This is a genomic window from Pseudotabrizicola algicola (assembly GCF_010915705.1).
In the GTDB taxonomy this organism is placed as follows: Bacteria; Pseudomonadota; Alphaproteobacteria; order Rhodobacterales; family Rhodobacteraceae; genus Pseudotabrizicola; species Pseudotabrizicola algicola.
Genome location: NZ_JAAIKE010000001.1, coordinates 952,755 through 1,340,204 on the forward strand (window position 1 = coordinate 952,755; position 387,450 = coordinate 1,340,204).

Consider the following 387,450-nt stretch of genomic DNA (forward strand, 5'->3'; position numbering starts at 1 on the left):
TCGGCCGACCAGGTGGCCTCGACCGGTTCATCCTCGTAATCGTCCATCCTGGCAACAACTGGGACATGCCCGCTCGGCACCAGAAGCTTCGCTGCGAGCAATGCGTCGGTCGCACCGCGCGAGACCTGATGCAGCGCCGATGCCTGGAGAGACGTGCTGCGGGCTTCCATGGCCCGCAGCAGGAGGTCGATCGCCCGCTTACTCAAGGATGTCGCCTTCGTCATTGTCGTCTTTCAGGATGCCCCAGAGGCGCAGATACTTCTCGCCGATCAGGCGCTCTTGCGCCGTCATGTCCTTCAGATTGCAGCCGTGCGGCATCGTGACGTTGAGGGCCAGCGACTTGCCACGACCGCCGGAGGGGCCCGGATGGAACTTGATGGTGAAGCGTGCGCGGGTAATCACCCATTCCGGCACGTCACCTGCGTGACCGAACACATGGGCACCGCCCCCGATGTCCAGTCCGATACGGTGTTCCGCCATCTGCCAGATCGTACGGTCGGCGCCCGACATGGATTCAAGCGTGATGCGCTCCTTTGCGTCGCCGAGATCCATCAGACGCAGTTCCTTGACTGTCACGCTGGCAATCCCGTCGGCAGGGTCGGTCGGGAAGTCGAACGGCCGCAGCAACATGCTGAGGTCGAATTCGCGCAGCGGCAGCGACTGGTCCTCACCAAGGGTGATCCCGAGCAGATCGCGCGCCATGAACCGGGTCAGATCGATCCGGTCCTCGCGGGTCTTAGCCACAACTTCGATCACGCCAGTCGCAGCTTCATAGGTCAGCGCAGCTTCGAAGACAGGTTTCACGATCCGGCGTGACAAGGTGCTGTTGGCATCGAAGCCCAGCATGTCCTCAGGACGCCCCTCCCGGTAGACCGCGACCTGAACAAGTTCGCATTCTTCACCATCGAGGATCACCCGGTGGCGGTCGAAGATGTCGACATGGACATTGGGCGTCTCAAACCGAGCCCGGATTGCCGCCGTAAACGCCGCGAGCGAGATCGGGTCCTTTTTCACCTCCAGATCGGCATCGACGCCAAACCCGCTCCAGGACCGCGTCCGGCGACGTTCGTCGTTGTAGCGCACCTCTTCCGCGAGACGGAAACGATCAGGCTCCTTCAAAAAAACCCACAGCGAGCGATTGTTGGCCCCCTCCAGCGCGTCGAACACAGCGCGGTTTTGCACGACGTTCTGCAAGGCGTTCTGCCCCGGTTCATCAGCGAGAGCCGCGACACGGCCGGCATCAAGGACGACGCGCTGCTTTTCGTCGTCGGACATGCCGTCCACGGCCTTGATCAGCGGCTCGACGACGTCCGGCTCGGGCTTGGTCCAATCGACAGGCGCGAGCGAGGTGAAAGCGCCGGCAGTGAAGTAGTCCTGCAAACGGGTAACGGGGGTCTTGCGGAGGAATGCAGCAATGGAGGTCATGCGGGGCCCTTTCTTGGCCGGGAGGAGGAGGGAATCAGCGCGGCGCGATACGCTGACGTTCGATATATACCGAACAAATCGCCGAGTCTACTTGCGCGGCACATTTTTGTTCGGCATATCGAACGCACGTCCTGAACCCAAGGAAACCAAGGATGAAACGATGACCACGTCCCTCGGCGCGAAGATCAAGCGCCACCGCCAGGAAAAGGGATACTCCCTCGACAAGCTCGCCGAGCTGACCGACTCGAGTAAGAGCTACATCTGGGAGTTGGAAAATCGCGATACCCGCAAGCCGTCAGGTGAAAAGCTGACACGTATCGCCCAAGCCCTCGAGGTCACGACCGATTACCTGCTCGACGAGAGCGAGGAGCCCAGTGATCAGGTGCTGAAGGAAGCATTCTTCCGAAAGTTCAGCAAGCTTGCCCCGGAGGACCAGCAGAAGATCAACCAGATGATCGACATGTGGGGGAAGAAGGATTGAGCCTGCCGACGACGCCGCAGAGCTGGGCTAACCGCCTGACGAAGATCCTGTCCTTGCATCAGGCTGCGCACGGGTTGCCGCGGTTCCCCATCGATGTGGCAGCGTTGGCGCAGGATTTCTCGCAGCAGGTCTTTCCGGAGGCGCCGATTACCATTGTGAAGGGGCTTCAGCTCTCAAAGGGCGTCGAAGGCATGCTGATGCCGCACCCCAGCGGCTCTGGCGAGTGGGGCATCGTCTATAATGAGAGCATCCGGTCTACAGGGCGGCGCAACTTCACACTGGCGCATGAACTGGGGCACTACCTTCTGCATCGGCAGACCAACCCGCGCGGCCTACAATGCACCAATCGCAACATGGCCGAATGGGATGAAGCCAGAAATAGGATTGAGGGCGAGGCCAACACCTTTGCCTCGTACCTGCTGATGCCGTTGGATGACTTCCGCGCCCAGATCAAGGGACGGGTAATCGACATCGACGTGATGACCGAGTTGTCGGACCGCTATGCCGTGTCCCTGACGGCGGCGATCCTGAAGTGGATGACCATCACCGACAAGCGCGCCATGATCGTGGTCGGCAAGGAAGGCTTCATCGATTGGGCTTGGTCCAGCGAGCCGTTATTGAGATCCGGTGTATTCTATCGCGCACGGCAGGAAGTGACCGAGTTGCCGCCAACGTCATTGGCAGCGCAGGAAGTGGACTCGGATACGGGGCGCCACGGCCATCACCACCCGGCAGGTGTCTGGCTTGGCTCCGAGCCGGTGCGTGAAATGACCGTGTTCTCGCCCGGCAAAGAGATGTCGATTTCGCTGCTGCTCTATCCCGACCGCGTGCCATCGCGGTGGGAGATGGCCGAGCTCGAGGAAGAGCCAACACTCGACACGTTCGACAAGTTCATGGGCGACAAAGCGCGCTGATTCGCGCCCGGAACAGTCTACGTCAGCCATGGAGGCGACGGAGCGCATGCGCAGATTTGCGCGGTGCTTCTCATAAGCCGAGACTGTCCACAAGATATTGAAAGACTTGTGCTTTCCGGATTTCGCGATACCTTTTGACCATCATCCCAATCGCGAAAAGTCGCCATGTCATCCACTCTCGAAGGCCCGGTTTCGGGGCCCAACCCCCTATGCCCTGAGCGCATGTCATCCGAGGCGCGCCTTGCCGAGATCGGCCGCATCCTAGCCGCTGGGGTAATGCGGCTGAACGCTGCACAGTCCAGCGGTTTATCTGTCGAGAACGGAGACAGTTTCGTGGACTTCTCGCCCCGAAAGAGCGGTGGTCGTCGTGCAAAACGTATCCGCATCGGAGGAATTCATGAAGCATCACAATAAGATAGTTTCCATCCAACCGGGCAATGACCCAAGCCTGGACCAGACGGTGCTGTCACGCCTGGCCGCTCTGAAGGAGATGTCGGTCAAGGAGCTGAAAGCCGAATGGGAAAAGCTCATCGGCACCTCGGCACCGAACAACAGCCGGGCGTTTCTTGAACTGCGGATCGCCTATCGGCTTCAGGAACTGACCTACGGCGGCCCCGACCGGGACACGCGGCGTATGCTGGACTTGCTGGCCGACGAGGTCGAAGGCCACGCCCGGCGCAAACATCAGATCGCCGATCCCCGCAATCCGGTGGCGGGCACGAAGCTGCTGCGCGAATGGGACGGCGTCGAGCACACCGTGACCGTGCTAAAGGACGGCTTCGACTGGCAGGGACGCAAGTTCAAATCGCTCTCCGCCGTCGCCCGCGAAATCACTGGCACCCGATGGAACGGGTACCGTTTCTTTGGCCTGCGCGAGCGCAAGCGGGAGGAGGCATGATGCAGCTGGACAGTCGCCCGAACCGCCGCCTGCGCTGCGCCATCTACACCCGCAAGTCGAGCGAGGAAGGGCTCGACATGGAATTCAACAGTCTCGACGCGCAGCGGGAGGCCTGCGAGGCCTATATCGTCAGCCAGCGCTCCGAGGGCTGGGTTGCCACGCGCGAGCGCTATGACGACGGTGGGTTTTCCGGTGGAAATCTTGACCGGCCCGGCCTGAAACAGCTTCTTGCCGATATCGATGATGGTCTGATCGACGTCGTGGTGGTCTACAAGATCGACCGCCTCAGTCGTTCGCTGATGGATTTCTCCAAGCTGGTCGAGGTGTTCGACCGCAACGGCGTGACCTTCGTCTCGGTGACGCAGTCATTCAACACGACCACCTCTATGGGACGGCTGACGCTAAACATTCTGCTGTCCTTCGCCCAGTTCGAACGCGAGGTCATCGGCGAACGCATCCGCGATAAGGTGGCGGCCTCGCGCAAGCGCGGGATCTGGATGGGGGGCTATGTGCCCCTCGGCTACGATGTGCAGGACCGAAAGCTGGTGGTGAACGAGGCGGAGGCCGCCTCGGTGCGCCGGATCTTCGAACGGTTCATTGAGCTTGGCTCCGCTACGGTACTGGCGCGGGAACTGCGCCGTGAGGGCTTCCGCAACAAGCAGGGCACGCTGATCGACAAGGGCTACCTCTATCGGTTGCTCAATAACCGGGTTTACCGGGGCGAAGCTCTGCACAAGGGCAAGTCCTATCCGGGCGAACATGCCGCCATCATCGAAGCCGACCTCTGGGACAGCGCCCATTCCATTTTGCAGGAAAGCCCGCGCAAGCGTGCCAACAACAGCCGCGCCCAGACACCAGCGCTGCTGAAGGGGTTAATTTTCAGCGAGAACGGCGCGGCCATGACGCCAACGAGCACCAAGAAGGGGGCCAAGCTCTACCGCTACTACGTCTCAATGGATGTGATCCGGAACCGCGAGACCGGCGAGGAGACCGCGCCGATGCGGCTCGCCGCCGGAATGGTCGAGGACGCGGTCGTGACCGAAGTGCGGCGCATCCTGCAAACGCCCGAAGTTGTCACGCAGGTGTTGGCCGCCCTGAAACGCGACGGCCTTGGGGCATACGAGGCGGATGCCATCGCTGCTCTGCACGAGTTCAAGGCTCTCTGGTCACAACTCTTCCCAGCCGAACAGGCCCGCATCATCCAGCTTCTGGTGCGGCGCGTCACGGTCACCGCCGCTGGGCTCGAGGTCGACATTCGCCGCGAGGGGATTGCGGGCGTCATCCGCGAGATGGTGGCTCCACGCCGGATGGAGGCTGCAGAATGATCAAACCGGACGACACGATCCGCGTGCTGATCCCGTTGAAGGTGCGCAAGAAGAACGGGCGGCCGAAGATCTTGCCGCCCGCCGACTATCGACCGAGCGAGGATCAGGCGCAGGATCCGCACATCCTGCGCGCAATCGGCCGCGCATGGGGGTGGCGGCGGCGCATGGATGCCGGTGAGTTCGCCACCATTCAGGAACTTGCCGAGGCCGTGGGACTGGCCGAACGCCATGTCAGCCGCCAGCTCAGGTTGGCATATCTGGCACCCGAGGTGCTGAAGCGGCTGACTTGCGGGCGAGAGGCGTCGGCAGTCAGCCTCTATGATCTGTGCTTTCTGGCGGGCGAAACCTGGGTGGAGCAAGTGGAGCACTCCGTCGGCAACGCATTGGCTAGAATGACGTGATCAGCCCAGAGCATTCGTTAGAGTAAGCATCAGCGGCGAGGGGTTACTTCTTAAATGCGGTCGATCAGAAGTGGGAAGGAATGGTTTAGCCGCTGTGGCCTGACTTTGTTCTAGCCTCACGCGGCTCAGGGCAGTGATCGTAGCGCGTAGGTCATGTAAGACTGCACTCTTACAGAAATGCAGCCCTAGTCGGCCAGAGCGTCCGGCAACTTCGGACGGAGACGCGGCTCAGTTCTGCCAAGCCATGGCGCCCCATATTGTGCCGGCACCGAAGGCTGACAGCAGGACCGGGCCGTTGTCCAGCAATCCACCCTCTGCATGGTGGCAGGACAGGGCGAGGGGGATCGTTGCAGCCGAGGAATTGCCGTGCAGTGACAAGGTACCAAGGCGCGGCGTGTTCCCCAGCCCCAGCCGCCCCGCAACTTGGTCGAGAATGCGACCATTGGCCTGGTGCGGCATCCAGAACCCAAGGTCGTATGGGTGTAAACCTGCACGTCGAAGCGCCTCCGCGCTGGAGGTCGCCATGCATTCCACCGCCCGGGCAAAGACGGCGCGACCGTTTCGCATCTGCATCCGGGCTTCGATCGGCGTGCCGGGAACATCTGGGGTGCGGCTGCCGCCTCTTTCGATCAGGATCTCATCGTATAGCCCTCCATCAGACCCGAGGACCACCGAAAGCGGGCCTCGGCCCGGATCAGCGCAGGGCGCCACCACGACCGCCCCCGCTGCATCAGCAAAAAGCGCCCGCGTGCTGGCATCCTTGGGGTCGATGCGGCGGGATAGAATGTTGGCTGCGATCACCAGAACCGGCTGTCCCGTCAGCCGGGCATGGCCTGCTGCGAGGGCGAGAGCATGAAGAAACCCCGAACAGGCCCCTGCGATATCGACGGCGCCGCAAGACAACCCTAGGCGATGCGCAACCAAAGGCGCCGTCGGCGGCAAGAGGTGATCTGGCGTCGACGTGGCCAGTAGCAAGAGGCCGATCTCCCTCACCTCCAAGCCCGCATTTTGCAGCGCCATGGCTCCGGCAGGCACCGCCAGATCGCTCAACGCCTGACCGGGGCTGGCATAATGCCTGGCAGAAATGCCGGTACGGGCCAGGATCCAGCCCGGTGCCAAGCCCAGATCTGCCTCGATCTCGGCATTGGTCACCACCCGCTCGGGCAGATAATGGCCGAAGCCCGCCCAGCACAGACCGTCAGCCGAAGGCATCGGCAGCCTCGGCGATTGCGTCATGGCAGGCGGCCAGTTCGTCGCCCGTGCTGCAATAAGGCGGCAAGAGATAGACGGTCTGACCGATCGGCCGGATCAGGAGGTTACGGGACTGGAAGAAGCCCATCAGTTCGGGCGTAATCTCGGCCATGTAACCCTCACGGGGGGGGCCGATCTCGGCAGCGAGGATGGTGCCAAGACTGCGCACGCCCGTCAGCCCCTTCACCCCCGCCAGTCTGCTCACGGCTTCGGCCTGAAGGGCCGAAACGGCGTCTATGCGAGACTGCACGGGTTCATCCTCCCAAATGCTGAGGTTGGCCGCAGCCGCCGCACAGGCGATCGGATTGGCGGTATAAGAGGAGGAATGAAAGAAGGTTCGGCGTCGGTCAGTGGACCAGTGGGACTGGAAGATTTCCTCGCGACACAAGGTGACTGCCAAAGGCAGATGACCGCCGGTTATGCCCTTGGACAGGCAAAGGATATCGGGCCGCACCTCGGCATGATCGCAGGCGAGAAAACGCCCAGTGCGGCCCCAGCCGGTCATAACCTCGTCGGCAATCAGAAGAACGCCATACCGGGCACAGATCGCTGCCATTTCAACCAGAACCTCGGGCCGGTAGCACCGCATCCCGGCCGCGCCCTGCACGAGGGGTTCGATCAGCAAGGCCGCAGTATCAGAGCGGCGCGCCAGTGCCTCCAGCGCGTCGATGGTCGCCTGCTCGTGGCCTTCGGAGGGAAAGGGCAGCCGATCGACGGCGAATAGCAAAGGCTCGTAGGGCTGGGTAAAGGCACCGGTTTCGCCCGTGGACATGGTGCCGACAGTGTCGCCATGATAGCCGTTTTGCAGCACAATCACCCGATGACGGGCCTCACCGCGGTGATGAAAATGACCAAGTGCCATCTTCAAGGCCACCTCGACCGAGGTCGACCCGGAATCGCTGAAAAAAACACGTGTCAAGGTGTCGGGCACCCGTGCCATCAAGCGGCGGGCAAAATCTTCGGCAGGCTCATGGCTGTAACCTGCGAAGATCACCTGATCCAGCCGCCCCGCCTGGTCGCGGATGGCCGCTACAATTGCAGGATGGCAATGGCCATGGGTCGTCACCCACCAGGATGAGATCGCATCGAAGACGGGCGTGCCGTCCGCATCCATCAGCCAGGCCCCCTTGGCCGAGGCGATCGGGCGCATTCGGGGAAAGAGGGCATGTTGCGTGAAGGGATGCCAGATTGGAGAATGAGTCATCTTGCCGCCTTAGAAATCAAAGGTGCCAGGTGGGAAGGCTGCATCGAACTGGTCTTGGAAACACGCGGGTTCCAAGACGGGCAACATCGGAAGGCACCCCAAACGACGGACCTTGCCCATGCGCTGGATCGTCTCCTCGACCTCTGGCTGCGGATCGCCGATGAAGGCCACGCCCAGCACGGTCAGCCCCCGGCTTTCCAGCGCCATTAGCGAAAGCAAGCTGTGGTTGATTGTGCCAAGCCGCGTGCGGGCGCACAGGATCACAGGACAATTCCAGCGCGCAAAGACATCGAGCATCGTCACGCTGGCGTTCAACGGCACCATGAGTCCACCTGCGCCCTCGATCACCAACGGCCGTGTTTCAGGAAGTTGCAAAAGCCGGTCATCGATCCGACGCCCCTCGGCTGCGGCGGCAAGGTGGGGCGAGGCCGGGAGCTGAAGGCGCAGCGTTTCTGGTAATGTTGGTCGGCCGCTCAGCCGGCGCACGACCTCGCTGTCGGTTTCACTCTCCAGCCCGGATTGTACCGGTTTCCAATAGGTCGCCCGCAGCTGGCCCGTGAGGCCTGCGGCAAAGACGGTCTTGCCGATATCGGTATCGGTGCCGGTCACGATCACGACACTCATCTCAGCGGTCCTCCTGCAAAAGGAACAAGGCACGGAACAGGGCGTCGAGGTCGGCGGGCGTAACGTTCAGCGTCAGCGACAGCCGCAGCCGTTCAGAGCCCTTGGGCACGGTGGGCGACCGGATCGGTCGCAGGTCAAAGCCCTGTGATTGCAGCCGGGCCGATGCCGCCAGACATTGCAAGTCGCCCGCGATCGGGATGGGTTGGATCTGGCTGTGCGACGGCGCAAGGCCGAGACAAGACGAGCGCAAGGCCAGATCATCCATCCGCGCAAGCAGGGTTTCACGCCGCGACGGATCGGTAGCGATGTGCTCCAGTATGCCGCACAGCACCTCGGCCAGCAGGGGCGAAGGGGCGGTAGAATAAATGAAACTGCGGGCACGGTTGACCAGAAGCTCAATCAATGGCCTGGCGGCACAGATCAGCGCGCCTTGCCCGCCAAGCGCCTTGCCGCAGGTATGCAGGCTGACCAGATAGGGCTCGGCCGCCCATTCCGCCGCCAGCCCGCGCCCGCCGGGACCGAAAATGCCCGTGGCATGGGCCTCGTCCACCACCAGCATGGCGCCTGTGTCCCGAGCCAGCGCGGCGAAATCGGCAAGGGGTGCCCTGTCGCCGTCCATCGAATACAGGCTCTCGACCGCCAACCAGACCTGCCCCTTTCCGCCCGCCAGCCGCCAGCCCAAAAGCGCATCGCGCGCCGCATCGGCGTCATTGTGGGGAAAGGACTGCGCCTCGGCAGCGCCCAATCGCAGACCGTCCCGCGTGCTGGCATGGATCAGCGCATCGTACAGAACCAGATCGCGTTGCTGTGGCAGGGCCGCGAAAAGCCCCAGATTTGCGGCATAGCCTGACCCGAAATAGAGTGCGGCGCCGGCACCGAAGTGCTGCGCGGCTAAAGCTTCCAGCCGTTCAAAGGCTGGATGGTTGCCGCGCAACAGCCGCGCCGCACCAGCGCCAAGCGGCACGCCGCGGGCCAGAGCCTCTTGCGCCAACCGCTGCACCATGGCTGACCCAGCCAGCCCCAGATAATCATTCGAAGCGAAATCCAGCCCTTCTGCGGTCCGAAGGTGACGCAGCCGGTGGCGGGTTGCCAGACTGTCGAGCAAGCGCCTGGGAGCCTCAAGCACGGACATCGGACGCCATGGGTTGCAGGCCAAGCCGGCCGAACAACGCAAGGTCGTCGTCGGTTTCCGGATTGTCGGCGGTCAGAAGCCTTTCGCCCATGAATATCGAATTTGCACCGGCAAAGAAGCACATCGCCTGCAACTCGTCGCTCATCCCCTTTCGTCCGGCCGACAAACGCAGAACCGAAGTGGGCATCAGAAGCCGCGCCAGAGCCACCATCCGGACAAAGCTGATCGCGTCGACAGGTTTCGCCTGCGCCAGCGGAGTACCCTCGATCGGTATCAGCATGTTGATGGGCACACTTTCAGGCGGTTCGGGCAGATTGGCCAAAGTGACCAGCATCGAAACCCGGTCCTCGACTGTCTCGCCCATACCGAGGATGCCGCCGGAACACACCTTGATCCCCGCTGCGCGCACCCGGGCAAGCGTATCGATCCGGTCGGCAAAGGTGCGGGTGCCGATCACCTGCGGATAATGGGCCTCGGAGGTGTCGATATTGTGGTTGTAGTAATCTAGCCCTGCGCGAGCCAGCCGTACCGCCTGATCTTCGCTGAGCATGCCCAACGTCATGCAGGTTTCCATCCCCAGATCGCGGACGCCGTGCACCATCGCCTCGATCATGTCCATGTCGCGGTCCTTCGGCTCGCGCCAGGCCGCGCCCATGCAATAGCGTGTTGCACCGCTGTCGCGGGCCTTCCGCGCCTCTGCAAGCACCTTCTCGACTTCCATCAGCTTGGTGGCCGACAGTTTCGCGCCATTGCGGACCGACTGGCTGCAATAGGCGCAATCCTCGGGGCAGCCGCCGGTCTTGATGGACAAGAGGCGGCTCAGTTGCACCCGGTTCGGATCGAAATGCGCCCGGTGCGTCAGATGCGCGCGATGAAGCAGGTCCATGAGCGGCCGATGATATACGGAAAGCGCAAACGGCAGATCGAATCTGGTCCCACCAGCAGATTTCATAGATAACAAGATATCCGACATCGAGCTTCCTTTCGAATCTCGCGCCGATTATCTATTATTTTGGAATCAGCGCAGGACGTTCTTGCCACGGAGCGGCAAAATCCACAATCCCGCGTGACGCCAAAGGAATATTATCTACTAAATCTTGCAGGCCCATGGGCCCGTCGCAAGTGCTTTGCCAGAACAAAGGCTGCCTGGTCCGCATCTCGGTTGCGCAGGGCAGTCAAAATCGCCTTGTGGTCGCGGTCGTCGCGCGGCTGGAACTCGACGCGAGCCGGATGCGCCTGCCGCGCGACCTGCAAAGCCTGCAATCGCAGCCTGTCAACCAGTTGGACAAGGCGCGGCAAGTGGCAATCCAGTATGAGGCCGTGGTGGAACTCGGCGTTGGCCGCCTCCCATTCTTCCGCCGTGCGGGCAAGGCTGCAGGCCCGGTCGGCCCCTTCCAGCCGCGCAAGCCAAGACGGGAAGTCCGCGCAGGCCGCCGCCGCGTGGCGCAACGCAAGGGGCTCCAGCACGGCCCGCATCTCGATGATTTCAAATTGCGCGGCGGCATCGAAGACGGCAACCCTTACGCCTCTTCTCGGTAGAGTCTTGATCAGCCCCTCGGCTTCCAAGCGCCCGAACGCCTCGCGCACGGGCACATGACTGGCTTGATAGTGCGCCGCGATCTCGGCCTGACCTAGCCGCGCCCCGGGCACGAGATCGCCCCCAGTGATCCGCCGACACAGATCCTGGAAGATGCGCTCTGATAGGGTGGTTTCGGGGGACAACGGCATTCGCCAATATCTAGGCAATTCGCGTGCCTTACGGAAGCAAGATTTGGCCGGAGTGCCAGACGGTTCCGCAGTTTGCGTCACTTGTGCTTTTTGACCGCTTTCGATCCCGTAGCACTGTCGCATGCGGCATGCCCAAAAGGCTGCTTTCCGCCTATTACGATATCGGGCTTCTTGACTAGCAGCTCGCTTAAAAGCGCACCACACCGCACAACTACGCCGCCTTCGGGTGTCTCTGTTCGCAGCGAAAGCAAACAAACCCGCTTCAACCGCGGCGTAGTTCAGTTCCGCCAACATTCTATAAGTACGTCATTTTTTGAATCCGTCTCGATTTAGATGAAGGGCGGATGGAAAGAGACGTGGGGCGTTCAGAGACTGATTTCGGCGGAAACGCCAGTCTCCGAAAGTCGGATGGCCTCGCTAAACCCCTTTGAAACAAAAAGAAAAAAGGCCCCGTCAGGGACCTCATCTCGGGTTTGCGATGTGCAAGTGGCGGACAGTGAGGGATTCGAACCCTCGAGACGGTTCCCCGCCTACACACTTTCCAGGCGTGCGCCTTCGACCACTCGGCCAACTGTCCGTGCGGGTGTCTTAATCGCGACTGGAGCAAAGATGCAAGAGGCGATTTCCGGAAACTGGCGGAGTATGTGCTTTGGCCAACATGGCGGCTGGAAGTGTCGGGGCGGCCTGCGCATCGACCACCTGGATATCGCGGCAGATACGGTCATGCCCGCGCCGCTCGACGCGGAAGGCCACCACATCTCCGACCTCGACGGCTACCATCGGGTTGCGCCACGCGGTCGGGCCACTGGCAATGCCAAGTTCCTTCGAATCCTCACACCAGATGATGGCGCGAAACTCTTGTCGCGAATACCAGATCACCACACCGTTCATTGTCATCGGGCCGTCTCCTTGTCTTGCGGCGCGCCCCCAGCGCGCAGCACCACAAAAGTAAGCAAGATGCCCCGTCGCAAACAGTCGGTGATCTGTATCAAGCCTGACGCGAACCAGCATCAGGCGGAGCCGGCCTTGACGCTGTTTGGCATCAGATGGTATTGCACACGCTTTCGAACCGGCGCAGGTGCTGCGCAACCGCGGATGCTGTGATGACAAGACGCCCCTCTCCCAACCCGGCCGATCTGCGGATGATTCTGGGAGATAACCTGCGGCAGCTGTGCCAGAACACCACATCCATCAGTGAATTGTGCCGCACCATCGGGGTCAACCGGACCCAGTTCAACCGGTATCTGTCCGGCACCGCCTTTCCACGCCCCGACATCCTGTTTCGCATTTGTCGGCATTTCGGCGTCGATGCGAATATCCTGCTGCAGCGGCTCGACCGGCTGCCGACTGCGCCCGTCGCCGAGGCCCAGCCCACAGGTCGCCTTGTCATCGACACCCAGCGGCCGTTTGACCATTACCTGCTGCCGGATGGAATCTACCGGTATTGGCGCAAATCCTTTCGCCAGCCGGAGAAAGCCTATTGCGGCCTTGCGCGCATCTATCGAAAGGGCAGCGAAAAGCTGTGGAAAGGGTATGATGTGCATGATGTCGCCATCCGCAGCGGCACCAAGCGCCATGCCCGCTCGACCTGCTATGAAGGCCAGTTGATCCAGCAGTTCGATGGCTTCGCGCTGATGTCACGCACGCCCTATAACGACCAGATGAATGTCACCTATTTCGAGTACGGGCTGGATGAAATGCCCGATTATTTCAGCGGCATCTCTTTTGTCACGCGGCGCAGGCTGGCGGCGGCCAGCCGCCTTACGGCGATTGTGATGCAGCGCCTTGGCGACAGCTGCCCGTTACGCCTTGCCGCCGCGCGCGGCTGCGGCACCCAGCCGATCGAGTCGCTGCCTCCCCATATCCGCGGCGCCCTCGACCGGGTGCCAGACCGGCTTTGACGCTTAGCTAGCCTGCCAGTGCCAGAATGACACGGCGGTTCTGTCGGCCCTTGTTTTCTATCTTGGTGATCTCAACCCGCCCGATTTCACCGGTGCGGGCCACATGGGTGCCGCCGCAGGGCTGCAAATCCACCTGATCCGCGCCCTCTCCGATCCGCACCAGCCGCACGCGCCCCTGCCCCGTCGGCGGCCTGACCGACATGGTCTTGACCAATCCCGGATTGGCCAGCAGTTCTTCATCGGTTATCCATGTCTCGCCGACCGGCAGGTCGCGGCCGATAAGGGCATTCAGAACACGGGTCAGTTGCGCCAGATCGGCGGGTGGTTCGGGCATGTCAAAATCGAGCCGGCCACGCTCGGCCCCGATCTGTCCGCCCGTCACCGGCAGCGGAATCACCACGGACAGAAGGTGCAGCGCCGTGTGCATCCGCATATGCCGGTGGCGCCGCGCCCAATCCAGCCGCTGCGTCAACTCGGCGCCGACAGGCGGCAGCGCCAGCGGTTCTGCCGGAACCAGCGCGATCTGCCCGCCTTCGACCTTGACGGCTGTTGCGATCGTCAGCCGCCCCCCCGGCCATTCCACCCAGCCATTGTCCCCCGGCTGCCCGCCGCCGGTCGGGTAAAACACCGAGCGGTCCACCAATATGCCGCCCTCGGGCGTATGCCCTGTCACCTGCGAGCGGATTTGCTGCACATAGGCATCGCCGCGAAACACCGCTTCCGTCATCGACTAGTCTCCAGATTTATCGGGCGCTGCCTCGGCGTCGCCCGAGGTCGGGTCGATCCCCTCGCCCGGAACAACATCTCTGGCCAGAGGCCCCGGCGGTCTTTGTTCGCGCATCGCGGGCGCAGAGGCTTCATCCGGCGCGGGCGCGGCAGGTCCAGTGGCGGCAAGTCCGGTCGCGGCAAGCCCCGCCGCGGCGGGCACCTGCCGCAGCAGATCGGCAATCTCTGCCGCGTTGCGCAATGTGACATCCGACTGCGCGAAGGGAATCTCGATCCCCTCTTCGGCGAACCGCTGCGCGATCATGTGGTTGATCTCGCTGCGCACCGACAGCGAAAAGTTCACGTCGCGCAAGATCAGGCGAATCTCGAAGGACAGCGAATCCGCGCCGAAGGCCATGAACACCACCATCGGCGGCGGGTTCAGAATGGCCAGGGGCTGTGCCTCGGCGATTTCCTGCAGAATGCGGGTGACTTTGCGCGTGTCAGACCCATAGGCTACCCCCACCGGCACGATCAACCGTCCCGTCAGGTTATAGCGCGTCCAGTTCGTGACCCGCCCTGCCACCAGATCGGTGTTCGGCACGATGACATCAGTCCGGTCAAAGGTCTGGATGCGGGTCGAGCGCACCGAGATGGACCGCACCGTGCCTTGCACGCCGCCCACTTCGATCCAGTCCCCCTCGCTCACCGGACGCTCGATCAGCAGGATGATGCCAGAGACGAAATTCGACACGATGTTCTGGAGGCCAAAGCCGATACCAACCGACAAGGCCCCGGCGACAATGGCAAGGCCCGACAGATCGATGCCCGCCGCATTGATGGCGATCAAGCCGGCAAAGAAGATGCCGACATATCCGACGCCCGACACGAGGGCGTTGCGCGCGCCTTGGTCCAGACTGGTCCTTGGCAGGATAGAGCCGCGCAAAGCCCCCTGAAACAGCCGCGTCACGGTGATGCCGACGCCGAACAGCACCGCAAAAAACAGGAAGCTGGTAGGCGAGATGCGGGTGTCACCCAAGGTGAAGCCTTCGCGCAAGCGCGTCCAGATCTCGGTCAGATCCGAAAGCCGTGCCCCCCAGATCAGAGCCAGCAGCGGCAAGGCCGCCAGCACCAGACCAAAGCCCACCAGAACCGGCACCAACGCATTGCGCGCGCCATCCTCGTTGCGGGTGATCACCGCATAGATGTCGGTCACCGCCCCTTGCAGAATGTAAAGCAGGCCCAGAAGGCCGAGCGATGTCGCTGCGGGAAACACCATCGCCTCGGCGGCGGGCACATAGCCGATGGCCGCCAGAACGGGGGCCAGAAAGCCGATAACGACAGCCCCTCGCCCCACAAGATAGATGATGCGGTTGCGAAAGCTGACCTCGTCATCCGCTTCGGCCTCGGCCACCAGCGTCAGCCGGATCGCCCGCCCGATCCGCACCAGAACCACCGCCGCCACAAGGATCGCGGGAAAAGCCACCACGGCGCGCGAAGCCTCGCTCAGCGCCTGATGGTCCATGACCGCCGCGCGCAGCGTGTTGAGCGCAAGAACAGCCCCGTAAAGCGCCGCCAGAAACCGCCCCTCGGCACGCGTTTCGGGGCTCAGACGCAGCGGCAGCGCATCGTGATGGCGCGGGAACACCTGCACACCCAGCCAAACCGCGCAGAACAGCAGCAGCCCCGCATAGGGCAACGCATCCAGAAGCCGCGTGCCGACAATGCCGAACATTCCCGTCAGGCCAAGCGCATGGGCCAGCGCCATGACCCCGAGCGTCGGCACCACGATTTGCCCCAAGGACAGCACCAGCGAGGCGACCAGCCCCCCGCGCGCCGACCAACGCTGGTTGATCCGCCCCACCAATCCTTCGATCAATGGCCGGCCGCGCCAGATCAGCACCACGCTGAACAAGAGCAGAAAGGCAATCAGCGGAAGGTTGTTCACCAGCGTTTCATGCGACGCCGCCGTGCTCCAGCGCCGCTGCGTCTCGGACAAAAGGCCAAGCGCCGCACTTGTTACCGCGCGCACCGCCTCGGGCCAGTTCGCCGGGTTCAGCGGCGAGGGATAGAGCTGCAACAGCGCATCCGCCTGCTGTTCGCGCAAGGTGCGGTCAATCTCGGCGATCAGCCCGTCGGCACGCCGATAGGCCTCTTCCGCCGCGATGCCGGGCGCTTGCAGACGCACCAGTTGGTCGGTCAGCGCCGCGCGGCGACCCGCGATTTCAGGTGCCTCGGTCTGGCCTTCCTCGGGCACTGGCCCCAAGGCCGCGATCTGCTGGCGCAGCGTGGTGATGCGAGAGGAATTGGTATTTTGCGCGACAAGAAGCGCAGAGCGCCAGTCCGCCAGTTGCGCGCGCAAGCCGTCGAGCACGGCGGCAGGGGTGTTGTTGTTCTCCAGCGCGGTTTCGGCCCGTTCGGCCACCGCTTCCCAAGCCGGATAGTCAAGCTCGGTGGCCGCCAGCGCCGCACCCGAGGCCGGCTCGGATGCAGGGGGCGCGGGCGACGGGCTTGGCTGCTCGACGGGTGGCGCGGCAGGCTGCTGAACCTCGCCCGCCGGCTCTGCCTGCTGCGCCTGCGCCAGCACGGGCAAGACCACGAAGAAAAGCGCGGCAACCGCCGCCTGCACAAACCCCAAACCGCGGCGCAGCGTCATGCGTCTTCAAACACGCTGGGCAAAGCCTTCGGGGCCGCGTCAAGCCAAGCCGGCACCGGCAACCCCTTTTCCTTCAGGAAAGCGGGGTTATAGAGCTTGGACTGGTACCGGTTGCCATAATCGCAAAGGATCGTGACGATGGTATGCCCCGGCCCCATGTCGCGCGCCATGCGGATCGCTCCGGCAATGTTGATGCCCGAAGACCCTCCAAGGCAGATGCCCTCGTCCTCCAGCATGTCAAAGACCAGGGGGAGCGCCTCGGCATCGGGGATGCGATAGCTGAAATCGGGAGTAAAGCCTTCGAGATTGGCCGTGATCCGCCCCTGCCCGATGCCTTCGGTGATAGAGGTGCCGGGGCTTTCAAGCTTGCCACTGGTGTAAAAGGCATGCAGCGCCGCGCCTTCGGGATCTGCCAGCCCGATCTTGACGCCCTTGGGCTGCAACGCCATGCCGACGCCCGCCAGAGTGCCGCCCGAGCCGACCGCGCAGATGAACCCGTCCACCTTGCCGCCGGTCTGTTCCCAGATTTCGGGACCGGTGGTTTCGATATGGGCAAGGCGGTTGGCCACATTGTCGAACTGGTTCGCCCAGATCGCGCCATTGGGTTCGGTCCGCGCCAGCGCTTCGGCCAGACGGCCCGAATAGCGCACATAGTTGTTGGGGTTCTTGTAGGGCGCGGCAGGAACCTGCACCAGCTCGGCACCCGCCAGCCGCAGCATGTCCTTCTTTTCCTGACTTTGCGTTTCGGGAATCACGATCACGGTCTTGAACCCCATCGAGGCACCCACCAGCGCAAGACCGATACCGGTGTTGCCCGCCGTGCCTTCAACGATGGTGCCCCCCGGTTTCAGCGCCCCCCGCGCCACCGCGTCGCGGATGATGTAGAGCGCGGCGCGATCCTTGACCGACTGGCCGGGATTGAGGAATTCGCATTTGCCCAAAATGGTGCAGCCCGTCATCTCGGACGCGCGCTTGAGTTTGAGCAAAGGCGTATTGCCGATGGTGTCGGCAAGATCGGAATGAATGCGCATGATCGGCCCTCTTGTCCTTTGCCCTATCTGTAGGCAAGTCGGCGGCCAACCTCAAGCGATGGCCGCATCTGTTGCAGCAAAAGCGCCGGCGCGCACGCCAGAGCGGGCGCGCGCCGGGCCGGAAAGGGATGCCTCCGGCGCAAGTACTCCGGAAAGGTGCAGGCCAAAGCTCTGCCCCCTTCCCGCGCCTGTCAGGCGGCGACCAGCAGACCATCCGCCTTGAGACCGGCGTAACATTCGTCAAGGCTGGTTCTGGCCCGTGCGATCAGAACGTCGATTTCCTCGGGTGTGATGACCAAAGGCGGCGCGATGATCATGCGGTCCCCCACATGGCGCATGATCAGATTGTTGGCAAAGCAGCGCTCGCGGCAGCGGAAGCCGACCGTTCCCTGCTCGCCGGCGAATTTCGCCCGTGTCGCCTTGTTCGGCGTCAGGGCAATGGACCCCATCAGCCCGACCAGCTTGGCCTCTCCGACCAGCGGATGGTCGGCCAGCGCGCTCCAGCGTTCCTGAAGATAGGGATGGGCGACGTCGCGCACATGCTCGATGATATGCTCCTCTTGCAGGATGCGCAGGTTCTCGAGCGCGACGGCCGCCGCAACCGGATGGCCGCTGTAGGTGTAGCCGTGGAAGAACTCGCCCCCCTCGGCGACGGTGCGGGCCACCTCGTCGCAGACGATGGAGCCGCCGATCGGCTGATAGCCCGAGGACAGACCCTTGGCGATCGTCATGATATGCGGGCGGATGCCAAAGGTTTGCGATCCGAACCAGTTGCCGGTGCGGCCAAAGCCGGTGATGACCTCGTCGGCGATGAGCAGGATGCCATACTCATCACAGATGCGCTGGATTTCCGGCCAGTAGGTGCGGGGCGGAATGATCACACCGCCCGCCCCCTGCACGGGCTCGCCGATGAAGGCCGCCACGTTGTCGGGACCGATCTGGAGGATTTTCTCCTCAAGCTGGCGCGCGCGGGCGAGGCCGAATTCATCCTCGGTCATGTCGCCGCCCTCGCCCCACCAATAGGGCTGGTCGATATGCTCGATCCCCTCGATCTTGCCGCCATGCGCATGGATCGGCTTCATCCCGCCAAGACTGCCGCCGCCCATCGTGGAGCCATGATAGCCGTTCCAGCGCGCGATCACTGTCTTGCGCCACGGCTTGCCCTTGATGTCCCAATAGCGGCGCACAAGGCGGATATTGGTGTCATTCGCCTCGGACCCCGATCCGGCAAAGAACACATGGTTCAGATCGCCCGGCGCGAGTTCTGCGATCTTGGCCGCCAGCGCGATGGCAGGCACATGGGTGGTCTGGAAAAAGGTGTTGTAATAGGCAAGCTCTTCCATCTGGCGCGCAGCAACCTCGGCAAGCGACTTGCGCCCGTAGCCGACGTTCACGCACCACAGCCCCGCCATCCCGTCGATGATCTGGTTGCCTTCGGAATCGGTCAGCCACACGCCCTTGCCCCGCGTGATGACGCGCGCGCCCTTGGCAGCCAGACCATTGGCATCGGTAAAGGGGTGCATGTGATGCGCCGCGTCCAAGGCCTGAAGCTCGGCGGTTGGCAGATGGTTTGTGATCATGTTCATGGCCATGCCCTTTCGGTTGAGGCAGGGCACCCAGCCCCGGCTTTGCCATAGGATATAAGCAAAGCAGGAGCCGTTCAAGGAATTTGATCAAATTAATCGGGTCACGCGGCCAAGGCGTCTCGGGCCCCTCCACCCGATCAGATACCACCCTTCGCAAGCGCGAGCTTGACCTGATCCACCCCTTGCGCGATGTCGCGCTCTATCGCATCGCGCAAGGCACCGGCATCGCCCGCGCGCATGGCGGCCAGCGCCTCGACATGGCGGTCCGGCAAGGCATCGCTGCCGAACCGCGCGCAGACAACGCGCAAGGATGGCCCGAAACGCAACCACATGGAACGGGCCATATCCACAAGAACGGGGGCGCCGGAGACTTCGTAAAGGCAGAAATGAAAGGCGTGGTTGGCTTCCAGATAGCCGGGAACATCCCCTGCCCTGATCGCCCGATCCACCGTATTGTCCAGAAGTTGTAACTGGTTGATTACCGCAGGTGTCAGATGCGCCGCCGCCATTTCGGCGAGGCGTGGCTCTATCGTGAGCCGGGCAAAGGCCACCTGCTCCAGCACCGCTTCCGTCATGCCCGGCACGGCCACCCGCCGGTTGCCTTTGGGCTCCAGCGCGCCCTCGGCGGTCAGACGCCGGATCGCCTCGCGCACCGGCGTCATGCCCGCTCCCAGATCGGCGATCAGACCTTGAATCGTGACCGCTGCCCCCGGCTCCAGATGGCCGAACAGGATCATGTCGCGCAGACGCGCATAGGTGATTTCATGGGTCGGAATCTTCCGGCTGTCCGCGTCCATCAGGCCTCCCCCCGCAGTCTGTTCCCTTATGACGGGTTCGGCGCAGCAATCAAGATGTGATCAAATCCGGTCGTCATATTCGAAGCGCAGCACATCGGCCTGCCATCCCTGTCCGGTCAGATCATGGGCAACGACCCCGACGAAAGCGCCGGTAAAGCTGGCATGTTCGCCCTTGCCGCCTTCATCCGAAATGATCGAGGCATCAAGCTCCGGGCCGATATCCTGACCGTTCAGCATGAAGCGCTGCGCCGCCCCCGCCACCCGCACGCCAAGCATGACCTCGCCTTCGGGGCAAGGGAAGCGCCCGTGAAAGCTCAGCCGCTCCGTCTGCCAATCGCCCAGACAGGACACGAGGCTGACAACCCGCGCCCCCGCCTCACGGGTGATCAGCGCGGCATGGAACTTGTGCCGGTTGTAATAGGTGGTCAAACCCGCGGCTTGTTGCCAGCTTGGCGGATCGGCGCGAAAGACAGCGCCCGCGGTGTAGCTGCTTTCCTCCTGACGCCGCGCGATAAGGCACTGCTCATACCAGGACCCAAGGCTTTCCCGTCCGGTCAGGCGCAGGCATTCGCCGGTCAGGGTGAACAGGCGCTCGGGTTGCGGGCTGCGCAGCCACTGGAAGTCAAGCGGAAGGGCATGGCCCTTGAAGTCATAGACCTGCGCCTCGCGGGGCTGCCGAGGCGCCTCCAGCGGCAGGTTGGTCGGCGCCACTTGCCCGCCCGCCTTGAGCCAGAGCCAGCCGTCCCGCCACTCCACCTCGGCCAACCCCGTCTCGCGCCCCGTGGCGCAGAAAGGCCCGTTCGGTCCCGGCATGGGGCGACCGCACAAAAAGCTGTGCCAGTGCCGCCCGTCGTGACCCTCGACATACTGGCCATGCCCCATCCGCTGCACGGGATGGTCGGGGGCGAAACGGGCGGTGATGACATGCTTTTCGGGATGGGTCTCGTATGGCCCCTCGATCACCCGCGACCGCGCCAGCGTCACCGCATGGTCATAGCCGGTGCCCCCCTCGGCGGTGGTCAGGTAATACCAGCCCTCGCGCCAGAACAGGTGCGGGGCCTCGGTCAGGCCAAGGTCGGTGCCGGGATAGATATCGTGCTTCGGCCCGAACAGGCCGCGGTCGGGGTGCCATTCCTGCAACTCGACCCCGTCGAAACGGTCGTTGGCCGGGTTCATCCCGCTCCCCTGCCAGCGGTGGTTCCAGCGCATGTTGACGAACCACTTGCGCCCGTCGCGGTCGTGAAAGAGCGAGGGGTCGAAGCCCGAGGAGTTCACATACCACGGGTCGGACCACACCCCGTCGATCGTCTCGCAGGTGGTGATGTAGTTGTGGGCGTCCTTGAAGTTGCCGTCGAGCCGCTTCACATCCGTATAGACCAGCCAGAACCGGCCGTCCGCCCAGGACAGGCAGGGCGCCCAGATGCCGCCGCTGTCGGGGTTGCCCCGCATGTCCAGCAGGGCCGCGCGGTTCAGCGGGCGGGCCACCAGCCGCCAGTTCACGAGGTCGCGGCTGTGGTGGATCTGCACCCCCGGATACCACTCGAAAGTGGAGGTGGCGATGTAGTAATCCTCGCCCACCCGGCAAAAGCTGGGGTCGGGGTTGAAGCCGCGCAGGATGGGGTTCTGGGCCATGTGTATCCCTGTGTTACAAAGTATAAACAGAATAATTCCAATGCCTTGACTTGCGATCTTAACGCTTTGTCAGCACTTTCCCATTTTCTGTCCCTAAATATCCCGCGGGGGGGGTCCGGGGGGCGCGAAGCCCCCCGGTGCCGACAGCAACGCCGCGCCGACATCAGACCAGCAGCGCGCGCGCCTCGGCGATGCCAAGCGCCTCGGGGCGCGTGCAGGTGGTCGTCAGGGTCACGAACGCGCCCGACGCCCCCGAGTCGAGGCAGGCCATCATCACCTCGACCCCGTGCAGCGTGCGGTCGAGCGAGCAGCGGGCGTCGCGGCCCGACATCAGGGCCTGCACCATGTCGGCAAGTCCGGCGGTGCGGTAATTGGCCAGCGCGCCGTGCTTGGGATGCTCCTGGTTGGCGATCCCGAAAGGATGGTCCCACGGGGTGACCGCTTCGAGACTGCCGTCCTTGTGGCCGATCTCGACCGTGCCGCCGAAGAAGTTCGGGTCTGGCACATAGAGGGTGCCTTCGGTGCCATAAAGCTCGAAATGGCCGCGCTTGTGGTGCCAGACGTCCCAACTGGTCGACAGGTTGATGGTGGCCCCGCTGTGGAATTCCAGCAAGGCGTGGATGTTGGTGGGCGTCTTGACCGGAACGGTCTCGCCATTGCGCGGCCCGTTCGAGATGGTGCGGAAGGCCTGCGCCGAACTGGTCAGCGCCCCCACCCGCCGCACGGGGCCGAGAAGGTTGATGAGATTGGCGATGTAATAGGGGCCAAGATCCAGCATCGGGCCAGCGCCGGGCAGGAAGAAGAAATCGGGGTTGGGGTGCCAGTGTTCCATCCCGTGGTTCAGGACCGCCGCGCAACCCGCCGTGATCTGGCCGATTTTCCCGTCATCGAGCAGCGCGCGCGCCTGTTGGTGCGCGCCGCCAAGGAAGGTATCGGGCGCGCAGCCCACCGCAAGCCCCTTGGACGAGGCCAGCGCCCGCAGGGTTTCCCCCTGTTCGAGCGACAGGACCAGCGGCTTTTCGGAATAGGCGTGTTTGCCCGCCTCCAAAATCCGCTTGGTGACCGCGTAATGCGCGTCGGGAATGGTCAGGTTGATGACCACATCCACCGCCAGATTGGCCAGAAGGTCATCGACCGTCTGGGCCTTCACGCCGAATTCGGCGGCGCGGGCCTGCGCCGCCTCCATGTTCACATCGGCCACGGCGCGCACTTCCAGCCCCTTGAACAGGGGCGCAAGCCGCAGGTAGCTTGTGGAGATATTGCCGCATCCGATGATGCCCAGTCCCAGATTTGCCATGTTTCAGAACCCCTTGGCAGATGCGATGGCGCGGGTTGCAAACCGCTTGTGATCGGATGGGTTGTCATGCTCCATCACGAAATGCTTGACGCCGATGGCGCGCAGGGCCGCCATGATCGCGGGCCAGTCCACCGTGCCGTGGCCGACATCGGCCCAGCCATCCTCGTCGGTGTTCTCGCCTTTCGGCGCGATGTCCTTGACATGGGCGGCGGTGATGCGGTCCTTGTAGCGCTCGATCCATGCGAGCGGGTCGGCCCCGCCCCGGATGACCCATGCCACATCCATTTCCCATTCCAGATGCGGGCCGCCGTTGAAGATTTCTTCCTGCGGGATGGCCCCGTCGGCGGTGGGCCGGAATTCGAAATCATGGTTGTGCCAGCCAAAGCCGTAGCCTTCGGCGCGGTAGACCTTTGCCGCCTTTTCCAGCCGCGCGCCGAAGTCGTGCCAGCCCTGTCCGGTGGTCGGGCGGTCATCGGGCATGACGAAGGGGCAGTAGAGTTTCTGCATCTTCAGCGCGCGGGCGATGGACAGCACCTTTGGCACCTCGTTTTCCAGCATTTGCAGGCTGAAATGGCCGGTGGGCATGGTCAGGCCGGTGGCGGCGAGCCCCGCCTTTGTCGCCTCGACCGCCGCATCGTCGGCATAGAGCGCGCCATAGCCTTCGACGGCGGTATAGCCCGCCTCGGCCAGCATCTCGAAGGTGGCGGACATGGGCGGGAAGTTGCGGGACGAGTAGAGTTGATAGGAAAACATCGGATCGGTCCTTTCAGGTGCCATAGGTGGCCGCGTGCAGGTGGCGCAGGGTGAACTGCGCCGCCCCTGCGGCGGAAGGGGTGAAGCGGATCACGCGCGGCGTGCCGGGGATCAGCGGGAAGGCGTTGTCGGAAAAGCGCCCCGGCACATCCGCCTCGAGCGCGACAAAGGGCGCGAGGGCCCCGGCGGTCAGCGTGATCCGGTAGCCGGAGTCGTCCTGCGCCACGCTTTGGCTGATCTGCGGATCGCGCAGGTCATAGGCTTTCCACGGGCGCGGGGCGAAATGGTCCGCCCCCGTGGCGCTGGCCCCGTCCGACCAGTGCCAGTGCAGGATCTCGTCGGGACCAAGGGCCGCGCGGTCGATCACGGTGCAGGGCGTGGCGCCTTTGGGGCAGAGCGTGGTTTCGGTTTCCACCAGCGGGCGCACCCGCCCTGCCATGTCGACCGCCTGCACATGCAGGCTGATGCGCAGGTCGGCCCCGGTGTCATTCACGCCCTTGAGCGCGATATGCTCGGACTCCAGCACGGCGATGACGGTGACCGGCGCGAAGAAGCGCCGCGCCATGTGGTGCAGCAGTTTCCAGTTGCCGCCGTGGTCGAGGCTGGACCACGAACACACCGGCCATGTGTCGTTGAGTTGCCAGTAGAGCGTGCCCATGCAATGCGGCTTCAGCGCCCGCCATGCGGTGACGGCGGTGTGGATGGCCAGCCCCTGCTGGATCTGGCTGAGGTAGACGAAATTCGGGAAATCCACCGGAAAGCGGAAGCTGCGGAACATGGTTTCCGCGATGCGGGCATTGCCGCCGGTGTTCTTCTGGTGGCTTTCCATCACCGGCGCGGCGATGTTCCAGTCCTGCGGGTCGGCAAACCTGGCGATGGCTGAAAGCGAGGGGTAGGACTGGAAGCCGAATTCGCTGCAAAAGCGGGGTTTGACGTCACGGTAATGGTCGAAATCGCGCCCTTCGTGCCAGACGGACCAGAAGTGCATGTCGCCCGAGGAATCGTCATGCCAGGCGTCGCCAAAGGCCATCGGGCCGGGGCTGGGGCTGGAGGGCCACCAGTTGGCGTCGGGCAGCGTGGCGCGAAGGGCGGTTTCGATGGTGCGGTTCAGCCGGTCGTAATTGACGAGATAGCGGTCGCGGTCGCGGCGGGATTCGTCGAACCATGTGAGCGCGCCGATCAGTTCATTGTCGCCGCACCAGAGCGCGATGCAGGCGTGATGGTTCAGCCGCGCGGTGACGTCGCGCACCTCGGTGTCGACTTCGGCAAGGAAATCGGGGGTCGAGGGGTAGAGGTGGCAGGCGAACATGAAATCCTGCCAGACCATGAGGCCGAGTTCGTCGCAGAGGTCATAGAACCAGTCCGGTTCATAGCGGCCCCCGCCCCAGACGCGGATCATGTTCATATTGGCGTCGACCGCCGATTGCAGGAGCTCGCGGGTGGCCTGCGGCGTGATGCGGCCATGCAGCGCGTCGGCGGGAATCCAGTTGGCCCCCTTGGCAAAGACGGGGCGGCCGTTGACGTGGAAGGCAAAGCTGCGGCCGGCGGCGTCGGGTTCGGAGGAGAGGGTCAGGTCGCGCAGGCCGATGCGGCGGGTGGCGGCGGCGGCGCCGGAGGTGACGGTGAGGGTGTGCAGCGTCTGCGCCCCCTGCCCTGCGGGCCACCACAGATCGGGCGCCTCGATGCGGAAGCCGAGCGTGGCGGTGCCGTTCACGCTGGGCGCGCTGGCGGTGAGGCCGCAGAGGGTGGCGCTGGCCACGGCTTCGGTCGTCTGGACCTGCACGGTCACGCGGGCCAGTCCCGGCTCGTGCTGCTGGGCGATCAGGATGTCGCCGATGCGCGGGCCCACCGGCTCCAGCGCGATGCGCCCCCAGAGGCCGAAGGTGGGCAGCGCGATGTTCCAGTCCCAGCCGAAATCGCATTGCGGCTTGCGCAGCATATTGCCGTGGGGGATCGGACAGTTGGGCTGGTGGTAGGGGATGGGGAAGGGCTGCGCCGCCGCCCGCGCCGCGCCCTCGGCCACCACCGAGCGGAAGGTGATGGCGATGTGGTTTGCGCCCGGCTGCAACAGGCCGGTCAGCGGCACCCGCCAGCGGCGGTGGGCGTTGGCGGCGCGCAAGACGCACATGCCGTTCAGCCGCACCTCGGCCACGGTGTCGAGACCGTCGAGCACCAGTTCCGCCTCGGCGCCGTCATGGTCGAAGCTGCGGCTTGCGGTCCAGTTGCGGTCGGCGATCCAGCGCAGGCCGTATTCGTTTTGCCCCCAATAGGGATCGGGGATCGCCCCTGCCGCGCAAAGCGCGCTGATCCCGTCGCCCGGCAGGGCAAAAGGCACATCATATTCCCCCGCCTCATCGCTGAGACGCCATGATCCGGCCAGATCCATCGCTTTTAGATCCTTGTTTCCGAGCCTGCGTCGAACAGGCTGGCCTTGGACATATCCACCTTGAGATGCACCTGCGTGCCGGGGGCCATGCGCCGCTCGACCGGGACGCGGACAGAGACCTGCGCGCCCGCCGCTTGCAGCCAGACCAAGGAATCTGCCCCCATCGGCTCGTCCAGTTCCACCACCGCCGGAAGCGTCACGCCCGGTTCGGCATGGTCCTGCACGACCAGATGTTCGGGGCGCAGGCCAAGGATCACCTTGTCACGCGTGCCGATGGTCCCGCCCTCATACCCTGCGAGCGAGAGCGAGAGATCGCCGCGGCGGAACACATGGCCGCCCTCGACGGTGGCGCCGGGCAGGAAGTTCATCGACGGGCTGCCGATGAAACCGGCCACGAACAGGTTGGCGGGGCGGTTGTAGATCTCTTGCGGGGCGGCAAGCTGCTGGATGATGCCGCCGCGCATGACGGCGATACGGTCGGCCAGCGTCAGCGCCTCGATCTGGTCATGCGTGACATAGACCATCGTGTTTTTCAGTTGCGCATGCAGGCGCTTGATTTCCACCCGAAGCTCGGAGCGCAGCTTGGCATCGAGGTTCGACAGCGGTTCGTCGAACAGGAACACATCGACATCGCGCACCAGAGCGCGGCCGATGGCGACCCGCTGGCGCTGGCCGCCCGACAGGGCGGCGGGCTTGCGATCGAGGAGCGGGCCGATCTGGAGGATTTCGGCGGCGCGGGCGACGCGCCGTTCGATCTCGTCGCGCGCCACCCCCGCATTCTTGAGCCCGAAGGACAGGTTGCCGCGCACCGTCATCTGCGGATAGAGCGCGTAAGACTGGAACACCATGCCGATGCCGCGCTCGGACGGCTCTGCCCATGTCACGTTCTTGCCCTTGATGAAAATCTGCCCGTCGGTGATTTCCAGAAGGCCCGCGAGGCAGTTGAGCAGCGTGGACTTGCCGCAGCCCGACGGGCCGAGCAGCACCACGAATTCGCCTTCCGCGACGTTCAGGTTCATGTTCTTCAGAACCGAAACAGAACCGAAATTCAGCGTCAGGTCTTTGACTTCAATCGAGTTGGTCATTCAGGGTCAGCCTTTCACAGCACCGGCGGCGATGCCGCGAACGAAGAGTTTGCCGGAGACGAAGTAGATGAACAGCGGGACAAGGCCGGTCAGCAGCGTGGCCGCCATGTTGACATTGTATTCCTTGACCCCCTGCACCGAGTTGACGATGTTGTTGAGCTGCACCGTCATCGGGTAGAGGTCGGGCTTGGTGTAGACCACGCCGAACAGGAAATCGTTCCAGATGCCTGTCACCTGCAGGATGATTGCCACCACGAAGATCGGCAGGCTCATCGGCATGAGGATTTTCGCATAGATCGCCCAGAAGCCTGCGCCATCGACGCGGGCGGCCTTGAACAGTTCCTCGGGGATGGTGGAAAAGTAGTTGCGGAACAGGAGCGTCAGGATCGGCATGCCGAAGACCGTATGCACCAGCACCAGACCCCAGAGCGAGCCGTAGAGCCCCATTTCGCGGAGCAGGATCACGATGGGATAGAGCATCACCTGATAGGGGATGAAGGCCCCGAAGATCAGGATGGTGAAGAAGACATCGGAGCCCTTGAACTTCCAGAAGGTCAGCGCGTAGCCGTTCACGCTTGCCACCACGATCGACAGGATGACCGAGGGGATCAGGATGGTGACAGAGTTCCAGAAGCCGCGCGACAGGCCATCGCAATTCAGGCCGGTGCAGGCCTGTGACCATGCCTTGACCCAGGGTTCGAAGGTGATCTCGACCGGCGGGGCAAAGATGTTACCCATGCGGATTTCGGGCATGCCCTTGAGGCTGGTCATCACCATGACCCACAGGGGCAAGAGGTAATAGAGGCTGAACACCAGCAGCGTGCCATAGATCATGATGTTGCGGCCCGACAGCGCGCGCTTGGGCTTGGTGCCGCGCGGGACCGCATCGCTGCGGGTATAGATGGCGGTTGCGTCAACCATGTTTCTTGCCTCCGAATTCAAGGTAAGCCCATGGGATCAGCACGATCAGCACCGTGAGCAGCATCATGGTCGAGGCGGCGAAGCCCTGACCGAGGTTCTGCGCCTGAAACATGTAGTCATAGACATACATGGCGGGCACTTGGCTTGCGGTGCCGGGACCGCCCGAGGTTTGCGCGACGACAAGATCGTAAAGCTTGATGATGCCGGCGGCGACGATGACGAGCGTGGTGATGAACACGGGGCGCATCATCGGCAGGATGATCTGCAGGTAGGTTTTCCATGTGGGGATGCCGTCGACGCGGGCGGCCTTCCAGATGTCTTCGTCGATGCCGCGAAGGCCCGCGAGCATGAGGCACATGACGAAGCCGGTGCCTTGCCAGAGCCCCGCGATCAGCAGGCCGTAGAGAACCAGTTTGGGGTCATTGAGCGGGTTGAAGGTGAAGCTTTCCCACCCGAGGCCCCGCACGATGGACTGGATGCCGAATTCGGGGTTGAGGATCCATTGCCAGACAAGGCCCGTCACGATGAAGGACAGGGCGAAGGGGTAAAGCATGATGGTGCGGAAGGTGTCCTCATAGCGGATCTTCTGGTCCATCGCGACGGCGAGCAGAAAGCCGATGGTGATGGTGAAGACCAAGGACAGCACCCCGTAGACCATCAGGTTTTCGATCGAGGTCAGCCAGCGCGAGTTGGACCACAGCCGTTCATACTGGTCAAAGCCGACCCAGCGTTCGCGGGGCAGCAGTTTGGAATCGGTAAAGGAATAGAGAACCGTCCAGGCGGTGCCGCCCACAAAAACAACCAGTGTTGTCAGAACCATCGGAATTGCCGCGATTTTCGCGTTCAGATTCCGCCACATGCGGTTTGTCCGCCGTGCCTCGGCCATCGGCCTGCCCTCCCCTTTTTTGGTGCCGTCAAGATGGCGAGAGCCGCCCGGCAAGGGGCGGCTCTGCCGTCAGATGCGGATCAGAGACCTGATTTCAGGTTCGCAACCCACTGCTGATGGGCCACTTCGGGGGCCATGTCGGTCTTCCAGAATTCGACCAGCAGGTCTTCGTTCTGCTTCTGCACGTCCGGCGACCAGGCCATGTCGCCCGATGGCACGAGGTTGCCCTGGGCCAGCAGTTCGAGGCCCTTCTTCATGCAGTCGTTGGCAGCGGCCAGATCGACGTCGCCGCGGATCGGCAGCGAGCCTTTCTTGAGGTTGAAGGCCACCTGCACTTCGGGGCTGACCAGCAGCGCGGCCAGACGCTTCTGCGCCTCTTCGACGTCGGCGCTCTTGTTCTTCGGGAAGTAGAAGGCGTCACCGCCGGTCGAGAGATAGGCGTTCAGGCCAAGGCCCGGAAGGCAGGTGTAATCGGTGCCTGCGACCTGGTTTGCGACCTGGAATTCGCCCTGCGCCCAGTCACCCATGATCTGCCCGCCCGCTTCGCCGGTGATCACGAGGTTGGTGGCCTGGTTCCAGTCCTGCACGGTGGATTTGGCGGCCAGCTTGCGCGCATCGGCCACGGCCTGGAACACGGCGGCATATTCGGGGCCGGCGGCCACGTCCATGTTCTTCTCGACGTTCACCTGCTTCCAGACATCAAGCCCGGCCACGGCGATCGAGATCGCGCCGAAGGCAAGGTTGGACTGCCAGGGCTGGTTGCCGAGTGCCAGCGGGATCTTGCCCGCAGCTTCCAGTTGCGGCGCGGTTTCGACGAATTCGTTCCAGTTCGTCGGCACCGGAATGCCCGCATCGGCATAGGCCTTGTTCGACAGCCACAGCCATTCGGGCGAGTGGATGTTCACTGGCGCACAGTAGATGCGGCCATCGACGGTGCAGGCATCCAGCAGCGACGGCGGGAAGACCACCTCTTTCCAGTTGTTGGCCTCGGCCACGTCGGTGAGGTCGAGCATCAGACCCGCCTCGACCAGTTCCAGCGCCTGCTGGCCGTGGTTGAACTGGGTGGCGCCCATCGGATCGCCGCCGGTGATGCGGGAGATCATGATCGGGCGCGCGGTGCCGCCGCCCCCGGCGATGGCGCCGTCGATCCACTTGTCGCCCGAGGCGTCAAAGGCCTTGGCCAGCTCGGCGACGGCAGCGGCCTCCCCGCCGCTGGTCCACCAGTGGGTGACTTCGAGATCGGTCGCAAAAGCGGCCGCAGGCAATGCCACCGACGCAACAAGCGCCGTGGCCAGTTTCAGGGTTTTCATGCAGTCCTCCCGGTTTCTAAATCGTTATAGTGATTTCTATAACGTTATAGTTTTCCCGATCAAGCATTCTTTTCGCTTGTGAACACCTTGGGGCATGTCATTGAATGGGGCGGATATCCGGCCTCGACCCGCCGCCCCGAACCCGATACGAGAGTGAAATGCCGCAGTGCCGCACCCTGCAAAATCGCCCGCCGTGCAAGGCCTTTGCGCCTTGCGCCCGACCGGCGCGTTGTGCAGGTGCAGCAGGACCGCGCAGAGCCGAATCGCCCCGACATTGCGCCTGCCCGATTCGCCTTAGCGGAGATTTGACATGACCTCTGGCGTCGATGCCCCCCTGCCCCTGACCTCTGGCGATTCGGATCACGAGCGCCCCACGCTCAAGACCATTGCCGCCGCAACGGGGTTGGCGGTGGCGACGGTCAGCCGCGCGCTGAAGGATGCGCCCGATATCGGCGAGGCGACGAAGCTGCGCGTGCGCGAGGCCGCAAGCCGGCTGGGCTATCGCCCGAACCGCGCCGGTGTGCGCCTGCGCACGGGAAAGACCAATGTGATCGCGCTGGTGCTGTCGACCGAATCCGATGTGATGAACCACACGTCACAGTTGATCTATTCCATCGCCAATGCGCTGCGCGGCACGGCCTATCACCTGATCGTCACGCCCTTTTTTCCCGATCAGGACCCGATGGACCCGATCCGCTATCTGGTGGAAACCGAAAGCGCCGATGCGGTGATCCTGAACCAAACCAAACCCGATGACCCGCGCGTGCGCTATATGGCCGAACGCCATTTCCCCTTTGCCACGCATGGCCGCACCGACATGGGGATCGAGCACAGCTATTACGATTTTGACAACGAGAGCTTTGCCACCGTCGCGGTCGAGGCGCTGGCCGCAGCAGGGCGCAAGCGGCTGCTGCTGGTCCCGCCGCCACGCAGCCACAGCTATGCCCGCCACATGATCACCGGCTTTGCACGGGCGGCGGGAGAAAACGGGCTGGCCTTCGAGGTGCTGACCACCGCCACATCGGATTCGGGCGGCACCGCGATCGAGGCGGCGGTGATCGCCCATCTGGAACAGAGCGCGGTGCGCCCTGACGGGCTTTTGTGCGGCTCGACCACGGCCGCGATGGCGGCGGTCAATGCGGCAGAGCATCTGGGCATGGTGCTGGGGCGCGACTTCGATCTGGTGGCGAAAGAGGCGATCCGCTTTCTGCACCGTTTCCGCCCCGGCATTATGGTGGTGAACGAAGATGTGCGGCAGGCGGGCGATTTTCTGGCGCGTGCCGTCGTCGCCGCCATCGAACGGCGGGACACCCCGGCGAAACAGGGATTGGAGCGCCCCGGCAAGGTGGAACGCGCCAGCGATGACAAGGGAGGGACAAGATGAAGGCGATCAAGGGACCGGCGCTGTTTCTGGCGCAATTCGCGGGGGATGCGGCCCCGTTCAACACATGGGACAGCATCACGAAATGGGCCGCCGATTGCGACTATGTCGGCGTGCAGATTCCAAGCTGGGACGGGCGGCTGTTCGATCTGGAGAAGGCGGCGGCCTCAAAGGGCTATTGCGACGAGATCGCGGGGGTGGCTGCGGCCAATGGCATCGCGATCACCGAACTTTCGACCCACTTGCAGGGGCAACTGGTGGCGGTGCATCCGGCCTATGACGCGGCCTTTGACGGTTTTGCCGCCGAGGCGGTGCGCGGCAACCCCACGGCGCGGGCCGAATGGGCGGTCGATCAGGTGAAGAAGGCGCTGAGCGCGTCGAAGAACCTCGGGCTGACGGCGCATGCGACCTTTTCGGGCGCGCTGGCCTGGCCCTATGTCTACCCCTGGCCGCAGCGCCCGGCGGGTCTGGTGGAGGAAGCCTTTGACGAACTGGCCCGCCGCTGGACGCCGATTCTGGACCATGCAGAGGAGTGCGGCGTCGATGTCTGTTATGAAATCCACCCCGGCGAGGACCTGCATGACGGGATCAGCTTCGAGATGTTCCTTGACCGCGTGAAGGGCCATGCGCGGGCCAACATGCTCTATGACCCCAGCCACTATGTGCTGCAGCATCTGGATTATCTGGAGCATATCGACATCTACCACGAGCGCATCCGCATGTTCCACGTCAAGGATGCCGAGCTGAACCCGACGGGGCGGCAAGGGGTCTATGGCGGCTTCCAGTCGTGGGTGAACCGCGCGGGGCGGTTCCGCAGCCTTGGTGACGGGCAGGTGGACTTCGGCGGCATCTTCTCGAAGCTGACGCAATACGGCTTTGGCGGCTGGGCGGTGGTGGAATGGGAATGCTGCCTGAAGCACCCCGAGGATGGCGCCCGCGAGGGAGCCGATTTCGTGAAGGCGCATATGATCCGCGTGACGGAAAAGGCGTTTGACGATTTCGCAGGGGCCGGCACCGACCGTGCCGCGAACCGGCGGATGCTGGGGCTGGACTGAAAGCAGGGACCGGGGCTCTGCCCCGGACCCCGGGATATTTGAGAACAGATGAAGTCAGGAGGGCATGACATGGCCATCACAGCGGCACATGTGGCGCGGGCACCGCGGATCAGGTTGGGCATGGTGGGCGGCGGGCGCGATGCATTCATCGGCGCGGTTCACAGGATTGCGGCACGGATTGACGATCAGTATGAGCTGGTTGCGGGCTGTTTTTCATCCGACGCCGAAAAGTCTCTGGCCTCGGCCGCCGATCTGGGGGTGCCGCGCGCCTATGCCAGTTTCGCCGAGATGGCGGCGAAGGAGGCGCGGCGCAAGGACGGGATCGAGGCGGTGGCGATCGTGACGCCGAACCACATGCATGCGCCGGTGGCGATGCAGTTCCTCAAGCGCGGCATCCATGTGATCTGCGACAAGCCGCTGACGCATACGCTGGCCGAGGCGAAGAAACTGGCCAAGGCGGCAGAGGCCTCGGGCGTGGTCTTTGCGCTGACGCATAATTACACCGGCTATCCGATGATCCGGCAGGCGGCGGCGATGGTGGCGGCGGGGGAGCTGGGCGAGATCCGGCTGGTGCAGGTGGAATATGCGCAGGACTGGCTGGCCGAACCGGTGGAGGAGACGGGGCAGAAGCAGGCGGGCTGGCGCACCGACCCTGCGCGTTCGGGCGCGGGGGGCAGCACGGGCGACATCGGCACGCATGCCTTCAACCTTGCCAACTTCGTGAGCGGGCTGACGGTCGAGGAACTGGCCGCCGACCTGCAGGCCTTTGTGCCGGGGCGGCGGGTGGATGACAACGGCCATGTGCTCTTGCGCTATCGGGGCGGCGCGCGGGGGATGCTGTGGTGCAGCCAGGTGGCGTCGGGGCAGGAGAACGGGCTGCGGCTGCGGATCTACGGCACCAAGGCGGGGATCGAATGGGAGCAGGAGAACCCGAATTACCTCTGGGTCGGCCCGCTGGGCCAGCCGAAATACCGGCTGACCCGCAACGGGGCGGGTGCGGGGCCGGAGGCGGGGCGCGTCAGCCGCATCCCGTCGGGCCATCCCGAAGGCTATCTGGAGGGGTTTGCCAATATCTATGCCGAGGCCGCCCGCGCCATCATCGCGCGGCGCGAGGGCACGGCGCTTGATCCGGCGGTCACCTTCCCTGGCCTCAAGGAAGGGCTGGAGGGCGTGGCCTTTGTCGATGCCTGCGTGCGCTCGTCCTCGCGCAATGCGGCCTGGGTCAAGCTGAACCTCTGACGGCAGATCGCCGCGAAGGGGGCGGCCGCCCGCCGCCCCCCCCCCCTGCCCCCTGCCCCCGCCTGCACGACCAGGCGACCTGCCGCCCCGGCTCTGCACCTTTCACAGATGCTCGCGCAGGAGGCATCCCCCTGCCGCCGCGCGAGGCGTGGCGGGGTCAGGACGGGGCGCGGAACCGCTCCCTTTCCCGTGCGAGCCACAGCAGGCTGAGCGCGAGGGGGGCGTTGGCGATCTCGCCGCTCTCCACAAGGGCGAGGGCCTGATCGAGGCTGACGATATGGGTGCGGATATCCTCGGCCTCGTCCGCGACGCCGAACACCCCGCCTGTCCCGTCGGGCAGATCGGCCTGCGCGACGTAGGAATACAGAAACTCGGTCTTGGCCCCCGGTGAAGGGTAGTATTCGGCCACGCGCCGCAAGGGGCCGAGGGTCAGGCCCGCCTCTTCCTCCGCCTCGCGGCGGGCGGTCTCTTCGGGAGTCTCGCCCGCGTCGATCCGTCCGGCGATGGCTTCGAGTTGCCACGGGTTGCCATCGCCGCGCGCGAAGGGGCCTGCTCGCCACTGTTCGACCAGCAGCACGCGGTCCCGCTGCGGATCATAGGGCAGCACGGTGACGGCATCGGTGGAGACAAAGGCGGCGCGGGTGACGACCGCACTCATGCTGCCGTCAAAGCGTCGGAAACTGAGGTCATATTCCTCGACCGCGAAGAAATGCGCATAGGGCTGGCGGCGGGCGACAACCTCGACCTCGGCGGGCGGGCGGCGCAGGCTATGGGGGGCGGATGCGGTGCGCGCCCGCAAGCGGCTGGCGGCACGCACCATGATGGAGCCAAGCCGTGCCTGCAGGCGCGCGGGCGCAAGCCTGCCATATTCCGCCATCACCTCGGCGGCGGTCTCGCGGGCAAGCTCGGCATGCCCCGCCAGCCAGAGCGCGGGCTGCCAAGGGTCGCGATCGTCGGGCGCGGGGCGCAAGGCATAGGCAAGGGCGGCGACGCTGCCCGCCGCGGTGCCGACCCGCAGACGCTGCGGCGCAAGGCCGAGGGCGCGAGCGTAAAAGGCGAGCCGCGCGTGGGCCTCGGCACTCGCGCCCTCGAGCACCGCGCCTTCGACCGCCTGTCCCCTGCGGCGGCGCAGGGCGAAGGCCCCCGGCGCATCCACAGCAACACCTTCGCGGTCTGCGGCCACCGCGGGCAGCAGGGCAGCACCGGAGCCAAGGATCACATCAAGCAGCGGGCGGTGGCACAGCGGGCCGCACAGGAAAAGCTGGGACATCCGATCCTCTATCCGGGTTCACCGGGGTTTAGCGCGCCGGCCCGTGGGGCATGACGGAGTTTCCGGCGCGGCGGCAGGGTGCCGGTTGCGCGGGCGCGCGTTATGGCCAGCGCCGCCCCGCCCAATGCGCCACCGCCCCCGAGAGCAGGCCGCCAAGCAGCATGACGCCGATGATATCGGGGCGGGCCAAGGGCGGGGCCAGCACCAGAGCCTGTTCGAACACGCCCAGAAGCGCGTCGAGCGGTGTCTTGTAGCGCCCTTTCAGCGCGCGGTCGAGCATGTCGGCGCAGGCGAAGATCAGCACCACGACCACCGCGATGGTGAGCGCGGTGCGCACGCCGCTGCCCATCGCATCGACCCGCCCCCGCGCCCGTTTCGCCGCCGGCCCCATGATGAGCCAGCCGCAGATGATGCCCACGGCGACGCTGACCAGATAGAGGGCCCCGACGGGGCGGCTTTCGGGCAGGGACAGCACATAGAAATGGGCGGTCACCGCAGAGACAAGCGCGAAGGCGATGGCGGCAAACAGTTTTGCGGCGGTTGGCATCCCTTGTCCCTTTCAGCGCCACCGCGGTCAGGCGGGGCGTGTCACGGTGATTTGCGTCACATCGCAGTTTCCGCCGCGGAAGGCTCCGGCGCAAGAGGTAAGGTAGAAGTTCCACATCCGGCGGAACCGCTCGTCAAAGCCCTGCCGCGCCACCTCGTCCCAGCGGGCGTTGAACACCTCGTGCCAGCGGCGCAGGGTCTGGCTGTAGCTTTCGCCGAATTCCATCGAGGTTTTCAGCAAGAGCCCCGCGCGTTCCACCTCTTCCTTGAGCCGGAAGGGTGCGGGCAGCATCCCGCCCGGAAAGATGTATTTCTGGATGAAATCGACGCCGCGCTTGTACACCGGCCAGCGGTGATCCGGCACCGTGATGATTTGCAGCGTGGCATGGCGCCCCGGTTTGAGCCGGTCGCGCAGGGTGTTGAAATAGGTCGGCCAATAGCGTTCGCCCACCGCCTCGAACATCTCGATGCTGGCGATGCCGTCGTAAAGCCCGCGCTCGTCGCGGTAGTCGAGCAGCTTGATTTCCACGCGGTCCGACAGGCCCGCCTTGGCCATGCGGTCCACCGCGAAATCATATTGCGCCTGCGAGATGGTGAGCGCGGTGACGCGCAGGCCGCGCTTGGCGGCGGCATATTCGGCAAAGCCGCCCCAGCCGCAGCCGATTTCCAGCACATGCTCGCCCGGTTGCGCGCCCATCTGGTCGACCATCGCGGCGTATTTCTGTTCCTGCGCCTTTTCGAGGCTCTCCTGTCCGGTGCGGAACAGGGCGCTCGAATAGGTCATGCTGTCATCGAGCCAGAGGCGGTAGAAGTCATTGCCCAGATCGTAATGGGCGTGGATGTTCTTCTTGGCCTGACGGCGCGAGTTCGAGTGCAGCCAGAAGCGGAACCGCTCCAGCGTGCGCAAGAGGCCCATGCCGGGGAAGCCGTCCTGCACCGGATTGTTGCTGGGCATCTGCACAAGGTCGAGAAAGGCCTGAAGGTCGGGGCTGGACCACCAGCCATCAAGATAGGCGTCGCAAAAGCCAAGATCGCCTTCGCGGATCATGCGGGCGAACAGGTCGGGATTGTGGATCTCGATTTCCGCCACGGGGCCGGGCTTGGCCCCTTCCAGCCGGAACCGGCGGCCATCGGGCAGGACGAAATCCAGCCGCCCCTCCCCCAGCCGGCTGGCGACGGCATAGGCGGCAGAGAAATAGCGCGGCAGGCCGGTCTGGCCCTTGGTCGTTGTCAGAAATTCCATCTTCCCTCCCCGGGGAATTGTCGTCTTTTGCTTACAGTTTCAGATACGTGGCGCGGGCTCAAGAGTTTCGGGCCGAATAGGCCGCAAGGGCGGTTTTTCGCCCCTCGGCCAGATCGACCAGAGGTTTCGGATAGGGCCGCGCCGGGTCCAGCGCCCAGGATTTCGGCACGGCATCGAAAAAGGACAGCGCATCGGGGCCGGGGTTGCGGCTGAGTTCCGCGATGAAGCGGTGGCGGTATTCGGCCTTGGGGTCGAATTTTTCCACCTGTGTGGCCGGATTGAAGATGCGGAAGAAGGGTGCGGAATCGGGGCCGGAGCCGGAGGCCCATTGCCAGCCCATCGCATTCGAGGCCGGGTCCCAGTCGACAAGGCATTCGGCGAACCAGTCGAGCCCCAGTTTCCAATGCGTCATCAGGTGCTTGGTGAGGTAGCTGGCCACGATCATGCGGGCGCGGTTGTGCATGCGGCCGGTCACATACATCTCGCGCATGCCGGCATCGACGAACGGCTCCCCCGTCATGCCGCGCCGCCAGTATTCGGCGGCCTTGCTGTCGCCCTGCCACGGGAAGGCGTCCCATTCGGGTTTCCAGTTGGCATGGGTGATGTGGGGGGTGTGGTGCATCAGGTGATAGGCAAACTCGCGCCAGACGAGTTCCTTGAGGAAGGTCTCGGCCCCTTTGGCCCCGCCGTGCAGCGCCCGCCAGCCTGCCGACCAGATCGTGCGCGGGCCGATCTCGCCATAGGTCAGGTTCTCGGACAGGCCCGAGGTGCCATCGACCGCCGGAAGATCGCGGGCGTCGGCATAGGCATCGACGCAGCGGTCGATGAAACGGTCGAGCCGGTCAAGCGCCTTGGCCTCGCCCACATGGATATGGCGGGCGACCACGGCGGCGCCGCGCTGCATCGCGGCCCCCATGTGCCATGCGTCAAGGCTGTCGCTGGCGGGCCATGTGGCGGGCGCGGTCAGACGTTTGGGCGCAGGCAGCGGCGCGGGCACGTGGCGGTCGCGCAGCGCCTTCCAGAAGGGGGTATAGACGCGGTAGAACCCGCCGCTGCCGGTTTCCACCTCCCAGGGTTCAAACAGCAGATGCCCTGCGAAACTGCGCGCGCCGATGCCCTGCGCCTTGAGCGCGGCCTTTACGCCCGTGTCGCGCGCCACCGCCGCCCGATCATAGAGCCGGTGCCACCAGACCGCATCGGCCCCTGTCTCTGCGATCAGGTCTTGCAGCACGTCAAGCGCCGTGCCGCGCCGCAGGATCAGCCGCGCGCCCAGCGCCTCCAGCGCCTCGGCAAAGGCCCCTATCCCGAGGCCAAGCCGCCATTTCGGGGCCGCGCCGAGGCCTTCGGTTTCGGGGTCGAGGATGAACAGCGGGATCAGCGGGCGGCCTGTGCGCGCCGCCTCGGTCAGCATCGGCGAATCCGTCAGGCGCAGGTCACGGCGCAGCCAGAGGATCAGAGAGGCATCGGTCATCAGGCGGGGGCGCTTTCTGCTTCTTTTGCATGGATACGGGCGAATGGGCCTTTCGGATCACCCGGCCACCCTGTGCCGGTCAACATTTAGCGAAGCCGTGCCATCCGGCAATGGGGAAAACGGCGAGGGCGCGGCGGGGGGGCGCGGCGGGGCGGGCGCTGCCGCACCCTGCCCCGACATGCCCCTGCCCTGTCTAGAGCGCGCGGTCGAGCGCGGCGATCAGACGCGCAACCTCTTCGGCGCTGGTGTAATGGGTCGCGCTCAGCCGCAGCACGCCCTGTTCGAGCGAAACGCCCATCGCGGTCAGCGGGCGCACGGCGTAAAAGTCGCCGCCCCCGCAGGCAATGCCATCACGGCCCAGCGCCTGCGCCACCGGCAGCGCCGCGCGGTCCAGCGCCACCGCCACCGTGGGCGCGCGCAAGGCCGCCGCACGCGGGCCGATCAGGCGCAGGTCGTTGCGGCCCGCCAGATAGTCGAGCAAGGGCGCGATCACCGCCACTTCGGCCGCACGCATCAGATCATGCACCGCGCGATTGCGGGTGGCGGCGTCGCCTTCGATGCCGTGCTGTTCCGCCAGCGCGTCGACGTAATCGGCCATCCCCGCGCAGGCAGCGATTTGCGCATGGTCGGGGCCTGCGGGCGTATGCCGCTTGTAGAGCACCGACTGGTTGAAGAAATGCGCCTGCCCCGGCAGTTCCATGCCGAAAGCCTCGCGCAGCACCATGATGCCCTGATGCGGGCCATAGGTCTTGTAGGCGGAAAAGAGGTAGGCATCGCAGCCGAGCGCCGCCACATCGGGAAAGCCATGCGGGGCGTAGCTGACGCCGTCCACCACCGTGCGCGCGCCTGCCGCGCGGGCCATTGCGCTGATCGCGGCCACATCGTTGATCTCGGCCACCACGTTCGAGCAATGCGGAAAGGCCACCAGCCGCACCCGCCCGTCGGCCAGCAGCCGCGCAAGGTCTTGCGGGTCAAGGCTGCCGGTCTGCGGGTCGATCTGCCACTCGCGCACCTCGACACCCTCGTCGGCAAGCCGCCGCCAGACGCCGGAATTCGCCTCGTGGTCCTGATTGGTGACCACGATCGCCGCATCTGCCCCGCGCAGCCAGCCGCGCACCGCCTGAGCCAGCACATAGGTATTGGCGCTGGTCGAGGGGCCGAAAGACAGCTCTCGGGTGGCGACATTCATCATCGCGGCAAGGCGCGTGCGCGCCTCGTCCATCTCGGCCCCCGCGAGTTCCGAGGACGGATAGGGCGCATAGGGCTGCACCTTGCGATGGGTGTAGAACCGCGTCAGCCGGTCCACGACCTGACGGCAGGGAAAGCTGCCGCCCGCGTTTTCGAAGAACGCATGCGTCGACAGCACCGGGCTGTCAAAGGCCGGAAACTGCGCGCGCACAAAGTTCAGATCAAGCACCATGATACCTCCGCCTCTGGTGCGGCCATGCTTGACGGGGCCTTGGTCCGAACGCAAGGGGGCGCGCGCGCGCGGCACAGCCCGAGGGCGCGCTCGTGGCGCTGGGGGGCCATCCTTCGCGCGACATCGGGGCAGGTCGCAAACAGATGCCGCAGGGTCGCCGCCGCTATGCGGCATGATCGGCCCGCGATTATCTTTGCCGGGCAAGGTGCCGCTGGCGACAGCGGAGAATTGGGAAGCCGGTGCAAGGCCGGCGCTGCCCCCGCAACGGTAAGGGATGCGTGGCGCGACGATCACCACTGAGGCAAGACCTTGGGAAGGTGTCGCGTCCGGGCCGCAAGGCCGGCACCCGAGCCCGGAAACCAGCCCTGCACGAACGGCCACCGTGGCGCGCGGTGGGGCAGCCTGCCCCTGTCGCGTTCCGCATACCACTATCACCGTTCCCGTGCGGGGAGGCATGGGACAAGCGAGGTCATGATGCTCAGCCAAGGCGACATCCACACAGAATTCCAGTCGCGCCGATCCGGCTATTCCCTCTCACGCGCGCTTTACGTCGATCCGGACGTCTATCAGGCCGATCTGGAGACGATCTGGTACAAGGAATGGCTTTTCGCGGTTCCGGCCTGCGAACTGGCCAAGCCGGGGGCCTATGCCACCATGCAGGTGGGGGCCTATCCGGTGGTGGTGATCCGCGGCAAGGACATGCGCATCCGCGCCTTCCACAACGTCTGCCGCCACCGCGGGCAGCGGCTGTGTTCCAAGGCGTCGGGCTCCACCACCAACCTTGTCTGCCCCTATCACCAGTGGACCTATGATCTCGAGGGCAAGCTGATCTTTGCCCGCGAAATGGGCGCGGATTTCAAGCCGCAAGACTTCGGGCTGAAGAAGGTGCATTGCGTCGATCTGGGCGGGGTCATCTACATCTGTCTTGCCGATGTGCCGCCCCCGATCGCCGATCTGGCGAAAACCGCGATGACCTATCTCGCACCCTCGGGCCTCGCCGATGCCAAGGTGGCCCATACCTCGACCATCACCGAGAAAGGCAATTGGAAGCTGGTGATCGAGAACAACCGCGAGTGCTACCATTGCGGCGGCTCGCACCCCTCGCTCTGCCGCACCTTTTCTGACAACCCGAAGATCGGCGCGATGGATGGCCCCCATTCGGCCAGCCCCGAGATTCTGGAGCATTGGGCGCGCTGCGAGGCGGCGGGCCTGCCCTCTCGCTTCGTGCATCATCCGGCGTTCCAGTGGCGGCTGGCGCGGATTCCGCTGCTGAACAATGCCGAAAGCTATACGATGAGCACCAAGGCGGCGGTGGCGCGGCGGATGGGGACGATGCCCTTCAACGATGCGGGCAGCCTGCTGATGTATCACTACCCCAATACGTGGAACCATTTCCTCGGCGATCACGCGATCACCTTCCGCGTGCTGCCGGTCAGCCCGACCGAGACGCAGGTGACGACGACATGGCTCGTGCACAAGGATGCGGTAGAGGGCGTGGATTACGACCTGAAGACCCTGACCGAGGTCTGGATCGCCACCAATGACGAGGACCGTCAGGTGGTCGAGGAAAACCAGAAGGGCATCCTGTCGCCCGCCTATGAACCCGGCCCCTATTCGCCGATCCAGGAAGAGGGCGTGCTGCAATTCGTCGACTGGTATTGCGATGTGATGGGCCAGCGTCTGGCCCCGCAGCCGGCACAGGCGGCAGAGTGATGGCGCAGAACATCAACTGGTCGGGCAAGCCGTGGCACGAGTCCGAGCCTCTGGAATGTGCCATGGTGGTGCCGGATGTCGCTGACACCGCCACCTTCACCTTCCGCGCGCCTTCGGGCGCGTGGTTCGACTATCAGCCGGGGCAGTTCATCACGCTGGACCTGCCGGTTGATCCGGCCAGGGGCGCGGCCGGCAATGTGCAGCGCACCTATACCATCTCCTCCTCGCCCTCGCGGCCGCTGTCGATCTCGATCACCGTCAAGGCGCAGCCGGGCAGCATCGGAACGCGCTGGATGCTCGACCATCTGCGACCGGGGATGCGGCTCAAGGCCTATGGCCCCGGCGGGCTGTTCAGCTTTCACCGCCATCCGGCGCAGAAATACCTGTTCATCTCGGCGGGGTCCGGCATCACGCCCATGATGTCGATGACGACATGGGCATGGGATTCGGGGCAGATGCCCGACATCACCTTTGTCCATGCCGCGCGCCGCCCGTCCGCGATCATCTTCCGCGAACGGCTGGAGCAATTCGCCAACCGCGTGCCGGGGCTGCGGCTGCGCTTCACGGTCAAGGAGCCCGATCCGTTCCGCGCCTGGGCGGGTTATCAGGGGCGGCTGAGCCAGATCATGCTGGGCCTGATGGCCCCCGACTATCTGGAACGCGAGGTGTTCTGCTGCGGGCCGGAGCCGTTCATGCAGAGCGTGCGCGAGATGCTTGTCTCGCTGGGCTATAACATGGACCGTTACCATCAGGAAAGTTTCGGCGCGCCCGCCCGCACGGTGGCAGAGATGCCGGTGCATGATGATGTGGTGCCCGATGCCGACAGCAGCGCCTCGATCCTGTTTGCGGCCTCGGGTGTCTCGGCCACCTGTTCGCAGACCGATACGGTGCTGGCGGTGGCGAAACAGTCGGGGCTGAACATCCCCTCGGGCTGCACGTTCGGGCTGTGCGGCACCTGCAAGGTGCGCAAGCTGTCGGGCGATGTGCATATGGTCCACAACGGCGGCATTTCCGAGGACGAGGTGGCCGAGGGCTATATCCTCGCCTGCTGTTCGGTACCGATCGGGCATGTGAGCGTCGAGGTCTGAAGGAAGCAGGCGGGCCTGCGGCCTTCGGGCCACGGGTCCGCCCGCCGTGATGCGGCGCGACAAGGCCTTGGATCACCAAGGGCGCGGGGCCGTCCCTGCGCTTGCGGCATTTCCCCTTGTCGCCCCTGATCGCGGCATCCGCGGGGCAAAAGGGCCAGCGCACCTCCGGCCCCTCGGGGTCAGCCCAAAGGTCCGGGCCGGCGCTCTTCGGTCAGCAGCACATTCGCCTCTACCGTGCCCACCCCCGGCAAGGTCATGATACGCCGCCGCAAGACCCGTTCGAAATCGGCGATGTCGCGCGCGACCACCCGCAGGCGATAGTCGAACAGGCCCAGCACATGCTGCACCACCTGCACCTCGGGGATCGCGGTCACCGCCCGCTCGAAATCCTCGAGGCTCACCCGCCCCCGCGTTGCCAGTTTCACCCCCAGAAACACCGTCACGCCAAAGCCGAGCGCGGCGCGGTCCACCTCCACCCGCCGCCCCGCCAGCACCCCCGCCTCTTCCAGCCGCCGCACCCGCCGCCATGCGGCGGGCTGGCTGAGGCCAAAGCGCCGCCCGAGTTCCCCCGCCGACACGCCCGCCTCTTGCGAGAGCGCACGCAGGAAGGCGCGGTCCAGATCATCGAGATCGGTCATATCGGCAGGCCTTCCTCGTCCTTGATGGTGGCAATCAGCATCAAGGCCTCCAGTTCCGCGATATGCGGCAGGGTCAGGATGCGGCGACGGTAAATCTCCTGATACTGGCCCATGTCGCGCGCGATCACCGTCAGGCGCACATCGACACGGCCCAGAAAGGTCTCGATCGTGACCACCTCGGGCACCTCGCGCGCAGCGGCGATGAACTCGTCAAAGGCGCGGGGGTTGGTCTTGTCGAGCGTGAAGCGCAAGGACACCTCCACCGTGTAACCCAAGGCGCGCCAGTCGATCACCGCCGCCTCGGCCTTTATCACCCCGCCCGCGCGCAGCCGCTCCAGCCGCCGCCACAGCGTCGCCGCCGTCACCCCCGCGCGCTCGGCCAGATCGGTGCGGTCCAGCCCCGGTTCGGCCAGATAATGCCGCAAGATCCGCCGGTCCGCCTCATCCAGTTGCATGAATTTTCCGACTTTTAGGAAAGTGACGAATGATTATTCGCAGAAATACTATCCAGCGTCAAATAATGCACGGGATCACGGCCGAAAACCCCTATTGTGCCAGCATCAACCAAAAGGAGACCGCCATGCGCGTGTATTATGACCGGGACTGCGACATCAACCTGATCAAGGACAAGAAAGTGGCCATCCTCGGCTATGGCAGCCAAGGCCACGCTCACGCCCTCAACCTGCGCGACTCGGGCGCGAAAAACCTTGTCGTCGCCCTGCGCGAAGGCTCGCCCTCGGCCAAGAAAGCCGAAGGCGAAGGGCTGAAGGTCATGGGCATCGCCGAAGCCGCCGCTTGGTGCGACGTCATCATGTTCACCATGCCCGACGAATTGCAGGCCGACACCTATAAGAAATACGTCCATGACAACCTGCGCGAAGGCTCTGCCATCGCCTTCGCCCACGGCCTGAACGTCCACTTCGGCCTGATCGAGCCGAAAAAGGGCGTCGATGTCATCATGATGGCCCCCAAGGGCCCCGGCCACACCGTGCGCGGCGAATACACCAAGGGCGGCGGCGTGCCCTGCCTCGTCGCCGTCCATCAGGACGCGACCGGCAAGGCGATGGAAATCGGCCTGTCGTACTGCTCCGCCATCGGTGGCGGCCGTTCGGGCATCATCGAGACCAACTTCCGCCAGGAATGCGAAACCGACCTCTTCGGCGAGCAGGCCGTGCTCTGCGGCGGTCTGGTCGAGCTGATCCGCATGGGCTTCGAAACGCTGGTGGAAGCCGGCTACGAGCCGGAAATGGCCTATTTCGAGTGCCTGCACGAAGTGAAGCTGATCGTGGACCTGATCTACGAAGGCGGCATCGCCAACATGAACTACTCGATCTCGAACACCGCGGAATACGGCGAATATGTCTCGGGCCCGCGCATCCTGCCTTACGAGGAAACCAAGAAGCGCATGAAGGAAGTCCTCACCGACATCCAGACCGGCAAGTTCGTGCGTGACTTCATGCAGGAAAACGCCGTGGGCCAGCCTTTCTTCAAGGCAACCCGCCGCATCAACGACGAGCACCAGATCGAGAAAGTCGGGGAAAAGCTGCGCGCCATGATGCCGTGGATCTCCAAGGGCAAGATGGTCGACAAGGCCCGCAACTGATCCGCCAACTGATCCGCCGTGTAGGGTGCGTGCTCGCACGCACCCTACGCGGGACCGCGGACCGATCACAAAAGGCCGGGGTGTTTCCCCGGCCTTTCCGTTTTCCGGCGGGAAGCCCCGCCGCGCGGGTCAGCGCAGGCTGCGAAACCGCGCGCGCTCGGCCAGCGGCAGCAGGAAGGCCACCCCGCCATATTTGCCATCGCGCGCCAGCGTCGATTTGGGCGCGTTCGGGTCATGGCGGCGCGCCTCGACGCGGGCCTTGCTCAGCAGGGCGAAAGTCGCCACCGCGAGGAGGGTGAGCAGGGACAGAAAGGGAACAATGGCTCCGGTCATGGGAATTCCTTTCGGCTGGGGCCGGGGCGGCGCTCTGGCGCGTCCTCCGGCAGATCACATTCGGGTCCGGCGCTGGCCTTCGCTGGGCCAGCCGCGCCGGTCTGGTTTGGTTCAGTCCGGGTCTGAAAGTCGGGTCTGGCGGGATAACGCGGGCGGGGGCCTGCCGGTTCCCGCCGCTGGCGCTGCGGATCACAGCGCCCAAGCGGGCCCGCGAAATGGCGCACCAGTGAAACAAGCTTTGAAACCATCCGCCCCGCCGCCGCGTTGACCCTGCGTCACCACCTCTGCCGCCCCGTCTGTTCCCCGTGTCCGCTCCCTGCGGCGACCTCGCCGGGAGCACAGGCTGAACGAAAGCCCCCGCGCGAAAATGCCCAAGGATGCTTGCAATTTGATCATATCTTTGGCATCCAGTCCCCTCCGCCGGGTGGGCGGCACGATGTCGCCACCCCAAATCGGCCCCATGAGCGGCCGGTCGCCGCGGCGTGCCCCCTTTGTGCCCTTCGGGGCGCGGGGGCTTGACCGCCCAAGGAAAGGACAGTCATGACCGTCTCGCAGGACGCGCCCCCGCGCGTCGACCTGATCCCGTCTGAACAGCCCGCATCAGCCGGCACCGATACCGACCCGCCCGAGGTCGAGGCGCTGCCCGCCCCCGAAGGGGAGACGGAACTGATCGTGACCGAGTATGAAATCGGCCAGCACAACGTGGCGCCGCGCTATGTGCTGGAATTCGACTTCCATCAGAAGGTGTTCACCATCTCTGCTCTGGGTGTGATCGGCTTCACCATCCTGACGCTGGCCTTCCAGAACACGGCAGAGCCGGTGTTTCTGGCCTTGCGCGACTGGCTGACCGGCAGCCTTGGCTGGTTCTTCCTGCTGGCGGGCAACATTTTTGTGCTCTTGTGCCTCGGACTGATCCTGTCGCCGCTCGGCCGCATCCGCCTTGGCGGGCCGGAGGCGACGCCCGATTACGGCTATCTGGGCTGGTTCGCGATGCTGTTTGCAGCCGGCATGGGCATCGGGCTGATGTTCTATGGCGTGTCAGAGCCCCTTTCGCATTACAATGCCGCTCTGGGGGGCGTCAGCCTTGATGACAGTGGCGCGCGGACCGACTGGGCGCCGCTGGGCGGTGCCGAGGGCGACCCCGAGGCCGCGCTGCGACTGGGCATGGCGGCGACCATCTTCCACTGGGGCCTGCACCCTTGGGCGATCTATGCCATCGTGGCGCTGTCGCTGGCGCTGTTTGCCTATAACAAGGGCCTGCCGCTCACGCTGCGCTCGGCATTTTACCCGATCTTCGGAGAGAAAATCTGGGGCTGGCGCGGCGATGTCGTGGATATCCTTGCGATTTTTGCCACCATCTTCGGCCTTGCCACCTCGCTGGGCATCGGCGCGCAACAGGCAGCGGCGGGGCTCGATTTCCTGTTCGGCTTCGGCCAGTCGCAATCGCGGCTGATCCTCCTGATCATCGTCATCACGGTGGTGGCCATCGTCTCGGTGATCCGCGGGCTGGAAGGGGGGGTGAAGCGCCTGTCGGAAGTGAACATGGCGCTTGCGGCGGCGCTGCTGATCTTTGTGATCGCGCTTGGCCCCACAGCCAATATCTTCACCGGATTTTTCGCCAATCTGGGGGCCTATGGCCAGCACCTGCCCGCGCTTGCCAATCCGTTCGGGCGCGAGGATGCCAATTTCACCGCAGGCTGGACCGCGTTCTACTGGGCGTGGTGGATCAGCTGGTCGCCCTTCGTGGGCATGTTCATCGCGCGTGTGTCGCGCGGGCGCACGGTGCGCGAGTTCCTGATTGCGGTGCTGATCGTCCCCAGCCTGTTGTCGGTGCTGTGGATGACCGCCCTTGGCGGCACCGCGATTGACCAGGCGGCAAACGGGGTGAGCGGGGTGCAGGAGGCGGCGCTGGAGCTGCAACTTTTCGAGATGCTGGGGCAGATGCCGATGGCGGCGCTCACCTCTCTGGTCGGTATCCTGCTGGTGGTGATCTTCTTCGTCACCTCGTCGGACTCCGGCTCTCTGGTGATTGATACCATCGCCGCCGGAGGCAAGACCAATGCGCCCGTGGTGCAGCGCGTGTTCTGGTGCAGCTTCGAAGGGCTGCTGGCAGTCGCGCTGTTGCTGGGCGGGGGTCTTGGCGCCTTGCAGGCGATGGCGGTGTCGACCGGACTGCCGTTCACCCTTGTGCTGCTGGCGGCCTGCTATGCCATCGTGCGCGGGCTGATGAACGAACCGCGCTAGACCAAAAGAGCGGCCCCGCGCCGGTGCGGGGCCGCCCCTGTTTCTGATGGGCAAGGGTCAGACCGCGGCTTCGACCGCGCCGACGATCTCATCGACGACTTCGGTCAGCATCGCCTCGTCCTCGCATTCCGCCATCACGCGGATCAGCGGCTCTGTCCCCGATTTGCGGATCAGGATGCGGCCCTTGCCTTCGATGCGCGCGGTATTGGCCGCGATCACCGATTGCACGGCAGGATGGTCCAGCGGGGCTTTACCTGCGGCAAAGCGCACATTCTTCAGAAGCTGCGGCACGGTTTCGAACTGCCGGACAAGCTTGCTGGCAGGCTGGCCGGTGCGCACCATCTCGGCAAGGAACTGCAAGCCCGCGATCAGCCCGTCGCCGGTCGTGGCGTAATCGGTCATCACGATATGGCCCGATTGCTCGCCCCCCAGATTGAAGCCGCCCGCGCGCATGCGTTCGACCACATAGCGGTCACCCACGGCGGTGCGTTCCAGCCGCAGGCCCTGCCCCGACAGGAACCGCTCCAACCCGAGGTTCGACATGACGGTGGCCACCAGCGCGCCGCCGCGCAGCTTGCCATCCATCGCCCAGCGGGCGGCCATCATCGCCATGATCTGGTCGCCATCGGCCACGCGGCCCGCTTCGTCCAGAATCATCACGCGGTCGGCATCGCCATCAAGGCAGATGCCCACATCTGCCCCATGTGCCACCACCGCCTCGGCGGCGGTCTGGGTATAGGTCGATCCGCAGCGGTCATTGATATTGGTGCCGTTGGGCGCCACGCCCACAGGCACCACGGTGGCCCCGAGTTCCCACAGCACCTCTGGCGCGGCCTTGTAGGCAGCCCCGTTGGCGCAGTCGATCACCACCTTCAGCCCGTCCAGACGCACACCGGCCGGAAAGGTGGTCTTGACGAATTCCTGATAGCGCCCGCGTCCGTCCTCGATCCGGCGCGCGCGCCCGATGTTGATGGCCTGTGCCAGCTGGATCTCTCCGGCGACGATGGATTCGATCTCGGCCTCGGCCTCGTCCGACAGCTTGAACCCGTCGGGGCCAAAGAACTTGATGCCATTGTCCTGATGCGGGTTGTGGCTGGCCGAGATCATCACCCCCACATCGGCCCGCATGCTGCGCGTCAGGAACCCCACCGCCGGCGTCGGCACCGGACCCAGCAGCAGCACGCTCATGCCCGTGCTGGTCAGCCCCGCCGTCAGCGCGTTCTCCAGCATGTAGCCCGAAAGCCGCGTGTCCTTGCCGATCACCACACGGTGCGCCGAGCCGCCGTCGCGGCGAAAGAAGCGGCCCGCCGCCGCCCCCAGTTTCAGCGCCATTTCGGCGGTCATCGGATAGGTGTTGGCCCGGCCCCGCACCCCGTCGGTGCCGAAAAGTTTGCGCGTCATGGGTTTGCCCCCTCTTTTGCGTCTGGTTTTGTCTGTTTTGCACCGGTCTGCGTCACCGCCTGCCACAGCGTCAGCGCGGCGCGCGTCTCGGCCACGTCATGCACGCGGATCATCTGCACCCCCTGCGCCGCGCCCGCCAAGGCCACGGCAAGGCTGCCCGGCATCCTGCGCGCGGCCTCTTCCTCGCCGGTCAGCGTGCCGATGAACCGCTTGCGGCTGGCCCCAAGCAGCACCGGCAACCCGAGGCTGTGGAACAGGCTCAGCCGCGCGAGCAGCGCAAGGTTATGGGCCAGCGTCTTGCCAAAGCCGATGCCGGGGTCCACCGCGATGCGGTCGCGCGGGATGCCCGCCGCCTCGGCCTCGGCCACGCGCGCGGCCAAGGCGTCGTAGACATCAAGCAGCACGTCGTCATAGTCCGGCGCGTCCTGCATGGTGGCGGGGGTGGCGATGGAATGCATCAGGATCACCGGCACACCCGCCGCGGCCACCACGCCTGCCATCGCGGCATCAAACTGCAAGGCGGTGACATCGTTCACGATCCCCGCCCCCGCTGCCAGCGCGGCGCGGGCCACTGCGGCCTTGCGCGTGTCGATCGACACCGCGCGGTCGATCCCTGCCGCGCGCATGGCCGCGATCACCGGCGCGGTGCGGGCGGTTTCCTCGTCCACCGCCACCTCGACCGCGCCGGGGCGGGTGCTTTCGCCGCCCACGTCCAGAATATCGGCCTGCGCCGCCATCGCGCGGGCTTGCATCATCGCGGCCTCAGGCTTCAGGAACAGCCCGCCATCGGAAAAGCTGTCGGGCGTCACGTTCAGAATGCCCATCAGGCGCGGGCGGTCCATCGACAGGCCCGCAAAATCCGGGCGCGGGGCCAGAAGCGGAGAAAGCAGGCTGGGCGGCGCTTCGGCGGCGGGCAGCACCACCGGCGCGCGGCCCCGCTCGAGCACTTCCACATGGGTGAAGCGGCACCAGCCCCCCGCCAGCACAAGGGCATCGGCAGGGCGGGCGGCATCGGTCAGCGGGATCGGGCGAAGGTATGTCATGGGCACGGATTAGGCCCCAAACCCGCGCTTTGGCAAGCGGCTCGCTCAGCCCTGCTCCACCGGAACGCGGCTTCCCGCCGGAAGTGCAACATTGCCGTGAACGATCAGCCCCCGCGCCGCCATTTCCTCGGCCAGCCACAGCGCCAGCGCCACCGGATCGGCTGTCTTTGGCCCGTCCACCGCATCGAGCACCATCTTCGACGGCGCCCAGACCACCGATTGCCCGCGCTTCATCGCCCAGTCGATCTCGGTGCGGGTCGCCACCACCACGCAGCGCGGATCGCGCGCGGCCAGCCGCCATGCGTTCTGCTCGATCGCCAGAAGGTCCACGCGGCGCTGCGTGGGCTTGTGCCCTGTCTGCGGGCGCGGGGTATCGGGCAGGCCCACCGTCAGGATCAACGGCGCGCCGCGCGCCACCAGCGCATCGAGCCGCGCCCCCAGCCCCGCATCGGCAATCGCGGCATTGTCCATATAGACCACCAGCGGGTGCACCGCCGCTTCCAGCCCGTCCTGCCCCACCACGCGCAGCGGCACCTCGGCGCGGCTGCGCACGATCTCCACCCCCAGTTTGTAGGGGCCGATGTCCAGCTTTTCGATCCGCACGAAGGCGCGCATGGCCTGCGGTTCGGCCAAGATACGCTCGGCCACCCGTTCGGCCAGCGTTTCCAGCAGGTTCAGCCGCTCTGCCGCCAGTTCATGCGCGATGGCCCATGTGATCCGGTCATAGGACAGGATGCGGTCCACATCATCATTCAGCGGCGCGGAAACGGGGGCGACTTCGACCACCACATTGAACATCACGCGCTGCTTGTGGCCGCGTTCCTGCTGGAAGGCGCCGATATCGACCTCGACCACATGGTCGCGCAGCGAGATGCGGTCGCGCGGGTCGGCGCTGGCCGAGGCTTGGCTGCGCTCTTCGGGATGCGCGAATGCGAGGCGGATGTCGCTGGTCATCTGGCCCCCCATCGGCCCAAAAGGGATCAGGGGCAGGTTAACCCCTGCCCCGGCCCCCGATTGCCCGAAGCCGACCACGGGTGCAAGCCCTGCGACATGCCCGCAGCTTCGCGCCCGGGGTTGGCGCTCAGGGCTGGCGGTAGAACAGATGCGCCCCGATCGCCGCCGTGCGCGGGAACTGGCGCGCCCAGTTCGGATTGACCGCGCGGGTGTGGAAATGCGTGGCCCCCGCCGTCAGCCCGCGCGGCGCCCCGTTCAGCATGATCCGCGCGATCCGGCCCGCCGTATCGGCGGCCGCACGGTCGCGCATCACATCGCTGTTGCCATCGCAGACATAGCTGAACTGGCAGCCGTTGCTGCCGCCCTGCCGCACCACGCCGCAGACCGAATTGGGGTAATCGCGGCTGTCGACGCGGTTCAGGATCACCTCGGCCACCGCGAATTGCCCGCGCAGGCTTTCGCCCCGCGCCTCGAAATACAGCGCCTGTTGCAGGCATTGCCACTGGCCATCCCCCTGCGGCGCGGGCTGCCTGGCCACGAAAGATTCTTCGTAGCGGATCAGCACCGGCACCGCCGGCTCTGCTTGTTGGGCGTCAGCGGTGGCGCTGGCCTTCTTGGCCGGCGCCTCTGGCGTGACCGGACCCTTGGCGAGTGCGGCCAGCCGCGCCTGCGGCACCGCCCCCACCGTTGCATGTTCCGCCCCCATGAGAGAGGCGATCTGTTCCGCCATCCCCATCTCGGGGCTGTTGGACTGGCTCACCGTCACATCGGCGAAGGCCGCTTCACCCGTGGCCAAGGCTGCCAGTGCAGCCGAAGCCAAGATTTGTCGCAAGCGCATTGAGTCGTGTTCCGTTCTGTTGCCTCACGTCACGCAGCCCCGTCTCGATCACGGGAATGTGTGACAGCCGCCGTGCATAAGGCAGGCAACGGGGGTGAGTCTACATGCGTGGCAAAAATAGCACGCTTTTTGAGCGCCGATCGGCGGAACTTTGCGCAAATGCTGACAAAATGGTTGAGGAAACGCGCGCAGCTACATGATATTGTGGCGATTTTCCGTCTATCCACAACGATCTTGCAAGGCCAGATGCGCCGCCGCGAGGCGCGCCAAGGGCACCCGATAGGGGGAACAGGACACATAATCGAATCCCGCCTTGCGGCAAAAGGCGATTGATTCGGGGTTGCCGCCATGCTCGCCGCAGATCGAAACCGTCAGATCGGGCCGCGTCTTGCGCCCCCGCTCGGCCCCGATCAGCAAGAGTTCCCCCACCCCGTCCACATCCAGAATGTGGAACGGATCTTCCGGAAACACGCCCTGCTGGACGTAAGTGTTCATGAACCGCCCCGCATCATCGCGCGACAGGCCATAGGTCATCTGTGTCAGGTCATTGGTGCCGAAGGACAGGAAGGCCGCGTGTTGCGCGATCTCTCCGGCGCGCAGGGCGGCGCGCGGGGTTTCCACCATCACCCCCAGTTTATAGGCAAAATCGCGCCCCGCCTTCACACGCACCGCTGCGGCCACGGCATCGACGCGGGTTTTCACCAGTTCCACCTCGCGCCGCGCGCTGACCAGCGGGATCATGATTTCCGGCACCACCGCCGCGCCGCGCCGCGCGACCTCGACCGTGGCCTCGAAGATCGCCTGCGCCTGCATGTCGTAGATCTCGGGCAGGACCACCCCAAGCCGCACGCCGCGCATACCCAGCATCGGGTTGAACTCGGCCAGCGCCTCGGCGCGGCGGGTGACCTCCGACAAAGGCTTGTCCAGCGCCTCGGCCAGTTCGCGCAGGCCCTCGCGGCTGTGCGGCAGGAACTCGTGCAAAGGCGGGTCGAACAGGCGGATGCAGACCGGAAGTCCGGCCATGATCTCGAATAGTTGCACGAAATCGGCCCGTTGCATCGGCAACAGCCGCGCCAGGGCCGCCGCCCTGTCTTGCGAGGTATCGGCAAAGATCATCTCGCGCATGGCGACAAGACGGTTCTCGTCAAAGAACATATGCTCGGTCCGGCACAGCCCGATGCCCTGCGCCGCGAACTGGCGCGCGGTGGCGGCATCGGCGGGCGTGTCGGCATTGGCGCGCACGCCGATGTCGCGGAACTCGTCCGCCCAGCCCAGCAGCGTCTGGAAATGGCTGTCGAGCGCGGGCGCCAGCATGTCGACCGCCCCCGCCAGCACCTGCCCCGTGGTGCCGTCGACGGTGATGACATCGCCCTCGGCAAAGCTGCGCCCCCCGGCATTGATACGTTTGTTGCGCGCGTCCAGCACCAGATCGGCCCCTACCACGCAAGGCAGGCCCAGACCGCGCGCGATCACCGCCGCATGGCTGGTGACGCCGCCGCGTTCGGTCAGCACCCCGGCCGAGGAATGCATGCCGCGGATATCCTCGGGCGCGGTTTCGCGCCGCACCAGAATGCAGGGCTCGCCGCGCGCGGCGCTGGCCTGCGCGGCAGGACTGGAAAACACGATGCGCCCCACGGCAGCACCGGGGCTGGCGGCGATGCCGCGCGCGATCAGGTCGCGCTTGCCGCGCGGGTCCACCTGCGGGTGCAAGAGTTCCGACAGCGCGCGCGGCTCCACCCGCAGCACCGCCTCTTCGCGCGGGATCACGCCATCGGTCGCCAGCGCCACCGCGACCCGCAGCGCGGCGCGGGCGGAGCGCGGCACCTTGACCGCGTCGATCACCGCCAAGCGCCCGTCTTCGATGGTGAATTCGATCTGCATCTCCTCGCGCAGGCGCGCGCGGCAGGCGGCGCCATGCCGGATCAGCTCGGCCACCAGATCGGGCGCGATGTCTTCCAGCGAGGGGCCGCGCGGATCGCGCATCAGGAACATCGCCTGCGGGGCCTTGAGCACATCGCGACCCTGCCCCTGCCCCAGATAGCGCCCCGTCACCTGCGGCTCTCCGGTGACGGGGTCGATGAACTGGACGACACCCGAGCCGGACAGCCCCTGCCCCAGCCCCTGCGCCATCGCCTGCACCACCAGCCCCAGAGGCGCATCCACCGGCGCGCCCTTGGCCTGACGCAGAAGACGCGCCGTCGTGCCCTCCCAGGCCCGCGCCATGCTGCGCAGCACCCCCGACAGTTGCTGCGCGGGGTCTTGCGGGAAATCTTCCTCCATCTCACTGGCATAGACCTGCAAGGCGGCGGCAAGCGCCTCGGGCGAGGGGTCTGTCACGGCAAACATGTCGGGATCGAGCCGCGCGACATGGGTGGCATAGGATTGCACGAAGCGCAGATAGATCGCATCCGCCGCCTGCTGGCCGTGGCGCTGCGCAAGTTCCCTGTGCCGCGCCGCGTTCAGCCCGATGTTGAGCACGGTCGCAGGCCCGCCCCAATCGGGGTTTTCCGGGCTGGGACGCACCGAGATCAGCGGGGCCGGCCCGAATTGCGCGAGGATCGCCGCGCAGTCGATCTGGGTGCCCGCCGCGATGGCCCGCACCGTCAGCGCGGGCAGCGCCACCGTCATCGGCACCGGCAGATCGAGCCGGACCAGCCGTTGCAGGCACTTCGCACGCCAGCCATGCGCCACGCGGTCGATGCGGGCGGTCGGGGTCACCTGCGTGAAACCGACCAGCGGGTCGGCATCGAAGGCGGCGGGGGAGGCGGCATCAAGTTTCTGCACTGCGGCAATCCTTCTTCTGCGCCGACACTACACCGATTCGGCAGGCAGGCAAGCGCCTGTGGCGGGCTGGCCTTGCGCCTCGGGCAGATGTGGCAAGGGGGGGCTCGCCCCCCCCTCGGCGCTGGCGCGCCTCACCCCCCGAGGATATTTTCGAACAGATGAAATCAGCCGTCGAGTTTGCTCAGATCGGCCACCGAAAGGCAGAGGCTGCGGATGCGGTGCAGAAGGTTGAGCCGGTTGCGCCGCACGATCTGGTTGTCGGTGTTGATCTGGGTGGCGGTGAAGAAGGCGTCGATGGGGCCGCGCAGGGTGGCCATCGCCTGCATGGCGGTGGCGAAATCCTCGGCAGCCATCGCGGGGGCAATGGCGGCCTCGGCCTGATCGAGCGCGGTGAAGAGGGCGCGTTCTTCGTCGCCTTCCGCGAACTTGGGGTCGGCGCCGAAAGAATATTCGACGCCATCCTTCTGCTCGGCCTGCGACAGGATGTTGCTGGCCCGCTTGTAGCCCGCGACGAGGTTGGCCCCGTCTTCGGTCTGCAGCGTCGCCTGCAGAGCGGTGGCGCGCTTGACCAGCAGGGTCAGGTCGTCATTGCCCGTCATGGCGAGGCAGGCGTCGATGACGTCATGGCGGATGCCTTGGTCTTTGAGGAAGACCTTGAGGCGGTCGTGGAAGAACGCGAGGAGGTCGGCAATTTTTGCGTCTAAATCTAGAGTTCCGCGCTGCGTGGCAAACAGTGTCATTGGAACTGCAAGAATGCCTTGGCGGCCCGCGAGGGCGGCCCGCACCCCATTCCCCAGCACCAACCGGATCACCCCCAGCGCGGCCCTACGCAGGGCAAACGGGTCTTTGCTTCCTGTCGGCTTCTCGTCAATCGCCCAGAAGCCGGTCAGCGTGTCGATCTTGTCGGCCAGCGCCACGGCGACCGGGACCGGCTCGGTGGGCACCGCGTCTGAGGGGCCGAGCGGCGCGTAGTGGTCGCGGGCGGCATTGGCGACGGCCTCGGGCTCGCCTGCCGCTTGCGCGTAATACATGCCCATCAGGCCCTGGAGTTCCGGGAATTCGCCGACCATCGCGGAGCGCAGGTCGAGTTTGGCCAGACGCGCCGCGCGTTCGGCCAGATCGGGATCGGCCCCGACCATCGGCGCGATCTCGCGCGCCAGCGCCGCGATGCGGGCGATGCGGTCGGACTGGCTGCCAAGCTTGTTGTGGAAGGTCACGGATTTCAAGCCCTCGGCCCAGTCGTCCATGCCGGCGCGTGCCACCCGCAAATCATTTTCCCAGAAGAACTTGGCATCCGACAGCCGCGCGGCCAGAACCTTCTGGTTGCCCTTCAGGATCGTCTCGCCCTGATCGGCCGTCAGCGTGTTGGCGACGGTCACGAAACCCTCGATCCGGCCCGTCTTCGGGTTGCGGACAGAGAAGAACTTCTGATGCTCTTTCATCGAGGTCTGCAGCACCTCGGGCGGCAGGCCGAGGAAATCCTCGGCGATGCGGCCCATCAGCGGCACCGGCCATTCGACAAGCCCCGCCACTTCGGTCAGCAGCGCGCGGTCCTCGACCAGTTCCATCCCGGCGGCAAAGGCGAGCGTCTGAGCCTCGGCAAGGATCGCCCCTTCGCGCTCGGCACTGTCGAGGATCACATGGGCGCGCTTGAGCTTTGCCGCGTAATCCTCGAAATTGTTTACGCAAAACGCATCCGGCGACAGGAAGCGGTGACCGCGCGTGCTGTTGCCTGCGGTGATGCCATCCACCGTCAGCGGAACCACATCGGTGCCCCCCTCATCGGAGAGGATGCACAGGATGGAATGCAAAGGGCGCACCCAGCGCAGGGAGCCCGCGCCCCAGCGCATCGACTTGGGCCAGGGGAAATTGCGGATGGTGCTGTCCAGCACCTCGGCGATGATCTCGGGCGCGCGGCGGCCCGGGCGTTCGATCACCGCGAAATAGACCTCGCCCTTCTTGTCGGCGCGCTTTTCAAGCTGCTCCAGTGTCAGCCCGGTCGAGCGCAGGAAGCCTTCGACCGCCTGCGCGGGGGCCGAAACGCTTGGCCCCTTGCGTTCCTCGCGCACCGCGCGGCTTTCCGTCGACAGCCCCTCGATGGCCAGCGTCAGGCGGCGCGGGGTGGAAAAGGCCGCCGCATGGGCATAGGTCAGACCAGCCTCGACCAGACCATCGGTCACCAGCTTTTGCAGGTCGGCGCGGGCGCGGGCCTGCATGCGGGCCGGAATCTCCTCGGAGAAAAGTTCGATCAGCAGATCGGGCATGTCACTTGTCCTTGGCGGCGGGGTTCAGCTGGTGCCAGGCAAAGGCCCGGCCATCGGGAAAGACCGCGACGACGCGGTCCACATCGGTATGCACCTCGGCTTGCGACAGAAAGGCCAGCGCCTCGCCGCGTTCGAGCGCGGTGCCGATTTCCACCGCGTCAAAGCAGTCGAACCAGCCGGGGGCCACCAATGGCTCGGCGCCCTGATAGCTGACATAGGTTTCCGACAGCATGGCTTGGGTCAACGGCGTGGTGAAGCAGGCGCGGAACCGCAGGGGGCTGCTGTCTGCGTCGATGCCGGTGATGTCTTCGGCCAGAATCGGCTCGGGCTGGCCGGATTCGATGGTGGTCAGGGTGATTTCCTGCCCCGGCGTGAAGGTGACGGGTTCGTAAAACGCATGGACCTGAAGATACCAGATCGCCACCCCTGCAACTGCTGCTGAAATCACGATGGCCCCCGCTGCGATCTTGCCGTTCATGTCGCCGCCCCGGCCTCTGCCGCGGCATCGGCCCCGGCCTCTGTCTGGCGGAAGGCATCGGCGCATTTCTTGGCCAGCGCGCGCACCCGCCCGATATAGGCCTGCCGCTCGGTGACCGAGATCACGCCCCGCGCGTCGAGCAGGTTGAACAGGTGGCTGGCCTTGATGCACTGGTCATAGGCCGGATGCGCCATGATGATGCGCTTGCCCGATTTCTCGTCCTGCGGATCGAAGCCCAGAAGGCGGTCACATTCCGCCTCGGCCTCGGCGAAGTTGCGCAACAGCTTGTCGGTATCGGCCCCGTCGAAGTTGTGGCGGCTGTATTCTTCCTCGGTCTGGCGGAAGATATCGCCATAGGTCAGCGCGATGGGCGCGTCGGGGTCGTTGAAGGGCATGGTCATCACATGGTCGATGCCCAGCACATACATGGCCAGCCGCTCCAGCCCATAGGTCAGCTCGCCCGAGACGGGGCGGCAGTCATGGCCGCCGACCTGCTGGAAATAGGTGAACTGGCTGACCTCCATCCCGTCACACCAGACCTCCCAGCCCAGACCCCATGCGCCGAGCGTGGGCGATTCCCAGTCATCCTCGACAAAGCGGATGTCATGCAGCGCCGGGTCCAGCCCGATGGCGCGCAGCGAGCCGAGATACAGCTCCTGCAGGTCCGGCGGCGAAGGTTTGATGATGACCTGATACTGGTAGTAATGCTGCAAGCGGTTGGGGTTCTCGCCATAGCGCCCGTCGGTCGGGCGGCGCGAGGGCTGCACATAGGCGGCGGCCCAGGGCTTGGTGCCAAGGCTGCGCAGGGTGGTCGCGGGGTGGAAGGTGCCCGCCCCCACTTCCATGTCATAGGGTTGCAAGATCGCGCAGCCCTTGGAGGCCCAATAGGCCTGCAAACGCAGGATGATTTCCTGAAAGGACCGTGGCGCGCTGATCGCCGCCGGTTCCGCGCGTGCCGGCTGACTGTCTGACATGGTGTTGCCCCCTTTTGCCACGCAAAACCCTTGAAATGCCCGGCTGTCATAGGCAAGAGGCACGGCAGGGTCAATGCGCCGCCGCGCGTGCGGCGGGGCGCGGCGGCTCTCGATGCTGTGAACGGCGGGGGGCGATCTGCTCTCGCCTTTGTCAAGGGTGCGCCACTAGGGTGGCGAAGGGTTGAAAGCGGAAGGAACGGAATGCGGCGCGCAGGCTTTGGGCTTTGGATGATGGCGGTGATGCTCTGGGCCGGACTGGCCGCCGCGCAAGAACAATCCTGGGTGCAGGTCGAAGCCCAGCCCACGCTGGCAGAGGCGCAGGAGCGCGCCCGCGCCTATGCGGCGGCCTTCCCCGATGTGGTGGGCTACCGGCTGGGGTCGCGCTGGTATGGCATCGCGCTTGGCCCCTATGCTGCGGCGCAGGCAGCCGAGCGGCTGGCAGAGCTGCGCCGCGAGAACCTGATCCCGCGCGACAGCTATGTGACAGACGGCACCAATTTCCGCGAACAGTTCTGGCCCGAGGATGCGCAAGAAAGCCCCGCGCCGGCAGAAACCGCAGCCGGAGCGCCTGCCGAGCCGGAAGCGGCCCCGCTGGCCCCCGATGCGCCGGTCGAGGTCACCACGCTGGCCCCCGTGGCAGAGGCGGAGACCGATCTTGGCACGGGGACCGCAGCAGAAGCGCCCGCCGCCATCATCCCCGATGAAACCCCCGCCGAGGCGCGCCGCAGCGAAGCCGCCCTCAGCCCCGAAGAGCGGGCGGACCTCCAGCGCGCGCTGCAATGGGAAGGGTTCTACAACGCGGCCATCGACGGCGCTTTCGGCCCCGGCACCCGCAGCGCGATGGCGGCCTATCAGACCGCTCTGGGGCGGGAGCCGACGGGCGTCCTGACGCAGCGCGAACGCGCGGTGCTGGTGGAAAACTGGCGCGCGGATGTGGCCGAATACGGGTTCGAAACCGTGACAGAGGCAGAGGCGGGCATCGAGATCACCCTGCCCCTTGGCCTTGTGCAGTTTGACCATTACGAGCCGCCCTTCGTGCATTTCGCGCCCAAAGAGGCGGGCGGGATGAAGGTGATCCTGATCTCGCAACCGGGCGACAAGGCGGCGCTCTACGGGCTCTATGACATCCTGCAAACGCTGACGATCATTCCCACCACGGGCGAACGCAGCCGCAGCGAGCGGTCATTCGAGATCAACGCGCAATCTTCCACGCTGCAAAGCCATGCCTTTGCCGAAACCCGCGCGGGGCTGGTCAAGGGCTATATCCTCGTCTGGTCGCCCGAACAGGCCGAGCGCGCGGGCCGTGTGCTGGGGCTGATGCAGTCCAGCTTCCGCCCCGTTGGCAACCGTGCGCTGGACCCCGGCATGGTGCCGATGACCGATGCCGCCCGCCGTGGCCTGCTCGCCGGGCTGGACGTGCGCCGCCCGCTCCTGTCACGCTCGGGCTTTTACGTCGATGCCAGCGGCCATGTGCTGACCACCGCCGAGGCGGTGGCAGGCTGCGGGCGCATCACGCTCGATCAGGTGACCGAGGCCAGCGTGGCCCATGTCGATGCCGAAACGGGAATTGCGCTGCTCGGCCCCAAGACCCCCCTCGCCCCGCCCGCCATTGCCGGATTCCAGACCGAAAGCGACCGGATCGGCACCGAAGTGGCGGTCGCGGGCTATGCCTATGAAGACGCCCTGCCCGCCCCCGTCATCACCTTCGGCCGGCTCGAGGATGTGCAGGGGCTAAACGGCGAGACGGGGATCAAGCGTCTGGCCATCGAGACGCTGCCCGGCGACGCGGGCGGCCCCGTGCTCGACGGCACCGGCGCGGTGCTCGGGATGCTGCTGCCCCGCGCGCCGGATGCGGCACGGTTGCTGCCGCAGGGGGTGGAGTTTGCCGCCTCGGGCACGGTGCTGCGCGAGGTGCTGGAAGGGCGCGGCATCACACCCGCCGCCCCCACCGCGGCAGGCGCGCTGGCCCCCGAGGACCTGAGCCGCAAGGCGCTGGGGATGACGGTGCTGGTGAGCTGCTGGGAGTAACGCCTGGGCGCATGCGGATGGCAGAGGGCGCAGGGCTGCGGAAGGCGCGCGGAATCAGTCCTGCCAGAAGCGCCGCATGAACAGCACATAGACCGACAGCAGTTCCAGCCGCCCCACCAGCATGCCCGCCATCATCAGCCATTTTGCGGAGTCGGGGAAGGCAACCACGGCGCCGGTGGCCCCCACCTCGCGCCCGAAGACCGGGCCGACATTGGCGATGCTGGTCCAGGCGGCGGTGACGCTGGTGCGGAACTCCAGCCCGGTGAGTGACAGCGCGACCGCCAGCAGGCCGAAAGTCAGGATGAACAGCGTGAAGAACACGATCACCGAGTCAAGAACGTCTTGCCCGACGCTGCGCCCGTCATAGCGCAGCGGGTTGACCGAGGACGGGTTGTGCAGCCGCTTGATCTGGGCCTTGATCGCCTCGAACAGGATGAGATAGCGGAACACCTTGACCGAGCAGCCGGTCGAGGAGGTGCAGCCCCCGATCAGCCCCACGATGATGAGGATGACAAAGGGAAACGGCCCCCATCCCGACAGATCGACCGACGAGAATCCGGTGCCGGAGAAGGTGGAGACGATGTTGAACGTCGTCTCGCGCAGCGCGACCGACACCGCCATGTCATGCCGGAGCACCTCGTAGAGCAGCACCAGCACGATCGCGTAAAGGTTCCAGCGCAGATAGGCGCGCACCTGCGGGTCGCGCCAGAGCGGCCCGAACACCCCCTGTGCCATCTGCACGAAACGGATGAAGGGCAGGCTGCCCAGCAGCATGAACACAACCGCCGCATATTCCAGCGGCCCCTGAAAGGTGCCGAAGGATGCGTCATAACTGCTCATCCCGCCGGTCGACACCGTGGTCAGCGCATGCATGACGGCGTCGAACCCGCCCATCCCGAGCGCGAAATAGGTAACCGCGCAGGCCACCGTCAGCCACAGGTAAATCTGGATCAGCGCCGAGGAAATGTCCAAGGCGCGCGGCAGCACCTTGCCCAGCGTGTCGAACCCCTCCGAGCGGAAGAACTGCATCCCGCCGACCTTCATCACCGGCAGGAACAACAGCGCCACGATGACGATGCCCAGACCGCCCAGCCATTGCAGGATGCCGCGCCACAGGTTCGCCCCCATCGGCAGCGCGTCGATGCCGACAATCACCGTGGTGCCGGTGGTGGTCATGCCCGAGACCGATTCGAACATCGCATCGGTCAGCGACAGCCCCGGCGCGCCCAGCATCAGCGGCAAGGCCCCGAAGGCGGGCATGGCCACCCAGACCCCCGTGGTCAGCAGGAAAATCTGTTGCAGGCTCATCGCGGCCCCCGCGCCATTGGCCGAAGCCAGCGCCGTGCCGCCCCCCGCCACCACGCACAGGATCGCCGCTTGCAGGAAAGCCTGCCAGTTCGGATCGCCCGCCGCGCGGTCAAGCGCCAGCGGGAACAGCATGAAGACCCCCATGGTTGCCACCAGAAGGCCGATCACATAGGTCACGGGGCGCAGGTCGATCATGCCCCCGAGCCTTGGCGAAGCCCTGCGCCCAAGTCAATCAGCCGCGGCGCATTAGGCCCGCCAGAAGGACGGCAAAGCCACAACCAGCACCGCCAGCAGCCCGAGCCGCCCCAGAAGCATCGCCAGCGTCATCAACCATTTGGCGGCATCGGGGAAATCGCGGAAGGTGCCTGTATCGCCCAGCATGGGGCCATAGCCATAGCCGATGTTGCCCAAAGCCATCCAGATGCCGAACAGCGCCGAGATCATGTCGACCCCCACCAGCGACATCGCCACCGTGAACACTCCGAGGATCAGGATATAGCCGGTGACATAGAGCATCAGGGCATTGATGACCTCGTCCTCCACCCGTCGCCCGGCATAGCGCACGGGCGCGATCCGCTCGGGAGAATGGATGCGCGCGATCTGCGCCTGAACCGCCGCCCAGGCCACCTGCACGCGGAACACCGACAGCGCCCCCGAGGATGACCCCGAACAGCCGCCGATCAGCCCCACAATCAGCGCGACCGCCATCGAATAACCGCCCCAGCCCGCGAAAGAGCCGGTAAAGAACCCGGTTCCGGTGATGATCGACACCAGATTGAACAGCGTCTCGCGAAACACCTGCTCCGTCCCCATGTCCGAGGTCAGCACGCGCCACAGCGTCACGCTGCCCACCGCATAGGCGGTCCAGCGCAAGAGCGCCCAGATCTGCGCATCCCACAGCACCGCGCCGCTCTGCCCCGCCGCCACCCGCGCGTAAAGGATGTAGGGAAAACTGCCGAGCAGCATGAACAGCGCCCCCGCATATTCCGCCGCCCCCGGATATTTGCCAAAAGACGCATCCGAAGGCGAAAATCCCCCCGTCGCAATCGTGGCCGCGCCATTCACCACCGCGTCCAGCCCGCTCATCCCGAGGCTCTGGTAGACCATGACGCACAACAGCGTCAGACCGACATAGACCGCCAGCAGCGCCCGCGCGATATCGGTCGCGCGGGGCAAGGCCTTGCCCAGCGTGTCAAAGCCTTCGGTGCGGAAAAACTGCATCCCCCCCACCCGCATCACCGGCAGAAAGATCATCGCGACAAATGCGATGCCCAGCCCGCCGATCCAGTTCAGCATCCCCCGCCACAGGTTCATGCCCGGCGGCAGATGATCGAGGCCGACAATCACCGTGGCCCCCGTGGTGGTCAGCCCCGAGGCCGCCTCGAAATAGGCATCGGTAAAGCCGAGCCCCGGCGCGCCCAGCGCAAAGGGCAGGCAGGCAAACAGCGGCAGGCCCGCCCAGACCATCACCGTCAGCAGATAGGCCTGACGGGTGTCCAGCCGCGAGAGGTCGGAATTGGCAGTGGCAACCCGCATGGCAAGACCGATGCCACCCGTTATCAGCGCCGATTCCAGAAAGTCGCGGGAATTGCTCAGGCCAGCGCGAAAATCGACCAGCGCCGGAGCCAGCATCATGCAGGCCAGAAAGATCAGCAGCGCGCCGATCACATGCGCAAGGGGCCGGATGTCGACCATGATGCGCGAAGACTTACGCCTGCCGCGACGAGTGGTCAATCCGGCGCGGCAGGTCCGAAATCAGGATCGGGAAGGCGGCTGCGAACCATGCCGGCCGCGATGCCGCTTCAGCCGATGTGGAACAGCGACTGGAACAGCCGCGGGTCAAGGCTGTCCTGCGCGAAGGTCGGGCCTTCGGTCAGCAGGCTGACCGCATCATGGCTGTGCAGGCTTTCCTGATGGCTGGCCAGCACGCGGAAATCGCCGATGCGCGGGTCGCGCTTCAAGACCGCGCAGAACAGACGCGCCGCATCTTCGACAAAGATCGGGTTGGCGGCGTTCAGCTCGGCAAAGGCCTGCTCGTCCTCGCGTTTCACCATCACCTGCGTCTCGGTGACCACGCCGGCCCGCGCGATCTCCACCAGATCCTCCACGGTCAGCGCATCGTCCAGCACCTCGACCGAGATCCGCGCGACCGAGCGCTGCGAATGGGGCGTCGCAAGCTGCCCGCGCGTGTTGCGCGCATGTTCCGACAGTTCCAGACTGCAGGGGCAGGTGCTGGAATAAACGTAATCGAGATGCACGATCTTCTTGCGCACCCCCGCCGTCTCGACCAGTTCGAAGGCCACCTCGTAATACTGCCAGCCCGCAAGGCCCGAGCGCAGCGACGGCACCTGCATCGGAAAGGAAAACCGCATCTGGATGCGCGCATCGAAGCTGCCCAGATCGGCCTTGTAATCATCCAGCGCCGCCTCGATCACGGCAAAGCCGAAGGTGCGTTCCGCATGGGCATAGAAAGACCGCATGATGCGGCTCATGTTGATGCCCTTCTTCTCCGCCTCGAGGCTGACGGTGCCGGTCACGCTGGTTTCCAGCATCAGGGGGGCCGCGTCGCGGGTCTGGTAGCGGATCGGCAGGCGGAAGTTGGAAATCCCCACATGCTGGATGCGCTGCCGCTCCCCGCGGATCAGGCTGGACGGGCCGTTCTGCAGATCGGGCAGACTGTCCTTGTAGGCGGCGGTCACCGCAAAGCCATGCGGATAGGCGCGGCTCAGCGCGGGGGCGAACTGGCCGGGCAGCAGATAGCCCACCCCCGGCTCCAGCGTCGCAATCTCGTCATCGGACGAGCTGCGCGCCCATTGCCGCAACAGCGCAAGGGCAGCTTCGGCTTCGTCGCGGCTGGGCTTGCGGTCAAGCTCGGGAGTGTGAATGTTCATGAGGTCTGTCCTTCCGGTTCAGGCCGGGCGCGCGCCCATGCCGTCAATGTCAACAGGTATACGCAAGGCATCCGCGATCGGATCAGTTGCAGGCGACGGGCAGGGCCGGAAATCCGTCCTGCCCGCGCCCTTTGCAGATGTAATCACCCGAAGGCTGTCCAACAAGCCTCAGGCCCGCCCCGGCGCAGCCATCAGGCCTGCGCAAGCGCAGCCGTCAGGCCTGCGCAAGCGCAGCCTGTAGATCAGCGATCAGGTCGTCCGCATCTTCCAGCCCCACCGACAGCCGGATCAGCCCCGGCGTGATGCCAAGAGCGTCCTTCTGGTCCTGCGGCAGGCGCTGGTGGGTGGTGGTGGCCGGATGGGTGGCAATCGTCTTGGCATCGCCCAGATTGTTGGAAATCTTGGCGATCTCCAAGGCGTTCATGAAGCGGAAGGCCGCCTCCTTGCCCGCCGCGATGTCAAAGGTCACCAAGGTGCCGCCCGACCCCATCTGCGCCATCGCCAGCCCGTGCTGCGGATGGCTTGCCAGCCCCGGATAGATCACCCGCGAAAGCTTGGGATGACCCTCGAGCGCGGATGCGATCTTCAGGGCGCTGTCGGCCATCGCGCGGCAGCGCAGGTCCAGCGTCGCCATGCCGTTCAGATGCATCCATGCGGTAAAGGGCGACATGCTGCCGCCGGTATGCTTCATGTAGGGCTCCAGCACCTTGCGGATGAACTGGCTGGTGCCGCAGACCACGCCGCCCAGCGCGCGCCCCTGCCCGTCGATGTGCTTGGTGGTGGAATAGACGATCACATCGGCGCGTTGCTCCACCGCGCGCGAAAAGATCGGGGTGGCAAAGACATTGTCCACCACCACAAGCGCGCCCACCGCATGGGCAATCTCGGCCACCGCCGCGATGTCCACCAGCTCCAGCGTCGGGTTCGACATCGATTCGAAGAACACCGCCTTGGTGCCGGGCGTCACCGCCGCGCGCCACTGGTCCAGATCGGCCCCGTCGACAAAGGTCACCTTCACGCCATAGCGCGTCAGCACCTCCTCGAGGATATAGAGGCACGACCCGAACAGCGCGCGGCTCGACACCACATGGTCGCCCGCCCGCAGCATCGCCGTCAGCGCGCCCGACACCGCCGCCATGCCGCTCGCGGTGGCAAAGGCATCCTCGGTGCCCTCCAGCGCCGCGATGCGCTCTTCGAACATGCGTGTGGTCGGGTTGCCATAGCGGGCATAGATGAATTCATCTGCCCCCGCCTGCACGAAACGCTGCTCCGCCGCCTCGGCGGTCGGATAGACAAAGCCCTGCGTCAGGAAGATCGCCTCGGCCATCTCGCCATACTGGCTGCGCCGCGTGCCCTCATGCACCAGTTTCGTGCGCGTGTTCCAAGTCTCAGACATGCCGTCACCTTTCGGCAAAAAGAAAACCCCGAAACCGGCAAAGGTTTCGGGGCCCATCCCCAAGACCTTTTAGCGGAATGTTTAACGTGGCCCGCAATCCGGTAACAAAGCACCACAAGGCGCCCCATACGCCTTTGCCCGCACGCGGTCAACGCCTTTGGCCGCAGGCGGTCAACACCACCCCGTGCCCGGTGCCCGCCCCTGCGCATTGCTGCTTTCCAAATACTCCCGCGCGGAGCGCTCCTGCCCTCGGCCCCGCGCGCGGCGGCGCAGACAAGCGCGCTACTCCCCCGTTTTGCCAGCATCCTCGGGATCGATCAGGAAGCGTTGCAGCGCAAAGATCTGCCACCACAGGAACAGCATCAGCGCAGCGGGCATCCCGAAGGTTTCCAGCTTGACCCAGGTATCGGTCGACATCGTGCGCCAGATGATCTCGTTGGCGATGGCAAGGCCGAGGAACATCGCGCAGAGGCGGCGGGTCAGGATCATCCAGCCCTCGCGCTGCATCGGCAGGACCTCGGCCATCACATATTCCAGCCAGCTCTGCCCGCGCAAAAGCCCGATCCCCAGAAGCGCGGCCAGACAGCCGTAGACGATGCTCGTCTTCATCTTGAAGAACCGCTCGTCGTTGAACCATGCGGTCAGCCCACCGAAGAAGATCACCATGAAGGCAGTGAAGACCTGCATCCGGCTGATCTTGCCGGTCAGCGCCCAGAGGATGCCCATCGCGAGCAGCAGGATCGGGATGAACACCAGCGCCGCGATGATGAAGCCCGAATATTCGGTGCCGCCAAGGGTGAATGTGTCATCCTTGATCCGCAGATAGATCAGGAAAAAGATGATCGTCGGCCCCAGTTCGAGAACCTGCTTCACCACACCGCTGATCTTGCGCTCTGCCATCCGTTCCTGTCCTTCTCCCGTTACCCAGCCTGCACCATGATCGCGCCCCCCGCGACACCCGCCATCAGCAGCGCGCGCCACAGGCCGACCTTCTCGCCCAGGACCGCCCAGCCGATCACGGCGGCAAAGACGGTCGAGGTCTCGCGCAGCGCCGCAACCTCGCCCACCTTGCCCAGCCGCGTGGCCAGCATGACCCCGCCAAAGCTGACAAAGGCCACCAGCGCCCCGATCATGCCGCGCATCATCAGCGGCCCCGCCGCAGGCAAGGGCGCGCCAATTCCGCGCCATTGGCGGTAAGCGACCAGAAGCGGAAAGTCGATGGCGGTGATGAGGAAAAACCATGCCAAGAACGTGAACGGGTCCGGCGTGAGGCGGATGCCCCAGGCGTCATAGGTGGTGTAGACCGCCACCAGCAGCCCGCCCGCAAAGGCCCAGGCCAGACCCGCCCGCAAGGCCGCCCGCGCGACCACCCCGCCGCGCAGGTTCAGCGCCGCCAGCGCGAGGATCGAGGCCGAGAGGATCGCCACCCCCAGCCATTGCAGCGCACCATATCCCTCGCCAAGGAAAATCGCGGCAAAGGCCAGCGTCGCCAGCGGCCCCGTGCCGCGCACGACAGGATAGACCACGGTGAACGCCGCCCGCTCATAGGCCAGCGCCATGGTGAGTTTATAGGCAAAATGGATGCCCAGCGCACCGAGCAGCACCAGCCATTCGAACCCCTGCGGCCAGGGCACCGCAAACAGCGCCACAGGGGCCGAGAAGATCACGATCCAGAGGTCGATCGAGCCGCGCGTGACCCAGGGATCATGCCGCCCCTTCTGCAGCGCGCCAAAGACGGCATGGGCAAAGGCAGAGGTGAGCGCAAGCATCAGCGCGAGGCGCAGCCCTTCGGGCGTGCCTTCGAGAGAGATCAGCCAATCGGTCATGAAAAACGTCGTCCTTGCTGGACCCCCGGGGGCTTTGCCCCCGGACCCCCAGGATATTTATGAACAGATGAATGGGGTCAGGCGTCCAGCCCCACCAGCGCGCGGGCGAAATCCTCGGGGTCGAAGGGGGCGAGGTCGTCGATCTGTTCGCCCACGCCGATGGCATGGATCGGCAGGCCGAACTTGTCGGCGAGGCTGACCAGCACGCCGCCCTTGGCGGTGCCGTCGAGCTTGGTCATCACGAGGCCCGAGACATCGGCGATCTTGCGGAAGATCTCGACCTGCGCGACGGCGTTCTGGCCGGTGGTGGCATCGAGCACCAGAAGCGTGTTGTGCGGCGCGGTCGGGTCGATCTTGCGCAGGGTGCGCACGATCTTGGCCAGTTCCTCCATCAGGTCGGCACGGTTCTGCAGGCGGCCTGCCGTGTCGATCATCAGAAGGTCCGCGCCCTCGGCCCGCGCGCGGGTGAAGGCATCGAAGGCGAGGCTGGCCGGGTCGGAGCCTTCGGGCGCGGTCAGCACCGGAACCCCGGCGCGGCTGCCCCAGACCTGCAACTGTTCGACCGCTGCCGCGCGGAAAGTGTCGCCCGCCGCGATGACCACCGATTTTCCGGCCGCCTTGAACTGGCTGGCCAGCTTGCCGATGGTCGTGGTCTTGCCCGAGCCGTTGACGCCCACCACCAGCACCACCTGCGGCTTGCTGGGATACAGCGGCAGGGGGCGGGCCACCGGCGTCATGATGCGCGTGACCTCCCCCGCAAGGGCGCGGCGCAACTCGGGCGCCGAGATCTTCTTGCCGAAGCGGCCCTCGGCGATATTGGCGCTGACCCGCAGCGCGGTATCGACGCCCATGTCGGCCTGGATCAGCACATCCTCGAGGCTTTCGAGCATGGCATCATCCATCTCGCGGCGCGGGGCATCGGCCTCGGTGCCGGCGAACAGGCGGCCGAGCAGCCCCGGTCTTGCGGCAGGCTCCGGCGCGGCACCGGCGGGCGGCACGGAGGCCGCAGGCTGCACCGCCTGCGGAGCGTCGGCCTGCGCTTCCGGCGCGGTCCCCTCGGCGACCAGCGCCTCCAGCCCTTCGCCGATCTTGTCCGACGAGCGGAACATCTTGTCGCGCAGCTTTTTGAAGAATGACATCGGAAGGCCCCGGTCCTGTGACGACGCTTTCCCCTCCCCTAAGCCCAAATGCCGCCTGAGGGAAGGCGCTGCGGCGCTTTTGCGGCGGGAAAGCCGCCTCGGGCGCGAAAAGCGGCCATCGGAGAGGCTGCGACGCGCGGCCCGCCTGCCCCTCTGGAAACGCCGCCAAAGGCTGCTAGACTTGGGCCATGAGCGCCCGTGCCCTTCCCATGCCAGTCTTTGCCCTTGCCGCGCTGATGCCGGCGGGGCTGATCGCCACGGGCGCGCTGGCGGGGGGCGGCTGGCTCTGGGCGGGGTTCCTGTCGATGGCCGTGCTGGTGGTGCTGCTCGACCAGATGGTGCCCTATGTTGCGGGCAATGCGCCCGAGGGGGCCGAGTTTCCCGCCGCCGATGCGGTTCTGGTCGCGGTGGGGCTGGCGGTGGTCGCGCTGATGCCGCTTGCCGTGCTGGGGCTGACCTCGGAGACGCTGGGGCGCGGCGAGAAGGTGCTGCTGTTTCTGGCGGCAGGGTCCTTTTTGGGGCAGGTCGGCCATCCGGCCGCGCACGAGCTGATCCACAGGGCGCAGCGCGGGCTCTACCGGCTCGGGGTGCTGGTCTATGCGATGATGCTGCTTGGCCACCATGCCTCGGCGCACCGGCTGGTACACCATGTGGCGGTGGCCACCCCCGGCGATCCGAATTCCGCGCGGGCGGGCGAGAGCTTCTGGCGCTTTGCCCCCCGCGCCTGGCTGGGCGGATTCAGGGCCGGCAAGGCGGCGGAAGATGCCTTGCGCGCGCGGCGCGGGGGGCGGTCGGGGCTGCACCCCTACCTGTGGTATCTGGGCATCGGCGCGCTCTGCCTTGCGGCAGCGGGCTGGATCGGCGGCGCGGCGGGCGTGCTGGTCTGGCTGGGACTGGCCGCCCATGCGCAGCTGCAGCAACTTCTTGGCGATTATGTGCAGCACTACGGACTGACCCGCGCGCGCCTGCCTGACGGGCGGTATGAGCCGGTGGGGCCGCGCCATTCGTGGAACACGCCGCACTGGGCCTCCTCGGCCCTGATGCTGAACGCGCCGCGCCATTCCGACCATCACGCCCACCCTTCACGCCCCTATCCCGCCCTGCGGCTGGGCGAGGATACGCCCGTGCTGCCCTGGCCGTTGCCTGTCGCCTGCGCGATGGCGATGGTGCCGCGCCTGTGGCACCGCCGCATGCGCCCTCATCTCAAGCGCTGGCAAAATGTGCAGCCCCCCGCGCCAGAGGTCCCGCACGGGCAAGAACCCGCGCATTAGCCGCACAGGTCACTGGCGCGGCAGCCTCTGCCATGCCACGCTCGGTATATCCGTGAACGGAGAGCCCGCGCATGCGCCACCTTGCCCTCTGCCTGATGCTGCTGCCCTTGCCGCTCGGCGCGGCCGAGCCGCCGGTCCCGATGACCGGTGCCGAGTTCGAGGCCTATACCACCGGCAAGACCCTGACCTTCAGCCAGCGCGGCGCGATCTACGGGGCCGAGCAATACCTGCCGGGGCGCAAGGTGCGCTGGGCCTTCAAGGGCGATATCTGCCGCGATGGAAGCTGGTATGAAGAGGCCGGCCTGATCTGCTTCACCTATACCTATGACCCGACGCCGCAATGCTGGTCCTTCTGGCGCGACGAGGGGCGGCTGACCGGCCTGTTCATCGGCGACGGCGCAGGATCGGAACTGTCGGAAGTCGCGCAATCGCCCGACCCGCTGGCTTGTGCCGGGCCGGATGTCGGCGTCTAGCACAGGCTTGATCCGCCAGACAGGCTGACAGGACAGGACGCCTCCGGCGGGAGTATTTTGCAAGCAGCAATCCGAGGCGAGCGCCTCTTCCGCATTGCTGCTTAAGAAATACTCCCCGCGGAGCGTCCGCGCGGAGTGACCCGGTGCTCGGGATGCAAAATCTGCGGCATTCCCCGCGCGAGGGAGGGAACGGCGCTGAAAGACCGGCCGGCTGTCAGAACAAGGACCCCTGTTCCGGCGGCTTGCTGCCGCCACCCTTTCGCCCACCGCTGCGGGCCGCAGGCGCGCCCAGCGTCAGGCGGCCATCGTGGAACTGCACCTCCAGTGCGCTGGCCTTTTCGGCCGCCGCGCGGGTCGTCACCACCTCGCCGTCGCCGCGCACCACCGCATAGCCGCGCCGCAGGGTCTGGTCATAGCCCAGCGTCTGCCGCGTGCGGTCCAGCGCCCCGAGCCGCCGCGCAAGTTCGGCCAGACGCTGGGCCGGAGCCGCGTCCAGCCGCGCGGAAAACCCTTGCAGCGCGCGGCGTTGCTCGGTGATCTTCATCCCCGCCTGCGCGATCAGCCGCGCGAGCGAGGGGGCCAGCCGCGAGGCCCATTTGTCATGGCGGCTGTGCCAGAGGTCGCGCCGCCGCGCCAGCCGCGCCTCCAGCGCCTCGGCGCGCCGCGCCAGCGCCTCGCGCCGCCGCACCACCAGCCCCGCCAGCGCCACCGGAGACAGCCGCCCCGCCTGACGTTCATAGCTTCCGCGCTTGCGGCTGACCGCCAGCGACAGCCCGCCCGACAGCCGCCCTGCCGCCGTGTCCAGCCGCTGCGCCGGACCGGCCAGCAGCGTGTCGGGACGCGGCAGCGCACGGGCCAGATCACGCAGCCGCTGGCCGCGCTGTGACACGCCTTGGGCCAAGGCCCGGCTCAGCCGCGCGCCCAGTGCGTCGACAGCCGCCACAAGGTCCAGCCGCACCGGCACCGCCATTTCCGCCGCCGCAGTGGGCGTGGGCGCGCGCCGGTCGGCGGCAAGGTCGATCAGCGTGGTGTCCGTCTCGTGCCCCACCGCCGAGATCAGCGGAATCCGCGACGCCGCCGCCGCCCGTACCACGATTTCCTCGTTGAAGCCCCAGAGGTCTTCGAGCGAGCCGCCGCCGCGCGCCACGATCAGCACATCGGGGCGCGGCACAGGGCCGCCGGGCGCAATCGCGTTGAAGCCGCGGATCGCCGCCGCCACCTGTGCCGCGCAGTCCTGCCCCTGCACCGCGACCGGCCAGATCAGCACATGGCGCGGAAAGCGGTCGCGCAGGCGGTGCAGGATGTCGCGGATCACCGCGCCCGACGGCGAGGTCACCACCCCGATCACCTGCGGAAGATAGGGCAGCGGCTGCTTGCGCGCGGCATCGAACAGCCCTTCCCCGGCCAGCGCGACCCGGCGCTTTTCCAGCATCGCCATCAGCGCGCCCGCACCCGCAGGCGCCACATCCTCGACGATCAGTTGGTATTTCGACTGGCCCGGAAAGGTGGTCATCCGCCCGGTGGCGATCACCTCCATCCCCTCCTCGGGGCGCACCTGCATCCGCGCCACCTGCCCTTTCCACGAAATGGCGGCGATCACCGAGCGGTCATCCTTGAGGTCGAAGTAGAGATGCCCCGAGGCCGGGCGTGACACCCGCCCCACCTCGCCCCGCACGCGCACAAGGCCGAACTCGCCCTCGATCACCCGTTTCACCGCGCCGGAAAGCTCCGATACGGTGTATTCGGGGCTGTTGCCCGCCGGGGCCGGGGTGTCTTCGAACAGGTCCATGGCGCTTGCCTCCCAATGCGGCTGACCTTATGACGCCTCCAACCGAAGGCCAAGGGGGCGCGCCCATGAACATCCTGATCCTCGGCTCCGGCGGGCGCGAACATGCGCTGGCCTGGGCGGTCAAGCAGAACCCGAAAACCGACCGGCTGATCGTCGCGCCGGGCAATGCGGGCATCGCCGCACTGGCCGACTGCGCCGATATCGACATTCTGGACGGGGCCGCCGTGGTGGCCTTCTGCGCCGAGAACGCGGTGGATTTCGTCATCATCGGCCCCGAAGCACCGCTCGCCGCCGGCGTGGCCGATGCGACCCGCGCCGCAGGGCTGCTGACCTTCGGCCCCAGCGCTGCCGCCGCACGGCTGGAGGCGTCCAAGGCCTTCACCAAGGAACTCTGCGACGCCTGCGGCGCCCCAACCGCAGCCTACGCCCGCTTCACCGATGCCGCCGCCGCCCGCGCCTATGTGCAGGCGCAGGGCGCGCCCATCGTGGTCAAGGCCGATGGCCTTGCCGCCGGCAAGGGCGTGATCGTGGCGATGACCGTCGAATCGGCGCTGGCCGCCATCGACGACATGTTCGGCGGCGAGTTTGGCGCCGCAGGGGCCGAGGTGGTGATCGAAGAGTTCATGACCGGCGAGGAAGCCAGCTTCTTCGTGCTCACCGACGGGGTGAACGCCCTGCCCGTCGGCACCGCGCAAGACCACAAACGCGTGGGCGCGGGCGACACCGGCCCCAACACCGGCGGCATGGGCGCCTATTCCCCCGCCCCGGTGCTGACCTGCTCGCTGCAACAGCAGGCGATGGAGCAGATCGTGCTGCCCTCGATCCGCGAGATGGCGCGCCGGGGCACCCCTTATCAGGGCGTGCTCTACGCCGGCCTGATGATCGAGAACGGCCAGTGCCGCCTTGTCGAATACAACGCCCGCTTCGGCGACCCCGAAACCCAGGTGCTGATGATGCGCCTTGGCGCGCAGGCGCTCGACCTCCTGCTCGCCTGCGCCGAAGGCCGCCTCGACACCGCCCGCGTCAACTGGGCCGACGACCATGCCATGACGGTGGTGATGGCGGCACAAGGCTACCCCGGCCCCTACGCCAAGGGCAGCGTCATCGGCGGTCTCGACGGCCTGCCGGAAACCTCGTCGCAAATGGTGTTCCACGCCGGCACCGCCGCACGCGATGGCCAGATCGTGGCCAATGGCGGCCGGGTGCTCAACGCCACCGCGCGCGGCGCCACCCTCGCCGAGGCGCAGGCCCGGGCCTATGCCCTGGTCGATGCCATCGACTGGCCGCAAGGTTTCTGCCGCCGCGACATCGGCTGGCGGGCGCTTTAACCTGCCAGCGCCGCGCATGGCCCCCATTCGGGAGCCTCCGGCGGGGATATTTAAGAACAGATGAAAAACAAGAGCGCGCGGCATTTTCATCTGTTTCCAAATATCCTCGGGGGGAGCGGGCCGCAGGCCCGCCGGGGGGCAGACAGCCCCCCGTGCAACTGCGGCCAGAGGGCGCGCAGTTTGCAGGAAAACTGCATCCGGCAGGGCTTGCGCAACCCCCCGCCCCCGCATATGACACGCCCGACTGTTTTGGGGGCCCGTGGGAGGACCGATCCATGCCGCTTCTGGTGATGAAATTTGGCGGGACCTCCGTCGCTGACCTCTCGCGCATCGAGAATGCCGCGAAGAAGGTGCAGGCCGAGGTGGCGCGCGGCTATGACGTGATCGTCATCGTCTCGGCAATGTCGGGCGAGACGAACCGTCTGGTCGGCTATGTCGAGGGCACGTCCAAGCTCTATGACGCGCGCGAATATGATGCGGTGGTCGCCAGCGGCGAGAATGTCACCGCCGGGCTGATGGCGCTGCGCCTGCAGGAAATGGGCATCCCCGCCCGGTCCTGGCAGGGCTGGCAGGTGCCGATCAACACCACCTCGGCGCATGGCTCGGCCCGTTTTGTCGACATTCCGCGCGCCAACATCGATGCGAAATTCGCCGAAGGCTTCAAGGTCGCCGTGGTCGCGGGCTTTCAGGGCCTCTCGGCCGAGGGCCGCATCACCACCCTTGGCCGGGGCGGATCGGACACCACCGCCGTGGCCTTCGCCGCCGCCTTCGGGGCCGAGCGCTGCGACATCTACACCGATGTCGACGGCGTCTACACCACCGATCCGCGCATCGCGTCAAAGGCCCGCAAGCTCGACAAGATCGCCTTCGAGGAAATGCTCGAACTCGCCTCGCTGGGGGCGAAGGTGCTGCAAACCCGCTCGGTCGAACTGGCCATGCGCTACAAGGTGCGGCTGCGTGTCCTGTCCTCCTTCGAGGATACGGATGAAAACTCTGGAACCCTGGTCTGCGACGAGGATGAAATCATGGAATCGAAAGTCGTCTCTGGCGTGGCCTATAGCCGCGATGAAGCGAAAATGACCCTCGTCACCGTCGAGGACCGTCCCGGCGTGGCGTCGGCCATCTTCGGCCCCCTCGCCGATGCCGGTGTGAACGTGGACATGATCGTCCAGAACATCAGCGAGAAGAACTACGGCAACCACACCGGTGCCGTGACCGACATGACCTTCTCGGTGCCGACCAACCAGGTCGCCCGCGCACAGAAGGCGATGGAAGAGGCCCGCGCCGCCGGCATCATCAAGTATGACGAGCTGATCGCCGATACCGATGTTGCCAAGGTCTCTGTCGTCGGCATCGGCATGCGCAGCCAGGTCGGCGTCGCCGCCAAAATGTTTGCAGCCCTCGCCGCCGAGAACATCAACATCAAGGTCATCGCCACCTCCGAGATCAAGATCTCTGTGCTGATCGACCGCAAATACATGGAACTGGCCGTGCAGGCGCTGCACGACTGCTTCGAACTCGACAAGGCTTGACCATCGGGCGTGACGGGCCGGACCGGCCCGCGCATGCCGGAGCGCGTGTCACCATCGCCACCGCAGATCGAACCTCCCCGCCGCCGGAAAGCCCCGCTTTCCGGCGTTTGGCTTTGGCGCAAGTGCCAGCTTTTCGGGCAGTCTGCCGCCTCTTGCGGCCGATGCCGCAACGCGGCGAGTTTCTCCCCTCCCCTTTCGCGAGGGCCTCGCCTATAGAGAGGGCAAGTCAAAGGATGCCCCGCAATGCCCGAACGGTCGGAAAGTGACAGCCGCAAACTCCTGCGCCGCCTGCGCGATGTGCTGGGCGCGCAGGCGCGCGGGCAGGAACGGCTCGACCAGATCACCCATCTGATCGCCGATTCGATGCGCACCGAGGTCTGCTCGATCTACCTCTTCCGCGATCCCGAAACGCTCGAACTCTGCGCCACCGAAGGGCTCAAGAAGGAATCGGTCCACCAGACGCGGATGAAACTCGGCGAAGGTCTGGTCGGGCGCGTCGCGCGCACCAATACCCCGGTCAACACAGCCGATGCCCCCGCCGAAAAGGGCTTCCGCTACATGCCCGAAACCGGCGAGGAGATCTACTCCAGCTTCCTCGGCGTGCCGATCCAGCGCGTGGGCGAGAAACTCGGCGTGCTGGTGGTGCAGTCGAAAACCGCGCGGCAGTTCTCGGATGACGAGATCTATGCGCTCGAAGTCGTGGCGATGGTGCTGGCCGAGATGACCGAACTCGGCGCCTTCACCAGCGACGAGGACGGCATGCGCGCGCTGCACCGCCAGCCGGTGATGCTGCGTGGCTCCACCGGACAGGAAGGCGCCGCCGAGGGCCATGTCTGGCTGCACGAGCCGCGCGTGGTGGTGACCAATCCGGTGGCGGATGATCCGGTCGCCGAGATCGAGCGCATCCGCGCGGCGGTCGGCCAGTTGCGCGTCTCGGTCGACGATCTGCTCTCGGCCGAAAGCCTCGACAAGGACCAGCGGCAGGTGCTCGAAGCCTACCGCATGTTTGCCCATTCGCGCGGCTGGCTGCGCCGGATGGAGGCAGACATCCAGAACGGCCTCTCCGCCGAGGCCGCGGTCGAAAAGGAACAATCCGCCGCCCGCGCAAGACTCGAACAGGTGCCGGACGCCTATCTGCGCGAAAGGCTGAACGATCTGGACGACCTGTCGAACCGCCTGCTGCGCATCCTCACCGGCCAGGGCGCGGATACCGGCGCGGAAATGCCGGAAAACCCGGTGCTGGTGGCGCGCAACATCGGCCCGGCGGAACTCTTGGAATACGGCCGCAAGCTGCGCGGCGTGGTGCTTGAGGAAGGCTCGGTCGGCAGCCATGCCGCCATTGTCGCCCGCGCGCTGGCCATCCCCCTCGTGATCCACGCCCGCCGCATCACCGCCGAAGCGCTGAACGGCGACCATATCCTTGTCGACGGCGATCAGGGCATCGCCCATCTGCGCCCAGAGGAAACCGTCGCCCGCGCCTTCCGCGACAAGATCGCCATGCAGACCGAGGCGCAGGCCCGTTACGCATCGCTGCGCGATCTGCCCGCGCTGACGAAATGCGGCACCACGATCTCGCTGCACATGAACGCGGGCCTGATGGCCGACCTGCCCAGCCTGTCGGGCTCGGGTGCCGACGGTGTGGGCCTCTTCCGCACCGAACTCCAGTTCCTCGTGCGCAACAAGATGCCGCGCCGCGCCGAACTCGCCGGCCTCTACGCCCGCGTGATGGATGCCGCCAAGGGCAAGCGGGTCGCCTTCCGCACGCTCGACATCGGCTCCGACAAGGTGCTGCCCTACATGAAACCGAATGACGAGCCGAACCCCGCGATGGGCTGGCGCGCCATCCGCGTCGGGCTCGACAAACCGGGGGTGCTGCGCATGCAGATCCAGGCCCTCCTGCGCGCCGCCAATGGCCGCCCGCTCACCCTGATGTTCCCCTTCATCACCGAGTTTTCCGAATTCCAGCAGGCCCGCTCCCATGTCCTGCGCGAGGTGCATCGCGAACGCTCGCTCGGCCATGTCATGCCCGCATCGCTCGAAATCGGTGCCATGCTGGAAACCCCCAGCCTCGCCTTCGCGCCGAAAGCCTTCTTCGAGCTTACCGATTTCGTCTCCATCGGCGGCAATGACCTCAAGCAGTTCTTCTTCGCCGCCGACCGCGAGAATGAACGCGTCCGCCGCCGCTATGACGTGCTCAACCTCTCCTTCCTCGACTTCATCGGACAGATCGTCGCCCGCTGCGCCGAAACCGGCACGCCGCTCTCCTTCTGCGGCGAAGACGCGGGCCGCCCTGTCGAGGCGCTGGCACTCGCCGCCCTCGGCCTGCGCAGCCTCTCGATGCGCCCCGCCTCCATCGGCCCGGTCAAGGCGCTCCTGCGCCGTGTCGATCTGGGGCAGGTGCGCGCCGTCATCGACGCCGCCCGCGCGCGCGGCGACGCCAGCCTGCGCCCCGCCCTGATGGACTGGCTCGCCACCCAGACTGACTGAGCCCTGCCGCCAAGAGGCGCCGCGCCTATTCTCCGTCCCGAATCATCCCCGCCGGAGGCAGGCCGCGGGCGGGTTGGCCGCAGGCCAGACGCCCGCTCGGAAACAGCGCGGCGCAGCCGCTCCTTCAGGTCCCCGCCCGCAGCCGCGGAGCCTCCACCGCCGTGCGGAACTCGGCCAGCACCTGCTCGGCCCCGTGGATCTGCGACAGCCGCAGCAGCGAAAAGCGCACCCGCGCCACCTCGGTGTAATAGGTCAGGAAGGCCGCATTCAGCGCCGCGCCGGTCACCGCGCCGATGACCGGAACCGCCTGCGCCGCCAGCTTTTGCCCCAGCGCGCCCGCCAGCTTGGGCGCCACGCTCGCAATCACCTTGTGAACCGCAGGCCCGGTCAGCGTCAGCCGCGCCGAAAAGAAACTGGTGTTGATCCCGTCATCCTCGTCCAGCGGACTGCCCGCGCCAAAAACGCGGATGCATTCGGCCCGGATCGCCGGATCGTCGGGGTCGAACCCCTCGGCCCGTGCCGCCTGCCGGATCGCATGCAGGATCACCGTCACCGTAACGGGCAGTTCCGCAAGCGCCGTCGGCACCCCGCCCGCGCCGCCCGCCGCCCCCGCCGCCATCGCCGCAAACAGCGGCCCGCGCGGCCCGCTGTCGGGCAGCCGTTCCGCCTGCCCCGCCACCGCCATCGCCGCCGACAGGGCCTGCGCCACCACGCGCTCGATCTGGGCGCGGTAAACCTCGGGCATCAGCGCAAGCTGCTTTTCCAGCCGCCCGCCCAGACGGTTGACAAGACTGATCACCGGCCCGTTCGCACGCCGGTGCCGCGCGGCCAGATCGCGGATTTCCGGCAAGGCATCGCCGGGGGGCACAACAAGCGGGTGATCGGGCGATATCGGGTCCATGTCCCATGATATGGGGGGCTTTTGCGGGGGCGCAATGGTCCTTCCTCTGCGCCCCGCACATCCGGCGCAAATGGGCCGGTCCGGGCGCAGGGCGGCGCGCGCGCGCCGGGCTCAGGTGGCCTTCGTCACCGCGCCCGTCACCTTGTCCCAGGCCCCCGCCTTCAGCGCCAGACCCAGCACACGGTCGGGGTTGGTGGGCGGCGGCATCACCACCCCTTCCAGTTTGCGAAAACCGAAGCGCCCGTAATAGGGCGCATCGCCCACCAGCAGCACCCGCTCCCAGCCCAGACGCCGCGCCTCGGCCAGACTTTCGTTGATAAGCAGCCCGCCAAGCCCCTCGCCCTGCCGCGTCGGATGCACCGCGACCGGCCCCAAGAGCAGCACATCCTGCCCGCCCACCAGCGCAGGCCAGTAGCGGATCACGGCGGCCAGCGCGCCGCTCTCGTCCCGCAGGGTCAGGCACAGCGCCGCCACCGTCGGCACCCCTTCGCGCAGGCGGTAGGAAGAAAGCGCCGTGCGGCCCGGCGCAAAGCACAGGTCATACAGCGCCTCGACCTCCCACCAGTCGTCCTCGGTCTCTTCCTCCAGCCTGTATACCACGACCGCCTCCTGCCCTCTTGCCGCGCACCTCACCCTCGCAGGCAGCGGCGATTCCGCGCACTTCCCTGTGGCATGCGCCCGTAACATGCGATTATGTCAGGTTCAAATCCCCATTCCCCTTCCTGACAGACAGAGCCGCCCCCATGTTCTACCGCCCCCGAGACGGCCACGGCCTGCCCCACAACCCCTTCAACGCCATCGTCACCCCGCGCCCGATCGGCTGGATTTCCACCACCGGACCCTTGGGCGACAATCTGGCCCCCTATTCCTTCTTCAACGCGGTGGCCTATGTGCCGCCGCAGGTGATGTTCGCCTCGACGGGGGCCAAGGACAGCCTTGCCAACCTGCAAGACACAGGGGTATTTGCCGTCAACATTGTCGCCGCCGCGCAGCTTGACCGGATGAGCCAGACCTCCGCCGCCCTGCCGCGCGGCACCGATGAATTCACCGCCGCCGGGGTCGGCAAAGCGCCCTGCCTCAGCATCGACTGCCCCCGCGTCGCCGATGCCCCCGCCACCCTCGAATGCAAGGTGACCCAGATCGTCACCCTCGAAGGCCGCGACAATTTCCTGATCCTTGGCGAGGTGACGGGCATCCACCTGCGCGACGACTGTCTGGTGAATGGCCGTTTCGATCCTGCCCGCTACCACCCCCTCGCCCGAATGGGCTATCGCGACTACGCCGTGGTGCGCGAGGTGTTCGAACACCTGCGCCCCGACGACCGGCCCTGACAGGGGGCGGGCCGACCCCGCCCTCTGGCTGCGCCTTGTGGTGTGGTGGGGCGCGGGGCCAGCGAGGCGCACCGCCCCGCGCTAGACCAGGGCAAGACCGGCCCCCGCCCGACCATGCCCCCTCGCGGGGCGGTGCGGGCGCGGCGCGCAAAGCCAGACAACGCGGGCGCGCGCAGGGGGCGACGGGCGCGGGGGCTGGCTGGGCGACGGGCCGGGCGACGGGCGGGGCCGCCCGCCTGCCTAAAACCTCGGGCCAATCCGGCAGGCCCTGCAGGGCCAAACCGCCTCCCCCGCGTGCCAGAGCCGCACCCTCTCCGCGCACAAAGATAAACAAACCGTTAATCACGCAGGTCTAAGCCATTGCTATGAAACAGATTTGCAATCTGTAACACGCTGGAACACGCCCTCTTCCCCCGCCCGCCCGACCGTCCTAAGATCGGCCCGACCCCAGGCACGAGGCCCCCAATGGACAGGATGATCGGCATTATCGGCGGCTCCGGCCTCTACCAGATCGACGGGCTGGAAGGCGCCTCCTGGGTCAAGGTCAAGACCCCCTGGGGCAAGCCCTCGGACGAGGTTCTGGTGGGCCGACTCGCCGGCGTCGCCATGGCCTTCCTGCCCCGCCACGGGCGCGGCCATGTCCATTCCCCCTCCAGCGTGAACCACCGCGCCAATATCGACGCCCTCAAGCGCCTCGGCTGCACCGATCTGGTGGCCCTCTCGGCGGTGGGGTCCCTGCGGGAAGACTACGAACCGGGCCACTTCGTGCTGGTCGAGCAGTATATCGACCGCACCTTCGCCCGCGAAACCTCCTTCTTCGGCACGGGCTGCGTGGCCCATGTCGGCTTTTCCCACCCCACCTGCGCGCCCCTGTCGGCGCAGGTCGCCGCCGCCGCCCGCGCCGCAGGGGCGCGGCTGCATGAAGGGGCGACCTATCTCGCGATGGAGGGGCCGCAATTCTCGACCCTCGCCGAAAGCAGGCTCTACCGGCAATGGGGGGCCGACCTGATCGGCATGACCGGCCTGCCCGAGGCCAAACTCGCTCGCGAGGCCGAGCTTTGCTACGCCAGCCTTGCCATGGTCACCGATTTCGACTGCTGGCACCCCTCGCACGGGGCGGTGGACGTGGCGCAGGTGGTGGCGACCATGGGGCGCAACGCGGGGCTGGCACGCGATATCGTGGCCCGCCTGCCCGCGCTGCTCGGCCCCACCAACCCCCCCTGCCCGCAAGGCTGCGACCGGGCGCTCGACCACGCCATCATGACCGCCCCCGCCCTGCGCGACCCCGACCTGTTGGCCAAGCTGGACGCGGTGGCAGGACGGGTTCTGTGACCCGTCACCGGTGGCTGGCGGCCTGCCTGAGCCTGATGGCCGCGCCGTCGCTGGCCTCGGACGGCGTGAAGGTTGACGGGCTGTTGCCGGATGCCGATTTCTTCCGCGCCGCCACCTGTGGCGCCGCCCCCGGCGAACCCTGCCGGCAAGAGCCGTTACTTTGGCCCAAGACCGCGCTGACCCTCGCCGTCCTCCCCTCTGACGTGGAAACCGGCCGCTTCATCCCGCTTCTGCTGTCGGTCAGCGTGGATTATGCCCTGCTCCAGATGAACCGCGCCGGATCGGGTCTGACGATCACGCGGGTCGACGGACCAGAGGCCGACATCCGCCTGCGCCTGACCGATGCCGCCGAAGGGAGCCTTATGCCCGACGTGCCGGGGTTCAGCGCTCCGGGGGAAATGGGGGTCGGATACGCCACGGTCTGGTCCACGCCCGACAACCGCATCACCGAGGCGTCGATCCTGATCTCGGCGCAGATTTCTCCCGCCGACATTGTCTCGGTGGTGCTGGAGGAAATCTACCAGTCGACCGGACCCCTGTTTGACATCGACAGCCCCGCCTATGAGGGCGTATCCATCTTGTCACAAAACGCCAATTCCACCGTGACCATCGCGGGACAAGACGCCGCCCTGCTGCGGCATCTCTATCCGCCTGAACCCTGAAAGCCCGCCGCATGAGCCCTGCCAAGACCGTCAAGGATTACATCCGCACCATCGTCGACTTCCCGCACGAGGGCATCCTGTTCCGCGATGTGACCACGCTGTTTGCCGATCCGCGCGGGTTCCGGATGTGCGTCGACCAGCTGCTCGCGCCCTATGTCGGGGTGCGGATCGACAAGGTGGTGGGGCTGGAGGCGCGCGGCTTCATCCTTGGCGGCGCGGTGGCGCACCAACTGTCCACCGGCTTTGTGCCGATCCGCAAGAAGGGCAAGCTCCCCGGCCAGACCATCAGCCAGGCCTATACGCTGGAATACGGCGAGGCGGTGGTCGAGGTGCATGAAGACTCGATGCAACCCGGAGAGACGGTGCTGCTGGTCGATGATCTTCTGGCCACCGGCGGCACCGCCGAAGCCGGGATCAAGCTGATCGAGCGGCTGGGCGCGCGGGTGGCGGGTTGCGCCTTTGTCGTCGATCTGCCCGATCTCGGCGGACGCAAACGGCTGGAGACGATGGGGATGGATGTTCATGCCCTCTGCGCGTTCGAGGGGCTTTAGGCGCAGTGGCCTGTGACATGGGCGTTAACCGCGTTTTAGCGAATCGCCCTTAGACAAAACCGGCGAGGTCACACACCGCGCTGTTGCTTGCACCGGGCGAATAGCCCCACTGGCGTGCTGCTTGCAATCACACGTCACACGACAACCGCCCCGCCGGGCCTTGAATCCGGCGGGGCTACTGTCTTGCGAATGTGATCCGGTGCGCCTAGCCTGCGGCCATGACAGTGACCCGCTCCGAGCTGACCCGCACCTTTGCCCGCATCGGGCTTTTGTCCTTTGGCGGGCCTGCGGCGCAGATTGCCCTGATGCACCGCATCCTGGTGACCGAACGCAAATGGCTGACCGAAAAGGATTATCTTTCAGCCCTGTCTTTCTGCATGCTGCTGCCCGGTCCGGAAGCGATGCAGCTTGCCACATGGGCGGGCTGGCGGCTGCACGGCACATGGGGCGGGCTGATCGCGGGGGGGCTGTTCGTGCTGCCGGGCGCGGTGGTGGTGCTGGCGCTGACAATGGCCTATGCGGCTTGGGGTGATCTGCCTGTCATGCAGGCGCTGTTTCTGGGCGTGCAGGCGGCGGTGATCGCCATTGTCATCGAGGCGCTGATGCGCGTGGCAAAGCGCGCCCTGCGGGGCGTATCGGCCTATGCGATTGCGACACTGGCTTTTCTTGGCCTGTTCTTCCTGAACCTGCCTTTTCCCGTCATCATTCTGGCGGCGGGGCTTTGGGGGCTGCTGACCGCGCGGGGCAATCCGGCGGCGCTGCCCGAGGTCACGGCACCGCGCACGCTGCCCACCCTTCTGCTATGGCTTGCGGTCTGGCTGGTCCCGCTGGGTCTTTTGTGGCTTTATGGCGGAATCCTGTTCGACATCGGCTGGTTCTTTTCCAAGCTGGCGGTGCTGACCTTCGGCGGGGCCTATGCGGTGCTTGCGTGGATGACCCAGGAGGTGGTGACCGTGCAGGGCTGGCTGACCACATCGCAGATGATGGCCGGCCTCGGGCTTGCAGAAACCACCCCCGGCCCGCTGATCCTTGTGAACGAATTCGTCGGCTTCATGGCCGGCTATGGCGCGTCCGGCTGGGCCTTGGGCATCGCGGGCGCGGTGGTGACACTATGGATGACCTTCGTTCCCTGCTTCTTGTGGATTTTCGTGGCTGCTCCTTACCTTTCGCGCATCACCGCCGATCCGCGCCTTGCCGGTGCGCTGAGCGCGATCATGGCGGCGGTGGTCGGCGTCATCGCGAATCTGTCGCTGTGGTTCGCGTTGCACCTGCTGTTCGGCACGATCACGCCGCTGCGTCTGGGGCCGCTGCATCTGATCCTGCCCGATCCGGCCAGCCTGAACCTTGCGGCCCTCGGCCTGTCGGCAGTTTCGGCCCTGATGCTGCTGTGGCTCCATCGCCCCTTGTGGCAGGTGCTGGCCGTCTCGGCAGCGCTTGCGGTCGCAATCAGTGCCGCCTGACCCCTTTTCATCGGGGGCAAATCCCCTATGCTGACCAGAAGAAGAACTGAGGATGTAGCATGGCGCGGTCTATCGATTACGGAAATCTGATGCATCGCGCGATGCGTAACCTGATCCAGTCGGTGCTTGAGGATGTAAGCCGGAACGGCCTGCCGGGGGCGCACCATTTTTTCATCACCTTTGACACCACCCATCCCGATGTGGAGATGGCAGAGTGGCTCAAGGCCCGGTATCCGGCGGAAATGACCATCGTCATCCAACATTGGTTTGAAAATCTGGTCGTCACCGATGACGGTTTCACCATCACGCTCAATTTCGGCAACCAGCCTGAGCCGATGGTGATTCCCTTTGACGCGGTGCGCACCTTCGTGGACCCGTCGGTGGAATTCGGCCTGCGGTTCGAAAGCCATGCCGAAGAAGAGGATGAGGACGAGGAGGATGAGGAGGACGACGACGATGATCCGCCGCCCCATCACGATGCGCAGGTCGTCAGCCTCGACAAGTTCCGCAAACAATAGGCTTGCCGCCGGAAGCACCCGTTTTTGCTGCGGTATGCGACGGTATGCCAATTGATTTTTGCTGCCCCGCACCGTAAGGACGGGGCAGCAAAATCAGGAGGCTTGCCGATGTCCGCCACCCGTACCGAAACCGACAGCTTTGGCCCGCTCGAGGTTCCCGCCGACAAATACTGGGGCGCGCAGACGCAGCGCTCGATCATCAACTTCCCGATTGGCTGGGAAAAGCAGCCCGTTGCGATCATCCGCGCGCTGGGGGTGATCAAGAAGGCCTGCGCCTTGGTGAACGTCGATCAGGGCGACATCAGCCCCGAACTGGGCAATGCGATTGCGGCGGCGGCAACCGAGGTGATCGAGGGCAAGTTCGACGACAACTTCCCGCTGGTGGTCTGGCAGACCGGCTCTGGCACCCAGTCGAACATGAACGCGAACGAGGTGATCTCGAACCGCGCGATCGAGATGCTGGGCGGGGTGATGGGCAGCAAGAAGCCTGTGCATCCGAATGACCATGTGAACATGGGCCAATCGTCAAATGACACCTTCCCCACCGCGATGCACGTCGCCACGGGGATGATGGCGCGCGATGTGCTGCTGCCGGGGCTGGAAAAGCTGCACGCGGCGCTGGTGGCGAAATCCGAAGAATTCAAGGATATCATCAAGATCGGCCGCACCCACACGCAGGATGCAACGCCGCTGACGCTAGGGCAGGAGTTTGGCGGCTATGCCAAGCAGGTCGAAAAGGGCATCGCCCGCGTCAAGATGTGCCTTCCCGACATTTTTGAACTGGCGCAGGGCGGCACCGCCGTCGGCACCGGCCTGAACACCCGTGTGGGCTGGGATACCCGCGTCGCCGCCCGCATCGCCGAGATCACCGGCCTGCCTTTCGTGACCGCACCCAACAAGTTCGAAGCCTTGGCGGCACATGATGCGATGGTGATGTTCTCGGGCGCGCTTAAAACCGTGGCGGCGGCTCTGTTCAAGATCGCCAATGACCTGCGGCTTCTGGGTTCCGGCCCTCGCTCGGGCTTGGGCGAGTTGATCTTGCCGGAAAATGAACCGGGCTCCTCGATCATGCCGGGCAAGGTGAACCCGACGCAGGCCGAGGCACTGACCATGGTCTGTGCCCATGTGATGGGCAATGACGCGGCCATCGGCTTTGCCGGATCGCAAGGGCATTTCGAGTTGAACGTCTATAACCCGATGATGTCGTATAACCTGCTGCAATCCATGCAGCTTCTGGGCGATGCGGCAGGGTCTTTCACCGACAACATGGTGGTGGGAACGCAGGCCAATGTGGCGCGCATCGACAAGCTGATGAAGGAATCGCTGATGCTTGTCACCGCTTTGGCCCCCACCATCGGCTATGACAACGCGACCAAAGTGGCCAAGACCGCCCACAAGAACGGCACCACCCTGAAGGAAGAGGCGATTGCCTTGGGCTTTGTCGATGCCGAAACCTTCGACCGCGTGGTGCGGCCCGAAGACATGATCGGCCCGAAAGGCTGATGGCCGAGATCGTCAACCTTCGCACCGTGAAAAAGCAGGCCGCCCGCAAGGCGGCCCGCGCGAAGGCTGATGAAAACGCCGCAAAGTTCGGACTGACCCGCGCAGAGCGGGACAGGCAGAAGGCCGAGGCCGAAAAGGCCGCCCGCGATCTGGCGGCCCACAAGCGCGAACCCTAGGGCGGGGTTTACCCCGCCCGCCGCCGCCAGTGGGCGGGTGACACCGCCCTGCCCTTGCGACAGCGGCGCCGGCCTGCTAGGGCAGACCGATGCTGTCATATCAACATCTCTATCATGCCGGAAATCTGGCCGATGTTCAGAAACACGCGCTTCTGGCGTGGACGCTGGACTATCTGACGCGCAAGGACAAGCCGCTCACCTATCTGGAAACCCATGCGGGGCGGGGTCTTTATGATCTGACCGCCGCCGAAGCGGTCAAGACCGGAGAGGCGGCAAAGGGCATTGCGCTGGCGCAAGACTGGTTTGGCACCGGCCATCCCTATGCACGCGCGCTTGCCGCCACCCGCGCCGAGCGCGGGCCGAATGCCTATCCGGGCAGTCCGCTGGTGGCGGGGCATCTCTTGCGCGAGAGCGACAGCATGCATCTGTGCGAACTGCACCCGCAGGAACATGCCGCGCTGGATTATGCCGTGGCCCCGTTCGGCGCGAAGGTCTACCGCGAGGATGGACTGGCCAAGGCGCTTTCGATCTGCCCGCCGACCCCGCGTCGCGGGATGGCGTTGATCGACCCGTCCTACGAGGTGAAAACGGATTACGAGACGATCCCGCGCGTTCTGGCGCAGTTGCACCGGAAATGGAACGTCGGGGTGCTCTATCTGTGGTATCCGGTCCTGCGCGACGGGCTGCACAAACCGATGCTGGCAGAGATCAGCGCGACAATTCCGGGGGCGATGATCCACGAGGTGCGCTTTGCCCCGGTGCGGGACGGGCATCGTATGGAAGGTTCGGGCATGGTGATGATCAACCCGCCCTTTGGCATCGAGGAAGAGACGCGGCGGCTGAGCCAACGGTTCAAGACGCTGCGCTGACATGGCTCAGGGCGATGCACTTGCGGTGCGCGCCGGATTTACCGCGAAAACTTGGCCTCGGGCCGGCGATCAGTCCGGCTCGCCCAGCATGCGGCCAGCCATTTCGCGCATATCGCGGCTCAAGCCCTCGGTTGCCAGTATCCGCTCCAGCACCGCGCGCACCATGCCCTGACGGTCGGCATCATAGCGCGGCCATGTCTCGAAGGCAGTCGACATGCGGGCCGCCGTTTGCGGGTTGAGCGGATCGAGACGCAGGAGCCAGTCGGCAACCAGCGCATAGCTTGCGCCTTCCCCGTGGTGAAAGCCGGCATGGTTCCCGGCCAGCGCCCCGATGACCGAGCGGAAGCGGTTGGGGTTCTTCCAGTCAAAATCGGGATGTGCGGTCAGGGCGCGGGTGACATCCGCGGCACGTTCGGGCGCGGCATAGGCGATCTGGAGTGCGAACCACTTGTCCATCACGTTGCGGTCGGCGCGCCAACGCGCCTCAAACCGCGCCAGTTCAGCCTGCCCTTCGCCGATGTCGAGCAGGCAAGACAGCGCGCCAACCTCTTCGGTCATGTTGTCCGCGCCGGCAAAGGCGGCACGGGCGGCCGCGCCGCCATCAACCCGCGAGAGCAGCGCCAGTGCCGCAAGGCGCAGCGCCCTGCGTCCCGCCGCGCGCGCATCGGGCGTGAAAGGGCCGGGTTCTGCCAGAGACGCGATCAGCCCCGGTAGCCCCGCCGCCAACCGCTGCGCCAAGGCCGCGCCCATGCGCCGCCGCGCGGCGTAAATGGCGGCCGGATCAGGCACATGACCCGAGGCATGCAGCGTTTGCGCCATGTCATCATCGGACGGAAGGCGCAGGCACAGCGCCCGGAAGGCCGGATCAAGGCTATCGTCCAGCGTCACCCGTTCCAGCGCATCCAGCCAATCGGGGCCGGGCTGCGCCCCCGTGACGACCATACGCGCCAGAAGGTCCTTGGCCAGCGCACGCCCTGCCTCCCATTTGTTGAACGGATCGGTGTCATGCGCGAGCAGAAAGGCGCGGTCTTCGGGGCGCAAGTCACGGATGAGCACGACCGGCGCGGAAAATCCGCGCAGGACAGAGGCCAAGGGCCGCGCCGGCAGCCCGTCAAAGCGGAAGGACTGGCGGGGTTCCGTCATTTCCAGAACGGTGGTCGGCACCACCTCGTCGCCATTGGGGCCAAGCAGGCCGACCGCAATCGGCAGCACCTTGGCACCCTTGACGGGCTGACCGGGCGTGGCGGGATTTTCCTGTTCAAAGTGAAGGGTATAACTGCCGTCCTTGAAGTCGTCTGTCATGCGCAGGCGGGGTGTGCCCGCTTCGGTATACCACCGTTTGAACTGGGCAAGATCGCGGCCCGTCGTTTCCTCGAACACCGCCAGCCAATCTTCGATGGTGGCGGCCTCTCCGTCATGGCGGTCAAAGTAAAGGTCAAGCGCACGGGCGTAGGCGTCATCGCCCACCAGTCGGCGCAGCATCCCGATCACCTCGGCGCCCTTTTCATAGATGGTCGCGGTATAGAAGTTGTTGATCTCGACATAGGATTCGGGCCGCACGGCATGGGCCAGCGGGCCCTGATCCTCGCGGAACTGGCGGGCGCGCAGCATCAGCACATCCTCGATCCGTTTGACCGCATGGCTGCGCATGTCGCCGGAAAACTGCTGGTCGCGGTAAACGGTCAGCCCTTCCTTGAGGCAGAGCTGGAACCAGTCGCGGCAGGTGATCCGGTTGCCGGTCCAGTTGTGGAAGTATTCATGCGCGATGATCGCCTCGATGCGGGCGAAATCGTCGTCGGTCGCGGTTTCGGGACTGGCCAGAACAAACTTGGAGTTGAAGATGTTCAGCCCCTTGTTCTCCATCGCGCCCATGTTGAAATCGTCCACGGCCACGATGTTGAACACATCTAGATCATATTCCCGTCCATAGACCTGCTCGTCCCAGAGCATCGAACGGATCAAACTGTCCATCGCATAGGCGCAGCGCCCTTCATCGCCCGGGCGCACCCAGATGTTGAGCGCGACATCGCGCCCCGATTTGGTGCGGAACGGCGCGGAATGGGCGCGCAGGTTGCCCGCGACGAGCGCGAACAGATAGGCGGGCTTGGGCCAGGGATCATCCCATTCGGCCCAGCCCGGCCCCTGCGCCACCGGGTTGCCGTTCGACAGCAGCACCGGCAAGTCTCCCTCGACCCGCACGCGGAAGCGCGCCATGACATCGGGACGGTCGGGATAGAAGGTGATCTTGCGAAAGCCTTCCGCCTCGCACTGGGTGCAATACATGCCGTTCGACATATACAGCCCCTCCAGCGCGGTGTTGCCTTCGGGCGCGATTTCCACCTCGGTTTCCAGAACGAACGGCCCATCGGGCAGGTCCGCGGCGGAAATGGTCAGGCCGGTGGCGTCGGAGCGAGCCGCCAAGGCGCGGCCGTCGACCGCAAGAGCCAGCAGACGAAGCCCCTCTCCATCCAGCCGGAGATCATGCCCGCCGCCCCCGCGCGCCGGATTGGGCCGCAGGTCGAGACGCGCCTTTACCCGTGTGGCGGTAGGCGCCAGACGGAAGGTCAGCGAAACCTGATCGACCAGATGCGTGTAGGGCTGATAATCGGCAAGGCGGATGGCAAGGGCTTCGGTCATGGGCAAATCTCCTGCCTGCCCAAGCTAGGCGCTTGCCCGCCACGCGCAAGCCCCAACGCATTGCAAGAGGCGGAAAATCCGCGCGTCAGGCCTTTACGAATCTGCGCCAGTCGCTATCTCTTTGTTCCATGAATGTTCTCGTCTGGTTCAAACGCGATCTTCGCATCAGCGACCATCCGGCACTTGGCCTTGCTGCGGGGCTTGGTCCGGTGTTGCCGCTTTACGTCGTCGAGCCGGAGTATTGGGCCTTGCCCGATACGTCGGCGCGGCAATGGGAGTTTACGGCAGAATGTCTGGCCGACCTGCGGCAGGCTTTGGCGGCCGTGGGCGCGCCCTTGGTGGTGCGCGTGGGCGATGCGGTGGCGGTGGTGGAGCGTTTGTGCCGCCAGCACAGGATCGGCCGCATCGTCAGCCATGAAGAGACCGGCAATCTGTGGACCTATGATCGTGACCGACGCATGGCGGCCTGGGCGCGGCAGGCTGGGATAGACTGGACGGAACTGCCGCAATCGGGCGTCGTGCGGCGGCTTGGCGGGCGCGATGGCTGGGCGCGGCGGCGTGACAGCTTTACCGCGCAGCCCGTCATCGACGCGCCTGCCGCACTGGCCCCGGTGCCAGGGGTAGAGCCGGGGGCAATTCCCGGCGCGCGCGCCTTGCGGATCGCGGAAGACGGCTGCGCCCATCGGCAGGCGGGCGGGCGGCAGCATGGTTTGCTGGCGCTGGAGAGTTTTCTGACCTCACGCGGGGAACCTTACCGCGCCGCCATGTCCTCGCCCATCGGGGGGGAGCGGGCCTGCTCGCGGCTTTCGCCCTATCTGGCGCTCGGTGCGCTGTCGGGGCGAGAGGTGGCGCAGGCGGCCAGCGCGCGGTTGGCAGAACGCCCAGGCGGACGCTGGCCGGGGGCGCTGAGCAGCTTTCAAAGCCGCCTGGCATGGCGGGATCACTTCATGCAGAAACTGGAGGACGAGCCGCAGATCGAGGCACGCTGCCTGCACAGCGCCGCCGAAACCCTGCGCCCGCGCGACCCCGATTCCACTCGGCTGGCGGCATGGCAGGCCGGAGAGACCGGACTGCCTTTTGTCGATGCCTGCATGCGGTATCTGGCGGCAACGGGCTGGCTGAACTTCCGGATGCGCGCGATGGTGACATCGGTGGCCTCTTATCATCTGTGGCTGGACTGGCGGGCAACCGGCCCCGTGCTGGCACGGCTTTTCACGGATTACGAGCCGGGCATCCACTGGCCGCAGGTGCAGATGCAGTCGGGGACCACAGGCATAAACACACCGCGCATCTACAACCCCGTCAAGCAAGGGGTGGACCAAGACCCGACCGGAGCTTTCACCCGCCGCTGGGTGCCGGAACTGGCCAGCGTGCCGGACGCATTACTGCAAACCCCTTGGCGGTGGGAAGGCGCGCGCGGTCTGCTGGGGCGGCGCTATCCCGAACCGGTGGTCGATGTGGCGGCGGCGCAGCGTGCGGCCCGCGATGCCATCTTCAGCCTGCGCAAGACCGCACCGCGCGCCGAGATTGTCGAGATCATCGAACGCCATGCCAGCCGTGCCGATGCGCGTTTCGTCAATGACCGCGCGCCGCGCCGCAGGCCATCCGTGCCATCGGCACAGTTAAGCCTCGGGCTGTAACCCTTGGCAAAGATGGTGAAAAAGGGCGATTTGCCCAGCAAGCCCTGCGCCCGGTGCGGCCGCCCTTTTGCGTGGCGAAAAAAGTGGGAAAAGGTCTGGCACGAAGTGCGCTTTTGTTCCGACCGCTGCCGGAGCGAGGCCAAGCGCAAGGCGCCCTAAAGCGCCTCGGCCGTTGCCGCCAGCTTGGCCAGGGTCTGGTGCCCGAGTTCCACCGCGCCAAAGCCCACCGCCATCGTCCGCGCCGCAGGGCTTGGAAAGGTCATCTCATAGCGGATGCGCGTCGCCGTGCCTTCGGCTGACAAGATCATCACCACACGGCTTGCGGCCTCATCTTCGGCCCCGGCATCGAGCAGGAATTCCAGCAAGGTCGGCGGCTCCATCCGCAGATAGCGGTGGCGATTGGGCCAGACCTTACCATCCGGCCCGGTCATGTCGAACAGCCATTGCCCCCCTTCGCGCAGGTCAATCTCGTGGGTATGGCACACATAGCCCTGCGGCCCGAACCAGCGCGGGAGCAGCGCAGGATCGGTCCAGCAGCGCCAGACCTTGGCCACAGGGGCGGCGATGAGCCGCGAGAGGGTAAGGCTGCGCCCGCTCACAATGCTGCTGCCACATCGTCAAGCTGCGCTGCCGCCGTGCCCCAGCCATCGTGAAAGCCCATATCCTCATGCGACTTGCGCTGGTCGGGGGTGCGGTGCATCGCGATGGCGCGGTAAAGCGTGCCGCTGCCTTCGGGTTCCAGCAGGATACAGGCGGTGAAACCAAAGGCATCGCCAACCGGGCGATAGCCGGGGCCGAGGAGATCGGTCCAGACCAGCCGCCGCTCCGGCACCACCTCGAGGATGCAGCCGTCACCGGTCTGGGTGCCCATTTCGGGAATATCCATCGTGGTCGAGAAAATGCCGCCGGGGCGCAGGTCGATCTTGGCATCGCGGGTCACAACGGGCTTTGGCGCAAACCATTGCTCCAGCAGCGCCGGTTCGGTCCAGCAGCGCCACACCTTGGAGGGCGCGGCCCTCAGATGGCGCACCAGTTCCAGATCAGTCTCGGGGTTCAGGATCATGCTCGTCCTCCAGCGTTTCAAGAAAGGCTTCCAAACGATCGGTCCGGGCTTCCCATTCCGACCGGACCGCCGCCAGCCAGTCTGCCGCCCCGTGCAGGGCGACAGGCACCGCACGGCACATCCGGCTGCGCCCGCGCTTTTCGGTGCGGATCAGCCCCGCCTGTTCCAGCACCTCCAGATGGCGCAGGACGGTCGGCAGCGCAAAACCCGTGGGGGCCGCCAGAACCGACACCGGCAAAGGCCCCTGCCCCAGCCGCATCAGAAGCGCCCGCCGGGTCGGATCCCCCAGCGCATGAAAGACGCGCGACAGATGTGAATCATGCTGAGCCATACGGCTAAGTATCATGCGCAGCGCCCGGACGCGAGCAAAAACTTAGCCAGACGACTAATTGTTCCACTCTCTGCCAAACGCGAAAGCTGTGATCGAAATTCTGGTAAAATAAAATGACCGCTTTTATTGCCTAGGCCCGGTTTTTTCAGTATTCATCCGTCACCGCATACCACGGTATTCCACCGGACACCGCCAGCAGAGACGAGGATACACATGACCAACCGCATCGCCATCACCGGACTGAAGGTTGACGCCCGGCTTGTGGATTTCGTCGAACATGAGGCCCTGCCCGGCACAGGCGTTGACTCGGGCAGCTTCTGGCAAGGTTTCGCCAGCGCTGTTGCGGACCTGATGCCGAAGAACCGTGCGCTTTTGGCCCGGCGGGAGGCGCTGCAGGCGCAGATCGACTCTTGGCACAAGGCCCACCGCGGCGAGGCGTTTGATGCCGCAAGCTATCACGCTTTCCTGACCGAGATCGGCTATCTGGTGCCGGAGGGTTCGGATTTCACGATCACCACGACCAACACCGACCCGGAAATCGCCCATGTCCCCGGCCCCCAGCTCGTGGTGCCGGTGATGAACGCCCGCTATGCGCTGAACGCGGCGAATGCACGTTGGGGCAGCCTCTATGACGCGCTTTACGGCACCGATGCCTTGGGTGATCTGCCTGCGGGCAAGGGATACGACCCCGCCCGCGGCGCGCGGGTGGTGGCGTGGGGACGCGCATTTCTGGATGATGCTGTCCCGCTGCAGAGCGGGTCATGGTCAGAGGCGCGCGGCTTTCGCATCGCCGATGGCGCGCTCTGGGTGACCGGTGCCGAAGATGCGGTCGGCCTTGCCGATGCCGCGCGCTTTGTCGGCTATCAGGGCGAGGCGACGGCACCCACCGCGATCATCCTCAAGAACAACGGCCTTCACATCATGGTCCAGATCGACCCCTCGACGCCGACCGGGCGCGATGATCTGGCGCATGTGTCAGACATCCGGCTGGAATCGGCGATGTCGGCGATCATGGATTGCGAAGACTCGGTCGCCGCCGTCGACGCAGCTGACAAGGTGCTGGCCTATGGCAACTGGCTGGGTCTGATGAAGGGCGATCTGGCCGAGGTGATCGTCAAGAATGGCAAGGAATCGGTGCGCCGCCTGCATGCCGACCTGACCGCCACCGCGCCCGACGGCTCTGCGCTCGCGCTCAAATCCCGCGCTCTGCTTCTGGTGCGCAATGTCGGGCATCTCATGACGAACCCCGCCATCCTGACCGAAGATGGCCGCGAGATCGGCGAAGGCATCATGGATGCTTTCCTGACAACCCTCTGCGCGATGCACGATCTGAAGAAATCCGCAGGCAACCGCAATTCCGTCATGGGCTCGGTCTATGTGGTGAAACCCAAGATGCACGGCCCCGAGGAAGTGGCTTTTGCCTGCGAGATCTTCGACCGTGTCGAAGAGGTGCTGGGCCTGCCGCGCCACACCGTCAAGCTGGGCATCATGGACGAGGAACGGCGCACCAGTGCGAACCTCAAGGAATGCATCCGCGCTGCCAAGGACCGCGTGGCCTTCATCAACACCGGCTTCCTCGACCGCACCGGCGACGAGATCCACACCAGCATGGAAGCCGGCCCGATGGTGCGCAAAGGGGACATGAAGGCTGCCGCATGGATCAAGTCCTACGAGGACCGCAATGTCGATATCGGTCTGGCCTGCGGTCTGCGCGGGCGCGCGCAGATCGGCAAGGGCATGTGGGCAGCGCCTGACCTGATGGGCGATATGCTGGCGCAGAAGATCGGCCATCCGATGGCGGGCGCGAATTGCGCATGGGTGCCGTCTCCGACCGCAGCCACGCTGCATGCCACCCATTATCACCGCGTCGACGTGCTGGCACGTCAGGCCGAAATCGCCGCTGGCGGCCCGCGCGGCACGCTCGAGGCGCTGCTGACCATTCCGCTGGCACATGGGGCCAACTGGTCGGAGGAAGACATCCGCCAGGAGGTCGAGAACAATGCGCAAGGCATTCTGGGCTATGTCGTGCGCTGGATCGATCAGGGCGTCGGCTGCTCCAAGGTGCCGGACATTCATGATGTCGGCCTGATGGAGGACCGCGCGACCTGCCGCATCTCGTCGCAGGCGCTGGCGAACTGGCTGCATCACGGGGTCATCGACGCCGATCAGGTGATGGCGGCCCTGCGCAAGATGGCAGCCGTGGTCGACCGGCAGAATGCGGGCGATCCGGCCTATCAACCGATGGCCCCGGGCTTTGACGGGGTGGCCTTCCGCGCCGCCTGTGATCTGGTTCTCAAAGGGCGCGAGCAGCCCTCGGGCTACACCGAACCTGTGCTGCACGCGCGCCGGTTGGAAAAGAAGGCAGAGGCCGCATGACCATCAGCATCGAAACCGCCCGCAAGATCATCGCCGCGGCCCTCGCCAAGGGCCGCGCGGCGGGGATGAAACCGCTCTCAGTCGTCGTGGTGGACGCAGGCGGCCACACGATTGCTTTCGAGCGCGAAGATGGCGCCTCGCCGGGCCGCTATGCGATTGCCCATGGCAAGGCGCATGGCTGCATCATGCTGGGCCTGCCCGGCAGTGCCATTCAGGCGCGCGCCGACAGCCAGGCCTATTTCGTGCAGGCGATGAACGGGCTGTTTGACGGCGATTTCGTTCCGGTCAAGGGCGGGGTGCTGGTGCGCGACGGTGCCGGCACCGTGATCGGCGCCGTCGGCATCACGGGCGACACGTCAGACAATGACGCGCTGGCAGCCTCGGCCGGGATCGAAGCGGCGGGATTGGTCGCCGAAAGCTGAGCGGCGCGGCCACTCAGCCAAGATCCAGCGCGATGGCATGAACGCGGGTGTTCAGATCGCCTAGCGCGGCATGCACCGCGCGGTGGCGCGCAACCCGGCTGAGCGGCGCGAGCCGGTCAGACCGGATCAGCACGCGAAAATGGCTCTCGCCCGATCCATCATCGCCCGAATGGCCTGCGTGCTTGTGGCTTTCGTTCACGATTTCAATCTGTTGCGGCGCGAATGCTGCAATAAGCCGAGCCTGCATCTCATCCTTCACGGTCATTTTTTCGCACTCCCCCTTCAATCTGCCGCCCAAACCCCTAAACTGTGTCGCCCGAGTCGGAAAGACGCGGGAGGCAGGAAAGGCAGACCATGGTCACGAAACCCCCTTTTGAATTCGACATTCGCGTCTCTGCGGACAAGAAGCGCAAGAAGACCACGAGGCGGGGGATGTCGGGGGCGTTCGAGACATCGAACAAGCCTTGCGATTATCCGGGGTGCAGCGAAAGCGGGGCCTACCGCGCCCCCAAAAGCCCCGATCTGCTGGACGAGTTCTTCTGGTTCTGCAAGGAACACATCCGCGAATACAATTTGAAATGGAATTTTTTCCAAGGCACGTCGGACGACGATTTCCAGAAGTTTCTCGACAAGGACAGGGTCTGGGAGCGGGAGACAAAGCCTTTCAGCCGCAAGGATGACGGACGGGCCTGGGCGCGTTTGGGCGTGGATGACCCGATGGCACTTCTGGGCGAGAAGGCCACGCAGAATCCGGGCCGCCCTGCCAGCACCGCAACGCGCAAGCTGCCGCCGACCGAACGCAAGGCCATCGAGATCCTCGATGCCCGCGACAGCTGGAGCAAGGCCGAGATCCGCAAGCAATACAAATCACTGGTCAAGGACCTGCACCCCGACATGAACGGCGGCGACAGATCGGACGAAGAGCGCCTGCAAGAGGTTGTCTGGGCTTGGGACCAGATCAAGGACAGCCGCTACTTCCGCGAGTCCTGAACGAAGCGGCCTTCCGGCGAAGGATCAGCGCAGCGGGCAATCGCCCGCTGTCCTTGTCTGTGGGCCAGTGCAGGCGGACCGGCACAGGCCTGCGGATTACGCCATGCGGAAGGTCAGCGCCGCCCCGTTCATGCAGTATCGCTTGCCCGTGGGCTGCGGCCCGTCGCCGAAAACATGGCCGAAATGCCCGCCGCAACGGCGGCAATGCACCTCGGTCCGGCTGCCGAACAGGCTCCGGTCTTCCTTGGTGCGGATGGCATCGGGCAACGGCTGCCAGAAGCTGGGCCAGCCCGTGCCGCTGTCATACTTGTGCTGCGAGGAAAACACCGGCAGATCGCAGCCCGCGCAATGATAGGTGCCTGCCCGCGTCTCCTTGTCCAGCGGACTGGTAAAGGCCCGCTCCGTCGCCTCTTCGCGCAGCACGCGGTAGGCCAGATCGCTCAACCTCGCGCGCCATTCGGCCTCGGTCAGCTGAAATTCAAAGGAGCCTTCGGCAGCCCAGGCCGACCGTCCCAGCACCGTCAGGGCGATGCCTCCCATCATGACCGCACGTCTGTTCATCACCGTCTCCCTTTGCACAAAGCCTATGCCGCTTTTACGCGAAGCGCGCGCAAAAGGTTTCAGCCTCACGCAAACGCGATCCGCTGCCACATTGGCACCGATTGCCGCCCTTCCCCTTGAACCCTGCCGTGTTATGTTCCACAACTTCACCGGAATGGGCCAAAGGGCCGGGACAGGACTGAGCAGGATGCTGGATCACGCGATGAAACCGACTGAAGAAATCTCTGTGCGTGAGGTGTTCGGCATCGACACCGACATGAAGGTGAAGGGCTTTGCCGAGCCGACGGACCGCGTCCCCGCGATCGACCCGACCTACAAGTTCGATCCCGACACCACATTGGCGATTCTGGCCGGCTTTGCCTATAACCGGCGCGTCATGATCCAGGGCTATCACGGCACCGGAAAATCGACGCATATCGAACAGGTGGCCGCCCGCCTGAACTGGCCCGCCGTGCGCGTCAACCTTGACAGCCACATCAGCCGGATCGACCTGATCGGCAAGGATGCGATCAAGCTGCGCGACGGCAAGCAGGTGACCGAATTCCACGAAGGCATCCTGCCTTGGGCGCTGCGCAACCCTGTGGCGATCGTGTTCGACGAATATGACGCAGGCCGCGCCGATGTGATGTTCGTGATCCAGCGCGTGCTGGAAACCGACGGCAAGCTGACGCTGCTGGACCAGAACGAGATCATCACGCCCCACCCGTCCTTCCGGTTGTTTGCCACCGCAAATACCGTGGGTCTGGGCGATACGACGGGCCTCTATCACGGCACCCAGCAGATCAACCAGGCGCAGATGGACCGCTGGAGCCTTGTCGCCACGCTGAACTACCTCAGCCATGATGCCGAAGCCGCAATCGTTCTGGCCAAGAGCCCGCATTACAACACCGAGGCGGGGCGCAAGAAGATCGGCCAGATGGTGACCGTGGCGGAACTGACGCGCACGGCCTTCATGAATGGCGATCTGTCCACCGTGATGAGCCCGCGCACCGTGCTCAACTGGGCGCAGAATGCCGAGATTTTCCGCAATGTCGGCTATGCCTTCCGGCTGACCTTCCTGAACAAGTGCGACGAACTGGAACGGCAGACGGTCGCCGAATTCTACCAGCGCTGTTTTGCCGAGGAATTGCCCGAAAGCGCCGCCTCTATGGCAATGAAGTAAGACCGTCGCAGGGGGGCGCTCGCGCCCCCCTCGGCGCTTTGCGCCTCGGCCCCGAGGATAGTGTGACCGGATAAGATACTGCGCGCGTTCGTATTTCATCTGTTCAAGAATGTTCCAAGGGGGGCGCTTACCGCAGGCAAGCGGAGAGGACAGATAGCCCCCTTTCGCAGGCAGGCCCACAGACCAGAGCCCTCGGTGATATGACAAAACCAAGCGACAACCCCGCCGATCCGTTCAAGAAGGCCCTTGCCGAGGCCACCAAGGTGCTTGCCGACGATCCGGAGATGACCGTCAGCTATTCGGTCGATCCGCCCGGCATGAACCGCGACGGGGTGCGCCTGCCGCAGGTCAGCCGCCGGATGACGCGGGACGAGGTCTTGCTGGCGCGCGGCACGGCAGATGCCTTTGCCTTGCGGCGCAAATATCACGACGAGGCGGTTTCCTCGCGCTATGCCCCCACAGGGCAGCTCGCCCGTGACATTTACGATGCAATGGAAACTGCGCGCTGCGAGGCGGTGGGGGCGCGGGCCATGCCCGGCACGGCGGGCAATATCGACGCCAAGATCGGGCATGAGGCCGACCGCAAGGGCTATGGCCAGATCACCAGCACGCAGGACGCGCCCTTGTCGGTTGCGGCGGGCTATCTGGTGCGGCATCTGGCAACAGGGCGGAGCCTGCCACCGGGGGCCGCCAATGTGATGAACCTGTGGCGCGGCTTCATTGAAGAGCAGGCCAGCGGCACCTTGGAGAACATCGACCATGTGCTGGCCGATCAGGCGGCCTTTGCCCGTCTGGCGCGCAAGGTGATTTCCGACCTCGGCTATGGCGACCAGCTTGGCGATGATCCGGACGCGCCCGACGACGATCAGGCCGACGACGAGGCCCAGCAGGATGAAGACAGCCCCGAAAGCGAAGGGGATGAACAATCCGAGCAGGACGAATCCGAAGCCAGCCCCGAGCGGTCGCAGGAAGAACAGCAGGACCAGTCGCAGGCGCAGGTGTCGATGGAAGACAGCGCCGATATGGAACAGGGCGACGAGACGGAACTGCCCGAGGGCGAGGCCCCGCTGGAGCCGCCGCCCCCTGCCCCGCATTCCTCGGCCGATCCGAATTACGTTGTCTACACCACGGATTTCGATGAGGAAATCCGCGCCGAAGACCTTGCCGAACCCGCCGAACTGGAACGGCTGCGCGCCTATCTGGACCAGCAGCTGGAGCCGCTCAAGGGCGCGGTCAGCCGGCTGGCCAACAAGCTGCAACGCCGTCTGCAGGCGCAGCAGAACCGCTCATGGGACTTCGATCTGGAAGAAGGCACGCTGGATGCGGGCCGTCTGGCGCGGGTGGTGGCAAACCCGACCACGCCGCTCAGCTTCAAGCAGGAGAAGGACACCGAGTTCCGCGACACCTGCGTGACGCTCTTGCTCGACAATTCCGGCTCCATGCGGGGACGCCCGATTTCGATTGCCGCGATCTGCGCCGATGTGCTGGCCCGCACGCTGGAGCGGTGCTCGGTCAAGGTGGAGATCCTTGGCTTCACCACCCGCGCGTGGAAAGGCGGGCAGAGCCGCGAGCGGTGGCTGGCCCAAGGGCGCGCACAGCAGCCCGGGCGGCTGAACGATCTGCGCCACATCATCTACAAGGGGGCAGATGCCCCGTGGCGGCGCGCGCGGCCCAATCTGGGCCTGATGATGAAAGAGGGCCTGCTCAAGGAAAACATCGACGGCGAGGCGCTGGAATGGGCGCACCGCCGCGCGGCGGCCCGCCCCGAGGCGCGCAAGATCCTGATGGTTATTTCCGACGGCGCGCCGGTGGATGACAGCACCCTGTCGGTCAATCCGGCGAATTTTCTGGAAAAGCACCTACGCGATGTCATTGCGATGGTCGAGCGCAAGCGGGCGGTGGAGCTGATCGCCATCGGCATCGGCCATGATGTGACGCGCTACTACCAGCGTGCGGTGACGATCACCGATGTCGAGCAACTGGCGGGCGCGATGACCGAGCAGCTTGCCGGATTGTTCGACACCGATCCGCGCAAGCGGGCGCGGGCCTTGGGAATGCGCAAGGTCGGCTGAGGGCGCACGGGGCAAGGCGCGGAAAGTTGGGGGCTCTGCCCCCCGGCTTCGGCTCCCCCGAAGTATTTCAGAAAGGTGCAATCCATGTTCCAGAGCTTTGACAGCCCCGCCACCCCGGAACAGGGTCCGCCCCGTCTGGCCGCTTTGCGTCAGGTGATGCAGCGGGCGGGTGTGGACGCCTTTATCGTGCCGCGCGCCGACGCCCATCAGGGGGAATATGTGGCCGCCCGCGACGAGCGGCTGCAATGGCTGACGGGCTTTACCGGATCGGCGGGATTTGCCGTGGTCTTGCCCGATGCTGCGGGGGTGTTCATCGACGGGCGCTACCGCGTGCAGGTCAAGGCGCAGGTGGACCTGTCGCACTTTTCCCCCGTGCCCTGGCCCGAGGTGAAGGCGGGGGCATGGATAGCGGAGCATCTGGCGGCAGGCGTCGTGGGTTTCGACCCCTGGCTGCACACGGCGGATGAGATCGCGGCCTTGCGCGCGGTGCTGGACCCTGCGGGCCTGACCTTGCGCGGGCTGGGAAATCTGGTGGATGCGATCTGGCCCGACCAGCCACCACCACCCTGTGGACGGGCCTTTGTGCATCCGGACCATCTGGCCGGAAAGAGCAGCGCGGACAAGCGCGCGCGGCTGGCAGAGGGGCTGCGCAAGGCAGGCCAGCGGGCGGCGGTGATCACGCTGCCCGACTCGATCTGCTGGCTTTTAAACATCCGGGGCGCGGATGTGCCCAAGAACCCCGTGCTGCAGGGCTTTGCCATCCTGCATGACGATGGACGGGTGGCGCTTTACACCGATCCGGCCAAGCTGCCCGCCGAGGTTCTGGCCCATCTGGGGCCAGATGTGGCCCCCTGCCCGCCCGAGGCTTTCGTGCCTGCCCTGCGCGGCCTTGCGGGGCCGGTGAGGGTTGACCGGGCCACGGCGCCCTTGGCCGTTTCCGAGGTGCTGGCCGAGGCCGGAGTGGCGCTGGTCTGGGGCGACGACCCCTGCCGTCTGCCAAAGGCCCGCAAGAATGCCGCCGAGATCGAGGGCATGCGCGAGGCGCATCTGCGCGACGGGGCGGCGGTGGTGACGTTCCTCGCGTGGCTGGACCGGCAGAAGCCCGGCAGCCTGACCGAGATCGACGTCGTCACCGCGCTGGAAGGATTCCGCCGCGCCACCAATGCCTTGCATGACATCAGCTTTGACACGATCTGCGGCGCGGGGCCGAACGGGGCCATCATGCATTACCGCGTCACGCGCGAGACGAACCGCGCGGTGCGTGACAATGAGCTGCTTCTCGTCGACTCGGGCGGGCAGTATCATGACGGCACCACCGACATCACCCGCACGATGGCCGTAGGCGATCCGGGTGACGAGCCGCGGATCTGCTACACACGCGTGCTGCAAGGCATGATCGCCATTTCCCGCGCGCGCTTTCCCAAAGGGCTCGCGGGCCGCGATCTCGACCCGCTGGCGCGGTTCGCGCTCTGGGTGGCGGGGCAGGATTTCGACCACGGCACCGGACATGGGGTCGGAGCCTTCCTCAGCGTTCACGAAGGCCCGCAGCGCATCAGCCGCCTGTCAGAGGTGCCGCTGGAGCCCGGCATGATCCTGTCGAACGAGCCGGGCTATTACCGCGAGGGGGCGTTCGGCATCCGGCTGGAGAACCTGATCGTGGTGCAGGAGGCCCCTGCCTTGGGCGACGGGCGCGCACAATACAGTTTCGAGACGCTGACCTTCGTGCCGCTGGACCGACGGCTTGTTGTCACATCCATGTTGTCGCCGGACGAGCGGGCATGGCTGGACAGCTATCACGCCGAGGTGTTGACCAAGATCGGCCCGCGCGTTGCGCCAGAGGTGCGCGACTGGCTGACAGCCTCCTGCGCGCCGCTGTAGCCCGCAGGGTCAGGCCGCGGCGGCGACCGCGCGAATGCGCTCGACCATCGCGCGCACCCCGTTGGAGCGCTGCGCCGACAGATGGTCGTTCAGCCCCAGCCGACCCAGTTCGGCGGGCGCGTCCACGGCGGCGACCTGATCGACCGGCACCCCGGAGTAAAGCGCGTGCAGAATGGCGATCAGCCCGCGCACGATCATGGCATCGCTGTCGCCCTGAAAGTCGAAACGGCCATCGGCAATCACCGGCCGCAGCCAGACCTGACTGGCGCAGCCGTCTACCTTGAGGGCGGGCACCTTGAACTCGTCGGCCAAGGGCGGCATCGCCTTGCCCAGTTCGATCACATGGCGATAGCGGTCTTCCCAATCATCGAGAAAGTCGAAGGTGTCTGCTATGTCTTCAAAAGCGGTGGTGGCCATGAACGGGGCTCCTTTGCTGCTGAGGTAATGCCCGGTCCAGCCAAGGTCCAGCCCCTTTGCCGCCATTTCAACAGCCGCCCTTTTCAAAAGCCGATCCATCGGCTACCCAAGGGCAAAGCCAAGATGGATGGACCGATGAAACGCCCCGTGACAGCCGCCCTCGTTGCCGTTCTGGTGCTGACCTCTTGCGGCGCTGCACGCGAGTCCCGGTTGAACCCGTTCAATTGGTTTTCCCGCTCGGAACCGGTGGAAACGCTGACCCCGCTGCGCGCCAAGGTCGATCCGCGGCTTCTGGTGTCCGACGTGACCTTGCTGAGCGTCGAACCCTACAGTGGCGGGGCCATCGTGCGGGCGACAGGGGTGATGGAAAGCCAGGGATGGTGGGACGCCGAACTGGTCGAAGTGCCGAATGACGACCCGTCGCATCTGGTGCTCGAATTCCGGATGCTGCCGCCGGTCACCGATACGGCCATCAGCACGCCGCGCAGCCGCGAGGTGACGGCGGCCACCACATTGACGCCGCGGCGGCTGGAAGATATCGCGCGGATCACCGTTCAGGGCGAGCGGTCGGCGCGCACCACGCGCCGCTGACGCTCAGAGACGGATAACCCGCACCTCGTTGCCCTTGGCCGAGAGCGCGATCTCGCCGCGGCAGAGCCGCAGGGCGTCATCGCCAAAGGCTTCCTTGCGCCAGCCGCCAAGCGCCTCCACCGCGCGCCCGCCCGCCGCAATCGCATCCAGATCGGCGGACGAGGCGATGAGCTTTGGCGCGACGCCAAGGCTTTCGGACTTTGCCTTGAGCAACACGCGCAAAAGATCGGCCAAGGCCGGATTCACCTGAATCTGCTCGCGTTCGTCTGCCACTTTCGGCATGTCCTCGGGGCGCATCGCCAGTCCCGCCTTGACCGCCGCCAGAATGCCATCGGCAATCTCGGGCTTGCGCCCTTCGCGCATCAGCAGGCGCGAGCGGCCCAGTTCTTCCACCGAAGTCGGGCGGGTCGAGGCCAGTTCCAGAAGCGCGTCATCCTTCATCACACGGCTGCGCGGCACGTTGTGCTTTTGCGCGTAATCCTCGCGAAAGCGCGCCAGTTCCTTGACCACGGCCAGAAACCGGCCCGAGGTGGTGCGCGTCTTGATCCGCAGCCACGCATCCTCTGGCGTCGTGGTATAGGTTTCGGGATTGGTCAGAACCGCCAGTTCCTCGCCCACCCAATGCGCGCGGCCATTCTTGGCAAGCTGCGCCGCCAGCCATTCATAGATCACCCGCAGATGGGTGACATCGGCCAGCGCATATTCCTTTTGCGCATCCGTCAGCGGGCGGCGTGACCAATCGGTAAAGCGGCTGGTCTTGTCCAGATTTTCCTTGGCGATCTTGCGCACCAAGGTTTCATAGCCCACCTGCTCGCCAAAACCGCAGACCATCGCCGCGATCTGCGTGTCGAACAGCGGCTCGGGAAAGACATTGCCCTCGACAAAGAAAATCTCGAGATCCTGCCGCGCGGCGTGAAAGACCTTTACCGTCGCCTTGTGGCGGAACAGGTCATAGAGCGGCTCCATGCTCATCCCCTCGCCCTCGATGGGATCGACCAGAACGGCATCGCCCGTCTTGCCGGGCAGCGCCATCTGGATCAGGCACAGCTTTGACCAATAGGTGCGCTCGCGCAGAAACTCGGTATCAATGGTGACATAGGGCTGAGCTTTGGCGGCTTCGCAAAAGGCGGCAAGCTCTTCGGTCGTGGTAATCGTGCGCATCGGTCGCGTCTTTCAAGGGGCCGCGGGGGCATCCCGCAACAGGTGTCTTTCCGCTATAGGCGGCAGATTTCCCCTTGAAAAGCCCCGGCAAGGGAAATCTGTGCCTTTGCACAAGACAGATCAGATAAATGATGGTAAACACACGGCTAAATCGAGCAAATAACGTGGCATAAATGCCCGCAGTTGAACTCTTCCTTCGCGGTGATCAGATCGCGACCTATGCTTCGCTTTCCTCGAGCGGGAATGGCGACAACATGACTGTGACCATGACAGGGGTCACGCCGCTTGGCGGGGCGCATGTGACCTACAGGGTTGTCGTGCGACAAGTCGGCAACGGACAAAGCGGCTTTCAGAATGGCCAATTCGTCGATATCTACGCCTGGCCGGATGATGACCCGCCAGACCCGCCGATCTTTCGCAGCCTGAACCCGCAGCATGACCAGTTTCAGGGCCGCGCCGCCTCTAACCGGCACCAGATTTTCACCAGCCCCGCCCGCGTGCTCTTCCAGCTCGACCCGATCCAGCCCGGCACGCTGCGCCTCGGCCCCGGTGCGCATCCGCCGCGCAACACCAGACTGCCGTTCTCCGGTTTCCCCTCTACGCCCCCTGCCATCCCCTGCTTTGTGCAAGGCACCCTGATCCGCACCAATCTCGGTGAAATCCCTGTCGAGCGCATCCGCCCCGGCGTGATGGTGCAGACGATGGACAACGGCTTCAAGCCTGTGATCTGGGCTGGACAGCGCAAGGTCTGTGGTCTGGGCAGTCTGGCCCCTGTCCGGTTCGAGGCAGGCACGGCCGGAAACCACCGCAGGCTGCTTGTCTCGCCCCAGCACCGCATGCTGATGTCGGGATGGCGCAGCGAATTGGCCACGGGCGAGCGCGAAACCTTTGCAGCGGCGGTGCATCTGGTGAATGGCGGACGTGTGCGCCGTGTCCGCCGGCCGATGGTGACCTATGTCCACCTGCTGTGCGAGGCGCATCAAGTTATCTTTGCCGATGGCGCGCCGACCGAAAGCCTGTTTCCGGGCGGCTCGGCCCTGTCAGCCTTCGACCGCCCGGCAAGAGATGAAATCCGGCGCCTGTTTCCGCAGCTTTGCCCGCGCGAGGGCGCGGGCGGCGGGCTCGCGCGTCCGGTGCTCAATCGGGTGGCCGCGCGCGTTGCCCTCGCCTAACCGGCCTGCGCCAGCATCAGCGGCGCGCGTTCTCCTGCCACGAAACGGCGCAGGACTTGCGGGTAAAGCCGGTGTTCCTGCACCAAGACCCGCGCCGCCAGCGTCTCGGCGGTATCGCCCGGCAGGACCGGCACCACCGCCTGCCCCAGCATCGGCCCCGCGTCCAGTTCCGCCGTCACCTCGTGCACGGTGCAGCCTGCCTGCGTATCGCCCGCATCGAGCGCCCGTTGGTGCGTGTGCAGCCCCGGATACTTGGGCAACAACGACGGGTGGATGTTCAGCATCCGGCCTTCAAAGCGGCGGACAAAGGCGGGGGTCAACACCCGCATGAAACCGGCAAGGCAAAGCACATCCGGCTCCGCCTCCAGAAGCGGGCGCAACAGTTGCTCTTCAAAACCGGCGCGGTCGCGTCCAAAGGCGCGGTGGTCCACCGCCGCTATCGGCACGCCCAAGGCGGCCGCCCGCGCAAGGCCCGCCGCCGCCGGATCGTTCGACCCTACCAGAACGGGCGTTGCAAAACCGCCGTCCTGCATCGCCTCGACCAGCCGCAGCATGTTGGAGCCACCCCCCGAAATCAGGATGGCAACGCGTTTCACAGCAGCGCACCCTTGTAGACAACGCCCTCACCCGCCACGACACGGCCCATGCGCACCACCGTCTCGCCCTCGGCCTGCAACAGCGCGGTCAGGGCCTCGGCCCGGTCCTCGGCCACCACCAGCATCATCCCGATGCCGCAGTTGAAGGTCTTGAGCAATTCGGGCTCGGACATCGCGGCCGTGCGTGCCAGCCAGTCGAACACGGGCGGCAGCGTCCATGCGTCCAGGTCGATCTCGCAAGCCAATCCCTCGGGGATCACGCGGGGCGGATTTTCGGTCAGCCCGCCGCCCGTGATATGCGCCAAGGCGTGCACCCCGCCCGCCCGCACCGCTGCAAGCGCCTGCTTGACGTAAAGCCGCGTCGGCGCCAGCAGCGCCGCGCCCAGACTGCCTTCGCCAAAAGGCGAGGCCGCATCCCAGCCGAGGCCCGACAGTTCCACCACCTTGCGCACAAAGCTGTAGCCGTTGGAATGAACCCCGTTGGATGCAAGGCCAAGCAGCACATCGCCCTCGACCACGCCCGCAGGCAGGTCCTGCCCCCGCTCCATTGCACCCACCGCAAAGCCGGCCAGATCGAAATCGCCGCCGTGATACATGCCCGGCATCTCCGCCGTCTCGCCCCCGATCAGCGCGCAGCCACTGGCCTCGCAGCCCGCCGCAATGCCGTTGATGATGCGGGTCGCCTGATCCAGTTCCAGCTTGCCGGTGGCGAAATAGTCAAGGAAGAACAGTGGCTCGGCCCCTTGGCACACCAGATCATTGACGCACATCGCCACCAGATCGACGCCGATCGTATCGACATTGCCGGTGTCGATCGCAATGCGCAGCTTGGTGCCCACGCCATCGGTCGCCGCCACAAGGATCGGGTCGGTATAGCCGGCGCCCTTGAGATCGAACAGCGCGCCAAACCCGCCCAGCCCGCCCATCGTGCCAGACCGCATGGTGCGCTTGGCCGCAGGTTTGATCCGCTCGATCAAGGCGTTGCCCGCGTCAATGTCGACGCCCGCATCGGCATAGGTAAGCCCGTTGTGGCCTTTGGTCATCGCCCGTCTCCGTTCAGGGAATCCGCTGTTGGGCTTCCCTTACGCTTTTCCCCTTTTGGGCGCAACAAACCAACGCCACTTGTCCCGCCCAACCTTGACCCCCGCGCATGATCTGCTAGGCAAGAAGGCGGTATGGGGCTGTAGCTCAATGGTTAGAGCCGGGCGCTCATAACGCCTTGGTTGGGGGTTCGAGTCCCTCCGGCCCTACCACCTTTCGCATATCCGCCGCCCTTCACGGTGCAGATCGGGCGCGGCGGGCGCCAATGGCAACCGTTCCGGCACGTGGGACGCAAGGACAAGGGGCGAGGACTGGCCTTGCAGACCCACGGCTTCCTCTCCCGCGCTCCCCGCAAGATCGCCAGAACGGCGTTTCATCTCGCGATCCTGGTTGCGGTGGCGGTGCTGACAGGGTCGGCGGTGGCCCTGTTCCTGTGGTCGCTCGACCGGGCAACACAGGCGCGCTTCGACCATCCCTGGCTGATCTGGCTGATGCCTGTGGCAGGCTTTGCGATGGTCTGGTGCTACCAGCGCTTCGGCGGCAGATCAGGTGGCGGCAACAATCTGATTGTCGAGGAAATCCACCAGCCGGCGGGCGGCGTGCCGCTGCGCATGGCCCCTTTCGTCCTGATCGCGACCGTGCTCACCCATCTGGTCGGTGGCTCGGCTGGGCGCGAGGGCACCGCCGTGCAAATCGGCGGGGCGCTCGCCGGAGGGCTTGGCAGGCGTGTGCAGCTCGATGCCGACTCGCAGCGCCTCCTGCTGATCTGCGGCATCGCCGCTGGCTTCGGCGCGGTCTTCGGCACACCGCTCGCCGGGGCCATCTTCGCGCTCGAGGTGTTGATGATCGGGCGCATCCAATACGGGGCGCTTTTGCCCGCGCTCCTGGCCGCGCTGGTCGGGCACTGGACCGTCACCGCATGGGGCGTCGGCCATGTGCATTACGAAATCAGCTTTTCCGGCCGTGACATCACGGGATGGTTCGGCATCGACGTCACCCTTTTCGCCAAGGTCGCCCTTGCCGGCGTGGTCTTTGGCCTCTGCGCCCGCGCCTTTGCCGAAGCCTTGCAGCAGATGGCCGCGCTCTGGGCGCGGTTTGTGCCCTATGCGCCCCTGCGTCCCGTCTTTGCCTCGGCCCTCATCATCGCTCTGGTCTACCTGCTGGACACACGCGCCTATCTGGGCCTCGGCGTGTGGAGCGCGATCCCCTCGGATCCGACGCTGACCGGTTTTCTCGAACCCGGGCAGAGCGATTACACAAGCTGGTTCTGGAAATTCGTCTTTACCGTCATTACCCTTTCCGCAGGGTTCAAGGGCGGCGAGGTCACACCGCTGTTCTTCATCGGCGCGGCGCTCGGCGTGGCGCTTGGCGGCCTTCTGGGGGTGCCAACCGATCTGCTGGCCGCCATCGGCTTTGTCGCGGTCTTTGCCGGAGCCACCAATACGCCGCTGGCCAGTCTTGTTATGGGGATTGAACTCTTCGGGGCCGCCCATGCCGTGCCATTGGCCATCGGCTGTTTCGTCGCCTTCGCCGCCTCGGGCCATAGCTCCATCTACAAGGCCCAGCGGATCGCACAGCCAAAATCCGGCGGCGGATGGCATCCCGGCCCCGCCCTGACGCTGGAGCAATGGCGCAAGGCCCGCGCTGCGGCACGGCGCGGCGACGGCGTATCCGGCGGCTGAGCGCGCCCCTCCGTCAGAGGGCCGAGACCGTCACATCCATCCGCGCCCCGCCCAAAGAGGCAAAGGCGCGCTGCCGGCAGGTCAGCACGATGATCTGCTGATCCAGAGCCACGCGGTGCAGCGCGGTGAACATGGCTTCGATCCGGTCATCGTCGCTGTGCACCAGTGCATCATCAAGGATCACCGGCACCGCCCGCCCCGCCCGCGCAAACAACCGCGCAAAGGCCAGCCGCGTCAGCACCGCGAGTTGCTCCCGTGTGCCGCCAGACAGGATGTCCAGCCCCTCTGCCTGCCCCTCGCGCAAGAGCGCCACGGGCAGCAGGCTGCTATCATCGATCTGCAACTGCGCCCCCGGATGCAGGATCGACAACAGCGGGTTCAACTCGCGCAGCACGGGGCCAAAATAGGTGTCACGCGCCGCGCGCCGCGCGGCCTCCAGCGCCTCGCGCAAGAGGGCCAGCGACTTTACTTCGCGTTCATAGCGCGCCGCGCGGGCCTTCGCTGCCGCCTCCCGGCCCCGCAACTCGTCCAGTGCTTCCTCGATGCCTTCATCGGCCCATGCACCGATCACGCCATTCACGCCCGCAAGGGTGGTTTCACAACTGGCGCGGTCCCTCTGCCGCCCCTCGCACACCGCGCGCAAACGCGCGACCGCCGCGCGCGCGGTGTCAAGGTCGGGGGCCTCGGCCCTCAGACGCTCCAGCAGAGCCGCAGCCGCCGCGCAGGCCTCGGCCTGCTGGCCCTGCGCCTCGGACAGGATTTGCAGCCGCGCGGCCAGATCGACCAGATCGCCCGCCTCTGCCGCGATCTCGCGCTGCGCGGTCTCGGCGGCCCGATGCGCCGCCAAGGCCCCGGCGCGGGCCTCGCGCAATTGCCCGTGCCGCGCCTCGGCCTCGCGCCGCACCGCAAGCGCGGCCTGCTCCTCGGCCCGTGCCTGCGCCAGCGCCGCCTCAAGTGCCGCCAGATCGCCCGCCGGCCCGTCCGCCGTATCGCCCGCCTCGGCGCGGGCGGCGGCAAGGCGGGCGCGCAGCGCGTCAAGCCCTCCCTCGGCCAGCTCGGCCAGCATAGCCCGTGTGGCCTCAATCGCCGCATCCAGCCGCTGCGCCTCTGACAAGGCGCGGCGCGCGGCGGCAAGATCGGGCGCCTCGCAAGCCCCGAGCGCCGCCTGTAGCGCATCGCCCGCACGCGCCCGTGTCTCGGCCAGCCCGTCCCCCGCCCCGAGACCGGGGTCAATCGTCATTCCGCCGATGCCGGGCAGATCAAGCCGGGTCACGCGCTGGACCCGCAGACTGCCCGCCTCCAGCGGTTGCCCGTCAAGCCTCACCCGCGCCTCTCCGGCATAGTCCAGCCGGATCGCCACATGCCGCGATTCTTCCTGCGCGGTCAGACGGTCAAACACCGCCTGCGCCTCTTCGGCCCGCGCGAGTGCGGCAGGGGTGATGCGGAAAACGGCCCGCGCCGCAACCTGTTCTTCCAGCAGATTGCGCTGCGCCTCGGCACGGGCAAGCTGGCTGGCAAGCCCGATCGCGCGCGCCTGCGCCGCCGTTGCCAGATGCGCCCGCCGCGCATGGTCAAGCGCCTGCTGGGCCGCGCTGCTTGCGCCTGCCGCCGCATCGTGCCGCGCTGCTGCCGCCCGTTCCTGCCCCGCAGCCTCGGCGGTCAAAGCATCCACCTTGTCAAGCTCTGCCGCCGTGCGCGCCTCGGCCTCGGCCGCCCGCCGCAGACGGGTGCGCAGGTCTTGCAAGGCGCGGATTTCGGCAGCGGACTGCTCGGCGGTCAGCTGGGCCAGCCGCAGATCGCTCGCGGCGCGGCGCATCTGCTCGGCGTGACGCTCTGCGGCCTGCAACGCCTCCTGCGCCGCCGAAAGGCCCGCCGCCTCTCGTGCCTGCGCCTCGGGATCGGACAGCGCCTGCAGGTTGCGCATCAGCCCCGCCCGCTGGGCCAGCGCCTCGGTCAGCCGCCGCGCCTTGTCTTCCAGCCCGACCCGCGCAGCCTCCAGACCGGCAGCCTCGTCCACCGCGCGCGCCCATTCGCCGCCCGCCCTGGGCTTGAGCGTGCCCGTCGCCAGCCGCGCCAGCGCCTCTGCCACACGGGTCAGCACCAGATCCATCCGGCGCCCGCCCGTCATTGCATCGATTTCCCCGGCGACCGAGGCCACCAGATCGCGCCGCGTGGAAAAAGCCCTTTCCCGCTCGGCCTTGTCGGCGGCGCTGCTGCCTTCGGGCTCCAGCCCGAACAGTCCCTGCCGCACCCACAACAGGCCCGAAGGTCCGGCAAGCCCCTGCCCCGTCAACCGCTCGATCCACGCCTCCGCCTCGTCCTCCTGGGCGATCACGCGGCCCGCATCATCCAGCACCCGCGCGCTCTGCCGCGACAGCCAGCGCTTTTCCAGCCGGAAGCGCCGACCCTCGATCTCCAGTTCGACCGCCGCCTCGGGCGCACCGCCCGCATGGGGTTGCAACGCGCGGGTCTGGGCGGTCTTGCTGCGGTGGTGCTGGAAGAACAGCGCGTGCAGACCGTCAAAAAACGTCGATTTGCCAAATTCGTTGGGCTGCGCCAGCACCGAAATCCCGTCACCGATGCCGTCGATGCGCGCCCGCTGACCGCCAAAGCGGCGCAGGTTGACCAATTCTATCGCGCGGATTTTCATGCTGGCACCTCTTGCACCAGCGCATAAAGCCGCGCCAGCGCCGCCTCGGCCAGCTCACGCTCGGCCCCCGGTCGTGCCGGATCGCGCGACTGCGCCAGCAGGCTTTCCGCCGCCTCCCGCAGGGCACCGCGGCGGTCGATCATATCCAGATCACCGTCCTGCACCTCGCTGGCAAGCCGCGACAGATCGGCCTCGAACCAGCCAAAATCGGGGGCGACAGCGGCAAGCGCCGCCTCCAGCGCCGCCCGCTCCGCCAAGGCAAGCCGGCCCGACACATCCAGCCGCATCAGCACATCGCGCCGCTCTGCCTCGGGCGGCAGGCACTGCGCCAGCCGCTCGGCCACCGCGTCCCCGGGCAGCACATCCAGCGCAGGCCGCAGCCACTGGAACTGGCCCGTTGGCCGCACCTCGGCCTTGGCAGGCGTGCCCGCCGCGCCAAGCGTCACCGCCAAAGCCCCTGCGGCCAGATCATGCTTGAACCCGTCGGCTTCGGGCGTTCCGCTGTACCATGTGGCCGGACCAACCTGCATCCGCCCGTGCCAATCGCCCAAAGCCAGATAATCCAGCCCCGAAAGCCGCGCCCGATCAGGCGGGATGATGCCAAGCCCGCCCTCCTCGCCGCTGAAATCCATGATCGCGCCATGCCCGAGCCCGATGCGCAGCGCCCCCGGCGGCGTCGGGGCCGACATCGCCTCCGACAGGTCACGACCGGGCCTGCGCTGCGTGCAGGGCGCGGGCAACAGCCAGACGGCGCTCTCCATCTCTATCGGCTCGGGTCGTGTCAGCACCACAAGGTTGGCGGGCGCGTCCTGCAAGAAGCGCCGCCAAAGCTCCGATGCGGCAAGGCTGTCATGATTGCCGGGCAAAACGAACCAGCGCAGATCGGAGGCGGCAGCCATCGCGCGCAGGGCGTGGCGCAGCGTTTCGGGCGACGGTGTCTCGGCATCGAACGTATCGCCCGCCAAGAGAACATCGCGCGCCCCCGCCTGCCGTGCGGCCGCGGCCAGCCGCTGCAACGCGCCATGCCGCGCCTCGCGCAGCCGCCCGCGGATCGTCTCGGGAAAGTTGCCAAAGGCCTTGCCCAGATGCAGGTCGGCACTGTGCAGAAAGCTATAGGCCATGCGTCACACGCTCCATGCTGCGACGCGCCCGCTGCGGATCACGCCCTCATGGTCCGAGCATTCCCGCAAATACCGCGCTGCGGCAAGCCCTTGCGGCGGCAGCGGCCCTGCCTAGACCGCCATCGCCTGCGCCGCGCGGCTTTGCACAAGGGGCAGATCGGCCACCATCTTCTCCAGCACGGCGCGCAGCTTGGCCGGATCGACAGGCTTTTGCACCATCGGCACCGACTGGAAATCGACAGGCAGATGTTCCGGCCCGTAGCCCGAGACAAAACAGAACGGAATCCCGCGCTTGGTCAGGATTTCCGCCACCCCGTCCACCTTTTCGCCGCCCAGATTTCCGTCCAGCAGCGCCAGATCGATGCTCTGGTTTTCTGCGGCAATCAGCGCATCCTTCAGCGTGCGCGCCACGGCCACCACCTCGGCCCCCACATCCTCGAGCTCGCAGCTCAGGTCCAGCGCGACCAGCGGCTCGTCCTCGATCAGCAGCACCCGCCGCCCGATCAGGGCATCCTCTGACACCGCCGCCACAGCCGCCGGCTTTTGCACCGGACCCGCCCCTTCGGCGGCAGTCACCCCGTGGGCAAGCCGGATGGTCCACGCAACGCCCCGCGGCTGCCAATCCACCTCCACGCTGCCCTCGTCGCCGCCCGCGCTGGCATCGATCAGCGTATGGCCAAAGCCCTTGCGCGTCGGCGGCGACACCGCAGGGCCGCCCCGTTCCTGCCAATGCAGCACAAGCCCCGCGCCCTCATGACGCCAGGACAGCAACACCTCACCCCCCGGCACCGAAAACGCGCCATATTTCTGCGCATTGGTGCCAAGCTCGTGCAACGTCAGCGCAAGGCGCAGCATGTTCTCGGGCGAGATCTGCACCTGCGGGCCGCTGCGGTGCAGACGGTCTCCCACCAGTGTGCCGGCCTGCACCTGATCGTCGATCAACCCGTCAAGCGGGGCGCTCGACCATGTGGCATCGGACAAGATCGAATGGGCGCGCGCAAGCGCCTGCAACCGGCCCGAGAAACTGCGGTCAAAATCCTCCAGCCCTGCCGACTGGCGCAGGGTCTGGCGCGCAATCGCCTGCACATTGGCCAAGGTATTCTTGATCCGGTGGTTCAACTCGCCGATCAGCAAGGACCGCATTTCCTCGGCCTGCCGCCGCTCGGTGATGTCCAGCACCTGCAAGGTCAGCGACATGTGCTGGCTGTCGGCCTCGCGCAGCGACGAGCCGTGGAATTCGCAGGCAATCTCGCGCCCGTCCGCACTGAAGGCGACCGCCTCCATCGTATAGCGCGGCGCGGCATCCGGCCCGCTGTCGGCAGCGATCCACGCGCGCAAGGCGTCAATCGTCTCGGCCCCGAGCCATCCGGTCTCGCCGACCGGCCTCCCCAGCATATCCCGCGCACGGTGGCCGAAGATACGCTCGGCCCCTTGCGACCATGCGCGCAGCACAAGTCCGCAATCCAGCTCGATCGTGGCCAGCGGCGAATTGTCCGCATGGGCCTTCAGCCGCGCCATCGCCTGATCGCGGTGCTGGGCAATCGCCCGCATCTCGTCGCGCTGGCGGGCCAGATCACGCGCCTGCTGGCCCAACTGGAAGAACACCTCGCATTTCGATTTCAGGATGACCGGATCGATCGGCTTGAAGATGAAGTCGACCGCACCGGCCTCATAGCCGCGAAACCGGCGGGTTTCGTCTATATCGGCAGCGGTCACGAAAATGATGGGCAAGCGCCGCGTCCGCTCGGCCCCGCGCATCAGCTCGGCCAGCTCATAGCCATCGGTGTCGGGCATATGCACGTCAAGCAAGGCCAGCGCGTAATCGTTCACCAACATCATCTCGAGCGCTTCCGCTGCCGAATGCGCCTTGTGAATCTCCAGACCGTCGCGGCGCAGCAACGCCTCCAGCGCCACCAGATTCTCCTGGATGTCATCGACAAGCAGGAAACGGATCGCTCTGTCAGGCATGATCTACCCCTTGAACTGCATTTCTGCGCCAAATGCGCTGTGACTCGTCAAAAGCGGAAAACAACGGCGCATGGGCCGAAAAGCGCAGGGTTTCATGGGAGCCAAGGCCAAGGAACCCGCCCCGCGCCAAAGAGCCCGCAAACAGGCCCAAGGCACGGTCTTGCAGCGCGTTGTCAAAGTAAATCAGAACATTGCGGCACGATACCAGATGCACTTCGGAAAACACCTGATCGGTCGCAAGATTGTGTTCGGTGAACACCGTCTTGCGGCGCAGGTTGCGGTCAAAGGCAGCGCGGCCATAGGCGGCGGTGTAGTAATCCGAAAGCGAGGCGCGCCCGCCCGCCTTCTGGTAGTTCTGCGAAAACTGCGCCATGCGGTCCATGTCGTAGATTCCGGCCTCGGCCTTGGCCAAGGCGCGCCGGTTGATCTCGGTCGCATAGAACAGGGTGCGGTCCAGCAGACCCTCCTCATGAAACAGGATCGCCAGCGAATAGAGTTCCTCGCCATCGGCGCAGCCCGCCACCCAGACCTTGAGCGAGGGAAAGGTGCTCAGATGCGGGATCACCTCGCGCCGGAGCGACAGATAGAACGACGGATCGCGGAACACCTCGCTCACCTGCACCGTCATGGCGTCGATCACCGTGGGCAGCACATCGGGTTCATGCAGCAGCCTGCGCTGCAAATCCGACAGCGTGGCGCATTCCAGCCGGCTGCGCGCCAGATCGGCGCGCCGTTGCAGCGACACACGGGAGTAGGACCGGAAGTCGTAATGATAGCGCCGATACAGCGCCTCGAGAAACAGGTCGAGTTCGACATCGGCCGGAGCGGGAATTGGGACTGGCGCAGAAATCATCGCGGCATCCACACACGGGTCAGCGAAAGCAGTTTGTCCACATCCAGCGGCTTGGACAGATAGTCATTGGCCCCCGCCGCAAGGCACTGGTTCTGGTCATCCGCCATCGCCTTTGCCGTCAGCATGATGATGGGCAGGTTCTTCCAGCGGTCAATCTTGCGGATTTCGCGCGTGGCCGTCAGCCCGTCCATCTCGGGCATCATCACATCCATCAGCACCAGATCGATCTTGGGCTGCGCCCCGTCGGCGATCCGGCCCAGAACCTCCAGCGCCTCGCGGCCATTGCGCGCGATCTGCACCGTCGCGCCATGCGGCTCGAAGATTCCGGTCAGCGCATAGACATTGCGGATGTCGTCCTCGACGACCAGAATTCGCCGCCCCTCCAGCATGGCATCGCGGTTGAGCGATGCCGCCAGCATCTCGCGCTGCTTTTCGGGCAGGTCCGACACCACCTGATGCAGGAACAGCGTCACCTCGTCGATCAGCCGCTCGGGAGACTTCGCCCCCTTGATGATGATGGATTTCGAATGACGCCGCAGCCGCTGTTCCTCGGCCTCGTCGAGCGCGCGCGCCGTATAGACGATCACCGGCGGGAAGCTGGGATCATCGCCGGAATCGAGCATCTCCAGCAGATCGAACCCCGTCGCATCCGGCAGCGTCATGTCCAGCACGATGCAATCCACCGGCTGGCTGCGGAAGGCGGCCAGCGCCTCGGCGGCGGTGGCGGCCCCGATCGCCTCCACCTCGTTATTGCCCAACAGTGCCTTGAGCCCCTCAAGCTGCGCAGGATCATCCTCGACGATCAGCACGCGCCGCACCTGATGCTCCAGCCGCTGCTCCAGCCGCTGGATCGCCTGCGACAGTTCCTCGCGGCGAACAGGCTTCATCATGTAGCTGATGGCCCCCTGCGACAGCGCCTCATGCGTGTAATCCTCGGCAGAGCACATGTGCACCGGAATGTGCCGCGTTGCCAGATCGCGTTTCAACTGGTCCAGCACCGCAAGGCCGGAATGGTCCGGCAGGCCCACATCCAGCACGATCGCATGGGGCACATAGAACCGCGCCGCCGCAATCGCCTCGTCCGCGCGGCCCACGCAGAGGCATTTGAAGCCGAGTTCCCTCGCCAGATCGCTCAGCACCTGCGCAAAGGCGACATCATCCTCGACCACCAGCATAAGCCGGTCACCCTGTTGCACCGTCTCGCGGTCATCGCTCACCCCCGTCAGCGGGGTCAGCACAGGCGGCCCCATCGCCGCGGCAGGTGCCGCCGTGCCTCGGGCAACGGGCCGCGCCGCCACCGCGCGCGGAGCCTCGGCCTGCGCGACCGCCGGACGCCGCGTCTCGGCGCTTTGCGGCAGGTCTCGCGGAATGGTCAGCGTAAAGGTGCTGCCCTTTCCCGGCTGGCTGGAAAGGCTGATGCTGCCGCCCAGCAGATCGGCCAACTCGCGCGAGATCGACAGCCCGAGCCCCGTGCCGCCATAGCGGCGTGAAATCGTGCCGTCTGCCTGACGGAAGGCATCGAACACCGCCTCATGTTCGCTTTCGGCAATGCCGATGCCTGTGTCTTGCACGGCAAAGGCAATGCCCTCGGGCGCAGAGGTGATCTGCAACGACACCCGCCCCTGATCGGTAAACTTGATCGCATTCGACAGGAAGTTGCGCAGAACCTGCTCCAGCCGGTTCCCGTCGGTGTGGATCACGCCCACCCCCGGCGCGACCTCTGCCGTCAGTTGCAACCCTTTCGAGCGTGCCTGCACCTCGAAGCCGCGCAGCAGCTTGCGGGCCACCGTCTGCGGGTCCACCTCGGTGCGCAGCAGGTCCAGCTTGCCCGCCTCGATCTTCGACAGGTCCAGAATGTCGTTGATGAGGGTCAGCAAATCCTGACCCGAGCTTTCGATGGTCTGCGCCCAGCGCACCTGCTCGGCGGTCAGGGTGCGGCCGCGATTTTCGGCGAGCAGGCGCGACATGATCAGCAGCGCGTTCAGCGGCGTGCGCAATTCATGCGACATGTTCGCCACGAATTCGGACTTGTAGCGGCTCTCGCGCTCCAACGCCTTGGCCTGTTCCTCGAGCGATTTGCGCGACTGCACCAGCGCATTGCGCTGCTCTTCCAGAAGCTGCGTCTGGTTCTCGAGCTGCGAATTCTGCTCCTCCAGCTCCGATTGCTGATGCTCCAGCAACTGCTGGCTTTCCTTCAGCGCGCGGGTCTGCTCTTCCAGCTCCTCGTTGGTGGCGGCCAGTTCCTCGCTATAGCTGCGCAATTCCTCGGCCTGCCGCCGGCTTTCCTCCAGCAGCTGCTGCAACTGGGTGCGGTATTGCGCCGAGCGGATCGCCACGCCCACCTTGTCGCCCACCCGCTCCAACAAGCGGCGCGCGGTCTCGGTCAGCGGGCGGTCCATCCCGATTTCGATGGCGCCGTTGCAGGCAATCCCGTCATGGGTGGGGACGATCACGCTGTAGGCCGCCTTGCCGCGCATCAGGCCCGACCCCCAGCCCAGCGCGAAATCAGGCTCTGCCTTTAGGCAAACGAGGCTGTTGCCCTGCACAGCCCGCGCCAGATGGCCGTTTCCATCGGAAATTGTCTGCGCCAGCGCGTCAGGATCGCCGCCCCACTGGCCAAAGCGTTCAAACCCGTGACCCTGCCGCACATAGATGACCCCGGCGCGGGCCTTCATCTTGTCGGCTAAGGTGTCCAGCACCTGCGCTCCCAGCTTCTCGAGCGCCAGATCACCCTGCACCGCCCGCGCCATCTGCACCTGCCCCTGCTGCACCCAGTCAGCCTCGGCCAGCGCATTGCGGCTGACGATCAGATACCGCCCCGCCGCCCCAAGCAGCAGCGCCAGAGAGGCCGCCATTACCCGGTTTGCCGCCGCGATCCGCGGATCAATCCCTTCCTGATCCACCATGAAACCCACCAGCAACAGCAGGGTGATGATGATCGCAACGCCCACCGGTATCAGCGGGCGACTGGACAGAAAGCTCAGGATCAGCGGCAGGAAATAACCAAGCCAGACCGCCGTGCCCAAGGGAAAGATCAGGTCAAGAACAAACACGGCCGCAAGCGCCATGGCCACCACGGACACAACGCCGAAATCTCGTCCAAAACTTACCAATCCTGCCCCCTTGAACGGCCCTTTGCTGTCTGCGGCCACAGATTTTGGCGCAGCGCAGATGCTTGGCAACGCAGAACCCGCCCCCGCGGTTCCAAGACATTCAAGGTATTTTTTGGCCCAGATCCCCCCTTTTTACAGGCTGGTCTCCGGCATTATGTCCCCCGCAGACGGCGGATCATGGCTGCACCGCCTGCGAGGCTCCGGCTCAGCCCCCGATCTCATCCGAGATGACCGCCACGCAGTCACCCGGCTTGACCAGACCCGGAAAGTGCCGCGCCGTGAACAGTCCGCCGCGGCTCGCGCGCAGCACCACCGGATCAACGCCGGTGCGCCCGACGGGATAGATCATCGCCACCACCTGTCCCTTGGCCACCCTGTCCCCCAGATCGGCGCAAAAGCGGATAAGCCCCGCATCCTCGGCAAAGGTGAAGCAACTGCCGTCCGGCATATCGAGCCATTGCGTCGCCCGTTCCTCGACCGCACCCTGCAAGATGCCAGCCGCCCGCAAAAGGTTGCGGCACCCGTCAAGCGCAATGCCGGCGGTTCGGGCGCTGGCGGTTCCGCCGCCGCCGAGTTCGGTGGTCACAAACACCTTGCCCATGTCTTCGGCGGCGGTGTCATACATGCCCACCGCGTCAATCTCCAGCATCTTGACCGAATAGGGCGCGCCAAAGGCCCGCACCAGCCGGAAGGCCTCGGCCTCCTGTGCCTTGTCGGGCAGGATATGGGCCGCGCAAAACGGCAGGAAATCCAGCGTCTTGCCCCCCGAATGGAAATCCAGCACCACATCGGCCATCGGCAACAGGACGCGCTGGAAGTAATCGGCGATCTTCTCGGTCACCGTGCCGTCGGGACGACCCGGAAAGCTGCGGTTCAGGTTGCCCCTGTCGATGGGCGAGGTGCGGGTGCCTGCCGCAAAGGCGGGCTGGTTCATCGCCGGAACGATGATGACCCGCCCCGCGACATCGGCAGCGGCCAGACTGCGCGCCAGTTCGAACAGCGCAATCGGTCCTTCGTATTCATCGCCGTGATTGGCGCCGGTCAGCAGGGCCGTCGGCCCGTCACCGTTCTTGACCACGGTAACGGGGATCATCACCGACCCCCATGCCGCATCATCGCGGCTGTAGGGCAGGCGCAGAAAGCCGTGCTGCACGCCCTCGGCCTCGAAATCCACCGTCACCGAAACGGGCGACGGGCGCAGATCGCTGCTCATCTTGTCAGTCCTTCACGAACAGCTTGCGCGGCACATTGGCCAGACATTCCACCCCGGTCTCGGTGATGAGGATGCTTTCGGTGATCTCCAGCCCCATGTCCTCCAGCCACAGCCCCGTCATGAAATGGAAGGTCATGCCCGGCTGCAACTCGGTCCTGTCGCCGGGGCGCAGGCTCATGGTGCGCTCGCCCCAGTCGGGCGGATAGCTCACGCCGATCGGATAGCCGGTGCGGTTGTCCTTGATGATGCCCGACTTGGCCAGCACGTCGAAGAAGCCGCGCGCGATGTCCTCGCAGGTGTTGCCCGGCTTGGCGGCGGCAAGCCCCGCCTCCATCCCTTCCAGCGTGGCCTTTTCCGCGTCAAGGAAAGCCTGCGTCGGCTTGCCCAGAAACACCGTGCGCGACAGCGGACAGTGATAGCGGTGATAGGTGCCCGCAATCTCGAAGAAGGTGCCCATCCCCGATTGCATCGGCTTGTCATCCCATGTCAGGTGCGGGGCCGATGCATCGCGCCCCGAGGGCAGCAGCGGAACGATGGCCGGATAGTCGCCGCCGAACTCGGCATCGCCGCGGATGCCCGCATCATAGATTTCAGCCACCAGATCGCATTTGCGCATCCCGACCTCGATCTTGTCGACGATCCGCTCGTGCATCTTTTCCACGATCCGTGCGGCCTTGCGCATGTAGTCGATTTCCTGCGGCGATTTCACCGCGCGCTGCCAGTTGACCAGTGCCGTCGTGTCGCAGAACCGCGCATTGGGCAGGTGCCGCGTCAGGCTGGCAAAAGCGGCGGCCGAGAAATAGTAATTGTCCATCTCGACGCCGATCCGCAGCCCGCCCCAGCCCCGGTCAGTCAGGATGCCCGACAGATAATCCATCGGATGCCGCTCGGTGCTTTGCACATAATGATCGGGATAGCCGATGATGTTCTCGTGGCGCAGGTACGCCGTCAGCTTGGCGCCATTGGCATCCTGCCCGCGCCCGAACCAGATCGGCTCGCCATGCGGGGGGATGATGACACATTGATGCACATAGAACGACCAGCCGTCATAGCCCGTCAGCCAGTTCATGTTGCTCGGGTCGGTGACGATCAACAGGTCAACGCCTTTCGCCTCCATCGCGCGGCGGGTCTTGTCCAGCCGCGCGGCAAACTCCGCGCGGGTGAACCGCAGGTGCACGTCCGTCATGGTAATGTCCTCCTTCGGGCGCTCTGGCCCCGTTTATACGGTAAAGCTCTGCCCCGCCCCCGCCGCGCGGGCGCGCGTCAGGGCAAGGGCGGCGATGGCGGTGTCCTGAATGCCGGTGCCGGTCAGGTCGGCAATCGTGATCGCGGCATCACCGGCGCGCCCCTTGGCGGTTCCGGCGATGATCTGGCCCAGTTCGGGGAAATCCTGCGCGGCGGGGATCACCCCCGCGGCAAGCGCGTGGTGGAGTTCGCCCAAAACCCGCGTCTGCGACAGACGGTCGGCCACATAGTGAACCTGTGCAAGCAGCGCCGGAGCGATCTCGTTCTTGTGCTCGGCATCCGATCCCATCGCGGTGATGTGCTGGCCGGCTTCGGCATGGTGCAAGATCGGCGCGGTGGCGGGTGTCGTCGTCACCACAATATCGGCCCCTGCCGTCGCCTCGGCCACACTGGCGCAGGCCCGCGCCGACAGCCCCCGCGCCGCCAGCCGCCCGCACAGCGCCTCGGCCTTGGCCATGTCGCGCGCCCAGATGCGAAAGGCGCTGACGGGCCGCACCAGAGCCAATGCTTCGGCCTGCAACTCCGCCTGCATCCCCGCCCCCAGAATGGCCGCGCTGGCAGAGCCTGCCCGCGACAGATGCCGCGCCGCGACCGCCCCTGCAGCAGCGGTGCGCACATCGGTCAGATACCCGTTATCAAGCAGCAGCGCCTGCACCAGCCCGGTTTTCGCCGACAGAACCACCATCATCCCGTTGGTCGAGGGCAGACCCAGCGCCGGATTCCCGAAAAAGCCGGGGCTGATCTTGATGGCAAAATGGTCAAGCCCGGGGATATAGGCGGTTTTCACATCGACCTCGCCCCGATGTTCCGGAATGTCCAGCCGCAGGATCGGCGGCATCGCAACGGGCGCCGTTGCCAGCGCACGGAAGGCATCCTCGACACAGGCAATCGCGGCGCTGTCCAGCGGCACCAGACGGCGCAATTCGGCTTCGGTCAGAATGGTGATCGGCTCTCTCATGCGGCACGTCCCTTCAGCGCCTGATCAAAGGTTTCGGGCGCAACATTGGCCCCCGTCAAAAGGCACAGGGTGGCCGCCCCGCAGGCGATCCGCCCCGAAAGCAGCGCCGCCACCCCCACCGCCGCCGCGCCCTCGACCCGATCCCCCGTCGCGAACAGGATGTGGCGCATCGCAGCGGCAATCTCGGCCTCGCCGACCAGCACCACATCGTCCAGCAGCGCGCGGCACATGGCAAAGGTCAGACGGTTGCCAAGGCCGATCCCGCCGCCCAGACTGTCGGCCAGCGTCGGCACCTCCTCCACCAGCACAGGCGCGCCCCGTGCCAGCGATGCCGCCATCGCCGCCCCGCGCTCCATCGACACGCCGACGATCCGCGTGGCGGGCGACAGCGCCCGCACCGCAGCCGCCACCCCCGCCGCCAGCCCTCCCCCCGACAGCGGGACCAGCACCGCATCGGGCGCCGGGCAATCGGCCAGCACCTCGAGCCCCAGCGTGCCCTGCCCTGCCACCACATCGGGGTGGTCAAAGGGCGGCACCTCGGTCAGCCCTTCCTCGGCCACGGCGCGGGCCACTTCCACCATCGCCTCATCCTGGCTTTGGCCGATGATCCGCACCTCTGCGCCCAGATCGCGCACCGCCTGCACCTTGTTGGCAGGCACCAGATGCGACAGGCATACCACCGCCCGCCCCCCCGCCGCCCGCGCGGCATGGGCAAGCGCGCGCCCGTGGTTTCCGGTCGAGGCGGTGACCACCCCACGCGCCAGTTGCGCAGAAGACAGCGCCAGCACGGCATTGGTGGCCCCGCGCAGCTTGAACGCCCCCGTGGTCTGGCGATACTCCTGTTTCAGAAGACAGCCCCGCAACAGCGGGTCGGCCAGCATCGGGGTGCGCTGCACATGCGGGCGTATCCGGCCCTCGGCGCGGCGAATGTCATCCAGACCGACAAAGCCCGTCATGGCAGCGCCGCCAGCGTCATCAGATGCCCCGCAGCCAGCGGCCCCGTCACCCCGCAAAGCCGCGCCACCTGCCACGCAGCAGCATAGTTCGACGACAGCGCAGGAAGGCCCGCCGCCGCCTCGATCCGGTCGATCACCCCCGCCGCGCGCACAGCGGTGCAAGACACAAACAGCGCGTCAGACCCCGCAAAGGCCGCGTCACTGGCCAGCGTCACCAGATCATCCGGCGCGATCCGCGCCATCTCGCGGTCATCTTCCATGTTCAGACAGGTAAAGCGGTCAATCGCAATCCCTTCGGCCTCGAACATCGCCGCCATCGGGCGCGAGGTTTCCACCGTATAGGGCGTCAGCACCGAAATCCGCCGCGCGCCCATCGCCCGCAACCCTGCCAGCGTGCCCGAAATCGGCGTCACCACGGGGCAACCCGGCTTGCCAAGGGCCACCTGCGCCCGCACCGCCGCATCGCCGATACAGACCGAGGCAGAGGTGCAGCCATAAATCACGGCGTCGAGGTCCTCCCCCGGCAGGATCAGCGCCGCGCCTTCCGCCAGATCGCCCTCCATCGCGCGCAGCGTCTCGGGCGTCACCGGATTGGCAAAGGGGATACGGTTGACATAAACCCCGATCCCCGCAGGGCAGAGCATACGGGCATAATCCACCTCGGATGTGTGGTCCGTCGACAGCGCCACCAACCCCACCCGATGCGCGACAGGGCGCGGATCAAGCCGTGGCTGACGTTCGGAAATCCGTATCTCGGTCATTTCGCAAGCCTCCCGAAACGATGCTCCAGCCAGCGCAATAGAACCACAGAGACCAGCGACATGGCGAGGAAGAACACCCCGACCAGCGTCATCGGCTCGATGTAGCGATAGCTGGAATTGGCCACCAGCTTGGCCTGGTTCATCATCTCCAGCACCGTGATCGCCGACAACAGCGGTGTCTCCTTGAACAGCGCAATCAGGTAATTGGCCAAGGCGGGGATCATCGGCGGCACCGCCTGCGGCAGAATGACATGCGCCCATGTCTGCCGCGTGGTCAGGTTCGTCGCCCGCGCCGCCTCCCACTGGCCGCGCGCCACATTCTCGATGCCCGCGCGGTAGACCTCGGCGGTATAGGTCGCATAATGCAGCCCCATGCCGATCACCCCCGCCACAAGCGGCGGCAACAGGATGCCCGCGCCGGGCAGCACATAGAAGATGAAGTAAAGCTGTACCAGCAGCGGCGTGCCTCGGATGAACTCCACAAGGAAGGTCACCGGCCGCGCCACCCACGGGCTTTGCGCCCGCCGCGCCACCGCAAAGACCAGCCCCAGCACCGCCGCCACGATCGCCGACAGCAGCGTGATCAGCAGCGTCAGCTTCAGCCCTTCCAGCAACACCGGCGTGATTTCCGCCGCGAAAGTCCAATCCCATTCCATCCTAGCGCACCCCGTCCAGACCGCGTGTCATCCGCCGCTCCAGCAGGCGCACGGCATAGGAAATCAGGCTCGCCATCGCGAAATACAGGATCAGGATCGCCAGAAACGGCACCAGCGTATTGCCGGTCTGCGCCCGCACCACCTGCGCCTGAAAGGTCATGTCCGACAGCGAGATCAAGGACACCACCGCCGTCGCCTTCAAAAGCTCGATCGCATTGTTGCCAAAGGTCGGCAGCATCAGCGGCACCGCCTGCGGCAGGATCACATGGCGCATCCTTTGCAGCCGCGTCAGGTTCAGCGCGATCGTCGCCTCATACTGGTCTTTCGGCACGGACAGGATCGCGCCGCGCACCACCTCGGCCCCGTAGGCGCCAACGTTCAACCCCAGCGCCAGGACCCCCGCCATCAGCGGAGACAGCGTGATACCGGCAAAGGGCAGCACGAAATACACCCAGAACAGCTGCACGAAAATCGAGGTGCCGCGAAAGAACTCGATGTAGACCGTCGCCAGCCAGCGCAGCGGCGCAAATGGCGCCAGCCGCCCCAGCCCCGCGACAAAGGCCGCCACCAGCGCCAGCGCGCATCCCATTACCGTAAGCTGCGCCGTCACCAGCGCGCCTTGCAGGATAAGGGTCAGATATCCGGACCAGTCGGTCATGACGGGGAAACCTTCGGGAAAGGGCGGATGGCGCGCAGCGGCGCGCCATCCGGTGCATCACAGGATCACTCGCCGCACAGCTCGGCACGGCTGGTCGACATCGCCGCCGCCGCCGAAAAGCCGTAAGGCTCCACAATCGCGGCAAACTCGCCCGACTCTTTCATCTTGGCCAGTTCCACATCAAAGGCATCGCGCAGCGCCGCATCTTCCTTGCGGAACGCCGCCCCGTCACAATACACCGGCGCGCCCACGACAGGGGCCAGCATCTCGAGGTTCGGATCATTCGCCTTGGCCAGCAGGTCCGAGATCGACAGCACCGGCAGCGAATAGACATCAAGCCGCCCGTCCTGCAGCATCTTCAGCCCCGACTGCCCGTCCGGCACCACGATCACCCGCTCGCGCGGCACGCCCGCTTCCAGCGCCAGCTTCTCCTCGGTGCCGCCGCCGGGCGCGCCGATTGTGGCGGTCGGGTCCGCCGCGATATCGGCGAAAGAGGTGAATCCCTTGGGGTTGCCCTTGGGCAGCAGGAAGGCCTCGGCATCGCACAGCACCGGCTCGGAATAGGCCACAGCCGCGCAGCGCTCGGGCTTCATGAACAGCCCCGCCGTGATCGCATCATGCCGCCGCGCCTGCAGGCCGGGGATCATCGCGCCGTATTCGCTGATCGAGGCGACCACTTCCGGCACCCCCAGCCGTTTGAACACCTCGCGCGCCACATCCGGCGCGGCCCCCGAAACCGAGCCATCGGCAGCCACGGCGGTAAAGGGCGGCTCGTTCGCAATCGCGATACGGGCAAAGCCCTGCGCCTTCAGATCATCCAGCTTGTCTGCCATCACGGCGGCGGGGGCCGCCATCAGGGCAAGGGTCAGAAACGTCGTTTTCATCGTTTATCCTCTTCTGTTGGGGTGGCTCAGACGCGGTGCCCTGCGGCGATGATCTTGCGCAGGAAGGTTTGGGTGCGTTCATGCGTCGGATGGGTGAAAATCTGTTCGGGCGGGCCTTGCTCGATGATCCGGCCCTTGTCGAAAAACAGCACACGGTCCGCGAATTCATGGGCAAAGCCCATTTCATGCGTGACCAGAAGCATCGTCATGTCGGTCTCGGCAGCGAGGCGCTTCATCACCAGCAGCACCTCTTCCACCAGTTCGGGGTCCAGCGCGCTCGTCACCTCGTCGAACAGCATGATGCGCGGCTTCAGCGCCAGCGCGCGCGCAATCGCCACCCGCTGCTTTTGCCCGCCCGAAAGCTGCGACGGCATGGCGCGCGCCTTCTCGGCAAGGCCCACCATATCCAGCAATTCCATCGCGTGGGCCTCGGCCTTGGCGCGCGGCTCGCCCTTGGTCAGCATCGGCGCAAGGGTGATGTTGTCCAGCACCGACTTGTGCGGAAACAGGTTGAAGTGCTGGAACACCATCCCGATGTGCCGCCGCATATGGTGCAGATGCGCCTCGTCGGCGGGAACCTCGCGCCCGCCGCGCTGCATGTGATACAGCGGCTCGCCGCAGACCTCGATGCGCCCGCCGGAAATCGTCTCCAGCGTCATCAGCATGCGCAGGATGGTGGTCTTGCCCGACCCCGAAGGCCCGATCAGCGCCAGCTTCTCTCCCGGCTGGACATCAAAGGACAGCCCGTCCAGCACCCGAAGCGGTCCGAACGATTTTTCAAGCTGCTGGATTCTGATGATCGGATCGCTCACGCCTGCCCCCTTGGTGGATGCAGGCACCATTCACACGATACAAAATCATGTCAATTTTTAAATAATATCATTACAATTTTAACTGCGAACCTTTTTTCGATCAGGTCAAATCGTGGGCAAAAGCGCCTCCGGAACGTCCCGCAACAGCCCCGCGATCACCGAAAGGCCGCGCTGCAGGTCTTCGGCACGGGTCGAGCCCAGCGAAATCCGAATCGCCTGATTGCGCCCCTTGTCCGAGGCGCGAAACGCCGCCCCCGCCGCAACCGCCACACCAAGCAGGCGCGCCTGCTCGACAAAGCGCTCCTCTGTCCACGCCTCCGGCAGTCGCATCCACAGATGCAGGCTGTTCGCATGACATTCGGGCATCAGGCTGCCCAATGCGGCGGCGGCCACGCGGTGCCGCTCCAGCATCGCCTCGGCCTGCCATGCCGCCAGCGCGGCCACGGTCCCGTCCTTGATCCATTGCGACAGCAGGTCAACCATCGGCGGCGTCGCCATCCAGTTGGCCACCAGATGCCGGTTCGCCACCGCCGTCGCATGGCGCGCCGGCGCATGCAGATAGGCCAGCCGCAACCCCGGCACGGTAATCTTGGTGAAACCGCAGATGTACAGCGTGCGTTCGGGGGCCAGCGCGGCAAAGGTCGCCACGCGGTCGGGGATCATCACGTTCAGAATGTCATTCTCGATGATCGCCAGATCATGCCGCCGTGCCACCGCCACCAGTTCTGCCCGTCGCGATTCCGGCATCATCACGGCCAGAGGATTGATAATATTCGGCTGAACATAGACCGCGCGGACCGCCCCCTTGCGCGCCAGATCGTCCAGCGCGGCAGGCAACATGCCTGCCCCGTCGATCGCCACCCCCTCCAGATGCAGGCCCAGATAGCTGCACAGGGGCTTCATCGTATGATGCGTCAGCGCCGCCGCCGCCAGCCCTGCCCCCGGCGGCACCACCGCCATCACGGCAGCGGTAATGGCGGGCGTGGCCCCGTTGGTCACCGCTATCCCGGCCTGATCGGCGGGCACGCCCTGCCGCATCAGCCAATCCGCTGCCACCGCACGGTGAAAGGGCATCACCATGTTGGGCCGGAACGACAAGGCCGACGGCGCGGCCATGTTCTCGGCAAGCCACGCGAAACCGCTGCGCAAACGGTTGAAATGGGTGGCATCGACCACAGGCTTCAGGATCGACAGGTCAATCACCTCGCCGGGGCGCTCGGGCAGATAGGGCTGGCGCGCGTCCTGCGTCTGGTCCAGCACGAAAGACCCGCGCCCCACCTCTCCGGCCACAAGGCCCCGGCGGATCAACTCGTCATAGGCGCGGCTGACCGTCTGCACCGACAGGCCAAGACTGTCTGCCAGCTTTCGGTGCGGCAAAAGCCGCGTCCCCGCCGGCAGCGCCCCGCCTTCGATCGCACGGGCAAATTGATCGGCCAGCGCCAGATAGGCGGGACGCGACAGGGTGGCGGGGTTGGGCATCCAGTTTGTCATGATTGCAAATCTGCACAAAACCATGACAATCTGCAATTGAAGAATTCTGCTTGGAACGCGCGTGCGAGGGCTTGGGATGAAACTGGACGCAATCGACCTGAAGATACTCGACGCGGTGCAAAAGGATGGCCGCATCACCAAGCTTCGCCTCGCCGAGGTGGCGGGCCTGTCGCCCACGCCCTGCTGGCTGCGTCTGCGCAAGCTGGAACAGGCCGGGCTGATCGCGGGCTATCACGCGCGCCTTGCCCCGCGCCGCCTCGCCCCCTTTGCCACCGTTCTGGTCGAGGTGACGCTCGCCAACCACCGCCAATCCGATTTCGACCGTTTCGAACGCGCCATCGCAGGCATAGAGGCGATCACCGATTGCTGGGCGGTGGGCGGCAGTCTGGATTACATCCTCAAGGTGATGGTGCGCGACATCGACACCTATCAACGCCTGATCGACAGGATGCTGGCCGAAGACATCGGCATCGACCGCTATTTCACCTATATCGTGACCAAGACCGTCAAGGATGCCGCCCCCCTGCCATTGGCGCTTTTCGCAGCCGACTAGAGAAAGTCTCTAGCCAAGGCGCCCGCCGCAGCCCGTCTGACCACAAAACCCCCGCTCTTTGGTCCCCTTCTCTGGGCTGCGGCGCGCATCATGGGCCAAACCACGACAGGAGAGCCCGGATGAACGCGCAGACCCCCACCCCCCCGCACCCTGCGCTCTCGCGCCTGTCCGACCGCGCCTTGCTGCGGACGCTTGGCCATATCGGCGGGCGCTGGACCGCCGCCGCGGACGCCGCAGATTTCGCCGTCACCGATCCGGCCAGCGGCGCGCTGGTCGCGCGCGTGGCGCGGCTTGGCACCGCTGCCACCGATGCCGCCATCACCGCCGCAACCGCCGCCTTTCCCGCTTGGGCTGCCCTGCTGCCCAAGGACCGCGCGCAGGTGCTGCGCCGCTGGGCCGTGCTGATGCGCGCCGCAACCGATGACCTTGCGCTCATCATGACGCTGGAACAGGGCAAACCCCTTGCGGAATCGCGCGGCGAAATCGCCTATGCCGCCGAGTTTCTCGACTGGTATGCCGACGAAGCCCCCCGCGTGAATGCCGAAGGCATCACCCCCCATCTCGGCGATGTCGAAATGATCGTCCGGCGTCAGGCGCTCGGGCCGGTGGGCGTGGTCACGCCGTGGAACTTCCCCAGCGCGATGATCACCCGCAAGGTGGCGGCGGCACTGGCGGCGGGCTGCACCGTGGTGGTGCATCCCTCGGCGGAAACCCCGCTTTCCGCGCTCGCCCTTGCCGAACTGGCCGAACGCGCGGGCCTGCCGGCGGGGGTGATGAACCTTGTGCCCGGCGATGCCGCCACCATCGTGGGGGCCATGTGCGCCGACACCCGCCTGCGTGCAATGTCCTTCACAGGATCGACCGAGGTGGGCCGTCTGATCGCCAGCCAATGCGCGCCGACCATGAAACGCATGGTGATGGAACTGGGCGGCCATGCCCCGCTGATCGTCTTTGCCGACGCCGACATCGACCGTGCGGTAGACATCACGATGGACGCGAAATTCGCGACCTCGGGCCAGGATTGCCTCGCCGCCAACCGCATCTATGTGGCGCGCGAGATCCTCGCGCCCTTTACCGAGAAACTGGCCGCCCGCATCGCGGCCTTGCGCAGCGGCCCCGGCCTCGACCCCGCGACCCAGATCGGCCCCCTGATGCATGCCCGCGCCCTTGCCAAGGTTGCGGCGCAGGTGACCGATGCCGTGGCGCGCGGCGGGCGCGTCGTGGTGGGCGGCGCGGCGCATCCCGAACTGCCGCTGGCCTACCTGCCCACGCTCATCACGGGTGCTCCCGACAGCGCGCTGATCCACCGCGAGGAAACCTTTGGCCCCGTCGCCTCGGTCCAGCCTTTCGACACCGAAGCCGAGGTGATCGCCCGCGCCAATGCCACCGAATACGGCCTTGTCGCCTATGTCGTCACCCGCGACGGCGCGCGCGCCTTGCGCCTGTCGCGCGCGCTCGACTTCGGCATGGTGGCGGTGAACCGCGTGAAGATCACCGGCGGCCCCGTCCCCTTTGGCGGCTGGAAACAATCCGGCATGGGCCGCGAAGGCTCGCGTCACGGGCTCGAAGCCTTCACCGAACTCAAATACATCTGCATCGACACTGCCGCCTGAGCGCGGGAAAGGACCACAGCATGCTTGACCGCGAAAATGATCTGAACGCCTGGGATCGCGACCACTTCTTCCACCCCTCCACCCATATGGGGATGCATGCGCGCGGCGACACGCCCCGCCGCGTCATCACCGGCGGCGAGGGGTGCCACATCACCGACGCCAGCGGCAAAACCAGCCTTGATGCCTTTGCCGGGCTCTACTGCGTGAACGTCGGCTATGGCCGCACGGAAATTGCCGAGGCCATCGCCGAACAGGCGCGCGAGCTGGCCTATTACCACGCCTATGTCGGCCACGGCACCGAGGCCAGCATCACATTGGCCCGCATGATCATCGAACGCGCCCCCGCGCATATGAGCCGCGTCTACTTCGGCCTGTCGGGGTCGGACGCCAATGAAACCAACATCAAATTGATCTGGTATTACAACAACATCCTTGGCCGGCCCGAGAAGAAGAAGATCATCAGCCGGTGGCGTGGCTATCACGGCTCGGGCGTGATGACGGGCAGTCTCACCGGCCTGTCGCTGTTTCACGCCAACTTCGACCTGCCGCGCGCGCCCATCCTGCACACCGAAGCACCCTACTACTTCCGCCGCGAGAACCGCGACCAGACCGAGGAACAGTTCAGCGCCCATTGCGCCGAAAAGCTCGAGGAAATGATCCTCGCCGAAGGCCCCGACACCGTGGCCGCTTTCATCGGCGAGCCGATCCTCGGCACCGGCGGCATCGTGCCGCCGCCGAAAGGCTACTGGGAGGCCATTCAGGCGGTCCTCAGGAAGTACGATATCCTGCTGGTCGCAGACGAGGTGGTGACAGGCTTTGGCCGCCTCGGCACCATGTTCGGCTCCGACCATTACGGGATGCAGCCCGATCTCATCACCATCGCCAAGGGCCTCACCTCGGCCTATGCGCCGCTGTCGGGCTCCATCGTGTCGGACCGCATGTGGCAGGTGCTGGTGCAAGGCTCCGATCAGCTTGGCCCGATCGGCCACGGCTGGACCTATTCGGCCCATCCGATCTGCGCGGCAGCGGGGGTGGCGAACCTCAAGCTGATCGACAGCCTGAACCTCGTGCAGAACGCGGGCGAGGTGGGCGCCTATTTCCGCGCGGGTCTGGCCGATGCACTCGGCGCCCATGCCCATGTCGGCGAGGTGCGGGGTGACGGATTGATGGCGGCGGTGGAATTCGTCGAAGACCGCGACGACCGCCGCTTCTTCGACCCTGCCCGCAAGATCGGCCCCGCCATCGCCGCCGCGCTGCTCGAAGAGGGAGTGATCGGCCGCGCCATGCCGCAGGGCGACATTCTGGGCTTTGCCCCGCCACTCTGCATGGGCAGACCAGAGGCCGATACCGTCATCGCCGCCGCCGCCAAGGCGGTCAAAAAGGTCCTCGGCTGAAGGCCCCGCCCCGGCTACTGGCCGGGGCCAAGCCTGCGATAGATCACATGGTGGTGCCGCCCGTCATAAAGCGGGCGCACCCGCTCCAGCGCCTGCATCGCCACCACGCGGCGCGGCGAGGCAAGGGCCTCATCGATCGCCTCACGGCTCGGATAGTCGATCTCCTGCACCAGAAACACATCGCCCAGCGCCGCCTCTGCCGCAACGGGCCGATACACCCGCACCGCCTGCGCATGCAGCATCTGCGACCATGCAGGCACCAGAAATTGCTCGACCGCCGCGTAGAACTCATCCTCCATGCCGGGCTTGATCCGGCCGCGGAAAATCGCGCTTCTGGTAAACATGGGGCTCCTTTCCGTGCCTGGGCCGCTCCTCCGTGAAGGCAGTGCCCGTGTTATCGTTATCATGGCCGCGCGCAAAGGAAAAGCGCCGCGACAGGCCGCGCGCCCTCGGGTGGATAATCGCAGAATTTGCACATTCGCAATTTGCTGCCAGAAGTTGCGATTATATATGCAAATTTTCCCGATTCTCCTTTGCGCCTGCAAAATCGCCTCTTATGGTGCCGCAAATCCGCAGGGGGAGTCGGTGCGATGAAAGACATTCTGGCACAGCTTGAAAGCCGCCGTGAAACCGCGCGTCAGGGGGGCGGCAAGCGCCGGACCGATGCGCAACATGCCAAGGGCAAGCTCACCGCTCGCGAACGCATCGACCTTCTGCTCGACGAAGGCAGCTTCGAAGAATTCGACATGTTCGTCACCCACCGCTGCACCGATTTCGGCATGGAGGCAGACCGCCCCGCAGGCGATGGCGTGGTCACGGGCTGGGGCACCGTCAACGGCCGCATGGTCTATGTGTTCTCGCAAGACTTCACCGTGATGGGCGGCTCGGTCTCCGAGACACATGCCGCAAAGATCTGCAAGATCATGGATATGGCAATCCAGAACGGTGCGCCCGTCATCGGCATCAACGATTCTGGCGGCGCGCGCATCCAGGAAGGCGTGGCCAGCCTTGCCGCCTATGGCGAGGTGTTCCAGCGCAACATCCTCGCCTCGGGCGTGGTGCCGCAAATCTCGCTCATCATGGGCCCCTGCGCGGGCGGCGCGGTCTACTCCCCCGCAATGACCGACTTCATCTTCATGGTGAAGGATTCCAGCTACATGTTCGTCACCGGCCCCGACGTGGTGAAAACCGTCACGAACGAGGTGGTGACCGCCGAAGAACTGGGCGGGGCCTCCACCCATACCCGCAAATCCTCGGTCGCCGATGCGGCATTCGAAAACGATGTCGAGGCGCTGGCCGAAACCCGCCGCCTGATCGACTTCCTGCCGCTCAACAACCGCGAAAAGGCCCCCGTCCGCCCGTTCTTCGATGATCCCGCACGGGTCGAGCCGAGCCTTGACACGCTGGTGCCGGAAAACCCGAACCAGCCCTATGACATGAAGGAACTCATCACCAAGCTGGCGGATGAGGGCGATTTCTTCGAAATCCAGCGCGATTTTGCCGCCAACATCATCACCGGCTTCATCCGGCTCGAAGGCCAGTCGGTCGGCGTGGTCGCCAACCAGCCCACCGTGCTGGCAGGCTGCCTCGACATCGACGCCAGCCGCAAGGCCGCGCGTTTCGTGCGCTTCTGCGACGCCTTCGAAATCCCGATCCTCACCCTTGTGGACGTCCCCGGCTTCCTGCCCGGCACCGGCCAGGAATATGGCGGCGTCATCAAGCACGGCGCGAAACTGCTGTTTGCCTATGGCGAGGCGACGGTGCCCAAGGTCACCGTCCTGACCCGCAAGACCTATGGCGGGGCCTATGTGGTGATGTCCTCCAAGCACCTGCGCGGTGACTTCAACTACGCCTGGCCCACTGCCGAGGTGGCCGTGATGGGCGCAAAGGGCGCGGTCGAGATCCTCTACCGCAGCGAGCTGGGCGACAAGGAAAAGATCGCCGCCCGCGTCAAGGATTACGAAGACCGCTTCGCCAATCCTTTCGTGGCTGCCGAAAAGGGCTTCATCGACGAAGTCATCATGCCCCATTCCACCCGCCGCCGCGTGTGCCGTGCCTTTGCGTCACTGCGCACGAAGAAGTTGGCGAACCCGTGGAAAAAGCACGATAACATCCCTCTCTGACACCACAGGGCAAAGGGGGATGCACAGATGGCACCATGCAGCAGGGCAGGCTTGCACCGGCAAGGGCGGCAGCGATCATGACCGATCCGAAGCCCGAGCAGCAGGAATCGCTCCAGCGCCTCGACGGGGACGAAACCCTGATCGCGGTGCCATCGGGTCAGCCGGTGGCCTTGCAGGACGTCATCTGGAATGTCCCCGGCCCCGAGGGGCTGGCAGTGCGTTTCCGCTTCGTCGCACCGCAGATCGCGCGCGAGGGGGGAACCATCCCCTACGAGGTCGCGGCCGAGGACATCTTGCACCTGTGCCAGACCTATGCGCTGCCCCGTCTGGCCGAGTTCGGACCGCAGCCGACGCAGATCATCATTTCGATGTCCGATCAGCCCGTCCCGTTCGGCGAATCTGCCCCGCAGGCGACGCAGTTTTTCGAGGCCTTCACGCCTCAGGACGATCTCTGCATATGGGAGATTTTCTGATGCGACCCCAAGATGTTGTTGTTTCCGCCCCCGCCCTGCGCGCTGCTGATGTAGCAGAGTCACAGGCGGCAAACTTGGCAAACAATCCATGTCAAAGGCGGCGGCAATCCGCTACTGTGACAAAAGGCCGAACCCAAGCGGCCTTTGCCTCAGATGAAGGGTGTGTTATCGGGCGATCCGAAACAACCTTCCAAGAATACAGGAGACGAGGATGTCGAAGAGCACGAAAATTATCCTGGCGCTTTCTATGGTCGCCTTTGTGGCTGCTTGCGCCAAGAAAGAAGCTGAAGTCGTTTACGTGGACGAACCGGTTTCGGTCGAACCCACCTACACCGGCAAGTACAAGTAAGACGGTCGGGCGGGCTGCCGGACCTGTTCCGGCATTGCCCGCCCACTTTTCCCGCCCGCGCTCTGGCGCGCGCACGGCGCTGTGCCATAAAGTCGCGCCATCCTTTTCAGCCCATCGCACAACTGCCCGCCGCTCATCGCCCCTTGGCCTTGCGCGCGCAGATGCCTATTGCTGCCCCCATCCATCCACAGGGGGCACCTCATGCTGAAACATCGCGGCTTTCCGGGCCGCCTTCCCGGCACCGATTTCCAGTTCACCATCCGCCGCGCCAACAAAAAGGACGGTCCGGCCAAGATCATCCGGCGCGAACGCTATCGCGACCGCAAGCACGCAGACCGCAAGGCCGATGAAGGCTTCATGGCCGCGCTCTGGCAATGCTTTGGCGAAGAACCCTTTGAACGCGGCAATCTCGACGCGGGCCGCCTCTCGTGGCTCTTTGGCCGCGAAGTGGTTCCCGCCGAAGACCCCTTCGATCCGCAAAGCTATGAAGCGCTGCTGCGCATCAATCTCAAGGTCGCCCAGGTGTCCTTCCCCGAGGTCTTTGCCGAAGATGCCGAAGACGTGATCTGGGATGAAGAAGACGACGGAGACGACGACTGATGCGCGCCCTTCCGCCTGTCCCCGTGCCCGACCGGCAGACCCCCGCGCATTGCGGACGGGGAAGCGGAATTTCGTTTGAATCCAAGGGCACTGCTGCCCATCCTTCACGGCATCCGGCGCGGGGTCCGCAGCCCCGTTCCGGGCTCCACATGACGACCCTATCCCTGACCTTGCGGTCCGGTCCCCTCGGGGCCGGACCGTCCTTTGCCACATGGCAAAGCCTTGCCGATGCCGACCGGCGCGGAAATTTCCCCTTTTCCGCCGCCAAGGATGCGGTAGAGTCAGTGTCAATAAAAACCCTGACACGAGGCAGTCACAAATGGTCACGAAACACGTTCTTCTCGCAACGGTCTTTGCCGTCACGCTCTCTGGCTGCGTCGGCGGGGGCGGTTATGGCAGCAATTCTGCACCGCTCAACAGCGCTGCCGTCCGCACCGTCGGCGGTGCCGCAGCGGGCGCGCTCATTGCCGAAGCCACCGGCGGCTCCAAGACCCGCGGCGCGCTCATCGGCGCCGTGGCTGGTGGCGGCTCCTGCATGCTGCCCGGCACCAACAACTGCTACTGATCCGGCTGCCGCCCGCGCGCGGCTCGGCCTGACATCAGATCATCCGAAAACAGGGTCTTTCAGCCATAACGGCTGGAGGGCCCTTTTCATTTGCGGCGCAGGCTCCGGCCCGAGCCTGCCCGAGGGGAGAGAGAGCCAATGTTCAAGAAAATCCTGATTGCCAACCGGGGCGAGATCGCCTGCCGCGTCATCAAATCCGCGCAGAAAATGGGGATCAAGACGGTCGCCGTCTATTCCGACGCCGACCGCAACGCGCTGCATGTGCGCATGGCGGACGAGGCGGTGCATATCGGCCCCTCTCCGGCCAACCAGTCCTATATCGTCATCGACAAGATCCTAGACGCGATCCGCCAGACGGGGGCCGAGGCGGTGCATCCCGGCTATGGCTTCCTGTCCGAGAACATGAACTTCGCCGCCGCGCTGGAACGCGAGGGCGTGGTGTTCATCGGCCCGCCCTCCCCCGCGATCGAGGCGATGGGCGACAAGATCACCTCCAAGAAACTGGCGATGGAGGCGGGCGTTTCCACCGTCCCCGGCTACATGGGCCTGATCGCCGATGGTGACGAGGCGATCCGCATTTCCGGCGAGATCGGCTATCCGGTGATGATCAAGGCATCGGCAGGCGGCGGCGGCAAAGGCATGCGCATCGCGTGGAGCGAGTCGGAAGTGCGCGAAGGCTTCCAGTCGTCCAAGAACGAGGCTGCAAACAGCTTCGGCGACGACCGCATCTTCATCGAGAAATTCGTGACCCAGCCGCGCCACATCGAAATTCAGGTGCTGGCCGACAAGCACGGCAATTGCGTCTATCTGCACGAACGCGAATGCTCGATCCAGCGCCGCAACCAGAAGGTCATCGAAGAGGCCCCCTCGCCGTTTCTGGACGAGGCGACCCGCAAGGCGATGGGCGAACAGGCCTGCGCCCTTGCGCGCGCCGTGGGCTATACCAGCGCGGGCACGGTGGAATTCATCGTGGATGGCAACCGCAACTTCTATTTCCTCGAAATGAACACGCGGCTTCAGGTCGAACACCCTGTCACCGAACTCATCACCGGCGTCGATCTGGTGGAACAGATGATCCGCGTCGCCGCGGGCGAGCCGCTGCCCTTCCAGCAATCCGATCTCAAGATCAACGGCTGGGCGATGGAAAGCCGCCTCTACGCCGAAGACCCCTACCGCAACTTCCTGCCCTCCATCGGGCGCCTCACCCGCTACCGCCCGCCGGTCGAAGGCCCGACCGCCACCGGCATCGTGCGCAATGACACCGGCGTGTTCGAAGGCGGCGAGATCAGCATGTTCTACGACCCGATGATCGCCAAGCTCTGCACATGGGGGCCGACCCGCGCCGATGCGATCGAGGAAATGCGCCTTGCCCTTGATACCTTCGAGGTCGAAGGCATCGGCCACAACCTGCCCTTCTGCTCGGCGGTGATGGACCACCCCCGCTTTACCAGCGGCAACATCACCACCGCCTTCATCGCCGAGGAATTCCCCGAAGGCTTCCACGGCGTGACGCTGGATGACACCGCCCTGCGCCGCGTCGCCGCCGCCGCTGCCGCGATGAACCGCGTCGCCGAAATCCGCCGCACCAAGATTTCCGGCACGATGGACAACCACCAGCGCCGCGTCGGCGATGTCTGGGTGGTCAGCCTGCAAGGCGCGCAGCACAAGGTCAGCATCAGCGCCGACAAGGCCGGCTCCACCGTCACCTTCGAGGACGGCACCGCCCTGCGGGTGGAATCCGACTGGACCCCGGGCGACAGCCTCGCCCGCCTGACGGTCGATGGCGCGCCCCTCGTGCTCAAGGTCGGCAAGGTGCCGATGGGCTTCCGCATCCGGTTGCGCGGCGCCGATCTCAAGGTGCTGGTGCAATCCCCGCGTCAGGCCGAACTCTCGGCCCTGATGCCGGAAAAACTGCCGCCCGACACCTCCAGATACCTCCTCTGCCCGATGCCCGGCCTTGTGGTCAGCATCAACGTGGCCGAAGGCGACGAGGTGCAGGAAGGTCAGGCGCTTGCCACGGTCGAGGCAATGAAGATGGAAAACATCCTCAAGGCCGAACGCAAGGGCGTGGTCAAGAAGATCGCCGCCAGCGCAGGCGCCAGCCTCAAGGTGGACGACATCATCATGGAGTTCGAATGATGAAGTCTCTGGCGCAACCCAAGCGCGGCCTAGCGCCCTGCCGGGTTGCGCTCCAGCATTTCCTGCCGCCGCAGCGGAAACTTGTCGATGGCCGCGACAATCTCCCGCACCTCCCACGGCAGCGGCTTGCGGATGACGGGGCGCAGATCCTTGTCCATCAGCACCAGCGAAAAGCCGCGCGGCCGCAGCCGCGTGCGCCATTCGCTGCGCGCCTCGGGGTCGGTGTCGGTGACAAGCACCACATCGCGCTGCTCCAGCGCGGCAAGGTCACGCCGCAAAAGCTCCATCTGGCGCAGAAAGTTCGGATCCTCCGGGCTGTCCCCGAACACCACCACGGGGCGGAATTCATACAGAAGATCGGCAAAGACCACATCCGCCGCGTCGCGCGGCCCGTAAACCTCGACCGCTTCTTCGGTCACGGCCCCGGCCGGAACTGACGGATCGATCGCCCCCGCTTCCTGAGCGGAGACCATAAACGGCAGCAATGCTGCAAGACCAAGAGTATAAAGCGGTTTCATGCGGCTCCCTTTGCCCAGAACATAGGGCGGCGCGGCGGGAAACCCAAGAGCAGATGCCACGCGCATATGACGGAGAAGACGATGACCGACGCTTTGAAAACATGGGCCGCCCTCGCCACCAAGGAGCTCAAGGGCAAGGACCCCGAAAGCCTGATCTGGCACACCCTCGAAGGCATCCCCGTCAAGCCGCTCTACACCGCCGCCGATACGGCCGACCTGCCGCATATGGGCGGGGTGCCGGGGGCAGCCCCCTTCACCCGCGGGGTCAAGGCCACGATGTATGCGGGCCGCCCCTGGACGATCCGGCAATATGCGGGGTTCTCCACCGCAGAGGAATCCAACGCCTTTTACCGCAAGGCGCTGGCCGCAGGGCAACAGGGCGTCTCGGTCGCCTTCGACCTTGCCACCCACCGCGGCTACGATTCCGACCATCCCCGCGTGGTGGGCGATGTGGGCAAGGCGGGCGTTGCCATCGACTCGGTCGAAGACATGAAAATCCTGTTCGACGGCATCCCGCTGGAAAAAGTCAGCGTTTCCATGACCATGAACGGCGCGGTCATCCCGATCCTCGCCAATTTCATCGTCACCGGCGAAGAACAGGGCGTCGACCGCAGCCTGCTGTCTGGCACCATTCAGAATGACATTCTGAAGGAATTCATGGTCCGCAACACCTATGTCTACCCGCCCGAACCGTCGATGCGGATCATTGCGGACATCATCGAATACACGTCCGAACATATGCCGAAGTTCAACTCGATCTCGATTTCCGGCTATCACATGCAGGAAGCCGGGGCCAATCTGGTGCAGGAACTGGCCTTCACCCTCGCCGACGGGCGCGAATATGTGCGCACCGCGATTGCGCGCGGCATGGATGTCGATGCCTTCGCGGGCCGCCTGTCGTTCTTCTTCGCCATCGGCATGAACTTCTTCATGGAGGCCGCCAAACTGCGCGCCGCGCGCCTCTTGTGGCACCGCATCATGTCGGAATTCGAGCCGAAGAAGGAAGGCTCGCTGATGCTGCGCACCCATTGCCAGACCTCGGGCGTGTCCTTGCAAGAGGCCGATCCCTACAACAATGTGATCCGCACCGCCTATGAGGCAATGTCTGCGGTGCTGGGTGGCACGCAAAGCCTGCACACCAACGCGCTGGACGAGGCCATCGCCCTGCCGACCGAGTTTTCCGCCCGCATCGCCCGCAACACCCAGTTGATCCTGCAGGAAGAAACCGGGATCACCCATGTCGTCGATCCGCTGGCGGGCAGCTATTACGTCGAGACCCTCACGCATCAGCTGGCCGAAGAGGCGTGGAAGCTGATCGAGGAAGTCGAGGCGATGGGCGGCATGACCAAGGCCGTCGCCAGCGGCATGCCCAAGCTGCGCATCGAGGAATCCGCCGCCCGCCGTCAGGCCGCGATTGACCGGGGCGAAGATGTGATCGTCGGGGTCAACAAATACCGCAAGGCCAAGGAAGACCCGATCGACATTCTCGATATCGACAACGTCGCCGTCCGCGACAGCCAGATCGCCCGCCTGCAGGCCACCCGCGCCAGCCGCGACGAGACCGCCTGCCTCGCCGCGCTTGCCGAACTGACCCGCCGCGCCGCCGAAGGAGGCAACCTGCTCGATGCCGCCGTGTCAGCCGCCCGCGCCCGTGCCACCGTAGGAGAGATTTCCGACGCCATGGAAAAAGTGTTTGGCCGCCACCGCGCCGAGGTGAAAACCCTCGCCGGAGTTTACGGTGCCGCCTATGAGGGCGACGCCGGATTTGCGGCCATTCAGGCCGATGTCGAGGCTTTTGCCGCCGAGGAAGGCCGCCGCCCGCGTATGCTGGTGGTCAAGATGGGGCAAGACGGGCATGACCGCGGCGCCAAGGTCATCGCCACCGCCTTCGCCGATATCGGCTTCGATGTGGATGTGGGCCCCCTGTTCCAGACACCGGAAGAGGCGGCGCAGGATGCCATCGACAATGACGTGCATGTCATCGGCATCTCGTCCCAAGCGGCAGGCCACAAGACGCTCGCCCCGAAACTGGTGCAGGCACTTCAGGCGGCTGGCGCGGGCGATATTCTGGTCATCTGTGGCGGCGTCATCCCGCAGCAGGATTACCAGTTCCTCTATGACAGCGGGGTAAAGGCCATCTTCGGCCCCGGCACCAATATCCCCGGCGCCGCCAAGGATATCCTGACGCTCATCCGTCAGGCGCGCGGCTGACGCCCTCGGATGCCCGCTCGGGCAATGCATCTCAACATGGGCGCGGGGCGTATCAGCCCCCGCCCGCCATCGCCATCAGGATCAGCAGCGGCGCAAGACCCATCAGGAACCCGCCGCCGCCCCCGCCGCCGTCTCCGTCCCCCTCATCGGCAGGGCTGTTGCTTTCGTCGGGCGTGTCCTCCTCGGGGATGGGTTCGGCGACCGGATCAAACAGATCACCCTCATCTTCGATCGCAGGATCGGGCGCTTCGGCAAAATCCTCGCCCGGCACCACGCCGCGGATCACCACCTGCATGATCTCGCCGGGGGAGAGATCGGCGGTCAGCACCCCGTCGCGGTAAACCGTATCGGTCTCCCGCGTCTCGACCTGCGCCCGCGAGGATGTGCTGCCCCTCGGCTGGCCATCGGCCACGCCCAGAACCGTGACCTCCATGCATTCAAAGCCGCTGATGACGCCCGAGATATCCACCTGCGTCGTGCTGGCCTGCTCGGCGGTCGAGACGATGTAGAACACCGCATCCCCCCCGCCCGAGAACATGTGGACATCCGCCGTGTCCGTCACAAGCTCGGTTTCCGGACCGCCCTGCGGCGTCAGATCGATCATCGATTTGCCGATCAGGTTCTTCGAGATCATCGAGAACATCTCGCCCGCAGGGGTCGGCTCGGAAAACACGGCCCCGCGTGACAGCGCATTGGCGCTGTTCTGGATCAGCGGCCAGACATGCGCCTGACTGACCCCCTGCGCCATGAATGTCTCGACCAGATCGAGCATCTCGCGCGCCTGGTTCAGGCCGAAGTCGATGTCCTTTTCCGGCCCCTTCGCCGCCTTGAGGTTCCATTCGGTCACATGCACCTCGAGATCGCGCATCCCTTCATGCGACATCCACACGCGCGAGATGGTGTTCAGATCATACTGGCGGCTGCTTTCGTTGCCGCGGCTGTAGACATGGGCAATCACCCCGTCTATCGCCTCGCGGCTTTCCTCGCTGTCAAACCCCATGATGACCAGTTCATTGTTCACCTCGGTCCAGTTGACATCCCCGTTGGCGCGGATGTTGCTCAGGGCGATCCGCGCATCGGGATAGCGCTCGTTCAGATCGGCGATCACATCGGGCGAACTCCAGCCCGCATACTGCGCGGAAAGGTTCGAGGTGCCATAGTTATGGCCCATCTGCACCAGCACCTTCATCGCATCGGTATCGACCGCATAATCCTCGGCAACCTGCTTGAGCTCGTCATCGATGATGACCGCCATCTCCGACGCCAGACGCCCGTATTCCACGGCATTCATCTCGCCCGAGCCCCAGTATTCGTTGCCGATTTCGAAGCCCGCGATCTTGGCATCGCCGTAAACGCCGGACGCCACATCATTGATGAAACCGCGCAGCGCCGTTTCATCCACGGCAGGCAGGCGGTTGCCATAGCGGTCGGTGGCATCGCCCAGCATGAACCGCGTCGGGATCACGATGGTCACCGGATGGCCATGCACCTCGGCAAAGGACATGAAATGCGAAATCGGAATGAACGGCACAACCTCGCCGGTCGCGGCATGCTGCGCCTCCGAGGCATCCGGGTTCTCGATGTCGAAGTAATCCTCTGTCAGCGTCCCGCCCGGATAGCGCAGACCCGTCACCCCCAGCGAGTTGATCGCCTGCGCATAAGACCCGTCTCCGGTCATCGGCCCGCGATTGGCCAGAACATTCCCGCCGAAAATCGCACTTGTCGCAAGATGGCCGAATGCCTCTGCATTGCTTGGTAAAACTGTCGGCACTGTATCAATCTCCCCACACCCAAGAGATCCGACCGTCCGACACCGCCCCCAAATCCGCCCTGCTCGACCAAAATCCGCCTGACGCGCGCCATAGCGCCGGAAGGCTCTTTTCGGTCTGTTCCGTGGCCTTCGCCTGTGAGTGCGCGGGGGCCAGCGGACGGGTCTGAAAACCGGATCGAACGTTCTGTTCTCGGGGAAATCGATGCAATCGCCGTGCCGATGGGCCGCGCGAAAGGGCACGCGGCGGCCTTACTGGCGTGAGGATGGGGCCAATCCCGACATTGGTCGGGTTGCTTGGCAAATGGTGGCAAGAACGCGGGCCAAATGGACCGTCACCCGCCGCACCTCGGGCGCGGCGGGGTCAAGTCAGGCAAGAACTGCTTGGAATGGCAGGCGCGCCGCAGCCCCTCGCCGCCACGGCAGCGGGGCGCATCGCCTTGTCCGGGGCCTCAGGCCCCGGTTTCAAACGCGGTGGTATCGCCCTTGGGCCGCTGATCTGCCGGCAAGGCTCCGGTGACCAGATAGATCACCTGCTCGGCAATGCCGGTGGCATGGTCGCCCACCCGCTCGATGTTCTTGGCGATGAAATGCAGATGCATGCAGCCGGTAATGGTGCGCGGGTCCTCCAGCATATGCGTCAGAATCTCGCGGAACAGCGCGCTGTAGATCTGGTCGATCTCGCTGTCGCGCGCGCGCACGCTGGCGGCCAGATCGGCATCGCGCTTGATATAGGCATCCAGCGCCGCATGCAGTTGCTGCTGCACCGCCCCCGCCATGCGCAACACCGACGCCGACAGCCCCCCGATCGGCGCGCTCTGGTTCAGCACCGTGGTGCGCTTGCCAAGGTTCTTGGCATAATCGCCGCAGCGCTCCAGATTGCTTGCCACCTTCATCACGCTCAGCACCGTGCGCAGGTCGCCCGCATTGGGCTGGCGCAGGGCAATCAGCCGCGCGCAGTCGGCGTTGATCTGTTCTTCCAGAGCGTCGATCGCCGCGTCCTCGCGCCGGACGCTGTTGGCCAAGGCGTCATCACGGCCATGCAGCGCCTGCGCCGCCTTTCCGATTGCCTCTTCAACCAGCGCCCCCATCCTGACGACCAGCGCCTGCACGCTGTGAAGGTCGCGGTCAAAGGCGCGAAGGATATGCGGATCAGTTTGCATCCCGCCGCCCCCCGTCAACCGATCCGGCCCGAAATATAGGATTCGGTCCGTGGATCGCTCGGATTGGTGAAGATGGTGCCGGTCTCGCCATATTCCACCAGATTGCCAAGGTGGAAGAACGCCGTGCGCTGCGAAACCCGCGCCGCCTGCTGCATCGAATGGGTCACGATCACCACCGAGAAGGACGCGCGCAACTCGTCGATCAACTCCTCGACCTGCGCCGTGGCAATCGGGTCCAGCGCCGAACAGGGCTCGTCCATCAGCAGAACCTCGGGCGCGGTGGCAATCGCACGCGCGATGCACAAACGCTGCTGTTGGCCGCCCGACAGGCCGGTGCCGGGGCTGTTCAGCCGGTCCTTGGCCTCGTTCCACAGCGCGGCCTTGCGCAGCGCCTTTTCCACGATCTCGTCCAACTCGGCCTTGTTGCGCGTCATGCCGTGGATTTTCGGGCCATAGGCCACATTGTCATAGATCGACTTGGGAAACGGATTGGGCTTCTGAAACACCATGCCGACCTTGGCGCGCAGCTGCACAGGATCCACCCGCTTGTCATAGATGTTCTCGCCGTCGATCAGGATCTCGCCCGACACGCGGGCCGAGGCCACGGTGTCATTCATCCGGTTCAGACAGCGCAAAAAGGTGGATTTGCCGCACCCCGAAGGCCCGATGAAGGCGGTCACGGTATTGGCAAGGATATCGACATTCACATCCTTCAGGGCATGGGTGGTGCCGTAATGCACCTGCACGCCGCGCGCCGTGATCTTGGCCTTCTGGGTGTTCACGTCTCTCTCCACAATTCGCATGTCGTTCATTTGGAAGGCACCTTTTATGTGCGTTCTGTCACCAGCGCCGTTCGAAGCGGCGGCGCAGGACGATGGCAAGGATGTTCATGACCAAGAGGAAGGCCAGAAGCACGATGATGGCCCCCGACGAGCGTTCGATGAAGGCCGGGTCCGAGCGCGAGGCCCAGGAATAGACCTGCACCGGCAAGGCCGTGGCGGGGTCGAAGAAACCGCCCTCCAGCGGGCTGGACGGATAGTTGGCGACAAAGGCCACCATCCCGATCAGCAGCAGCGGCGCGGTTTCGCCAAGGGCCGAGGCAAGGCCGAGGATGGTCCCCGTCATGATGCCGGGCGCGGCCAGCGGCAGCACATGGTGGAACACCGTCTGCATCTTCGACGCCCCCACCCCCAGCGCCGCATCGCGGATCGACGGCGGCACGGCCCGCAGCGACGCGCGGGTGGCAATGATGATCGTGGGCAACGTCATTAGCGTCAGCACCAGCGCGCCCACGATGGGGGCCGAGGCCGGCAGCTTGGCAAAGTTGATGAAGATCGCCAGACCGAGGATGCCATAGACGATGGACGGCACCGCGGCGAGGTTCGAGATGTTCACCTCGATGATGTCGGTCCATTTGTTCTTGGGCGCGAATTCCTCGAGATAGATCGACGCGGCCACCCCGATGGGCAGCACCATGATCGCCACCAGAAACATCATGTAGAGCGATCCGATGATCGCAATGCCCAGCCCCGCCGATTCCGGCCGCTGGTCCGACGCGTCCGGGTTGGTCAGGAACCGCCAGTTGAAGGCACTCTTCAGCACCCCCGCCTCGATCAGCCGGTCGGCAAGCTGCAACTGCTCGGGCGTGATGTTGCTGTCCAGCGCCGCCGAGGCCATCGTGACGCGGCCCTTCATGTAGCCGTCGATCCGGCCCGAGGCAAAGGCGCCAAAGCGGATTGTCTGCCCGATCAACTCGGGGTCGGCCAGCACCATGTTGCGCAGCCGCGCCGGCGCATCGCGCGAAATGAACTCGCCCACCTGCTTGGGGCTTACGCCCTCCACCGAGATGTTGCGCTCGGCCATATAGTCGTTCAGCGCGGCAGTCAGCAGGTTGCCATAGCCGATGGTGGTCACCTTGCTCAGCGATTCAAGGCTGCGGTCGCCCTGCGGGTCCAGACGTTCGGCATCCAGCGTCACAGTCAGTTCCAGACTCGCCTGCCGGAAGGCCGAAACCCCGTCCGAAAAGATCGTCCACAGCATGACGCACAGCGTGACAAGGCTCACCGAGATTGCCGCGATCCCGTAGAACTTGAACCGCGCCTCGGCAGCGTTGCGCCGCTTCATCAGCGCATCCTGCTGCAAAAGCGACGAGCTGCCCTGCGGCCGGGCGTCGGGCAGGCCAGAGGCGGTTGCGTCGGTCATTCGTATTGCTCCCGGTATTTGCGCACGATGATCAGCGCCACGATGTTCAGCCCCAGCGTGATCACGAAAAGGGTCATCCCGAGGGCAAAGGCCACAAGCGTCTCGGGCGAGTTGAATTCGGTATCCCCCGTCAACTGGCTCACGATCTTGACGGTGATCGTGGTCATCGCCTGAAACGGGTTCATGTCCAGCCGCGCGGCCGCCCCCGCCCCCATCACGACGATCATCGTCTCGCCGATGGCACGGCTTGCCGCCAGCAGGATCGCCCCCACCACACCCGGCAGGGCGGCAGGCAGCACCACCTGCCGGATGGTCTCCGATTTCGTCGCGCCAAGCCCATAGGACCCGTCACGCATCGACTGCGGCACCGCGTTGATGATGTCGTCAGCCAGCGACGAGATGAAGGGAATGTTCAAAATGCCGATCACGATGCCAGCCGTCATCACCGACGACCCCGAGGTGCCAAGCCCCAGCGGCTGGGCAAAGTAATCGCGCAGGAACGGCCCCACCGTCACCAGCGCGAACAGCCCGAACACCACCGTGGGAATGCCCGCGATGATCTCGATCATCGGCTTGACGACCGACCGAACGCGCGGCCCCGCATACTCGGCCAGATAGATCGCGGTAAACAGCCCGATCGGCACCGCCACCAGCATCGACACGAAGCTGATATACAGCGTGCCCCACAAAAGCGGCGCCAGACCAAGCTGGCTGTTGCCCTGGAACGACGGCGACCATGTCAGGCTCAGGAAGAAATCCTGCCAGGGATACATCGAGAAAAAGCGCAGGCTTTCCGTCAGCATCGACATCACGATGCCCACCGTGGTCAGGATGGCAATGGTCGAGGCCAGCATCAGCAAGGCCAGCATCACCTGCTCCACCCGGTTGCGGGCGCGGAAATCCTTGGTGGTGACCTTCAGCGCATAGGCAAGACCGGCAAAGGCCAGAACGAAGGTCAGGACGCTGCGCAACAGCGCCCCCGTTGCCGTCAACTCGCGGCTGCGCTGTGCGGCCTGCAACACCTCCGGCGTCACTTCTGCCCCCAGCGCCACGCCGACGGTCGCCAGAACCTCGCGGATCGAGGCGGTCTCAGTGCGCAGGTCAATCGCTTGCTGCAGGCTCAGCGCCCCGCGCGCCACCGCCACATCAAGGCCCATCGCCACGCGGCGCACATCGGCCATGATCAGCGTGCGCGCCGCGTCGCTTTCAACCCTGTCCGCCGGAAAAAAGCTCACAAGCTGGCGCTCCACCACCATCGGCTGCACCACGAGCCACAGCGCAAGAAACATCAGCGCGGGCACCGCCGCCATGATCGCCCCGTGCCAGCCGTAGTAGTTGGGCAGCGAATGCAGCACCCGGATGTTGCCTTGGGCCGAGGCGATGGCCCGCTGCCGGCCAAGGAAAAAGCCCGCAACGGCCAGAACGAGCAAAAGGGAAAGGGTCAGGGCGACGGTCATGATGATCCTGCACGCGAAAAAAAGGGGCGCCACCCGTGCGGCGCCCCTCCGAAGTCTTGGTTCAGTTCAGCGGACCCATCGGCGTGCGCGCAGCCACAGCCGCCTGGGTCGCAGCCAGTTCCGGATCGGACACAAGGCCATACTGGGCCAGAGGGCCATCCGGGCCAGCCATATCGTCGGACACGAAGAACTCGACATATTCCTTCAGGCCGGGGATCACGTCCAGATGCGCGGTCTTGACGTAGAAATACAGCGGGCGCGATACGGGATAATCGCCGGCAGCGATCGTCTCGGTCGAGGGCACCACGCCGTTCATCGTCGCCACGCGCAGCTTGTCGGTGTTGTTCTGGTAGAAGGACAGGCCGAAGACGCCGACGGCGTTCTTGTCATTGTCCAGACGCTGCAGCGTCTCGGTGTAGTCGCCGTCGATGTCCACGTTGCGGCCATCGGTGCGCAGCTTGGTGCATTCGCCGTTCGCCGCACGGTTCTTGGCCGAATCGTCGTCACCGGCAACCACGGCAAGGAACAGGGCATGCGCGCCGGTTTCCTTGCAGCCCGCGATGATCACGCGCTCGTCGAACACTTCACGGGTGCCGTGCTTGGTGCCGGGCGACAGAACCAGAATGTCCTGTGCGGGCAGCGCGGGGTTGAACTCGGCCCACTGGGCATGGGTGTTGGCGGTCAGGGCGCCATCTTTCACCACCTGCGAGGCCAGCGCGTTATAGATGTCAGCCGGGGTGAAGTTGAATTCCGGGCCGTTCACGTCCGAAGCAAAGACGATGCCGTCATAGCCGAAACGCACTTCCATGATCTCGGTCACGCCATTGGCGGCGCAAGTGTCGATGTCGCGCTGGGTGATGCGCGAGGACGAATTGGCGATATCAACGGTGTTCGGGCCCACGCCTTCGCACATCTTGGCCCGGCCAGCGCCCGAACCACCCCCTTCGACCACGGGGGTCGGGAAGTCGAAGTTCTCGCCAAAGGCTTCGGCCACGATGGTCGAATAGGGCAGCACGGTCGAGGAACCGGTCACCTGCACATTGTCACGGGCAGCGGCGGCGGTGGCAGACACGGCCGCGATGGCCAGTGCCGACACGGTGAATTTCATGAGGTTCATATCACTCTCCAGTGGATGTCACGGACCGCTTCTTGCTTGGCCCTGCGGCTCTGCTACTCGGCTGCGACAACAGATTTACAACAGCTTCATGACAGTTTTGCGAAGGTCCGCCTCGACCCCGCCGTCGCGCCCTCCGGCCCCCGGAAACGGGCGATGCGCCCCCGTTCCGGCAAGGGGCGCATCCTGTGACAGTCACACTGAACCGGACCCGTGCAAGGCAACGGCCCGCGCCGTGCCTTCCTTGCAAAAGCCTAGCGGTTGAACCCCGCGCCCGCATGGCAGGCAGGCACGACAAGCGATTGATCCGCCTCCAGATCTGCCAGAATCGGGCAATCGGGCCGGTCATCTCCCGCGCAGCCCTCTGCCAGATGTTCCAGCGTCGCCACCATGCTTTCCATCTCGGCGATCCTGCGCCGCAGCCCCTCAATCTGCGCCTGCGCCAGCTGCTTCACATCGGCGCTGTGGCGGCTGCGATCGCGCCACAGCGCCAGCAATTCGCCAATCGCCTCCACCTGAAAGCCCAGATCACGCGCACGGCGGATAAAGCGCAGCATCCGCACATCCGTCTCGGTATAGGTGCGATAGCCTGCCGCGCTTCTTCCTGCCGAGGGAATCAGCCCCGTCTGCTCGTAATAGCGGATCATCTTGGCCGACACGCCCGATCCCTTGGCCGCCTCTCCGATGTTCATGCCATGCCTCCTTCTGCCCCTGCGGGCGCGAAACGGCGCAGGCGCAGCGCATTGCCCAGCACAAAGACGCTGGACAGCGCCATCGCCCCCGCCGCGAAAACGGGTGACAACAGGATGCCGAAAGCCGGATACAGCACCCCCGCCGCCACCGGAATCAGGGCCGCGTTATAGACAAAGGCCCAGAACAGGTTCTGCCGGATGTTGCGCATCGTCGCGCGGCTCAGCCCGATGGCATCCGGCACCCCCGTCAGGCGGCCCGACATCAGCACCACATGCGCCGCCTCGATGGCAATGTCGGTGCCGGTGCCGATGGCCAGCCCCACCTCGGCCTCGGCCAAGGCGGGCGCATCGTTGATGCCGTCGCCCACGAAGGCCACCGCCCCATGCGCCGCCCGCAACTCCTGAATCGCCGCGACCTTGCCGCCGGGCAAGACCTCGGCCACCACCGCATCGATCCCGAGCTGGCCCGCAATCGCCTGCGCCGTGCGCGTATTGTCACCCGTGACCATCGCCACCCGCAACCCCAGCCCGTGCAAGGCGCGGATCGCCGCCGGTGTCGTCGGCTTGATCGGATCGGCCACCGCCAGCACCCCCGCCAGCCGCCCGCCGATGGCGACATAGAGCGGCGACTTGCTCTCGGCCCCCATCCGCTCGGCCGCCTGCGCATAGCGGCCCACGTCCACCCCCAGCCGCACCATATAGCGGTCGGCCCCGATCTGCACCGGCACCCCGCCCGCCTCGGCGCGCACGCCAAAGCCGGTTTCCGACGCAAACCCCGTCACGGCGGGCAGGTCCAACCCCTCGGCCCGCGCCGCCTCCACGATGGCGCGGGCGATGGGATGCTCCGACCGCGCCTCGACCGCCGCCACCGTGGCCAGCACCCCGGCCCGCGTGAACCCCTCCGCCGGGATCAGGTCAGTCAGCGCGGGCCTGCCCTCGGTCAGCGTGCCGGTCTTGTCCAGAGCCACCACCCGCACCGATTGCAGCGCCTGCAACGCCTCGCCCTTGCGGAACAGGACCCCAAGCTCGGCCCCCCGACCGGTCCCCACCATGATCGAGGTCGGCGTCGCCAGCCCCATCGCACAGGGGCAGGCGATGATAAGAACCGCCACCGCATTCACCAGCCCGAAGGTTAGCGCAGGCTCCGGCCCAAAAGCCAGCCAGACCGCAAAGGTCAGCGCCGCCACCGCCATCACCACCGGCACGAACCACAGCGTGATGCGGTCCACCAGCCCCTGGATCGGCAGCTTGCCCGCCTGCGCCGCCTCGACCATGCGGATGATCTGCGCCAGCATCGTCGCCTCGCCCACCGCCGTCGCGCGGCAGGTCAGCGCCCCGGTCTGGTTCACCGTCCCGCCCGTCACGCGCGCGCCCGCCGCCTTGGCCACCGGCGCAGGCTCACCGGTGATCATGCTCTCGTCCAGCCAGCTTTCCCCCTCGGTCACCACGCCGTCGACCGGCACCCGCGCGCCCGGCGCAAGGTCGAACAGATCGCCCGCCCGCACCTCGGCAATCGGCACCTCTACCACGCCTCCCCCGCGATGCACCCGCGCCATCCGCGGCTGGAGGCCCACCAGACGGCTGATCGCCTGCGAGGTGCGCCCCTTGGCCCGCGCCTCGAGGAACCGGCCCAAGAGGATCAGCGTCACGATCACCGCCGCCGCCTCGAAATAGACGTTCACCGTCCCCTGCGGCAACAGCCCCGGCGCAAAGGTCGCCACCACCGAATAGGCATAGGCCGCCGTCGTCCCCACCGCGACAAGGCTGTTCATGTCGGGCGCCAGCCGCCACAACGCCGGATAGCCCTTGCGATAGAACCGCAGCCCCGGCCCCAGCAACACAAGCGTCGTCAGCACGAATTGCAGCACCCAGCTGGCCTGCATCCCGATCGTGTCCATGATCAGGTGATGCACCGGCACGAACAGATGCGATCCCATCTCCAGCGCAAACACCGGCAGGGTCAGCGCCGCAGCAATCGTCAGGTCGCGGCGCAACAGCGCCTCCTCGGCCTCCTTGCGCGCCGCAGCCGCCGCATCGCCCCCCGCCCCTGCCTGCACGGGCCGCGCGTCATAGCCCAGCGCCTCGACCGCCTGTTGCAGCACCAGAGGCTCCGCCGTGCCCGTGACATGCGCCCGCTCGGTCGCCAGATTGACGCTCACCGACGCGACCCCCGGCACCGCCGCCAGCGCCCGCTCCACCCGCCCCACGCAAGAGGCACAGGTCATCCCCTCGATGGCCAGATCGACGGCCTGCGCCGGCACGTCATAGCCCAGCGCCTCCACCGCCGCGACCAGATCGGCCCGCGCAATCGGCCGCTCTGAAACCACCTCGGCCCGCTCGGTCGCCAGATTGACCGTCGCCGATGCCACCCCCGGCACGGCGGCCAGCGCGCGCTCCACCCGCAAGACGCAGGAGGCGCAGGTCATCCCCTCGACCGCAAGGCTCTGGGTCACGGCAGATGTCACGGGGGGCGCGGTCACTCGGGCGTTCATGGCGATTGTCCTGCAGGTGAAATGGGGCTGCCCTCGACAGATAGGGCTTCCCACCGTTGGAAGGTCAAGGGCCAAAGTTTCCGGAAAACTCCTCTTGACCTTCCAACGCTTGGAAGCCCCATCTTCAGCCCACCGACATGCAACGACAAGAGGGATGCGATGCAATTCCACATCGAAACAATGACCTGCGGCGGCTGCGCCCGCGGTGTGACCAAGGCCGTGCAAGGCGTCGACGCGCAGGCGACGGTGCAGGCCGATCCGGCCAGCCGCCGGGTTGACATCACCACGACCGCCCCGCGCGAACAGATCGTCGCTGCCCTTACCGAGGCCGGCTTTGCGCCTGCATGACTGACCAGAAGGAGAAAAGAATGAAAAAAACCGCACTTGCACTGACGGCCGCCGCCCTTGCCGTCGCGGGCGGCATCGCCTTTGCCCAGATGAAGGGCATGGATCATTCCGCAATGGGTCACGGAAACGGCGGTCACGGCGCGATGGACCACGGCACGATGGACCACGGCAGCATGGGCGACATGCCCATGATGAACCACGCCTCGCTCATCCCGCCGGAATTTGCCGACGATCCGGCCACCAAGGCCTATGCCGCCGCGATGGACAAGATGATGGCCGACATGATGGTGCCTTTCACCGGCGATCCCGATGTCGATTTCATGGTCGGCATGATCCCGCACCATGAGGCCGCCGTGGCGATGGCACAAATCGCGCTCCAATACGGCACCGACCCCGAGGTGCGCGCCTTGGCGCAAGAGGTGATCGCGGCGCAGGAACGCGAAATCGCCCAGATGAAGGCTTGGCTCGCCGCCCGTGGCCGCTAAGGCCGCGACCCGCCAGCGGCAGACCCGATCCGCCACGAAATCTGCCCGCCCCATGCGAAGGGCGGGCAGATCCTTGCCATCGGGTCAGTTGTCAGGCGGCAGGACAAAGGCGCTTGCGTCACCCCGCTCTGGCCCTTGCGGATGCGGCGCATGGCCCCGCCCGCAAAGGCCCGCAGGCTTGGCTCAAAGGTTATATTGCTCGCGCGCGTAATCGCCGAGGCCCACCGCATCCAGACGCGACAGCGGCGCAAGGAAGGTCACCTGGATCACCCCCGGCGCGCGCCCGATCTCGATGGCCCCGTTCACCGTGGCGCGATTGCGCACCTCGGCCACCGTCATGCCCAGCAGTTTTGCCGCCCGCGCCAGCCCGTTCTCGATGGCAAGGTTCAGGTTCGCCGCCGTGCCGATCACCGAAATCGGGGCCAGCGGTTCGATCTCGGCAACGCCCCATCGGGCTGCAAGCCGCTGCCCTTTCGCGGTCTCGGCGGCGGTGAAGGGCCGCGCCATCGGCGGCAGGTCCTCCTCCAGCGGGAACAGCACCGGACCATCCAGCGGGTAGTTCTTCACCACCTCGACCTGAAGCGTCACGCTGCCCGCCACATCCATCGTATGTCCGGCAATCTCGCCATCTCCTTGGCCTGCGTGCATGTCGCCCATGTAGACGCCCGCGCCCCGCACCTTGACAGGGCAGACAAGGATCGCCCCCGCGCGCACGGCGTCGATGTCCATATGCCCGTCGGTCTTGTGCTCGGCCAGTTGTTCGGCGGTGATCGCATAGTCATGCGGCGCGCCCACAAGGAAAGACCCGAAATCGCCGGCATTGTGGCTGTCGGGCATCGCCATCGACGGGCAGGTGCCAAGCTGCCCCATGAAGGGCCGCATCCGCACCAGCGTGCCGGGCATGTCCGAAGGCGCAAAGGTCAGGATGGAATGCTGGCGGCTCTGGTCGGGCAAGGCCGCGTAATGGTTGGCCTCGCGCGCAATCGTCTCGGCCGCCGCCTGCGGCAGCGTCAGCCCGACCGCGCGGCTTTCGTCAAAGGTGACCGTATAGCCGTGGACGATGGCAAAGGGCGTTACCGCATTGCCGCAACGGTCGCACTTCACCGCCTGCTGTCCGATCCCCTCGACATGGGTTTCGGGCCAGACCGTCTCGCAGACCGGGCAGCGCCCCGCGACATAGGGATCGCCCAGACAGAACCCCTCGGGCGAGGAATCATGGCCCGAGGCGGTCGCCAGCGATGTCACCGTGATGTCGCGGATGCGGATCGCCACCCCGTCGCCCACCTCGGCCCCTTCGATGTAGACAGGCCGCGTCACCTCGTGCCCGCCGCGCAGGGCGGGCGTGATCATCGGCCCCCAGCACCCCGGCGCGGTATTGGCGATGATGGTGCCGCCATTCTCCACCGGCCCCAGCATCGGCGCCTCGGGATCAAGCACACTGTTGGTAAAATCCGAAACCACGATGCTGCGGCGCGTCGGCGCCCGGCTTCCGTCTGCCATGTTCAACCCCCTGTTGTGATATCCCGGTCCTGCAAGACCTTGCCGGAAAACCTAGCGCCCGCCGCGCGCGCTGCAAGCCAGCGCGACAACGGCAAAGGCATGCGCAAATGCGCTTGCCGCCGCCGCCCGCCCCATCCGATACTGCCGCCAATGCCCGAGCACAGGAGCCCCCTTGCGCCCCCTCATCCCGCTTGCCACCGCCCTCGCCACCACCCTCGCCGCACCTGTCCGCGCCGACGAGGTGGTGGTCTTCGCCGCCGCCTCGCTGAAAACCGCGCTCGACAGTTTCGCCGCCGCCTTCGAGGCCGAAACCGGCCACCGCGTCACCATCAGCTACGGCGGCTCGGGCGCGCTGGCCCGCCAGATCATCGCCGGCGCCCCCGCCGACATCTTCCTCTCCGCCGCGACCGACTGGATGGATGCCGTCGCCACCGAAGGCCTGATCGCCAAGGACAGCCGCGCCGACCTCTGGGGCAACCGCCTCGTCCTGATCGCGCATGGCACAGATGCCCCGCCCCTCGATCTCGCCGCCAAAGACCAGCTCCCCGCCCGCCTCGGCACCGGCAAGCTCTCGATGGCGATGGTCGATGCCGTTCCCGCCGGCCAATACGGCAAGGCCGCGCTTGAAACCCTCGGCCTCTGGGCCAGCGTCGCCCCCTCCGTCGCGCAATCCGAAAACGTGCGCGCCGCCCTCACCCTCGTCGCCAGCGGCGAGGCCCCCCTCGGCATCGTCTACGCCACCGATGCCACCGCAGATGACAGCGTGACCGTCGTCGCCAGCTTCCCCGCCGACAGCCATCCGCCCATCACCTACCCCGCCGCCCTGCTGACAAACGCGGCCGATCCTGCCGATGCCGCCTTCCTTGAAGCATTGTCCTCGGACGCGGCGGATGCCACATTCGCGGCGCAAGGCTTTGTGATCCTGAACTGACAGGACCACCCGACAGGACAGAGGCGATGACAGATTGGCTCTCCCCCGATGAATGGCGCGCGGTGGCCCTGTCGCTGCGCGTCTCGTTCTGGGCCACGCTGGCCAGCCTGCCCCTCGGCCTGCTCGTTGCCTATGCCCTCGCCCGCTGGCAGTTTCGCGGCAAGCACCTGCTGAACGGGCTTGTCCACCTGCCGCTGATCCTGCCCCCCGTCGTCACCGGATACCTCCTGCTGATGACCTTCGGCAGGCGGGGCGGCATCGGGCAATACCTTGACCAGTGGTTCGGCATCGTCCTTGCCTTCCGCTGGACCGGCGCAGCCCTTGCCGCCGCCGTCATGGCCTTCCCGCTCATGGTGCGCGCCATGCGCCTCGCGATAGAGGCGGTAGACCCGAAGCTCGAACAGGCCGCCGCCACCTTGGGCGCATCGCGGCCTTGGGTCTTTGCCACCGTCACCCTGCCGCTGATCCTGCCCGGCGTCATCGCGGGGGCCATCCTCGCCTTTGCCAAGGCGATGGGGGAATTCGGGGCCACCATCACCTTTGTGTCGAACATCCCCGGCCAGACGCAGACCCTGCCTTCCGCCATCTACGCCTTCCTTCAGGTGCCGGGGGGCGAGGCGAATGCCGCCCGCCTGGTCTGGATCGCCATCGTCATCGCAATGGCCGCGCTCTTGCTGTCGGAATGGGTGGCACGGGCGGTCGCGCGCAGGATATCGGGGCAATGACACTCCAGATCAGCCTCCGCCACCGCTTTGCAGGCTTCGCGCTCGATGTGGCCTTTGACGCCCCGCCCGGTGTCACCGCGCTGTTCGGGCGCTCCGGCTCGGGCAAAAGCACCGTCATCAACGCCGTTGCGGGCCTCTTGCGCCCCGACGCAGGGACGATCACCGCCGCAGGCAGCACCCTGTTTGACAGCGCGCACGGCATCGACCTGCCGCCGCACCGCCGCCGCATCGGCTATGTGTTCCAGGATGCCCGCCTGTTCCCGCATCTGACCGTGCGGCAAAACCTGCTCTATGGCCGCTGGTTCGTGCCGGCGACGCCCGACGCCCCCGATTTTACCCGTATCGTCGACCTCTTGGGCATCGCACCCCTGCTCGAACGCCGCCCCGCCACCCTCTCGGGCGGCGAGAAAAGCCGCGTCGCCATCGGCCGCGCCATCCTGTCAAACCCGCGCCTTCTGGCACTGGACGAGCCGCTCGCCGCACTGGATGAGGCGCGCAAGGCCGAAATCCTGCCCTATCTGGAACGGCTGCGCGATGATCTGCACCTGCCCATCCTCTATGTCAGCCACGCGATGGCCGAGGTGGCACGGCTCGCCAATACCGTCGTGCTGATGGATGCAGGCCGCGTCACCGCCAGCGGCCCCACCGCCGCCCTGCTGTCAGATCCCGCCACCGCCCCCGGCCTTGGCCTGCGCGAGGCGGGCGCGCTGCTCACCGTCCGCGTCGCCGCGCAGGAAGACGATGGCCTGACCCGGCTCGACAGCGCCAGCGGCCCGCTCTGGCTGCCCCGCGTTGCCGCCCCCACGGGGGCAAGCCTGCGCATCCGCATTCTGGCGCAGGATGTGATGCTGGCCACCAGCCGCCCCGTCGGCATCTCTGCCCTGAACATCCTGCCCGCCACCGTGCGCGATATCCGTCAGGGCGACGGCCCCGGCGCATTGGTGCGCCTTGACGCCAAGGGAGAGGTTATTCTCGCCCGCATCACCCGCCGCTCGGCGCAAGCCTTGGCCCTCACCCCCGGCCTGCCGGTCTATGCCATCATCAAGGCCCTGTCGGTCGCGCAGGAAAACGTCGGCAGCGGCTAAGGCGCGCCTAGCCTTGCCGCAGCGTCACATCGGCAGGGCGCGACTGCGCCGCCACCAGCCGCGCATTGGGAATGTCATTGCCCAGCGCCCGCGCCTGCGCCACCTCGGGCGCATAGCCGTGGTGCAGCCAGCGCGCGATCAGCCGCCGTTCCAGTTCCGCCTCCGGCACCTCGACAAACACCGTCATGTCGAACATCGGCGCCAGATCGCGCCAAGGGGCCCGATCCAGCAACAGGTAATTGCCTTCGAGCAAGATCACCGGAACCTCCGGCCCGACCTCCCGCGCGCCCGCACGGGCAAGGTCCAGATCACGGTCGAACACTGGCAAGATCACGGGCCTGTCCCCCGCCCGCACCCGCGCCAGATCGCGCGCCAGCCCGTCCACGTCGAATGTGGGCGGCGATCCCTTGCGCGCGCGAAGGCCCCGCGCGTCGAGCAGCGCATTGTCAAGGTGGTAGCCATCCATCGGCATCACCGCCGCCACTCCGGCACGCAGGCCGTTCAACGTCTCGCACAGGGCTTCGGCCAAGGTCGACTTGCCCGACCCCGGCGCGCCCGCGATGGCCACCACCATCCGCCGATCTGCCAAGCGTCCCAGAATGGCCTCGGCCAATTCCCGCGTGTGTTGCGTCCCCGTGTCTGCCGCCGCACCCGCTGCTGGCGATGCCTGCGCTGCCTCTTGCCTGTCCATCACACTTACCTCCGCCTCCGGCACGCCGCCATTCTGGCGCACGCGCCTTCTCTTGGCCAGCACCCGCCGGGGCGCAAGCCAAAACCGCAGAATCCCGCAAACGACAGCCAAGCCAGAGCCACGCAGAAAACCGCGCCACAAATGCCTGACGCTTCCAAAGCCCCAAGGCCCCAAGGCCCCAAGGCCCCAAGGCCCCAAGGCGTTAATTTTCCATGAATCCCCACAGGTCAAGCCATTGAAAAATAACGGCTTATGATTTCGCCCACCGTGTTACATCACGCCCTAAACCGAAACCGTGGCGCGCAGCACGTCCTTGGAAAGGCTCGCCTTGTCCCCCTCCAGAGCCACCTCCCCCCGCCGCAGCACATAAAACCGGTCGGCCAATCCATAGGCAAACTCGAAGTACTGCTCGACCAGAATGATCGCCATGTCCCCCTTCCCCTTGAGGTACTCGATGACCCTCCCGATCTGCTGGATGATGTTGGGCTGGATGCCCTCGGTCGGCTCGTCCAGCAGCAAGACGCGGGGCTTCATGATCATCGCCCGCGCGATGGCCAGCTGCTGCTGCTGCCCCCCCGAAAGATCACCCCCCCTGCGGTGAAGGAACTCCTTGAGGATCGGGAACAGCTCGAAAATCTCGTCCGGAATGCGATGCTCCGCCCGCGGCAGCAGGGCATAGGCCGTCTCCATGTTCTCGCGGACCGTCAGCAGCGGAAAGATCATCCGGCCCTGCGGCACCACCGCCAGCCCCCGCCGCGCCATCCCCTGTGGCGGCACCACCGGCACCTCCTCGCCGCCCAGCCAGACCGACCCGCCCGAGCGCGGATGCGTCCCCGCCAGCGCCTTCAGGAGCGAGGTCTTGCCCACCCCGTTGGTCCCCATCACGCAGGTCACCTCCCCCGCGCGCGCCTCCATGCTGATGCCGTGCAAAATTTGGCTGCCCCCGTAGTGCAGCGTCAGGCCTTCGGTTCTGATCATCTCTCGGACCGCCCCAGATAAACGTCGATCACCTGCGGATTGCGGGTGACATGGTCCAGACTGCCCTCGGCCAGCACGGACCCTTCATGCAGCACCGTCACCTTGCAGTTCAGACGGCGCACGAATTCCATGTCATGTTCCACCACGACGACCGCGCGGGTTTTGGCGAGTTCCACCAGAAGCCGCGTGGTATGCTCCCGCTCGGCCAGCGTCATTCCCGCTGCCGGTTCATCGACCAGCAGAAGCTGCGGCTCCTGCGCCAAGAGCATGCCAATCTCCAGCCATTGCTTCTGCCCGTGCGAAAGCTCGCCCGACTTGCGGGCCAGTGCGTCGCCCAGACCGACCTCGGCGGCAAGTTCGGCGACGCGGGAATGGTCGGCGGGTTTGGGCGACCAGAACAGCACCGCCAAAGGCCCGCGCGCGGCCTTGAGTGCCATCATCAGATTGTCGGCGACCGTCTGATCCTCAAACACCGTAGGCCGCTGAAACTTCCGCCCCACCCCCGCCCGCGCGATCTGTGCCTCAGACATCGACAAGAGCGATTGCGACCGCTCTCCCCACAGCACCCGCCCCTCGTCGGGCCGCGTCTTGCCGGTGACGATGTCCATGAATGTCGTCTTGCCCGCCCCGTTCGGCCCGATGATCGCCCGCAATTCGGCCGGCCCGATCGAGAAGGAGAGGTTGTTGATCGCGCGGAACCCGTCGAAGGTGACGGAGACGCCCGAAACTTCCAGAAGCTGGCTCATTCCTTGGCCTCCTTCTCCAAGAGCGCCCCGTCATCGGGGCCAAGCGGCGCACCCTTGCGGTCCGGGCTGCGCAAGCCCTGCAAAAGGTCGAACAATCCGCCGATCCCCTTGGGCGCAAACAGGGTCACCGCGACGAAGGACAGGCCCAGCAGGATCAGCCACCAATCCACCCAGTTGATCGTGTAGAAGCCAAGGTTGATCGACGGCGCCCGCCCGCCCGTGAACCAGGATGACAGGAGCGACACCAGCGCCGCACCGATCACCGCCCCGTAAAGCCGCCCGCGCCCGCCGATCGCGACCCAGACCGCCAGATAGATGCTGGCGATGGGGGCGAGTTCGGCCGGGTTGATGATGCCCGCCTGCGGATAGTACAGCGCCCCCGCGATGGCGGCGATGATGGCGGTGAGGGTGAAGACAAACAGCTTGTAGCCCTCGACCGAGTAGCCGAGGAAACGCACCCGCGCCTCGTCATCCCGGATGGCGCGGATCACCGAGCCGAACTTGCCCGAAACCACCCAGGCGACCAGCAGATAGCCCATCCCGAGGGCAAAAGCCGATGCCCAGAGGAACCAGACAGAGATGCGGTCCTGCGAGACCCCGTCGAGGCCGGGAATGTTCTGCAAACCCGAGAGGCCGTTGTTGCCACGCAGGCCGGAGTCGTTCTGGAAGAGATAGAGCGCGAGCGCGAGGGTCATCGCCTGCGTCAGGATCGACAGGTAAACCCCCGTCACCCGGCTGCGGAAGGCGAGCCAGCCAAAGGCAAGCGCCAACAGCCCCGGCACCAGCACCACCAGCGCCAGTTGCAGCGGCAGCGAATGGGCGAAAAGCCAAACTCCGGGCAGTTCCGACGCCCCGACAACCCCGAAGATCTGCGCGGCGATGCCGTTCTGGATTTCCTGTGCGGTGGCGGGCAGTGCCTCGTTCGAGAGTGCCGTGATCACGATGCCTTCGGTGCGGGCATACATCAGCCACATCCCGATCATGTAGCCACCAAGCGCGAAGAACGCCATGTGGCCGAGGCTGAGGATGCCAGCATAACCCCAGATCAGGTCCATCGCGAGCGCGGCAAGGCAGAGGCAGAGCGTCTTGCCCAGCGTCTTGATGAAGGACGTGGACAGAAAGGCGATGCCATAAGCCTCGGACAGGACGGTGACGCCGAGGGTGAACAGCGACAGGATCAGCAGGAAGATCAGGACCGAGGGATTGCGGGCGAGAAATGTTCGGGTCATGCGCGGCCTCTGGCGTTGGCAGCGGGGGTTTCACACCCCCGCACCCCCGTGGGATATTTATGAACAGATGACAGGGGAAGCATGGGTCTCAGTCCCCCGCGGCGCGGCCCTTGAGGGCGATGATGCCCCTTGGCCGGAACTGGATGAACAGAATGATGAAGAGGATCATATAGGTCTGTGCGGCAAGGGTGTTGGAGGGGTTGAACCACTCGATCCCCTTTTGCAGAGTGCCGATCATCAGCGCGCCTGCCAGCGTGCCCCAGATATTGCCGACGCCCCCGACGACCACCGTCATGAAGCTTTGCACGATGTAGTCGTTGCCGAGTTCCGAGGTGACCTTGGCAAAGAGGCCGATGGCAATGCCGGCAATGCCCGCGATGCCGGAGCCGAGGCCGAAGGTGAGCATGTTGATCCGGTCGGGATTGATGCCCATCGAGGCGGCCATCGACGGGTTTTGCGTCACCGCCCGCACCTCGAGGCCGAGCCGCGTGCGCTTCATCAGCCAGAGGAAGAACATGAGGAACAAGAGCGCCAGCACGAAAATGGCCACGCGGATATAGCTGATCGACACGATGTCGTTGAAGGTGAGCGCCCCGTCGAGCCAGGCGGGCGAGGTCAGGGGGCGGGCCTGCGTTCCGAAGATATTCTTGGCCAGTTGTTGCAGGGCGATGGAAATGCCGAAGGTGGCCAGAAGCGTTTCCAGCGGACGCTTGTAAAGGTGGCGGATCACCAGACGCTCCATCGCGACACCGGCGGCGAAGGTCACGAGAAAGGCCAGCGGCAGCGCCACCACCAGCGAGAGGGTGTAGTTGGGGATGAAAAGCTGCACCACATAGCCGGTATAGGCCCCCATCATGATGAATTCCCCGTGGGCCATGTTGATCACCCGCATCACCCCGAAGGTGATGGCGAGTCCGATGGCCGCGAGGAAGTAGATGGAGGCGAGCGACAGGGCATCGAGCGTCAGATCGGCCATCTGCATGGTGCCGAGTTTGATCTCGATCCCCGACAGCACCGAACTCGCGGCGGCGGTCACGCTGGCATCGGCTTCGGCATAGGTCTCGAAGAAACGATGCGCCGCGACGCTTTGCGTGACTTCCTCGTCGGTGGCGGCAATCGGAACAAGGCCGGCCACCTCGAGCGCGGTATAGGCACGGTTGCGGGCGGCCTGGGTGTTCAACTCGGCCAGCGGGATGCCCGCAACGGCGCCATCCACGATGTTGGCGACAAGGGCCGCCTTGAGTTCGGCCGGGGTGAGGCGGGCCGGGGCGAGATTGGCGGCGACCAGCAGATCATAGGCCTCGGTCTCGGTCAGATCGCTGCCGGGATCAAGCTCGCGCGCGATGTTTCCCTCCAGTGCGGTGCCTTGCGGTGCCGCCCGTCTGGTGGTGGCGAGAAGCGGGTTGAGCGCAGCGCGCAGATCGAGCCCGAGATCGCCCGAAAAGCTGTCAATGGCGGCGATGCGGGCGGCCGGATCGGGATCGAAGCGCAGCGTCAACAGGCGGTTGAGCCGGTCTTTCTGGGCGCGCAAAGCCGGATCGGTCTCGGCCTCGAGCGAGGCGCGCAGCGGCTCGAGCAATTCAGGCGCGGGATCGCGCGCGATGGTGGTCAGGGCACTGGCGCGGCGGGCGCGGTCGGGATCAGTCAGCTGAAATTGCACAAGGGCATTGGCGATGACGCCGCGCACGCCGGAATTGGGCCGCAGTTCCGTGATGTCGGCGCGTGCGGCTGTGCCGGCATCGGTGCCGTCGAGCAGGCGCAGGGCATAGCCATCGGCTGTTTCGGTCATGAGCACGAAGGCCCCGTCGCTTTTGCGCAGGCCAAGGCCGCGGTTTGCCCAAGCGGTCAAGATGTCGACGGCCTGCGGATCACCGCTGGCGGCGAGGGCCGAGATCACCGGCCCGATGGTCTGGCGCGAGGGCTTTTCGATCTGGGCGCGGTTGTTCTCGACAATCTGCGCCGCAGAGACCTGAGGATCGCCTTGGGCGAGCGCGGCAAGCGGCAACAGGGAAACGAGCACGAGAACAAGGGCGGCAACGGCGGCGCGCATGGGTGGGCCTTGCATTTGGGGAAAAAGAGAAGGGCGGGAGGCGCAGCCGCCTCCCGCCTGATGCGATCAGTAGTTGGACTTGATCTGCACGCAGGTCTTGGTTTCGGTGTTGTACATGCCGCAGCCGAGTTCGGCCCAATCGGCTTCGAGCACCGCCGATTCCGGCAGGAAGTCGGTCCATGCGTCGCCCGGGACCGGCTCGGTCGAGGAGACGATGTCGAACTGGCCGTCGGCGCGGATTTCGCCGATGAGCACCGGTTTGGTCAGGTGGTGGTTCGGCAGCATCTTGGCGATGCCCCCGGTCAGGTTCGGGGTTTCGAGGCCATACATGGCACTGCGGACCGCATCGACATCGGTGGTGCCAGCCTTTTCAACTGCCTGAACCCAGAGGTTGAAGCCGATGACATGGGCTTCCATCGGGTCGTTGAACACACGGTTTTCGCCCGCGAAAGCTTTCCACTTGGCGATCCATTCGCTATTCAGATCAGACTCCGCGGACTGGAAGTAGTTCCATGCCGCCAGATGGCCGACGAGGTTGGAGGTATCCAGACCCGACAGTTCCTCTTCGCCGACCGAGAAGGCGACGACCGGAATATCATCGGCTGAAACGCCCGCTGCGGCCAGTTCCTTGTAGAAGCCGATGTTGGCATCGCCGTTGATGGTGGAAATCACGCCCACCTTTTTGCCATCGGCACCAAGGGCCACAACATCGGCGACGATCTTGGACCAGTCGGAATGGCCAAAGGGCGTGTAGTTCACAAAGATATCGCTTTCAGCGATGCCTTTGGACTTCAGATAGCTTTCCAGAATGTTATTCGTGGTGCGCGGATAAACATAGTCGGTCCCGAGCAGCGCGAATTTTTCGACGCCGAGTTCCTCGAGGAAGTAATCGGTGGCCGGAATGGCCTGCTGGTTCGGCGCGGCTCCGGTGTAGAACACGTTCTTCGAGGATTCTTCACCTTCGTATTGCACCGGATAGAACAGCAACCCGTTCAACTCTTCGATCACCGGCAGCACGGATTTGCGCGAAACAGAGGTCCAGCAGCCGAACATCACATCGACATTCGACACGGTCATCAGCTCGCGCGCCTTTTCCGCAAACAGCGGCCAGTCAGAGGCCGGGTCCACGACCACAGCTTCAAGCTTTTTGCCCAGAACACCGCCCTTGGCGTTTTGCTCTTCGATGAGCATCAGCATCACGTCCTTGAGCGTTGTCTCCGAAATTGCCATCGAACCCGACAGCGAATGCAGGACACCGACCTTGATGGTGTCTTCCTGTGCGATGACCTGTCCTGCCGTCATGGCAATGGCAGAAGCCAGCAGCGCTCCCTTGAAAATCGACATGGTTTACCCTCTTTGGGCCGCGCGGACAGACGGGCTTTCCTTGCGGTGAAGGAAAGACTATCTGTGTGCGGCAACTCTGTTGCACCCCGTGCGGTGGTGGCGGAGGTCCAATTCGCGGCCGCCACCGCACATCCTTTGTTCTTGCGCAGTCCGGAACCGGCTTGCCTTGTCACGAAAGCGTCATTGCCGCAGCGCGGCAAGGCGAGGGTGAGGCAGGCCCGCGCGTGCCGTGCGCCATCAGAAAATTTGCTACAAAAATGAGCGGGATAACGCAGCCACGCCCAAGAATTGCGCGGACTGCGGCAGGACCGGACGATTCGACCCAGGGAACTGATCGCAAATTGATCAAAACGCACAAACCCCGGACAGGCCGGGGTTTGTGGGGGCGAAGTGAAGAAAAAGGGTGCCGTTACGTCAACTTGCCGCCTGCTCGGGCCGCAAATCCAGCCCGCCTTCACGCTCCAGAAAGCGCACCACTTCGGCAACGCCCTGCCCCTCGCGCAGCCGTGCGAGGATATAGGGACGCTGTCCACGGGCCTTTGCGGTATCGGCGGCGAGCAAGACCGGATCGACCCCGACATAGGGCGCAAGATCGGTCTTGTTCACGATGAGCAGGTCTGACCGTGTCACCCCCGGCCCGCGCTTGCGCGGAATATCCTGTCCGGCAGCGGTGTCGATCACATAGATGGTGATGTCGGCCAGTTCGGGACTATAGGTCGCCGCCAGATTGTCACCGCCCGATTCAATCAGGATGAGATCCAGATCGGGGTGCAGCGCGCGCAATTCCGCAATGGCGGCAAGGTTGATGCTTGCATCCTCGCGGATGGCCGTGTGCGGGCAGCCGCCAGTCTCGACCCCGCGGATGCGGTCGGCAGGCAGCACCTGCGCGCGCATGAGGTATTCGGCGTCTTCGCGGGTGTAGATGTCATTGGTGATGACAGCCATCGAACAACGACCCGCAAGGGCGCGGGCCAACTGCTCGGTCAGGGTGGTCTTGCCTGCGCCCACCGGGCCGCCGATGCCGACGCGCAGAGGTCCGTTCACGCTCATGTTCTGAAAATCCTTACATCCATCGTTTCATGTGCGAGCGCCGAGAGGTCGGCCCCGAGGGCCGCGCTGCCCAGATCATCGAGGGTCAATGTCACCGCTTCCTGGGCCAAAGCCTCGATCTTGGGATGCAACGCGGCCAGAACGCCCTGCCCTTCGGCCTGCCCCAAGGGCATGAAGCGCATGGCGACAGAGGTCAGGTTCGCCGCAAAGGCGTGCAGGTAAAGCGCCACGATCTGCGGACGGGGCAAATCCAGCGGTGCCGCCGCCTCTCCGACCGCAACCGGCAGACAGCGGGCGGGCAGGTTCCGCTCGCTCAACCCCGAAACGGTGCGGGCAAAGGCGCTGCCTTGATCGAGAGTTTCCTGCAACCGTTCTGCCGAAGGCTGCAGCGCACGGGTCAGCGTATCGAGCGCATCGTGATCGGCTCCGTCCTGCAGGGCATGGACAAGCAAAATGGCATCCTGACGTCCGGCCCCGAAGTCGAGCACTTCGGAAAGCCAGAGGCAAAGGTATTTCGACCCGCGAACCTGTCCTGCGGAAATCGCGGCTTCCAGCCCGTGCGAATAGGCAAAGCCCCCCGTCGGAAAGGCAGGCGAGAGCCATTGCACAAGAGTCAGCAGATCACGGCTCATGGCTGCCGGTCACGCCTTGGCATGGTGATGATGGTCATGATCATGGTGATGATGGTCATGGTGGTGGGCGTGGCCATGCCCGTCTGCGTCTGCCGGTCCGTGGTCATGCCCCATCGGACGGCCCAGTCCATAGGCCCCGACCTCGGGCGTGAAGGCGGCCTTGTCCGCGCGCACCGTGGCCCCAAGCTGCCGCAGCATCGCCTCCAGCACATGATCGGCGCGGATCACGAGACGTGCGGGCTCGACCTGACAGGGGGTATGGCGGTTGCCGATGTGCCACGCATATCGGGCCAGATCGGGCCCGGTGATTTCAAGCACAGGCTCTTCGGCGGCAACCACGCCGATTGCGCGGCCATCCTCCAGCTCAAAGCCCCAGAAGGCGTCAAGGTTGGTCACCTCGGGCAGATCGACAAGAAAGCCCGCGCCAGCCGATGTGACCAGCCGTTTGCGGCGGATCAGGCGTTCGTCATAGCTGAGGACCACAACATCATGGCACTGGGCGGGGGCCGTCGTCAGAAGGCGGCGGGCGGGGGAAAGGTCGGTCATGACATATCCTTGCGGCTGTGGTCTGTCGGAGAAACTTCGAAAACATCAGGGATTCGTTAATCAATCAGGCGCAGGCTGCAAACACTTGGCCCTTGGCGGAGAAGATCATGCAAACATCTGATATCGAACATGAACTGGCCCTTGTGCGCGCGCAACTGATGCGACTGCGGCTGCGCGAACTCCACTTGCAAGAGGCGCTGAACACGGTCAAGGACACACCGCCCCCCTTGCGTCCCGGCTGGCCAATCCAGCGCATGGCGGCGCAGCCCGTGCACTGACCCTGCCTCAATAGAGGAAATAACGCTGCGCCAAAGGCAGATCCTCTGCCGGCTCGCAGGTCAAAAGCACACCGTCGGCCCGCACCTCGTATGTCTCGGGGTCAACCTCGATCTGGGGGGTGGCGGAATTGAGCTTCATGTCGGCTTTCTTGACCCCCCGGGTGCCTTTGACCGCCAGAGTGTCTTTTGCCAGCCCAAGGCGCGCGCCGATGCCATCTTCCTGCGCAGCCTGACTGACAAAGATCACCGCATTGCGCTCCACACTGCGGCCATAGGTGCCGAACATCCTGCGGCTGTGCACGGGCTGCGGCGTCGGGATACTGGCATTGGGATCGCCCATCTGCGCAACCACGATCACACCCCCCATCAGCACCATTTCGGGCTTCGCCCCGAAGAAAGCCGGGCTCCATAACACCAGATCGGCACGCTTTCCGACCTCGATACTGCCGATATGCTCGGACACCCCATGCACGATGGCCGGGTTGATCGTGTACTTCGCGATATAGCGGCGGACCCGCAGATTGTCATTCGCGCCCTGCTCGCCGTCCAGCCGCCCCCGTTGCAGCTTCATTTTATGCGCGGTCTGCCATGTGCGGGTAATGACCTCTCCCACCCGCCCCATCGCCTGACTGTCCGACGACAGCACCGAGAATGCGCCCAGATCATGCAGGATATCTTCGGCGGCAATCGTCTCGCGGCGTATCCGGCTTTCGGCAAAGGCCACGTCTTCGGGCACCTTGCGGTCAAGGTGGTGGCAGACCATCAGCATGTCGAGATGCTCTTCGATGGTGTTCACCGTGTAGGGCATCGTCGGGTTGGTTGACGAGGGCAGGATGTTCTGGCTGGCCACCACCTTGATGATATCGGGCGCATGGCCGCCACCGGCGCCTTCGGTGTGGAAAGCGTGGATGGTGCGGCCCGCGATGGCCTTGAGCGTGTTCTCGACAAAGCCGCTTTCGTTCAACGTATCTGTGTGGATCATCACCTGCACGTCCATCGCGTCAGCCACGGTCAGGCAACAATCGATCGCGGCGGGGGTCGTGCCCCAGTCTTCGTGCAGTTTCAGACAGGACGCGCCCGCCCGCACCTGCTCTTCCAGCGCGGCAGGCAAGGATGCATTGCCCTTGCCGGCAAACCCGAGGTTCATCGGCAGCGCATCCGCCGCCTGCATCATGCGGCCCAGATGCCACGGCCCCGGTGTGCAGGTGGTGGCCAAAGTGCCGTGCGCTGGCCCCGTGCCGCCGCCAAGCATGGTGGTCAGGCCCGAATGGAGCGCATCATCGATCTGTTGCGGGCAGATGAAATGGATATGGGCATCCATGCCGCCCGCTGTGAGAATACGCCCCTCGCCCGCGATAATCTCGGTGCCCGGCCCGATGATGACATTCACCTCCGGCTGAGTATCGGGATTGCCCGCCTTGCCGATGACCGCGATCTTGCCATCGCGCAGGCCGACATCTGCTTTGTAGATGCCGGTATAGTCCACAATCAGCGCATTGGTGATGACGGTATCCATCGCCCCTTGCGCCCGCGTGATCTGGCTTTGCCCCATGCCGTCGCGGATGACCTTGCCGCCGCCGAACTTCACCTCTTCGCCATAGCGGCTGGTGTTGGAACCGCTGCGCTCGGCGATCAGGTCACGCTCCACCTCGATAATCAGATCGGTGTCGCCGAGCCGCACCCTGTCTCCAACCGTCGGGCCATACATATCGGCATAGGCCGCACGGGAAAGCACGAAGGGCATGGGGGGAACCTTTCTGTCAGAACAGGGATTTCGGCCCGCTTCGCGTCAGGCGGCGGGCGTTGGCGGCAGTCGCGCGATGCACCGGGGCAAGCGCGGCCTCGGCGATCTGGGTGGCAGACCCGCCCGATAGGGCGGATTTCTGGGCAGCAGCCCCGGCCATGACCACCGCGCGCAGCTTTTCGCTGACCATGCGGCTGTTCTCGCTGGGCAGAACCGTCCAGACCCCCGCCATGCCCATCATGCGCATGGCAATCACACTTTGTGCCTGCACCAGCATGATCGAGGTGTTTATCGACAGGCGCATCAGATCGACGGGGGTGAAGGGCGTCATGGCTTGTGGCTCCTACAAGGCGCCCATCACTTGGGCGTTGAAGCCATAGACATGGCGTGCGCCCGCCAGCGGCACAAGGCGAACCTCTCGGGTTTGGCCGGGTTCGAAGCGCACGGCGGTGCCTGCGGGAATATCGAGCCGCTGTCCACGGGCGGCGGCGCGGTCAAAAGACAGGCCCGCATTGGTCTCGGCAAAGTGGTAATGGCTGCCAACCTGAATGGGGCGATCGCCGGTATTGGCCACCTGAAGCACGGTCACCTCGGCACCCGCATTCAGGGTGATGTCGCCATCGGCTGGAAAAATCTCTCCGGGTATCATCGGGTTATCCTTGCACAAAGGCCAAGGCGAGCCCCGCGACAGCAGTCCCGGCCCCCAGAGCGCGCACCGAAAGGCGGTTCAGGGCGACCCCCAGACCAACGCCGCCAAGGTGAAGCCCCATCGTCGCAAGACCAAAACCCGCGGCATAGGCCAGCACGCCGGATGTCGGTCCCTCGGTGCCATGTGCATGGCCGTGGAACAGGCCAAAACCCGCCACAATGGCCACACCAACCGCCAGTGGCGCACGCCACGCAAGCGCCGCGAGCACACCGAGCAGCACGCTAGAGGCAAGAATCATCGGCTCGACCCCCGGCAAACCGAGGCCAAGCGCCCCCAGCCCGCCGCCGACCAGCATCGCCGCGACAAAGCCGAGGGGCAGCGCCCAGAGCGCGCGTCCCCCGCTGACCGCAGCCCACAAACCCACCGCGACCATTGCCAGGACATGATCGGCCCCGCTGACGGGATGCAGGACCCCCGAGATGAAGTCCGATACGCCATGATCGCCCACATGCGCTGCCGCCGCCTGCGGCAACAAGACAGAGGTCCCGAGTGTCAGCATAAGTCTTTTCATCAAGGAGCCTTTCTCAACGGATCGGATGGTGAACGGTGACAAGTTTGGTGCCATCAGGAAATGTGGCTTCGACCTGCACGGAATGGATCATCTCTGGCACCCCGGGCATGCATTGATCGGCACGGATCACATTGGCCCCCGCTTCCATCAGGTCGGCAACACGACGACCGTCGCGCGCCCCTTCGACCACAAAGTCGGTGATCAAAGCGATGGCCTCGGGATGGTTCAGCTTGACACCGCGCGCCAGTCTGCCACGCGCCACCATTGCGGCGAGGCTGACCAGCAGCTTGTCTTTCTCACGGGGGGTCAGGTTCATGATATCTCCTTCATATCTGCCAGACGCGCGGCAGGGCCTGACCCCGGCGCAACACGGCAAGGCATCGGGCGATCTGTCGGCGCAGCGGCCATCCATCGCTCGCCAGCATCCGCAGCATCAGGCGTCCGTCGAGGGCCGAGGCGGCAGCGGTCACGCCCGGCTCGTCCAGAACGGCGCGGACCGGGTCCAACAGATCGGAAACCCCCTGCCCTATCATCGCGACCGAGGCAAAGGCACGCGCGCCCGCTAGCCCCGCCGCGCCTGTCACCAGCGCGCGGTCGGTCAGCGCCAGCGGCTCCACCATGACGGGGCGACCGCCCTGCCGGATCTCGCGCCAGTCGCGCAAGGCAAGGCGTCTTACCGTCTCTCCCATGGCCGCGCGGCCCAAGACCACGCTTTCCACCAACAGGCACCCCGCGCCGGGTCCAAGGGTAATGACGGTGCGCCGATCAAGGCGGCTGCCGTCAAACAGGATGGTTTCTTGCGGCAGCCAGTCGAGCCAGCCGCCCTCGCCCACATCCATCGTGACCCGCACCCGCGCCGCGCCTTCGGCAGAGCGATAGGCGCGCTCTGCGGTCTGGGTTGTGGCAACGGCGCGCGCCCTCGGGCCAAGCTGGACGGCATAAGACAGGGTATCACCGCCGGTAAGGCCCCCCGATGTGTTTAGAAACACAATCTCGGGCGCGCCGTCCCGACCGTTTGGCCCATGCGGCAGGATGCATTTGGCAGACCCCTGTTGGCGCAACCCCGTCAGGCGCAGCCCCGCCAGCCCACAGCACAGGGCCGCCGAGGCTTCGCCCCGGCTGCGCTGCATCGGCTCTGTGATCGGTGCTGCAAACATGTGTCCCCGCTTTGGCCCAAGCTGCGGCGGGTCGCAGAAAGGCTCAATGCGAGAGAGACGACGGGGCAAGGCAAGATACAAAAGCGGTCATTGATCGCCCAAACTTTACGCACTTCGCCCAAAAGTCAGCCAAAGCATAAAGGCGCGCTGCGAACTGCCCGTTCAATAAGCGCCCTTGGCCAAGGCAACCGCCCCCAAGGTGCGGAAGATCAGCACAAGATCGCCGCGCAAACTGGCGGTCTGCAGATATTGCACATCCATCTCGACCATTTCATCAAAGCCCACATTGGCCCGCCCCGACACCTGCCAAAGCCCTGTCAATCCGGGTAGACCCGCGAGGCGCTGCAAAGCCTGCGGCGGATACAGCGCCACCTCTTCGGGCAAGGCAGGGCGCGGCCCTACCAAAGACATCTCTCCGCGCAGCACGTTCCAGAGCTGCGGCAACTCATCCAGCGACGCACGGCGCAGCACGCGGCCCAGAGGTGTGATGCGCGGATCATCCTTTTGCTTGAAACACAGCCCCTGACGGTCAGACTGCGCCAAAAGCGCCGCGCGCGCCGCCTCGGCCCCGGTATACATGCTGCGAAACTTGACCATACGGAAACGCCGGCCATCGCGCCCGATCCTTGTCTGAAAAAACAGCGCCGGACCAGGCGAGGACAGCTTTACCGCGAGCGCAAGCACGACCAAAAGGGGCACCAGCACAGGCAGGGCCAACAAGATCAGACCAACATCCAACGCCCGTTTGTGACGGGTGGATGCGCCGCGGGTTCCGGCCTTTGAAGTTGGCAAAGCAAGCGCAGGCATGGGCGATTCCTCGGGTCAGGGACGCGCGGCCCCGCCGCTTGCCTTAAGCCCAAAACCTGCTGCGGCTCAGGGGGAATTTTATGCGCGCAAAGACCTTTGCGGGATCTGACGCAACGTCATTCGCCCCCTGATTGAACGCTTCGCGCCGCCTACACGCGCAAGAAGTTCTCCACCTCTGCGCGGCTTGGCATGGATGCAGCCGCGCCGTGCCGTGTGACCGAAAGGCCCGCGACCGCCGCCCCGAAACGGAGAGCCTGCTCCATGCTTGCGCCCTGCGACAGGGCGGTCGCGAGCCCCCCGTTGAACGCATCCCCCGCGCCCGTGGTATCGACCACAGGACCGGGCGCGCGGGCGGGCACATGCAGGCTTCGCCCCCCGCTGCGGTGAAGAACGCCCTTTTCGCCCAGCGTGACGATCGCCGCCCCCACCCCGCGCTCGATCAGGCGGTCGGCGGCGGCTTCGGCGTCGGCCAGCGTCTTGACGGTGACGCCTGTCAGCCCCTCTGCCTCGGACTCGTTGGGCGTGATGATGTCACACAGCGAAAGCATTTCGTCGGTCAGCGCAGCGGCGGGCGCAGGGTTCAGGATGGTGCGCACCCCGGCAGCACGGGCAATCCGGAGGCCATGCGTGGCAGAGTCCAACGGCTGTTCCAACTGTGTCATGAAAACGCCCGCGCCTTCGATCAGGCTGCGTCGCGCCTCGACATCTGCCACCGAAATGCGCGCCGCCGCGCCTGCCGCGACGATGATCGCGTTCTGTCCCGTCGCGGCCTCCAGAAAGATGAAGGCCGACCCCGTGTAGCTTTCCGGGTCTTCTGTCACCTGCGGTGTGATCCCGGCATCAGCCCACAGATCGCGCGCCATCTGGGCAAAGGCATCTTGCCCCAGACGGGTGATGAAATGCACATCGCCCCCCGCCCGCGCCGCAGCGACCGACTGGTTAGAGCCCTTGCCCCCCGGACCAAGCCGGAAATCATGCCCGAGAATTGTTTCACCCAGACGCGGCAGGCGGTCAGCGCGATAAGCGGCATCAGCGACAAAGATACCAAGAATAACAATGCGTTGTGACATCATCAGGCCTCCGGTCCAATCACGCCCTTGCGCAACATGAAACAGCCGTAGAAGCGGCGCTCTCCGGTCTGGATTACGGCATAGGCCCCGCGCGCCAGATCGTAAAAGGCAAAACGCTCCACCCCGGGGATCGGGCGGGGCGTGCCTTCGGCGCGGTCCACCTCGGCCTGCACTTCGGCCTGCACTTCGGGAACGGTCTGCGGCTCTCCCACCACTTCCATACGGCCCGCGAAATCGGGGACAAAGGTATCAAGCGGCAGCACAGACAGGATTGCCTGCACCGCCTGTGCCGATGTCAGGTTTTCCATCCGCAGGAGTCGCCCGACCGTGGTGGCCCGCGCAATGCTGTCAGCCGGAAAGTTCGTATCCACCACCACCAGATAGTCGCCATGCCCCATTGCGCGCAGCGCGCCCAGAACATCGGCGTTCAGCCTGTGATCAATTCCCTTGAGCATCCCGTTCCTCCCTCGACCGTACGTCCGGCCGCAGTCAGATTGCCCTGCGGCCGGATTGGCCGCAAGGGGGGCCGCCTAAAGGATCGGTCGCCGCGGTGACGGTTTGTCCTCGAGATTTGCCAGTTGCGCCAGAGCGTTGCGATCAGGAATGTGCAAAATGCCGCGCGACCAGTCCATCAGGCCGGCGGCGCGGAACCGCTGAAGGCGCTTGTTGGTATGCACCAGCGACAGGCCAAGCGCATCCGCGATATCCTGTTGGCGATAGGGCAAGGACATTTTTCCATCGACCACCAGACCAAGGCTTTCCCCGCGCCGGAAAATGCGCAGGAACGCCCAAGCCAGTGCGGCCGAGGCGTCGCGCTGCCCGATGGTCGCGACGGTTTCGCCCAGAAAATGCTCCTCGACAGCGGCAATCCATGTCAGATCATAGGCGCGCGACGGGTTGTGCTGGAACACCGACCAAAGCCCGCTGCGATCAAAGACACAGAGCACCATCGGCGTCACCGCTTCGACGGAATGGCCCATCTCGCCCATCAGTCCAGCTTGCAAACCTATGAAATCACCGGGGAAAATGAGGTTCAGCACCTGCCGCTGTCCGTTTTCCAATGTCTTGTGACGCAGACCCAGACCACTCAGAACCGTGTAGAGCTGGCCACTTGGCTCGCCCTCGGACAGTATTGTCGTGCCTCGGGCCACCGACAGTTCACCCTTCTTGAAGCGCTCCATGAACCGGATTTCGTCTTCGGTCATTGGCAGGAACGCATCGCATTGGCGCAAAGGGCAGGCGCGGCAGTTTGTCTTCAAGTTTTCCTCCACGACTATGTCATAGTTAAGTGCGCGAGGTCGATTTTGGTTCCATGACACATCTTTTGATTGTGAAAGTGGGTGACATGCCAAAGACGATCCTTGTTCAGGACCCCGATGTGCTGATCCGCCTGGACCTTGCACAAACCGTGATGGACGTCTGGCCTACCGCCAATGTCATCCTCTGCTGCGCCGCCCGAGAGGTCATTTCGCTGCTGAGCGGCGGGCAGAAGGCAGATGTGGTCATCCTGCGACAATCGCTGCGCAGCCTGCGCAAGACCGGTTTGGCAGGGGCGATCGGGCGTCCGGACATTCGCGTTTTGCTGACGGGGGCCGATGACGACGAAGCGCCGATGATCGCCGCGGCCGGGTGGCGGACCCTTGACATGCCGTTTACAGCGCCGCAAGTCCGGGCTGCCCTACGAGAGGCCTGTACTGATCAGGGCCTTCGCGCGGAAAGCCATTGCAATGCCATTGGCCTGGGATAACCTTCGCCTGACGCCGGGCGGGGACCGGACATAGGGTAGCGGACCGAATGGAACAATTGCGACTTTGGGCTGTCGCACAGCGTAGCCCGACCTATCAGATTTGTTTCGCCCTTCTGGCGATTGTGATTTCAATTGCCCTGCGACACTACCTTGATCCGGTCTTGCCGCCGGGCTTTCCCTATCTGACCTTTTTTCCGGCGGTCATCCTGACCGGCTATTTCGCCGGCACCCGCGCAGGGGTGATCGTAGCGGTGATCTGCGGCGTTGCCGCGTGGTACTGGTTCCTTGCGCCGCAGGGCAGCTTCGCGATGTCTTTCCAGAGCGCCGTCGCCCTGCTCTTCTACATCTTCATCGCGGCAACCGAGATCATCCTGATCCATGCCATGCGCTACGCCCTGACCACGCTGGAGATCGAGCGGGATCGCTCCGACACACTGGCGCAAGCCAACAAGACCATGTTCCACGAATTGCAGCACCGCGTGTCCAACAATTTGCAGGTCGTGGCGTCTTTGCTGAAAATGCAGCGTCGCAACGTCACGGACGAGGCTGCGCGCGCCGCGCTCGAGGTGGCGACGGCACGGTTGCAGGTGGTGGCCAGCATTCAGCGGCAACTGCACAATCCCAAGCGTCAAAGCACCGACATGGGTCAGTTGATGCGCGATGTGCTGCCCGAGGTCGTCAGCAACTCGGCCCTGTCAGACCGCATGGTGCTGGATTTCGACGTGGAGCCTTTGATTGTCACCGGAGATCAGGCCACCCCCCTTGCCCTTATCATCGTGGAACTTGTCTCGAATGCGGTTGAACACGCAGCCCATGCCCATTCGGATGCTGTCACGCATCTGCACCTGACAATGCGCAGCCGCGGGCCTCAGGCCGAGATCATCGTTCAAGATGACGGCAAGGGCCTGCCCGCCGATTTCACACCGGAAAAATCGCGCAGCCTCGGCCTTCGCGTCGCGCTGCAGTTTACCGAGCAACTGGGAGGCAAGCTGGTGTTTGAAAGGGTCAACGGCACAAGGGTCACGCTGACGATCCCGCTGCATCCCGCCGACGGAAAGTAACCTTCCGCTTCACACCAGCCAGACCACACCCGTTGCCGCGATGCCTGCGACCATCACGGCCACCAGCGCGATGGTCAGACGGCCCGTGAGCATCGTCAAGGCAAGGGCAGCAATCAGGCTTGCCACGATCGATGAAGAAAACGGGATCAATTCCAGCATCGGCATTCCGAGACCCAGAAGCAGGCACACTGCGGCAAGCGCAGGCGTCCACCACAAATCCTCGCCGCCGCCCGGCTTTGCCGGGGCGAGCCCGTCAAACCGGCGGGCAGGCTTGCGCAGCCAGACCAAGGCCTTGCGCAGCAGCGGGCCGGGCAAGGTGCGATTGCGGATAAACTCCGGCAGCCAGACCTTGTGACGACGCAATACGATCTGTCCCGCGATCAGCGCGATCACGACGCCCCCCACAATGGATGCACCCGGCACACCGCTCACCGGCGAGATCAACAGCAGCGCCGGAACCAGCAGCACCGCCGCCATGGACGATCGCCCCATAGCATCCACCAGATCGCCGAGGGCCACCCGCTCGGACCCGCGCGCCGCCTGATAAAGCTGGGCAATCACGCCGTTCAGATCGGCGGCCTCCTCCTGCGGGTCGCTTCCGGATCGGGCCGATTGTGAGGTCCCGATGCTCGGGTCAACGGCGGCCTGCTGATCCAATCCTGCGCCGTCCTGATTGGCTGACATCGTCGGCCCCTACCTTTCAACTCTGACCCAAGCACCCGTCCTGCGGGCGATTGCGTCCCATATGGGATAACGCCAACTGGCTTGCAGGGTTCCCCCCGCAAATTCTCTGGGGCCTTGCGCGGCGATAAGCAAATTTCCGCCATGTCGACGATGTGGGGGGAACCAACTGCCCCCATGATCGCGTTAGAAAGGGTGCTGCGCCGAGGGGCGCACCGTTCAAGGAGCGACACGATGACCGGACCGGACACCTCGCCGCAGATGCCCACCTCCCCGCCCCCATCATCGTCACACCCCAAATCCCCCAGTCTCAATTTGCCGTGGATGCAGGCACTTATCCGCGCCGGGGCGCAACTGACGCGGCCCGATGTGGCGATGGCAGAGGCAGCCGGATCGGCAAAGGATGCGGTGCATTATGTGCTCTGCGGTTCTGGTCCGGGCACGGTGGAAGCGGGGGCAGATTTCCTGACAGCCGTCGCCAAGGCGCGCCGACTGGTCGCGACCGGCGCACGGCGCGTGGTTTTCCTCACCTTTGGCGACACGAAGGATGGCCGCCTGCACCTGTCCCTCATCAGCTTTGCCCATCACGCCCGTCGGGCGCTTGTCACGAACCCGGCTGAGTTCGCCGTGGTGCCGATCCGTCGCCCCCGCGTGCTCGATGCGAGCACCGACCCGCAGGCCGAGGCGATGAGCGCATTGCGCAATCCTTGCCAGATTGCCAACGTCTGGGATAGCCGCCAGCAGGCCTGAGGTCCAGGATATACGCCGCTGCCCTGTGGCGGCGCAGTTTCCGATCTGCCCATAAAGAAAAGGCCGCCCGAAGGCGGCCTTTCCATCGGGTCACAGGCCGTGACCCTTCTGGCTGACTGGGGATCAGCCAAAGACAAGTCAAACGGGCGGCTTGCCACGCACGGCGCGCGCGATCATTGCCACGACAAACAAAACGATAAACACAAAGAACAGGATTTGCGCGATCGAAGCCGAAGCGCCCGCGATACCGCCAAAGCCAAGGGCCGCTGCAATCAATGCCACGACCAGAAACGTCAATGCCCATCCAAGCATGGTGATCTCCTTCGTTGATCTGGTTCAACTGGTTCAGTTTACCGCGCCGAAGCGCTCATGCAGGGTCAACGTGCGCTGCCCGCTCAGGTTCCCGCCGCCTCGCATTTACTTTCCGGCGATGCCTGAACCCTGCTTTCCGGCGTGGATCCTGCCCGCGCGGGGGCGCGAGGCCAGAAGTCCGCGCAACAGGCCGCGGATTTCGATTTTCCGGTGGAACCAGAGGGGCTTTGCCGCGTTGCCTCGTCACAAGATCGTGGCTGCGCGCCACGGCAGTCTGGCGAAGCCGCAAAGGATACTCGTGATGAACCAGCTCAGCATGTTTGAACTGTCCGGCTTTGGCGGGCTTCTCATTCTGGCCCTCGACTTGTGGGCCATCATCTCTGTCTTCGGATCGACCGTCAGCACCGGCAAGAAAGTGCTTTGGACGCTTCTGATCATCTTCTTGCCGATCATCGGCTTCATCGCGTGGTTCTTCCTTGGCCCGCGCGCCGCACAGCGCCGCGTCTGAACACCGGAAGGGGTGACAGATGTCGCGTTCGGGACTTGAAGGGTTGATCGTGCCGGTGATCGACTTGCTGATGCTGGTAAAGCGCACGGTGACGCTGCGCATTGCTTTGGCAAAGATCGAACTGCGCTCCCGCGTGGGGGCAATCATCACGGCAGCGGCCCTGTGCCTGATCGCATTGGTTCTGGTCGTCGTGCTGCTCGGGCTTCTGGTTCAGGCCGGTCTTTTGGGGCTGGCGCTTCTGGGGCTGGGTCCGATCGAGGCGCTCATTACTGCTTCGGCCATTTGTGCCCTTCTGGCCCTGATCCTTGTTCTAGTGGCGCGCCGGCTGGTGCGCCGCGCAACGCTTCCCCTTTCCTCTCTTTCCGGGCCGGGCGTGACACCGCCCGCCTCCCACCCGTGAATGCAATTTTCAGGAGTTTGTCATGGCTCGCACCCGTTCCTCTGACGCCCTTTTCACCGAAGCTCGCGCAACCGAAGAGGCGCTTCGCGACGCCCTCGCGCGCCTGTCCAGCCGGCTCACCGGAAGCCCTGGTGCGGCGGACGACCTGCTTGGCCTTGCGGCCGGTCCCTTGGGTCAAACTGTTCTGGCCACTGCCGCCACCCGCGCCCTGCGCAGCTATCCCCTTGCCACCGTTCTGGTGGGGGCAGGCCTTGCCTGGCTGACCTTCGGGCAGCGGGACAATCAAAGCGTGACAGAGCGCGTCTCGGACACCATCGAAGAATGGCAGGCCCGCGCCGATGAAGCCCGTGAGGCCGCACAAGAGCGTTTGTCAGAACTCTACGACACCATGGCAGAGCGCGGACATGACGCGGCGGCTTTCGCGCGGGAAAAAGCGGCTGTCACCGCAGACCTCGCCGCCGATCTGGCCTCTGCCTTTGCGCACGGCCTCTCGGATATGAGCGCGGACGCCGCTGACCGCATCATCGCCGCCCGTGAACGTGCTTATGCGGCCTTCGCCGCCGGCGCGGAAGCGGCAGAAGACAAGTTGGAAGAGCTTGCGGATGACGCCGACGATCGCAACATCCTGCGTCGCCATCCCGTTGCCTCGGCCGCTGTCGCGGTTGCATTGGGGGCGGCTCTTGCCACCGCTTTGCAGGCCAACCGCCGTGATGGCGGCTCTTTGTCGGGCTCGGCCGAACACCTGATGGCAAAGGCCCGCAAGACCTTCGACGCGGAACGCCATGCCGCCGGCCGCGCACTGGGCGAGGCGGCAAGCGCCCTGCGAGCCCGCGGGACCGAAGCCGCACTGGCGATGGTGTCGGACCTGACCGACATTCTGGAAAGCGCCCGCGACAAGGGTCGCAGCGCTCTGGATGCCGCGGAAGATGCCGCCGCCGATGTCGAAAAATCTGCGCGCAAATCCTCGCGCCGTGCTGCCGCCAAGGTCAACGGCGCCGCAAAACGCGTCAGTGCCCAGACGCGCGAACGGCGCAAGGCCACGCAGCGTCTTGCCGACAAGCTGACCGGCGGCCGCCCGAACTGATCACGCTTTCCCCCCGCCTCCTCAAGGCAACCCCACCTCCCCGTGGCCTCGGCCACGGGGCTTTTTCATACCAGTTCGGGCGGCAAGAACGGCACCGCTGTGCCGAACTTTTCCGCAGCGCGCAGATCGTAAGGCAGAATGAAGCCCTGACGCGCTTCGGGGGGGCGCGCGATGTTTGACAGCGCCAGACCCCGCCATGCAGCCACAGCCGTCTGGTCGGCGAAATACGCCGCGCCCGCATGATCCGGCAGCCAATGGGCCATGCACCGCTGACGCACCTGTGCGACAGCGTCGGGTTCTGTCAGCCGCACGCCCGCCTCGGTATCCCATCGCATCGAACGACCGTTCAGATTGGCCGAGCCTATGATGGCCACATGATCGAACACCGACACCTTGGCGTGGATATAGATCAGCGGCGCATCGGCCAGCACATCGCGCCCTGCCGTTTGCAGCGCCCTGCCCCGCTTTCTCTGCGCCGCGCTGCCGATGAACAGGCGCTTGCCGAAACTGCGCTGCAACCGGCGCAGGCATTGGGCTTGGTGCCATTCGCCCAACTGGGAGTCGAGCCCCTCGCGCCCGTCAAACGCCAGTTCCTCGGGCGCGCCGGGTAACATCAGGATCAGCCCCAGATCTGGCGATTTTCGGGCGGCCGCGCAAAGGGCGCGTGTCAGCCCGCCATCCCGAAAATACTGCGTTTCCAGATAGATCAGCCCCTTGGCACGGGAAATCGCGGCGCAATGCGCCTCATAAATGGTTTGCACGACCGGCTTTGGACCAAAGCGCACCAAGGGCCTGCGCCGCTGCTTTGACAGAGTCACAAGCAGCGCGCCCGTATCAATGGGGGGCACCAGACCGGCGGTGACAGCCTCAAACGTCTCCAGATGCCGCGCGGCGTCTGCCGCGACGGGCCCGTCGATCATCACCTGCACGTCGTGCCATGTCTGCGCTGCGGGACGGGCGTGGTCGTGATCGTCATAGCGCCGCTCGTTCAGATCAAGCCCGCCCACATAAAGCCGCTTGCGGTCAAAAACGGCAATCTTCTGGTGATGCGTGCCGGGGAACAGGCGCGGCACGGGCCAAAGCCTTGGTCGGACCTGCCCGTCGGCGCGCAGGACTGTCAGATCGACAGCCCCCGGCATGTCGCGCAAGGCATTCGCGCGAAACTCTGGCGACTGGCGGTTGAGCCAGCGGCACATGCGCCAGACCCGCGCCATGATGACAGGAGAGATCAGAAAGCGCGGGACCGATCCGGTTTCGGCCGGATGCCGTGCAACCGAGGCACGCAAAACCCCGCCCCCCGGCCCCGCCACCTCGGCGGCGGCCTGCAGCAGACGTATGCTGCGCCACGTGCTGCGGTGCAGGGCCGCCCGCGCCACAGGGTCGAAATCGGACAACGTGATCGTGATGTTCACCCCGCGCCGAAGGCAGGCGATGACAAGATCATACCAGCGCGGACCGATTGCCCTTGCCTCGGGCGAGCGCAGGCGGGTTTCGGGATCAAAGACCAGAAAGCTGGCGATGATCTCGGACCGAGCCTCCAGAAAGGCACGCTCCAGCGCCGGATAGGCTTCGGCGGCGGTGATGAACACTGCCGGGGAACTGGCGTCAGAAAGACCGTCGCTGCGCATGTCACTGCCTGTCACAAGAAAAGACCGTCGCCCGTCCGAAGTGCTGTCCTTGGGTCAGGACCCTTCTTCCAGTCTGCCCCCTGCGGTCGCATCGGCCGATTGCGGTGCCGCCCGCTCCTCCGCCTCGGTCAGAGGGCGCAGAGGGAAATCCATTTCCAGAATGTATTCATCGCCGCGGCGGCCCCGCGTGACCTTGCCGTTGAGCTGTTGCGAGAAAGCGGTCAGCAATTGTGATCCAAACCCGTCACTGCCTTGCATCGGCGGATCGTCTGCGGTGGCGGCGATTGGCATCAGACTGTTGCCGAGCGAAAATCGCGCCATCCCGCCCCCGATGCGGTGCAGGCTCAGCCCCACGCGGGAACTGGCCGCCCCACTGTTCCAAGAATGCTTGATGACATTCGCCATGCCTTCGGTCAGGAACAACGCCAGAGGCACCGCCTGATCAGGCGTCAGCCGGATATCATCCACCGATGCATCGAGGTCAAAGCGCCGCCCGGGGGCCGATCCAATGCGCAGCAGATCCCCCGCGACACGTGGAAGCAGCTCATCGGCACGAACATCGGTCAGACCGCTGGTCTGGTAAAGCTCGCGGTGCACGGTGGCGAGACTGATCACCCGGTCCTGCACCGTGCGCATCGCGTCCTTCGCTTCGCTGGTGCGCGCACTGCGAAGCTGCATATTCAGAATGGATGCAATAAGTTGCAGGTTGTTCTTCACGCGGTGATGCACTTCGCGCAGCAGCACTTCCTTCTGGTGGATCGTGTTCTCCAGATCGGCCTCGTTGCGCACGACGGCTTCGGTCATCCGCTCATAGGCGAGCCCCACCAGACGCAACTCCAGCGCCGCCCCCTTCATGTCGAGATCGGGCAACTGCCTTTCCCCCGCAGCAAAGGCCGTGATCCGGTCGCGCAGCAGGCGCACATGGCGCAGCACTTGGCTTTCCGATGCCAACCATGCCACCAGAAGACTGGCCGCCCACATCAGCATGGGAAACACAAAGGCCGGAAAGGCCCCTTCCAGAATGGTGTTGTCCAAGCGGTTGGCAGGCCAGGAGCCGACCAGATACAGCGTCCCCACCTGAAGCGGCACCACGGCAAAGGCCCGCCGCTCGCCGCTCGGGGTTTCCGCGACAAAACTCTTGCCGCCTGTTTTGAAATAGCTTGTCAGATCACGCCCGACCGGCAGGCTCTGCCCCGCATCATCCATCCCGATCGACGACGTCAGCAAAGACCCCTGCGCGTCAAAGGTCATCAGCGCCAGAGGTTGCGCATCCTCGCCCTTGGTTGCACGCGTCGCCTGATCGAGCGCGGTATGCGGCAAGGAGACGAAGGCAAAACCGCTGAGTGCGCCCGCAGCGCCCACGACCGGATGCGAGACGATCAGGACAGAGGTCTTTGACACCGGACCATAGGGATTGACCGCGATCTTAGGCCCCGGATCGGTCATCAACTGCGCCATCGCCTCGGTGCCAGACAGGTCGCGCGTCTCGTTTCGGGCACCGCAAAGCATCTGGCCGTCGGTGTTGACGTAACCGGCAAAGGTCACCAGCCCTATGTTGGCCTGCACAACGTTGTCCATCAGACGGCGGCAGGAGGCAATGCCCGCCTCATCCCCGTCTTCCAGAACCGTGGGAAGGACAGCCGCAAGCGTTGCGGATTTAGCCTGCGCTTTCACGATCTCGGCGATCAGGGGATTGGCCGCGATCAGGGTTTCGCCCTTGATCACGTTGGTCACCCGCGCTTCCGCCAGTTTCGCGGTCTGCAAACCCTGAACATAGCTGAGGATGGCGAGCGGCAAGAGCGCCACCCCCATCACAGCCATCAGTCTGAACCCAAGCCCTGCAAACCGCCGCGGCATTGCGGCCTCCTTCGTCATGCGGCTTGAATGCCCGACCGACCCATCACGGCAAGGGTGGCTCCGGATTGCTCCGCCAGAATGTCCTCACCCTCGGCAAGGCCCAGCATTTCGCACAACTTGGCCCGCGCGCGGTTGGCGCGGCTTTTTGCGGTTCCCACCGCCACGCCCATCATCTGCGCGGCCTCCTCATAGGAATAGCCATTCGCGCCCACCAGAATAAGCACTTCGCGATGCTCCGGAGAAAGCCTGTCGAACGCATTGCTGAAATCGGTGAAGGCAAGGCGACCGTCATGATGCGGCTTTTCGAACATCGACGCGGCATGCACCCCGTCGGTGTCCGACACCTCGCGGCGGGTCTTGCGCTTGGACGAAAAGAACGTGTTGCGCAAAATGGTGAACAGCCATGCGCGCATGTCCGTCCCCACAGTGAACTTGTCTATGTTGGACCAGGCTTTCAGGATGGTTTCCTGAACCAGATCGTCGGCTTCACTGACGTTGCGGGTCAGAGAGATCGCGAAGGCGCGCAAGGAGGGAATGTGGTTTGCCATCTCGTCGCGCGGGTCCATGTGGGCCACGGGCACGGATGTCATTTCCCGGACTCCTTCGCCTTGAGTTGCTCAAGCAGCAGCTTGAACCGATCCGGAACATCCTCCTTGAGGGCGTTTTCATAGACGCGTTTCAGGTTTTCATCGATGTCCTTTCGCAAACTGGACTTCTGGTTGTCACCCGACATATGTTCCATCATCATGATACTCTACTGGTCCCGCATTTATTCATGGAACCGAACGCGGCGCCAGTGCGTTTGGTTCCGTAGAAATTGAAACTGGGGAGAAAATAATGAGTGCCTCTGCGACCTTCGATCTGACGTCGGCAATTGCCGCCGACTTGCCCTTCCTGCGTCGCTATGCACGCGCCCTGACGGGAAGCCAGGATTCCGGTGACCGTTATGCCGCCGCGACGCTGGAAAGCATCCTGATCGAAGATACGCCCGTGCGCGAAGCCTCGACACCGCGCATCGGGCTGTTCCATTGCTTCCACCGCGTCTGGGCCAGCGCGGGCGCACCTCTGGAAACCGATGATGACATTCTTGCCAAGCGGGCGCAGGTGCATATGGCGGGCTTGACCCCCAATTCGCGCGAAGCGCTGCTTCTGCATGCCATCGAAGGGTTTGACCGCCCCGCGATCGCCGAAATCATGGATCATGACGAGGCCGAGGTGCAAAGCCTGCTGGATGCCGCGATCCGCGAGATGGAAGCCTCCGTCACCGGCAAGGTGATGGTGATCGAGGACGAGGCGATCATCGCGATGGATATCGTCGATATCGTTGGCCAGATCGGTCACAAGGTCACGGGCGTGGCCCGCACCCACCGCGAGGCCGTGGAACTGGCCGCGCGCGAGCGTCCCGATCTTATCCTGTCCGATATCCAGCTTGCCGATGACTCGTCCGGCATCGAGGCGGTGAATGATATTCTGGCCCAGTTCGAAGATATTCCGGTTATCTTCATCACCGCCTTCCCCGAGCGGCTGCTGACAGGCGACAAGCCCGAGCCCGCCTTCCTGATCACCAAGCCGTTTTCGGAAGAACAGGTGCGCTCGGCGGTCAGTCAGGCCATGTTCTTTGCCTCGACCGAAACCCTTCACGCCTAAGTTAAAAGTTCACACACAGACTTGCGCCTGCCCTCTGTGGCAGGCGTTTTTTATTGCGCCACATGCGCTGTTGGGAACCCGCCGGAAGAGGTCTGCGTTGTAAAGGCAAGCGAAGGCACCGCCTTGCGCATCCCACTTGTGAAAGGATCTTACCATGTTCCGCAACGTCCTTATGGCCACCACGGCCCTCTTCCTCGCCAATGCCGCATATGCGCAGGACACGACGGTGAGAGAAGTCGCAGTCACCGCTGACATCACCGCAATTTCGAATGCCGAAGCCGCAAGCTTCTGGTCCAACACCGCAAGCGATCTGCAAAATGCCATCGTCGCCCGTCTGGTGGACCGCACCGCCGAAGACGGGGTGCGCATCAGCGTCGATATTGACGAGCTGTCGCTGGCCAATTCGTTCCAGAACCAGCTTGGTCTTGAAGATGCCGTGATGGTCGGCATGGTGAACGTTTCGAGCGAAACAGACAACACCAAGTTCGACACCTATGAACTCACCGTCACCGCGCTGACCGCTCAGGCTTTTGCCGTCGACGGCACTGTGCTTGAAGGCGCTTTCACCGACACCCCGGAATACTATGCTGCCCTGATCGCCGCTTTTGCCGATGGCGTCGTGACCCGCTTGAAGTAAGTCGTTGACGATCCCAGACAAAAGCCCCGGAGCGATCCGGGGCTTTTTTCGTATTGTGGGTCGGGGCGATGCACGCCCCGACGCTGGGGTCACTTTGCCGTTGCGCGCAGCATCCACGCAGCCTTTTCGTGAAAGGCGCAGCGGGCGGTCAACAGATCGGCAGTCGCCACATCCTCGCCCTTTTCGGCGCGGGCGATCACGTCACGCATCCGGCGCACCACTTCTTCATGGGCCGCGGCAAGGTCTTCCACCATTTCTTGGGCCGAACCAAGCTTTGCCGGATCTTTCACGCAAGACAGCTTGCTGATCTCCGACAGTTGATACGGTGCGATCCGGCCCAAGGCGCGGATACGCTCTGCCAGATCATCGGCGGCCTGAAACAGATTGGTGTATTGCTCTTCCGTCAGCACATGGATCGAATGGAACAAGGGGCCTTCGACGTTCCAATGAACGGCATGGGTCTTGAACAGCAAACGATAGGTGTCGGACAGGGCTTCGCTAAGACCCTGCGCAATGGCGATAACGCCCGTGATACCGGTGTTGATCTTGTCTGCCGCCGGAACGGCCTTGAGTGCTTCAGACACTGGGATTCCTTTCCTTCACGCGCCGCCGGAAGTGGCCGCGCTCTGCCTTCAGAACGCCCGCGCAGCAGGCACAGTTCCTTGGCCAGAAGCCAGTTCATCTGAAAACGCCATCATCCGGCCGCGTCCGGCACGCTTGGCAGCGTAAAGCGCAAGGTCCGCATCTTGCAGCATCGCTTCTGCAGTCGGCGCGGCGTAGCGGGTGGAAATGGTCAGCCCCACACTGGCCCCGATCTGGCAAAGATGCCCTTCATAGGGAATGGGCCGCGAAAGCGCCGCGATGATCCGGCCGGCCACCGCGCCAAGGCGGGCAGCATCGGTCATCCCCGGCAGCAGGATCACGAATTCATCGCCGCCCACCCGCGCCACCAGATCACCCGTCCGCGTTTCCGCGGCCAAGACCTGCGCCACAACGCGCAGCACCTGATCCCCTGCCCCGTGACCCAAGGTGTCATTCACCGCCTTGAAGCGATCAAGGTCCAGATGCATCAGCGCAAAAGGAAGCGCATCCGCTATCGCCTGCGCCAGCCGCAGGTCAAGCGCGCGGCGGTTGCGCAGGCCGGTCAGCGTATCGGTCATGGCCTGCGCCTCTGCCTCGGACTTGGCCCCTTGCAGCCGCAGGTTCAGGCGCTGCAACTCTCCCAGAACGGCGCGCTTGACCTCGACCAGATACAGCAGTTCCACCGTCAGGTCGGTGGCCGCGAAGTCGGCATCGGTGAGTGCATGGGTGCGGACGGCATCCACAACGCCAATGCCGAATGACAGGTTCATGACCAGCCCGCCCGCGTCATCGCAAAGCGCCAGCCCCCGAAACTCTGCCCCGCCCCCCCTCAGCCCGAGATGCAACCGCTCTCCCTGACGGGCATGAAGGGCGGCTGCGGTTGTGACCCCCGACGGGCGGCAAACCTCGAACAGATCAAAAAAGTCCAGCCCGAGGATGGCCGCATCCTCCACCGCAGCCCTGCGGACAATTTTTGCCAAGGTCGGGCCAAGCGCGGTGATCTGGCCGCTGGCAGACAGGGCCAGATGCATCGGCATCAGCCGGTCCAGCGATCCTTTGGGCAGAACGAGCCGTGCCGCGCCCTGCCCCCGGCCTTGAGCGGCTTGCCTAGCCATCAGCGTCCCCTTGCATCATGGCGCCCCCACCGCCAGATCAAAACGGCGGCCCTGGGAATGGGCCTCGTCCAGCAGAAGAACCGAAATCACATCGCGCCCCTGCCGCGACGCCGCCATGTCGAGCAGCACCAGCGCGCCGTAATCATCGGCCATCGCCCGCAGCAGACCGATCAGGATAAACCCCGCCCCGGCAAACGGCGGCACCGCAAGAATGGCGAATTGACCGCCCCCCCTGTCCTCCAGATACAGGGCGGGCAAATGCAGATCCGGCAGGGCAAGGCGGGCGCGGTCCGGCAGTTCCTCGAGCGAGTGCAGGAAATCGCGAAAACTCACCCCGCCAAAACGCAGCAGGCGGCGCAAACCGTCCCGCTCCCGCTGCGAAACAAGGGCGGTGCCAAGATCCTCCAGTATCGATTCCCGCGCGCGCCCCAGTTCGGCACAGGCCGCGTTCAGCACTGCGTCGGTCAACCCCGGATCATAGCTCAGCAACGGCTCGAAACTGTCAAATGGCAGGCGCGCGCGCTGAACCACCCGCTGCCAAAGCGCCGCGCCGTGCCGCCGCTTCAGAAAATCTTCCAGCGCGCGATTGATCAGCCCCAGCACGGAAAGCCCCTGTTTCATCCCAATTCGGGCAAGACTAGGGGATGATCCTTAAGAAATCTTTGCCGACTGCCGGAGATTGCTACGGCGACGGCATGACCTTACGGGGCCAAGATCAGCCCGCCCCCTTCCGGCAGGTTGAGCTGGTTGAGCGACAGCGGCATCATCGGAGGCGGTGCAGCCTGCCATGCGCGGATCAGCGCCTCGCCCGCTTCATATTGCGGCAAGGCACCGTTTGCGGGCAGCACCTCGCGCAGGCTGGGTCCTCGCATCGGGTCATTGTAGAACCCGGTGAACTGCACATAGCCGCCGGTGTTGTAATCCAGCAGCATCGCCTCTTCTCCCGGCAGGCCGGGTTGCAGGTCGGCGACCACCATCACACATCCCGCGCCGCCACCGGGCATCTGGCGGGAACAGCTTTCGTGCAAGGCGTTCAGCCGATAGGCGTCAAGCGCCGCCAGATACATATCGCGCGTGGCACTTGCCCCTTCGGGCTGCAAAGGCATCACCGCGGCGACAGCGGCCAGCATCTCCTCGCGGCTGCTCGCCTCGTTCTGGCGGGCCGATTGCGCCAGCCGGCGGGCCAAGGCGTCTTGACCCGGCTCTGCCGCCTTCTCTTGCAGCGCGGCGCGGGCTTGCGCACCCGGCTTGCCCCAGCGGTCCAGCAAGGCCGGTTCGAACTCGGCCACCGGCAATCGGCCATCTTCCAGCCGCGTCATGACGCTACCGACCGAAAGCCGCTCGGCACTCAGGATCGGGGTCAGCGCCAGAGCCGCAACCGCCATCAGTGCCAGCGCCATCACCACATTGGCCTGCCGGACCCGCGCCATCCAGCCGGCACCACGCAGAACCGCAAGCGCATAAAGCACGCCGTATCCAAGCCCGAGCACCGCCACCTGCGCGGCAAAGACCCGCTCGGGCGTCCAGCCGTATTGCGCCACGCGCACCCAGACCGCCCAAGCGCCCAAACCCGCCAGCAGCGGCAGCATCAGCGCCGTTGCCTGCGCCGCCCGTGCCAGAAGCGGGCTGCTCGTCGCCTCGTCGTCGCTCTGGTCGACCACGACCGTCACCAGGGTGGCCACCGCGCCCGCCATGGTAAGCAAGGTCAGAGCAAAGGACCATGTTCCGAACAGACCGGAAACCCCGCGCACGGGCAAGGCCAGCAGAAAAACCGCTGACACGACAAAAACTACCGGCAGCAACAGCCGCAAAAGCCGCAAGATGAGATAGGGGCTGACATAATCGGAAAGCTCTTGCACAACGGCCAGCCCCAACCCCAGAACGCCGCCCGTGATGACCCAAGTCGTCGGCCCCAGATCGAGCATCCGGTCGATCAGGTCGATCCCCACCGCCTTGAGCAGCGCGTCAGACAGCAAGATCACCGCCCAGACCAATCCGACAAAGGCCCATGCCGCAACGGCCCGCACCACGATGGCCCATGCCTGGGCAAACAGGCTGGCATAATCGGTCCATCCCGCACCGTGGCGGGCGATCCAGAATGGCAGCGGCACCAGCGTCAGAATAGCAGCGCCAAGCACGGCATGCGGGCTGTCCAGAACCGCCTCGGGGCGCACAAAACCTGTGGCCGCCAGCGTCAGCAGCACCGCAACGCCGCCCGCAATCGCCCCCGCCCCCATCGCCGCGCGCCGCAGCGAGAGCGGCCCGGTCATCGCAAGAACGGCCGTGAAGAAGCAGGCCACAAACGTGGCCACGGCAAGCAGAGGCAAACCGCCCAGCACGCCGAGCTCCGCCAGTTCGGACAAAGCGTAAAGGCCGAGCCCCGCAGCAACACCTGTGGCCGTCAACACCGCCCGCGCGATCATCTGCTTGTTCATGCCCGGACCTTCTGGCTGTTGCATCGGGCGAGAGGCTACCCTCGGCGCGCCCAAAGAACCAGAGCCTGCACGCCGCATGCAACACCCGAAGATTGCGCACACCGTCATCTCCTTGTTACAAAATTGTCGCATCAAGGTCATGCCCCTGCGCTAAGGGTCGCAAAACCGCCGCAGCCTGTCCAAGCAGGGCATCGCATCCAAGGAAAGTTGCCGGGCCATGACCGCCAAGATTTCTCAGCACAGCAGCCCGCGGCAGAGCCGCCGTGTCGAGCCAAAGCGCGGGTTGCGGGCCATGCCCTTGCGGATCACTGCCGGAGCGCGCAGTTTTTTGCTATGAGAGATGACCTGCCCCCCGCCCCTTTTCACTGCGGCCAGATTGGCAAAGGACCAAAGATCATGATTTCCGAGCCACATATCAGCTCTGCCTTTGACCGCGAACTTGAAGGCGTGCAGGCGCTTGTCATGAAGATGGGCGGCATGGTGGAACATGCCCTGCTGCAAGCGGCGGCGGCGCTGGAGACGAGAGACGAGGCGCTCGCCGCGCAGGTGCGCGCCCAAGATCAGGCGATCGATGCGCTTGAGGATCAGATCCACACCGAATGCGCACGCATCATCGCGCTGCGCGCCCCCACCGCCACCGACTTGCGCACGGTCTTGACCGTCATGCGTATTGTCGGATCGCTGGAGCGGTCGGGCGATTACGCCAAGAACCTTGCCAAACGCGCGCAGGTGCTCAACCAGATGCGGCCGGTGAACGGCTCTGCCGGGTCCATCTCGCGCATGGCACGCTCGGTCGTGGGTTTGCTCAAGGACTCGCTCGATGCCTTTGTGACCCGAGACGCACGGCTTGCCGAAGACGTGCGCCGCCGCGACGCCGAGGTGGACCAGATGTATAACTCGGTGTTCCGCGAATTCCTCACCCATATGCTGGAAGACCCGCGCAACATCACTGCCTGCATGCATCTGCATTTCATCGCCAAGAACATCGAGCGGGTGGGCGACCATGCCACCGGCATTGCCGAGCAGGTGATCTATCTGGTCACAGGGGTGATACCGGATGACGAGCGGCCGAAGGTCGACGTCACCTCGCTGACCGATATTCCCACAACAACACTCTGAGGCCCCCGATGGCGCATACATCCCAGCCTGTTGTCCTGCTGGTCGAGGACGAGCCGGCGCAACGCGAAGTGCTGGCCTATAACCTTGAAGCCGAAGGATTTCGCGTCGTGCAGGCCGCCAATGGCGAAGATGCGCTGCTGTTCGTCGACGAGGACACGCCCGACATCATCATCCTCGACTGGATGATGCCCCAGCTGTCCGGCATCGAAGTCTGCCGCAGGCTCAAGATGCGCCCCGAAACCCGCGCCATCCCGATCATCATGCTATCGGCCCGCGCCGAAGAGGTGGACCGCATCCGCGGTCTTGAAACCGGGGCCGATGACTATGTGATCAAACCCTATTCTGTGCTGGAACTCATGGCGCGCGCGCGGGTGCAGTTGCGCCGGGTGCGGCCCTCTTCCATCGGCGTCGTCCTTGAATGGGATGACATCCGGCTCGACCCCGAAACCCACCGTGTCTACCGTGGCGACCATGTGCTCAAGCTCGGCCCGACAGAATTTCGCCTGCTGTCGACCTTCATGGAAAAACCGGGGCGCGTTTGGTCGCGTGAGCAGTTGCTCGATCGGGTCTGGGGCCGCGACATCTATGTCGACAGCCGCACGGTGGATGTGCACATCGGCCGCCTGCGCAAATCGCTGATGCAGAACGGCGGTGAAGATCCGCTTCGCACGGTGCGGGGTGCAGGCTACGCGCTAGGCTAGGCGAACGCGCCTCCTGCGCACCGGGTGTCCACGCACAGCCTGACGGTCAGCCGCCGCGCTGCCGCCACGCTTCCAGAAAGGCGCGCACGCATGTCACCACATGGGCAAACCTGTCACCCCCCAGATGTACCCCGCCATACCAGCGCGTGACCACCACCACACAGTCATGCAGCCCCTCGCGCTCCAGCATCTTCAGAATGACCGCGCCCGCCCCCGCCTCGCCGTCGTCATTCTTGATCGGGCCCCCGTCAGACAGGATCACGGCCCAGGTGTTGTGGGTGGCCTTCGCAAAGCGCTTTTCCCGCTTCAGATCGCGCAGAAACGTATCCACCTCCGCCCGTCCTGCAACCGCGCCGCCCGTCACCGCGTAGCGCGAGCCGCGGTCTGTCACCACCTTGTCCAGTCGGATCATGCGCCTCTCCCGATCACCGCCTTTCCCTGACGGTGACGGCGCAAAAGGTCAATGGCGCAGCGACAGCACTTCCAGCGCCGTCTTGTTCGGACAAAACACCGGCGGGCAGGACGTCCCTGTTGCGGTCGCCAGCCAAGCGGTGCAGGCGGTTTTCTGTGAACAGGCCTCGCAGCGCGAGACAAGCTGGCCCAGCTCCTTGCGCGTCAGCCAGCCATCGACCACCGCCGAGGGAAGATTGACGCCCAACACCCTTGCCATGCCGCGTGTCAGTCCCCAGGCAAGAGGGGCATCCGAAAATCCGATCATCACCGCACCCGTTGTCAAAGCGAGATGTCCAGACCAGGGTCAGGACAGCTCTGCCAGACTGCGGCGCGATTGGCGGGGCCGCCTTGATGCAGATCAAGTCAGCGCAAAGTGGCTACGACGCGCCGCACGACTTCCTTTCGCTGGGCGTTTGGCGGATGGGTGCCGAGGAACTGGTCGCCCGGATCGGGCAAACGGTCAAAAAAGGCGGTGCCGCGCAGGGGATCGAACCCCGCCCGGAAGGCAATCTCGGCCCCCAAAGCGTCGGCCTCCAGCTCGAAGTCACGCGCATAGGTGCGCGCGCCCATGTTCGCGCCCATCTGCTGCGCCGCGCGCACCGCATCTGGCGGCGCGCCCGAGGCCTGCGCGAGAACGCCAGCCAGAACCGCCCCGGTCACAGCAGTGCGCTGCACCTGCGGGATATGGCCCGCAATGTGGTGCGCAGCTTCATGGCCCACGACAAAGGCGATCTCGTCGGCGTTACGCGCATCGGCGATCAGGGAAAGCGTGAAGCCGACAATGGGCCGCCCGCTGCGATCCAGGGTCTGGAAGGCATTTGGCGGCTGGCCCGGACGGTCATCGACCACAATCTGGAAATCGCAATTGAGGCTCGGGTTTCGCGCGCGGCACATCGCTTCGGCCACAGGTTCCACGCGTTCGACCACCGCAACGAAATTGCGCGCCGCCTGCTCGGGGGTCAGCAGACCTTCGGTAAAGGGCGGGCTGGCCACAGGCAGCGGCGTCGGGGAAACCACAGGGCCCCCCGCCGGAAAGCCGGTTGGCTGGCACCCAGCCAGAACCAGCGCCACAAAAGCCGCCCACGCCGATCTTTGAACGCCCATACGCCGCCTCTTGTTATGGATTTTCGGGCGAAGATAGCAGGTGTCGGCGCAGACAAAAGGGCTGCCAAGCGGCCTCACGTCAAGTTGCACGGCGGGCGCAATTCCCATTGCGCTTGCGGCGTCGACATGGCTAGTCTTGGGGCATGTTTACCATCGAGCACGACTTTGACGCCACCGTGATCACCCTGATCGACGAAGGCGCGGACCCGCTGGAAGAGGATGTCACCATCCTTGCTTTCGAAGAATGTGTCGTCCTTGAACAGGAGGACCCGCTATCGGGTGATGTGGTGCGCATCAGCCTGTCCATGGGCCAGCTTGCCGATCTTGCCGCCGCGCTCGATCTGCCCGAGGGCAGTTACAGGCTGGAACGCCCTTCCAAAACCTGACCGTACACAGGACCGCCCGCCGGCCTCAAGGAGCACGTAGTGCCCGCCTTGGAGGGAACGTCGGCGCGTGTCTTCGCGCACCCTGCCCTGTTGCTTCTGTCTGTGCATTCCGGCAAAGCCACTGCGCAGCGCGGACAGGCCAGACCCTGTCAAACGGGCTGGCATTGGGATGCGCCAAAGCATAGCCTGCCCTGACCCTTGACCGGAGCAAACGATGCCTGATCCGAACCCCGCCGTGCTCGACTATCTGGCGAACCGCCGCTCGCCCGGAGCCAAGTTGTTCACCGCTCCCGTGCCAGACCGCGACCAACTGATGCAGATCCTGACCCTTGCCACGCGTGTGCCGGACCACGGCAAGCTGGAGCCGTGGCGGATGATTGTGCTCGACCGCGCGGCGATGACTCGGCTGGCCGATCTGGCCGAGGAAAGGGCAAGGGAACTGGGCGCGGATGCCGAGAAGATCGAGAAAGGCCGCGGCCAGTTTGATCGCGGCCATCTGGCGGTCGTGGTCATCTCGTCGCCCAAGGATGCCGAAAAGGTGCCGCTTGCCGAGCAGGTGCTCTCGGCCGGAGCGTTGTGCATGAACCTGGTGCATGCCGCCACCGCAGCGGGCTGGGGGGCATGCTGGCTGTCGGGCTGGCCGTCGCATGACGCGACCTTCCGCGCCCGGGCCTTCGGCTGCGCTCCCGAGGAGACGGTGGCGGGCATCATCCACATCGCGACACCCGGGCCGATGGCCCCGGACCGCCCGCGCCCGGACCTTGCGCGGCTTGTCAGCTGGTCCTGACATGATCCTCGGGGATTTCCTCAAGGCGGTGCGGCAACTGGGCGACCGGCGTTTCCGGCGGGTCATGGGAATTGGGGTCCTGCTGACGCTGGCGCTGCTGGTGGCGGTCTATGCGGCCTTTCTGGCGCTGATCCAGACCTTTACCCCCGAGAGCATCGACATCCCTTTCATCGGGCCGGTCGAAGGGCTGGATACGCTGCTGTCCTGGGGCTCGGCGCTGTTCATGATCGGGCTGTCGGTGTTTCTGATGATGCCGGTCGCCTCGGCCTTCACGGGGCTGTTTCTGGAGGATGTCGCGCAGGCGGTGGAGGACCGGCACTATCCGGCCCTGCCGCCGGTGCCGCGTGTGGGCTGGGGGGATGCGCTGGTGGATGCCGCGAATTTCTTCGCCCTGCTCATCGCGGTCAATGCGCTGGCGCTGGTCCTTTATGCCTTTGCGGGACCCTTCGTTCCGGTGGTGTTCTGGGCGGTGAACGGGTTCGTGCTGGGGCGGGAATACTTCACCCTGGTGGCCATGCGGCGGCTGGGGCGGGTCGGGGCCAAGGCGTTGGGAAAGCGGCATCGGGGCAAGATCTGGCTGGCCGGCACATTGATGGCCGCCCCCCTGTCGGTGCCGCTGGTCAACCTGCTGATCCCCGTACTGGGGGCGGCGACCTTTACCCACCTGTTCCACCGGTTGAACACCAAAGGGTGAGGGCGCCCCCTGTGTTACAGGAAGGGCTTTCCCGTGTTATCAATGGCTTGACCCTGCGGGATTAACGCTTTTTTAACTCATGCGGGGTGGCAGCGGAGCGGCTGCGCCGCGCTATCTTTATCTCGGCTCTGGCCTGCGGCCAACCGCCTCGGGCAGAGGGGCTTTGCCCCTCGCCGCCCGAAGGGGGCGGCTCACCCCAGAGTATTTGGGAAAGCAGCAAATCAAGGCACGGGATTGCTGCTTCTCAAAATACTCCCGCCGGAGGCATCCCACGGCTGTGCCCTGCGATCCCCCGTCAGGACCGCCGCCCACGCCAGACCAGCGGGTCTTGCGCGGACCGCCTGGCATTGCACCTTTTCAAATGCTCCCGAGCGGTGCCGACGGGCGGCGCAAGGTGGAGGGGGCGCGGCCGTAGAGTTTGAGGAAGGCCGCGTTGAAGCGGCGGATGCTGCCGAACCCGGCCTGCAGGGCCACCTCGGCCAAGGGGAGTGCCGTATCGGTGAGCAGCCGCTTGGCGCGGGCGATGCGCAGGGTCTGTGCCGTCTGCATCGGAGAGGCCCCGACATGACGGTCAAACAGCCGGGCCAGATGGCGGCTGCAGACCCCGAGGCGCGCGGCGAGGGCATCGACGCTGCCCCGGTCCAGCGCCCCGTCATGGATGAGGCGCAGCGCACGGTCCACCGTGGCCTTCGTGCCCTGCTAGGCCGGACAGAAGGGTGCGGTTTCCGGGCGGCAGCGCAGACAGGGGCGGTAGCCGGCCCGTTCTGCTGCCGCTGCGGTGGGATAAAAGCTGACATTGCGGGTCAGCGGCTGCCGGACCGGGCAGACCGGGCGGCAGTAGATCCCTGTCGTGCGCACCGCCGTGAAGAACAGCCCGTCGAAAGACGGATCGCGGCGGAGGCGGGCAGTGTTGCAGGTGTCGAAATCGAGCATGGGCCGAGTGTCGCCCTGCGCCGCGCGCCTGACAAGACCGGAGCGGGGAACGAGGTCCGGAAACGGCCAGACAGCGGCGGCGGGAGGCGATAGGCAGGACCCGGCGGAAAACGGGAGGAAGAGCACCGATGCGGATGAGCCTGCAGGATGTCGCGTTGCTTCTGATGCTGTCCTTCCTGTGGGGGGGCGCGTTTTTCCTTGCCGCCGTGGCCGTGACCGGGTTGCCGCCGCTGACCGTCGTTCTGGCCCGCTGCGCGCTTGCCGCAGGCGCGTTGGCGCTGGGCCTCCGTCTGGCCGGAATGCGCTGGCCCTTGCAGCGCGCGGCGCGCGGGCCGTTCCTGATCATGGGGTTTTTGAACAATCTGCTGCCCTTCAGCCTGTTGTTCTGGGCGCAGACCGTGATTCCCAGCGGGCTGGCCGCGATCCTGAATGCGACGACGCCGGTGTTTGCGGCGGTAGCGGCCCATGTCTTGCTGCCGGATGAGCCGATGGCGCGGCACCGGATGGCCGGGATGGCCTTCGGCTTTCTGGGGGTGGTGGTCTTGCTGGGCGGCGGCGGTGTTGCGGGGGGCGGATTGGCCGGACCGGGGATGCTGGCCTGTCTGGCGGCGGCGCTGTCTTACGGTTTGGCCGGCACCTATGGCCGGAGGTTCCGCGGCATGGGGCTGGCCCCGGCGCAAGTGGCGCTCGGGCAACTGGCGGCGACGACGCTGATGATGGCCCCGGTTGTCGCGGTGGTCGAGCGGCCCTGGACTTTGGCCGCACCGCCGCTTTCGGTGGGGCTGGCGGTTCTGGTGCTGGCCCTTGCCTCGACGGCGCTGGCCTATGTGATCTTCTTCCGGCTGCTGGCCTCGGCGGGCGCGGTCAACACGGCGCTGGTGACCCTGCTGATTCCGGCGAGCGCCATCCTGCTGGGCGCGCTGTTTCTGGGCGAGACGCTGGATGCACGGCATTATGCCGGGCTGGCGCTAATTTCAGCCGGGCTGGTGGCGATGGATGGGCGCGTGCTGGCATGGCGGCGGCGCTAGCCGCGTCCGAGCCTCGGCGGCGGGCGGAAGCGGCACGAAAACGGCGCGCCCCCCGGGGGGAGCGCACCCTGGCCAAGACGTCCGGGCGATCAGGCCGCCCAGTCCCACGGGTTGGTGAAGCCGCCGAGCACTTCGGTGACCTTGGCATCTTCGACCTCGCCCGATTTGGCGAGTTTGGCGACGAGGCCGCGTTTCTTGTCTTCGGCGACCATCGCGACGGTGGCGGGGATGCCGGCCTTGGCCAGCGCCTCGTTATAGACGCGGGTGATCGCCATACGGCGCAGATCGGGTTTGAACACCTTGCCCACGGCGGTTTTCGGCACTTCGGACAGGATCTCGATATGCTTGGGCAGGGCGGCGCGTTCGTGGATGTGCTTGCCTGCGTAATCCATCAGGTCGGCCACGGTGGCGGTGGCACCCTTGACCAGTTCGACATAGGCCGCGGGCAATTCGCCCGAATGGGCGTCGGGCTGGCCGATGGCCCCGACCACGGCCACCGCGTCATGGCCCATCAGCGCCTCTTCGATGATGGCGGGGTCGATGTTGTGGCCGCCCCGGATGATGAGGTCCTTGGCGCGGCCGGTGATGAAGAGATAGCCATCGGCGTCGATGCGCCCCAGATCACCGGTGCGCAGGAAACGGCCCTCGGCAAAGAGGTCCTTGTTCTTGTCGACCTCGGTATAGGTGGAGCCTTCGAAGACGCCGGGGTTGGCGACGCAGATCTCGCCCACCTCGTCGACAGCGCATTCGCGGAAGCCCTCGGCGGTCTTTTGCAGGATGCGCACATGGGTATAGGGGAAGGGCATGCCGACCGAGCCGATCTTCTTGACGCCTTCGGGCGGGTTGATCGAGACGAGGCAGGTGCATTCGGTCAGACCGTAGCCTTCGACGATCTCGATGCCGGTTTCCTTCTTGAAGCGGTTGTAAAGCTCGATCGGCAGCGGCGAGGAGCCGGAGAAGGCGCTGCGCAGGGAGGAGATGTCGGCATCGACCGGGCGCTGCATGAGGGCGGAGAGCGCGGTCGGCACCGTGATCATGTAGGTGGCCTTGTAGCGGGCGATCAGTTTCCAGAAATTGTCGAAGACGCCCTCGCCGCGATAGCCCGCGGGGGTGGGGAATACCACATGCGCGCCCGAGGCGATCATGCTCATCAGGATGGGATAGGCGGCGAAGACGTGGAACAGCGGCAGCGGGCACATCACCACATCGTCGGGCTTGAACAGCAGTTGCTGGCCGAGCCAGCCGTTGTAGACCATGCCCGAGACCTTGTGCTGCGCGACCTTCGGCATGCCGGTGGTGCCGCCGGTGTGGAAATAGGCGGCGACGCGGTCGGTCGGCTCGTCGGCGAAGGTCAGACGGTCGGCGGGCTGGCGCGCGAGTTCGGCCATGAAGTTCTTGACGGTAGCCGTGTGCTTGACCGGGTTCTTGGGGCGGATCAGCGGCACGATGAATTTCTTGGCACCCGAGAGGTAGCGCACGAGATCCACCTCGAGCACGGTCTTGACATTGGGCGCGTGGCGCACGGCCTCGGCCACCTTTTGCGGCACGTCGGTCTTGGGGAAGGCCTTGAGGGTGACGACGACCTTGGCCTTGGTCTCGCGCAGGATGGCGGAGATCTGCTCGGGTTCGAGCAGCGGGTTGATCGGGTTGACGATGCCCGCGACCGCGCCGCCGATCAGGGTGATCACCGTCTCGAGGCTGTTGGGCAGGACATAGGCCACCACATCGTTCTGCCCGACGCCGAGGCTGCGGAAGAGGTTGGCGGCCTGCGTGGTCTGGGCATGCAATTCGGCCCACGTCAGGGTGTCGCGCCGGGTATCCGCGCCGGACAGGAGCTGGTAGCTGACCGCCGGGCGCGCGCCATGCGCGGCCTTGGTGGCGGACATGAACTCATGCATGGTGCGCGCCACCGGGCGCTCGGCCCATGACATTTCCGCCTCTGTCGCGGCGATATCCTCGCGCGTCACGAATTTCCCCATAGCGTCCTCCCCTATGACCCCGTTGATGGGGGGTCTATTATCCCTGTGCGCTACAATGTGGGCAAAAGCGGCGTTTGCCAAGCCGAAGGGGCCGATCAAAACGCAACGTCATGGACGGGGCGGGGTGGCTGCGCCTGATCCTGCGGCGTTATTCCCTGCCCATGGCCGGATGCCTCCGGCGGGAGTATTTGGCAAGCAGCAATCCGGCGCGCGCGGCTTGGCTTTGCTGCTTTCCAAATACTCAGAAAGCCACGCTTGTGCCGCTATCTGGCGGAACCATCCGTGAATTGCAGGCGGGCGAGGCGGGCGTAGAGGCCGCCCTCGCGCACCAGTTCCTCGTGCTTGCCTTGCGCCACGATGCGGCCCTGATCGAAAACCACGATGCGGTCGGCGCGCTTGACGGTGGCGAGGCGGTGGGCGACCACCAGCGTGGTGCGGCCCTGCGCGAGGGTTTCCACCGCCGCCTGCACGAGGCGCTCGGATTCGGCGTCGAGTGCCGAGGTGGCCTCATCCAGCAGCAGCACCGGCGCGTCGCGCAGGATGGCGCGGGCGATGGCGATGCGCTGTTTCTGGCCGCCCGAGAGCATCACGCCGCGCTCGCCCAGCCATGTGTCATAGCCCTGCGGCAGCGCGCTGATGAAATCATGCGCGGCAGCGGCGCGGGCGGCGGATTCGACTTCGGCATCTGTGGCCTCGGGGCGGCCGAAGCGGATGTTCTCGCGCGCGGAGGCGGCGAAGATCACCGGGTCTTGCGGCACCAGAGAGAGCGCGCGGCGGAAGTCGCTGCGGGTCAGATCGCGCAGGTCGACGCCATCAAGCCGCACCGCGCCCTGTTGCGGATCATAGAAGCGCAGCAGGAGTTGCAGGATGGTGGTCTTGCCTGCCCCCGAGGGGCCGACCAGCGCCACCGTTTCACCCGGCTTCACATGCAGGCTGATGCCATCGAGCGCCGAAGTCTCGGGCCGTGCGGGATAGCGGAAGCTGACCGCGTCAAAACGGATGTCGCCGCGCACCGGCTGGGGCAGCGCCTTGGGCGCGGCGGGGTCCTTCACCGGATCGGTGGCGTGCAGCAGTTCGACGAGACGCTCGGTCGCGCCGGCGGCGCGTTGCAATTCGCCCCAGATTTCCGACAGCGCCCCCACCGATCCTGCAACCATGATGGCATAGATCACGAACTGGATCAGCTCGCCCGCCGTCATCACGCCGGCGCGCACGTCGCGCGCGCCCATCCACAGCACCCCGACGATGCCGGTGAACACCAGAAAGATGACAAAGATGGTCAGCACCGCGCGGGTGCGGATGCGGGTCTTGGCAGAGGAAAAGCTTTTCTCGGTCACTTCGGCAAAGGCCGCGCGGGTCTGCGCCTCGTGCGTGAAGGCCTGCACGGTTTGCACCGAGGTCAGCGCCTCGGAGGCGGAGCCGGAGGAATTGGCGATCCAATCTTGATTCTCGCGCCCCAAAGTGCGCAGGCGGCGGCCCAGAACGATGATCGGCACCACCACCACCGGCACGATCAGCAGCACCAGACCCGCGAGCTTGGCCGAGGTGAGCAGCATCAGCGCCAGACCGCCCAGCAGGATCAGGCTGTTGCGCAGGGCGATCGAGACCGACGAGCCGATCAGCGACAGGATCAGCGTGGTGTCGGTGGTGATGCGGCTGAGCACCTCGCCCGTCATGATCCGTTCGAAGAACGCGGGCGAGAGGCCCAGAACACGGTCAAACAGCGCGCGGCGGATGTCGGCCACCACCCTCTCGCCCAGACGGGTGACGAGGTAATAGCGCATGCCCGAGCCGAAGGCGAAAAGCCCCGCGATCACGATGGCCGCACCGAAATACTGGTCGAGAATGACGACATCGGCGTTGAAGTTGTCGACCACGCGGCGCACCGCGAGCGGCAGCACGAGGCTGACGGCGGCGGTCAGCACGAGCGCGAGCAGCGCCAGCACCAGAAGGCGGCGGTAGGGCGCGAGGAAGGGCATCAGCCCGGCAAGGGCGCTGACCCGTTTCGATGTCGCGCGGTCTTCTGTCACTGTTGGGGTGCGTGCCATATCGTCCTGCCTTGTCCTGCGCCGGGTTTAGGCAACCCGGGCCGGGGGGGCAAGCGCCGCAATTGCCGCGCCCCGCCTTTGCTGCGCGGCGGGCGGCGGTTTTGCGGGCGCGAAGGCCGCAGCATGCGGATCGGATATTGCGGGCGGGGGCGGCTTGGGCTTTACCTGCGGGGGGGGGCCGGTTTGCCCGGAGCGGTGCCGGGCGGCCAGTCTGTGCGCTGTTCCGGCGCCTGCCCTGCCTGCGGTGTCTGCCTGCCCTGCTCCGTTTGCCCTGTCTGCCTGTTCCGTCTTTGACTCGCCCCGTTCGCCTGCCCCGCCCCAGCCAAGGAGCCTTGCCCATGAGCCGTTTTTTCACCGCGCAGGACGGGACGCGTCTGGCCTATGACGATCAGGGCGCGGGGCTGCCGGTGCTGTGCCTGTCGGGGCTGACGCGGACGATGGGCGATTTTGACTATATGCTGCCGCATCTGCCGGCTGCCCGCGTGATCCGTATGGATTACCGCGGGCGCGGGCAAAGCGCATGGACGGGGGCGGCAACCTATACCGTGCCGATCGAGGCGCGCGATGCGCTGGACCTGCTGGACCATCTGGGGGTGGAGGCGGCGGCGGTGATCGGCACCTCGCGCGGGGGGCTGATCGGGATGATGCTGGCGGCGGTGGCGCGCGGGCGGCTGCGGGGGCTGTTGCTGAACGATGTGGGGCCCGAGATCCACCGCCCCGGGCTGGAGCGGATTTTCGATTATGTCGGGCGCAATCCGGCGGCAAGGACCCATGCGGCGCTGGCGGCGGCCCTGCCGGGGGTGATGCCGGGGTTTGCGGGGGTACCTGCCAGCCGCTGGCTGGAGGAGGCGCGGCTGCATTACCGCGAGACGCCGCAGGGCCTGCGCATCACCTATGACCCCGCGCTGCGCGAGGCATTTCTGGCGGCGTTCGAGGGGCCTGCGGTGGACCTGTGGCCGCTGTTCGATGCCTGTGCGGGGCTGCCTCTGGCCCTGCTGCGCGGGGCCAATTCCGACCTGTTGTCGAGCAAGACGGCCGCCGAGATGCGGCGGCGGCGGCCTGACATGATCTTTGCCGAAGTGGCGGACCGCGCGCATATTCCGTTTCTGGATGAGCCCGAGTCGGTCGCGGTGATCCGGACGTTTCTGGGGGCTTGCGCATGAATCTGGCGATGATCGAGGCGGCGGCGGCGCGGCTGGCGGGACATGCCCGCGTGACGCCCCTGCTGCATGCGCCGCTGCTGGACGCGCGTTTCGGCAAGCGGGTGCTGGTCAAGGCCGAGTGTCTGCAGGTGACCGGATCGTTCAAGTTCCGCGGGGCGTGGGCGGCGGTGTCGGCGCTGCCCGAAGGCACGCGCGGGGTGCTGGCCTATTCCTCGGGCAATCACGGGCAAGGCGTGGCCTTGGCGGCGGCGCGGCACGGGTTGCCTTCGGTGGTGGTGATGCCGGCGGATGCGCCGGAGGTGAAGATTGCCAACACCCGCGCCTACGGGGCCGAGGTGGTGCTGTATGACCGCGCCGCGCAAGACCGCGACGCCCTGGGCGCGGCGCTCTGTGCCGAGCGGGGGCTGGTGCTGGTCAAGCCCTTCGATGACCCCGAGGTGATTGCGGGACAAGGCACGGTGGGGCTGGAGATTGCCGAGCAGGCCCGCGCGGCGGGGGTCGAGGCGGGCGATGTGCTGGTGTGCTGCGGCGGAGGTGGCCTTTCGGCGGGCATCGCGCTGGCGCTGGAGGCGCGTGCGCCGGGGCTGCGGCTGCGCACGGTGGAGCCGGCGGGGTTCGACGACATGGCGCGGTCGCTTGCGGCGGGGGAGCGGCTGCGCAATGCGCGGGCCAGCGGCTCGGTCTGCGATGCGATCCTGACGCCTGCCCCGGGGGAGTTGACCTTTCCGGTGTTGCAGCGGCTGGCGGGAGCGGGGATTGCGGTGAGCGACGATCAGGCGCTGGAGGCGATGGCGCTGGCCTTCACCCATCTGCGCATCGTGCTGGAGCCGGGGGGCGCGGTGGCGCTGGCGGCGGCGCTGTTTACGCCGACGAGCGATCCGGTGATCTGCGTCGCCAGTGGCGGCAATGCCGACGCGGTGGTGTTCCGCGACGCCCTTGCGCGGTTCGGCTGACCGATGGCGCTGATCTATTTTCCCGACCTGCGGCTGAACGCCGAGCTTTCCGGACCGGACCGCGCGCCCCCCGTGGTGCTGCTGCATTCGCTGGGCACCAACCTGCGGCTGTGGGATGGTGTGGTGGCGCGGCTGCCGGGGCATCGCATCCTGCGGCTGGACATGCGCGGGCACGGCGCGTCGGATGCCCCGCCCGCCCCCTATGCGATGGGCGCGCTGATCCACGACGTGGAGCGGGTCATGGCGCAGGCGGGGATGCGCGAGGCGGTGGTGGTCGGCCTGTCGATCGGCGGGATGATCGCGCAGGGGCTGGCGGTCAAGCGGCTCGATCTGGTGCGCGGCATGGTGCTGTCGAACACCGCTGCCCGCATCGGGATCGCCTCGCAATGGCAGGCGCGGATCGAGGCCGTGCGGGCGGGCGGGCTGGAGGCGATTGCCGATGCCACGCTGGAGCGCTGGTTCGGTCGCGGCTGGCGGGACCTGCCCGAATTGCCGCAGATGCGCGCCATGCTGCTGGCCACCCCGCCCGAGGGCTGGATGGGGGCAGCGGCGGCGATTGCGGGCACCGATTTCTACACACCCACCGCCGGGCTGACCCTGCCCACGCTGGCCATTGCCGGAACGCGCGACGGCGCAACGCCGCCCGATCTGGTGAGAGAGACCGCGGGCCTGATCCTCGGCAGCCGTTTCCGGCTGATCCGCGGCGCGGGCCACCTGCCGATGGTCGAACAGCCCGACGCCTATACCGACGCCTTGCGCGACTTTCTGGAGAGCATCGGCCATGTCTGATTTCCTGCTGATCCACGGCTCCTGCCACGGGGCATGGTGCTGGCACCGGGTGATCCCGGCCCTCGAGGCGCTGGGCCACCGCGCCCGCGCCATCGACCTGCCCGGTCACGGGCGCGACCGCACTCCGGCGGATCAGGTGACTCTGGACAGCTATGCGCAGGCGATCTGCGCGGCGCTGGACGGCCCCACCCTCGTGGTCGGCCATTCGATGGCGGGCTATGCGATCACCGCCGCCGCCGAAGCCGACCCGACCCATATCGCGGCGCTGGTCTATCTCTGCGCCTATGCGCCCGTGGCGGGGCAGAGCCTTGGCGACATGCGCCGCGCCGGCCCGCGCCAGCCGCTGGCTCCGGCGATCCGGATCGACAAGGCCACCGGCACCTTCACCTTCGATCCTGCGCAGACAGGCGCGCTGTTCTATCACGATTGCGACCCGCAGGCGCAGACACTGGCCGCCCTGTGCCTTACGCCGCAACCCATCGCGCCGCAGGAAACCCCGCTGGCGCTGACGCCGCGCAGCCAGTCGCTGCCGCGCCATTACATCCGCTGCACGGATGACCGCGCGATCCCGCCCGAATATCAGGAGGTGATGGCGCAAGCCGTGCCGCCTGCCCATCGCAGCACCCTGCCCACCTCGCATTCGCCCTTCTTCGCCTGCCCCGAGGTGCTGGCCCGGCGGCTGGACGCCATCGCAAGGCAGCCAGAGGCCGCATCGTGACGCAAACGCCAAAGCTCGCCCTGACCTTCATCCTTGCCACCGTCACGCTCGACGCCATCGGCATCGGTCTGATCTTTCCGGTGATGCCCGACCTGATCCGCAGCGTGACGGGGCAGGATCTGGCCCATGCCGCGCTCTGGGGCGGGGTGCTGGCCACCTCTTACGCGGTGATGCAATTCCTGTTCGGACCCATTCTCGGCTCGCTCTCCGACCGCTTCGGCCGCCGTCCGGTGCTGCTCGTCTCGCTGCTGGTGATGGGGCTCGATTATCTGGTGATGGCGGTCGCGCCCACGATCTGGCTGCTGCTCATCGCGCGGCTGGTGGCGGGCATCACCGCCGCGACCTATGCCACCGCCACCGCCTATATCGCCGACATCACGCCGCCCGAACAGCGCGGCGCGCGCTTCGGCCTGATCGGCGCGGGCTTTGGCGTGGGCTTCGTGCTGGGGCCGCTGATCGGCGGGCTGCTCGCGGGGGTCGATACCCGCGCGCCCTTCTATGCCGCAGCCGCGCTGGCCTTTGCCAATCTGGCCTTCGGCTGGTGGGTGCTGCCCGAAACCGTCACCGAGGCGACGCGCCGCCCCTTCTCGCTGCGCCGCGCCAATCCGCTGGGGGCCTTGCGCGCGGTCAGCCGCCTGCCGGGGCTGCGGCTGACGCTGGCCTGTTTCCTGATCCTCGGCATCGCGATGAACGTCTATCCGTCGATCTGGGCCTATTACGGACAGGCGCGCTTCGGCTGGTCCAGCCAGATGGTGGGCCTGTCGCTGGCGATCTACGGCATCAGCTTTGCCTTGGGTCAGGCGCTGCTGGTCGGTCCGATGATCCGCCGCTTCGGCGAGCACAGGGCGGCCCATTACGGCATGTGGGTCGATGTGGTCACGCTCACCGCGCTGGGGCTTGTCACCTCGCCCGCGCTGGCGCTGATGATCACGCCGGTCACCGCGCTGGGCGGGGCGGTCACCCCTGCCCTGCAGGCCATCGCGAGCCGCGCGGCCCCCGCCGATGCCCAGGGCGAGGTGCAGGGCGTGCTGGCCAGCCTCAACGCCATCGCCATGATCACCTCGCCCCTCCTCATGACCGCCACTTTCAGCGCCTTCACCGCCCCCGGCGCCCCGGTCTTTGCTCCGGGCGCTCCCTTCCTCCTCGCCGCCGCGCTGATGCTGGCCTGCCTTGCGCTGCATGTCCTCGGCCCGCGCCTGCGCCGCACGGCCGCGGCCTGATCTTCCGTTTGCGGCATTTCATGTCGCAAACGCCTTTGCTCTCGCGCCCATCCCCGCCTAGGCTCATTTTCTGTCTGAAAATATCCCGCAGGGGGTCCGGGGGACGCGACGTCCCCCGGCGGTTGCCGCAAAAGGAACGCCGGACCATGAAGCTGAAAGACCTCGAAATCTTCGTCGTGGCCCCGCCCTTTCCCGGCTGGGGCGGGCGCTACTGGATCTTCCCCAAGCTGACCACCGCCTGCGGCATCGTGGGCTATGGCGAATGCTATGCCTCGACCGTCGGGCCAAAGGCGATGGTCGCGGTGATCGAGGATGTGTTTGCCCGCCATATGGAGGGGGAAAACCCCGAGAACATCGAGCTGATGTTCCGCCGCGCCTATTCGGCGGGCTTCACGCAGCGGCCCGACCCCACGGTGATGGGCGCGTTTTCGGGGCTGGAGATCGCCTGCTGGGACATTCTGGGCAAGGCCCGCAACCGGCCGGTCTGGGCGCTTCTGGGCGGCAGGATCAACCAGCGCATCCGCAGCTATACCTATCTCTACCCCGAACCGGGCAACGAGGACCCTGAGTTCTGGGTCGATCCTGACGCTGCCGCCGCGGCGGCGGTGCGCTTCATGGAGATGGGGTTCACCGCCGTCAAGTTCGACCCCGCCGGCCCCTATACCATTCGCGGCGGGCATCAGCCCGCGTTGTCCGACATCACCCGCTCCGTCGCCTTTTGCCGCGCGATCCGCGAGGCGGTGGGCGACCGCGTGGACCTTCTGTTTGGCACCCACGGCCAGTTCACCACGGCGGGCGCGGCGCGGCTGGGGCGGGAGCTCGAGCCCTATAATCCGCTGTGGTACGAAGAGCCGATCCCGCCGGACAATCTGGCGGAATTTGCCGAAGTGGCGCGACAGGTGCGGGTGCCGCTGGCGACGGGCGAGCGGCTGACGACCAAGGCCGAGTTCGGCGCGCTGTTGCGTCTGGGCGGGGTCAAGATCCTGCAACCGGCGCTGGGGCGCGTGGGCGGCATCTGGGAGGCCAAGAAGATCAGCGCGATGGCCGAGGTGTTCAACGCCGAGATGGCCCCGCATCTTTATGCGGGTCCGGTGGAATGGGCGGCCAATGTGCATCTGGCCGCCTCGATCCCGAACCTGCTGATCGCCGAGACGATCGAGACGGGCGGCGCGTTCCACCAGAAGCTGATCCGCAATTCCATCGCATGGGAGAACGGCTATATCCTGCCGCCCGACGCCCCCGGTCTGGGCATCGAGTTCGACGAGGATGTCGCCCGCGCCCATCCCTATACCGGCAGCGGGCTGCATCTGCAGATGCAGGAGGCGCCCTGCGATTACACCAATGGCAACAGGTTCGAGGGCGGCGCGCCGTCGACCCTGCCGCACAAGACCTGATTTGCACCTTCGGGCGGGCGGGGGTAGTCTTGAACAGAGTTCAAGAGCAGCAAACGGAGCCGGAATGGCCAAGCCCCCCAGCAAGACAGACCTGCGCCGCGAGGCGCTGCGCGACCGGCTGATCGACCATGCCGAGGCGCTGATCGCCAGCAAGGGCCTTGCCGCGCTCAAGGCGCGCGATCTGGCGGGGCTGGCGGGGTGTTCGGTGGGGGCGATCTATACCGTCTTTGCCGATCTGAACGAGTTGGTGATGGCGGTCAACGGGCGCACCTTCCGGCGGCTGGGGGCGGCGGTGTCGGCCTCGCTTGGCGCGCGCGAGATGTCGGCGCAAGACAGTCTGATCACCATGTCGCATGCCTATCTGCACTTTGCCGCCGCCAACACGAAGGCGTGGCGGGCGCTGTTCGATCTGGAGATGTCGCAGGATTCGGCGGTGCCCCAGTGGTATCTGGCGGAACTCGCGGCGCTGTTCGGGCTGATCTCGGCCCCGCTGCAGCGCATCTTTCCCGACTGGCCCGCGCCGCAGATCGACCTGATGACGCGGGCGCTGTTCTCGTCGGTGCATGGCATCGTGCTGCTCGGTCTGGAAAAGCGCATCTCGGGCGTGCCGGTGGACCGGATCGAGCAGATGATCGCGGTGGTGCTGGCGAATGTGACCCGCGCGCCCTGACGGGGGCAGGCTTGCGCCCGCCCCTGCCCTGCCCCCCGCTCAGCGACGGGCGCGCAGGCCGAGACGGATCTGCTTTTCGATCTCGACAATCGCGAAGAAGGCAACGCCCACCCCGACGATCAGCAGCCCGTCGGTGAAAGGCACCGCCTGCGTGCCGAGCACCCCTTGCAGGACCGGCACATAGGTGACGGCGCACTGCGCGGCGGTGACGGCGATCACCACCCCCCAGACCACCCGCGTGCCGCGCAGGGCCTGCCAGGTCAGCGAGGTGCCGTGCATGTTGCGCACGAAGAACAGGTTGAAGATTTCCAGCACCACCAGCGTGTTCATCGCCATGGTCTGCGCCAGCGCCAGCGGATAGCCGCGCGAGAGCGCGTAGCTGAACATCCCGAAGATCGCGACCACGAACAGAAAGCCCACGAACAGCACATACCAGACCAAGGCCCCCGACAGCACCGGCGCGTCGCGCCTGCGCGGGGGGCGGGTCATGGTGCCTGCCTCGGTCGGCTCGAAGGCCAGCGCGAGCCCCAGCGTGATGGCGGTGATGAGGTTGACCCAGAGGATCTGCACGGCGGTGACCGGCAGGGCCATGCCCGCCATCAGCGCGACCACGATCACCAGCGCCTCGCCCGCGTTGGTGGGCAGGGTCCAGCTGATGACCTTGCGGAGGTTGTCGTAAACGGTGCGCCCTTCGCGCACCGCCGCCGCGATGCTGGCGAAGTTGTCATCTGCCAGCACCAGATCGGCGGCTTCCTTGGCGGCCTCTGATCCCTTGAGCCCCATTGCGATGCCCGCATCGGCGCGTTTGAGGGCGGGGGCGTCATTCACCCCGTCGCCCGTCATCGCCACCGACAGGCCATTGGCCTGTAGCGCGGTGACAAGGCGCAGCTTGTCTTCGGGGCTGGTGCGGGCAAAGACATCGACATTGGCCACCTCGCGGGCAAGTTGCGCATCGTCGAGCTTGTCGAGATCGGCCCCTGTCAGCACGCGGTCCGGCCGTGCCAGCCCGATCTGCGCCGCGATGGCGGCGGCGGTGCCGGCGTGATCGCCGGTGATCATCTTTACCGCGATGCCTGCGGCGCGACATTCGGCCACCGCCGCAATCGCTTCGGGGCGCGGCGGGTCTATCAGGCCGACAAGGCCGAGGAAGGTCAGGCTGCCATCCAGTGTCCGGGCGTCGATCTGCGCGCCCGCCTCGGCCCGTTCGGCCAGCGCCAGCACGCGCAATCCGCGCCGCGCCATCCTATCGGCCCGCTGCTGCCAGTCTGTCTGGTCAAGACCCGCGCACATGCCCAAGACCCGTTCGGGCGCGCCTTTCACATGGGTGACGGGGCCACCCGCGCCTTGAGTCAGCGTCGCCATGAAGCGGTGGCGGCTGTCGAAGGGAATGGCATCGAGCCGGGGGGCGCCGAGATTCTGGCTGACCTTGCCGGCAAAGGCCAGCAGCGCGCCTTCCATCGGATCGCCTTCCACAGTCCAGCCGCCCGCCTTTTCCAGCAGCGCGGCATCGTTGCACAGGGCCGCTGCGGCGGCGATGCGCGTCAGATCGCCCGTCGGGGTGATGCTGCCCTGCGGGCTGTAGCCTTCGCCGGTGACGGAAAAGCTGCCGTGCGGGGTTTCCACCGCCGCGACCAGCATTTCGTTGCGGGTCAGGGTGCCGGTCTTGTCGGTGCAGATCACCGAGACGGAGCCGATCGCCTCGATCGCGGGCAGGCGGCGCACGATGGCATTGCGCCGCGCCATGGCCTGCACGCCGATGGCGAGCGTGATGGTCATCACGGCGGGCAGACCTTCGGGGATGGCGGCCACGGCGATGGCGACGACCGACATGAAGAGTTCGGCAAAGGGCTGGCCGCCCACCACAGAGCCCCAGAGCAGCAAGAGCCCTGCCGCCAGCACGATCAGGAGCGAGAGCCAGCGCGCGAAATGATCCATCTGCGCGACAAGCGGGGTCGTCAGTTGCTCCACCCCCGCCAGCAGGCCGCCGATGCGCCCGATTTCTGTATCGGGGCCGGTGGCGACCACCAGCCCGCGCGCGGTGCCTTGGGTGACCAGCGTGCCGGACCAGAGCATCGAGCGGCGGTCGCCGAGCGGGGCATCCTGCGCCACGGGCGTGCTGCCCTTTTCCACCGGCACGGATTCGCCGGTCAGGATCGCCTCTTGCGCGGCAAGCCCGCGCGCGTGGAGCACCCGCAGGTCGGCGGGCACCTTGTCACCCGCTTCCAGCAGGACGATATCGCCCGGCACCAGCGCCGCCCCTTCGACGGTTTTCCGCTGGCCGTCGCGCAGGACGGCCGCGCGCGGGGCAAGCATGGTGCGGATGGCGGCCATCGCCGCCTCGGCCTTGCCTTCCTGGATGAAGCCGATGATGGCATTGGCCAGCACCACGGCAAGGATCACCCCTGTATCGACCCAGTGTTGCAGGGCCGCCGTGACGGCGGTGGCGGCCAGGAGCACATAGATGAGCACATTGTGGAACTGCGCGGCAAAGCGCAGGAGCGGGCCGCGCGCCCGCGTCTGCGGAAGGCGGTTCGGGCCGTGGCGTTCCAGCCGTGCCGCCGCCTCGGCATCGGTCAGGCCGGTGTCATGGCTGTCCAGATCGGTCAGGCAGCTGTGGGCGGGGCGGGCATGCGCGTTGGTAATCTGCATCAGCGTGCCGTGTAGCCCCCGTCGATGACGATCTCGGCGCCGGTGACGAATTTTGACTCCTCCGATGCCAGCCAGACCACGGCCCAGGCGATGTCATCGGGTTCGCCCATATGGCCGACGGGGTGGACCGACCCTGCCGCCGCCTTTGCCGCCTCGAGATCGGGGGCCGTGGCGCGCAGGTGGTTTTCCACCATCGGCGTCCAGATATAGGCGGGGTGGATCGAATTCACGCGGATCTTATCGGGCGCATAGGTGATGGCATCGTTCTTCGACATCAGCCGCACCGCGCCCTTGGAGGCGTGATAGGCCGCCAGATTGCCGACGCCGATCAGCCCCGCGATGGACGACAGGTTGATGATGGAGCCGCCACCCGCCGCGCGCAGGTGCGGGATGGCGTGTTTGGTGCCGAAGAACACGCCCTTGACGTTGACGGCCTGCACCTTGTCCCAGTCGGCCTCGGTCACCTCATCCGTGGGCTTGGGGCTGCCCGAGATGCCTGCGTTGTTCACCACGACATGCAGGCCGCCAAAATGCGCGGCTGCGGCATCGGTCGCGGCCTTCACGGCGGCTTCGTCGGTGACATCGACCTGCCAGAAGGCGGCGGCGTGGCCCTGTCCGGTGAGTTCGGCGGCGAGGGCTGCGCCTTCGTCGGCGAGCATGTCGAAGATGGCGACCCTGGCGCCCTCTTGCGCCAGACGGATGGCGCAGGCGCGACCGATGCCGACGGCCCCGCCGGTGATGATGGCGGTCTTGTTTGCGGTGCGGTTCATGGAAAACTCCTTGCGTGAAATAGGGGATCAGCCGGCGATGCGGTCTTCGCCGGGGAGGTCGGGAATGTCGGTGCGGTCTTGCGCGATGGCACCGCAGAGCAGGTCCACCGCGCGGTCGGCGGCATCCTGGAACGGCTCGAGCACGGTATCGGCCCCGGCGTGGCGCAACTGGTCGGTCTCTGCCGCGCCATGCGAGGCGGCGGCGATGCGGCCAGCAAAGCCCGCGCCGCGCACCGATTGCAGGAGCGTCAGCCGCGCGTCTTCATGGCTGAGGCCCGTGGGGTGGATCGGCACGGTCGAGACGACCCAGCGCGCGGCGGCAAGCGGCAGTTCGGCCACGAATTCGGCGTCCGAGGCATCGCCGAATTCGGCCTCCAGCCCCAGCGCCCGCCAGCGCGCCACCGCCTGCGGGTTGAAATCGACCCCCAGCACCGAAAGGCCGCGCCTTTTCAGCCGCAGGCCGATGGCGGTGCCAAAGCGGCCGAGTCCGAAGATAATGACGGCGAAACCGTGCGCCTTGTGGCTTCCGGCCTCGGAGGGCTCGCGCGGGGTGCCCTTGCGCTCGAACACGCCAAGGAGCGGCTCGAACAGGGCATAAAGGTGGTGCGACCATGTGATCATGTAGGTCGACGCCGCGATGGTCACGAGGCCGACCATCGTGACCAGACCCAGCGCATCTTCGCCGACATGGCCAAGGCTGACGCCCATTGCGACGAAGATCAGGGAAAACTCGCTGATCTGCGCGACCGTCAGCCCTGCCAGAAATCCGGTGCGCTTGCGATAGCCCAAGGCCCCCATGATGACGAGCACGATCAGCGGATTGCCGACCAGCACGAAGAGCGAGAACACCGCCGCGCCAAAGGCATGGGTGCCCAGAAGCGACAGGTCGAGTGTTGCGCCCAGCGCGATGAAGAAGAACAGCAAGAGGAAATCGCGCAAGGGTGCGAGCCGCGCGGCGATGGTCTCGCGGTAGGGGGTGGAGGCGAGCGCGACCCCTGCCATGAGGCCGCCCACCTCTTTGCCAAGGCCCACCGCATCGCCCAGCGCCGCGAACATCGCCGCCAGAGCGAGCGCGAAGATCACCAGAAGTTCGGGCGCGCGGGCCAGACGCGTGGTGAGCGGGGTGGCGACGTAGCGCACGAAGAGCACCACGGCGGCCACCATGCCCACCCCTGCGGCCAGAACGCCCGTGACGGAGGCGCCGCCATGCCCCGCATCTGCCGCGCCAATGCCGATGGCGGAGAGCAGGATCATCGCCAGCACCACCACAAGGTCTTGCACGATCAGAAAGCCGAGCGCGATCTGGCCGTGCAGGCTGTCGATCTCGCGCTTGTCCGAGAGCAGTTTCACGATGATGATGGTCGAGGAAAACGTGAGCGCGACGGCGACATAGAGGCTGGTCAGTGCGCCAAGTCCCAGCGCCAGCCCGATCAGATAGCCAAAGGCGGCGGTGAAGGCGACCTGCCCCAGCCCCGTGAGCACCGAAACCGCGCCCAGCGTGCGGACAAGCTTCACATCAAGCTTGATGCCGACCAGAAACAGCAGCACCGCAATGCCGAGTTCCGACAGAAGGTCGATCTGTGCGTCGGAATGCACCAGATCGAGCGCCGAAGGCCCTGCAATCAGCCCTACCGCGATGAAGCTGACGATCAGCGGCTGGCGCAGGACCATGCCAAACAGGCCCACGCCCGCCGCCATCACAAGCAGCAGGGCGATTTCGGCAAAGGGGGTCAGGTGGGGCATGTCTGTCCTTTGTGCTGCGAACCCGCGCGTGCCGGGCTGGCTGATGGATGGGGCCGCATCCCCCGCACACAAGGCGGCGCTGCGGCATCGGCCGGGCGGCAAGGGCGGAGGCTGCGCCGCCCCTGCCCCGTTCTGCCCATGCGGACCGCCGCAGACAAAGCGCGGCTGGGCCCTGACTCGGCTGTCTGGGTTCAGGGTATGGGTTTTGCGGCGCGGCGGGGTTGACCTGTGTCAAACGCGCCGCAGAAAATGCGCACGGCCCCTGCGGGGGCGAGCCCCGCAGCGGGAGCGTGCCACTTCAGATCACGCCGATGCCGCGCAGGATCACCGATTTGACGGTTTCGGTCGCCTCGGCCCATTGGGCATCGCTGAGCGGCTGGCCGTTGTTGAGCGTTTCGATCTGGTGGCCGAAATCGGCGTAATGCTGGGTCATCGCCCAGAGCATGTAGAGCAGGTGGCGCGGATCGACGGGCGCCATCTTGCCTTCGTCGATCCAGCGCTGGATGAGCGCCATGCGCCCCGCCGTCCAGTCACGCAAGGTGGTTTCGAGATAATCCTGGATCACCGGCGCGCCGTGCATCACCTCTGACGCCCAGACCTTGGAGCCATAGGGATGGCGGCGGGAGATGGCCATCTTGGCCTCGATATAGGCGCCGATCCCTTCGACCGGGCCGGGGGCATCGTCGAAACTTTCGGCGGCCTGCAACCAGATCTCGAAGATGTTGCGCACGACCTGCCGGTAAAGCGCCTCTTTGGTGGGGAAATAATAGTGCAGGTTGGCCTTGGGCAGCCCCGCCATATCGGCGATGAGCTGCATGGTGGCCCCGCCATAGCCTGCCTCGGCAAAGACCCGTTCGGCGGCATCGAGGATCACACGTTCATTTTCGCGCCGGATTTCGGTGCGTTTGCCTTTGGGAATGCGCGAAACTTGGGCGATCTGGGTCATACGCGGGTTTTGGCCTTCGCCTGATTTATGTTGACCGGATGGTCAGGTTGTGGTGCGCTTCGTCTTGACCATACGGTCAGGAAATGAGTCGCCGCAAGGGGTGCAAAGACAGCCCGCGGACACAGGGAGAGCCAGCTGATGCCAGCACCCGGAGAGAACCTCCGCATCGATTCGACGCGGCTGTGGGACAGCCTTGACCAGATGGCGCAGATCGGTCCCGGCGTGGCGGGCGGCTGCAACCGCCAGACGCTGACCGATGCCGACAGCGAGGGGCGGCACCTGTTTGCAAGCTGGTGCAAGGCGGCAGGCATGACGATGGGCGTGGATACGATGGGCAACATGTTTGCCACCCGCGCAGGCACCGACCCCGAGGCGCTGCCCGTCTATATGGGCAGCCATCTGGACACGCAGCCGACGGGCGGGCGCTATGACGGGGTGCTGGGGGTCCTTGGCGCGCTGGAAGTGGTGCGCACGATGAACGATCTGGGGATCAGGACGCGTCGGCCCATCGTGGTGACCAACTGGACCAACGAGGAAGGCGCGCGCTTTGCCCCCGCCATGCTGGCATCGGGCGTGTTCGCGGGCATCCACAGCCAGGACTATGCCTATGACCGCCGCGATCCCGAGGGCAAGCGCTTTGGCGACGAGCTGGCGCGGATCGGCTGGGTCGGTGACGAGGTGGTGGGCGCGCGCAAGATGCATGCGATGCTGGAACTGCACATCGAGCAGGGGCCGATCCTTGAAGCCGAGGGGCGGCAGATCGGCGTGGTCACCCACGGGCAGGGCCTGTGGTGGCTGGAGATCACGCTGACCGGCAAGGATGCCCATACCGGCAGCACGCCGATGAACATGCGGGTGAACGCAGGGCTTGGCATGGCGCGGATCACCGAACGCGTCCACCAGATCGCGATGAGCCACCAGCCGAACGCCGTGGGTGCTGTGGGGCAGGTTTTCGTGCATCCGAACTCGCGCAACGTGATTCCGGGCAAGGTGGTGTTCACCGTGGACATCCGCAGCCCCGAACAGGCCAAGCTGGATGCGATGAAGGCCGAGGTGACGCGCGCGGCCCATGCGGTGGCGGCGGAACTGGGGCTTGGCTGCGCGATCGAGGATGTGGGGCATTTCGACCCCGTGACCTTTGACCCGGATCTGGTGAAGGTGGTGCGGGGGGCGGCGGAGCGGCTGGGCTATGCGCATATGGATATCGTGTCCGGCGCGGGGCATGACGCCTGCTGGATCAACCGCGTGGCCCCCACGGTGATGATCATGTGCCCCTGTGCGGGCGGGCTCAGCCACAACGAGGCCGAGGAGATTTCCCCCGAATGGGCGGCGGCGGGGACGGATGTGCTGCTGCATGCGGCGCTGGAAGTGGCAGAGGTGGTATCCTGAGGCCGGCGCCGGGGGCTTCGCGCCCCCGGACCCCCGCGGGATATTTGCGGACAGAAAATAAGGGAGTGGCGCGATGGCCTCGACGGTGATCAAGGGCGGGACGGTGGTGACGGCGGATCTGTCCTATGCGGCGGATGTGAAGATCGAAGACGGGGTGATCGTCGAGATCGGCAAGGGGCTGTCGGGCGATACCGTGCTGGATGCGGGCGGCTGCTATGTGATGCCGGGCGGGATCGATCCGCATACGCATCTGGAGATGCCCTTCATGGGCACCTATTCGGCGGATGATTTCGAGAGCGGCACGCGGGCGGCGCTGGCGGGCGGCACCACGATGGTGGTCGATTTCGTGCTGCCGGGGCAAGGTCAGGGGCTGATGGATGCCGCCCAGATGTGGCACAACAAATCGGGCCGCGCGCATTGCGACTATTCCTACCACATGGCGGTGACATGGTGGGGGGAGAAGGTCTGGCAGGGGATGGAAGAGAGCGTGAAGGCGGGGATCACCAGCTTCAAGCACTTCCTCGCCTACAAGGGCGCGCTGATGGTCAATGACGACGAGCTGTTTGCCAGCTTCCGCCGGGTGGGCGAGCTGGGCGGGCTGGCGATGGTGCATGCCGAGAATGGCGATGTGGTGGCCGAGCTGACCGCCAAGCTGATCGCCGAGGGCAACACCGGACCCGAGGGTCATGCCTATTCCCGCCCGCCGCAGGTGGAGGGCGAGGCGACCAACCGCGCCATCATGATCGCCGACATGACTGGGGTGCCGCTCTATGTGGTGCATGTGTCCTGCGAGGAGGCGCATGAGGCGATCCGCCGGGCGCGTCAGGCCGGCAAGCGGGTGTGGGGCGAGCCGCTGATCCAGCACCTGACGCTGGACGAGAGCGAGTATTTCAACCCCGATTGGGATCATGCGGCGCGGCGCGTGATGAGCCCGCCCTTCCGCAACAAGGCGCATCAGGACAGTCTGTGGGCGGGGCTGATGTCGGGCAGCCTGTCGGTGGTGGCGACCGACCATTGCGCCTTTACCACCGAGCAGAAGCGGTTCGGTCGCGGCGATTTCTCGAAGATCCCCAATGGCACCGGCGGGCTCGAGGACCGCTTGCCGATGCTGTGGACGCACGGGGTTGGCACCGGACGCCTGACGCCGAACGAATTCGTGGCGGTGACCAGCACCAACATCGCCAAGATCCTGAACTGCTATCCGAAGAAGGGCGCGGTTCTGGTGGGGGCCGATGCCGATCTGGTCGTCTGGGACCCTGAGCGCGAGAAGACCATTGCCGCAAGCACCCAGCAATCGGCCATCGATTACAACGTCTTCGAGGGCCAGAAGGTGAAGGGCCTGCCCCGTTTCACCCTGACGCGCGGCCACGTGGCCGTGACCGAGGACAAGGTGGAGGGCCGCGAGGGCCACGGGAAGTTCGTGCCGCGCGAGGCGCGGCCTGCGGTGAACCGTGCGCTGAGCCAGTGGAAGGACCTGACCGCCCCCCGCCCCGTGCAGCGCAGCGGCATTCCGGCGACGGGGGTGTGATGTCAGGCGGGAACCAGAGCCTCGAGATGCGGGAGCAGGACGACGCTTTCCTGCTCGTCGGGATCGGTGCGGGCGATCACGGCGCGTGCGGTGCCGGGACCGGGATTGAAGGGCAGATGCGGCATGTCGGCGGGGATGTAGAGCATCTCGCCCGCCGCGACCTCCATCCGGTGTTCAAGCGCCGCGCCCCAATACATGACCGTCACGCCCTCGAGCATGTAGATCGCGGTTTCATGGGTGGCGTGTTTGTGGGCGCGGGCGCGGCCCCCCGGCGGAATGGCAAGCATATGCATGCAGATACCGCTGCTGCCGACGCTTTGCGCGCTGATGCCTGCGGTGTAGGTGAAGCCTTGCTTGCCGTCATAGCTTTCGGCAGAGGCACCTTCGGGGTGCAGTTTATGGCAGATCGGCATGGGACCCTCGGTTGCCAGATGGAGCGGCACGGAGCCTATCATCGAAGGGCGGCGGCGCCAAAGGGTGTGATGCGATGAAAGATACCTTGACCCCGGCCGCGCCGGTGATTGTGGCGCGCGATCTGAACCTGACCTTCCAGACAGGTGACGGGCCGGTGCATGCGCTGAAGGATGTGAACCTGACGATCAACAAGGGGGATTTTGTCAGCTTCATCGGGCCTTCGGGTTGCGGCAAGACCACATTCCTGCGCTGCATCGCGGCGCTGGAGCATCCGACCGGGGGCGCGCTGAGCGTCAACGGCATGACCCCGGACGAGGCGCGCCGCCGCCGCGCCTATGGCTATGTGTTTCAGGCGGCGGGGCTTTACCCGTGGCGCACGATTGCCGGCAATATCAAGTTGCCGCTGGAGATCATGGGGTTTTCCAAGGCCGAGCAGCAAGAGCGGGTGGACCGCGTGCTGGAGCTGGTGGAGCTTGCCGGATTTGGCGGGAAGTATCCGTGGCAGCTTTCGGGCGGGATGCAGCAGCGCGCCAGCATCGCGCGGGCGCTGGCCTTTGACGCCGATATTCTCCTGATGGACGAGCCCTTTGGCGCGCTGGACGAGATCGTGCGCGACCGTTTGAACGAGGAAGTGCTCAAGCTCTGGGCGCGGACGGGCAAGACCATCGGCTTTGTCACCCATTCGATCCCCGAGGCGGTGTATCTTTCGACCAAGATCGTGGTGATGTCGCCCCGCCCCGGACGGATCACCGATGTGATCGACAGTCCGCTGCCGCGCGAGCGCCCGCTGGACATCCGTGACAGCCGCGAGTTCATCGAGATTGCGCACCGCGTGCGCGAAGGCCTGCGGGCGGGGCATCAGGATGACTGAGCGCGCGCCTCGGCTGCCTTCGGCCCTGCCGGTGCTGAGCGTTCTGGCGGCGATCGTCGTGCTTTGGTATGCCGCCTCGGTCTGGATGAATGCCACCTGGGTCTACGATCAGGCCGCGCGGGCGGGCAATACGGTGACGCTGGCCGAGGTGATTCCGCAGACGATGGCGCAGAGCCGCCCGTTGCTGCCGCCGCCGCATCAGGTTGCGGCGGAATTGTGGAAAGGCGTGACGGCGCAGGCCGTCACCTCGAAGCGGTCCTTGGTTTACCACGGTTATGTCACGCTGCGCGGCACGCTGATGGGCTTTGCGCTTGGCATCGTGCTGGGCGTGGGTCTGGCGATGGCCATCGTGCGGTTCCGCGTGATGGAGATGAGCGTGATGCCCTGGGCGATCATCAGCCAGACCATTCCCATCGTGGCGCTGGCACCGATGATCCTGACGGTGTCGAACCAGATCGGCATCGACAACCGCGAGGTGCCCAAGGCGATCATCGCGGCCTACCTGTCGTTCTTTCCGGTGCTGGTGAGCATGGTCAAGGGCTTGCGCAGCCCCGACCAGATGCAGCTTGACCTGTTGTCGACCTATGGCGCGTCAGAGACGGACACGTTCCTCAAGCTGCGCCTGCCGGCCTCGATGCCCTATTTCTTTGCCTCGCTGAAGGTTGCGATTGCGGCGGCGCTGGTGGGCACCATCATCGGCGAATTGCCGACGGGGGCCATCGAGGGGCTTGGCGCGCGGATGCTGATCGGATCGCAATTCGGCGAGCCGCTGATCATGTGGGCGGCGCTGTTTGCGGCGGCCATTCTGGCGGGAGGGCTGATCCTGATCGTGGGGTTGGTCGAGCGGTTGGCACGGGCGAGCATGGGGGTTCCGGCATGATCTGGCTGTGGGGGACGGTGCTGTTCTGGCTGGCGGCATGGGCGTTGAACGTGCGGCTGGCGGCCAGCCGCTTTGGCCGCACGCGTGCGGGGCGGCTGGTGGTGGCGAGCCTGTTCGGGATCACCCTTCTGGTGCTGTGGGAAGGGCTGGTGCGCGGCTTTGCGGTGCCGACGGTCATCCTGCCGGGGCCTTCGGTGATCGGGCCGAAGATCGCGTCCTCGCTGCCGATCCTCTGGGCCGATTTCGTGCAGACGGTGATCAAGGGCGCGCTGTCGGGCTTTGCCATCGGTGCCACGGCGGCCTTTGTGGCGGCGATTGCGATTGACCGGTCGCCCTTCCTGCAAAAGGGGCTGCTGCCGGTGGGCAATTTCGTATCTGCCCTGCCCATCGTGGGGCTGGCGCCGGTGCTGGTGATGTGGTTCGGCTTTGACTGGCAGTCGAAGGCGGCGGTGGTGGTGGTGATGGTGTTCTTCCCGCTGCTGATCAACATGGTTGCCGGATTGCAGGCCACCGACCGGCTGCACCGCGACCTGATGGCGACCTATTCGGCCACCTATGTGCAGCGCCTGATAAAGCTGCGCCTGCCCGCGGCGATGCCATTTTTCTTCAACGGGCTGAAGATCGCGGCCACTCTGGCGCTGATCGGGGCGATTGTTGCCGAATTTTTCGGCAGCCCGATTGTCGGCATGGGCTTTCGCATCTCGACCGAGGTGGGAAAACTGGCGCTCGACATGGTCTGGGCCACAATTGCAGTGGCGGCTTTGGCGGGTTCCGCGCTCTATGGTCTGATTGCGCTGATCGAATCCCGGGTGACCTTCTGGCACCCGAGCCAGCGAAAATAGGAAACAACAAAAACAAGAACCGCCAAGACAGGAATGGCGACACCATCAACGGCAACGCCCCCGCAAGAGGGGCACAACACGGAGGTCTGACGATGAAGAAGACGATGTTCGCGGCCAGCATGCTGGCGCTTTCGGCCGGGATGGCCAGCGCCGAGGATGTGACGCTGCAGCTCAAATGGGTGACGCAGGCGCAGTTTGCGGGCTACTATGTGGCCAAGGACAAGGGCTTTTACGAAGAGGAAGGTCTGAACGTCACCATCAAGCCGGGCGGCCCCGACATTGCGCCCGAGCAGGTGATCGCAGGGGGCGGCGCCGATGTCATCACCACATGGATGCCTGCGGCTCTTGCCGCACGCGAACGCGGCCTGCCGCTGGTGAACATCGCGCAACCCTTCAAGGAGGGCGGGCTGAAGTTCACCTGCCTGAAGGATTCGGGCGTCTCGACCACCGCCGATTTTCCGGGGCGCACGCTGGGCGTCTGGTTCTTCGGCAACGAATACCCGTTCTACGCCTGGATGGCCAAGCTGGGTCTGGCCACCGATGGGTCGGCTGGCGGCGTCACCGTGCTGAAACAGGCGTTCAACGTGGATGCGCTGCTGCAAAAGCAGGCCGATTGCATCTCGGTGATGTCCTACAACGAATACGGTCAGGTGATCGACGCCGGCATCAGCGAGGACCAGCTGGTGACCTTCTCTTACAAGGATGAAGGCGTGGCGGTGCTGGAAGACGGGCTCTACGTGCTCGAAGACCGTCTGGCCGATCCGGCCTTTGTCGAGACGATGGCGAAATTCGTGCGCGCCTCGATGAAGGGCTGGAAATACGCCGAGGCAAACCCCGACGAGGCTGCCGAGATCGTCGTCGAGAATGACGAATCCGGCGCGCAGCGGCTGGAGCACCAGAAGTACATGATGTCCGAGGTCGCCAAGCTGACCGCGGGCGGCGACGGCAAGCTGGACCCCGCCGATTACGAACAGACCGTTGCCACCCTGCTCGCCGCCGTCTCGCCCGACAACCCGGCGATCACCAAGGCACCCGAAGGCATGGCCTGGACGCATATGGTGACCGACAAGGCACTGGAGTAACGCCACGCAGGCGGCAGACCGGGCCACCGGCCTGCCGCTGCGTCATCCCTTGCCGCCGCCCCTGGCTTTCCCTCGGGCGGCGGTTTCACATTTCGGGGCCGGCCCGTGCCATCTGCCCACTGGAAACCGCGCTGCCTTTGCGGTAACCGAGGCGACATGACCCAGGAAATCACCCTTATCCGCCCCGATGACTGGCACCTGCACCTGCGCGATGGCGCGATGCTGCACGGCGTGCTGCCCGAAACAGCGCGCCATTTTGCCCGTGCCATCATCATGCCCAATCTGGTGCCGCCTGTCGTCACCGGAGCGCAAGCTGCCGCCTACCGCGACCGCATTCTGGCCGCCCTGCCCGAGGGCGCGACCTTCGAGCCCTTGATGACGCTCTATCTGACCGAAGACACCGATGCGGCGGATGTGGCCGCCGCCCATGCCTCGGGTCTGGTCAAGGCGGTGAAACTCTATCCGGCCGGGGCGACCACCAATTCGCATGGCGGCGTGCGCAACATCGAAGCGGTGCTGCCGGTGCTGGAGAAAATGGCCGAGATCGGCCTGCCGCTCTGCGTGCATGGCGAGGTGACCACCGCAGAGGTGGATATCTTCGACCGCGAGGCGGTGTTCATCGACACCGTGCTCGACCCGCTGCGCCGCCGCCTGCCGGGCCTGCGGGTGGTGATGGAACATATCACCACGCAGGAAGGGGTCGATTACGCCCGCGCGGGGGGCGAGACGCTGGGCGCGACGATCACCACGCATCACCTGATCATCAACCGCAACCACATTCTGGTGGGCGGGATCAAGCCGCATTACTACTGCCTGCCGGTGGCCAAGCGGGAAAAGCACCGCCTTGCCCTGCGCGCCGCCGCCACCTCGGGCGCGGGCCGCTTTTTCCTCGGCACCGATTCCGCGCCGCATGTCGATGCGCTCAAGGAACATGCCTGCGGCTGCGCGGGCTGTTTCACCGCGACCAACACGATGCCGCTTCTGGCCCATGTCTTCGAGGAAGAGGGCGCGCTGGACCGGCTGGAAGCCTTTGCCAGCCTGAACGGCCCCGCTTTCTACCGCCTTCCGGTCAACGCGGGCCGCATGCGGCTGGTCAAGCATGAAAAACCGCAGACCTGGCCCGAGAAGATCTTTACCGAAGCCGGCCCCGTCACTGTTTTCAACCCCGGCTATCCCGTCCACTGGGCCGTGGAAGCCTGATTTGCGCCCTTTTTCGAATACGCCGCCGGAGGCTCCCGCAGCCACCGTGGGAGCCTCCGGCGGGAGTATTTGGATAAGCAGCAAGCCCGACGCATCAAGAGGATGATCCGATGATCCCCACCAGTTTCCCCCCGCGCGAAGAAATCGCCCGCCTGACCGCCCGCGCGCTGCTGGAGATCAAGGCGGTGCATTTCAATGCCGAGACGCCGTTCACACTGGCCTCGGGCCTGCCCTCGCCCACCTATATCGACTGCCGCAAGCTGATCTCCTATCCGCGCATCCGCTCGATGCTGATGGATTTCATGGCCGTGACGGTGATGCGCGACGCAGGTTTCGAGGCCTTTGACAACATCGCGGGCGGCGAGACGGCGGGCATCCCCTTTGCCGCGCTGGTGGCCGAGCGGCTGGCGCTGCCGATGACCTATGTGCGCAAGAAGCCCAAGGGCTATGGCCGCAACGCCCGCATCGAGGGCGCGATGAGCGAGGGCCAGCGGGTGCTGCTGGTCGAGGATCTGACCACCGATGGCGGCAGCAAGCTGTCTTTCGTCGATGCGATCCGCGAGACCGGCGCAACCTGCGCCCATACGGCGGTGATCTTCTATTACGGCATCTTCGAAGGCACCACCGAACGTCTGGCCGAACACGGCGTCACGCTGCATCATCTGTGCACTTGGTGGGATGTGCTGGCCGAGGCGCGGGCGCAAAACGCCTTTGATGCCGCCACGCTGGCCGAAGTCGAAGCCTTCCTCGGCGCCCCGCGCGCCTGGCAAGAGGCACGCATGGGCTGACGCAACGTCAGCTGCGCAAGTCTTTGCCGATCGCCCGGCCTGCCTGTGGGCAGGCCTGTGCAAACTCTGTGGACAACCCGTCGCGAGAATCAGATCACCGTGCTAGGGTGATGCAAGTGGCGCAAGATATTGCGGGTTGCGCGGCGCAGACCGCGATGGCTTGCAGGCTGAGCCAGGGTTGCACAGGCTTATCCACAGCTTTGTGCATGGCTTGCCTCGGCACGCCGGCATGGGCTAAGCCGCAACTTCACCGCAGGAGTCAGGGGCAGCAGATGAACGAAGTCGCGAAAATCAGGCCCGATCTTCCCGCCGCCGCCGAGGCTGACAGCCTGCCCCACAATATCGAAGCCGAACAGCAGCTTCTGGGCGCGATCCTGACCAATAACGACGTCTATGACCGCATCGCCAGCACCGTGAAGGCGGAACATTTCTACGATCCGGTGCACCAGCGCATCTTCGAGAAATCCGCCGCGCGCATCCAGAAGAACGCGCTCGCCAGCCCGGTCACGCTCAAGCCTTTCTTCGAGGATGACGAGGGTCTGAAAGAACTGGGCGGTCCCGCCTATCTGGTCCGCCTCGCGGGGGCCGCGATCTCGGCCTATGCCGCGCGCGATTATGCGCAGATGATCTATGATCTCGCCGTGCGCCGCGAACTCATCGCCCTTGGCCGCGATATCAGCGCCAAGGCCGCCAAGGTGGACATGGCCTCGGAGCCGCGCGAGCAGATCGTCGAGGCCGAACAGCGCCTCTACAAGCTGGGCGAGCAGGGCGTGGCCGAGCGGGGCTTCCAGTCCTTCCTCAAGGCGGTCACCGATGCGGTCAACGTGGCGAACGCCGCCTATCAGCGTGGAGGCGGTCTGGCGGGCATCTCGACCGGCCTGACCGATCTCGACAAGAAGCTGGGCGGGCTGCACGAATCCGACCTGCTGATCCTCGCGGGACGCCCTTCGATGGGCAAGACCTCGCTGGCCACCAACATCGCCTTCAACGTGGCCAAGGCCTACAAGCGCGGGCGCAAGCCCGACGGGCATGAAGGCGCGGTCGAGGGCGGCGTGGTCGGCTTCTTCAGCCTCGAGATGAGCGCGGAACAACTCGCGGCCCGTATCCTCTCCGAAGCCTCCGAGGTGCCCTCCGAACAGATCCGCCGCGGCGACATGACCGAGGCGGAGTTCCGCCGCTTTGTCGAAGCCGCCAAACAGCTGGAATCCTGCCCGCTCTACATCGACGACACCCCTGCCCTGCCGATCAGCCAGGTCGCTGCCCGCGCCCGCCGCCTCAAGCGCACCCACGGGCTTGATGTGCTGATGATCGACTATCTGCAACTGCTCAAGGGCTCGTCCAAGGGTTCCGAAGCCAACCGCGTGCAGGAAGTCTCGGAAATCACCCAAGGCCTCAAGGCCATCGCCAAGGAGCTCAACATCCCCGTCATCGCCCTGTCGCAGCTCTCGCGTCAGGTGGAAAGCCGCGAGGACAAGCGCCCGCAACTGTCAGACCTGCGCGAATCCGGCTCCATCGAGCAGGACGCCGATGTGGTGATGTTCGTCTACCGCGACGAATACTACAAGGAACGCGAAAAGCCGGGCGATCACGAGCTGGAAAAGATGGCCGCCTGGCAGCAGGTGATGGAACAGGTGCATGGCAAGGCCGAAGTCATCATCGGCAAGCAGCGCCACGGCCCCATCGGCTCGGTGGAACTGAGCTTCGAGGGCCGCTTCACCCGCTTCGGCAACCTTGCCAGACCCTGGCAGGGCGACGGCTCCGACTACTGACCGCCCGTCGGCACGGGGGCGCCCTGCCCCTTGCAGCTTTCCCAAATACTCCCGCCGGAGGCATCCGCCAGCTGTCCCCGTCGCCGCGCCGGACGGCTGTCGCGCGGCAGCAGCGGGCGCGGGGGGCTCGATGCCCCCCAAGCCCGCCCCCCGGCCCGCCCCCTTTCTGCCAAAGCCCCGTTTTTCCCTTGACCCTCACCCCTGATCTGACAACAAACCCCCATGACAACAGCGACCCTCTCCATTGATCTTGATGCCATCGCCGCCAACTGGCGCGCCTTGGACCGTGCTTCAGCCTCCGGCGTGCAGACGGCGGCGGTGGTCAAGGCCGATGCCTATGGCCTTGGCATCACCCGCGTGGCGCGCGCGCTGGCGCAGGCGGGGGCGCGGCGGTTCTTCGTGGCCGTCGCCGAGGAAGGCGCGGCCTTGCGGCAGGCGCTGGGGCCGGGGCCGCAGATCTGCGTGATGTCGGGCCATATGGCGGGCGACACCGAGATGGTGCACGACCTTGACCTGACCCCGATGCTGGGCAGCATCGATCAGGTCACCCGCCACCTCGAATCCCTGCCCGGCCTGCCCTTCGGCATCCAGCTTGACACCGGGATGAACCGTCTTGGCATGGAAGAGGCGGAATGGGAGGCGGTGGCGCCCTTCGTGCTCGACGCCGGACCGGAACTGATCATGTCGCATCTGGCCTGCGCCGATGACCCAGATCACGCGCTCAATGATCTGCAACTTGCCACCTTTCACGCCATGACCGATGGCACCGGCGTGCCGCGCTCGCTGGCGGCGACGGGGGGCATCCTGCTGGGGCCGAAGTACCACTTCGACCTGACACGCCCCGGCATCGGCCTTTACGGCGGGCGTCCCTATGAAGGGGCGAGCCGCGTGGTCGGCCTGTCCTTGCCGGTGATCCAGACCCGCATCGTGCAGCCGGGCGAGGCTGTGGGCTATTCCTGCACCTGGACGGCAGAGGTGCCCAGCATGATTGCCACCGTCTCGGGCGGCTACGCCGACGGGCTGCTGCGCGGCCTGTCGAACACCGCCGTGCTCTGGGATGGGGACACCCCCTGCCCGCTGGTGGGCCGCGTGTCGATGGACCTCATCACCGTCGACATCAGCCATCTGACCTATGTGCCGCGCAGTCTGGACATTCTGGGCCCGCATCAGACGGTGGATGATCTGGCCGATGCTGCCGGCACCATCGGCTATGAAATCCTCACCTCGCTGGGCCATCGCTATACCCGCCGCTATCAGGAGGGGGCCGCGTGAGCGCTGCCGCCGGTCTGCGCGCGATTGGCCGTCCGGCGCTGGCGGCGCTGGCGGCCATCGGGCGCGTGGCGCTGTTTGCAGTTGCGACGCTGGGCCATCTTTTGCGCCCGCCCTTCTATTGGCGCGAGTTCGGGGCGCAGCTGATGCAGATCGGCTGGTTCAGCCTGCCGGTGGTGGGTCTGACCGCGCTTTTCACCGGCGGCGCGCTGGCGCTGCAGATCTATTCCGGCGGCGCGCGCTTCAATGCCGAGGCGGTGGTGCCGTCGATCGTCGCCATCGGCATGGTGCGCGAGCTTGGCCCGGTTCTGGGCGGATTGATGGTGGCGGCGCGTGTCGCCAGTTCCATCGCCGCCGAGCTTGGCACCATGAAAGTGACCGAGCAGATCGACGCGCTGACCACGCTGTCGACCAATCCGATGAAATACCTTGTGGTGCCGCGCGTGCTGGCCGCCACGCTCGCCGTGCCGGTGCTGGTGGGTGTCGGCGACGCCATCGGCATCATGGGCGGCTGGCTGGTGGGCGTCACGCGGCTGGAGTTCAACTCGGTCACCTACCTGAAGAACACCATCGACTTTCTGGAAGTCTGGGATGTGGGATCGGGGCTTGTGAAAGGGGCTGCTTTCGGCTTCATCGTGGCGCTCTTGGGCTGCTATCACGGCATGAATTCGGGGCGCGGGGCGCAAGGCGTGGGCCGCGCGACCAAGGCGGCGGTGGTGGGGGCAAGCGTGCTGATCCTCGCGGCCAATTACATGCTGACAGAGGTGTTCTTTACCTCATGATCAGTCTGAGCAAGGTCACCAAATTCTTTGGCGCCAATGCGGTGTTGCGCGGGGTGGATCTGACGATCCCGACCGGCAAGAGCATGGTCATCATCGGCGGGTCCGGCACCGGCAAATCGGTGCTGCTGAAATGTATCCTCGGTCTGGTCGAGCCCGATGGCGGCACGATCATGCTGGACGGGCAGGATGTGCGCCGCGCCGAGCGGGATGCCTTCCTTGCCCGTTTCGGCATGCTGTTTCAGGGCGGCGCGCTGTTCGATTCGCTGCGCGTCTGGGAGAATGTGGCCTTCCGGCTGATGCGCGGCGCCAACCGCCGCCCCAAGGACGAGGCGCGGGCGATCGCGCTGGAAAAGCTGCGCCGCGTGGGGCTTGGCCCGCAGGTGGCCGATCTTTATCCGGCAGAGCTTTCAGGCGGCATGCAGAAGCGCGTGGGCCTTGCCCGCGCCATTGCCGCCGAGCCCGAGATCATCTTTTTCGACGAACCCACCACCGGGCTTGACCCGATCATGTCGGGGGTCATCAATGACCTGATCCGCGAGATCGTGGTGGAAATGGGGGCGACGGCGATGACGATCACCCATGACATGAGTTCGGTGCGCGCGATTGCCGATGAGGTGGCCATGTTGCATCAGGGCATGATCCAGTGGACGGGTCCGGTGACCGATCTTGACGGCTGCGCAGACCCATATGTGCAGCAATTCATCCACGGCCGCGCGGCAGGCCCGATCAACCCGATCCGCTAGCCGCGATGGACCCGATGTTTCAGGTAGATCTGTCGTTTCTCTTCGAACAGCCCTCGATCTGGCGCACTCTGGTTCAGACCCTGATCATCCTTACCCCGCTGGCCATTGCGCTGTCGGCCTATGGCACATGGCGGATCGGCGACCGGCGCGGGCCGCTGCTGATGGCGGGGGTGGCGCTTTACCTGTTGTGGATGTTCTGGCCCGCCCCGCTTGCCGCCGAACTGGTGCTGCCCGGTCGGGCGGTGTCGGTGATCGGCTGGTTCTGGCTGGTCTCGGCATGGGGGCGGCAGGCGAAATGGCACGAGCCGCTGCTTTTGCTGTCCAACAGCATCGTGCTGGCAATCCTGATCGCGCTGATCCTGACAACGGGAGTGGCGGGGATACGCGACGCGATGGGCTGGGACGTGCCGCTGTAGCGCCCGCCTGCCCCTGCCCAACCCTGCCGCGCTGCGGGTGATGGACCGCGAGGCTTGAAGAGCGCACCGGTTCCGCGCTAGGCAAGCGGGATGAGCAAATCCCCTTCCGGTTTCACCTGCACCGCCTGCGGCGCGCGCCACAAGAAATGGCAAGGCCGCTGCGACAGTTGCGGCGCCTGGAACACCATCATCGAAGAAGCCCCGCTGTCGGCCGGACCAAAGGCGCTGGGGCACAAGGGCCGCACCATCGCGCTGACCGATCTTGCCACCGAAGAGGCACCGCCGCCGCGCGCCTCTTCGGGGATCGACGAGCTGGACAGGGTGCTGGGCGGTGGTCTCGTGCCGGCCTCGGCCATCCTTGTCGGCGGCGATCCCGGCATCGGCAAATCGACGCTGCTGTTGCAGGCTGCCGCCAGCTTCGCGCGGATGGGCCTGAAAATCCTCTATATCTCGGGCGAGGAAGCCTCGGCACAGGTGCGGATGCGCGCGCAGCGTCTGGGTTTGCAGGAAGCCCCCGTGCATCTGGGCGCCGAAACCAACCTGCGCGACATCCTGACCACGCTGGATGCCGAACGCCCCGCGCTTGCCATCATCGATTCGATCCAGACCATGTGGCTCGATACGGTAGAGGCCGCCCCCGGTTCGGTGTCTCAGGTGCGGGCGGCGGCGCATGAGCTGGTGACCTTTGCCAAGAAGCGCGGCGTGGCGGTGGTGCTGGTGGGCCATGTGACGAAAGAGGGCCAGATCGCAGGCCCGCGCGTGGTGGAGCATATGGTCGACACCGTGCTCTATTTCGAGGGCGAGCGCGGCCACCAGTTCCGCATCCTGCGCGCGGTGAAGAACCGCTTTGGCCCGGCGGACGAGATCGGCGTGTTCGAGATGACGGGGAACGGGCTGGCACAGGTGAGCAACCCCTCGGCGCTGTTCCTGTCAGACCGCGACCGCCCTGCCCCCGGATCGGCGGTCTTTGCCGGGATCGAAGGCACGCGCCCCGTGCTGACCGAGATTCAGGCCCTTGTCGCCCCCTCTCCGCTCGGCACGCCGCGGCGTACGGTGGTGGGGCTTGATTCGGGGCGGCTTTCGACGATTCTCGCCGTGCTTGAAGCGCGCTGCGGCATCCCCTTTACCGGACTGGATGTGTTTCTGAACGTGGCGGGCGGCTTGCGGGTGAATGAACCCGCCGCCGACCTTGCGGTCGCCGCCGCGCTGCTTTCCGCGCGCGAGGATGTGGCAATTCCGCCAGACATGGTTCTTTTCGGGGAAATCTCGCTCTCGGGTGCGCTGCGTCCGGTGGGTCAGACGGAAAACAGGTTGAAAGAAGCCTCGAAACTTGGTTTTCAACAGGCCACTTTGCCCACGGGGTCGAAAACCCCGGGCGGAACGGATATGCGTTTGCGCCAGATGCCCGACCTGACCGCCTTTGTCGGCGAGATGTTCGGCGCAGGCTGACGCGGCACAAAGGAGCGGATGATGGAAGGCTTTACTCTGGTGGATGGAATCGTGGCGGGCGTGATCGTCCTGTCGGCGATCCTTGCCTATTCGCGCGGCCTTGTGCGCGAGGCGATGGCCATCGCGGGCTGGATCGGGGCCGCGGTGCTCGCCTTCATCTTCGCCCCCGCCGCGCAACCGCTCATCAAGGAACTGCCGGTCGTCGGTGATTTTCTGGGCGACAGCTGCGAGCTGTCGATCATCGGGGCCTTCGCGCTGGTCTTTGCCATCGGGCTTGTCATCGCCGCACTGTTCACGCCGCTCTTTTCCTCCTTTGTCCAGCGCTCGGCCCTTGGCGGCATCGATCAGGCGCTGGGGTTTCTGTTCGGCGTGGCGCGCGGCGTGATCCTCGTCGCGGTGGCCTTCATCGTCTATGACCGCGCGGTCGCCGCCAACACCGTTCCGATGGTGGACAATTCGCGCTCGGCCAAGGTCTTCGCCACCTTTCAGGCCAATATCGACGAGAACATTCCCGCCGATGCACCGGGCTGGATCGTCTCGCGCTACAATGACCTGACCGCCGTCTGTGCCGCGCCTGCGACCACCCCCACCGCCCAGCCCGCCCCTGCCGGAAACTGACGCCACGGCCTGCCGGCCCCTACGCCCGCCGCATCGCAGCAAATTGACAGCGCCCTGCTGCTGCAATGGGCGTGACAGCGCCACCGCCTTGGCGTAAAGGGTGGCGCATCAGTCCTAGACGGAGCAGCCCGATGCGCCCCTTCCTGTCCCACCCCTTTGATGATGACAAATTGAAGGAGGAATGCGGGATCTTCGGCGTGATCGGGGTCTCGGACGCGGCGAACTTCACCGCGCTCGGCCTGCACGCCCTGCAGCATCGCGGGCAAGAGGCGGGCGGCATCGTCGCCTATCACCCCGACCACGGTTTCAACTCGGCACGCCGCTTCGGCTATGTGCGCGACAATTTCACCAAGGCCGATGTGATGGACACGCTGCCGGGGCAACTCGCCATCGGCCATGTGCGCTATTCCACCGCGGGGTCCAAGGGCGCGACGGCCATCCGCGACGTGCAGCCCTTCTTCGGCGAATTCTCGATGGGCGGTTGCGCGATCGCGCACAACGGCAACCTGACCAATGCCGCCGCCCTGCGCCGCGAACTGATCGAACGCGGCTCGATCTTCCAGTCCTCGTCGGATTCGGAATGCATCATCCATCTCATGGCGCGCTCGATCCAGAAATCGCTTGCCGAACGCATCAAGGACGCGCTGCGCGCCTGCGAAGGCGCGTTTTCGGTGGTCGCCATGACCCGCACCAAACTGATCGGCGTGCGCGACAGCCTTGGCGTGCGCCCGCTGGTCCTCGGCCGCATCGGCGATTCCGGCTGGGCGCTGTCGTCGGAAACCTGCGCGCTCGACATCATCGGCGCCGATTTCGTGCGTGAGATCGAACCGGGGGAAATGGTGGTCATCGAAGGCAACAAGGTGATCTCCACCCGCCCCTTCGCCCCCGCGCCCTCGCGCTTCTGCATCTTCGAGAAGGTCTATTTCTCGCGCCCCGACAGCATCATCGGCGGCCGCTCGGTCTATGAAACCCGCCGCCAGATCGGCGTGGAGCTTGCCATCGAATCCCCGGTCGAGGCCGATCTGGTCTGCCCGGTGCCCGACTCCGGCACCCCTGCCGCCATCGGCTATTCGCAGCAATCGGGCATTCCCTATGCGATGGGGATCATCCGCAACCAGTACATGGGGCGCACCTTCATCGAGCCCACCGAGTCCATCCGCAACATGGGCGTCCGGTTGAAACTCAACGTCAACCGTGCGCTCATCAAGGGCAAGCGGGTGATCCTCGTCGACGATTCGGTCGTGCGCGGCACTACCAGCCGCAAGATCAAGGACATGATCCTCGAGGCGGGGGCAGCCGAAGTGCACTTCCGCATCGCCTCGCCCCCCACCGCCTGGCCCTGCTTCTATGGCGTCGACACGCCGGAACGCGCGAAACTGCTCGCCGCCACCATGACCGAAGACGAAATGCGCGACTGGATCGGCGTCGACAGCCTCAAGTTCATCTCGCTCGACGGTCTCTACCGCGCCGCCGGCGAGGCCGCAGGCCGTGATCCTGCCGCCCCGAGGTTCTGCGATGCCTGCTTCTCCGGCGATTACCCCGTCGTCCCCTCCGACAAGATTGCCGAGGGCTTCGAGATGAAGGCCGCCGAATAGCCGGCCTGCGCCATTTTCCGTCTGCAAATATCCCACGGGGGTCCGGGGGTGTGAAACCCCCGGCTCCACCCTCAGCCACCGGAGCCGCCCATGTCCCAGAAAATCGCCCTCGTCACCGGGGCCTCCCGCGGTCTGGGGTCTGCCCTGGCCGAACAGCTGGCTTTGCGCGGCTGGCATGTGGTGGCGGTGGCCCGCACGGTGGGCGGGCTGGAAGATCTGGACGACCGCGTCAAATCCGCCGGCCTGCCCGGTGCGGGCAGCCTGACACTCGCGCCGATGGATGTGACGAACGAAGACGCGATGCGGCATCTGTGCCGCTCGGTGCATGACCGCTGGGGCGGGCTGGATTTCTGGGCGCATACGGCGGTGCGTGCCACGGCCCTCGCGCCCGCGCCTTCGGTGGATATGAAGGACCTCGACAAATCCATTGCCGCAAACCTGCGCGCCACGGCCTTCCTGATCACCATGGTCGAGCCGCTCTTGCGTGTCAAAGCCGGGACCGCGATGTTCTTTGACGATCCGGTGGCGGGGCAGAAATTTGGCGGAGCCTACGGGGCCACCAAGTCGGCGCAGATCGCCCTCGCGCGCAACTGGCAGGCGGAATCGCAGCGCGTCGGCCCCCGGGTGCTGATCGAAACCCCGCGGCCGATGCCCACGGCGGTGCGCGCGCGGTTCTATCCGGGCGAGGACCGCGAGGCCCTTTTCAGCCCCCGCGAGGAGGCCGCACGCCTCCTTGACCTGATCTGAGCGCGGAACGAGGAGCGCTGGCGCGCGCCCTTCGCGCGCGCCGAGCGACGAGGGGACCGGGTCAGCGCAGCGCTTCGGCCATTGCGCCCCACAGCGCCTCGACCGGCTCCACCCCGATCGACAGCCGGACAAAGCCCTCCGGCACCGCATCGCCCCAGCGCGCACGACGCTCGCCCGCCGAATGGGTGCCGCCAAAGCTGGTCGAGCGCACCAGATAGGGGCAACGCTCCAGAAACCGTTCGGCCACGGTGGCGTTTTCCAGCGTCATGCCGATCAGGAAGCCGAAACCCTGCATCTGCCGCCGTGACAGCGCATGGGCCGGGTCATCCGGCAGCCCAGGATAGCGCAGGGCGCGCACCGCCTCATGCTCCGCAAGCCGCACGGCGATCACCGCCGCGCTCGCGCACATCCGCTCCAGCCGCACCTCCAGCGTTTCCAGCCCCCGGTGCAGCAGCCACGCCTCCATGCTGCCCGGCACCGCGCCCGACAGCCGCCGCCAGTCGCGCACGCGCGCCATCTGCGCGCTGTTGCGCCCCGCGACATGGCCGAACAGCGCGTCCGAATGGCCCGCCGGGGCCTTTGTATCGGCGGCGACCACCAGATCGGCACCAAGGTCCAGCGGGCGCTGCATGAGCGGCGTCATCGTGGTGTTGTCCACGATCACGATCGCCCCCGCCGCATGGGCGCGCGCGCAGACATCGGCGATATCGACCACATCCAGCCCCGGATTGGACGGGGTTTCCATGTAGACGACCGCCGCGCCGGAAAAATCCGCCGTCGCATAATCCAGCGTCGGGATCTGGACCACATCCACCCCCAGCGGGGCAAGGAAGCCTTCGGACAGCACGCGCGTCACGTAATAGCCGTCCGACGGCAGCACCACCCGCTGACCGGCCTTCAACGTGGCAAAAAGCGCCGCCGAGATCGCGCCCATGCCCGAGGGGAAGCCCACCACCTCGGCGTCTTCCAGAAGTGCCAGTTGCGCCTCGACCGCCGCCCATGTGGGGGTGCCGTTGCGCGCATAGATATAGGGCGCGCCCTGCACATCGGGCAGGTGAAAGCTGGTCGACGTGGTCAGCGGCAGCGACACCGGATCGCCCTTTTCCAGCCCCGCGCTGCGGTGGTGAAGCACATCTGCCAGACGGCGCTGCATATCGGTATTCATCCGCTACCCTCTTGATTTCGCACGGCAGACATTCTGCCGAAGCCAAAGCCTTGGCAAGGGCCGGACCAAGACAAAGGGGGCCGCGTGGCCCCCTTTTTCCGCATCACTCGCTGACCGTGACCTTGACCATCTGGTCGGGGTCCGTCACCTCGCCATTGCCGCCGGTGCCTTTCTTGATGGCATCGACCACCTCCATGCCCGAGATCACCCGGCCCACGACGGTGTATTGACCGTCAAGGAAGGTGCCGGGGGCGAACATGATGAAGAACTGGCTGTTGGCGCTGTTCGGGTTCTGGCTGCGGGCCATGCCGACCACACCGCGGTCAAAGCTGATGTTGGAGAATTCGGCGGGCAGGTCGGGGCGGTTTGATCCGCCCATTCCGGCGCGGCGGGTGTCCCCGCCGGCCTTGCCGAATTCCACGTCACCGGTCTGCGCCATGAAACCGTCGATCACGCGGTGGAACACCACGCCATCATAGGCCCCTTCGCGGGCAAGCGCGGTGATCTGCTCGACATGCTTGGGGGCCACATCGGGCAGCATGTCGATCACGATCTGGCCCGAGGTGCTGCCTGCAACCTCGATCACGAGGTTCGGGCCGGGGCCGTCTTCGGCCTGCGCCATGACGGGGCTGGCGAACTGGCTGACCGCATAGCCGCCCACGACGGCCAGACCAAGGGCGAAGAGCCCGCCTGCAATGAACCGGTCACGCGACATCGGCAGCCACCCGCACGGTGATCATCCGGTCCGGGTTCGCCGGCGGCTCGCCCCGGGTGATCTTGTCGACATGTTCCATGCCGGAAATCACGCGGCCATAGACGGTGTATTGGCCGTTCAGGAAGTGGTTGTCGGCAAAGTTGATGAAGAACTGGCTGTTGGCCGAGTTCGGGTTCTGGCTGCGGGCCGCGCCAAGGGTGCCACGGTCATGCGGCAGTTTGGAAAACTCGGCCGGAAGGTCAGGCAGGTCGGACCCGCCCGTGCCTGCGCGGCGCAGGTTGAAGTTGTTTTCCATGTTGCCGTTCGCCACGTCGCCCGTCTGCGCCATGAAGCCGTTGATCACGCGGTGAAAGCACACGTTGTCATAGGCTTTCGCGCGGGCCAGTTCCTTCATCCGGGCCGAGTGCTTGGGGGCCACATCGGGCAGCAGCTCGATCACCACTTCGCCGTCCTTCAGCGTGAGGATGATGGTGTTTTCGGGGTCTTTGATCTCGGCCATCGGTCTTGGCTCCTTACTGTTGTCTGGCGCGGAACCTAAACACCCGAGGCCAGCAAGGAAAGGGGGCAGCGCGCAGATCGGTTGACCTGCGCGGCATTCCGGCGGAAACAGGGGGCAGCATTTCGACAGGAGGGTCCGTCATGGGCTGGAAAACACTCGACGACATCGGGCTTGCGGGCAAGACGGTGCTGGTCCGCGTTGACATCAACGTGCCGGTAGAGGCGGGCCGCGTGACCGACACCACGCGGATCGACAAGATCAAGCCGACGGTCGAGGACATCATCGCGCGCGGCGGGCGGGTGGTGCTGCTTGCGCATTTCGACCGGCCCAAGGGCAAGGTGGTGCCCGAGATGAGCCTTGGCCATATCGCGCCCGCGCTGGAAACCAGTCTGGGCCGCAAGGTGGTGTTCTGTTCCGAAAGCATCGGCGACGCTGCGGCGACGGCGATTGCCGGTGCGGCCCCGGGCGATGTGGTGCTGCTGGAGAACACCCGCTTTCATGCGGGCGAGGAAAAGAACGACCCTGCCCTTGCCGCCGAGATGGCAAAGCTGGGGGATGTGTTCGTGAACGATGCCTTTTCCGCCGCGCACCGCGCCCATGCCTCGACCGCAGGGCTGGCGCATCTGCTGCCCGCAGCCGCTGGCCGTCTGATGGAGGCGGAGTTGCAGGCGCTGGAGGCGGCGCTTGGCAGCCCGAAGCGCCCGGTGGTGGCGGTGGTCGGCGGGGCCAAGGTGTCGACCAAGCTGGACCTGCTGGGCAATCTGGTGACCAAGGTCGATCATCTGGTGATCGGCGGCGGCATGGCGAACACCTTTCTGGTGGCGCAGGGGATCGAGGTGGGCAAATCGCTCGCCGAGCGTGACATGGCCGAGACCGCGCGCGAGATTCTGGGCAAGGCCGAGGCTGCGGGCTGCACCATTCACCTGCCGGTGGATGTGGTGGTGGCGCGGGAGTTCAAGGCGAATGCCGAGCATGACGTCGTGGCGGCCAATGCCTGCCCTGCCGATGCGATGATCCTTGATGCGGGGCCGATGAGCGTGGCCGCCATCGTCAAGGTGTTCGAGGCGTCGGAAACCCTGATCTGGAATGGCCCGCTGGGCGCGTTTGAGCTGACCCCATTTGATACGGCCACCAATGCGGCGGCCAAATCGGCGGCGACGCTGACGCGGGAAGGCAAGCTGATTTCGGTCGCGGGGGGCGGTGATACCGTCTCGGCGCTCAATCAGGCGGGGGCGGCGGAGGATTTCACCTTCATCTCCACCGCGGGCGGTGCTTTCCTAGAATGGATGGAGGGCAAGGAATTGCCCGGTGTTGCGGCGCTGATGGCATGAGCGATACGTCACTCGCGCAAGACTTCCGCAAGGCAGACTGGGCGCTGGTGACGGGCGCAAGCGACGGAATCGGGCGCGCATTGGCCGTCGAGGCGGCCAAGGCGGGCTATAATGTCATTCTGACGGGGCGGCGGACGGAGCGGCTGGAGGCCCATGCCGACAGTCTGCGCCGCGCGCATTATGTGGCGACGGTCTGCATCACCGCCGACCTGTCAGACCCCGACGCGGCCGAGGCGCTCTGGACCGAGGCCGCGAAACAGGGGCGCATCGCGGTTCTGGTCAATGCCGCGGGTCTGGGGCGCAGCGGCCCCTTTCTGGACCCGGAGGGCTGGCTGCGGGAATCGGAATCGGTGCTGGTAAACGTGATCGCCGCCACCATCTTGATGAAGCGCGCACTGGCCCATATGGCGCAGAACGGCGGCGGGCATATCCTTAATGTCGCCTCGGCGGCGGGTTTTGTGCCGGGGCCGAACATGGCGGTTTATGCGGCGAGCAAAGCCTATCTGCTGTCCTTGTCCGAGGCGGTGGCGGAGGAGGCGGCAAAGGATGCGGTTTTTGTCACTGCCCTTTGCCCCGGAGCCACGACCACCGGCTTTTTCGCCGCCGACAATGCCGAAAGGGCGAGCATTTTGACCCGGCTGTTGCCGATGGCCGCACCCGAGGCGGTGGCGGCCAGTGGCTGGGCGGCGATGCAGAAGCGCCGCCGCGTGGTGGTGACGGGCGTGATGACCAAGGTCTTTGCCTTTTTGCCCCGTTTGATGCCGCGCCGCGTAACGGCCTGGCTGACCGGCCAAATCTTGCGCCGCCGTTGGTAAGTGCAGGAATTTCCACGCGCCGTTAGCGCCACCATGATTGCGAGGCCGATGGCATAGGGCTATCCAAAGGCAACCTCTGCGACGTTTTATAAGGATAGTCGGAATGGATTTCGCGCAAGCGGCCGAGCAGATCGGCAAAGGGAATGGCTTTATCGCGGCGCTGGACCAGTCGGGCGGATCGACGCCCAAGGCGCTGCGCCAATATGGCGTGGCCGAGGATGCCTATTCGGGCGAGACAGAGATGTTCGACCTGATCCACGCCATGCGGTCGCGGATCATCAAGTCGCCCGCCTTCACCGGCGACAAGGTGGTGGGGGCCATCCTGTTCGAACAGACGATGGACCGTGACATTGACGGGATTCCCACCGCGCAGTTCCTTTGGGAACAGCGCGGCGTGGTGCCCTTTCTCAAGATCGACAAGGGCTTGGAGGCCGAGGCCGATGGCGTGCAGCTGATGAAGCCGATGCCGGGCCTTGATGCGCTGCTGGCGCGGGCCAAGGGCCTTGGCATCTTCGGCACCAAGGAACGCTCGGTGGTCAGCGCCGCCAATGCCAAGGGGATTGCCGCCATCGTGGCCCAGCAATTTGCCGTGGGCGAACAGGTGGCAGCGGCGGGGCTGATGCCGATTCTGGAGCCCGAGGTGACCATCTCGATCGCCGACAAGGCAGAGGCCGAGGCGATGCTGATGGCGGAAATCCTGCGCCATCTGGACGCGCTGCCCGCCGACCGTCAGGTGATGCTGAAACTGTCGCTGCCGACGGTGGACAATTTCTATGCCCCGCTGGTCGATCATCCGCGCGTGCTCAAGGTGGTGGCCCTGTCGGGCGGGCATAGCCGCGAGGCGGCCAATGCCATTCTGGCGCGCAACCGCGGGATCATCGCCAGCTTCAGCCGCGCGCTGAGCGAGGGGCTCTCGGCCCAGCAGTCGGATGCCGAGTTTGATGCGACGCTGGCGCAGGCGATCGACAGCATCCACGCCGCCTCTGTCGCGGGCTGAGCACAGCCAAACGTGATCGGACTCCCCCGCAAGGGGGATTCCCTATCCGAATCAGATGTGCGATGATTCCCCAAAGGCCGGATCAACCGGCCATAAGGGGCAGAGCGATGACGGCACAAGGCAACCGCCTTCCGGTGGGCGGAATTCTCTATCTGATCCTTGCGTTCATGCTGGGCGCCTATTTCACTTTTGCCGCCGTGCAGGGCGATTATGGCGTGTTCCGGCAGGTGCAGATCCGCGCCGAGGCCGAGGCGCTGCGCATCGAGCGCGACCGGCTGTACGAGGATCTGGCCCGGATCAGCAACCTGACCGCGCGCCTGTCTGACCGTTATCTGGACATTGATCTGCTGGACGAGCGGGTGCGCGACGTTCTGGGTTATGTGCGCCCCGACGAGATCGTGATCCGCTAAACCTGCGCTTCTGCCTTGCCAGACCTGCCGTTTCTGCATGGGTGCCATGCAGGACGTTGCGGCACTTTTTGTTTTGCCCAATAAAACCCGATGCGCTATGGATAGTTTAATACTGAACTATTCATGCCACTGACGGGAGGATGCCGCATATGGCCGCCAAGAAACCAGCCGAGAGGCCCAATGCCTCGAAGGACGAGTTGCTGAAGTACTACCGCGAGATGCTTTTGATCCGCCGGTTCGAGGAAAAGGCGGGCCAGCTTTACGGCATGGGCCTGATCGGCGGGTTCTGCCACCTCTACATCGGGCAGGAAGCGGTGGTTGTGGGCCTCGAGGCGGCGGCCAAAGAGGGTGACAAGCGGGTAACAAGCTATCGTGACCATGGTCACATGCTGGCCTGCGGCATGGACCCCAAGGGCGTGATGGCGGAACTGACCGGACGCATCGGCGGCTATTCCAAGGGGAAAGGCGGCTCGATGCACATGTTCTCCAAGGAAAAGCACTTCTACGGCGGTCACGGCATCGTGGGCGCGCAGGTGCCGCTGGGAGCAGGACTTGCCTTTGCCGACAAGTATCTTGGCAATGACAACGTGACCTTCACCTATTTCGGCGATGGCGCGGCGAACCAGGGTCAGGTCTATGAGACCTACAACATGGCGCAGCTGTGGAACCTGCCCGTGATTTTCGTGATCGAAAACAACGGCTATGCGATGGGCACATCGGTGAAGCGCTCCACCAAGTCGCCTTCCCTCTGGGAACGCGGGGCTGCCTATGGCATCAAGGGCGAAGCGGTGGACGGCATGGACGTTCTGGCCGTGAAAGCTGCGGGTGAAAAGGCCGTTGCCGCCTGCCGCGCGGGCGAGGGCCCCTATATCCTTGAAATGATGACCTATCGCTATCGCGGCCACTCGATGTCGGACCCGGCGAAGTATCGCACCCGCGAGGAAGTGGAGAAGATGCGCAGCGAGAAGGACGCCATCGAGCATGTGCGCGATCTGCTGTTGCAAGGCGGCCTTGCCAGCGACGACGACCTGAAAGCCATCGACAAGGAAATCAAGGCACAGGTCAACGAATCGGCCGAGTTTTCCAAAGACAGCCCAGAGCCTCCGGTCGAGGAACTCTGGACCGATATCTACGCCTGAGGGGGGACCGAAGACATGGCAACCGAAGTATTGATGCCCGCACTGTCGCCCACGATGGAAGAGGGAACGCTGGCCAAGTGGCTGGTGAAGGAAGGCGATGCGGTGAAATCGGGTCAAATTTTGGCCGAGATCGAAACCGACAAGGCCACGATGGAATTCGAGGCGGTGGATGAGGGGATCATCGGCAAGCTGCTGATCGCCGAAGGCACGGCGGGCGTGAAGGTGAACACGCCGATTGCGGTGCTGGTCGAAGACGGCGAAAGCGTCAGCGACACACCCGCCCCCAAAGTGGCCGAGGCCGTGATGGCGGCGGCAGAGGCCCCGGCGTCGGTCTCCGCGCAGGCTGCGGCCCCCGCCCCTGCCCCCGTTGTCGCCGCAAAGGGCTGGCCCCATGCCGACCTGCCCGAAGGCCCGACCAAGACCATGACGGTGCGCGAGGCCCTGCGCGAAGCGATGGCCGAAGAGATGCGCCGCGATCCCAACGTCTTCCTGATGGGGGAAGAGGTGGGCGAGTATCAGGGGGCCTACAAGATCTCCCAAGGCTTGCTGGATGAATTCGGAGCCAAGCGCGTGGTCGACACGCCGATCACCGAACACGGCTTTGCGGGCATCGCGGTGGGGGCAAGCTGGGGCGGGCTGCGCCCGATTGTCGAGTTCATGACCTTCAACTTCGCCATGCAGGCGATCGACCACATCATCAACTCTGCAGCCAAGACCCTTTACATGTCGGGCGGCCAGATGGGCAGCCCGATGGTGTTCCGTGGCCCGAACGGCGCCGCCGCCCGCGTGGGCGCGCAGCACAGCCAGGACTATGCGGCATGGTATGCCGCCATTCCGGGGCTGAAGGTCTGCATGCCCTATTCGGCGGCGGATGCCAAAGGTCTGCTGAAAGCGGCGATCCGCGATCCGAATCCGGTGATCTTCCTTGAAAACGAAATCCTCTATGGCCGCAGCTTCGAAGTGCCGACCGATCCGGATTTCACCATTCCCTTCGGCAAGGCCTCGGTCATGCGCGAGGGCACGGATGTGACGCTGGTCAGCTTCGGCATCGGGGTGGCGCATGCGCTCGCCTCGGCAGAGGAACTGGCCAAGGACGGGATCAGCGCCGAAGTCATCAACCTGCGCACCCTGCGCCCGATCGATTACGATACAGTTCTGGCCTCGGTGCAGAAGACCAACCGCTGCGTCACCGTGGAGGAAGGCTTCCCCGTCGGGTCCATCGGTGACCATCTGGCCAGCACGATCATGCAGCGCGCCTTCGATTATCTGGATGCGCCCGTGATCACCTGCACCGGCAAGGACGTGCCGATGCCCTATGCCGCGAACCTTGAAAAGTTCGCGCTGATCACTCCGGCGGAAATCACCGCCGCGGTGAAATCCGTCTGCTACCGCTGAGGAGGGCGCATCATGGCAACCGAAATTCTGATGCCCGCGCTGTCGCCCACGATGGAAGAGGGCACCCTGGCCAAATGGCTGGTCAAAGAGGGCGACAAGGTGAAATCGGGCCAGATCCTGGCCGAGATCGAAACCGACAAGGCGACGATGGAGTTCGAGGCGGTGGATGAAGGCACCATCGGCAAGATCCTGATCGCCGAAGGCACCGCAGGGGTGAAGGTGAACACCGCCATCGCGGTGCTGCTGGAAGAGGGAGAGGATGCCTCTTCCGTCGCTGCCGCTCCCTCATCGGCGAAGACTGCCCCGGCAAAGGCCGCTGCGACACCGGCGAAAAGCGACGCGCCAGCGAGCGCCGAGCCGGCCAAGGCCGCTCCGGCTGCGGGGGCGCGTGTGTTTGCCTCGCCGCTTGCCCGGCGCATTGCCAAGGAAAAGGGACTGGACCTGAGCGCAGTCAAGGGCTCTGGCCCGCATGGCCGTATCGTGCGCGCCGATGTGGAAGGCGCGCGGGCGGCCCCCAAAGCGGCCGCACCCGCAGCCCCTGCCCCCGCTGCGGCCCCCGCACCTGCGGCGGCGCCTGCAAAGCCAGCGATGGCCAGCGGCCCTTCGGCAGAAACCGTGCTGAAGATGTATGCCGACCGCGACTTCACCGAGGTGCCGCTCGATGGCATGCGCCGCACCATTGCCGCCCGCCTGACCGAGGCCAAGCAGACCATTCCGCACTTCTACCTGCGGCGGGACGTCGAGCTTGATGCGCTGATGGCATTCCGCGAGACGCTTAACAAGTCGCTCGAAGGGCGCGGCGTGAAGCTGTCGGTAAACGACTTCATCATCAAGGCCTGCGCACAGGCGCTGCAAGCCGTTCCGGATTGCAATGCGGTCTGGGCCGGTGACCGGATCCTGAAGCTGAAGCCTTCGGATGTGGCGGTGGCCGTGGCGGTGGAAGGCGGGCTGTTCACGCCTGTTCTGCGCGATGCCGACAAGAAGTCGCTGTCGGCGCTGTCGGCCGAGATGAAGGATCTGGCCGGACGCGCCAAGACCAAGAAGCTGGCCCCGCACGAATATCAGGGCGGCAGCTTTGCCATCTCCAACCTCGGGATGATGGGGATCGAGAATTTCGACGCCGTCATCAACCCGCCGCACGGGTCCATTCTGGCGGTCGGCGCTGGCATCAAGAAGCCGGTTGTCAAAGCCGATGGCACCATCGGTGTTGCAACCGTGATGTCGATGACCCTGTCTGTCGATCACCGTGTGATTGATGGCGCGTTGGGTGCTGCCTTCCTCAAGGCGGTGATCGAGGCCTTGGAAAATCCGATGACCATGCTGGCCTGAGCACGGCGAAACCGATGGAAAAGCCCCCTGATCGACGGATCAGGGGGCTTTTTTCAATCCGGGCCCGTGGTTCAGGCGGGCGGTGACGGGCCGCGCCTTTGCGGCCCCGTCCGTTCAGTCACAATCCATGCAGCCTGACAGCTTGTGATCCATCGACACCGCGGGTTGCGAGCACCCAGCCTCGCCGACGATCTTGGCCGGCACACCGGCCACCGTCTTGTTGCAGGGAATATCCTGCAAAACGACAGAGCCTGCCGCGATCCGGCTGCAATGGCCGATGCGGATGTTGCCCAGAACCTTGGCCCCTGCACCGATCAGCACACCGTCGCCGATCTTCGGGTGACGGTCGCCATCTTCCTTGCCCGTGCCGCCCAGCGTGACCGAATGCAGCATCGACACATTGTCGCCGACCACTGCCGTCTCACCGATCACGATGGAATGGGCATGGTCTATCATGATGCCGCGGCCGATCTTCGCCGCAGGATGGATGTCGACGCCGAACACCTCGCTCACCCGCATTTGCACGAAATAGGCAAGGTCCTTGCGCCCGAGGTTCCAGAGCCAATGACCGATGCGATAGGCCTGCACCGCCTGATAGCCCTTGAAGAACAAGAGCGGCTGCAGATAGCGGTGGCAGGCCGGATCGCGGTCGAAGACCGCCATCAGATCGGCGCGCGCTGCCGCCCCGAGGTCGGGATCATCGCGATAGGCCTGATCGGCGATTTCGCGCAAGATCTGCTCACCCATCTCGGCAGAGGCGAGCTTGAAGGAAAAGCGGTAGGCCAAAGCCTGTTCCATCGTCGCATGGTGCAGCAGCGATGAATGGATCAGCCCGCCCAGCAGCGGGTCTTCCTTGATTGCCGCTTCGGCCTCGTCACAGACGCGGGTCCAGACCGGATCGAGGGGCGACAGTTTGAGTTTGCGCTCTGCCATTGGGGTGATCCTCTGTTGCTCTGAATGGCAAATGTAGCAGGTTGCGTCCGGCTTCAACAGCCATGTTGAAAAAAGGGGGCGGAGATGGCTTTACATTTCAAAGTATTTTTGTAAGGTATTATCACAGCCAGTCCGGACGGGCCAGCCAAGATGATCACCCCAGTCCGAAGGATGCCTCTGCCATGAAACCTTCCGCTCTTCGCACCGCGCCTGTTGCGGCGGATGTCTGCGAATTGCTGCGCCAATCCCTTGCCGGAATGCTGCCGAATGATCTGCTTGCCGCCATGCTGGACCGGATGGAGGGCCGCAAATGAACGCCCTGACCCCTGCGGCCCAATTGACCGAAGCCATTCCGCTGCACGATGCCACCGCGCTGACCGAAGGCGGGCGGGAGGCACGTATCTTGTTGAATGGCATGGTCTATTCCCTGCGCATCACCCGTCAGGGCAAGTTGATCCTGACCAAATGAAAAGGGGCCGCCAGGCCCCTCTTCGGCACGGCGCCGGCCCGGGATCAGAGGTTCAGGGCCTGCCGCAGCGCGGCGATATCCTCGCGCATCACCGCATGGCCCGCCCCCGGATAGACCTGCAACTGCACCGCTGCGCCCATCGCCCGCAGCACCGCCGCCGAGTCTTCCGCCCGCTTCAGCGGGATGTGCGGATCGCGCGCGTGAACCGAGATCCACGCCTGTCCTGTCAGTCTGGCGCTGTAAGTCAGGCGCTTGTCGGCATGGCCGTAAAGTGCAGCGTCGCTGCCGGGCAGGTCATCCGTGCCGACCAGCCCCCCCGACAGGGCGAAGACACCGGCCAGACCCTCGCCCTGCCGGGCAAAGGCCTCGAGCGCCAGACAGGCGCCCTGACTGAAACCGCAAAGCCAGATGGCGGCGCGGGGAATGCCCGCCTGTTCCAGCGCCGAAATCCCTTGCGCCACCTGCGCCAGCCCCTGCTGCACAAAGGGCTCCATCTGCGCGGCAGGGGCAAGGAAACTGCTGGGCCACCAGCTGCTTCCCGCCGCCTCGGGGGCGACAGCCGCCACCTGTGGCAAGCCGGCATGATCGAGCAAGGACAGAATGTCGGCAGCAGAGCCGCCCCGCCCGTGCAGCATGACCATACCTTTGGTCGCCCCCTTTGGCAGGCGCGCGATCATGCCCGAACCCGCAGCGGCGGCAGCACCCGCTCGATCCGCGCGCGCAGCGGTTCATAACGCGGCGGAAGCTTGAGCGACTGGCCAAGGCTTTGCACCGGTTCATCGACCGCGAACCCCGGCGGATCGGTGGCAATCTCGAACAGCACGCCCCCCGGCTCGCGGAAGTAGATCGCGTTGAAATACTGCCGATCCGTCACAGGCGTGGTGCGATGGCCTGCGCTCGCCAACCGCTCCATCCACTCGAGCTGCTCTGCGTCATCCTTGGTGCGAAAGGCGATGTGATGGATGGTGCCCGCCCCCTGCCGCCCCGGCTGCGCGCCCGCAACGCGGATCACATCAAGGATCCGCGCCCGCTCGGCCCCCGGCGCGATCAGGCGCTGACGCTCGGTCGCGCCGTCCTGCTCGGTCCCCGCATGTTCATAGCCGAAGACATCGGTCAGCAGGCGGATGGTCCGCTCCGGGTCACGCTCCCACAGCGTCACCGAATGAAAGCCATGCCCGTCACGGGCCTCGGCGCTTTCCACCAGCTCCACCGGCGCGCCATCGGGGTCACGCAAGGTGACGAACCGCTCGCCAAAGCGCTGCCCTGCCCCGGCGGTCGTCAGGCCGCGCACCGCAAGATCATCGGTGATACGGTCGAAATCAGCGGCCGGGATCGCATAGGCATAGGCCGAGGCCATGCCCGGCCCGGCCCGCCCCGGCCCCGCATCGGCAAAGGGAAAGAAGGTCAGGATCGTGCCCGGACTGCCCGCAGCATCCCCGTAATAGAGATGGTAGGTGCCGGGATCATCGAAGTTCACGGTCTTCTTCACCAGTTTCTGCCCCAGAACCCCGGTGACAAAATCGACATTGGGCTGCGGTGCGCCGGAAATGGCGGTCACATGGTGGATGCCGGAAATGCTGTTCATCTTGTCCTCCTCTGCCCCCGACCGGAGGCGTTTTAGCAAAGATAGGCCAAAACACCTTGCAGATAAGCCGCAGATGCAGAGGGGAGTTGTGCAGCTTTGCACAGGATTTCAGGCAACCTGCGCCGCAATCCAGTCCCGAAACGCGATCAGGGGCGGCCGAGGCGGCACATCGCGCGGCCAGACAAGGTAATAGCTGCCCAGACCGCGCCCGCGCGCCGGCCATGCCGCCACCAATGTGCCCTGCCGCAGCGGCTCTTCGATCAGGAACAGAGGCAACAGGGCAACCCCGAGCCCGTGAATGGCCGCCTGCGTCATGGTGGCGAACTGGTCAAACAGCATCCCGACCGGACGTTGCCCCGGCACCGATTGCTGCGCCAGATAGCGCCCCCACGCGCCGGGGCGGCTTTCAAGCTGCAACAGCGGCATCGCCAGCACCTCCTCGACCGCCCCCAGCGGCCTCGGCAGCAGGTCCGGCGCACACACCGGCAACACCTCTTCCTCCAGCAGCAACAGATGCTCTGCCCCGGGCCAGTCGGGCCTGCCGAAATGGATCGCCGCATCAAACCCCTCGGCAGCAAAGTCAAAGGGACGCAGCCGGGTCGACAGGTTCACCGTCACCCCCGGATGCGCCTGCGCAAAGGCAGGCAAGCGCGGTGCCAGCCACTGCACCCCGAAGGCCGGCAAGATCGCCAGCGACAGACCCCCGCCCCCCGGATTGGCCCGCAGCCGCAGCGAGGCCTGCGAAATCGCCGTCAGGCTGGCGCGCACCTGCCGCACATAATCCTGCGCCGCCGGGGTCAGGCGCAGCCGCTGCCGCTCGCGCACAAACAGCACCACACCGAGCTGCCCCTCCAGCCCCTTCAGCGCCCGGCTCACCGCACCTTGGGTCAGCGACATCTCGGCCGCCGCCGCCGAAACCGTCCCCAGCCTGTCCACCGCCTCCAGCGCCAGCAGGGCAGGCATCGATGGCAAGAGGCGCCGCGGGCCAATCATGCATTTTCCTCATGAACCGGTGATTTGCTTTCGATAGCATTGCGCGCCAATCTGCGCAATGAAGGGCGCGGCCCCCGGCCCGCTGTGTCTGCTTGCCATTGCTGCTTTCACAAATACTCCGGGGGTCCGGGGGCAGCGCCCCCCGGGAGCGTTGCAGCAGGCCGCGCCTTCCTGCAAGACTGTGCGATCATGTCTTGCAGGAATGATGGCCTCGTTCCAGCCGCCCGCGCAGACCAGAACCGGAGAATGACCATGAGCCTTGATGCACCCGCCCTGAAAGCCAAAGACGCCCCCGATCTGGGCCGCTTCGATTGGGAAGACCCGTTCCGGCTGAATGACCAGTTGACCGAGGAAGAGCGCATGTTGCGCGATGCCGCGCGCAGCTATGCGCAGGAAAAGCTGCAGCCGCGCGTGATCGCCGCCTATCGCGAGGAATCCACCGATCCGGCGATCTTCCGCGAAATGGGCGAGATGGGACTCTTGGGCGTCACCATCCCCGAGGCTTATGGCGGGCTTGGCGCCTCTTATGTCGCCTACGGTCTCGTCGCGCGGGAGGTGGAGCGGGTGGATTCGGGCTATCGCAGCATGATGAGCGTGCAATCCAGCCTCGTGATGTATCCGATCTATGCCTATGGCACAGAGGCGCAGCGCCAGAAGTATCTGCCCAGACTGGCCTCGGGCGAATGGATCGGCTGTTTCGGGCTGACCGAGCCCGATGCGGGCTCTGACCCCGCGGGCATGAAGACCGTGGCCCGAAAAACCGCTGGCGGCTATGTGCTCAACGGCGCGAAGATGTGGATTTCCAACGCGCCGATCGCCGATGTTTTCGTGGTCTGGGCCAAATCCGAAGCGCACGGTGGTAAGATCAAGGGTTTCGTCCTCGACAAGGGCACCAAGGGGCTGTCCGCTCCCAAGATCGGCGGCAAGCTTTCCCTGCGCGCCTCGATCACCGGAGAGATCGTGCTCAAGGATGTCGAGGTCGGGGAAGATGCGCTCCTGCCGAATGTCGAAGGGCTCAAAGGCCCCTTCGGTTGTCTGAACCGCGCCCGCTACGGCATTGCATGGGGGGTGATGGGCTCGGCCGAATTCTGCCTGCATGCGGCGCGGCAATACGGGCTTGACCGCAAGCAGTTTGGCAAGCCGCTGGCACAGACGCAGCTTTTCCAGCTCAAGCTTGCCAACATGATGACCGACATCAGCCTTGGCCTCCAAGGCGCCCTGCAGGTGGGTCGCCTGCTCGATCAGGCCAATGCCGCGCCCGAGATGATTTCCATCATCAAACGCAACAATTGCGGCAAGGCGCTCGAGGCCGCCCGCATGGCGCGGGACATGCATGGCGGTAACGGCATTCAGGAAGACTACCAGATCATGCGCCACATGGTGAACCTTGAAACGGTCAACACCTATGAAGGCACGCATGATGTGCATGCCTTGATCCTCGGCCGCGCCATCACTGGTCTGCAGGCGTTTTTCTAGGCCGATCAAGTGCCTGCGGGGCGGCCAGCTTGTGGGGGTGGGGGCAGGCCCTGCCCCCCTCCCCGCGGTGCGGGGCCCTCGCCTTGCCCCACATTCAGGTAAGGGTCCGGCCGCACCGGAAAATTGCTAGAAGTTTTGACATTAGGAGAAGTTTAGGAGCGCGTCGCGCATGCTGGCCCGAAGGATAGGGCGCGGTCTGTCAGGCCCCGCCTTCAGCGGGACGGAGCGTGACGATGAAACGAACAAGCCTTACCCTTCTCTTGCCAGCGGTTTTCGTGCTCTCGCTTCTGGTCTTGCTGGGCGGCTACGCCACCATCGTGCTGGGCAACATGCGCAGCGCCCTTATGGCGCAGGCGATAGAGGCGATGCAGGCCGCCACCGCACGTTCCGCGCACCGCGTCTCGACGTGGTTCGACAGCACGGAGACAACGCTGCGCTCTGCCGCCGGCACGAAACTCACAAGGGACAGCATCCAGCAGCTTTCGGTCATCCTGCGCGCCCAGGGCGCAGAGGCGACGGGCTTCCTCCAACGCACCTATGTCGACCCGAACCGCGAAATCGGCACCGCCCGCGACACGTTCGACTATTCGGCCGACCGCAGCGCCTACGGGCTGACCCATGCCAAAGTGCATGATTTCTTCCGGACCATGCGGCGCGAGCATGACTTCTACGACGTCTTCCTCTTCGATGCCGAGGGCACGCTTGTCTACACCGTCACGAAAGAGCCGGATCTGGGTCAGAATGCGGTGACCGGTGATCTGGCACAGACACCGCTGGGTGCCGCCTTTCGCCGCGCCATTGCAGCGGAACCGGCGGCGATGGTTTTTGAAGACTTCGCCCCCTACGTCTATTCCAAAGACAATCCGGCCAGCTTTCTGGCTTACGGCGTCGAGGATGCGACGGGTCGCAAGATAGGGGTTCTGGCCATCCAGATTCCGATTGATCTGCTGACCAGACTTGTCAGCGACGATGGCACGGGCAGCGAAACCTATGCCTTTACCTTGCTCGGCACCAACGGCTATTACTGGACACGTCAGGCAGACAGGGTTATCTCGGGGCGCGAGCCGATACAGACCGCGCAGGTGGTCGCTGCCCAGCGCGGCGAAACCGGAGCGCTGCGGGATGCCAGAAGCAGCAGCGGCCAGCCCATTCTTGCCGCTTTCCAGCCGGTGACAGAGCCAGACCTTGGCTGGGCCATCGTGACCGAACAGGATGAATCCCGTATCTCGGCCCCGGTCGACAAGGAAGTTCGGCGCACATTGCTGGCTTTGGCCGCACTGGGCCTTGCCGCGCTTGGCATCGGCTATGCGATGGGCCGATGGGTTGCCCGTCCGCTGGCCCAGCTGACGCGGGCAACGATCGCCATGCTCGCGCGCGAACCGGCCACCATCGGCTATACAGCGCGCCGCGATGAGGTGGGCGCCTTGGCCCGCGGACTGGAGGCGCTTCGCGACGAACAGGCCGATGCCGACGCCAACCGGGTCGAGATGCTGTTCAAGGGCAAGGCCTTTGCAACCACCAGCACGGCGATGATGATGTCGGACGCGGATGGCAAGCTGCTCTATGTCAACGCGGCCCTGATCGAACTGTTTCGCCGCAACCTGCCGGAAATGCGGGCCCGCTTTCCCGATCTGGACCCTGACCATCTGGTGGGGCGCAACATTTCGGTCTTTCATGTCGACCACCGCGCAAATACCGCGAAAATGACAAACCCCGCGAATGCCCAGATGGAATCCGACATCCAGATCGGAGATCAGGTGTTTGCCCTGTCGATCAGCGCCGTCGACGATGATGATGGCAGCCGCGCGGGCTATGTCGTCGTTTGGGAAAATGTCAGCGAAGAACGCCGCAACAACGCCATTCTTGCTGCCGTCAATGCAGCGCAGGTCGTGTTCGAAATCGGCCTCGACGGGCGCATAACGAAGCTGAACGCGATGGCCAAGGCCGTCTATCTCTATGATGAACCTGCGCTTTTGGGCCAGCACATCGGCATCTTGTTCAAGGCTGGCAAAGCGGAAGCAGATGCAACGCTGGCCCGCGCGCTTGCCGCCGGACATTTGAGCGAATTGCACCACCGCATCGCGCGCGACGGGAGCGACCGTTTCGTGATCTGCAACATGAATGTCATCCGCAATCGCCGGGGCGAGGCGCAGCATGTGGTCGCCATCTGCACCGACCAGACCGCGGAAACCACTTTCCGCAGCGCGACGGAACGCAGCCTGCAGGCACGGGCCGTCGAGCAGCAGCAGGTTGTCGATTCGCTGCGCGCCGCGCTTGACGCCTTGGCCGAGGGGGACCTGTCAGCGCAGATCGACACCCCCTTCCCCCCCGATTACGAGGCGCTGCGCATCAACTGCAATCAGGCCGCGCAAAGCCTGTCAGACACCTTGGCGCGCGTGGCGCAGGTCACCGCTTCTATCCTGGGCAGCGCAGACAGCATCGCTACTGCTGCCGCCGATCTGTCCCGCCGCACCGAAAGCCAGGCGGCCACGCTGGAGCAGACCGCGGCTGCGCTCGATACGCTCACGTCCAATGTGCGCTCAGCCACGGAAAGCACGCTCAAGGCCGGGGGCAAGGTCCGATCCGCCCATGACGAGGCGTGCAACAACGGCGGCGTCGTGCGGCAGGCCATCGAGGCAATGACCGCGATCGAGCAGTCGTCGCATCAGATATCGAAGATCATTTCGGTCATCGATGACATTGCATTTCAGACCAACCTGCTCGCCTTGAACGCCGGGGTGGAAGCCGCGCGCGCCGGGGATGCCGGACGGGGTTTTGCCGTGGTTGCCGCCGAGGTTCGGGCGCTTGCGCAGCGGTCTTCTGACGCCGCCAAGGAGATCAAGCAACTGATTTCCCACTCCGAGCTGGAGGTCAGCACAGGGGCAGAGCTTGTCGGCCAAAGCGGTCGTGCGGTCGAAGCGATCGTTTCGGACGTGGCCGCGATCAGTGGCATCATGCAAGAGATCGCACGGGCAGCCCAAGACCAATCAAGCTCTCTGGCCGAAATCAACGCAGGTGTTGCCGTGCTTGACAAGGTGACCCAGCAGAACGCGGTCATGGTGGAACAGTCCACCGCAGCAAGCACCCTTCTCAAGCAAGAGGCTGATAAGCTGTCCCATCTTTTGTCAGGCTTCACGTTCAACCAAGTCAATGTGAACCAGAGGCCCTCTTGTGCCGCCTGAAATGCCCTTTGCGCCGCCTTCCGCCCCCGTCAAGGACATGGCCGGCGGCCGCGTCATCGTGATTGGCGCGTCGACCGGCGGGGTCGAGGCGCTGCACATCCTGCTGGCCGCCTTCCCCCGCGATTGTCCGCCCACGATCATCGTGCAACACATGCGCCCCGCCTTCGTTGACAGCTTTGTCGACGGGCTGAACCGCAGCTGCCCGGCAGAGGTTGTTCTGGCCAAGGACCGTGACCTTGTAAGGCCGGGCCGCGTGCAGGTTGCCCCTGCGGGCGATCTGCACCTGATGCTGAGCCCGCATCCCCCGGTGACCCTTCGGCTCAAGGAGGGGCCGCTGATGCATGGGCATCGTCCGGCGGTTGACCCTTTGTTCCTTTCGGCCGCAGCATTGACACCCCCCCCGGTCGCCGCGCTTTTGACGGGGATGGGCCGCGACGGGGCCGAGGGGCTTTTGCGCATCCGGACCGCAGGAGGCTATACTATTGCACAGGATGAGGCCAGCGCCGTCGTCTACGGCATGCCGCGGGCGGCACGCGACCTCGGAGCGGCGGACCAGATCCTGCCCCTCGGCGCGATAGCCGCCGCTTTGCTCAAAGCTGCCGCACAACCACCTCAGAGACAACACAGGCAAGGCCCATGATAAAAAACACGGAGCGGCTGAGGATGGTCATTCAAGGTGAATATCAGGTTTCATCCGATCCCAATGACGTGCTGACGACGATTTTGGGCTCTTGCGTGGCGGCCTTCATGCGCGATCCGGTGGCAGGAGTTGGCGGGTTGAACCATTTTCTGTTGCCCGGAAATGACCCCAGCGACAGAAACGCCATGAAATACGGGCTGAATGTGATGGAACTGCTGATCAACACATTGATTCAGGCGGGCGCGCGGCGCGACAGGCTAGAAGCGAAGCTGTTTGGCGGCGGACGCATGGTGCCGGGCCTGACCGATATTGGCGCATCCAATGCCCGCTTTGCGGAAGATTTTTTGCGCCGGGAAGGTATTCGATACCTTGGCGGCAGCCTTGGGGGGGATCACGGCCGCAAGATCCGGGTATGGCCCGTCTCGGGACAAGTGCAGCAAATGAAACTGCCCGTGACCGAGGTCAGGGAGATCCCGCGAAAGCTGCCGCCGCCGCGCGGCGAGGTGGTGCTGTTCTGATCCGCTACGCGAGCCTCAGAACAGCACAATGGCAGGGGCAGCGTCCTGCGGCGCTGCCGCCCGCAGTACCCGCGACAGGCTTTCGAGCCGTGGCAAATCCAAAAGCGGCTCAAGCTCCGGATCGGGCTGGTCGGGCAGACGCTGTGCCACAGCCGCGAGGATTTCGGACAATCCCGTCAACTCCTGCATCATCAGGTCGAGCCCCTGAAGGCGCTGTCTCAACGACGGCTGGTCCGCCTTGCTTTCGTTCCCCTGCGCCTGATCCCGCGCGACGATTGCGCCTTCGATCTGCCGCAGGCCCTCGGCAATGTGCACCAGATGCTCTGCGCTGCGCAGCACCGTGCTGCGCGCGCTCAGCACGGAGCCATTGGCTGCGCCATGATGGTCAGCTGCCCCGCCGCTCCGCTGTGGCTCTTCCATCAGATCGGCCCGACAACCCGTTCGATACAATCGCGCATGCCTTCGCGGGTAAAGGGTTTGGTGATCATATTGTTCATTCCCAGCGCGCGGCCCCGGGCCACGATGGTCGCATCGGCCCGCCCCGTCACCAGAATGAAGCCCATCCGTTCGATCCCCCTGGTTCTGCGGATGCCTTCGAGCAAGCCGAGGCCGTCGAGTCCGGGCATGTGATAATCGGAAATCACCAGATGCACCGGCTTTTGAACCAAGGAGCGCAAGGCTTCTTCCCCGTCGGCGCAGGTGCGATAGCCTTCGACCTGCATCCAGTCGAGTGCTTGGGTGATCAGGCCGCGGCTGACGGCCGTGTCATCTACCACCATGATTTTCAGGTCTTCGCGCTTCATTTCAGCCCCCTCGTCTATGTTGGTTACGCCGCAGTTCAGCGGCGTCGGTAAGTCGTCATGCCATCCGTGGTGAACAGGCCGAGCGCCGGGCCGGTGACCCGTTCCGAATGGCCGATCATCAGGTACCCCCCGGGCGGCAGCAGAGCGGCAAAGCGCTGCCAAAGGCGTTCCTGTGTCTGCTTGTCGAAATAGATCACCACATTGCGGCAGAAGATCACATCAAACGGCCCTTTCATCGGCCAATTGTCCTGCAGGTTCAGCGCATTGCAGGTGACGAGCCGGGTGATCGCCTCCAGTATCTGCAACGCGCCGCCCGGCTTCAGGTCACCAAAGAGCCGGCGCGCGGCCTCCGGTGCGAGGCCAGCAGCAGCATCGGGTGCATAGACCGCACGGCGGGCCTTTTCGATCATCCCACGGTCGATATCCGTTGCAAGGATCCGGATGTCATGACGATGCGCATCCGGGCAGAGGGCAAGCAAGGTCGCGGCCATGCTATAGGGCTCTTCCCCGCTCGAGCAGCCTGCCGACCAAAGCCGCACCCGCGCCCCGCCCTGGGCCCTGGCGATCAGGGGGGGCAGCGCGCGCTTGCCGAGAAATTCGAAATGATGCTGTTCGCGGAAAAAGGAGGTCACATTGGTGGTGACCGCCGAAACGAGTTCCAGCCGCTCGGCTTCATTTCCCTGCGTCGCCAGCAAATCAACATAAGAGGCAAAATCGGGCAGGTTAAGCGCGCGCAGCCGTTTGATCAGCCGCGAATGCACCAGCGGGCGCTTTGCCTCGGCCAGAACGATCCCGGCCAGATTGTGAACCAGAGCGGCTATGCGCGAAAACTCGCGGTCATCCAATGGCACCTCCGGCTGATGCGCGGGAGCAGGCGCCGCCATGTCACGCCGCCGCCTCTGCATCCTGGGGCAAAAGCTGCGCCACATCGAGCAGCCGGATCAGCCGGCTGTCCTGCACGACCACACCGCGCAGCATGGTGCGGGTGGTTTCCGACGCCAGATCGGGGGTGGGTTGCACATCGGATGCGGGAACCGTCAGAATGTCGGTCACGGCCTCTACCAAAAGGCCGACGATGCGATTTTGGATCGCCGCGACGATGATAACATTGCGGTCGGTGTTTTCAATCGGTTCGAGGCCCAGGCGCCGCGCAAGATCGAGGATCGGCACCACCGCACCGCGCAGGTTGATCACACCCTGCACATAGGTGGGCGCGTGCGGCAGAAGGGCCGGACGGCTCCACCCCCGGATTTCCCGCACCGAAAGGATGTCTATGCAGAAATCCTGTCCCGCGGTGCGGAAAGCGACAAGTTCCCGGATATCAGGATCGGTGACAAAGCCAGAAGCGCGCATGACTTACTCCGCAGCGAGAGGGGGAACAGGACGGGAAGCGACGGGGCCGGTGACCGCAAGATCGGTGGGGTCGAGGATCAGCGCGATGGAGCCGTCCCCGAGAACGGTGGCGGCAGCAATACCGGCGATTTGGCCGTAATTCGCCTCGAGCCCCTTGATGACGACTTGTCGCTGATCTCGAATGCCGTCCACCATCAGGGCGATGGCGCCATCATCGCCGCGTTCGACCACCACCACAATCTCCCCTTCGCCGGGCTTGAGGCTACGGCGAAAGCCCAGTGCCATGCCGACATCCACCAAAGGCAGACACCGGCCGCGCACGTCGAGCACCGAATCTGTTTGGCCGAGGCTGTGACGCATTCCCGGATCCGGACGGAGGGTTTCGATGATGGTGGACACGGGCAGCACCAAGGTCTGGCCCGCCGCTTCGAACACCATCCCGTCCAGCACCGCCAGCGTCAGCGGCAGGCTGACGGTCAGGCTGGTGCCTTGACCCCGCACCGAAGCGATTCCCACCCGCCCGCCAAGGCCCGCAATCTCGGACCGGACCACATCCATGCCGACCCCGCGCCCCGACAGGGCCGAAATCTCCGACGCTGTCGAAAAACCGGGCAAAAACAGCAGCGCATCGATTTCCTGCGGGCTGAGGTCTGCGTTTGCGGCCACAAGACCCTTGTCGACCGCGATCTGGCGGACCTTTTCCCGGTCGATACCCGCACCGTCATCCTGCACCGTGATGACGATGCGGCCCGAGCGATGCGCCGCCGAGAGCTTGATCACCCCCTCGCTCGGCTTGCCGATTTCTTCGCGGCGCGCGGGCTTTTCCAAGCCATGATCCACCGCGTTGCGGATCATGTGGGTCAGCGGGTCAGCCAGACGTTCGATGATTGTCTTGTCGACCTCGGTGGCTTCACCTTCGGTCACCAGCCGAGCCGACTTGCCTGCGGCCATCGAGGCTTCGCGCACGATGCGGTGCATCCGGTCAAACAGCGGCTTCACCGGCTGGGCGCGAATGGCCATCACCGATTCCTGAATCTGGCGCGACAATTGCCGCAGTTGATCCAGACTGCGATCCACATCGACAGAGCCGAAGCCGGGCGATTGTTCGATGGCCTCTGTCAACATGGCCTGATGGATCACGAGTTCGCCCAGGATGTCGACCAGGCGATCAACGCGGTCGATATCGACACGGATGGTGGGACGCGGCCCCGCCCCCGAGGCCGGACTCGCAGCCGCGCCTGCGGGCGGGGACAGTTTTGCCACAGGGGTTGGCGATGGCGTCGCAAACGGAGCCGCAACCTGCGCAGCCGCGCGCGGGGGGGCGGCAGGCGGTGCCTCGGCGGGGGCCTGCCCTTCGGCCGTCAGGACAAGATCGCAACTGCCTTCGATAAACTCAAAGATGGCAAGCAGTTGCCGATCCGTTCGTTCGGTCTGCAGAACCACGGTCCAGCTCAGGTAAGATTGGCCGGGATCGAAACCTGACGGATCGGGCAAGGCGGACGGATCGAGGGTCACCTCGCAGGGCGCCGTGCCGCAGAGATCACGCATGAGCAGGGCCGGATCGTGGCCCGAGGCAAAGGCCCCCGCATGGGGCCGAAAAGTCAGGGTGACGCGGCGCAGGACCTGAGACGCAGGGATCGGCGCGAAATCCATCCCGAAGGGGCCATCGAGGGCGAGCGGTTCGAAAACGAAGGCCTCTTCCTCTTTCTGGCCGCCGCCGCCAGCGTGCGCCTCTAGCGCAGCGATCACCCGTTCATCCACCTCGGGGTCGGTCGCGCCACCCCGACGCGAGGCGGAGATCATATCGGCCAGATGATCGCTGGCATGCAAAAGCGCCCCGAGCAAGGCGGGTTCCGGTGACAACTGGCCTGCGCGCAGCGCATCGAGCACGGTTTCGAACCGATGCGCAAAGCCGACCAGCGCCTTGAGGTCAAAAGCGCCCGCTCCCCCCTTGATCGAATGAACCGCGCGGAAAACGGCGTTCACGGTATCAGCCTCTTGCGCGCCGGTCTGGATGGCGCGCAATCCTTCTTCCAGTGCCGAAAGCAGTTCGTCCGCCTCGACAAAGAAGATGTCCTTCAGATCAACCGGCCCTGCCATGTCACCCTCACACGGCTGCGACGCGGCGAATGGTGGAGACCAGAGACACCTCGTCGAAGGGTTTGGTGATCCAGCCGGTGGCCCCGGCCGCACGGGCGCGGTCTTTCAGCGTTGCGGCGCTTTCGGTGGTAAGAACAAGGATCGGGACGCGCGTGGCAAGATCGCCCTTGCGCACCGCATCAATCAGGCCGAACCCGTCCATGTTCGGCATGTTAAGATCGGTGAGGATCAGATCGGGGTCGGCATCGGGAAGCCGGTCGAGCGCGTCGACCCCGTCAATCGCAAGCACCACATCGAACCCGGCTTCGGTCAGCGTCTGGCGCAGCATTTCGCGCATGGTCAGGGAATCGTCGACGGCCAATATCCGCAAGGTCACGCCACACCCTCCCCGATCAGCGCGGTCGCCCCCATGACCCGCAAGCAGTCGACACAGTCAGGCGAGGGAGAGGCCAGAACCAGCGCGCCCCCGTCCCGTTGGGCGCGCCTTTGAGCCACCAGCAGAACCTGCACGGCGGCCGCGCTCAGATGCCGGACGGCAGAGGCATCGACGGTGATGGCAGGTTTTGACCCTGCCGTGTCAAATCGGCTTTCAAGCTCATACCACAGGGCCTGCGCCGAATCCGGCGTGACCCTGGCGACAAGTTCAATCGTGCGCATCGTTTCAAGACCCCTTGATCCGCCGGAGAAGAGCCGTTTTGCCCCCCGTCTGATCTATGGGTAGTGCCTAAAACCTAAAGGAAGTCTTTAGCCGCGCGGCTTATCGCAGGGCATTTTAGTCAACTGCATCACGGCGCGGGGGGCGCCTTGGCCTCGGCCTCTGCGACGGGCCGGGTGCGTGCGATGGCCCCCGCAAGGGCTTCAAGCGTGACTGGCTTTGTCACCACATCGGCAAAGCCCGCCGCGCGATAATCTTCCAGATGCTGCGCCATGGCATTGGCCGTAACCGCAAGCACCGGGGGCAGGCCCCCTGCTCCTGCCTTGACACGCAATTCGGCCAAGGCGGTCAGACCATCCTTGCGGGGCATGGAAATGTCGAGCAGCACCAGATCGAAGCGGCCCGGGGTCCAGATTTCAACCGCTTCATCCCCGTCGCAGACCAGCGTGACGCTGATCCCAAGCCGCGCCAGCATGGCGCGCATGATAAGGCGGTTGGTCGGGTTATCCTCGGCCAGAAGCGCCCGCAGGCCCGCAAATGCCGCACGCCCGAGGACAAGTGCAGGCCCCCCTTCGCTCTTGTCTTCCGGAACGGTTGCGGGCGGCATCGGCAAGGTCACGGTGACGGTGGTTCCGCGCCCATGGGTGCTGACGAGGCTGATCTCTCCGTCCATCAACGCCACCAGCCGCCGCACGATGGGAAGGCCGAGTCCGGTGCCGCCGAAACGCCGGGTGATGGATTCATCGCCTTGGGTGAATTCTTCGAAAACGCGCGCCGTCTGATCGTCCGTCATCCCGATTCCGGTGTCGGACACCTGAAGCACAATCCGCACCGGATTACGCGCATCCTGCGCAATCGACACCGCGACAGAGCCGGATTCGGTAAACTTCACCGCATTGCCGACAAGGTTATGCACGATTTGCAGCACACGCTTGGCATCGCCCAGCCGCGCGCGTTCCGCCCCCGCACCGAGCGTGATATGGAATTCCACCTCTTTGCGCCGCGCGGTAAGCCCGTGCATCGCCTCGATCCGCGCGGCCAGATCGCGCAAATTCAGCGGGGCAACATCCAGCACCAGCTTTCCGCTTTCGATCTTCGCCAGATCGAGCAGGTCATTCACCACCGACAGAAGATGCGCGCCCGACTCGCGGATCGCCCCCAGCATCCCGCGCTGCGACGGATCGAGAGGCGTTTCGTCAAGCAGCTCGGCCATGCCGAGCACCCCGTTCAGCGGCGTGCGCAACTCATGGCTCATATTCGCGAGAAATTGCGATTTGGCGCGGTTGGCCGCCTCTGCGCGCCCGATCGCTGTGCGCAGGTCGCGTTCGGCCTGCGCGGTGGCGGTGATATCGGTGATGGTGCACACAACGCGGGCAGTCATGCTCGGGTCGGCCAAGACCGCAGCATTCACCGACAAATCCTTCGTCCGCCCGTCCGGCAGATCCACCCGCATGCGCATGTCGCGCACCGCCTGGTCGGAATTGATCGCCAGCCGGCAGGGCAGACCGGAAAAGGAGAGCGGGTTGCCCTCGGCATCCGAAAGCCCCAGGGCCTCCGGATCACACACCTGATTCATCAGCCTGTCCGCGGGCTGTTCGAAAATGGTCTGCACTTCGCGGTTGAAGAACACGATGCGCGCGGCCTCGTCCACGGCAAGGATGCCCGAGCCAGAGGTTTCCGTCAGCTTGGCCAGAAAATCGCGTTCGGCTTTCAGATCGCCCTCGAGCCGTTTGCGCGCACTGATGTCGAGATGAACACCCGAGGTGGCAACCGGATTGCCCTGTGCATCCCATGCAACCGTCTGCCCGCGCGAGGCGACCCAGACCCAATGGCCTTCCTTGTGGCGCAGGCGCAATTCATCCTGAAACTGCCGGATGCCGGCCGCAAAACGCTCCTGCATGTTTCGGTTGAGCATGATCCAGTCATCGGGATGCAACAGACCCTGCCACACGGCATCGGTGACAGGGCCAAGCTCTTCGAGCGTATATCCCAGCATCCCGACCCAGAGTTCATTCACATGGCACAGGCCCGCCACCATGTCGTGATACCAGATGCCCGCCTCTGCCCCTTCGATGATCTCGGCGAGGCGCTGTTCGGCCTCTTTGAGGGCGGACACATCGACATGCACCCCCGACATGCGCAAGGGATGGCCCTCGGCGCTGCGCTTTGACACGATGCCACGCGATTGCACCCAAACCCAGTGGCCCGCGCGGTGGCGCAGACGAAAGACCATGTCAAACCGGTCGGCTTGCCCGCGCGCCACATGCACGACCTTGGCAACGGAGGATTCCACATCATCCGGGTGAAGCATGCTGCTCCACGTCGTCAGGGTGATCGGGGCAAGCTCTTGACATGTCCAGCCCAGCATCGAGGCCCAGCGTTCGTTGACCCGGTTTTCCCATGTCAGGAAGTCGATTTCCCAGGTTCCGGCCTGCGATCCCTCGATCACCTGTGTCAGGCGCTGTTCATTGTCACGCTCGGCGGTGATGTCGATGCGCAGACCCACACGGCCTCCGGTCGGGATCTGCCGGTCCACCACGCGCACAATCCGGCCGTCGGCCAGCAATACCTGCTGGTCCAGCGCCGGCTCTTTGCGGCGCTCCATGACAGCACGCAACAAGGCTTCTTCCTGACCCGCCTCGACAGGCCATTGCCCCAGAGCGATGCCCTCGCGCAGCACGTCCTCGTATTTTCGCCCGGGCACCAACAGGTCCGCAAGTAACGGGTAAATCTCGGAGATCTGGGAATTGATCAGAACCAGACGGTCCTCGGCATCATAAAGCATGAAACCATGCGGCAGCGCCTGCACTGCGGTGTGCAGTTCGGCGCGCGCGCAGAGCGCCTCGTCGCGCACGGCCTGCATTTCGGCCAGATGGGCGCGTATCTCGCTTACATCCTCGGCCAGCATCCACACAAGGCGCTGCCCGTCGCCGCCGGTGAGCAGCAGGCCGCGGACGATGGCCGGAAACTCGCTGCCATCGGGCCGCAAAAAGGGCTGGTCTATCGGGCCGAAACTGCCGCCCGCCTTCAACTCGGCCACCGCCCTGTCGACAACCTCTTCGTGCTTGGCGTTCAAGATCGAACGGATCGGAGTCCCGATCAGCGCCTCGCGCGACCAGTGGCCAAAACCCATAAAGGCCAGATTGGCCTCGAGGATATGGCCGGTTTCATAATCGATCAGCACCACCCCCACGGGCGACAGATCAAACAGACGCCGCAAAAGATCGTCACGGCGGGCAAGTCTGGAGGTGGCGCGTTCTGCCGTCTGCAGATCGGCCGACCGCCGCCGCGCGGCCCTGTCATGCGCGGTCACGGCGCGCAACAAACCCTGCACCCCCCGCATCACGCCGGCTGGGAGGGCCATCGTCACCCCTTCCAGCCGCGCGGGCCCTTGGGTGACAACGGCGGCCCCCGTCATCATGCCCTGCCCCGCCTCCCAGACCTCTGTCTCGATGACCAGCCGAAGCGCAGTGCCCAGTTCGGATGCCAGGCGGTCCAGCACCTTTTGCACGGCACCGTGCAAAGCCTGCGGCTGCGCCTCTTCGAGGATTGCTTCAGACAAATCTGCCGCGGCCTCGGCACACAGGAGCAGAAATGCCTCGGGATCGGTAACGGCTTGGCGTTGGGTATCTGATGCCTGCAGTGCGCTGTCCTCCACCACCCTTCAGCCTGTGATTGCAAGGATGATCGACCTGCGCGTGCAGTTCAAGGCCCTAGCGCCTGCCGTAATACAAACCCACCACATGCTCTGCCTCGGCGAAGAACAGCCAGCGCTGTGCAAAAGCCCCCAAGAGATAGAGAATGATGGCCAGCCCAAAGCCGCCCACCCCCGGCACGACCAGCAGAGCAAGAATGGGCAGGGCCACCCCCACCCCCAAGGCAATGACGCGCAACCGTTTCACATGGCGGCGGCCGACGACATATATCATCTCGCGCAAAAGGTAGCTTCCGGCGGTATGGGCCGGCTCGAAAATCTCCACTTGCCCCAGAGCGCCGAGGCCGGTGGCGCTGCCCAAACTGCTTCGGGCGCGCGCAAATGCGCCATCGCCCACCCGCCAATGCAGCAAAACAGCGCCCGCCACGCCGACCAGCGCCAGAATGGCGGGCATGCGAAAGCCCGCCAGCAGACAACCCCCCGCAAGCGCATAGGCCAGATACAGCAGCGGCACCGACCAATGGTGCCATCGCGGCACCGCACGGATCTGCGCATAGATCATGCCGGTGGCGATCACAGTGGCCATCGCGAGGACGGCCCCGACCCAGCCAAAGCCTCGGGGCAGGCCAAGCCCGAGCCAATCCGACAGGGCCAGCGGGGCAAAGGCAAGCAGCGTCAGCACCGCGCCCCAAGCCTCGCGGCTTAGCCAGCTGCTGCGCCACTGGGTAAAGGCGCGCCATGCCCGCTGCGGATTGCCAAGGTGAAAGGCAGAGGCCGCCAGCCCGATGGTGGCCAGTGCATAGGCAAAGGCCCAATGCCAGAAGGCAGCTGCACCCGTATAGTCATGCGCCGTCGCAAGGAGGGCCAGATAGCCCAGTCCCATGCCCGACAAGACTGTGAAGATAATGACGGAAGACGCTGGATTCATGGAAGTTTCCCCAGAACCCGATCCAGCCATCCGGCAAGGCCGGTTGCCTTGATATCCAGCAGCGGGGCCAGCAGGCTGGCCTGATCGGGGCGGTCTTTCTTGCGCGGCGGCAGGTATTTGTTGGTGGGCCGCGTGGCTTGTTCGGGCATCAGATCATAGCCGCCGCGCGCCGCGACAAGCTGGCTGACGGCGCTTGCAGGGTCCGCCAGATCGCCGAAATGCCGCGCGCCGGTCGGGCAGGTGCGCACGCAGGCGGGCTCACGGTCTTCTTCGGGCAGGTTCTCGTTGTAGATCCGGTCGACGCAGAGCGTGCACTTCTTCATCACCCCTGCCGCCGCATCCATCTCGCGCGCGCCATAGGGACAGGCCCAGGCGCACAGGCCGCAGCCGATGCAGGCGTCCTCGTTCACCAGCACAATGCCATCTTCCGCACGCTTGTAACTCGCCCCCGTAGGGCAAACGGTGACACAGGGCGCATCGGCGCAATGCAGGCAAGACCGCGGGAAGTTCACGATCATCGGTGCCGCCGCCTCTGGCATCACCTGATAGCTGTGAACACGGTTGAGGAAGGTGCCCGAAGGCTCTGATCCATAAGGATTCTGGTCGGACAGCGGCACGCCGTAGCCTTGGTCATTCCAGCCTTTGCAGGCCGTCACGCAGGCCTGACACCCCACGCAGGTGTCGAGATCGATCACCAGACCAAGCGCCTTGTCGGTCTTTTGTGGCAGGCAGGTCATCGCAGCCCCTCCATCGCCAGGGTTCCGAACGCCGGAAGGCTTTCGGCTTGGGCGGGCGGCTCTGCCCGCTCAAGCCGCACGCGCAGGTCAAACCACGCGGCCTGCCCCGTCACAGGGTCAGAGTTCGAATAGCGCATCCCGTCGCCCTTGGCAGGCAGCAGTTCAGAGATCAGGTGGTTCAGCAAGAAGCCGCGCGTGGATTCGGGCGCGTCTTGGGACAGCGCCCATGCGCCCTTGCGCTTGCCGATCGCATTCCACGTCCACACCGTGTGTTCGTTCAGCGCCGCCATATGCACCACCGGCACCGTGATCTGCCCGCTCGGCGATGTGACACGGGCCCAGTCGCCTTCGGAAAATCCGTGCTTCCGCCACAGTTTTGTCGGCACGAACAAGGGGTTATGCCCCCTGATCTGCCGAAGCCACGCATTCTGGCTGCCCCAGCTGTGATACATGTCCATAGGGCGCTGCGTCAGGGCGTGCACCTCGAACCCGAAGGGTTCTGCCGCGTCGCCGAAGGTCGGATACCAGATCGGCAGCGGGTCCATCGCCAGCTTCAGCCGCTCGCGCAGATGATCCGGTGGCTGCACCGCGCCGTGACCTTCCGCAGCAAGCTGAAAGCGGCGCATCGGTTCGGACCAGATGTTGAACAGATAGGGCTGCGGGCTGTCGAACAGACCCACCTTTACCGCCCAGTCCTGATAGGCCGCGTTCCACGGTTTGAAGAACAGCGCCTCCTCTGGCACATGCGCCTGAAAGAAGCCGCCATTCTCGATGTATCGCGCCATCTGGTCTGGGTTGGGCGCGCCGCGCCCCTCCCCGTCGCCATTGCCGCGAAAGCCCATCAGAGGCCCCACACCGGGACGGCGCTGGTGCGACACGATGTAATCGGCGTAATCCCTGAACTTCGGGCTGCCATCCTCGGCGACCATCCCCGGCAGGCCCAGCCGCGCGCCAAGGTCCAGCAGCACCGATTGAAACCCGCGCACATTGCGGTCAGGCTCCACCACCGGCCAGCGGATCGCGTCTCCGGCGGCATCCGGCTCGCTCACCGGACGATCCAGCATGCTGATGCAGTCATGCCGCTCCAGATACGTCGTATCGGGCAGGATCAGGTCGGCATAGGCCACCATCTCCGAAGCATAGGCATCGGAATAGATGATGCGCGGAATGGTATAGCTGCCGTCGGGTTCCTGCGCGGTCAGCATCTGCATGACCTGCGCAGTATTCATCGACGAATTCCATGCCATATTCGCCATGTAAAGAAACAGCGTGTCGATGCGGTAGGGATCGCCCGCCACCGCGTTCGGGATGACCATATGCATCAACCCATGCGCCGAGAACGGATTTTCCCATGAAAACGCCTTGTCGATCCGCGCAGGGCTGCCATCGGGCTTCAGGGCAAGCTGTTCGGGGCCGCGCACATAGCCCAAGTGCGGGCCGGTCAGCGGTTTGCCCGGCACGGCGATGAAATGCGGGGTGGGATGCGCCTCCATCGGCTTGGGATAAGGCGGCTTCATCCGCCAGCTGCCGGGCGTTTCGACAGCGCCCAGAAGGATTTGCAACAGGTGCAGGGCGCGGGCGGTCTGGAAGCCGTTGGAATGGGCCGAAATGCCGCGCATCGCGTGAAAGCTGACAGGCCGGCCGATCATGCTGGCGTGGGCATCGCCGCGGAAATCGACCCAAGGCTGCGCGATTTCAATGGCTTGGTTGAAGGCTACATCCGCCAGTTCCGCCGCAAGCTGGCGGATGCGCAAAGCCGGAACCCCGCAGCGCGCCGCCACTGCCTCGGGCGCATAGTCAGGGGCAAGATAGCGGGCCGCCATGTGCTGGAACACCGTGCGATGGCCCTGCCATTTCGCTCCGAGATCGGGCTGCACGCCTTTGGCCTCCCACGGGGCAGGCGCGCCAGTGCGGCGGTCGATCACAAAGGGTTGCGCCTCGGCATTGCGCACGAACAGGCCCTTGTCGGGGCCTTCCGTCTCGTTGATCAGATAGGCCGCGTTGGTATAGCGCGCGAGATAGTCCAGATCGACCTTTCCCGCCTCGAGCAGGCAATGGATCAGCGACAGAATGAACAGGCCATCGGTGCCGGGCGTGATGCCGATCCAGTCATCCGCCACGGCATTGTAACCCGTGCGGATCGGGTTCACCCCGATTACCCGCGCGCCGCGCGCCTTCATCTTGCCGATCCCGATCTTGATCGGGTTGCTGTCATGATCCTCGGCCACGCCAAACAGCACGAACAGCTTGCTGCGTTCCCAGTCGGGGGCGCCAAATTCCCAGAATGCGCCGCCAAGCGTGTAAATGCCTGCCGCCGCCATGTTGACCGAACAGAAACCGCCATGCGCCGCGTAATTCGGAGTGCCGAACGCCTGCGCCCACCAGCCGGTGAAGGATTGCGACTGATCGCGGCCCGTGAAAAAGGCCAGCTTTTCCGGCGCCTCGTCGCGCAAGGGGCGCAGCCAATCCACCGCCGTTTGCAGGGCGTCTTCCCATGAGATCGGCTCGAACGCGCCCGACCCGCGCGGGCCGACCCGGCGCAGCGGCGTGCGCAACCGGCTGGGCGCGGTCACCTGCATGATGCCGCTGGCACCCTTGGCGCACAAGACGCCCTTGTTGATCGGATGATCGCGGTTGCCCTCGATATAGCTGACGCGGCCCTCTTTCAGATGCACGTTGATCCCGCAGCGGCAGGCGCACATGTAGCAGGTGGTTTTACGAACCTCGTCAGAGACTTGCGGCGATGTGTTCACATATGGCTGGCTCACCTCTGCCCCTCCTCCTCTGTCTGGCACGCCGCGACTTCGATGGCGATCTGACGTTCCTCATCTGCCGGGACGATCCAGATTGCGACCTTTGACGTCGGCTTGTGCAGCGCCCGTTCTCCCCGCGCATTGGCCTCACCGTCAAGGACAGGCCCCAGAAAGGCAAGATGCTTGACGATCCCAGCCCGGATTATCGCATCATTCTCTCCGATCCCGCCGGTGAAGGTGATGGCATCCAGCCCGCCCATAGCCGCGCAAAGCGAGGCGCCGTGACGCGCGGCCCAATAACAGAAATGCGCGATGGCAAAGCCAGCCTCTTGCGTGCCCGCCGCATGCAGCGCCCGCATGTCATTGCTGCCCCCAAGCGCCACCAGACCCGAGGCGCGGTTGAGCATCTGACCCGTCGCCTCGGGCCCGTGGCAGGCCACAAGATAGAGCACGACAGCCGGGTCCAGCCCCCCCGGACGCGTGCCCATCGTCAGCCCGTCGAGCGGCGAAAACCCCATGCTGGAGGCAACAGAGCGTCCTTTTTCAATCGCACAGGCCGAGGCACCATTGCCCAAATGGAATGAAAGCATCCGCTCTGGCAGCCTAGAGCCAGTCATTTCTTGCACTTTTCGAACAATTGCGGCGTATGAAAGCCCGTGAAAGCCGTAGCGGCGCAGGCCCCTTTCGCGCTCGGCAAGCGGCAGGGCATATGTGGTGGCCACCTCGGGATTTCCGGCATGGAACGCGGTGTCAAAGGCTGCGAATTGCGGCAGGTCTGGCCAGAGGTCGGCCACCGCGTCAATCCCCGCCAAGGCCGGAGGATTGTGCAGAGGTGCAAGCCCTGCGCAGTCATGGATGGTCTGCCGCACCCGCGGTGTCAGGCGACAGGTCCGCGTCAGGCTGGCCCCGCCATGCACCACCCGGTGCGCCGCCCCCTTCACCGCGCCACCGGACAGGTTCAGTTGCGCCAACCCCTGCCGCAGCGCCTGTGCATGGTCGGGCGGGCCGCCGCTGCCGATCCGGTCGACATGCGCCTGGGCCTGAAGATCAAGCCCGGCGAACACTGCAAGCTTGAGCGAAGACGACCCGGAGTTGACGACCAGAAGCATCACATCACCGATTTGATGAGACCCGCCCCCGAAAGCAGGGCGAGCAGAAAGATGGCAAAGCGCCGGAAATCCTGCGGGCTTGACCGCGCAAAACGGCGACTGCCAAGGCCCAGTCCGACCAGCATGAACGGCAAACCCAGACCGGCGGCCCAGAAACTGTCACGCGTGATCTGTTCTGCCTGCCACAGCACCGGCAAAGACCACAGATCCAGCGCGGTGAAATAGGCGATGACGGTCGCGCGAAACACCGCAGGCGCCACGGCCTGAGCGGTAAAGAACACCGCGACCGGCAACCCGCCCACCGCCATCCCGTTGGCAAGACCCGATACAGCGCCCACGGCAACATGCGCGCCATCGCCCTGCCTTGCAAGCCGCCAGCCTCCCAGCAGCAGGCCGCACATCGCCAGCACGAAGACCGAAAGCACCGCGCGGCCAAGATCGGGCCCCGCCGAGGCGACCGCCGCCACCCCCAATGGCACCCCGACCAGACAGCCGGCAAACAGCGTTCCCACCCGCCGCCAGTCGATATGCGTCCAGATTCCGCGCACCTGCCCCGCGGTCATTATGATGTCGGCCAAAATGACCACCGGCACAAAGGGCAAGGGGTCTGTCACCAAGGCCACGGAAAGCATGACCAAAGCCGCAAAGCCAAAGCCGGAATAGCCCCGCACATAGCCCGCAAGCACCATGCCTGCCGCAACCAGCGCGGCCTCGCCCCCGCTCAGGCCAAAGGGGATCATACGACCTGCGGTCGCATGTCCGCCGCCGAAATCCCCGCAACCTCGACAGGTTTCTTCATCGCGTCGCGCCGGAAGGGCTCGCCAAGCTCCTGATTGATCATCGCCTCGATCAACGTGGTCTTGCCCGCCTTCTGGTCGGCAAGCGCCGTGGTCAGCGCGTCGCGCAATTCGTCCATCGTGCGGGCCTGCACCCCTTGCAAGCCGCAGGCCCGCGCGATTCCTGCATAGGAAACCCTCTCGTCCAGCTCGGTTCCGACGAAATTGTCATCATACCAGAGGGTCGAATTGCGCTTTTCCGCCCCCCACTGGTAGTTTCGGAACACCACCATCGTAATCGCGGGCCATTCGGGACGACCAATCGCGGTCAACTCTGTCACCGCGATGCCAAAGGCCCCGTCTCCGGCAAAGCCCACCACTGGCACGTCCGGACAGGCAATCTTGGCCCCGATGATCGAGGGCAGACCATAGCCGCAGGGGCCGAACAGGCCGGGTGCAAGATATTTCCGCCCCGACTCAAAGGTCGGATAGGCGTTGCCGATTGCACAATTGTTGCCGATGTCGCTGGAAATGATCGCCTCTCGCGGCAGCGCGGATTGAATCGCGCGCCACGCCATCCGCGGGCTCATCCAATCGGGCTTTGCGTCGCGGGCGCGCTGATTCCATGACGTGCCGGGATCGTCCTCTTCATGATCCATCGACGACAGCGCCTGCGCCCATGCCGACTTTACCTGAGCAATCTTGGCTTTGCGTTCATTGCGCGCATGGTCACCTGCGGTGTTGGCCAATCGCGCCAAAACCGCCTCGGCGACCTTTTTCGCGTCGCCGACAATACCGACTGTCACCTTTTTCGTCAGCCCGATCCGATCCGGGTTGATATCGACTTGGATGATCTTGGCCGTCTTCGGCCAGTAGTCCAGCGCGTATCCCGGAAGCGTTGAGAACGGGTTCAACCGGGTACCCAGACAGAATACCACATCTGCCCCCGAAATCAACTCCATCGCGGCCTTGCTGCCGTTATATCCCAAAGGTCCGGCAAAAAGCGGGTGTGAGCCGGGAAAGGCATCATTGTGCTGATAGCCGACACAAACAGGGGCATCCAGCCGCTCGGCCAAGGCCATGCTGGCTGGAATCGCCCCTGACAGCACCACACCTGCCCCGTTCAGGATCACCGGAAACTTCGCTTCGGACAGCAGGTCGGCTGCGGCCTGGATCGCAGCCTCACCGCCTGCGGGCCGCTCGAATTCCACCACCGCGGGCAGTTCGATATCAATCACCTGGGTCCAGAAATCACGCGGCATGTTGATCTGCGCCGGAGCCGACTGGCGTTTGGCCTGCAGGATGCAGCGGTTCAGCACCTCGGCCACACGCGACGGGTCGCGCACCTCTTCCTGATAGCAGACCATGTCCTTGAACAGCGCCATCTGTTCGACTTCCTGAAACCCGCCCATGCCGATGGTCTTGTTGGCGGCCTGCGGCGTGACCAGCAAAAGCGGCGTATGATTCCAGTAGGCGGTCTTCACGGCTGTCACGAAATTGGTGATCCCCGGACCGTTCTGCGCGATCATCATGCACATCTTGCCGCTCGCGCGGGTGTAGCCATCGGCCATCATCCCGCCCGACCCTTCATGCGCGCAATCCCAGAAGGTAATTCCCGCCCGCGGGAACAGATCCGAAATCGGCATGAAAGCCGATCCGATAATGCCGAAGGCATGTTCGATCCCATGCCGCTGCAGGGTCTTCACGAAGGCTTCTTCGGTGGTCATGCGCATCTGTCAGGCTCCGGCACAAGGATGGTCAGGTGCAGTCTAGCGAGGCCCCCTGTCCGGCCTTAGGGCCAGAGCATGCGTGCGATTAGGTCCAGAATTAACCTTGCCGCACCTGGCCGAGCGCATGGGCAATCCGCGCGATTCCTTCCGGAATGCGCGAGGGCGCGATCGAGGAATAGGCCAGCCGATAATGCTGCCGACTGACCCGCGCCGGATGAAAAAACGCCCGCCCCGCCTCGATCAGCACACCTTCGCCCCGCAGACGCGCCGCCAGCACCTCGGTATCCACCCCGTCGCCCGCCCGCATCCAGATGCTGGACCCGCCAAAGCCGCCTTGCCCCGCCATGCTCAGGCCCTGCTCTGCCAATGCCTCCTCCATCACCTGACGGCGGCGGCGAAACGCCACCCTCATCCGGTTGATCAGCGCATCATAATGCCCATCGGCCAGAAAATAGGCGACCGTGCGCTGGATGTGCCCCGGCGGATGCCGCAAGACCAGCGCGCGCAAGGCCCGCGCCTCGGCGATGAAACTGGGCGATCCCACCAGATAGCCCAGACGAAGCCCCGGAAAGATCGACTTGGAAAATGACCCCGCATAGATCACCCGCCCCTCACGGTCCAAGGACTTCAAGGCGGGCGAAACGGGTTTGAGGAAGGACATCTCGAATTCGTAATCATCCTCGACGATGACAAACCCCTGCCGCGCCGCCGCGTCCAGCAGCGCCACGCGCCGTGCCACCGGCATGGTGGCATTGGTCGGGCATTGGTGCGATGCGGTGGTGAACACCACATCCGCCCCCGCCGGAATCCGCTCCGGCGGCAGGCCGTTCGCATCGACATCCACCGCCACCACTTCGGTGCCGGACGGCTCCAGAATGGCGCGCAGGCCCGGATAGCCGGGATTCTCCACCACCGCCCGCCGCCCCGCCCCCAGCAAGACCTGCGCGGCGATCCAAAGCGCATTTTGCGCCCCCAGCGTCAGCAAGACCTCCTCCGCCCGGGCGGCAATACCCCGGCGCGGCAGGATGCTGCGCAAGACATGCTCGATCAGCATCGGATCGTCCCGCTCGTAGTAATCCGATGTCAGCGCGGCAAAATCGCGCCGCCCCAGCGCGCGCAAGGCACAGGCCCGCCAGTTCTGATGGTCGAACAGGGCGGCATCGGCCTGACCATAGATGAAGGGATAGGGATAACGCTCCCAATCCTCGGGCTTGGCCAGTCGCGCGAGGCCCGAAAACCGCGCCCCGGTCAGCGCGGTGAAATCCACCCCCTCGTCCCGCGCGGGCGAGGAGGGAAACTCCGGCGCACGGGGGGCCGTGTCCGATACGAAGTAGCCGGACCGCCCGCGCGCAGACAGGTAGTCGGACGACACCAGATCGGCATAGGCCAGGGTCACCGTGATCCGGCTCACGCCCAGATGTGCCGCAAGACCGCGGGACGAGGGCATCTTGTCGCCCGGCCGTAACCGCCCCGCCAGCACGCCCTGCACCACCATCGAGCGGATGCGGCTTTGCAGGGTTCCGGCAGTTCCGGGCGGCAGAAAGAACGCTTCGGCGGGAATGGGCATGATCTGGCCTTATGAGCTCTAAGACCAGAAACGCCACACCCGCCCCGAGGTCAAGCCTGACCTCGCTTGCACCTTCCCCGGATACTCCCGCGCAAAGCGCAGACCGGAGGAGGCGCGTCACGCGCCGACAACACAAAAAGCACATTCTCTGCCCCTCTCGGGGCAGAGAATTCCGCTTGCTTTACCCGCCTCAGCCGCAGACCCGCGTCAGGGCCTGATCGATCGCATCGGTGATCTGGTCGATATCATCGGGCGAGGCGATCAGCGCAGGAGACAGGCACAGCGTGTTGTTCAGCCCCGGCAAGGATCGGTTGGTCGCCCCGATGATCACACCCTGCGCCATGCAATCGGCGACCACTGCCTGCACCTTCTTCTCGTCCAGAGGCTCCTTGCTGGCACGGTCCGCCACCAGTTCCGCCCCGAGAAACAGGCCCTTGCCGCGCACATCGCCGATCACCCGATGCTTTTCCATCAGGGCGCGCAGATTGTTCAGGCACCGCTCGCCCATGGCGATGGTGTTGTTGAGCAGATCCTCGTCCTCGATGATCCGCATGTTCTCCAGCGCGGCCGCCGGCCCTGCCGTGCAACCGCCAAAGGTGGAGATGTCGCGGAAATAGCTCATGGTATCGGTCGGGTCATCCTTGAACAGGTTGAACACCGCTTCGGTGGTCACCGTGCAGGAAATCGCGGCGTAACCACTCGCCACCCCCTTGGCCATCGTCACGAAATCGGGGCGGATGCCGTAATGCTGATAGCCGAACCACGTGCCGGTGCGCCCGACGCCGCAGACGACCTCGTCGATGTGCAGCAAGATGTCATACTTGGCGCAAATCTGCTGCACCCGTTCCCAATAGCCTGCAGGCGGCACGATCACACCGCCCCCCGCCGTGATCGGCTCAAGCACCAGACAGCCCACCGTGTCGGGGCCTTCGCGCAGGATCACCTCCTCGATCGCATCGGCGGCGCGCTCGCCATAATGGGCGCCATCCCATTGCGCGCGATATTCCAGACAATGCGGCACCATCACAAAACCATCGGGATAGGGCCCGTATTGCGCCGCGCGCTGCGCCTGCCCCGAAGTGGCAAGCGTGCCGATCGTCGTGCCGTGGTAGTCGCGCTCGCGATAGAGGATCTTCCACTTCCTGCCGCCATGATGCTTGTGCGCAATCTGGCGCACCATCTTGTAGACCTTCTCGTTCGCCTCGGACCCCGAGTTCGAATAGTAGACCCGGCTCATCCCCGGCATCTTCTCGATCAGACGCTGAGCAAAGCGCGCGCCGGGCACCGATCCGGCGGCACCCGCGAAATAATTCATCTTTATCAACTGGTCGCGCACCGCATTGGCAATGCTCTCGCGGCCATAGCCGACGTTCACCGTCCACACGCCACCCGAGACCGCATCCAGATGCTCTTTACCGCGCGCATCCCACACCCGCATGCCCTTACCTTCGATGATGACCCGCGGATCAACCGTCTCATAGGGTTTGTGCTGGCTCAGATGATGCCAGACATGCGCGCGGTCGGCCTCGACCACTGCCGAAATATCATTGCTGCTGTAGCCGTCCATGACCGTGCCCCTGTTTGCCTTGCCTGTCAGGCCACGCGCCGGTTGGCTGGCCTTTGGCGCAGCATCCGCCTTTGCGGCGGGCAATCGTAGGGCCAGACGAAGTGCCGCGATAACGCCAGTTGCAAAATCATTTGGCGCAAGGGGAAAGCGTGGCAAAGATCAGGACATGTCGGCCTGACAGGTCTGGAACGCGCTGTTCCAATTTCCTGAAACCCTGTCGCGCCGCTGGACAGCACCGAACCTGCCCCGACCAATGAGGGCAAGGCCCAACATCAACCCAACAAGGAGAACCCAAGGATGACTATCCGCAAGACACTGACAAGTGCTGCCGCCACTGTGGCCCTGTTGGCAGGCACAACCAGCGCGATGGCGATGGACGAGGTGACGATCGCCTATTTCATGGAATGGCCGATGCCGTTCCAGTACGCCAAGGCCAACGGCACTTTCGATGAAGCGCTTGGAATGAAGGTGAACTGGGTTGCCTTCGACACCGGCACCGCGATGTCGGCGGCGATGGCGGCGGGCGATGTGCATATCGCGGTATCGCAGGGGGTGCCGCCCTTTGTCGTCGCGACCAGCGCCGGCCAGGATCTGCAGATCATCGACGTGGCTGTCAGCTATTCCGACAATGACAATTGCGTGGTGCGCAGCGATCTGGACATCACCAAGGACAACGCCGCCGATCTCGCGGGCAAGAAAGTTGCCGTTCCGCTTGGCACCGCCGCGCATTACGGCTTTCTCAAACAGATGGACCATTTCGGCGTCGATCTGGCCAGCCTCGAGATCATCGACATGGCCCCGCCCGAAGGGGCTGCGGCCATTGCCCAAGGCTCTGTCGACATGGCCTGCGGCTATGGCGGCGGTCTGAACCGCATGAAGGAACATGGGAACGTCCTGCTCACCGGCGCGGAAAAGGAAGAACTCGGCATCCTCGTGTTCGATGTCACCTCCTCGCCAGCCTCGTTTGTCGCTGAAAACCCCGATGTGGTTGCCAAGTTCCTCAAGGTGGTGGCCGACAGCAATGCCATGTGGAACGAAGGGTCCAAAAAGGCCGAAATGCTGCCCGTCATCGCGCAGGATGCCGGCATGGACGAAGCGACAGCCGAAAAGGACATGAGCACCTTCGTTTTCCCCTCGGTCGAAGACCAGCTTTCCGCCAAATGGCTCGGGGGCGGCGCGCAGGAGTTCATGAAGGGCGTCGCCGAGGTGTTTGTCAGCGCAGGGTCGATCCCCGCCGCTCTGCCCAGCTATGATACCACTGTCAACACCGGCCCGCTCGCGGCAGCAAACGGCATGTAAGCCCCAAGGGGCGGCCCACACCAGGGCCGCCCGTCACGTCACCGGAGGGCCTATGTCCGGACTGCTTATCGACAACATCTCGATGCGTTTTGACCTGCCGAACGGCAAGGCGGTGCAGGCGCTGCAAAACGTCTCTCTCGACCTCAAACAGGGTGAACTCCTCTCGGTGCTGGGGCCGTCGGGCTGCGGCAAGACCACGCTCCTCAACATCCTTGCAGGGTTTCTGGCACCCACCGAAGGGCAGATCGTGCTGGGCGGCACCCGCGTGACCGGGCCCGGCCCCGAACGCGGCATGGTGTTTCAGCAAGGCGCGCTGTTCGAGTGGATGAACGTGCGCCAGAACATCGACTTCGGCCCCCGCATGAAGGGAATGCCAAAGGCAGAGCGGGACCGGATCACCGACCATCTGCTGGAAACCGTGGGTCTGCACGACTTTGGCGAAAAGGCGGTCTATGAACTGTCAGGCGGTATGCAGCAGCGTGTGGCGCTTGCCCGCGGTCTTGCCAATGACCCCGATGTCATCCTGATGGACGAGCCGCTTGGCGCGCTTGACGCGCTGACGCGCGAAAAGATGCAAGGCCTCGTGCTGAAACTGTGGAAGGAAACCGGCAAGACCGTGATCCTCATCACCCATTCGGTCGAAGAGGCGCTACTGCTGGGCGAGCGTCTGCTTGTGATGGCCCCGCGCCCCGGCCGCATCTTCCGCGAATACGCCCTGCCCTTTGCCGAACGCGGCGTCACGATGGACCTGCGCGAAGTCAAGAAATCGGCGGGGTTCGCCGAAACGCGCGAGGAAATCCTGTCGATGATCTGGGGCATGGAAGAGGAAATCATGGGCCGCAAGGACGGTGCCGCATGATGGTTCTGGTCTTCTACATCGCGATCTTCGTCGCCTCCATGCTGGTCTGGGGCCAGATCAAGCGCCACCGGAACCGGCATGACTTCACCTCGCTCAAGACGGTGACCTTCGGCGATGAATCGGCGATCCAGCCCGACCGGGTGGCCAGCGTCATCTCGGTTCTGTCGGTCTTCCTGATCTGGGGGGCCTTTACCGGATCGAGCATCGTGCCGCTGCATGTGCCGGGCCCCTTCGTGGGAGAGGCAGGCTTTACCTATACCGCCCGCGCGCCCGACGGGTCCGAGGCCGATGCCGAGGTGCGCATCACCGTGCACGAGGCCGGCGTGGTTCCCGCCCTGCCTGCGGTGCCTGAGGGCGAGGGCATTGCCAAGGGTGATGCCGCCGTAGTGCAGGCCTGGCGGTCGGTCCTGCTGCGCGTCCTCGACAATGATGCCGACGGCGCGCAGGTGGTCGCGATCAACGGCCAGCCGATCAGCGCCGACGACCGCATGAACGTGACCGGCGGAACGGTCACCCTCACCGCGCGCGGCTCGCTCAACTTTCAGGCCGACAAGGGCATGCAGATGGAGCCGATCTGGCTGCCCGCGCCCGAGGCCGTGGTGGCGCGCTTCATCGAGATCGCGGGCAACGGCTACCAGAACACCTCGCTCTGGGGACACCTTGGCGCCTCGCTTGCGCGAGTGATGGCAGGCTTCGTGCTGGGGTCGCTGGTGGGCATCCCGCTGGGCTATGCGATGGGGCTCTCGAGCTGGTTCCGCGGCTGGTTCGATCCGATCGTGGAGTTCATGCGCCCCGTGCCGCCCTTGGCGCTGATCCCGCTGGTCATCATCTGGTTCGGCATCTGGGAGACGGGCAAGGTGGTGCTGCTCTTCCTCGCCGCGCTCTGGATCATGACCATCGCGGCCCGCTCGGGCGTGTCGGGGGTGAAGCTTTCGAAGATCCACGCGGCCTACTCCCTCGGGGCCAGCAAGGCGCAGATCCTGCGGCATGTGATCATCCCCAACAGCCTGCCCGATATCTTCACCGGGGCGCGGGTGGCGATGGGGGTCTGCTGGGGAACGGTCGTCGCGGCGGAACTGGTGGCGGCCCAGAAAGGCGCCGGCATGATGATCATCGCGGCCTCGAAATTCCAGCTCACCGACATCGTGGTGATGGGGATCATCCTGATCGGGATCATCGGCTACGGGATCGACATCCTCATGCGGATGGCCGAGAAAAAGCTGGTGCCGTGGAAGGGGCGCGGCTGAGGGACGCCGCTGTGTTACAGACGCGCCTTTCCTTTCACATCAAAGACTTGCCTCGCGGTCTTCAAGGTCTGTTAAGAAATGCCTTGCAAGGCGGCGGGCGCACGCTCCCCTGCCCCAGCCGCCGCCGCCCTGCCCTTGCCGCGGCAGCACAGGCGCACCGCCGCCCGCCCCGCGCAGGCCGCACTTAGGCTTGCTGCTTTGCGAAATACTCCGGGGGAGCCGAAGGCGGGGGCGGAGCCCCCTCGTCGGCAGGCGTCGGCGCGGCCCTCAGGTCTGGAGCGCGCCGAAGAGGAGCGACAGCGAGATCAGCCCGAGCCAGCCCGACGCGATGCGTTGCAGGCGGTGCATCCACTGCGCACCGGCGCTGGCGCGGCGCGTCAGCGCCCCCGCCGCGCCCCAGAGCAGCGCCACCCCTGCCACCAGCAGGCAAAACAGCCCGAGACGCGGCAGGAAGGCGGGGTCCTGCACCGCTGGCAGCAAGACCAGCGCGATGACAAGAGCCTTCGGGTTCAGGGCCGTGGTCACAAAGATGCGGCCCGCCGTCAGCGTCTGGCCCGCCGCTGCAGCCGAGGCGCTGCTGCGCCAGAGTTTCACCGCAAGGATCATCACCCAGAGCGCCGCGGCCAGCTTGAGCGCGACGGAAAGCGCCGGAAAGGCCGAAAGAACCTGCGCTCCCACAAGTGCGGCGGGCAGGATGGCCGCCAGATAGCCCGCCAGTTCCGCCGGAACCAGCCCGATCACGCGCGCCAGCCCGTGCCGCGCTCCGGCCAATCCGATCAGGGTATTGGTCGGCCCCGGCGCAAGCAGAAGGGCCAGAACGGCCAGACCATAGGCGAGGGTAGACATGGCACAGCATCCTTTGCAGTTTGCGCTGATCTAGCACGGCTTTTGCCCGCATATGTTGATCTGGATCATGCCTTTGCACGGCTTTCGCAAGGGGCGCTGCGGCGCACGCGGCGACGTGCCGCGCGCGGCCTTGCCGTCAAGGGCGCGGCACTGTTCCCACGCGCGGCGACCGCGGGTCCGGGCGGGCCGCGCTGCCTGCCTGACAATCGGGCTTGAAACACGGGTGCGGTTTGGGGCAGGGTTCAACCTATTGAGGTGGAAGCCGGGGGGCGGGCCACCACCCGTGTATCGTTTAGGTTGTCATTGGATGAGCCCAATCATCACACGGTTGCGCGGCGAGGGTCTTTTGGCCCGTGTCATGCGCAGTTCGGTCTGGACCGCCCTCGGCTATGGCGCGAGTCAGGCCCTGCGGCTGGTCTCCAACCTGATTCTCACGCGGCTGCTGTTTCCCGAAGCCTTCGGGCTCATGGCCCTTGTCTCGGTCTTTATCGTCGGGCTGACGATGTTTTCGGATGTCGGCACCCATCCGGCGATCATGCAGCACAAGCGGGGGGACGATCCGGCCTTTCTGGACACCGCCTATACGATACAGGTCGCGCGCGGGGTGATGCTCTGGCTGGCATCGGCGCTGATCGCATGGCCTGCCGCGCTGTTCTATGGCCAGCCGGAACTGGCGCTCTTGCTGCCGGTGGCGGGCCTCTCGCTGTTGTTGCACGGGCTGGAGCCGACGCGGGTGGATACGGCGGCGCGGCATCTACGGGTGGGTCGGCTGACCGCGCTCGACCTTGTCTCGCAACTGGTCGGGGTGGTGTCGATGGTGCTGCTGGCCTGGGCGACGCAGTCGGTCTGGGCGCTGGCCGCGGGCTGGATCGTTTCGTCGGGCACGCGGCTGTGCCTGATCCTGCTGGCGCTGCCCGGGGCCAAGAGCCGGCTTGGCTGGGAATGGGCGGCGGCGCGTGATCTGCTGCATTTCGGCTTCTGGCTTTTCCTGTCGACCGCCTTCGGGTTCATGGTGGCGCAGGGCGACAAGGCGATCCTGGGCAAATACCTGACGCTGGAGCAGCTTGGCCTGTATAACATCGGGTTTTTTCTGGCCAGTTTTCCGGTGCTTCTGGGCCAGACCATTGGCGGGCGGATCTTGATTCCGCTGTATCGGGAGCGCCCGCCGGGCGCATCGGCCGAGAATTTCGCCAAGCTGCGGCAGATGCGGTTCGCGATGAGCGGGGCGATCTTTGCGCTGCTGTCGGTGATGGCGCTCGGCGGCGAGTGGCTTGTCGATCTGCTCTATGACGAGCGCTATTCGATGGCCGGAGCCATTCTGGTGGTGACGGCGGTGGTGCAGATCCCGACGGTGATCGGGATGACCTATGACCAGTCGGCGCTGGCGGCGGGGGACAGCCGCCGGTATTTCATCCTGACGGCGGTGCGGGCGGTTTTTCTGGTGACGGGTCTGATCCTCGGGGCGGAAAGCCGCGGTCTGGTGGGGGCGCTGGCGGGGCAGGCTCTGGCGGCGATTGCGGTTTATCCGGTGCTGATCTGGCTGGCGCGGCGACACAAGGCGTGGGACCCGCTGCATGACGCGTGTTTCGCGGTTCTGGGGCTGGCGCTGGCGGTGGTGGCGATCGCGCTGGACAGCAGCGCGATCATGGCGCTGGACGCAACTTTCGGGGGGCAGCCATGACGCTGGATCTGCGCCTTACGGGACGGCAGGCGACGGGGCGCGCCGGAGCGGAGACGGCGGGCGGGGACGCCTCTGCGGCAGCGGGGCCGCGGGAATATGCGCTGACGCCGTTGCAGCTTGGCATGGTCTATGAAAGCGCGCTGGCGGGGCGGCCTTGGGTCAACCTCGAGCAGGTCGTGGTGCATCTGGACGACGAGGTGATCGAGCCGGAGGCGCTGCGCGAGGCCTGGGCAGAGGTCGCCGCGCGGCACGAGGCGCTGCGCCTGTCGATCCTGTGGCGCAAGCGCGTGACTCCGGTGCAGGTCCTGCGCGGCCAGATCGAGGTGGCGCTGACGGTCGAGGACTGGTCGGCGATTCCGGCGCGGCGGCGCGAGGGGATGCTGGCGGGCTATCTGGCGGCGGACCGCGAGCAGGGTGTCGATCTGGAAGGCGCGCCCGCGTGGCGGGTGCTGCTGGCGCATCTGGGGCCGCGCCAGTCGGTGATGGTCTGGACGGTGCATCACGCGCTGGTCGATGGCCGCAGCATGGTGATCGTGCTGGAAGAGGTGTTTGCCGCCTTGCAGGGGCGCGCCCTGCCCCCTGCCCCCGCGGTCGGGTTTCTGGACTATGTGCAGGCGGTGGCCAGCCGCGACACCGCCGCGGCCAAGGCGTTTTTCGGCGCCTATCTGGAAGGGTTCGACCAGCCCAACCCCTTGACCGATGCCGAAACCGGCGCGGCGATGACGCGCCGGCGCCATATCCAGCGGCGACTGGACGCCGCGCTGACCGAAGCCCTGGGCGAGCGTGCCGAAGCGGCGGGGGTCACGCTCGGCACCGTGGTGCAGGCGGCGTGGGGCATGGTGGTGGCGCGCTGGACAGGGCGGGCCACGGCGGTTTTCGGGTCCACCCGCGCCGGACGCTATATCGTGCCGGGCAGCCAGCGCACGGTGGGGTGCCTGATCAACACGCTGCCGATGAAGGTGCAGATCTCGCCGCCCCGCACGACCGATACCTTCCTGCAGGGCCTGCGCGAGGATGCCCTGGCGCTGCGCGCGCACGAGCATGCGGCGCTGACCGATATCAAGCACTGGTGCGGGCTGCCCGGCACGGTGTCGCTGTTCGATTCGATGGTGATGTTCGAGCGGGCCTCGCTGAACGAGACGCTGCGGGGCCTCGGGCCGCAATGGGCCAAGCGGCGGGTGGAGTTGCTGGAGGAAGGCGCGCTGCCGCTGACGCTGGCGGCCTATGGCGATGCGGAACTGCTGCTGTCGCTGGAGCATGACCCCGAGGCGGTGAACGATGCCAAGGCGGGGGCGATGCTGGGCCATCTGGCCGAGGTGCTGGCCTCGCTGGCCAAGGCGCGCAGCAGGACGGCACTGACCGATCTGACGATGCTGCCGCGCCCGGAGGAGGCGGCGGTGCTGGCCTTGGGGCGGCCCGACCAGCGCCTGCCCCGCGTGGACCCCTGCGTGAGCCTGCGCTTTGCCGACCGGGTGTGCGAGCAGCCCGAGTTGACCGCGCTCAAGATGGTGGGCAACCCCGAGGCGATCAATTACGCGATCCTCGATGCGCGGGTGGGCGCGCTGGCGGCGCGTCTGGTGGCGGCGGGGGCCGCCCCCGGCCAGATCGTCGCGATCTGCCTGCCGCGCGGGCCGCAGTTCATCGTGGCGATGCTGGCGATCCTGCGGGTTGGCGCGGCCTTTCTGCCGCTGGACCCGAGTTACCCCGAGGCGCTGCGCCACCATATGCTGAGCGACAGCGGCTGCGGGCTTTTGCTGGCGCCCGCCGGTCATGACGCCCCGGCTGGGGTGCGGCGGGTGACGCCCGACCCCGAGCCGGGTTCGGGCCAGTTGCCACATCCCGACCTTTTGCCGCCCGATCCGGACCGTCTGGCCTATGTGATCTATACCTCGGGCTCGACCGGCGTGCCCAAGGGGGTGCGGGTGCCGATGCGCGCCCTGTCGGCCCATGCCAGCGCCATCATTGCGGGCTTTGGTCTGGTCCCGACCGACAGGGTGCTGCAATTTGCCAGCCTGTCGTTCGATGTCTCGATAGAGGAAATCATCCCGACCCTGCTGGCGGGCGCGACGGTGATCTTGCGCGACGACGGCATGGCGGCATCCGTCGGCCTGTTTCTGGAGGAGGTGGCGCGGCAGGGCATCACGGTTCTGAACCTGCCGACGGCGTTCTGGCATGTGCTGGTCGACGAGATGGCGCGCGATTCGCTGGTGCTGCCGCCCGCCGTGCGGCTGGTGGTGGTGGGCGGCGAGCAGATCAGCCCGCGCGCACTGGCAACCTGGGCGCGGATCGCGCCGCGCCCGCGCTGGCTGAACGGCTATGGGCCGACCGAGACGACGATCACATGCACGCTGCATGAGCCAAAGCGCGCCGAGATGGCGCAAGAGGGGGGCGGCGAGGATATTCCGATCGGCCGCCCGACGGCCCATGCGCGGGCCTATGTGCTGGCGCCCGACGGATCGCTGGCCCCGACGGGGGCGGTGGGAGAACTGTGGATCGGCGGCGAGGCGGTGAGCGAGGGCTATATCGGCCATTCCGCGCAAATGGCCGAGGCCTTCCTGCCCGACCGTTTCCACGGCGAGGGCATGATGTATCGCACCGGCGATATGGTGCGCTGGCGGCCTGACGGGGTGCTGGCCTTTCTGGGCCGCCGCGACCGGCAGGTGAAGCTGCGCGGCTTCCGCATCGACTTGCGCCATGTGGAGCGGGTGCTGGAGCGCGAGGACAGCGTGGGCCGCGCCCTGGCGCAGGTCTTGAACGCGGGCAGCCCTGCGGCGCGGCTGGTGGCTTGGGTGGCGGGGGCCGATGGCCAGCCGCTGCCCGATGCGGGCGCGCTGCGTGCGGCGGTGGCCGAGCATCTGCCACCGCATATGGTGCCTGCGATCCTGCCGGTGGCGCGCTTTCCGCGCACGCCGGGGGGCAAGATCGATGTGGCCGCCCTGCCCGCCCCCGAACCTGCGGCGATGGCCGGAGCTTCGGCCAGCGATGATCCGGTGACGCAGAAGATTGCGGCGCTGATGGCCGTGACGCTGGGGCTGGAACAGGTGGGGCCGGAGGACGATTTCCACGATCTTGGTGGCCATTCGCTGCTGGCGGTGCAGCTGATCGGGCGGATCGAGGCCGAGCTCGGGCATCGGCTGGGGGTGGCCGACCTGCACCGCCGCCCGACGCCGCGGGGGCTGGCGCGGGCGCTGACAGCCGCGCAGGCGGGGCCGCGTTACATCATCCCGATCCAGCCGGGTGGCAGCCGCCCGCCCCTGTTCGGGGTGCATGTGCTGGGCCGCAACGAGGAGCATTTCCGCCCGCTGGCCGAGGCCCTGGGGCCGGACCAGCCGGTGTTCGGCCTGACGGTGGGCTTGCTGGCGCAGGACACGCCGATTGGCGTGCAGGAAACCGCGCGCGCCTATGCCGATGAGATCCAGCGCTATTTCCCGCAGGGGCCGGTCAGTCTGGGCGCGGTTTCACTGGCCAGCTATGTGGCCTATGAACTGGCGCAGCAACTGATCCGCGCGGGGCGCGAGGTGCGGGTGATCGCGATGTTCGACAGCGCGGGCCCGGGCGGGCGCTCGCGCCTGTCGGGGCGGGCGCGGGTGGGGGTGCATCTGCGCCAGCTGTACCGGCGCGGGCCGTCGCATCTGGCGGGGATCGTGGCGAACCGCTGGGCGGATGTGCTTTACCGCGTCAAGAAGTTGCGGCTGCGGCTGCAAAAGCGGCGCGGCGAGGCGGCGGCGATGACGGTGGACAGTTTCATGGTGGCGGCAGAGTTGGCGGTGCAAGCCTATGAGGTGCGCCCGATCCACCGGCCCTTGTCGATCTTCCGCGCCGAGGAAAACATCTTTGACAGCCCGCAGAGCGCGCAGAACGGGCTGGGCTGGGCGCCGGTGGCGGCCTCGGGGTTCGAGGTGATCGATGTGCCGGGGGATCATTTGTCGATCCTGCAGCCGCCCAATGTGACGGTGCTGGCACATCACCTGTCGCGGCTGATGGCGGATCTGCCAGAGGGCTGAGGCGGGAGCCTTGCGCTTTTGCCGCCTGCGCCGCATGGTGCGGCGGCAGGCGGAGGGGATGCGATGACGGTGCAAGAGATCGGCCAGATCGATGGCGAGGCGGTGCGGGCGGTGGTGCTGGGCGACGCGTCGGGACCGAGGGCGCGGGTGATCACCTATGGCGCGCGGCTGACCGAGCTGTGGGTGGCGGACCGTGCGGGTCGGCAGGCCGACATCGTGCTGGGCCATGCCGATCTGGCGGGCTATGTGGCGGGCAAGGCCTTTCTGGGCGCGACCTGCGGGCGCTTTTCCAACCGGATCGCGGGGGGGCGGTTCTGGCTGGATGGCCGCGAGGTTCAGGTGGACCGAAACGAGGGCGAAACCTCGCTGCACGGCGGGCGGGCGGGATTTGACCGCAAGATCTGGCAGATCGTGGAGGCAAGCCCGCGCGCGGTGACCTTGGCCGCAGTGTCGGAGGATGGCGACATGGGCTATCCGGGGCGGCTGGAGATGCAGGTGCGCTATGCGCTGGATGCGGCCGACCGGTTGTGGATCGAGATGACGGCCGAGACCGAGGCGCCGACGGTGGTGAACATGGTCAACCACAGCTATTTCAACATGGCGGGGCATGGCGCGGTGATGGGGCAGCGGCTGCGGCTGGGGGCCAGCCATTACACGCCGGTGGATGCGGCCCTGATCCCGACGGGCGAGGTTCTGGCGGTGGCGGGCGGGGCCTTCGATTTCATGCAGATGCGCGCGATCGGGGCGGCGCTGCCGGACGACGGGGGGTTTGACCACAACCTGTGCCTGACCGGCCCGCTGGAGCCGAAATGGGGCGAGGCATTGCGGTTCTGCGCCGAGGCGGTCGATCCGGCCTCGGGGCGGCGGATGGAGGTCTGGACCAGCGAGCCGGGGGTGCAGTTCTATACCGGGGCGCATCTGGCGGGCGGATTGCCCGGCAAGGATGGCGCGCCGATCGAGGCGTTTACCGGCTTCACGCTGGAGACGCAGCGCTTTCCCGACAGCCCGAACCAGCCGCAGTTCCCCTCTGCGCGGCTGGAGCCGGGGCAGAAGTACCGGCACCTGATGGCCTTTGACTTCACGCCCGCGCCGGAAGCGCAGACCGGCTGACGGGCGCGGCCCGGGCGGCCGGCAGGACCGGGGGTTTCACACCCCCGGACCCCCGTGGGATATTTGGGGGCAGAAAATGGGGCGGGGCCGGGGAACCGGGGCAGGCTTGCGGGCTAGGCCCTGGCGGCGAAATAGTGGAGGGCGGCGACAGCGCAGGAGGCGAGGCGGGCCACCGGGCTGTCGGCGCGGGAGTTGAGGATGACGGGCACCTTTGCCCCCAGAACCAGACCCGCGCCTTCGGCATGGCTGATATAGGCCAATTGCTTGGCCAGCATGTTGCCCGCGTCTATCCCAGGCACGACGAGGATATTTGCACGGCCCGCCACGCCGCCGGTGAGGCCCTTGGTGCGGGCGGCGGCCATATCCACCGCATTGTCCATCGCGAGCGGGCCTTCGACCTGACCGCCGCGGATCTGGCCGCGCTCGGCCATCTTGGACAGGAGCGCCGCGTCGATGGAGGACTGGATCGCGGGGTTCACCGTTTCGACCGCCGAGAGCACGCCCACGCGCGGGTCGATCCCGAGGGACAGCGCGAGGTCGATGGCGTTCTGGATGATGTCGCGCTTGGTCATCAGGTCGGGCGCGATGTTGATGGCGGCGTCGGTGACCATCACGGGTTCGGGCAGGCCCGGCACATCCATCAGGAACACATGGGTGAACTTGCGCCCCACCCGCAGGCCCCGGTCGCGGTCGACCATCGGGCGGAGGAGATCATCGGTGTGCAGATGGCCCTTCATCACCGCGAGCGCCCTGCCCTCATGCACAAGATGGCAGGCCATAGCGGCGGCGGCGACGTCATCGGCGGGGGTGTCGATGATCTCGAGGCCGGAGAGGTCTGCGCCAAGTTCGGCGGCGGCGGCGTGGATGGCCGCGGCATGGCCGACGAGGATGGGGGTGATGATGCTTTGCGCCGCGGCCAGCAGCGCGCCGCCGAGGGAATTGGCATCATCGGGGCAGACCACCGCCGTGGGCAGCGCGGGCAAGGGCCGCGCGCGGTCGAGCAGCGCCTCGAAATGGCGGTGGCGCTGCACGATGAGGCCAGGAATGTGCAGGTTGTCGCGGTCGAACCTGATGCGGGGGGCCTGCACGATGGCTTCGCCCGTCAGGATCAGGGCGGCATCCTCGGGGCGTGTCACATCGGTTTGCAGGCGCACCTCGCCCTGTGGCAGCTTGTCCAGCACGGTGACGCGGCAGAGCAGTTCGTCGCCCGCATGGGCGGTGGCGTGAAAGCGCAGGCTTTGCTGGCGCAGGAGTGTTCCGGGGCCGGGAAGATGGGTGCCGAGCACGGCAGACACCAGCGAGGCGATGAACATGCCCGCCGCCACCTGTTCGGGTTTGCCGTCGCCGTCGAGATCGCCGTTGGGCAGGTTCATCGGGTTGTGATTGCCCGAGGAGGCGGCAAAGACGTAAAGATCGTCCGGCGTGATCAGGCGCTTGAGTTCCGCGCTGTCGCCGGGTTGCAGGTCTTCATAGGTTCGGTTGACCAGACGCATGCGCTTTCCTTGCCGGTGGGAGCCCCCTCTTGGGTGCCATCCCCTGCGCCCTGCGGCAAGCGGTTTCCCCCACCCGCAGGACAGAGCCCGCGGGTGGGGAAGGGTCGGATCAGGCCAGATCGAAGCGGTCGGCGTTCATCACCTTGACCCAGGCGGCGATGAAATCGCGCACGAACTTCTCGGCGTTGTCGTCCTGCGCATAGACCTCGGCATAGGCGCGCAGCATGGAGTTCGAGCCGAACACCAGATCGACGCGGGTGGCGGTGAACTTCACCTCGCCGGTCTTGCGATCGGTGATGTGATAGAGGTTGTTGCCCGCCGGTTTCCACTTCCACGCCATGTCGGTCAGGTGGACGAAGAAATCATTGGTCAGCGCGCCGACACGGTCGGTGAAGACGCCATGCGCGGTGCCGCCGTGGTTGGTGCCGATCACCCGCATACCGCCCAGAAGGCAGGTCATTTCCGAGGCGGTCAGGCCTAGGAGCTGGGCGCGGTCGAGCAGCAGCTCTTCCGGGCTGACGATGTAGTCTTTCTTCTGCCAGTTGCGGAAGCCGTCGGCGACGGGTTCCAGCACGGCGAAGGCGGCGGCATCGGTCTGTTCGGCGGTGGCGTCGCCGCGCCCGGGGGTGAAGGGGACGGCCACATCAAAGCCGGCGGCCTTTGCGGCCTGTTCCACCCCGTAGGAGCCGGCCAGCACGATCACATCGGCAAGGCTGGCGCCGTGGCTGGCGGCGATGGGTTCGAGCACCGAGAGCACGCGGGCAAGGCGGGCGGGTTCGTTGCCTTCCCAGTCCTTCTGCGGGGCGAGGCGGATGCGCGCACCGTTCGCGCCGCCGCGCAGGTCCGAGCCGCGATAGGTGCGGGCGCTGTCCCATGCGGTGGTGACCATGTCGGAGATCGACAGGCCCGAGGCGGCGATGGCGGATTTGACCGCGTCCACATCATAGCCGGTGTTGCCTGCGGGGACCGGATCTTGCCAGATCAGGTCTTCCTGCGGCGCCTCGGGGCCGATGTAGCGGCTGCGCGGCCCCAGATCGCGGTGGGTCAGCTTGAACCACGCACGGGCGAAGGTTTCGGAGAAATAGGCGTGATCGGCGGCGAAGCGTTCGCAGATCGCGCGGTAGATCGGGTCCACCTTCATGGCCATGTCGGCATCGGTCATGATCGGCATGGTGCGGATGGTCGGGTCCTCGACATCGACCGGCATGTCTTCTTCGCGGATGTTGATCGGCATCCACTGGTTCGCACCGGCGGGGGATTTCTTCAGTTCCCACTCATAGCCGAACAGCAGGTCGAAATAGCCGTTGTCCCATTTGGTGGGATGGGTCGTCCATGCGCCCTCGATGCCGGAGGTGACGGTGTTGCGCCCGACGCCGCGGCTGGTGTTGTTCATCCAGCCGAGGCCGCCCTCGACGATGTCGGCGCCTTCGGGGGCGGCTTGCAGCGCGCCTGCGTCGCCGTTGCCGTGGGTCTTGCCGACGGTGTGGCCGCCTGCGGTGAGGGCCGCGGTTTCTTCGTCATCCATCGCCATGCGGGCGAAGGTTTCGCGCACATGGAGCGCGGTCAGCGCGGGGTCGGGCTGGCCGTTGACGCCTTCGGGGTTCACGTAGATCAGGCCCATCTGCACGGCGGCAAGCGGGTTTTCCATCGTGGCGGGGTTCTTTACATCGTCATAGCGGGTGTCGGACGGGGCCAGCCATTCCCGCTCGGACCCCCAGTAGATGTCTTTCTCGGGGTGCCAGACGTCTTCGCGGCCGAAGCTGAAGCCGTAGGTCTTGAGGCCCATCGATTCATAGGCGACGTTGCCCGCGAGGATGATGAGATCGGCCCAGGAGATGCGGTTGCCGTATTTCTTCTTGATCGGCCACAGGAGGCGGCGGGCCTTGTCGAGGTTGGCGTTGTCGGGCCAGGAGTTCAGGGGGGCGAAACGGATGGTGCCGGTCCCTGCCCCGCCGCGCCCGTCGGCAAGGCGGTAGGTGCCGGCGGAATGCCATGCGAGACGGATCATCAGGCCGCCGTAATGGCCCCAGTCTGCCGGCCACCAGTCCTGCGAATCCGTCATCAGCGCGACCAGATCGGCCTTGAGCGCCGGCACGTCGAGTTTCTTGACCTCTTCGCGGTAGTTGAAGCCCTTGAGCGGGTTATACTTGGTGTCGTGCTGGTGCAGGATGTCGAGGTTGAGCGACTTGGGCCACCAATCCATGACCGTGGCGGCCGTGGTGGTCAGAGACCCGTGCATGACGGGGCATTTGCCGCCGGATTTGATGTCATTTCCATCCATGTCGCTTCTCCGCTTTTGTGTCTGTTTTCAGGTGCAGCCGGTTCACCGGATCGGCGCGCACGAATCGCGGCACCGCAGAACCCTCGCTGCTTGGAATCGTTCTAACAGATTTGTTCCATAATAGAATTTGCATTTCCTAATGATGACGATATGTTTTTCTTATGAAAGCATTGTCGATGAAACACCTGCGCTATTTTGAGGCCCTGTCGCAGCACGGGCATTTCGGGCGGGCGGCCGAGGTTTGCGCGATCTCGCAGCCTGCGCTGTCGATCCAGATGAAGGAGCTGGAGGATATTCTGGGCGCGCCGCTGATCGAGCGGGGGGCGCGGCAGATCAGCCTGACCCCGCTGGGCGTGGCCTTTGCGCTGCGGGTGCGGGCGATCTTGCAGGGGGTGGATGAGCTTGGCGATCTGGTGCGCGCCTCCTTCGGGCCGCTGGCTGGGCGGCTGAGGCTGGGGGTGATCCCGACGGTGGCGCCCTATCTGCTGCCGCGCATCATGCAGGACCTGACGCTGCGCTTTCCCGATCTGGACCTGCGCCCGCGCGAGGCGATCACGCAGCGGCTGGTCGAGGATCTGACCGAGGGGCGGCTGGATGCGGCGGTGGTGGCACTGCCGGTGTCGGAGGCGGGGCTGACGGAATACCCGCTGTTTGACGAGGAGTTCATTCTGGTGCGTCCGAAGAAGGACGCGGACAAGCCGGTGCCGAACCCCGAGACCCTGCGCGAGATGCGGCTGTTGCTGCTGGAGGAAGGGCATTGCTTTCGCGATCAGGCGATTTCCTTCTGCAAGCTGGGGTCGGCACTGCCGCGTGACCTGATGGAGGGCAGTTCGCTGACCACATTGGTGCAGATGGTGGGGGCGGGCATCGGGGTGACGCTGATCCCGCAGATGGCGGTGGGGATCGAGACACGCTCGGCCGAGGTGTCGGTGGCCCGCCTGCCCGCGCCCCGCCCCAGCCGCAGCATCGGGCTTGTCTGGCGCAGGACGAACCCCTTGGCGAGCCAGTTGCAGCAGATGGCCGAGGTGATCCGGCTGAGCGCCCGCAGCGGGGGCTAGAAGGCGGGCGGCGGCGTGCTATCTGCGCGGGATGTTCATCATCACCCCCCGCACCGTTTCCAGCAAGGCCGCGATGGAGTTTCGCCAGATTCCGCGCCGGTTCATCGGGCGCAGCTTTGTCTGGCCGCGCGGCGGTGGCTGGCGGCTCAAGGCGCGGGTGATCTTCGAGGTGGAGCTTTTGCGCTATCTGGTGGCGCTGGCCCCTTTTGCGGCGTTGGCGCTGCTGTGGCGCGAGTCGGCCCTTGCCATCGCGCAGGCTCCGGCGCTGATGGTGCTGGTGATCTACGGGGTCGAGATGCGGTTCCTGCGGCTGAGGCCCGCCGCGCGCGCGGCCTTGCTGGACCCTGCCGAGCGCGATCGTCTGGCCGATCTGCTGGCAGCGCGCGGGCGCGAGATTCTGGCGCGGATCGGGGCAGAGCGCGGGCTGATGCAGGGCGCGCTGCATCTGGTGGTCGAGCAGTCGGATCTGGCGCGGGTGGCCCCCCTGACCTTTGTCACGGTGCAGAGCGAGGACGGGCCATCGGTGCTTGACCTGACCGCCAAGGAACGGGCGCTGATCCACGAGCGGCTGTTTGCCGCGCCCCTGACCGAAGACGCGATGCACCGGCTGACGCTGGCGCGCAACATGACGGTGAGTGTCATCAGCCTCGAGATGCGGGCGATTTCGGCCCATGCGCGGATGATGGCGCTGACGCGGACGGGTTAATCGGCAAGCTGCAAGCAGTGGCCGAAGGGCGGCGGCGGCGCGGCTGCTGTCAGCCCCCAGATCACCGGAAGCCCGCGCGGGGCGGGGCCGAAGGGGCCTTCGAGATCGGTCAGCACCACGGCCACAGAGGCATGGAGCGCCTGCGCGGCGGCAAGGGGCGGCGCAAAATCGGTGCCGCCGCCGCGCGGCCAGTCGAGGCCCGCGAGTTGTGACTGCCAGCGGGCGGGGTCAAGCCGCTGCTGCCAGCGCACCCCGTCATCGAAGGCGATCAGGTGGATTTCTGCCATGACGCGGCGGGCGATGCCGGATGTCTCGGAGAGGAAGCGGTGGAGGAGCGGCGCGTTGACCGAGCCGGAGGCGTCGATGGCAAGGGCGATGCGCGGCGCATCCACGGCCCGGCGGGTGCCGGGGCGAAAGCCGGGGGTGGGGGCGAGGGTGCTGCGGGCCAGCGCCTCGGACGCGATCCAGTCACGCGCGGGGCGGCGGTGGGTCTGTGTCCGCCCCGGCAGAAGGGCACGGGCCAGCAGGCGGCGCAGCACATGTTCCCAAGGGGTGCGCGGCGGGGCGAGGTCGGCAAGGCGGTGGCCGATGAGGCCCAGCCCGCGCCCCGCAAGGCGGCCTGCCTCCATCGCGCGGGTCACGTGCTGGCGCCATTGGGCGGCCTGATCGGCGCCCTCGGGGCTGTCGGCATCGGGGGTGGCGGGGGAGAGGTCGGGGGCAAAGCCCGCGCGCGCGGCCACGTCATGCGCGGCTTGCGCCGGAGTGGGGCTGTCGCCGCCCTGCCCTTTGCGGCCTTTGCCCTTGCGCTTGCCCGTCGCAGGGGCGGCGAGTTGCAGATAGAGCCGGTCGACATCCCATTCGGACAGCGCCCCGGGGCCTGCGGGCAGGCCGAGCGCCTGTTGCAGCAGGTCTTGCAGGGTCAGCGCGGGGCGCGGCAGGGCATACTGCGCGGCGAGCAGTGTTTCGTTGATGAGCGCATCGGCGGCGATGCCGTAAAGCGCGGCATCGAATCCCTGCCCCAGCCTTTGGGCCATCGCCCCCATGCGCGGGCCGTGGCGCAGGGCGACATGCAGGATGTGGTGCGCGGCAAGGCCCACCTGTTCATGCGGGGCAAGCAGGGCAAAGCCGGGGCCGTAATGGATGGTGGTGCCGTCGGTGCGGGCGGGCGGACCTTCGGCGGCGTCGCGGTGCGCGCACCACAGGGCGAGCGCGCCCAGCGCCGGGTCATCGGAGGCAAGGCGGGTGAGCGCGGGGCGCGCGCGGTCGGAATGGATGCCGGGGGCGGTCACAGGCCAGCCTCGGCCCGCGACTTGGCATAGGCGGCCCAGTCGGGCGAGGCGGCAAATTGCGCCTGCCAGCCCCGTGCCAACGCCTTTTGCAGCAAAAGCTCGAAGCCGTGGGTGCAGAGTTCGGCCAAGGGCAGCGCGCGCAAGGCGGGGTCGTCTCGGTGGCGGTGAAGCTGCCCGATGCCTGCCATCAGCGCGATGATGCGCGCGATGGTGCCCTCTTCTGCCGCGCCGATCAGCGCGTAGGTGAGCGCGGTCAGCCCGTGCAGCGATGTGGGGTAAAGCGCCCAGGCCTCAGCGGGGCGGGCGGCGATCATCTCTTCCACCCGCAGGCTGGCGGTGATGTCGGCCAGCACCAGCGCGAATTCGGCGGCGGGGGCCTCGCCCACGGTTCCGGCGATCATCACATCGCGCAGGCGGCGGTCCGGCACGGCGTGCAGGATGGCGCTGACCCGCGCCCATGAGCGCGGGGTGCAGGCGATGGTCTGCCCGCGTTGCAGCGTCTCGGCGGTGGTTTCCAGCAGGTCGGGGCGGCTGCGCAGGAAGGCGGGGATGGCGGGATGCAGGTTATGGGGCAGCGCGTAGTTCTCCACCCAGTCCTGCGCGGTGGCGCGCAAGGACAGGTGGATCAGCCGGTCTGACAGGGCGGTGCCCATGTCATAGGCGATGGCGCCATCCTCGGGGCCGTTGCCTGCGGCGACCACGAAGCAGGTGTCGGGCAGACGGTGCCGCCCGATGCGGCGTTCCTGCAAGAGGCCGTAGACGGTGGGTTGCAGGCTGGGCGGCGCTGCGGTGAGTTCATCGAGGAACAGCACGGCAGGCTGCGCCGGATCATCGGGCAGGTCCTCGGGGCGATACCAGATGGTGCGCTGCGTCGCGTGGTCGTAATAGGGCAGACCGCGCAGGTCCTGCGGCTCGATGGTGGTGAGGCGCAGATCGAACAGCATGGCCCCCGCGCGGGTGGCGAGGGTCTGCACGATCTCGGTCTTGCCGATGCCGGGGCGGCCGTGGAGCATCCAGCTTGCGGTGAGCCCGCCGGTGGCCTGCGCCTGCCAGCCCTGCCACAGGACAGCAAGCGCCTCGCCCGTGGTGACGGGCAGTGTGTTGACGGACATGGGGTTCCTCCTGCCCGACCAGATAGCGGCGGCGCGCGGTGTGGCAAGCGCGGGTTAGCGGGCGAAGGCGATGGGCAGGGTAAAGCTGTAGCTGGCGTCTGTAAGGCCCGAGGGGGCGGCGGGGAAGCTGCCCGCCGATTGCACGGCGCGCAGGGCGGCCTGATCGAGCGCGGGGTGGCCCGAGGATCGGGCGACGCTGACGCCTGCGAGCGCGCCCGCGCGGGTGACGGTGAGGCGCACGGTGACGGTGCCCGAGGCGCGGCCTGCGGTGGCGGGGTAGGATTTGCGCCGCTCCACCCGGCTGCGGATGGAGGCGCCCCAACTGGCCTTGAGATCATTGGCCTGCGCCTGTGACAGGGTGGCGGCGCGCGCGGTGCCTGCATCGCCCGCCTGCGCGCCGTTGCCCGCGCCTGCCGCGCGCTGCGCGGGTTGGGCGGCGGAGGTGCTGCGCTGCGGCGCGGGTTTGGCGGCGGGGGCAGGTTTGGGCTTGGCCAGATCGGCAGGTCTGCGCTCGGGGCGGAGTTTCGGCGGCTCAGGTCGGGGGTCCGGCTCTGGCTCCGGCTCTGGCTCGGGTTCCGGCGGGGGCTCTGGCGGGGGCGGCGGTGGCAGGGTGGTGTCGGCCTGCGGCGCGGCATCGGTGCCGGCAGGCAGGGCAAGCGGGTGCGGCGCGAGCGGCGGGGGCGGCGCCTCAGCGGCGAACGTCGGGGCCGTGTCAGGCGCGGTCGGCGGGGCCAGATCAGAGGGCGGGGCCAGATCGGGGGGCGGGGCCAGATCGGGCTGCGGCGGGCGGTCCCATTCGGCGATCAGGTTTGCAAGGCTGTCATCGGCGGCGTCGAGGGACACCAGATCACCGCCCCCTGCCCCGGCGGCGACCGCCCCCGCGGGATCAGGCTGCAAGGCAAAGGCCCCGACGTGCAGGCCCAAGGCCAGCGCGAGGGCAACGGCAGCCTGCAGACGCGCGCTCATGGCGCGGCCCCGCGTTGCGCGAGGAGATCCATCTGCGTGAAGCCGAGGGGGGCAAGCGTGGGCAGCACCTGTGCCAGACGCGCGGCGGGCAGGCTGGCATCGGCGCGCAGGGTGAGGCGCGGCGGGGTGGCGGCGCAATCGGCGCGCGCGCAGTGGTCGGCGCGGGCGGTGGCGAGGGCGGCAAGGGCGGCATCGCCCAGCGCGTCACGGTAACCGATCTGACCGTCGGCAGAGAGGTGGAGGGTGAACTCACCCTGCGCCTCGGCCTCGACCTGCGCTTGCGGCGGGGTGACGTCGAAAGGTTCGGGCGGCGTCATGCGGGCCGAGATCAGGAAGAAGATCAGCAGCAGAAACACCACGTTGATCATCGGCAGCAGGTTTTCCTGCGGGCGGCGGCGGGGCGGCGGCGAGAAATCCATCGCGCTACTCCACCAGCACCAGACGGGTGAAGCCTGCGGCGGTGAGCCTTTCCATCAGCGCGACGAGGGCTTGCAGGTCGGCCCCCTCGCCCGCGCGCAGGATGATGGCATCATCGGGGCCTTGGGTCAGCGGTTGCAGCGCGCGGGCGAGGTCTTCGGGCGCAACGGGGCTGCCGTTGAGGCGCAGGCCATCGGCCGCAAGGTCGACAAGGCGGGGCGGGCCGGAATAGCTGCCGCCGTTGCCCGCGACCGAGAGCGGCAGCGCCAGATCGGTGCCGAAGCGCGACACCAGCATGAAGAACACCAAGAGCAGGAAGACCACGTCGATCATCGGCGTCAGATTGGGCCGCCTGCGCGGGCGATCTTCGCCAAAGCGGATCATTCGGCGGCCTTTTCGAGCGCGGTCCTGACGGCGGGGCGCGCGCCGTGCAGGATGCGGGTGGCGGAGTCTTCCATATCGTGGCGCAGGCCATCGACCACGCTTTCGAACCATGTCAGCGCGATGGAGGCGGGGATCGCGACGGCCATGCCTGCGGCGGTGGTCAGAAGTGCCTCCCATATGCCACCCGCGAGTGCGGCGGGGTCGGCGCGTGATCCGGCCTCTTGCAGGGCCTGAAAGGCGGCGATCATGCCCGTCACGGTGCCAAGAAGGCCCAGCAGCGGGCCGATGGTGGCGGCAAGCTCAAGGCCGCGCAGGCCCGCACGGGCGCGGGCGAGCAGGCCACGCGCGACGCGGGCGGTTTCCGCCTCGGCCGCGGTCTGGTCAAGCGCGGGGTTCAGCGCGGCCTGCATGGCGGCAAGCGCAAGACGGGCGCGCAGGGATTGCCGACCCGCAAGGGCTGCGGTGGCCTGTTGCGTCTGCCCTGCGGCCCAGAGGTCGAGCGCGCGGGCGGTGTGACGCCCCCCCGACCAAGCGCCGAAGGACAGGAGCCGCATCAGCTTCCACAGGATCAGCGCGACCGTCAGCACCGAGAGTGCCGCGATGGCCCACATCGCCGCGCCGCCCATGCTGACGAAATCGAGAAGGCGCGTGACGGCCTCGGCCGGGGCGGCGGATGGGGTTTGCGGGTCCATGCGGCAACCTCTGATCTGGCCCGGACGCGGGCCGGGCGGGCGGGATTTGCTCCGCTGCCTTGATCTGCGATCGGGGCGCGCGATTCAACCGCGTATTGCGCCCGCGGCAGATCAGAAATCGGTGGGCGCGCCGCCCTCTTGCTTGCGGCGGGCGACAAAGCGGGCGAGGTCTTCGCGTGCGGTGTCGTCCATTGCGGGCGGCTCGAATTCGGCGAGGATCTGCTTGTAGATGCGGTGGGCGCGTTCGGGCGTTGCGACCGCGCCATCGGCCTGCCACGCCTCGTAATTGCGCCAATCGCTGGCGAAGGGGGCGTAGAAGGCGGTCTGGTAACGGTCCTGCGTGTGTTTGCAGCCGAAGTAATGCCCCCCTGCCCCCACTTCGCGGATGGCATCGAGCGCGAGGTCTTCGGCGCTGGTGGCGAAGGTGGCCTGTTCGAAGTAGCGCTGGATCATCTGCAGCACTTCGCAATCCATCACGAACTTTTCAGGGCTGGCGATCAGCCCGCCTTCGAGCCAGCCAGCGGCGTGATAGACGAGGTTGGTGCGCGATTGCACGGCGGCCCAGAGGCTGTTCGAGGTTTCCCACATCGCCTGACCGTCGGGGATGTTGGCAGCGCAGACGCCCGAAGAGCGCAGCGGCAGTTTGTAATGGCGCACCAGTTGGCCGGTCATTTGCGTGGCGCGCATGTATTCGGGGGTGCCGAAGGCGGGCGCGCCGGATTTCATGTCGACGTTGGAGGTGAAGGTGCCGATGGCGACGGGGCAGCCGGGGTTGATGTATTGCAGCAGGGCGATGGCGGCCAGCGCCTCGGCCAGTGACAGCGCCACCGCGCCCGCCATCGTGACCGGGGCCATCGCCCCCGCCAGCGTGAAGGGGGTGACCACCACGGGCTGGCCGCGCCGCGCGAGGCGCATGGCACCGTCGAGCATCGGAAAATCGTGTTTCAGCGGCGAGACGGAGTTGATGTTGGTGAACATGCGCGGGCTGGCGTCAAACTCGGACGGGGAGAGGCCGCCCGCAATGCGGACCATCTCCATCACATCCTCCACCCGTTCGGCCCCCAGCGAATAGGCATGCACCACCTTGTCGGTGAGGGTGAGCTGTTCGAAGAGGCAGTCAAGATGGCGGACCGAGGCATGCACATCGATGGGTTCCACCGGATAGCCGCCGTTGAAATGGATGCAGTTGAAATACTGCGTCAGCTTGGTGAACTCGCGGAAGGTCTCCAGATCACCGGACCGTTTGCCGCGCTCCATGTCCCATGCGTTGGGGGGGGAGCTGACATTGCCGAACAGCATATGCGCGCCGCCCATCACCACCTGCCGCGCCGGATTGCGCGGGGTGAGCGTGAAGGTTTCGGGCGCGTGGGAAAGCATTTCCATCACGAAGGCTTCGTCCATGCGGACATTGGTGCCGTTCACGATGCAGCCCGCGCTGCGCAGGATGCCCGCCGCTTCGGGGTTCAGGAATTCGATGCCGATGTCGGACAGGATGGTCATGGTGGCGCAGTGGATGCGCTGCACCGCCTCGGCGTCGAGCGGTTCGGTCGGGCGGTCGGGGTTGACCGGAATGCGCCATGGCATCTGGTCGATCACGGCAGAGCCTGCGCGTGCCTTGTTGCCCGCCCGCCCCCCTGCGCGCCGCTTGCGATCCTGCACATCCACCATCTGCCTGCCCTCCGTTTGGCCGAACTGGCCCATTGGGCACAAGATGGACGAAAGGCGCGGCGGGTGCGCGCTTCACCGGCGACGTGAAAGCGTCGTTTTCAGGCTGCGCGATCGGCAAGCCAGCCCGGAAGCGCGCCGATATCGGGCAAGACCACATCGGCATGGGGTTCCAGATCGGCCTCTGTGGCGATGCCTGTGAGCACGGCGATGCGCAGCATGCCCGCCGCATGGCCTGCGTGCAGGTCGTGCAGGCTGTCGCCCACCATCGCCACGCGGGCGGGATCGAGGCCGGTCGCGCGCGCGAAGGCAAGGCACATGCCGGGGCCGGGTTTGGCACCGTGGCCGGAATCGTAGCCGGCGATGAAGTCGAACAGGTCGGTCAGCCCATGCGCGGCCAGATGGGCGCGGGCGGGGGTTTCGGTGTCATTGGTGGCAAGGCCGATGCGCAGGCCCCGCGCGCGCAGGGCTTCGAGCAAGGGGCGCAGCGGCACGGCAGGCACCATCTCGGCCTCTGCCGCCGCCTCGTTGATCTGGCGCGCGACCTCGGCCACGCTTTGCCCCGGAAGATGCACGGCCAGCGCCGCGGCGATGTCTTGCGCGGTGGCGGCGATCACGGGGCTGTCGGGAGAAAAGACGCCGGTTTCCAGATCGAATCCGATGGCACGGGCCATCGTGGCGGCGTGGTCTGCGTCGCGCCCCATGCGGCGCAGCAGGGTCTGCGCCCAGCCGCCCCAGCTGCGGCGGAAGTCGAACAGGGTGCCATCTTTGTCGAAGATCACGCCGTCAATCATTCAATACCCCTTTTGGCATTCAATACCCCTTTTGGCATTCAAACCCCTTTGGCAAAATCGCTTCGGGCCGTGTTGTCAGGTCCAGTGCTGCGCCTCGCCGCCCGGAAGGGCAGCGCGGGCCAGCATCGGCGCGTCATAGCGCAGGCCCGCGGCATCGCAAAAGGCCATGATCCACGCGTCATCCATCAGAAGGAAATCGAGCACCGAGCCCAGAAACTCCGGCTCGGCGGCGCGGGCGGCCAGTTCCTCGGCCGACACACCGGTCGAGCCCATGAACACCGGCAGGAGATCATCATTGGCCGCAAGCCAAGACAGTGCCTGCAAAGCGAGCGTTTCGGCTGAATCTTGCCTAGACATGCCGTTCTCCCACCCCGTTTGGCCCTTTCCAGACAATTTGTCTCGAATGGGCCGAAAACGCTTATTGCTTCAGCAAGGATTCCTTAACCAAATGGTAGGATCAAGGGTAGGGCAAACTTCCTTCGGATCAGGGTTGGCATGGACGGCAGAATCCTCATTGTCGATGACGTTGCGACCAACCGGATCGTGTTCAAGGTCAAACTTGGGGCGGCGCGCTACCATCCGTTGATGGCTGCCAGCGGGATGGAAGGTCTGCGCATGGCGCGGACGGAACGGCCCGACCTGATCCTGCTTGACCTGATGTTGCCCGATCTGGGCGGCATCGATGTGCTGCGCAGCCTGCGGGATGATCCTGTCACGCGGGATATTCCGGTGATCGTGGTCTCTGGCTCGACCGCGTTGGAAGACCGGCTGCTGGCGCTGGAGGCGGGGGCGGATGATGTCTTTGTCAAACCCTATGACGATGACCTGCTGATGGCGCGGCTGCGCAACCTGTTGCGCTGCCGTCAGGCGCTGACCGATCTGACAGAGGGGCATGAGGCGGCGATGCTGGGCATGGCCGAACCCGCGGCGGCCTATCGCGGGCCGGGGCATCTGGCGCTGGTGACGGACCGGCCCGACATGGCACTGAAGCTGCGCCGCGATCTGGCCCCGCTGATGCGCGACACCATTTCGGTGCTGGGTCACAGCAATGCGCTGGCCGATTCCGACCCCGCTGGCGGCGGGCCGGATATCTATGTGATCGATGCCGAAACGGCGGGCCAGCCTGCCGCAGCCACCGATCGCGCCTTGCGGCTGTTGTCGGACCTGCGCAGCCGCAGCGCCACGCGCCATGCCGGCATCTGCCTGCTGACCGGCCCCGCCCCGCAGTCCGAGGTCAAGATGGGCTATGATCTGGGGGCCAATGCGATGCTGACCACCGATATGCCGGTGGCCGAAATCGTGATGCGCCTGCGGGCGGTGCTGCGGGCCAAGCGGCAGGCCGACCAGCGGCGCGGGCAGGTGCAGGACGGGTTGCGGCTGGCGATGATCGACCCGCTGACGGGGCTGTTCAACCGCCGCTATGCGAACGCACGGCTGGCCGAGATGGCGCAGAGCGCGGGGCAGAACGGGCGCACGCTGGCGGTGATGGTCGCCGATATCGACCGGTTCAAATCGGTGAATGACCGCTTTGGCCATTCGGCGGGCGATGATGTGCTGGTGGAAATCGGGCAGCGGCTGGGCAGCAACCTGCGCGAGCAAGACCTTTTGGCGCGGATCGGCGGAGAGGAGTTTCTGATCGCCCTGCCGCTGACCACGCTGGAGGAGGCGCAGGCGGTGGCGCGGCGTCTGTGCCGGCAGGTGGAGCAGCGCCCCGTCGTGCTGGCGGACGGTGAGGCGTTGCAAATCACCGTTTCCATCGGGCTGGCGCTGGCCGAGGCAGGGACGCGCGGGTGGGAGCCTGCGCTGGTGGAGCGGCTGATCGGGCTGGCCGATCAGGCGCTGCTGGCGTCCAAGCGCGCCGGACGCAATCAGGTGACACTCGCGGCCCGCAGCGCCGCCTAGCGCTTTCGCTGCGGCGGGTTTACTGGCCCGGGTCGTCGCCGGAGCGGCGGCGGCCGTCCTTGTCGCCCTGACGGGCCAGCGTGGTTTCCAGCCGCGCGACGAAGGCGGCACGCTCGGCATCCGACATTTGCAGCACCAGCGAGACGAGCGAATCGCGCCCTGCCTCGGCACGGGCGGCGATGCGGTTGCTTTGCCCTTCGACCGCGCTGCGGAATGCGGCGGGGTCGAAGGGGGTGGCGCGCAGGGCGGCCAGAACCGCATCGAAATCGCCGCGCATCTGGGCGCGCATCTCGCGCAGGCCCGGCCCGCGCTCGGCAAAGCCGCGCAACAGGGCGCGGCGCTGATCGCGGGTGAGCGCCTCGGTGAAGGGGCCGAAGTTCAGCTCGCGCACCGAAGCCGGACCGGGCCGCGCGCCATCGTGAAAGCGCAGCATGACCCCCGCCACCGTTCCCGCAACCGCAAGGTTGATGGCAAGCGAAACCGCCAGCAGAATCTTGAGCCCGCGGCCCATCGGGCGCGCTGGCGGGTTGGCGGGCGGGTTGGCGGGCGGCAGGTTGGTCATGGGGCCAGTTCCTCGGACAAAAGACCGTCAAAGCCGGACAGCAGGTCAAGGCTTTCGCCCAGCCCGAAGCCGATGGTGCCGGCAAAGCTCACCACCGATTCGGGCTGGACATAGCCGATCACCAGTCCGGCCATCGCCGCCGAACCGATGCCTGCCACCGCCAGCGCCCCGCCCAAGGCAGCGGCAAGGCGCGCCCAGACACCGGGCCGCGAGACAGCGCGCGACGGCGCGGGCGCGAGACGTGCGGGGGCAGCGGGTTGGCAGGCATAGGCATCGGCCAGCATCCGCGCCATGAAATCGCCATCGGGCTGCGGTGGCTGGCTGCGGGCCAGTGCAAACAGATCGTCCAGTGCCGGATCGGAGGACGCATCCTTCGAAAGGCCATCGCTGCGGGGGGTGTCACTGTTGTGCATCTTCATATCCCAGTTCCTCTCGGCGTCCGGCCAGAAGGGCGGCCAAGGCCCGTTTGCCCCGTGCGGTCAGGCTTTCCACCGCCTCGACCCCGATGTCCATGATCGCGGCAATCTGAGGGTTCGCAAGACCCTCGATATGGCGCAGCACCACCGCCTGACGCTGGCGGTCGGGCAATTGGTTCAGCGCCGCTTGCAAGGCGGCCATGCGGTCGGCCTCTATCATGGTCTGCACCACGGCGGGTTGGTCGCTGGCCGGTTCCGCTGCATCCTCGAGCGCATCGGCACGGCGGCGGATGCGCTGGCGCAGCCGGTCGGTCGCCAGATTGCCCACCACGCGGTAGACCCAGGTGGAGACCTGCGCCTCGCCCGGGCGCCAGTCGGGCGCCATGCGCCAGAGCCGCAGCAGCGCTTCCTGCGCCACATCCTCGGCCTCGGCCCGGTCGCCCAGCATGCGCAAGGCGTGGGCAAAGGCGCGCGGGGCCAGTCGCCCGGTCAGCAGGCGCGCAGCCTCGCGGTCGCCGGTCGCGTAAAGACCCAGCAGCGCCTCGTCCGAGAGCGGGGCAAGCGTGTCGCGTGGCATGTCCATCCTGTTGCTGGCTTATCGGCTTTCGCCCGCCGCCGGAAGGGCCGCCTCTGCCTGCGGCCCCCCGGACGGTTGCGGGATCAGTTGTTGCCGCGCGGGCCATGATCGCCGCGGTGCATGCCGCCCCGCCCTTCGCCGCGCGCGCCGCGACGTTCGGTCATGCGGTCCTTGGCGGCGGCGAGTTCGGCTTCGGAAATGGCGCCGTCCTTGTCGGTGTCGAGCCGTTCGAACATGCGCGTCGAGAGACCCGCTGTCATCGGGCGCAGGCCCATCGGGCTGGCGGCGAGTTCGGCGGCAGAGAGCTTGCCATCGCCATCGGTGTCGAGTTCGGCGATCATCCGGTCGGCGTGGGTCGCGGCGCGTTCGGTGGCCGTGCGGATGTGCATGGCGGCGATTTCCTCGGCCGAGATCAGCCCGTCACCGTCGGCATCGAGCGCGGCAGATTGCGCGGCCCGCCAAGCGGTGACTTCGGCCTGCGTGATCTTGCCGTCCTGATCGGCGTCAATCGCGGCGAAGTCGAGGGCGGGCCCCATCATGCCGCCCATGCGGTCTGCCCTGTCGGCAAGCGCCGCGCTTGCGGTCAGCGCGATGGCAAGCGCCACCAGGGAAGTGCCAACGAGTTTGTTCTTGTCGATCATCGCTTGGTTCCTTTTTTCACTGGCTTGCGGGCATGTGCCGGGCCTTGTGGGTGTGAAACGAAGCGCATCGCCGGTTCCGTCGCGAGGCGATGACGAAAGCTGGCATGGAACAACCGTTGCATGGTTGCGACAGATATTTTACAACTATTGAGGGACGTCTATCCAAGAAAACAGGCTTTACGGTAGTGCGTCCTGCGGACCCACGTCATCGGGTGTGATTCTCTTGCTGTGCGTGACCATGTTAGACAAAACGAATTATTTCGATCTTGACCCTGTTGATCCCTGTCTGGTCCGTCTGAGTGAAGATGACCGCCCCTTGCGCGCCGCCCTTTTGCGCGGCTGGCGCTTGCGTTGCCCCAATTGCGGCACGGGCCGGATGATGGAAGGCTTTCTGAAAGTGCGCGCGGCCTGCCCCTTGTGCCACGAGGCCTTTTACCACCACCGTGACGATGAGGGCCCGGCCCTTGTGACCATTCTGATGATCGGGCATCTGATGGCCCCGCTCTTTCTTTATGGCTTTCTGTCGCCCCGGCCCGATGCCTTCCTGCTGGCGATGGTGTTTTGCGCAGGCACGGCGGCGCTTTCGCTCTTTCTGCTGCCCCGCTGGAAAGGCATGATGGTGGCGCGACAATGGTCGCGGCGCATGCATGGCTTTGGCGGAAACAGCGATGACGACGGACAGCCCAGATAACCCGCCCATCCGTTCCGCCGCGACGGTGATCCTGTGGCGCGCCGATCCGCAGGGCGCGCGTGTGCTGATGGGGATGCGCGGGGCGACGGCGGCCTTCATGCCATCGAAGTATGTTTTTCCGGGCGGTGCCGTGGATGCGGGCGACGGTCTGGACGCCGTGCCGCTGGGCTTGCGCTGCGACGCCCGTCTGCGCGCGCATTGCGGGCCGGACGCCCCCTCGCCCGCCGCGCTTGCGGGGGCGGCCTTGCGCGAATTGCGCGAGGAAACGGGGCTGCGGCTTGCGCCTGCGGCCGAACCTGCCTTGCGCTTCGTGTTTCGCGCGATTACCCCGCCGGGGCGGACACGGCGCTTTGATGCGCGGTTCTTTCTGGTGGATGCCCGCCATCTGGCCAATGACGCCGATGATTTCAGTGCCGCCGAGGATGAGCTTTCGCATCTGCACTGGATCGGTCTGGACGCGGCACGGGCGCTGGACCTGCCCTTCATCACCGAGGTGGTGCTGGCCGAGGTCAGCGCCGCATTGCGCGGCGCGCCCGATCAGGGGGTGCCGTTCTTCGACAATTCGGGCATGAGCCCGGTGTTCCGCCGCATTCCATAGGGTTCGGCCATGCCATCGGCGCCGGGCATGAGAGGATGCGGCACCGGATCTTTGGCGCGCAGGAAGTGGCGGGCGAAGATCTGCGCGTAAGAGCGGTAGGCATAGCCTTCGTTGCGGCGCAGGTAATGGGCGCGGTTGGCGGCATAGAGCGCGGGCAGATCATACCACGGCACCTGCGGGTGCATGTGATGCACGACATGCAGGTTGTTGTTCAGGAACAAGAGCGCCAGCGGGCCGCGATCTTCCACAATGACGGTGCGGGCGCGGGCGGCCTCATGCGCGCGGTGTTCCAGAAAGGTGCGGATCTTCAGCAGCCCCGCCGCGATGTAGAAGGCGGCCAGATAGCCCGCCCAGCCCATCGGCGCGGGGACCAGCCACAGCGCCAGCAGCACCAGCCCGCCCAAGTGCAGCGCCCAGTCGCGCCGGACGCCGGCATCGTGGCGAAGGAGCTGCGCCTCGCCGCGCAGCCAGAGCAGGTTGCCGATCACCGGACCGAGCACGATGCGGCCGAGCAGGGTGTTGTTGGCCATCAGCAGCCCCTGCGCCCAACGCGGCAGCCGCGCCCAGACCTGAGGATCGAGATAATTCGATTCAGGGTCATCATAGGGGTCGGTCAGGCTCGGGTCATGGTGATGCGCGAGGTGGGTGGCGCGAAAGCGGCCATAGGGCACGGTGGGAAACAGGGCGGGAAACACCAGCGCCTCATTCAGGGCGGCATTGCGGAAAGGGTGGCCGTGCAACGCCTCGTGCTGGAGCGAGCAATACTGGGTGATGGCGAGCGCGGTCACGATCACCCCGAGGACGGCCGACGCGTCATAAAGAACCGTCGTGCCAAGCGCCCAGAGCAGGTAAGTGGCGGCCAGAAGCGCAAGAGTGGGCCATTCGACAGCGGGGCGGGTCTGGGTGGGGGGCGCCAATTTTCGGGTCCATCGTGATAACTGGCTTGTGAATATCACTTGCCAGATCGGCGCGGAACGCCAAGGATGCGCACCAAAGTGTCACCGATGTTTCATTTAATCACCATAGGCGGGAAATGATGGACAAGCGTTTGCGCGCCGCGCTGTTTCGCACCCGTTTGGCCGAGGCGATGGCCGAGCGCGGCACCTCGCAGGCGGCACTGGCACGGGCCTGCGGGGTGGACAGATCGACCATCAGCCAGCTTCTGGTGTCGGAAAAGCGCCTGCCCAATGCGCAACTGGCCGCCGATTGCGCGCAGGCGCTGGGGGTGTCGGCCGATTGGCTTCTGGGCCTATCGGGGCGGCCCGAGCCGGTGGCGGACCTGCTGGCGATGCAGTTGACCGAAACGCAGGCCCCGCGCGCGCTGATCGACGAGGCGATCTTTGGCTGGCATCAGGAGGCGGCGGGTTACAAGATCCGCCATGTGCCCGCCACGCTGCCCGACATGCTCAAGACGCGCGGGGTGGTCGACTGGGAGTATGCGCCGCAACTGGGGCGGTCTGCCGCGCAGGCGATCGGCGCCTTCGAGGACCGGCTGGCCTGGATGCGCGGCGCGCGGTCGGATTACGAAATCGCCCTGCCCCGGCATGAGCTTTTGGCCTTTGCGCAGGGAAGCGGCTATTACGCGGGCCTGTCCGTCGCGCTGCGGCTGGAGCAGATCGACCGTATGATCGAGTTGACCGAGGCGCTGTATCCGGCGCTGCGGGTCTATCTGTTTGACGCACGGCGGGTTTTTTCCGCGCCGATCACGGTGTTCGGCCCGCTGCTGGCGGTGCTCTATCTGGGGCGGCACTATCTGGCCTTCCGCGATACCGCGCGGGTGGAGAGTTTTACGCGGCATTTCGACTGGCTGGTGCGCGAGGCCGAGGTTTCGGCCCGCGACCTGCCTGCGCATCTGCGCGCGCTGCGGGCCGGAGTGGGTCAGTAGACCTGCAACAGGCGGGTGTCATAGCCGTTGAAATCGAAAATCTCGCGCGCGGCGGCCAGACGGTCTGCCGACAGTGCCCCGCCCCGGCTGAGGATGAAGCCGAAGGCGCCCGAGGGGGTGGCGATGGCAAGGGTGCGGTAATCAGTGTCCGCCCAGATGACCCACCACGCCTGCCCGTCCACCATGAAGCGCCCCGGCCCCGTCGCGGGCATCGGACCCGAGATCTGCACCTGCCGCCCCGCAAGGCAGAGCCGCGCGGCGATGGTCAGTGCGCCCGGACGCCCGCCGATCTCGGCCCCGCCGGGGGTGCAGCGGCTGCCTGCGGGGGCGAAGCTCGCGCTTTGCTGCCAGCGCCCGACGAGACGGGCCAGATCGAGCTGGGCATTGGACCAGATCGGCGCGCTGGCGGGGCGGAACGGTGCCGTTACGGGCGGGGCTTGCGGCGCGGCGCAGGCTGCCAAGGCCAGCAAGGCAAGACCGCAGAGCCGTCGGGTCAGTTGATGCATTGGGTCAGCATCCTTCCTTGTTCGTTCAGGATGTCATGACAGCCAAGCATCGGGGTCACCGGCGCGCAAGTGCCGGATTTCACGAGGCAATAGCCGGTGCAGTCGGTCGAGGCGCGGCAGGATTTTCCGGCGTCCTTCGTGGGCGTCTGGCAAAAGGCCGCCTTGCCGCCGCCCGCGACGCTCCAGCGTCCGCCGCGCCGCTCGCAGGCCAGATGCGCCGCCGTTTTCACGACGGGCGGGGCCACCGGCTCTGCCGCTTCGGGCGCGGCCTCGGCGGTGCTTTGCGCCGGTGCGGCGGCAGCGGCGGCAGGGGGTGCGGCGGGGGCTGGTGTGGCAGGCGCGGCTTGGGCAGAAGCTTGGGCGGCGGCGGGCGCTGCGCCAGCGGGCGGTGACGGCGCGTCAAGCGAGGTGACAGAGATATCGCCGCCGGTGAAGGCATTGGCCGGAGCGCTCTCTGCCCCCTGCCCCGCGCCGGACAAGGCCTGACATCCGGCAAGGACCGGAAGCAACAACAGGGGCAGGATCAGTCGCAGACGCATGGGCACACACCGGGGCAACGGGTTTGGGGCAAGGACACGGTTCCCGCAGAAGGCCCCATCGGCGCGCCAAGCGCAAGGGCGCGTCCGGTCAATAGGGCATCGGGTGCAGGCGATGGGCCACCGCAATATCGGCCAGCACATCCACGGACAGGCGCAGATCAGCCGCGCCAAGATTGACGCGCAACTGCTCTACCGAGGTGGCCCCCACGATCGGGATGCAGGGGAAGGGCCGCGTGAGGCAGAAGGCAATCGCCATCTGGCACGGGTCCAGCCCATGCGTGGCGGCAATGCCCAGATAGGCGGCCACGGCGGGAAACACCTGCGGCGTGATGCGCCCGCCGAGGTCGGGGGTAAAGCTGCGCCTTGTCCCCTCTGGCACCACATCGCCCGCATATTTGCCGCTGAGCAATCCCGCCGCCAGCGGCGAGAAGGCCAGAAGCGGCATATCCTCGGCCATGCTCAACTCGCACCAGTCGGTGTCGAACTGGCGGCACAAGAGCGAGTATTCGTTCTGCACGGACATCATGCGCGGCAGATCGTGCACCTTTGCCAGATGCAGCCACAGCGCCGTGCCCCATGTGCTTTCATTTGACAGGCCGATGGCGCGGATCTTGCCCTCGGCCATCAGATCGGCGGCGGTGCGCAGCACATCGAGCATATGCCCCTCGACCTCGGCGCGGTCGATGGCACGCGGGGCATAGCGCCATGCCTGCCGGAAATGGTAGCTGCCCCGGTTTGGCCAGTGCAGCTGGTAAAGGTCTATGTAATCGGTCTGCAGGCGCCGCAAGGAGCCTTCCACCGCCGCGCGAAACGAGGCCCCCGTGATCGGCGCGCCGTCGCGCACCGCCTTTTGGCCCGCGCCGGTGATCTTGGTCGCGATCTGCAAACGCGAGCGCCCGCCCCGCGCGGCCAGCCAGCGCCCGATGATCGCCTCTGTCTCGCCCACCGTTTCGGCCCGCACCGGATTGGTCGGATACATCTCGGCGGTGTCCCAGAAGGTGACACCGTGATCGCGCGCCAGATCGGCCTGCGCATGGGCCTCGCTCTCGCTGTTCTGGCTGCCCCATGTCATGCTGCCCAGACAGAGTTTCGACACCTCTATCCCGCTTTTGCCAAGCTGAACCCGTTCCATCGGTTGCCCTTTTCCTTCCATCGTCCCGGTCTCGCACCCTAGCCCTGCCTTCGGCCAAGGCAAGGGCAAGCGGCCCACGGGACGCGAATCTGCGCCGTTTCCGGCGACAAGGATGGCGGACAATCCCCCTTTACTCGGCGCGGCAAAGGGTCTTTTCTCGGCCCATGCGTTTGATGATCTCCTTTGCCGCCCTGTTCCTGTCGGTCGTGCTGTTGCAGCTGGGCTTGGGCGGGGTGGCCCCCTTGGATGCCATATCGGGCGTGGCGCTGGGGTTCACCACGGGGCAGATCGGCTTTCTGGGCTCGGCGCATTTCTTCGGCTTCTTCATCGGCTGCTGGTGGGCGCCGCGCCTGATGGGCAGCGTGGGCCATTCGCGCGCCTTCGCCGCCTTTACCGCCGCGGGCACGGTCGGCATCCTCGCGCATATGATGGTGGTCGACCCCTATGCCTGGGCGGTGATGCGACTGACCTCGGGTCTGGCGGTGGCGGGGTGCTATACCATCATCGAGGCATGGCTGCAGGCCAAGGTCACGAACGAGACGCGCGGGCGGGCGATGGGGCTTTACCGCGTGGTCGACATCGCGGGATCGCTCGGCGCGCAGCTCATCATCGGGGTGCTGGAGCCGGCAAGTTACCTTTCCTACAACACGCTGGCCCTTTTGTGCTGCCTTGCGATCTTCCCGCTGACGCTCAGCCGTGCCGAAGCGCCCGAAATGCCCGACGCCCCGCGCCTGCGCCCCGGCCTTGCGTGGCGGCTGTCGCCGCTGGCCTCGGCGGGGGTCGTCGTCTCGGGCATCACGGGGGCGGCCTTCCGCATGGTGGGGCCGCTTTACGGCACCGAGGTGGGGTTGCGCGCCGACCAGATCGCGCTGTTTCTGGCGGCTTACGTCCTTGGCGGGGCCTTTGCGCAATATCCCGTCGGCTGGCTGGCCGACCGATATGACCGCCGCACGGTGCTGATCCTGCTGTCGGTGGGCGGGGCTGTCTCTTGCGGCACCACCGTGCTTGCGGCGGGCAGCGGCACGCTGGGGGTGTTCCTTGCCGCCGGGGTGTTCGGCTTTTTCACCATGCCGGTCTATTCCGTCTCGACCGCCCATGCCCATGATCATGCCAGCCAGATGGAGCGGGTGGAGCTTTCGGCGGCGCTGATGTTCCTTTACGCCGTCGGCGCCATCGCCAGCCCGCTGATCGCCGCCCTACTGATTGATGGCTACGGCCCCTCGGCGATGTTCATGATGATTGCCCTGTCCCACATCGCGCTGATCCTGTTCGGCTTTGCACGCATGCGCAGCCGCCCTGCCCCCGATGCGCGCACCCCCTACACCTATGAGCCGCGCACCTCCTTCCTGATCGGCAAGCTGTTGCGCAGCCGCCGCGACCGCTGAGAGCGGCGCGCAAGGACGGGGACGCAACACCCGCATGGCCTGCGCCGTTTCCAAATGCTCAAAATGCGCCGCCTGCCCCCGGCGCATCCTCTGGCAAGCGGGCGCGCCATGCGTTAAACGGGCGCAACCATCAGACAAAGGCGCATCATGGCACGGATCCTCATCACCTCGGCCATTCCCTACATCAACGGGATCAAGCATCTGGGCAATCTGGTCGGCAGCCAGCTGCCCGCCGACCTGTTCGCCCGCTACATGCGCGCCCGCGGAAACGAGGTCATGTTCATCTGCGCCACCGACGAACACGGCACGCCCGCCGAACTGGCCGCCGCCAAGGCAGGCCAGCCGGTCGCGGAATATTGCGCCGAGATGCATCAGGTGCAGGCCGAGATCGCGCGCGGCTTCCGGCTGTCCTTCGACCATTTCGGGCGCTCGTCCAGCCCGCGCAACCATGCGCTGACGCAGCATTTCGCCGGACGTCTGGCCGATAACGGGCTGATCCGCGAAGTTTCGGAAAAGATGATCTATTCCGTCGATGACGGGCGTTTCCTGCCCGACCGCTATGTTGAGGGCACCTGCCCCAACTGCGGCTACGATTCGGCGCGCGGCGATCAGTGCGACAACTGCACCAAGCAGCTGGACCCCGCCGATCTGATCAACCCGCGCTCGACCATCTCGGGGTCCACCAATCTGGAACTGCGCGAGACAAAGCACCTGTATCTCATGCAGCGCAGTCTGCGCGACAAGCTGGAGGCGTGGATCGACAGCAAGCATGACTGGCCTGTGCTGACCACCTCGATTGCCAAGAAATGGCTCAACGATGGCGACGGCTTGCAGGATCGCGGCATCACCCGCGATCTGCACTGGGGCATTCCGGTGAAGCGCGGCGACCAGCCCTGGCCGGGGATGGAGGGCAAGGTGTTCTATGTCTGGTTCGATGCCCCCATCGAATACATCGCCGCCACCGCCGAATGGGCCGATGCCAACGGGCTGGACGATGCCGCATGGCAACGCTGGTGGCGCACCGACAAGGGGGCGGATGACGTCACCTATTACCAGTTCATGGGCAAGGACAACGTGCCGTTCCACACCCTTTCGTTCCCCGCCACCATCCTTGGCTCGGGCGAGCCGTGGAAGCTGGTCGATTACCTCAAGTCCTTCAACTACCTCAATTATGATGGCGGCCAGTTCAGCACCTCCCGCGGGCGCGGGGTGTTCATGGATCAGGCGCTGTCGATCCTGCCGAGCGATTACTGGCGCTGGTGGCTGCTGTCCCATGCGCCGGAATCCTCGGATGCCGAATTCACATGGGAGAACTTCCAAAGCTCGGTGAACAAGGATCTGGCCGATGTGCTGGGCAATCTGGTGTCGCGCGTGACCAAGTTCGCCACGTCGAAATTCGGCGCGACCGTTCCGGCGGGGGGGCAGTTCGGCGCGATGGAAACCGCGCTGATCGCCGATCTGGGCGCGCGCATCCGCGAGTATGAATCGCTGATGCAGGCGATGGAAGTGCGCAAGGCCGCCGCCGAATTGCGGGCAATCTGGGTGATCGGCAACGAATACCTGCAGGCGGCCGCACCGTGGACGGTGGTGAAGACCGACCCCGAGCAGGCGCAGGCGATGATCCGTCTCGCGCTGAACCTGATCCGCGTCTACGCGATCCTGTCGCAGCCCTTCATCCCCGATGCCAGCGCCGCGATGATGGCGGCGATGGGCTCGGATGACTGGACATGGCCCGACGATCTGCCCGCTGCGATGCGGGCGCTGGAGCCGGGAGCGGCCTTCAGCGTGCCGGAAAACCTGTTCCGCAAGATCACCGACGAGGAGCGCGCCGAATGGCAGGCGCGCTTTGCGGGGGTGCGCACGTGACAGAAGCGCCAGACAGCCCTGTCTGGCAGCTTGTGCTGGTGCTCTGGGGCACCAAATACCCGGTGGCCGAGGTCAATCACCTGATTGCCACCGTCTGCCGCCATGCCGCCCGCCCGCCCCGCGTGGTGCTGATCACCGACCGTCTGCGCGAGGGTATGGCGGCGGGGGTGGTGCAGCGGCTGATCCCCGATTTCTTCATGGCACCCGAGATGCGCGGCGCGGGCTGCCAGACAAAGCTGTGCATGTTCGAGGCGGGGGTGGTGCCGGATGATTTGCCCGCCATTTTCATCGACATCGACACGGTGGTGCTCGGCGATCTGACCCGCCTGCTGGCGCTGCAACGGGACCGCCGGACGGTGGCGATCCTGCAAAGCGCGGTGCTGCCCTTCGGGGCGCTGGCGCGGGCGCTGTTCCGGCTGACCAAGGGGCGCAAATACGCGCGCGGCAATTCGTCGATCGTGGTCTACCACCCTGCGGAAACCGCCCATATCGCGGCGCGTTACCGCGCATTGGTGGCGGAACACGGGTTTAACGGCATCCGCCCGATGATCGCGGATGAGCGGTTCATCAGCTGGGCCCACCAGCCGCATATGCGCGCGATCCCGCGCCATCTGGCGGTGAAGCTGCCGACCGAATTCATGCTGCCCTGGCGCTGGCTGATCCATCTGCGCGCGAGGATGCCGTGGGTGCGCAGGCGGTGGGCGGGGCTGGTCGCGCTGACCCTGCCGGGGGCGGAGGTCAAGGGCGAGGCGCTGCTGGCGCTGCCCGAGGGCGGCGAGGTGGTGGACCGCAAGGGGCGGCGGCTGATCTGGTCGGAGGCGGCGCTGGGGCCGGTCAAGGCACGGCTGACCGAACATTACAGGGCACTTGAAAACAGCGGGGGAACAGCGTGATTCTAGGTCATATCGGTGCGCGCAAAGGGTCGAAGGGCGTGCCGGGAAAGAACTTCCGCACCCTGTGCGGCAAGCCCCTGATCGATTGGTCGCTGGACCAGCTGTTTGCCAATCCGCGCGTGGGCGCGGTGGTGGTGTCGACCGATGATCCGGCGATCTACGCCCATGCGGTAGCGCGGGGCGCCCTTGATATCGGCCTGCGTCCGGCGGAGCTTGCCACCGACACCGCGCCGAAATGGGGGGTGTGGCAACATGCGCTGGCCGCGTCGGAACCGCTTTGCGGGCCGGTTTCGGCCTTCCTCGATCTGGATTGCACCTCGCCCCTGCGCATCCCCGAGGATATCGAAGGCGCGCTGGACCTGTTCGAGACCGACCGCCCCGATATGGTGATGAGCGTGTGCGAGGCGCGCAAGAACCCCTATTTCAACCTTGTGGAACCTGATGCGACGGGCGCGTTGCAGGTGTCGAAGCCGCTGCCGGGCGGGGTCTGGGCGCGGCAGGATGCGCCGGTGGTCTATGAACATGTGGGCGTGGTCTATGTGGTGGACCCAAGCTATCTGCGCCGCGCCAAGACCATCTATGAGGGGCGCGTGCTGCCTTTCGTGCTGCCGTCAGAGCGCTGCCATGACATCGACACGCCCTATGATTTCCGGCTGGTCGAGTTCCTGCTGACCGAGCAGCTTGCGGCGGGCGTCACGAAGGCCTGACAGCCGCCAGAAGCTGCGGGATCGCGGCCAGCGTCTTGGCGGTGGCGTCGGAATGGGCGGCGGTGAAGGCGGCGATGCGCGCGGGATCGGTGGCGGCATCGGCGATGAGGGCTGCGGCCAGCGCGGCGGCATCCGGCACCGAGCGCGCGACGCCTGCCGCCTCGGCCTCGGCAAAGGGGTATTCGATGGTGTGGGTGTGGGGGCCGGTGATGACCGGCTTGCCCAGCACCAGAGCCTCGGAAATGTTATGCGCGCCCTTGGGATTGAAGCCGCCCCCGACGATGACCTGATCGGCGATGGCGAGGTATCCATACATCTCGCCCAAGGTGTCGCCATAGAAGATGTCGGGCGTGGTGGCCGGGGCTGGCCCCCAGGCGGCGGGATCGAAGGCGGGCGCAAGGCCGGAGCGGCGCAGCAGGGAAAGCCCTTCGGCAGAGAGGGTTTGCGCGACCTCGTCAAACCGCTCGGGGCGGCGCGGAACATAGGCGAAGAGCGGCATGGGCAGGCCGCGCGCGGCGTGATCGGCGCGCAGGGCGTGGACGGCGTGAAGATAGGTGGCATCCTCGCCCTCGATGGCGCTGGCGATGGTGATGACGCGGGTCTGCGCAGCCCCGAGCCAGTGGCGGGCCGCCTGCCCCGCTGCGACCAAAGCGGGCGGCACCGGTTGATCGAAGCGCAATTCGCCGGTGACGGCTATGTTGCGCACGCCGACACCGGCAAACCGGCGCGCTTGCAGATCGGATTTCACCAGGGCCCCTGCAAAGCCCTGCATCACCCTTTGCCGGAGGCGCAGACCCTTGCTGTCGCGCGCCAGGGCACGGCTGGGATATTGCGCATTGCACATGAACAGCGGCACCTTGTGCGCACGGGCGGCGGCAACCATGCGCGGCCAGATCTCGATTTCCATCACCAGACCATAGGCGGGGCGGAAGGCGCGGAAGAAGCCGCGGTAGGCCCAGCCGGTCTCCAGCGGCACCCAGACCGCGCAGAGGCGGCCCGCCGCGATGTCGGCGGCAAAGACCCGCTGCGCCTCGGCCCGCCCTGCGGGGGTGAAATGGGTGGTGACGACATGCTCGCCGCGGTCGAGCAGAGCGCGGATGAGCGGGACGGCCGAACGCAACTCGCCCAAGGAGACGGCATGCACCCAGACAGGGCCATTGCGCATGGATTTTCTGCCAAAATCCGGCGGCACGGTGTAGCGGCCAAAACGCTCGGCCAGATGCGCGGTATAGGCCGGGTCCTTGCGGCCACGCTTCCACAGATAGGCAAGGACCAGCGGCAGGCCGAAGGTCCAGAGCGCCGACCATGCCAGCAGGAAAGCGCGCATCATGGTCGCACCAGCGCGAGCAGATCCCGCGCGAGCGGGTCCAGCCCATCGGCCGCGCGCTGCACCATCTGGCGCGCGCGCAGGGCGATCTGCGGCAGATCGGGGTGCTGCAGCGCCGCATCGAGCGCGCCGGGCGCGACGAGCAGGGCGGCGCTGGCCTGATGCAGGCTTTCGTAATCGGCCTTGAAATTGGAGGTGTCGGGGCCGTGCAGGATGGCGGCGCCGAAATGCGCGGCCTCCCACGGGTTATGGCCGCCGATGCTGTCGAAGCCGCCGCCGATCAGGGCGGCCTCGGCCAGCCGATACCAGAGGCCAAGCTCGCCATAGGTATCGGCCAGCCAGACCGCATCGCTGGCGGCGGGCACGCGCCCGAGACTGCGGCGGGCAAAGGGCAAACCGGCCTCGGTCAGGCGGGAGGCGACCGCGCCGGCCCGTCCCGCATCGCGCGGGGCGAGGATGAGGAGCCAGCGCGGATCGGCGCGCCAGAGCGAGGCCTGTGCGGCAAATACCTGCGCCTCGTCCCCCGGATGGGTGGAGGCGGCGACCCAGACGCGGCGGGTTTGCAGCGCCTCTGTCGCCTGCGCGAGGGCGGCAGGGTCGACCCCGAGCGGCGGGGCGGCGGATTTCAGCGATCCGGTCACGCTGACACGCTTGGCACCAAGTGCGCGAAGGTGCGCGGCGCTGCGCGGGTCTTGCGCGCAGATCGTGGAAAACCGCGCCAGAAGGTCGCCGTAAAGCCCGCGCGCGCGTGACCGACGGGCAAAGCCCGCATCGGTCATACGCGCGTTGACCAGCGCCAGCGGCACCTTGCGCGCATGGGCGGCCACCACCGCGCCGGGCCAGAGTTCCTGCTCGGCCCAGACCGACAGATCGGGCTGCCAATGGGCCAGAAAGCGCGCAAGGTATGACGGAGCATCCAGCGGCAGGAACTGGTGGACCGTGCGCGGCGGCAGGTTCGCGGCGATGACCTGCGCCGAGGAGCGGGCCGAGGAGGTGATGAGGAAGTTCAGCCCCGGATCTTGCCGGGCCATCGCGAGGATGAGCCCGCGCAGGGCCAGCACCTCGCCCAAGCCCACCGCATGGAGCCAGACCAGCCGCCCTTCGGGCCGGGGGGCCGTGGCATGGCCGCGCTTTTCCGCGACGCGGCCTGGGTCTTCCTTGCCGCGCGCGAGGCGGCGGCGCAGCACCGCCGGGCCTGCCAGAGCAATCAGGGGACTGGCGGCCAGATAGGCGCGCAAGGCAAGACCCGTGGGCGCGGCATCAGCCATTGTCTTGATCGCGGAAGGCCTTTTGCAGCCCTTGCGCCCAGAACTCCGGCCGGGCCAGCGTCTGGGCAAAGCGGTCGGCCGCCCTGCCCTCGCCAAAACCGCTGTCGCGGGGGTGACGCTTGCCCCAATGTTCGGTCAGAAAGCGGGCGACCGCAGCACCGTCGCCCGCATCGGCAAAGGCGACCGAGGCCGCCATGGCGCGATTCGTTTGCCTTGTGCCGACATCGAGCGAGGGCAGGCCCAGAAACGGCGCCTCGCGCACGCCTGCGCTGGAGTTGCCGACCATGCAGGCGGCGTGTTTCATCAGTTCCGAGAAATGCGCGAAACGCATAGACGGGATCAGGCGGAAGCGGTCTTTGGGCAGCCCGTTCAGCACGGCGAAGATCTGGTCCGACCCCGGATCATTGTTGGGCGCGATCACCACGAAATTGCGGCCCGAGGCTTCCAGGGCGCCAAAAAGGGCCTGCGCCTGCGCGCCCATGCTGGCCTGTTCGCTGGTGACGGGATGAAAGACCGCGATGCCATACTCGGCAAAGGGAATGTCATAGCGCGCCCGCACTTCGGCAAGGCTGACACCCGAAGGGCCGGCATGGAAATCAAGCTCGGGCGAGCCGATGACATGGATGGTTTCGGCAGGTTCGCCCAGTGTCATCACGCGGCGGGCCGCCGCCTCGGAGGAGACGAAGTGGTGGGTGGCGAGCTTGGTGTTGCAGTGGCGGAACACCTCGTCGATGGTGCCCGAGACTTCGCCGCCCTCGATATGGGCGGAGGGGATGTAATTGGTCGCGGCCACCAAGGCGCCCGCCAGCGCCTCGATCCTGTCGCCGTGCAGCACGATCAGGTCGGGTTTGTGTTCGGTGATGAAGTCCGAAAAGCCGACGACGGTTTTCGCCAGCACGATATCCTGCCCGTCGCCCGGGCGCTGGTTGAGGAATTCATGCACGCGCACGCCCGGCATGCGCTGCACCTCGAGCTTGGTGAGGCCGTAGCGGTCCATCATGTGCATGCCGGTGACGAAGAAGGTCACCGCATGCCCCGCATCCCGCGCGGCGGCGGCAAGAGGTTCAAGCTTGCCGAAATCGGCGCGGGTGCCGGTGAGGAAGAGGAGGTGGCGGGTCATATGCTGCCGCTCGCCGGCTGTTCGCTGCGGAAACCCGGGAATTGACGATGGACCAGCGCGGCCATCTCGACTCCGATCTCGGGGGGGGGCGGCGGCAGGTGGCCGTCACGGACTGCACGGAGATATTGCAGGCGCATTTCGGAAAAGATCTCTTCGCTGCTTTTCTTCATGAACATTGTCCCGAAGATTCGGTCATTGGCATAGCAGAATGAAGCATTGAACCGCTTGCGATTGACGCATTTCCGGATGTGTTCCAGAACCTCGGCGCGCCAGCCGGGGGCGGTGCGGGGCAAGGCGCGGAGTTTGTCCCCCTGACGGCGCAGGTCGTTGTCCCCATAGGCGGCGTATTTCAAGGTAAGCGCGATGAAGTCGTCGTCTTGCTGCACCACTTGGTCAAGGAAGATGCTCCGCTTGCTCAGCGCATCGATGCGCAGGCCAGCGGCAGCCATCGTCCTGGAAAAGCCCAGTTCACCGAACTTGATGGTGTGAGGCTTATAATCGGTCATCTTGTAGTCGCGCCAGAAAGTCTTGAAGGCCTCGGACTGCAGGGCGGTGCGGTTGAACAGGTAGAAGTAGGATTCGACGTGCAGCCGGTCACTCGGGGTGCCGCCACGGTTATCGTGGATCACCTTTTCGTCCTGCAAGAGGCCGACGAGGTCGGCATCTTCGCGCGCCTGCATGCGGGTCAGCACATCAGGAGCCATTGGCACCCAGACGCTGTCATTGAGGATGATCAGCTGCTCCGGGTCCACTTCGGCCTGATCGACAAGGCGCAAGGCGTCTCTGTAGCCGCCAAAATCATAGCCGAAATTGGGGCGTTGCATGACCCTTGCTGCATGATCCAGCAGCAGGGCGCGGTCGCTATCGGCGATGGGGCTGTTGGCGACGACGATGGGAGAAAATCCATGCGCGTGCAGCCAGTCGAGGGTGACGATGGTAGAAGGCGCAATGCCGTTCGGCTGATAGATCAGAAAGATCGCGGGCTTTTTTCCCAACGGGATCGCGCCGGTGAAGATTTTCACGATCCGGTCAAAGTCACGGTCATGCGCCTCGCGCAGGGCGGGTTCGCGGCGACGGGCGGGCCATGACGCGATGTGATGCGGCAGTCCCAGAAACTGGCTGTAGACGCGCACCAGTTCACGGCGGATTTTCCATGCGGGGATCATGCGTCCCCCTTAAAGATTTCAGAAGAATACACGTGGTTTACCTGTCAGATCGGGTGCAACCGGGGGCCGGCGGAGTTATGATGCGGCCTAGCAGCAGATGGCTTCCCTTCGCGATCAGGGCGCCAAGCCGGTTCTGATACACCCGTGGCCTGCGATACCAGGGGAACTTCTTCACCTCTGCAAAGCCGCTGCCGGTGATAGTGCTCTGGTTGCCATCATCGACATGGCTGGGAAAGGGCTGCAAGGCGAAATGGCGGAAATGGCGCAGGTCGATGCGGTCGAGGGCGTGATCGATGGGGCGGCGGATGGGCAGAAGGGCGGGCAGGAGGTCTTGCGCGCAGGCCCTTGTCACGAGATAGGCCCCCATGCCGGTGAAGCTGCCGACGAAGGCGTTCAGCCGGTAAGCGCCCAGCGCGCCCTGCCCCACCGGAAACTTGGCGCGGATCTTGTTCAGCTTCAGCATGTCCCAACGATCGGCATGGGCCAGCGCCAGATCGAGGGCGGGCAGGAAATCATCGTGGAACACCACATCATCCTCAAGCACAAGCGCGGCTTTGTGCGGTGAGGCGAGCAGCGCCTGCCAGACCCCCAGATGCGAATGGTAGCAACCGATTTCGCCCGGCAGCACCTCGCGCCCGACATTGGCGCGAAAGGCGGGCAGATCGACACTGGATTTTAGCCGCTCCCACTCGGCCCGCCCGTCCACCGCGTCAAACAGGGTGTAGTCCAGCCCGAGCGCCTGCAACTGCGCGACCATGCGCGCCCGGCGGTCGGCAGAGCGCGGCAGGTTGATGAGCCAGATGCCCAGATCGGCCCGGGTGAGCGCGGCAGGTGGGGTCATGACGGCACCGATTCCGCCAAGCCGCGCATGAGCATGGCCTGCGTGGCGGGATCTTCGATCATGGCGGCATAATCGTTGTGCATGCGTTCATACTTCCATGAATTCGAGATGTTTCGGCAATGGAGGAAGAAAAATTCTCTGCGGTTGACGAAGGGCATCCGCTTGAAATTCCTGACTCCATGCACCTTGAGCCCCTGCCGCGCCGCCAGCCCGCCCGGCCGCAGGCAATATTTCGGCGGACAGGAGGCATCGTTCGGCAGGGCCAGCGTATGGTCGATGTGGCGCACCTCCGTCGGGCCGGGCCGGGCATAGCGCCATTGCCCCGAGGCCATGACGATGCCATAGGGCGCCGTCTCGACCGCGTCAAAGATCGCATCTCCCCGTGCCGAGAAGATGAGTTCATCCACGTCGACATTGAGCATGGCGCGTGCATAGCGCAGGGACTGCATCCAGAACGCATTCAGGAAGGCGGTCTGCACGAATTCGCCATAGGTGGAATTTGTGGCGGTCGCCATGTCCGGCCCATAGCGGAAGGGCGCCTGCACAAGCTGCGCGGCCTTATAACCTGCAACCGCGCCGAGTGTCGCGCCAAGTGCGCCTGCGTCATAGGCCGTGCTCGCATTGTCGACGAACAGGACGGCATCTGCCTTGTGAAGCCGCTGATACCAAAGCAGCCAATCCCTGATCCAGGGCAGGTCATTGTTCTTCGACATGGTGTAGATCACGCGCCGCCCGGCAAACCGCGCCGGGTCGCAGGCGGTGACGGGCATCGCGGACTGCGTGCCATCGACGGTCATGGTCAACATGGCCCCGGTCGGAACACGATCAAAGACCAGCCGGTCAAACTTGTCCGCATGGCTGAGGCGCGGTGCGGACAGAGGCGCGCCATCGATGGAGAACTGCGCCCGCCGGACGAGAGGGGCAAAGTTGAGCAAGGGCGGGGCGAAGACATGCAACTGCCGCGTCGCCGCGTCATGGAGGGCGATGTAGAAGAGCGTGGTGGAGTCATATCTTTCCCAGAACGCGTCGGACAGGACCGTGGCGCGCGGCGGCGCTTCCCGGCGCAGCCCGAGGGCTGCGGGGATCGTCAGCCCGGAAACGGCGCTGACCCCGGTTTCAATCATGGCGCCGTCCGTGAGGCGCGACGATGCAGCCCCGACATCACGCCAGATCGCTCCATTTCAGTTGCGTGTTGCGCGTCACCGCGCGGGTGAGGCGTTTGCCGAGGACCTTGTCGAAATCATAGCCCGCGATCTCGCCCGAACCGGGGCGGCGGGCCCAGATGTCTTGCTCGCGGATCACATGGCCTTCGGGCAGGTCGGCATCGGCCACCACAGAGGCGCGGGCGAAACGGTAGACGTCTTCTTCCGGCGCCGAGCGCTGTTTGGGATTGTTCGCCGCGATCCAGATTTCGCGCGAGCGGTCGATCAGGTGGCGCAGTTCCGACGGGTCCATCGAGTTGATGATGTCGGGTCCCTTGCGATAGCGGGTGTCGGTGTAATGCCGCTCGAGGATGCAGGCGCCCAGTGCCACGCTGGCCAGCGCCATCTCCGGCCCGATGGAATGGTCGGAGAAGCCGACGACGGCCTTGGGAAAGGCCTTGCGCAGTTCGGTCACCCCGCGCAAGGAGACGATCTCGGGCGGCGAAGGGTAAAGGTTGGTGCATTCGAGCAGCGCATACTCCACGCCCGCCGCGTCCAGAATGGCGACGCTGGCGCGCAGGGTTTCGATCGTCTGCATGCCGGTCGACAAAATCACCGGCTTTCCCTTGCGCGCGATGTGGCGGATCAGCGGCAGGTTGTCGGCCTCGCCGCTGCCGATCTTGTAGGCGGGCACGTCGAGACTTTCGAGATAATCCGCCGCCGCACGCGAAAAGGGTGTCGAAATCCAGATCAGGCCGAGGGATTCGGTGTAGCGCTTGAGTTCGGCCTCCTCCTCGAGACTCAGCGCGCAGCGCTCCATCACATGCCAGATGGAAACGTCGGCATTGGGCGGGAAGATCGACTTCGCCTCGTCGGTCATCTCGTCTTCGAGGATATGGGTCTGATGCTTGATCATCTCGCACCCTGCCCCTGCGGCAAGACGCACCATCTCTTTGGCTACCCCGAGATCGCCGCCGTGGTTGATACCGATTTCGGCGATCACCAGCGGCGGGTGGTCGGGGCCAATCTCACGGGAGCCGATTTTCATGGGCGCAGTCCTTGCAAGGGGTTTGCCCTGATCTACCGCCCGCGCCCGCCCAAGGGAAGCCCTATGCCCGCAAGCGCCCCGCCAGATGGGCGATCCTTGGCCGCAACTCGGCGCGCAGGGGGCCTTCACGCGGCGGGTCGAGCAGCGTGGTGAGCAGATGCGGCGCGGGCGGGGGCCGCCCGCCGCCGCCCCATGACAGTGCGCCGAGCACCGCCTGTGCCTCCTCGGGCAGCCGGTCAGGGATCTCGTAACCGGCCAGCGCCGCCCAGAGGGCCGTCCAGCAGCGCCCCACGCTCCACGGATTATACCCGCCGCCGCCGAGCAGCAAAAAGCGCGGGGCAAGTGGCAAAAGCGCCAAAAGCACCTCGACATAGGCACGGTTGGACAGAGACAGCCGCGACAGCGGGTCTTCGTCCAGCGAATCCGCTCCGGCCTGAAGGATGATGACGTCAGGGCGATGCGCCTGCACATGGGGCAGGATCACCCCGTGCAGCACCGCGCGCATTTCGGTGTCGTTCAAACCGCGCGGCAGCGGCAGGTTCACACAGTTGCCGCCGCCGTCATCCTCCAGAGCACCGGTGAAGGGCCAGCGCCCCTCTTCATGGGTGGAGATCAGCAGGGTTTCGGCATCGCCCGCAAAGCCGTGCTGCACCCCGTCGCAGTGATGGGCGTCGATGTCGATGTAGACGATACGGGACAGTCCCGCGCGGCGCAGCGCAAGGATCGCCAGCACCGGATCGTTCAGATAGCAAAACCCGTTCGCGCGGTCGGGCAGGCCATGATGCGTGCCGCCGCCCGGCACATGCACCGCAGGCGTGCCGGAGGCGAGCAGTTCTGCCGCGAGCATGACGCCCCCTGCCCCCGTGGCAGGCCGCGAATAGACCTGCGGAAACACAGGATTGGACAAGGTGCCCAGATGGTGCAGCGCACGCACGCTGTCGGTCACGCTGCCCTCTGCCTCGGCGCGCTGCAGGGCGGCGACATAGGCGGGCGTGTGCCACAGGGTCAGCGCCGCAGGCTTGGCGCGCGGGCTGGTGCGGTATTGCGCGGCAGACAGCCAGCCCAGAGCGCGGCCAAGGTCGATCACGGTGGACACGCGCGGCACCCGCAGCGGATGCGCCGGACCATAGGACGAGCCCCGATAGATGCCGGACCCGATAAAGAGCGGAACGCTCACCGCAGCAGCGTCTCGATCTGGCGTGTGATCTGGGCCGATGTCGGCTTTACCGCAGACCCCCAGGTGCCGACCACCTCACCCGCGGGGCCGATCAGCACCTTGTTGAAGTTCCAGCCGGGGGTGAACCCCTGCTCGGCCGCAAGCCAGCGGTAGAACGGGTGCACATCGGGGCCGCGCACATGGGTGATGTCGGTCATTGCAAGCGTCAGGTCAAAGCGCAGCGCGCAATACTCCTTCACCGCCTGCGCATCGGCCAGTTCCTGGTTGAAATCATCCGATGGCACCGCCAGAACCAGCAGCCCGCGCGGGCCGTATCGCTCATGCAGCGCCTGAAGGTCGTCAAATTGCCCGGCAAATCCACAGAGCGAGGCTGTGTTGACCACCAGAACGGGCCGCCCCCGCCAGTCATCGAGCGAAATGAGGCCGCCGTCAATCGAGTCAAAGGCAAAGCTGGGGGCCGAAGCAAAGGCCGGAGCGCGCGCCGCAAGCAAAACGAGCGCACTGCCGATGCCCGCCAAAAACACTCTCCGCTGCATGTGCTAGCCTCCCGCCTCTCTTGCGCTCCATTTAGTCTTGCCCGTCAAAAGGTCAAAGCCCGTAACACCCGAAATGGCCAGATGCCGGACAATCGGGCAAAGACTGGCCCGCTCGGCCTCGGCAGGGGTGACAAACGGTGCCGGAACGCCAATATAGGGCAAAAGGAAAGCAGCGGCCGCCCGCCGCGCGATCCTGCGACACCACCGACTGCGGGCAGACAAAAAGAAAAAGACGATATGAAACCCTCGGCCCCCGATCAGTTCGACCTCGCCACGCGCAAGAAAAAGCCCGCCGAGCAATGTGCCGCACTGTGTTGGCGGATGCATCGCGGCCATGTGCAGGTGCTGCTGATCACCAGCCGCGACACGGGGCGCTGGATTGTGCCCAAGGGCTGGCCCATCTCGGGCAAAACCAGCGCCGAAACCGCCGCGATCGAGGCCTGGGAAGAGGCGGGCGTGCGCGGCGCGATGGACGCCGATCAGCCGCTTGGCATTTACGGCTATGACAAGATCCGCACGCCGCGAAAGGCAATCCCCTGCCGCGTCAGCGTGTTTGCCTTGCGCGTCGCGATGCTGGCGGAGAAGTTTCCCGAGCGCAAACAACGCCGCCGCAAATGGTTTGACGCGCGCAAGGCCGCCCGCAAGGTGGCCGAGCCCGAACTGCGCAGCCTGTTGTCCGAACTGTGCCTGACCGGCCAAACCCTTACCCGCGCTTCGGGCGACACGATCCCGACTTGAAATCGCGCACGCGGTTGTTAGCTGTGGCAAATGAACTGTCCTTCTTTCCGGCTTGCCCATGATCCGTTACAGCCTCAGATGCGCGCAAGCGCATGATTTCGAAAGCTGGTTCCAGTCCGCGCAAGCCTATGAAACCTTGCGCGGGGCAGGTCATGTCACCTGCGCGGTCTGCGGCTCTGCCGAGGTGGACAAGGTGCTGATGGCCCCTGCCGTGCGCCCCTCTCGCGCGGCGTCCGCCGCACCAGCCCCGACCCTGTCAACGCCGCAATCGGAAAAGGAACAAGCCCTCGCCGCATTGCGCGCACAGGTGGAAGCAAATTCGGAATATGTCGGCATGAATTTCGCAGCCGAGGCGCGTGCCATGCATGATGGTATCGCCCCCGAGCGCGCGATCTATGGCGAGGCGCGCCCCGAAGACGCCAGAAAGCTGATCGAAGACGGCGTGCCGGTCGCCCCCCTGCCCTTCCTGCCCCGACGCAAGGCGAACTGACAGGCGGGGCGCCTTGCGCGCCTGTCGGACGCCTCCGGCGGGAGTATTTGGGAAAGCAGCAAAGCTGGCACAGCATCCTGGATTGCTGCTTTCCAAATACTCATCTTATTTCCCGAACTTGCCCCGCAGGGCATCGGCAAAAGGATTGGCGCTGTTGCCTTGGGGGGCGGCGTGCATCGGCAGCGGCTTGCCGCGCGGGGCGGGTTTTTCAGACCGTTCGGCGGCGCGTTCGCGCGCCGTTTCGCGGGCGTCGCTGCTGTCCTTGCGCATGGTGAGGGCGATACGTTTGCGGGCAGCGTCCACCTCTACCACGCGCACCTGCACCACATCGCCTGCCTTGACCACCTCGTGCGGGTCTTTCACGAAACGGTCGGCAAGCTGGCTGACATGCACCAGCCCGTCCTGATGCACGCCGACGTCGACGAAGGCACCGAAGGCGGCCACATTGGTCACGGTGCCTTCCAGCATCATGCCCGGTTTCAGGTCGCGGATCTCGTTCACGCCTTCGGTAAAGGTGGCGGTGCGGAAGCTGGGGCGCGGGTCGCGGCCCGGCTTTTCCAGTTCCGACAGGATGTCCTTGACCGTGGGCAGGCCGAAGCGGTCGTCGATGAACTGGCGCGGGTCCAGCTTTTGCAGGGTGGCGGCATCGCCCATCAGGCTGCGGATGTCGCGCCCGCAGGCGGCGGTGATGCGGCGGGCGACATCATAGGCTTCGGGGTGGACCGAGGACGCGTCGAGCGGCTCCTTGCCCCCGGCGATCCGCAGAAACCCTGCCGCCTGTTCAAAGGCCTTTGGCCCCAGCCGGGCAACCTTGAGGAGTTCGCGCCTTGTGTTGAAGGGGCCATTGGCGTCGCGGTGGGCGACGATGGCTTCGGCCAGCCCCGGACCTACGCCGGAGACGCGGGCCAGCAAGGGGGCGGAGGCGGTGTTCAGATCGACGCCCACCGCGTTCACCGCGTCTTCGACCACCGCTTCCAGCTGGCGCGCGAGGCGGTGCTGGTCGACGTCATGCTGATACTGGCCGACACCGATGGATTTCGGTTCGATCTTCACCAGTTCGGCCAGCGGGTCTTGCAAACGGCGGGCGATGCTGACCGCGCCGCGCAAGCTGACGTCCAGATCGGGGAATTCCCTGGCCGCGAGTTCCGAGGCGGAATAGACCGAGGCCCCCGCTTCGGAGACGATGACCTTGACCGGCTTTTCCGTGCCGGGCAGGACCGCGAGCAGATCGGCAACCATCTTTTCCGTCTCGCGGCTGGCGGTGCCGTTGCCGATGGCGATCAGTTGCACCTTGTGCTTGGCGATGAGTTGCGCGAGCGCCACCTGTGCGCCGCGCAGGTCGTTCTTGGGCTGGAACGGATAGACCGTATCGGTGGCGAGCACCTTGCCCGTGGCGTCGATCACCGCGACCTTGACCCCGGTGCGGATGCCGGGGTCCAGCCCCATCGTCGCCTTGCCGCCTGCGGGGGCTGCAAGCAGCAGATCCTTGAGGTTGCGGGCAAAGACGTTGATCGCCTCGGCCTCGGCGCGGTCGCGCAATTCGCCCATCAGGTCCAGCGTCAGCGAGGTTTTCAGCTTGATGCGCCAGGCCCAGCTTGCCGCCTCGCGCAGCCAGACATCGCCCGAACCGCCCGAGCCTGCCGACAGTGCCGCGCCACAGGCCAGTTCCGCCGGACTTTGGCCGCGCGGGGCATCGGCATCGGTTTCCAGATCGAGGGTGAGGAAGCCCTCATTGCGCCCGCGCAGCATGGCCAGCACGCGGTGACTGGGCGCGGTGGCCCAAGGTTCTTCATGCGCGAAGTAATCGGAGAATTTCGCGCCCTCGGTTTCCTTGCCCGCGACAGCCTTGGCCGACAGGCGCGAGACCTTTTTCATGTGATCGCGCAGGCGCCCCAGGAGGGCTGCATTTTCCGACAGGCCTTCGGCGATGATGTCGCGCGCGCCTTCCAGCGCCGATTTGGCATCTGGCACCGCCTCGTTCACATAGGCGGCCGCAAGCTTTGCCGGATCGGCGGCGCGGTCGGCCAGAATCGCCTCGACCAGCGGTTGCAGACCGTTTTCGCGGGCGATCATGGCCTTGGTGCGGCGCTTGGGCTTGTAGGGAAGGTAGATGTCTTCCAGCTCGGCCTTGGTGCCAGCCTTGGCGATCGAGAGGGCCAGCGGGTCTGTCATCTTGCCCTGTTCGGTGATCGACGAGAAAATCGCCGCGCGCCGCGCCTCCATCTCGCGCAGGTAGACCAGCCGGTCCGCCAGAAGGCGCAGCTGCGAATCATCAAGACCGCCCGTCACCTCTTTGCGGTAGCGGGCGATGAAGGGCACGGTTGCGCCTTCATCCAGCAGCGCCACCGCCGCAGTCACCTGCGGGGTCTGGGCGTTGATTTCGCTGGCGATGGTTTGCGCGATGCGGCGGGTGGTATCTGGCGTCATGATGGCGTCCCTTTTCGTCGGACGAAGACCATAGCCAAGCCGCAGGAGGAGGGAAAGGGCATGCCCCGCCGCAGGGCGCGCGCGGCACTGGCGGCGGCGGCTTTGCGCGCGGCACAGTGGCGCGGAAAAAAGAAAAGGCCCCGAGGGGCCAATTTTAGACAAATCTTTTGGTTATATGGTACCGACTCCCCGGCTCGAACGGGGGACCCCCAGATCCACAATCTGGTGCTCTAACCAACTGAGCTAAGTCGGCACTTGGGGGCGATGTAACGCCCCTTTTGGCAGATTGCAAGCAGGGTTTGGCGCAAATCTTGTAGGCAGGCGGCGTGCGTTCCGCAGGGCGCGGGCGCTTGCGAAAGCAGGCAAAGGGCGCTAGGGCAAAGCCTGCATCAATTTGGGGGCCTTCATGGGCATCGACAAGGAAAGCGACATCGCCGCAAACCTTCAGATCGGGCCGACTTCGGCCGGAATGGTTCGCATCTATATCGAGGCCGATGGCGGCATCGAACTGCCCCTCGATTTCGAGCCGGAAGAGGCCGAGGAAATCGCGGAAGAATTGCGCGCCGCGGCAGAGGCGGTGCGCGCGATGGGAACGTCCAAGCCTAAGCCCAAGCGGAAATAGCACCCGCCGGATCGCGCAGGGCCTGCAGGCGCAAGGCGGCATGACGGGCAAAGCCCTGCACCACGGCCTTGCGGCGCGCCCCGGCCAAGGGGGTTTCCGGCCCCATGCGGACCACTTCGGCGCCATAGGCGTCGGCAAGGATCAGCCCCGAGTCGGGCGGCAGCAGTTCGGCTGGAAAATCGGCATCCACCGCCCAGAAGAAACGGTCACACCACGGCAGGTAGTTCTGCCACTTTCTGTCGGCCTGAAAATCGGCGCGGCAGGATTTGCATTCGATGACCCAGACCTGACCCTTGGGACCAAGCGCCATCAGGTCCACCCGCAATCCGGGCGCGGGCACGAGTTCTTCGACGGTGACAAAGCCCATGTCGCGCAGGGCGCGCGCGACCCCGCGCGCAAGGCGCTGGCCGGGCATGGCGGGCAGGATTTCGGTGTTCAAGTCCATGCCCGTAGTATGAATAAAACGTGAACATCTGGCAAGGGGAGGCGATGCCTGCCAGAGCGCATCGCGCGGCCAAGATGGTTGGCCCCCTTGCCGCGCCGGCCAAGCGCGCCTACATGTGAGGACGGCGGGTGCTGCTCTTCGCGTGCTGGGGCTTTTTTCCAGTGGCCGATAAGCAAACGAATGGATGCTGGCTCTGGCAAGATCCTGGTCTTGTTACCTGGCGCCCACCTGAGACCTCTGGCTCTCGGGAAACCATGCCACCCACGGTCGCTGCGGGCCCGCCACCTTTACCAGACGGCAGACACGAAAAAGGGGCGGATTACTCCGCCCCTTCTCGGCTGTGTGGGGTTTTCCGGCTCAGAAGCCGAACACCAGCGAGACGCCCAATTTGTTGTCCGTCTTGATCGCACGGCTGTCGTTATACTCGGTCAGATAGCTGACGCGGGTCGAGATCGTGTCGGTCATCTTCACGTTCAGACCCAGATCGTTGTTTGCACGCAGAGCCGAGTTGGATTTCAGAACGTCGGTATCATTCGTCACGAAGAAGTTGTCGTTGATGCGGTAGAAGAACCGCGACGCGGCCAGATAGCCGGTCTCCGTGGTCGAATCGCGCGCGCCATCCTGCAGATAGCTGACGCCGATACCCGCCTGCACCCGCCAGGTCATGTCGGGCGTGTTCACGACGCGGTAGCCCGGACCGAAGCCGAGGAAGCCATCGCGGCGCACGTCATCTGCGGTCGAGGCCAGACCATCTGTCTGCAAACGCGCAAGGGCGAAGGCATAGAAGTTCTGGTCGAAGTAGTAGTTCGCGTCATAGACGGCGAACACGTCTTCTTTCGTCGCGGTGTTGTTCGACTCGGAGAAGTCGAGCGCCGCGCCGAGGGTCTGGACAAATTGCCCTTGGGCAAAGCGCAACCGCACGCCTGCCGAAAAGTCTTGCGACTCGTTGTTGCCCGTCTTGCCGGAATAGCCCAGCGACGCGCTGCCGCTCAGACCGGGGCGGAATTCCGGATTGCCGAAGCGTGCGACATCTTCGGCACGAGCCAGATCATCCGCGACGTTCTCATTGATGTCGTCGATCCGGTCATTGACCGACTCGACGCCCGTGATGGCGACCTGTGCCACGGCGGCAGGCGCAAATGCGACTTGGGCGGCGGCAATGGCCAGCACGCCGGCACCAAGGGTGCGGAGTTTGACTGTCATCAGTATTTCCTTTTCACACACACCGGCCTCTCTCGTGCCGGTCGCGGAGGAAACGCATGAACAGGGTATATGTTCCCCCACCTCACCCTTCTGTTACCCCGCGTGAGGTGACCTTGGGTCAACCAACCCTTTGGCGGGATTAGAAAAGTGTCCCATGACACATCTCGGGCGGGGCGGGTGTGCCTCGCGGCGAAGGGTCAGCGGCGCGGGGCGGGCTTGCGGGCGGGCCGGGCGTGGACGCGCACCGGAACGGGTTCCAGACGCAGGCGCGGGCCACGCGGCGGGGTGTCGTCCGGTTCCGCCATGCGCATGATCGCAATCGCGAACTGCACGCCGGCAAAGACGACGCCGTTGAACATCACCAGCATCAGCGCAGCGACCCAGCCCATCGGCGCTTGCAGGATAAGGCGTTGCAAACCCCCAACATCAAGCCAGACGACACCTGCGACAAAAGCCGCCGCGATGGCAAATCCGATGGCGACATTCACAATATAGAGGCGGATGAGTTTCGGCATGATGCTCTCCTGATCGCGCTGCAAAGGTAACGCGTCCGTGGCAAAGGGAAAGGTCCAATTCGCCGCAGGTCCGTGCAGGCTGCTCAAGGAGAAACGCAGCGCGAGCCGATCAGTTCATCGGGCGCACGAATTCCATGCTGCCGCCCTTTTCGCCTGTCAGCAGAAGCGTGGTGGGGCCGGTCACTTCGGCGCGAGTCATTTCGGCAAGCGCAGCAAACAGCGCAGATTCGGCGGCAAGGTCAGGGCAGGCCATGCGGGTGGCACGAAGCGGACCGGCACGGAACTGCGGCAAGGGGCCCTCATAGCTGCCGGAAAAGCGGTTGCACGGCCCCTGCCCCGAAATTTGCCCTGCGGTGTTCAGGTCAATCGTGGCGCTTGCCGTAAAGGGCTGGCCGTTTATGGCCACAAGTTTCCATTCAATCGCGCGGTAGGCGCCGGGCACATCCTGTGCGAAGGCGGGCAGACAGGCGGCGAAGGTCGCGGCAAGCGCGGGAATGAGGCGGGGCATGGTCATCAGGCTCCTGTTCATGGCGGACACGTCCCGAGACCTATCACAACCCTTGGGGCTTTGCCTCATGCGCCATGTGATCGAGCACCGCGTTGACGAATTTGGATTCCTTGCCATCGGGGAAGAAGGCTTTGGCCACGTCGACGAATTCGGTGATGACCACCTTGGGCGGGGTGGCCATTTGCGTCATTTCGGCCCCTGCCGCGCGGAACAGGGCGCGCAGCACCGGATCGATCCGGTCGATCGGCCATTTGGCGACAAGCGCGCGGTCGGTCATCTGGTCGATCAGGGCCTGATAATTCACCGCGTGATCCACAAGCGCGCGGAAGTGATCGACATCACCTTCGGCAAACTCGCCCTCGTCATAGGTCGCGCCGAAACGATGCACCTCGAACTCGCGGCAGACCGCCTTGATGGTCTGGCCCGAGACTTCCATCTGGAACAGCGCCTGCACGGCGTAAAGCCGCGCGGCAGAGCGCATCTGCTTTTTCTCGGCGTTGCTCGGCTTGGAGGCCGATCTTGACTCTGTCATGCGCGGAATCCGATCCCTTTCGTCTGGCCCGCCCATTTGCGCGAAAGCGCGATCAGGTGCAAGGCCGCCGCAGCGGCACCGCCGCCTTTATTCTGGCCCGCCGGATCGGCCCGCACTTCGGCTTGTGCACGATTCTCGACCGTAAGGATGCCGTTGCCGATACAGGCCCCCTGAAGGCCCAGAAGGGTGATGGCGCGGCTGCTGTCGTTGCAGACGGTATCATAATGCGTCGTCTCGCCGCGGATCACGCAGCCAAGCGCGACATAACCGTCGTATTTTGCCTGCCGTTCGGCCATTGCGATGGCGGTCGGCACTTCCAGAGCGCCCGGCACTTCCACCAGATCAACCTCGGCGCCGCAGCTTGCGGCAATGGCGCGCGCGCCTGCGACCATGTTGTCGGTGATATCCTTGTAATAGGGGGCCACCACGACGAGCAGCTTCACCGGGCGGTCAAACGCGGGAAGAGGCAGGGTGTAATGCGATTCATGCGCGGCCATCTGTCACTCCGTGATGCGGCGGGTGCCGGTGATCGACAAACCGTAGGCATCAAGGCCCACGACTTTCGGTTGCGGCGAGTTGGTGAGAAGGGTCAGATCATGGATGCCGAGCGAGACAAGGATCTGCGCGCCGATCCCGTATTGGCGCAGCGTCTGTGGCGAGGCTTCGGCGTCTGACGTCAGCTTCATGTTGAGATCGCGCAGCAGCACCAGCACGCCGCGCCCTTCCTCGGCGATCATGCGCATGGCGGCGGCAAACTCGCTGGTGCGCCCTGCCCCGCCAAGGCCGACCACATCAAGCAGCGGATCGAGCGTGTGCATCCGCGTCAGCACCGGACCGGGGGCGGCGATATCGCCCTTGATCAGCACCACATGCTCGGCGCCTTCGGTCACATCGGTGTAGATGCGCAAGGCCCAGTCACCCCCGAATTCCGAGGTGACGCTGCGCTCTTCGCTGAGTTTCACCAGATTGTCGTTGCGGCGGCGATAGGCGATCAGGTCGGAAATCGTGCCGATCTTCAGGCCGTGCTTTTGCGCAAAGACCACCAGATCGGGCAGACGGGCCATCGTGCCATCGTCGTTCATCACCTCGCAGATGACGCCCGACGGGTTCAGCCCCGCAAGGCGCGCCACATCGACCGCCGCTTCGGTATGGCCCGCACGCACCAGAACCCCGCCGTCACGCGCGCGCAGCGGGAAGATATGTCCCGGCGTCGCGATGTCTTGCGGCCCCTTGGTCTGGTCGATCGCAACCGAAACGGTGCGCGCGCGGTCGGCAGCGGAAATACCGGTGGAAATGCCGTCGCGCGCTTCGATGGAAAGGGTGAAGGCCGATGCGTGGCGCGACTGGTTCTTCGGGCTCATCGGTTGCAGGCCGAGTTGGTCGACACGGTCCGCCGTCAGCGCAAGGCAGATCAGGCCACGGCCATAGGTTGCCATGAAGTTGATGGCCTGCGGCGTGCACATCTGCGCCGGGATCACCAGATCGCCCTCGTTCTCCCGATCCTCGTGGTCGACCAGAATGAACATGCGCCCGTTGCGCGCTTCATCGATGATCTCTTCGACAGGAGAGATGGCGGCGGAATATTGGGTCATGGCAAGGTTCCTGAACGCGTTTGAGAGGCTTTAGCGCGAGCGCAGGGCAAAAGCCAGAGCCGGGCGGCGCAGATGGCTTGTGCGCAAATGGCGCATTCGGCCTTCAGCGCGCGAAATAGCGTTCTGCCGGAAGGTATCCAGCCAGACGGCCCGCGACGCACCATTCCGCCTCCAGCCCGTGATCGCCGACCAGCAGCACGGCATCGGACGGGGTTTTGCCCAGCGCCGCGCGCAAGCGGCCCCGCGCCTCGGCAAAGCTGGCAAGGAGAGGCGGGGCGGCATGGCACTGCGCCAGCACAGGGGCCGCCTGCGCCAAGGCAGCGGGGGGCAGCGGCGGCACCGCCAACCCGATCATTCCCGCAGAGCCGAGGGCGGCGAGTTTGGCCGCGCGATCCGCTGGCAGGGACTGGCCCTCGCGCAGGACGCGCAAGGCATTTGAGGAAAACAGGAAGGCCACCAGATCATGTCCGGTGCTGGCGCGGATACCTGCATAGGTCTTGTAATCGAGACCGAGCTCTGCCGCCCGCCGGACCCGCAGGCGCACGACCTCGAGCGGAAGGGTCGGCAGGAGCCGCGACCGCGCTGCCCGCCAGCAATGGCTGCGCCATGCAAGCCCCGTCATTTCGGGGCCGCCGTTGTGGCCGATGCCTGCGGTCATTCCCATTCGCGCAGGCGGGCCACGTAGCGCGCCATCGTATCCACCTCGAGATTCACACGGTCCCCCACGGCGACATCGCCCCATGTCGTGGCCTTCTGGGTGTGCGGAATGAAGTTGATGCCAAAATCGGTGCCATCCACCTCGTTCACGGTGAGCGAGGTGCCGTTGAGCGCGACCGATCCCTTGGGCGCGATGAAGCGCGCCAGATCGCGGGGGGCGCGGAAGGTCACGCGCAGGCTGTCCCCCTCCGGCACCACCGCCACCACCTCGGCCACACCGTCGACATGGCCGGAAACGATATGCCCGCCCAACTCGTCGCCCACTTTCAGCGCGCGCTCCAGATTGACACGGGTGCCGGCACGCCAGCGCGACAGGTTGGTCTTGCTGACGGTTTCCGCCGAGATCTGCACGTCATACCAGTTGCGCGGCGCAGTGCCGGTGGCAATGACCGTGAGACAAACCCCGTCCGATGCGATGGAGGCACCGATGTCGATGCCCGCCACATCATAGCGCGTGCCGATGCGGGCCCGCAGGTCGCCCTGCTGTTCGACCTCCAGCACTTCTCCGATATCGCTGACGATCCCTGTAAACATGGCGGCTCTCCTTTGCCCCAATGCCTAGCCTGCACCAAAAGCCTGCGCAAGGTCGGACAGAAATTGCCTAAAAATCGCCGTGCTTTGACCGTTTGGCTTCGCTAAGGGTTAATCTCGCCGGTGGAATGCTTCCGGCAGCACAGACCGACGGATATGATGCGCACAACCGGAGAAGATCGCCGTTTCCTGTTTTTGCAAGGCCCGCACGGGCCCTTCTTTCACCGTCTGGGCAAGATGCTTCAGGCGGCGGGGGCGCAGGTCTGGCGGGTGGGCTTCAACCGGGGCGACTGTGCCTTCTGGCCCAGCAATGACAGCTTCATCGCCTTTCGGGAGCCTGCGGCGCTCTGGCCAGACCGCATCGCTGGCCTGCTGCAAGAGCTGCGGATCACCGATCTGGTGCTTTATGGCGATACGCGGCCCATTCACGCGCAGGCGGTGATGGCGGCCAGGGCGGCGGGGGTGATGGTGCATGTGTTTGAGGAAGGCTATCTGCGCCCGCATTGGGTGACCTATGAACGCGGCGGGGTGAACGGCCATTCGCGCCTCATGCAGATGAGCGTGGCCGAGATGCAGGCAGCGCTTGCCAAGGCCGAGATGGACCAGCCGGAGGCCCCGGCGCGCTGGGGCGACATGCGCCAGCACATCTTCTGGGGCGCGCTGTATCACTGGTTCGTGCTGACCGGGTTCTGGGATTTCCGCAACTTCCGCCCGCATCGCAAGCAAACCGTCTGGGAGGAGTTCCTGCTTTATTGCAGGCGGCTCGTGCTGCTGCCCTTTCACCGCTGGGAACGGATGATCGCGCAGTTCCGCATCAAGCACGGGGGGTTTCCCTATCATCTGGTGCTGTTGCAACTGGAGCATGACGCCAGTTTCCAGATGCACTCACCCTTCAAGACGATGGCCGAATTTCTGGCGGTGGTCGTCGAGGGGTTTGCCAAGGGCGCGGCGGCGCATCACCATCTGGTGTTCAAGGCCCACCCGCTGGAAGACGGGCGCGCGCCGCTGAAGGCGGAAATCCGGCGCCTGTCGCGCCTGCACGGGATAGAGGGGCGCGTGCATTTCGTGCGCGGCGGCAAACTGGCAGCGCTTCTCAATCACGCCCGCAGCGCGGTGACGGTCAATTCCACCGCCGGACAGCAGGTGCTGTGGCGGGGCATGCCGCTCAAGACCTTCGGGGCGGCGGTCTATGCCAAGCCGGAGTTTGTCTCGCACCAGCCCATCGCGCGGTTCTTCTCGCGCCCGCATCGCCCCGACGCCCGCGCCTATCGCGATTATCGCCACTATCTGCTTGAAACCAGCCAGATTACCGGCGGGTTCTACAGCGCCCGCGGGCGGCGGGAGGTGTTGCGGCAAGTGGTCGATATGATGCTTTCGCCCGAAGATCCGTATGACGCACTGGTTTCGGGAAGCGCGGCACCAAGGCAACAGTTGCGGCTGGTGAACTGACGCCGGAACGCGGTGCTGGCATTTTCTCAGTTCATTCTTTACACTTGCAGGCAAAACTTGAGGCAAATCCAGTCAAAGGAGCCCGAGCAGTGAAAGTGCTTGTAACCAAAGGGGCGAAAGCCCTTTGTCTTGTCGCGTTGATGGCGACCACGGCGGCTTGCGGCCTGCCGCGCTCTGGCCCGAACAAATCAGAAATTTTCAAAGGTTCGGTGATGAAGGAAGGCGACGCCTTCATCGTCACGGTGAACCAGCGGGTGACGCGGGCGACGGCGGTGATGCCCGCCTTCGGCTTCTCCTCCAGCTTCCTGAACGCGGGCGTGGTGGGGTCGGATACGATCAACCCCGGCGATACGCTGGCGCTGACGATTTTCGAAAACGTGCGCGACGATCCGCTTCTGGGCAATACGGGCCAGCGCGTGAGCGCCCTTGAAGAAGTGCAGGTCGACGGTCAGGGCTTCATCTTTGTGCCCTATGCGGGCCGCATCAAGGCCGCGGGCCAAACGCCCGAAGGGCTGCGCAGCGCCATCACCCGCAAGCTGGATACCCAGACACCCGACCCGCAGGTGACCGTGGCGCGCGTTGCCGGTGACGGCTCGACCGTTTCTGTGCAGGGCGCGGTGGGTGCGAATGGCGTCTATGCGATCGAGCGGCCCACCCGCAACCTGTCGGCAATGATTGCCCGCGCGGGCGGGGTGGCGATCGAGCCGGAGGTTGCGGTGATCCGCGTCACCCGTGGCCGGCATACCGGAAAGGTCTGGTTGCAGGATCTGTATTCAAATCCCTCGCTGGATATTGCCCTGCGTCCGGGCGACAAGATCGTGGTGGAGCGGGACACACGGGCCTTTGTGGCGCTTGGCGCGACAGGCACCCAGAACCGGGTGCCGTTCGAGACGCAGACCCTGTCGGCGATCGAGGCGATTGCGATCGTGGGCGGGCTGAACACCAACCTCGCCGACCCGACCGGGGTTTTCGTCTTCCGCAACGAGCCCGAAGCGATTGCCAATGCAGTGCTGGGGCGCAACGACCTGCGCGGCGACCAGCGCATGGTTTATGTGCTGGACCTTACGCAGCCGACCGGAATGTTCGAGGCGCGTGACTTCATCATACGGGATCAAGACACGGTCTATGTGACAGAAGCACCCTTTGTTCAGTGGCAAAAGACGCTGTCGGCGGTCACCGGCACGGCGGGCGCGGCCAGCTCGCTTACCGATGTGGGCTCTGGCGGCAGCTGAGGCAGGCTTGGCAGCGCAACCTGAAGTCGACCGCAAAGCCGCCGGGAAGAGTCCCCGGCGGCTTTATCATTACAACGCAGGCTTTTTGCGTGACCGGCGCCTGCGTCGCATTTTGGCGCTTTGCGGTCACGAGCTTGCGCTTGGGCTGCCCGGTCCGGAGGACGGGGTGGTGGTCTGGGGCCGCAGCCCCTATGCGCAGCGGGGGGAGGCTGTCGCCGCGCGGCGCGCCGTGCCCCTGATCCGGTTGGAGGATGCCTTCTTGCGCAGCATCCGCCCGGGCCGGCAAGGCGGGGGGCGTCTCGGGCTGATGATCGACCCGCTGGGAGTGCATTTCGATGCGTCGTCCCCGTCGCGGATCGAGCAGATTCTGGCTCAGGACCACTTGGACGATTCAAACATTCTGATGCGCGCCCGCGACGGGATAGGCCGATTGCGGACGTCAGAACTGTCAAAATACAACATTCACGATCCGGCGCTGCCTTTGCCAGCCCCCGGCTATGTGCTGGTGGTCGATCAGACGCGCGGCGATGCGTCGATCCGCCACTCGGGGGCCACGGCGCAAAGTTTCAAGCAGATGCTGGCCGCCGCGATGGACGCCCACCCTACCGCGCGTATCGTGATCAAGACCCATCCCGAAACCGTCCTCGGGCTGCGCGAAGGCCATTTCTCTGACGCCGATGTCTCGGATCGCGTGTCGCTCTTGACTGCGCCGGTATCGCCCTATCCGCTGCTGGAAGGGGCGATTGCCGTCTATACCGTATCGTCTCAACTGGGGTTCGAGGCCATACTGGCCGGTCATCGGCCGCACGTTTTCGGTCAACCCTTCTATGCGGGCTGGGGGCTCACACGGGATGCCGCCCCCCTGCCCCGGCGCGGGCGCAACCTGACTAAGGTGCAGCTTTTCGCAGCGGCCATGATCCTTGCCCCGGTCTGGTATGACCCGTGCCGCGACCGATTGTGCAGTTTCGAGGAAGCGCTGGACCAGCTTGAAGCCGAGGTGCGCGCCTTTCGGGAAGACCGTTTCGGGCATGTGGCGGTCGGCATGCGGCTGTGGAAACGCGGGCGCTTGCAGGCGGTGTTCGGGCAGGAAAAACCGCTGGTGTTCCGCGATACGGCCAATGCGCCAAATGGCAGGGGGGTTCTGGTCTGGGCGGGCAAGGAAGCCAGCGTGGAAGGCGTCGCAGAGGTGCCGGTGCGCCGCGTCGAGGATGGGTTCTTGCGCTCGCGCGGGCTCGGGGCCGATCTGGTGCCGCCGCTGTCGCTGGTGACGGATGATCTGGGCATCTATTACGACCCGACGCGCGAGAGCAGGCTCGAGCGGCTGATCCTGTCCCCGCCTCCGCCCGGCGGTTTGGCGCGCGCCGCGCGGCTGCGGGCGCGGTTGGTTGCCCTTGGCCTGACGAAATACAACCTGCAAGGCCAGACCCCGGACTTGCCCTCGGGCCACCGCATTCTGGTGCCGGGACAGGTCGAGGATGACGCCTCTGTCCTGAAGGGGGGCGGCGATGTGCGCAGCAATCTTGGACTGCTGCGGGCGGCACGGGCCGCACGGCCGGACGCCGTTCTGATCTACAAACCACACCCCGATGTCGAGGCAGGTCTGCGCCCCGGCGCGATCAGCCCGCAGGATTTGCAGGGTCTGGCCGATGTGGTCGCAAGCAAGGCAGAGCCGGTGGCGCTGATTGCGGCCTGCGACGAGGTGTGGACGCTGACCAGCCTGCTTGGGTTCGAGGCCCTGTTGCGCGGCAAGCCTGTCACCTGTCTGGGCGCGCCGTTTTACGCGGGCTGGGGCCTGACGCGCGATCTGGGGCCGGTGCCGACACGCAGGCTGCGCGGGCCGGATGGCAGCCTGCTGCCACGCCCGACGCTTGACCATCTGGTGCATGCGGCGTTGATCGCCTATCCGCGCTATTATGATCCGGTCAGCCGCCGCCCCTGCCCGCCCGAGGTGGCGATCGACCGTCTGGCGGCGGGCGATCTGCCGCATCCGGGCTGGGGCAACCGCCTTTTGGCCAAGTTGCAAGGGCGGCTCGCCACCCATGCGCGGCTTTGGCGACGTTAGTAGATGTAGCGGATCTGGTCGGTCCAGAACCGCTCCAGCCGTTTGAGGGAATGGTTCACGTCTTCCATTCCGGCGGCGTCGATCACCGCCTTGCGCAGCAGCACATCGGCATGGCGCGCGAAAAGATCGTTCAGCACCGCACGCACCCGCCGCCCCTTTTCCGTCAGCCGCACACGCACCGACCGCCGATCCAGCTCGGAGCGTTGATGGTGCATATAGCCGAGTTCGACGAGTTTCTTGAGATTGTAGCTGACATTGCTGCCCTGATAGTAGCCACGGCTTTTCAACTCGCCCGCCGTCACCTCATTTTCGCCCACGTTGAACAGCAGGAGCGCCTGCACCGAATTGATTTCCAGAATCCCCAGACGTTCAAATTCATCCTTGATCACATCCAGCAGCAGGCGGTGGAGCCGTTCGACCAGCGCAAGGCTTTCGAGATAGCCGACCGTCAAAAGCTTTTGCGAGCCATCCAGAACCGGGGTCTGTTGCGTCATCCGTGATCTCCGCCTTGTCAAAACAGGGGCAGAATCAGCACAAACCGCAAACATTCAGTAAACTCGCACAGGTTTTTGCTCAAACCTTACGCAATCTGTCCCGCGCAAAGGCCGTGATCTGTGCCAAGAGCGCAGCGATTTCCGGCTTTGGCTGGGCCTGATTGAACAGGCAGGCCATCAGGTCCTGATCGCTTTCGGCCAGAAGGAGTTCGTATGTCTCAAGCTCTGCCGCTGTCAGAGCGTCAAGGTGGGCATCTGCCCAAGGCCCCAGCACCAAATCCATCTCTTTCGTGCCACGGCGCCACGAGCGCATCTTCATGCGCTTCAGGCGGCTTTCCGGCGTTTCGGTCGTGATCATTCTGCCTCCACCTCTTGGCGCCGCATCAGATGATGCAGCCGCGTTTCCATCTGCCCCAAATCCTGTGCCAAGGCCAGCATCTGCGCGCGCATCCGTGCCAGATCGGACAGTGCCTCGAGCGTGGCCGCATCATGCGTGCCGGGTGCGGAGGGCGCATCCAGCCCGTCACCCAAGCCTGTGAGCAGCCAGCGGATCGACACGTTCAGCATGCCCGCCAACATCTGGAGGCGGTTCGCGCGGGGCTCGGATGCGTCATCCTCCCACGCCTGCACGGTTGTGAGCCGGACGCCGAGCCGGAGCGCCAGATCGGTCTGCGTCAGGCCCGCGGCTTCGCGCGCGCCTGCCAAACGATCGCCAAAGGTGGCAACTTCTGCCGAAAACCATGATGCTGCTGTGTCTTTTTCCGCCATCTTGCCTCTCCTGTCGGTGATATCGCTTGATCGGGTTCGAGGGCGACCATAAGAGCAATGGCCGGAAATGACAAACCAGGAGCCGATGATGCCCTTCCTGTCCGACACGCTTGCGCGTGTGAAACCCTCGCCCACCATCGCAGTCACCACCAAGGCGGCGCAGCTGAAGGCGGCGGGCAAGGATGTGATCGGGCTTGGCGCGGGCGAGCCGGATTTCGACACCCCGCAAAACATCAAGGACGCGGCCAAGCGCGCCATTGATGCGGGCCGTACGAAATACACGGCGGTGGATGGCATCCCCGAGCTGAAGGCCGCGATCTGCGCCAAGTTCCTGCGCGAAAACGGGCTGACCTATACGCCGGCGCAGGTAACGGTGGGCACGGGCGGCAAGCAGATTCTGTATAATGCGCTGATGGCCACCTGCAATCCGGGGGACGAGGTGATCATCCCCGCGCCCTATTGGGTCAGCTACCCCGATATGGTCCTGCTGGCGGGCGGAACGCCTGTGCCTGTCGTGGCGGGGATCGAGACGAATTTCAAACTGACGCCGGAACAGCTGGAAGCGGCGATCACGCCGAAAACCAAGTGGTTCATCTTCAACAGCCCGTCAAACCCGACCGGGGCCGGATATACGCGCGACGAGTTGAAGGCGCTGTGCGAGGTGCTGCTGCGGCATCCGCAGGTCTGGATCATGTCGGACGATATGTATGAACATCTGGTCTTTGGCGATTTCCAGTTCTGCACCCCTGCCGAGGTGGAGCCCGCGCTGTATGACCGCACGCTGACCTGCAATGGCGTGTCGAAGTCCTATGCGATGACCGGCTGGCGCATCGGCTATGCGGCAGGGCCGGTGGCGCTGATCAAGGCGATGGGAACCATCCAGTCGCAATCCACGTCGAACCCCTGTTCGGTCAGCCAATATGCCGCGCTGGAGGCGTTGACGGGACCGCAGGAGTTTCTGGCCGAGAATTGCAAGCTGTTCGAGCGTCGGCGCGATCTGGTGGTGTCGATGCTGAACGAGGCAAAGGGTGTGACCTGCCCCAACCCCGAAGGCGCGTTCTACGTCTATCCTGACATTTCGGGCTGTATCGGAAAGGCAACCGCGGGCGGCACCGTGATTACCAATGACGAGGTTTTCGCGACCGCCCTGCTGGAAGAGACAGGCGTGGCCGTGGTCTTTGGCGCGGCCTTCGGGCTTTCGCCAAACTTCCGCGTCAGCTACGCTACCGCAGACGAGACCCTGCGCGAGGCTTGCGCACGGATACAGGCCTTCTGTGCCGCATTGACCTGAGGAGCTTCGATGTCGGGCGATTTGCCGGAGTATTATTTCCGTATCCGTGAAAACGGGGCGGCCGTGTTCAGAGTTGATACCGAAAATCGCCAGCGCCGGATCGAGATGGAAGAAATCGCGGTCGCCAATGTGCGCAACGGCAACATAAAGCCGCATGGGGAGCGGAAGCTGACGCCAGAGGAAACCGCGCTGATCACCGACTGGATCGCGCGGCGCAGCGAGGTATTGGCGCAGCGCGACGTGGATGACATCCATCGCGCGGTGGACCATCTCAATCTGGTGACGCATTGGGCGCAGTCGCGGGCCAGCGAGGCGCAACTGGAAGAGGTCACCGACAGCCTGCTGCTGGCCATGCATGACCTGCGCACGGTTCTGGTGCGCAAAAAGGCCGAGCGCCTGATGAAAGAGCAACCCGAGGCCGAATAACCTCAGGTGCCGCAAAAGGTGACATAGTCGCCGAACCCGCTGGGGGCGGGCAAGGCATACGCCTCTCGCCCCGGGCGGTCGGTGAACGGGTCGGTCACCTCGGCGACAAGCGCCCTGAAGGGGGCCAGATCGCCCTGTTCTGCGGCCTGAAGCGCGGCCTCCACCATGTGATTGCGCGGGATGACAAGCGGGTTTGCCCGGCGCAGATGCGCGGGCGCGTCGCTGCGCAGACGTGCGCGCCAGAGCGGCAACCAGAGGTCGAGCCTCGCCGGATCGGCAAAGAGCGCGCGCAGAGGCGTGACATCACCCGCCGCCGCATCGGTCAAGCGGCGGAAGGCCAGCGTCCAGTCGGCCCCCTGCCCCTCCATCGCGGCGAGAAAGCCCTCGGCAAGATCGGTGTCGCCGCCGTCCTCCCCTTCAAGCGCCAGTTTGTTGCGCATCACCGCGAGCCATTCGGCGCGATAGCGCGCCTCCACCTGTGCCAGCCGTTCATTGAGCAAGATCACCGCCGCCTCGGCATTGCCCATCAAGGGCAGCAGACTTTCGGCGAGCTTGGCAAGGTTCCAGCCCAGAATCAGGGGCTGGTTCGCATAGGCATATCGTCCCTGATGGTCGATCGAGGAAAACACGGTGCCGGGGGCATAGGCCTCCATAAAGGCGCAGGGGCCATAATCGATCGTCTCTCCCGACAGGGCCACATTATCTGTGTTGAGCACACCATGCACAAAACCAAGGCCCATCCATGCCGCGACCAAGCGGGTTTGGCGGGTGGTGACGCGATCAAAAAACGCAAGCACGCGGTCATCCCGCCCCGTCAGGTCAGGATCATGCCGCGCGATGGCATAATCCACCACACGGGCCAGCGTCGCATGATCGCCCCGCGCGGCCCAGAACTGGAAGGTGCCCACCCGCAGGTGGCTGGCAGCGATACGGGCCACCACCGCACCGGGCAGGCGGCCCGCCTCGCGGCGCACGTCTTCACCCGTCAGCGCGACGGCAAGGCTGCGTGTGGTGGGCACCGAAAGGGCCGCCATCGCCTCTGAAATCACATACTCTCGCAGCATCGGCCCCAAGGCGGCCTTGCCATCGCCCCCGCGCGAAAACGGTGTGCGGCCAGACCCCTTCAGTTGCAGATCCCAGCGCCGCCCGTCGGGCGCGACATGCTCGCCGATCAGATGCGCCCGTCCGTCCCCGAGCTGCGGAGAAAAACCGCCGAACTGGTGTCCGGCATAGGCCAGCGCCACCGGAGCCGCCCCCTCGGGCAAGGCGCCGCCCGCAAACCACGCGGGATTTTGCGCCAGAACGGCGGCGTCGAGCCCCAACTCCGCCGCCAGAGCATCGTTGAGCACGATCAGCTTCGGGTCAGGTGCGGTGTCGGGCGCCTGCTCGACATAGGTTCCCGCCAAGTTGCGGTGCCATGTGTTGTCAAAGCGAAAGCCACCCGTGCGGGCCGCGGCGGAGGGTGAAAGGTCTGTCATGGTTCCTCGGCAATCTGCGCGACATGCTCGGCCCCGCCCCGCCAATATGGGGACTGCCCGCCCGAGGGCAAGCGCGCGGCGCAAGGGCTCAGGGCTCAGGGCAGAACCTCGATGGACGTCAACTGCCAGATCGAACGCGAATAGCTGACTTCGTTCTTGTAGGCGGGGTTGGTGTCATAGGGATAGATCATCCAGAGCGGACCCTTGTCGCGCGGAGACAGATCCTTGCCATCCATCCGGAAGGCCAGCAAAGGGCCGCCCGGCACAGCCTCGGACATTGGAAGTTCGACCGCATATTCGTTGAGGGCGACCAGACGCAGCACGGAGCCGCTGGCCCCCAGATGTTCCAGCAACGCCGCCAGTTCGACGCCCTCGAATGCGCTGGTGCCATCTGTCCAGATGGTGCTGGTATGGAGCGTGATCACCCCGAATGATTTCAGCAGCTCCCTATCCAAGGCTGCGCCCTGCGCACCGTTGGAATGTGCAATCTGTCCGTGCACGGTCAAAATGACATCACCGGCCGGGGCGGCAAGCGGCTCTGCCCGGGCCCCAGCGGTGGCTTGCAGGACTGCGACGACAGCCAAAGACAACGCCCAAGCCCGCCCAAGGCGCGCGCCGAGGTTCACAAGGTGCATGCGTGATCTCCTGTTTCCTGCGAAAGGGCATAGCCGATCAGAGGCCAGCAATCTTCTATCCAGACGCATAGGACGCGCTGGACCATATGTTTCATGACATAGTTATACGCCGCGCGACATCAGGTTTTTGTGACAAAGCGCGCAGGAGCCTTCCATGCCAAGTGAGGGGCGACGCCAGAATGACCGGGCAGCCCTTGTCCGGATCGCAGACCGCTTTCCCGTTTGGAATATGTCTGCTAACGAGATCAGAGAGGTAGCCCGTGATGAAATGCACAAGGCGCGGGGCAAGCTCTTGGCGATTGAGCCCAACTGTGTGGTGGTAAGTGGTATGAAAAGATTTCCGCCCGGCTGGTGGATCGTTCCCGCCTTCGTAGTCTGTGCCTTTGTCTGGGCAGCTTTGCTATGGTGGCTGCTTTAGGCAGCACATTGCAAAGCAGGACAAAGCCAAGATTCGTGGAAATGGTCGGGGCGGAGGGATTCGAACTCTCGACCTACGGTACCCAAAACCGTCGCGCTACCAGGCTGCGCTACGCCCCGACTGCGTGCGGTCTTAGCGAAAGCCGAACCGATTGGAAAGGGCTATTCCGCACAAGGCCATGCCGGATCGGTGATTGCAGGGTGCCGCAGTTCCGCGCCTTCGGGAATACCAAGGCGCGCCGCCAGCCCGCCGTTGATTTCCAACACGAATTTCACGCCCTCGCCCCCGTCGATCGTGGTCACGTCCTGCGGTTTGGCATTGGCATGCACCTTTGTCACCCGCCCTGCCGGGTCGGCAAAAATCATGTCAAGCGGGATAAGCGTGTTCTTCATCCAGAAGGTGGCACGGCGCGGAGAGTCGTAGACAAACAGCATCCCCGAGGACTGCGGCATGCTTTCGCGAAACATCAGCCCGCGGCTGCGTGTGGCCTCGGTATCGGCCACCTCGACAGAAAAGCGCGCCAGCCCGCCGGGCCAGCGCACCTCTACTTGATCGTCACGACAGGCGGCGGTCGCAGGCACGGCCCCCATAACAAAAATCAGACCGAGGGCCGCCAGAAGCCCATTCACCGTCCGCCGCGTGCTGCCGCTTCCCAAGATGCCACCTGTACCGCCATGCGCCCGCGCTTGCCTTCGATGATCCGCAGGCAAATCGCTTCTCCCGCTTGTAGATCGGCAAAGCCCGACATGCGCAACACTTCAACGTGAATGAACACGTCATCATTGTTGCCAAAGACATTCGCAAAACCGAACCCCTTTGACTTGTCGAACCACTTCACACGTGCCGGTTCCAGCGCAAGCGCTGCCACCTCTTCGGCGGTGATCAGATTGCCTTCGTCCGCCAGGGGCAAAATACCCCCTGCCGGAGCCTGCACCGACACCACTTCAACCGCTTGAACACCGCGCGGGCTTTGTTGCACGCGCACTGTTATCGTTGCACCATCGGCCACAGAATTCTGGCCGTAGTTCCTCAAAACATTGGCATGTAGCAAAATATCGCTCTCGGCCTCATCGGAAACGATGAAACCGAACCCTTTGGCCGGGTCAAACCATTTCACGTGGCCATGCACAATACGCATGGCCTTTTCTTCTTCAGTCATAATAGAGCCGTTCCCCAGATTGACCCCAAGCGCCGACATGACGCTATTCGGGGACGGGATTCAAGAGCATTTCCATCAGGATTGAATACACCCTTGCACCGCAAAGGGCAACAATCAGGGGTTGAGTCGCTGGATTCCCCACGAGTCCAGCGGTGTCTCACGCGTCCACCTGAAACGGTCATGAAGCCTGAAGGCCCCGTCCGCCCAAAACTCTATCTCAACCGGCCGGAGACGAAAACCTCCCCAAAAGGGTGGGCGGGGAGGGTGGGCCCCTTTGGTCACAGTGACCTTTGCAACTTCCGCCATGAGATACTCACGGCTTGACAAGGGTTCGGACTGCTTGCTCGCCCATGCCCCGAGCCGCGATTTCAGGCTGCGGCTGGCGTAATATTCATCCGCCTGCGGCCCTTCTTCCCGCTCGGTCATGCCGCGCACCCGGATCTGGCGGCGCAGCGACTTCCAGTGCAGCACAAAGGCCGCCTTGCCCGCACCCTCAATCTCCTGCGCCTTTTTGGATCCGTAATTTGTATAGAAAACAAAGGCATCTGCCTCGATTTCCTTGAGCAGCACCATACGCACATTCGGCAGACCCTGTGCGTCGACCGTGGCAAGCGCAATCGCGTTGGGATCATTGATCTCGCTCGCCTCGGCCTCGGCCATCCAGCTGCGCGCAATGGCAAACGGGTCATCGCCCGCAAATATTCCGCCTCGGTCCATGATCGCTGTCCTTTGTTCTGGGCGAACCACCCGTCAGCCTCTGGCTTGAACGGGAATTGCCTTTCGCCTACACGTCAATCTCAACGCGAGAAATGTGCGAGGGACAACAGATGTCAACAGGGCTTATGGCGGGCAAGCGCGGGCTGATCATGGGACTAGCCAATGACAAGTCCATTGCTTGGGGCATTGCCAAAACCCTTGCCGATCACGGGGCAGAACTTGCCTTTTCCTATCAGGGCGAGGCGCTGAAGAAGCGGGTCGAACCCTTGGCGGCCTCTTTGGGCGATGTGCGGCTCTTCGAATGCGATGTCGCAAGCGAAGAAAGCATGGATGCGCTGTTTTCCTGGCTGGAGTCGGAATGGGGCACCATCGACTTCGTGGTCCATGCCATCGGCTTTTCCGACAAGAACGAACTGCGCGGCCGCTATGTCGAAACATCGCGTGCCAATTTCCTGATGTCGATGGATATCTCCGTCTATTCCTTCACCGCGGTCTGCGCACGCGCGGCCAAACTCATGCCCAAGGGCGGCAGCCTGCTGACGCTGACCTATTACGGCGCCGAAAAGGTCATGCCGCATTACAACGTCATGGGCCTGTGCAAGGCCGCGCTCGAGGCATCGGTGAAATACATTGCCGAAGACCTCGGCAAGGACGGCATCCGCGTCAACGCCATCTCGGCGGGGCCGATCAAGACGCTTGCCGCCAGCGGCATCGGCGATTTCCGCTACATCATGAAGTGGAACGAGTTGAACTCGCCCCTGCGCCGCAACGTGACGCAGGAAGAAGTGGGCAAGGCCGCGCTCTACCTGCTCTCCGATCTCGGTTCTGGCACGACGGGCGAGAACCTGCACGTCGATGCAGGCTACCATGTGGTCGGCATGAAGGCGGTCGATGCGCCCGATATCGACGTGGTGACGGGGCGCAAAGAGTGACACTCGCAGCGCTCGCGACCGTCTGGTTCGTGCATCTGCTCGCAGCGGCCAGTCCGGGGCCTGCAATCCTGATGGCCGCACGCACCGGTGTCACCCAAGGCTTTGTCACTGGCATGTGGTTGTCGGTGGGCATCGGTCTGGGCGCGCTGTTCTGGGCGGTGGCGGCGCTCTTCGGGATGGCCACGCTGTTCCTGCTCGCCCCCTCGCTGCTCTGGGGGTTCAAGATTGCGGGCGGCCTGTTCCTGTGCTGGATCGCTTTCCAGATGTGGCGTCACGCGCCCGAGCCTCTCAGGATGACTGCTGACAACGAAGCCCCCCAAGGCCGGTTTTCGGCGCTGCGGCTCGGGCTGCTGACGCAATTGTCGAATCCCAAACCGGCGGTGTTTTTCGGCGCGGTCTTCGTCAACACCATCCCCGCCGGAACCAGCCTGCCCTGGATCGTTCTGATCCTCGGGCTGGTGTTTGTGAACGAGTTGGCCTGCACCATCGCGGTCGCACGCGCCTTCAGCCTCGAACACCCGCGCCGCTTCTACCAGCGGTTCAAAACCGTGATCGACCGCAGTTTTGGCGGTCTTCTTGCCCTGCTCGGCGCCAAGATCGCCGCAACCTGAAGGAGCCTGCCATGAACGACCGCCTGCCACATGAAAAAGGCTTTCACGTCAGCTGGGACCAGATCCACCGCGACGCCCGCGCCTTGGCATGGCGTCTCGATGGAAAGGGCCCCGACAACGGCGCGTGGCGCGCGGTCGTCGGCATCACCCGTGGCGGTTTGGTCCCCGCAATGATCGTCAGCCGCGAGCTTGACATCCGCGTGGTCGACACGATCAGCGTCAAATCCTACAGCCACCAGTCGCAAACCGAGGCGCGCGTCATCAAATCGCCGCAAGCCGAACTGATGGGCGATGGCACCGGCATCCTGATCGTCGACGATCTGGTCGACAGCGGCAAGACGCTGGAACTCGTGCGCAAGCTCTACCCCAACGCGCATTTCGCCACCGTCTATGCCAAACCCTCGGGCCGTCCGCAGGTGGATACCTATATCACCGAAGTCAGCCAGGACACCTGGATCTTCTTCCCGTGGGATATGGCCCTGCAATACGTCCAGCCCTATCGCGGCACCGACTGAGCCCCCATTTTCTGTCTTCAAATATCCCACGGGGGTCCGGGGGTGTGAACCCCCCGGTCCTGCCGCCAGCCAGAGGTGCGCCCGATGACACTCCCGCTCAACCCTGCGATGGCCGCCACCGACGCCCCCCCCGTGATGGAGGCCCGGCGCTGGCTTACGGGCGTGGCCTTTCCGCCAAACCGGCCGCTGATCAACGTCAGCCAGGCCGCTCCGGTGGAGCCGCCGCCGCTTGCGCTGCGACAGGCGATTGCCGATGCCGCGCTGAGCGATGATGCCGCCCATCTTTACGGCCCCGTGCTGGGTCTGCCTGCGCTGCGCACCGAGATTGCTGACCAATGGTCACGCGCCTATGGCGGCGAGATTGCGGCGGATCAGGTTGCGATCACCCAGGGCTGCAACCAGGCCTTCACGGCAGTGATGTCGACCCTTGCCGGCGCGGGGGATGAGGTGATCCTGCCCACACCTTGGTACTTCAATCACAAGATGTGGCTCGACATGCAGGCGGTGCGGACCGTTCCGCTGGATACCGGCGCGACCCTGATCCCGGATGCCGAGGCCGCGCGCGCGCTGATCACCCCGAGAACCCGCGCCATCATACTGGTTTCCCCCAACAATCCGGGCGGGGTGGAATACCCTGCCGAGACTCTGGCAGCCTTTCGGGACCTGTGCCGCAGCCACGGGCTTTCGCTGATCGTGGATGAAACTTACCGCGATTTCGACAGCCGCCATGACGGGCAGACGGGCGGTCGCCCGCATGATCTGTTCCGCGATCCGGATTGGGCAGAGACGCTTGTCCATCTTTACAGCTTCTCGAAGGCTTACCGTCTGACGGGCCACAGGGTCGGCGCGATCGTCGCCAGTTCTGCCCGTCTGGCGGAGGTCGAGAAATTCCTTGATACGGTCGCGATCTGCCCCGGCCAGCTGGGCCAGATCGCCGCCCTTTGGGGCATGCGCAACCTTGGTGACTGGGTGGCGGGCGAGCGCCGCGAAATCCTGTCGCGCCGGAAGGCCATGGTCGACGGGTTCGCCAAGCTCGACGGCTGGCAGCTTCTGGGCTGCGGAGCCTATTTTGCCTATGTCGAACACCCGTTCCCGCTTGCCTCGGATGCGCTTTGCAAACGGCTGGTGACCGAGGCATCACTTTTGATGTTGCCGGGCACCATGTTCCAGCCTGCGGGATCGGAGGCGGGCAAGCGCCAGATACGCATCGCCTTTGCCAATGTCGATGTGGCGGGGATTGATGCGCTGTTTGACCGGCTGAAGGCCTTTCGGCCCTGATGCGCCGCCCGCCTTGGTGTCGCGCGCCTCTTGTTCCCCCATGCCTTAGCGCATAGACAGTCGCAAAGCAGGTTCCAAAGGGTCGGATCATGGCAAAAGACAGCGAAGACACCCCGCGCAAAAAGGGCAAGGGCAACCAGATTGTGGTCTGGGTGCTGATGGCCATGCTTGTCGTGGGTCTGGGCGGTTTTGGCGTGACCAACTTTGGCGGCGGGCTGACCAGCATCGGCCGCGTAGGCGATCGCGAGATCGACACCAACACCTATGCACGCGCCCTGCAGCAAGAGCTTTCGGCGCTTTCCGCCCAGTTTGGCCGCAACATTCCTCTGTCGCAGGCGCAGAGCCTTGGCATCGACCGGCAGGTGCTGCAGACGCTTGTCGCACAGACCGCGCTGGACAATGAAGCCGCGCGCGTCCGGCTCTCGGTGGGCGATGCCGTGGTCGCGCAGACCATCACCAATTCGCCTGCGTTCCAGGGCACGGCAGGCCGGTTTGACCGCGACACCTACCGCTTTACGCTCAGCCGCAACAATCTGACGGAAAGCGCCTATGAAGCAACGCTGCGGGCCGATCTGGCGCGCCAGTTGCTGACAGGCGCAGTCGCAGGCGGCTTTGTCGCCCCCGCCCCTCTGACCGATACGCTGTATGACTGGGTGGGCGAGCGTCGCGGGTTTTCCTTGCTGCGCCTGACCGAAGAGGACCTTGCCGCCCCGCTGCCAGAGCCGGGCGAAGAGGCTCTGACCGCCTTTTACGAGGCCAATCTGGACCGGTTCACCGCGCCCGAGGCCAAGCGCATCCGTTACGCCGCGCTTTTGCCCGATGCGATTGCGGCGGATCAACCGGTGGATGAAGCCACCTTGCGCCGCATGTATGACGCCCGCATCGCCGATTTCGTGCAGCCGGAACGCCGTCTGGTCGAACGCTTGGTCTACCCTTCTGCCGAAGCTGCGGCCGAGGCGATGGCCCGCATCGAGGCAGGCGAGGCTTTCGAGACGCTGGTGGCCGAACGGGGTCTGGACCTTGAGGACATCGACCTTGGCGATGTCTCGCGCGAGGAACTGGGCGCCGCCGCAGACGCCGTCTTTGCCTTGGAAGAGCCCGGCGTTGTCGGTCCCTTCGACAGCACGCTCGGCCCTGCCCTGTTCCGGATGAACGCCATTCTGGCGGCGCAGGAGATCGACTTCGATGCAGCGCGTCCCGACCTCGCCATCGAGATTCAGGCCGATGCGGCCCGCCGCGTGATCGCGGGGCGGGTCGAGGCGATTGACGACATGCTTGCCGGTGGCTCGACTTTGGAGGAAGTGGCCGCCGAACAGGGCATGACGATCGACACCGTCGATTATGTCGCCGCGCAAAGCGCCCCCGAGGGGATCGCGGCCTATCCGGCCTTCCGCACCGCCGCCGATAACCTTGCCGAAGGGGATTTCCCGCAGGCCGTTTTGTTGGCGGATGGCGGTGTGGTGGCGATGGAATTCGTCGAGGTCGTGCCTGCCGCCCCCATCCCGTTTGAAACCGTGCGCGACGATGTTCTTGCCGCCTACACCGCCGATGCAACCGCAAAAGCCCTGGCCGAACGCGCCGTCGAGGTGAAGGCCGCTGTCGAGGCGGGGGCCTCGCTCGGGGCTTATGGCATTGTGCAGCGCACCGCCAATATCGCCCGCGAAGGCTTTGTCGAGGACGCCCCTCCCGCGCTGATGCAGGCGGTTTTTGCCATGTCCCCCGGTGATTTGCGGGTGATCGAGGGGCCGGAGTTCATCGGTGTGGTGCGGCTGGACGAGATTCGGCCCGCCGCGCAGGAAGGCGAGGACGTGGCGGCGATCAAGGCGTCGATTGCGGCGCAGGTCGAACAGGCGCTTGCACAGGATGCCTTGCAACTGTTCTCGAGCGCCCTGACCGAAGAGGCGGGCATCTATCTTGACCAATCCGCCATCAACGCAGTTCACGCCCAATTCAACTGACCCGTCCCCTGCCCTTTGCCACCCCAGACCGAAGGCCCTGACCGATGATCCTTTCCCCCGGCTTTGAAGAGTTCGAGCGTAACTGGAGCGCGGGAAAGAACCAGTTGGTCTGGGTTCGTCTGGCGGCCGATCTGGATACGCCTGTCAGCCTGATGCTCAAACTGGGCGAGGCGCGGCCCGATACCTTCATGCTGGAATCGGTCACCGGCGGCGAGGTGCGGGGGCGTTATTCCATCGTCGGGATGAAACCCGATCTGATCTGGCGCTGCCATGGCGCGGAGTCGCAGATCAACCGCGAGGCACGTTATGACGCGGGCGCCTTCCATCCGCTGGAGGGGCATCCGTTGGAAACGCTGCGCGCGCTGATTGCCGAATGTGCCATCGACATGCCCGAGGGGCTGCCTGCGGTGGCGGCGGGGCTATTCGGCTATCTGGGCTATGACATGATCCGGCTGGTCGAACACCTGCCCAACGTGAATCCCGACCCGCTGGGCCTGCCGGATGCGGTGCTGATGCGCCCCACCGTCATCGCGGTTCTTGACGGGGTCAAGGGAGAGGTGACGCTCGTCTCGCCCGCATGGGCCAGCAGCGGCCTGTCGGCCCGCGCCGCCTATGCACAGGCAGCCGAACGGGTGATGGACGCGTTGCGCGATCTGGACCGCGCGCCGCCCGCTCAGCGCGATCTGGGCGAGGCAGCACCTGTGGGCGAGGCCGTATCCAACTTCACGCACGAGGGCTACAAGCAGGCGGTCGAGAAGGCCAAGGATTACATCCGCGCGGGCGATATCTTTCAGGTCGTGCCGAGCCAGAGATGGGCGCAGCGGTTCGAACTGCCGCCTTTTGCCCTCTATCGGTCATTGCGGCGCACCAACCCGTCGCCCTTCCTGTTCTTTTTCAACTTCGGTGGCTTTCAGGTCGTCGGGGCCAGCCCCGAAATCCTCGTCCGGCTGCGCGATGGCGAGGTGACGATCCGTCCCATCGCAGGCACCCGCAAGCGCGGCGAAACACCGGAAGAAGACAAGGCGCTGGAGCTTGATCTGCTGGCGGACAAGAAGGAACTGGCCGAGCATCTGATGCTGCTGGATCTGGGCCGCAACGATGTGGGCCGCGTCGCGAAGGTCGGGACCGTGCATCCGACCGAGAAGTTCACGATCGAGCGCTACAGCCACGTCATGCACATCGTCAGCAACGTGGTCGGCCAGATCAAGGATGGGGAAGACGCGCTGTCGGCCCTGCTGGCCGGATTGCCCGCGGGGACCGTTTCGGGCGCACCCAAGGTTCGGGCGATGGAAATCATCGACGAGCTGGAGCCGGAAAAGCGCGGCGTCTATGGCGGCGGCGTCGGATACTTTGCGGCGAATGGCGAGATGGATTTCTGTATCGCCCTGCGCACGGCGGTGCTGAAGGACGAGACGCTCTATGTGCAGGCGGGCGGCGGCGTGGTCTTTGACAGCGACCCCGAGGCCGAGTTCCAGGAGACCGTGAACAAATCCCGTGCATTGCGCCGTGCCGCCGAGGATGCGGGTCTCTTTGCGCGGCAGGGCAATCGCTGAACGCGCAGCGCCGCAGGGAACACGGCTTTATCACAAGGCTTTGAGGGATCGTAACAGGGTTTGCATTGCGCTCGGCAACGCTTACCTGATGATATGCTACAGCTGCTGGCGACCCGGCGCGGATGTTCGCGCCACGGGCCTGCCGTCCAAACGAAGAGGAGTTCGGGAGTGCAGTCCAAAGCCACCACTTATTCTGCCCATCCGGGTTTTGGTGCGCGCAGTCGCGCCACACTGATGGCACTGGGTCTTGGCCTAGCTCTGGCCTTGGGTCAGGCGCAGGGGGCCTTTGCCCGCGCGCCAGACAGCTTTGCCGATCTGGCGCAACAGATCAGCCCGTCGGTGGTCAACATCACCACTTCGGCCGTGGTTTCAGGGCCGACATCCGGCGGCCCCATCGTGCCGGAAGGCAGCCCGTTCGAGGATTTCTTCCGCGATTTCATGGACCGCAACAACCGGGGTGGCGAAAGCGCGCCGCGCCGGTCCGAGGCGCTTGGCTCGGGCTTTGTGATCTCGGAGGACGGCTATATCGTCACCAACAACCACGTCATCGAAAATGCCGACGAGATCGAGATCGAGTTCTTTTCCGGCACCCGCCTGAAGGCCAAGCTGGTCGGCACCGACCCCAAGACCGACATCGCCCTGCTGAAGGTCGAAAGCGCGACTCCCCTGCCCTACGTCACCTTCGGCAATTCGGACCTGAGCCGTGTGGGCGATTGGGTGGTTGCCATGGGCAACCCGCTGGGTCAGGGCTTTTCCGTCAGCGCGGGCATCGTTTCGGCCCGCAACCGCGCGCTGTCGGGCACATATGATGACTACATCCAGACCGACGCAGCGATCAACCGCGGCAACTCTGGCGGGCCGCTGTTCAACATGGACGGTCAGGTGATCGGGGTGAACACCGCCATTCTGTCACCCAACGGCGGCTCGATCGGGATTGGTTTCTCGATGGCATCCAATGTGGTGACCAAAGTCGTCGACCAGTTGAAAGAGTTCGGGGAAACCCGTCGCGGCTGGCTGGGCGTGCGTATTCAGGACGTGACCCCCGATGTGGCTGAAGCGATGGGTCTGAGCGAGGCGGCGGGCGCGCTGGTGACGGATGTGCCGGACGGGCCTGCGAAGGATTCGGGCATTGTGGCGGGTGATGTCATCACCCAGTTCGCGGGACAGCCCGTGCGCGACACCCGTGATCTGACTCGCCGCGTCGCCGACAGCCCGGTGGGCGAAGCGGTTCCGGTGATCGTGCAGCGTGATGGCAAGACCGAAACGCTGCAGGTCACGCTTGGCCGCCGTGAAGAGGCCGAAGCCGCCGAAGTGCGCCCCGCTGCCGCCACCCCGGCAGAGCCGCAAGAGGCCGAAATCCTCGGGATGACCCTGTCACCCGTCACAGATGCGCTGAAACAGTCGCTCGGCCTGCCTGCCGATGCCGAAGGTCTGGTTGTCGGAACCGTAGACCCGACCTCGGAAGCCTTTGCCAAGGGCCTGCGCGAGGGGGATGTCATCACCGAGGCCGGGCAACAAAAGGTGGTGCGGATCAAGGACCTTGAAGATCGCATCACCGAGGCAACCGATGCAGGGCGCAAATCCATTCTGTTGCTGGTGCGCCGTGCCGGGGATCCGCGCTTTGTGGCGCTTGGCATCGAATGACGGTCTGACCGTTTCAATCAGAAACAGCAAATGCGCGGCAGCAGTGCCGCGCGTTTTTTTTCATGCCCGAACCTTCAGAAAAACGTCGCCGCGCCGCCGATCTCGCGCAAAAGACGCGAGCGAAAACTCGCCATCCATTCGGCGCGCTCTGCCGCCATCGCGCGGCCGGTCGGGGTTTGCATGGTCTGGGCGATGCGGAACAGCTTCACCTCCAGATGATCCAGGGCATAGGCCCTGTCGTCGAGCGGGCGGCCTTGCGCCAGCGGGTCCTCGGGGTGCCAAAGCGCGCCCCCCAGCGCCCCCGCCACGGCAAACATGCGGGCAAGACCGATCGCCCCGAGCGCCTCCAACCTGTCAGCATCTTGCAACACGCGGGCTTCTGCACTTTGCGGGGGAATGCCGGCAGAAAAACTGTGCGCGGCAATCGCATGCGTCACCAGCGCGATGCGCGTGGCAGGCCAGCCCTGCGCCCTGAGCCAATCGGCTGCGGCCTTGGCTGACAGCGCTGAGGCCTCGCTCCGGTTCGGCGCGTCCTTGGGCAGATTGACCGCGTCATGGAAGATCACCGCCATCTGCAACGCCTCGCGGTCAAGCTGCGGCTCATCCTGCATGATCTGCTGGCAGTTGGCCCAAACCCGGTCGATATGCCCCAGATCATGGGCGGCATCGGGGCAGCCTGCCCAAAGCCGGATCAGTTCGGCCCGTGCGGCCTGTGCAATATCCGTCATCTCTTCTTAAGGTCCACGGTGACAAGCCCGAGTTCGCGCGCCGCGGTCAGCGACAGGCGGTCGCTTTCAAGGCCGCGCTCGGCCTGAAAACGGCGCAGGGCAGAGCGGGTGGGAAAATCCATCTCTCCGGTCAAAGGCAGCACATAAAAGCCCCGCGCCTTCAGCGCACGTTGCAGGCTGGCGATGAAATCCACCGTCATCTCTTGCGGACAGGGGCTGCGGAACCAGATCTCCTCGCGCTCCTGCACGATCTTTTGCCGGATTTCCGAACGGAACACCGCCGGAGACAGGACGGTGCCATCGGGACCACGCCGGGCATCCGAAACCATGACTTGTTCGGTCACCGTCTCGATCACCATGGGCGTCACATCAGAGGCCCAACATTCCCCCTCCGCGCTCTTCGGAGGACCGGGAACCGTCAACCGGACCAGATCGGCAGACAGATCAGCGCGGCCCGGCGCTTCGGGCACGGCCGTGCTTTGGCAGGCGACAAGGAAAATCGCTGCCCCGAACAGGGTCAAAGACGCGCTGCGCATCATTCGAAGATCATATCCTGCCTGCGCCGGTTTGCCCGGCTTACGCAGGGCAAGCTAGCACAGCCGCGCCACCCGGCCTAGCGCCACGGCCCAGTTCGGCCGTTTGCGTTGCAAGGCGGCAACCAGCCCGACGCCGCTGGCCCCGATTGCGCCCGCGATCCTCTGGCAAAGGAGGCGAAACTGGCCTATGTCCAAGCAACGGCGGCAGCTTACGAAAAGGGATACAGACAGACGATGGCCAAGATCAAGTATGTGGAATTCGGCGGCAAAGAGCATATCGTGGACGTCGCCAATGGCCTGACCGTCATGGAAGGCGCACGTGACAACGGGATTCCGGGGATCGAGGCCGACTGCGGCGGCGCTTGCGCCTGCTCGACCTGCCATGTCTATGTGGCGCCGGAATGGGTCGGCAAACTGCCCAAGAAAGATAGCATGGAAGAAGATATGCTTGATTTCGCCTATCAGCCCGACCCTGCCCGCTCGCGCCTGACCTGCCAGATCAAGGTCACTGACGCGCTGGACGGGCTTGTGGTTCACATGCCGGAAAAGCAGATCTGACCCGGCCCTCGGGCGGGATGGCCGGGCGACGCTGCCCGGCCGACAGGCGTTCCCAAGGCACGGCTAAAACCCCACCCAGCGCACCAGCGCGACAAGTGTTGCCCCCACGGCAACAGAGACCAGCCCGATCAATCGTCGCGTCTCGACGGGCAGGCGTGCCATCATCGCAAGCACTTGCTCTACACGCGAAGGGGCCAGTGCAAGCACCAGCCCCTCGGCAATAGCGACCAGCCCGAAGGCCAGGATGACCCAGATCACGGTGCAGGCGTCGGAGACGCAGGCACGGCAGGCGCAGCGCCCGGACGGTCGGCCGGGGCGATATCGCTGCGCAGATAGGTGAAGAACTCGCTATCCGGCTGCATGACGATCGACGAGCTGCCCGATTGCAACGCACGCTCGTACGAGGTGAGCGAGCGGGTAAAGGCAAAGAACTCGGGGTCGCGGCCAAAGGCCTCGGCATAGATGCTGTTCCGCTCGGCGTCGGCCTCGCCTCGCGCAACCTCGGCCATACGGCGCGCTTCCGAGGTCAGTTCCACCACGGTCCGGTCTGCGGTTGCCCGCACCCGCTGCGCGGCTTCGCCACCACGGGCGATTTCATCGGCAGCCTCGCGTTCCCGCTCGGCCCGCATCCGCGCAAAGGTGGCGGCAAGGTTCTGCTCGGGCAGGTCGGTGCGCGTCAGGCGCACGTCAATCACCTCGATACCCAGCGCACCGGATTCGGCCCGCGCACGGTCGCGGATCTGGTTCATCAGGGCGGTCCGGTCTTCGGACAGGACACGGTTCGATGGCACGGAACCCAGCACCTCACGGATGGCGGCGTTCAGGATACGGTCGAGGCGGGTTTGCGCCGCATCGACACCGCCCACGCCCACCGCTTCGCGGAACTCCACCAGATTGGTGATCCGCCAGCGGGCAAAGGCATCGACCACAAGGCGGCGATCATCCAGCGGCGTGACTTCCAGCGGCTGCGTCGGCAGACCCAGGATGCGGCCGTCATATTTCACGACCTCCTGGATCAGCGGAATCTTGAAGCCCAGACCGGGGGATTCCTTGACCTGTTTGACCTGACCGAATTGCAGGACCAGCGCCTTTTCACGCTCGTCCACGATGAACAGCGATGAGAGGACAGCGGCGCCCAGCACCACGACAACGGGAAGAAGAAGTTGTGCTTTCATCAGTTGTTCCCCCCGGTGGACGCTGCCGCCGCAGGCGCGGCCGCAGTCGTTTGCCGACCCAGTTCATTCAGCGGCAGGAATGGCACAACACCCTGCCCACCGCCTTCGCCACCTTGCACGCCGTCAAGAATGACCTTGTTCATATTGCCAAGCACGCGTTCCATGGTTTCCAGATACATCCGGCGGCGCGTGACTTCCGGCGCTTTGACATATTCTTCGTAGACCGACAGGAAGCGGCTGGCTTCACCGGCCGCGTCATTGACGACCTGCGCGCGATAGGCTTCCGCCTCCTCGACGATCCGTGCCGCTTCACCGCGCGCGCCCGCCGTCACCCGGTTGGCATAGGCATCCGCCTCTTTCTCGAGCCGGTCGCGTTCCTGCTGGGCAGCCTGCACCGCGCGGAAGGCGTCAATCACCTCACGCGGGGGGTCTGCCTTTTCGAAGTTGACCCGGATCACGTTCAGTCCGGCGTTGTAGCTGTCCAGCGTGCCCTGCACCGCAGCACGCAGGTCTGCGGCAATCGCACCCCGGTCACGGTTGAGGATGGGTGCGAGTTCCGACCGCGCGATGATGTCGCGCATCGCGGACTCCGAAACCGCCCGGATCGTATCTGCCGGATCGGCGAGGTTGAAAAGATAGGCGGCGGGGTCATTGATGTTCCAGACCACCTGAAAGCCGATATCCACGATGTTCTGGTCGCGGGTCAGCATCAACCCGCCATCTTCCCCCGTGCGCCCCACGCCGATATCGGTGGTGCGTTCGTTGGTGACCTGGATGATCTCGGCCGTCACAAGAGGCCAAGGCGCAAAGTTCAGACCCGGATTGCCGATGGCCGAAAATTCACCGAGGAACAATTCGACCGACCGCTCTTCCGGTCGCACCGTGTAGAAAGACATCATCCCCCACAGCGCGACAGCCGCAAGCGCGCCCAAGGCAACGCCCTGCTTGGTGATGCGCGGTGAGGAAGGCCCGCGCCCGCCACCACCACCACCGCCGTTCAGACCGCCCTTGCCACGGCCTCCCATCAGCACGCGCAGTTGCTCTTGCCCTTTCTTGACGATTTCATCGATCTCGGGGATCTGGGGGCCGCCGTTTGCGGGCCGTTGGCCTGCTGGTCTGCGATCATCATCGCGCCCGTTGCCCCGATCATCTCCACCCGAGCCGCCACCGCCGCCCCAGGGACCTCCACTTGCCATCCGTTGAAACCCTTCTTTTTATGCTGTGTCTTTAACTGGTCATTCCGACGCGAAAATCAAGCGAATCCGGTCACGCCTTGCGCGTCGGTGTCCGCATCGTGACCAGTTCTTCGGCCATCGTCGGATGCACTGCCACCGTGCGGTCAAAATCCTCTTTCGTGGCCCCCATTTTGACGGCAATCGCCGCAAGCTGGATCATCTCTCCGGCTTCGGGTGCGACGATGTGACATCCCAGCACCCGCCGCGTGGCCTGACTGACGATCAGTTTCATCAGCACCCGTGCCTCGCTCCCGGCGAAGGCGGTGCGCATCGGCCGGAAACTGGTGCAATAGACCTCGATCGGCTCCTGCTCGCGCGCGGCTTCTTCGGTCAACCCAACTGTGCCAAGTTCCGGCTGGGTAAACACCGCGCTTGGAATGAGGTCATGGTCAACCTCTGTCGGCTCGCCGTCAAACACCGTGCGCACAAAGGCCATGCCTTCGCGGATCGCCACAGGCGTCAGGTTGACGCGGTTCGTCACATCGCCGATGGCATAGATCGACGGAACGGCGGTCTGGCTGTAGCTGTCTACGACGATCTCGCCGCGCCGCCCCAGCTTGACCCCCAGATCGTCAAGCCCGAGACCCTCGGTATTCGGACTGCGACCCGTGGCGAATAGCACCGAGTCAAAGGTGCATTCCATCCCGTTGGTCGCCTTGACCCAGACCGGGCATCCCCGATTGCCCGAATGGGGCAGCAGTTCGACCGCCGATTCCACACCCGCGCCCATGGTGGACCCGTCCTCCGCCATCGCCGCCGCTTCGGCCATTTCCACGATGTTGGTGCCAAGGTGAAGCTCGATCCCCTGCGCCTTCATCGCCTCGGCAATCAGGCCGCGCGCCTCGTCGTCAAAGCCGCGCAGGATTTGCGCACCGCGATAGAACTGCGTCACCTTGACGCCGAGCCCCGCAAGAATGCAGGCCATTTCACAAGCAATGAAGCCGCCGCCCACGATCAGGATGGACTTGGGCAGCGCCTGCAGGGTGAAGATGTCATCCGACACCAGCCCGAGCGCGGCATTTGGCACATCGGGCCGCTCGGGCCGCCCGCCTGTGGCCACCAGAATATGCCGTGCGCTCACGGTCTCCCCGCTGGACAGCGTCACCGTGTGGGCATCGCTCAGCCGCGCCCTTGCATCGTAAATCCGCACCCCGGACCCGTCGAGCAGCCGCCGATAGACGGCTTCCAGACGGTCAAGCTCGGCATGCAGCTTGGCGCGGAACGCGGGCCAGTCAAAACTGCCATCCGGAATGTCCCAGCCATAGGCGCGCGCCTCTGTTGGCATCTCGCGGAAGGCCGAGGCAAAGACCATCAGCTTCTTCGGCACGCAGCCACGGATGACACAGGTGCCGCCAAGACGGCTGTCTTCTGCGAGGGCCACCTTGGCCCCGGTCGCGGCCGCCATGCGCGCCGCCCGCACCCCGCCCGAGCCGCCCCCGATGACAAACAGGTCTACGTCAAACGCCATCAGTCCAGATCCGCAAAAATGTTGGAGGTCGGCACGAATTCCACCCGCTCGTCCTCGGTCTCGCCAGAGTTGATGTCGCGCACCGTCACCCGCCCGTCACCGTGGCCGATCACCACGATATCGCAGATGTCGATGAACAGCCCGTTTTCGACCACGCCCGGGATCTGGTTCAGCACCAGCGCGAGCTGGCGCGGATTGCCGATGCGCTTGAGGTGCAGATCGAGGATGTAATTCGACTCGTCCGTGACGAGGGGGGCCGCGCCGTTCATCCGCAGGGTCACGTCACGGTTGAGCACGTCAAGCGAGACAAGTGTTTCCTCGACCAGCGCCTTGGTGGTCTGCCAGCCAAAAGGGATCACCTCGATCGGCAGCGGAAAGGCCCCCAACTGCGATACATCCTTCGCGGCATCGGCAATCACGATCATCTGGTCGGATGCGGTCGCCACGATCTTTTCCTGCAGCAGCGCCGCCCCGCCGCCCTTGATCAGGTTGAGGTTGCCGTCAAACTCGTCAGCGCCGTCGATGGTCATGTCGAGCCATTTCGCCTCGTCCAGCGTCGTCAGCGGAATTCCGAGTTGCGCCGCCAGTTGCGCGGTCCGGCTCGAGGTTGGCACCCCGACCACCCGCAAGCCTTCTTCGCGGATCCGTTCGGCCAGACAACGCACCATCCATGCGGCTGTGGACCCGGTGCCAAGCCCCAATTTCATCCCGTTCTCGACAAAATCGGTTGCGCGCTTGGCCGCTAGAAACTTGGCCTTGTCGATGGGCGAAAGGTCGGCAGGCATGGATCGATTCCCCGGCAGTGAAAATGTGGCGTGCTCGGGTTATAGGCAAACCCGCCCCCGCGCGCGAGGGCGAATTGCCCCGGAGCGGCGGCGCACGGCCCTGTCCAAGCTCGCATCACGGGGCCGCGCGAGCGCGGACGATGCCGCAGAAACCCGCGCAATGTCGCTTTCGTGTGGCGCAGGCGATGCGATCCGGCGCACACTGCCCGCCAACAGCTACAGAGAGACCAACGCATGTTCCTGTCCGTGTTCGATATGTTCAAGGTGGGGATCGGCCCCTCGTCCAGCCACACGATGGGCCCGATGGTGGCCGCTGCCCGCTTTCTCGATCTGCTGCGCGGCTCGCCGTTTCAGGCGCATGGCCTGCGCGCCTCGCTGCATGGCAGCCTGGCCTTCACCGGGGTGGGTCACGCGACGGACCGCGCAACCATCCTTGGCCTCGCAGGCTTTGCGCCCGACACCTATGACGCTGCCCGCGCGGACGAGGCGCTGCACAGCATCCGCCAGACCTGCCGCATCACGCCGCCCGGCCTGCCCGAGCTTCACTTCGACCCCGAACGCGATCTGGTCTTCGACTACGGCCCCGCCCTGCCCGGCCATGCCAACGGAATGATCCTGCGCGCCACTGACGCGCAAGGCGACGTCATCGTGCAGGAAACATATTATTCTATCGGGGGGGGCTTTGTGCTGACCGCCGCCGAATTGGAAAACAGCGCCGCCGACAAGAAAAAGCCGCGCGCCGATGTGCCCTTCCCCTTCGAGACAGCCACCGAAATGCTGGCGATGGCCAAGCAAAGCGGGCTGTCGATCGCCGCGATGAAGCGGGCCAATGAACTGCGCTTTCGCACGCCCGCCGAACTGGATCAGGGGCTTGCGCGGCTGTGGGAGGTAATGTCCGCCTGCATAGATCGCGGCATGGCGGGCAGCGGCATATTGCCTGGCGGGCTCAAGGTGCGCCGCAGGGCGAAGGGCATTCATGAACAGTTGCAGGCCGAACGCGGGCTGAACATGCAGGCCCCGCACACCATCAACGACTGGATGAGCCTTTACGCAATGGCGGTGAACGAGGAAAACGCCGCCGGAGGGCAAGTGGTAACGGCGCCCACCAATGGCGCGGCAGGCGTTGTTCCCGCCGTCATCCGCTATTGGCTTGACCATGTGCCGGGCGCCGCCCCATCGCGGATCGGAGATTTTCTCCTGACCGCTGCAGCCATCGGCGGGCTGTGCAAGCACAACGCCAGCATCTCGGGCGCGGAGTGCGGCTGTCAGGCCGAGGTGGGCTCTGCTGCTGCAATGGCCGCTGCTGGCCTTTGCGCCGTTTTGGGCGGAACAGCCGAACAGGTTGAAAACGCCGCAGAAATTGCGCTGGAACACCACCTTGGCATGACCTGTGATCCGGTCAAGGGGCTGGTGCAGGTCCCTTGCATCGAGCGCAACGGTCTTGGCGCGATCAAGGCGGTTTCGGCGGCGTCCCTGTCGATGCGCGGCGACGGGCAGCACCTTGTCAGCCTCGACGCCTGCATCGAAACGATGCGCCAGACCGGACGCGACATGCACGAGAAATACAAGGAAACCTCGCTGGGCGGGCTGGCGGTGAACGTGCCGAACTGCTGACGCCGGCCGCGTATGAGGCGGTGGACGCCTCCGGCGGAAGTATTTCAGAAAGGGGCAGATATCATCGCGCCGCGCCGGATTGCACCTTTACCAAATGCTCAAACCTCCGCTTCCACCGGTGCCATCGGTGTGAAGATCATGCCATCCTTGTGCAGGCGGTCGTACAGCGCAAACTCTGCCTCATGCACCTTGTGCAGCCGGGCCAAGAGGGCATCGGGCAGGGTCAGGATGTCGGGGTCCGTCTTGGGAGAGACGTTGCGATGCGGCATGTCAAACCGCGCGCCCAGCCGATCTGACAGGAAATGCAACAGGCGGCCAAGGTCGGCGTAATCGAAGAGGTAGGTCACCGGCGGCCCATCATCGAGAAAGCCGAGAAAGCGATCCTGTCTGCCGATGCTGGCAAAGGGCGGCGGATCGTCTGACAGACGCGCCTCGACAAATTCGGCGAAGGTCAACCCGTAGGTCGAGTTTTCATGTCCGCGCAATGCGTCCCGCTGGCGATAGCGGAACCAGCTGCCCAGATGGTCCATCGGCGCGCGCATGACCGCAAAGGTCTCGGGGCGCTTGCCCAGCTTTCGCGTGATGCGCACCGCCCATTTACGCTCATAAATCCGGGCGTTTATGTGCTTGTCGCCGGTCTCTTTGGGCGTGGCGCGGGCATAGGGGGCAAGCATGGCGCGCAAGGATTGCGTGGCTGTCTTCGGATTGGCCAGATAGACCAGCCCCGCCTTCTTCAGAACCAGCATGCCGCCCCCCTGCCCTTGGCCGAATTTTTCCCGCAGCGTAATGGCCTTGGCCGAGGGTCGGCAAGGGTGCGGCGTGAAATCGGGGCGCAGCGTGTCGTTTTTGCGGTGGACGCGCCGAGACGCCCGCGCTAGCCCATGGACATGACCCGTCAGCCAGACCGCATCCTTCCCGGCGTTGTATTGATGCTTGCCTTTTGCGTCCTTGCGCCTTTGCTGGATGTATCGGCAAAGCTGGCGGCGGCCACGATCCCTGTTGCGCAGATCGTCACCGCGCGTTTTGTCGTGCAGGGCGCGTTGATGCTGCCGGTGATTCTGGCGATGGGTCTTTCGCTTCACATGACGGGGCGGGCCTTGGGGCTGATCTGTCTGCGCGCCGTGTTCCTGATACTGTCGACCTTCAGTTTCGTCGCAGCCATTTCGGTGATGCCGGTGGCCGATGCCCTTGCCATCGCCTTTGTCGAGCCATTCATTCTCCTGCTGCTCGGGCGTGTCCTCTTCGGTGACGAGGTTGGCCCCCGGCGTATCGCGGCCTCTTGCGTGGGGTTTCTCGGGGCGCTTCTGGTAATCCAGCCCTCGCTTGCGGCCTTTGGCTATGTGGCGCTTTGGCCCTTGGGAACAGCATTCTTCTTCGCCTTCTACATGCTGTCGACACGGCAGGTGTCGGGGTTCATGCATCCGGTCGCCATGCAGTTCCACACTTCTTGGACCGGGCTCTTGATGTGTCTGCCGGTCATGCTGCTGGCCGAAGGCACGGGCTGGCGCCATTTCGATCCGGTCCTGCCGCAAGGCGTCGAATGGCTCTGGCTCTTCGGGGTCGGCTTCTGGGCGGCGCTCAGCCACATGTGCATGACCTATGCGCTGAAGTTCGCACCTTCAGCCACGCTCGCCCCGCTGCATTATCTGGAAATTGTGGCGGCGGTTGCCCTCGGATACTGGATTTTCGGCGATTTCCCGAATGCGCTGACCTGGGCGGGGATCGCCGTGATCACCGCCTCGGGCCTTTACATCATCTACAGGGAGCGGCTTTCGGCGCGCGCCGCCGCCATCAGCGCGCTCAAGGCCTGATCCAGCCTTGCGCGCGGCAGGATGCACAGCATTCCCGGCCCCGAAAGCTCCAGCGTGACCCGGCCCGTGCTGACCCGGTTGGAGGTGCCGACACGCGTGTCGGGCGCGAGGTCTAGACCGTCGATGGGCCAGTCAAGCCCGGTGCTGCGACCACTGATCCTGGCAAGGGGATAGAGGCTGAAGCGGTCCTTCCGCCGCAGATCAAGTTGCAACCGTGGCGGAGCATGAAAGACCACGTCCTGCGGCCCGAGCAAGACGCAAGGACGTTGTTGCCGGACGAGCGTCGTGAGCACGGCGAGCCCGTGATCCACCCGCGCCCCGACAAAGCCGATTGCAATCACGAAGGGCGCATCGACCGAGCGCAGCGCCTTGTCGAAATCGGTCGTATCCTGTTCGGGAATATGGTGGAACCGCTCGGACGGAACCGCCGCCCTTGCCGCGGGCGAGATCGAATCCATATCGCCGATCACCGCCGCTGGCGCAATGCCTTGCGACAGGCAGCGGTTGGCCCCTCCGTCGGCCGCCACGATCACCGGTGCGCGTTGCTGCGCAATCCGAAACAATGCGGCCGAAACGGGGGCCCCTCCCACAAGCGTGATCCCGCCCGAGGATTGCACAATGGCCTGATTCATGCGGATACTGTCTTTCAATTGCGGCAAACTATCGGTGCGGCTGCCACAAACAATCCTTCAAATGACCCTGATCTGTCCACGGATTCGAACCTGTAACCAAGGACAAGGGTGTATCGAGTTTTGCAGAAAGCGAGCATCCGATGAACGGTGCGAGTAAGATCCTTACGGTTTCCTATGGAACCTTCTCATGCACTTTGGAAGGGTTTGACGATCCTTTCAATACGATGAAGGCGATTGCGGAATACTTCCGTGATCTGGCTGCCGAAGATCGTTATTTCGGGGCGGAACCGCCGCAACCCGACGCTGCCATGTTGCACCGTATTGCCGAACGCGAAATCCAGCGCCGGGTCGAGGCGAAGATTCAGGACAATGGCGTTATTCTGCGCGCCGGCGAGACCGATGCGATTGCCGCGCCGCGCCCGCTTGACCGCGCCGCGCCCGCGGCCTCGCAACCCGAAACCGCCCCGCAACCCGTTGTGGACATGCCCGCCCGCGCGCCTGCCACCCGTCCCGCGCCGGTTCTGGCACAGCCCGCAACTGCCGCGGTTGCCGAAGGCAGCACCGAATCGGTGGCTGAAAAACTGTCGCGTCTGCGCAAGGCCGCGGCGCAGCAGCAGGAAGCGCCGCAAACCGCCGCGGTTGTTTCGGTTGCAACACCAATCGCCGAGGAAGCGGCACCGGCTGAAAACATCGCCGAAGACACTGCAGGGCCGACCGCTCCGGCTCCGCTTGACCAGATCGCCGACAACCTGCCCGAGGATGAAGCCGAACCCACCCCCGAGGCTCTGCCGGAAGAGGACGCGCCTGCCGCCGAAGCCTTTGACGCGTTGCAGGATGACGCGGTCGATGCCGAGGAAGTTCTTGACCTTCTCGCGCTTGATGTGGGCTCGGACGCGGCCCCCCCCGTTGCCCCCGAAGCGCCCGCAACCGTAGAGGAGCCGGATCTTGATCTGGCTGCCGTGCTGGCGCAGACCGAAGCGGATGACGCGCCCGAAGCCCAAGCCGAAGCCGCCCTCGATGACGATGAAGGCGATGACGCCATGCTCGCCAGTCTGGTCGCAGAGGCCGCTGCCGAGGATGAAGCAGAAGAGGCCGCTCTCGTTGAAGAAGCGCCCGCCGATGCGGACGATGCTTTGCTCGTCTCATTGGCTGCGTTGGTCGACCCCGAGGAGGCTGAGGCCGAAGAGACTGCATCGGAAACGCAGGCTGCGGCGGCACCGGCCGATGTCGACACCGAAGAGACAGATTATGTCGACGCTCTGGAATCCTACGCCGAAGTTGACGCAGCCTCCGACGAGGAGACCGATGCAGCAGAGGTGCTGACGCCGGACACACCCGCTGCGGAATCTGAGACAGAGCAAGAACCGGAGCAAGATCAAGTCGCCGCAGTCGCCGCGCCGATACCCGCCGCAGAGGCAGATGCCACGGCACCCGTGCGCCCCGTGCGTCCTGTCCGGCCCGCGCGCCCGGCGCAGATCGAAAGGCCTTCGGTGCCCGCTGACCTTGTGGCCGAACTGGCTGCGGAGGCGATTGCGGAAACGGAATCGCGCACGCCGATCTCGGTCGAGAAATTGCAGCGGGCGCGGGCGCGGGTCATCAAGATCCGCCGCAGCGAAACATCGGGCAGCGCCGAACTCGCACCTGCCCCCGCTGCCCCCGCCCCCGCAGCCGCTTCCCCCGCCGTGCTTTCGGCCGAGGCCGAAGCCGCTCTTGCCGCCGAACTGGCCTCGCTCGAACAGGACAGCCCCGCAAAGGCAGCTCCGGCAGAGCCGACACCCGATCGCCGCGCCGCCCGTCCCGCCGAGGATGTTCCCGTCAACCGCCTGATGGCCGAAGCCAGCACGCAGATGGAAGTGCCGGATGCCAAGCGCCGTCAATCGGCGATCGCCCATCTCAAGGCCGCAGTTGCCGCGACGATCGCCGAGCGCCGCGCGACCGGCAGCACCCTTGCAGGAAATGGCAGCGAGAAGATGGGGGCCTATCGCAATGACCTTGCCAAGGTGATGCGCCCGGCCGAGCCGCCGGTCCCGCAGGAAGAGCGGCCATCGCCCTTGGTCCTTGTATCGGAACAAAGGGTTGACCGGCCTGCGCCGCCCGCCGCCCGACAAACGCCGGCGCCGGCTCCTGCCCCGGCAGCCGCTGCGCCCGTTCAACCCGTGCGCCCCCGTCGGCCCGTTGCCGGGCCTTCGGCCAATGGCTTTTCCCCGGATCTCTCGATCGCGGCCGAAGATGATGAAGACGATGAAAACATCTTTGATGTCGAAAGCGGGTTTCCCGAATTCGCCGAACGTCTCGGGGCCACGGAACTGCACGAGTTGCTGGAAGCCGCCGCAGCCTATATCGCCTGTGTCGAAGGGCGCGACAGTTTCACGCGCCCGCAACTGATGCGCCACATCAGCGCCGCCTCCGAAGGGCTCAGCCGCGAAGACGGCCTGCGCAGTTTTGGCACGCTGCTGCGCGACGGCGTGATCGAGCGCAGCCGCCGCGGCCAGTTTGCCATCAACCAGGGCTCGCCGCTTCTGGCAGAGGCTCGTAAATTCGCGGGCTGATCCGGCCCGTCACAAGACAGTGGGCCGAGGCTGCCATCAAGGCCCCATGAAACAGGCGGACTGCGCAGCGCAGTCCGCCTGTTTTCATTTCATCCGGTCCGCATCGGGTGGCGCGGCATCCGGGTCCGGTTGCCCGACACCCAGAAAAACCGAGCGGAGCGGCAAGATCCACAGCATCCCCAGCCCGACATAAATGCCGAGTTCCACCAGAATGGAGGGCCGGTCGATCCAGTTCACCAAGGTGACCGCCACCACCACATAGATGGGCAGGCCAACCAGCAGAACCAACAGCGACAAGCGTCGCCGCGCCTTGTAGCTCAGCGCCATGTCATACTCCTGTCAGGCGCGGCCCCTTTCACGGCACCGCGCCATTTGCCTCTCAATCCGCGAATGGGTCCGTCACCAGAATGGTGTCATCCCGCTCGGGCGAGGTAGAGAGTAGCGCGACCGGGCACTGGATCAATTCCTCGATGCGCCGCACATATTTGATCGCGGCCCCCGGCAGATCGGCCCAGGACCGTGCGCCGGCCGTCGATTCCGACCAGCCCTCCATCTCCTCGTAGATCGGCTTGCAACGCGCCTGCTGGTCCGCCGCCGTCGGCAGGTAATCCAGACGTGTGCCATCCAGATCGTAGCCCACACAGATCTTGAGCGTCTTGAACCCGTCGAGCACGTCCAACTTGGTCAGCGCAATCCCCGACACACCGCTGGTGGCGCAAGTCTGGCGCACCAGAACGGCATCGAACCAGCCACAGCGGCGCTTGCGCCCTGTCACGGTGCCAAACTCATGCCCCCGCTCGCCCAGACGCTCGCCATCGGCATCGAAAAGCTCCGCCGGAAATGGCCCCTCGCCCACACGAGTGGTGTAGGCCTTGACGATGCCCAGCACGAAATCGATCGCGGTCGGCCCGAGGCCGACGCCCGTCGCCGCCTGCCCCGCGATCACATTGGACGAGGTGACAAAGGGATAGGTGCCGAAATCGATGTCGAGCAGACTGCCCTGCGCGCCCTCGAACAGGATGCGCTTTCCGGCGCGGCGCGACTCGTTCATCAGCTTCCACACCGGCGCGGCATAGGGGAGCACCTGCGGCGCAATCTCGTGCAGCAGCGCCAGCAGCGCCGCGCGGTCCACAGGCTCCATACCAAGACCGCGGCGCAGCGCATCGTGATGCGCCAGCAGACGGTCCACCCGCAACTCCAGCGTGGCCGCATCCGCAAGGTCGGCCACACGGATGGCGCGCCGCCCCACCTTGTCCTCGTAGGCCGGACCGATGCCGCGCCCCGTGGTGCCGATCTTGGCCACCGTCAGGCTGCCCTCACGCGCACGGTCAAGCTCGCCGTGCAGCGGCAGGATCAGCGGCGCGTTCTCGGCGACCAGCAGGTTCTGCGGCGTGATGTCGACGCCCTGATCGCGCAGCTTGGCGATCTCGCCCACCAGATGCCACGGGTCCAGCACCACGCCGTTGCCGATCACACTCAGCTTTCCGCCGCGCACGATGCCGGACGGGAGCAGCGAAAGCTTGTAGACCTTGCCATCGATGACCAGCGTATGGCCGGCATTGTGTCCGCCCTGAAAGCGCGCGACGATATCTGCGCGTTCGGACAGCCAGTCCACAATCTTGCCTTTGCCTTCGTCGCCCCACTGGGCGCCCACGACAACCACGTTGGCCATGCTGTTCTCCTTGGCTCTGAAACCGCCTGTGCTATAGACGCAAGCCCCGCGCAGGGAAACAAGGAAATCACCATTCCCGGCCGCGCGCGCCGTTTCCCGCACCCTGCATTGCTGCTTTTCCAAATACTCCCGCCGGAGGCTCCCGCGCTTCACAGCAGCGCGCACGGTGCAAGGGGTTGCGCGCAGCCCCCCATCAGCCTAGATAGGCGCGTCAGCTTCGGGAACGCCCATGGAAAACGTCATCCTTGCCATCCACCTTATTCTCGCCCTCCTTCTGGTCGGCGTGGTCCTTCTCCAAAGGTCCGAAGGCGGCGGCCTTGGCATGGGTGGCGGCGGTGGTGGTGCCATGTCGGGGCGTGCGGCGGCAACGGCGCTTGGCAAGGTCACATGGATTCTTGCCATCCTGTTCATCTGCACCTCGATCACGCTGACCATTCTGGCCGCGCAGCAGGCAGGCTCCAGCTCGGTGATCGACCAGATCGGCGCGCCCACTCCGGCACCGGCCACTCCGGCCGCGCCCTCGGGCAGCGATCTGCTGCCGCCGGCACCCACCAACGCGCCGCTGACCCCACCACGGGCGGAAAACTGATTCCGCCCACCCTACCATCTGTTGTCGCGGCCCCACCTGACCAAACAGCATCTTGCGGTGCTGTTGCAAAGGGCTATTCCCTGGGATAAGGCTTTCATCCCGTGGTGCTGCGATTCCCACCCATCGAATCGCGACGAAAACACGGGGGCTTCACTTGGCACGCTACATTTTCATCACAGGCGGCGTTGTGTCCTCCCTTGGCAAGGGGCTTGCCTCTGCGGCGCTCGGGGCGCTGCTGCAGGCCCGCGGCTACACGGTGCGCCTGCGCAAGCTCGACCCCTACCTCAACGTAGACCCCGGCACGATGTCGCCCTTCGAACATGGCGAGGTGTTCGTGACCGATGACGGCGCGGAAACCGACCTCGACCTTGGCCATTACGAGCGCTTCACCGGGGTGCATGCGCGGGCGACCGACTCGATCTCGTCGGGCCGCATCTATTCCAACGTGCTGGAGAAAGAGCGGCGCGGCGATTATCTGGGAAAAACCATCCAGGTCATTCCCCACGTCACCAACGAGATCAAGGATTTCCTTCGCATCGGCGCGGATGAGGTCGATTTCATGCTGTGCGAGATCGGCGGCACGGTGGGCGATATCGAGGGCCTGCCTTTTTTCGAGGCGATCCGCCAGTTCATCCACGAGCGTCCGCGGGGCCAGTCGATCCTGATGCACCTGACGTTGCTGCCCTATCTTGCCGCGTCAGGAGAGTTGAAGACCAAGCCCACCCAGCACTCGGTCAAGGAGTTGCAGAGCATCGGGCTTGCGCCGGATGTGCTGGTCTGCCGGTCCGAGCATCCGATCCCCGACAAGGAACGCGAGAAGATTGCGCTGTTCTGCAACGTGCGCAAGGAGCATGTGATTCCGGCCTATGACCTGAGCACGATCTACGAGGCACCGCTGGCCTATCATCGCGCGGGGCTGGATCAGGCGGTGCTGGATGCGTTTGGCATCTCGCCTGCGCCCAAGCCGAACCTGACCCGCTGGGAAGACGTGATGGACCGTCTGACCGGGGCCGAGGGCATGGTGCGGGTCGCGATCGTGGGCAAGTATACCCAGCTCGAGGACGCCTACAAATCCATCGCCGAGGCGCTGACGCATGGGGGCATGGCCAATCGCACCCGTGTGAAGGCGGAATGGATCGACGCGGAAATCTTCGAGAACGAAGACCCCGCCCCCTATTTGCAGGCCTACCATGCCATTCTGGTGCCCGGCGGGTTTGGCGAGCGGGGGACGGAAGGGAAGATCAAGGCGGCGCAATTCGCACGGGAAAAGAAGATCCCCTATCTGGGGATTTGCCTTGGCATGCAGATGGCGGTCATCGAGAGCGCCCGTAATCTGGCGGGGCTGCCCAATGCAGGCTCGGAAGAGTTCGACCATGAGGCGGGCAAGAAGCGCTTTACCCCCGTGGTCTACCATCTGAAGGAATGGGTGCAGGGCAACCACACGGTCCGGCGCAAGGCGGATGATGCCAAGGGCGGCACCATGCGGCTGGGGGCTTACACGGCCAATCTGAAGACGGGGTCGCGGGTTTCGGAGGTTTATGGCTGCTCGGTCATCGAGGAGCGGCACCGGCACCGCTATGAGGTGGACATCCAGTATAGGGAGCAGCTGGAGGCCTGCGGTCTGGTGTTCTCGGGGATGTCGCCGGACGGGAAGCTGCCGGAGATTGTCGAGGTCAAGGACCATCCCTGGTTCATCGGGGTCCAGTTCCACCCCGAATTGAAATCGAAGCCCTTTGCCCCCCACCCCCTGTTCGCGGACTTCGTGCGGGCCGCGAAAGAGGTGGAGCGGCTGGTTTGAGGGGCGCGGGGCGCCAGCGCCCCCCGCTGTGTTACACGCGCCGAAAGCCTTTGGCATCAATGGCATAGGCCTGCGGTCTTAACCGCGCATTAACCTTTGCACCACATCAGAGGCAGGCTTTGCGGCCTGCCTTTGGTCTATGGCGGTGGTCTATGCGGGGCCTGTCCGGCGCGGGCCGCGCCCGTTGCCGGATGGCGGGGCGAAGGGACATGCGGGCACGACGGCAAGACGGCGCGGGGCCCGAGGCGCGGGGCCCTAGACGCTTTCGGCTCGGGGGGTTGGCAGGTCCGGCTCGATCCGCCTGACCAGGATGTCAAACACCCAAGTGAAGACGAAGGTGAAGACCAGAAAGAACACCAGCAGCGCCGCCTCCATCGCGAGGGCGGTGAGCAGCCCCACCCCATACCACCACATGAACAGCGGAATCAGCAGGAGGACGAGGCCGCCCTCGAACCCGAGGGTGTGCACGACACGCACCGCAAGGCTGCGGCCCGCGAAACCGCGCCGCCGTTCCCATGCCTCGAACCCCGTGTTGTAGAGGAAATTCCACACCACGGCGACGGTCGAGGCAGCGATGGCGACGGGCAGGTTGCCCTGCGCGCTGCTGCCGCTGAGCGCGGCGAGCAGGACCGCCGAAAGAACAATCGCCAGACCTTCGAACAGGGTGACGTAAAGCACGCGGCGGGGAAAAGGTCTGAGCGCGATCATGGGTCTGGTCCAACGGCTGTTTGCAATCCGGGGCTTCGGCGCGCGATGCTTGCCTTGCCCAGTCAGTTTAGATACGTTCGTATTTAAATAGGACAGGAGGCGCGCCTTGGCAAGACCACGCACGATAGATCGGGAAACCCTGCTGGATGCCGCCGAAAGGGTGGTGACGCGGCAAGGCGCGGCGGCGCTGTCCTTTGCCAGCGTCGCCACCGAGGCGGGGCTGAGCAAGGCCAGCGTGCAATCGGCCTTTGGCAGCCGCGATGCCTTGATCGATGCGCTGATCGGGCGCTGGATGGCGCATGAGGCGGCGCGCTTCCGTGCCATGCTGGCAGAGGAGACCACGCCAGAGGCGCGGCTGAACGCCCACCTGCGCTGCACCTATGAGGAATTGCACAATGGCAGCGGGCAGCGCGTGGCGAGTTTGCTGGCGATCCTTGCCAGCGCGGGGCTGGGCAGCGACAGCCTGCGCCAGTGGTATCAGGCGCGGATCGGCGATCTGACCGCGACGACCGAGGCCGAGCGGCAGCGGCGCACGGCCTATCTGGCGGCGGAAGGCGCGTATTTTCTGCGCTGTATCGTGGGGCTGGAGGCGGATGCGGCGGTCTGGTCCGACATCTTTGCCGATTTGCAGGCAGAGACCCCGCGCGACTAGCGCCGCACCGTTTCCGCACGCCCCCTGCCCCGGACATGCCCCGCCCGAAAAAAAGTTTGCGCAAACGTTTGCGCAAATCGCAAACTGGTGCTAGCTTTTGAGTCGCAGGCAGTCGGGAGGGGGCTTTGCATGGCCACGATCAAGGATATCGCGCGCGCTTTGGGGCTTTCCGCCTCGACCGTGTCGCGCGCCCTTGCAGGACATGACCGTATTCCCGAAGCGACACGCGCGCGGATTCAGGCGCTGGCGCAGGAAATGGGCTATGCGCCCAACCGCGCGGCGCAGAACCTTGTCGGCGGGCGCAATTCCGGCTTTGCCGGTCTGGTGCTGACGGACCCCGGCTATGGCCGCGAAGACAGCTATCTGGGCGAATACATCTCCGGCCTCGGGCACGGGCTGGCGGAAACCGGTATCGACCTGTTTCTGGCGGCGATTCCGGCGGGGCAGTCGGAATTGTCGGTGATCCGCAACATCGTGACGACGCGGCGGGCCGACGGGCTGATCCTTGGCCGGACATCGGAGGTTGACCCGCGGGTGGATTACCTGATTTCGGCGGGCTTTCCCTTTGTGACCCACGGGCGGGTGCTGGCCGATGGTCTGCCCTATTCCTGGGTGGATACCGATGGCACGGCGGCCTTTGCCGAAGCCTTTGACCTGCTTTACGCGCTGGGACACCGGCGCTTTGCGCTGCTGACCATCGAAGAGCCGATGACGTTCCGCCACCACCGCACCGAAGGGGTGTTGCAGGCGATGGAGCGGCGGGGCGACCCCGAGGTCAGCCTGACGATTGCCACCACTTCGCGCTATGACCGCGCGCAGCGGCAAGAGGCGGTGCACCGCATGCTGACCGCCGATCCGCGCCCGACCGCGATTTTGACCCTGTTTGACAGCCTTGCGATGAACGTCCTGCAGGTGGCCGAAAGCCTTTCGCTTTCGGTGCCGGAAGACATCAGCGTGATCGGCTATGACAACATCACCTCGGCGGCGATGGCGCGACCGGGGTTGACCACCTTTGACAGCGATACGTTTTCATCGGCGCGGGAAACCGGGCGGATGCTGGTGGAGCGTATCCAGACACCCGATGCGGAGCAGCAGTCTTTGCTGATCCGGCCAAAGCTGGTGCTGCGCGCCAGCCACGGGCCTGCACCATCCTGATGCTGGCCTGAACCAAGCGCCCAGAGCGCCATGAAAAAAGGGAGGACGACATGAAATCGCTGACAAAATGGCGGCTGACGGCGGCTGCCGTGAGCTTATCCATGGTGGCAGGCCCGGCTTTGGCCGAGCCGCTGTTCTGGTCCACGCAGGCCAAGCCGGTGGAAGAAAGCCAGAAGATGCGGGACGAGGTGATGGCCGGATTTCCGGGGGGCGTGGATTACCAGCCCTCGGACGAAGGGCCGTGGCTGACGCGGATGCAGGCGGAATTGCAGGCCGGATCGGGGCGGATCGCGGTGCTGGGGGGCTTGCATGGCGATCTGTCGTCGCTGGGGCCCGATCTGGTGGACCTGTCGGGCATCGATGCGGCGGCGGTGGGGCCTGCGATGATGGAGCTGGGGTCCTTGGGCACCGGCGAGCAGAAGTATATCCCGTGGATGCAGGCGACCTATCTGATGGTGGCCAACCGCAAGGCGCTGGAGTTCCTGCCCGAGGGGGCGGATATCAACGCGCTGACCTATGACCAGCTGATCGACTGGGCGCGGGCGACCGCCGAGGCGACCGGCGGGCCGAAGTTCGGCTTTCCGGCGGGGCCGCAGGGGCTCAAGCACCGGTTTTTCCAGGGGTTCCTGCTGCCCGCCTATACCAAGTCGACGGTGACGGAGTTCCGGTCGGATGCGGCGGTGACGGCGTGGGAGACATTCCGCGAGCTGTGGCAGTATACCAATCCGGCGGCGACCAATTACTCCTTCATGCAGGAACAGCTGGTGACCGAGGAGGTCTGGATCGCCTTTGACCATGTGGCGCGGATTGCCGATGCCTTCAACCAGCGGCCCGATGATTTCGTGGCCTTCCCGGCGCCAGCCGGCCCCGAGGGGCGGGCCTTCATGCCGGTGGTAGCGGGCATCGCGGTGCCGCGCACGGCGCCGGACATGGAGCAGTCGATGGCCCTGGTGCAGTATATGCTGCAGCCCGAGACGCAGATCGCGACGCTGCGGGCGACGAACTTCTTTCCGGTGATCGCGACCGACCTGCCGGATGACATGCCGGCGTCGGTGCAGGCGGCGGGTCCGGCGATTGCGGCGATGACGGGCGCGCCGGATGCGCTGCCGGCGCTCCTACCGATGGGGCTGGGTGACAAGGGGGGCCAGTTCAACCAGGTCTATACCGACACCTTCGAGCGGATCATTCTGGCGGGGCAGGACATCCGCACGGTGCTCGACTCCCAAGCCGAGGTGCTGCGCGCGCTGATGATCGAGGCGAATGCGCCGTGCTGGGCGCCGGATGCGGCGTCCGAAGGGCCCTGCCCGGTGAACTGATGCAACCGGGGGGCGCGGCTGCGGTTGCGCCCCTTCCCTGCCCGACTGATCTTCACCTGACCGAAAAGGGGCACGGCCATGCCGCGACTGCTTCCCTATCTCCTGCTGCTGCCGGCGACGGCCTTTCTGTGCCTGTTCTTCCTCTATCCCTTCGTGCAGGTCGCGCATGATTCCGTGATGCGCAACGGCGTGTATACGCTGGAGAACTTCAGCCGCATGGCAGGGCACTGGAAGTTCAGCACCGCGTTCTGGAACACGATGATCCTTGCGGCGGTGGTGGTGCCGATCCAGCTTGCGATGGCGCTGACGATGGCGAGCATCGTCACCAAGCTGCAGCGCGGGCGCTCGACGATCCTGTATATCTTTGCGATCCCGCTGGGGATTTCGGACCTTGCCGCCGGGCTGATCTGGCTGTCGGTGTTCGAGCAGTCGGGGTTCCTGAACAGCCTGCTGGTCGGGCTTGGCATCGTGGACCGGCCGATCCTGCTGCTGGGCTACCAGAACACATGGATCATCTTCATCGCGATCGTTCTGGCCGAGGTGTGGCGGGCCACCGCGATCATGATGGTGATCCTTGTCGCGGGCATGGGCCTCATTCCGAAGGAATATGGCGAGGCGGCGGATGTGTTCGGCGCGTCGCGCTGGCAGAAGTTCCGCCGCGTGACGCTGCCGATGCTGAAACCCAGCCTGCAGACCGCGCTGATCCTGCGCGTCATTCTGGCCTTCGAGGTCTTTGCGGTGGTGGTCGCGCTTGGCGGCACGCAACTGCCGGTGCTGATGAGTGAAACCTATCACTGGCAATTCGCCATGCAGGAACGCGGGGTCGCGGCGGCCTTTGCCATGGTGATCCTTGGCGTCTCGGTCGCCTTTACCATCCTGATCCTGCGTCTGCTGCATGTGCCGAAGGGGGCGAGAGTATGAGCGTGACATCTGTGCGCCGCGCGGGAAACCGTGTGTTCATTGCGGGCGTTGCCCTGCTGATCCTGTGGGTTCTGCTGCCGATCTGGCTGTTGTTCGTCAACGCCCTGTCGGCCCCCGCAGAGGTGACGGGGTTCCCCAAACGGTTCATCCCGTCTTTCGATCTGGCCTCGCTGTCGTTCTTTTTCGGCTTTTCCGGCGTGGTCGATGCGCTGTGGAATTCGGTGAAGGTGGCCGCGCTGACCATGATCCTGTCGATCGGGGTCGGCGCGCCTGCGGGCTATGCGCTGTCGCGCTTCGACTTTCCGGGCAAGGAGACGTTCCGCTTTCTGGTGGTGATGACGCGGGCCTTTCCGCTGCCGCTGCTGGCGCTGCCCCTGGCGGTGATGTTCATCCGCACCGGACTGGATGACACCATCACCGGTCTTGCGCTGGTGCATACGACGCTGGCCCTGCCCTTTGCGGTGCTGATTACATTCTCGCTGTTTTCCGGCATCCCGCTGGAACTGGAAGAGGCGGCGTGGACGCTGGGCTGCACGCGGCTGCAAGCCTTTACCAAGGTGATCTTGCCGCTGGCCGCCCCCGGCATTGCCGCCAGCGCCGTCTTTGCCTTTGTCATTAGCTGGAACGAGGTCTTTGCGGCGGCGGTCCTGACCATCGAGAACCGCACGCTGACCGCGTTCCTGCTGCAAAGCATCGATGTGTCACCCCTGCCGCTGAAATTCGCGGGCGGTGCGGCGCTGGTGCTGCCTGCTTTGTTCTTCATCTTTGCCGTTCGCAAATACCTGTTTGCGATGTGGGGCATCGCCAACCGTTAAGGGGGTCATCATGGCCGTTATCGAAATCAAACAGGTTGCAAAGACCTTTGGCAGCTTTACCGCGCTGCATTCGGTGGATCTGACGATTGCCGATCAGGAATTCATGGTGCTGCTGGGCGCGTCGGGCTGTGGCAAGACCACGCTGCTGCGCATCATCGCGGGGCTTGAGACGCCGACGACGGGCGAGGTCTGGATCGGCGGGCGGCGGGTGGACCATCTGCCCCCGCGCGAGCGCGGCATCGCGATGGTGTTCCAGAACTACGCGGTGTTTCCGCATCTGACGGTGTTCGAGAACATCGCCTTTGGCCTGCGCATGAAGAAGATGGATCAGGCCGAGGTGACGCGGCGGGTGAACCGCACCGCCGAGCTGATGCATATCGAGCAGCTTTTGAAGCGCTATTCCGGCGAATTGTCGGGCGGGCAGCGCCAGCGGGTCGCGGTGGCGCGCGCGCTGGCGATGGAGCCCGACGTGATCCTGATGGACGAGCCCTTGTCGAACCTCGATGCGCTGCTGCGGCTTGAGATGCGGGCCGAGTTGAAGGGTGTGCTGGCGGAATCGAAGACCACCACGATCTATGTGACCCACGATCAGGTCGAGGCGATGAGCCTTGCCGACCGGATTTCGGTGATGAACGGCGGGCGGATCGTGCAGGCGGCCAATCCGGTGGAAGTCTACCGCAACCCTGCCGCGCGCTTTGTGGGCAGTTTCATCGGCAACCCGCCGATGAACTTCCTGAAGGCCGAGCCTGCCGGTGCGGGCAAGTGGCAGGTGGCGGGACAGGTGTTTGACGGGCCAGCCGCTGCGGCGGCCGAATTCGCCATCCGCCCCGAGGATCTGCACCCTGCCGAAGCTGGGCTGCCCGCCGAGGTGCGGGTGGTGGAGCCGCTGGGGCCGCATACGCTGATCACCGCATCGGTGGCGGGCCAGCCCTTCCGCGCGGTGCTGGAGAGCAACCTGCTGCCCGCCCCCGGCGACATGCTTCGCCTTGCCCCCGTGCCGGACCGCATCCGCTGGTTCGACCCTGCCACCCAATCTGCCCTTTGAAAGATCGAGCCATGACCACGCTGACCGAAAACGCCATCGAAATCCTGCGAGAGAATGATCGCGGCCATTACACCGTGCCGACCAAGGGGCTGTATCCGTTCCAGTGGAACTGGGATTCGTGCCTGACCGCGCTTGGCCAGCGCCATTTTGACGAGGCCCGCGCCTGGACCGAGATCGAGACGCTGTTTGCCCATCAGTGGCCCTGCGGGATGGTGCCGCATATCGTCTTCCACAAGCATGATGACGGCTATTTCCCCGGCCCCGACGTCTGGGCGACGGGGCGGCCCACGCCGACTTCGGGGATCACCCAGCCTGCGGTGGCGGGATTCGCTTTGCGCCGCCTTTATGACCGGGCCAGCGACAAGGTGGCCGCGGAGGCGCGGGTGCAGGCGCTGCTGCCGAAGGTGGCGGCATGGCACCGCTGGTTCTACGCGACCCGCGATCCGGGGGGCGAGGGGCTGGTCGCGATCATCCACCCGTGGGAAGCGGGGCGCGACAATTCGATCGACTGGGACGCACCTTTCGAGCGGGTGCCGACCGATGGCATCACCCCCTATACCCGCCGCGACACCCAGCACGCGGACCCCGCGCATCGCCCGACGAAAGAGCAGTATGACCGTTACCTCTGGCTGGTGGAGCATTTCCGGGGGCTGGGCTGGGATACGGCGAAGCTGCACGACGCGTCGCCCTTTCAGGTGGTGGACCCCGGTTTCAACGCCATCCTGATCCGCGCCTGCGCCGATCTGGCCGATCTGGCCGAAGGGTTGGGGATGACGGACCTGGCCGCTGAGAACCGCAAGTTTGCCGCGCGCGGTCTGGCCGCGATGGAGCGGCTGTGGTCGGACGCGCATGGGCAGTATCTGTGCCTTGACCGGGTGCGGGGGGAACTGATTGACTCCGCCTCGGTGGGCGGTTTGCTGGCAGCGTTCTGCGCGGTGCCCCCTGCGCGGGCGGCGGCGATTGCGGCGACGATCGAAGCGCATGGCACGCGGTTCCGCGTGGCGAGCCATCCGCCCGCAGACCCGCGCTTTGATGCCAAGCGCTATTGGCGCGGGCCGGTCTGGCTGGTGGTGAACTACATGATCGCCGATGGTCTGGCACGCGCCGGACAGGAGGATGCGGCGGCGCGGATCACCGCCTCGAGCCTTGATCTGATCCGCGAAAGCGGCTTTGCTGAGTATTACGACCCGATCACCGGCGCGCCTCTGGGCGGCGGGCGGTTCACATGGACGGCGGCGATGGTGCTGGAGTTTCTGGCGATGGAGGGGTGAGCGGTGAAGGTTCTGGCCATCGGCGCGCATCCCGACGATCTGGAGATCTTCGCCTTTGGCAGCCTGAGCGCATGGGCGGCGATGGGGGCGGAACTGGTGCTGGCCATCGCGACCGACGGGGCGCGGGGCGGCACGCCGCCCGGCCCTGCGCTCAAGGCCCGGCGCGCCGCCGAAACCACGGCGGCGCTGGCGGCCTTGGGCGTGCCGCGATTTCTCGATTTTCCCGATGGCGGTTTGCGGGCCGATGCGGCGCTGGAAGGCGCGTTGCAAACTCTGCTGGACGAGGTGCAGCCTGACCTTTTGCTGACCCATGCGCCCAATGATTACCATGCCGACCACCGCGCCCTGTCGGCGGCGGCGACGCAGGCGGCGGGGTTCAAGGTGCCGGTCCTTTGGATGGACACACTGAACGGCACCGGATTTGTGCCGACGCATTGGGTGGATGTCAGTGCCCATTGGGCCGCGAAAGAGGCCGCCATCCGCGCCCATGCCAGCCAGGAGCCGGAGCGGTTCGTGCATATGGCCAACCGGCAGGCGGCGTTCCGCGCGGGGGAGTGCAATGGGCTGCCCGAGGCGCGGGCCGAGGCCTTCCGCTTCGAGCCGCGCTTTCCCTTTGCCGATATCCGGGCGCTGCTGCCCCCTGCCCCGCCCTTGCGGCCGATCGGGCGGCGCGATGTGCAGAGCTAGCGCCTGATGCTGGCGTAGGACGGGGGGCCAGCCCCCCGACCCCCGGGATATTTATGAACAGATGAGAACACCGCTGCGCACAAAGACCTTGGGAAAAGGACCGCCTGCCGGTGGCGGATGTGCGCGACGTCAGTCGTGGAGGGGCGCCTTGCCCGAGGGGGCGATGTAGGGGCGGGTCACGTCTTCGAGGCGCAGGGAGACGGCTTCGACATCCATCGCCACCGCGCCATCGCCTGCGAGTGTGAGGGTGAGCGTGCCGGTGCCCTCTGGCCCCGGGGCGAAGTCCATCGTGAGGAGAGAGAGGATGATCTCGGTCTGGCTGCGGTCGATGCCGGTGCTGCGCAGGCGCAGGATGTCCTCGATCACCAACAGGCTGCGCACGCGTTCATAGGGGCGCTTTGCAGCCTCGGCGGCGGTGCGGTCTTCCCAGCGGAAACGGTTGAGAAGCACGGCGAAGCGGCGGGCCTTGCCATCGAAGCGCATTTCGGTGATCGGAAACACTGCATCCTGCAACAGAGCCGCCATCACCGGCACGTCTTGCGGCTCTTGCGCGATCAGGCGCAGCGGGGCGTCATCGCCGTCTTCATAGCGTGCATCTGTCATGAGCGATCCTTCACGGGCGATCCTTTACGGGCGATCCTTGATGCGTTCGATTTTCGCACCGCAAGCCGAGAGCTTTTCTTCCACCCGTTCATAGCCGCGATCAAGGTGATAGACGCGGCTGACCACGGTTTCGCCCTCTGCCGCCAGACCCGCGAGGATGAGGCTGACCGAGGCGCGCAGGTCGGTCGCCATCACCGGCGCGCCCTTGAGCTTGCTGACCCCCGTCACCGTGGCGGTGCCGCCGTGCACGTCGATGCGCGCGCCCATGCGGATGAGTTCGGGTGCATGCATGAAGCGGTTCTCGAAGATCTTCTCTTCCAGCACGCTGACCCCGTCGGCGGTGCACAGAAGCGCCATCATCTGCGCCTGCAGATCGGTGGGAAAACCGGGGAAAGGTTCGGTGGTGACATTCACCGCCGACACACGGCCATTCTTGCGGCTGACCTTCAGGCCCCGTTCGGTCTGTGTCACCGACACCCCTGCCTCATCCAGTTTTTCCGCAAAGGCGCCGACGAGTTCCAGCGTGCCGCCCAGGCATTCCACCTCGCCGCCGCAGATGGCAGGGGCGAGCATGTAGGTGCCAAGCTCGATCCGGTCGGTCACCACCGGATGCGTGGCCCCGCCCAGACGGTCGACGCCCTGAATGGTGAGTGTACCAGTGCCCTCGCCTTCGATCTGCGCGCCCATCTTGCGCAGGCAGCGCGCCAGATCGACGATTTCCGGCTCGCGTGCGGCGTTCTTCAGCACCGTGGTGCCCTTGGCCAGCGTGGCGGCCATCAGCGCATTCTCGGTCGCCCCCACCGAGACGAAGGGGAATTCGAACGTGGCCCCGCGCAGCCGCCCGCCGGGGGCCTTGGCATGGACATAACCATCGCGCAGGTCGAGTTCGGCCCCCATCGCCTCGAGCGCCTTGAGATGCAGATCGACCGGCCGCGCGCCGATGGCGCAGCCGCCGGGCAGCGAGACGATGGCATGGCCATCGCGCGCCAGCATCGGCCCCAGAACGAGGATCGAGGCGCGCATCTTGCGCACGATGTCATAATCGGCGGTGTGGTTGTCGATCTTGTGGCTGGACATGGCCAGCACGAGGCCATCCTGCAGGCTGGCCACCTCGGCCCCCAGCGATTCCAGCAGTTGGGTCATGGTGCGGATGTCGGACAGGCGCGGCGCATTGGTGAGCGTCAGCGGCTCTTCGGACAGCAGCGTCGCGGGCATCAGCGTGAGGCAGGCGTTCTTCGCCCCTGCAATCGGGATCACCCCGTTGAGCGCCCCGTTGCCCTTGACCAGAATCGAATCCATGCCCTGCCTACTCTCTTTATGTCTGGGAAGCGGGGTCGGACCCGGTTCCGGAATCTGTTTGTGAAGAAATTTTTTCGCCCCCGCGCAGCTTTGCCTGTGCCTTGCGCCGGGCCATATTGGCCTTGAGCGCCGCCTTCAGACGCGCTTCACGCAAGGCTGCGGCGCGCAAAGGCGCTTTGCCGGCTTGGGTTTTCTCGGTTTTCTCCATCATCAGCGCCGCTATATCGCAGCGCGCAGAATTGGTCCAGAGAGGCCCGGAAAAGGGGCTTGCACCCCGCCGCGTTTGCGTCTAATCACCCGCCACGCACCGACGAAACATCGCCGGACCGCGCAGATGCTGTGGTAGCTCAGTGGTAGAGCACTCCCTTGGTAAGGGAGAGGTCGAGAGTTCAATCCTCTCTCACAGCACCATCCAACCCCCTTATTTTGTTGACCCAAACCACATTGAGCCCAGACTTTGCGGGCATGTCGGGGAGAGGTCTTTTGTTCATTTGAACAAAAATGGCCCAAATAGGTGCCCGGCCGAAGCCTTACGGGATCAGGGTCGCGCGAGACCCTGCCGCCCGTGCAGACTGTAGGGGCGGCACGGCGGCTTGCGGTTCGCTGGCTGAATGTGCAGCATGGCCCGGGTGGTAATTGGGGGCCGGCATGGACTATTTGATCGACAAAAAGTTTGAGTTCATCCGCGACACGCAGACGAGTTTGTATAGCTGGTGCATCAGGGAGCACGACGAAAACGGGGCGGTCGACCTTATACCCTACGGTTATTCGATCTTCTTCACAGCGACATCAATCCAGTGCAGCCGGTCATCCAGCATTGGTGAAGAAGATAAGCCAGATAGTCGCATCATCAGCGCAACGATGCGCACCGGATCTCCCTACACTGACCATCTGCGGAATGGCCGCCCATGGATCGGCGTGATCGGCTCTTCGAGGGTCGTGAAGGACGTCACCATCAAGCTTTGCAGGGCGAAAGATGGAGAGGATGAGAGCTGCGTTGTCTATGCCGGCATCAAGACCATCGACAAATACGAACGGCAGTATGATCAGGAAGACTTCATCGAGATTTATGTGACGATCTCTCAGGAAAGGTTCGATCACATGGAATCCCTTGCTCTCTCGAGCCGGCCGGTCCGTATGCTCTTCAGATTCAGTATTGCGGAGGGATTCTATGCTGAATGGTCGCCAGATCCTCACTTTGCATACATCAAGTTCCTGACAAGGGAGAAGCCGCACGCGCAGCCAGAAGTTCAGGGGGATCAAAGACCATTTCCAGTCGTCGGAAAGGTCGGAGAGTTTTCCGTTTCAATCCACGCTGATGTTCCTTGCATGGATAAGGAATGATAAAGGCCCGGCGTTTGCAGGGTTTGGTCATGCTGCCACGTCATATTCGGCCAGTGCGATCCGGAGTGCGTCGTGCCAGTTCTGATCAGTTGATGCTTTCCGCTCGAGAAACTGCAATTCCGCCGGCTTGTAGCCAGCCCACCGCCGCGCGGCCTGATCTGCCAGCCGCAGGCATATAACACCGTCAAGAGCCATTAACAGCACGGATACTTCGATACCCAGTATGCGCTCGATGATGTATTCGCCGGGCTCGGAAAGGCTGTCAGGAAGGGCTGTGTAATTGATCACGCCCGAATGATCAAACCGGCGCCACAGAGACTGAACCGCCCCGGTTTTGCCGGAGGGCAAAACTCTTTGAGAATTGCCCGTTATGGAACAGGCATCCAAGAAGGGAACCGCGAGGCCGTATTCACCCGGGTTCCGCGTGGCTGGCGGTGGAGCATCGCGACGCGTCTCAAAGCGAAGCTGCGGCGCTGATGGCGATTGCAGGCAAGGCTGGACGTCGCGAGAGCGGCGCTATGCTGCTTCTGTTTGCACAGAAAGTCGCCAGCCGTCATCTGCCGGGGGTGTTGTGCGATAGCGGCCCTTGCAGCCGATGCCGGACTGGCACAAAGTGCAGCCATTGATCATCAGACAAGCCGCTGCGCTGCCCGGTGTGGTGCCTTGGTGCGTCTGTGCCCTGCCCATTTTTATCTAGGCTCAATTCTTGATGAAAGTCGCTATTGTCCACTACTGGCTCGTTGGCATGCGAGGCGGAGAACGGGTTCTTGAGGAACTCTGCACGCTTTACCCGCAAGCCGTCATCATAACGCATGTGGTCGACCGCGCCGCGATTTCCGACAGGCTGCGGCGGCACGAGATTCGCGAAACGGCGATCGCACGGATGCCGGGTGCCCGGAAGCATTACCAAAAATACCTGCCCTTCATGCCGCGTGCGCTGGAAATGGTGGATATGTCGGAATTCGATCTGGTGATCTCGAGCGAATCCGGGCCGGCCAAGGGCATCATCTGCCGCCCCGATGCGGTTCATGTCTGCTATTGCCATTCGCCCATGCGCTATATCTGGGACCATTTTCACATCTACCGCGCCGGGGCCGGACGTCTGACCCGTGCGGCCATGCCGCTGATCGCCCACAAGCTGCGCATCTGGGATGTCACCACGGCCATGCGCGTCGACCATTTCGTCGCCAATTCGCGCTTCATCGCCCAGCGGATCCTGAGCTATTATCGCCGTGATGCCGAGGTCATCGCGCCACCGGTCGCGGTCGAGCAGTTTCACCTCGCCCCGCCCGAGGAGGTAGGATCGCATTACCTCATGGCGGGCGAGCTGGTGCATTACAAGCGCCCCGACCTGGCCATAGAGGCGTTCAACCGCAATGGTCTTCCCCTGCGCGTGATCGGGGGCGGGGAACGGCTGGAGGCTTTGCGCAAGATCGCGGGGCCGAACATCACTTTTCTGGGCAAGGTGCCGTTCGAGCAACTCAAGCGCGAATTCGCCCGCTGCAAGGCCCTGATTTTCCCCGGCGAGGAAGATTTCGGCATCGTTCCGGTCGAGGTGATGGCCGCTGGTCGTCCTGTCATCGCCTACGGGCGCGGGGGCGCTCTCGACAGCGTGCTGCCGGGGGTGACGGGTGAACTCTTTGCCGAGCAATCCGTCGACTCGCTCATTGCCGCCATCGCGCGATTTGAAGCCGGACTGGCGCAAGACATCGACCCGCCCGCCCTGCGCCGCCATGCCGAAGGCTTCAGCGCCGTCCTCTTTCGCGCCCGCATGCAGGCGGCCATCGACGGGGCGATCGCAGCCAAGCGGGAGTGCGGAAAAATCAGGCAAGTCGTCTAAAACCTGCCGATTTGCAAAACCTGCCTCGCGAGCGGCCCCATTCAGGGTCGAATCGGCGGGCAGCGGGTGTTACCCTGAACGGATATTACAAAGCGATTGGAGATTTTCATGGCCAATTTGGGCAGACTTCTTTTGGCAGGTGCGTCTTGCCTTACCCTTTCCGGCGGACTCGCTCCGCTACAGGCACAAGATTATGTGGCGCAACCCGGTGACAGCCTCGGGTCGATTGCTCGAAGCCAGCTGGGGGATGCGAACCGCTGGCGCGAGCTTTGCACGCTGAACGAGCTCGAGAATTGCGATCTGCTGCGCCCCGGCCAGACCATCCGCCTGCCGCAGACGGCAGCCGCTGCCGCCCCCGAGGCGCCGGTGGAGGCAGAACCGGAGACGGCGCCGCCCGCGCCAGAGACCGCAGAGGCAATCGCGCCTGCACCGGACCTGCCCGTGCCGGATGCGCCGGAGGCAGAACCGGCGGATGCCCTCCCCGCCGCCGAGGCCCCCGCAAGCGAAACTCCGGCCACCGCCAGCCCTGCCGCAGCGGCACGAGGCCCCAATCTGCTGCCGAATGCCGCATTGTCCGGGGCAGTTGCAGGGAAACTCGGTGAAAGCGGCGCGCTGCCGACGGGATGGCACCTCGCCAGCTCGCGCGACAGCGATCTGGAGGTGGAGGTGCTCGACAGCGCGCCCGGCAGCGTCACCCTGTCGCTGCGCCAGACGCGATCCGAAGGCTGGGGGCAGCTTGACCTGTCACCACGCGGCGACGACCGCCTGCCCGCGACCGCTGCGCAGGTCTTTGACGGGGCGATCAAGATCGAGCTTGTCTCCGGCACATTGGACGATGCGGCGCGGCTGCAACTGGGGCTGATGCATTACCAGCCCGACGGCGAGCGCATCCGCCCCGACCTTTACTTCGCCACCGCCCTCGCACCCGCCGAGGCCGCAGAGGGCTTTACCGGCAGCGTCAGCACGACCGAGGCCGAAACCACCAGCGTCGGCATGTTCCTGCGCATCCTCTTTGACGGCCCGCTCGATGTGGTGCTGAAGGTGTCGGAGGTTTCGCTGACATCTGACGCGACGAATTGATAAGTGAAGCCACACCTGTGTATGACCGATTAAATGAGGAATAAGGCGAAATGACACTCAGAAATCTGGTTGCATTCTCAGTTATTTCGCTTGGTCTCATTGGGCTGAACCTGCTTGGTTCAGTCCTCTCCTCCAGTTATCCCTCTTCGATCTGGGCTTATGTTGGATTCTTTTGCTTTGCCGGATTTTGCGCCGCGCTTGCAAAAATGCGACCTGCCTCCTTTATTCTGCTGTCACCCCTGCTGTTTCTGCGTTTGACAGAGATGTTTGCTGGCATTCCGATTGAGTCAGGAGCTTATATCCCGGAACTTGGAGTGCACGGTGAGCCAACCGGTGCATTTGTTCGCCTGAGCGCCCTGTATATCTTTATCTTTTGGATAACCTCGTCGGTCATCGAATCAAACTGGCGACGCGTCTCTGACGCCTACAGACAAGTTCCCGAGATCATAGGCCAGATCAAAGGTGTAAGAATATTCTACGTCGTCATTATCGCGATGCTGTCTTATGCTTTCTTGCTCGGCGTGCGCGAAGGATTCCCGATGTTCACCGGCAGTGATCGCTTTGCGTTTCGGCGCGTGCTTGATGATCGTATCTTCGTAACTTTCATCAACAACCGCCAAATTCTTGCATTCATTCTGGGCGTTTTGCTGCTGGATAGCGCACGGCGCAAATTCACATTCTATCTGATCTTGTCGCTCTACGTCATCTCGATCCTTTTTGCCGAGAAGTTCACGTCTCTCGCGATGATGACTCTTCTTATCCTTATTCCGACGGCGCTTCTGTATGTTGCACGGCACGGTGAGGTTTCTTTGAAGAAAACCTTCTTTGTTCTGGGATTCATAAGTGTCCTGACCATGCCTCTCGTATTGATTGTCTATGGTTTTCAAGAAAACTCCGCTATGGCCTTTGAAAGACTGTTTAGTCGCATGGCCGCGCAAGGAGAGTTCTGGTGGAGCGCAGATCTGCGTTATGGTGAGTTCTTTCACCTTGATACATCCCCGCTTATGGCCGACATGCGAACATGGCTAAACCCGAGCCTACAAAATCACCGCACGATTGGCGCAGAGTTTGGTCTCTATTATGTGATGCAGCATCATGCGGTAGCGGAGAACGTCTATTATGCAGAACACAGAGGAATCGGCTACGTATTCACGCTGTTCGCGTATATCATGATGACGACGGGCGGGCTTGGCCTCATTTTAATCACACCCCTTTTACATCTGATCTATGCCCTGGTTATGATTTGGGCAGTCAGGGCCATTATTGACTTGAGCATTCTTAGAATTGTTCTTTCTATGAAGCTTTTCGTTTTCATCCTGAGTGGTGGATTTGTTGTTGGTTACCTGTGGAATTTCTTCGGAATCAAGACGATTGCTCTCGCCCTTTCAATAATCGGCCTTAAAGTGTTGCATGATATGCGGCGCCGCTCGAAAGAGCGTCGACCAAGCGCAAACCGGTTGGTCATCAGTCGTGCGTTACCTGAAGGTAGCCACCTTAAAACGCCAAGCAACCAAGCCATATAGAAGAAGAGCGGCGCTGATCACACCAATCAGATTGACGGTTTCAGTCACACTTCGGAACGGCAGCAGCCCAACTCCGAGGGCGAACGCAAGCACCACGGCAAGCACGCTGCCACGGCTAAGCATCGACACGCCCACATTTTTACCGACGATCCGGGCAAAAATCACAAAGCTCGCGGTCTGGGCAAATGCCACGCTTATTGCGACACCCTGTAACCCGTTCAATTTGACGCCAATCAAGCCCGCGGGAATGAGGACAGCAAGCGTAATCAGGGGCGCAGCAACAAGAATGCGGGTTTTCTTGACGGCCTGCAATGCGACCGAAAGATGGAAGGTCATCAGACCGCGCATCACTGCCGCAACAGCAACCCATGGCAACAAAAGCGCCATGCTGTCCTCGAACGCAGCGCCGACGAACAGCCGGGCGAGACCATGCGACATGACCCCGAAGGTGACGGCGACCGGAAGAGATACCAAAAGCAAGGTCTCGAAGTTCTGCGCAAGTCTGCGTGCGCCTTCCTGATTGCCTTGCGATTCAAACGCCCGGACAATTTGCGGATAAGCTGTGATGTTGATGGCAAGCATCACAAAAATCACGGTCTTTTGCATGAGGTCCGATGCAACGGAATACTGACCGGTGGCTTCGATCCCCAGAGTTGCAGAAATAATGTAGCGATCACTTATTCCCGCAAGAAACACGAGGCCCGTGCTCAGAATCAGCGGAAGACCAAAATCGAGGATTTTGCGTGCTTCGCCATAAGTCGCGCGCCATGGCCTGATGCGTTTCCATGCGGCATCCGTCACCGCCGCGACAATCGAAATTGCGAACTGCGCAGCAATTGTTCCAACAGTCACACCAAGTGCGCCAAGATCAAACACCGCCACCAATCCGGCACCAAGCGCGAGAGAGACGGCGGCCCGCAGCGTCATCAGCCAAAAGAAACGCCAACTCAGCAGGCGCAGGCGCGCTGTGATGGAGCAAAGCGCGAACAGCATTTCCGACAGAACCCACAGCCAGATCAGCAGCCACCAATACGGTGCAAGTCCGAAAATCCGGAGCTGCGCGATCCACATTAAAAGCGCCACCAGACCAAGCACGGTTGCAAGCATGAGGCAAATTGCAGCCAGGGTGTTGCTTGTTTGAGGATCAAGTTCCAACGGATCGGCTGCGCTGAAGAGAAGGCGAGCCCCGGTTTGCCTGAGCCACTCAAAGACAAACGCGTTAACCAATAGAGACGTGGCAGACACAAGCGTATACACGCCAAAATCTACCGGGGTGAGAAGCCGTGTCCATAGCAATAGACCAATGAAATTCAAGGCGCTCGCAACCGCAATCGCAACGGCGGATATATGTCTTGTTGTGACCTTCATTTCGCAGTGGACCCGGGGCAGATAACGCGTGCGGGCACGCCGACTGCGGTGCAGCCCGCCGGCACAGACTGCAGAACCACCGCATTCGCCCCTACTTTAGCGTTTGTCCCCACCTCGATTCCGCCCAAGACAACGGAGCCGGTAAACAGGGTCGCGCCGGAGGATACGCGAGGGTAGTTGTCGTCATGCGCGCCTTTCCCGAGGGTCACATTCTGGTAAATCGTTGCATTATCCGCAATCACGACCCCATGTCCGACGGTGATACCCAAGGGGTGAGGGAGGTTTATCCAACCCTCGATGGTGGCCTGCGGAGAGATGTGGCACGCATACCTGAAGTGGATGTAATGGTGAATGACGCGCGCGATTTTCCGCGATAGCCCGCCCCGCCGGTAGAGGCGGTTCATCAATGTCCAAAGACCGACAAGACGCTTCCCTGCTTGAACTCTCGGCGTCATATCAGTGCCTCTGGTTTTTCATCCGCCAACGCGAAATGCGTCTCGAAGCTGTCAAAGACCGCGTCGGCCGTGAAGTGGGCCCCGAAGGCGCGGGCGGCGGTGCTCAGGGCGGTAAAGGTTTCATCCGGCATGTCGCGAAAGCGGTGCATCCGGGCGGCGAGCGCCCCGGGGTCTTGCGCGGGATAGAGAAAGCCGGTGCGCCCGTCCTGCACGACTTCCGGATTGCCGCCCACATCCGAGGCGATGACGGGGCGCGCGAAGCCATAGGCCTCATAGATCACACGCGGCAGGGGTTCGTGATAGACCGACGGGCAGATCACCACATCCACCTGCCGGTTGAAGACGGTCGGATCGCTCCAGCCCAGAAAGTGCACATTTGGCAGATCGCGCGCCTGCGCCTTGAGCGAGGCGACATAGGCATCGCCCCCCCCTCCGGCGATCCGCACCTCCCAGGGGCGGCCCGCGGCCGGCATCAGACGGGCGGCCTCGATGAGCTTTTCCAGCCCCTTCGTCGGCGCAAGCCGCCCGATGAAGCCGAACACGATCTTGTCGGGCGCGGGCAGGTGCGGCGCGCGTTCCATCGGCAGGTCGTTGATGTTCCATTGCACCGCACAGGGCTTGTCGGCGGCAAAGACGCCCTGCGCGCGATGCTGTTCGGCCACAAAGGCGCTGTTTGACAGGAAAAGATCGACGTGGCGGGTATGGGCGCGGTTGACATTGCGCACCAGTTTGCAGCTGCCGCACAGGGTTTCGCAGCTGTGTCCGTCGCGGAACATCCCGGAGCGGGCGCAGATCAGGTAATAGTCGCGCATCGTATGGATGAGCCGCGCGCCCGAGCGGCGGATTTCCCGCAGGATCGAGGGGGAAAAGCCGTCGATGACGCTGGTGTTGACGACATCGGGGCGCAGATCGGCCAGAAACCGGCGCAGATCGCGCGCGGCAAAAGGGTTGTGCAGATCAAGCGCATGCCAAAGCGTCTTGGCAAACTTCGAATGGCTGGAACTGTCATAGGGCCAGTAGACATTGCGGATCGGCAAGATGTGCAGGGTCGGCTTGCCCGGTCCGGTGACACCCGCGTTTTCGGCCAGCGCCTTCATTTCTTCCGTGCGGCCCTTGGCGGCAAGCCGCAGCACATGCACATCATGGCCGCGCTGTGCCAATCCCTCGGCCAGTGCCTGCGTGGAGCGCATGGCCCCGCCAATCCCGTCGGGGGGATAGGACCGGATGATGAACAGAACGCGTTTCGGGGTCATGGGGCGGGCCTTGGAAAAGTGGCGTTTGGCCGTGACGCACATTCGCGGACGATGGCATCATAATCGGCAATCATGCGAGCGGCCTTGTAGAGCGCAAGGCTCTCGGCTTGCGCGTCAAAGGCACGGGAAAGCGCATCGGGGCGCAGTGTCTGCTGCAGCCGTTTCAGGCAGTTCGACACCGCCTCGGCTGTCACCTCGGGCAGGGTCTCGCCGCAGCCCGTGGGGATCAGTTCTTTTGTGGCCCCGCGTGGGCCGGCAACCACATAGCAGCGGCGCGCCAGACCTTCGATGATGGTGCGGCCAAAGGGCTCGGCCCAGAGGGCGGGGACCATCAGGACATCGAGCCGGTCCAGAAAGGGCAGCGCCTCGACACGACCCAGATAGGTGACGCCGGGCGCCTCAAGCAGATCGGCGCGGGCAAACCCCTGCTGGATATCTCCCGCGATTTCAAGCCTATGGCCTTGCTCGCCCAGGGCGCTGCGGCCCCATCCCTCCAGCAGGTCAACAACTCCCTTGGACGGGTGGATGCGACCGATGTAGCCAAAGCGCATCCGGTCAGGATCGAGCCGGACCGCAGGGGGAGAGGCATGGAAGGTGTCGGGAACCGAATTATAGACCACCCGCGCCGTGCCGACCCCCGCCAGATCCCGTGCGACGCGTTGCATGTGCTGGCTGATCGCGACGGTGACCGGCGCGCGGCGCAAGAGCGCCCGCCGAGCCACCGAGAAGGACTTGCACCTGCCGCACAGCCCGTCGCAATTCCTGCCGCCCCGCATCATGATGCCAAAGGCGCAAACCCAGCCATAATCGCGCAGGATCGGCACATAGGGAATTTTCAGCCAGCGGGCGGCGAGCATGAAGGCAGAGCCATGCCCTGCGGGATTGTTCATCAGGATGACATCGGGACGCCGGACGCGCAGATAGGCCAATGCGCGCAGGAACAGCACCGCGTCGACCTCGCCGCGCAAAGACCAAAGCATGCGCGACAGAAAGGCGCGCTCGCCATGCAAAGGGCTTTTGCCGATCGGCAACCCCGCCACGATATCAATGGGTATCCCGTCGATTTCGGCCGGATAGGGCTTTGACCCATCCGACAGGACGAACCGCAGATCATGCCCGATCGCCCTGAGGCCGCCTGCCAGTTCCCGCGCGGAACGTTCGGAGCCCCCCAGATCGTTCGGGGCCAGATTGAAGCCCTGGATCAGGATCCTCATGGCAGAACCGCGCCCGCGCCGCGGCCTGTGGTGCGCCCGCGCGCGGTCATGGCACCGCCCCCAGGCATCCCGAAAAGCAATACCGCGCCATCCCCCTTACCGCCCGACGCCTTCATATGCTTTGAATCCTGCGGCGAGGGCTTCTGGTTTTGCGTAGATGTTTCTGAGGTCGGCGAGGCGCGGGGTTTTCATGGTTGCGGCGAGGCGATTGAGGTCGAGGGCGCGGAACTGGTTCCATTCGGTCAGGATCACGATGCACTCGGCCTCTGCGGCGGCGGTGTAGGCGTCTTCGTGCCATTCCACCCCCGGCAGCAGCGCCTCGCCTTCCTTGCG

Annotated in this window: 370 protein-coding genes, 5 tRNA genes and 2 riboswitches (1 of these 377 cut by a window edge); of the genes, 157 read left to right on the forward strand and 218 right to left on the reverse strand. The window is 65.3% G+C overall.

Annotation, left to right across the window (positions count from 1 at the left end; all coding sequences use genetic code 11):
* Together G3572_RS04680 and G3572_RS04685 are read right to left on the reverse strand one after the other, a co-directional pair.
* A protein-coding gene (locus G3572_RS04680; RefSeq protein WP_164609476.1) for a hypothetical protein crosses the window boundary here: on the reverse strand, positions 1–224 show its beginning. Its footprint begins 724 nt before the window's first position; 224 of the gene's 948 nt are visible here — the first part of the coding sequence; it begins with the start codon at positions 222–224; the stop codon falls past the left edge of the window.
* Positions 199–1,425, reverse strand: a complete 1,227-nt coding sequence (locus tag G3572_RS04685; protein ID WP_164609477.1) for a hypothetical protein — start codon at positions 1,423–1,425, stop codon at positions 199–201. Before G3572_RS04685 ends, G3572_RS04680 begins: the two co-directional genes overlap by 26 nt.
* A 160-nt stretch (positions 1,426–1,585) precedes the next feature.
* Between G3572_RS04685 and G3572_RS04690 the strand changes: the two genes are divergently transcribed.
* The 5 genes from G3572_RS04690 (at position 1,586) to G3572_RS04710 (ending at position 5,444) form a co-directional block, all read left to right on the forward strand.
* Complete coding sequence (locus G3572_RS04690) at positions 1,586–1,906, forward strand: helix-turn-helix domain-containing protein (RefSeq protein ID WP_101919837.1); 321 nt, start codon at positions 1,586–1,588, stop codon at positions 1,904–1,906.
* Complete coding sequence (locus G3572_RS04695; protein WP_164609478.1) at positions 1,903–2,820, forward strand: ImmA/IrrE family metallo-endopeptidase; 918 nt, start codon at positions 1,903–1,905, stop codon at positions 2,818–2,820. The genes G3572_RS04690 and G3572_RS04695 overlap by 4 nt, the downstream gene beginning before the upstream one ends.
* 397 nt (positions 2,821–3,217) lie before the next feature.
* A complete protein-coding gene (locus tag G3572_RS04700) occupies positions 3,218–3,718 on the forward strand; it encodes a DUF2924 domain-containing protein (protein ID WP_164609479.1) in 501 nt (166 codons plus the stop codon).
* Positions 3,715–5,043, forward strand: coding sequence for a recombinase family protein (locus G3572_RS04705; protein ID WP_435530951.1), 1,329 nt, complete (start codon positions 3,715–3,717; stop codon positions 5,041–5,043). The genes G3572_RS04700 and G3572_RS04705 overlap by 4 nt, the downstream gene beginning before the upstream one ends.
* Positions 5,040–5,444 (forward strand): hypothetical protein, encoded by a 405-nt coding sequence (locus G3572_RS04710; RefSeq protein WP_164609480.1) that lies wholly within the window; start codon positions 5,040–5,042, stop codon positions 5,442–5,444. Before G3572_RS04705 ends, G3572_RS04710 begins: the two co-directional genes overlap by 4 nt.
* A gap of 228 nt (positions 5,445–5,672) precedes the next feature.
* Here G3572_RS04710 and G3572_RS04715 read toward each other — a convergent pair whose 3' ends face one another.
* The 8 genes from G3572_RS04715 to G3572_RS04750 all read right to left on the reverse strand — a co-directional run bounded on the left by G3572_RS04715 (position 5,673) and on the right by G3572_RS04750 (position 12,280).
* A complete protein-coding gene (locus G3572_RS04715; RefSeq protein ID WP_240335396.1) occupies positions 5,673–6,680 on the reverse strand; it encodes a beta-ketoacyl-ACP synthase 3 in 1,008 nt (335 codons plus the stop codon).
* A complete protein-coding gene (locus tag G3572_RS04720; protein ID WP_164609481.1) occupies positions 6,643–7,899 on the reverse strand; it encodes an adenosylmethionine--8-amino-7-oxononanoate transaminase in 1,257 nt (418 codons plus the stop codon). Before G3572_RS04720 ends, G3572_RS04715 begins: the two co-directional genes overlap by 38 nt.
* Before the next feature lie 9 nt (positions 7,900–7,908).
* Positions 7,909–8,523 carry a dethiobiotin synthase gene (gene bioD, locus G3572_RS04725; RefSeq protein WP_164609482.1) on the reverse strand — a complete coding sequence of 205 codons (615 nt, stop codon included), beginning with the start codon at positions 8,521–8,523 and terminating at the stop codon, positions 7,909–7,911.
* Between the two features lies 1 nt (position 8,524).
* A complete protein-coding gene (locus tag G3572_RS04730) occupies positions 8,525–9,655 on the reverse strand; it encodes an 8-amino-7-oxononanoate synthase (protein WP_164609483.1) in 1,131 nt (376 codons plus the stop codon).
* On the reverse strand, positions 9,642–10,607 hold the full coding sequence (bioB, locus tag G3572_RS04735; RefSeq protein ID WP_205518619.1) for a biotin synthase BioB: 966 nt from the start codon (positions 10,605–10,607) through the stop codon (positions 9,642–9,644). The genes G3572_RS04730 and bioB overlap by 14 nt, the downstream gene beginning before the upstream one ends.
* A gap of 131 nt (positions 10,608–10,738) precedes the next feature.
* Positions 10,739–11,506, reverse strand: coding sequence for a GntR family transcriptional regulator (locus G3572_RS04740; RefSeq protein WP_164609485.1), 768 nt, complete (start codon positions 11,504–11,506; stop codon positions 10,739–10,741).
* Positions 11,507–11,870: 364 nt separating this feature from the next.
* A tRNA-Ser gene (locus G3572_RS04745) sits at positions 11,871–11,960 on the reverse strand.
* 11 nt (positions 11,961–11,971) lie between these two features.
* On the reverse strand, positions 11,972–12,280 hold the full coding sequence (locus tag G3572_RS04750; RefSeq protein ID WP_164609486.1) for a hypothetical protein: 309 nt from the start codon (positions 12,278–12,280) through the stop codon (positions 11,972–11,974).
* A gap of 206 nt (positions 12,281–12,486) precedes the next feature.
* On the opposite strand from G3572_RS04750, the gene G3572_RS04755 reads away from it, so the two are divergent.
* Positions 12,487–13,284: a helix-turn-helix domain-containing protein gene (locus G3572_RS04755; RefSeq protein WP_164609487.1), complete on the forward strand. Its 798-nt coding sequence runs from the start codon at positions 12,487–12,489 to the stop codon at positions 13,282–13,284.
* 7 nt (positions 13,285–13,291) lie between these two features.
* Here G3572_RS04755 and G3572_RS04760 read toward each other — a convergent pair whose 3' ends face one another.
* From G3572_RS04760 to G3572_RS04820, 13 genes are all read right to left on the reverse strand, one after another.
* On the reverse strand, positions 13,292–14,011 hold the full coding sequence (locus G3572_RS04760) for an alanyl-tRNA editing protein (protein ID WP_164609488.1): 720 nt from the start codon (positions 14,009–14,011) through the stop codon (positions 13,292–13,294).
* Positions 14,012–14,014: 3 nt separating this feature from the next.
* Positions 14,015–16,645, reverse strand: coding sequence for a DUF3772 domain-containing protein (locus tag G3572_RS04765; protein ID WP_164609489.1), 2,631 nt, complete (start codon positions 16,643–16,645; stop codon positions 14,015–14,017).
* Positions 16,642–17,676: a cysteine synthase A gene (locus tag G3572_RS04770; RefSeq protein WP_164609490.1), complete on the reverse strand. Its 1,035-nt coding sequence runs from the start codon at positions 17,674–17,676 to the stop codon at positions 16,642–16,644. Before G3572_RS04770 ends, G3572_RS04765 begins: the two co-directional genes overlap by 4 nt.
* Before the next feature lie 191 nt (positions 17,677–17,867).
* A complete protein-coding gene (locus G3572_RS04775; RefSeq protein WP_164609491.1) occupies positions 17,868–19,262 on the reverse strand; it encodes an aspartate aminotransferase family protein in 1,395 nt (464 codons plus the stop codon).
* A 137-nt stretch (positions 19,263–19,399) separates the two neighbouring features.
* A complete protein-coding gene (locus tag G3572_RS04780) occupies positions 19,400–20,059 on the reverse strand; it encodes a GntR family transcriptional regulator (protein WP_164609492.1) in 660 nt (219 codons plus the stop codon).
* Positions 20,060–20,119: 60 nt separating this feature from the next.
* Positions 20,120–21,691, reverse strand: a complete 1,572-nt coding sequence (locus tag G3572_RS04785) for a glycoside hydrolase family 43 protein (RefSeq protein ID WP_164609493.1) — start codon at positions 21,689–21,691, stop codon at positions 20,120–20,122.
* 163 nt (positions 21,692–21,854) lie between these two features.
* A complete protein-coding gene (locus G3572_RS04790) occupies positions 21,855–22,988 on the reverse strand; it encodes a Gfo/Idh/MocA family protein (RefSeq protein ID WP_164609494.1) in 1,134 nt (377 codons plus the stop codon).
* A gap of 3 nt (positions 22,989–22,991) precedes the next feature.
* Positions 22,992–23,741 (reverse strand): sugar phosphate isomerase/epimerase family protein, encoded by a 750-nt coding sequence (locus tag G3572_RS04795; protein WP_164609495.1) that lies wholly within the window; start codon positions 23,739–23,741, stop codon positions 22,992–22,994.
* A 13-nt stretch (positions 23,742–23,754) separates the two neighbouring features.
* Positions 23,755–26,127, reverse strand: a complete 2,373-nt coding sequence (locus G3572_RS04800) for a beta-mannosidase (RefSeq protein WP_164609496.1) — start codon at positions 26,125–26,127, stop codon at positions 23,755–23,757.
* A 5-nt stretch (positions 26,128–26,132) separates the two neighbouring features.
* Positions 26,133–27,212 carry an ABC transporter ATP-binding protein gene (locus G3572_RS04805; RefSeq protein WP_164609497.1) on the reverse strand — a complete coding sequence of 360 codons (1,080 nt, stop codon included), beginning with the start codon at positions 27,210–27,212 and terminating at the stop codon, positions 26,133–26,135.
* Positions 27,213–27,218: 6 nt separating this feature from the next.
* Positions 27,219–28,133, reverse strand: a complete 915-nt coding sequence (locus tag G3572_RS04810) for a carbohydrate ABC transporter permease (protein ID WP_164609498.1) — start codon at positions 28,131–28,133, stop codon at positions 27,219–27,221.
* A complete protein-coding gene (locus tag G3572_RS04815; RefSeq protein ID WP_240335398.1) occupies positions 28,126–28,992 on the reverse strand; it encodes a carbohydrate ABC transporter permease in 867 nt (288 codons plus the stop codon). The genes G3572_RS04810 and G3572_RS04815 overlap by 8 nt, the downstream gene beginning before the upstream one ends.
* A gap of 107 nt (positions 28,993–29,099) precedes the next feature.
* Positions 29,100–30,320, reverse strand: a complete 1,221-nt coding sequence (locus tag G3572_RS04820; protein ID WP_435530958.1) for an ABC transporter substrate-binding protein — start codon at positions 30,318–30,320, stop codon at positions 29,100–29,102.
* A 319-nt stretch (positions 30,321–30,639) separates the two neighbouring features.
* Between G3572_RS04820 and G3572_RS04825 the strand changes: the two genes are divergently transcribed.
* The 3 genes from G3572_RS04825 (at position 30,640) to G3572_RS04835 (ending at position 34,004) form a co-directional block, all read left to right on the forward strand.
* Complete coding sequence (locus G3572_RS04825; protein WP_164609501.1) at positions 30,640–31,713, forward strand: LacI family transcriptional regulator; 1,074 nt, start codon at positions 30,640–30,642, stop codon at positions 31,711–31,713.
* Positions 31,710–32,765 carry a sugar phosphate isomerase/epimerase family protein gene (locus tag G3572_RS04830; protein ID WP_164609502.1) on the forward strand — a complete coding sequence of 352 codons (1,056 nt, stop codon included), beginning with the start codon at positions 31,710–31,712 and terminating at the stop codon, positions 32,763–32,765. The genes G3572_RS04825 and G3572_RS04830 overlap by 4 nt, the downstream gene beginning before the upstream one ends.
* A gap of 69 nt (positions 32,766–32,834) precedes the next feature.
* A complete protein-coding gene (locus G3572_RS04835; protein ID WP_240335399.1) occupies positions 32,835–34,004 on the forward strand; it encodes a Gfo/Idh/MocA family protein in 1,170 nt (389 codons plus the stop codon).
* A gap of 157 nt (positions 34,005–34,161) precedes the next feature.
* Here G3572_RS04835 and G3572_RS04840 read toward each other — a convergent pair whose 3' ends face one another.
* From G3572_RS04840 to G3572_RS04860, 5 genes are all read right to left on the reverse strand, one after another.
* Complete coding sequence (locus G3572_RS04840) at positions 34,162–35,274, reverse strand: NUDIX domain-containing protein (protein WP_164609503.1); 1,113 nt, start codon at positions 35,272–35,274, stop codon at positions 34,162–34,164.
* Between the two features lie 100 nt (positions 35,275–35,374).
* Complete coding sequence (locus G3572_RS04845; RefSeq protein WP_164609504.1) at positions 35,375–35,821, reverse strand: TrgA family protein; 447 nt, start codon at positions 35,819–35,821, stop codon at positions 35,375–35,377.
* 27 nt (positions 35,822–35,848) lie between these two features.
* Entirely contained in the window at positions 35,849–37,063 is a 1,215-nt protein-coding gene (locus G3572_RS04850) for an SAM-dependent methyltransferase (RefSeq protein ID WP_164609505.1), read from the reverse strand.
* Positions 37,064–37,121: 58 nt separating this feature from the next.
* Entirely contained in the window at positions 37,122–38,534 is a 1,413-nt protein-coding gene (locus tag G3572_RS04855; protein ID WP_164609506.1) for a cryptochrome/photolyase family protein, read from the reverse strand.
* Positions 38,535–38,727: 193 nt separating this feature from the next.
* The gene (locus G3572_RS04860) at positions 38,728–39,954 is read right to left on the reverse strand and encodes an aminotransferase class V-fold PLP-dependent enzyme (RefSeq protein WP_164609507.1); all 1,227 of its coding nucleotides are present in this window, start codon (positions 39,952–39,954) and stop codon (positions 38,728–38,730) included.
* 186 nt (positions 39,955–40,140) lie between these two features.
* A riboswitch (cobalamin riboswitch) is annotated at positions 40,141–40,336 on the forward strand.
* Between the two features lie 92 nt (positions 40,337–40,428).
* Between G3572_RS04860 and G3572_RS04865 the strand changes: the two genes are divergently transcribed.
* Together G3572_RS04865 and G3572_RS04870 are read left to right on the forward strand one after the other, a co-directional pair.
* A complete protein-coding gene (locus G3572_RS04865) occupies positions 40,429–41,667 on the forward strand; it encodes an aromatic ring-hydroxylating oxygenase subunit alpha (protein ID WP_164609984.1) in 1,239 nt (412 codons plus the stop codon).
* Positions 41,667–42,755, forward strand: coding sequence for an FAD-binding oxidoreductase (locus G3572_RS04870; RefSeq protein ID WP_164609508.1), 1,089 nt, complete (start codon positions 41,667–41,669; stop codon positions 42,753–42,755). The genes G3572_RS04865 and G3572_RS04870 overlap by 1 nt, the downstream gene beginning before the upstream one ends.
* A gap of 179 nt (positions 42,756–42,934) precedes the next feature.
* Here the strand turns inward: G3572_RS04870 and G3572_RS04875 are convergent, their stop codons facing one another.
* Positions 42,935–43,393, reverse strand: a complete 459-nt coding sequence (locus tag G3572_RS04875; RefSeq protein WP_164609509.1) for an Lrp/AsnC family transcriptional regulator — start codon at positions 43,391–43,393, stop codon at positions 42,935–42,937.
* Positions 43,390–43,848 (reverse strand): Lrp/AsnC family transcriptional regulator, encoded by a 459-nt coding sequence (locus tag G3572_RS04880; RefSeq protein ID WP_164609510.1) that lies wholly within the window; start codon positions 43,846–43,848, stop codon positions 43,390–43,392. Before G3572_RS04880 ends, G3572_RS04875 begins: the two co-directional genes overlap by 4 nt.
* A 125-nt stretch (positions 43,849–43,973) precedes the next feature.
* On the opposite strand from G3572_RS04880, the gene ilvC reads away from it, so the two are divergent.
* A complete protein-coding gene (ilvC, locus tag G3572_RS04885; RefSeq protein WP_164609511.1) occupies positions 43,974–44,996 on the forward strand; it encodes a ketol-acid reductoisomerase in 1,023 nt (340 codons plus the stop codon).
* 129 nt (positions 44,997–45,125) lie between these two features.
* Here ilvC and G3572_RS04890 read toward each other — a convergent pair whose 3' ends face one another.
* Positions 45,126–45,329, reverse strand: a complete 204-nt coding sequence (locus G3572_RS04890) for a hypothetical protein (protein WP_164609512.1) — start codon at positions 45,327–45,329, stop codon at positions 45,126–45,128.
* A gap of 540 nt (positions 45,330–45,869) precedes the next feature.
* Here G3572_RS04890 and G3572_RS04895 point away from each other — a divergent pair.
* Positions 45,870–47,573 (forward strand): BCCT family transporter, encoded by a 1,704-nt coding sequence (locus G3572_RS04895; RefSeq protein ID WP_164609513.1) that lies wholly within the window; start codon positions 45,870–45,872, stop codon positions 47,571–47,573.
* Positions 47,574–47,630: 57 nt separating this feature from the next.
* Here the strand turns inward: G3572_RS04895 and glmM are convergent, their stop codons facing one another.
* The 8 genes from glmM to G3572_RS04935 all read right to left on the reverse strand — a co-directional run bounded on the left by glmM (position 47,631) and on the right by G3572_RS04935 (position 58,309).
* Complete coding sequence (gene glmM / locus G3572_RS04900) at positions 47,631–48,974, reverse strand: phosphoglucosamine mutase (protein WP_164609514.1); 1,344 nt, start codon at positions 48,972–48,974, stop codon at positions 47,631–47,633.
* Positions 48,971–50,017 carry a dihydropteroate synthase gene (gene folP, locus G3572_RS04905; protein WP_164609515.1) on the reverse strand — a complete coding sequence of 349 codons (1,047 nt, stop codon included), beginning with the start codon at positions 50,015–50,017 and terminating at the stop codon, positions 48,971–48,973. The genes glmM and folP overlap by 4 nt, the downstream gene beginning before the upstream one ends.
* A gap of 45 nt (positions 50,018–50,062) precedes the next feature.
* Positions 50,063–50,971 carry a dihydroneopterin aldolase gene (locus G3572_RS04910; RefSeq protein WP_164609516.1) on the reverse strand — a complete coding sequence of 303 codons (909 nt, stop codon included), beginning with the start codon at positions 50,969–50,971 and terminating at the stop codon, positions 50,063–50,065.
* Between the two features lie 127 nt (positions 50,972–51,098).
* Positions 51,099–51,809: a cell wall hydrolase gene (locus tag G3572_RS04915; RefSeq protein WP_164609517.1), complete on the reverse strand. Its 711-nt coding sequence runs from the start codon at positions 51,807–51,809 to the stop codon at positions 51,099–51,101.
* 219 nt (positions 51,810–52,028) lie between these two features.
* Positions 52,029–54,545 (reverse strand): putative PEP-binding protein, encoded by a 2,517-nt coding sequence (locus G3572_RS04920; RefSeq protein WP_205518620.1) that lies wholly within the window; start codon positions 54,543–54,545, stop codon positions 52,029–52,031.
* Between the two features lie 212 nt (positions 54,546–54,757).
* On the reverse strand, positions 54,758–56,857 hold the full coding sequence (gene glyS / locus G3572_RS04925) for a glycine--tRNA ligase subunit beta (protein ID WP_164609519.1): 2,100 nt from the start codon (positions 56,855–56,857) through the stop codon (positions 54,758–54,760).
* 1 nt (position 56,858) lies between these two features.
* Positions 56,859–57,335: a DUF6446 family protein gene (locus tag G3572_RS04930; RefSeq protein WP_164609520.1), complete on the reverse strand. Its 477-nt coding sequence runs from the start codon at positions 57,333–57,335 to the stop codon at positions 56,859–56,861.
* Positions 57,332–58,309, reverse strand: coding sequence for a glycine--tRNA ligase subunit alpha (locus G3572_RS04935; RefSeq protein ID WP_164609521.1), 978 nt, complete (start codon positions 58,307–58,309; stop codon positions 57,332–57,334). Before G3572_RS04935 ends, G3572_RS04930 begins: the two co-directional genes overlap by 4 nt.
* A 201-nt stretch (positions 58,310–58,510) precedes the next feature.
* Between G3572_RS04935 and G3572_RS04940 the strand changes: the two genes are divergently transcribed.
* A complete protein-coding gene (locus G3572_RS04940) occupies positions 58,511–60,337 on the forward strand; it encodes a serine protease (RefSeq protein ID WP_164609522.1) in 1,827 nt (608 codons plus the stop codon).
* A gap of 54 nt (positions 60,338–60,391) precedes the next feature.
* On the opposite strand, the gene G3572_RS04945 is transcribed toward G3572_RS04940, so the two are convergent.
* The 7 genes from G3572_RS04945 to ftsY form a co-directional block, all read right to left on the reverse strand.
* Positions 60,392–61,840 carry a TrkH family potassium uptake protein gene (locus G3572_RS04945; RefSeq protein ID WP_164609523.1) on the reverse strand — a complete coding sequence of 483 codons (1,449 nt, stop codon included), beginning with the start codon at positions 61,838–61,840 and terminating at the stop codon, positions 60,392–60,394.
* Positions 61,841–61,891: 51 nt separating this feature from the next.
* Positions 61,892–63,340, reverse strand: a complete 1,449-nt coding sequence (locus G3572_RS04950) for a TrkH family potassium uptake protein (protein ID WP_164609524.1) — start codon at positions 63,338–63,340, stop codon at positions 61,892–61,894.
* 107 nt (positions 63,341–63,447) lie between these two features.
* Entirely contained in the window at positions 63,448–64,536 is a 1,089-nt protein-coding gene (gene folE2 / locus G3572_RS04955; protein ID WP_164609525.1) for a GTP cyclohydrolase FolE2, read from the reverse strand.
* Positions 64,537–64,750: 214 nt separating this feature from the next.
* Positions 64,751–65,932 (reverse strand): O-succinylhomoserine sulfhydrylase, encoded by a 1,182-nt coding sequence (metZ, locus tag G3572_RS04960; protein ID WP_164609526.1) that lies wholly within the window; start codon positions 65,930–65,932, stop codon positions 64,751–64,753.
* 49 nt (positions 65,933–65,981) lie between these two features.
* A riboswitch (SAM riboswitch) is annotated at positions 65,982–66,058 on the reverse strand.
* A gap of 156 nt (positions 66,059–66,214) precedes the next feature.
* Positions 66,215–66,832: an inner membrane-spanning protein YciB gene (locus G3572_RS04965; RefSeq protein WP_164609527.1), complete on the reverse strand. Its 618-nt coding sequence runs from the start codon at positions 66,830–66,832 to the stop codon at positions 66,215–66,217.
* A 20-nt stretch (positions 66,833–66,852) separates the two neighbouring features.
* Positions 66,853–67,758 carry an EamA family transporter gene (locus G3572_RS04970; RefSeq protein WP_164609528.1) on the reverse strand — a complete coding sequence of 302 codons (906 nt, stop codon included), beginning with the start codon at positions 67,756–67,758 and terminating at the stop codon, positions 66,853–66,855.
* Between the two features lie 77 nt (positions 67,759–67,835).
* A complete protein-coding gene (ftsY, locus tag G3572_RS04975; protein WP_164609529.1) occupies positions 67,836–68,897 on the reverse strand; it encodes a signal recognition particle-docking protein FtsY in 1,062 nt (353 codons plus the stop codon).
* A gap of 188 nt (positions 68,898–69,085) precedes the next feature.
* Between ftsY and G3572_RS04980 the strand changes: the two genes are divergently transcribed.
* Positions 69,086–70,168: an alkane 1-monooxygenase gene (locus G3572_RS04980; RefSeq protein WP_240335400.1), complete on the forward strand. Its 1,083-nt coding sequence runs from the start codon at positions 69,086–69,088 to the stop codon at positions 70,166–70,168.
* A gap of 71 nt (positions 70,169–70,239) precedes the next feature.
* Positions 70,240–70,641 (forward strand): hypothetical protein, encoded by a 402-nt coding sequence (locus tag G3572_RS04985; RefSeq protein WP_164609530.1) that lies wholly within the window; start codon positions 70,240–70,242, stop codon positions 70,639–70,641.
* Positions 70,642–70,855: 214 nt separating this feature from the next.
* Here the strand turns inward: G3572_RS04985 and xseA are convergent, their stop codons facing one another.
* Entirely contained in the window at positions 70,856–72,430 is a 1,575-nt protein-coding gene (gene xseA, locus G3572_RS04990; RefSeq protein ID WP_164609531.1) for an exodeoxyribonuclease VII large subunit, read from the reverse strand.
* A gap of 65 nt (positions 72,431–72,495) precedes the next feature.
* Between xseA and purD the strand changes: the two genes are divergently transcribed.
* The 3 genes from purD to ptsP all read left to right on the forward strand — a co-directional run bounded on the left by purD (position 72,496) and on the right by ptsP (position 77,777).
* Entirely contained in the window at positions 72,496–73,758 is a 1,263-nt protein-coding gene (gene purD, locus G3572_RS04995; protein ID WP_164609532.1) for a phosphoribosylamine--glycine ligase, read from the forward strand.
* A 275-nt stretch (positions 73,759–74,033) separates the two neighbouring features.
* Positions 74,034–75,290: an aspartate kinase gene (locus tag G3572_RS05000; protein WP_164609533.1), complete on the forward strand. Its 1,257-nt coding sequence runs from the start codon at positions 74,034–74,036 to the stop codon at positions 75,288–75,290.
* 243 nt (positions 75,291–75,533) lie between these two features.
* Complete coding sequence (gene ptsP / locus G3572_RS05005; RefSeq protein ID WP_164609534.1) at positions 75,534–77,777, forward strand: phosphoenolpyruvate--protein phosphotransferase; 2,244 nt, start codon at positions 75,534–75,536, stop codon at positions 77,775–77,777.
* A gap of 124 nt (positions 77,778–77,901) precedes the next feature.
* Here ptsP and G3572_RS05010 read toward each other — a convergent pair whose 3' ends face one another.
* Together G3572_RS05010 and G3572_RS05015 are read right to left on the reverse strand one after the other, a co-directional pair.
* On the reverse strand, positions 77,902–78,678 hold the full coding sequence (locus G3572_RS05010) for an EcsC family protein (RefSeq protein WP_164609535.1): 777 nt from the start codon (positions 78,676–78,678) through the stop codon (positions 77,902–77,904).
* 111 nt (positions 78,679–78,789) lie between these two features.
* On the reverse strand, positions 78,790–79,278 hold the full coding sequence (locus G3572_RS05015) for a GNAT family N-acetyltransferase (RefSeq protein ID WP_354003988.1): 489 nt from the start codon (positions 79,276–79,278) through the stop codon (positions 78,790–78,792).
* A 143-nt stretch (positions 79,279–79,421) separates the two neighbouring features.
* On the opposite strand from G3572_RS05015, the gene G3572_RS05020 reads away from it, so the two are divergent.
* The 9 genes from G3572_RS05020 to rlmJ all read left to right on the forward strand — a co-directional run bounded on the left by G3572_RS05020 (position 79,422) and on the right by rlmJ (position 87,080).
* Complete coding sequence (locus G3572_RS05020; protein ID WP_164609537.1) at positions 79,422–80,009, forward strand: flavin reductase family protein; 588 nt, start codon at positions 79,422–79,424, stop codon at positions 80,007–80,009.
* A gap of 465 nt (positions 80,010–80,474) precedes the next feature.
* The gene (locus tag G3572_RS05025; protein ID WP_164609538.1) at positions 80,475–81,341 is read left to right on the forward strand and encodes an S-methyl-5'-thioadenosine phosphorylase; all 867 of its coding nucleotides are present in this window, start codon (positions 80,475–80,477) and stop codon (positions 81,339–81,341) included.
* Entirely contained in the window at positions 81,338–82,003 is a 666-nt protein-coding gene (locus G3572_RS22370) for a DUF2927 domain-containing protein (protein ID WP_164609539.1), read from the forward strand. Before G3572_RS05025 ends, G3572_RS22370 begins: the two co-directional genes overlap by 4 nt.
* Before the next feature lie 11 nt (positions 82,004–82,014).
* Entirely contained in the window at positions 82,015–82,554 is a 540-nt protein-coding gene (locus G3572_RS05035) for an adenine phosphoribosyltransferase (RefSeq protein ID WP_164609540.1), read from the forward strand.
* A gap of 218 nt (positions 82,555–82,772) precedes the next feature.
* On the forward strand, positions 82,773–84,014 hold the full coding sequence (gene chrA / locus G3572_RS05040) for a chromate efflux transporter (protein WP_164609541.1): 1,242 nt from the start codon (positions 82,773–82,775) through the stop codon (positions 84,012–84,014).
* Between the two features lie 59 nt (positions 84,015–84,073).
* Complete coding sequence (locus G3572_RS05045; protein WP_164609542.1) at positions 84,074–84,532, forward strand: SspB family protein; 459 nt, start codon at positions 84,074–84,076, stop codon at positions 84,530–84,532.
* Positions 84,533–84,640: 108 nt separating this feature from the next.
* Positions 84,641–86,035 (forward strand): class II fumarate hydratase, encoded by a 1,395-nt coding sequence (gene fumC / locus G3572_RS05050; protein WP_164609543.1) that lies wholly within the window; start codon positions 84,641–84,643, stop codon positions 86,033–86,035.
* The gene (locus G3572_RS05055) at positions 86,035–86,211 is read left to right on the forward strand and encodes a DUF4169 family protein (RefSeq protein ID WP_164609544.1); all 177 of its coding nucleotides are present in this window, start codon (positions 86,035–86,037) and stop codon (positions 86,209–86,211) included. The genes fumC and G3572_RS05055 overlap by 1 nt, the downstream gene beginning before the upstream one ends.
* An 89-nt stretch (positions 86,212–86,300) precedes the next feature.
* Positions 86,301–87,080 (forward strand): 23S rRNA (adenine(2030)-N(6))-methyltransferase RlmJ, encoded by a 780-nt coding sequence (gene rlmJ / locus G3572_RS05060; protein ID WP_164609545.1) that lies wholly within the window; start codon positions 86,301–86,303, stop codon positions 87,078–87,080.
* Between the two features lie 69 nt (positions 87,081–87,149).
* Here the strand turns inward: rlmJ and pepN are convergent, their stop codons facing one another.
* Positions 87,150–89,717: an aminopeptidase N gene (gene pepN / locus G3572_RS05065; protein ID WP_164609546.1), complete on the reverse strand. Its 2,568-nt coding sequence runs from the start codon at positions 89,715–89,717 to the stop codon at positions 87,150–87,152.
* A gap of 128 nt (positions 89,718–89,845) precedes the next feature.
* Between pepN and G3572_RS05070 the strand changes: the two genes are divergently transcribed.
* Positions 89,846–91,357 carry an FAD-binding domain-containing protein gene (locus G3572_RS05070; protein WP_164609547.1) on the forward strand — a complete coding sequence of 504 codons (1,512 nt, stop codon included), beginning with the start codon at positions 89,846–89,848 and terminating at the stop codon, positions 91,355–91,357.
* A 3-nt stretch (positions 91,358–91,360) separates the two neighbouring features.
* Positions 91,361–91,516: a DUF2256 domain-containing protein gene (locus G3572_RS05075; protein ID WP_205518468.1), complete on the forward strand. Its 156-nt coding sequence runs from the start codon at positions 91,361–91,363 to the stop codon at positions 91,514–91,516.
* Here the strand turns inward: G3572_RS05075 and G3572_RS05080 are convergent.
* The 3 genes from G3572_RS05080 to G3572_RS05090 are packed head-to-tail and all read right to left on the reverse strand — an operon-like array spanning position 91,513 to position 92,766.
* The gene (locus G3572_RS05080; RefSeq protein WP_164609548.1) at positions 91,513–91,956 is read right to left on the reverse strand and encodes an SRPBCC domain-containing protein; all 444 of its coding nucleotides are present in this window, start codon (positions 91,954–91,956) and stop codon (positions 91,513–91,515) included. The genes G3572_RS05075 and G3572_RS05080 overlap by 4 nt on opposite strands.
* Positions 91,953–92,420 (reverse strand): SRPBCC family protein, encoded by a 468-nt coding sequence (locus G3572_RS05085; RefSeq protein WP_164609549.1) that lies wholly within the window; start codon positions 92,418–92,420, stop codon positions 91,953–91,955. The genes G3572_RS05080 and G3572_RS05085 overlap by 4 nt, the downstream gene beginning before the upstream one ends.
* Positions 92,398–92,766 (reverse strand): ArsR/SmtB family transcription factor, encoded by a 369-nt coding sequence (locus G3572_RS05090; protein ID WP_240335401.1) that lies wholly within the window; start codon positions 92,764–92,766, stop codon positions 92,398–92,400. The genes G3572_RS05085 and G3572_RS05090 overlap by 23 nt, the downstream gene beginning before the upstream one ends.
* A 198-nt stretch (positions 92,767–92,964) precedes the next feature.
* Between G3572_RS05090 and G3572_RS05095 the strand changes: the two genes are divergently transcribed.
* Both G3572_RS05095 and G3572_RS05100 read left to right on the forward strand, forming a co-directional pair.
* Positions 92,965–95,127: a malate synthase G gene (locus tag G3572_RS05095; RefSeq protein WP_164609550.1), complete on the forward strand. Its 2,163-nt coding sequence runs from the start codon at positions 92,965–92,967 to the stop codon at positions 95,125–95,127.
* Positions 95,124–95,549, forward strand: coding sequence for a GlcG/HbpS family heme-binding protein (locus G3572_RS05100; protein WP_164609551.1), 426 nt, complete (start codon positions 95,124–95,126; stop codon positions 95,547–95,549). The genes G3572_RS05095 and G3572_RS05100 overlap by 4 nt, the downstream gene beginning before the upstream one ends.
* Before the next feature lie 13 nt (positions 95,550–95,562).
* Here G3572_RS05100 and G3572_RS05105 read toward each other — a convergent pair whose 3' ends face one another.
* Positions 95,563–95,814, reverse strand: coding sequence for a BolA family protein (locus tag G3572_RS05105; RefSeq protein WP_164609552.1), 252 nt, complete (start codon positions 95,812–95,814; stop codon positions 95,563–95,565).
* A gap of 89 nt (positions 95,815–95,903) precedes the next feature.
* Here G3572_RS05105 and G3572_RS05110 point away from each other — a divergent pair, with 89 nt between their 5' ends.
* Positions 95,904–96,539 (forward strand): J domain-containing protein, encoded by a 636-nt coding sequence (locus G3572_RS05110; RefSeq protein WP_164609553.1) that lies wholly within the window; start codon positions 95,904–95,906, stop codon positions 96,537–96,539.
* A 96-nt stretch (positions 96,540–96,635) separates the two neighbouring features.
* On the opposite strand, the gene msrB is transcribed toward G3572_RS05110, so the two are convergent.
* Positions 96,636–97,100 carry a peptide-methionine (R)-S-oxide reductase MsrB gene (gene msrB / locus G3572_RS05115; protein ID WP_164609554.1) on the reverse strand — a complete coding sequence of 155 codons (465 nt, stop codon included), beginning with the start codon at positions 97,098–97,100 and terminating at the stop codon, positions 96,636–96,638.
* Positions 97,101–97,254: 154 nt separating this feature from the next.
* Here msrB and cobS point away from each other — a divergent pair, with 154 nt between their 5' ends.
* From cobS to G3572_RS05130, 3 genes are all read left to right on the forward strand, one after another.
* Positions 97,255–98,262, forward strand: a complete 1,008-nt coding sequence (gene cobS / locus G3572_RS05120; protein WP_435530959.1) for a cobaltochelatase subunit CobS — start codon at positions 97,255–97,257, stop codon at positions 98,260–98,262.
* A 200-nt stretch (positions 98,263–98,462) separates the two neighbouring features.
* Entirely contained in the window at positions 98,463–100,334 is a 1,872-nt protein-coding gene (gene cobT, locus G3572_RS05125) for a cobaltochelatase subunit CobT (RefSeq protein ID WP_164609556.1), read from the forward strand.
* Positions 100,335–100,418: 84 nt separating this feature from the next.
* Positions 100,419–102,212: an aminopeptidase P family protein gene (locus G3572_RS05130; RefSeq protein ID WP_164609557.1), complete on the forward strand. Its 1,794-nt coding sequence runs from the start codon at positions 100,419–100,421 to the stop codon at positions 102,210–102,212.
* A 9-nt stretch (positions 102,213–102,221) separates the two neighbouring features.
* Here G3572_RS05130 and G3572_RS05135 read toward each other — a convergent pair whose 3' ends face one another.
* On the reverse strand, positions 102,222–102,629 hold the full coding sequence (locus G3572_RS05135) for a SufE family protein (RefSeq protein ID WP_164609558.1): 408 nt from the start codon (positions 102,627–102,629) through the stop codon (positions 102,222–102,224).
* Between the two features lie 135 nt (positions 102,630–102,764).
* Between G3572_RS05135 and G3572_RS05140 the strand changes: the two genes are divergently transcribed.
* Positions 102,765–103,220, forward strand: coding sequence for a hypothetical protein (locus G3572_RS05140; protein ID WP_164609559.1), 456 nt, complete (start codon positions 102,765–102,767; stop codon positions 103,218–103,220).
* Between the two features lie 3 nt (positions 103,221–103,223).
* Here G3572_RS05140 and rnd read toward each other — a convergent pair whose 3' ends face one another.
* Complete coding sequence (gene rnd / locus G3572_RS05145; protein WP_164609560.1) at positions 103,224–104,381, reverse strand: ribonuclease D; 1,158 nt, start codon at positions 104,379–104,381, stop codon at positions 103,224–103,226.
* A 173-nt stretch (positions 104,382–104,554) separates the two neighbouring features.
* Here rnd and G3572_RS05150 point away from each other — a divergent pair, with 173 nt between their 5' ends.
* Entirely contained in the window at positions 104,555–105,553 is a 999-nt protein-coding gene (locus G3572_RS05150) for a Hint domain-containing protein (protein ID WP_164609561.1), read from the forward strand.
* On the opposite strand, the gene purN is transcribed toward G3572_RS05150, so the two are convergent.
* Together purN and purM are read right to left on the reverse strand one after the other, a co-directional pair.
* A complete protein-coding gene (purN, locus tag G3572_RS05155; RefSeq protein WP_164609562.1) occupies positions 105,550–106,149 on the reverse strand; it encodes a phosphoribosylglycinamide formyltransferase in 600 nt (199 codons plus the stop codon). The two genes, G3572_RS05150 and purN, sit on opposite strands and share 4 nt — an antisense overlap.
* Positions 106,146–107,192, reverse strand: coding sequence for a phosphoribosylformylglycinamidine cyclo-ligase (purM, locus tag G3572_RS05160; protein ID WP_164609563.1), 1,047 nt, complete (start codon positions 107,190–107,192; stop codon positions 106,146–106,148). Before purM ends, purN begins: the two co-directional genes overlap by 4 nt.
* Positions 107,193–107,326: 134 nt before the next feature.
* On the opposite strand from purM, the gene G3572_RS05165 reads away from it, so the two are divergent.
* Positions 107,327–107,402 (forward strand) — tRNA-Ile (locus G3572_RS05165).
* Positions 107,403–107,507: 105 nt separating this feature from the next.
* Complete coding sequence (locus tag G3572_RS05170) at positions 107,508–108,872, forward strand: chloride channel protein (RefSeq protein WP_164609564.1); 1,365 nt, start codon at positions 107,508–107,510, stop codon at positions 108,870–108,872.
* Positions 108,873–108,885: 13 nt separating this feature from the next.
* Here G3572_RS05170 and G3572_RS05175 read toward each other — a convergent pair whose 3' ends face one another.
* The 15 genes from G3572_RS05175 to ehuR form a co-directional block, all read right to left on the reverse strand.
* Positions 108,886–111,522, reverse strand: a complete 2,637-nt coding sequence (locus G3572_RS05175) for an AAA family ATPase (protein ID WP_164609565.1) — start codon at positions 111,520–111,522, stop codon at positions 108,886–108,888.
* Positions 111,519–112,643, reverse strand: a complete 1,125-nt coding sequence (locus tag G3572_RS05180) for a metallophosphoesterase family protein (RefSeq protein WP_164609566.1) — start codon at positions 112,641–112,643, stop codon at positions 111,519–111,521. The genes G3572_RS05175 and G3572_RS05180 overlap by 4 nt, the downstream gene beginning before the upstream one ends.
* Before the next feature lie 111 nt (positions 112,644–112,754).
* Positions 112,755–114,611, reverse strand: a complete 1,857-nt coding sequence (locus G3572_RS22265) for a response regulator (protein WP_164609567.1) — start codon at positions 114,609–114,611, stop codon at positions 112,755–112,757.
* Positions 114,604–115,464: a CheR family methyltransferase gene (locus G3572_RS05190; RefSeq protein WP_164609568.1), complete on the reverse strand. Its 861-nt coding sequence runs from the start codon at positions 115,462–115,464 to the stop codon at positions 114,604–114,606. The genes G3572_RS22265 and G3572_RS05190 overlap by 8 nt, the downstream gene beginning before the upstream one ends.
* Positions 115,461–118,577 carry a response regulator gene (locus G3572_RS05195; protein ID WP_240335402.1) on the reverse strand — a complete coding sequence of 1,039 codons (3,117 nt, stop codon included), beginning with the start codon at positions 118,575–118,577 and terminating at the stop codon, positions 115,461–115,463. Before G3572_RS05195 ends, G3572_RS05190 begins: the two co-directional genes overlap by 4 nt.
* Before the next feature lie 205 nt (positions 118,578–118,782).
* Positions 118,783–119,790 carry a N(2)-acetyl-L-2,4-diaminobutanoate deacetylase DoeB gene (gene doeB / locus G3572_RS05200; RefSeq protein WP_164609569.1) on the reverse strand — a complete coding sequence of 336 codons (1,008 nt, stop codon included), beginning with the start codon at positions 119,788–119,790 and terminating at the stop codon, positions 118,783–118,785.
* Positions 119,791–119,794: 4 nt separating this feature from the next.
* Positions 119,795–120,976: an ectoine hydrolase DoeA gene (gene doeA / locus G3572_RS05205; RefSeq protein ID WP_164609570.1), complete on the reverse strand. Its 1,182-nt coding sequence runs from the start codon at positions 120,974–120,976 to the stop codon at positions 119,795–119,797.
* A 33-nt stretch (positions 120,977–121,009) separates the two neighbouring features.
* On the reverse strand, positions 121,010–121,993 hold the full coding sequence (gene eutC, locus G3572_RS05210; RefSeq protein ID WP_164609571.1) for an ectoine utilization protein EutC: 984 nt from the start codon (positions 121,991–121,993) through the stop codon (positions 121,010–121,012).
* A complete protein-coding gene (gene eutB / locus G3572_RS05215) occupies positions 121,990–122,949 on the reverse strand; it encodes a hydroxyectoine utilization dehydratase EutB (RefSeq protein WP_164609572.1) in 960 nt (319 codons plus the stop codon). Before eutB ends, eutC begins: the two co-directional genes overlap by 4 nt.
* On the reverse strand, positions 122,946–123,710 hold the full coding sequence (gene eutA / locus G3572_RS05220) for an ectoine utilization protein EutA (RefSeq protein ID WP_164609573.1): 765 nt from the start codon (positions 123,708–123,710) through the stop codon (positions 122,946–122,948). The genes eutB and eutA overlap by 4 nt, the downstream gene beginning before the upstream one ends.
* The gene (gene ehuD / locus G3572_RS05225) at positions 123,707–124,366 is read right to left on the reverse strand and encodes an ectoine/hydroxyectoine ABC transporter permease subunit EhuD (RefSeq protein ID WP_164609574.1); all 660 of its coding nucleotides are present in this window, start codon (positions 124,364–124,366) and stop codon (positions 123,707–123,709) included. Before ehuD ends, eutA begins: the two co-directional genes overlap by 4 nt.
* A gap of 1 nt (position 124,367) precedes the next feature.
* A complete protein-coding gene (gene ehuC / locus G3572_RS05230) occupies positions 124,368–125,024 on the reverse strand; it encodes an ectoine/hydroxyectoine ABC transporter permease subunit EhuC (RefSeq protein WP_164609575.1) in 657 nt (218 codons plus the stop codon).
* Between the two features lie 65 nt (positions 125,025–125,089).
* Positions 125,090–125,908 carry an ectoine/hydroxyectoine ABC transporter substrate-binding protein EhuB gene (gene ehuB / locus G3572_RS05235; protein ID WP_164609576.1) on the reverse strand — a complete coding sequence of 273 codons (819 nt, stop codon included), beginning with the start codon at positions 125,906–125,908 and terminating at the stop codon, positions 125,090–125,092.
* Positions 125,909–125,934: 26 nt separating this feature from the next.
* Positions 125,935–126,720, reverse strand: coding sequence for an ectoine/hydroxyectoine ABC transporter ATP-binding protein EhuA (gene ehuA / locus G3572_RS05240; RefSeq protein ID WP_164609577.1), 786 nt, complete (start codon positions 126,718–126,720; stop codon positions 125,935–125,937).
* A gap of 105 nt (positions 126,721–126,825) precedes the next feature.
* The gene (gene ehuR, locus G3572_RS05245) at positions 126,826–128,211 is read right to left on the reverse strand and encodes a MocR-like ectoine utilization transcription factor EhuR (RefSeq protein ID WP_164609578.1); all 1,386 of its coding nucleotides are present in this window, start codon (positions 128,209–128,211) and stop codon (positions 126,826–126,828) included.
* A gap of 76 nt (positions 128,212–128,287) precedes the next feature.
* Here ehuR and G3572_RS05250 point away from each other — a divergent pair, with 76 nt between their 5' ends.
* The 3 genes from G3572_RS05250 to G3572_RS05260 all read left to right on the forward strand — a co-directional run bounded on the left by G3572_RS05250 (position 128,288) and on the right by G3572_RS05260 (position 131,771).
* The gene (locus G3572_RS05250; RefSeq protein WP_164609579.1) at positions 128,288–128,764 is read left to right on the forward strand and encodes an Lrp/AsnC family transcriptional regulator; all 477 of its coding nucleotides are present in this window, start codon (positions 128,288–128,290) and stop codon (positions 128,762–128,764) included.
* Positions 128,765–128,883: 119 nt separating this feature from the next.
* Complete coding sequence (locus tag G3572_RS05255; protein ID WP_164609580.1) at positions 128,884–130,377, forward strand: NAD-dependent succinate-semialdehyde dehydrogenase; 1,494 nt, start codon at positions 128,884–128,886, stop codon at positions 130,375–130,377.
* Positions 130,378–130,397: 20 nt separating this feature from the next.
* Entirely contained in the window at positions 130,398–131,771 is a 1,374-nt protein-coding gene (locus G3572_RS05260) for an aspartate aminotransferase family protein (protein ID WP_164609581.1), read from the forward strand.
* Positions 131,772–131,785: 14 nt separating this feature from the next.
* Here the strand turns inward: G3572_RS05260 and G3572_RS05265 are convergent, their stop codons facing one another.
* A complete protein-coding gene (locus G3572_RS05265) occupies positions 131,786–132,115 on the reverse strand; it encodes a hypothetical protein (protein WP_164609582.1) in 330 nt (109 codons plus the stop codon).
* A gap of 246 nt (positions 132,116–132,361) precedes the next feature.
* Between G3572_RS05265 and G3572_RS05270 the strand changes: the two genes are divergently transcribed.
* From G3572_RS05270 to G3572_RS05290, 6 genes are all read left to right on the forward strand, one after another.
* Positions 132,362–133,894 carry an acyl-CoA carboxylase subunit beta gene (locus G3572_RS05270; RefSeq protein ID WP_164609583.1) on the forward strand — a complete coding sequence of 511 codons (1,533 nt, stop codon included), beginning with the start codon at positions 132,362–132,364 and terminating at the stop codon, positions 133,892–133,894.
* A gap of 77 nt (positions 133,895–133,971) precedes the next feature.
* Positions 133,972–134,367, forward strand: coding sequence for a DUF6497 family protein (locus tag G3572_RS05275; protein ID WP_240335403.1), 396 nt, complete (start codon positions 133,972–133,974; stop codon positions 134,365–134,367).
* Positions 134,368–134,578: 211 nt separating this feature from the next.
* Positions 134,579–134,716 carry a hypothetical protein gene (locus tag G3572_RS21855; protein WP_205518471.1) on the forward strand — a complete coding sequence of 46 codons (138 nt, stop codon included), beginning with the start codon at positions 134,579–134,581 and terminating at the stop codon, positions 134,714–134,716.
* A gap of 201 nt (positions 134,717–134,917) precedes the next feature.
* Entirely contained in the window at positions 134,918–135,316 is a 399-nt protein-coding gene (locus G3572_RS05280; RefSeq protein WP_164609584.1) for a hypothetical protein, read from the forward strand.
* Positions 135,317–135,635: 319 nt separating this feature from the next.
* A complete protein-coding gene (locus G3572_RS05285; protein WP_164609585.1) occupies positions 135,636–135,881 on the forward strand; it encodes a YMGG-like glycine zipper-containing protein in 246 nt (81 codons plus the stop codon).
* A gap of 138 nt (positions 135,882–136,019) precedes the next feature.
* Complete coding sequence (locus G3572_RS05290) at positions 136,020–138,020, forward strand: acetyl-CoA carboxylase biotin carboxylase subunit (protein WP_164609586.1); 2,001 nt, start codon at positions 136,020–136,022, stop codon at positions 138,018–138,020.
* Between the two features lie 29 nt (positions 138,021–138,049).
* Here G3572_RS05290 and G3572_RS21860 read toward each other — a convergent pair whose 3' ends face one another.
* Entirely contained in the window at positions 138,050–138,538 is a 489-nt protein-coding gene (locus G3572_RS21860) for a DUF4174 domain-containing protein (RefSeq protein WP_205518481.1), read from the reverse strand.
* An 81-nt stretch (positions 138,539–138,619) separates the two neighbouring features.
* Here G3572_RS21860 and scpA point away from each other — a divergent pair, with 81 nt between their 5' ends.
* Positions 138,620–140,749, forward strand: a complete 2,130-nt coding sequence (scpA, locus tag G3572_RS05300) for a methylmalonyl-CoA mutase (protein WP_205518491.1) — start codon at positions 138,620–138,622, stop codon at positions 140,747–140,749.
* Between the two features lie 52 nt (positions 140,750–140,801).
* On the opposite strand, the gene G3572_RS05305 is transcribed toward scpA, so the two are convergent.
* From G3572_RS05305 to G3572_RS05340, 8 genes are all read right to left on the reverse strand, one after another.
* Entirely contained in the window at positions 140,802–142,520 is a 1,719-nt protein-coding gene (locus G3572_RS05305; protein ID WP_164609588.1) for a hypothetical protein, read from the reverse strand.
* Between the two features lie 449 nt (positions 142,521–142,969).
* Complete coding sequence (gene phoU / locus G3572_RS05310; protein ID WP_164609589.1) at positions 142,970–143,680, reverse strand: phosphate signaling complex protein PhoU; 711 nt, start codon at positions 143,678–143,680, stop codon at positions 142,970–142,972.
* Positions 143,681–143,694: 14 nt separating this feature from the next.
* A complete protein-coding gene (gene pstB / locus G3572_RS05315; protein WP_164609590.1) occupies positions 143,695–144,492 on the reverse strand; it encodes a phosphate ABC transporter ATP-binding protein PstB in 798 nt (265 codons plus the stop codon).
* Between the two features lie 28 nt (positions 144,493–144,520).
* A complete protein-coding gene (gene pstA, locus G3572_RS05320) occupies positions 144,521–145,882 on the reverse strand; it encodes a phosphate ABC transporter permease PstA (RefSeq protein ID WP_164609591.1) in 1,362 nt (453 codons plus the stop codon).
* Positions 145,879–147,339, reverse strand: a complete 1,461-nt coding sequence (gene pstC / locus G3572_RS05325; RefSeq protein WP_164609592.1) for a phosphate ABC transporter permease subunit PstC — start codon at positions 147,337–147,339, stop codon at positions 145,879–145,881. Before pstC ends, pstA begins: the two co-directional genes overlap by 4 nt.
* 61 nt (positions 147,340–147,400) lie before the next feature.
* Positions 147,401–148,456, reverse strand: a complete 1,056-nt coding sequence (locus G3572_RS05330; protein WP_164609593.1) for a PstS family phosphate ABC transporter substrate-binding protein — start codon at positions 148,454–148,456, stop codon at positions 147,401–147,403.
* A 251-nt stretch (positions 148,457–148,707) separates the two neighbouring features.
* Positions 148,708–149,145, reverse strand: a complete 438-nt coding sequence (cueR, locus tag G3572_RS05335) for a Cu(I)-responsive transcriptional regulator (RefSeq protein ID WP_164609594.1) — start codon at positions 149,143–149,145, stop codon at positions 148,708–148,710.
* Positions 149,142–151,637: a heavy metal translocating P-type ATPase gene (locus G3572_RS05340; protein ID WP_164609595.1), complete on the reverse strand. Its 2,496-nt coding sequence runs from the start codon at positions 151,635–151,637 to the stop codon at positions 149,142–149,144. The genes cueR and G3572_RS05340 overlap by 4 nt, the downstream gene beginning before the upstream one ends.
* Before the next feature lie 159 nt (positions 151,638–151,796).
* Here G3572_RS05340 and G3572_RS05345 point away from each other — a divergent pair, with 159 nt between their 5' ends.
* Complete coding sequence (locus G3572_RS05345; protein ID WP_164609596.1) at positions 151,797–151,985, forward strand: heavy-metal-associated domain-containing protein; 189 nt, start codon at positions 151,797–151,799, stop codon at positions 151,983–151,985.
* A gap of 20 nt (positions 151,986–152,005) precedes the next feature.
* Positions 152,006–152,470, forward strand: coding sequence for a CopM family metallochaperone (gene copM / locus G3572_RS05350; RefSeq protein ID WP_240335404.1), 465 nt, complete (start codon positions 152,006–152,008; stop codon positions 152,468–152,470).
* Positions 152,471–152,653: 183 nt separating this feature from the next.
* Here the strand turns inward: copM and G3572_RS05355 are convergent, their stop codons facing one another.
* A complete protein-coding gene (locus tag G3572_RS05355) occupies positions 152,654–153,970 on the reverse strand; it encodes an acetamidase/formamidase family protein (protein ID WP_164609598.1) in 1,317 nt (438 codons plus the stop codon).
* 172 nt (positions 153,971–154,142) lie between these two features.
* Between G3572_RS05355 and modA the strand changes: the two genes are divergently transcribed.
* The 3 genes from modA to modC are packed head-to-tail and all read left to right on the forward strand — an operon-like array spanning position 154,143 to position 156,711.
* Positions 154,143–154,901, forward strand: coding sequence for a molybdate ABC transporter substrate-binding protein (modA, locus tag G3572_RS05360; protein WP_164609599.1), 759 nt, complete (start codon positions 154,143–154,145; stop codon positions 154,899–154,901).
* Positions 154,902–154,927: 26 nt separating this feature from the next.
* Positions 154,928–155,626: a molybdate ABC transporter permease subunit gene (gene modB, locus G3572_RS05365; protein ID WP_164609600.1), complete on the forward strand. Its 699-nt coding sequence runs from the start codon at positions 154,928–154,930 to the stop codon at positions 155,624–155,626.
* Complete coding sequence (gene modC / locus G3572_RS05370; protein WP_164609601.1) at positions 155,623–156,711, forward strand: molybdenum ABC transporter ATP-binding protein; 1,089 nt, start codon at positions 155,623–155,625, stop codon at positions 156,709–156,711. The genes modB and modC overlap by 4 nt, the downstream gene beginning before the upstream one ends.
* Before the next feature lie 7 nt (positions 156,712–156,718).
* On the opposite strand, the gene G3572_RS05375 is transcribed toward modC, so the two are convergent.
* The 9 genes from G3572_RS05375 to G3572_RS05415 form a co-directional block, all read right to left on the reverse strand.
* On the reverse strand, positions 156,719–157,444 hold the full coding sequence (locus tag G3572_RS05375) for a nucleoside triphosphate hydrolase (protein WP_354003989.1): 726 nt from the start codon (positions 157,442–157,444) through the stop codon (positions 156,719–156,721).
* A 240-nt stretch (positions 157,445–157,684) separates the two neighbouring features.
* Entirely contained in the window at positions 157,685–158,380 is a 696-nt protein-coding gene (gene urtE / locus G3572_RS05380; protein WP_164609602.1) for an urea ABC transporter ATP-binding subunit UrtE, read from the reverse strand.
* Positions 158,377–159,126, reverse strand: a complete 750-nt coding sequence (gene urtD / locus G3572_RS05385; RefSeq protein ID WP_164609603.1) for an urea ABC transporter ATP-binding protein UrtD — start codon at positions 159,124–159,126, stop codon at positions 158,377–158,379. Before urtD ends, urtE begins: the two co-directional genes overlap by 4 nt.
* On the reverse strand, positions 159,123–160,355 hold the full coding sequence (gene urtC / locus G3572_RS05390) for an urea ABC transporter permease subunit UrtC (protein WP_164609604.1): 1,233 nt from the start codon (positions 160,353–160,355) through the stop codon (positions 159,123–159,125). Before urtC ends, urtD begins: the two co-directional genes overlap by 4 nt.
* A gap of 88 nt (positions 160,356–160,443) precedes the next feature.
* On the reverse strand, positions 160,444–162,405 hold the full coding sequence (urtB, locus tag G3572_RS05395) for an urea ABC transporter permease subunit UrtB (RefSeq protein ID WP_164609605.1): 1,962 nt from the start codon (positions 162,403–162,405) through the stop codon (positions 160,444–160,446).
* A gap of 66 nt (positions 162,406–162,471) precedes the next feature.
* The gene (urtA, locus tag G3572_RS05400; protein WP_435530960.1) at positions 162,472–163,707 is read right to left on the reverse strand and encodes an urea ABC transporter substrate-binding protein; all 1,236 of its coding nucleotides are present in this window, start codon (positions 163,705–163,707) and stop codon (positions 162,472–162,474) included.
* Between the two features lie 456 nt (positions 163,708–164,163).
* Positions 164,164–164,799: an urease accessory protein UreG gene (gene ureG / locus G3572_RS05405; RefSeq protein WP_164609607.1), complete on the reverse strand. Its 636-nt coding sequence runs from the start codon at positions 164,797–164,799 to the stop codon at positions 164,164–164,166.
* Positions 164,796–165,431 carry an urease accessory protein UreF gene (locus tag G3572_RS05410; protein WP_164609608.1) on the reverse strand — a complete coding sequence of 212 codons (636 nt, stop codon included), beginning with the start codon at positions 165,429–165,431 and terminating at the stop codon, positions 164,796–164,798. The genes ureG and G3572_RS05410 overlap by 4 nt, the downstream gene beginning before the upstream one ends.
* A 9-nt stretch (positions 165,432–165,440) precedes the next feature.
* The gene (locus tag G3572_RS05415) at positions 165,441–165,977 is read right to left on the reverse strand and encodes an urease accessory protein UreE (RefSeq protein ID WP_164609609.1); all 537 of its coding nucleotides are present in this window, start codon (positions 165,975–165,977) and stop codon (positions 165,441–165,443) included.
* 107 nt (positions 165,978–166,084) lie between these two features.
* On the opposite strand from G3572_RS05415, the gene G3572_RS05420 reads away from it, so the two are divergent.
* Positions 166,085–166,255, forward strand: coding sequence for a hypothetical protein (locus G3572_RS05420; protein ID WP_164609610.1), 171 nt, complete (start codon positions 166,085–166,087; stop codon positions 166,253–166,255).
* Between the two features lie 7 nt (positions 166,256–166,262).
* Here the strand turns inward: G3572_RS05420 and ureC are convergent, their stop codons facing one another.
* The 10 genes from ureC to G3572_RS05470 form a co-directional block, all read right to left on the reverse strand.
* A complete protein-coding gene (gene ureC, locus G3572_RS05425; protein ID WP_164609611.1) occupies positions 166,263–167,999 on the reverse strand; it encodes an urease subunit alpha in 1,737 nt (578 codons plus the stop codon).
* Positions 168,000–168,015: 16 nt separating this feature from the next.
* Positions 168,016–168,330: an antifreeze protein gene (locus G3572_RS05430; RefSeq protein WP_164609612.1), complete on the reverse strand. Its 315-nt coding sequence runs from the start codon at positions 168,328–168,330 to the stop codon at positions 168,016–168,018.
* A gap of 12 nt (positions 168,331–168,342) precedes the next feature.
* Complete coding sequence (locus tag G3572_RS05435) at positions 168,343–168,648, reverse strand: urease subunit beta (RefSeq protein ID WP_164609613.1); 306 nt, start codon at positions 168,646–168,648, stop codon at positions 168,343–168,345.
* 4 nt (positions 168,649–168,652) lie between these two features.
* A complete protein-coding gene (locus G3572_RS05440; RefSeq protein ID WP_164609614.1) occupies positions 168,653–169,219 on the reverse strand; it encodes a HupE/UreJ family protein in 567 nt (188 codons plus the stop codon).
* Between the two features lie 13 nt (positions 169,220–169,232).
* Positions 169,233–169,535 (reverse strand): urease subunit gamma, encoded by a 303-nt coding sequence (locus G3572_RS05445; protein WP_164609615.1) that lies wholly within the window; start codon positions 169,533–169,535, stop codon positions 169,233–169,235.
* Between the two features lie 10 nt (positions 169,536–169,545).
* Positions 169,546–170,376 carry an urease accessory protein UreD gene (locus G3572_RS05450; protein ID WP_164609616.1) on the reverse strand — a complete coding sequence of 277 codons (831 nt, stop codon included), beginning with the start codon at positions 170,374–170,376 and terminating at the stop codon, positions 169,546–169,548.
* A 162-nt stretch (positions 170,377–170,538) separates the two neighbouring features.
* Complete coding sequence (locus G3572_RS05455) at positions 170,539–171,183, reverse strand: sugar transferase (RefSeq protein ID WP_164609617.1); 645 nt, start codon at positions 171,181–171,183, stop codon at positions 170,539–170,541.
* 149 nt (positions 171,184–171,332) lie between these two features.
* Positions 171,333–172,253: a ribokinase gene (rbsK, locus tag G3572_RS05460; protein ID WP_205518501.1), complete on the reverse strand. Its 921-nt coding sequence runs from the start codon at positions 172,251–172,253 to the stop codon at positions 171,333–171,335.
* Positions 172,254–172,255: 2 nt separating this feature from the next.
* Entirely contained in the window at positions 172,256–172,708 is a 453-nt protein-coding gene (locus G3572_RS05465) for an RbsD/FucU family protein (protein ID WP_164609618.1), read from the reverse strand.
* Positions 172,709–172,783: 75 nt separating this feature from the next.
* Positions 172,784–173,458 carry a Crp/Fnr family transcriptional regulator gene (locus G3572_RS05470; protein ID WP_164609619.1) on the reverse strand — a complete coding sequence of 225 codons (675 nt, stop codon included), beginning with the start codon at positions 173,456–173,458 and terminating at the stop codon, positions 172,784–172,786.
* An 83-nt stretch (positions 173,459–173,541) separates the two neighbouring features.
* Between G3572_RS05470 and G3572_RS05475 the strand changes: the two genes are divergently transcribed.
* The gene (locus G3572_RS05475) at positions 173,542–174,000 is read left to right on the forward strand and encodes a hypothetical protein (RefSeq protein ID WP_164609620.1); all 459 of its coding nucleotides are present in this window, start codon (positions 173,542–173,544) and stop codon (positions 173,998–174,000) included.
* Positions 174,001–174,047: 47 nt separating this feature from the next.
* Positions 174,048–175,061, forward strand: a complete 1,014-nt coding sequence (locus G3572_RS05480) for a sensor histidine kinase (RefSeq protein ID WP_164609621.1) — start codon at positions 174,048–174,050, stop codon at positions 175,059–175,061.
* Between the two features lie 9 nt (positions 175,062–175,070).
* On the opposite strand, the gene G3572_RS05485 is transcribed toward G3572_RS05480, so the two are convergent.
* The gene (locus G3572_RS05485) at positions 175,071–175,745 is read right to left on the reverse strand and encodes an exopolysaccharide biosynthesis protein (RefSeq protein WP_164609622.1); all 675 of its coding nucleotides are present in this window, start codon (positions 175,743–175,745) and stop codon (positions 175,071–175,073) included.
* A 231-nt stretch (positions 175,746–175,976) separates the two neighbouring features.
* Between G3572_RS05485 and G3572_RS05490 the strand changes: the two genes are divergently transcribed.
* Positions 175,977–176,492: a hypothetical protein gene (locus G3572_RS05490; RefSeq protein ID WP_164609623.1), complete on the forward strand. Its 516-nt coding sequence runs from the start codon at positions 175,977–175,979 to the stop codon at positions 176,490–176,492.
* Positions 176,493–176,630: 138 nt separating this feature from the next.
* Here G3572_RS05490 and G3572_RS05495 read toward each other — a convergent pair whose 3' ends face one another.
* Entirely contained in the window at positions 176,631–176,804 is a 174-nt protein-coding gene (locus G3572_RS05495; protein WP_103333097.1) for a DUF1328 domain-containing protein, read from the reverse strand.
* A gap of 301 nt (positions 176,805–177,105) precedes the next feature.
* On the opposite strand from G3572_RS05495, the gene G3572_RS05500 reads away from it, so the two are divergent.
* The 3 genes from G3572_RS05500 to G3572_RS05510 are packed head-to-tail and all read left to right on the forward strand — an operon-like array spanning position 177,106 to position 178,796.
* A complete protein-coding gene (locus tag G3572_RS05500) occupies positions 177,106–177,312 on the forward strand; it encodes a PLD nuclease N-terminal domain-containing protein (RefSeq protein ID WP_240335405.1) in 207 nt (68 codons plus the stop codon).
* A gap of 19 nt (positions 177,313–177,331) precedes the next feature.
* Positions 177,332–177,712 carry a phage holin family protein gene (locus G3572_RS05505; RefSeq protein WP_164609624.1) on the forward strand — a complete coding sequence of 127 codons (381 nt, stop codon included), beginning with the start codon at positions 177,332–177,334 and terminating at the stop codon, positions 177,710–177,712.
* 22 nt (positions 177,713–177,734) lie between these two features.
* Complete coding sequence (locus G3572_RS05510; RefSeq protein WP_164609625.1) at positions 177,735–178,796, forward strand: hypothetical protein; 1,062 nt, start codon at positions 177,735–177,737, stop codon at positions 178,794–178,796.
* Between the two features lie 65 nt (positions 178,797–178,861).
* On the opposite strand, the gene G3572_RS05515 is transcribed toward G3572_RS05510, so the two are convergent.
* Genes G3572_RS05515 through G3572_RS05530 form a run of 4 tightly spaced genes read right to left on the reverse strand, consistent with a single transcriptional unit; the run spans position 178,862 to position 183,029 of the window.
* Positions 178,862–180,424: a phospholipase D family protein gene (locus G3572_RS05515; protein WP_164609626.1), complete on the reverse strand. Its 1,563-nt coding sequence runs from the start codon at positions 180,422–180,424 to the stop codon at positions 178,862–178,864.
* Positions 180,425–180,478: 54 nt separating this feature from the next.
* A complete protein-coding gene (locus G3572_RS05520) occupies positions 180,479–182,281 on the reverse strand; it encodes a sensor histidine kinase (RefSeq protein ID WP_164609627.1) in 1,803 nt (600 codons plus the stop codon).
* A 14-nt stretch (positions 182,282–182,295) separates the two neighbouring features.
* The gene (locus G3572_RS05525) at positions 182,296–182,871 is read right to left on the reverse strand and encodes an RNA polymerase sigma factor (protein ID WP_164609628.1); all 576 of its coding nucleotides are present in this window, start codon (positions 182,869–182,871) and stop codon (positions 182,296–182,298) included.
* Positions 182,868–183,029, reverse strand: a complete 162-nt coding sequence (locus G3572_RS05530; protein ID WP_240335406.1) for a NepR family anti-sigma factor — start codon at positions 183,027–183,029, stop codon at positions 182,868–182,870. The genes G3572_RS05525 and G3572_RS05530 overlap by 4 nt, the downstream gene beginning before the upstream one ends.
* A gap of 89 nt (positions 183,030–183,118) precedes the next feature.
* Here G3572_RS05530 and G3572_RS05535 point away from each other — a divergent pair, with 89 nt between their 5' ends.
* Both G3572_RS05535 and G3572_RS05540 read left to right on the forward strand, forming a co-directional pair.
* Positions 183,119–183,928, forward strand: coding sequence for a response regulator (locus G3572_RS05535; protein WP_164609629.1), 810 nt, complete (start codon positions 183,119–183,121; stop codon positions 183,926–183,928).
* Positions 183,929–184,082: 154 nt separating this feature from the next.
* Positions 184,083–184,565: a hypothetical protein gene (locus G3572_RS05540; RefSeq protein WP_164609630.1), complete on the forward strand. Its 483-nt coding sequence runs from the start codon at positions 184,083–184,085 to the stop codon at positions 184,563–184,565.
* Positions 184,566–184,654: 89 nt separating this feature from the next.
* Here G3572_RS05540 and G3572_RS05545 read toward each other — a convergent pair whose 3' ends face one another.
* From G3572_RS05545 to G3572_RS05560, 4 genes are all read right to left on the reverse strand, one after another.
* Positions 184,655–185,149, reverse strand: a complete 495-nt coding sequence (locus G3572_RS05545) for a Dps family protein (protein ID WP_164609631.1) — start codon at positions 185,147–185,149, stop codon at positions 184,655–184,657.
* A 48-nt stretch (positions 185,150–185,197) separates the two neighbouring features.
* Positions 185,198–186,262 carry a GGDEF domain-containing protein gene (locus G3572_RS05550; protein ID WP_164609632.1) on the reverse strand — a complete coding sequence of 355 codons (1,065 nt, stop codon included), beginning with the start codon at positions 186,260–186,262 and terminating at the stop codon, positions 185,198–185,200.
* A 15-nt stretch (positions 186,263–186,277) separates the two neighbouring features.
* Positions 186,278–186,865, reverse strand: coding sequence for a heme NO-binding domain-containing protein (locus G3572_RS05555; RefSeq protein ID WP_164609633.1), 588 nt, complete (start codon positions 186,863–186,865; stop codon positions 186,278–186,280).
* Between the two features lie 98 nt (positions 186,866–186,963).
* Entirely contained in the window at positions 186,964–188,697 is a 1,734-nt protein-coding gene (locus G3572_RS05560) for a DUF4153 domain-containing protein (protein ID WP_164609634.1), read from the reverse strand.
* 396 nt (positions 188,698–189,093) lie between these two features.
* On the opposite strand from G3572_RS05560, the gene phoU (G3572_RS05565) reads away from it, so the two are divergent.
* Entirely contained in the window at positions 189,094–189,816 is a 723-nt protein-coding gene (gene phoU, locus G3572_RS05565) for a phosphate signaling complex protein PhoU (RefSeq protein ID WP_164609635.1), read from the forward strand.
* A gap of 8 nt (positions 189,817–189,824) precedes the next feature.
* Positions 189,825–190,517: a phosphate regulon transcriptional regulator PhoB gene (gene phoB, locus G3572_RS05570; protein ID WP_164609636.1), complete on the forward strand. Its 693-nt coding sequence runs from the start codon at positions 189,825–189,827 to the stop codon at positions 190,515–190,517.
* A 46-nt stretch (positions 190,518–190,563) separates the two neighbouring features.
* Here phoB and G3572_RS05575 read toward each other — a convergent pair whose 3' ends face one another.
* From G3572_RS05575 to G3572_RS05585, 3 genes are all read right to left on the reverse strand, one after another.
* Positions 190,564–190,929, reverse strand: coding sequence for a YigZ family protein (locus G3572_RS05575; RefSeq protein WP_164609637.1), 366 nt, complete (start codon positions 190,927–190,929; stop codon positions 190,564–190,566).
* Between the two features lie 48 nt (positions 190,930–190,977).
* Complete coding sequence (locus tag G3572_RS05580; protein ID WP_164609638.1) at positions 190,978–191,235, reverse strand: DUF6455 family protein; 258 nt, start codon at positions 191,233–191,235, stop codon at positions 190,978–190,980.
* Positions 191,236–191,333: 98 nt separating this feature from the next.
* The gene (locus G3572_RS05585; RefSeq protein ID WP_164609639.1) at positions 191,334–192,074 is read right to left on the reverse strand and encodes a M48 family metallopeptidase; all 741 of its coding nucleotides are present in this window, start codon (positions 192,072–192,074) and stop codon (positions 191,334–191,336) included.
* A 143-nt stretch (positions 192,075–192,217) separates the two neighbouring features.
* Here G3572_RS05585 and G3572_RS05590 point away from each other — a divergent pair, with 143 nt between their 5' ends.
* From G3572_RS05590 to G3572_RS05600, 3 genes are all read left to right on the forward strand, one after another.
* The gene (locus tag G3572_RS05590) at positions 192,218–192,460 is read left to right on the forward strand and encodes a DUF8831 family protein (RefSeq protein WP_164609640.1); all 243 of its coding nucleotides are present in this window, start codon (positions 192,218–192,220) and stop codon (positions 192,458–192,460) included.
* A gap of 214 nt (positions 192,461–192,674) precedes the next feature.
* Complete coding sequence (locus tag G3572_RS05595; RefSeq protein ID WP_164609641.1) at positions 192,675–193,247, forward strand: nitroreductase family protein; 573 nt, start codon at positions 192,675–192,677, stop codon at positions 193,245–193,247.
* A 4-nt stretch (positions 193,248–193,251) separates the two neighbouring features.
* Positions 193,252–193,941: an EI24 domain-containing protein gene (locus G3572_RS05600; protein WP_354003998.1), complete on the forward strand. Its 690-nt coding sequence runs from the start codon at positions 193,252–193,254 to the stop codon at positions 193,939–193,941.
* Positions 193,942–194,298: 357 nt separating this feature from the next.
* On the opposite strand, the gene G3572_RS22050 is transcribed toward G3572_RS05600, so the two are convergent.
* Both G3572_RS22050 and G3572_RS22055 read right to left on the reverse strand, forming a co-directional pair.
* A complete protein-coding gene (locus tag G3572_RS22050) occupies positions 194,299–194,622 on the reverse strand; it encodes a helix-turn-helix domain-containing protein (RefSeq protein ID WP_354003990.1) in 324 nt (107 codons plus the stop codon).
* Positions 194,623–194,640: 18 nt separating this feature from the next.
* Entirely contained in the window at positions 194,641–194,874 is a 234-nt protein-coding gene (locus G3572_RS22055; RefSeq protein ID WP_240335407.1) for an Ada metal-binding domain-containing protein, read from the reverse strand.
* A 128-nt stretch (positions 194,875–195,002) separates the two neighbouring features.
* On the opposite strand from G3572_RS22055, the gene G3572_RS05610 reads away from it, so the two are divergent.
* On the forward strand, positions 195,003–195,902 hold the full coding sequence (locus tag G3572_RS05610; RefSeq protein WP_240335408.1) for a DMT family transporter: 900 nt from the start codon (positions 195,003–195,005) through the stop codon (positions 195,900–195,902).
* Positions 195,903–195,991: 89 nt separating this feature from the next.
* Here G3572_RS05610 and G3572_RS05615 read toward each other — a convergent pair whose 3' ends face one another.
* The gene (locus G3572_RS05615) at positions 195,992–197,881 is read right to left on the reverse strand and encodes an acyl-CoA synthetase (RefSeq protein ID WP_164609643.1); all 1,890 of its coding nucleotides are present in this window, start codon (positions 197,879–197,881) and stop codon (positions 195,992–195,994) included.
* Between the two features lie 263 nt (positions 197,882–198,144).
* Entirely contained in the window at positions 198,145–199,929 is a 1,785-nt protein-coding gene (locus G3572_RS05620) for an ABC transporter transmembrane domain-containing protein (RefSeq protein WP_164609644.1), read from the reverse strand.
* 338 nt (positions 199,930–200,267) lie between these two features.
* Here G3572_RS05620 and G3572_RS05625 point away from each other — a divergent pair, with 338 nt between their 5' ends.
* The 7 genes from G3572_RS05625 to G3572_RS05655 all read left to right on the forward strand — a co-directional run bounded on the left by G3572_RS05625 (position 200,268) and on the right by G3572_RS05655 (position 206,836).
* Positions 200,268–201,092 (forward strand): alpha/beta fold hydrolase, encoded by an 825-nt coding sequence (locus tag G3572_RS05625; protein WP_164609645.1) that lies wholly within the window; start codon positions 200,268–200,270, stop codon positions 201,090–201,092.
* Complete coding sequence (locus tag G3572_RS05630) at positions 201,089–202,045, forward strand: threonine ammonia-lyase (protein ID WP_164609646.1); 957 nt, start codon at positions 201,089–201,091, stop codon at positions 202,043–202,045. The genes G3572_RS05625 and G3572_RS05630 overlap by 4 nt, the downstream gene beginning before the upstream one ends.
* A 3-nt stretch (positions 202,046–202,048) precedes the next feature.
* Entirely contained in the window at positions 202,049–202,834 is a 786-nt protein-coding gene (gene pcaD / locus G3572_RS05635) for a 3-oxoadipate enol-lactonase (protein ID WP_164609647.1), read from the forward strand.
* Positions 202,827–203,552, forward strand: coding sequence for an alpha/beta fold hydrolase (locus tag G3572_RS05640; protein ID WP_164609648.1), 726 nt, complete (start codon positions 202,827–202,829; stop codon positions 203,550–203,552). The genes pcaD and G3572_RS05640 overlap by 8 nt, the downstream gene beginning before the upstream one ends.
* Positions 203,549–204,772, forward strand: coding sequence for a TCR/Tet family MFS transporter (locus G3572_RS05645; RefSeq protein WP_354003991.1), 1,224 nt, complete (start codon positions 203,549–203,551; stop codon positions 204,770–204,772). Before G3572_RS05640 ends, G3572_RS05645 begins: the two co-directional genes overlap by 4 nt.
* A gap of 146 nt (positions 204,773–204,918) precedes the next feature.
* Entirely contained in the window at positions 204,919–206,166 is a 1,248-nt protein-coding gene (locus G3572_RS05650; protein ID WP_164609649.1) for a mandelate racemase/muconate lactonizing enzyme family protein, read from the forward strand.
* A gap of 64 nt (positions 206,167–206,230) precedes the next feature.
* Complete coding sequence (locus G3572_RS05655; protein ID WP_164609650.1) at positions 206,231–206,836, forward strand: TetR/AcrR family transcriptional regulator; 606 nt, start codon at positions 206,231–206,233, stop codon at positions 206,834–206,836.
* 39 nt (positions 206,837–206,875) lie between these two features.
* Here G3572_RS05655 and G3572_RS05660 read toward each other — a convergent pair whose 3' ends face one another.
* The 4 genes from G3572_RS05660 to G3572_RS05675 all read right to left on the reverse strand — a co-directional run bounded on the left by G3572_RS05660 (position 206,876) and on the right by G3572_RS05675 (position 212,944).
* Positions 206,876–209,485, reverse strand: a complete 2,610-nt coding sequence (locus tag G3572_RS05660) for an HAD-IC family P-type ATPase (protein WP_164609651.1) — start codon at positions 209,483–209,485, stop codon at positions 206,876–206,878.
* Positions 209,485–210,255, reverse strand: coding sequence for an SDR family NAD(P)-dependent oxidoreductase (locus G3572_RS05665; RefSeq protein WP_164609652.1), 771 nt, complete (start codon positions 210,253–210,255; stop codon positions 209,485–209,487). The genes G3572_RS05660 and G3572_RS05665 overlap by 1 nt, the downstream gene beginning before the upstream one ends.
* A gap of 27 nt (positions 210,256–210,282) precedes the next feature.
* Positions 210,283–211,998: a cation:proton antiporter gene (locus G3572_RS05670; protein ID WP_164609653.1), complete on the reverse strand. Its 1,716-nt coding sequence runs from the start codon at positions 211,996–211,998 to the stop codon at positions 210,283–210,285.
* Positions 211,999–212,296: 298 nt separating this feature from the next.
* Complete coding sequence (locus G3572_RS05675; protein WP_164609654.1) at positions 212,297–212,944, reverse strand: TetR/AcrR family transcriptional regulator; 648 nt, start codon at positions 212,942–212,944, stop codon at positions 212,297–212,299.
* 138 nt (positions 212,945–213,082) lie between these two features.
* On the opposite strand from G3572_RS05675, the gene G3572_RS05680 reads away from it, so the two are divergent.
* Together G3572_RS05680 and hydA are read left to right on the forward strand one after the other, a co-directional pair.
* Positions 213,083–214,333, forward strand: coding sequence for a Zn-dependent hydrolase (locus tag G3572_RS05680; protein WP_164609655.1), 1,251 nt, complete (start codon positions 213,083–213,085; stop codon positions 214,331–214,333).
* Between the two features lie 73 nt (positions 214,334–214,406).
* Positions 214,407–215,861 carry a dihydropyrimidinase gene (gene hydA, locus G3572_RS05685; RefSeq protein ID WP_164609656.1) on the forward strand — a complete coding sequence of 485 codons (1,455 nt, stop codon included), beginning with the start codon at positions 214,407–214,409 and terminating at the stop codon, positions 215,859–215,861.
* A 2-nt stretch (positions 215,862–215,863) separates the two neighbouring features.
* Here hydA and G3572_RS05690 read toward each other — a convergent pair whose 3' ends face one another.
* Positions 215,864–216,274 carry a cupin domain-containing protein gene (locus G3572_RS05690; RefSeq protein WP_164609657.1) on the reverse strand — a complete coding sequence of 137 codons (411 nt, stop codon included), beginning with the start codon at positions 216,272–216,274 and terminating at the stop codon, positions 215,864–215,866.
* A gap of 74 nt (positions 216,275–216,348) precedes the next feature.
* Here G3572_RS05690 and G3572_RS05695 point away from each other — a divergent pair, with 74 nt between their 5' ends.
* From G3572_RS05695 to G3572_RS05765, 15 genes are all read left to right on the forward strand, one after another.
* Positions 216,349–217,146 carry an ABC transporter ATP-binding protein gene (locus G3572_RS05695; RefSeq protein ID WP_164609658.1) on the forward strand — a complete coding sequence of 266 codons (798 nt, stop codon included), beginning with the start codon at positions 216,349–216,351 and terminating at the stop codon, positions 217,144–217,146.
* A gap of 13 nt (positions 217,147–217,159) precedes the next feature.
* A complete protein-coding gene (locus G3572_RS05700) occupies positions 217,160–218,026 on the forward strand; it encodes an ABC transporter permease (protein WP_164610011.1) in 867 nt (288 codons plus the stop codon).
* Complete coding sequence (locus tag G3572_RS05705; RefSeq protein WP_164609659.1) at positions 218,023–218,868, forward strand: ABC transporter permease; 846 nt, start codon at positions 218,023–218,025, stop codon at positions 218,866–218,868. The genes G3572_RS05700 and G3572_RS05705 overlap by 4 nt, the downstream gene beginning before the upstream one ends.
* Before the next feature lie 92 nt (positions 218,869–218,960).
* A complete protein-coding gene (locus G3572_RS05710) occupies positions 218,961–219,950 on the forward strand; it encodes an ABC transporter substrate-binding protein (RefSeq protein ID WP_164609660.1) in 990 nt (329 codons plus the stop codon).
* A 156-nt stretch (positions 219,951–220,106) separates the two neighbouring features.
* Positions 220,107–221,150 carry a dihydroorotase gene (gene pyrC / locus G3572_RS05715; protein ID WP_164609661.1) on the forward strand — a complete coding sequence of 348 codons (1,044 nt, stop codon included), beginning with the start codon at positions 220,107–220,109 and terminating at the stop codon, positions 221,148–221,150.
* Between the two features lie 110 nt (positions 221,151–221,260).
* Positions 221,261–221,938, forward strand: coding sequence for an orotate phosphoribosyltransferase (locus tag G3572_RS05720; RefSeq protein ID WP_164609662.1), 678 nt, complete (start codon positions 221,261–221,263; stop codon positions 221,936–221,938).
* Positions 221,939–222,210: 272 nt separating this feature from the next.
* Positions 222,211–223,707: a replicative DNA helicase gene (locus G3572_RS05725; protein ID WP_164609663.1), complete on the forward strand. Its 1,497-nt coding sequence runs from the start codon at positions 222,211–222,213 to the stop codon at positions 223,705–223,707.
* A 222-nt stretch (positions 223,708–223,929) separates the two neighbouring features.
* A complete protein-coding gene (gene alr, locus G3572_RS05730) occupies positions 223,930–224,979 on the forward strand; it encodes an alanine racemase (protein WP_164609664.1) in 1,050 nt (349 codons plus the stop codon).
* Positions 224,976–225,758 (forward strand): MlaE family ABC transporter permease, encoded by a 783-nt coding sequence (locus tag G3572_RS05735; protein WP_164609665.1) that lies wholly within the window; start codon positions 224,976–224,978, stop codon positions 225,756–225,758. Before alr ends, G3572_RS05735 begins: the two co-directional genes overlap by 4 nt.
* Positions 225,755–226,501, forward strand: coding sequence for an ABC transporter ATP-binding protein (locus G3572_RS05740; protein ID WP_164609666.1), 747 nt, complete (start codon positions 225,755–225,757; stop codon positions 226,499–226,501). The genes G3572_RS05735 and G3572_RS05740 overlap by 4 nt, the downstream gene beginning before the upstream one ends.
* Before the next feature lie 14 nt (positions 226,502–226,515).
* Positions 226,516–226,917, forward strand: a complete 402-nt coding sequence (locus G3572_RS05745; RefSeq protein ID WP_164609667.1) for a hypothetical protein — start codon at positions 226,516–226,518, stop codon at positions 226,915–226,917.
* A 90-nt stretch (positions 226,918–227,007) separates the two neighbouring features.
* A complete protein-coding gene (gene radA, locus G3572_RS05750; RefSeq protein WP_164609668.1) occupies positions 227,008–228,366 on the forward strand; it encodes a DNA repair protein RadA in 1,359 nt (452 codons plus the stop codon).
* A 21-nt stretch (positions 228,367–228,387) separates the two neighbouring features.
* Entirely contained in the window at positions 228,388–228,984 is a 597-nt protein-coding gene (locus G3572_RS05755; RefSeq protein WP_164609669.1) for a CvpA family protein, read from the forward strand.
* Positions 228,985–229,115: 131 nt separating this feature from the next.
* Positions 229,116–230,579 (forward strand): amidophosphoribosyltransferase, encoded by a 1,464-nt coding sequence (gene purF, locus G3572_RS05760; protein WP_164609670.1) that lies wholly within the window; start codon positions 229,116–229,118, stop codon positions 230,577–230,579.
* 90 nt (positions 230,580–230,669) lie between these two features.
* Positions 230,670–231,326 (forward strand): SDR family NAD(P)-dependent oxidoreductase, encoded by a 657-nt coding sequence (locus tag G3572_RS05765; RefSeq protein ID WP_164609671.1) that lies wholly within the window; start codon positions 230,670–230,672, stop codon positions 231,324–231,326.
* Positions 231,327–231,387: 61 nt separating this feature from the next.
* On the opposite strand, the gene G3572_RS05770 is transcribed toward G3572_RS05765, so the two are convergent.
* From G3572_RS05770 to G3572_RS05780, 3 genes are all read right to left on the reverse strand, one after another.
* Positions 231,388–232,491 (reverse strand): cystathionine gamma-lyase, encoded by a 1,104-nt coding sequence (locus G3572_RS05770; RefSeq protein ID WP_240335409.1) that lies wholly within the window; start codon positions 232,489–232,491, stop codon positions 231,388–231,390.
* A 103-nt stretch (positions 232,492–232,594) separates the two neighbouring features.
* Positions 232,595–233,206 (reverse strand): peptidylprolyl isomerase, encoded by a 612-nt coding sequence (locus G3572_RS05775; protein ID WP_164609672.1) that lies wholly within the window; start codon positions 233,204–233,206, stop codon positions 232,595–232,597.
* Positions 233,196–233,705 (reverse strand): peptidylprolyl isomerase, encoded by a 510-nt coding sequence (locus G3572_RS05780; protein WP_164609673.1) that lies wholly within the window; start codon positions 233,703–233,705, stop codon positions 233,196–233,198. The genes G3572_RS05775 and G3572_RS05780 overlap by 11 nt, the downstream gene beginning before the upstream one ends.
* Before the next feature lie 140 nt (positions 233,706–233,845).
* On the opposite strand from G3572_RS05780, the gene G3572_RS05785 reads away from it, so the two are divergent.
* The 7 genes from G3572_RS05785 to G3572_RS05815 all read left to right on the forward strand — a co-directional run bounded on the left by G3572_RS05785 (position 233,846) and on the right by G3572_RS05815 (position 241,121).
* Entirely contained in the window at positions 233,846–235,036 is a 1,191-nt protein-coding gene (locus tag G3572_RS05785) for a phosphoglycerate kinase (protein WP_164609674.1), read from the forward strand.
* Positions 235,033–235,851: an SDR family NAD(P)-dependent oxidoreductase gene (locus G3572_RS05790; protein ID WP_164609675.1), complete on the forward strand. Its 819-nt coding sequence runs from the start codon at positions 235,033–235,035 to the stop codon at positions 235,849–235,851. The genes G3572_RS05785 and G3572_RS05790 overlap by 4 nt, the downstream gene beginning before the upstream one ends.
* Positions 235,852–235,954: 103 nt before the next feature.
* Positions 235,955–236,848, forward strand: a complete 894-nt coding sequence (locus G3572_RS05795; protein ID WP_164609676.1) for a fructose bisphosphate aldolase — start codon at positions 235,955–235,957, stop codon at positions 236,846–236,848.
* Positions 236,849–236,955: 107 nt separating this feature from the next.
* Entirely contained in the window at positions 236,956–237,258 is a 303-nt protein-coding gene (locus tag G3572_RS05800) for an FtsB family cell division protein (protein ID WP_164609677.1), read from the forward strand.
* A 149-nt stretch (positions 237,259–237,407) separates the two neighbouring features.
* Positions 237,408–238,397, forward strand: coding sequence for a pyruvate dehydrogenase (acetyl-transferring) E1 component subunit alpha (gene pdhA, locus G3572_RS05805; protein ID WP_164609678.1), 990 nt, complete (start codon positions 237,408–237,410; stop codon positions 238,395–238,397).
* 15 nt (positions 238,398–238,412) lie between these two features.
* Positions 238,413–239,792, forward strand: coding sequence for a pyruvate dehydrogenase complex E1 component subunit beta (locus G3572_RS05810; protein ID WP_164609679.1), 1,380 nt, complete (start codon positions 238,413–238,415; stop codon positions 239,790–239,792).
* Between the two features lie 12 nt (positions 239,793–239,804).
* Entirely contained in the window at positions 239,805–241,121 is a 1,317-nt protein-coding gene (locus tag G3572_RS05815; protein WP_164609680.1) for a pyruvate dehydrogenase complex dihydrolipoamide acetyltransferase, read from the forward strand.
* A gap of 114 nt (positions 241,122–241,235) precedes the next feature.
* On the opposite strand, the gene cysE is transcribed toward G3572_RS05815, so the two are convergent.
* Positions 241,236–242,054 (reverse strand): serine O-acetyltransferase, encoded by an 819-nt coding sequence (cysE, locus tag G3572_RS05820; protein ID WP_164609681.1) that lies wholly within the window; start codon positions 242,052–242,054, stop codon positions 241,236–241,238.
* Between the two features lie 182 nt (positions 242,055–242,236).
* On the opposite strand from cysE, the gene G3572_RS22270 reads away from it, so the two are divergent.
* On the forward strand, positions 242,237–242,368 hold the full coding sequence (locus G3572_RS22270; protein ID WP_275897725.1) for a hypothetical protein: 132 nt from the start codon (positions 242,237–242,239) through the stop codon (positions 242,366–242,368).
* Positions 242,365–242,523, forward strand: a complete 159-nt coding sequence (gene hemP, locus G3572_RS05825) for a hemin uptake protein HemP (RefSeq protein WP_164609682.1) — start codon at positions 242,365–242,367, stop codon at positions 242,521–242,523. The genes G3572_RS22270 and hemP overlap by 4 nt, the downstream gene beginning before the upstream one ends.
* Positions 242,524–242,567: 44 nt before the next feature.
* On the opposite strand, the gene G3572_RS05830 is transcribed toward hemP, so the two are convergent.
* The 3 genes from G3572_RS05830 to G3572_RS05840 all read right to left on the reverse strand — a co-directional run bounded on the left by G3572_RS05830 (position 242,568) and on the right by G3572_RS05840 (position 245,101).
* On the reverse strand, positions 242,568–243,200 hold the full coding sequence (locus G3572_RS05830; protein ID WP_164609683.1) for an alpha/beta hydrolase: 633 nt from the start codon (positions 243,198–243,200) through the stop codon (positions 242,568–242,570).
* Positions 243,197–244,108, reverse strand: a complete 912-nt coding sequence (locus tag G3572_RS05835; RefSeq protein ID WP_164609684.1) for a ring-cleaving dioxygenase — start codon at positions 244,106–244,108, stop codon at positions 243,197–243,199. The genes G3572_RS05830 and G3572_RS05835 overlap by 4 nt, the downstream gene beginning before the upstream one ends.
* A 108-nt stretch (positions 244,109–244,216) precedes the next feature.
* Complete coding sequence (locus G3572_RS05840) at positions 244,217–245,101, reverse strand: LysR family transcriptional regulator (protein WP_164609685.1); 885 nt, start codon at positions 245,099–245,101, stop codon at positions 244,217–244,219.
* A 252-nt stretch (positions 245,102–245,353) separates the two neighbouring features.
* Between G3572_RS05840 and G3572_RS05845 the strand changes: the two genes are divergently transcribed.
* From G3572_RS05845 to G3572_RS05860, 4 genes are all read left to right on the forward strand, one after another.
* Positions 245,354–246,577 carry an acyl-CoA dehydrogenase gene (locus tag G3572_RS05845; RefSeq protein ID WP_164609686.1) on the forward strand — a complete coding sequence of 408 codons (1,224 nt, stop codon included), beginning with the start codon at positions 245,354–245,356 and terminating at the stop codon, positions 246,575–246,577.
* 233 nt (positions 246,578–246,810) lie between these two features.
* Positions 246,811–249,759, forward strand: a complete 2,949-nt coding sequence (locus G3572_RS05850) for a methyl-accepting chemotaxis protein (protein ID WP_164609687.1) — start codon at positions 246,811–246,813, stop codon at positions 249,757–249,759.
* A gap of 37 nt (positions 249,760–249,796) precedes the next feature.
* A complete protein-coding gene (locus G3572_RS05855) occupies positions 249,797–250,399 on the forward strand; it encodes a CheB methylesterase domain-containing protein (protein ID WP_164609688.1) in 603 nt (200 codons plus the stop codon).
* A complete protein-coding gene (locus G3572_RS05860) occupies positions 250,396–250,917 on the forward strand; it encodes a chemotaxis protein CheD (RefSeq protein ID WP_164609689.1) in 522 nt (173 codons plus the stop codon). Before G3572_RS05855 ends, G3572_RS05860 begins: the two co-directional genes overlap by 4 nt.
* A 15-nt stretch (positions 250,918–250,932) precedes the next feature.
* Here the strand turns inward: G3572_RS05860 and G3572_RS05865 are convergent, their stop codons facing one another.
* From G3572_RS05865 to tpa, 16 genes are all read right to left on the reverse strand, one after another.
* A complete protein-coding gene (locus tag G3572_RS05865; RefSeq protein WP_164609690.1) occupies positions 250,933–251,337 on the reverse strand; it encodes a DUF8776 family protein in 405 nt (134 codons plus the stop codon).
* Entirely contained in the window at positions 251,337–251,720 is a 384-nt protein-coding gene (locus tag G3572_RS05870) for a response regulator (RefSeq protein WP_240335410.1), read from the reverse strand. The genes G3572_RS05865 and G3572_RS05870 overlap by 1 nt, the downstream gene beginning before the upstream one ends.
* 35 nt (positions 251,721–251,755) lie before the next feature.
* Complete coding sequence (locus G3572_RS05875) at positions 251,756–252,604, reverse strand: protein-glutamate O-methyltransferase (protein ID WP_240335411.1); 849 nt, start codon at positions 252,602–252,604, stop codon at positions 251,756–251,758.
* 1 nt (position 252,605) lies between these two features.
* Complete coding sequence (locus G3572_RS05880) at positions 252,606–253,073, reverse strand: chemotaxis protein CheW (protein ID WP_164609692.1); 468 nt, start codon at positions 253,071–253,073, stop codon at positions 252,606–252,608.
* A 3-nt stretch (positions 253,074–253,076) separates the two neighbouring features.
* Positions 253,077–255,173: a chemotaxis protein CheA gene (locus G3572_RS05885; protein ID WP_164609693.1), complete on the reverse strand. Its 2,097-nt coding sequence runs from the start codon at positions 255,171–255,173 to the stop codon at positions 253,077–253,079.
* 7 nt (positions 255,174–255,180) lie between these two features.
* Positions 255,181–255,549: a response regulator gene (locus tag G3572_RS05890; protein WP_164609694.1), complete on the reverse strand. Its 369-nt coding sequence runs from the start codon at positions 255,547–255,549 to the stop codon at positions 255,181–255,183.
* Positions 255,546–255,830 (reverse strand): STAS domain-containing protein, encoded by a 285-nt coding sequence (locus G3572_RS05895; protein WP_164609695.1) that lies wholly within the window; start codon positions 255,828–255,830, stop codon positions 255,546–255,548. Before G3572_RS05895 ends, G3572_RS05890 begins: the two co-directional genes overlap by 4 nt.
* A gap of 128 nt (positions 255,831–255,958) precedes the next feature.
* Positions 255,959–259,390: a PAS domain S-box protein gene (locus G3572_RS05900; protein ID WP_205518513.1), complete on the reverse strand. Its 3,432-nt coding sequence runs from the start codon at positions 259,388–259,390 to the stop codon at positions 255,959–255,961.
* A 151-nt stretch (positions 259,391–259,541) separates the two neighbouring features.
* A complete protein-coding gene (locus tag G3572_RS05905) occupies positions 259,542–260,411 on the reverse strand; it encodes a dimethyl sulfoxide reductase anchor subunit family protein (protein WP_164609697.1) in 870 nt (289 codons plus the stop codon).
* A complete protein-coding gene (locus tag G3572_RS05910; protein WP_164609698.1) occupies positions 260,408–261,148 on the reverse strand; it encodes a 4Fe-4S dicluster domain-containing protein in 741 nt (246 codons plus the stop codon). The genes G3572_RS05905 and G3572_RS05910 overlap by 4 nt, the downstream gene beginning before the upstream one ends.
* Positions 261,145–263,916, reverse strand: coding sequence for a molybdopterin oxidoreductase family protein (locus G3572_RS05915; RefSeq protein WP_354003992.1), 2,772 nt, complete (start codon positions 263,914–263,916; stop codon positions 261,145–261,147). The genes G3572_RS05910 and G3572_RS05915 overlap by 4 nt, the downstream gene beginning before the upstream one ends.
* Complete coding sequence (locus G3572_RS05920) at positions 263,913–265,010, reverse strand: acetate/propionate family kinase (protein WP_164609699.1); 1,098 nt, start codon at positions 265,008–265,010, stop codon at positions 263,913–263,915. The genes G3572_RS05915 and G3572_RS05920 overlap by 4 nt, the downstream gene beginning before the upstream one ends.
* The gene (locus G3572_RS05925) at positions 265,010–265,750 is read right to left on the reverse strand and encodes a sulfite exporter TauE/SafE family protein (protein WP_164609700.1); all 741 of its coding nucleotides are present in this window, start codon (positions 265,748–265,750) and stop codon (positions 265,010–265,012) included. Before G3572_RS05925 ends, G3572_RS05920 begins: the two co-directional genes overlap by 1 nt.
* Positions 265,747–267,519: a sulfoacetaldehyde acetyltransferase gene (gene xsc / locus G3572_RS05930; RefSeq protein WP_164609701.1), complete on the reverse strand. Its 1,773-nt coding sequence runs from the start codon at positions 267,517–267,519 to the stop codon at positions 265,747–265,749. The genes G3572_RS05925 and xsc overlap by 4 nt, the downstream gene beginning before the upstream one ends.
* 94 nt (positions 267,520–267,613) lie before the next feature.
* On the reverse strand, positions 267,614–269,083 hold the full coding sequence (gene pdxR, locus G3572_RS05935) for a MocR-like pyridoxine biosynthesis transcription factor PdxR (protein ID WP_164609702.1): 1,470 nt from the start codon (positions 269,081–269,083) through the stop codon (positions 267,614–267,616).
* A gap of 190 nt (positions 269,084–269,273) precedes the next feature.
* The gene (gene tpa / locus G3572_RS05940; RefSeq protein ID WP_164609703.1) at positions 269,274–270,650 is read right to left on the reverse strand and encodes a hypotaurine--pyruvate aminotransferase Tpa; all 1,377 of its coding nucleotides are present in this window, start codon (positions 270,648–270,650) and stop codon (positions 269,274–269,276) included.
* 297 nt (positions 270,651–270,947) lie between these two features.
* On the opposite strand from tpa, the gene G3572_RS05945 reads away from it, so the two are divergent.
* The 3 genes from G3572_RS05945 to G3572_RS05955 are packed head-to-tail and all read left to right on the forward strand — an operon-like array spanning position 270,948 to position 274,055.
* On the forward strand, positions 270,948–271,949 hold the full coding sequence (locus G3572_RS05945) for a taurine ABC transporter substrate-binding protein (RefSeq protein WP_164609704.1): 1,002 nt from the start codon (positions 270,948–270,950) through the stop codon (positions 271,947–271,949).
* 52 nt (positions 271,950–272,001) lie between these two features.
* Entirely contained in the window at positions 272,002–272,808 is an 807-nt protein-coding gene (locus G3572_RS05950; RefSeq protein WP_164609705.1) for a taurine ABC transporter ATP-binding protein, read from the forward strand.
* On the forward strand, positions 272,805–274,055 hold the full coding sequence (locus G3572_RS05955; RefSeq protein ID WP_164609706.1) for an ABC transporter permease: 1,251 nt from the start codon (positions 272,805–272,807) through the stop codon (positions 274,053–274,055). The genes G3572_RS05950 and G3572_RS05955 overlap by 4 nt, the downstream gene beginning before the upstream one ends.
* A 267-nt stretch (positions 274,056–274,322) precedes the next feature.
* Here G3572_RS05955 and G3572_RS05960 read toward each other — a convergent pair whose 3' ends face one another.
* On the reverse strand, positions 274,323–274,901 hold the full coding sequence (locus G3572_RS05960) for a LysE family translocator (protein ID WP_164609707.1): 579 nt from the start codon (positions 274,899–274,901) through the stop codon (positions 274,323–274,325).
* A gap of 307 nt (positions 274,902–275,208) precedes the next feature.
* Between G3572_RS05960 and G3572_RS05965 the strand changes: the two genes are divergently transcribed.
* The 3 genes from G3572_RS05965 to G3572_RS05975 all read left to right on the forward strand — a co-directional run bounded on the left by G3572_RS05965 (position 275,209) and on the right by G3572_RS05975 (position 281,696).
* Positions 275,209–276,582 (forward strand): oligosaccharide flippase family protein, encoded by a 1,374-nt coding sequence (locus tag G3572_RS05965; RefSeq protein WP_164609708.1) that lies wholly within the window; start codon positions 275,209–275,211, stop codon positions 276,580–276,582.
* Complete coding sequence (locus tag G3572_RS05970; RefSeq protein ID WP_164609709.1) at positions 276,579–280,586, forward strand: non-ribosomal peptide synthetase; 4,008 nt, start codon at positions 276,579–276,581, stop codon at positions 280,584–280,586. Before G3572_RS05965 ends, G3572_RS05970 begins: the two co-directional genes overlap by 4 nt.
* A gap of 63 nt (positions 280,587–280,649) precedes the next feature.
* On the forward strand, positions 280,650–281,696 hold the full coding sequence (locus tag G3572_RS05975) for an aldose epimerase family protein (RefSeq protein WP_164609710.1): 1,047 nt from the start codon (positions 280,650–280,652) through the stop codon (positions 281,694–281,696).
* A gap of 113 nt (positions 281,697–281,809) precedes the next feature.
* On the opposite strand, the gene G3572_RS05980 is transcribed toward G3572_RS05975, so the two are convergent.
* Together G3572_RS05980 and katG are read right to left on the reverse strand one after the other, a co-directional pair.
* A complete protein-coding gene (locus tag G3572_RS05980) occupies positions 281,810–283,189 on the reverse strand; it encodes a bifunctional enoyl-CoA hydratase/phosphate acetyltransferase (protein WP_164609711.1) in 1,380 nt (459 codons plus the stop codon).
* A gap of 109 nt (positions 283,190–283,298) precedes the next feature.
* Positions 283,299–285,470 carry a catalase/peroxidase HPI gene (gene katG, locus G3572_RS05985; protein ID WP_164609712.1) on the reverse strand — a complete coding sequence of 724 codons (2,172 nt, stop codon included), beginning with the start codon at positions 285,468–285,470 and terminating at the stop codon, positions 283,299–283,301.
* A 161-nt stretch (positions 285,471–285,631) separates the two neighbouring features.
* On the opposite strand from katG, the gene G3572_RS05990 reads away from it, so the two are divergent.
* Together G3572_RS05990 and G3572_RS05995 are read left to right on the forward strand one after the other, a co-directional pair.
* Entirely contained in the window at positions 285,632–286,528 is an 897-nt protein-coding gene (locus G3572_RS05990) for a hydrogen peroxide-inducible genes activator (protein WP_164609713.1), read from the forward strand.
* 31 nt (positions 286,529–286,559) lie between these two features.
* The gene (locus G3572_RS05995) at positions 286,560–287,234 is read left to right on the forward strand and encodes a hypothetical protein (RefSeq protein WP_164609714.1); all 675 of its coding nucleotides are present in this window, start codon (positions 286,560–286,562) and stop codon (positions 287,232–287,234) included.
* Here G3572_RS05995 and G3572_RS06000 read toward each other — a convergent pair.
* The 9 genes from G3572_RS06000 to G3572_RS06040 form a co-directional block, all read right to left on the reverse strand.
* A complete protein-coding gene (locus G3572_RS06000) occupies positions 287,231–288,523 on the reverse strand; it encodes a vWA domain-containing protein (RefSeq protein WP_164609715.1) in 1,293 nt (430 codons plus the stop codon). The genes G3572_RS05995 and G3572_RS06000 overlap by 4 nt on opposite strands.
* Positions 288,520–289,635, reverse strand: a complete 1,116-nt coding sequence (locus G3572_RS06005; RefSeq protein ID WP_164609716.1) for an ATP-binding protein — start codon at positions 289,633–289,635, stop codon at positions 288,520–288,522. Before G3572_RS06005 ends, G3572_RS06000 begins: the two co-directional genes overlap by 4 nt.
* A 54-nt stretch (positions 289,636–289,689) precedes the next feature.
* The gene (locus tag G3572_RS06010) at positions 289,690–290,601 is read right to left on the reverse strand and encodes an energy transducer TonB (protein WP_164609717.1); all 912 of its coding nucleotides are present in this window, start codon (positions 290,599–290,601) and stop codon (positions 289,690–289,692) included.
* Positions 290,598–291,020, reverse strand: a complete 423-nt coding sequence (locus G3572_RS06015; protein WP_164609718.1) for an ExbD/TolR family protein — start codon at positions 291,018–291,020, stop codon at positions 290,598–290,600. The genes G3572_RS06010 and G3572_RS06015 overlap by 4 nt, the downstream gene beginning before the upstream one ends.
* 4 nt (positions 291,021–291,024) lie before the next feature.
* Positions 291,025–291,402, reverse strand: a complete 378-nt coding sequence (locus G3572_RS06020) for an ExbD/TolR family protein (RefSeq protein WP_164609719.1) — start codon at positions 291,400–291,402, stop codon at positions 291,025–291,027.
* Entirely contained in the window at positions 291,399–292,094 is a 696-nt protein-coding gene (locus tag G3572_RS06025) for a MotA/TolQ/ExbB proton channel family protein (RefSeq protein WP_164609720.1), read from the reverse strand. Before G3572_RS06025 ends, G3572_RS06020 begins: the two co-directional genes overlap by 4 nt.
* A gap of 111 nt (positions 292,095–292,205) precedes the next feature.
* The gene (locus G3572_RS06030) at positions 292,206–293,762 is read right to left on the reverse strand and encodes a trimethylamine methyltransferase family protein (protein ID WP_164609721.1); all 1,557 of its coding nucleotides are present in this window, start codon (positions 293,760–293,762) and stop codon (positions 292,206–292,208) included.
* 98 nt (positions 293,763–293,860) lie between these two features.
* Positions 293,861–294,553, reverse strand: coding sequence for an HAD family hydrolase (locus tag G3572_RS06035; protein ID WP_164609722.1), 693 nt, complete (start codon positions 294,551–294,553; stop codon positions 293,861–293,863).
* 75 nt (positions 294,554–294,628) lie between these two features.
* Positions 294,629–294,910 (reverse strand): DUF3572 domain-containing protein, encoded by a 282-nt coding sequence (locus G3572_RS06040; protein WP_164609723.1) that lies wholly within the window; start codon positions 294,908–294,910, stop codon positions 294,629–294,631.
* 138 nt (positions 294,911–295,048) lie between these two features.
* Here G3572_RS06040 and G3572_RS06045 point away from each other — a divergent pair, with 138 nt between their 5' ends.
* The gene (locus tag G3572_RS06045) at positions 295,049–296,455 is read left to right on the forward strand and encodes a diguanylate cyclase (protein ID WP_164609724.1); all 1,407 of its coding nucleotides are present in this window, start codon (positions 295,049–295,051) and stop codon (positions 296,453–296,455) included.
* A 19-nt stretch (positions 296,456–296,474) separates the two neighbouring features.
* On the opposite strand, the gene G3572_RS06050 is transcribed toward G3572_RS06045, so the two are convergent.
* The 4 genes from G3572_RS06050 to G3572_RS06065 form a co-directional block, all read right to left on the reverse strand.
* Positions 296,475–297,017 (reverse strand): periplasmic heavy metal sensor, encoded by a 543-nt coding sequence (locus G3572_RS06050; protein WP_164609725.1) that lies wholly within the window; start codon positions 297,015–297,017, stop codon positions 296,475–296,477.
* Positions 297,014–297,436 carry a dihydroorotate dehydrogenase gene (locus G3572_RS06055; protein ID WP_240335412.1) on the reverse strand — a complete coding sequence of 141 codons (423 nt, stop codon included), beginning with the start codon at positions 297,434–297,436 and terminating at the stop codon, positions 297,014–297,016. The genes G3572_RS06050 and G3572_RS06055 overlap by 4 nt, the downstream gene beginning before the upstream one ends.
* Positions 297,417–298,016 carry an RNA polymerase sigma factor gene (locus G3572_RS06060; protein ID WP_164609726.1) on the reverse strand — a complete coding sequence of 200 codons (600 nt, stop codon included), beginning with the start codon at positions 298,014–298,016 and terminating at the stop codon, positions 297,417–297,419. The genes G3572_RS06055 and G3572_RS06060 overlap by 20 nt, the downstream gene beginning before the upstream one ends.
* A gap of 77 nt (positions 298,017–298,093) precedes the next feature.
* Complete coding sequence (locus tag G3572_RS06065; RefSeq protein ID WP_164609727.1) at positions 298,094–298,651, reverse strand: EF-hand domain-containing protein; 558 nt, start codon at positions 298,649–298,651, stop codon at positions 298,094–298,096.
* Positions 298,652–298,889: 238 nt separating this feature from the next.
* Between G3572_RS06065 and G3572_RS06070 the strand changes: the two genes are divergently transcribed.
* Together G3572_RS06070 and G3572_RS06075 are read left to right on the forward strand one after the other, a co-directional pair.
* Positions 298,890–299,342 carry a DUF983 domain-containing protein gene (locus tag G3572_RS06070; RefSeq protein WP_164609728.1) on the forward strand — a complete coding sequence of 151 codons (453 nt, stop codon included), beginning with the start codon at positions 298,890–298,892 and terminating at the stop codon, positions 299,340–299,342.
* Positions 299,320–299,940: an NUDIX hydrolase gene (locus G3572_RS06075; RefSeq protein WP_164609729.1), complete on the forward strand. Its 621-nt coding sequence runs from the start codon at positions 299,320–299,322 to the stop codon at positions 299,938–299,940. Before G3572_RS06070 ends, G3572_RS06075 begins: the two co-directional genes overlap by 23 nt.
* Here the strand turns inward: G3572_RS06075 and G3572_RS06080 are convergent.
* A complete protein-coding gene (locus G3572_RS06080) occupies positions 299,880–300,857 on the reverse strand; it encodes a fatty acid desaturase (protein WP_164609730.1) in 978 nt (325 codons plus the stop codon). The genes G3572_RS06075 and G3572_RS06080 overlap by 61 nt on opposite strands.
* Positions 300,858–300,976: 119 nt before the next feature.
* Between G3572_RS06080 and G3572_RS06085 the strand changes: the two genes are divergently transcribed.
* Complete coding sequence (locus G3572_RS06085; RefSeq protein ID WP_164609731.1) at positions 300,977–301,825, forward strand: helix-turn-helix domain-containing protein; 849 nt, start codon at positions 300,977–300,979, stop codon at positions 301,823–301,825.
* On the opposite strand, the gene G3572_RS06090 is transcribed toward G3572_RS06085, so the two are convergent.
* The 3 genes from G3572_RS06090 to G3572_RS06100 all read right to left on the reverse strand — a co-directional run bounded on the left by G3572_RS06090 (position 301,819) and on the right by G3572_RS06100 (position 304,002).
* Positions 301,819–302,331: a lipocalin family protein gene (locus G3572_RS06090; RefSeq protein ID WP_164609732.1), complete on the reverse strand. Its 513-nt coding sequence runs from the start codon at positions 302,329–302,331 to the stop codon at positions 301,819–301,821. The genes G3572_RS06085 and G3572_RS06090 overlap by 7 nt on opposite strands.
* Positions 302,319–302,870 carry a hypothetical protein gene (locus tag G3572_RS21865; RefSeq protein ID WP_205518515.1) on the reverse strand — a complete coding sequence of 184 codons (552 nt, stop codon included), beginning with the start codon at positions 302,868–302,870 and terminating at the stop codon, positions 302,319–302,321. Before G3572_RS21865 ends, G3572_RS06090 begins: the two co-directional genes overlap by 13 nt.
* An 88-nt stretch (positions 302,871–302,958) precedes the next feature.
* Entirely contained in the window at positions 302,959–304,002 is a 1,044-nt protein-coding gene (locus tag G3572_RS06100) for an aldo/keto reductase (RefSeq protein ID WP_164609733.1), read from the reverse strand.
* Between the two features lie 164 nt (positions 304,003–304,166).
* Here G3572_RS06100 and G3572_RS06105 point away from each other — a divergent pair, with 164 nt between their 5' ends.
* From G3572_RS06105 to G3572_RS06120, 4 genes are all read left to right on the forward strand, one after another.
* The gene (locus G3572_RS06105; RefSeq protein WP_164609734.1) at positions 304,167–305,387 is read left to right on the forward strand and encodes an MFS transporter; all 1,221 of its coding nucleotides are present in this window, start codon (positions 304,167–304,169) and stop codon (positions 305,385–305,387) included.
* 147 nt (positions 305,388–305,534) lie between these two features.
* Complete coding sequence (gene metG, locus G3572_RS06110; RefSeq protein WP_164609735.1) at positions 305,535–307,253, forward strand: methionine--tRNA ligase; 1,719 nt, start codon at positions 305,535–305,537, stop codon at positions 307,251–307,253.
* Positions 307,250–308,146, forward strand: coding sequence for a hypothetical protein (locus G3572_RS06115; RefSeq protein WP_164609736.1), 897 nt, complete (start codon positions 307,250–307,252; stop codon positions 308,144–308,146). The genes metG and G3572_RS06115 overlap by 4 nt, the downstream gene beginning before the upstream one ends.
* Positions 308,143–308,853 (forward strand): acylneuraminate cytidylyltransferase family protein, encoded by a 711-nt coding sequence (locus G3572_RS06120; RefSeq protein ID WP_164609737.1) that lies wholly within the window; start codon positions 308,143–308,145, stop codon positions 308,851–308,853. The genes G3572_RS06115 and G3572_RS06120 overlap by 4 nt, the downstream gene beginning before the upstream one ends.
* On the opposite strand, the gene G3572_RS06125 is transcribed toward G3572_RS06120, so the two are convergent.
* The 9 genes from G3572_RS06125 to G3572_RS06165 form a co-directional block, all read right to left on the reverse strand.
* Complete coding sequence (locus tag G3572_RS06125) at positions 308,840–310,183, reverse strand: 3-deoxy-D-manno-octulosonic acid transferase (protein WP_240335413.1); 1,344 nt, start codon at positions 310,181–310,183, stop codon at positions 308,840–308,842. The genes G3572_RS06120 and G3572_RS06125 overlap by 14 nt on opposite strands.
* Positions 310,180–311,448: a 3-deoxy-D-manno-octulosonic acid transferase gene (locus tag G3572_RS06130; RefSeq protein WP_164609738.1), complete on the reverse strand. Its 1,269-nt coding sequence runs from the start codon at positions 311,446–311,448 to the stop codon at positions 310,180–310,182. The genes G3572_RS06125 and G3572_RS06130 overlap by 4 nt, the downstream gene beginning before the upstream one ends.
* On the reverse strand, positions 311,441–312,568 hold the full coding sequence (neuC, locus tag G3572_RS06135; RefSeq protein ID WP_164609739.1) for a UDP-N-acetylglucosamine 2-epimerase: 1,128 nt from the start codon (positions 312,566–312,568) through the stop codon (positions 311,441–311,443). Before neuC ends, G3572_RS06130 begins: the two co-directional genes overlap by 8 nt.
* Entirely contained in the window at positions 312,565–313,590 is a 1,026-nt protein-coding gene (locus G3572_RS06140; RefSeq protein WP_354003993.1) for a rhamnan synthesis F family protein, read from the reverse strand. The genes neuC and G3572_RS06140 overlap by 4 nt, the downstream gene beginning before the upstream one ends.
* Positions 313,591–313,771: 181 nt before the next feature.
* A complete protein-coding gene (locus tag G3572_RS06145) occupies positions 313,772–314,575 on the reverse strand; it encodes a glycosyltransferase family 25 protein (RefSeq protein ID WP_164609741.1) in 804 nt (267 codons plus the stop codon).
* On the reverse strand, positions 314,572–315,699 hold the full coding sequence (locus G3572_RS06150) for a hypothetical protein (protein ID WP_164609742.1): 1,128 nt from the start codon (positions 315,697–315,699) through the stop codon (positions 314,572–314,574). Before G3572_RS06150 ends, G3572_RS06145 begins: the two co-directional genes overlap by 4 nt.
* A gap of 37 nt (positions 315,700–315,736) precedes the next feature.
* On the reverse strand, positions 315,737–316,765 hold the full coding sequence (locus G3572_RS06155; protein ID WP_164609743.1) for an N-acetylneuraminate synthase family protein: 1,029 nt from the start codon (positions 316,763–316,765) through the stop codon (positions 315,737–315,739).
* A gap of 61 nt (positions 316,766–316,826) precedes the next feature.
* Positions 316,827–317,942, reverse strand: coding sequence for an acetoin utilization protein AcuC (locus G3572_RS06160; protein ID WP_164609744.1), 1,116 nt, complete (start codon positions 317,940–317,942; stop codon positions 316,827–316,829).
* Positions 317,939–318,478, reverse strand: a complete 540-nt coding sequence (locus tag G3572_RS06165; RefSeq protein ID WP_164609745.1) for a glutathione peroxidase — start codon at positions 318,476–318,478, stop codon at positions 317,939–317,941. Before G3572_RS06165 ends, G3572_RS06160 begins: the two co-directional genes overlap by 4 nt.
* A gap of 237 nt (positions 318,479–318,715) precedes the next feature.
* Here G3572_RS06165 and G3572_RS06170 point away from each other — a divergent pair, with 237 nt between their 5' ends.
* Complete coding sequence (locus tag G3572_RS06170; RefSeq protein ID WP_164609746.1) at positions 318,716–319,216, forward strand: NUDIX hydrolase; 501 nt, start codon at positions 318,716–318,718, stop codon at positions 319,214–319,216.
* A gap of 58 nt (positions 319,217–319,274) precedes the next feature.
* Complete coding sequence (locus tag G3572_RS06175; RefSeq protein ID WP_164609747.1) at positions 319,275–319,706, forward strand: DUF1178 family protein; 432 nt, start codon at positions 319,275–319,277, stop codon at positions 319,704–319,706.
* A 105-nt stretch (positions 319,707–319,811) separates the two neighbouring features.
* Here G3572_RS06175 and G3572_RS06180 read toward each other — a convergent pair whose 3' ends face one another.
* On the reverse strand, positions 319,812–322,133 hold the full coding sequence (locus G3572_RS06180; protein ID WP_164609748.1) for a Tex family protein: 2,322 nt from the start codon (positions 322,131–322,133) through the stop codon (positions 319,812–319,814).
* 176 nt (positions 322,134–322,309) lie between these two features.
* Positions 322,310–322,386 (reverse strand) — tRNA-His (locus G3572_RS06185).
* 153 nt (positions 322,387–322,539) lie between these two features.
* On the opposite strand from G3572_RS06185, the gene G3572_RS06190 reads away from it, so the two are divergent.
* The gene (locus G3572_RS06190; RefSeq protein WP_164609749.1) at positions 322,540–322,755 is read left to right on the forward strand and encodes a DUF6324 family protein; all 216 of its coding nucleotides are present in this window, start codon (positions 322,540–322,542) and stop codon (positions 322,753–322,755) included.
* On the opposite strand, the gene G3572_RS06195 is transcribed toward G3572_RS06190, so the two are convergent.
* The 9 genes from G3572_RS06195 to G3572_RS06235 form a co-directional block, all read right to left on the reverse strand.
* Complete coding sequence (locus tag G3572_RS06195) at positions 322,736–323,200, reverse strand: MmcB family DNA repair protein (RefSeq protein WP_164609750.1); 465 nt, start codon at positions 323,198–323,200, stop codon at positions 322,736–322,738. The two genes, G3572_RS06190 and G3572_RS06195, sit on opposite strands and share 20 nt — an antisense overlap.
* Positions 323,201–323,557: 357 nt before the next feature.
* Positions 323,558–324,403, reverse strand: a complete 846-nt coding sequence (locus G3572_RS06200) for a DUF481 domain-containing protein (RefSeq protein WP_164609751.1) — start codon at positions 324,401–324,403, stop codon at positions 323,558–323,560.
* A gap of 197 nt (positions 324,404–324,600) precedes the next feature.
* Positions 324,601–324,918 carry a hypothetical protein gene (locus G3572_RS06205; RefSeq protein ID WP_164609752.1) on the reverse strand — a complete coding sequence of 106 codons (318 nt, stop codon included), beginning with the start codon at positions 324,916–324,918 and terminating at the stop codon, positions 324,601–324,603.
* A gap of 109 nt (positions 324,919–325,027) precedes the next feature.
* Positions 325,028–325,432: an META domain-containing protein gene (locus G3572_RS06210; RefSeq protein ID WP_164609753.1), complete on the reverse strand. Its 405-nt coding sequence runs from the start codon at positions 325,430–325,432 to the stop codon at positions 325,028–325,030.
* Between the two features lie 37 nt (positions 325,433–325,469).
* Positions 325,470–325,958, reverse strand: a complete 489-nt coding sequence (nusB, locus tag G3572_RS06215; RefSeq protein WP_164609754.1) for a transcription antitermination factor NusB — start codon at positions 325,956–325,958, stop codon at positions 325,470–325,472.
* Positions 325,955–326,455 (reverse strand): 6,7-dimethyl-8-ribityllumazine synthase, encoded by a 501-nt coding sequence (locus tag G3572_RS06220; RefSeq protein WP_164609755.1) that lies wholly within the window; start codon positions 326,453–326,455, stop codon positions 325,955–325,957. The genes nusB and G3572_RS06220 overlap by 4 nt, the downstream gene beginning before the upstream one ends.
* Before the next feature lie 3 nt (positions 326,456–326,458).
* Positions 326,459–327,550 (reverse strand): 3,4-dihydroxy-2-butanone-4-phosphate synthase, encoded by a 1,092-nt coding sequence (ribB, locus tag G3572_RS06225; RefSeq protein ID WP_164609756.1) that lies wholly within the window; start codon positions 327,548–327,550, stop codon positions 326,459–326,461.
* 103 nt (positions 327,551–327,653) lie between these two features.
* The gene (locus G3572_RS06230; RefSeq protein ID WP_164609757.1) at positions 327,654–328,208 is read right to left on the reverse strand and encodes a hypothetical protein; all 555 of its coding nucleotides are present in this window, start codon (positions 328,206–328,208) and stop codon (positions 327,654–327,656) included.
* Complete coding sequence (locus tag G3572_RS06235) at positions 328,205–328,801, reverse strand: riboflavin synthase (protein ID WP_164609758.1); 597 nt, start codon at positions 328,799–328,801, stop codon at positions 328,205–328,207. The genes G3572_RS06230 and G3572_RS06235 overlap by 4 nt, the downstream gene beginning before the upstream one ends.
* Positions 328,802–328,954: 153 nt before the next feature.
* On the opposite strand from G3572_RS06235, the gene G3572_RS06240 reads away from it, so the two are divergent.
* The 3 genes from G3572_RS06240 to G3572_RS06250 all read left to right on the forward strand — a co-directional run bounded on the left by G3572_RS06240 (position 328,955) and on the right by G3572_RS06250 (position 333,541).
* Entirely contained in the window at positions 328,955–330,247 is a 1,293-nt protein-coding gene (locus tag G3572_RS06240; protein WP_240335414.1) for a capsule polysaccharide biogenesis protein, read from the forward strand.
* 89 nt (positions 330,248–330,336) lie between these two features.
* Positions 330,337–331,479 carry a polysaccharide biosynthesis/export family protein gene (locus G3572_RS06245; RefSeq protein WP_435530952.1) on the forward strand — a complete coding sequence of 381 codons (1,143 nt, stop codon included), beginning with the start codon at positions 330,337–330,339 and terminating at the stop codon, positions 331,477–331,479.
* Complete coding sequence (locus tag G3572_RS06250; protein WP_164609759.1) at positions 331,457–333,541, forward strand: capsule polysaccharide biogenesis protein; 2,085 nt, start codon at positions 331,457–331,459, stop codon at positions 333,539–333,541. Before G3572_RS06245 ends, G3572_RS06250 begins: the two co-directional genes overlap by 23 nt.
* Here the strand turns inward: G3572_RS06250 and G3572_RS06255 are convergent.
* The 3 genes from G3572_RS06255 to G3572_RS06265 all read right to left on the reverse strand — a co-directional run bounded on the left by G3572_RS06255 (position 333,538) and on the right by G3572_RS06265 (position 334,803).
* Complete coding sequence (locus G3572_RS06255; RefSeq protein WP_164609760.1) at positions 333,538–334,035, reverse strand: MarR family winged helix-turn-helix transcriptional regulator; 498 nt, start codon at positions 334,033–334,035, stop codon at positions 333,538–333,540. The genes G3572_RS06250 and G3572_RS06255 overlap by 4 nt on opposite strands.
* 79 nt (positions 334,036–334,114) lie before the next feature.
* Positions 334,115–334,393, reverse strand: coding sequence for an FAD assembly factor SdhE (locus G3572_RS06260; RefSeq protein ID WP_240335415.1), 279 nt, complete (start codon positions 334,391–334,393; stop codon positions 334,115–334,117).
* Positions 334,390–334,803: a helix-turn-helix domain-containing protein gene (locus G3572_RS06265; protein WP_164609761.1), complete on the reverse strand. Its 414-nt coding sequence runs from the start codon at positions 334,801–334,803 to the stop codon at positions 334,390–334,392. The genes G3572_RS06260 and G3572_RS06265 overlap by 4 nt, the downstream gene beginning before the upstream one ends.
* Positions 334,804–334,891: 88 nt before the next feature.
* Between G3572_RS06265 and G3572_RS06270 the strand changes: the two genes are divergently transcribed.
* Positions 334,892–336,094: a pyridoxal phosphate-dependent aminotransferase gene (locus G3572_RS06270; protein ID WP_164610030.1), complete on the forward strand. Its 1,203-nt coding sequence runs from the start codon at positions 334,892–334,894 to the stop codon at positions 336,092–336,094.
* Positions 336,095–336,103: 9 nt separating this feature from the next.
* A complete protein-coding gene (locus tag G3572_RS06275) occupies positions 336,104–336,520 on the forward strand; it encodes a DNA cytosine methyltransferase (protein WP_164609762.1) in 417 nt (138 codons plus the stop codon).
* Between the two features lie 2 nt (positions 336,521–336,522).
* Here G3572_RS06275 and G3572_RS06280 read toward each other — a convergent pair whose 3' ends face one another.
* From G3572_RS06280 to pdxH, 6 genes are all read right to left on the reverse strand, one after another.
* Positions 336,523–337,998 carry a protein adenylyltransferase SelO gene (locus G3572_RS06280; protein ID WP_164609763.1) on the reverse strand — a complete coding sequence of 492 codons (1,476 nt, stop codon included), beginning with the start codon at positions 337,996–337,998 and terminating at the stop codon, positions 336,523–336,525.
* A 95-nt stretch (positions 337,999–338,093) separates the two neighbouring features.
* Entirely contained in the window at positions 338,094–338,633 is a 540-nt protein-coding gene (locus G3572_RS06285; protein ID WP_164609764.1) for a putative pterin-binding protein, read from the reverse strand.
* A 460-nt stretch (positions 338,634–339,093) separates the two neighbouring features.
* A tRNA-Pro gene (locus tag G3572_RS06290) sits at positions 339,094–339,170 on the reverse strand.
* Between the two features lie 42 nt (positions 339,171–339,212).
* Positions 339,213–339,707 carry a DUF192 domain-containing protein gene (locus G3572_RS06295; protein WP_435530953.1) on the reverse strand — a complete coding sequence of 165 codons (495 nt, stop codon included), beginning with the start codon at positions 339,705–339,707 and terminating at the stop codon, positions 339,213–339,215.
* Positions 339,677–340,210 carry a cold-shock protein gene (locus tag G3572_RS06300; protein WP_164609765.1) on the reverse strand — a complete coding sequence of 178 codons (534 nt, stop codon included), beginning with the start codon at positions 340,208–340,210 and terminating at the stop codon, positions 339,677–339,679. Before G3572_RS06300 ends, G3572_RS06295 begins: the two co-directional genes overlap by 31 nt.
* Before the next feature lie 114 nt (positions 340,211–340,324).
* Positions 340,325–340,927 carry a pyridoxamine 5'-phosphate oxidase gene (pdxH, locus tag G3572_RS06305; RefSeq protein WP_205518517.1) on the reverse strand — a complete coding sequence of 201 codons (603 nt, stop codon included), beginning with the start codon at positions 340,925–340,927 and terminating at the stop codon, positions 340,325–340,327.
* A gap of 110 nt (positions 340,928–341,037) precedes the next feature.
* On the opposite strand from pdxH, the gene fabI reads away from it, so the two are divergent.
* The 7 genes from fabI (at position 341,038) to G3572_RS06340 (ending at position 349,418) form a co-directional block, all read left to right on the forward strand.
* On the forward strand, positions 341,038–341,859 hold the full coding sequence (fabI, locus tag G3572_RS06310; RefSeq protein ID WP_164609766.1) for an enoyl-ACP reductase FabI: 822 nt from the start codon (positions 341,038–341,040) through the stop codon (positions 341,857–341,859).
* Positions 341,856–342,470, forward strand: a complete 615-nt coding sequence (locus G3572_RS06315; protein WP_164609767.1) for a LysE family translocator — start codon at positions 341,856–341,858, stop codon at positions 342,468–342,470. Before fabI ends, G3572_RS06315 begins: the two co-directional genes overlap by 4 nt.
* An 11-nt stretch (positions 342,471–342,481) precedes the next feature.
* The gene (gene gpt, locus G3572_RS06320; protein ID WP_164609768.1) at positions 342,482–342,985 is read left to right on the forward strand and encodes a xanthine phosphoribosyltransferase; all 504 of its coding nucleotides are present in this window, start codon (positions 342,482–342,484) and stop codon (positions 342,983–342,985) included.
* A gap of 84 nt (positions 342,986–343,069) precedes the next feature.
* A complete protein-coding gene (locus tag G3572_RS06325; protein ID WP_164609769.1) occupies positions 343,070–344,263 on the forward strand; it encodes an aminotransferase in 1,194 nt (397 codons plus the stop codon).
* Positions 344,264–344,352: 89 nt separating this feature from the next.
* On the forward strand, positions 344,353–346,221 hold the full coding sequence (locus G3572_RS06330) for a peptidylprolyl isomerase (RefSeq protein ID WP_164609771.1): 1,869 nt from the start codon (positions 344,353–344,355) through the stop codon (positions 346,219–346,221).
* A 44-nt stretch (positions 346,222–346,265) separates the two neighbouring features.
* Positions 346,266–347,774, forward strand: a complete 1,509-nt coding sequence (gene trpE / locus G3572_RS06335; protein ID WP_164609773.1) for an anthranilate synthase component I — start codon at positions 346,266–346,268, stop codon at positions 347,772–347,774.
* A 168-nt stretch (positions 347,775–347,942) separates the two neighbouring features.
* Complete coding sequence (locus G3572_RS06340; RefSeq protein ID WP_435530954.1) at positions 347,943–349,418, forward strand: DegQ family serine endoprotease; 1,476 nt, start codon at positions 347,943–347,945, stop codon at positions 349,416–349,418.
* A gap of 74 nt (positions 349,419–349,492) precedes the next feature.
* Here the strand turns inward: G3572_RS06340 and G3572_RS06345 are convergent, their stop codons facing one another.
* Complete coding sequence (locus G3572_RS06345; RefSeq protein ID WP_164609777.1) at positions 349,493–350,146, reverse strand: HD domain-containing protein; 654 nt, start codon at positions 350,144–350,146, stop codon at positions 349,493–349,495.
* Positions 350,143–350,685, reverse strand: coding sequence for a peptidoglycan-binding domain-containing protein (locus G3572_RS06350; RefSeq protein WP_240335416.1), 543 nt, complete (start codon positions 350,683–350,685; stop codon positions 350,143–350,145). Before G3572_RS06350 ends, G3572_RS06345 begins: the two co-directional genes overlap by 4 nt.
* 231 nt (positions 350,686–350,916) lie before the next feature.
* Between G3572_RS06350 and G3572_RS06355 the strand changes: the two genes are divergently transcribed.
* Positions 350,917–351,240, forward strand: coding sequence for a 2Fe-2S iron-sulfur cluster-binding protein (locus G3572_RS06355; protein ID WP_164609778.1), 324 nt, complete (start codon positions 350,917–350,919; stop codon positions 351,238–351,240).
* 63 nt (positions 351,241–351,303) lie between these two features.
* Here G3572_RS06355 and G3572_RS06360 read toward each other — a convergent pair whose 3' ends face one another.
* The 5 genes from G3572_RS06360 to rpiA all read right to left on the reverse strand — a co-directional run bounded on the left by G3572_RS06360 (position 351,304) and on the right by rpiA (position 355,903).
* Positions 351,304–351,498 carry a DUF2065 domain-containing protein gene (locus tag G3572_RS06360; RefSeq protein WP_164609780.1) on the reverse strand — a complete coding sequence of 65 codons (195 nt, stop codon included), beginning with the start codon at positions 351,496–351,498 and terminating at the stop codon, positions 351,304–351,306.
* Entirely contained in the window at positions 351,495–352,415 is a 921-nt protein-coding gene (gene hflC, locus G3572_RS06365; protein WP_435530955.1) for a protease modulator HflC, read from the reverse strand. The genes G3572_RS06360 and hflC overlap by 4 nt, the downstream gene beginning before the upstream one ends.
* A complete protein-coding gene (hflK, locus tag G3572_RS06370; RefSeq protein ID WP_164609782.1) occupies positions 352,415–353,611 on the reverse strand; it encodes an FtsH protease activity modulator HflK in 1,197 nt (398 codons plus the stop codon). The genes hflC and hflK overlap by 1 nt, the downstream gene beginning before the upstream one ends.
* A gap of 70 nt (positions 353,612–353,681) precedes the next feature.
* On the reverse strand, positions 353,682–355,118 hold the full coding sequence (locus G3572_RS06375; RefSeq protein WP_205518519.1) for an FAD-dependent oxidoreductase: 1,437 nt from the start codon (positions 355,116–355,118) through the stop codon (positions 353,682–353,684).
* Positions 355,118–355,903: a ribose-5-phosphate isomerase RpiA gene (gene rpiA, locus G3572_RS06380; RefSeq protein WP_164609784.1), complete on the reverse strand. Its 786-nt coding sequence runs from the start codon at positions 355,901–355,903 to the stop codon at positions 355,118–355,120. Before rpiA ends, G3572_RS06375 begins: the two co-directional genes overlap by 1 nt.
* Before the next feature lie 234 nt (positions 355,904–356,137).
* On the opposite strand from rpiA, the gene G3572_RS06385 reads away from it, so the two are divergent.
* The gene (locus G3572_RS06385; protein ID WP_164609786.1) at positions 356,138–357,517 is read left to right on the forward strand and encodes an L-serine ammonia-lyase; all 1,380 of its coding nucleotides are present in this window, start codon (positions 356,138–356,140) and stop codon (positions 357,515–357,517) included.
* Between the two features lie 98 nt (positions 357,518–357,615).
* On the opposite strand, the gene G3572_RS06390 is transcribed toward G3572_RS06385, so the two are convergent.
* The gene (locus tag G3572_RS06390; protein ID WP_164609788.1) at positions 357,616–358,263 is read right to left on the reverse strand and encodes a gamma-glutamyl kinase; all 648 of its coding nucleotides are present in this window, start codon (positions 358,261–358,263) and stop codon (positions 357,616–357,618) included.
* Between the two features lie 141 nt (positions 358,264–358,404).
* Between G3572_RS06390 and G3572_RS06395 the strand changes: the two genes are divergently transcribed.
* The gene (locus G3572_RS06395; protein WP_164609790.1) at positions 358,405–359,328 is read left to right on the forward strand and encodes a DMT family transporter; all 924 of its coding nucleotides are present in this window, start codon (positions 358,405–358,407) and stop codon (positions 359,326–359,328) included.
* Here G3572_RS06395 and G3572_RS06400 read toward each other — a convergent pair.
* Complete coding sequence (locus G3572_RS06400; RefSeq protein ID WP_164609792.1) at positions 359,274–359,960, reverse strand: thiamine diphosphokinase; 687 nt, start codon at positions 359,958–359,960, stop codon at positions 359,274–359,276. The genes G3572_RS06395 and G3572_RS06400 overlap by 55 nt on opposite strands.
* A 140-nt stretch (positions 359,961–360,100) precedes the next feature.
* On the opposite strand from G3572_RS06400, the gene G3572_RS06405 reads away from it, so the two are divergent.
* Positions 360,101–362,509, forward strand: coding sequence for a hypothetical protein (locus G3572_RS06405; RefSeq protein ID WP_164609794.1), 2,409 nt, complete (start codon positions 360,101–360,103; stop codon positions 362,507–362,509).
* An 84-nt stretch (positions 362,510–362,593) separates the two neighbouring features.
* On the opposite strand, the gene G3572_RS06410 is transcribed toward G3572_RS06405, so the two are convergent.
* Together G3572_RS06410 and G3572_RS06415 are read right to left on the reverse strand one after the other, a co-directional pair.
* Complete coding sequence (locus G3572_RS06410) at positions 362,594–362,836, reverse strand: DUF2842 domain-containing protein (protein ID WP_164609796.1); 243 nt, start codon at positions 362,834–362,836, stop codon at positions 362,594–362,596.
* Positions 362,837–362,888: 52 nt separating this feature from the next.
* The gene (locus G3572_RS06415) at positions 362,889–364,181 is read right to left on the reverse strand and encodes an adenylosuccinate synthase (RefSeq protein ID WP_164609798.1); all 1,293 of its coding nucleotides are present in this window, start codon (positions 364,179–364,181) and stop codon (positions 362,889–362,891) included.
* 229 nt (positions 364,182–364,410) lie between these two features.
* Between G3572_RS06415 and secG the strand changes: the two genes are divergently transcribed.
* Complete coding sequence (gene secG / locus G3572_RS06420; protein ID WP_164609800.1) at positions 364,411–364,770, forward strand: preprotein translocase subunit SecG; 360 nt, start codon at positions 364,411–364,413, stop codon at positions 364,768–364,770.
* Between the two features lie 154 nt (positions 364,771–364,924).
* Positions 364,925–366,568: a CTP synthase gene (gene pyrG / locus G3572_RS06425; RefSeq protein ID WP_164609802.1), complete on the forward strand. Its 1,644-nt coding sequence runs from the start codon at positions 364,925–364,927 to the stop codon at positions 366,566–366,568.
* 255 nt (positions 366,569–366,823) lie between these two features.
* Here the strand turns inward: pyrG and G3572_RS06430 are convergent, their stop codons facing one another.
* The gene (locus G3572_RS06430) at positions 366,824–367,276 is read right to left on the reverse strand and encodes a PACE efflux transporter (RefSeq protein WP_205518527.1); all 453 of its coding nucleotides are present in this window, start codon (positions 367,274–367,276) and stop codon (positions 366,824–366,826) included.
* Positions 367,277–367,382: 106 nt separating this feature from the next.
* Here G3572_RS06430 and G3572_RS06435 point away from each other — a divergent pair, with 106 nt between their 5' ends.
* The 8 genes from G3572_RS06435 (at position 367,383) to G3572_RS06470 (ending at position 375,138) form a co-directional block, all read left to right on the forward strand.
* Positions 367,383–367,928 (forward strand): TetR/AcrR family transcriptional regulator, encoded by a 546-nt coding sequence (locus G3572_RS06435; RefSeq protein WP_164609804.1) that lies wholly within the window; start codon positions 367,383–367,385, stop codon positions 367,926–367,928.
* Positions 367,929–368,057: 129 nt separating this feature from the next.
* A complete protein-coding gene (locus G3572_RS06440; RefSeq protein ID WP_164609805.1) occupies positions 368,058–369,083 on the forward strand; it encodes a LacI family DNA-binding transcriptional regulator in 1,026 nt (341 codons plus the stop codon).
* 50 nt (positions 369,084–369,133) lie between these two features.
* Entirely contained in the window at positions 369,134–370,399 is a 1,266-nt protein-coding gene (locus tag G3572_RS06445; RefSeq protein WP_164609807.1) for an ABC transporter substrate-binding protein, read from the forward strand.
* Between the two features lie 78 nt (positions 370,400–370,477).
* Positions 370,478–371,320, forward strand: coding sequence for a carbohydrate ABC transporter permease (locus tag G3572_RS06450; protein ID WP_164609809.1), 843 nt, complete (start codon positions 370,478–370,480; stop codon positions 371,318–371,320).
* Positions 371,317–372,135 (forward strand): carbohydrate ABC transporter permease, encoded by an 819-nt coding sequence (locus G3572_RS06455; protein ID WP_164609811.1) that lies wholly within the window; start codon positions 371,317–371,319, stop codon positions 372,133–372,135. Before G3572_RS06450 ends, G3572_RS06455 begins: the two co-directional genes overlap by 4 nt.
* Positions 372,136–372,145: 10 nt before the next feature.
* Positions 372,146–373,180, forward strand: coding sequence for an ABC transporter ATP-binding protein (locus G3572_RS06460; RefSeq protein WP_164609813.1), 1,035 nt, complete (start codon positions 372,146–372,148; stop codon positions 373,178–373,180).
* Positions 373,181–373,191: 11 nt separating this feature from the next.
* The gene (locus G3572_RS06465) at positions 373,192–374,451 is read left to right on the forward strand and encodes an MGH1-like glycoside hydrolase domain-containing protein (RefSeq protein WP_164609814.1); all 1,260 of its coding nucleotides are present in this window, start codon (positions 373,192–373,194) and stop codon (positions 374,449–374,451) included.
* Between the two features lie 3 nt (positions 374,452–374,454).
* Positions 374,455–375,138 (forward strand): PIG-L deacetylase family protein, encoded by a 684-nt coding sequence (locus tag G3572_RS06470; RefSeq protein WP_164609816.1) that lies wholly within the window; start codon positions 374,455–374,457, stop codon positions 375,136–375,138.
* Between the two features lie 129 nt (positions 375,139–375,267).
* Here the strand turns inward: G3572_RS06470 and G3572_RS06475 are convergent, their stop codons facing one another.
* From G3572_RS06475 to G3572_RS06485, 3 genes are read right to left on the reverse strand one after another with little or no spacing between them, the layout of a single operon-like run.
* Positions 375,268–375,741 carry a DUF2948 family protein gene (locus G3572_RS06475; RefSeq protein ID WP_164609818.1) on the reverse strand — a complete coding sequence of 158 codons (474 nt, stop codon included), beginning with the start codon at positions 375,739–375,741 and terminating at the stop codon, positions 375,268–375,270.
* 24 nt (positions 375,742–375,765) lie between these two features.
* Positions 375,766–377,040: a UDP-N-acetylglucosamine 1-carboxyvinyltransferase gene (murA, locus tag G3572_RS06480; protein WP_164609820.1), complete on the reverse strand. Its 1,275-nt coding sequence runs from the start codon at positions 377,038–377,040 to the stop codon at positions 375,766–375,768.
* Between the two features lie 16 nt (positions 377,041–377,056).
* Complete coding sequence (locus G3572_RS06485; RefSeq protein ID WP_164609821.1) at positions 377,057–377,251, reverse strand: hypothetical protein; 195 nt, start codon at positions 377,249–377,251, stop codon at positions 377,057–377,059.
* Positions 377,252–377,376: 125 nt separating this feature from the next.
* On the opposite strand from G3572_RS06485, the gene G3572_RS06490 reads away from it, so the two are divergent.
* Positions 377,377–377,451, forward strand: a tRNA-Thr gene (locus G3572_RS06490).
* Positions 377,452–377,688: 237 nt separating this feature from the next.
* Positions 377,689–378,384, forward strand: coding sequence for a hypothetical protein (locus tag G3572_RS06495; protein WP_164609823.1), 696 nt, complete (start codon positions 377,689–377,691; stop codon positions 378,382–378,384).
* Between the two features lie 27 nt (positions 378,385–378,411).
* On the opposite strand, the gene G3572_RS06500 is transcribed toward G3572_RS06495, so the two are convergent.
* Entirely contained in the window at positions 378,412–378,672 is a 261-nt protein-coding gene (locus G3572_RS06500) for a hypothetical protein (RefSeq protein WP_164609825.1), read from the reverse strand.
* Between the two features lie 421 nt (positions 378,673–379,093).
* Between G3572_RS06500 and G3572_RS06505 the strand changes: the two genes are divergently transcribed.
* The 3 genes from G3572_RS06505 to G3572_RS06515 all read left to right on the forward strand — a co-directional run bounded on the left by G3572_RS06505 (position 379,094) and on the right by G3572_RS06515 (position 382,827).
* Positions 379,094–380,224: a glycosyltransferase gene (locus G3572_RS06505; protein WP_164609827.1), complete on the forward strand. Its 1,131-nt coding sequence runs from the start codon at positions 379,094–379,096 to the stop codon at positions 380,222–380,224.
* Between the two features lie 108 nt (positions 380,225–380,332).
* A complete protein-coding gene (locus tag G3572_RS06510; protein WP_164609829.1) occupies positions 380,333–381,304 on the forward strand; it encodes a LysM peptidoglycan-binding domain-containing protein in 972 nt (323 codons plus the stop codon).
* Between the two features lie 50 nt (positions 381,305–381,354).
* A complete protein-coding gene (locus tag G3572_RS06515) occupies positions 381,355–382,827 on the forward strand; it encodes a DUF6418 domain-containing protein (protein WP_164609831.1) in 1,473 nt (490 codons plus the stop codon).
* On the opposite strand, the gene G3572_RS06520 is transcribed toward G3572_RS06515, so the two are convergent.
* The 4 genes from G3572_RS06520 to G3572_RS06540 form a co-directional block, all read right to left on the reverse strand.
* Positions 382,780–384,195 (reverse strand): lipopolysaccharide biosynthesis protein, encoded by a 1,416-nt coding sequence (locus G3572_RS06520; protein ID WP_164609833.1) that lies wholly within the window; start codon positions 384,193–384,195, stop codon positions 382,780–382,782. The two genes, G3572_RS06515 and G3572_RS06520, sit on opposite strands and share 48 nt — an antisense overlap.
* 451 nt (positions 384,196–384,646) lie before the next feature.
* Positions 384,647–385,903 (reverse strand): glycosyltransferase family 4 protein, encoded by a 1,257-nt coding sequence (locus tag G3572_RS06530; RefSeq protein WP_164609837.1) that lies wholly within the window; start codon positions 385,901–385,903, stop codon positions 384,647–384,649.
* Positions 385,900–387,117, reverse strand: coding sequence for a glycosyltransferase (locus G3572_RS06535; protein ID WP_164609839.1), 1,218 nt, complete (start codon positions 387,115–387,117; stop codon positions 385,900–385,902). The genes G3572_RS06530 and G3572_RS06535 overlap by 4 nt, the downstream gene beginning before the upstream one ends.
* Before the next feature lie 96 nt (positions 387,118–387,213).
* A partial coding sequence (locus G3572_RS06540) for a UDP-glucose/GDP-mannose dehydrogenase family protein (RefSeq protein ID WP_240335417.1) occupies positions 387,214–387,450 on the reverse strand: 237 nt, incomplete at its 5' end.

Coding starts and splice junctions, on each gene's coding strand:
- G3572_RS04685 (WP_164609477.1), bottom strand. CDS start 1,425: ATGACCTCCATTGCTGCATTCCTCCGCAAGACCCCCGTTACCCGTTTG.
- G3572_RS04690 (WP_101919837.1), top strand. CDS start 1,586: ATGACCACGTCCCTCGGCGCGAAGATCAAGCGCCACCGCCAGGAAAAG.
- G3572_RS04700 (WP_164609479.1), top strand. CDS start 3,218: ATGAAGCATCACAATAAGATAGTTTCCATCCAACCGGGCAATGACCCA.
- G3572_RS04705 (WP_435530951.1), top strand. CDS start 3,715: ATGATGCAGCTGGACAGTCGCCCGAACCGCCGCCTGCGCTGCGCCATC.
- G3572_RS04710 (WP_164609480.1), top strand. CDS start 5,040: ATGATCAAACCGGACGACACGATCCGCGTGCTGATCCCGTTGAAGGTG.
- G3572_RS04715 (WP_240335396.1), bottom strand. CDS start 6,680: ATGACGCAATCGCCGAGGCTGCCGATGCCTTCGGCTGACGGTCTGTGC.
- G3572_RS04720 (WP_164609481.1), bottom strand. CDS start 7,899: ATGACTCATTCTCCAATCTGGCATCCCTTCACGCAACATGCCCTCTTT.
- bioD (WP_164609482.1), bottom strand. CDS start 8,523: ATGAGTGTCGTGATCGTGACCGGCACCGATACCGATATCGGCAAGACC.
- G3572_RS04730 (WP_164609483.1), bottom strand. CDS start 9,655: ATGTCCGTGCTTGAGGCTCCCAGGCGCTTGCTCGACAGTCTGGCAACC.
- bioB (WP_205518619.1), bottom strand. CDS start 10,607: ATGAAATCTGCTGGTGGGACCAGATTCGATCTGCCGTTTGCGCTTTCC.
- G3572_RS04740 (WP_164609485.1), bottom strand. CDS start 11,506: ATGCGACAGTGCTACGGGATCGAAAGCGGTCAAAAAGCACAAGTGACG.
- G3572_RS04750 (WP_164609486.1), bottom strand. CDS start 12,280: ATGACAATGAACGGTGTGGTGATCTGGTATTCGCGACAAGAGTTTCGC.
- G3572_RS04755 (WP_164609487.1), top strand. CDS start 12,487: ATGACAAGACGCCCCTCTCCCAACCCGGCCGATCTGCGGATGATTCTG.
- G3572_RS04760 (WP_164609488.1), bottom strand. CDS start 14,011: ATGACGGAAGCGGTGTTTCGCGGCGATGCCTATGTGCAGCAAATCCGC.
- G3572_RS04765 (WP_164609489.1), bottom strand. CDS start 16,645: ATGACGCTGCGCCGCGGTTTGGGGTTTGTGCAGGCGGCGGTTGCCGCG.
- G3572_RS04770 (WP_164609490.1), bottom strand. CDS start 17,676: ATGCGCATTCATTCCGATCTTGCCGACACCATCGGCAATACGCCTTTG.
- G3572_RS04775 (WP_164609491.1), bottom strand. CDS start 19,262: ATGAACATGATCACAAACCATCTGCCAACCGCCGAGCTTCAGGCCTTG.
- G3572_RS04780 (WP_164609492.1), bottom strand. CDS start 20,059: ATGGACGCGGACAGCCGGAAGATTCCGACCCATGAAATCACCTATGCG.
- G3572_RS04785 (WP_164609493.1), bottom strand. CDS start 21,691: ATGGCCCAGAACCCCATCCTGCGCGGCTTCAACCCCGACCCCAGCTTT.
- G3572_RS04790 (WP_164609494.1), bottom strand. CDS start 22,988: ATGGCAAATCTGGGACTGGGCATCATCGGATGCGGCAATATCTCCACA.
- G3572_RS04795 (WP_164609495.1), bottom strand. CDS start 23,741: ATGTTTTCCTATCAACTCTACTCGTCCCGCAACTTCCCGCCCATGTCC.
- G3572_RS04800 (WP_164609496.1), bottom strand. CDS start 26,127: ATGGATCTGGCCGGATCATGGCGTCTCAGCGATGAGGCGGGGGAATAT.
- G3572_RS04805 (WP_164609497.1), bottom strand. CDS start 27,212: ATGACCAACTCGATTGAAGTCAAAGACCTGACGCTGAATTTCGGTTCT.
- G3572_RS04810 (WP_164609498.1), bottom strand. CDS start 28,133: ATGGTTGACGCAACCGCCATCTATACCCGCAGCGATGCGGTCCCGCGC.
- G3572_RS04815 (WP_240335398.1), bottom strand. CDS start 28,992: ATGTGGCGGAATCTGAACGCGAAAATCGCGGCAATTCCGATGGTTCTG.
- G3572_RS04825 (WP_164609501.1), top strand. CDS start 30,640: ATGACCTCTGGCGTCGATGCCCCCCTGCCCCTGACCTCTGGCGATTCG.
- G3572_RS04830 (WP_164609502.1), top strand. CDS start 31,710: ATGAAGGCGATCAAGGGACCGGCGCTGTTTCTGGCGCAATTCGCGGGG.
- G3572_RS04835 (WP_240335399.1), top strand. CDS start 32,835: ATGGCCATCACAGCGGCACATGTGGCGCGGGCACCGCGGATCAGGTTG.
- G3572_RS04840 (WP_164609503.1), bottom strand. CDS start 35,274: ATGTCCCAGCTTTTCCTGTGCGGCCCGCTGTGCCACCGCCCGCTGCTT.
- G3572_RS04845 (WP_164609504.1), bottom strand. CDS start 35,821: ATGCCAACCGCCGCAAAACTGTTTGCCGCCATCGCCTTCGCGCTTGTC.
- G3572_RS04850 (WP_164609505.1), bottom strand. CDS start 37,063: ATGGAATTTCTGACAACGACCAAGGGCCAGACCGGCCTGCCGCGCTAT.
- G3572_RS04855 (WP_164609506.1), bottom strand. CDS start 38,534: ATGACCGATGCCTCTCTGATCCTCTGGCTGCGCCGTGACCTGCGCCTG.
- G3572_RS04860 (WP_164609507.1), bottom strand. CDS start 39,954: ATGGTGCTTGATCTGAACTTTGTGCGCGCGCAGTTTCCGGCCTTTGAC.
- G3572_RS04865 (WP_164609984.1), top strand. CDS start 40,429: ATGCTCAGCCAAGGCGACATCCACACAGAATTCCAGTCGCGCCGATCC.
- G3572_RS04870 (WP_164609508.1), top strand. CDS start 41,667: ATGGCGCAGAACATCAACTGGTCGGGCAAGCCGTGGCACGAGTCCGAG.
- G3572_RS04875 (WP_164609509.1), bottom strand. CDS start 43,393: ATGACCGATCTCGATGATCTGGACCGCGCCTTCCTGCGTGCGCTCTCG.
- G3572_RS04880 (WP_164609510.1), bottom strand. CDS start 43,848: ATGCAACTGGATGAGGCGGACCGGCGGATCTTGCGGCATTATCTGGCC.
- ilvC (WP_164609511.1), top strand. CDS start 43,974: ATGCGCGTGTATTATGACCGGGACTGCGACATCAACCTGATCAAGGAC.
- G3572_RS04890 (WP_164609512.1), bottom strand. CDS start 45,329: ATGACCGGAGCCATTGTTCCCTTTCTGTCCCTGCTCACCCTCCTCGCG.
- G3572_RS04895 (WP_164609513.1), top strand. CDS start 45,870: ATGACCGTCTCGCAGGACGCGCCCCCGCGCGTCGACCTGATCCCGTCT.
- glmM (WP_164609514.1), bottom strand. CDS start 48,974: ATGACGCGCAAACTTTTCGGCACCGACGGGGTGCGGGGCCGGGCCAAC.
- folP (WP_164609515.1), bottom strand. CDS start 50,017: ATGACATACCTTCGCCCGATCCCGCTGACCGATGCCGCCCGCCCTGCC.
- G3572_RS04910 (WP_164609516.1), bottom strand. CDS start 50,971: ATGACCAGCGACATCCGCCTCGCATTCGCGCATCCCGAAGAGCGCAGC.
- G3572_RS04915 (WP_164609517.1), bottom strand. CDS start 51,809: ATGCGCTTGCGACAAATCTTGGCTTCGGCTGCACTGGCAGCCTTGGCC.
- glyS (WP_164609519.1), bottom strand. CDS start 56,857: ATGCCCGATCTGCTGATCGAACTTTTCTCCGAGGAGATTCCGGCCCGC.
- G3572_RS04930 (WP_164609520.1), bottom strand. CDS start 57,335: ATGAACGGCAAGATCGCAGCGGGGGCCATCGTGATTTCAGCAGCAGTT.
- G3572_RS04935 (WP_164609521.1), bottom strand. CDS start 58,309: ATGTCAGACAGTCAGCCGGCACGCGCGGAACCGGCGGCGATCAGCGCG.
- G3572_RS04940 (WP_164609522.1), top strand. CDS start 58,511: ATGCGGCGCGCAGGCTTTGGGCTTTGGATGATGGCGGTGATGCTCTGG.
- G3572_RS04945 (WP_164609523.1), bottom strand. CDS start 61,840: ATGATCGACCTGCGCCCCGTGACCTATGTGATCGGCCTTCTGGTGGCA.
- G3572_RS04950 (WP_164609524.1), bottom strand. CDS start 63,340: ATGGTCGACATCCGGCCCCTTGCGCATGTGATCGGCGCGCTGCTGATC.
- folE2 (WP_164609525.1), bottom strand. CDS start 64,536: ATGAACATTCACACTCCCGAGCTTGACCGCAAGCCCAGCCGCGACGAA.
- metZ (WP_164609526.1), bottom strand. CDS start 65,932: ATGTCTGAGACTTGGAACACGCGCACGAAACTGGTGCATGAGGGCACG.
- G3572_RS04965 (WP_164609527.1), bottom strand. CDS start 66,832: ATGGCAGAGCGCAAGATCAGCGGTGTGGTGAAGCAGGTTCTCGAACTG.
- G3572_RS04970 (WP_164609528.1), bottom strand. CDS start 67,758: ATGACCGATTGGCTGATCTCTCTCGAAGGCACGCCCGAAGGGCTGCGC.
- ftsY (WP_164609529.1), bottom strand. CDS start 68,897: ATGTCATTCTTCAAAAAGCTGCGCGACAAGATGTTCCGCTCGTCGGAC.
- G3572_RS04980 (WP_240335400.1), top strand. CDS start 69,086: ATGAGCGCCCGTGCCCTTCCCATGCCAGTCTTTGCCCTTGCCGCGCTG.
- G3572_RS04985 (WP_164609530.1), top strand. CDS start 70,240: ATGCGCCACCTTGCCCTCTGCCTGATGCTGCTGCCCTTGCCGCTCGGC.
- xseA (WP_164609531.1), bottom strand. CDS start 72,430: ATGGACCTGTTCGAAGACACCCCGGCCCCGGCGGGCAACAGCCCCGAA.
- purD (WP_164609532.1), top strand. CDS start 72,496: ATGAACATCCTGATCCTCGGCTCCGGCGGGCGCGAACATGCGCTGGCC.
- G3572_RS05000 (WP_164609533.1), top strand. CDS start 74,034: ATGCCGCTTCTGGTGATGAAATTTGGCGGGACCTCCGTCGCTGACCTC.
- ptsP (WP_164609534.1), top strand. CDS start 75,534: ATGCCCGAACGGTCGGAAAGTGACAGCCGCAAACTCCTGCGCCGCCTG.
- G3572_RS05010 (WP_164609535.1), bottom strand. CDS start 78,678: ATGGACCCGATATCGCCCGATCACCCGCTTGTTGTGCCCCCCGGCGAT.
- G3572_RS05020 (WP_164609537.1), top strand. CDS start 79,422: ATGTTCTACCGCCCCCGAGACGGCCACGGCCTGCCCCACAACCCCTTC.
- G3572_RS05025 (WP_164609538.1), top strand. CDS start 80,475: ATGGACAGGATGATCGGCATTATCGGCGGCTCCGGCCTCTACCAGATC.
- G3572_RS05035 (WP_164609540.1), top strand. CDS start 82,015: ATGAGCCCTGCCAAGACCGTCAAGGATTACATCCGCACCATCGTCGAC.
- chrA (WP_164609541.1), top strand. CDS start 82,773: ATGACAGTGACCCGCTCCGAGCTGACCCGCACCTTTGCCCGCATCGGG.
- G3572_RS05045 (WP_164609542.1), top strand. CDS start 84,074: ATGGCGCGGTCTATCGATTACGGAAATCTGATGCATCGCGCGATGCGT.
- fumC (WP_164609543.1), top strand. CDS start 84,641: ATGTCCGCCACCCGTACCGAAACCGACAGCTTTGGCCCGCTCGAGGTT.
- G3572_RS05055 (WP_164609544.1), top strand. CDS start 86,035: ATGGCCGAGATCGTCAACCTTCGCACCGTGAAAAAGCAGGCCGCCCGC.
- rlmJ (WP_164609545.1), top strand. CDS start 86,301: ATGCTGTCATATCAACATCTCTATCATGCCGGAAATCTGGCCGATGTT.
- pepN (WP_164609546.1), bottom strand. CDS start 89,717: ATGACCGAAGCCCTTGCCATCCGCCTTGCCGATTATCAGCCCTACACG.
- G3572_RS05070 (WP_164609547.1), top strand. CDS start 89,846: ATGAATGTTCTCGTCTGGTTCAAACGCGATCTTCGCATCAGCGACCAT.
- G3572_RS05085 (WP_164609549.1), bottom strand. CDS start 92,420: ATGATCCTGAACCCCGAGACTGATCTGGAACTGGTGCGCCATCTGAGG.
- G3572_RS05090 (WP_240335401.1), bottom strand. CDS start 92,766: ATGATACTTAGCCGTATGGCTCAGCATGATTCACATCTGTCGCGCGTC.
- G3572_RS05095 (WP_164609550.1), top strand. CDS start 92,965: ATGACCAACCGCATCGCCATCACCGGACTGAAGGTTGACGCCCGGCTT.
- G3572_RS05100 (WP_164609551.1), top strand. CDS start 95,124: ATGACCATCAGCATCGAAACCGCCCGCAAGATCATCGCCGCGGCCCTC.
- G3572_RS05105 (WP_164609552.1), bottom strand. CDS start 95,814: ATGACCGTGAAGGATGAGATGCAGGCTCGGCTTATTGCAGCATTCGCG.
- G3572_RS05110 (WP_164609553.1), top strand. CDS start 95,904: ATGGTCACGAAACCCCCTTTTGAATTCGACATTCGCGTCTCTGCGGAC.
- msrB (WP_164609554.1), bottom strand. CDS start 97,100: ATGAACAGACGTGCGGTCATGATGGGAGGCATCGCCCTGACGGTGCTG.
- cobS (WP_435530959.1), top strand. CDS start 97,255: ATGGGCCAAAGGGCCGGGACAGGACTGAGCAGGATGCTGGATCACGCG.
- cobT (WP_164609556.1), top strand. CDS start 98,463: ATGACAAAACCAAGCGACAACCCCGCCGATCCGTTCAAGAAGGCCCTT.
- G3572_RS05130 (WP_164609557.1), top strand. CDS start 100,419: ATGTTCCAGAGCTTTGACAGCCCCGCCACCCCGGAACAGGGTCCGCCC.
- G3572_RS05135 (WP_164609558.1), bottom strand. CDS start 102,629: ATGGCCACCACCGCTTTTGAAGACATAGCAGACACCTTCGACTTTCTC.
- G3572_RS05140 (WP_164609559.1), top strand. CDS start 102,765: ATGAAACGCCCCGTGACAGCCGCCCTCGTTGCCGTTCTGGTGCTGACC.
- rnd (WP_164609560.1), bottom strand. CDS start 104,381: ATGCGCACGATTACCACGACCGAAGAGCTTGCCGCCTTTTGCGAAGCC.
- G3572_RS05150 (WP_164609561.1), top strand. CDS start 104,555: ATGCCCGCAGTTGAACTCTTCCTTCGCGGTGATCAGATCGCGACCTAT.
- purM (WP_164609563.1), bottom strand. CDS start 107,192: ATGACCAAAGGCCACAACGGGCTTACCTATGCCGATGCGGGCGTCGAC.
- G3572_RS05175 (WP_164609565.1), bottom strand. CDS start 111,522: ATGAAAATCCGCGCGATAGAATTGGTCAACCTGCGCCGCTTTGGCGGT.
- G3572_RS05180 (WP_164609566.1), bottom strand. CDS start 112,643: ATGGCCTATAGCTTTCTGCACAGTGCCGACCTGCATCTGGGCAAGGCC.
- G3572_RS22265 (WP_164609567.1), bottom strand. CDS start 114,611: ATGCCTGACAGAGCGATCCGTTTCCTGCTTGTCGATGACATCCAGGAG.
- G3572_RS05190 (WP_164609568.1), bottom strand. CDS start 115,464: ATGATTTCTGCGCCAGTCCCAATTCCCGCTCCGGCCGATGTCGAACTC.
- doeB (WP_164609569.1), bottom strand. CDS start 119,790: ATGAGCAGCGATCTGCGCCCGTCGCCCGTTTCGGTGACGGTGGATTTC.
- doeA (WP_164609570.1), bottom strand. CDS start 120,976: ATGACGGACGTGCACCTGCGGTTCACCCGCGCGGAGTTTGCCGCGCGG.
- eutC (WP_164609571.1), bottom strand. CDS start 121,993: ATGAGAGAGCCGATCACCATTCTGACCGAAGCCGAATTGCGCCGTCTG.
- eutB (WP_164609572.1), bottom strand. CDS start 122,949: ATGACGGGCTTTGTCGGTCTGGATGACATTCGCCGCGCCGAGGGCCGG.
- eutA (WP_164609573.1), bottom strand. CDS start 123,710: ATGACCGAGATACGGATTTCCGAACGTCAGCCACGGCTTGATCCGCGC.
- ehuD (WP_164609574.1), bottom strand. CDS start 124,366: ATGGAATGGGATTGGACTTTCGCGGCGGAAATCACGCCGGTGTTGCTG.
- ehuC (WP_164609575.1), bottom strand. CDS start 125,024: ATGACCGACTGGTCCGGATATCTGACCCTTATCCTGCAAGGCGCGCTG.
- ehuB (WP_164609576.1), bottom strand. CDS start 125,908: ATGAAAACGACGTTTCTGACCCTTGCCCTGATGGCGGCCCCCGCCGCC.
- ehuR (WP_164609578.1), bottom strand. CDS start 128,211: ATGACAAACTGGATGCCCAACCCCGCCACCCTGTCGCGTCCCGCCTAT.
- G3572_RS05250 (WP_164609579.1), top strand. CDS start 128,288: ATGAAACTGGACGCAATCGACCTGAAGATACTCGACGCGGTGCAAAAG.
- G3572_RS05255 (WP_164609580.1), top strand. CDS start 128,884: ATGAACGCGCAGACCCCCACCCCCCCGCACCCTGCGCTCTCGCGCCTG.
- G3572_RS05260 (WP_164609581.1), top strand. CDS start 130,398: ATGCTTGACCGCGAAAATGATCTGAACGCCTGGGATCGCGACCACTTC.
- G3572_RS05265 (WP_164609582.1), bottom strand. CDS start 132,115: ATGTTTACCAGAAGCGCGATTTTCCGCGGCCGGATCAAGCCCGGCATG.
- G3572_RS05270 (WP_164609583.1), top strand. CDS start 132,362: ATGAAAGACATTCTGGCACAGCTTGAAAGCCGCCGTGAAACCGCGCGT.
- G3572_RS05275 (WP_240335403.1), top strand. CDS start 133,972: ATGACCGATCCGAAGCCCGAGCAGCAGGAATCGCTCCAGCGCCTCGAC.
- G3572_RS21855 (WP_205518471.1), top strand. CDS start 134,579: ATGTCGAAGAGCACGAAAATTATCCTGGCGCTTTCTATGGTCGCCTTT.
- G3572_RS05280 (WP_164609584.1), top strand. CDS start 134,918: ATGCTGAAACATCGCGGCTTTCCGGGCCGCCTTCCCGGCACCGATTTC.
- G3572_RS05285 (WP_164609585.1), top strand. CDS start 135,636: ATGGTCACGAAACACGTTCTTCTCGCAACGGTCTTTGCCGTCACGCTC.
- G3572_RS05290 (WP_164609586.1), top strand. CDS start 136,020: ATGTTCAAGAAAATCCTGATTGCCAACCGGGGCGAGATCGCCTGCCGC.
- G3572_RS21860 (WP_205518481.1), bottom strand. CDS start 138,538: ATGAAACCGCTTTATACTCTTGGTCTTGCAGCATTGCTGCCGTTTATG.
- scpA (WP_205518491.1), top strand. CDS start 138,620: ATGACCGACGCTTTGAAAACATGGGCCGCCCTCGCCACCAAGGAGCTC.
- phoU (WP_164609589.1), bottom strand. CDS start 143,680: ATGCAAACTGATCCGCATATCCTTCGCGCCTTTGACCGCGACCTTCAC.
- pstB (WP_164609590.1), bottom strand. CDS start 144,492: ATGAACGACATGCGAATTGTGGAGAGAGACGTGAACACCCAGAAGGCC.
- pstA (WP_164609591.1), bottom strand. CDS start 145,882: ATGACCGACGCAACCGCCTCTGGCCTGCCCGACGCCCGGCCGCAGGGC.
- pstC (WP_164609592.1), bottom strand. CDS start 147,339: ATGACCGTCGCCCTGACCCTTTCCCTTTTGCTCGTTCTGGCCGTTGCG.
- G3572_RS05330 (WP_164609593.1), bottom strand. CDS start 148,456: ATGAACCTCATGAAATTCACCGTGTCGGCACTGGCCATCGCGGCCGTG.
- cueR (WP_164609594.1), bottom strand. CDS start 149,145: ATGAACATCGGAGAGGCGGCCAAGGGATCGGGCGTGTCGGCCAAGATG.
- G3572_RS05340 (WP_164609595.1), bottom strand. CDS start 151,637: ATGAACGCCCGAGTGACCGCGCCCCCCGTGACATCTGCCGTGACCCAG.
- G3572_RS05345 (WP_164609596.1), top strand. CDS start 151,797: ATGCAATTCCACATCGAAACAATGACCTGCGGCGGCTGCGCCCGCGGT.
- copM (WP_240335404.1), top strand. CDS start 152,006: ATGAAAAAAACCGCACTTGCACTGACGGCCGCCGCCCTTGCCGTCGCG.
- G3572_RS05355 (WP_164609598.1), bottom strand. CDS start 153,970: ATGGCAGACGGAAGCCGGGCGCCGACGCGCCGCAGCATCGTGGTTTCG.
- modB (WP_164609600.1), top strand. CDS start 154,928: ATGACAGATTGGCTCTCCCCCGATGAATGGCGCGCGGTGGCCCTGTCG.
- modC (WP_164609601.1), top strand. CDS start 155,623: ATGACACTCCAGATCAGCCTCCGCCACCGCTTTGCAGGCTTCGCGCTC.
- urtE (WP_164609602.1), bottom strand. CDS start 158,380: ATGATCAGAACCGAAGGCCTGACGCTGCACTACGGGGGCAGCCAAATT.
- urtD (WP_164609603.1), bottom strand. CDS start 159,126: ATGAGCCAGCTTCTGGAAGTTTCGGGCGTCTCCGTCACCTTCGACGGG.
- urtC (WP_164609604.1), bottom strand. CDS start 160,355: ATGACCCGAACATTTCTCGCCCGCAATCCCTCGGTCCTGATCTTCCTG.
- urtB (WP_164609605.1), bottom strand. CDS start 162,405: ATGCGCGCCGCCGTTGCCGCCCTTGTTCTCGTGCTCGTTTCCCTGTTG.
- urtA (WP_435530960.1), bottom strand. CDS start 163,707: ATGACGGCAGGACAGGTCATCGCACAGGAAGACACCATCAAGGTCGGT.
- ureG (WP_164609607.1), bottom strand. CDS start 164,799: ATGAGCGTGAACGGACCTCTGCGCGTCGGCATCGGCGGCCCGGTGGGC.
- G3572_RS05410 (WP_164609608.1), bottom strand. CDS start 165,431: ATGAGCCGTGATCTGCTGACTCTTGTGCAATGGCTCTCGCCTGCCTTT.
- G3572_RS05415 (WP_164609609.1), bottom strand. CDS start 165,977: ATGACCGACCTTTCCCCCGCCCGCCGCCTTCTGACGACGGCCCCCGCC.
- G3572_RS05420 (WP_164609610.1), top strand. CDS start 166,085: ATGCAAACATCTGATATCGAACATGAACTGGCCCTTGTGCGCGCGCAA.
- ureC (WP_164609611.1), bottom strand. CDS start 167,999: ATGCCCTTCGTGCTTTCCCGTGCGGCCTATGCCGATATGTATGGCCCG.
- G3572_RS05430 (WP_164609612.1), bottom strand. CDS start 168,330: ATGACGCCCTTCACCCCCGTCGATCTGATGCGCCTGTCGATAAACACC.
- G3572_RS05435 (WP_164609613.1), bottom strand. CDS start 168,648: ATGATACCCGGAGAGATTTTTCCAGCCGATGGCGACATCACCCTGAAT.
- G3572_RS05440 (WP_164609614.1), bottom strand. CDS start 169,219: ATGAAAAGACTTATGCTGACACTCGGGACCTCTGTCTTGTTGCCGCAG.
- G3572_RS05445 (WP_164609615.1), bottom strand. CDS start 169,535: ATGAACCTGACCCCCCGTGAGAAAGACAAGCTGCTGGTCAGCCTCGCC.
- G3572_RS05450 (WP_164609616.1), bottom strand. CDS start 170,376: ATGTTTGCAGCACCGATCACAGAGCCGATGCAGCGCAGCCGGGGCGAA.
- G3572_RS05455 (WP_164609617.1), bottom strand. CDS start 171,183: ATGCCTGCGCTTGCTTTGCCAACTTCAAAGGCCGGAACCCGCGGCGCA.
- rbsK (WP_205518501.1), bottom strand. CDS start 172,253: ATGTCACAACGCATTGTTATTCTTGGTATCTTTGTCGCTGATGCCGCT.
- G3572_RS05465 (WP_164609618.1), bottom strand. CDS start 172,708: ATGCTCAAGGGAATTGATCACAGGCTGAACGCCGATGTTCTGGGCGCG.
- G3572_RS05470 (WP_164609619.1), bottom strand. CDS start 173,458: ATGACCGAAGACGAAATCCGGTTCATGGAGCGCTTCAAGAAGGGTGAA.
- G3572_RS05480 (WP_164609621.1), top strand. CDS start 174,048: ATGGAACAATTGCGACTTTGGGCTGTCGCACAGCGTAGCCCGACCTAT.
- G3572_RS05485 (WP_164609622.1), bottom strand. CDS start 175,745: ATGTCAGCCAATCAGGACGGCGCAGGATTGGATCAGCAGGCCGCCGTT.
- G3572_RS05490 (WP_164609623.1), top strand. CDS start 175,977: ATGACCGGACCGGACACCTCGCCGCAGATGCCCACCTCCCCGCCCCCA.
- G3572_RS05495 (WP_103333097.1), bottom strand. CDS start 176,804: ATGCTTGGATGGGCATTGACGTTTCTGGTCGTGGCATTGATTGCAGCG.
- G3572_RS05500 (WP_240335405.1), top strand. CDS start 177,106: ATGAACCAGCTCAGCATGTTTGAACTGTCCGGCTTTGGCGGGCTTCTC.
- G3572_RS05505 (WP_164609624.1), top strand. CDS start 177,332: ATGTCGCGTTCGGGACTTGAAGGGTTGATCGTGCCGGTGATCGACTTG.
- G3572_RS05510 (WP_164609625.1), top strand. CDS start 177,735: ATGGCTCGCACCCGTTCCTCTGACGCCCTTTTCACCGAAGCTCGCGCA.
- G3572_RS05515 (WP_164609626.1), bottom strand. CDS start 180,424: ATGCGCAGCGACGGTCTTTCTGACGCCAGTTCCCCGGCAGTGTTCATC.
- G3572_RS05520 (WP_164609627.1), bottom strand. CDS start 182,281: ATGCCGCGGCGGTTTGCAGGGCTTGGGTTCAGACTGATGGCTGTGATG.
- G3572_RS05525 (WP_164609628.1), bottom strand. CDS start 182,871: ATGACATCCGTGCCCGTGGCCCACATGGACCCGCGCGACGAGATGGCA.
- G3572_RS05530 (WP_240335406.1), bottom strand. CDS start 183,029: ATGATGATGGAACATATGTCGGGTGACAACCAGAAGTCCAGTTTGCGA.
- G3572_RS05535 (WP_164609629.1), top strand. CDS start 183,119: ATGAGTGCCTCTGCGACCTTCGATCTGACGTCGGCAATTGCCGCCGAC.
- G3572_RS05540 (WP_164609630.1), top strand. CDS start 184,083: ATGTTCCGCAACGTCCTTATGGCCACCACGGCCCTCTTCCTCGCCAAT.
- G3572_RS05550 (WP_164609632.1), bottom strand. CDS start 186,262: ATGGCTAGGCAAGCCGCTCAAGGCCGGGGGCAGGGCGCGGCACGGCTC.
- G3572_RS05560 (WP_164609634.1), bottom strand. CDS start 188,697: ATGAACAAGCAGATGATCGCGCGGGCGGTGTTGACGGCCACAGGTGTT.
- phoU (WP_164609635.1), top strand. CDS start 189,094: ATGATTTCCGAGCCACATATCAGCTCTGCCTTTGACCGCGAACTTGAA.
- phoB (WP_164609636.1), top strand. CDS start 189,825: ATGGCGCATACATCCCAGCCTGTTGTCCTGCTGGTCGAGGACGAGCCG.
- G3572_RS05575 (WP_164609637.1), bottom strand. CDS start 190,929: ATGATCCGACTGGACAAGGTGGTGACAGACCGCGGCTCGCGCTACGCG.
- G3572_RS05580 (WP_164609638.1), bottom strand. CDS start 191,235: ATGATCGGATTTTCGGATGCCCCTCTTGCCTGGGGACTGACACGCGGC.
- G3572_RS05585 (WP_164609639.1), bottom strand. CDS start 192,074: ATGGGCGTTCAAAGATCGGCGTGGGCGGCTTTTGTGGCGCTGGTTCTG.
- G3572_RS05590 (WP_164609640.1), top strand. CDS start 192,218: ATGTTTACCATCGAGCACGACTTTGACGCCACCGTGATCACCCTGATC.
- G3572_RS05595 (WP_164609641.1), top strand. CDS start 192,675: ATGCCTGATCCGAACCCCGCCGTGCTCGACTATCTGGCGAACCGCCGC.
- G3572_RS22055 (WP_240335407.1), bottom strand. CDS start 194,874: ATGCTCGATTTCGACACCTGCAACACTGCCCGCCTCCGCCGCGATCCG.
- G3572_RS05610 (WP_240335408.1), top strand. CDS start 195,003: ATGCGGATGAGCCTGCAGGATGTCGCGTTGCTTCTGATGCTGTCCTTC.
- G3572_RS05615 (WP_164609643.1), bottom strand. CDS start 197,881: ATGGGGAAATTCGTGACGCGCGAGGATATCGCCGCGACAGAGGCGGAA.
- G3572_RS05620 (WP_164609644.1), bottom strand. CDS start 199,929: ATGGCACGCACCCCAACAGTGACAGAAGACCGCGCGACATCGAAACGG.
- G3572_RS05625 (WP_164609645.1), top strand. CDS start 200,268: ATGAGCCGTTTTTTCACCGCGCAGGACGGGACGCGTCTGGCCTATGAC.
- G3572_RS05630 (WP_164609646.1), top strand. CDS start 201,089: ATGAATCTGGCGATGATCGAGGCGGCGGCGGCGCGGCTGGCGGGACAT.
- pcaD (WP_164609647.1), top strand. CDS start 202,049: ATGGCGCTGATCTATTTTCCCGACCTGCGGCTGAACGCCGAGCTTTCC.
- G3572_RS05640 (WP_164609648.1), top strand. CDS start 202,827: ATGTCTGATTTCCTGCTGATCCACGGCTCCTGCCACGGGGCATGGTGC.
- G3572_RS05650 (WP_164609649.1), top strand. CDS start 204,919: ATGAAGCTGAAAGACCTCGAAATCTTCGTCGTGGCCCCGCCCTTTCCC.
- G3572_RS05655 (WP_164609650.1), top strand. CDS start 206,231: ATGGCCAAGCCCCCCAGCAAGACAGACCTGCGCCGCGAGGCGCTGCGC.
- G3572_RS05660 (WP_164609651.1), bottom strand. CDS start 209,485: ATGCAGATTACCAACGCGCATGCCCGCCCCGCCCACAGCTGCCTGACC.
- G3572_RS05665 (WP_164609652.1), bottom strand. CDS start 210,255: ATGAACCGCACCGCAAACAAGACCGCCATCATCACCGGCGGGGCCGTC.
- G3572_RS05670 (WP_164609653.1), bottom strand. CDS start 211,998: ATGCCCCACCTGACCCCCTTTGCCGAAATCGCCCTGCTGCTTGTGATG.
- G3572_RS05675 (WP_164609654.1), bottom strand. CDS start 212,944: ATGACCCAGATCGCCCAAGTTTCGCGCATTCCCAAAGGCAAACGCACC.
- G3572_RS05680 (WP_164609655.1), top strand. CDS start 213,083: ATGCCAGCACCCGGAGAGAACCTCCGCATCGATTCGACGCGGCTGTGG.
- hydA (WP_164609656.1), top strand. CDS start 214,407: ATGGCCTCGACGGTGATCAAGGGCGGGACGGTGGTGACGGCGGATCTG.
- G3572_RS05690 (WP_164609657.1), bottom strand. CDS start 216,274: ATGCCGATCTGCCATAAACTGCACCCCGAAGGTGCCTCTGCCGAAAGC.
- G3572_RS05695 (WP_164609658.1), top strand. CDS start 216,349: ATGAAAGATACCTTGACCCCGGCCGCGCCGGTGATTGTGGCGCGCGAT.
- G3572_RS05705 (WP_164609659.1), top strand. CDS start 218,023: ATGATCTGGCTGTGGGGGACGGTGCTGTTCTGGCTGGCGGCATGGGCG.
- G3572_RS05710 (WP_164609660.1), top strand. CDS start 218,961: ATGAAGAAGACGATGTTCGCGGCCAGCATGCTGGCGCTTTCGGCCGGG.
- pyrC (WP_164609661.1), top strand. CDS start 220,107: ATGACCCAGGAAATCACCCTTATCCGCCCCGATGACTGGCACCTGCAC.
- G3572_RS05720 (WP_164609662.1), top strand. CDS start 221,261: ATGATCCCCACCAGTTTCCCCCCGCGCGAAGAAATCGCCCGCCTGACC.
- G3572_RS05725 (WP_164609663.1), top strand. CDS start 222,211: ATGAACGAAGTCGCGAAAATCAGGCCCGATCTTCCCGCCGCCGCCGAG.
- alr (WP_164609664.1), top strand. CDS start 223,930: ATGACAACAGCGACCCTCTCCATTGATCTTGATGCCATCGCCGCCAAC.
- G3572_RS05740 (WP_164609666.1), top strand. CDS start 225,755: ATGATCAGTCTGAGCAAGGTCACCAAATTCTTTGGCGCCAATGCGGTG.
- G3572_RS05745 (WP_164609667.1), top strand. CDS start 226,516: ATGTTTCAGGTAGATCTGTCGTTTCTCTTCGAACAGCCCTCGATCTGG.
- radA (WP_164609668.1), top strand. CDS start 227,008: ATGAGCAAATCCCCTTCCGGTTTCACCTGCACCGCCTGCGGCGCGCGC.
- G3572_RS05755 (WP_164609669.1), top strand. CDS start 228,388: ATGGAAGGCTTTACTCTGGTGGATGGAATCGTGGCGGGCGTGATCGTC.
- purF (WP_164609670.1), top strand. CDS start 229,116: ATGCGCCCCTTCCTGTCCCACCCCTTTGATGATGACAAATTGAAGGAG.
- G3572_RS05765 (WP_164609671.1), top strand. CDS start 230,670: ATGTCCCAGAAAATCGCCCTCGTCACCGGGGCCTCCCGCGGTCTGGGG.
- G3572_RS05770 (WP_240335409.1), bottom strand. CDS start 232,491: ATGAATACCGATATGCAGCGCCGTCTGGCAGATGTGCTTCACCACCGC.
- G3572_RS05775 (WP_164609672.1), bottom strand. CDS start 233,206: ATGTCGCGTGACCGGTTCATTGCAGGCGGGCTCTTCGCCCTTGGTCTG.
- G3572_RS05780 (WP_164609673.1), bottom strand. CDS start 233,705: ATGGCCGAGATCAAAGACCCCGAAAACACCATCATCCTCACGCTGAAG.
- G3572_RS05785 (WP_164609674.1), top strand. CDS start 233,846: ATGGGCTGGAAAACACTCGACGACATCGGGCTTGCGGGCAAGACGGTG.
- G3572_RS05790 (WP_164609675.1), top strand. CDS start 235,033: ATGAGCGATACGTCACTCGCGCAAGACTTCCGCAAGGCAGACTGGGCG.
- G3572_RS05795 (WP_164609676.1), top strand. CDS start 235,955: ATGGATTTCGCGCAAGCGGCCGAGCAGATCGGCAAAGGGAATGGCTTT.
- G3572_RS05800 (WP_164609677.1), top strand. CDS start 236,956: ATGACGGCACAAGGCAACCGCCTTCCGGTGGGCGGAATTCTCTATCTG.
- pdhA (WP_164609678.1), top strand. CDS start 237,408: ATGGCCGCCAAGAAACCAGCCGAGAGGCCCAATGCCTCGAAGGACGAG.
- G3572_RS05810 (WP_164609679.1), top strand. CDS start 238,413: ATGGCAACCGAAGTATTGATGCCCGCACTGTCGCCCACGATGGAAGAG.
- G3572_RS05815 (WP_164609680.1), top strand. CDS start 239,805: ATGGCAACCGAAATTCTGATGCCCGCGCTGTCGCCCACGATGGAAGAG.
- cysE (WP_164609681.1), bottom strand. CDS start 242,054: ATGGCAGAGCGCAAACTCAAACTGTCGCCCCTCGATCCGGTCTGGACC.
- G3572_RS22270 (WP_275897725.1), top strand. CDS start 242,237: ATGAAACCTTCCGCTCTTCGCACCGCGCCTGTTGCGGCGGATGTCTGC.
- hemP (WP_164609682.1), top strand. CDS start 242,365: ATGAACGCCCTGACCCCTGCGGCCCAATTGACCGAAGCCATTCCGCTG.
- G3572_RS05830 (WP_164609683.1), bottom strand. CDS start 243,200: ATGATCGCGCGCCTGCCAAAGGGGGCGACCAAAGGTATGGTCATGCTG.
- G3572_RS05835 (WP_164609684.1), bottom strand. CDS start 244,108: ATGAACAGCATTTCCGGCATCCACCATGTGACCGCCATTTCCGGCGCA.
- G3572_RS05840 (WP_164609685.1), bottom strand. CDS start 245,101: ATGATTGGCCCGCGGCGCCTCTTGCCATCGATGCCTGCCCTGCTGGCG.
- G3572_RS05845 (WP_164609686.1), top strand. CDS start 245,354: ATGAGCCTTGATGCACCCGCCCTGAAAGCCAAAGACGCCCCCGATCTG.
- G3572_RS05850 (WP_164609687.1), top strand. CDS start 246,811: ATGAAACGAACAAGCCTTACCCTTCTCTTGCCAGCGGTTTTCGTGCTC.
- G3572_RS05855 (WP_164609688.1), top strand. CDS start 249,797: ATGGCCGGCGGCCGCGTCATCGTGATTGGCGCGTCGACCGGCGGGGTC.
- G3572_RS05860 (WP_164609689.1), top strand. CDS start 250,396: ATGATAAAAAACACGGAGCGGCTGAGGATGGTCATTCAAGGTGAATAT.
- G3572_RS05865 (WP_164609690.1), bottom strand. CDS start 251,337: ATGGAAGAGCCACAGCGGAGCGGCGGGGCAGCTGACCATCATGGCGCA.
- G3572_RS05870 (WP_240335410.1), bottom strand. CDS start 251,720: ATGAAGCGCGAAGACCTGAAAATCATGGTGGTAGATGACACGGCCGTC.
- G3572_RS05875 (WP_240335411.1), bottom strand. CDS start 252,604: ATGGCGGCGCCTGCTCCCGCGCATCAGCCGGAGGTGCCATTGGATGAC.
- G3572_RS05880 (WP_164609692.1), bottom strand. CDS start 253,073: ATGCGCGCTTCTGGCTTTGTCACCGATCCTGATATCCGGGAACTTGTC.
- G3572_RS05885 (WP_164609693.1), bottom strand. CDS start 255,173: ATGGCAGGGCCGGTTGATCTGAAGGACATCTTCTTTGTCGAGGCGGAC.
- G3572_RS05895 (WP_164609695.1), bottom strand. CDS start 255,830: ATGCGCACGATTGAACTTGTCGCCAGGGTCACGCCGGATTCGGCGCAG.
- G3572_RS05905 (WP_164609697.1), bottom strand. CDS start 260,411: ATGAATCCAGCGTCTTCCGTCATTATCTTCACAGTCTTGTCGGGCATG.
- G3572_RS05910 (WP_164609698.1), bottom strand. CDS start 261,148: ATGACCTGCCTGCCACAAAAGACCGACAAGGCGCTTGGTCTGGTGATC.
- G3572_RS05920 (WP_164609699.1), bottom strand. CDS start 265,010: ATGCTTCTGGTCGTCAACTCCGGGTCGTCTTCGCTCAAGCTTGCAGTG.
- G3572_RS05925 (WP_164609700.1), bottom strand. CDS start 265,750: ATGATCCCCTTTGGCCTGAGCGGGGGCGAGGCCGCGCTGGTTGCGGCA.
- xsc (WP_164609701.1), bottom strand. CDS start 267,519: ATGCGCATGACCACCGAAGAAGCCTTCGTGAAGACCCTGCAGCGGCAT.
- pdxR (WP_164609702.1), bottom strand. CDS start 269,083: ATGCCCATTCCCGCCGAAGCGTTCTTTCTGCCGCCCGGAACTGCCGGA.
- tpa (WP_164609703.1), bottom strand. CDS start 270,650: ATGGACGGCTACAGCAGCAATGATATTTCGGCAGTGGTCGAGGCCGAC.
- G3572_RS05945 (WP_164609704.1), top strand. CDS start 270,948: ATGACTATCCGCAAGACACTGACAAGTGCTGCCGCCACTGTGGCCCTG.
- G3572_RS05950 (WP_164609705.1), top strand. CDS start 272,002: ATGTCCGGACTGCTTATCGACAACATCTCGATGCGTTTTGACCTGCCG.
- G3572_RS05955 (WP_164609706.1), top strand. CDS start 272,805: ATGATGGTTCTGGTCTTCTACATCGCGATCTTCGTCGCCTCCATGCTG.
- G3572_RS05960 (WP_164609707.1), bottom strand. CDS start 274,901: ATGTCTACCCTCGCCTATGGTCTGGCCGTTCTGGCCCTTCTGCTTGCG.
- G3572_RS05965 (WP_164609708.1), top strand. CDS start 275,209: ATGAGCCCAATCATCACACGGTTGCGCGGCGAGGGTCTTTTGGCCCGT.
- G3572_RS05970 (WP_164609709.1), top strand. CDS start 276,579: ATGACGCTGGATCTGCGCCTTACGGGACGGCAGGCGACGGGGCGCGCC.
- G3572_RS05975 (WP_164609710.1), top strand. CDS start 280,650: ATGACGGTGCAAGAGATCGGCCAGATCGATGGCGAGGCGGTGCGGGCG.
- G3572_RS05980 (WP_164609711.1), bottom strand. CDS start 283,189: ATGCGTCTGGTCAACCGAACCTATGAAGACCTGCAACCCGGCGACAGC.
- katG (WP_164609712.1), bottom strand. CDS start 285,470: ATGGATGGAAATGACATCAAATCCGGCGGCAAATGCCCCGTCATGCAC.
- G3572_RS05990 (WP_164609713.1), top strand. CDS start 285,632: ATGAAAGCATTGTCGATGAAACACCTGCGCTATTTTGAGGCCCTGTCG.
- G3572_RS05995 (WP_164609714.1), top strand. CDS start 286,560: ATGTTCATCATCACCCCCCGCACCGTTTCCAGCAAGGCCGCGATGGAG.
- G3572_RS06005 (WP_164609716.1), bottom strand. CDS start 289,635: ATGTCCGTCAACACACTGCCCGTCACCACGGGCGAGGCGCTTGCTGTC.
- G3572_RS06010 (WP_164609717.1), bottom strand. CDS start 290,601: ATGAGCGCGCGTCTGCAGGCTGCCGTTGCCCTCGCGCTGGCCTTGGGC.
- G3572_RS06015 (WP_164609718.1), bottom strand. CDS start 291,020: ATGGATTTCTCGCCGCCGCCCCGCCGCCGCCCGCAGGAAAACCTGCTG.
- G3572_RS06020 (WP_164609719.1), bottom strand. CDS start 291,402: ATGATCCGCTTTGGCGAAGATCGCCCGCGCAGGCGGCCCAATCTGACG.
- G3572_RS06025 (WP_164609720.1), bottom strand. CDS start 292,094: ATGGACCCGCAAACCCCATCCGCCGCCCCGGCCGAGGCCGTCACGCGC.
- G3572_RS06030 (WP_164609721.1), bottom strand. CDS start 293,762: ATGGTGGATGTGCAGGATCGCAAGCGGCGCGCAGGGGGGCGGGCGGGC.
- G3572_RS06035 (WP_164609722.1), bottom strand. CDS start 294,553: ATGATTGACGGCGTGATCTTCGACAAAGATGGCACCCTGTTCGACTTC.
- G3572_RS06040 (WP_164609723.1), bottom strand. CDS start 294,910: ATGTCTAGGCAAGATTCAGCCGAAACGCTCGCTTTGCAGGCACTGTCT.
- G3572_RS06045 (WP_164609724.1), top strand. CDS start 295,049: ATGGACGGCAGAATCCTCATTGTCGATGACGTTGCGACCAACCGGATC.
- G3572_RS06050 (WP_164609725.1), bottom strand. CDS start 297,017: ATGACCAACCTGCCGCCCGCCAACCCGCCCGCCAACCCGCCAGCGCGC.
- G3572_RS06055 (WP_240335412.1), bottom strand. CDS start 297,436: ATGAAGATGCACAACAGTGACACCCCCCGCAGCGATGGCCTTTCGAAG.
- G3572_RS06060 (WP_164609726.1), bottom strand. CDS start 298,016: ATGGACATGCCACGCGACACGCTTGCCCCGCTCTCGGACGAGGCGCTG.
- G3572_RS06065 (WP_164609727.1), bottom strand. CDS start 298,651: ATGATCGACAAGAACAAACTCGTTGGCACTTCCCTGGTGGCGCTTGCC.
- G3572_RS06070 (WP_164609728.1), top strand. CDS start 298,890: ATGTTAGACAAAACGAATTATTTCGATCTTGACCCTGTTGATCCCTGT.
- G3572_RS06075 (WP_164609729.1), top strand. CDS start 299,320: ATGACGACGGACAGCCCAGATAACCCGCCCATCCGTTCCGCCGCGACG.
- G3572_RS06085 (WP_164609731.1), top strand. CDS start 300,977: ATGGACAAGCGTTTGCGCGCCGCGCTGTTTCGCACCCGTTTGGCCGAG.
- G3572_RS06090 (WP_164609732.1), bottom strand. CDS start 302,331: ATGCATCAACTGACCCGACGGCTCTGCGGTCTTGCCTTGCTGGCCTTG.
- G3572_RS21865 (WP_205518515.1), bottom strand. CDS start 302,870: ATGCGTCTGCGACTGATCCTGCCCCTGTTGTTGCTTCCGGTCCTTGCC.
- G3572_RS06100 (WP_164609733.1), bottom strand. CDS start 304,002: ATGGAACGGGTTCAGCTTGGCAAAAGCGGGATAGAGGTGTCGAAACTC.
- G3572_RS06105 (WP_164609734.1), top strand. CDS start 304,167: ATGCGTTTGATGATCTCCTTTGCCGCCCTGTTCCTGTCGGTCGTGCTG.
- metG (WP_164609735.1), top strand. CDS start 305,535: ATGGCACGGATCCTCATCACCTCGGCCATTCCCTACATCAACGGGATC.
- G3572_RS06125 (WP_240335413.1), bottom strand. CDS start 310,183: ATGATGCGCGCTTTCCTGCTGGCATGGTCGGCGCTCTGGACCTTCGGC.
- G3572_RS06130 (WP_164609738.1), bottom strand. CDS start 311,448: ATGGCTGATGCCGCGCCCACGGGTCTTGCCTTGCGCGCCTATCTGGCC.
- neuC (WP_164609739.1), bottom strand. CDS start 312,568: ATGACCCGCCACCTCCTCTTCCTCACCGGCACCCGCGCCGATTTCGGC.
- G3572_RS06145 (WP_164609741.1), bottom strand. CDS start 314,575: ATGACCCCACCTGCCGCGCTCACCCGGGCCGATCTGGGCATCTGGCTC.
- G3572_RS06150 (WP_164609742.1), bottom strand. CDS start 315,699: ATGATTGAAACCGGGGTCAGCGCCGTTTCCGGGCTGACGATCCCCGCA.
- G3572_RS06155 (WP_164609743.1), bottom strand. CDS start 316,765: ATGAAAATCGGCTCCCGTGAGATTGGCCCCGACCACCCGCCGCTGGTG.
- G3572_RS06165 (WP_164609745.1), bottom strand. CDS start 318,478: ATGCAGCGGAGAGTGTTTTTGGCGGGCATCGGCAGTGCGCTCGTTTTG.
- G3572_RS06170 (WP_164609746.1), top strand. CDS start 318,716: ATGAAACCCTCGGCCCCCGATCAGTTCGACCTCGCCACGCGCAAGAAA.
- G3572_RS06175 (WP_164609747.1), top strand. CDS start 319,275: ATGATCCGTTACAGCCTCAGATGCGCGCAAGCGCATGATTTCGAAAGC.
- G3572_RS06180 (WP_164609748.1), bottom strand. CDS start 322,133: ATGACGCCAGATACCACCCGCCGCATCGCGCAAACCATCGCCAGCGAA.
- G3572_RS06190 (WP_164609749.1), top strand. CDS start 322,540: ATGGGCATCGACAAGGAAAGCGACATCGCCGCAAACCTTCAGATCGGG.
- G3572_RS06195 (WP_164609750.1), bottom strand. CDS start 323,200: ATGGACTTGAACACCGAAATCCTGCCCGCCATGCCCGGCCAGCGCCTT.
- G3572_RS06200 (WP_164609751.1), bottom strand. CDS start 324,403: ATGACAGTCAAACTCCGCACCCTTGGTGCCGGCGTGCTGGCCATTGCC.
- G3572_RS06205 (WP_164609752.1), bottom strand. CDS start 324,918: ATGCCGAAACTCATCCGCCTCTATATTGTGAATGTCGCCATCGGATTT.
- G3572_RS06210 (WP_164609753.1), bottom strand. CDS start 325,432: ATGACCATGCCCCGCCTCATTCCCGCGCTTGCCGCGACCTTCGCCGCC.
- nusB (WP_164609754.1), bottom strand. CDS start 325,958: ATGACAGAGTCAAGATCGGCCTCCAAGCCGAGCAACGCCGAGAAAAAG.
- G3572_RS06220 (WP_164609755.1), bottom strand. CDS start 326,455: ATGGCCGCGCATGAATCGCATTACACCCTGCCTCTTCCCGCGTTTGAC.
- ribB (WP_164609756.1), bottom strand. CDS start 327,550: ATGACCCAATATTCCGCCGCCATCTCTCCTGTCGAAGAGATCATCGAT.
- G3572_RS06230 (WP_164609757.1), bottom strand. CDS start 328,208: ATGACCGCAGGCATCGGCCACAACGGCGGCCCCGAAATGACGGGGCTT.
- G3572_RS06235 (WP_164609758.1), bottom strand. CDS start 328,801: ATGTTTACAGGGATCGTCAGCGATATCGGAGAAGTGCTGGAGGTCGAA.
- G3572_RS06240 (WP_240335414.1), top strand. CDS start 328,955: ATGATGCGCACAACCGGAGAAGATCGCCGTTTCCTGTTTTTGCAAGGC.
- G3572_RS06250 (WP_164609759.1), top strand. CDS start 331,457: ATGTGGGCTCTGGCGGCAGCTGAGGCAGGCTTGGCAGCGCAACCTGAA.
- G3572_RS06255 (WP_164609760.1), bottom strand. CDS start 334,035: ATGACGCAACAGACCCCGGTTCTGGATGGCTCGCAAAAGCTTTTGACG.
- G3572_RS06260 (WP_240335415.1), bottom strand. CDS start 334,393: ATGATCACGACCGAAACGCCGGAAAGCCGCCTGAAGCGCATGAAGATG.
- G3572_RS06265 (WP_164609761.1), bottom strand. CDS start 334,803: ATGGCGGAAAAAGACACAGCAGCATCATGGTTTTCGGCAGAAGTTGCC.
- G3572_RS06270 (WP_164610030.1), top strand. CDS start 334,892: ATGCCCTTCCTGTCCGACACGCTTGCGCGTGTGAAACCCTCGCCCACC.
- G3572_RS06275 (WP_164609762.1), top strand. CDS start 336,104: ATGTCGGGCGATTTGCCGGAGTATTATTTCCGTATCCGTGAAAACGGG.
- G3572_RS06280 (WP_164609763.1), bottom strand. CDS start 337,998: ATGACAGACCTTTCACCCTCCGCCGCGGCCCGCACGGGTGGCTTTCGC.
- G3572_RS06285 (WP_164609764.1), bottom strand. CDS start 338,633: ATGCACCTTGTGAACCTCGGCGCGCGCCTTGGGCGGGCTTGGGCGTTG.
- G3572_RS06300 (WP_164609765.1), bottom strand. CDS start 340,210: ATGACTGAAGAAGAAAAGGCCATGCGTATTGTGCATGGCCACGTGAAA.
- pdxH (WP_205518517.1), bottom strand. CDS start 340,927: ATGGACCGAGGCGGAATATTTGCGGGCGATGACCCGTTTGCCATTGCG.
- fabI (WP_164609766.1), top strand. CDS start 341,038: ATGTCAACAGGGCTTATGGCGGGCAAGCGCGGGCTGATCATGGGACTA.
- gpt (WP_164609768.1), top strand. CDS start 342,482: ATGAACGACCGCCTGCCACATGAAAAAGGCTTTCACGTCAGCTGGGAC.
- G3572_RS06325 (WP_164609769.1), top strand. CDS start 343,070: ATGACACTCCCGCTCAACCCTGCGATGGCCGCCACCGACGCCCCCCCC.
- G3572_RS06330 (WP_164609771.1), top strand. CDS start 344,353: ATGGCAAAAGACAGCGAAGACACCCCGCGCAAAAAGGGCAAGGGCAAC.
- trpE (WP_164609773.1), top strand. CDS start 346,266: ATGATCCTTTCCCCCGGCTTTGAAGAGTTCGAGCGTAACTGGAGCGCG.
- G3572_RS06345 (WP_164609777.1), bottom strand. CDS start 350,146: ATGACGGATATTGCACAGGCCGCACGGGCCGAACTGATCCGGCTTTGG.
- G3572_RS06350 (WP_240335416.1), bottom strand. CDS start 350,685: ATGATGCGCAGCGCGTCTTTGACCCTGTTCGGGGCAGCGATTTTCCTT.
- G3572_RS06355 (WP_164609778.1), top strand. CDS start 350,917: ATGGCCAAGATCAAGTATGTGGAATTCGGCGGCAAAGAGCATATCGTG.
- hflC (WP_435530955.1), bottom strand. CDS start 352,415: ATGAAAGCACAACTTCTTCTTCCCGTTGTCGTGGTGCTGGGCGCCGCT.
- hflK (WP_164609782.1), bottom strand. CDS start 353,611: ATGGCAAGTGGAGGTCCCTGGGGCGGCGGTGGCGGCTCGGGTGGAGAT.
- G3572_RS06375 (WP_205518519.1), bottom strand. CDS start 355,118: ATGGCGTTTGACGTAGACCTGTTTGTCATCGGGGGCGGCTCGGGCGGG.
- rpiA (WP_164609784.1), bottom strand. CDS start 355,903: ATGCCTGCCGACCTTTCGCCCATCGACAAGGCCAAGTTTCTAGCGGCC.
- G3572_RS06385 (WP_164609786.1), top strand. CDS start 356,138: ATGTTCCTGTCCGTGTTCGATATGTTCAAGGTGGGGATCGGCCCCTCG.
- G3572_RS06390 (WP_164609788.1), bottom strand. CDS start 358,263: ATGCTGGTTCTGAAGAAGGCGGGGCTGGTCTATCTGGCCAATCCGAAG.
- G3572_RS06395 (WP_164609790.1), top strand. CDS start 358,405: ATGACCCGTCAGCCAGACCGCATCCTTCCCGGCGTTGTATTGATGCTT.
- G3572_RS06400 (WP_164609792.1), bottom strand. CDS start 359,960: ATGAATCAGGCCATTGTGCAATCCTCGGGCGGGATCACGCTTGTGGGA.
- G3572_RS06405 (WP_164609794.1), top strand. CDS start 360,101: ATGAACGGTGCGAGTAAGATCCTTACGGTTTCCTATGGAACCTTCTCA.
- G3572_RS06410 (WP_164609796.1), bottom strand. CDS start 362,836: ATGGCGCTGAGCTACAAGGCGCGGCGACGCTTGTCGCTGTTGGTTCTG.
- G3572_RS06415 (WP_164609798.1), bottom strand. CDS start 364,181: ATGGCCAACGTGGTTGTCGTGGGCGCCCAGTGGGGCGACGAAGGCAAA.
- secG (WP_164609800.1), top strand. CDS start 364,411: ATGGAAAACGTCATCCTTGCCATCCACCTTATTCTCGCCCTCCTTCTG.
- G3572_RS06430 (WP_205518527.1), bottom strand. CDS start 367,276: ATGATCGCGCTCAGACCTTTTCCCCGCCGCGTGCTTTACGTCACCCTG.
- G3572_RS06440 (WP_164609805.1), top strand. CDS start 368,058: ATGGCCACGATCAAGGATATCGCGCGCGCTTTGGGGCTTTCCGCCTCG.
- G3572_RS06445 (WP_164609807.1), top strand. CDS start 369,134: ATGAAATCGCTGACAAAATGGCGGCTGACGGCGGCTGCCGTGAGCTTA.
- G3572_RS06450 (WP_164609809.1), top strand. CDS start 370,478: ATGCCGCGACTGCTTCCCTATCTCCTGCTGCTGCCGGCGACGGCCTTT.
- G3572_RS06455 (WP_164609811.1), top strand. CDS start 371,317: ATGAGCGTGACATCTGTGCGCCGCGCGGGAAACCGTGTGTTCATTGCG.
- G3572_RS06460 (WP_164609813.1), top strand. CDS start 372,146: ATGGCCGTTATCGAAATCAAACAGGTTGCAAAGACCTTTGGCAGCTTT.
- G3572_RS06465 (WP_164609814.1), top strand. CDS start 373,192: ATGACCACGCTGACCGAAAACGCCATCGAAATCCTGCGAGAGAATGAT.
- G3572_RS06475 (WP_164609818.1), bottom strand. CDS start 375,741: ATGACAGATGCACGCTATGAAGACGGCGATGACGCCCCGCTGCGCCTG.
- murA (WP_164609820.1), bottom strand. CDS start 377,040: ATGGATTCGATTCTGGTCAAGGGCAACGGGGCGCTCAACGGGGTGATC.
- G3572_RS06485 (WP_164609821.1), bottom strand. CDS start 377,251: ATGATGGAGAAAACCGAGAAAACCCAAGCCGGCAAAGCGCCTTTGCGC.
- G3572_RS06495 (WP_164609823.1), top strand. CDS start 377,689: ATGGACTATTTGATCGACAAAAAGTTTGAGTTCATCCGCGACACGCAG.
- G3572_RS06505 (WP_164609827.1), top strand. CDS start 379,094: ATGAAAGTCGCTATTGTCCACTACTGGCTCGTTGGCATGCGAGGCGGA.
- G3572_RS06510 (WP_164609829.1), top strand. CDS start 380,333: ATGGCCAATTTGGGCAGACTTCTTTTGGCAGGTGCGTCTTGCCTTACC.
- G3572_RS06515 (WP_164609831.1), top strand. CDS start 381,355: ATGACACTCAGAAATCTGGTTGCATTCTCAGTTATTTCGCTTGGTCTC.
- G3572_RS06520 (WP_164609833.1), bottom strand. CDS start 384,195: ATGAAGGTCACAACAAGACATATATCCGCCGTTGCGATTGCGGTTGCG.
- G3572_RS06530 (WP_164609837.1), bottom strand. CDS start 385,903: ATGACCCCGAAACGCGTTCTGTTCATCATCCGGTCCTATCCCCCCGAC.
- G3572_RS06535 (WP_164609839.1), bottom strand. CDS start 387,117: ATGAGGATCCTGATCCAGGGCTTCAATCTGGCCCCGAACGATCTGGGG.